Below are 458039 nucleotides of genomic sequence, written 5' to 3' on the forward strand. Positions count from 1 at the left end.
AGGATCACGCATTTGCTGGTGCTGGACGTGGCGCCGCCCATGCCGTCGATATGCGCGGAATAGGGATCGGGGCTGCCGATCACGCGCATGAACAGCTTGTCACGGGCCGCGCCCGGCACCTGGCAGCGCTCGGGCAGGTCCTGCAGGCGGAAGAACACGCCCTTGCTGGTGCCGCCACGCATATAGGTGGCGGGAATCTTGATCTGCGGTTGGTAAGCCATGGTTTCGTCCTGGCCGAGTAATAAGAAGTCGCAAGGCGGATGGCGCTTTTTCATCCACCACGCAAGCCTCGCCATGGTGGATCGGTAAGGCGTGATCCACCCTACGAAGACCGGGGCGTTGCCGCCCCGGATGCTCGATCAGCCCTTGTTCGACTCGAGGAAGTCCTGAGCGAAGCGCTGCAGCACACCGCCGGCCTCGTAGATCAGCACCTCCTCGTTGCTGTCCAGACGGCAGGTCATCGGCACTTCGACGCGTTCGCCGTTACGGCGAGTGATGACCAGGGTCAGGTCCGCCCGCGGCTTGCGCTCACCGACCACGTCATAGGTCTCGCTGCCATTGATGCCGAGGGTCAGGCGGGTGGTGCCCGGCTTGAACTCCAACGGCAGCACGCCCATGCCGATCAGGTTGGTGCGATGGATGCGCTCGAAGCCTTCGGCCGCGATCACCTCGACACCGGCCAGACGCACGCCCTTGGCCGCCCAGTCGCGGGACGAACCCTGGCCGTAGTCGGCACCGGCGATGATGATCAGGTTCTGCTTGCGCTGCATGTAGGTCTCGATGGCTTCCCACATGCGCATGACCTTGCCTTCCGGCTCCACCCGGGCCAGCGAACCTTTCTTCACCTGACCGTCGACCACGGCCATCTCGTTGACCAGTTGCGGGTTGGCGAAGGTGGCGCGCTGCGCGGTCAGGTGGTCGCCGCGGTGGGTGGCGTAGGAGTTGAAGTCCTCTTCCGGCAGGCCCATCTTGGCTAGGTACTCGCCGGCGGCGCTGTCCCGCAGGATGGCGTTGGACGGCGACAGGTGGTCGGTGGTGATGTTGTCCGGCAGCACCGCCAGCGGGCGCATGCCCTTGAGCGTGCGTTCGCCGGCCAGCGCGCCTTCCCAGTACGGCGGGCGACGGATGTAGGTGGACATCGGACGCCAGTCATACAGCGGGCTCTCGGCTTCCTGCACCGCGCCCAGGTCGAACATCGGGATGTAGACCTGGCGGAACTGCTCCGGCTTGACCGAGGCGGCGACTATGGCGTCGATTTCCTCGTCGCTCGGCCACAGGTCCTTCAGGGTCACCGGGTTGCCGCCCTGGTCATGCCCCAGCACGTCCTGCTCGATATCGAAACGCACGGTTCCAGCGATGGCGTAGGCCACCACCAGCGGCGGCGAGGCCAGGAACGCCTGCTTGGCGTAGGGATGGATACGCCCGTCGAAGTTACGGTTACCGCTCAATACGGCGGTGGCATACAGGTCGCGGTCGATGATTTCCTGCTGGATCGCCGGATCCAGCGCGCCGGACATGCCGTTACAGGTGGTGCAGGCGTAGGCGACGATGCCGAAGCCGAGCTGTTCCAGCTCTGACAGCAGGCCCGCCTCCTCCAGATACAACTTGGCGACCTTGGAGCCAGGCGCGAAGGAGGTTTTTACCCAGGGCTTGCGCAGCAGGCCCAGGGCGTTGGCCTTCTTCGCCAGCAAGCCGGCCGCCACCACGTTGCGCGGGTTGGAGGTGTTGGTGCAGCTGGTGATGGCGGCGATGATCACCGCGCCATCCGGCAGCAGGCCTTCGGCCTCCTCGGCCTTGGCGGCCGCCAGCTTGGCTTCATCGGCAATGCCGCGCTCGTGCAGCGCCGAGGTCGGCAGACGCTTGTGCGGGTTGGACGGGCCGGCCATGTTGCGCACCACGGTCGACAGGTCGAAGCTCAGCACCCGTTCGTATTCGGCAGTGACCAGCGCATCGGCCCACAGGCCGGTGGTCCTGGCGTAGTTCTCCACCAGCGCCACCTGCTCCGGCTCGCGCCCGGTGAGCTTGAGGTAGTCGATGGTTTGCTGGTCGATGTAGAACATCGCCGCAGTAGCGCCGTACTCCGGGCACATGTTGGAAATGGTCGCGCGGTCGCCGATGGACAGGCTGTCCGCCCCCTCGCCGAAGAACTCGACCCAGGCGCCCACCACGCGTTCCTTGCGCAGGAACTCGGTCAAGGCCAGGACGATGTCGGTGGCGGTGATGCCCGGCTGGCGCTTGCCGGTCAGCTGGACACCAACGATGTCGGGCAGGCGCATCATCGAGGCGCGGCCAAGCATCACGGTTTCCGCTTCCAGGCCGCCAACGCCGACGGCGATCACGCCCAAGGCATCGACGTGGGGGGTGTGGCTGTCGGTGCCGACGCAGGTGTCCGGGAAGGCCACGCCGCCGCGCGCCTGGATCACCGGGCTCATCTTCTCCAGGTTGATCTGGTGCATGATGCCGTTGCCGGCCGGAATCACATCGACGTTCTTGAACGCGGTCTTGGTCCACTCGATGAAGTGGAAGCGGTCCTCGTTGCGCCGGTCTTCGATTGCCCGGTTCTTCTCGAAGGCCTCCGGATCGAAGCCGGCATGCTCGACGGCCAGGGAGTGGTCGACGATCAGCTGGGTCGGCACCACCGGGTTGACCTTGGCCGGGTCCCCGCCCTGCTCGGCAATGGCGTCACGCAAACCGGCCAGGTCGACCAGCGCGGTCTGGCCGAGGATGTCGTGGCAGACCACCCGCGCCGGGTACCAGGGAAAGTCCAGGTCGCGCTTGCGCTCGATCAGCTGCTTGAGCGAATCGGTCAGCGTGGCCGGATCGCAACGCCGCACCAACTGCTCGGCCAGCACGCGGGAGGTATACGGCAGCTTGGCGTAAGCGCCAGGCGCGATGGCGTCGATCGCCTCGCGGGTATCGAAATAGTCCAGCGCAGTACCGGCCAGGTGTTTGCGGTATTGAGTGTTCATCACTGGCGATCCTTGAGCGGCACGAACTTGAGGTCTTCGGGGCCGACGTAGTTGGCGCTCGGGCGGATGATCTTGCCGTCGATGCGCTGCTCGATCACATGGCTGGACCAGCCGGCGGTGCGGGCGATGACGAACAGCGGGGTGAACATGGCGGTGGGCACGCCCATCATGTGGTAGCTGACCGCGCTGAACCAGTCGAGGTTGGGGAACATCTTCTTGATCTCCCACATCACGCTTTCCAGGCGCTCGGCGATGTCGAACATCTTGCTGCTGCCCTGCTCGGCGGAAAGCTCGCGAGCCACTTCCTTGATCACCTTGTTGCGCGGATCGGCGACCGTGTAGACCGGATGACCGAAGCCGATCACCACTTCCTTCTTCTCGACCCGGGCACGGATATCGGCCTCGGCCTCGTCCGGGTTGTCGTAGCGCTTCTGGATCTCGAAGGCCACCTCGTTGGCGCCACCGTGCTTGGGGCCGCGCAACGCGCCGATACCGGCGGCGATGGCCGAGTACATGTCCGAACCGGTGCCGGCCACCACCCGCGAGGCGAAGGTGGAGGCGTTGAACTCGTGCTCGGCGTAGAGGATCAGGCTGGTGTGCATGGCGCGCACCCAGCTGTCCGCGGGCTTCTCGCCATGCAGCAGGTGGAGGAAGTGGCCGCCGATGGAGTCATCGTCGGTGTCCACCTCGATGCGCTTGCCGTTGTGGCTGAAGTGGTACCAGTACAGCAGCATCGAGCCCAGGGAGGCCATCAGCTTGTCGGCGATATCGCGGGCGCCGGGATGGTTGTGATCGTCCTTCTCCGGCGACAGGCAGCCGAGCACGGAGACGCCGGTGCGCATCACGTCCATCGGGTGGGCGCTCGGCGGCAGCTGTTCCAGGGCCGTCTTGAGGGCCGCGGGCAGGCCGCGCAGGGCCTTGAGCTTGGCCTTGTAGGCGGTCAGCTCGGCGACATTGGGCAGCTTGCCATGCACCAGCAGGTGGGCGATTTCCTCGAACTCGCAGGTGGTGGCGACATCGAGGATGTCATAGCCACGGTAGTGCAGGTCGTTGCCGCTGCGCCCGACGGTGCACAGCGCGGTGTTGCCGGCGGCAGTGCCGGAGAGGGCGACGGATTTCTTCGGCTTGAAGCCCGGGGTGGTTTCGGTGGCACTCATGCTTATCTCCTCGAATCCTTGTTGTTCTTGCCTGGCACTATCACTTCTTGGCGGCGAACAGCGCGTCGAGCTTCTGCTCGAAGGCGTGGTAGCCAATGCGGTCGTACAGTTCGGCGCGGGTCTGCATCAGCTCGATCACGTTCTTCTGGTGGCCTTCCTGGCGAATGGCGGTATAGACGCTTTCCGCGGCCTTGTTGGCGGCGCGGAAGGCCGACAGCGGGTAGAGCTGGATGGCCACACCGACCGAGGCCAGCTCGTCGCGGGTAAACAGCGGGGTCGCACCGAATTCGGTGATATTCGCCAGCACCGGCACGTTCAGCGCATCGACAAAGCGCTTGTAGGTCGGCAGGTCATAGGCGGCCTCGGCGAAGATGCCGTCGGCACCGGCCTCGACGTAGCGTTGGCAGCGCTCGATGGCGGCGTCGACGCCTTCAGCCTGGATGGCATCGGTACGGGCGATCAGGAAGAAGTCCGGGTCGCTCTTGGCATCGGCGGCGGCGCGCACACGGTCGACCATCTCCTCGCAGGAGACGATTTCCTTGCCCGGGCGGTGGCCGCAGCGTTTGGCGCCAACCTGATCCTCGATATGGGCGGCAGCGGCGCCGGCCTTGATCAGGTTCTTGATGGTGCGCTCGATATTGAAGGCGCTGGGGCCGAAGCCGGTGTCGATGTCCACCAGCAACGGCAGGTCGCAGACATCGGTGATGCGGCGCACGTCGGTCAACACGTCGTCCAGGGTGTTGATGCCCAGATCCGGCAGCCCCAGCGAACCGGCCGCGACACCGCCGCCGGACAGGTAGAGGGCCTTGAAGCCGGCACGTTTGGCCAGCAGCGCGTGGTTGGCGTTGATGGCGCCGATCACCTGCAGCGGCGACTCGATGGCGAGAGCCTGGCGAAAACGCTGGCCTGGGGAAAGCTGACTCATGACTCACCTCTGGGTTTGGCTGTCTTGGATTGCGCGTCCTGGCCCGTCTGGGCTTTGTAATGACGCTCGATATTGCGTTTGGAAGCGCCGATATGACGGCGCATCAGCAGCTCGGCCAACTCGCCGTCACGCTCGGCGATGGCATCGAGAATTCGGTGATGCTCGGCGAAGGCCTGGCGCGGTCGACTGGGCGTCGCGGAAAACTGCAGGCGGTACATGCGCACCAGCTGATACAGCTCGCCGCAGAGCATCTGGCTCAGGGTCTTGTTGCCGCTGCCCTGGATGATCCGGTAGTGGAAGTCGAAGTCGCCTTCCTGCTGGTAGTAGCCGACGCCGGCCTTGAAGGCGGCGTCCTGCTCATGCAGGTCGAGCACTCGGCGCAGCTCGTCGATCTCCACCTGGGTCATGCGCTCGGCGGCCAGGCGACAGGCCATGCCTTCCAGCGACTCGCGGATCTCGTACAACTCGATCAGCTCGTCATGGGACAGCGACACCACCCGCGCCCCGACATGGGGAATACGCACCAGCAGCTTCTGCCCTTCCAGGCGGTGAATGGCTTCGCGCAGCGGCCCACGACTGATGCCATAGGTACGCGCCAGCTCCGGCTCGGAGATCTTGCTGCCCGGGGCGATCTCGCCCTTGACGATGGCGGACTGAATCAGCCGAAAGACATGCTCGGAAAGCGTTTCGGAGTCGTCCTGAATGGTTCGGGGCAAGGCGAGATCGCTCGACATATTGTCAACACCAATATGATTAGACGGGTAAAAACTACGCTCGCACATCGTAAATGTCAAACACACAGCATGGACTGTCGACAATCCTTGCAATCGCAGGCAGCGACCTGAATATGCTTCAACGCAAAAAAATGCCGCACACCCTGGGCGGGAGGCGGCATTTTCAGGTTCGCGGCATGACGCCGAGGACATGAGCGGGCTACGACCCGACCATATAGATGGTCGGGTTGCGACCTACCTAATGGATTGACTCAAGCGGGGATGGCCGAGGCCGCTCGGCAGAAGGTTGCGCCGAGGGTTGCTCGAGCTGCGCGGCGATCGCGGCCGCCTGCGCCTGCAACAGGTCGAGACGGCTGCGCATGCCGAACAGGCCCGTGAAATGCAGGAACATGCGCCAGCCGAATCCCAGCGCATCGCCACGTTTGCGCGGCACCAGGTGCAGGTGCGCGTGGGGAATATGCTGATTGGTGGCTTTACCGTCGTTAACGATCAGGTGCGTGCCCTCGACGCCGAAACCGGCGCGCCGTTGCGCGGCGACCAACTGGTCGAATACACGGTAGAGGTGCTGCCGAGTGGCGGCCTGCAACTGCTCGAGCTTCTCGACGTGCTGAAGAGGAATCAGCAGAACGTGCCCCTGCCCCAGCGGATGTACATCCATAAAGGCAATGCACTGCTCGTCCCGGTAGACCTGGGCCGCAGGCAGTGCGCCATCGATGATGCTACAGAAAATGCAATCCATTCCGATCCCTCGATTGGACATTGATAGGACTCAAGTCGCGCACTGCGGCTCGGCGACTGCAGGCGCGGGATGAGTACGCATAAATAACCGGGCGAGCCACCAGCGATCCCGGGGTAGTACTTTGTTTTCCAGCACGTGGTGCAACTTGGGTAAGTTGCACCCCTCCGGATAGACCTGATGCTCGACGTGGTAGTCGATGTTGGCCCCGAACAGGCCGGTCACGGTGAAAGCGCGCCGCACCAGATCCTGCCTGTCGGCGCGCCCGGATGCGAGCATCGCCATCGGAAAATGCTCGTAGCCGCGTGATACCGGGTTGATCTCCAACGCCAGCAACAGTAGCGGAATCACGAAAGTACGCACGACCTCATACGCCATCCCCTGCCCGCCAAACCAGGCGCAAAAAGGCCTGCCAGCTCTAGCCGCGTGGAGCTGAAGCCGCGCAGCACCTTTGCTCGGGTCGCCCAGATAACGATGGCGACGCTCGTCGCAATCGGTGAAGAAAGAGATGCGAAACAGAACAACCCTGACCAAGCCCGTCGCGGTCCTGCGCGTTCAGCTCAACTATTGATGCATGCCCCCTGCAAAGCGCCTATTACGCGCCTGTCACAGCCGAAAACTCCCATGATAGAATGCCGCCGTTTTTAGCCCGGCCGGACAGGCACGTCATGCCTGCTAAACTCCAAGCCAGACGCACGGGGCCATAGCCCCACGCCCGCCGGTCTTTCCGCTCAGCTGTTGTGCCATATTCAATAGGACTTATGAGACTCGAGCCCTCTGCCCTGCTTTGCTGCCTGTTCCTTTCGCCAGGCCTGGGGCTCGCCGCGGAGAAGACCGTTTACGGCCTCAATGAGTACGCCAGGCTTTACGATCTCGATCTGGAGGTTGCCGCGAAACTGGATACCGGAGCCAAGACCGCTTCCCTGAGCGCACGCGAGATCAAGCGCTTCAAACGCGACGATGAAACCTGGGTCCGCTTCTACCTGGCCATCGACGAGGCCCACGAGCATCCGATCGAGCGGCCGCTGGCGCGGATCAGCAAAATCAAACGCCGCGCCGGGGACTATGACCCCGAAGAAGAAAAAACCTACACCGCACGCCCCGTAATCGAGATGACCCTGTGCATGGGCCAAGCCCTGCGCACCATCGAAGTGAACTTGACCGACCGCAGCGCCTTCCAATACCCGTTATTGATTGGTTCCGAAGCCCTCAAACGCTTCAGCGCGCTGGTCGACCCAAGCCTTAAATACGCAGCAGGCAAGCCTGGCTGCACCACCGACGCAAACCCTGGCGAGTAACTCCCATGCGCTCTCTTACCCTCCATCTGAAAGTCCTGATCACGCTCCTGGTGAGCCTGGGCATTCTGATTACGGCTTACCAGATCTTCATTCTCGGCATCCCGGTGACCGAGGACGAGACAGACGATCTGTGGAACATCGACGCCAAGGTCGAGTTCCAGGCCAACCCTCGCGAGCCGGTCAAGTTGCAGATGTTCGTGCCGCCGCTCAACCAGGACTACGTCAGCCTCAACGAGAGCTTCATCTCCAACAATTACGGGGTGAGCATCAGCCGCGCCGAAGGCAATCGCCGGGTGACCTGGTCCGCCCGGCGCGCCAGCGGCAAGCAGACCCTGTACTACCGCCTGGTGCTGACCAAGCGCTACAGCGGCGAGCAGGCCAAGGCCAAGGGCCCGATCTTCCGCGACAGCCTGCCGGTCGAAGGCCCCGAGAAGATCGCCGCCGAGGCCCTGCTGGCGCCGATCCGCCAGCATTCGGCAGACGTCGAAACCTTTATCAGCGAGACCATCAAGCGGGTCAACGACAGCACCGACGACAACGTCAAGTTGCTGCTTGGCGGCGATGCCTCCAGCGTCAACAAGGCCAATGCCATCGACCTGCTGCTGTCGATCGCCCATGTACCAATGGAGCGCGTGCACACCATTCGCCTGAATGCCGAAGGGCAACAGAGCCCGGAACTCTGGCTGCGCAGCTTCAACGGCGAGAAGTGGCTCTACTTCAGTCCGGAAACCGGCGAGCAGGGCCTGCCGGCCGATCGCCTGATCTGGTGGATCGGTGATGCCGAGCTGATCAAGCTCGAAGGGGGCAAGAAGGCCCAGGTCAGCTTCAGCCTGAACAAGAGCGAGATGAACGCCATTCGACTGGCCCAGCTGTCCGACGAAAGCACCGACGCCGGCTTCCTCGGCTACTCGATGTACGGCCTGCCGCTGTCCACTCAGCAGACTTTCCAGATCATGATGGTGATCCCGGTCGGCGTTCTGGTGATCCTGATCCTGCGCAATCTCGGCGGCCTGCAGACCCTGGGCACCTTCACCCCGGTGCTGATCGCCCTGGCCTTCCGCGAAACCCAGATCGGCTTCGGCATCGTGCTGTTCACCATCATCACCGCATTGGGCCTGTCGCTGCGCTCATATCTTGAGCACCTCAAGCTGCAGATGCTGCCGCGCCTGTCGGTGGTGCTGACGTTCGTGGTGGTACTGATCGCCGTGATCAGTCTGTTCAGCCACAAGCTGGGCCTGGAACGCGGCCTGTCGGTGGCCCTGTTCCCGATGGTGATCCTGACCATGACCATCGAACGCCTGTCGATCACCTGGGAAGAGCGCGGGGGCGGCCATGCCTTCAAGGTCGGTGTCGGCACCCTGATCGCCGCCAGCCTGTCGTTCATGGTGATGAGCATTCCGCAGTTGGTGTATTTCATCTTCACCTTCCCGGCCGTGTTGATGGTGCTGGTCGGCTTCATGCTGGCGATGGGTCGCTACCGCGGCTACCGCCTGACCGAGCTGTTCCGCTTCAAAGCCTTCCTGAAGGATTGAGCCATGCTAGGTCTCTGGAAAACCTGGAAGGCCCTCGAAGCCAAAGGCATCATGGGCATCAACCGGCGCAATGCGGACTACGTGCTTAAGTACAACAAACGGCACCTCTACCCCATCGTCGATGACAAGATCATCACCAAGGAACGCGCCATCGAGGCCGGCATTCACGTGCCGCAGATGTACGGAGTGATTTCCACCGAGAAGGAGATCGACAAGCTCCCGGAGATCATCGGCGGGCGCAACGACTTCGTCATCAAGCCGGCGCAGGGCGCCGGCGGGGACGGCATCACGGTGATCGCCGACCGCTTCGAGGAGCGTTACAAGACGGTCTCCGGGCGGATCATCAGCCACGAGGAGATCGAGCATCAGATCTCCAACATCCTCACCGGCCTCTATTCGCTCGGCGGCCATCGTGACCGGGCGCTGATCGAATACCGGGTGATTCCCGATCAGATCTTCAAGAGCATCAGCTACGAAGGCGTGCCGGACATCCGCATCATCGTCCTGATGGGCTATCCGGTTATGGCCATGCTGCGCCTGCCGACCCGCCAGTCCAACGGCAAGGCCAACCTGCACCAGGGCGCCATCGGCGTGGGTGTGGACCTGGCCACGGGCGTCACCCTGCGCGGCACCTGGCTGAACAACAAGATCAGCAAGCATCCGGACACCACCAATGCGGTGGACGGCGTGCAACTGCCGAACTGGAACGGCTTCATGAAACTGGCGGCCGGCTGCTACGAACTCTGCGGCCTGGGCTACATCGGCGTGGACATGGTCTTGGACCAGGAGAAAGGCCCGCTGATTCTGGAACTCAACGCCCGCCCCGGCCTGAACATCCAGATCGCCAACGACTGCGGCCTCACCCACCGCGCCCATGCGGTCGAGGATCGTCTGGTCGAGCTCAAGGCCAAGGGCATCCAGGAGAGCCCCGAGGAACGCATGCGTTTCTCCCAGGAGCTGTTCGGCCACGCGCCGATCGCCGAAATCTGACGGCACGCGTAGAACCAGCCCGGCCGATGCCGGGCTTTTTTCTGCCTGGCCGCCATCCCACACTCGCCGGCGCTGCAGCGAGCAGACGCGGTCTCAAGCCTCGCCCAGCAGCCCGCTGCTCCTGCCCCTGAGCACCGCCTGGGTGCGGCTACGCACCCCCAGCTTGGCGAACAGCTTGTGCAGGTGCCACTTGATGGTGGCTTCGGACAGGTGCAATGCCTGGGCGATATCGCGATTGGCCAGGCCGGCGGCGACCAGGCGCAGGATATCCAGCTCCCTGGGGCTCACCTGCTGATGGTCGTCCAACGCTTGGGGATCGACTGCCAGTCGACGGCACTGCTCGCGCAGCTGCCGATCCAGCGCCTGCCAGCTCCCCGCACCGCCCACCTGGCTCGCCGACCAGGCATCCCAGAGCGGCAGCAACCACAGTGCATCATCCAGGAACAGGCGCCGATACCCCCTGTGCCAGGCATCCTGCAGGGTCGCCTGAAACAAGGCGAAAGCCCTCTCGGCGCCATTCGTGCGCCAGCACGCCACGGCGAGCAGCAACGACAGGCGCAAGCGCCGTTCGTGCTGGTGCTCGGCCGTCTGCACGGCCAGGCAGGCCTCCAGCAGCGCCAGCGCGCGCGGCGCCCGACGCTCGGCCAATGCCAGTCGCGCCTGGCACAGCACCAGCGTCACGGCGGCATCGCCGTTGCCCCCTACCGGCAACTCCGCCAGCTGTCGCTGCAACTGCAGGCAGATCCGCTCGGCCTCATGGGGACGGCGCAACCACAGGAGAAACTGCACCCGACAACCCATGGCCTGCGCGTAAACCCGCTCGTAGCCTGGCCCTTGCAGCCCCGTCAGCCACTCATCGAGCTGTTCCAGGGCCGGCTCGCACTCGCCGGCGTAGAAGCGCGCGCGCACCATCACCAGCTGACCGCGACTGACCAGCTCGACCGGCGTGGCGAGATCGCGGCGACTGGTGGCCAAGGGCAGTTCGGCGAGGATCGCGGCGTGCCGGTCCTGCTCATACAGCAGGTCGGCATAGGCCAGGGCCAGCACACCCCCCACCCGGCTGTGCCTGCCGAAGGCCCGCTCGACCCGGGCGCGAGCGACCTCCGCCAGGGTGCGCCCGCGCTCGAGGCGCGCCTGCTCCTTGCACAGCAGCGCCTCGATCAGTCTGAGCACCACACGCAAGTACTCGCTAGCGGTGCGCCGCAGGCTCTCGCGTGCCAGGCCGAGCGACCGCGACGCCTCGCCGTAGTCACCAAGCAGGGCGTGAGCGGCCGCCTGCACGCACGCCAGGCTGGCGCGAATCTCCGGCTGATCGAGCGGCACCCGACCGAGCCAGTGCCGACTGATGGCGAGACAGTCCTGCAGTCGGTCCTGATAGAGCTGGACCAGGGCCTTGATCAACTGAGCCACGGCGAGCAGCTCGTGGGGCCTGTCGTGCAGCGCCTGCCCCTGCTGCAGCAGGCGCGCGCTGATGTCCTCGATCAGCGCCTCGGCATCGAGGTATTTCTGCTCGAAGGCCAGCTGCCAGGCGTAGAAGACCTGGAACACCGGGTACTCGCGAATCACCTGCGCCGGCAACGCCGCCACGCTGGAGAGAATGCCGTAGAGCTGGTTGTCGGCGAGCAGGCGCGCACCCTGACGCGCCAGCAATCCGGCGGCGAAGGCATACTCACCGGCAGCCAGGGCATAGTTGACCGCCCTGTCCAGCAGGCTCCGCTGCTCGCACCAGCGCGCGGCCGCCAGCTGCAACCGCCGCCCATCGCCGCGCCTGAGCAGGCGCCCGCGCAGGCATTCGGCGAACAGCTGATGGTAGCTGAACCACTCGCCTTGCTCGTCCAGGGCGGTGATGAACAGTTGCTCGTTCTGCAGCCGTCGCAGGATTGCCCCGGCATCTTCCCGGCCGGTGAGCGCATTGCACAGATCGGCACTGAACTGCTCGAGCACGGACGTCTGCTCGAGGAACAGCCGCAGGTCCGGCGCCAGCCGAGCCAGTACATCCTCGTTGAGGTAGTCGGCGATATGACGCTCGCTACCGGAGAATTCCGCGATGAAAGCAGCGGGATCAGGGTGCCGAGCCAGGGACAGGGCGATCAACTGCAGCGCACCGATCCATCCCTCGCTCCGCCGGTGCAGCCGCTCGACCTGCTCACTGCTCAGGCGCAGTTGCTGGAGCTCGAGGAGATAGGTCGCGGTTTCCTCGGCGCTCACACGCAGGTCCTCGGCGCGCAGCCAGGCTGTATCGTCGCCATGTAATGGCCGTCCTTCGCCTGAGCGCGGCCTGGAGCGCGTGCCGGCGATCAGCCGGACATGCGCCGGCAGCCCCTCGATCAGGCCCTGCACCAGGGGTCTGAGGGCGGGATGGCGGATACTGTGAAAGTCATCGAGGATCAGGTACAGCTCACCCTCGACCTGCCTGAGTTCGCTCAGGAAGGCAGCGAGCAAGGCTTGGGCCGGCTGACTCGCCCCCCCCTGCGCGCCTTCCAGGATGGAGCCGCCGAAGCCCGGCAACTGTGTGTCGATGGCCGCGAGCAGATAGTGCAGCAGGCGCAGCGGCTCGCTGTCCGCCTCGTCGCAGGACAGCCAGGCCACCCGCGCCCCGGACGCCTGCAGGCGCTGGCGCAACTGGCCGAGCAAGGTGCTTTTGCCGTAGCCCGCTGGCGCACAGAGGATGACCAGGCGCCGCTCACGGGCCTCGATCAGCCGCTGGAGCAACGCCCTGCGTATCAGCTGCGGACGAGCGCCGACCACGCCGGGCGCCAGCTTGGTACGCAGCAGCGACAGGGAGGGCGGCAGCGACAAGCCCTCGAGGCTCATGGCGCGACCAATCCCAGTTCCTGGGCGCGGCGGATCGCCTGGGTCCGATTGCGTACCCCGAGCTTCTCGTAGATGTTGTGCAGGTGCCATTTGACGGTCCCCAGGGCCAACGCCAGGCGCTGGCCGATGGAGTCGTTGGCCAGTCCCTGTGCCGCCAGTTGGATCACTTCGGCCTCGCGCTCGGTCAAGCCTTCGGCCAGCGGCACCTCGGCCTGCAGGGCGTCCTGACCCGGCCAGATCGCCAGAATCGAGCGAATGAACGCCTGCAGGGCCGGATAGCGCTCGCCCGCCTCGAGCTGCGACAAGAGCCGACGAACCGGAGCCCCCTCCTCGATGAACAGGCTGCGCAGTGCGTCGTGTTCCGCGCGCGACAGACACTGCACCAGCAGGCTCTGCGCGCGCTCCTGATAGCCCAGGTGCTGGTGGCTGAGCGCCGCCAGAAGGTCCAGGCGCAAGCGCTGTAGCCCATGCCAGTCGTCCTGCAGCGGTCCGCGCAGCTGGGCAATCTCGTGCAGCGCCTCGCTATGATGATCGCGCGCCTGCAGCAGGCGGATGCGCGTCAGCCCCCGAACCCAGAGCACTGGATTGCAGGCCAGGTGCCGGTAGTGCCCGGCCAGACCGGGCCAGTCGACGTCGTTGAGGCGCTGCTCGGCGCGCGTGAGCCGCTCGGCGCCCGGCTCCTGGAGCAGCTGCGTCACCTCGTCGCCGAGCGCCTGGGCCTGGAAGCGCCATGCGCGGTTGCCGGCGGCCAGTTGCTGCATGCGCAGCAAGGTGGCCCGGGCTTCTTTCGGCTTGCCCAGGGCACGCTGGACCTGAGCCAGGCACAGCATGCCCTGGGCATACAGGTCGACCGGGTTGATCACATCGACCGTGGCCAGGGCCCAGCGCAGGCGCTCCTCGACACCCTCGAGGCGGCCCTGATGGTAGTCGATCAACGCCCCGCTGATGGTCGGCAACGCCAGGGCGCGGGCATTCGTGGCGAAGCATGGCGCGGTGCGTGCGCGCAATTGCGCGAACAGCTGCCCGGCCCGTTTGATCTGCCCCTGCTGCAGGCACAGCAACACCTCCACATTGGCCAGCTGCATGCCCAGGTAGTGCCCCTCCAAAAAGTGATTGCGCTGCTGCGCCAGCGCCAGCAGGCGTCGCGCCGACTCGCCCTCCCCGAGCACCACGTTGGCCAGGGCACCGACGATCAGCATGGCCATCTCGAGAAACGCGGTGTGCCCCCCAGCTGCAGCTCGACCCTGCGCGCGAGGGCGACGCAGCCGGGCAGATCGTCCTTCTGCAGGGCGATAAGCGCTTTGATCGTCAGGGTCGCCAGCACGCTGTCCTCGAGGTCGGCCGCCGCCTCGGCCATCCGCCAACGGTGCAACTGCTCGTCGAGCATACGGTTGGCCTCGGCCAGATCCAGCTCCGCCGCACGGCTCCAGACGTCGGCCAGCACCAGCATCGGATAGTCCTGGGCAATCTCGTCCGGCACATGCTGGCGCCACTTGTAGATCAAGTGCAGTTGACCGCGATTGATCAGCTCCAGACCACAGCCGTCGACCAGGGCGGCGAGCATCCGTGGGTCTTCGGCCAGGCAGGCGTGCTCGATCGCCAGATTCTGCATGCGGTGCGTGGCAAACCACAGGCTGGCCTTGAAATGCAGCTGCTTGAATCGCTCGGGGTCGCGCCCCTGCAGGCGCCGGCGCAGGAACTCGGCGAACAGGTTATGGAAGCGGTACCAGTGCCGCTGGCGATCGAGCGGCAGCAGGAACAACTGCATGGCTTCCAACGCCTCCAGCATTTGCTGGCCATCCTGCCGGCCGGCCAGGGTATTGGCCAGGTCGCCACACAGCTGCTGGGCGATCCCCAAGGCCTCCAGCAGCTGCTGCTGATCGGCCGGCAACTGCTCGAACACAGTGCGCAGCAGGTAATCGCCGACGGTCGCTGGACTCGTTCCCAGGTCGGCCAGCTGTTGCCAGGCCTGGGGTTGCTGACGCAACCAGAGGCTGGCCAGGTGCACGCCCACCACCCAGCCTTCGGTGTGGCGGTACAGCGCCGCCAATGCCGGGGCTTCCAGCTGCAGGCCATGGCGCGCCAGATAGTCGCCGGTCTCGGCCTGGCTCAAGCGCAACTCGCCCTCGCCGATCTCCAGCAGCAGCCCCTTGGCGCGCAGGGTGGCCAGTTTCAGCGCCGGTTGCGAGCGGCTGGCCAGGGCCAGGACGAAGCCCGCGGGTGCATAACGGATCAAGCGCTCCAGCGCCGCCAGCAGCTCGGTATTCTGAATCAGGTGCAGGTCGTCGAGGACCAGCAGAAGCGGCGCCTGCACCTGCGCCAGGTCCGCCAGCAGCGTCTCCGTCACCGCGGCGACGGGCACCCCCATGGTGTTCTGCAGGTAGCCACGGGCTGCCAGGCCGAGGCCCGGGACCAGGCTTTCAAGCGCCTCGATCAAGTGCAGGAAGAAGCGCGCCGGCTCGTCGTCATCGGCATCCAGTGACAGCCAGGCCACCGCGTAGCCGGCAGACGCCTTCTGCTGCGCCAGGGCGCTGAGGGTCCAGGTCTTGCCGAAACCGGCCGGCGCGGAGAACAGCAGCACGCGCGCATGGGGCTGGGTCGACAGCGCCGCCTCGATCCGCGGCCTGGGCAGTGCTTCGATGGACGCCTCGGGCGGGCCGAACTTCCAGTGCAGCGGGCTCCCGGCGGCAGGACCCAACGTCTCATCCATGGCCTCGATCCCCTGACTGGTTACGAACTGGCACTATCGTGCAGCATTATTTTCCGGCCGGTCATACTAATCAGCCGCTGCCCGCCGCGCAAACCTACGCGCAAACCCTAGGATGAATGGTGACGGCGTTCTACAATCGGCGTCCGCGCTCGTCCGAATACCTCGAATGTCTACTTGTCTCGTTCACCCTCTGCCCTATCGCGCCGACCCTGCCGAGTTTTTCGCTGCCGTACGCCAGGCCCCGGGAGCGGTCCTGCTGGACGCCGGGCGCCCGGCGGCGCAGCGCGGACGCTACGACCTGATCAGCGCCTGGCCCATGGCGGAGTTCGTTCCCGCGCCCGACGAAGCGGGCGAGGCTTTTCTGCAGCGCCTGCGCGACGGCCTGAGCGCCCTCGGCCCGGCAGAGCCGCCCGGCGACCGCCCCCTGCCGTTTGCCGGCGGACTGATCGGCTACCTGGGCTACGACTTCGGTCGGCGCCTGGAAAAACTGCCAGCGCAGGCGGTCGACGACCTCGGGCTGAGCGATGCGCGCTTCGGCCTGTATGCCTGGGCGCTGATCAGCGATCACCAGCTGGGGACCAGTCAGCTGCTGTTTCATCCGCGCCTGGCGAGCGAAGAGCGCGAGCGTCTGATTACCCTGTTCGAGAGGGTTGCCACCGACCCGCCACCCTCCTTCACCCTGCTCGGCGCCTTCGAGGCCGATCTCGACGAAGCCGGGTATCGCCAGGCCATCGAGCGCATCCAGGCCTATATCCAGGCCGGCGACTGCTACCAGGTAAACTTCGCCCAGCGTTTTCGCAGCCATTACCAGGGTGATCCCTGGGCTGCCTACCAGGCTCTGCGCAGCGCCTGCCCGACGCCCTTCGCCGGCTACCAGAGCCTGCCGGACGGGGCGATCATCAGCCTGTCGCCGGAACGCTTCATGCGGGTCAGCCAGGGCCTCGTCGAGACCCGCCCCATCAAGGGCACGCGGCCGCGCGAGGCGGACCCACAGCAGGACGCCGCCCAGGCCCACGCGCTGATGACCAGCCTGAAGGATCGCGCCGAAAACCTGATGATCGTCGACCTTCTGCGCAACGACCTGGGCCGCAGTTGCCGCACCGGCTCGGTGCGGGTCCCGGAGCTGTTCGCCCTCGAGAGCTATCCCAACGTCCACCACCTGGTCAGCGCGGTGACCGGCGAGCTGGCCGCCGGCAAGGACGCCCTGGACCTGATCGCCGGCAGCTTCCCCGGCGGCTCGATCACCGGCGCCCCGAAGATTCGCGCCATGCAGATCATCGACGAGCTGGAGCCGACCCGGCGCGCGCTCTATTGCGGCTCGTTGCTCTATCTGGATGTGCGCGGCGAGATGGACAGTTCGATCGCCATCCGCAGCCTGCTGGCCAAGGACGGGCAGATCAGCTGCTGGGGCGGTGGCGGGATAGTCGCGGACTCGGCCTGGCAGGCGGAGTATCAGGAGTCGATCACCAAGGTGAAGGTGCTTCTGCAGACCCTGGAGCAGTTCTGCGACTCATAAGAAAGGCCCGCGACAGCGGGCCTCGTTCTTTCTCACGTCGCGACTACAGGCTCAATGAGCGAGTGGACGCCTTGAGGAACTCATGCTTGAGGTCTTCGTAGCTGTGCACCGCCGGAAACTGCGGGAACTCGCGGATCACGTTGTCCGGCGCATGGAACAGGATGCCGGCATGGGCCTCGCTGAGCATGGTGGTGTCGTTGTACGAATCGCCCGCGGCGATCACCCGGTAGTACAGGCTCTTGAAGGCGATTACCGACTGGCGCTTGGGGTCCCTCTGGCGCAGCTGATAGTTCACCACTCGGCCACTGTCGTCGGTGATCAGCTTGTGGCACAGCAGGGTCGGAAAGCCCAACTGGCGCATCAGCGGCTGGGAGAATTCGTAGAAGGTGTCGGAGAGGATCACCACCTGAAAGCGCTCGCGCAACCAGTCGACGAACTCCACCGCACCGTCCAGCGGCTTGAGGGTGGCGATCACCTCCTGGATGTCGGCCAGCTTCAGGCCATGCTCGTCGAGGATGCGCAGACGCTGCTGCATCAGCACGTCATAGTCGGGAATGTCCCGGGTGGTCGCCTTCAGCGCATCGATACCGGTTTTTTCCGCGAAGGCGATCCAGATTTCCGGAACCAATACGCCTTCCAGGTCGAGACAAGCGATTTCCATGGGACACTCCTAGCTTGGGCCTGAATGAAGGCGGCACTCTAGCGGCTCGCCCAAAGCCGCGCAACGCGGGCCCTTATACCCAAACACCTTGGTCGACATGGGATTTGATTATTTAGCCGCATAAAGCCTTTTTGCTACCATCCCCGGCACAGCGCGCCAGCGGGCGCGGGCAGCCCTGGCGAGCGGCAGGCTTTATCGCCACACCCGGCCGGTTGTCCATGCCCCTGCAAGCGACCATAACCAGGAATCTAGCCCGATGAGCCATCCCTTCGATGTAGCCGAACTGGCCGCGACCTATGCAAACAAGTCGCCCCAGGACATTCTCAAACTCGCTTTCGAGCATTTCGGCGATGAGCTGTGGATTTCCTTCAGCGGTGCCGAAGACGTGGTACTGGTGGACATGGCCTGGAAGCTCAATAAACAGGTCAAGGTCTTCAGCCTCGATACCGGCCGCTTGCACCCGGAGACCTATCGTTTCATCGACCAGGTACGCGAACACTACGGCATCGCCATCGAGGTGCTGTCGCCCGACGCCACGGCACTCGAAGCCATGGTCAAGGCCAAGGGCCTGTTCAGCTTCTACAAGGACGGCCACGAAGAGTGCTGCGGCATCCGCAAGATCGCTCCGCTGCGCAAGAAGCTGGCCACGGTGAAGGCCTGGGCCACCGGCCAGCGCCGTGACCAGAGCCCCGGCACCCGTAGCCAGGTCGCCGCGGTGGAGATCGATGGGGCCTTTTCCACTGCCGACAAGCCGCTGTACAAGTTCAATCCCCTGGCGCAGATGAGCAGCGAGGACATCTGGGCCTATATCCGCATGCTCGAGCTGCCCTACAACAGCCTGCACGAGCGCGGCTTCATCAGCATCGGCTGCGAGCCCTGCACCCGCCCGGTCCTGCCCAACCAGCACGAACGCGAGGGGCGCTGGTGGTGGGAAGAAGCCACGCAGAAGGAGTGCGGCCTGCACGCCGGCAACCTGATCGCCAAGCAATAACCGCGGCGAAGCCTGGCCCAGAACTCTGCAGTCGAGCCATGCATAATGCCCCTATCGGCCGATCGGGGCATTTTTCGTTGGGCGACCGACAGTGACGCCGACGGGCGTTGTGAGCGAACCGCAGCCCCTGCAACAATCCCCCCATTCCTCGGCCTGACGACACGGCTTGGCAAATCGACGAACAAGGAGCTCTTGGCATGAACCTGCAGCAATCCATCGGCAACGCTCTGGGCGTGCGCGCACTCGACACCCCGGCGGAGCTCGCCAGCGAAGTGCAGCGGCGTCTGGCATTCATCAAGGAGCGGCTCGGACAATCCGGCTGCAGCACCCTGGTGCTGGGCATCAGCGGCGGCGTGGACTCCCTGACGGCCGGGCTGCTCTGTCAGAAGGCGGCCGCCGAACTGCGTGCCGAAGGCCGGCAGGCGGAATTCATCGCCGTACGCTTGCCCTACCGTGACCAGCAGGATGAGGCCGATGCCCAGTGGTCGCTGCGCGTGATCAATCCTGATCGCATCGAAACGGTCAACATCGCTGCCTGCGTCGACGGCTTGATGTCGGCCCTGCAACCGGCAGACAACGCCGCCAGGAACGACTTCGTCAAAGGCAACATCAAGGCGCGCGCGCGCATGGTGGCGCAGTATGCCCTGGCCAACTACAACAACGGCCTGGTAGTCGGCACCGATCATGCGGCCGAAGCGGTCATGGGCTTCTTCACCAAGTTCGGCGACGGTGCCTGCGACCTGGCCCCTCTGACCGGCCTGGTCAAGGGGCAGGTCCGACAGATCGCCACGCTACTGGGCGCACCGGAGGCACTGGTGTACAAGACGCCCACCGCCGATCTGGAGGAGCTCGAGCCCGGCAAGCCGGACGAAAAGGCCTATGGTTGCACCTATGAACAGATCGATGACTTCCTGCTCGGGCGCGCCGTGGCGAAAGAGGCCGAAGAGCGCATCATCCAGACCTACCGCAGGACCGAGCACAAGCGCAGCCTGCCCTATACCCCCTGATCGACTCGCTCGCGGCGGCAGGCAATGCGCGATGCGGCTGGACCGGCAATCCGCCGCTTCCTCCGTCATGCGAGCGCTCGAACAGCGCAGGCTTGCATCTGATCGCCGCCACTGCGGCGACCTGCTAGCGTTGCTGAAGATCCGGCCACTGCGTGAGGCGCCATGACCCAGGAAGAAATAGCCCGCTATTGCCTGCAGCTGCCCGGCGCACGCGAAGACTTCAAATGGGGCAACAACCAGGTGTTTTCCGTGGCCGGCAACAAGATGTTCGCGGTACTGAACTTCCTCGGCCACGATCTGGCCTGCAAAGTCGACAGCGACCTGTTCCTTGGCTATGTCGACCGACCCGGCATCCGCCCGGCGCCCTACCTGGCAAGGGCCCACTGGATCAGCATGAGCTGCACGCACCTGCCCCTGGGCGACGCCGAGCTGTGCCAGCTGCTGACTCGCGCCCACCAGCTGGTGGTGCGCCGGCTACCCAAATGCCGGCAGGTCGGCCTGCTGCTGGACGACTGAGGCCGAGGCTCAGCCTGCGGCGGTGCTCCAGTCGATCAGGCCTATCTGCCAGGTGGCCAGGATCAGCAGGCCGAACACAATCCGATACCAGGCGAAAGCGGTATAGCCGTGATTGCCGATGAAGCGCAACAGCGCACGCACGGCGATCATGGCAAAGATGAACGAGGTGACGAAGCCGATGGCGAACACCGGCAGATCGGCCGGCAGGAACAGCTCGCGATACTTGTAGCCGGAGTACACCGCGGCACCGACCATGGTGGGTATCGCCAGAAAGAACGAGAACTCGGTCGCCGCCTTGCGCGACAGGCCGAACAGCAGCCCGCCGATGATGGTGGCGCCGGAGCGGGAGGTCCCCGGGATCATCGCCAGGCACTGGGCGCAACCGATCTTCAGCGCCTGCTGCCAGCTCATGTCATCGACCCTTTCGGCCAGCACCTGATGGGTCCGTTGTTCGGCCCAGAGCATGGCCACACCCCCTACCACCAGCGCGCTGGCGACCGTGATCGGGTTGAACAGAAACTCGTGGATCAGGTCGGCAAAGGTCACCCCCAGCAGCACCGCGGGAATGAAGGCGATCAGCAGGTTGCCGGTGAAGCGCTGGGCCACGCGCTCTTTCGGCAGCCCCAGCACAACATCGAAGAGTTTCTGCCGGTACTCCCAGACCACGGCAAGAATGGCGCCCAATTGGATGATGATATTGAACGCCATCTCTCGCTCACCGGAAAAGTCGATGAGATCCGCGACTATGATCTGGTGACCCGTACTGGAAATCGGCAGGAACTCGGTAATACCTTCGACAATACCTAGAATCAAGGCCTGTACGGCCAACCACAGTTCCATCAAAACTCCCGGGGCGCACGGCAGCGGCCGCGCAAATAACATGTCATTGAAGTAATCGAGTGCTAGAGAACGGGTCTGGGACCCATGTTTCGCCGTGAGGTTCCCACGCGTTGCCAATAAACCTCAGATAACTTAGGTTTTCCGCGCGAGGGCCGAAATGCTATCAGAGAAAGCGGCACTATCGCCGTATCTGTGCAAAGTCTTGCGCAGCTAATCTGGCCCCGCCAAGGCGAGCCTGAAATAATTCTGTCAGCCGAGCTGGCCATATAACCTAGTGGTGCAATCCCACTCCCCGATTTCAATTACAACAACAGGGAGCCCCTTACGATGAATAGCCTCCGAAACCTGCCCATCAGCCGCCGCCTGTGGCTGATCTCGGCCGTCGCCATCGTCATGCTGTGCGTTCAGGGCGGATTGATGCTGCAGCAACTGCACAGCGGCCTGTATGCCGCCAAAGGCGAGAAGACCAAGCATGTGGTGCAGGGCGCAATGGGCATCCTCCGCCACTACCAGGGGCTGGAAAGCAGCGGCGCCCTGAGCCGTGAGCAGGCCCAGCAACAGGCGATGGATATGATCCGCGGCCTGCGCTATGCAGGCCAGGAGTACTTCTGGATCAACGACCAGACGCCGACCATGATCATGCACCCGACCAATCCCAAGCTGGAAGGACAGAACCTTTCGGGCTTCAAGGATCCGGACGGCAAGGCCCTGTTCAACGAAATGGTGCGCATCAGCAAGGCCGAAGGCGCCGGCCAAGTTGACTACCGCTGGCCGAAACCGGGCTCGAGCGAGCCGGTCCCCAAAGTCTCCTACGTCGAATTGTTCCAGCCGTGGGGCTGGATCATCGGCTCCGGCGTATACGTCGATGATGTCGAGGCCGAGTTCAGGACCCAGGCGCTGGGCGCACTAGGGGTGGGCCTGATCATCACCCTGCTGATGGCCGCGCTGGTGATGCTCATCGCACGCAGCATCGCCCGGCCGCTACGCGACGCGGTGGAGGCCATGGCCAATATCGCCAGCGGCGAAGGCGATCTGACCCGCACCCTGGATACCGCCGGGCGCGACGAGCTGGCGGCGCTGGCCGGACACTTCAACGCCTTCACCGGCAAGGTTCGCCAGGTGATTCGCCAATCGCTCGAGTCCGCCGGCACCCTCGATCAGGCCGCCCGTTCGCTCGGCGGGATTGCCGAGAACGCGCAACAACACAGCCAGCAGCAATCGCAGCAAATGGAGCTGGTGGCAACAGCGGTCAGCCAGGTGACCTACGGCGTGCAGGATGTGGCGAAGAACGCCGAACACGCCTCCAGCGAGGTACGTAGCGCCGAAGAGCAGGCCCTGCAAGGTCAACAGAATATCGACGCCAGCTTGCGCCAGATCAGCCAGCTGTCCGCCACCATCGACCAGGCGGTGGCCGTGATGCACGCCCTGGCCGAGGAAAGCACGCAGATCGGTAGCGTCCTGGAGGTGATTCGCTCGATCGCCGAACAGACCAACCTGCTCGCCCTCAACGCCGCCATCGAAGCGGCCCGCGCCGGAGAACAGGGTCGCGGCTTTGCCGTGGTGGCCGACGAGGTGCGTTTGCTCGCGCAGCGCACACAACAATCGACCGCCGAGATTCAGGGCATGATCGAGCGCCTGCAGGGCAACTCCGAGGCCGCGGTGAAGGTCATCAACGAGAGCAGTCAAGCCTCTCAGCTGACCGTCGAGCAGGCCAGCCAGGCCGGCGAGAGCCTGGCCCTGATCGCCCAGTCATTGCGCAACCTGACCGGCTTGAATGCTTCCATCGCCAGCGCCACACTGCAACAATCGCAGGTGGTCGAAGACATCAACCAGAACGTCACCCAGGTGGCGGGGTTGGCACATGACAATGCCCATGCGGCCGAGCAGTCCAGCGAGGCTGGACAGCGCCTGGTGCAGATGGCCGAGCAGCTCAACGGACTCTTGAGGCAGTTTCGCGTATGAGGCAAACATGAGCGGCATGGAGCATCAGGAAGTCGACCTCAGCAGGCCGCAGAACCAGGACCTGATCTGGGATCTGGACAGCATCGCTCGGCGGGAGCTCGCCGAGCGTTTCATCAAACTGTTCGAGAACCGCCTGTGCGTGTACTCGGAGTCCGTGCGCCAGCTCTATACCAACTACGACCTGCACTTTCCCAGCGACCTAGGCCGTAAGATGGTGGTGCTGCCCAACCCCTACGCCTTCCATGACACCCTGCACGGCATCGAGTCACTGGCCGTGCGCAAGACCGGCCTCTGCGTGCTGCCCGGTGCCTTGCTGGGCAAGCCCGGCCTGCTCCTGGCCACCCAGATCAAGGAAGGCGGGCCGGCCCCCAAGACCATGCCGTTCAAGCCGGCCCTGGCGCAGATCATCAGCAATCAGAAGAAGATGGGCGACCTGTTCCTGCCGATCATGATGAAAGGCGACTTGCGCGAGTTCGATCAGCAAATGCCCTACATCCACCTGCATCGCCTGCAGATCAGTCGCCTCAGCCGCCTGTCCACCTTCGAGCGCGATGACATCCAGCAGACCATCACCCGCAAACTGCTGATGCTCTATCGCCAGGCCGACAGCCTGGTCTGCTAGGTCGTGGCCCGGCCAGCTCAGCGTTTTTGACTACAGGCGCAGCAGACTGATCCAGGCCAGCAGCAGGCTGATCGTCACCACTATGGTCAAGGGCCGCCGCAAGGCCGGATACCACTTGGGCGCCAAGCCCAGCTTGACTGCGCGCAAGTCGGCAAAGTAGAGCAGCACGAAGGCCAGCAGAAACACCGGCAGGGCGAAGCCAAAAGGCAGGCCGCTGGCTATCGCGACCCATCCCAGCATCGGCGGGATCACCGACAGGCCGAGCTGCAGCTTGGCGCGCTCATCGCTCGCCTCGGCGCGCATCGCCAGCCCCCAATGAATCGCCCCCATGAATGCCAGGATTACCGCCGCGTAGTCCAGCAGCGCAGACATGACATAGGGGCGCCAGGCAAACGGGGTGATCCAGATGCCCAGAGCCCCGCTAACGAAAGGAATCAGGCCGGCGTAGCCGAGGTGCATGGCCAGTTGCTGGGGATGCTTGGCTTCGAAGGGATGCATCGCGAACTCCTGTCAGATGTGCGCTCAGGGTAGCCAGACATTGGTCTCCCCTGCAAACCAGCGGGACTCGAATCGCTCAGCTCCGGCCGGCGCTTCCGCAGTCGTCCCCGGAGCCCCATCAGACCCAGCTCCATCGCAGCGGGCGCAACGCCAGACGCCAGCATGTGCAGGAGCATTTTCCCCCAGGTTGGCAGAGGGCAGAATCCCGGGAGAACTCATGGCCGCTTGCCATTAACCGGCGCACTTGGCATAAAGTCAGGCCAATATCGACAAGGAAGTGCCCGATGCGAACGCTCCGTCGCGCCCTAGTGAGTCTCCTGCTGTTGCTGGGTCTTGGCCTCGGCATCGGCCTGTATTTCATTGCCAATCCCAACCTGCCCGTCTATCAGGAGCCGACACGCCTCCACTATCTGGACCAGTGGAGCGAAGAACAACGCCAGACCTACTATTACACCCCCCAGGGCACCCGAGTTAAGGGTTTGCGCTACGACTGGTTCGGCGCCCTCGAACTGCCCCTGAGCACGCGCAAGTTCGCCACCCCAGATTACCTCGCACGCTTCGGCTTTCTGGTCGACCCCAATCAGAGCGCCAGTGAACGCAATCCGGCGAACCTCCCGGTCGGTTTCGCTCGCCATGAAGACAGCGCGAACGGCATCCAGTACCTGGACATCAGTTGCGCGGCCTGCCACACCGGCGAGCTGCGCTATCAGGGCGAAGCCGTGCGCATCGACGGTGGGCCGGCCCTGCATTCGCTCGCCTCGACCGTACCCACACTCAAAGGCGGCGGATTCGGCCAGGCCCTCGGCATGAGCATGGCGTTCACCTACTACAACCCCCTCAAGTTCAGACGCTTCGCCAAGGAGGTCCTCGGCGAGCAATACCCTGAAGGGCGTGATCAGCTGCGCCGCGACTTCAAGGACGTGCTCGATCGCCTGCTCGATACCGCCTACAACGACTGGCATCGCGGACTCTATCCGACCGAGGAAGGCTTCGGCCGCACCGATGCCTTCGGACGCATCGCAAACAGCGTATTTGGCGACGCGATCGATCCGGCCAACTATCGCATCGCCAACGCGCCGGTGAGCTATCCCCATGTCTGGGATATCTGGAAGTTCGACTGGGTGCAGTGGAACGGTTCGGCCATGCAGCCGATGGCACGCAATATCGGCGAAGCCCTTGGCGTCGGGGCGACCCTGCACCTGCTCGACGACCGCGGACAGTCCGTTACAGAAGACGAACGCTATGCCTCCAGCGTGCGTCTGCGCGATCTGTACACCCTAGAGGAAACCCTGCAAGAGTTACAGCCGCCAGCCTGGCCCGAAGCCGTCTTCGGTCCGATCGACCGTCCGCTGGCGAGCCAGGGCCGGGCTCTTTTCCAGGAGAACTGCGCCTATTGCCACGCCCCGAACCCCAAGCCCCGAGACAAACGCTTTGCCCCAGCACGCGACCCGGAATGGCACATGCGCGTCGTGCCCATCGAGATAGTCGGCACTGACCCTACCGCGGCTGACAACATTGCCGACCACCGTTTCGATATCAGTCGACTGGGTTGGTCCAAAGAGCAGCTGGGCAAGCTGGACGTTCGCCTGTTCGGTGCCACCCTGGATGCCGTGGACTTCAAGAACATCTCCAGCGCCAAGGGGCTGGCCTACATCACCGCGTATGTGGCGAACCGCGCCTACCAAGACGCGGGGATACAGCCCAGGGAGCGCTGGCGCATGGACGGCTTCGGCCTACCGATCGGCGTCCAGGAAAAGCGCGGCTACAAGGCCCGCCCGCTGGACGGCATCTGGGCCACCCCGCCCTTCCTGCACAACGGATCGGTACCCACGCTGTTCCAGTTGCTCTCGCCGCTGACGGAGCGGCAGGCGCAGTTCTGGGTCGGCAGCTTCGAGTTCGACCCACAAAAGGTCGGTTTCGCCAGCCAGGAGTTTCCAGGCGGTTTTCTTTACGACACCCGCATCACCGGCAACAGCAACCGCGGCCACGAATTCCGCGATGGCTGCCGCCAGGGCGGAGTGATCGGGCGCGCCCTGCAGCCCGAAGAGCGCCTGGCGCTGATCGAGTACCTCAAGGTTCTGGGTAACACCGAGCTCGAAAAACAGCTGCAGCCCATCAAGGCCAAACCCTGGAGTCCGGGGCCCGAATGCCAGCCCTCAGACAGCTCGCCCGCGCGCAAAGGCCAGTCGGAGCACACTTGAGCCTGGCCACCAGACATGACCACGACGGATAAGGGAAACAATCCATGCTGAAACAAACCTGGCTCTGGCTCGGACGCCAGTTAGGCAGAATGCTGCTCCTGCTGCTGGCCCTCGGTCTGGGCGGCTGGGCGGCTGGCACGCTTTATTACAAGGAGAAGCACTCCGGTCCGGTATCCAGCGAGGAGCAGATACCGCCCGGTGAAGCAGCCCTCACCCAAGCCATCATCGAAGATGCCATACGCATTGTCGAACAGCACCGCGACAACACCCGGGTACTGCGCGACGCCCACGCCAAAGCCCATGGCTGCGTTAAGGCCGAAGTGACCGTGCTTAGCGATCTAGATCCAAGCCTGCGCCATGGCGTGCTTAGCGAGCCGGGGAAAAGCTGGCAGGCCTGGATGCGCCTGTCCAATGGCAATGCCTATCCGCAGTTCGACCGTACTCGCGATGCCCGCGGCATGGCCATCAAGCTTCTGGGCGTACCCGGCGAGAAGCTAATGGAGGGCGCTAGGCATGATGACGAACAGGACTTCGTGATGTTCAACCATCCGGTATTCTTCGTCCGCGACGTGGCCGAATACCGCAGCAACTTCGCCGCCCAGGCTGATGGCAAGAAAGCCCTGGCCTTCTTCCCCAGCTGGGATCCGCGCACCTGGGAAATACGCCATCTCATCATTGCACTGAAGACCCTGGCACCCGCGCCGCAGAGCCCGGTCGCGACCACCTATAATTCCATCGCCCCGTTCAAGCTTGGCCCCCACAACATCAAGTATCGCGTCATACCTGCTCCAGAGAACTGTCCGCAGTATCGCCTGCCGGAGCCCAACACCGACCTGCCCAACTTCCTGCGCAGCGCGCTTTACCAACAGCTTTCACTGGACCGCGTACCCGCCTGCTTCGCCCTGCAGGTCCAGCGACAGAACCCTTCTTACTACATGCCGATCGAAGATCCGAGCGTCGAGTGGGATGAAGCCGTATCGCCCTATGAAACCGTCGCCAACATCCAGGTGCCCGCCCAGGATTTCGATAGCACAGAGCAGAACCGTTTTTGCGACAACCTGTCCTTCAACCCCTGGCACTCGCTTCCCGAGCACCGGCCGATTGGCGGCCTCAACCGCCTGAGGAAGGCCGTGTATGAAGCCGTAAGCGTCTATCGCCACGAAAGAAACGGCGAGACGCCGAACAACTAAATTTCCACCGCGGCTGACACCTACGGCCTTAGGCGAGCATCCCGCTGCCCGCAGCATTGGGTAAAGCACAGGCCTAGCTGGTAAGATCAGCCTTTATCAGAGCGGAGCTTGCAGCCGCGCATCCTAGAGAGACATGCAGTAGTGGAACTGTTCAAAGAGTTTGTTTTCGAGGCCGCTCACCGCCTACCCCACGTCCCCGCTGGACACAAGTGTGGGCGGTTGCACGGCCACTCCTTTCGCGTCGCCGTCTACATCGAAGGCGAGGTCGACCCCTATACCGGCTGGATCCGCGACTTCGCAGAGATCAAGGAGATCTTCAAGCCGCTCTACGAGCAACTGGATCACAACTACCTCAACGATATTCCCGGCCTGGAAAACCCCACCAGCGAAGTCATCGCCAAATGGCTCTGGCAGCAACTCAAGCCGCTCCTGCCGGAACTGTCCCGCATCCGCATCCACGAAACCTGTACCAGTGGTTGCGAGTACCGCGGCGACTGAATTCAGTCCATAAAGAAGCCACCCCTCGGGGTGGCTTCTTTATGGGCGTCAATGATCTACACATTGCGTCCAGCCCGGGCATGAAATCAAGATTGCTTCCAGACTGCGGCGCGGCTGATGCCCAGCGCCGCCCCGAGCGCCTCGCCGGAATGGAAGCGGCCATCTTGGAGAAGCCTTAGTAATGGCAGCATGCTGCCTCCCCTCGGAGCAATAAGGCACGCATGATAACGATGCCCCTGCCACTTGCCTACAAACGTAAAGAGGCGTTTTCCAGCGCGCAAAAGCAAACCCCCGACCCGCTTTCGCGTGTCGGGGGTTTGGGATAGGTGCTTGACGATGACCTACTCTCACATGGGGAAACCCCACACTACCATCGGCGATGCATCGTTTCACTACTGAGTTCGGGATGGGATCAGGTGGTTCCAACGCTCTATGGTCGTCAAGCAATTCAGCTGGGGAGTCGCGGTTAAGGCGCTTCCCCGAATTGGGTATGTGATGTCTGGTATTGCGTGTTCTGGCAAATTTTCGGTTTGTTGTCGACTTCAACCGTCTGACACACAAACAACAAATTGTTTGGGTGTTATATGGTCAAGCCTCACGGGCAATTAGTATGGGTTAGCTCAACGCCTCACAGCGCTTACACACCCCACCTATCAACGTCGTAGTCTTCGACGGCCCTTTAGGGAGCTCGAGGCTCCAGTGAGATCTCATCTTGAGGCAAGTTTCCCGCTTAGATGCTTTCAGCGGTTATCTTTTCCGAACATAGCTACCCGGCAATGCCACTGGCGTGACAACCGGAACACCAGAGGTTCGTCCACTCCGGTCCTCTCGTACTAGGAGCAGCCCCTCTCAAATCTCAAACGTCCACGGCAGATAGGGACCGAACTGTCTCACGACGTTCTAAACCCAGCTCGCGTACCACTTTAAATGGCGAACAGCCATACCCTTGGGACCGGCTTCAGCCCCAGGATGTGATGAGCCGACATCGAGGTGCCAAACACCGCCGTCGATATGAACTCTTGGGCGGTATCAGCCTGTTATCCCCGGAGTACCTTTTATCCGTTGAGCGATGGCCCTTCCATACAGAACCACCGGATCACTAAGACCTACTTTCGTACCTGCTCGACGTGTCTGTCTCGCAGTCAAGCGCGCTTTTGCCTTTATACTCTACGACCGATTTCCGACCGGTCTGAGCGCACCTTCGTACTCCTCCGTTACTCTTTAGGAGGAGACCGCCCCAGTCAAACTACCCACCATACACTGTCCTCGATCCGGATAACGGACCAGAGTTAGAACCTCAAGGTTACCAGGGTGGTATTTCAAGGATGGCTCCACGCGAACTGGCGTCCACGCTTCAAAGCCTCCCACCTATCCTACACAAGTAAACTCAAAGTCCAGTGCAAAGCTATAGTAAAGGTTCACGGGGTCTTTCCGTCTAGCCGCGGATACACTGCATCTTCACAGCGATTTCAATTTCACTGAGTCTCGGGTGGAGACAGCGCCGCCATCGTTACGCCATTCGTGCAGGTCGGAACTTACCCGACAAGGAATTTCGCTACCTTAGGACCGTTATAGTTACGGCCGCCGTTTACCGGGGCTTCGATCAAGAGCTTCGCTTTCGCTAACCCCATCAATTAACCTTCCGGCACCGGGCAGGCGTCACACCCTATACGTCCACTTTCGTGTTTGCAGAGTGCTGTGTTTTTAATAAACAGTCGCAGCGGCCTGGTATCTTCGACCGGCATGAGCTTACGCAGTAAATGCTTCACCCTCACCGGCGCACCTTCTCCCGAAGTTACGGTGCCATTTTGCCTAGTTCCTTCACCCGAGTTCTCTCAAGCGCCTTGGTATTCTCTACCTAACCACCTGTGTCGGTTTGGGGTACGGTTCCTAGTTACCTGAAGCTTAGAAGCTTTTCCTGGAAGCATGGCATCAACCACTTCGCATTCTAAAAGAACGCTCGTCATCAGCTCTCGGCATTAAGCGCCCGGATTTACCTAAGCACTCTGCCTACCACCTTAAACACGGACAACCAACGCCGTGCTGGCCTAGCCTTCTCCGTCCCTCCATCGCAGTAACTAGAAGTACGGGAATATTAACCCGTTTCCCATCGACTACGCATTTCTGCCTCGCCTTAGGGGCCGACTCACCCTGCGTCGATTAACGTTGCGCAGGAAACCTTGGTCTTTCGGCGTGCGAGTTTTTCACTCGCATTGTCGTTACTCATGTCAGCATTCGCACTTCTGATACCTCCAGCAAGCTTCTCAACTCACCTTCACAGGCTTACAGAACGCTCCTCTACCGCTCATCCTAAGATGAACCCGTAGCTTCGGTGTATGGTTTGAGCCCCGTTACATCTTCCGCGCAGGCCGACTCGACTAGTGAGCTATTACGCTTTCTTTAAAGGGTGGCTGCTTCTAAGCCAACCTCCTAGCTGTCTAAGCCTTCCCACATCGTTTCCCACTTAACCATAACTTTGGGACCTTAGCTGACGGTCTGGGTTGTTTCCCTTTTCACGACGGACGTTAGCACCCGCCGTGTGTCTCCCGTGCTGACACTTGCTGGTATTCGGAGTTTGCATCGGTTTGGTAAGTCGGGATGACCCCCTAGCCGAAACAGTGCTCTACCCCCAGCAGTGATACACGAGGCGCTACCTAAATAGCTTTCGAGGAGAACCAGCTATCTCCGAGCTTGATTAGCCTTTCACTCCGATCCACAGGTCATCCGCTAACTTTTCAACGGTAGTCGGTTCGGTCCTCCAGTCAGTGTTACCTAACCTTCAACCTGCCCATGGATAGATCGCCCGGTTTCGGGTCTATACCCAGCGACTAAACGCCCTATTAAGACTCGCTTTCGCTACGCCTCCCCTATTCGGTTAAGCTCGCCACTGAATATAAGTCGCTGACCCATTATACAAAAGGTACGCAGTCACCCAACAAAGTGGGCTCCCACTGCTTGTACGCATACGGTTTCAGGTTCTATTTCACTCCCCTCTCCGGGGTTCTTTTCGCCTTTCCCTCACGGTACTGGTTCACTATCGGTCAGTCAGTAGTATTTAGCCTTGGAGGATGGTCCCCCCATATTCAGACAAAGTTTCTCGTGCTCCGTCCTACTCGATTTCACTTCTAAGATCCTTTCGCGTACAGGGCTATCACCCACTATGGCCGCACTTTCCAGAGCGTTCCGCTAAAATCAAAGAAGCTTAAGGGCTAGTCCCCGTTCGCTCGCCACTACTAAGGGAATCTCGGTTGATTTCTATTCCTCAGGGTACTTAGATGTTTCAGTTCCCCTGGTTCGCCTCACACACCTATGTATTCAGTGTGTGATACCCAGCTTATGCTGGGTGGGTTCCCCCATTCAGAGATCTCCGGATCAAAGTCTGTTTGCCGACTCCCCGAAGCTTATCGCAGGCTACCACGTCTTTCATCGCCTCTGACTGCCAAGGCATCCACCGTATGCGCTTCTTCACTTGACCATATAACCCCAAGCAATCTGGTTATTGTCTATAACGTGAAGACGACATTCGCCGAAAATTTGCACTTGAGAACAACGCAAATTTTACCTTGACCAAACTAATTACCAGTGAAAGTAATTAATCAGTCACTTCTATCACATACCCAAATTTTTAAAGAACGATTTTCGTACTGGTCAAAGACCAGAAATCAACATTCAACTGACAGTCTCAGGAATGTTCATTTCTGAACTCTACATACCGGTGCTGTAAGTGGTGGAGCCAAGCGGGATCGAACCGCTGACCTCCTGCGTGCAAGGCAGGCGCTCTCCCAGCTGAGCTATGGCCCCATATTCGTACAAGGCCAAACCCCACAACAATTGGTGGGTCTGGGCAGATTCGAACTGCCGACCTCACCCTTATCAGGGGTGCGCTCTAACCAACTGAGCTACAGACCCAATCGTCTTTCGCAATGAATCAAGCAATTCGTGTGGGAGCTTATAAGGAAGCTGATGTCGTCGATTAAGGAGGTGATCCAGCCGCAGGTTCCCCTACGGCTACCTTGTTACGACTTCACCCCAGTCATGAATCACACCGTGGTAACCGTCCCCCTTGCGGTTAGACTAGCTACTTCTGGTGCAACCCACTCCCATGGTGTGACGGGCGGTGTGTACAAGGCCCGGGAACGTATTCACCGTGACATTCTGATTCACGATTACTAGCGATTCCGACTTCACGCAGTCGAGTTGCAGACTGCGATCCGGACTACGATCGGTTTTATGGGATTAGCTCCACCTCGCGGCTTGGCAACCCTTTGTACCGACCATTGTAGCACGTGTGTAGCCCTGGCCGTAAGGGCCATGATGACTTGACGTCATCCCCACCTTCCTCCGGTTTGTCACCGGCAGTCTCCTTAGAGTTCCCACCATAACGTGCTGGTAACTAAGGACAAGGGTTGCGCTCGTTACGGGACTTAACCCAACATCTCACGACACGAGCTGACGACAGCCATGCAGCACCTGTGTCTGAGTTCCCGAAGGCACCAATCCATCTCTGGAAAGTTCTCAGCATGTCAAGGCCAGGTAAGGTTCTTCGCGTTGCTTCGAATTAAACCACATGCTCCACCGCTTGTGCGGGCCCCCGTCAATTCATTTGAGTTTTAACCTTGCGGCCGTACTCCCCAGGCGGTCAACTTAATGCGTTAGCTGCGCCACTAAAATCTCAAGGATTCCAACGGCTAGTTGACATCGTTTACGGCGTGGACTACCAGGGTATCTAATCCTGTTTGCTCCCCACGCTTTCGCACCTCAGTGTCAGTATCAGTCCAGGTGGTCGCCTTCGCCACTGGTGTTCCTTCCTATATCTACGCATTTCACCGCTACACAGGAAATTCCACCACCCTCTACCGTACTCTAGCTTGCCAGTTTTGGATGCAGTTCCCAGGTTGAGCCCGGGGCTTTCACATCCAACTTAACAAACCACCTACGCGCGCTTTACGCCCAGTAATTCCGATTAACGCTTGCACCCTCTGTATTACCGCGGCTGCTGGCACAGAGTTAGCCGGTGCTTATTCTGTCGGTAACGTCAAAATTGCAACGTATTAGGTTACAACCCTTCCTCCCAACTTAAAGTGCTTTACAATCCGAAGACCTTCTTCACACACGCGGCATGGCTGGATCAGGCTTTCGCCCATTGTCCAATATTCCCCACTGCTGCCTCCCGTAGGAGTCTGGACCGTGTCTCAGTTCCAGTGTGACTGATCATCCTCTCAGACCAGTTACGGATCGTCGCCTTGGTGAGCCATTACCTCACCAACTAGCTAATCCGACCTAGGCTCATCTGATAGCGTGAGGTCCGAAGATCCCCCACTTTCTCCCGTAGGACGTATGCGGTATTAGCGTTCCTTTCGAAACGTTGTCCCCCACTACCAGGCAGATTCCTAGGCATTACTCACCCGTCCGCCGCTGAATCAGGTAGCAAGCTACCTTCATCCGCTCGACTTGCATGTGTTAGGCCTGCCGCCAGCGTTCAATCTGAGCCATGATCAAACTCTTCAGTTCAATACTGCTTGGGTTTTGAGAAAACCCTAAACTTGGCTCAGCAATCGCAAATCTCTTACTTAAAAGAGTTAACTCTCGAATTAACGAGTGTTGCTTTGTGATGCTGATAATCAGTTGACTATCAGTCTTACCTCACAAGCACCCACACGAATTGCTTGATTCAGTTGTTAAAGAACAGTTGGCCAAGTCTTTCGTCTCAACCGAGGCGCGCATTCTACAGCAGCCTCATCTTCCGTCAAGCAGTTTCGAAAATTTCTTTTCTACTTCAACCACTTGCGCCTCCGATCAACCTCAAGCTTCTCGTCAGCGGGAGGCGAATTCTACAGCGTTTCAAACCGCTGTCAACCGCCTCTTTTACCGCTTTCGATCACCTCGACCGAAGCGCCGACAGGATCAACTTGCCACCCTGTCAGCCCGGCGCATTCTACGCAGCCTGCGCTGCTTTGCAACCCCTTATCTAAACTTAACCCTTTGTTTTGCAGAGCGTTTTATAAGGGGCTTACGCCGAAGAAGGCGCGCATTATAGACAGCGGACGCAGCAGGTCGACGCTTTATTTTCGCCTATTCAGCCTTGAGGGCGACGCGTGCGAAGGCCTTCTTGCCCGCCTGGCACACATACACCCCACCAAGCTTGCAGATAAAGGTGCGATCCACCACCTCGCCGTCGACTCGTACACCACCGGAGCCGAGCAGATCCCGCGCCATCGCGGCGTTCTTAACCAACCCTGCCTTATTAAGCAGCGCGGCGATCGGCATATCCTCAGCGGCGACCAGCTCAACCCCTGGGAGATCCTCGGGCAATTCACCATCCTTCATGCGGTTGCCCGCCGATCGATGCGCGCTGGCAGCCGCTTCCTCACCATGGAAACGCGCCACGATCTCTTCGGCCAGTTTGATCTTGATGTCGCGCGGATTGGCTCCCTGCTCGACATCCTGCCTGAACTGAGCGATCTCTTCCATCGAGCGGAAGCTGAGCAACTCGAAGTAACGCCACATGAGCACATCGGGGATGGACACCAGCTTGCTGTACATCACGCCCGGCGCCTCCTGAATACCCACGTAATTACCCAGGGACTTGGACATCTTCTTCACGCCATCCAGGCCTTCGAGCAACGGCATCGTGACGATGCACTGCGAGGCCTGACCGTAGGAGCGCTGAAGCTCACGCCCCATCAGCAGGTTGAACTTCTGATCGGTCCCCCCCAGCTCGACATCGGCACGCAACGCTACAGAGTCATAGCCCTGCACCAGCGGGTAGAGAAATTCATGAATGGCGATAGGCTGATTGCTCGAGTAGCGTTTATTGAAGTCATCACGCTCGAGCATCCGCGCCACGGTGTACTGCGAGGCCAGCCGGATGAAGTCAGCCGGCGTCAACTGATCCATCCAGGTGGAGTTGAAGGCCACCTCGGTTTTCGCCGGATCGAGAATCTTGAACACCTGCGACTTGTAGGTCTCGGCGTTGTCCAGCACCTGCTCGCGCGTGAGCGGCGGCCGGGTCGCGCTCTTGCCGCTCGGGTCGCCGATCATCCCGGTGAAGTCGCCAATCAGGAACACCACCTGATGCCCCAGCTCCTGAAACTGGCGCAGCTTGTTGATAAGCACCGTATGACCGAGATGCAGGTCCGGGGCAGTTGGATCGAAACCAGCCTTGATACGCAACGGCTGACCGCGCTTGAGCTTTTCCACCAGCTCGGACTCAACCAAAACCTCTTCTGCGCCACGCTTGATCAGCGCCAGCTGCTCTTCGACCGACTTCATGACAGGACTCACGACCACTCAAAAACCAAAGGGAACCAACCATACAAGATCGCGGACAAATAACAAGTTTTGCCCCGCGACAGCCGCCCCCGCCTCGCCCAAGCGCCTTCAGGGTTGCCTCACAGACGATTTGGTTATATTTTATACAGTTAGTGCATATTCAGCTCTTTCTTCATCTTTTTTCTTTTCATCTCTTCAAAGTCAAAGCCGCCCATGACCTCTACAAGAAAAGCGCCCCCCCTGTACCCGAAAAGCCACATCCTGGCCGCCAGCGGCGTAGCCGCGATGCTCAGCCTGGCACTCCTGGTGTTCCCATCCCGGGAAGTCGAAGCCAAGCGAACCTACCTTAATCTCGACCTCGACAGCGGCTCGGAACTGGTGGTGCAGGAGAAGGACGACCTGCGACCGGCTGGCCGCCTTGCAGCCGACAACGCCTCGCCGTTCGCCGAAATCGAGGGCGCCGCAGAACAAGTTGTCACCACAGAAGAACAGAGCCCTGAGCTCGCCGAACAAACCACCCCAGCAACAGACCCCCTTCAGAAAACCATCAGCGTTGCCAATGGCGATACGCTTTCCACCCTCTTTGCCAAGGTCGGTCTGTCGGCAACCACCCTGCACGCGGTGCTCAACAGCAGCAAAGAGGCCAAGCAGTTCAGCCGCCTCAAGGTTGGCCAGAAGCTCGAGTTCCAGCTGACGCCGGACGGGGAGCTGGAAAGCCTGCACAGCAAGTTGAGCGACCTGGAAAGCATCAGCCTGGCCAAGACCGACAAGGGCTTTGCCTTCAAGCGCGACCTGATCAAACCGGAAGTTCGCTCGGCCTACGCCCGCGGCGTGATCAAGAGCTCGCTGTTTCTGTCGGCCAAGCGCGCAGGCCTGTCCCATGGCCTGACCATGGACCTGGCCAATATCTTCGGCTACGACATCGACTTCGCCATGGACATTCGCGAAGGGGACGCATTCGAACTGATCTACGAAGAGAAGGTAGCCAACGGCAAACCGGTAGGCAGCGGCGAGATCCTCTCGGCACGCTTCACCAACCGCGGCAAGACCTTCACCGCGGTGCGCTACACCGACAAGCAGGGCAACACCAGCTACTACAGTGCCGACGGCACCAGCATGCGCAAGGCCTTCATCCGCACCCCGGTGGACTTCGCGCGCATCAGCTCGCGCTTCTCCAATGGCCGTCGCCACCCGATCCTCAACAAGATCCGCGCCCACAAGGGCGTCGACTACGCAGCCCCTCGCGGCACGCCGATCAAGGCCGCCGGCGACGGCAAGATCGCCTTGGCCGGGCGCAAGGGTGGTTACGGCAACACCGTGGTGATCCAGCACGGCAGCCGCTATCGCACCCTCTATGCACACATGCAGGGTTTCGCCAAAGGCATCCGCACCGGCGGCAGCGTCAAGCAGGGGCAGATCATCGGTTACATTGGCACCACCGGCCTGTCCACCGGACCGCACCTGCACTACGAGTTCCAGGTCAACGGCACCCATGTCGATCCGCTGAGCCAGAAGCTGCCGATGGCCGACCCCATCGCGCGCAATGAAAAACAGCGCTTCCTGCAACTGAGCAAGCCGTTGATGGCCCGGATGGACAAGGAACGCTCCACCCTCCTCGCCCTCAACAAGCGCTAACGCCAATGCCGCTCTACCTCGGCGTGATGTCCGGCACCAGCCTGGACGGCATGGACATCGCCCTGATCGAACAGAGCGACACTACGCGCCTGCTGGCCACGCACTTCCTGCCCATGCCCGACGCCCTGCGCGCCGAGCTGCTCGAGCTGTGTGCGCCAGGTCCCGACGAGCTGGCGCGCGCGGCAGTGGCCGAACAGCGCTGGGTCGCGCTTGCCGCCCAGGGCATCGGCGCCTTACTGGACCAGCAGAAACTGACAGCGGAGGCGATCCGCGCGATCGGCAGTCACGGTCAGACGGTGCGCCACGAACCGGCGCGCGGCTTCAGCATCCAGATCGGTAACCCCGCGCTGTTGGCGGAGCTGACCGGTATCTGCGTGGTTGGCGACTTCCGCCGTCGCGACGTCGCGGCGGGCGGCCAGGGCGCACCGCTGGTACCGGCCTTCCATGAGGCGCTGTTCGGCGCGCCCGACAGCCATCGCGCCGTCCTGAACATCGGCGGATTCAGCAACCTCAGCCTGCTGCAGCCCGGACAAGCGGTGCGAGGCTTCGATTGCGGCCCCGGCAATGTGCTGATGGATGCCTGGATTCAGCGCCACCGGGGCGTCAGCTACGACCACGACGGCAGTTGGGCTGCCAGCGGGCATGTGCAACCCGTGCTACTGCAGGCACTATTGAGCGACCCATTCTTTGCCACCCAAGGCCCGAAGAGCACGGGCCGCGAGCTGTTCAACCTGGCCTGGCTCGATGACCGGCTGAGCCAACTGCCGCGCTTCGCCGCCCAGGACGTGCAGGCCACGCTACTGGAGTTGACCGCAACCAGCACCGTGTCCGCCTTGACGGGCGCCATGGGCCAGCCCGAACAGCTGCTGGTCTGCGGCGGCGGCGCGCACAACCACCGCCTGATGACCCGCCTGGCCGAACTGCTGCCCGACAGCGTAGTGAGCAGCACCGAGGCCCACGGCGTGCCCGCCGACTGGGTCGAGGCCATGGCTTTCGCCTGGCTGGCGCACTGCTGCCTGCAAGGCGTTCCCGCCAACCGGCCAAGCGTCACCGGCGCCCGCGGGCTGCGGGTGCTCGGCGCCATTTACCCCGCCTGAGCAGCTTTCTCCGCCCGCAGAAACGACAACGCCGTGCACAAGGCACGGCGTTTCGATCAAAGCGGCAGACGTCGATCAGATCGAGAAGGACGAACCGCAGCCGCAGGTGGTGGTCGCGTTGGGATTCTTGATCACGAAACGCGAGCCTTCCAGGCCTTCCTGATAATCCACTTCGGCACCGGCGAGATACTGGAAGCTCATCGGGTCGACGACCAGGCTCACCCCTTCGCGCTCGACGATGGTGTCGTCCTCGGCCACCTCTTCATCGAAGGTAAAGCCGTACTGGAAGCCGGAACAACCGCCTCCGGTGACAAACACGCGCAGTTTGAGGCGCGGGTTGCCCTCTTCATCGACCAGGCTCTTCACCTTGCTCGCTGCGCCTTCGGTGAACAGCAAGGCTGTGGGGGTGAAGGTTTCGACGCTCATGCTGACTTTTCTCCCGGCGCCAAGCGCCATACTGCGTTGAGGCCCTGCATTATCCGCTTACCCTAGAAAAGCGGTCAACTATTGTGCGAGATCCAGGCTCTCCGGCAGCTCCAACGGTCGCTGGCCGTCCTTGAGGTGGCACAGGCGCCCCTCGATCTGCGCGCCCATGGCCATCTCCATCAGGCCGTAATAGAGATTGCCGCGAACCCGCGCCCGGGCACCGAGTTCCAGGTGTTCACTGGCGTGCACGTCGCCGATTACCTCGCCGTCGATGACGATATGGGGGGCGCGAATCTCGCCTTCAACCTGGCCCTCGACACTGACCCGCACCATGCCGTCGCTGGTCAGAATATTGCCGTTCATGCGTCCATCGACTTGTACCGCCCCCTGAAAGCGCAGGTCGCCGTTCAGTTCGGCGCCCGTGGCAATCAGGCTGGTCTTGCCGCTGAAGCGCTGCAGGTCGTTCTTGCTCTTGTCTTTATTCCACATCGGGGACTGTTACTCTTCGTCGATCCATTTGAATGTGCGCTCCAAGGGCTTTTCGCCTTTGACTTCGGCGCGCACCCTGACCTGACGCGGCTCGAAGCCCTCAGGTAACTTCAACTCCGCGAAACGTCCCGCCTCGGGAATCGCCTGGAAGTGCTTGAAGGTGAAGACAATCGCCTTCTCGCTGAACTGCTCGGGCAATCCCTGGGTCAGGTCCGCCAGCGCCAGACTGACGTCCTTGCCGCCCTGCCGCCCCTCCACGGTCACCCGCAACTGGCCCTGCAACGGCTTGTCGTCCTTGCCCACCCGGCTGAGCAGCAGTTTGTAGCGAAATTGCCGGGGCGTGTCCGTGGCCTGCAACTCAAAGGCACGAATACGCAGGCCTTCGCGACGACTGGCGGGCGCCAGCACGCCCTTGTAGAAGGCCAGGTCCTGCTGCTGCTTGAAGATCTGCTCCTCGAGCAGCTTGATGGTCAGGCGATTCTGCTCGTTGGCCTGCTGGGCGACCTTTTCGCCGCTGCTAAGCACCGCCAGGCTCTGGCGCAGCTGATCCAGTTCCCGCGCCTGCTCGCTCAACTGTGCCTGCAGCGCGTCGTATTCGGCCATGAAGGCCTGGGTGCTGCGGGCCTGCCACCAGGCACCCGCGGCGAAGGCCAGGGGCACCGCGACGATCAGCAGCAGCAGCGCCAGGCGCACCCGACCGGCGCGCCGCGGATCACTAGGGCGGACTTCCCAGCCAGCCATCAGGGCAACAGGGCCGCGTGCGCCAGGCCGAGCTGCTCATCCAGTCCGAAAAGGATGTTCATGTTCTGCAGGGCCTGCCCCGACGCGCCCTTGACCAGGTTGTCGATCACCGACAGCACCACCACCAGGTCGCCGTCCTGGGGCCGGTGCACGGCGATGCGGCAGACGTTGGCGCCGCGCACGCTGCGGGTTTCCGGGTGACTGCCGGCGGGCATCACGTCGACAAAGGGCTCGTTGGCGTAGCGCTGTTCGTACAGCGCCTGCAGGTCCACGCTGCGATCCGCCACGGTGGCGTAGAGGGTGGCGTGGATGCCACGAATCATCGGCGTCAGGTGCGGCACGAAGGTCAGCCCCACCTCGCTGCCGGCCGCGCGACGCAGGCCCTGGCGAATCTCCGGCAGGTGGCGATGGCCCTTGACCCCGTAGGCCTTCATGCTCTCGCCGGCCTCGCTGAACAGCGAACCGACACTGGCCCCACGGCCGGCACCGCTGACCCCTGACTTGCAGTCGGCGATCAGCCGGCCGGAGTCGGCCAGGCCGGCCTCCAGCAGCGGAATCAGGCCGAGCTGGGCGGCGGTGGGGTAGCAACCGGGCACGGCGATCAGGCGCGCCTGCTTGATCGCCTCGCGGTTGACCTCCGGCAGGCCGTAGACCGCCTCCGGCAGCAGGTCCGGCGCGCCATGGGGCTGGCCGTACCATTTGGCCCACTCCTCGGCGTCCTGCAGGCGGAAGTCGGCGGACAGGTCGATGACCTTGGTGCCGGCGGCCAGCAACTCGCCGGCCAGGGCGTGGGCAACGCCGTGGGGGGTGGCGAAGAACACCACGTCGCAGGCGCCCAAGGTTTTCACATCCGGCACACTGAAGGCCAGGTTCGGGTAGTGCCCACGCAGATTCGGGTACATCTCGTCGACGCGCATGCCCGCTTCGGAGCGCGACGTAATGACCTCGACTCGCGCCTGCGGGTGCTGCGCCAGCAGACGTAACAGCTCGACACCGGTGTACCCAGTGCCGCCGACGATACCGACCTTGACCATTAGTTGCCCCTTGCGAAAAAGCCATTGGAAAGTAGCCGATGATAAAGCCGCATCGGCCAGGGGCCAACCGCTGCTGATGACGCGGGTGACAGTGGCCACTACTATCGGGGCTGTTTATATCTCGAGGCTCTAAGCATGCTCTATCTGTGGCTCAAGGCCCTGCACATCATCGCCCTGGTCTGCTGGTTCGCCGGGTTGTTCTACCTGCCGCGGCTGTTCGTCTACCACGCCATGAGCGAGGACGACGCCAGCCGCGAACGCTTCTGCGTCATGGAACGCAAGCTGTACCGCGGCATCATGCTGCCCTCGATGATCGCCACCCTGGTATTCGGCATCGGTCTGCTGAGCCTCAACGCCGGCGCCTATTTCAGCCAGGGCTGGATGCACGCCAAGCTCGCCCTGGTGCTACTGCTGATCGGCTACCACCATATCTGCGGCGCCCAGCTCAAAGCCTTCGCCCGCGGCGAGAACCGGCGCAGCCACGTGTTCTATCGCTGGTTCAACGAGGCGCCGGTGCTGCTGCTGATCGCCATCGTCGTGCTGGTGGTAGTCCGTCCGTTCTGATTCGCCCCACTGATCGAAGGAGTCGCCATGCCCCTGCCCGCCCTGCTCGAACAACGCCTGCGCCTGCCGGTGGTCGCCGCGCCGATGTTTCTGGTGTCGAATCCGCAACTGGTGCTGGCCTGCTGCCGCAGCGGCATAGTCGGCAGCTTCCCGGCGCTGAACCAACGCGAAAGCAGCGGCTTTCGCGCCTGGCTGGAGGAGATCGGCGCGGGGCTGGTTGAGTCGGCGGCGCCCTACGCGGTCAACCTGATCGTGCATGCCAGTAATCCGCGACTGCAGGCCGACCTGGCAATCTGCGTCGAGCAACGGGTGCCGATCGTGATCACCAGCCTCGGGGCGGTAAAGGAGCTGGTCGACGCGGTGCACAGCTACGGTGGTCTGGTATTCCACGACGTGACCACCCGGCGCCATGCCGAGAAGGCCGCCGCGGCCGGGGTCGACGGACTGATCGCGGTGGCGGCCGGGGCCGGCGGGCACGCCGGCACCTGGAGCCCGTTTGCCCTGATCGCGGAGATCCGCCAGTTCTTCGACAAGACCCTGCTGCTCGCCGGCTGCCTCAATCACGGCCACGAGCTGCTCGCCGCACAACTGCTCGGCGCCGACCTGGCCTACCTCGGCACCCGCTTCATAGCCACCCAGGACAACCAGGCCCCCAGCCGCTACAAGCAGATGATCGTCGACGCCCAGGCCGCCGACATCATTCACACGCCAGCGGTGTCCGGGGTGCCGGCCAGCTTCATGCGCCAGAGCCTCGAACAGGCGGGCTACGACCTGCAGCGGCTGCAGCGCCCGGCCGAGATCGACTACGGCGAGAAGCTCAAGCCGCTCGACGATGAGGCGAAGGCCTGGAAGACCGTGTGGTCGGCGGGCCAAGGCGTGGGCACCATCGCCGACCTGCCGACGGTCGAGCAGCTGGTGGCGCGCCTGGACCGCGAGTACCGCGGCGCCCAGCGCCAGGCGCAGAACCTGCAGCAACGCTGGCCAGGCTGAACGGGGCGCCCCACCGGGCGACTGGGCAGACAGCGAACTTCTGCTCTAGGCTGCTGTGTCAGGGGCCAGCACCCTGCTATTCGGCGCGGCTCCTTCCCCCCTGGGACGACAAGGAAGGCTGTATGACACAGACCCGTTTCAAGATTGTCTTCGATGGCGAGCTGATGCCCGAGGTGGCGCTGGAGACGGCCAAGGACAACCTAGCCCGCCTGTTCAAGAGCGATCGCACGCGGATCAACAGCCTGTTCTGCGGCAGCACCGTGGCGATCAAGCGCGATCTGCCGGAAAGCGATGCCGATCAGTATCTTGCCGCCCTGCATCGCGCCGGCGCCAAGGCGCGCAAGGAGCCCGACCCGGGCGCCAGCCTGAGCCTGCTGGCCGGCAAGGAAGCGGAGGAACTCGGTGAAACGCCTCAGTTCGCCGCCACCATGGTCTGTCCGAAATGCGGCCAGCAGCAGCGCAAGTCGGCATCCTGTGCCGGCTGCGGCATCATCATCACCAAGTTCGTCGCCCACCAGGCAGTGTTCTCCCAGGCCGACACCGGCAGCTCCGGCCACGCCGCAGCCCCGGCCAACAGCCCCTACGCCACGCCGAAGGCTGCGGTGGCCGCGACCTTGCCGCGCTACGGCGAGCTGAATGTGTTCAGCCTCGAAGGGCGCATCGGTCGCCTGCGTTACCTGGCCTGGTCCCTGGTACTCAGCCTCTGCGTGGCCGGGATCATGGGCGTGGTGGCCATCGCCGCCAACATCTCGGAGACACTCGGCCTGGTGCTGGCCGTCAGTGTTGTGCTCGGCACGCTGGTGGTCAGCGTGCAGATCGGCGCACAACGCCTGCACGACATCGGCTGGAGCGCCTGGCTGCTGCTGTTGAACCTTCTTCCCCTGGTCAACAGCCTGTTCTGGCTGGTGCTGTTGATAGTCCCGGGTAGCGCCGGCGCCAACCGCTACGGGCCGCCACCGCCGGCCAACAGCCTGGCGGTCAAACTGCTCGCCGGACTGTTCCTGGCACTGCTGCTCGGCGGCCTGCTGATCCTGTTCCTCGGCGGTTTCGCGATGCTCGGCCTGGCCCTGAGCGGTCTCGAGTTGAATCCGGCGCAGCCCTGACCGCCGAAGCGCGGTTTCTTTTGCTGACCGGGCCGCGGGCGGCGGTAATATATGCGCCGCCCAGCCACTCCTGCGGCGCCGCCATGGTCCAACTCGCCCCCACTCCCGGAGACACCCCGATGCCCCGTTACGCCCTGATCACTGGTGCCTCCAGCGGCATCGGCCTGGCCCTGGCCGAGGCCCTGGCACGCCGCGGGCGCAACCTGATCCTGGTGGCCCGGCAACGCCAGGCGCTGGAGAGCATCGCTCTGGAGCTGAGCCAGCGCTTTGCCGTGGAGGTGCTGTTTCGCATCTGCGACCTGAGCCAGCCGCTGCAGGTGTCCGGCCTGCTGCACGAACTGGAACAGAGCGAACTGAACATCGACCTGCTGGTGAACAACGCTGGCCTGGGCAGCTCCGGCGCCTTCATCGCCCAGGACTGGAGTCGCGAGCAGAAGCTGATCGAGGTGAACGTGCTCGCCCTCGCCCGCCTGTGCCACGCCATCGGCGCCAGCATGGCCCGGCAGGGCGGCGGGCAGATCCTCAATGTCGCCTCCCTCGCCGCCTTCCAGCCGGGCGCCTGGATGAGCAACTACTACGCCAGCAAGGCCTACGTGCTGCACTTCTCCGAGGCCCTGCGCGAGGAGCTCAAGCAGCAAGGGGTCAGCGTGTCGGTGCTGTGCCCGGGCCCCACGCACAGCGCCTTCTTCCGCAACGCCGGGATCGACGAGCGCCCGCTGCAAGGCCGCAAGCTGCTGATGGGTGCCGAAGAGCTGGCACTGCTGACCGTCCGTGCCCTGGAGAAGAAGCGCGCGGTGATCATCCCCGGCTGGCGCAACCGCCTGCTGGCCGCGGCCCCGCGCCTGGCGCCACGCTGGCTGGTGCGCCGCCTCGCCGCCCTCATCAACCGGCGCTTTGCCCGTCCGCTTTGAACCGCCCGGCCATCAGCCGTTGGCATTGACCGTGCGACCGCTGGCCCAGGCTCGCAAGGCGGCGAGATCCTCGGCCATCACCACCGACAGCGGCGCGGTGCTCTGGATGCCACGCAGCAGCAAGCCCTGATCGACCCCCTGCTGCTGCGCCTGGGCGGCGTACAGCCCGCTGACCACCACCTGCTCGATCTCTGCGCCGGAAAATCCGGCACTGGCCGCAGCCAGCACGTCGAGGTCGAAGCTGGCGGCGTCCAGCTCACGACGCCCCAGGTGGATGCGGAAGATCTCCGCGCGCACCGCCGCGTCCGGCAGGTCGACGAAGAACAGCTCATCGAAACGCCCCTTGCGCACCAGTTCCGGCGGCAGCCGGTCGATGGCATTGGCGGTGGCCACCATGAACACCGGCACCTTGCGCTCGGCCATCCAGGTCAGCAGGGTGCCGAGTACCCGCTGGCTCACGCCGCCGTCGTGGTCACCGCTGGCCAGACCTTTCTCGATCTCGTCCATCCACAGCACGCAGGGCGCCATCTGCTCCGCGAGCCTGAGCGCCTCGCGCAGGTTGCGCTCGGTTTCGCCGAAGAACTTGTTGTACAGGCAGCCAAAATCCAGACGCAGCAACGGCAGGCCCCACATGCCCGCCACCGCCTTGGCCGCCAGGCTCTTGCCGCCGCCCTGCACGCCGACCAGCAGCACGCCCTTGGGCAGGTCGATGCCCTTGCCCTCGAGGAAAATGCCCTGGCGCTCGCCCAACCAGCGCTTGAGATTGCCCAGGCCGCCGACTTCGGCGAAGCGCGCGGTGTCGTACTCGAAGCTCAACACCCCCTCCAGATCGAGCAACTGGAACTTGGCCTTGTTCAACTCCGGCAGGTCTTCCTGGGTGATCGCGCCGTCGTCGCAGATCAGGTTTCGCGCCAGGCTGCGGGCCTCGCCGTGGCTCAGGCCGCGCAGGTTCTTCACCACCTGCTGCAGGGTGCGGTTGTCGGTGCGCACCCGGGCGTTGCGGTTCTGCTCGCTCCAGCGCGCCGCCTCCTCGCGCACGATGCTCAGCAGCTCATCCTCGGATGGCAGCGCCAGGCGGAAGCGCGCGGCGTGGCGCTGCACCTCCGGCGGCAACTTGCAGGCATGGGACACCAGCACCAGGGTCGGCTTGCCCGGACTGCCGCTCAGGGCGACCTCCTTGAGCAGGCGCACCAGCCTGGGGTTGTCGTCGAGAAAGGGGTGCAGGTCGCACATCACATAGAGGTTCGGCTGCGGGTCGGCCTTGATCAGCCGCAGGGCGGCCTCCGGCTCCTGGGTAGCGCCCTCGCCCAACGGGTCGGCACCGAAACCCAGGCGCCGCAGCCCGTCGGTCACCGTCCAGGTGTGCAGGCCGAGGCCGCGCTTGACGGCCAGGCCGGTGAGGGTCTCCAACACGCGCGGCTCGTCCCAGGATTCGATGAGGATCAGCTTGACCTTGGAGTCGAGCACCAGCCCCAGGTCATGGATGTCGTTCTTCACACAGGCTCCTTGTGCACTGGTCGCGGAAAATCTGTCTGGTTACACTCAGGCCTCTTCCAACAGGCCGGGAGACCGTCCATGGACTGTCTGTTCTGCAAGATCGTCGCCGGGGAGATCCCCGCGCGCAAGCTCTATGAAGACGACCAGGTGTTTGCCTTCCACGATATCGGCCCACAGGCGCCGGTGCATTTCCTGGTGATCCCGAAGCAGCACATCCGCACCCTCAAGGACCTCGAGGAAGGCGACAAGGCGCTGCTCGGGCACATGGTCTTCATCGCGCAACGCCTGGCCCGCGAGCAGGGTTGCGAGGAAGGCTTCCGCCTGGTGATGAACTGCGAGGCCCTAGCCGGCCAGAGCGTCTTCCACATCCACCTGCACGTGCTCGGCCAGCGCCCGCTGCACTGGCCACCGGGCTGAGTCGCCGAAACGTCCGTCAAGGCAACGGCCACGGCGCAACTGGCAAGTTCGCGCTGCGGCCCACAGCCGGCAATTGCGATAAACTGCGCGGCGTTGCCCACGCCGGAGGCCCCCATGACCAACGATCGCCACTACTCGCCCGTCGACCGCCTGCTGCTGCAGGCCGACATGGCCCTGCGCACCCTGCTGCCCTTCAGTGGCCAGCCCAGCCGCCCGTCGCCGGCGATCGTGCAGAATGAAGTCGAGCTGGATGCCGAGCAGGCCCGGCATGTTGCCGGCCTCATGCGCATCAACCACACCGGCGAAGTCTGTGCCCAGGCGCTGTATCAGGGCCAGGCGCTGACCGCCAAACTGCCGGAAGTACGCGCCGCCATGGAGCATGCCGCCGACGAGGAGACCGACCACCTGGCCTGGTGCGAGCAGCGCATCCGTCAGCTCGGCAGCCAGCCCAGCGTGCTCAACCCGCTGTTCTACGGCCTGTCGCTCGGCGTCGGCGCGGTCGCCGGACTGATCAGCGACCGGGTCAGCCTGGGCTTCGTCGCCGCCACCGAGGACCAGGTGGTCAAGCACCTCGACGAACACCTGCAGCAGCTGCCGCCCGAGGATGGAAAGTCCCGGGCGATCCTCGAGCAGATGCGCGAGGACGAAGCCCAGCATGCCACCAGCGCCGTGGAAGCCGGCGGCCTGCGCTTCCCCGCGCCGGTCAAGCTGGGCATGACCCTGCTGTCCAAGGTGATGACCAAGAGCACCTACCGCCTCTAGATTGCAGACGCAAAAAGGGCGCCGAGGGCGCCCTTTTTGCGTCTGCTGCCGCGCGATCAGTGCGGCATGTTGCGCGCGTAGAAGATCTCCAGCATCTCGTGACGCAGACGCTCTTCGACCTGCTGGCGCTGCTCAGGCGTCAGGTTGCTGGTCGCGTCGCCGAACAGGTAGTTGTCCAGTTCGAAGTCCTTGAGCAGCATCTTGGTGTGGAACAGGTTCTCCTGGTACACGTTGACGTCGGTCATCTGGTACGCCGCCTGGGTGTCGTCGGAGAGGTAGTTCTGGATCGAGTTGATCTCGTGGTCGATGAAGTGCTTCTTGCCGTCCACGTCACGGGTGAAACCACGCACCCGGTAGTCGACCGTGACGATGTCCGAATCGAACTGGTGGATCAGGTAGTTCAGCGCCTTGAGCGGCGAGATCAGGCCACAGGTGGACACATCGATATCCACACGGAAGGTGGCGATACCCTCCACCGGATGGATCTCCGGGTAGGTGTGCACGGTGATGTGACTCTTGTCCAGGTGCGCGAGAATGGTCTCGGGCAGCGGGCCGGGCGACTCCTCGATCTGGCTCTCCGTCGGCTCCACCGGTTGCTCGGAGATCAGGATGGTCACGCTGGCGCCCTGGGGCTCGTAGTCCTGGCGAGCGATATTGAGGATATTGGCGCCGATAATGTCGACAACATCGGTGAGAATCTGGGTCAGGCGCTCGGCGTCGTACTCTTCGTCGATGTACTGGACATAGGCCTGCTGATCTTCCGCGGTTTCCGCGTAGCAGATGTCATAGATGTTGAAGCTCAAGGTCTTCGTCAGGTTGTTGAACCCGTGGAGCCTGAGTTTGCTTTTCATCACCGTTGGAACTCTCTATGGTGGATGCGGCCAGGCCGCGTGATCGAGCATGCCCGTCAGCTGCTAACGACGCAGCTGCGTAGGACGATTAACACCTCTTCGCACTGGCGAGTTTGGTTGTCCGTTCAAAGCGTATGACGCCCCGAAAAATGGGGCGACATTATGCAGATGACGCAGGCCGTCCGCCAGCGTCCGCACCAAGCAAATGATGAAAGGTGATCAGCCCAGCTCGACGATTTCGTAGGCATGGCTGATTTCGACCCCGGCGCGCCCCAGCATGATCGAGGCCGAGCAGTATTTCTCCGCCGACAATTCGACGGCACGCTTGACCTGGGCTTCCTTCAAACCGCGCCCCTTGACCACGAAACGCAGGTGGATCTTGGTGAACACCTTGGGCTCCTCGCCGGCGCGCTCGGCTTCGACGAAGGCTTCGCAGCTCTCTACCGCCTGTCGGGACTTCTTCAGAATGCTCACCACATCGAAGTTGCTGCAGCCGCCCAAACCGATCAGCAGCATCTCCATCGGGCGTATGCCGAGGTTGCGGCCACCGCTCTCCGGCGGGCCATCCATCACCACCGCATGGCCGCTACCCGACTCACCGAGAAACAGGGCGTCTCCGGCCCACTGAATGCGCGCTTTCATTACCGAGTCTCCGCTGCTAAAAAGGGACGCAGCTTACCACAGCGCCAAATAACGACCTGCCTTGTCAGCAATGCGTCAACGACCCAGGGCACACGGCCAACCACAAGGCAAAATGCCCACCGACGCAAAAGTGTCTGGTAAGCTGGCGCCGGATTACTGGCGCACTGCGCCGGGCAACTGAATAAGAAATCGCCTGCTGGAACTAGGCTTACCCTTTTGGCTTCACTCGGGACTCGCGAATGGTCGCTATTACCCTCACACCTAAAATAAAGAATCTCGACAAACTCCTCGCACACTGCCATCGCCGTCGCTACACGGCGAAGAGCACCATCATCTATGCGGGGGATCGTTGCGAGACCCTGTTCTTCATCGTCAAGGGCTCAGTCACCATCCTGATCGAGGACGATGATGGCCGCGAAATGATCATCGCCTACCTCAACGCCGGCGACTTCTTCGGCGAGATGGGCCTATTCGAAAAGGACGGCACCGAGAAGGAGCGCAGCGCCTGGGTTCGGGCCAAGACCGAATGCGAGGTGGCCGAGCTCAGCTACGCCAAGTTCCGCGAACTGACCCAACAGGACCCGGACATCCTCTACGCCCTCGGCAGCCAGATGGCCGAACGCCTGCGCAACACCACGCGCAAGGTCGGCGACCTGGCCTTCCTCGATGTCACCGGTCGCGTCGCGCGCACCCTGCTCGACCTGTGCAAGCAGCCGGACGCGATGACCCATCCGGACGGCATGCAGATCAAGATCACCCGCCAGGAGATCGGCCGCATCGTCGGCTGCTCGCGGGAGATGGTCGGCCGGGTGCTCAAGTCCCTGGAAGAACAGGGCCTGGTGCACGTCAAGGGCAAGACCATGGTGGTGTTCGGCACCCGCTGAATATCGCCTGCATAAAAAAGCCGGCGCATGCGCCGGCTTTTTTATGCACCAGGGTCAGTCGACATCGGGACGACTGATGACCCGCTTGCGCTCGGGAAAGAACAGGCGCTCCAGCTCCGCCCCAGGATTCTCCGCGCGCATGAAGGCCTCGCCGACCAGGAAGGCGTAGACCTGGCTGATCTCCATCAGCTCGACGTCGGCGCGGTTGAGAATGCCGCTCTCGGTCACCACCAGGCGATCACGGGGAATCCGTGGCAGCAGGTCGAGGGTGGTCTCCAGGCTGACCTCGAAGCTGTGCAGGTTGCGGTTGTTTATGCCCAGCAGCGGCGTGTCGAGGGTCTTCAGCGCGCGGTCCAGCTCGGCGCCGTCATGCACCTCGACCAGCACATCGAGGTCGAACTCCTTGGCCACCGCGGCCAGTTCGGCCATCTGCCCATCGGCCAGGGCCGAAACGATCAGCAGCACACAATCGGCCCCCAGGGCGCGAGCCTCGACGATCTGGTACGGGTCGATCATGAAGTCCTTGCGGATCACCGGCAGTGCGCAGGCGTTGCGCGCCTCCTGCAGATAGCGGTCGGCGCCCTGGAAGAAGTCGACATCGGTCAGCACCGACAGGCAGGTGGCACCGCCACGCTCGTAGCTCTGGGCGATGTCGGCCGGCACGAAGTCCTCGCGCAGCACGCCCTTGCTCGGCGAAGCCTTCTTGATCTCGGCGATCACCGCCGGCTGCTTGCGCTTGGCCTGCTCCAGCAGGGCCCGGGCGAAGCCACGGGTGGCATCGGCGCCGCGGGCCTCACGCTCGAGCTCGGCGAGACCGACCAGGGCCTGGCGCGCGGCGACTTCCTCGACCTTGCGCGCCAGAATCTTTTCCAGAACGGTGGGGATGCTCACCCTTGATTCTCCTGTTTGAACACCGCGGTAAAGGACACCAGCTCCTGCAGCTTTTCCCAGGCCAGCCCGGTGTGCAGGGCATCGTGAGCCAGGCGCACGCCTTCTTTCAGGCTGCCGGCCAGGTCCGCGGCGTACAAGGCCGCACCCGCGTTAAGCGCGATCATGTCGGCGGCCTTCTGCCCCGCTTCCGTGCTGCGCTTGCTCAGGGCGTCGCGGATCAGCGCCAGCGAGGCCTCCGGCCCCTCCACCGCCAGGCCGATCAGGCTCTGGCTCTTGAGCCCGAAGTCTTCCGGCTGCACCTCGTATTCGCTGATCACGCCATCCTTCAGCTCGGCGACGTGGGTGGCGGCGGCCAGGCTGAACTCGTCCAGGCCGTCGCGCGAATGCACCACCAGGATGTGCTGGCTGCCCAGGCGCTTGAGCACCTCGGCCAGGGGACGGCAGAGGGCCTGGGTGAACACCCCGACCACCTGATGCCTGACCCCTGCCGGGTTGGTCAGCGGGCCGAGCATGTTGAAGATGGTGCGCAGGCCCAGCTCGCGGCGCGGCGCGGCGGCATGCTTCATCGCCGCGTGATGCACCTGGGCGAACATGAAGCCGACGCCGACGCTGTCGATGCAGCGGGCCACCTGCTCGGGCGTCAGGTTGAGGTAGATGCCGGCGGTCTCCAGCAGATCGGCGCTGCCGCTCTTGCCGGACACCGCGCGATTGCCGTGCTTGGCCACCTTGCCGCCGGCGGCGGCGACGACGAAGCTGGCGGCCGTCGACACGTTGAAGATATTCGCGCCGTCGCCGCCGGTGCCGACCACGTCGACCACATGCTCCAGGCTGGCCAGGTGCACATGGCTGGCCAGCTCACGCATCACCGCGACCGCGCCGACTATCTCGTCGATGGTCTCGCTCTTCATGCGCAGGCCCATGAGGAAGGCGCCGATCTGCGCGTCGCTGCACTGGCCGGTCATGATCTCGCGCATCACGTCCTGCATTTCCTCGGTGCTCAGGTCGAGCTGGGCCACGACCCGGTTGAGGGCTTCCTTGATGTTCATCGGCGCACGCCTCCGTGTTGCTTGAGGAAATTGGCCAGCAGCTCGTGGCCTTGTTCGGTGAGGATGGACTCGGGGTGGAACTGCACGCCCTCGATGTTCAGGGTCTTGTGCCGCAGGCCCATGATCTCGTCGACCGAGCCGTCCTCCAGCTGGGTCCAGGCGGTGACTTCCAGGCAATCGGGCAGGGTCTCGCGCTTGACCACAAGGGAATGGTAGCGGGTCACCGTCAGCGGCAGGTTGAGGCCGGCGAACACCCCAAGGTCCTGGTGGAACACCGGGCTGGTCTTGCCGTGCATCACCTGGCGCGCGCGCACCACGTCGCCGCCGAAGGCCTGGCCGATGCTCTGGTGGCCGAGGCAGACGCCGAGAATCGGCAGCTTGCCGGCGAAATGCTCGATCACCGCCAGCGACACGCCGGCTTCGGTGGGCGTGCAAGGGCCGGGCGACACCACGATGCGCTCGGGTTGCAGCGCCTCGATCTCGGCGACGCTCAGCTCGTCGTTACGAATGACGTGGACGTCGGCCCCCAGTTCACCGAGGTACTGCACCACGTTGTAGGTAAAGGAGTCGTAGTTGTCGATCATCAGCAGCATGGCGGGACTCCTTATTCGGTTGTCTGTTCGGCGAGGGCAACGGCACGGAACATGGCGCGACGCTTGTTCAGCGTTTCCTCCCACTCCAGCGCCGGCACCGAGTCGGCGACGATGCCGGCGCCAGCCTGCACGTGCAGCTCGCCGTCCTTGATCACCGCGGTGCGGATGGCGATCGCCGTGTCCATGTTGCCATTCCACGCCAGGTAGCCGACCGCGCCGCCGTAGACGCCACGCTTGACCGGCTCCAGCTCGTCGATGATCTCCATGGCGCGGATCTTCGGCGCGCCGGACAGGGTGCCGGCCGGCAGGATGGCGCGCAGGGCGTCCATGGCGCTCATGCCGTCCTTGAGCTGGCCGGTGACGTTGGAGACGATGTGCATGACGTTGGAATAGCGCTCGATCACCATCTTCTCGGTGAGCTTGACGCTGCCAGTGCTGGAGACCCGGCCGACGTCGTTGCGCCCCAGGTCGATCAGCATCAGATGCTCGGCCAGCTCCTTGGCGTCCGACAGCAGGTCCTGCTCGAGCGCCAGGTCCGCCTCTTCACTGGCGCCGCGCGGACGGGTGCCGGCGATCGGGCGCACCGTCACCAGGTTGTCCTCGACCCGCACCAGCACCTCGGGCGAGGAGCCGACCACATGGAAGTCGCCGAAGTTGAAGAAGTACATGTAGGGCGTCGGATTGATACAGCGCAGGGCGCGATACAGGTCGATCGGCGCGGCCTTGAAGGGAATCGACATGCGCTGGGAGATCACCACCTGCATGCAGTCGCCGGCGAGGATGTAGTCCTTGATCGCACCGACCGCGCGCTCGTAGTCCTCGCGACTGTAACTGGAGCGGAACGCCGGCTCGGCAGCGGCAGGGGCATTGAGGTCGACGCCCAGACGCGGGGTGATCGGCTGGCGCAGCTTGTGCAGGATTTCCTGCAGCTGCGCCTGGGCCTGCTCGTAGGCGCCGTCCTGCTGGGGATCGGCGAGGACGATGGCGTGCATCTTGCCCGCCAGGTTATCGAACACCACCACGGCGTCGGACACCATCAGCAGGATATCCGGCGTGCCCAGGGGATCGGGGTTGCCGCCAGCGGCCAGCTTGGCCTCGACATAGCGCACGCTGTCATAGCCGAAATAGCCCACCAGGCCGCCGTTGAAGCGCGGCAGGCCCGCCAGGGTCGGCACCCGATAGCGTCCCTGGAACGCCTCGACGAAGGCCAGCGGATCGGCGCACTCGTGGCGCTCGGTTTCCACCCCGTCGACGCTGATCCGCACGCTGTGATCGTAGGCGCGCAGCACGGTGCGCGCCGGCAGGCCGATGATCGAGTAGCGCCCCCATTTCTCGCCGCCCTGGACGGACTCGAGCAGGTAGGTGTTGGCCTGGTCGGCCAGCTTCAGGTAGATCGACAGCGGCGTGTCGAAATCCACCAGGGTTTCGCAGGCCAGGGGAATGCGGTTATAGCCGGCAGCGGCCAAACGCAGGAATTCTTCGCGGGTCATGATCAGCCTCGTGGCTTGAGGTAAAACGGTCGTGTGCAAACGTGCCGACTGGGCGGCCAGAATCGAGTCAGAGGCGCCAGCGCCAACGGGCCAGGGCCTTGATGATTTTCATCCCGGCTCGTGCGAGCCAGAGTCTGCAGGTAACCACCACGGGGGATCTCTTGGGCGGGGTTTGAAGTCCGGCCACACTAGCGCAGGCGCCAGACCGAATCAACCCGAGGCCCCGTGGTTCGCCCAACCCCCAGGCAGTTGCCGGGCGCCTCAGGCGCCCGCCAGCAGCTGGCGCAGATCGTCGAGCACCAGCGCCGGCCCTTCCTCGGCGATCGGCCGGCCATGGTTGTAGCCATAACTCAGGGCCACGCAGGGCACTCCGGCGGCCTTGGCGGCCTGCACGTCGTTGCGCGAGTCGCCGATGAACAGCGCCTGCCCGGCCTCGACCCGGGCCATGCGCAGCACATGCAGCAGCGCCGCCGGATCGGGCTTCTGCTGGACCAGGGTGTCGCCGCCGACAATCCAGCGGAAATAGCGCCCCAGGCCCTTCTCGTCCAACAGCGGCGCGACGAAGCGCTCCGGTTTGTTGGTGACGATGGCCATGGGCACGTCCTGCTTGCGCAGCCAGTCGAGGGTGGCCGCCACGCCGGGATATACCTGAGTCAGCGCATGACTCTCGGCATAGGCCTCCATGAACACCCGCAGCGCCTGGTCGGCCTCGGCGTCCTCGACGTGGGCGTGCTCCAGGCCACCGGCCAGGGCGCGGCGCACCAGCACCCGGGCGCCATTGCCGACCCAGTCGCGCACCCGCTCGATGCCGGCAGGCGCCCGCCCCAGGGCGAGCAGCACCTTGTCCACCGCCGCGGCCAGGTCCGGCACCGAGTCCACCAGGGTGCCGTCCAGGTCGAACATCACCAGGCCCGGCAGGCGCCCACCGAACAGCTCATGCAGTGGCGTCACGCGCGCACCTGGGCCAGCTCGGCGCGCATGGCGTCGATCACCTCGCGGTAGTTCGGCTGATTGAAGATCGCCGAGCCGGCGACGAAGGTGTCGGCGCCGGCCGCGGCGATCTCGCGGATATTCTTGACGTTGACCCCGCCGTCGATCTCCAGGCGGATGTCGCGACCGCTGGCATCGATCAGCGCGCGCGCCTCGCGCAGCTTGTCGAGCGTGCCGGGGATGAACTTCTGCCCGCCGAAGCCGGGGTTGACGCTCATCAGCAGGATCATGTCGACCTTGTCCATCACGTGCTTGAGCACCGCCAGCGGGGTGGCCGGATTGAACACCAGGCCCGCCTTGCAACCGCCGTCGCGGATCAGTTGCAGCGAGCGGTCGATATGCTCGGACGCCTCCGGATGGAAGGTGATGTAAGTGGCGCCGGCCTCGATGAAGTCGCCGATGATGCGATCCACCGGCTTGACCATCAGGTGGGCGTCGATCGGCGCGGTGATGCCGTACTTGCGCAGCGCCGCGCAGACCATCGGGCCGATGGTCAGGTTGGGCACGTAGTGGTTGTCCATCACATCGAAGTGGACGATGTCGGCACCGGCGGCGAGCACGTTATCCACTTCCTCGCCCAGGCGGGCGAAGTCGGCGGAGAGGATCGACGGGGCGATGGCGAAGGGTTGCATGGCGCACCTCAGGCAGGACACGAAAGGCGCGCATTGTAACAGCCCGGACTGGCGCCGGGAGCGGCGCCTGGCGCCTGACAAGCCACCCAACAAACCGCTAGGCTGGGCGTCGCACCTTCCGCCGGAGAAGCTCCATGACCTCACGCCCCGCCTGCCTCGCGCTCTGCCTGCTGTTGCTCGGCGTTCATGCGCACACCGAAGAGCAGGTCGAGAGCGGGGCGCCCGACGCCAAACCGGCCGCCGAGCGCAGCCCCCTGCCGGAGCGCAGCGAACTGGCCGCCCGTGCCCTCGAGCGCCAGCTGGGCGACGCTGAACAACAGCGCCTGCAGGCGGACAGCGAGACATTCCTCGCCCTCTGGCTGCCCGCCAATTCAGGCAAGCCGCACGGCGCGGTCATCCTCCTGCCGGGCGACAACCAGAGCGCCGACTGGCCGCGCAGCGTCGGCCCGCTGCGGCGCAAGCTGCCGGACAGCGGCTGGCACAGCCTGAGCCTGACCCTGCCCGACCCGGCCGGCGAGCTGGGGGGCGAGTTGGCCGGCGAACCGCCAGCCGCTTCGGTCGACGGCACCGAACCCGCACCGGAGGCTCCGGTGGTTGCCATCTCGACGGAGGCGCTCGGCAGCGCCGAAACCGCCACTGAAGCGATAGCCCCCGGCAGCGAGTCCGACGCTACCCTGGCGGCGCTGCACCAGGCGCACAGCGCCCGGGTGCTGGAGCGAATCGCCGCGGGCGTGGCCTTCGCCCAGCAGCAGCAAGCCAAGACCATCGTCCTGCTCGGCCACGGCAGCGGCGCCTATTGGGCCGCTCGCTATCTGACCGAGCGCAAGCCCGATGCCGTGCACAACTTGCTACTGGTCAGCGCCCGCCCCGCCACCGGCTTCGGCGCCGAACTGGAGCAACTGATCCCGGAGCTGGGACTGGCAACCGGGGACTTCTACTATCAGGATCAGCCGGCCGAGCGCGACGCCGCCTTGAAACGCTTGCTGGCCAGCGAACGCCTGGATCACCCCGGCTATACCCAGATCGCCCTCACAGCCCTGCCGGGCAACCCACAGACCGAGCAGGAACAGCTGTTCCGGCGCATCCGCGGCTGGCTCGGCAAACACCTGAATCGCGCCGCGTCGGCGCGCTAAGGGGGCCGCTTGGGGCTCAGCGAAAACCGTGTCGCTGGCGGATCAGCCCGTAGGCCTGACGCAACTCCCGGGTCCGCTCCGTCGCCTCGCGCACCTGCTCGGCAGTGGCGCCACTGCCGGCCAGCTTGTCGGGATGATGCCGGCTCAGCAGGCGGCGATAGGCCTGCTTGATCTGCGCCGGCTCGCTGTCAGCCGCGACCCCGAGCAGCCGCAGGGCCGCCTGGTAACTACCGCCGGCCGTCGCGGCGACCGGCCCCTGCCGGGGCGCATAGGCGGCGCTCAGCGCCTCTTGGGTGGCAGCCGGGACATCCAGCCACTTGCCCCACAGCAGAATCAGCTCGCGCTCGCTGCGACTGACCCGGCCGTCCACCCAGGCCATCCGCCAACAGGCCCGCAGCAGCGCCTCGCCGCGCCCACGGTGACGGCGCAGCGGTGCCCGCAGGCTGTCGCGCCCGGTCTTGCCGCGGGCGAAAGCCTCGATCGCCCGGCGCTGGGCATCCTGATCCAGCGCCAGGCGCTGCATTTCCGCACGTGCCTGACGGATATGCGCCTGCAGCACTTGACCGTCGCACTTGGCCAGACGCCCGAGCAGGATGAACAGCAGCACGTCGTCCCCCGGGGGCGGCGCGGCGCCCAGCCGCTCGCGCAACTCGGCCCAGCCGCGCACACGCAGGCGCCTGTCCGCCACCTGGCCGAGCAGGCCGCCCAACAGGGCGCCGGGAATGCTGGCCACGCTCCAGCCGGCAACGGCCCCCAGCAGGGTCAAGGGCCAGAGCATTTCAGCGACCCGGCTCGAGCAGCTGTTCGGCTTCGGCCAGCCGCTCATGGCTGCCGACATCGACCCAGCGACCGGCGAAGCGCTCGCCCGTCACCTGCGCCTCGGCCATAGCGGCGCGCAGCAGCGGCGCCAGCTTGAAGGCGCCGGGCTGGCAGCCGGCGAACAGTGACGGCGACAGCACGGCGATGCCGCTGTAGGTCAGGCTCGGCTGCCCGGCCTGCGCATCGGCGACCTGGCCGCGGTCCAGGCGAAAATCGCCCACCGGGTGGTGCGCCGGGTTGTCCACCAGCACCAGATGGGCCAGCCCGGCCAGCGGGCGACTGAGTTCGGCGAAGGAATAGTCGGTGAAGATATCGCCATTGACCACCAGGAAGGGCTCCTCGCCGAGCAAGGGCAAGGCACGAAAGATGCCGCCGCCGGTCTCCAGCGGTTCGCCTTCGGCGGAGTAGCGCAGGCTCAGGCCGAAGCGCGCGCCCTCGCCGAGGTGCTCTTCGATCTGCTGGCCCAGCCAGGCATGGTTGATCACCACCTCGCTGAAGCCGGCTGCCGCCAGGGCCCGAAGGTGATACTCGATCAAGGGCACGCCCGCCACCCGCACCAGCGGCTTGGGCGTGTGCAGGGTCAAGGGACGCAGGCGCTCGCCCTTGCCGGCGGCGAGGATCATCGCCTTCATGCCGACACCACTGCCGGCTGCGGCAGGCTGGCGAGCAGCTCAGCCAACTCGGCCAGCTCGGGGCGACGCGCCAACACCGCCTGGATATAAGTGAAGAAGCGCGGCACATCCTCCAGGTAGCGGGGTTTGCCGTCCCGGTGACAGATCCGCGCGAAGATACCGATCACCTTGAGATGACGCTGCACGCCCATCAGGTCGCTGGCGCGCAGGAAGTCCTCGAAGTCTTCCTGCACCGGCACGCCCGCGGCGCGGGCCTGGTGCCAGTAGTCCTGCAGCCACTCGCGCACCCGTGCCTCGGGCCAGCTGAGGAAGGCATCCTTGAACAGGCAGGTGACGTCGTAGGTCACCGGACCATAGACCGCATCCTGGAAATCCAGCACGCCGGGGTTCGGCTCGCTGAGCATCAGATTGCGCGGCATGTAGTCGCGGTGTACCAGCACCCTGGGCTGAGCCAGCGCGCTGTCGATCAGTAGGGTGCAGACGCGCTGCCAGGCAGCCTGCTGCGTCGCGCTCAGCTCGACGCCGAGGTGACGGCGCAGGTACCAGTCCGGAAACAGCTGCAGCTCGCGCAGCAACAGGGCCTCGTCGTAGCAAGGCAAGTCGGCATCCATCGGCAAGCGCTGAAACGCCAGCAAGGCCTGCACAGCATCGCCCATCAGGCCATCGGCGCTCTGCTCATCGATCACCTCCAGGTAGGTCTGCCGGCCCAGATCGCTGAGCAGCAGGAAGCCGCGCTCGAGATCCGCCGCCAGGATCTGCGGCACATTGACCCCGGCCCCGGCGAGCAGCCCGGCGACCTTGACGAAGGGCCGGCAGTCTTCCTGGGGCGGCGGCGCATCCATGACGATCAGGCTGCGCGCACCGGCCTGCCAGCGGAAATAGCGGCGAAAGCTGGCGTCGCTGCTGGCGGCCGTCAGCGCGGCGTCCGGCACCGCGCCCCAGCCCCGTTCGGCGAATAGCGCAGGCAACTGCTGATCGAGCCACTGTTTGAGGAGTTGCAGGCGTACATCTTGTTCAGGCATTACAAGGGTCTCCGACGGCGCTAGCCGTTGCGCGGGTCATGCTTTATTATCCAGCATCTTTTTAAGCCCATCGAGAGGCGTGCGGCCCCTGGGCCGATGGCGCGCAGGAAGCCCGGAAAAATAAGATGGCAGTAAAAATCCCCGCGGTTCGTAAAAAATTCCCACTTCTGGTCACTGGCGGTCTTCTAGCCCTTCAACCCGTCGCTGGTCAATTCGCAATTGCAGCCGAACAGTTCGACTGTCGGGCATCCGCCACCGGCGGCTGGGCCTGTGCGCCGAAAACCAGCGAGGCCGCTTTGCCGGCCCGCCCGATGCACAGCGGCTCGGCCATCAGCGCCGGCACGGCCGCCACAACAGGCGACGACAAGGCGGCGCGCACCACCCTGGTGACGGAAAGCCGCGGCAAGGCCCTGGCCTCGCGCAGCGCCGATTACAGCCACCTGGACTGGGTGCCGCGCGAGCAGCTCAACCCGGCACAACTGGCCGAGGTGGCGCCCTACTGCGCTGGCGCCTATGTCGAGCCGCGCCGGCCGGGCATGAACGACCAGACGCCGATGGACGAGGCGCCGCTGTTCGTCTCCGCCAAGGCCTCGCGCTACGAGCAGCAGGAGCAGGTCGCCACCCTCGCCGGCGACGTGGTGATCCGCCAGGCCGGCATGCAGATCGAGGCCGACGAAGCCAACCTGCGCCAGGCCGAGAGCCGCGGCGAACTGATCGGCAACGTGCGCCTGCGCGACCAGGGCATGCTGGTGGTCGGCGACCGCGCCGAGTTGCAACTGGATAACGGCGAAGCCAAGGTCGACAACGCCGAGTACGTGCTGCACAAGAGCCACGTGCGCGGCAGCGCCCTCTACGCCAAGCGCGAAGAGTCGGCGATCATCCGCCTGAAGGACGGTACCTACACCAGCTGCGAACCGGGCAGCAACGCCTGGCACCTGAGGGGCAACAACATCACCCTCAACCCGGCCACCGGTTTCGGCACCGCGACCAACGTGACCCTGCGGGTGAAGGACATTCCGGTGTTCTACACGCCCTACATCTATTTCCCGATCGACGACCGCCGCCAGTCGGGCTTCCTGCCGCCGAGCATCGGCAGCTCCAGCGACAGCGGCGTCACGCTGCAGACGCCTTACTACTTCAACCTGGCGCCGAACTACGACGCCACCCTGTACCCGACCTATATGAGCGATCGCGGCCTGCTCATGGAAGGCGAGTTCCGCTACCTGACCAAGAGCAGCGAAGGCCAGCTGGGCGCCGCCTACCTCGACGACAGCAACGACGATCGCAAGCTGCAGTCCGAGTACGAGGACCAGCGCTGGCTGTACAGCTGGCAGCACCGTGGCGGCCTCGACTCGCGCCTGCTGGCGGAAGTCGACTACACCGACATCAGCGACCCGTACTACTTCCAGGACCTGGACACCGACCTGGGTATCGAGACCACCGCCTATGTCAACCAGCGCGGCACCCTGACCTATCGCGGCGACAGTTATACCGCGCGGCTGAACGCCCACGCCTACGAACTGGCCAACATCACCGACATCACCCCCTATAACCGTCTGCCGCAGATCACCCTGGACGGCACCCTGCCCTTCCACCCGGGCGGCCTGGACTTCAGCTACGGCAGCGAACTGGTGCGTTTCGACCGCAACCTGCGCTCGGGCTTCTTCACCGACGAGAACGGCAATACCGGCACCGATGAATTCCGCTGGTACGACGACCGCCTGCGCGGCCTCGCCCGCGCCAACGGCGAGCGCCTGCACCTCGAGCCGGGCATAAGCCTGCCGCTGAACTGGAACTGGGGCTTCATCAAGCCCCAGGTCAAGTACCTGCAGACCCACTACAACCTCAGCCTCGACCAGCAGGGCAAGAGCACGCTGCTCGCCGAGCAGGAGTTCAGCGGCAGCCAGGACCGCGGCCTCGGTCTGTTCAGCGTGGACAGCGGCCTGTATTTCGACCGCGACACCCAGTGGTTCGGCAAGGCCTTCCGCCAGACCCTGGAACCGCGCGCGTTCTACCTCTACGTGCCGGAAGAGGACCAGACCGATATCCCGGTGTTCGACACTGGCGAAAACACCTTCAGCTACTCCTCGCTGTGGCGCGAGAACCGCTTCTCCGGCAAGGACCGCATCGGCGACGAGAACAAGCTGTCGCTGGGCGTCACCAGCCGCTGGATCGAACCCAACGGCTTCGAGCGCCAGCGCTTCAGCATCGGCCAGTCCTTCTACCTGGCCGACCGCAAGGTGCAGTTGCCGGGCATCGACTACCGCACCCGCGCCGACGCCCAGGCCTCGCAGTCGCCCTACGCACTGGAATACCTGTACCGCTTCAACCGCGACTGGCGCCTCTCCTCGGACTTCAACTGGGACCCGGATACCCACCGCACCCGCTCGGGCAGCGCGATGTTCCACTACCAGCCTGAAGACAACCCGAACAAGGTGGTCAATGCCGGTTATCGCTACCGCAACGACGCCGTGCGTTACGACCAGGCGAGCGGCAACTGGGTAGTCGGCAACGGCGACTATGGCACCCCAGGCAGCGCCAACTACATCAAGGACTACTACAAGATCAGCCAGCACGACTTCTCGGTGATCTGGCCGATCGTCCCGCAGTGGAGCGTGATCTCCCGCTGGCAGTACGACTACAGCCGCAACCGTACCCTAGAGGCCTTCGGCGGTTTCGAGTACGACAGTTGCTGCTGGAAGCTGCGCCTGATCAACCGTTACTGGATCGACTACGACGAAGTCAGCCTCAACCCCTCGCTTAACGACGAAGCCGATACCGGGATCTTCCTGCAGATCGTGCTCAAGGGCCTGGGCGGTGTGACTGGCAACAAGGTGGAGACTTTCCTCGACCAAGGCATTCAAGGTTATCGTGAACGTGAAGACCAAGCTTTCTGATTGCATGCGCCCGCTGCTGCTGGGCGCGCTGTTCCTCGGCGCTGCGGCGCAGGCCGAAGTGAAATCCCTCGACCGCGTGGTGGCGATCGTCGACAACGACGTGATCATGCAGAGCCAGCTCGACGCCCGGGTGCGCGAAGTCCAGCAGACCATCGCCAAGCGCGGCGCCGAAGTGCCGCCGCAGAGCGTGCTGGATGGTCAGGTGCTGGAGCGCCTGATCATCGAGAACATCCAGCTGCAGATCGGCGACCGCTCCGGCATCCGCATCACCGACGAGGAACTCAACCAGGCCCTCGGCACCATTGCCCAGCGCAATGGCATGAGCCTGGAGCAGTTCCGCGCCGCCCTGGCGAAGGACGGCCTGTCCTACGCCGATGCCCGCGACCAGGTGCGCCGCGAGATGATCATCAGCCGCGTGCGCCAGCGCAGGGTGGCCGAGCGCATCCAGGTGACCGACCAGGAAGTGCAGAACTTCCTCGCCTCCGACCTCGGCAAGCTGCAGCTATCGGAAGAGTTCCGCCTGGCCAACATCCTCATCCCGGTCCCCGAGGCCGCCTCGCCGGAAACCATCCAGGCAGCCGAACGCCAGGCCCGCGAGCTGTATCAGCAGCTGCAGCGCGGCGCCGACTTCGCCCAGCTGGCCATCGCCCGCTCGGCCAGTGAAACCGCCCTGGAAGGCGGCGAAATGGGCTGGCGCAAGGCGGCCCAGCTGCCGCCACCGTTCGACGCCATGATCGGCGCCCTGTCGGTCGGCGAGGTCACCGAACCGATGCGCACCCCGGGTGGCTTCATCCTGCTCAAGCTGCTGGAAAAGCGCGGCGGCGCCAGTCAGGTGCGCGACGAAGTCAACGTCCGGCATATCCTGATCAAGCCCAGCGAAATTCGCAGCGACGCGGAAACCAAGCGCCTGGTCGAGCGCCTGCACCAGCGCATCCAGTCCGGCGAGGACTTCGCCGAGCTGGCCAAGAGCTTCTCCGAAGATCCGGGCTCGGCGCTCAACGGCGGCAGCCTGAGCTGGATCGATCCGAGCGCGCTGGTGCCGGAGTTCCGCGAGGTGATGGCCAACACCGCCAGCGGCGAGCTGTCCAAGCCGTTCAAGACCGGCTATGGCTGGCACATCCTGCAGGTAATGGGCCGGCGCGCCACCGACAGCAGCGCTGAGTTCCGCGAGCAGCAGGCGCTGAACCTGCTGCGCAACCGCAAGTACGACGAAGAACTGCAAGCCTGGCTGCGGCAGATCCGCGACGAGGCCTACGTCGAGACCAAGCTGTAACACCACCGCACCAAGAAGAGCCCGGCCCTTAGCGCCGGGCTTTTTGCTTTCAGGGTGGCGCGGCTTAAGATAGGCGCCTGCCCAATGTCCGCCCAGGCGGCGCAATCGAGACCCTGCCCATGACCGCTCCGCAGCTTTTCGCATTGACCCCCGGCGAGCCGGCAGGCATCGGCCCCGACCTGTGCCTGCTACTGGCTCGCCAGGCACAACCCAGGCCCCTGGTCGCCATCGCCAGCCTGCCGATGCTCGCCGAGCGCGCCCGCCTGCTGGGCATTGCCATCGAACTGATCGCCGTGACCCCGGGCGCCTGGCCCGAGCAGCCAAGCCCCGCTGGCAGCCTGTACGTCTGGGACACACCAATGGCCGCAACAGTACAGCCCGGCCAGCTGGAACCGGCCAACGCCGGCTACGTCCTGGAGACCCTGACCCGCGCCGGCCGGGGCTGCCTCGACGGACACTTCGCCGCCATGATCACCGCCCCGGTGCACAAGGGTGTGATCAACCAGGCCGGCATCCCTTTCTCCGGCCACACCGAGTTTCTCGCCGAGCTCACGCGTACCGAGCAGGTGGTGATGATGCTCGCCACCCGTGGCCTGCGCGTGGCCCTGGTGACCACCCACCTGCCGCTCAAGGACGTGGCCGCCGCCATCACCGCCGAGCGTGTGACGCGCGTGACGCGCATCCTCGACCGCGACCTGCGCACGAAATTCGGCATCGCCCAGCCGCGCATCCTGGTCTGTGGCCTCAACCCCCATGCCGGCGAGGGCGGCCACCTCGGCCGCGAAGAAATCGAGATCATCGAGCCGACGCTCGAACGCCTGCGCAGTGAAGGCCTGGACCTGGTCGGCCCGCTGCCGGCCGACACCCTGTTCACTCCCAAGCACCTCGACCACTGCGACGCGGTGCTGGCGATGTACCACGACCAGGGCTTGCCCGTACTCAAGTACAAGGGCTTCGGCGCCGCGGTCAACGTCACCCTCGGCCTGCCGATCATCCGCACCTCGGTCGACCATGGCACCGCCCTGGACCTGGCCGGAAGCGGCCGGATCGACAGCGGCAGCCTGCAGGTCGCCCTGGAAACCGCCTACCAGATGGCCGCGAGCCGCGCCTAGGCGGAGCTACTCCCTGCCGGGGCGCACGTCACGGCCTACGGCTTGCGCGCCCTTTGCTGTTAAACTGCCGCCCTTTGCATTCGCTTTAAGCTTGCGGCTTGAAGCCTGGAGCCGCTGCCATGTCCGACACCTACCAACACCGCGCACGCAAGCGCTTCGGCCAGAACTTCCTGCACGACGCCGGGGTCATCCACCGCATCCTGCGCGCCATCCATCCGCGCGAGGGCGAGCGCCTGCTGGAGATCGGCCCGGGACAGGGCGCGCTGACCGAAGGCCTGCTCGGCAGTGGCGCGCAGCTCGACGTAATCGAGCTCGATCGCGACCTGGTGCCGATCCTCAACGGCAAGTTCGCCGCGGAGCCGCGCTTCCAGCTGCACCAGGGCGACGCCCTGAAGTTCGACTTCCAGCGCCTCGAACCGGCCCCACGCAGCCTGCGGGTGGTCGGCAACCTGCCGTACAACATCTCCACCCCGCTGATCTTCCACCTGCTGGACAACGCCGCGGTGATCCGCGACATGCACTTCATGTTGCAGAAGGAAGTGGTCCAGCGCCTCGCCGCCGGCCCCGGCGGTGGCGACTGGGGGCGGCTGTCGATCATGGTGCAGTACCACTGCCGGGTCGAACACCTGTTCGATGTCGGCCCCGGGGCGTTCAGCCCTCCGCCCAAGGTCGACTCGGCCATCGTCCGCCTGGTGCCCCATGAGGTGCTGCCGCACCCCGCCAAGGATCACCAGCTGCTCGAGCGCGTCGTGCGCGAGGCCTTCAACCAGCGCCGCAAGACCCTGCGCAACACGCTGAAGGCGCTGTTGCCGGCCAGCGCGATCGAGGCCGCCGGCGTCGACGGCAGCCTGCGCCCGGAACAGCTCGACCTGGCCGCCTTCGTACGCCTGGCCGACCAGCTGGCACAGCAACCCGCAGCGGCCACCAGCAACTAGACTGGTCTTCCAGTTCAGCGAGTCTCAACGCATGCCCGATTCCCGTTACCAGGTCGACGTCACGGTCGCCACCCGCTACCTGCCGGAGCAATCCCAGCCGGAGCAGAACCGCTACGCCTTCGCCTACACCGTGACCATCGCCAATAATGGCCAGCAGCCGGCCAAGCTGCTGTCGCGCCACTGGCTGATCACCGATGGCGATGGACGCGTGCAGGAGGTGCGCGGCGCCGGCGTCGTCGGCCAGCAGCCGCTGATTGCCCCCGGCGAGAGCCACACCTATAGCAGCGGCACGGTGCTGGCGACCCGGGTGGGCGCGATGCAGGGCAGCTATCAGATGATCGCCGAGGACGGCAAGCGCTTCGACGCGATCATCGCCCCTTTCCGCCTCTTCGTACCGGGCTCGCTGCACTGATGGCAACCTACGCCGTTGGCGACCTGCAAGGCTGCCTGCAACCGCTGCGCTGCCTGTTGCAGCGCGTCGCCTTCGACCCGGCCAAGGACCGCCTGTGGCTGGTCGGCGACCTGGTCAACCGCGGCCCGGAGTCCCTCGCCACCCTGCGTTTCGTCTACTCCCTGCGTGAGGCGGTGACCTGCGTGCTGGGCAATCACGACCTGCACCTGCTGGCCGCCGCCCACAATATCGAGCGCCTGAAGAAAGCCGACACCCTGCGCGAGATCCTCGACGCACCGGATCGCGAGGAACTGCTCGACTGGCTGCGCCGGCAGAAGTTGCTGCACTACGACGCCGACCGCGACATCGCCCTGGTGCATGCCGGCATTCCGCCACAATGGTCATTGGACAAGGCCTTGAGCAGAGCGGCCGAGGTCGAGGAGGCGCTGCGCGACGACGGCCGCTTGCCCCTGTTCCTCGACGGCATGTACGGTAATGAACCGGCCAGGTGGAGCGGCGAACTGCAGGGCATCACCCGCCTGCGGGTGATCACCAACTACTTCACCCGCATGCGCTTCTGCACGGCCGACGGCACCCTGGACCTGAAGAGCAAGGAAGGCCTCGACAGCGCGCCGCCCGGCTACGCCCCCTGGTTCAGTCACGCGAACCGCAAGACCCGTGGCCAGAAGATCGTCTTCGGCCACTGGGCCGCGCTGGAAGGCCGCTGCAGCGAACCCGGCCTGTTCGCCCTGGACACCGGCTGCGTCTGGGGCGGGGCCATGACCCTATTGAATATCGACAGCGGCGAACGCCACCGCTGCGACTGCAACGAGGAAACACCGTGAGCGAGTTCAAGCGCATCTCCCCGCAACAGGCGCAAGCCCTGCGCCAGCAGGGCGCCGCCGTGGTCGACATCCGCGACCCACAGAGCTTCGCCGCCGGCCACATCAGTGGCTCGCAGCACCTGGACAACTATTCGCTGGCGGACTTCATCGCCCGGGCCGATCTCGACGCCCCGCTGATCGTCACCTGCTACCACGGCAACTCCAGCCAGAGCGCCGCCGCCTACCTGGTCGGCCAGGGCTTTTCCGAGGTCTACAGCCTGGACGGCGGCTTCGAGCTGTGGCGCGCCAGCTATCCGGCCGATGTCGCGCAGAACTCGGGCGAGTAAAAAAAATACTGTCCGCTGCCTAGCGGCAACCCCGCGCCACTTCTGCGTCCGCGCCCGGCACCGGGCGCGGCAATATCTTGTTATCGTTGCGCCGCGCTTGCTCTTCCAGATTCCGAACTATCCTTACCTCAGGCCATCCAAAAATCAGGGAAAGCCGGCTGACCGGCTTCGGGCCAACGGTAACGACCTTTTGTATTCTGGGGGATCTTCGTCGGCACTCTCATCGGCTGCGCCTTAGCACCCGAACGACCGATCCCTCGCCCGGCTCCGAGCATCGACCGAGGTGACGTCATGAGTATTTTCAGCCACTTCCAACAACGCTTCGAAGCAACTCGCCAGGAGGAATACAGCCTCCAAGAGTACCTCGAGCTCTGCAAGCAAGACCCCAGTGCCTACGCGACCGCCGCCGAGCGCCTGCTGATGGCGATCGGCGAGCCTGAGCTGCTCGACACCTCGAGCAACGCCCGGCTGTCGCGGATCTTCTCCAACAAGATGATTCGCCGCTACCCGGCCTTTGCCGACTTCCACGGCATGGAAGAGTGCATCGACCAGATCGTCGCCTTCTTCCGCCACTCCGCCCAGGGCCTGGAAGAGAAGAAGCAGATTCTCTACCTGCTGGGTCCGGTCGGCGGCGGCAAGTCGTCCCTGGCGGAGAAGCTCAAGGAGCTGATGGAGAAGGTGCCCTTCTATGCGATCAAGGGTTCGCCGGTATTCGAGTCGCCGCTGGGCCTGTTCAATGCCGCGGAGGACGCCACGATCCTCGAAGAGGATTTCGGCATCCCGCGGCGCTACCTGACCACCGTCATGTCGCCCTGGGCGACCAAGCGCCTGTCAGAGTTCGGTGGGGACATCAGCCAGTTCCGCGTGGTCAAGCTCTACCCTTCGGTCCTCAACCAGATCGCCATCGCCAAGACCGAGCCGGGCGACGAGAACAACCAGGACATCTCCGCCCTGGTCGGCAAGGTGGATATCCGCAAGCTCGAGGAGTTCCCGCAGAACGACGCCGACGCCTACAGCTACTCAGGCGCCCTGTGCCGCGCCAACCAGGGTCTGATGGAATTCGTCGAGATGTTCAAGGCACCGATCAAGGTGCTGCACCCGCTGCTGACGGCCACCCAGGAAGGCAACTACAACAGCACCGAGGGCCTCGGCGGCCTGCCGTTCAACGGCATCCTGCTGGCCCACTCCAACGAGTCCGAGTGGCACAGCTTCCGCAATAACAAGAACAACGAAGCGTTCATCGACCGCATCTACATCGTCAAGGTGCCCTACTGCCTGCGCGTCACCGACGAGATCAAGATCTACGACAAGCTCCTGACCAACAGCTCCCTGGCCCATGCCCATTGCGCACCCGACACCCTGAAGATGCTCGCGCAGTTCTCCGTACTGTCGCGCCTGAAGGAGCCGGAGAACTCCAACATCTACTCGAAGATGCGCGTCTACGACGGCGAGAACCTCAAGGATACCGACCCCAAGGCCAAGTCGATCCAGGAATACCGCGACAACGCCGGCGTCGACGAGGGCATGAACGGCCTGTCGACTCGCTTCGCCTTCAAGATCCTCTCCAAGGTGTTCAACTTCGACGCCCACGAGGTGGCGGCCAACCCCGTACACCTGCTGTATGTGCTCGAGCAGCAGATCGATCAGGAGCAGTTCCCCGCCGAGGTGCGTGAGCGTTACCTGCGCTTCATCAAGGAATACCTGGCACCGCGCTACATCGAGTTCATCGGCAAGGAAATCCAGACCGCCTACCTCGAGTCCTACAGCGAATACGGGCAGAACATCTTCGACCGCTACGTGCTGTACGCCGACTTCTGGATTCAGGACCAGGAATACCGCGACCCGGAAACCGGCGAGATCCTCAACCGCGTAGCCCTGAACGAGGAACTGGAGAAAATCGAGAAGCCGGCCGGCATCAGCAACCCGAAGGATTTCCGCAACGAGATCGTCAACTTCGTGCTGCGCGCCCGCGCCAACAACAATGGCAAGAACCCGACCTGGCTGAGCTACGAGAAACTGCGTGTCGTGATCGAGAAGAAGATGTTCTCCAACACCGAAGACCTCTTGCCGGTCATCAGCTTCAACGCCAAGGCAAGCAAGGAGGACCAGCAGAAACACAACGACTTCGTCAAGCGCATGGTCGAGCGCGGTTACACCGACAAGCAGGTACGCCTGCTCTCCGAGTGGTACCTGCGGGTTCGCAAATCGCAGTAAAGCAGCCTCAAGCCATCAGCCTTAAGCTGCAACTGGATCGTCTGCAGCTTTTGGCTTGAAGCGAAAGCTCCCCGGAGGGGCCTATGAGCTATGTGATAGACCGGCGCCTTAGCGGCAAGAACAAGAGCACGGTAAATCGCCAGCGATTCCTGCGGCGCTACCGTGACCACATCAAGAAGGCGGTGGAGGAGGCGGTCAGCCGCCGCTCCATCACCGACATGGAGCACGGCGAGCAGATCAGCATTCCCGGTCGCGACATCGACGAGCCGGTGTTGCACCACGGCCGCGGCGGCCGGCAGACCATCGTCCACCCTGGCAACAAGGAGTTCACTGCCGGCGAGCATATCCCGCGCCCACCAGGCGGCGGGGGCGGCAAGGGCGGCGGCAAGGCCAGCAATAGCGGCGAAGGGATGGACGAATTCGTCTTCCAGATCACCCAGGAAGAGTTTCTCGACTTCATGTTCGAGGATCTGGAGCTGCCCAACCTGGTCAAGCGGCACCTGACCGGCGCCGACACCTTCAAGTCGGTTCGAGCCGGCATCAGCAGCGTCGGCAACCCGTCGCGGATCAACATCGTTCGCACCCTCCGCTCGGCCCATGCGCGGCGCATCGCCCTGTCCGGCAGCAGCCGCAACAAGCTGCGCGCGGCACTGGCCGAGCTGGAGCGGCTCAAGCGCGAAGAACCGGACAACCTGAGCGACATCCAGGAGATGGAGGCCGAGATCGCTCGGCTGCGCGCGCACATTGGCCGCCTGCCCTTCCTCGACACCTTCGACCTCAAGTACAACCTGCTGGTCAAGCAGCCCAACCCCAGCTCCAAGGCGGTGATGTTCTGCCTGATGGACGTGTCTGGCTCCATGACCCAGGCCACCAAGGATATCGCCAAGCGTTTCTTCATCCTGCTCTACCTGTTCCTCAAGCGCAGCTACGACAAGATCGACGTGGTGTTTATCCGCCACCACACCAGTGCGAAAGAGGTCGACGAGGAGGAGTTCTTCTATTCCCGCGAAACCGGCGGCACCATCGTCTCCAGCGCCCTCAAGCTGATGCAGGAGATCATGGCCGAGCGCTACCCGATCAACGAATGGAACATCTACGGTGCCCAGGCGTCGGACGGCGACAACTGGAATGACGACTCGCCCATTTGTCGCGATATCCTGATAAAGCAGATCATGCCGTTCGTGCAGTATTTCACCTACGTCGAGATCACCCCCCGCGAACACCAGGCGTTGTGGTTCGAGTACGAGCAGGTCTGCGAACGCTTCGAGGATACCTTCGCCCAGCAACAGCTGGTCTCGGCGTCGGATATCTACCCGGTGTTCCGCGAACTGTTCCAGCGGAGGCTCGTAACATGACCAGTTATGACAGCTCAGCCCGCACCAGCGCGAAACGGCGCAAACCTATCGCCACCGGTTCGGAATGGACCTTCGAACTGATCCGCGCCTTCGACCGCGAGATCAGCCGCCTGGCCGAACGCTACGCGCTGGACACCTATCCCAACCAGATCGAAGTGATCACCGCCGAGCAGATGATGGACGCCTACGCCTCGGTGGGCATGCCGCTGGGCTATCACCACTGGTCCTACGGCAAACACTTCCTCAGCACCGAGAAGAACTACAAGCGCGGCCAGATGGGCCTGGCGTACGAGATCGTGATCAACTCCGACCCGTGCATCGCCTACCTGATGGAGGAGAACACCCTGTGCATGCAGGCGCTGGTGATCGCCCACGCCTGTTACGGACACAACAGCTTCTTCAAGGGCAACTACCTGTTCCGCAGCTGGACCGACGCCAGTTCGATCATCGACTACCTGGTGTTCGCCAAGCAGTACATCACCCAGTGCGAGGAGCGCCATGGCATCGATGCGGTGGAGGACCTGCTCGACTCCTGCCATGCCCTGATGAACTACGGCGTAGACCGCTACAAGCGGCCCTACCCGATTTCCGCCGAAGAGGAGCGGCGGCGTCAGAAGGAGCGCGAGGAGCACCTGCAGAAGCAGATCAACGACCTGTGGCGCACCATCCCCAAGGGCGCCAGCAAGGATGGCGAGAAGGACAGCAAGCGCTTCCCCGCCGAGCCCCAGGAGAACATCCTCTACTTCCTGGAAAAACATGCGCCACTGCTCGAGCCCTGGCAGCGCGAGGTGATCCGCATCGTGCGCAAGATCGCCCAGTACTTCTACCCGCAGCGCCAGACCCAGGTGATGAACGAAGGCTGGGCCACGTTCTGGCACTACACCCTGATGAACGACCTGTACGACGAGGGCCTGATCACCGAGGGCTTTATCCTGGAGTTCCTCCAGTCGCATACCGCCGTGATCTACCAGCCGCCATTCGACAGCCCCTACTACAGTGGCATCAACCCCTATACCCTGGGCTTCGCCATGTACCGCGACATCCGCCGAATCTGCGAGGAGCCTACCGAGGAAGACCGCCGCTGGTTCCCCGACATCGCCGGCAGCGACTGGCTGAGCACCCTGAAGTTCGCCATGAAGAGCTTCAAGGACGAAAGCTTTATCCTGCAGTATCTGTCGCCCAAGGTGATTCGCGACCTCAAGCTGTTCAGCGTTCTGGACGACGACCAGAAGGACGAGCTGGTGGTGCCGGCCATCCACGATGAAGCGGGCTATCGCACCATCCGCGAAACCTTGGCGGCGCAATACAACCTCGGCAATCGCGAGCCCAACGTGCAGATCTGGAGCATCGACCGCCGCGGTGACCGCTCGCTGACCCTGCGCCACCAGCAGCACGACCGCAAACCCCTGGGCACCTCGACCGAGGAAGTGATGAAGCACCTGCACCGCCTGTGGGGCTTCGACATCCACCTGGAGACCTTCCAGGGCGACCAGCTGATCGAGACTCATCATGTGCCGCCGCGGGGCGATCCCGATCAGGAAGGCGACTACCCGCGCCTGGACCTGGTCATCCCGCCAGTCTGAGCCCGCGCACGGCCGGCTGCTTGCCCATGAGCAGCCGGCCCACAACCCTGCAGACGCCGATCCGCCAATAAGCCTTTCCCCTGCTGCCAGCGCAACCGCTATCCTCTGCGACATCGGAGGTAGTCATGCAGATATACAAAGTGGGCGGTGCGGTACGTGATCGCCTGTTGGGGCGCAAGGTCGAAGAAACAGACTGGGTGGTGGTCGGCACCACCGCCGAACACATGCTGGAGCAAGGGTTTCGCCCGGTAGGCGCGGACTTCCCGGTGTTTCTCCACCCCAAGAGCGGCGAGGAATACGCCCTGGCCCGCACCGAGCGCAAGAGCGGCCGGGGCTACGGCGGCTTCACCTTCTACGCCAGCCCCGACGTCACCCTGGAACAAGACCTGATCCGCCGCGACCTGACGGTCAACGCCATGGCCGAGGACGCGCACGGCCAGCTGATCGATCCCTATGGCGGCCAGCGTGATCTCGCGGCGCGCCTGTTGCGCCACGTCTCCCCGGCTTTTGCCGAAGACCCGTTGCGTGTGCTCCGGGTCGCCCGTTTCGCCGCCCGCTACGCACCCGACGGGTTCTGCGTGGCGACGGAAACCCTCGAGCTGATGCGCCAGCTCAGCGAGTCCGGCGAACTGTCGGCGCTCACCCCCGAGCGCAGCTGGAAGGAAATCTCCCGCGCCCTGCTCGAACCGCGGCCCGACGTGTTCATCCAGGTGCTACGCGACTGCGGCGCGCTCAAGGCGCTGCTGCCGGAGGTCGACGCCCTGTTCGGCGTACCGCAGCCTGCGGCCCACCACCCGGAAATCGATACCGGCGTGCACGTGCTCAGCGTGCTGCGCCAATGCGCGGAGCATCAGCAACCGTTGACGGTGCGCTGGGCCTGCCTGCTGCATGACGTTGGCAAGGGCCTGACCCCGCAGGCGCAGTGGCCGCGGCATGTTGCCCACGAACAACGCGGCCTGCCGTTGATCCGTTCGATCAACCAGCGCTGCAAGGCCCCAAGAGACTGCCAGGAACTGGCCCTGCTGGTGGGCGAGTACCACACCCACGGCCATCGGGCCCTGGAGCTGAAGGCTTCGACCCTGCTGGAGCTGCTACAACACTTCGACGTGTTCCGGCGACCGCAGCGCTTCGAGGAGTTTATCGCCGCCTGCGAGATGGATGCGCGCGGCCGCGAAGGCCTGGAGCAGCGTGCCTACCCGCAGGCGGACTACCTGCGCCGGGCCATGCAGGTGGCCCGCGAGGTAGCCGTGCAGCCCCTGCTGGAGCAGGGGTTCAAAGGCGCCGAGCTGGGCGAAGCGCTGAAGCGACAACGCCTGCAGGCACTCAAGGACTACAAGGCGAGCCCGCCAGCCTAGCCAGCCGGGCTGTGCTAGCGCCGAGCCGTCGGCGGGCAGGCAAGCAGCAGGGACGCCGGGGTCAGCTCATGGCCGCGCCACTGGAATGCCACCGGCCACAGCTGTTGATCGATGCTGGCTGCCTGCCACAATTCGGCGAAACGGCGCTGCACCTCAGGGTGCAGCGCCTCGGGCGCGAGCAAAGCCAGCGGCCAGAGCACGAAGGCGTTTTTGAGAATCTCCGCCCGCGGCAGAATCAGGCCGTCGAAATTGCCGACCTGGTCGCCATACAGCAGCACATCGATATCCAGCGGCAGGCCCTTGCGCTCTGGCGCATAGCGACCGTTGTCCGCCTCGATGAACTTCAGGCGTCGATCCAGCTCGCCCAGCGGCAAGTTGCTGTAACCGGTGACCACCAGGTTGAAGAAGGGACCGCTCTTGATCCCCACCGCATGGCTCTCGAAAACCGGCGAACAGCGCATATCGTGAAGCAAGCCAGACAGCGCATCGAGGCCAGCGCACAGATGGGCTTCACGCTCGATATTGCTACCGAGACCGAGAAAAACCGGGATCAGCGACATCCGCGCTCGATCTCCACGCCAACCCCGCCCAGGGCCGCGGGCACCGCGCCCGGCTTGGTCAGCTTGAGGCGCAACCAGGGTATCTGGAACTCGGCCATCAGCAGCTCGGCCAGGCGCTCCGCCAGGGTCTCCACCAGAATGAACTGCGCCTCGCCGACATAGGCCTGAACCCGGGCCGACACCGCGGCATAGTCCAGCGCCTTGCTCAGGTCGTCACCCGCCGCCGCCGGGCGATTGTCCCACCCCAGGTACAGGTCCAGGCGCAGGCACTGGCGAATGGTGCGCTCCCAGTCGTACGCGCCGATCACCGTGTCGACTTCCAGACCCTCGATAAACACTATGTCCAAGCACTCTCTCCACAACGCGGCGTGGCCGCGGCACCGGGCCGACGCCCTGCGCACCATCATTGCGCAGGACTATACGGCATTGATAGCGGACTAAAATGTCCATTTACGACGCAGAATACAGTGACCGCCAGCCTGGGCCTGGCGAGCCTCGCCAGCGGGCTGTCGCCCCCTCGCTCGCTACCTGCTGCGACGGCCTGTAGAATCACCCCATCCCTCGCCGTGGAATGGATACCATGTTTTGGCTGCTGGCGGTCCTCGCCTACCTGCTGGGCTCGTTGTCCTTCGCCATTCTGCTCAGCCGCGTGGCGGGCGGACCGGATCCGCGCGCCAGCGGCTCGGGAAACCCCGGCGCCACCAACATGCTGCGCGTGGCCGGCAAACGCCTGGCGGTGCTGACCCTGCTGGGCGACCTGCTCAAAGGCCTCGTGCCCGTGCTGGTCGCCAAACTGCTGGGTCTGGACTTGCAACAGCAGGCCTGGATCGGCCTCGCCGCCGTAGTCGGCCACCTCTATCCGCTGTATTTCCGCTTCCATGGCGGCAAGGGCGTCGCCACCTCCGCCGGCATGCTCCTGGGCCTCTATCCTCCCGCCGCACTCCTGGCGATCGCCGCCTGGCTGCTGACCTTCGCCCTGACCCGCACCAGCTCCCTGGCGGCGCTCATCGCCACCCCGCTGACCTTGCCGCTGCTCGCCTGGCAACAGCCGGCGGCGCTGCTGCCGGTGAGTGTATTGACCGCACTGGTGGTCTGGCGCCATCGCGGCAATCTGCGCGACCTGTTCGCGGGGCGCGAACGGCACTTCTGATCGCCGCCAACTGCGCCTGCCCCGCCCGCTTCCTGCCCGGCTAGAGTGCGGGCAAGCGCTCCATCGGCCAGCGCGCCTGCACCGAGATGCTCAAGCCTTCGCGCTGACCGGCCTTGAGCCGCTGGCAGCCAGCGTAGGCGATCATCGCACCGTTGTCGGTGCAGAAGGCCGGGCGCGCATAGAACACCTGCCCCTTGAGCGCCCCGAGCATGCCCTCCAAGGATTCGCGCAGGGCCTTGTTGGCACTGACGCCCCCGGCGATCACCAGGCTGTTCAGGCCGGTCTGCTTGAGGGCGCGACGGCACTTGATCGTGAGGGTATCGACCACCGCCTCCTGGAAAGCCAGGGCGATGTCGCAACGGGTCTGCTCGCAGTCATCGCCCGAATCGCGGCACTGCTGCCAGGTGTTCAGGGTGAAGGTCTTCAGCCCGCTGAAACTGAAATCCAGACCGGGGCGATCGGTCATGGGCCGGGGAAAGGTAAAGCGTCCCACCGTACCATGCTCGGCCAGACGGGCGATCTCCGGTCCCCCCGGGTAGCGCAAGCCCATCAGCTTGGCCGTCTTGTCGAAGGCTTCGCCCGCCGCGTCGTCGAGCGACTCGCCCAGCAACTGGTATTGACCGATGCCGTCGACCCGCACCAGCTGGGTGTGACCGCCGGACACCAGCAAGGCGACGAACGGAAAACTGGGTGGCTGCGCCTCCAGCATCGGCGCCAGCAGGTGCCCCTCCATGTGGTGCACGCCGAGGGCCGGGATATCCCAGGCATAGGCCAGGGCCTGGGCGCAGGAGCCGCCGACCAGCAGCGCACCGACCAGGCCGGGGCCGGCGGTGTAGGCGATCGCGTCGATCTCGCCGGGGGTACAGTTGGCCTCGGCCATGACCTCGCGAATCAACGGCAGCATGCGTTTGACGTGGTCGCGCGAGGCCAGCTCCGGCACCACGCCGCCATAGACGCGATGCAGGTCGATCTGGCTGAACAGCGCATCGGCCAGCAGGCCGCGCTCGCTGTCATAGAGCGCGACGCCGGTCTCGTCGCATGAGGTTTCCAATCCCAGTACCAGCATGGGCAGCGCCTTGACTTGAGGTGTCATGATTTCGAAGGCGCGCATAATAATAGGCAGGCAAGGAGACCGACCAGCGCTTTTCGATCAGAGGCTTTGCATTCAGGGCGACGAGACGGTAACATCCGCAACCCTTAAAAACCTACGTCCTCCCGCGCCATCTGCCAGGAGTACGTTACCCAAACCGGTAATAAAGAAGGTACGCCCTGGATGCCAGCCGTCAAAGTTAAAGAGAACGAACCCTTCGACGTAGCTCTGCGTCGTTTCAAGCGCTCCTGCGAAAAAGCCGGCATTCTGGCTGAAGTTCGCAGCCGCGAATTCTACGAGAAGCCGACCGCCGAGCGTAAGCGCAAGGCTGCTGCCGCCGTTAAGCGTCACGCCAAGAAAGTGCAGCGCGAGCAGCGCCGCAGCGTGCGCCTGTACTAATCAGTACGGACCGCCTCGCAGCACCCAGCAGCGCCCGGCCTTCGCCGGGCTTTGCGTTTTATGGCCCCGCACTCCGCTTCGCCGACAGGCGAATGGTCGGAGCTTTTTGCGTGGCCCGCGACCCTGTCCAGCCGCCCCGCACGGCAGTATTCTGAGCGCCTATGGCCGGCCTGATCCCACAGTCCTTTATCGATGACCTGCTCAACCGCACCGACATCGTCGAAGTGGTCAGCGCGCGCATCCAGCTGAAAAAGGCCGGCAAGAACTACACCGCCTGCTGCCCCTTCCATAAAGAGAAGACCCCGTCCTTCAGCGTCAGCCCGGACAAACAGTTCTACTACTGCTTCGGCTGCGGCGCCGGCGGCAATGCCCTGGGCTTTGTCATGGACCACGACCAACTGGAGTTTCCCCAGGCGGTCGAGGACCTGGCCAAACGCGCCGGAATGGAAGTGCCGCGCGAGGACGGCGGACGCAGCAACAAGCCCCGCCAACCCACCGACTCACCGCTCTACCCGTTACTGGCCGCCGCCGCCGACTTCTATCGGCAGGCACTGAAGAGCCATCCACAACGCCGGGCCGCAGTGGACTACCTTAAGGGCCGCGGCCTGTCCGGCGAGATCGCCCGCGACTTCGGCCTCGGTTTTGCGCCGCCGGGCTGGGACAACCTGCTCAAGCACCTGGCCAGCGACAGCCTGCAGCAGAAGGCAATGATCGATGCCGGCCTGCTGGTGGAGAACGCCGAGAGCGGCAAGCGCTACGACCGCTTCCGCGACCGGGTCATCTTCCCGATCCGCGACAGCCGCGGCCGGGTCATCGCCTTCGGCGGTCGGGTACTCGGCGACGACAAACCCAAGTACCTGAACTCGCCGGAAACCCCGGTGTTCCACAAGGGCCAGGAACTCTACGGCCTGTTCGAGGCACGCAAGAGCAACCGCGACCTCGACGAGATCATGGTGGTCGAGGGCTACATGGATGTCATCGCCCTGGCCCAGCAGGGCCTGCGCAACGCCGTCGCCACCCTCGGCACCGCCACCAGCGAAGAGCACCTCAAGCGCCTGTTCCGCCTGGTGCCCAGCGTGCTGTTCTGCTTCGACGGCGACCAGGCCGGACGCAACGCCGCCTGGCGCGCCCTGGAAGCCACCCTGCCCAACCTGCAGGACGGCCGTCGCGCGCGCTTCCTGTTCCTGCCCGACGGCGAGGACCCGGACACCTTGGTTCGCAGCGAAGGCACCGACGCCTTCCGCGCGCGCATCATCCAGCAGGCCCAACCGCTGGCCGACTACTTCTTCCAGCAACTCAGCGAAGAAGCCGACCCCCGCTCACTGGAAGGCAAGGCGCACCTGGTGACCCTGGCCGCGCCGCTGATCGACAAGATCCCCGGCAACAACCTGCGCACCCTGATGCGCCAGCGCCTCACCGAGATCACCGGCCTCAGCGGCGAAGCCCTGAGCCAGATGGCGCCAACCGCCAGCCCTGGCGCGGCGCCAAGCGAATACCCGGACTACCCGGACATTCCGGATAGCGCCTACCACGACGCCCCTCACAGCTACGAGGACTACGCCCACCCCAGCCCGGCGCCCAGCTTCGAGCGCAGCAACAAAGGCAAGGGAGAGTGGAAGAAGGACGGCCAGAAGTGGAGCAAGCAGGGCCGCGGCGACGAGCGGCCGCGCGCACCACGCACCGCCGTCAGCGTCGAATCGCCGCACCTGAGCGCCCTGCGCACCCTGCTGCACCACCCCGAACTGGCGCAGAAAGTCGAGGACGTCAGCCACTTCGCTGCCGAGGACGACACCTACGCCCAACTGCTGGTGGCCCTGCTCGGCGCCCTGCAGAAGAACCCGAAACTGCGCTCGCTGCAACTGATCGCACGCTGGCACGGCACCGAACAGGGCCGTCTACTGCGGGCCCTGGCGGAAAAGGAGTGGCTGATTTCGGCGGACAACCTTGAACAACAGTTTTTCGACACTATAACTACTCTAGTCGCCCGCCAACGCGAGCGCAGCCTGGAACATTTGCTGCGCAAAGCCCGTCAAAGTGAGTTGAGTGCAGAGGAAAAAGACCTGCTGCGCAACCTGCTGAGCCGTAATACATCACCAGTAGTCCCGAGCCCAACTGGCGCCTAAGGGTCTTATTCGGGTATAATCCGCGGCTTGTTTTTAGCCCGCCAAGACCTTCAGTGGATAGGGTGTTATGTCCGTAAAAGCGCAACAGCAATCTCGTTTGAAAGAATTGATCAGCCGCGGTCGTGAGCAGGGTTACCTGACTTACGCGGAGGTCAACGACCACCTGCCGGAGGATATTTCCGATCCGGAACAGGTGGAAGACATCATCCGCATGATCAACGACATGGGGATCAACGTATTCGAGAGTGCTCCGGATGCGGACGCCCTGTTGTTGGCCGAAGCCGACACCGACGAAGCCGCGGCCGAAGAAGCCGCTGCCGCACTCGCCGCCGTTGAGACCGATATCGGCCGCACCACCGACCCTGTGCGCATGTACATGCGCGAAATGGGCACGGTCGAACTGCTGACCCGCGAAGGCGAGATCGAAATCGCCAAGCGTATCGAGGAAGGCATCCGCGAGGTGATGAGCGCCATCGCCCACTTCCCCGGCACCGTCGACAGCATTCTCGCCGAGTACAACCGCGTGACCACCGAAGGTGGCCGCCTGGTTGAAGTACTCAATGGCTACATCGATCCCGACGACGGCACGCTGCCCGCAGAAGCCGCGGCCCCTGTGCCGGCCAAGGACGGCGCAGCCGCTGACGACAGCGACGATGACGACGATGACGACGACAGCGACGACAGCGACGATGACGAAGGCGATGGCGGCCCGGACCCGGAAGAGGCCCTGCGCCGCTTCACTGCCGTAGCCGAACAGCTGGACAAGGCCAACAAGGCCCTGAAGAAGCATGGTCGCAGCAGCAAGCAGGCCATCGCCGAACTGAAGGAACTGGCCGATCTGTTCATGCCGATCAAGCTGGTACCCAAGCAGTACGACGCGCTGGTCGTGCGCGTGCGCAGTGCCCTGGAGCGCCTGCGCGCCCAGGAACGCGCCATCATGCAGCTGTGCGTGCGTGATGCACGCATGCCGCGCGCCGATTTCCTGCGCCTGTTCCCGGGCAACGAAGTCGACCCGACCTGGGCCGAGCAGCTGGCCAAGGGCAAGGGTAAGTACGCCGAAGCCATTGGCAACCTGCAGGGTGACATCCAGCGCTGCCAGCAGAAACTGGTCGCCCTGGAAGCCGAGTGCGACCTGACCCTGGCCGAGATCAAGGACATCAACCGTCGTATGTCGATCGGCGAGGCCAAGGCCCGTCGCGCGAAGAAGGAGATGGTCGAGGCCAACCTGCGCCTGGTGATCTCCATCGCCAAGAAGTACACCAACCGCGGCCTGCAGTTCCTCGACCTGATCCAGGAAGGCAACATCGGCCTGATGAAAGCGGTGGATAAGTTCGAATACCGTCGCGGCTACAAGTTCTCGACCTACGCCACCTGGTGGATCCGTCAGGCGATCACCCGCTCGATCGCCGACCAGGCTCGCACCATCCGTATTCCGGTGCACATGATCGAGACGATCAACAAGCTCAACCGTATCTCCCGGCAGATGCTGCAGGAGATGGGTCGCGAACCGACTCCGGAAGAGCTCGGCGAGCGCATGGAGATGCCCGAGGACAAGATCCGCAAGGTGTTGAAGATCGCCAAGGAACCGATCTCCATGGAGACGCCGATCGGCGACGACGAAGACTCGCATCTGGGCGACTTCATCGAGGACTCCACCATGCAGTCGCCGATCGACGTGGCGACGGTGGAAAGCCTCAAGGAAGCCACCCGCGAAGTCCTGGCCGGCCTCACCGCCCGCGAAGCCAAGGTACTGCGCATGCGCTTCGGCATCGACATGAACACCGACCACACCCTCGAGGAAGTCGGCAAGCAGTTCGATGTCACCCGCGAGCGAATCCGTCAGATCGAAGCCAAGGCGTTGCGCAAACTGCGCCACCCGACGCGAAGCGAGCACCTGCGCTCGTTCCTCGACGAGTAACAACAAGACCCCCGGCCCAAACCGGGGGTTTTTGCTTTCAACGGCGCGCACACGCCAACAGCCCACTCCCTCCGCTCGCAATAGCCTCGAAACACCTGCTGCGATGCGCTCGAACATGTATCTAGCGCCGAGTCATTCGATTGGCGCTGGCGCCAAGCCCCCGGTATAATCCGCCGGCCTTCTGGGGGCCTATAGCTCAGTTGGTTAGAGCAGAGGACTCATAATCCTTTGGTCCACGGTTCGAGTCCGTGTGGGCCCACCACCTTTAAAGCCGCGCACTGCGCGGCTTTAAGCTTTTTAGGGTTGTGGCATCTGGATCAGCCTATGGTCCAAAGGTACAAAATCGGTACAGTACTGGTTAGCCAGTCTGCCTTTGGAGTCCTTATCTGATGGCAACAATCGTCAAAACCCCTGCCGGCACATGGAAAGCCGTAGTCCGAAAAACGGGCTGGCCGACCAACGCCAAAACCTTCCGCACCAAGCGCGACGCCGAAGACTGGGCACGCCGCACCGAAGACGAAATGGTGCGCGGTGTGTACATCCAGCGCAGCGGCTCCGAGCGCATGACGCTGGAGAAAGCTCTAGAGCGCTACCTGTCCGAGGTGACGCCCAGCAAGAAGCCCACTACGCGCAAAGCCGAAGCCACCAAGGCCAAGCAGCTGATCCAGCACCTGGGCAAATACTCCATGGCCGCCCTCACCGCTGAAGTCATCGCCAAGTACCGCGACACAAGGCTCGGCACCCTGAGCAAGCGCGGCCTTCCCACCAGCAACAATACCGTGCGGCTTGAACTGGCCCTGCTCAGCCACCTTTTCACGGTTGCTATTCAGGAATGGGGCCTGGGCCTTACCTTCAACCCGGTGCTGAATATCCGCAAGCCCAGCCCTGGAGACGGCCGCGACCGCCGACTGTCCGCCGACGAAGAAAAGCGCCTGCTCACTGCGGTGAACAGCCACAGCAACCCCATGCTGGGCTGGATCGTCCGAATCGCCTTGGAAACGGGCATGAGATCGTCGGAGATAACCGGCCTACGTTGCCATCAGGTAGACCTGAAAAAGCGCGTGGTACGGCTCGCAGACACCAAGAACGATAGTGCTCGCACCGTTCCCCTTACCAAGCTGGCAACCGAAACATTCAGGGCCGCCCTGGAGAACCCCGTTCGCCCCAAAGACTGCAATCTGGTGTTCTTCGGTGAGCCGGGAAAGGACGAGAAACGTCGCGCCTATGCCTTCACCAAGACCTGGGGGCTGCTGAAGAAGAAGCTCGGTATGCCCGACCTGCGCTTCCACGATCTACGTCATGAAGCGGTCAGCCGCTTGGTCGAGGGTGGCCTATCTGATCAGGAGGTCTCGGCCATCAGCGGTCACAAGTCGATGCAGATGCTTAAGCGCTACACGCACCTGCGTGCTGAAGACCTTGTTGGCAAGCTGGATAAGCTCGAGAGGAAAACGACCAGGCGCAACAGGCAACAGGCTGACAACTGATCTGCAGCCATGCAGCCTGGCATTTTTTCACCGCGCTTACTGAGGGCTTTAACTGACCCAGCTTCGGTCACCAGCCCTCAGGCATCTTCGCTGTCTGGCTTGTAGAAAAGATCCCAGCTGCTCTGGTGCGTGACGCGAGGGTCTTGCCCTGGGATCGGGGTCAGCTTGAGGCCGAGGGACTTACCCTCCTCCAACCGGCGCTCCCAGGGCCGGTCAGTGCCTAGCAGTCGACCAAGATGCTCAGCACGAGACTCTTCTCGGCCCTCCCAAGCCCTGACAAGCTCCTGGTACTCATCGCTTGCCGCCAGTCGATAAGCCACGTCAACCAGATCACTCCCAACCCAATGCGCAAAGGGAAGCGTCCTCTCAACTGCCGCAAGACGCGCTTCATCGCTCTCCAGATCGACCTCACCCTCTTCATACAGTCGCTTAGCCAGGGCAATGGCCTTGCTGAAATACGCATCCGCACCAGGCTGCTCCGCATGAAGAAACTCAGGGAAGGTCAGCGCCGTTAATGGCGCCACATGACCATTGGCCGCATCGGTCACACCAGTTACCAGCCAGAACGCGTATTTCGGCCACAGGTGGGCAATCGACTCGATCATGGCTGAGGTCGGTTTCTGCTTGCGCGAGAACGCACTACGCCACCGGGCGGACGGAATGCCTGTGAGCTGGGAGAGCTTTTCCCAGAAGCCGCGACCAGCGTACGGCGGCTGGCTCCATAGGCTGAGCAGCGCTGAGAACGGCCCTTCGTGCCCCTTTAGGCTCTCAAGGTCAGCCGGAGACATCTGCTCCTTCAGAATCAGAATGACGCGGTCTTCAATCGTGCTTGACATCGTAAGCCTTCGATCATAAAAAGAACCAAATGTCTAAAATATAGACATTTGGTATTTTTTAAGGACTCTTACGCCTTTTTCGCGTAATGAGCGCAGTGTATCGCAAGCCATACAAGGAGTCGCAAGATGACAGTCGAAGAAACCCTGCTGAACCGCTACGGAGGCTCACCACTGCTTTCCCTCGAGCAGCTCGCAGAGGTGCTACATCGCAGCAAAAATGGCCTGAGGATCTCCCTGAGCGGCGAAAACGAACTGTCCGCGAAGCTACACCCGTGCAAGGTTAAAATCGGCCGGCGCATCTATTTCAAAACCTCTGCAGTCGCTCGCGTCATCGAAGAAGCCTGATCGCTATGAGCATCAAAGCCATGAACTGGGCATGGGAGCAGCCGCTCCCGCCTGTGCCGAAGCTAGTTCTCATGGCGCTCGCTGATAACGCAGATGATCACGGCTACTGCTGGCCGAAGATGAAGACGATTGCAGCGAAGTGCAGCACTTCGGAGCGCACCGTCCAACGCACTATCAAAACCCTGCTGGCTGCCGATCTGCTGAAGAAAGACGCTCGATTCGATGCCAGCGGCCGGCAGGTTTCTAACGGCTACACACTCGCTTTGACCTACCCCGACAAATTGTCACCCCCGGCTGACGACATCGCCAGGGAGGGTGACACCACTGTCACCCCCGGGGTGACACAGCTATGTCAGGGGGAGGGTGACATAGCTATGTCACCCCTAGAACCACCATATGAACCATCAAATGAATCATCAGTAAGCCGCACGGCAAAACTGACGCGGCTGAGTGCCCTGGAGAGTAAACAGATCGCCCTGCTGATCAGCTCCGCTCCTGCTAGTCAACAGGAAGCGATCACCTCCCAACTGTTGAACGCCCTGGCCAAGGGAACCATCCGTACTTCCCCATCACGCTGGTTGAACGCTGTCATTCGCCGGACAGCGAGCCACAAACATCCACATAGCCCGCCAGCGCTGTCGGAAGCGGACTATGTGAAACGTTTGGTTCAAGGCGGAATATCGACAGAAGATGCACAGCGCATTGCCCAAAAGACCTTTAGTCGCCATGTAATGGCAGTACCACGAGTCGCAAACGCTCCACTCGATCATTAAGCAGATGCCCAAGACCTCCTCCGATGCTAGCCATAGCTAACTGGTGATGGGCGCCCAGTTCTTATCTTGCTTTTACTGATATTGAACGGGAGAATGGCCAACCAGCGAGAAATATTACACTCAAAAAACTATCCATAAGAGCAATAGCATCAGGCGCAAGCCAACGTCCAATCTTGACTTTATTATGAACTTAAAACTTTCAACTTCGGCACACCACAACACCCATATAAACACATAAGGAAATACCCAGCATGCCACGCAGGATTCCCGATAAAATAATCGCGCTACTTGTTCTCCTAGCAGGAATTACCATTGCTGCCTATGCTTTTTTTAGCATTTCAGACCCAGTATCCTACTTCATTTCGGCATCATTCTTCTTCATTGGAATTGTAGTATCATATAGCATTGCATCAACAGCAGGATTTGATGCGGCACTTATGCACTTCAAAGAGGTCATAATTGGATCAACCAATATCGGGCTAACCTCAATTAAAAAACTATCCGAAACCCCACCCGAAGAACTTTCAAAAAGAACAAAGAGCAGCTTTAAATTTCTTGGCATAGCTGGCGAGAAATTTCTTAGAGAGACCCTAGAGAAAGTAGACTTCTTTAGAAGAAACAAGAATCCGGATCTCGTTAAGATAATGCTAATGGATCCATTTAGCGATGATCTTGAGCGCCTAAGCAGCAACAAAAAACTTCAAACTGAATACAGAAATAAAATTATCGCCACGATAGCGACGCTAGCCAAACTAAGAGAGGACGGATACCACTTCGAGGTCAGGCTGTATCCTAAAAAACCACCACTAAGACTGCTTATAATAGATGACTGCGTTACGGCACTATCAGTATATGAAGCAGACTCATCCGGCTGGAAGAATGCGCAGCTAATTTTTGATGGAAAAAACAACGATGATTCCCTCGCCCCTTATTTTGTTGAAACATTCGACGATCTCTGGGAGCGTGGAATAAATATAAACCTAGACCAAAGAAGCAAAGCTTTGTCTCCTTACTTGAACGGCGCAAAGTCAAACAATAGAGACAAGATTGGAATGGTTCACGGAAGGTTTCAGCCATTCCACCATGAGCATTTCGAGTATGTTCTGCATGGAGTTGCGAATTCTGAGCTATGCCTTATCGGCATTACTCAACCAAACATAAATTGTGTTAGCGAATGCGAGATACTTCCTCATCGCGGTACCCCCGAAGGCAACCCGTTCACCTTTGAAGACAGAAAGAGGATGATAACGCTGTCACTAGAGCGATGGGGAGTTCCGCCTGAGAGGTATCAGATTATTCCTTTTGAGATTGACAATCCAGAAGTAGCGATCCCCTACCTTAAGCAAGATTACACTGGAGATATAGTTCACTATATACGCTTGTTTAGCAAATGGGAGCTGTACAAAAAAGAACTTCTTGAGCAGGCCGGCATGAAGGTCATAGCCTTTCAACCTCTTCACAGTGACTTCATGATAAAAAACGCCACAGGGACTCTTGTTAGAGAACTAGTATCATCTAAAAGAAATTGGAAAGATTTTGTACCATTCGGGACCAAGCAAGTCATCAACGCGGCGATGAAGCGAGGGGCATGACATGTTTCTTTCGGATATTGAAATTAGAAAAGCCATTCAGAATGGGGATTTTTCTATTTTGCACAATACCCCCCTGATATAAGATCCGCCTCCATTTGCCTGCACCTGTCAGAAAACATAATAATACCATCTTACACATCTCACGAGGTAGATGTTCGCAGGCCGGAGACATACCCGGCTTGTATTGCCGAGCGCATCGCCCCATCTAATGGACACCTCCTTTTACCCGGCGACTTCATACTCGGCTCTACCCTTGAAGGAATTGCTTTTTCTAATTCTTTAGCAGGCCATATTTCCAACATATCAGGCCTGGCCAGACTAGGTCTAAATACAATCTTATCAAACTATGTATCACCCGGCTTTGGAGCGGGGCTTGCCAGACCCATTACCCTTGAGATTCATAATTCATCAATTGCGCCAATTAGAATATTCCCAGGAATGCGCATTTGCCATTTACTATTAGTTAAACTTAGCAGCACAGCACATAGTGGTTACGACCATAGCAACCCTGGAAAGTATCTGACCAACGCTCCCCAGGGCTCTGAATTCTATAAGGACACGGGCTTATTCAGCGCTGAAGCACTGTGCAAAAAATAATGCAAACACTAAAACTTCCATCATAAAACATAACGATCTGTTGAAGGCTGGAGTCAGTCTATGGCGGCCGACTGCTTCTGGTAGATATCTTCAGGCCGCCTCCCTAAGCATTTCTCGAAGCGGAATACGCTGAAGAGCTTGGAAAATCTTTCTTGCTGGCTTCAGCTCCGACCAAGCCTCCTCCTACGCGATTATTCCCCTCCTACGCCCCAGTATGTTGCCATTCTCAAACCCTCGGGCTAGAGTGCGCCCGTCGTGGTAAGTCCCACGACCGGGTGTGACAACCCGATTCGTTCGAGGCGCGGTAGCGCCATAGTTTAAGCACCAGCATACGATTGCTTGGTTGCTTAACTTCTATGGTGGGCCGTGTGGGGCAGGCTTTTGCCTGGCCGGTTCCCTCGGACGCCGGTTTGTCACCCCCGCACGGTCCGCCACCCATATCCGAGTGACAACGGCGGGTGACGGCTCCTTAATCGTCTGAGGAGCACAAGGAAAATGCGCTACCCCTTTTTTACCCGAGAGCTCCGCCTTGGGCTTCAGGTCTTGCTGTTCACCTCTGACCAGGAGGTGCGCCATGGCTGAGTTCGAATCCTGCGTTGTACCTTTTCCGCTGCAGCGAAGCCCGCTACATGAATCCGAACGCTCTCCCCTACCCTCTGAAGCAGCAGCTGAACTACGCGGTGTCATGCTCGGCAATCTGCTGGATCAACTAGCTGAACCAGATGGACTGCAACCCGAAGATCTGCGCGTGCGGATCGCTGCTTACTCAGCCCTGGATCTGCTCGATGAAATGGTCGTGCTTTATCGCCGAGCTCTATCCGAGGCGCGAGGAGGTGCAAGATGAGCAAAGGGGTAATGACCTGCCTCCCACCTCGCGATGGCCACCCAGGTGTGGAGATCACGTGGGCAGCCGACTGCCGGGAAGCATTCGACCAAGGTGCCAAGCTGGCCCAGAGCTGGCTTGATAATGCTCGCGACGGCTGGCTCTGGGCAGTCATGATCGCCGAGCGCGATTTACTGCCATGCGCAATAGAACGGAGAGCCTTCGAAGTGGGCTTCCTAAGCCGCCTCCACCAGCGCATAGGCGCTCACCGGCGCCGCAGCAAATCGGATACCCCCCTTTCACTGGGGTTATAGAGCAGATGGCCGTGAGCCGGCCTCGCCGGCTCTCGCGAACCATCATATACCGGCGAACCACAGGGGCGCTCTCACTCTGGCGCTCAGAGAACGGCTAAAAGCAGTGTGTTCAGAAATACCAAGGTGCTCGTGGACCACGTCCAGCTACCATTAGGCTAATTCACGGGCGTGAGAGATAAGAGGCGAGGACACGCTATCATGCTGATGTATCCGGCTTCGGAAGGTCTGGCCGAAGCCGATAATGTCCACCGCCACCGATGGTGCACCGGACTACCACGCCAGTGCTTCATCCGAAGGGAATGCTCCGTCGAGCAAAGGATAGCCAACTACTATCATCGCCAATTTCACGCAGCTCGGGTGACCTCAATCGACGACACCATCGGTGTCCAAGGTATCCCACAGTGTTCGCGCCATGCGGCCGACCTCCGCATATGTATCGGTTATAAGCGCTTTAAGTTTCGCCTTCAGCAACTCGTTAGGCATTCGATGGGCTTTAATCAGTCGCAACGCCGCCAGCCGATAAGCCGGATCGGCATCGGAAAATAGATCGCACAGCTGCAATATCTCTGCCTCTGTGAAGACAATCTCCGAATCAAACAATCTTGCAACCGACTCTGCGCGGGGAAGTTTTGCCCTTATGTATTCCACCAGCTTCGATCTTGATATTGGTGACTGAGTGGCACGCTGGATCAGCCAAGACAGAGCTAAATCCCTCACATCGCGGCGCGTATCATTCAGCAAATCAAACGCTCGATCATCTGGAAACGGCCGAAGGTAGTTCATCGCCTCCAACAGCGCCTCTCTCGGGCTATCGGGAACGGTGCCACCGTACACGGGATAGGGCTCCTCATGCGCCAACCAATGCTGATACGCCTCTTCCAACATCGATTCAGACACGACGCCCCCACTTTTGACGTGCTTGAGCGCCAAGTTCGCCGCTGCCACCGCGACGCGCGCACTGGATGCATGCATCGCCTTGCCCACTCCGTTAGACACCTGCGGCCAGGTTGTGCTGGTTTTCGCGAGAGTTCCTAGGAGATGTTCGAATCCCGAGGTGATCGGACCGTCCAGACGATTGAGCAGGAGCTTTATGCCGGTCTCGCCTTGCTGGCGCGCGAGGTAGCAGGCAGTAAATACTCCAAGGCCGGTTGCCTTGGCGAGCAGAACGGCAAGCCGATCAGGGTCCGGAGGCTCAAGACTTTCCAGTAGTCTGGTTGCCGATATTGCCAGCCATTGGGGCTTTTGCAGGGCTGCATGTTCAAGCTTGGCGCGGTCGAGCCCCAAGGAAGCTGCCCGCTCCCAGTCCAACTCCGGGACGTCGACTTCGATGGTTTCTGGGAGAAACCAGGCTAGTGGATCTGCGCGTTCTTCTTTCATTCGCGCACAAACAGCCGCGGCCTCGAGCTGGAGCTGCCCAGGGTGAATTACCGAAAGTCCGATTAAGCCACGTAGAACTTCACGCATCGGCTCACGGTCGACGTGTTCCATCGCCCACCAGATATCCGACGCGGGCGACTCGTTCCATCCAGTGATCTCGAAGAGCGCGCTCAATTGCAGCGGTGGGTCCAGTGCGGTCCCGTTGCCGACGGACTCATTCTGAGTGGCCAGTGTGCTGAGCAAAACGTCCATGGCGGTGGTATGCGCTTGCCTGTATTCAACGGGTGGGAACATCGCTGCGAGAGCGTCATCGCTCAGGTCATGCCGGACACGGGGCAGCTCCATTCCCGCCTTTTTGGCAAGCTTATGCAGCTTAATGTCGAAGCCGACGGTATTGAAGGCTTGGTTGGTAAACAGCTCACGCAAGGCAGCAAGTTGATCGACCGACCGTTCTGCGAGCCTCCGTCGCACTAGGGCTAGCGCCATGCTTTCGTGGAGCTCGTTTTCCGGATTCCGCTCGAACAAAAAGCTACTGATCGACCTCATTGATTTTATCGACGTCGGCGGAGAGCTGCTTTCCAAAAACTCGTGGAACTTGTTCTGGGCTGTATCAATATCGAGTTCGGCCATCTCGACTTCACATGCCCACGCAACCCTTTGCGTCCAGGCTTGGCTCGAATGCAAACGTACCCTGGATAGTGCGCTAATCACTGACTCATATCGCGTGACAAGTCGTGCTAAAAGCAAGCCAAAACGATAAGCCATCACCGTGTTGTCGGAGTCAACTTTCGCAAATGACAACTGTACAAGACGCTGGGCGGTATCATCCGACACGTCGGCAGGGGTTGCTACCAACAATCCCAAGGCACGCTCGAGTGCATAGCGATCCCCTTGCTCCACCCGCGCCAGAAAAGCCTGCAGGACTTCCTCACACATCTCGGCGCTGGCAAAAACCACCACCTCGCTCCAACGCTCGTAGTCATCCAGACACAAAAATAACCTGCGCGCACGTTCGGTCGCTTCGTGGTTTGTCCATATAAACCTTGCAGCAGCAAACTCGGCAAAAGTTTTGTGGACGAACGTAATCAGGGTCGTCGTTCCGTGGCGCACTTGCTCGATCAGGCCTACCTGCTGCCAGTACTTCAAAGCGGCGTTAACGATGGACTGAGCTTTGAGCAGCGTCACACCCAGATCCGCGCGAAGATGAATGGCAGTTCGAGTAAGTAGATCAGAAGTCTTGGCAAGTGGGTCGGAGATCAGTTCCCAACCAACGATGTCAAAGACCCGGGCCAGCACAGCTGAATCTGGTTGATCCTCCAGAGCTTTGCGGGTGTTTGGCTCAGCATCGATGACCTCGAAGAGGTTTTGATATAGCTCAGTCTTGGACGTGCCCAAGGTCCCCCCGCGTGCAAGCAAGGATGCGGCCATGCCTAACAGTTGAGGGCTTTGCGAAATCACGGCCTTCGCCGCGTTACCTTCTAATTGCTCGGTCGCCAAAGCAAGCGCCCAATTCGAGTCCTCCGCCGCTCGCTTGGGGGCTGCGGCCTGTAACAACTTGGCCAGGTTATCCGCTCCTCGCTCGGACTCTGGAGCGATCAGTTCGTAGTGCCTCCACTCCGCCAGCTCGCCAGTCTGGTACCCAATGGGGCGTGTCGTTACGATGATTCGGACACGCGGATTGCCTGTGCTGAACTGCCGAATGCGTGTTGCTACCAGTTCTTGATGTACATCGCATTCGTCCAGCCCATCGCATAGCAATACCCAGTCGGCAATCGAACTGTCGCGAACCTGTTGGAATGGTACTCCTGAGCCATCCAAACCCAACTGAAAAACGCTGTCATCGAAGCTGTTGCCTGCTGCGAGTCGAGCAGCGATATCCCGCAAGCGAACCTTCAGGACCGGCAGTCCATCGCGCGCATAACGACAAGCGAGCCGTGTCATGAGCGTGCTCTTGCCCATACCCGGCCCCCCTATCACGACAGCGCGTGTGTAGAACCGACCGATCCATTCGGCTTCTAGGGTCTTCTGTTTGTTCCAGCCGGAACGCGGGGCGCTGGAACCTGAATGATAGCGAGCCAAGGCCGCGGCCGGATCAGTAGGTTCTGGCTCGCCCGGCTCCGCCACACCCGCTTTGAGAGGCAGCCAAGCCCTGTCAATCGAAAGCGAGTTTTTAACACCGAGCAAAGAAAAGTGCTGGTTAGAATTGGCGACCCAGCAACTGACCCGGGAGGCGACACTGGCTGGTGTTGCGGCTGCACTCGCTTGGACCCCCATACCCATCAGCATTTGAGCCAAACCAGCTTGTTCCCAACGGCCGCGTCGTTCTGTGATTGCATGCGCGTCTTGTAACAGCCGGAACCAAACGCTATCCGCATCGGAGGCTCTAGCAAAGATATTTGTCAGGCGGGCCCGGGTCATCATCACCGAGATCGGATCTACATCCGATGCATGCACGACTTGAATACGGAGGCGGGCACACACCTCCTCCACAGGCAGCGCGTCGTCGCTGAGTCGCTTGAGCCACTCCTGGCCGATATCGCTTAGGTTGTCGGTGCGCCCTTCGCCTAGACGCCGGCTATCTGTGGCCAAGTCCGTCCAGATAGTCTTACTCGTGTCCGGAGAAACAATGAGGACGCCATACTGGATAGTGCCTGCGTCGAGACCAACTGCCAGAGTTTGCATGGCCTCCCACAGATTCTGGCCACGACTTAAGCCGCGCTTGACCTGCGTTTCGAGAACTTCCCCGTTTCTCAACTCAATCCGGATATCGTCACCCGGGCCGCCAGTCTCAGCCCAGATAGCCGTTGGGATATCTTCAATCAAGCCATCCAGCCACCCCAACGATGCGCCAAGCAACATGTGACTCCCGGCAATCGCCGTAACGGCAGCTTGAAAGTTCATCCCGGACGCCGTCGCGGCGCCACCGGCATTGCGACGTGTACGACCCTTGGTGTCTTGTTTCTTTGGCTTGGTCGCCATCTATTTTCCTGTCGAGGATCTTGGGCTGCACACAATGCAGTCGAGCCATGTCGCTACGTGAGAGAGCACTCTGGCACACGCCGTTCGGCGCCTTTTCGCTCTCAGCCCATTCAGCCTAACCGGATTGGAGGGCATTTCGCCATCTGACAAAATCGTAGCGTGTCACTGCCACGCGAACGTGTCCCGGACAGTACGCCGCATGCGAAGTCTGCAGACTGTTTCACCGATATGTGGCGCCATCGCCATGTCACCACCGAAGTAGATATGCAATGCAACACAGTCCACCTGCAAACTCACAGAATTCGGCGTTCTGGTGTTCACGACGATGTATACGGTCGATTACTGCCGTACGGCGCCCGACTACTATCGCAGCGCCTATGGAGCCGTATCTCCCGCTCCCAACTATTCAACCCAGCGGTTCAGAATGCACGGAGAAAGTGGAGGGCAAGATAAAAGGGGGCGGCACTTCGTTAGCCTGAAAAGCAGTCTGCACGGGGGTTGGAGACGGCACTCAATGCAAGCATAGGCGTGCCGTGCACAAGGCAAATGCCCGCCAATTCTGGCTTTGGAGCGTGCCTAGCACTCCTCATTACGATCAGCTTGGAACAGACATCGGTAACCGAACCTACAGCTGGAAACCGATGCCGATGCATAGTCATACCTGGCAGCTTGTAGCCCTTGGGCCACAAGACAGCTCGAGCTGAGCCATTTTGTAGCCCAAGGGCTACAAATTGCCTCTTTCGACGATGTTTCTGAAACGCTGAAGAAAGCTTGCAAGCAACAACCCTGATCAGTCTCGCTCATCAATCTAACCAACCCGACATCAAAATTAGACTGTGAGCCGAATAGACGGCATTATCGGCTCACTGGATGAGCCGAATAGGCTCGCTAATCGGCTCACAGATGAACGCATCTTATGAATGAACCACTCTGGATCTGGCAGCAGCCCGACTGGCCGCACTTCACCTGGCAAGCCGATGCGCTTGCACCGCTGCTGCGCGCATGCGGCCAGGCCCAGGGCCGCTTACTCGGGATGCTCGGTGTAGTGGGCAGTGACACCGAAGCACAGAGCAGTCTGGATGCCCTGCTGCAGAACATTGTCACCTCATCAGCCATCGAGGGTGAGCAGCTGAATGTCGGCTCCGTACGTTCTTCACTGGCGCGGCGCCTAGGGTTGAACGAAGAAGGCCATACCACCTCCCGCTCCGAAGGTCTGGCGGAACTGCTGCTCGATACCACCCGTGCGCATCAACAGCCGCTAGACGAACAGCGACTCTTCACCTGGCACCGCTGGCTGTTCGCCAGTGATGACCAACTGCTGGCTCGACCACTGCACATCGGCGCATTGCGCGGCGAAGAGCCCATGCAGGTAGTTTCAGGTCGGATAGACCGCCCTACCGTACATTTCGAAGCCCCTCCCCGCGCAGGGCTTGAAGTGCAACTGTCGGACTTTCTTGCCTGGTTTGAGAACAGCCGCAGCGATGTCGGCCTCGATCCCTTTCTCCGCGCCGGTATTGCCCATTTCTGGTTCGTTACCCTGCACCCCTTCGAAGACGGCAATGGCCGCATCACCCGCGCCATTACCGACCTGGCATTGGCCCAGGGCGAACAACAGGCCATCCGCTTTTACGCCATGTCCGCGAGCATCCTTGATGACCGCGCCGGTTACTACCGCATCCTCGAAGCCAGCCAGAAAGGCACCTTGGACATCACTGCCTGGCTGCAATGGTTTCTCGAGACACTGGTCAAGAGCCTGGAGCAGGCCCTTGCTCGCATCGATCGCGTGCTGGTGAAGGCGCGCTTCTGGCAGGTACACCGCAGCCAGCCCCTATCGGCGGAGCAGATCAAAGTGCTTAACCGCCTGCTCGATGGCGGCGAAAGGGGTTTCGAGGACGGTATCAGCGCGGCGCAATACCAAGCGGTGGCCAAGGTTTCAAAAGCCACCGCGACCCGTCACCTGAGCGACCTGCTGGAAAAAGGCTGCATCGAGCGACTGCCCGGTGGCGGGCGCAGCACGCGTTACCAGATAGCACGCTGAGCACCTTAGCCGACCGAATCAGCCTTTGGTGCGCCATCGCGCCATAGGACAATGGTCGCGATCCCCTTGAGCCATTGAAAGCAATTAGCCATTATCCAGATCAGTGCTAGGCATCAGGGTTTCGGCACATCTGCTCGCCCCTGACACGGGCGCCCATCAAGCAGCTCGGCTTAAGGAAGAAAAATGGATTACAGCCCGATAGTCGCCCAGGTCTGGGGCATGCTGACCTGGTTCATCCCAGCGGCCCTGCTGATCGGCATGCTCAAATCGCCCTGGGCCAAGGGGCAGATCGGTGAACTACTGGTGCGCCTATTCGCCCATTGGCAGTTGGACAAGCAAACCTACCGCCGCCTGCACAACGTCACCCTGAACACTACAGGGTAATGCCGACCTAGGCGGCCGCTGCTCGCGCGTGGGCGCGGGTGTTCCACCAATGGAACAGAATAAATCGTGGTCTGGCCCCTATTATTCGTGGCCTGCCCCTATCATCATATTCGCGACATCTTAATGAGAGGTATTACTATGCCAGAAGGCAAGAAACCAAACTGCCGCCGTGCTCCTGTGCTGGTCGGCACTTTGCTCGTCGCACTCAGCTCGTCAGTGTTTGCGGCAGAATTAACGACCACATTCGCTGGTGGAAACGGACAAAATGGAAATATGTTCGATATTTCGGCCACTGGCAGTAGCGGTTTCACTATTACTGGCATTGCTCAAAACTTTGATAGCGCACAACCGATTTCGGGCTACCAAATATGGGTCGCTACAGGAGGGGTTACAGGTAATACGCAGAATGCCTCTGCTTGGACTTTGCTCGCCAGCACAGGAAGTTTTGTTAGTAACGCGATCGGGACCCCCACCTTATTGCCTTTTACGACTCCGCTTTCGATTGCCTTGACCCCGGGGCAAACAATCGGTCTTTACTTGACAAACACGGATGGCTCGAGCGTTGCGTATACGAACGGGTCAGGGGTTGGGAGCGTCGCAGCAAGCGATGAGCTGCTCACCATCTATGAAGGCTACGGGAAAGCGTATTCTGTTGATTTCCTCGGAAGTACCTTTTCTCCAAGAATTTGGAACGGGACGCTTTACTACTTCTCGGGTCCAGATGCTGCCAGTACTCTAGCTTCAATGCAGCAAAACGTTTCGGGCTTACGTAATATTTTCTCGTTACAAGGCTCTTACGTAAACCCTGGGTTGAGTTACGACTGCTCGATTTTTGATACGAAAGGTATCTGTGTTGCCGTCTCAGGTCGGAACACTGGCACCAGCGGCGGTGGCCCCGAGGCTACCTCGGGAGTTCTGACGGTTGCCTATGAACTCAATCCGAATATCAGGATTGGTGGCTTCCTTGAGCAATATGTTTCCGACTATTCAAGCGGTGGAGTCAACGTTAAAAACAACAACCCCGACTTCGGTATCTTTGGGGTCTGGTCTCAAACGGGTACTGACGAAGGGATCAAGGTTCGTGCCGCGTATCGTTATGGCAAGCGAGACCTTAGCATCACGCGCGATGCGATAGATACCGCCGAGGCCGGTAGCGGGAGCTCCAAACTTGTTACTGAAGGTACGCAACTTACTACCAGTTATGGATACGCCCTCAGCAGCACCGTGCTGGCCAGCCCGTACCTAGGTGTTCGTTACACGAACATTGCCCGTAACGGCTACACGGAATCCGCTTCCGACACCGTCTCTGCACCGCTGCACTTCGATACCTTGCGTCAAGAATCGACGTCGTTGCTGGCTGGTGTGGATCTGTCGGCATTGGTTGCCCCTTCCGTGACGATCAATGGTTCTGTCGGCGTTGAAACTGATACGCAGCGTAGGGTTGGCGAATACTCTGCGACTGGCGTGGCCGATCTTGCCGCGATTGAATTCAACGGTGATACCCGCAAAACTCGCATGGTTGGCTCGGCAGGTGTGGCTTACAAGATCGACAGCGCTCAGCAAATTAGTGCCCAGACCTGGTACCGCGAAGAGGCTTACGGCTCGACGGCAACGACAACCGGAATGGTCACTTATACTGTTGGCTTCTGAAACCCTGAACCACCACGAAGAACCCGCCGGTAAATCTGCGGGTTTTTTATTTCTTCAACTGGCACATGGTGGAGTCAATAATCAAGTGCAGCACGGTGTTACCGCCTCGAAAAGTGAACTTAGCCACATCGGAAAAATCCCATGGAGTTCAAAATGCTTGATGAATTGGCACAAGGACGACAGCCATGGCAAAACCCGCCTCCCGCCTTAGCGATTTAAATGCGTGCCCCATCCCCGGGCATGGCACCAACTCCACCCCTAGCGGCTCGCCTGATGTACTGATCAACAACCTGCCAACCCTGCGCGTAGGTGACAGTACGGCCTGTGGCGATGCAGTCACCGAGGGTATCGGCAGTATCCTGATCAATGGCCGGCCCATCGCCTTTATGGGCAGCGCCACCGCCCACGGCGGGGTCATCGTCACCGGTTCGGGCGACGTACTGGTCGGCACCCAATCGGGCAGCGCGCCGTTCTCAGCACCAGAGATCCTGCCCAGGCACAGCGAGCAGTACCAGCTGATAGACAGCAGTAGCGGCCAGCCTGTGGAGGACGCGCTGTATTGCGTGGAGTGCGGCGATGGCCAGCGCTTTGTGGGTTACACCAATGCCTACGGCAATACCGAGCGGGTATTCACCAAGGACCCGCAAGCGGTGGTCGTGCGCTGGGGGCGGGATGCCGCCAATTACCTCAGGCAAAAGGGCATTAGCTTCTAAGGACGGATGCAATGACAGCACCTCATCAGGGAGCGACCAGCTCCCAGCACGCCATTCAACAGATCCCTGTTTCGCTGCAGCGTGACTTCATTACCGTTGTCGGTGCCTCGCATATGACCCTGATGGAAAGGCTGCGGGGGCAGAAAGGCAACAAGATGCGCTTTATCAACCAAGGCATCCGACAGGTTCGCCTCTACCCGCCGGCAAGCGCCAACGATGCCACCCAGCGCATTTTTCTGATCTTCACCGAAGACTATGAGCGCCCCCTGCTCGATGCGGTGAAGGAAGTGGTCGAAACCCGCTATGGCGCCAAATACCGCGAGCTGGACTCCATCGCCCATCTGCTCGACTTCATCAACCTGCGCATCAGCAAGAAGCGCGAGATAAAGCAGCTCGACCTGTTCGCCCATGGCTTGGTTGGCACCATCGAGTTCGGTTATGAACTGGGCAAGGCTGACAGCTACCGCATGCGCGATGCCCAAGCCCAGATGCTCAAGCCTGAAGCGTTCGACCTGAGCGGCAAGATTTACTCCTATGCCTGCCGTACCGGCCTGGGCATTCATGCCGACGTACACGTCAGCGAGGGTGAAGACCCGCAGTACGCGAAGAGCCTGGCGCAACTGATCGCCAACACCGCTCAGACCCCTGTGTGGGCGTTCCCACGGCGCAGCAATTATGACCAGACCTATGGCAATACCAGTGATCGTGCTGGCCTGCAAAGCGCTCAGCAACGCGTTCAGGCAGACAAACGCGCTATGGATCGCTATGAACTACAACTAAGCCAGTATCGAAAACGCCTAGCCGCCCATCGAAAGGCAAGCAATGACCCAAACGCTCAACTGCCTGATGAGAGAATGCCAAACCCACCGATCAAAACCGCCAGCACTGAAGATGAAACGCTCGCGCGCCACGCGAAAAGCCGTGACACGAATGATCAAACGATTGGCTATCCACTCGACGCTGAAGGTGCCGTTCGCCCTGTACGCGCTGGCGACTCGCCCACCGGGGTGCCGGCCACCCTGCGGGAATACAAGCCACTATGAGGCGCTTGAACAAGCTGCTGCTAGGCAGCACTGTCCTGCTCGCCAGCTTGGTGGTCGGGCTTTATCTGAATGCAAAGGAAGGCGAGATGCCGAAGAAAGTCATGATGTATTACGGCGGTTTCGAGGTTGAAGATATGTTTGATGCCAGCCAGTGGTTTGCCAATGGCATGTACAAATCGCGCAACATTGAAGCCGATGGCGGGGCCAGCAATGTCACCATGCTACGCAGCAAGCCGTTACCTTTTACAGCGTCTCAATATGCTGAGCTGCCTCTGATAGCCAGTAGTGAGCTGCGGGATGAATTCCCAGAACTGGATAGAGCATCGTTAATCGACAACCCTCCAGACCTTCGCCAACGCGCTCGTTACGCCTACAGCGCGTTCGCCGAGCCCAACAAGCCCGAGGATTACTACTACCTCTATCTGGAACTAGACGGCAGACGTTTCGTGATCACCTTTTCGCGCGATGCCAAGAGCGGCGAGAACCTCACCGGCAAGTACGCCAAAGAAATAAGCGGCGACTACGCCTCGCAAGCCGAGCATCGTAAAGCCTTTGCCGAAATAGAAGAGATCGAGCGCAAGGCGCGCTGACAGCCAGACATACCGCTTGCGCCAGCACGCTGTCACCTGCACCACGGCAAAGGACCTGCTATGAACAAACGCCGACTCACCCTGCTTGGTAGCTGTGTACTGCTGCCTTTGATCGCTCTGGTAACTTATGCAGCCATCACCCGCATCAACCCCAACAGCCAGCATTCCGTTGGCGATCAGCTCGATGAGCTCAATGGTGTGGTGATCTACTTCAACGGCGGGGTCAATACCGTGCAAGGCCGCAACCTGAGCAAGGACGGTTACAACCTGGGCCTACGCTATCAGTGCGTGGAGTTCGTCAAACGCTACTACTTCGAGCGCCATGGTCACCGCATGCCCGACACCTATGGGCACGCCAAAGACTTCTTCGACCCAACCCTCAACGACGGCAGCTTGAACGCCAAGCGGGCGATGCTGCAGTTCCGCAACGGCAGCGCGGCACAACCGCAAGCAGAAGACTTGCTGGTGTTCGCGCCCACACTGTTTAACCGCTACGGGCATGTCGCGATTATCGCCAGCGTTGGCAGCGGTACCCTGCAGATCGCCCAGCAAAACCCCGGCCCCTTTGGCAGCTCCAGAGAAAATCTGGAGCTCACCCAGCGCGAAGGCCGTTGGCATATCGAATCGGCACGGGTGTTAGGCTGGCTTCGTCTGCCGCCCACAGACGAACCGCCTGCAGCTGAGCGGAGTTACAGCCAAAATCAATAGACTTAGCGTTCTTTGCAGGCATCTAATTCATCCTGCAACTTAAGTTCAGTCTTAATACCTAACCGGTATCTACAGTAATCGATCACCAGCTGCCGCTCCTCGCCATTTAACTCTTACAGCTCTTTATCGTCTGCATCGTTAGCAAAGAGGTTTTCGAACTCAATCTGAAAGGTGGGGCTCTTTTTGATAAAGAACACCGTATTTAGCTCCGCATCGTCAATTGCTTTGTAGTACCCAACGAACAGAGCGCCGGTCAGTAATAGGGCAATCAGGATGATTAATTTTTCATACTGTTGAGACCTGCATAGAGAAAGCCCTGCGCACGCTAGCCGAAAGTTCTTATAAACGGGCTCGCACTGTGCTTGATTGCTGCGACCACATGCGGTGCCTGCTCGCACAACTCAGTTGAGCGCATCAATACCTGTTCCAGGGCTTGCAACTGCTCGCGAATAACCTCTTCAGGCCGGGCCACATCACAGACCCGAGCGAAGTCCAGCAGCCCTTGCCGCGAGGCAAATAGCGACTTGTTGCCAACCAGATCCAGCGCCAGTACGTCCTCGGGGATATAGGCAGTGGTGTTGACGATATCGTAGGCCGGTGCCAGCCGTGCATCGCGCCGGGTAGGGTCGGAATACAACAGACCGAAGTTCTTCAAATGGGCATCGCCGTTACCGACAATGCAACTCAGGCTCACCATCGCGAATAGCTGCGCCAATGAACCCTGCACCTGCTCGGGCGAGCAAAACAGGCGAATGGCCTTGGCGATGGCCGAATAGCTCTTGTTGTATTTTTGCTCCGCAGCCAACCCCATCAATGCCGCCATGTCCTCGAAACCAATTGGATTGAGCTGCTCATCCCTGTCGAAGCGACGCATGACGAACAGTTTGGCGTTGGCGGACAGGTAGAACTCAGGCACCGCAATACCCGCCGCCCTGGCCACGGACATGCAGAGGAACTCGTTGATCGCCAGCCCCGGAAACTCGTCCCGACCGCTCTTGATAATCAGGTCAGAGGTTTTCGAGGTGAAACGCTGCGGTGCGGAATCCTGACGCTCTGGCACCAGTACCTTGGGCTGCACACCCGATATCCCGGCGCGTAAAATGTAGCGATCCACCAGCCCCGCAAAAATGTCTTCAGCGCCATCCCAGGCGAGGATTTCTTCCAGCTTTTCTCCAGGGAACTGCTCACGCCGCAACAGCGCATCAACCTCCGGCGAGCTCACCGCCACCCGCCCAATCGGAGAACTGCTGCCAGACAGTGCCAGCAACAACATTGGATCGACGCTCGCCACCTTGGCCAAGCGGTTGCGCAACTGCTCGAGGACATAGCCTTCCGGCAGGTTCATCTGGAAGATCGGATGCAGCTCTCGATGTCGGTACTCATCCAGGCGCACCGGCATCAGCAAACTGATCGCTGCCTGCGCATTGGCGTCTTCGTGGTAGCGAAACAGATAGTCCCCGGCACTGGTAAGGATCTTCCCGCTATCGCCCTCTGGCGTTGCAACCTGCAGCACAGCAGTCATCAGTCGAACACTCCCTGTATTTCATCCAGCGTGGGCATGGCAGCAGGCACAACCGCAAGCTCGCAGTCCAGGGCTCCTAGCACTCGCGCATAAGCGGCCATGCCCACCGAAAGGTCACCCTTTTCAATAGCGATGACTTTCTGCCGGGTTAGACCAGCCAAGGAGGCGAGCGCAGCCTGGGTCAGCCCGCGATTGAGGCGGCGCTGCCGAAGCTGCTCGCCGAGGCGTAGCGTGATTAGGGAATAGTCCATGTTCTAAATACGTTACAAATCTGATTAAATGTAACGTATACCGAACCTCATGAAAAATCAAAGCGGATACTGGCACTCAAGCCTGAAAACGGGCTGCGCGGTTAGAGTCTGAGCTTCGCGCGGTACAAAAAACGGTACACTGGCGGTACAGTGCCTAGCTTCTGCCACTTTCGCAGAATTACGCTAAAGCCCAGTAACGACGCTGCTTTCAGCTTATTTTACCTGCGCTAAGCTACATACGGTTTTACTGGGCTTGAGGCATTCGTGGCAACTCATAATCCTTTGGTCCACGGTTCGAGTCCGTGTGGGCCCACCATACAAATCAAGGGGTTAGGTCAGATCGACCTAACCCCTTTTTGTTTACCCCCATATTCTCCCCGTTCGCTCCCCGTTTCGCTTATGCCCCCCCAACTCCGACAGCGACTGTGTTGAGGGCTTACCGCCCTTCCCGCACGCGCGCGCAACGATTTCCGAGTTAGAAATGGACAATGACTCCCTACCGTTCGGGCATCGAGCGGAATGGTCTTTTGAGAGATGTGCCGGTATCGGCTTCGGCCTCTCGAGTCCGCTGGTGAACCACATGATTGGAGCGCACACCAGCCGCATGGCATGGCCGCAATTTAGCTTACCTGTCGATGGCCATCTTCTCGGGCCAGTTTCTGACCTCACTGCTGGAATTCATCCCAAGGCAAGGCGCTCTGGTCTTCACTGCAATGGCGGTTGCAGCTAGCGCCTTCACGCTGATCTACCTGCTGATTTGATGGTGTGAGCGTCGCATACAGAGTGCCCAGCATGCTTGAATGTGCTCATACGGACGCGGCCACCATGAGTCGCCCCGAATTTTGCGTTCTACCCCATTTCCAAACCGCCCGTAAAAATGGGGCAGAACCCAATCGCCCCAGCTAACAGCCATGCAAAAGCTCTTCAGTGGCTTGTTACATCGAATCTGGCTCGACTCCCGCAGTGCTCTGAGCCTGAACGATCCCATCAGGCGCCTCTGCTGCGCCTAGATGGACCAACTGATCGTCAGGAACTGGACGCCCTAACAAATAACCCTGAACCTCATCGCAACGATGCTTGCGCAAGACCTTGAGTTGCTCAGCTTTTTCCACCCCCTCGGCACTGACCCGTATATCCAGCGAATGCGACAACGCAATGATCGACCTGACGATCAGGCCGACCTTGGGATCGGTATCCAGATTCTCGGTGAACGCGCGGTCGATCTTCAGCTTGTCGAAAGGAAAGCGCCACAGGTAGGCCATGCTCGAATAGCCGGTGCCGAAATCGTCCATGGCGATGCGCACCCCCATGGCTACGAGCCGGCTGAGCGCCTGCGTCACCTGCTCGGTATTGCTCATCAGCAATGACTCGGTAATTTCCAACTCCAGGCGGTGGGCGGGCAGGCCAGTGGCATCCAGGGTGCGAGCGACTATCTCGACTAGATCACCGTGGCGAAACTGGGCAGCAGAAAGATTGACCGCCACGCTCAGATCACTAGGCCACAGCGCGGCCTGCGTGCACGCGGCGCGCAAGACCCAGCGGCCAAGCGGGTCGATCAGCCCGGTATCTTCGGCCAGTGGGATGAACTTATCTGGCGTCAGTGGGCCAAGTGTGGGGTGCGTCCAGCGCAGCAAAGCCTCGTAACCGTTGAGGGTCTTGCCGTCCGATGAATACTGGGGCTGATAGTGCAACCGAAACTGCTCGCCGCCGATTGCCACTCGCATTTCGCTGATCAGGTCGCGGCGCTCCTCAAGCTGCTTGTCGAGCGTCTCGTCATAGAAGCTGAAAGTACCACGGCCGGCGGCTTTGGCGCGGTATAGCGCCAAGTCCGCCTTGTGCATCAACGCCTCAACAGTCCTGGCGTCCATCCCATAGATGGCGGCGCCGACCGACCCGTTGGATTGAACTGTCTGCCCGAAAACTCCATAAGGCCGAGCCAGCACTTCCACCACCTTTTCCGCCAAGGTGATCACGTCGTCGGCTGAGGCCACACCACTCTGCAGGATGGCGAACTCATCCCCCCCAGGCGCGCGACCCGGTCGCCGTGCCGAACCAGAGAACGCAGGCGCTCGCCAACCTGCCGCAGCAGCTCGTCACCGGCTGCGTGGCCGAGACTGTCATTCACGTCCTTGAAGTGATCCAGATCGATGCAGAGCACCGAGAACTCTGCCCCTCCGGCGTCGTGGCGCCAGCTGGCCTCTTGCAGGGCCTCGCCGAAGCTCGTCCGGTTGAGCAGTCCAGACAGCGCATCGTGATGTGCTAAGTAACGCATGCGTTCTTCGGCTTCTCTCTCGGCCTCGAGGCGCCGGTGAAATACCACGCTGCCGACGACACCGATGGCGCTCAGTAACGCGAACATCGCTCCCGCGACCACGGTGAAGGCCTGCTCGATACGGGCAGCACGTTCGGACTGATCGACATAGACTTCGACCACCCCAATCATGCGCTGCCCCCGCGAAATAGGCACATAGGCCTCGCTGAAGATGGCGGGACGCCCAGGACCTGCGGCACCTCGCTTCAAAAGGACTACGTTTTCGCCGCTAAGCACCAGCTCGCGGACGACGGTATTGCCATGGCCAATATTGCTCTGAGTCTTCACGGCGCCTGCGGGCAGATCCAGGTCGTCCGAGACCAGCATGGTCTTGCCCTCAGGACTAAACATTTTGAAGCGGAACACTTCCTGCACGCGTCGAAAATAGGTGAGATTCTGGCGCGCCCGGTCAGTGAGCTCACCGTCGCTGAACAACTCCTCAAGATCTGGAACTGTCGCACCGACGAACTCGGCCCAGGATAGGGCTGTATGCTCTGCATCGCGCTCGAGCAGGTGCGTTGAGGAATAGCGCATTACCGCTGCCATGGCTGCCGCGACCAAGATCAAGCACCCGAAGGTCGCGCCCGCAGCAATCCACACGTTTCTTATTTTCATTCTGACCCCAGATTAGAGCCGACTACCGCAGGAAAAGTGACTCGAGGGCACCCGCCGCCTCGACATTGGGGTCCACAGAAACAACAGCCTTGTCTATGTCCGGCCCGACACAACGCCTGCTCCGGGAAATGAGCCGGGCAACGGGACAGTCTCGCCGCCTCAATAGCTAGTCGATTTGCTTACCGTAAATCGGGGTAACGATAGTTTTAGCCGGCATTTATCAGGCGTCAAAAACAATTATCTACCTGAGCCTCATCTGCATGGTTTGACCCACGGCTCGAGCTCATGTGCCCCCGAATCCCACCTTCGCGCTCGCCACCGGGCGCTGGCCGGCAGCCAGACGCACACCTGCCCCCCCTGACCAAGCGCTCGTGCCAGCGTACCGCGCGATTACCACGAGCCATCCCAGCCCCTCCCCACGCCTATGTGGCCCATCCGCTAGCAGGCCAACGCCGATTCGCGCGGAATATTCTCCAGCCGCTCTGGCGCGGGACCTGGCGCCTGACGCGCGAAAGCCCTCGAAAAACTCGACGGTGACCCTTGTCACGTTTCTGCAATTTTCGAATGGCGCGGGCGTTTTTTTCCGGTCTCTAATCGTTCATGTGTTTGCAACACAGATACATTTAAATCGGCGCTGCAAACGCATCACCCCCTTGGAGGAGCGAAGTACCGAGGGAGCAACCGAACCGCTAGGAACCAATAGGGAAGTTAACCAGCATGCGCTCCACAAAGACCTCCGCTCAGCTCTTCGAACTTGCTCGCACGGTAGTCCCCGACGGCGTCAGCTCCCCCATGCGCGCCTTCCGCCAGGTCGGCGGCGAGCCGATCTGCGCCGCCTCGGCCAAGGGCGCGCAGATCACCGACGTCGACGGCAACGTCTACACGGATTTCCTCAACGCCTTCGGCGCCCTGCTGCTGGGCCATGCCCGTGACGAGGTGGTCGAGGCGATCGCCAGCCAGGCCGCCCAGGGCACGGTAGTGGGTCTGACCTCACCGCTGGAGCATCGCCTGGCCAAGCGCATCGTCGAAAGCACGCCGGCGATCGAGCAGATCCGTTTCGTCTGCAGCGGTACCGAGGCGGTGATGACCGCCACCCGCATCGCTCGCGCCCATACCGGACGTAACCTGCTGGTCAAGTTCGTCGGTTCCTATCACGGCCACTCGGATGTGCTGCTGGCCAGCCCGAGCGATTCGGGGGTCAAGGTCAAGGGGGTGACCCAGGGCATTCCGGAGAACCTCAACCGCGAAGTGCTGCTGTGTCAGTACAACGACGAGGCGCAGCTCAAGAGCCTGTTCAAGGCCCATGGCAACGCCATCGCCGCGGTGGTCGTCGAGCCCTACGCCACCAACATGGGCTTCGTCCGCCCCCAGCAAGGCTTCATGGGCCTGATCCGCCAGCTGTGCGACCAGTACGGTTCGCTGTTCATCTTCGACGAAGTGGTCACCGGCTTCCGCTTCACCTTCGGCGGCATCTGCAACCTTATGGACATCGACCCGGACCTGATCACCTTCGGCAAGATCATCGGCGGCGGCACGCCGATCGGCGCCTACGCCGGCAAGGCGCGCTTCATGCAGCACGTGGCCATTGGCAACAGCGTGTTCCAGTCCGGCACCTTCGCCGCCAACCCGCTGACCATGGCGGCCGCCAACGCGGCGCTGGACGTACTGGCGCAGCCGGGGTTCTACGAGGAGCTGGAGCGCAAGGGGCAGATCCTCGACGCCGCCATCCACGCGCAGTTCAACGCGCAGAACATCCCGTTCCTGTTCACCCGCTTCGGTGCCCTCGGCGGCGTCGCCTTCCGCGACAGCCACAGGCCGATGCGCTCGTACCAGGACGTGAAGACCCAGCATTACGAGATCTACACCGCCGTGCACCGGCAGATGCTCGACCGGGGCTTCCTCATGGCGCCGTCGCTGGAAGAGCCGATCTTCCTTTCCGCCGCCCACAGCAGCCGCGATCTCGAGGACTTCGCCGTCGCCCTCGGTGAGTCCGTCAGCCAGGCGCTGGGCGCCCACCGCAAGGCCTTTCCGGTACTGATGCCGTTCTGAACCCGCACCGCCACCCACCCCATAGTCAAGGAGGATACCCATGAACGCAGCCGTCCAACTCAACGCCAGTCAATTCTTCGAATCGGTTAACAAGTGGTACGCCACGGCCACGGTGAAGAACAGCCCGCGCATCGTCATCGCCGAGGCCGCCAAGGACGACTTCACCTACCCGAAGTCCCGGCAGATCCTCAGCGAGCATCCCAAGGTGCAGGCCCTCGGCAACGCGGGCGTGGCCTACGTGCTCGCGCAGTCCGCCTACCAGTACATGTACGAGATCGGCCTGCTGGAGACCCGTTTCGTCATCGACTGCAGCCTGAACATCGTCAACAACGTGATCGCCGGGGCCAGCGAGCAGGAGAAGCTCAACGCCCTGACCGTGGTCATTGACGAGGGCTACCACGCCCACGTCGCCCTGGACTACATCATCCAGATGAAGAACCTGACTGGCATCGAGCCGCTCGAGGTACCACAGACCAACGGCAACCTGAGCGCCGTGCACCGCGCCTTCGCGCAGCTGCCCGAAGCAGTCCACAGCGACTTTCAGCTGATCTCGGTGACCCTGGCCGAGCATACCCTGACCAAGGACCTGATCAGCATCGGCCGCGAGAAGGAAGCCTCGCAGGCCTTCACCAAGGTGATGACCGACCACGTCTCCGACGAGGGGCGCCACGCCAGCTACTTCGCCAACCTGATGACAGCCCACTGGGCGCGCCTGCCCGAAGACACCAAGCGGGTCATCGGCGGCATGCTGCCGGCCTACCTGGACGACTACCTGGCTGGCGACGAAGCGCGCGACTTCGACCGCAAGGTCCTGCTTGGCTGCGGTTTCAGCGCGAGCGAAGCAGACAGCATCATCGCCGATACCCAGGCGCAGTTTCTCGAGAGGCTCAATGACTACGTCGGCACCACCAAGGCCAACCTGGTCAAGCTGCTGCGGCGCTGTGGCGTGCTCGACCATCCGCCGACCCGCGAAGCCTTTGTCCAGCATGGCGTCGCCCTCTAGGCGGAGCTCCATCCGACAGCCAGATTTCGACAGGAAGCTGATGAAATGCTGCTAGAAAAATTGCGTGAGCTAAGCAAGTCCTCACCCCTCCAGCCGGCGGTGGTGGCGGCCGGCAAGTCACTGTCCTATTTCGAGCTGGAGCGCCTGTCCTCTCGAATGGCCGGCCACCTTATGCACGCGGGACTGCCCGACGCGGCGCTGGTGGCCATCTACACCAGCCGCGACGTCCATGCCATTGTCGCGCTGTTCGGCGCGCTCAAGGCAGGCGCCGCCTACAGCTTCGTCGAGGACGACGGGGTACGCGAGGAGAACTACCAACGCCTCGTGGCCATCGAGGCGGATCTGGTCCTGTGCGACAGCGAGCACCTGCTGGCCTTGCGCGAAATGGGTGTGGCCGCCCTGGACATTCACGCCGCCGAGCGGGCGCTGGAGCCCGGCAGGAGCACCAGCCCGACGGCCGACACGAGCGCCTACGTGCTGTTCACCTCCGGCTCCACCGGCAAACCCAAGGGCGTGAGCGTCAGCCATGGCAACGTTGCGCACTACAGCCAGGCGATCCGCCAGTGCCTGGCGATCGGAGGCGGCCTGCACTATGCCCATGTCAGCACCCTGGCCGCCGACCTGGGCAATACCTCGCTGTTTCTCTCGCTGACCACCGGCGGTTGCCTGCACCTGTTGAGCATCGCCCAGCGCAAGGACCCCAGCGCCTTTCGCGACTACCTGACGCAGCACAGCATCGACTTTCTGAAGATCACCCCCTCGCACTGGAACGCCATGTTTCCGGCGGGCGTCGAGCTGCCCAACCTGCAGTACCTGGTGTTCGGCGGTGAAGCCCTGCCCAAGACGCTGGCCCGTCGCGTACTGGCGTCCGGGCGGATCGCTCGACTGTTCAACCACTACGGCCCCACCGAAACCACGGTCGGGGTGACGGCCTACCCGGTCATCGACCTCGCCCAGCTCGATGCCCTGGCGGCCGACAGCGTTCCAGTCGGTCGGCCGTTCGGCCAGTCCCTGCTCTATGTGCGCGATGAGCAAGGAGCCTTTCGCCGCAGCGCGGCGCGCGGCGAGCTGTATATCGGTGGTCCCTCGGTGGCCCAGGGCTACCGTGGCAATCCGCAGGCCACGGCCAACGCCTTCGTTGACCTGGAGCGGCCGGAGGGCAGGTTGCGCCTGTACAAGACCGGGGATCTGGTCAGCCTGGACGACAGCGGCCTGGTGCAGTTCCTCGGGCGCATCGACCGGCAGGTCAAGATCAACGGCTACCGAGTCGAACTCGAGCATGTCGAGAACGTCCTGCGCAAGGTGGCCGGCGTCGAGGATGCCGCGGTCTTCCTGCTCCCACTGCGCGGCCGCGAGCGCCTGGTCGCGGCGCTGTTGAGCGAGCGCCGCGAGCCGCCGGAGGTCTGGCTGAAGCAACGCCTGCAGGCGTTGCTTCCGGCCCACATGATTCCGGGCACGCTGCTGCGCCTGGACGCATTTCCGCGCAACGCCAACGGCAAGACCCACCTGGCCCTGCTGCGCGAGCAGCTAATGGCCCGGCTGCAGCACCCGCAGCAGGACCTGGAGCCGCAGCCACACCTGGGTGAACAGGGTGATGAACGCCTGCACGTCATCCGTACGGTGTTCTGCAAGCACCTGCGCAGCACGAGCGCGGGCCTGGAAGAGAGTTTCTTCGAGCTGGGCGGCGACTCCCTGGATGCCATCCAGCTGATCGCCGAACTGCAGGAGAAGGGCTTCCCGGTCAGCGCCCATGCTTTTCTCAAGGCCCCCAGCATACAGGGCCTGCTGCGCACCCTGGAACAGCGCGAGCAACAGGGGGCGCAAGACACGCCGGCCCGCGACCTCAAACGCCTGGACCTGTTCTCGCCGGCACAGCGCGAACTGATGGAGCAGCGCCTGCAGCATCCGGATCACTACAACCAGGCGCTGTTGCTCAGGAGCGTCGACAAGGTCGACATGGCCGTGCTCAACGGCGCCCTGGGCCAGCTGCTCGAACAGCACCCGGCGCTGGCCGTGGCCTACCGGGACGATCCCCAGGGCCCCTACGCCAGCCACGTCGAGCAGGACGGCAACGACGTGCTCAGCGTTTCCTTCATCGCCGGCGGCAACGAGGCGGAAACCCAGAACCATGTGGAGCGGGTCGCGGACCGCGTGCATCAGTCCCTGTCCCTGGCCGAAGGCCGGCTGCTGCGCGTGCACCTGTTCAAGGTCAAGTCCGGCGACGACCTGCTGCTGCTGGTGGCCCATCACCAGGCGGTGGATGTGATTTCCTGGCGCATCATCATTGCCGAACTGACACGCCACTACAGCGACCGTTACTTCGGCTCACCGGCCCCACGTTCGCCCAACCCGACCACCTTCTGGGATTGGGTGGCGCACCTCGAGGGCCACAAGCAGCAGTTGCAGAGCGCCTGGCTGCGCCGCACCCAGGCGCGGGTGGCCGCACTGCCGCGCTATTTCGCCGAGGACAACGTCGAGGGTGCCGCCTCCACGCTGTGGCTCGGCTTCTGCGCCGAAGACAGCCAGCGCCTGCTCCGCGACCTGGTGAGCAGCTCCGGCACGCCGCTGCACCTGCTCCTGCTGGCGGCCTTCACCCTGGGCCTGGCCCGCTTGCGCGGCAGCCGCGACCTGGCGATCGACGTCGAAAGCCATGGCCGGGTGACCTTCGACGACAGCACCGACGTCAGTCGCGTGGTCGGCTGGCACACCTCGACCTTCCCGTTGCTGCTCGACCTGCCGCACCTCGATCTGTCCGCCGCCATAGCGGCGGTTTCCCGGGCCTTCGCCGAGGTGCACGACCTCGGGGTCGGCTACGGCCTCAATCAGCCCGCGGTGCAGGGCCGCTACACGCCCTCGGCGCCGGTATGCTTCAACTACCTGGGCGACGTCGATTTCGCCCATGACGAACGCTTCGCCCTGGTGCCGGCGCCCTTCTCCTTCGGCCGCGCGCGGCATGCCCAGAACAACCGTTGTCATGAGCTGAAGCTGACCGCGCGGGTGATTGCCGGGCAGTTGGTGCTGGACCTGTCCTTCCCGCGCTCGGTCGAGGCCGCCGCCATGCACGAGCTGGTGCGCGGCATCGGCAGCGAGCTGTGCAACCTCGCCGGGTTCTCGGCGCGCACGCCGCAACTGCTGCTGGAGCCAGGCACCCGTACCGGGATGATCAACTACGCGCCGAAGCAGCTGATCGCCCAGCCGCACCGGCAGAAGCACCGCGAGTACCGCCAGATCCTGCTGACCGGGGCCACCGGCTACATCGGCGTCTATGCGCTGAAGGAGTTGCTGGTGCACACCGACGCGCATATCCACTGCCTGGTGCGCAACAAGGATGGCAGCAGCGCCCGGGCGCGCCTGCAGCGCCTGTTCGCCTGGTATTTCCCGGGCATCCAGCTGGAGGGTTTCGACCAGCGCCTGAGCATCCACGAGGGCGATGTCTGCGCGCCGCAGCTGGGCCTGGACGACGCGACCTACCAGGCGCTGGCCCGACAGGTCGAAGCCATCTACCACTTCGCCGCCGACACCCGCCTGTTCGGGACCGAGGAGGAGTTCGCCAGAAGCAACGTGCAGTCGGTGGAGTCGTGCATCGCCTTCGCCCTGCTGCAGCGCCACAAGGACCTGCACTACATGTCGACCCTGGCGGTCAGCGGGGTCAACGGCAAGCCGGAGCTGGCGTTCTTCTCCGAGGACTCGCTGGATATCGCCCAGGAATTCCAGAACAACTACGAGCAGAGCAAATACAGCGCCGAGCGCCTGCTCAACACCTTCCGCCTGCAGGGCAACAACGGCTTCATCTATCGCGCCGGCAACGTCTCCGGTGACTCGCGCAGCGCGCGCTTCCAGATCAATGCCAAGGACAACCGCCTGGTGCAGTTCCTCGCCGCCTGCGTCAAGGTCGGCCAACTGCCGGCCAGCCTCGGCGAGCCGGTGATTCTCTCGCCAGTCGACGAGGTCGCCGCGGGCATCGTGGCGCTTTCCCTGGATGCCCTGTCGCCGCCCGGTACCTACCACGTCGACAGCGTTCACGAGGTCAGCATGGAGCGCCTGTTTGCCGCCCTGGAGCGCGCGGGCTGCTCATTCCAGCGCAGCGCCCACCGCGACTTCGCCGAGCTGTTCCGTGCCATCAGCGGCAGCCAGGACCCGGATGTACTGCTCGGGAAGTTCTGGGCCAGCCGCAAGCGCCGCAACATCAAGTACTGCAACGACCGCACGCTGCGCGCCCTGGCGCGCCTGGGCCGGGGCTTCACCTCGCCCAGCGATGAATGGCTCGACGCGTTCATCGAGGAGCTGAAGAAAGAGCATGTATTCGCGCTTCGTCCCGGCAGTTATGAAGCAGTCGATACGTCGCGGATTCTGCAGCGGCAGGTATGACGCCTGCCGGCGGGGCAACCGCTAGCGCGCCGTTGCGTCGTGTTGGCGGTCGCTGCGCCGCAGATTTCAACTGGTCCATCAAATAGACAATGGAGATGTGTTTTGTGGAAACGCTCAACCAGAAATTTCGCCTGACCGAAGCCCATATCGCCGACTACCAGAGAACCGGCTTCGTCCTGCTCAAGCAGCTGTTCTCTGCCGAGATGATCGACTACTTGCGCAAGCGGGTGAACGAGGAACTGGAAACCCCGACCGATCACTATCAGAAGGGCTTCGACAAGCTGCGTTATGACCTGTGCAACGACGACGAGGTGATCTTCGAACTGCTCGGCAATCCGCAGTTCCAGCAGATCATGCGCGATCTCAACCAACGCACCCTGTTCTTCACCCAGGGCGTCGGTTTCGGTCTGAAGCAGGGCGTGAGCAAGGGTTTCAGCTGGCACATCGAGTCGCAGAGCTTCGGCTTCAACCGCTCGGAGGACTACGCCACCACCCTCTGGGCACCGTTGCACCGGATCGACACCAAGGGGCAGGCCGGCGGCATGCGCTACGTGCCGCGCGACGTGATCTCCGGCGAGTTCATGTACGACTTCATCGACCCGGCGGTCTTCCGCTGCCTGGATGAGCGCATCAAGTCCGGCGGCATCGCCTTCGAGGACTATGTCGCGCTTCGCGACGAACCGCTCAACTCCTCCGGTATCGGCCGCCTGCTCGAGTACTTCGCGGTCGAGGACGACTACGAGCTGGGCGACGCGCTGCTCTTCGACAAGTACGTGATCCACCGCAGCGTGCCGCTCGGCGAGGGCGAGCTGCAGACCCGTGACGCATTCTCCCTGCGCTTCATCGCCGACGACTCGCGCTACGACCTGGCGCGCGCCAAGAGCATCGAGATCCCGCGCGATCACTACGGCTACGCCGGGCCGACCAAGTTCCATCTGGAGATCTGCAAGGAGGATGGCAGCCTGATCGTCGACAGCCCCTACTTCGACGCCGATCGCGAGCGGCGCTACATCTTCGCCTGAGTGCCACCCGACCCGGCGGCGCCCACGGCCTGCCGGGTCCACCGACCGCAACCAAGGATGACACCTATGCAGCCGCAGATTGACCACTACGCCAGCAAGCTAGCCTACGAAATCGATGCCTGGGACCTGGCCCAGGCGCAGAAGAACGACGATGACGTCGTCGTGCTCGACGCCCGCACGGCGCCGGCCTATTGCCGTGAACACATCGCCGCGGCGATCAGTTTCCCGCACCAGCAGATGACCGCCGAGCATACCGCCGGCCTGCGCCGCGACGTGCTCTACGTCGTCTACTGCGACGGCATCGGCTGCAACGCATCGACCGCTGGGGCGCTGAAGATGGCCCAGCTCGGTTTCCGGGTGAAGGAACTGATCGGCGGCCTGGAATGGTGGAAGCGCAGCGGCTTCCCCACCCAGGGCGCCCTCGACAGCGCCGCACTGGAAGCCGAGAGCTGCGGCTGCAACTGACCCCGGCGCCCGACAAACGCCCCGCGGAATTCCGCAATCAGGAGAAGACCATGCCTTACGTGAATATCAAAGTGACCGACCTCGGTGTCACCCGGCAACAGAAGGCCGAGTTGATCGCCCGCGTGACCCAGGCCCTGCAGGATGTGCTCGACAAGGACCCGGCCTCCACCTTCGTGGTGATCGACGAGGTCAACACCGACAACTGGGGCAGCGGCGGCGAACAGGTCAGCGAACGGCGCAGGCGACTGGGTCTGTGAGCCCCTTGTGCCGGTCCGTTGAAGGCGGCCCCGAATGGAGCTGATGCTGCCGGATATGGCCCTCGGATGGCTGGCCGTCCTGGTGCTCGGTGCTTTGCTGGCCGGCTACCTGGACGCCATCGCCGGCGGCGGCGGCATCATCCAGGTGCCCATCCTGCTGCTTTCCGGCATGCCGCCGGTGAACGTTCTGGCAACCAACAAGGCGGTAGCCCTGATGGGCACCGCCAGCGCCGCCGTGCGCTATATGCTCGGCGGCCAGGTGGTCTGGCGGATCGTCCGGGTGGCGGCCCTGCCTTGCCTGCTGGCCGCCTGTCTGGGCAGCCACCTGGCCATGCTCACCCCCGACTGGCTGCTGGAGTTGTGCATTCTCGGCTGCCTGATCGTCGCCCTGCTGGCGGCCCTGCTGGTCAGGACCGACACACGCGGCGGCGGGCCGCCACCGTCATCCGCGCGCATCATCTGCAACCTGATGCCCGTCGGGCTCTACGACGGTTTTTCCGGGCCCGGGACCGGGGTCTTTCTGGTGCTGGTCAAGCATGCACGGCTGAAGCTGGAGATGCTCGCCGCCACCGCGACCACCAAGCCGATCAACCTGCTGACCAATGTCGGTGGCGTGGCCGCATTCATCTGGGCTGGCAAGGTTGTCTGGGCAGTGGCCGTGCCAATGATCCTGGCCAATGCGCTCGGCGGCTGGCTGGGCAGTCGGGCGGCGATCCGCCGGGGAGCGGCCTACATCCGCCGCATGCTGCTGGTCATGCTGGTCATGCTGTGCGGCGCGACACTGTGGAAACTGGCCAATGCCTGGTTCTGAGCGGCGGGACTCGATGCCGGCGGACTCACCCGGCCTGCTGCTCCAGATCCTTGAGGCGGTGACCGACCGCGACTATGGCCTCGATCGCCGGCTTCAGCTCCTGCCCGAGCGAAGACAGGCTGTACTCGACGCTGGGCGGAGAGGTTGGAAGGACCCGGCGCAGCACGACTCCCTCGCTCTCGAGCTTCTTCAGGCGAGCGGTGAGCACCTTGGCGGATATCCCCGGGATATCCGCCTTCAGCTCGCTGAAGCGACGCGGCTGCTGGCTCAGGTACCAGATGATATTGGGCGTCCAGGCGCCGCCGATGATGCTCAGGCATTCGCTCAGCGGGCAGTTTCCCGGGGGCTGGATACGCGGTTGCGGCGTCTGGGCAGCATGGTCGACTCCTTGGAAAGCTGGTTACCGGATGGTTACCAGTAAATGTAGCAACTAAAGGAATGCAGGTATACGAAAGTAACCCAGGTTGCCTAGACTCGCTCCATCGCCATCCCCGCGCGCCGGGCCCGTCCGGCACATGGGGCATCAGCAATAGAGGTAGACCGCGGGGCCCAGCCCGGCCCCGCTCTTTCGACGAGCGTCAGCTCGAAACCATGTAAAGGAGAAGCACATGTACAAGCTGTACTATCTGCCGGGTGCCTGTTCGCTGGCCATTCACGCGCTGCTCAACGAGCTCAACCAGCCGGTCGAGGCGATCGACCGCAACAAGGCAACGGACTTCGACAAGCTCGAATCGCGCGGCATGGTCCCGGTGCTGGTCGATAACGGCCAGGTGATCCGCGAAGGCGCGGCGATCATTCTTTACCTGCTGGACAAGCACAAGAACCAGATGCTGCCGGAAAGCGGCCTGGAAAAGGCCCGCTTCATCGAGTGGGTGATGTTCGCCAACGCCACCATGCACCCGGCCTACGGCCGTCTGTTCTTCATCGGCAAGACCCTCGACGACGGCCCGGCCAAGGAGCAGGCGCTGAGCGCAGCGAGCGACGCCATCAATGCCCTGTGGGGTGCGGTGGACAAGCAGCTGCAACAGTCGACCTTCGTCTGCGGCGATCGGATCACAGTGGTCGACATGATGCTGGCGGTCTACGCCAGCTGGGGTCAGTACTTCCCCGTCGACATCCTCATGAGCGACAAGGTGCGGCGCATGATCGAGGCGGTGAAAGCCCATCCGGCCTTCATCAAGGCGATCGAAGACCAGCAGAGCGCCTCGCAGTAAGCGGCTGCGTACACGCCGCGCAGATTGCTCCAGCAGGACCTCTGCGCGGCCCATGACGAAGCAAACTGGCTACAGGATGTAGTGCCATGACCTTGTTCAAAGACCTTTCCCTTTCCGCCATCAACGCCGGCTTCGTGACGGTACTGGTCGGTTTTACCAGCTCCGCCGTGCTGGTGTTTCAGGCGGCGCAGGCATTGGGGGCAAGCCCGGCGCAGATCGGCTCCTGGATGCTCGCCCTGTGCATCGGCATGGGCGTTACCGGCATCGCCCTGTCCCTGCATTATCGCGCGCCCATCGCCATCGCCTGGTCCACGTCCGGGGCCGCCATGCTGATCACCAGCGCCTCCGGGGTCGACCTGGCCGAGGCGACCGGAGCCTTCATTGCCTGCGGCCTGCTGATCACCCTCTGTGGGTTCAGCGGCTGGTTCGAGCGCATCGTCAAGCACATCCCCATGGCGATCGCCGCCGGCATGCTCGCCGGCATTCTGCTGCGCTTCGGCCTGGATGCATTTGCCGCGATGAATAGCCAGTTCGGCCTGGTATTCCCGATGTTCGCCTGCTACCTGCTGGCGCGCCGCCTGCTGCCACGCTACGCGGTGGTCGCCCCGCTGGCGGTCGGCGTAGCCATCGCCGCCAGTCGCGGAATGCTGAATTTCGACGGCGTCGAGCTGGCCCTGGCCACCCCGCAGTTCGTCGCCCCGAGCTTTTCCCTGCAAGCGATGATCGGCGTAGCCCTGCCGCTGTTTGCGGTGACCATGGCCTCGCAGAACCTGCCGGGGCTCACCGTGCTGCGCGCCTCGGGCTACCAGACACCCAGCTCGCCGTTGATCGGCTGGACCGGAGTGGCCACCCTGCTGCTGGCCCCGTTTGGCGGCTATGCCTTGAACCTGGCGACCATCACCGCCGCCATCTGCACCGGCAAGGAAGCCCACGAAGACCCGACCAAGCGCTACAGCGCCGCCGTGGCCGCGGGCTTCTTCTACCTGCTGGTGGGCATCTTCGGCGCCACGGTCGGCGCGCTGTTCCTGGCCTTTCCCAATGAGCTGATCCTGGCAATCGCCGGCCTGGCCCTGCTCGGCACTATCGGCAATGGCCTGGCCAGCGCCCTGCTGGAGGAGCAGCACCGCGAGGCGGCGTTAATCACCTTTCTCGTCACCGCCTCCGGGGTCTCGCTGCTGGGCATCGGTTCGGCGTTCTGGGGCATGCTGGCGGGCGCGCTGGCGATGCTGGTGCTGCAGGCCTCGCCCGATCTGCAGGGCCTGCTGGCGCGCCTACGCAGTCCACGCGGCAACAAGCTCGACAAGAATCTGGAGTAGCGCACGGTGTCTGCATTCAGGCCGGTTGGCGTACTCGACTCGGGAGTCGGCGGCTTGTCGCTGCTACGCGACATCCGCCGCGAGCTACCCCATGAAGACCTGCTCTATGTCGCGGATTCCGCCTATGCCCCCTACGGCGACCGCAGCACCGCCTGGATCGCTAGACGCTCGGCACGAATCATCGAGTTTCTCGTCGAGCAGGGTTGCAAAGCCGTGGTCATCGCCTGCAACACCATTACCGCGGTGGCCGTCGGCGCGCTGCGCGAGGCCTTCGATGTTCCGATCATCGCCATCGAGCCGGCCATCAAGCCAGCGGTCGCCCTGACCCGCAGCGGGGTGATCGCCGTCATGGCCACCAGCCGCACCCTGCAGAGCGATAGCCTGCACCGGCTGCGCCGCCGCCACGAGGCTGGCGTGGAGGTACTCTTCGTCCCCTGCCCGGGCCTTGCCGACCGGGTCGAGGCCATCGACCTGGACTCGGCGGAGCTGCATACGCAGCTGCACGCCCTGCTCTCTCCGGCACTGCGCAAGGGCGCCGACACCCTGGTGCTGGGCTGCACCCACTACCCCTTCTTGATCGACAGCATCGCCCGGGTGGCCGGTGCCGGCGTGCGGATCGTCGACCCCTCGCCAGCAGTCGCCGCCGAAGTCAGGAGACGGTTGCACGAGCAGGGACTGCTCAGGAGTCGAGTCGAACTGGGCATCGATTCGGTCTGGACAAGCGCTGCCACGGACCAGGCCCGCGACACCATAGGCGCGCTATTGGATCAGCGCCTGGAGGTGCGCCAATTGCCGCCACTTGGCCGCGATTAAATGCGGACACATTAAACCGGCCAAATAGCGTGAGCAGCTCTTAGACTCGCCCGTGATACTTATCGAGTTCGGGACATCCCCGCTCGCATTCGGAAATACGGCAGGCAATATCGGCGATAGTTACGCCATTGAGTTCCGCTTCCAGTGCGGCCACGGCGCTATTAATCTTTTCCTGCAGCACCGGCGCTATATATTCTCCCACTGCGCAGCCTGAATCAGGCACCGCGTGATGCAGGGTAAACAGCGGCGTCGTCTCCACGGCCCTGAACACGTCGAGCAGGGTGATGCTGCTGGCCGGCCTGGCCAGCAGCGCTCCTCCGCCCTGCCCCAGCTGCGACCTGGAAAAGCCTGCAGTATTGAGCATCGACATGATCCGGCGGATCACCGAGGCATTGGTATTGGCGCTCTTCGCAATGATCTCCGAAGGCAGCGGTTCGTTTTCATGGATGGCTAGGCCAGTGAGTATATGTACCGCTACTGCGAACCGCGTACTGGCAGGCATGTTCTAGTCCCGAAATACAGTTATATAGAAGAATCATTTATGTGGCAGCCCAACTGATTTTTTATATTTGTTCCCGGCCAATCCGCCGAACAATGGAGCATCCAATCCCACTATATACGTTAGCCATATAGCGGCGACAGGGCGATGTTCAACCCCGACAACGGCCCATCGTTTTGCGCCAGGACTCGCCCCCCCTCTCGCAACGATGCAGGCCGGCATCACCCCGGACGATTTCCGGTCTATTTTCCTGGATGACCGTCCAATACCCTGGACCGAGCCGTCATTCCCCTGCCAAAGATGTCTGGTCATCTGGACAATCCCTGCGAGGGTGTTCGTCCACAGGCCTAGACAGGCGCGGATTAACCTGACGCCAGGGGCTCAGGCACAGAATCTGCTTGGATGGATGCGCTAGACGCCAGAACAACCTCAAACACAATACTGGCGCTGCCCCTTCGCACTCGGCTGAGCTATGTTCGTTATCTGGCCAGTTTCGCCGACTGTCCGACAGGACGGCGCCAGGGCACCTGCTCACCGGCAGGCACAACAACAAGAAGGAAATCCGTATGTCGATCAAGCAACAGCTCTCTCGCCTCACCTGTGGCATCGGCGCCGCCGCGCTGCTGTCGGCCAGCCTGCTCGCCACGCCGGCGGCGGCCACGGAGAAGGTCCGCTGGCAGGTGCCACTGGCATTCCCCTCGCACCTGGTCGGCCTCGTCTCGCCGGTCAAGCACCTGACCGAATCGCTGAAGACGATCTCCGGCGGCGACATGCAACTGCGCTACTACGAGCCCGGCGAGCTGGTCCCGCCGTTCGAGATCATGAATGCCGTGAGCAGCGGCAAGTACCCGGCGGGCTTCACCTGGGTCGGCTATGACCAGGGCACCATTCCCGCCCTGCCGCTCTACTCCGGTGCCCCCTTCAACCTGGAGCCGCCGGCCTACCTGGCCTGGTACTACCAGGGCGATGGCAAGAAGCTGCTCGAGGAGATCTACGCCGAGCACAACATCCACCCCATGCTGTGCAGCATCATCGGTCCCGAGGGCGCCGGCTGGTTCGCCAAGCCGATCACCGACCTGAAGGACTTCGACGGCCTGCGCATCCGCTTCGCCGGCATCGGCGGCAAGGTGCTGGAGAAGCTCGGCGCCTCGGTCACCATGATCCCCGGCGGCGAGATCTACCAGGCGCTGGAACGCAAGACCATCGACGCCACCGAGTTCTCCCAGCCGGCGATCGACAAGATGCTGGGCCTCGACCAGATCATCAAGAACTACATCATGCCGGGCTGGCACCAGACCCTGACCACCTCGCACCTGCTGGTCAACCGGGATGTCTGGAACAAGCTCAAGCCGCAAAGCCGCGCGCTGATCGAGATGGGCTGCGAGTCGGCCACCCTCAAGGGCTTCGCCGAGAGCGAGTGGGCACAGCCTACCGCCCTGGCCGAATACGAGCAGGAAGGGGTGAAGGCCCAGGTGCTGCCCGAGCCGGTGCTGCGTGAGCTGCAACGGGTGACCAATGAGGTGCTGGACGAGATCGCCGGCCAGGACGCCATGTTCAAGCGTGTGCTGACCAGCCAGCGTGAGTTCATGAAGCACCACGCCACCTGGCACCGCATGGGCTACCTGCCGCGGGACTACTACAAGCAGGACTGATCACTCAGCCCGAACCTCGACGGGCCCGGCCATGCCGGCGCCCGTCGATTTCCTTTGCTTGCCGAGCCCGAGGTTTCCGTGACTCAGTCCTCCGCTTCTCCCAACCTGCCTGGCGCCCCCGCCAAGCAGGACGCCCTGCCGAACAACCGCCTGTCCTGGCGCCTGGATCGCCTGGTCGCCGCCATCGGCCGCGCCACCGCCTGGTTGTGGCTACTGGTGCTGCTGGTGGTGCTCAGCAACGTCTTCAGCCGCTTCGTCATGGCGCGCGGCTCGATCGGCCTGGAAGAACTGTCCTGGCACCTGTTCGGCGCTGCGATGATGCTCTCGCTGGGCTACGCCGTGGTGCGCGACGATCACGTGCGCGTCGATGTGCTGCGGGAGAAGCTCTCCCTGCGCACCCAGGCCCGCATCGAGCTGCTGGGCATCGCCCTGCTGGCGCTACCGGTGGTCTACCTGATGATCCACACCCTGGTGCCCTACGCCTACACCGCGTTCATCTACCAGGAGCACTCCCAGGCGCCCAGCGGCCTGCCCTATCGCTTCATCTTCAAAAGCGTGCTGCCCCTGGGCCTGATCCTCGTGGCCATCGCCCTGGTCTCGCGCGCCTCGCGCTGCAGCACCCTGCTGTTCCAATTCCCCCGGGCCATTCAAACGCCTGCCGATGACCGCAACGGCGGCCATCCGAACCCCTGATCACGAGGCTGAAGTAATGGGTCTGGAAGAAATTCTTGTTATCGCCATGTTCGCCAGCTTCATGGGCCTGCTGCTGCTCGGCTTCCCGGTGGCCTGGTCCCTGGCCGGCATCGGCCTGCTGTTCGCCGTCACCGGCCATGTGCTGGTCGAATATTTCGATGCCGATCTCTGGTTCACCTGGAGCGGCACCATCGGCGTGCTGGATGCGCGCATCTACGGCATCGTCGCCAACGAGCTGATGGTGGCGCTGCCGCTGTTCATCTTCATGGGCATCATGCTCGACCGCTCCGGCATCGCCGAGCGCCTGATGCACAGCCTGGTGCGGGTGCTGGGGCCGCTGCGCGGCGGCTACGCCATCACCGTGGTGATCGTCGGCGTGCTGCTGGCCGCCTCGACCGGTATCGTCGGCGCCTCGGTGGTGCTGCTCGGCATGCTGTCGCTGGGGCCGATGCTGCAGGCCAACTACAACAAGTCGCTGGCCGTCGGCACCGCCTGCTCCGTGGGCACCCTGGGCATCCTCGTACCGCCGAGCATCATGCTGGTGCTGATGGCCGACCGCCTCGGCACCCCGGAGGCCTCGGTCGGCAAGCTGTTCATGGGCGCACTGATTCCCGGGATGATGCTCGGCGCGCTGTACATCCTGTATATCGTCGTCGCCGCCTGGCTGAAGAAGGACTTCGCCCCGGCACCGAAGGACCGCCAGCCGCTGGACATGCGCGCCCTGCTCGACGTGTTCTGGGCCGTGGTGCCGCCGCTGGCCCTGATCCTCGCGGTGCTCGGCTCGATCTTCTTCGGCATCGCCACCACCACCGAGGCCTCGGCCGTGGGCGCCGCCGGCGCGCTGCTGATGGCCCTGGTCAGCCGCCGCCTGGATTTGGAAGTACTCAAGGAAGCGCTGTACCAGACCAGCCGCACCACCGCCTTCATCTTCGGCATCTTCATCGGCGCCACGGTGTTCGCCGCGGTGCTGCGCGGCCTGGGCGGCGACGACGTGGTGCGCGCGGCACTGACCGGCCTGCCCTTCGGCCAGACCGGGGTGCTGCTGACGGTGCTGTTCATCACCTTCCTGCTGGGCTTCTTCCTCGACTGGGTGGAGATAACCCTGATCATCCTGCCGCTGGTGGCGCCGGTGCTGTTCGCTATGGGCGTGGACCCGCTGTGGTTCGCCATCATGTTCGCCCTGTGCCTGCAGACCTCGTTCCTCACCCCCCGGTGGGCTTCGCCCTGTTCTACATCAAGGGCGTGTGCCCGCCGGGCATCACCACCCGCGATATCTACCTGGGCGTCATGCCCTACATCGCCCTGCAGCTGCTCGCCCTGGCGCTGGTGTTCTGGTTCCAGCCGCTGGCCACCTGGCTGCCCAACGAGGTGTACGGCGGGCCTTGAGGCCCAGGCCGCTGCGCCTACGGCGCGCCTTGCCTCGGCGGCGCGCCGGCTTCCATAATCGGCCCCACCCTTTTGCGGACACCCTGCTGCCATGGCCATATCCCACGGCGATCTCGATGAACACGGGCTGATTGTCGGCGTCTCCCCGGAGCGCTTTCGCGCGGTGGCCATGCCGCTGCTGTTCGATCACCTCAACGCCCAGTGCGAAGGCACCATCGCGGTCAATCGCCAGGCACGCATCGTCTGGATCAACGACAAGTACGCCGAGAAACTCGGCGTCGGCGACCCGCGCAGCGTACTCGGCAAGGACATCGAGCAGGTGCTGCCAGCCAGCCGGCTGCGCGAGGTGGTGGAGAGCGGCCAGCCGAGCGTGCTCGACCTGATGGCCTTCGGCAGCGAGCACTTCGTGGTCACCCGCATCCCGCTGCGCGACGAGGATGGCACCCTGGTCGGCGCCCTCGGCTTCGTGCTGTTCGACCGCGCCCGCCACCTCAAGCCCTTGATGGCCAAGTACAACAGCCTGCAGAACCAGCTACTCGCCACCCAAAACGAGTTGGCCAAGGCGCGCCGCGCCCGCTACACCATCGCCGGCTTCATCGGCAGCAGCGCCGCCGCCAGCGAGGTCAAGCGCCAGGCCCGCCGCGCCGCGCAGCTGGACGCCACGGTGCTGCTGCGCGGCGAGACCGGCACCGGCAAGGAGCTGCTGGCCCAGGGCATCCACAACCTCTCGCCACGGGCCAACGGCCCCTTCGTCGCGGTCAACGTCGCGGCGATTCCCGAGTCCCTGGTCGAGGCCGAGCTGTTCGGCACTGCCCCCGGCGCCTTCACCGGCGCCGACCGCAAGGCGCGCATCGGCAAGTTCGAGGCGGCCAACGGCGGCACCCTGTTCCTCGACGAGATCGGCGACCTGCCCCTGCCCCTGCAGGCCAAGCTGCTGCGCGTGCTGCAGGAGCAGGAGGTCGAACCGCTCGGCTCCAACCAGGTCAAGCCGCTCAACGTGCGGGTGGTCGCCGCCACCCATATCGACCTGGAAGCCAAGGTCGCCGCCGGCCAGTTTCGCGATGACCTCTACTACCGCCTCAACGTGCTGGCCCTGCATGTGCCGCCGCTGCGCGAGCGCCGCGAGGACATCCCGGCGCTGGTCGAATACCTGCTCGACGACATCGCCAACCGCTCCGGCCAACCGCCCATGGAGCTGAGCCCGCAGGCCCTGGCCCTGCTCAGAGCGCAACCCTGGCGCGGCAACGTGCGGGAATTGCGCAACCTGCTGGAGCGGGCGCAACTGGCAGCCGATACCTCGTTGCTGGAGGCCGCGCAGATTGTCCCGCTGCTGGGTACGCCGACTGCCCCGCCCGCGGCACCGATAGCGGCGCCGGCAACACCCGCCGCCACCAGCCCGGCGGACACTGCCGCCGCCCCGGCAGACTTGCGCGTACCGCCGCTGGCACAGAGCATCGCCAACGCCGAGCGCGAGGCGCTGCTGCGGGCCCTGGAGGCCTGCGCCGGCAATCGCCGGCGCGCCGCCGTCGAACTCGGCATCTCCCGCGCCAGCCTCTACAGCAAACTGCAACAGCACGGCCTGTCCCAGCGCTGAGCCAGCGCGCAACGTCCAGCACCCTGGACAACCTGGCGCCACGCGGGCCACACGCCTGCACATGTCCAACATTTCAGACAGCCTGCACCGCCCGCTGCTACGCGGCCGGCGAGTGCCGCGCCCGGCCCAGCCGCCTGCGACGACACGTGCACGCCTCTGCGCCGTTCTGGCACGGCTTTCGCTCTGCAACCCGCAGGCCTGTTTCGCCGCGTCCCGTGCGCCGCGCAGGGACCAGAACAAAAACAAGAGGAAGGCTGGCCGCCGCCGCTATCGCTGGCGGTCACCGGGCGCTTTAAGCCGCCCCACCTCGCAGACGAGTACCTGCCATGAGCAAGATCATGACTGCCGCCGCCGCCGTGGCGCGTATCCCGGACAACGCCAACCTGGCCACCGGCGGCTTCGTCGGCATCGGCTTCGCCGAGGCCATCGCCATCGCCCTGGAGCAACGTTTCCTCGCCGAGCAGGCGCCCCGCGACCTGACCCTGGTGTATGCCGCTGGGCAAGGCGACGGCAAGGGCCGCGGCCTCAACCACCTGGCCCACGAGGGGCTGGTGCGGCGGGTGATCGGCGGCCACTGGGGCCTGGTGCCGGGCCTGCAGAAGCTGGCGGTGGACAACCGCATCGAGGCCTACAACCTGCCCCAGGGGGTGATCTCCCAGCTGTTCCGCGACATCGCCGCGGGCAAGCCGGGCCAGCTGTCCCGGGTCGGCCTGGGTACCTTCGTCGACCCCGAGTTCGGCGGCGGCAAGCTCAACGCCCGCACCACCACCGAACTGGTGCGGCGCATGCCGATCGACGGCCAGGACTACCTGTTCTACCCGACCTTCCCGATCCAGGTCGGGGTGATCCGCGCCACCAGCGCAGACGCCGACGGTAATCTCAGCTTCGAGCGCGAGGCGCTGACCATCGAGAGCCTGGCCATCGCCATGGCCGCGCACAACTCCGGCGGCCTGGTGATCGCCCAGGTCGAGCGCATCGTCGAGCGCGGCTCCCTGAAGGCACGCGAGGTGAAGGTCCCCGGCATCCTGGTCGACTGCGTGGTGGTCGCCGCCCCCGAGCACCACCAGCAGACCTTCGCCACCGCCTACAATCCGGCCTTCGCCGCCGAGACCCGGGTGCCGGTGGACAGCCTGGCCCCCATGCCACTGGAGGTGCGCAAGCTGATCGCCCGCCGCGCCGCCCTGGAATTGCGCGCCGGCGCCGTGGTCAACCTCGGCATCGGCATGCCCGAGGGGGTCGCCGCGGTGGCCGCCGAGGAAGGGGTGATCGACCTGCTGACCCTCACCGCCGAACCCGGGGTGATCGGCGGGGTGCCGGCCTCGGGCCTGGACTTCGGCGCGGCGAGCAACCACAGCGCGCTGATCGACCAGCCCTACCAGTTCGACTTCTACGACGGCGGCGGCCTCGACCTGGCCTTCCTCGGCCTGGCCCAGGCGGACGCCGCCGGCAACCTCAACGTCTCGCGCTTCGGCTCACGCCTGTCCGGGGCCGGCGGCTTCATCAACATCAGCCAGAACGCCAAGCAGGTGGTGTTCGTCGGCACCTTCAGCGCCGGCCAGCAGGACATCCGCATCGAGGACGGCCTGCTGCGCATCGTCCAGGACGGCGAGCTGCGCAAGTTCGTCGCCGAGGTGGAACACCGCACCTTCGCCGGCCGCCTGGCTGCCGAACGTGGCCAGCCGGTGCTGTACGTCACCGAGCGCTGCGTGTTCGCCCTGACGGTGGAGGGGCTGGAACTGATCGAGATCGCCCCCGGCGTGGACCTGCAGCGCGACATCCTCGCGCGCATGGATTTTCGCCCCATCGTCCGCGAGCCCAGGCTGATGGACGCGCGCCTGTTCCAGCCGACGCCCATTGGCCTGCGGCAGAGCTTGACCCCGTAGACGACAGGCATCGGTTGGCGTGAATGGCGGGCCTGCGGGCCCGCCTTTTTTACCGCCCCGGACAGGCCCTGGCGGCGTTCAGCGCCCGGCCAGCTTGTGCCGCGCCGCATACAGGCAAATCATCTCCATCGCCAGGGTGGCACCCGCCAGGGCGGTCACCTCGGCGTTGTCGTAGGGCGGCGCCACCTCCACCACATCCATGCCGACCAGGTTGATCCCGCGCAGCCCCCGCAGGATTTCCAGGGCCTGGTGGCTGGACAGGCCGCCGCACACCGGGGTGCCGGTGCCCGGGGCGAAGGCCGGGTCCAGACAGTCGATGTCGAAGGTCAGGTACACCGGGTGGTCGCCGACCCTGGCGCAGCTGCCGGAGCGCTACGGCTTTACCGTGCAGTTCCACCTGGCCAGCCACCGCGGCCGCCAACCGAGCGAAGCGCAACAGGCGTTCGAGACCGACCTGCTGGCCGCCTTCGCCTGAGACACAGCGGCACGCCGCGCCCGCCATCCACCACCCGCGACCGATTCAGCCGCCCATTCGGCACATCCATCGCTTTCGCAAATTAAACCGACCGGTCTAAATATACCCCCATGAATACGACAACCCGCTCCACTCGCGACCGACTGATCGTGGCCATGGCCGACACCCTGCAACGCAAGGGGCTGCATGGCGCCGGCCTGAATGAACTCCTGACCCAGGCGCAGGCCCCCAAGGGCAGCCTCTACCACCACTTCCCCGGCGGCAAGACCGAGCTGGCGGTGGCGGCCATCGAGCACATCGGCCGGCGTATCGACGGTTTCTTCGTCCAGCTGTTCCGCGAGCACCCGGACCCCCTGCAGGCCATGCAGCGCTGGCTGGACAACACCTTGCAGCTGCTGGAAGGCAGCCGTTTCGAGCGCGGCTGCCCGCTGGCCACCGTGGCCCTGGAAAGCGGCCCGGAAGACGTCGAGATCCGCGCCGCCCTGGCCGACTGCTTTGCCCGCCTGCGCCAGGCCCTCAGCGCGCAGCTGCAGGGCGTCGGTTACGCCGGCGACAGCGCCGAGGGTTTCGCCGACCTGTTTGTCTCGCTCTACGAAGGCGGTCTGCTGCAGGCCCGGGTGGCCGGCAGCTGCGAGCCGCTACAACGCGCCAGTCAGGCGCTTTTCCAGCTGATCCGGCACTACCCACGGGAGGCCCAGAATGACCAGTGACGCCCCGACCATCGACCGTGAAGAGTTGGCCCTCAAGGCTCGCGACGGCTACCCATTACGCGCGGTGCTGTACCACGCCCCGACACCCCGCGCCCGCCTGCTGATCGGCGGCGCCACCGGCGTACCCCAGGGTTTCTATCGGCGCTTCGCCGAGCACGCCGCACGGCGCGGCTACACCACCCTCAGCGTCGACTACCGCGGCATCGGCCAGTCCAAGCCGACGCAGCTGCGCGGCTTCACCATGGACTACCTCGACTGGGCCAACCACGACCTGGCCGCCGCCCTCGACCAGCTGCACGGCGACGACCTGCCCACCTTCATGGTCGGCCATTCCTACGGCGGCCACGCCTTCGGCCTGCTGCCCGGGCACGAGCGGGTCAGCGGCTTCTACACCTTCGGCACCGGCGCCGGCTGGCACGGCTGGATGCCGCCACTGGAACGGCTGCGGGTGCAGCTGATGTGGAACCTGATCGGCCCGCTGATCGTGCGCAGCAAGGGCTACCTGGCCTGGAGCAAGCTGGGCATGGGAGAAGACCTGCCGCTCGGTGTGTACCGGCAGTGGAAGCGCTGGTGCCACTACCCGCGCTATTTCTTCGACGACCCGGAACAACGCCACCTGGCCGCACGCTTTGCCAGCGTGCGCACGCCGATCGTCGCCGCCAATACCCTCGACGACCTGTGGGCTCCACCCGCGTCACGCGATGCCTTCATGGCCGCCTACAGCGCCGCCCCCTATCAGGCCCGCACCATCGACTCGCACGCCGAGGGCCTCGGTGCCATCGGCCACATGGGCTACTTCCGCAGCCACGCCAGCGCGCTGTGGGACGAAGCCCTCGACTGGTTCGCGCAACTTCAATCCACCCGCCGCGCCGCCTGAACGGCCCAGGAGACCCTCGATGAACCCACAACAGATGACCGGGCTGGAACTCATGCAAGCCCTCGCCGCCGGCGACCTTCCCATGCCCAACATGGCCAAGACCATGCCCATGACCATGGAATCAGCCGAGGCCAACCGTGTGGTCTTCGCAGTCACCGCCGACGAGCGCCACGCCAATCCCATGGGCGGCGTGCACGGCGGTTTCGCCGCCACCGTGCTCGATTCGGTAACCGCCTGCGCCACCCATACCGTTCTGCCGGCCGGCGTGAGCTATGGCACCATCGAGCTGAACGTGAAGATGTGCAAGGCCATCCCCTTCAACCGCACGCTGCGTGCCGAAGGCAAGGTGGTCAACGCCAGCTCGCGCCTGGTGATCTCCGAAGGCAACATCCGCGACGAAGCTGGCACGCTCTACGCCTATGGCACCGCCACCTGCATGATCCTGCGCTAAGCGCCCGGGAGGACTCAGCCCGGGACCGGTCCGGAGCAGCCGGGCGGTCACTGCACTATAGTTTCCAGCTCAGCCCTTTCTGGACACAGGTCCGGGAGTTCGCATGAGCAAGGTTCATCGCGTCGCCGTGCTGGTCGGCAGCCTGCGCAAGGCCTCGATCAATCGCAGGCTGGCCCTGGCGCTGGCCGAACTGGCCCCGGCTACGCTGCAGCTGGAGCTGGTCGAAATCGGCGACCTGCCGCTGTACAACGAAGATATCGACGGCGACCAGCCGCCCCAGACCTATAGCGCCTTCCGCAGCAAACTCAAGGCGGCCGATGCCGTGCTGTTCGTCACCCCGGAATACAACCGTTCGATACCGGCGCCGATGAAGAATGCCATCGACGTCGCCTCGCGCCCGCGCGGTCAGTGCGGCTTCAGCGGCAAACCGGGGGCGGTGCTCAGTGCCTCGCCGGGCAAGGTGGGCGGCTTCGGCGCCAACCAGCATCTGCGTCAGGCCATGGTGTCGCTCGACGTGCGCCTGATGCTGGTGCCGGAAGCCTACCTCGGCGGCGCCGGCAGCTTCTTCGGCGAGGACCACCGGCTCGACGCGGACATCCAGGCGCTCCTGCAGAAGTTCATCGACGCCTTTGCACAGTGGGTGCAGCGGCACAGCGCGACCTGAGCCCGGGCTCCCTGGAACGCCGGCACATGGCCGCGACGCAGTTCGAGGAAAGCTTCTGGCTGGACGCCAACCAGGACAAGCGCCAGCTCGACGAGCTCTGCGCCGCCCTGGAGCTGCGCGCCCGCAGCGGCCGGCCGATGTCGGGCTTCCAGCTCAAGGGCGCGAGCCTCAGCGGCGTCAACTTGGTCAACCACGGCGGCCACCACGGCTACATCCTCAGCAACGCCGACCTGTACCGCGCCGATTTGCAGAACGCCCACCTGTTCGCCCTCGACCTGCGCGGCAGCTCCCTGATGAAGGCCGACCTGCGCCACGCCAACCTGCACTGCGCCGACCTGCGCGACTGCAACCTGCTTGGCGTGCGCCTGGACGGCGCCCGCCTGGACAACGTCATCTGGGACCGGCAACTGCTGCAGGAACGCAAGGGCCGCGAGCTGTACCACCGGGGCAACACCGCGGCCGCCCTGGAGCTCTTCCAGGAAGCCGAGGAGACCTACCGCAACCTGCGCCTGCACCTGGAGCGCGCCGGGCTGTTCGAGCAGGCGGGGCTGTTCTTTCACCGCGAGATGGTCGTTCGCCGCCTGCAACTGCCGCGCTACTCCGGGCAGCGCCTGCTGTCCTGGCTGGTCGACCTGTTCAGCGGCTACGGCGAGAAGCCGCTCAACGTGGTGCTGTTTTCCCTCGGGCTGATCGGCCTCTGCGGCCTGCTGTACTTCCTGGTCGGGGTCGAGCAGGGCGGCCAGCGTCTCGGCCTGGATCTCGACCATGGCCTGCTGGCCAACCTCATGGACCTGCTCGGCTGCCTGTACTTCAGCGTGGTCACCTTCACCACCCTGGGCTACGGCGACATCAGCCCCCACGGCCTGGCGCGCCCGCTCGCCGCCTTCGAGGCCTTCGTCGGCAGCTTCACCATGGCGCTGTTCGTGGTGGTGTTCGTGAAGAAGATGACCCGCTAGCACGTGAAGCGCCGAGGTCTGCCGCGGATCGGCCACTTGAGACTGGCTTTTGCGAACGCAGAAAAAAGAAAACCCCGCTTGAGCGGGGCCTTTGCAGACTGAGTCCTGACATCCGTGATCTGCACACCGTCCTGGTGGCAATCCTGCGTGTCCCTGTAGGTAGGTTTGCGCTTCCTGCGCGACGTCCATGGCTTGCAGATTACTCCCGCTCAGAAAGGGGCAGTAGTGGCAATCTGCAGCACGCGCTGTAAGCCAAAACCTACATTCGCCGCCGGGTCACCGCGTTCCTGGGTACACACCCTGCACGAGCGAAAACAGCGGAGTACCCCGGCGTACCTGCTCACTTCGGACGATCACCCAATGAGGTGTAGCCGGGCCATTGGCGTAGCAGGGTGTCGACGAACTTCTCCGCTGCAGGCGAGAGCGACGAACCGTGCCGCCGAACCAGGCCCAGCGTGCGGCTGATGACCGGATCCACCAGCGGCAGCTGGACGAGGATCGGGTGGTCCTCGGCGGGCATGGCCAGGCTGGGCAGGGCCGCAACGCCCAGGCCGGCCTCGACCATGCCCAGCGAGGTCGACAGGTGCTGCACCTCGTAGAACCAGCTGGGGCGCCAGTCCAGGTTGGCCAGACCGTGGTCCAGCAACACCCGGTTGCCGCTCAGGCGGCCGACGCCGATCAGCCGGTAGTCACTGAGCTCGCGCCAGGCCACCTGGGGCTGGTTGGCCAGCGGGTGGTCGCGGCGGCAGGCCAGCACGAAGGGTTCGTTCACCAGCGGGGTGAAGTCGATCTCGGCGCTCTGGCCACTGAGCATGTTGATGCCGAAATCCGCCTCGCCGCGCAGCACCGCCTCCAGCCCCTCGTGGGCACTGAGGTCGAGGATGCGGATGCGGATCTTCGGATACTGGCGGTTGAACTCGCGGATCACCGTCGGCAGGAAGTAGAAGGCCGCGGTGGGAATGCAGGCGAGCGTCACCTGCCCAGACTGCCGCTCCGCCAGCTCCTGAATACCCAGGATAGAACGCTCGAAGTCATCCAGCAGGCGCTGCGCCTTGGGCAGAAAGTCGCGCCCCACGGCGGTCAGGCTGACGCGCCGCGTGGTCCGGTCGAGCAACTGGGTGCCCAGCCCCTCTTCCAGCTTCTGCATGCGCCGGGTCAGCGCCGGCTGCGACAGGTGAATGGCATTGGCCGCTTCGTGAAAGCTGCCCAGCTCGGCGATTTTCACGAAGGCGCGCAGGTCCTGCAGCTCGTAATTCATGCACCACCTTTATTAATTAGTGCCTTTTATTGCCAAAGAATCATCAAGCGACCGGAGCCAAACCTTGAGTTTGCTGGGGTCACAGCGATTCGCGAGAAACCCATTCAACATTAATGTTCAAAACGCAATAAACGCAACGATATATGCAATATACAAATCAAAATCCGCCGATCAATATTCGCTTCACGCAACAAACGATAGCTTTATTGCAGCGGAGACATCATGCAAGCCATTCCTTGCGTTCTTATGCGCGGCGGCACCTCCCGGGGCCCCGTATTCCTCGCCAACCACCTGCCGAGCGATACCGCGCAACGCGATGAGCTGTTGCTGAAGATCATGGGCTCGGGGCATGAGCTGGAGATCGACGGCATCGGCGGCGGTAGCGCACAGACCAGCAAGGTCGCGATCGTCAGCACCTCCAGCCACCCTGGCGCGGATGTCGACTACCTGTTCGTGCAGGTGATGGTCAACGAGCGGCGCGTCGATACGGCGCCGAACTGCGGCAACATGCTCTGCGCCATCGGCCCGTTCGCCATCGAGCACGGCCTGGTCAATGCCGCGGCGCCGGTCACCCGGGTGCGCATCCGCAACGTCAACACCAACACCCTGATCGACTCGGAGGTCATGACCCCCAATGGCCGGGTGCGCTATGAGGGCGACACCTGCATCGATGGCGTGCCCGGCAGCGCGGCGCCGATCAAGCTGACCTTTCTCGATGCCGCCGGGGCCAAGACCGGCCGCCTACTGCCCACCGGACAGGTGCGCGACTGCTTCGACGGGGTCGAGGTGACCTGCATCGACATGGCCATGCCGATGGTGATGATGCACGCCGATGCGCTGGGCAAGAGCGGTTACGAAAGCCCTGCCGAACTGGATGCCGACCGCGAGCTGCTGGCGCGCCTGGAGAGCATCCGCCTGCAGGCCGGCCGCGCCATGGGCCTGGGCGACGTGTCGCAGATGGTCATCCCCAAGCCGGTGCTGCTGTCCCCGGCGCGCAGGGGTGGGGCGCTCAATACCCGCTACTTCATGCCGCACAACTGCCACCGCGCCTTGGCCGCCACCGGCGCCATCGGCCTGGCCAGCGCCTGCGCGCTGCCGGGCAGCATCGCCCATGACCTGGCAGCGGTCAGCGGCGCCGGCCTGGTCAGGCTGGAGCACGCCGGCGGGCAGATCGAGGTCTCCCTGGAGCCGGCCGCTGGCGACTCGCCCGAGGCCATGCGCGCCTCGCTGATCCGCACCGCCCGCCGCCTGTTCACCGGCGACGTCTACGTACCCAACGCGCGCCGCTAGCGCGAGCCAAGGGCGAGCGCTGCCTGACGCCCGTCCAGCTACTACCGAACCGACCCTCGCTGCGGCGAGCGTCACTACCCGCAACGGAGAGAAACGATGCGTTTCAATAAGAATAAGATCACCCTGGGACTGACCCTGACGCTTACCGCCAGCCTGACCCTGCCGCTCAGCGCCATGGCCCTGGACACCACCGGCCACTCCCTGGAACTGAAGGCGCGCGGCGTGCACTTCGACCGCGACTTCGAGACCGACAGCAACGACCGCACCCAATCGGCCCTGGGCCTGCAGCTCAATTACGAATCGCCCTACTTCGCCGACATGATCGGCGTCGGTGTCTCCGGTTACAGCGTCAACAAGCTGAATAACAGCGGCAGGAACACCTCCGACGTGCTTTCGGTCGACAACAACGGCGAGCTGCATGACTCCTTCGGCCAGATCGCCCAGGCCTTCGTCAAGCTCAAGTACCAGGACCTGGCCAGCGCCAAGCTCGGCCGCCAGCTGCACAAGACCCTGCTGCTTTCCAGTTCGGGTAGCCGCGCCGTGCCGAACACCTTCTCCGGCGGCAGTTTCCAGCTCATGCCGCTCAAGGGCCTGAACCTGTACGGGGCGCGCTACAACGAGTGGTCGTCGCGCTCGGACAGCTCCTTCGCGGCGTTCAAGACCGACAACTCCGCCGATGGCGCCATCGACTACATCGACAACCTGGGCGTCAGCTACGTCGCCGGGCCCTTCAGCCTCAACCTGGAACACCTGCGGGCGCAGGACTTCCTGAAGAAGACCGGCCTGGTCGCCGCGTACGACTTCAAGCTGGCCGAGCAGTCCAGCCTCAAGCTCACCGGCGGCATCCACACCTCCAGCGATGACGGCAAGCTCTTCGTCACCGGCGCCGAAAGCGCCGAACTGGACGACGAGGACGTGCTGGGCGCGAAGAACGGCGTGACCGCCAGCGACAACGACGGCCAGGGCATCTACCTGGCCGCCAACTGGAAAATCGGCAACCTCGAACTCGGCGCGGCGGCCGCCAAGTTCGACGGAGCCTGGATCGAAGACAACTTCGCCGGCGACCACGGCACCAATCCCTTCCCGACCGGCGGGGTACTGGCCGACTTCACCAACAACGACGAGAAGGTCTGGATGCTCTCGGCCGGCTACGACTGGAAAGACCATGTCAGTGGTCTGAAGACGGTCGTCAGCTACAAGAACGGTAGCGACGCCAAGAGCAGCGCCAACGCCGCCCTCGGCGAAGCGGACGAGAACGAATGGGCGTTCGACCTGACCTACCAGGTTCCGGCCATCAAGGGCCTGGCCGTTCGCTACACCTATCTCGACTACCACTCGGACAAGACCGGTCGCCTGGATGGCGTGAAGGAAGACGATACCGACCACCGCTTCTACGTCGACTACAGCTATCGCTTCTTCTGATCGAGATCACCCGGCTCCCGGCTGGGAGCTGACGAAAGACCCTTGACTCCCAGCCAAATCGTGTCGTGCTGATAGCACGGCGTTCAACTCCTGCAAACAAATCCAAGAACAGGAACACCAAGATGAAAACTGCAAGCCTCAGCAAACTACTGCCCCTCGCCTGCGCCATGCTGCTGGGCAGCTTCCAGGCCCAGGCCAACGAGCCTTCGCGTCCCGAGTGCATTGCCCCGAGCAAGCCCGGCGGCGGCTTCGACATGACCTGTAAGCTGGCCCAGGCCGGCCTCAAGGACCACAAGCTGCTCGACTCCCCCATGCGCGTCACCTACATGCCCGGCGGTATCGGCGCGGTGGCCTACAACTCCATCGCCGCCAACCGCCGCGACGAGGCCGGCACCCTGATCGCCTTCTCCGGCGCCTCGCTGCTCAACCTGGCCCTGGGCAAATACGGCCGCTACGACGAGAACGCGGTGCAGTGGCTGACCACCATCGGCACCGACTACGGCACCCTGGCGGTGCGCGAGGACTCGCCGTTCAAGACCCTCGACGATGTGGTCCAGGCGCTGAAGAAGGATCCCAAGAGCATCACCGTCGGTGGTGGCGGCAGCATCGGCGGCCAGGGCTGGGCGAAGATCGCCCTGCTGGCCAAGGCCGCCGGCGTCGATCCCCGCGAGCTGCGCTACGCCGCCTTCGAAGGCGGTGCCGAGCACTACATGGCGCTGATGGGCAAGCACGTCGACCTGGTGACCGGCAGCGCCAGCGAGATCCGCGCGCAGAAGGCCAACAAGATTCGCCCACTGGTGGTCTACAGCGAAGAGCGCCTGCCGGGCGAACTGAACAACGTGCCCACCGCCAAGGAACAGGGCTACGACATCCAGTGGCCGCTGATCCGCGGCTACTACATGGGCCCGGACGTGAAGCAGGAACACATCGACTGGTGGAAGGCGGCCTTCGCCAAACTGCAGGACTCCCCGGAGTTCCAGCAGTACCTGCAGGATCGCGATGTGATTCCGCTGGCCGTCACCGGCCCGGCCCTGAACGAACTGGTCAAGCTGCAGGTGGAGAACTACCGCAAGCTGGGCGAAGAGTTCGGCCTGGTCGGCGAGTAACGCCCTGGAGGCCGAGCCACCCCGGCGGGTGGCTCGGCCAGGAGAATTGATATGCACGATCGAATCTTTGCAGGCTGCAACCTGCTGATCTGCGCCGCCCTGGCAGCTCTGGCCTGGGGCTACCAGGCCCCCTTCGCCTACGAGCCGGTGGGGCCCAGAGCCTACCCCCTGCTGCTGCTGGCGCTGCTGATGCTTGGCGCGCTGTGCCAGCTGCTCAAGCCCGCCCGGCAGAACCGGGAAAACGCGGAACCGCCACTGGATCGGCATGTCATCGGCAAGATCGCCCTGTGCATCGGCGTGATGCTGGTCTACGCGGGGCTGTTCGAGCTGTTCGGTTTCATCCTCAGCAGCGCGCTGTTCGCCGCCGTCATGGCCTACCTGTACGGCGCCACCCGGCTGCAGAGCGGACTCGGTGGCGTGCTGATCGCCGTCGGCCTCTACCTGCTGTTCGACTATGGCCTCGATGTGCCTCTGCCCCTCGGCATGCTCACGAAACTTGGGAGCTGACCCATGGACACTCTTCACTACCTGGGCCTCGGCTTCGGCGTAGCCCTGACCCCCTATAACCTGCTGACCGCGCTGTGCGGCACCCTGATCGGCACCGTGGTCGGCCTGCTGCCGGGCCTGGGGCCGGTCAACGGCGTGGCCCTGCTGATCCCGATCGCCTTCGCCCTCGGCCTGCCGCCGGAAACCGCGCTGATCCTGCTGGCGGCGGTGTACCTGGGCTGCGAATACGGCGGGCGAATTTCCTCGATCCTGCTGAACATCCCCGGTGAAGCCTCGGCGGTGATGACCACCCTCGACGGCTACCCCCTGGCCCAGCAGGGCAAGGCCGGTATCGCCCTGTCGCTGTCGGCCTGGAGCTCCTTTATCGGCGGCACCATCGCCACCATCGGCGTGGTCCTGTTCGCCCCACTGCTGGCCAAGTGGGCGGTGGCTTTCGGGCCGGCCGAGTACTTCGTGCTGATGGTCTTCGCCGTGGCCTGCCTGGCCGGCATGGCCGATAACAAGCCGCTGAAGACGGCCATCGCCGCGCTCATCGGCCTGGTCCTGTCCTGTGTCGGCATCGACGCCAACAGCGGTGTATATCGTTTCACCTTCGGCAGCCTCGGCCTGGCCGATGGCATCCAGTTCATCGTCCTGGTGCTTGGCCTGTTCAGCATCAGCGAGATCCTGGTGCTGCTGGAGCGCACCCATCATGGCCACAAGGCGGTCTCGGCCACCGGGCGCATGCTGTTCAACCTCAAGGAAGGCGCCTCGGTGCTGGCCACCAACCTGCGCAGCGGCGTGGTCGGCTTCGTCCTCGGCGTGCTGCCCGGTGCCGGCGCGACCCTGGCCAGTGCCGTGGCCTACATGTCCGAGAAACGCATGGCGACCCGCGACAACCGGTTCGGCAAGGGCGACCTGCGCGGCCTGGCGGCGCCGGAAACCGCCAACAGCGGCGCGGCCTGTGGCTCCATGGTGCCGATGCTGACCCTCGGCGTGCCCGGCTCTGGCACCACCGCGGTGATGCTCGGCGCGCTGACGCTGTACAACATCACTCCGGGGCCGATGCTGTTCCAGAACCAGCCAGACGTCGTGTGGGGGCTGATCGCCTCGTTGTTCGTCGCCAACGTCATGCTGCTGGTGATGAACGTGCCGATGGTGCGCGTCTTTACCCGCATCCTCGCGGTGCCGACCTGGGCGCTGGTGCCGGCCATCGCCATCATCACCTCGATCGGCGTGTACGCGGTGCATTCCACCACCTTCGACCTGTTCCTGATGATCGGCATCGGCGTATGCGGCTACATCCTGCGCAAGCTCGATTACTCGCTGTCGGCGGTACTGCTCGGTTTCATCCTGGGCGGGATGATGGAGGACAACCTGCGCCGTGCGCTGTCACTGTCCAACGGCGAGCTGAGCATCCTCTGGGGCAGCCCGATCACCCTGGCGGTGTGGGCGCTGGTGGCACTGATGGTGGCCTTACCGATGCTGCGCGCCTGGCGTGGTCGCCAACGCGCCGCCCTGCAGGCCGCCAGCTGAGGCTCGTCGCATACCCGAGGAGGGCAAGGGCGAGTTACTCGCCCTTGCAGCACAGACCATGCATATCGCCATACCCGACGACTACCAGCACGTCATTCGCTCCCTCGACTGTTTCTCCCGGCTCGAGGGTCACCGGGTCAGCCTGTTTCATGACGCCCAGAGCGACCTGGAAGTGCTGGCGCAGCGCTTCGCCGACGCCGACGCCCTGGTGCTGACCCGCGAGCGTACGCGGATCGATGCCGATCTGCTGGCGCGCCTGCCCCGCCTCAAGCTGATCAGCCAGACCGGCAAGGTTGGCCCCCATGTCGACCTCGAGGCCTGCACCGCTCGGGGTGTCGCGGTGATGGAGGGCCGCGGTTCGCCCATCGCCCCGGCGGAACTGACCTGGGCACTGATACTCAACGCCCGGCGCCAGCTGCTGCCGGCCATCCAGGGCCTGTACGCGGGGCACTGGCAGACCAATCTCGGCGAACGCCTGTATGGCCAGACCCTGGGCATCTGGGGTTACGGGCGGATCGGCCAGCGCCTGGCGCGCTACGCCCAGGCCTTCGAGATGTCCGTGGTGGTATGGGGCAGCCAGGCCTCGCGGGACGCGGCGGTGCGCGATGGCCATCGTGCCGCCGACTCCAGGCAGGCGTTCTTTGCCGAGGTCGATGTCCTCAGCCTCCACCTGCGGCTGACGGAGAGCACCCGGCATTGCGTTGCCCGCGACGACCTGCTGCAGATGAAACCCGGCGCCCTGCTGGTCAACACCAGCCGTGCGCAACTGCTCGCCCCAGGCGCCTTGCTCGAGGCATTGAGCGCAGGCCGTCCCGGGTATGCGGCACTGGACGTACTGGAAGATGAGCCGGTGCTGGACGAAGCCCATCCACTGCTCAACCACCCACGGGTCCTCTGCACACCGCACCTGGGCTACGTCGAAAAGCACAGCTACGAGCTGTATTTCGGCGATGCCTTCGCCAACGTGCAGGCGTTCTTCAGTGGCGAGCCTTGCGAGCTGGTCAACCCCAGGGCGCGGCCACGTTGCCCGCCAGAACAGCCGAGCACAGCCGGCCTATTTGGCGGGCAAGGCGACAGCTGATCACTCATCGAAGACATCAATCAACTGCGGCCTGGGCCTGAAAGTCACCCCAGCCGGGAGAGCCTCAGCGTGCACCTTTCACTGAAGAAGAAGATCCTGCTGCTTACCTTGGTTCCGCTACTGCTATTCGCCGCCGTCTTGAGCGGCACTGCCAGCCAGGTGCTGATCGGCCTAGCGGAATCCGAAGTGACCGAGGCGCGGGAGCGTCTGCTAGAGGAAAGCCGCTCCCGCCTCATTGACTACGCCAGCATCGCCCAGAGCATGCTCGCGCCCCTCTACCAGGAGACCGCAGAGGGCGATATGCGGAGTCGGGCGCAGGCCGTGCGCCTGCTGTCCGCGATCAAGTACGGCAAGGACGGTTATTTCTTCGGCTACGACAGCGATGTGGTGCGCATCTTTCGCGGCGACAGCAGCGAAGGCGTAGGCACCAACATGCGCGACCGCAAGGACAAGAACGGGGTATACCTCAACCGCGACATGGTCGCTGCGGCCAAGGACGGCACGCATTTCATCCACTACACCGGCGCAGTGGTCGGCACTGATCAGGTCGTCCCCAAGCTAGCCTACGGCTTCTACCTGCCCAAGTGGGACCTCGTGGTGCTCACCGCGGTCAATCTCGATGGCATAGACGCCCAGGTGGCGCAGATACGCCAGCGAATTGAGGCACGCACCGAAGGCATCGTCAGCATCATCGTGGCGGTCGCGCTGGCTGCGATCCTGGTGCTGGGCGCCCTCGCTCCGTTCATGGTCAAAGCCAGCCTACGGCCACTGGGCAAAATCAGCGCCAGCCTCGACGAAATCGCCTCCGGCGAAGGGGACCTCACCCAGCGTCTGCCAGTCACCAGCCGGGATGAGATCGGCCAGTTGGCCGGCTCGTTCAATCGCTTCCTCGACAGCATTCATGGGCTGGTACGGCAGATCACCGATATCACGGCAGAGCTGACCACCCGGGGCGCCCAAGTAACGACCCAGGCTCGACGCGCCGAGCAGGCGATGCAACAACAGCGGCAGGAAACCGATCAGGTCGCCACTGCGATCAATGAGATGTCGGCGTCGGCACTGGAGGTTTCGGCCAGCGCCCAGCGCGCGGCCAATGCGGCCCAGGAGGCCGACAGGCAAGGTCGGGACGCCAGGCATGTGGTCGATGGCAGCATCGAGCACATTCACGGTCTGGTGACCGACATCCAGACCAGCAGCGGGTCGCTGGACAGCTTGCAGGAGGACGTATCGTCCATCTCCAATGTGCTGGATGTGATTCGCTCGATCGCCGAACAGACCAATCTTCTGGCGCTCAACGCCGCGATCGAGGCCGCCCGCGCCGGCGATGCCGGCCGCGGCTTTGCGGTCGTCGCCGATGAGGTCCGTGCGTTGGCGGGCAGGACCCAGCAGAGCACCCAGGAAATCCAAGCCATGATCGACCGACTGCAGGGCGGTACCCGAAACGCCGTCGCGGCGATGGGTCAGTCCAGCGAAGCCGGCAGACGTGCCAGCGAGCATGCCAACCAGGCCGAACGCGCCCTGGTCACCATCGCCGACCTGATTGCCACCATCAATGCAATGAACGCCCAGATAGCCTGCGCAGCCGAAGAGCAGACCTCGGTCGCCGAACAGATCAATCGCAGCGTTCAACAGATCGCCCAGTCCGTCGATCAAGTCGCCGACGAAACGCTGCGCAGCACCCAGACGATTGAAGCCTTGAACGCTCTGGGCGGGCGTCTCGGAACCTTGGTGCACAGGTTCAAGGTCTGAGCCTCACTGGCTGGTCAGACGCACGGTGCCCGCCCAGCACTGGCCAATGAAGAGCAAAAAGCCCCGGCACTGGGCCGGGGCTTTCTTGTTGCTGAAGGCCGCTTAGAACTGCGACGCGTCGAGCAGGTACAGGCTCTCGCTGCCGGCCTTGACCGAGGCGCTGAGCGAGTGGATGCGCGGCAGCAGGCGGGCGAAGTAGAAGCGCGCGGTGCCGAGCTTGCTGGCGTAGAAGTCGTCCTCGCCTTCCTTGCCCAGGGCGGCCTTGGCCATCAACGCCCACATGTAGGCGTAGGCGGTGTAGCCGAACACGTGCAGGTACTCGACCGAGGCGGCGCCGATCTCGTTCGGGTTGACCTTGGCCCGCTCCAGCAGGTCGGCGGTCATCTGCTCGAGGTTGGCGATGGCGCCCTTGAGCGGCTCGGTGAACTCGGCCAGGCTGCTGTCGGCCGAGTCGGTGAAGGCCTTGATCTCTTCGGCGAAGTGCTTGTAGAAGGCACCGCCGCTGCCGATCACCTTGCGCCCGACCAGGTCGAGCGCCTGGATGCCGTTGGTGCCTTCGTAGATCTGGGTGATGCGGCAGTCGCGCACCAGCTGCTCCTGGCCCCACTCACGGATGAAGCCGTGGCCGCCGAACACCTGCTGGCCGTGGATGGTGGTCTCCAGGCCCATGTCGGTGAGGAAGGCCTTGGCCACCGGAGTCAGCAGGGCCACCAGTTCCTCGGCGCGCTTGCGCGTGGCGGCGTCTTCGCTGAACTTGGCGGTGTCCAGTTGCATGGCCACGTAGCTGGAGAAGGCGCGACCACCCTCGTTCAGCGCCTTCATGGTCAGCAGCATGCGCCGTACATCGGGATGGACGATGATCGGGTCGGCGACCTTGTCCTTCTCCTGCGGGCCGGTCGGCGCGCGGCTCTGGATGCGCTCGCGGGCGTACTCGATGGCGCTCTGGTAGGAACGCTCGCCGGTGGCCAGGCCCTGGATGCCGACGCCCAGGCGCTCGTAGTTCATCATGGTGAACATGGCCGCCAGGCCCTTGTTCGGCGCATCGATGATCCAGCCGGTGGCGCCGTCGAAGTTCATCACGCAGGTGGCCGAGGCCTTGATGCCCATCTTGTGTTCGATGGAGCCGCAAGACAGGCTGTTCTTCTCACCCAGCGAGCCGTCGGCATTGACCAGGAACTTGGGCACCAGGAACAGCGAGATGCCCTTCGGCCCTGCCGGGGCGTCCGGCAGCTTGGCCAGCACCAGGTGAATGATGTTCTCGGTGAGGTCGTGCTCGCCGCCGGTGATGAAGATCTTGGTGCCGCTGATCTTGTAGCTGCCGTCGGCCTGGGGCTCGGCCTTGGTGCGAATGATGCCCAGGTCGGTGCCGGCGTGCGGCTCGGTCAGGCACATGGAGCCCGCCCAGGTGCCTTCGTACATCTTCGGCAGGTACTGCTGCTTGAGCTCTTCGCTGGCGTGGGCATGGATCGACAGGCAGGCGCCCGCCGTCAGCATGGGATAGAGGCCAAAGGACAGGTTGGCCGAGTTGACCATCTCCTCGACCTGGGCCGAGATCACCTTGGGCATGCCCATGCCACCGAATGCCGGATCGCCGCCGACACCGACCCAGCCGCCTTCGGCGTAGGCCCGGTAGGCTGCGGGGAAGCCGGCCGGGGTGCGCACGGCGCCGTTGTCCCAGGAGCAACCTTCCTCGTCGCCGCTGCGGTTCAGCGGGGCGATCAGCCCGGCGGTGACCTTGCCGGCCTCCTCGAGGATCGCACTGGCGGTGTCTTCATCCACCACCTCGGCCAGGGCCGGCAGTTCGGCCCACAGCTTGGATACTTCGAACACTTCGTTGAGCACGAAGCGCATGTCGCGCAGGGGAGCTTGGTAATCAGCCATGGGAAATCCTCGAACATACCAACGGACTTACAACAGGATTGAGAGCCTACCAAGGAAACATTCGATACGCATAAGGTCTTTTTGTGACCAATCGTAATTCCCGCGTCACGAAATCACTTCCACGCGCCAGAACCAGGTGCTCGGCTGTTCGCCCGAATCACAACTCGCCAACCCCTCCAGCCGGCTCAGTCGGCACTGTGGCTGGCCAGCCAGTCCCATAACTTCTGCGCCGGTTCGCGCAGCTGGCGCCTGCGCGGGCGCACCAGCCAGAAGCGCTCCGGGGTGGCCACGAACAGGTCGAAGACCGGCACCAGGCCGAGGCGAACCTCCCGCTGCCAGCGCATGAACAGGTTGCGGTGGGCCAGGGCAATGCCCATGCCCTGGCGCGCCAATTCCAGCGCCATCACCTGGGTGTCGCAACTGACCCGATGGGTGCGCCGCTCCAGCTCCGGGACCCCGGCCGCCGTCAGCCAGGCGCGCCAGCCGACGGCGAAACCCACCGAATGCAGCAGCGTCTCGCCGGCCAGATCCTGGGGACGCTGCAGGCGGGCCGCCAGCTCCGGCGCGGCCAGGGCCATCATCTGCTCTTCGCCCTGGCCCAACGCGATGCACTCGAACTCATCCCAGTCGCCGCGGCCGTAGCGGATCTCCATGTCGGCGCCCTCGCTGCCGAAGTCATTGATCCAGAAGCCGCTGGCCAGGTGCAGGGCCACCTCGGGATGGGCACGGTGAAAGCCGATCAGCCGCGGCGCCAGCCAGGCCTGCTGGGCCAGGGGCGTGGCGCGCAGCGTCACCGGGGCATCCCGCGACAGGCCGAACACCTCGGCCGTGCTGTCGCGCAGACGAGCGAAGGCCGCCTGGATCGACGGCAGCCAGGCCTGCCCGGCCAGGGTCAGGCTCAGGCTGCGCGGATGGCGCACGAACAGTTGCTGGCCAAGCCGGTCCTCCAGCAGGCGGATGCGCTGGCTGACGGCCGACTGGGTGATGTTCAGCTCGCGCCCCGCGGCGGTGAAGCTCAGGGTTCGGGCCGCCACCTCGAACGCCTCCAGCCACAACAGTGGCGGCAATTCCTGGCTCGAGCCCGGCAAGCCTGGCAGCAGGCCACTTGTGACCGAAGCGTAGAGAGGATCGGAACGATGGGCATCTGGCATGACGAAGGCTCCGGGGATACAGACAATGCCGCCAGCATAGCGGCATAAGGCAAAGATAGGTATTAGCTCAGCTTGGCCTTAGAGCACGAAATGATCGTTTGTCAGGCTACCCGGCAAGCCCCACTCTAGACCCGCACCTGGCCTTGGCCGCAGCGCAACTCCTCGGCTGGCCCAGTTCCCTTTACACGCGATGCGCTCTAGCGGAGACACCCGATGACTGCCAGCCTCACCCCCCCAGCCGCAGCCGCCGATTCACTGGGCAGCTCGGTCGACATGAAGGAGTATGGCCACTACGCCAACTCGTTGCCGATCATCGCGGCGCGCTACCAGGACTCAGCCGTACAGGTCGACTGGCAGGTGCTGGAGACCATCGAGAGTGCGGAATTCCCGCTGCTGTGGCTGCGCGATCACTGCGCCTGCGATGTCTGCCGCCATCCGCAGACCTACGAGCGCACCCAGTTCATCCTCGACCTCGATCCGGCAGTCCTGGAAGTCGCCCCGTCTATCTGCGTAGCGGGTGGTCACTTGGCGCTGACCTGGGGCGACGGCCACCTGAGCCGCTTCGATGCCGGCTGGCTGTACCAGCTGCGCCCGCACCAGCAGGCCTGGCAACCGAGCATCGTGCCGGCGAACGTCGCCTGGGCCGAGGACTTCGTCCCTCACCGCACCGACTTCGCCGACTACATGGCCGGCGGCAGCGCGCGCCTGGAATGGCTGCATGCGCTATGCCGCGATGGCTTTGCCATTTTGCAGAACGGCCCGAGCGAAGGCGGCGAGATCGACCAGGTGGCCGCTATCATCGGCCCGATTCACGCCACCAACTTCGGCGGCCGCTTCGAGGTGTTCAGCAAGCCCAAGCCGAACAATGCGGCCTACACCTCGATCGGCCTGGAACTGCACACCGACCTGACCAACTGGAAGAGCCCGCCGGATATCCAGATGCTCTACTGCCTGGCCAACGACGCCCAGGGCGGCGAGTCGATCTTCGCCGATGGCGTTGCGGTGGCCGAGGCGCTGCGCGCCCAGGACCCGGAGGCCTTCCGCCTGCTGGCCGACACCTCGATCGACTGCCGCTTCGCCGACGAGGAGAGCGACATCGTCACCCGTGCGACCGTCATCCGTCTCGACGAGAACGACCAGGTCATCGAGGTACGCTTCAACAACTGGCTACGCGACAGCCTGCGCCTGCCACCGGCGCAGATCATGCCGTGGTACCGCGCCTATATGGCCTTCTGGAAGATCCTGCGCTCGCCGCGTTACCGCCTCGACCTGCGCCTGGGCGCCGGCGAAATGGTCGCCTTCGACAACCGCCGGGTACTGCACGGGCGCAAGAGCTTCGACCCGCAGACCGGACGGCGTCACCTGCAAGGCTGCTATGTGCACTACGACATGGTCGAGTCGGCCCTGCGGGTCACCGCTCGCCAGTCCGCAGGGGTCGGCACCGAGTAGGCTGACAAGGCCTGAACGACACCCGCTCCAACAGACAAAGCCCGCCAAATGGCGGGCTTTGTCTTGGGTTGGCGCTGTTCAGTGCTCGCTTACCCAGTCGACACGCCACTGGCCGGAAACCGCCTCGGCGCTGCTGCCGGCTCAGGCACTCGCCCCGCGCAACCTGACCGCGCCGCGCCGTTGACCGTGGCTGCGGATGCAGTTGCGTCCGGCGCCCTTGGCGCTGTACAGGGCCTGGTCGGCCGCCTTGATCACTTCTTCCGGGTTGCCTTGCAGCGTGCCGCGCTCGGCCACCCCCATGCTCAGCGTCACCGACACTTCGCCGGCACCGGTCCGGCCGCGGCGCCGCCGGCCCTGCTGGTCATCCTCCGGGCGGCTCTGCTTGTCACGCAGCTGCAGGCGATAGCTTTCCACCGCCTGACGCACCGCCTCCAGATGGGGCAGGCACTCCTCGATAGTCCGGCCCGGGAACACCAGGGTGAACTCCTCACCGCCGTAGCGGTAAGCCTTGCCGCCACCACCGACCTTGCGCAGCTGGCTGGCGACGAGACGCAACACCTGGTCGCCGACATCATGACCATGGCTGTCGTTGAACTTCTTGAAGTGATCGACGTCCGCCATGGCGATCACATAGCTGCGGCCCAGGCGTTGCAGGCGCTCGTTCAGCGCGCGCCGGCCCGGCAAGCCGGTCAGCTCATCGCGAAAGGCCATCTGGTAGGCCTCATGGGCCACCGCCGCGACCAGCATCAGCATCACCTGACTGCTCATCACATTCAGCGCATGGGGCTGGGTGAAGATATTCGGCAGCATCCACAACAGGCCGACCAAGCCCAGCAGCTGCGCCGCATGCAGTGGGCGCGGAGCACGCAGGTACTGCACCAGCAGGAGGATGAAACCGAGCAGGAACAAGGGATAGGCCAACTGCACCAGGCTCATCCACTCGCCATGCAGGGCCGGCCAGCGGATCACCGCCAGCCACTGCAACAGCGCCTGCGGATAGCGCTGCGCCAGCGCCAGGGCGACGCTCCCCAGCGCCAGCAGCACCGCGGCACGGGCCACCAGGTCCTGCAGCAGATGGGTACGCTCGCGCCACGCCGCGTACATGCCGTAGAGCAGTGGCAGCAGCACGCTGCACAGGTGGAAGACCAACGCCGCATCGCCGCGCACCCGGCCCTCGGCGCGGTAGTAATCGAGCTGAATATCCAGGAGGAAGTAGCCCAGGTAAAGCACCAGCAGCAGGAACAGCTCACGCTGGCGGCCGTACACCAGGCAGAAGGTTCCGCCCAGCAGCAGCAGCAGGGTCGGCAGCACGTTGAACAGGGAGGTGAAGAATTCGCTCAGGCTCGGCAGTCCGCCCGCCAGCATGCCGCCACTGAGCAGCAGCAGCGAGGGCAGAAAATGGCTGAGGCGCACGGCAGCGAGGCGCGACAAGGCAAACTCCAGAGACAACACCGACAGCGCTGAGGAGCTGGCATTTTGCCAGACAGACCCCGAACCAATACTTGGCCCAGTGCACAAATTGCGCACGTGGCGTCGCAGGGCCTCGTTCGATCCGCGCCCGCAGAACGGGCATAAAAAAACCGCCGCCTTTCGGCAGCGGTTCTTCAGTGGAGCGCGCGACCGGACTCAGTAGCCCAGGGCGAAATCCTCTTCGCTCATGTCCATCAGGTTGTTGGCACCGGACAGCATGGTTTCGGCGTGGGCGCGGGTACGCGGCAGGATGCGCTGGAAGTAGAAGCGCGCGGTCTGCAGCTTGGCCTTGTAGAACGCCGCGTCTTCAGTGCCGGCAGCCAGCTTCTCGGCGGCCAGGCGCGCCATGTCGGCCCAGAAGTACGCCAGGCAGGCATAACCGGAGTACATCAGGTAGTCCACCGATGCGGCGCCGACTTCTTCGCGGTCCTTCATCGCGGCCATACCGACCTTCATGGTCAGCTCGCCCCACTCCTTGTTCAGCTTGGCCAGGGGCTCGACGAACTCCTTGACCGCGTCGTTGCCTTCGTTGCTCTGGCAGAACTTGTGGACGATCTTGGTGAAGCCCTTCAGCGCCTCGCCCTGGGTCATGAGGATCTTGCGACCCAGCAGGTCGAGGGCCTGAACGCCGGTGGTACCTTCGTACATCATGGAGATGCGGCAGTCACGCAGGTTCTGCTCCATGCCCCACTCGCTGATGAAGCCGTGGCCACCGTAGATCTGCATGCCGTGGGAGGCGGACTCGAAGCCCACTTCGGTCATGAAGGCCTTGGCGATCGGGGTGAGGAAGGCCAGCAGCGCGTCGGCCTGCTTCTTCTCGGCCTCGTCCTGGCTGTACTTGACGATGTCGACCTGCTTGGCGGTGAAGTAGACCATGGCGCGGTTGCCTTCGGCGAACGCCTTCATGGTCAACAGCATGCGGCGCACGTCCGGATGCACGATGATCGGGTCGGCGGCCTTGTCCGGCGCCTTCGGGCCGGTCAGGGAACGCATCTGCAGACGCTCGCGGGCATACTTCAGGCCACCCTGGAAGGCCAGCTCGGCATGGGCCACGCCCTGCAGCGCGGTACCCAGGCGGGCGGTGTTCATGAAGGTGAACATGCAGTTCAGGCCCTTGTTGGCCGGGCCGATCAGGTAGCCAGTAGCGCCGTCGAAGTTCATCACGCAGGTGGCGTTACCGTGGATGCCCATCTTGTGCTCGATCGAGCCACAGGTCACGGCATTGCGCTCGCCTACGCCGCCTTCGGCATTCGGCAGGAACTTCGGCACGATGAACAGGGAAATACCCTTGGTGCCGGCCGGAGCGTCGGGCAGGCGGGCCAGGACGATATGGACGATGTTATCGGCCATGTCGTGCTCACCGGCGGAGATGAAGATCTTGGTGCCGCTGACCTTGTAGCTGCCGTCGGCCTGAGGCTCGGCCTTGGTGCGCAGCATGCCCAGGTCGGTGCCGCAGTGCGGCTCGGTCAGGCACATGGTGCCGGTCCACTCGCCGGACACCAGCTTGGTCAGGTAGGTGTGCTTCTGCTCGTCGGTGCCGTGGGCGTCCAGGGTGTTCATCGCACCATGGGACAGGCCCGGGTACATGCCCCACGACCAGTTGGCGGTACCGACCATCTCGCTCAGCACCAGGCCGAGCGACTCCGGCAGGCCCTGGCCGCCGTGGTTGACGTCATGGGCCAGGCTCGGCCAGCCACCTTCGACATACTGTTTGTAGGCTTCCTTGAAACCGGTCGGGGTCTTCACGCCCGACTCGCTCCAGGTGCAGCCTTCGGTATCACCCACACGGTTCAGCGGCGACAGCACCTGCTCACAGAACTTGGCGCCCTCTTCGAGGATGGCGTCGACCATGTCCGGAGTAGCGTCTTGGCAGCCAGGCAGGCTCTGATAGTGCGCTTCGTAGCCGAGCAGTTCGTCGCGAACGAAACGAATATCACGCAAGGGGGCCTTGTAATCAGGCATAGCGGTTAACCTCTGCGGTGGACTCTGAGTGTGTGGGTGACCGTCACGACGGTCGCTGCGGGGTCATTCCCGACTGCCTGAGCGACTATAGGCCGGCAAGCAATCAAACGCATGTTTGAAACATACGTTTACGCCCCACCCTTGTCAAGCACCTGCGCAGCACAGACTACGCCGCGGGCACGACAAAGTGCTTCGATCTCGATGAGGTGTCTTGCCGGCGATAGAGCCGCAGATCGGCGCCTGACCGGACATCCTGCGGCTGCGCCCGGCGCTGCTGCAGCACGCGGAAACTGGACGCGCCCCGGTCGGGCGCAGCGCTCTGCACGGGCGCGTCGTGGACAGCGCTGGAGGCGTGGAAGTGAGTGGGCGAGGCGGGAAGGAGCGGCAGCGGCGCGACTGCCAGCGAGCAAGACGCCATTGCGCCGCCGATCTGCATCAGCCTCTCCTTACCACTGGTCGGCTTTTGGACTGCGTTGCTGGGTCAAGCGGAGTCTGGGTGCAGCAGGGCAGCGCTCCGCCCTGGCGGACGGCCGCTCAGGCCTTGGTGTCGATCAGGGTGCCCAGCACTTCATCGGCGGTCTTCACCAGCCGTGCGCCGACCTGCGCCTCATGCTGGCCGACGCGCAAGGCCACCAGGCTTTCGCTCAGGTCGGCGGGAGCGTCGGCATGCGACTCGGGCGTTGCATCGACGCGGCTTTGTTCCGGCGCTGGCGCGGCAAGCGCAGCACCGGCGATCTCGGTCGCCGCCTGATCGATGCGCCGCTGGCCAGACTGAATGCTGCTGATGCCCGCGCTGAAGGTGCTGCCGGAGATTTCCATGAGTTAGCTCCCCTGGGGGAAAGACGCCGTAGACCTGCATTGAAGCAGAAAACATCCGGCCGACCTACTGGCATTTGGTAATGGCAAAAGGCCGCCTTATAACGCAACCCCGAGCCGGGCGAGGTCGAGATGCGCGGCCACGGCCGCCGGCAGCGGCTGGTCCAGGCGCGGCACCCGCCCCAGGCAGGGCGCCGGCAGGCGCTCGACCAGGGTCGCCAGGTTTTCCTCGAGGCGCGAGGTCTGCGGGTCGACCACGTTGGCCACCCAACCGGCCAGCGGCAAGCCGTCACGGGCGATCGCCTCGGCGGTCAGCACCGCCTGGTTGATGCACCCCAGGCGCACGCCCACCACCAGGATCACCGGCAGCTGCAGGCTGATCACCAGATCCGACAGGGACGCCTGGCCATCCAGCGGCACGCGCCAGCCCCCCGCCCCCTCGACCAGGGTGAAGTCGGCGCCCTTGTCCAGGATCCGCTGCACCGGCCCGCGCAAGGTCGCCACGTCCAGCACCGCGCCGACCTCGCGAGCAGCCAGGTGGGGGGCGATGGCCGGTTCGAATGGCAGCGGGTTGACCTCCTCGTAGCGCAGATCGAGGCTGCATTCCCCCAGCAGGGCCAGGGCATCCTCGTTGCGCAGCCCGTCCGGCGTGCGCACGCAGCCAGAGGCCACCGGCTTGGCCGCCGCGGTGCTGAGACCGGCGCACCGCGCCGCATGCAGCAGGCCGGCGGCGATGGTGGTCTTGCCGATCTCGGTATCGGTGCCGGTGACGAAGTAGGCGTAGCTCATGTCGATTGTTCCTTCCCGACCTGCCGCCTGGCGGCGGCGTTCATTTCAAGGCTGTTTCTGCAGCATACCGTAGACCACCTGGTAGGTGGCCGGCAGGCCCTGGGGCTGGCGAAAGCGCTCATAGGCCTCGACCAGCGCGAGGATGCGCGCGCGGCCGGTCAATCCGCCCGGGCGTCCCGGGTTGAGGTTGTGCGCGCCCAGCGCTTTCAACTCATGGGTGAGACTGCGCAGGTCGGCGTAGTGCAGCGCCTCGGCCCGGGTTTCCAGGGTCGATAGCAGCATGCCGCTGGCGGCGCACAACTGCTGGTAGTCGGCGAAGCGACGGAAGCGGTTGACGTGGACGAAGCCGTCCACCGCCTGCCAGCTGTCGCGCAGTTCCTGCAGGGTGCCCACGCACAGGCTGCTGAACGCCAGCACGCCGCCGGGGCGCAACACCCGCCGGGCCTCGTCCAGCACTGCGCGGAAGTCCGCACACCACTGCAGCGCCAGGCTGGAAAACAGCAGATCGCAGCACGCGTCGCGCAACGGCAGACGCTCGGCGTCACCGGCGATGAAGCGCTGCGCGCCCCCCAGTGGCCGGGCATGGCGCAGCATGCCTTCGGCGATATCCAGGGCGACGCCCTCGGCTGCCGGGAAGCGTTCGCCGAGGGCGCGACTGAAATGCCCGGTGCCGCAGCCCAGGTCGAGCCAGCGCTGCGGCTCGAGCCGCGCGGGCAGCCGCGCCAGCAACTGATTGCCGACGCTGCGCTGCAGTGCCGCGACGCTGTCGTAGCTGTCGGCGGCGCGGGAAAAGGATGCGGCGACCTGGCGCTTGTCGGGCAGGCCGCTGGTGGATTGGCTCAGGCGTTCACTCATCGCCGGCCTCGTGAAGGAAGGCCTGAATTGCCGCCGCCACTTCATGGGGTCGCTCGAGGACGAAGGCGTGACTGGCCGTGTCGATCAGACCGACCTCGACATCCGGCAACAACTCGAGCAGGGCCGCCGGCGCCTCGGCCGGCACCAGCGCATCGAGGCCGGCGAACAGGTGCAGCTGCGGGCCGACGAAGGCCTGCAGGGCGGCGCGGGTGTCCAGCGCCGCGAGCAGGTCGAGTCCACTCAGCAACCGCTGCGCGGACTCTTGCGGGGCGGCACCGAGAATCTGACGGGACAGCCCGCGGGCATCGCCTGCCCCTTGGGCGCAGAGCAGGGCGAAACGCTTCAGGGTCGCCGCCGCATCGCGGGCGCAGCCCTGGCGGAACGCGGCGAAGGTGTCCGCCGGCATCGCCGCGGGCCAGCCCGCCTCGGCGACGAAACACGGGTTGCTGGCCAGGCACAGCAGGCCGCTGCAGCGCTCGCCGCGCCGCGCCGCCAGTTCCGCCGCGAGCATGCCACCGAGGGACCAGCCGCCCAGCCAGGCATCCTCGGGCAAGTTGGCATCCAGCTCGTCGAGCCAGGCCTCGGCGTCGCCGCTATCCAGCCGTGGCAGCGGCTCGATCTGCACCCGCAGGCGCGGATCCAGGCCGCGCAGGGCCTCGGCCAGGGGCTCGAGGGGCGCCGTGCCCAGGCCCCAGCCGGGCAGCAGGATCAACCGGTCACGCATCACCGCGCTCCTCTTCCCCGCCAGCCAGTTGCGGCCAGCACTCGGCCAGCGCCTCGAGCAGCAGGTCCAGTTGCTCCACGCTGTGGTCCGCGGACAGGGTCACGCGCAGGCGCGCACTGCCGGCCGGCACGGTCGGCGGGCGGATCGCGGTGACCAGCAGGCCGCGCTCACGGAGCATCTGCGACAGGCGCAGGGCGCGGCCGCTGTCGCCGACCAGGATCGGTTGAATCGGCGTGGCGCTGTCCATCAGCTGCAGGCCGATGGCCGCGGCGCCGGCGCGAAAGCGCGCGACCAACAGGTTCAAGTGTTCGCGCCGCCAGTGCTCGCTGCGCAGCAACTCCAGGCTCTTCAGAGTGGCGCAGGCCAGGGCCGGTGGCTGGCTGGTGGTGTAGATGTAGGGACGGGCGAACTGCACCAGGGTCTCGATCAGTTCCTCACTGCCGGCGACGAAGGCGCCAGCGGTGCCGAAGGCCTTGCCCAGGGTGCCGACCAGCACCTGCACATCGTCCGCGCCCAGGCCGAAGTGCTCGACGATGCCGCCGCCGTTGGCGCCGAGCGGGCCGAAACCATGGGCATCATCGACCATCACCCAGGCCCCTTTGCGCCGCGCCTCGGCACAGAGGGCCGGCAGGTCGGCGAGGTCGCCGTCCATGCTGAACACGCCGTCGCTCACCACCAGGGTGTTGCCGGCGGCCTTGTCCAGGCGCGCGGCCAGGCTGGCGGCATCGTTGTGCAGGTAGCGCGAGAAACGCGCGCCACTGAGCAGGCCGGCGTCCAGCAAGGATGCGTGGTTGAGCCGATCCTCCAGCACCGTGTCGCCCTGGCCGAGCAGTGCGGTCACGGCGCCGAGGTTGGCCATGTAGCCGGTGGAGAACAGCAAGGCACGCGGGCGCCCGCAGAATTCGGCCAGCGCCTCCTCCAGCTCGTGGTGCGGCGTGCTGTGGCCGATCACCAGGTGCGAGGCGCCGCCACCGACGCCCCAGCGCCGGGCACCGGCCTGCCAGGCTTCGATCACCTGGGGATGATTGGCCAGGCCGAGGTAGTCGTTGGAACAGAAGGCCAGCAGCTCGCGGCCATCGACCCGCACCTGCGGGCCTTGCGGCGAATCCAGCAGGGGCCGCTGACGGTAGAGATTGGCCGCCCGGCGTTCGGCGAGGCGTGAGGCGAGATCGAAGCTCATGGCAAGACCCGGTGGATAACCGCAAGCGGGTTATCCACCCTGCAGAGGACTACGTAGGGTGGAGCGCGGCGCGCAGCTGGCGCGCCGTCCATCCACCGCGCGACTTCAGCTTGCGGCGTTGTAGAACAGCTTGGCGTCGCGCTGCTCGACCAACGCCTGCTCGATGGCCGCCTGGTGCACCTCGTCGCCGTGTTCCTCGCGTTCCTCGGGCTTGATGCCGAGGCGGGCGAACAGCTGCATGTCCTTGTCCGCCTGGGGGTTGGCGGTGGTCAGCAGCTTCTCGCCGTAGAAGATCGAGTTGGCACCGGCGAAGAAGGCCAGGGCCTGCATCTGCTCGTTCATCTGCTCACGGCCGGCGGACAGGCGCACGTGGGACTGCGGCATCATGATCCGCGCCACCGCGAGCATGCGGATGAAGTCGAAGGGGTCGACGTCCTGTTCGTCGGCCAGCGGCGTGCCCTGGACCTTGACCAGCATGTTGATCGGCACCGATTCCGGGTGCTCCGGCAGGTTGGCCAACTGGATCAGCAGGCCGGCGCGGTCGTCCAGCGACTCGCCCATGCCGAGGATGCCGCCCGAGCAGATCTTCATCCCCGACTCGCGCACATGGGCCAGGGTCTCCAGGCGCTCGGAATAGGTGCGGGTGGTGATGATGTTGCCGTAGAACTCCGGCGAGGTATCCAGGTTGTGGTTGTAGTAGTCGAGGCCGGCTTCGGCCAGGGCCTGGGTCTGCTCCTTGCTCAGCTTGCCCAGGGTCATGCAGGTTTCCAGGCCGAGGGCCTTGACCCCTTCGACCATCTTCAGCACGTAGGGCATGTCCTTGGCCGACGGATGTTTCCAGGCCGCGCCCATGCAGAAACGGGTGGAACCGATGGCCTTGGCCTCGGCCGCCGCCTCCAGCACCTTCTGCACCTCCATCAGCTTTTCCTTGTCCAGGCCGGTGTTGTAATGGCCGGACTGAGGGCAGTACTTGCAGTCTTCCGGGCAGGCGCCGGTCTTGATCGACAGCAGGGTCGAGACCTGCACGCGGTTGGCATCGAAGTGCGCGCGGTGCACGGTCTGGGCCTGGAACAGCAGGTCGTTGAAGGGTTGCTGGAAGAGCGCCTTGACCTCGGCGAGGGTCCAGTCGTGACGCAGTTCGGCGGCTGTAGTAGCGCTCATGATCGATTCCTTGTGGGCGGCAACGGCCTGCTAGAGTCAGCAGGCACGACACGGATGTCCGGCATATTTATGGAAGGCCCATGCGCTGTCAACCTGGCAACAGGCCATCGGTTTACCAATGGTTGAAAAACAAACAGACCTGCATGCTCTGCGATGAACCCGCGGACCTGAAACACGCCCTGTGCAGCGACTGCGAGGGCGAGCTGCCCTGGCTGGGCGAACACTGCCAGGTCTGCGCCCTGCCACTGCCCGGCGCCGGGCTGACCTGCGGCGAGTGCCTGCGCCGGCCGCCGGCGTTCGACCGGGTCACGGCGCCGTGGCGCTACGGCTTCCCGCTGGACAGCCTGATCAACCGCTTCAAGCACCAGGCCCAGTGGCCTCTGGGACGTCTGCTCGGCGAGCTTTTGTCACATCACCTGCGCCACGCCTTCGAGGAAGGGCTGCCACGCCCCGACCTGCTGCTCGCGGTGCCGCTGGCAGCTGCACGCCAGCGCCGGCGCGGCTTCAACCAAGCGCAGCTGCTCAGCCAGTGGCTCAGCCACAGCCTGCAACTGCCGCAGCAGCCGCACTGGCTGCTGCGCACCAGCGACACCCAGGCCCAGCAGCAACTGGATGCCGGCGCACGCCGGCGCAACCTGCGCCGGGCCTTCGCCCTGGCGCCCGCGAGCCGGGTGCAAGGCCTGCACCTGGCCCTGGTCGACGACGTGCTGACCACCGGCGCCACCGCCGAGAGCCTGGCGCGCCTGCTGAAGCGCGCCGGCGCGGCGCGGGTCGATGTCTACTGCCTGGCCCGCACGCCCAAGCCGGGCGAGCGCTGAACGCGCGCCGCCTCGCTGGGCGCAAGGGGGTACACTGTGCGATCAATGCCGCGGAGTCGCCCATGTCCCATCCCTTTGACGCCCTCACCCCCGACCTGGTCCTGGATGCCGTGGAAAGCCTCGGCTACCTCAGCGATGCGCGGATACTGGCGCTCAACAGCTACGAGAACCGCGTCTACCAGGTGGGCATCGAAGACCAGACGCCGCTGATCGCCAAGTTCTACCGGCCGCAACGCTGGAGCGATGCGGCGATCCGCGAGGAACACAACTTCAGCTTCGAGCTGGCCGAGTGCGAGGTGCCGGTGGTGGCGCCGCTGGCCCGCGATGGCGAAACCCTGTTCGAGCACGCCGGCTTCCGCTTCGCCCTGTTCCCCCGGCGCGGCGGCCGCGCCCCGGAGCCGGGCAATCTGGACCAGCTGTACCGCCTCGGCCAGCTGCTCGGCCGCCTGCACGCGGTCGGTTCGACCCGGCCGTTCAGTCACCGCGAGCACCTCGGCGTGGACAACTACGGCCACGCCTCGCTCGCCACCCTGCTGGACGGCGGCTTCATCCCGCGCAGCCTGCTGCCGGCCTATGAGTCGGTGGCGCGCGACCTGCTCAAGCGGCTCGACGGCCTGTTCGCCAGCACTCCGGTGCAAGCGATTCGCCTGCACGGCGACTGCCATCCCGGCAACCTGCTGTGCCGCGACGAGACCTTCCACATGGTCGACCTCGACGACTGCCGCATGGGCCCGGCGGTGCAGGACCTGTGGATGATGCTGGCAGGCCCGCGCCACGAGCGCCTCGGCCAGCTGTCCGAGCTGATGGACGGCTACCAAGAGTTCCACGACTTCAACCCTCGCGAGCTGCCCCTGATCGAAGGCCTGCGCGCTCTGCGCCTGATGCACTACAGCGCCTGGCTGGCGCGCCGCTGGGACGACCCGGCCTTCCCCCACAGTTTCCCCTGGTTCGGCACGGAACGTTACTGGGGCGAGCAGGTGCTGATGCTGCGTGAGCAGCTGGCGGCGCTGGACGAGGAGCCGCTCAAGCTGTTTTGAGCCCCCCGATCACGGACGAGCGAGGAACCTTCTGTGCATATAGTCGAACGCTGGTTTGGCGCCGGGTTTAACCAGTTTCACCCTCTGCTGCAGCTACTGCATCGCCAGGGTGGTCGGCTGTACGGTCAAGTCGACCTGCAATTAGGCAACGGTCTAGCCGGCCTTGTGGGCGCACGCCTGGTAGCCCGTCTCGGCATCCCGACGACGCAACCGCGGGTCGACTTTCAGGTCGAGATTCACTCAGATGCAGTAGCCCTGCACTGGAATCGCTGCTTCGCCGATACAGTTCAGCTCCGCTCGGCGTTTCAACCCAAAGGAAGTTGGCCGCACGGCTATTGGCTGGAAACAACTGGAGCGCTGACCCTGGCATTAGCGGTGGATGTTCGCGAGGGCGGCTGGTATTGGCAGCCGCTCAGGGCCTGGCTGCACGGCATCCCCATACCCTTATGGCTGCTCCCCCGAACCCAGGCCTATAAACGTATCGAAAACGGCCTGTATCACTTTTACGTCGGCTTCAGCCTCCCCCTGCTCGGCAAACTGTTCAGTTACAGCGGAGCGCTGCAGGCCGAGGCACCAGCAACCGGGCCGTACAGCTAAACAGCACTACAGTTGCGGCCAAGCCGTAAAGCCAGGCTTACACTAATTGCTCGGCAGGCAGCGCCGGCGAAGCTGAACGACCAGACAAGTGCCGGTGCGGACAACTAGAATCCCTGGCCTTTAGTTAGCAGCCTAAGCAAGGACTCCGCATGGCCACCGTCGACCCGCGCCGCGGGTATATTCTGGGCCTCACCGCCTACATCATCTGGGGCCTGTTCCCTCTCTACTTCAAAGCCATCCAGAATGTCCCGGCGCTGGAGATCATCGTCCACCGGGTGCTCTGGTCGGCACTGTTCGGCGCCGCCCTGCTGCTGGCCTGGAAGCACCCGGGCTGGCTGCGCGAATTGCGCGAGCACCCCAGGCGCCTCGCGGTACTGGCCGCCTGCGGCTCGCTGATTGCCTGCAACTGGCTGGTGTATGTGTGGGCGGTGAACAACGAACGCATGCTCGAGGCCAGCCTGGGCTACTACATCAACCCGCTGATCAATGTCCTGCTCGGCCTGCTGCTACTCGGCGAGCGCCTGCGCCGCCTGCAGTGGCTGGCCGTGGCCCTGGCCGCCCTGGGCGTGGCGCAACAGGTGTGGCAGCTGGGCAGCCTGCCCTGGGTATCACTGGTGCTGGCGCTGACCTTCGGTTTCTACGGCTTGATCCGCAAGCAGGCGCCTGTCGCCGCGTTGCCGGGCCTGGTGGTGGAAACCTGGATGCTGCTGCCGGTCGCCCTGGCCTGGCTGCTGCTGCACCCCGCCGCGATGAGCAGCCAGGCCCCCTTCTGGGGCACCAGCGAAGCCCTCTGGCTGATGGCCGCCGGGCCGATCACCCTGGTGCCGCTGGTCTGCTTCAACGCCGCCGCGCGTCATCTGCCCTATACCACCCTGGGCTTTCTGCAATACATCGCCCCGACCCTGGTGCTGCTGCTGGCGGTGCTGGTGTACGGCGAACACTTCGACCCGGCCAAGCTACTGGCCTTCGTCTGCATCTGGGCCGGCCTGGCGCTGTACAGCCTGGACGCCTGGCTGACCCTGCGGCGCCGCGGCCGGAGCTGATTGCCTGGCCAGCGCTTCGGCTGGACGGGACAATCCTCGCTGGCTCGCCGCCAGGCATCCATAGGCTGATGCCCGGCGGACAACTGGACAATAAACGAGCAGTTCGGCGCAGCCCGCGCCGGACCAGGCCTGCAGCCAGCCATCCCGACCTTATCCACAGAATGATCCCCGATCTCTGTGCACAAGCCTTTGAAATTGCTGGTTTTTTAATCAGATCTCGGCAGGCCGCGGGGCACTAGCGCGCGCACCGCCGCCCCCCAGGTTATCCACAGCCCTACGCACATCAGCCGTGGATATCCGCGCTCGACCGGCCCCTTAGTTCTCGGTGCGCAGGTTGAGCTCGACCATCAGGTCGTCGGCCAGGGCCTCCAGCTTGCCCTGCAGCACCTCCAGGGACAGCTCCAGCGGCACCGCCAGCAACGCCTCGGCGTGGAACAGCGGTTCGCTGCTCATGGGCGCCGGCATCACCTCGGTGACCAGGCTCTCCAGGTTGACTCCCTGGGCGGTGAGCAGGCTGGTGATGTCACGGACGATGCCAGGGCGGTCGTTGCCGACCAGGTCGAGGAGTATCGGCTTCCAGCTGCACACCGGCTCCGCGCCGCTGTCGGCCAGCAGCACGCGGATGCCCTGGGCGCCGAGGCCCTGCAGTTCCTCGACCAGCTCGGCGCGCGCCTCGGCCGGCACGGCGATGCGCAGTATCCCGGCGAATTGCCCGGCCATGCGCGACATGCGGCTCTCCAGCCAGTTGCCGCCGTGGTTGGCCACGCATTGGGCGACGCGCTCGACCAGCCCCGGCTGATCCTGGGCGATAACAGTAAGTACCAGGTGCTCCATGGAAAGCCTCTCATCGTTTCAGGTGTAGACAGCGCCGGCAGCGTCCGCGCCAGTGGCATCAAGGGGTGCGGCTAGACAGCTGCAGCCAGTAGGTAAAGAACACTTCATCACGCACATAACCGAGGCGCTCGTACAGCGCCTGGGCCTCCAGATTGCCCTTCCCCGTCTCCAGCTGCAATCCGCAGGCGCCGCTCGCTTCGGCATGCACCCGCGCGGCGTTCATCAGCGCGCTGCCGACACCGCGCCGGCGCGCCGCCGGTGCCACGTAGAGATCGCTCAACAGCCAGGCCGGTCGCAGTGCCAGGGACGCGAAGTAGGGATAGAGCTGCACGAAACCGAGGGCGCCGCCGGTCGCGTCTCGCCCGACCAGCAGGGTCGAGTCGCCGCGACTCAGGCGCTCGGCGAGAAAGGCGCGGACCGCGGACGGGGACCTGTCCACCTGATAGAAACGCAGATAGGCGGCGAAGAGCTCGACCAGCGCCTCGAGATCCTCTGTAGTGGCTGCGGCTACACGCATCGCTCGGCTCCCTCGGATGATCATCGCAGTATAGGCAGGCGCCGCTCGCACCGGCCGGGCGCCCCGAACAATAAGTCGTATACCGCTCAACTCGCTTTATGAAACAATAATTACAGAAATTTAATACAAAGCGCTCATGCCGTGACTGCAAAGCACTTTACGGTCGCAGAACGACGCGACCCCCGCTGATTTTCCGATAATCTTGATGTAGTATGCCGCGCCTCGGACTACAAGACGTAACCCCCGGGTTCCACGCGGCTATTAAGTAGAGCTGAAGAGCTGAGCAGAGTGAGGCAAGTGATGACTGAACGCGTTCAAGTCGGTGGCCTGCAGGTCGCCAAAGTGCTGTTCGACTTCGTTAACAACGAAGCCATCCCCGGGACCGGCATCACCGCCGACAAGTTCTGGAGCGGTGTCGAGGCCGTGATCAACGAACTGGCGCCGAAGAACCGCGCCCTGCTGGCCAAGCGCGACCAGCTGCAGGCGCAGATCGACGCCTGGCACCAGGCCCGCGCCGGCCAGGCCCACGATGCCGCGGCCTACAAGGCCTTCCTCGAGGAAATCGGCTACCTGCTGCCGCAGCCGGCCGACTTCAAGATCAGCACGCAGAACGTCGACGACGAGATCGCCCACCTGGCCGGCCCGCAGCTGGTGGTGCCGGTGATGAACGCGCGCTTCGCCCTGAACGCCTCCAACGCCCGTTGGGGCTCGCTGTACGACGCACTGTACGGCACCGACGTGATCGGCGAAGACGGTGGCGCCGAGAAGGGCAAGGGCTACAACAAGGTCCGCGGCGACAAGGTCATCGCCTTCGCCCGCGCCTTCCTCGACCAGGCCGCGCCCCTGGCGGCCGGCTCCCATGTCGACGCCACCGGCTATCGCATCGAGGGCGCCCGCCTGCTGGTCAGCCTCAAGGGCGGCAGCAACACCGGCCTGCGCGACGACGCCCAGCTGGTCGGCTTCCAGGGCGACGCCCATGCGCCGTTCGCCATCCTGCTCAAGCACAACGGCCTGCACTTCGAGATCCAGATCGACGCCAGCAGCCCGATTGGCAGCACCGACGCCGCCGGGGTCAAGGACGTGCTGATGGAAGCCGCCCTGACCACCATCATGGACTGCGAAGACTCGGTCGCCGCCGTCGATGCCGACGACAAGGTGGTGGTCTACCGCAACTGGCTGGGCCTGATGAAGGGCGACCTGGCCGAGCAGGTGTCCAAGGGTGGCCAGACCTTCACCCGCACCATGAACCCGGACCGCGTCTACACCCAGCCGGATGGCAGCGAGCTGACCTTGCACGGCCGCTCCCTGCTGTTCGTGCGCAACGTCGGCCACCTGATGACCATCGACGCCATCGTCGACAGCCAGGGTTTCGAGGTGCCGGAAGGCATGATGGACGGCCTGATCACCAGCCTGATCGCCATCCACAACCTCAACGGCAACACCAGCCGCCACAACACCCGCACCGGCAGCGTGTATATCGTCAAGCCGAAGATGCACGGCCCGGAGGAAGTCGCCTTCACCAACGAGCTGTTCGCCCGCGTCGAGGACGTCCTCGGCCTGCCGCGCAACACCCTCAAGGTCGGCATCATGGACGAGGAGCGCCGCACCACAGTCAACCTCAAGGCCTGCATCCAGGCCGCCAGCGAGCGCGTGGTGTTCATCAACACCGGCTTCCTCGACCGCACCGGTGACGAAATCCACACCTCCATGGAGGCCGGCGCCATGGTGCGCAAGGCGGCCATGAAGGCCGAGAAGTGGATCGGCGCCTACGAGAACAACAACGTCGACGTCGGCCTGGCCTGCGGCCTGCAGGGCCGCGCGCAGATCGGCAAGGGCATGTGGGCCATGCCCGACCTGATGGCCGGCATGCTCGAGCAGAAGGTCGCCCACCCGTTGTCCGGCGCCAACACCGCCTGGGTGCCCTCGCCGACCGCCGCCACCCTGCACGCCCTGCACTACCACCAGGTCGACGTGTTCGCCCGCCAGGCCGAACTGGCCCAGCGCACCCCGGCTTCGGTCGACGACATCCTGAGCATCCCGCTGGCCGCCGACACCAACTGGTCGGCCGAGGAAATCCAGAACGAACTGGACAACAATGCCCAGGGCATCCTCGGTTACGTGGTGCGCTGGGTCGACCAGGGCGTCGGCTGCTCCAAGGTGCCGGACATCAACGACGTCGGTCTGATGGAAGACCGCGCCACCCTGCGCATCTCCAGCCAGCTGCTGGCCAACTGGCTGCGCCACGGCATCGCCAGCGAGGAGCAGATCGTCGCCAGCCTCAAGCGCATGGCGCCGGTGGTCGACCGGCAGAACGCGGGCGACCCGCTGTACCGGCCGATGGCGCCCGACTTCGACAACAACATCGCCTTCCAGGCCGCCCTGGAACTGGTGGTCGAAGGCGCCAAGCAGCCCAATGGCTACACCGAGCCGGTGCTGCACCGTCGGCGCCGCGAGTTCAAGGCCAAGAACGGCCTGTAACCTGCAGCTGCTGCCATAAAGAACCGCCCTCCGGGGCGGTTTTTTTATGCTCTAGACTTACGTCCAATGTGCAGACGGCCGTCCGCGGACGACCATACCCCCTCAGTGAATCGTCGAGACCGGCCATGAGCAAAGCGGACGCCTTCGCCCAGGCGGGCAAGACCGCCGTCATGCAGAACATCCACGGCACCATGGAGTTTCTGCAGAAATTTCCGCCCTTCAATCAGATGGATACGGCCCACCTGGCCTACCTGGTGGAACACTGCCAGCTGCGTTTCTACGGCGAAGGCGAAACCATCATCAAGCCGGCCGATGGCCCCGTCGAGTTCTTCTACATCGTCAAGCAGGGCCGCGTGCACGGCGAACGCCCGCACTCGGCGCGGCGCGGCACCGAGACCACCTTCGAAATCACCAGCGGCGAGTGCTTTCCCCTGGCCGCGCTGATCGGCGAGCGCGCCACCCGCACCGAGCACCTGGCCGCCGAAGACACCTTCTGCCTGCTGCTGGGCAAGGCGGCGTTCATCAAGTTGTTCAACGTCTCCAACCCGCTGCGCGACTTCGCCCTGCGCGGGGTCAGCAGCCTGCTCGACCAGGTCAACCAGCAGGTGCAGCTGCGCGCGGTAGAGACCCTCGGTGCGCAATATTCGCTGGATACCCGCCTGGGCGAGCTGGCCATGCGCCAGCCGATCAGCTGCGCGCCGGATACGGCGCTGCGCGAGGCAGTCAAGCTGATGCACGAGCAGCACGTCGGCAGCATCGTCATCGTCGACCCGGCGCTCAAGCCCCTGGGCATCTTCACCCTGCGCGACCTGCGCCGGGTGATCGCCGACGGCGAGTCGCTGGAGCAGCCGATCGAGCGCCTGATGACCGCGCAACCCTTCCACCTGGCGCCGGATGCCAGCGCCTTCGACGCGGCGATCGCCATGACCGAGCGGCACATCGCCCATGTCTGCCTGGTCGAACACGAGCGCCTGTGCGGTGTGGTCTCCGAGCGCGACCTGTTCTCCCTGCAGCGGGTCGACCTGGTCCACCTGGCGCGCACCATCCGCCACGCCGGGCGGATCGAGACCCTCAGCGCGCTGCGCGAGGACATCCGCCAGCTGGTCGATCGCATGCTCGCCCACGGCGCCAGCTCGACCCAGATCACCCACATCATCACCCTGCTCAACGATCACACGGTGTGCCGGGTGATCGAACTGACCCTGGAGGACCTCGGCGATCCCGGCGTGCCCTTCACCTGGCTGTGCTTCGGCAGCGAAGGGCGGCGCGAGCAGACCCTGCACACCGACCAGGACAACGGCATCCTGTTCGAGGCCGCGGACAAGATCGAGGCCGCCGACATGCGCCGGCGCCTGCTGCCGCTGGCCGGCGAGATCAACCAGCGCCTGGCGCAGTGCGGCTTCACCCTGTGCAAGGGCAATATCATGGCCGGCAACCCCGAGCTGTGCCTGTCGCGCCAGGAGTGGGCGCGGCGCTTCGCCGGCTTCATCGACGAGGCCACCCCGGAGAACCTGCTGGCCTCGAGCATCTATTTCGACATGCGGGTGGTCTGGGGGCCGGACGAGGGCTGCGAGCGGGTCCGCGAGGAGCTGCTGCGGCGGATCGCCGAGAACAGCCTGTTCCAGCGCATGATGGCCGAGAACGCCCTGCGCCAGCGCCCGCCGGTCGGGCGTTTCCGCGATTTCGTGGTGGCCCGCAAGGGAGCCGAGAAGGACACCCTGGACCTCAAGGTGCAGGGCCTGACGCCCTTCGTCGACGGCGCCCGCCTGCTCGCCCTGGCCCACGGCATCGAGACCTGCAACACCCTGGAGCGCCTGCGCGAGCTGATCGCTAGGCAGGTCATCGATCCCCTCGACGGCGCCGCCTACGAGGAGGCCTACCACTTCATCCAGCAGACCCGCATGCAGCAGCACCAGCTGCAGGCCCGGGAGAACCAGGCGTACTCCAACCGCCTCGACCCGGACAGCCTCAACCACCTGGACCGGCGCATCCTGCGCGAGTCCTTCCGCCAGGCCAAGCGCCTGCAGAGCAGCCTGGCACTGCGTTATCAGCTATGAGTCAGTTCACCTGGCTGACCGGCCGCGGGCCGGCCCTGCTCGAGACTCAGCTGGATCGCCGCGCGCGCCTCGCGGCCCCGGCGCCGCTGGATGAGCGAGCGCTGAACGAACAGCGCCTGGTGGTGCTCGACCTGGAAACCAGTGGCCTTGATCTGCGCCGCGATCAGGTGCTGTCGATCGGCGCGGTGGTGATCGAGGGCGGCGCCATCGACCTGGGCCAGCAGTTCGAGCGCACCCTGCGCTGCCCGGATCGGCAGCTGGGCGCCAGCGTGCTGATCCATGGCCTGGCCCCCAGCACCATCGCCGCCGGCAGCGAGCGCGCCGAGGCGCTGCTGGACTTCATGGAGTTTCTCGGCGACAGCCCGCTGCTGGCGTTTCATGCCGGCTTCGACCGGCGCATGCTCGGCCGCGCCCTCAAGCAGACCCTCGGCCACCGCCTGCGCCACCGCTTCTTCGACCTCGCCGAGCTGGCGCCGCTGCTCTGCCCGCAGGCGCACATCGCCCGCGGCGGCCTCGACGACTGGGCCCGGCACTTCGGCCTGCAGGCGCAACAGCGCCACCACGCCAGCGCCGACGCCCTGGTCACCGCCGAGCTGGCGCTGATCCTCTTCAGCCGCGCGCGCCGCCAGCAGCTGGACAGCCTGCAGGCCCTCGAGCAGCGCCTGCATGGCTGGCGCCGACGCCAGCGCGCGCAGGCGTTCTGAGGCATCGTCCGCCGCCAGTGCCCACACCCGATCCCCCAGCGCGCCGCGCTCAATATATTTCGCAATATCTGGCCTGACGACCCCCTACTGGCGATTATTAAGATAACTAAATATCAATTAAAACAATAATTTACGCTATGAAACAGGCGACACCCTATTAATCGCCTGTAAATTGACACCCTGACACCAGCCAGCTTTATTTATACGGCGAGCACGTGTTAGTTGTCCCCACGCGCCATGCTGGAGGGGCCGCTGCGCAGTTCCGTTCCACAGCCATTCTCCAACGACCCACTCGCCCAATGTCCCGCCGCTTCGGTAACCGGGATACAGAGGCTCTGTTCATGAAAGAGAATGGCAGGCGACCGACTCCGACTCGCTCGGAAGCAACCCCAGAGAACTCGGCCAGGCGCTCGTTCCTCACACTGTCCGCGGCGGCGGTGGCGAGTCCGCTGCTGTTGCGCGGCCAAGTGGGCGATGCCGCCGAGTGGGTGACCACGCCCCAACCGGTGTTCCCGCCCAGCCCGCCGACCCGGCCCTGGCAGGAAGAACTGCCCAGGGCGATAGTCCCGGTAGGGCCGTCCGAGGCCCTGGTCCCGGCCGCCGAGGCACAGCCGAAATTCGACCACAAGGAGGCCGGTCGCGAGCCGCACCAGCGCTTCGACGAGATAGTCGCCGCCCTCGGCGCCCCGACCCTCTATGAACTGACCGCCAGGGAGATTCCCTGGAGCTTTCACCCGGATCTGCCCCCCCAGACCGCCTGGACCTACGTCAGCGCAGGCCGCGAGGCAACCCTGCCGTCCACCATCCTGGCCCGCTACGGCAAGCCGGTGGTCTGCCGCTTCCACAACGATCTACCCAAGGATCATGTGGGTTTCGGCAGCCCGGAGATCTCCACCCACCTGCACAACCTGCACATGTCCTCCGGCTGCGACGGCTACCCCAGCGACTACTACCGCAAGGACAAGGCCGGGCCGACGCTGAAGAACATCGGCCCCAACGGCGGCAAAGGCACCTTCAAGGACCACTTCTACCCCAATGTCTACGCCGGCTACGACGAATCCAGGGCGCAAGACCCGCAGAGCATCGGCGATCCGCGCGAGGCCCTGGGAACCCTGTGGTTCCACGACCACACCGAGGACTTCACCGCGCCGAACGTCTACCGTGGCCTGGCGGGGTTCTACCTGTTGTTCGACCCTCTCGACTCGGGCAATGAGAACGATCCCAGCCCGACGGCCCTGCACCTGCCGAGTCATCCCTACGACTACCCCCTGGCCTTCGGCGACAAGCGCTTCGACCCGCAGGGCTACCTGTTCTGGGATGAGTTTCATGTCGAGGGGGTGCTCGGCGACAAGGTCACGGTCAACGGCAAGATCGAGCCGGTATTGCGCGTGGATGCGCGCAAGTACCGCCTGCGCCTGCTCAACAGCGGCCCCAGCCGCTTCTACGAGTTCTACCTGGTCGACGGCAGGGACCGCGAGCAATCCTTCAGCTATATCGCCAACGACGGCAACCTGCTGCCGGCGCCGCTGCTCAACCAGCGCAAGGTGCGTATCGCCGTGGCCGAGCGCGCCGACATCGTGGTGGACTTCTCCCGCTACCCGATCGGCACCGAGCTGTACCTGGTCAACCGCCTGCGCCAGGACAGCACGCGCAAGCCCAAGGACATCAGGAAGCCGGGCGACCGGGTGCTGAAGTTCATCGTCGACCGCTATCCAGCGCAACAGGACCTCAGCCAGGTGCCCGCGGCCCTGCGCGAGCTGCGCCCGCTGCCACCGGCCGAGGACCTCGCCACGCTGAAGGTGCGGCGCTGGGAGTTCGACCGCAAGAACGGCCTGTGGATGGTCAACGGCCGGCTGTTCGACCGGGACAACCCCAGGGCCCGGATCGCCAAGGGCAGCGCGGAGATCTGGGAGCTGGTGGGCAAGTCCGGTGGCTGGTCCCACCCGATCCACCTGCACCTGGAGGAAGGCCGCATCCTCAGCAAGAGCGTCGATGGCGTCGAGGTGCCGATCCCGCCCCATGAGCGCGGGCGCAAGGACGTCTTCGAGCTGCACCAGACCATGACCATCAAGGTGCTGGTGCGCTTTCGCGACTTTACCGGCAAGTACGTCATGCACTGCCACAACGTGATCCATGAGGACCACGCGATGATGGTGCGCTGGGATGTCGAGAGCAAGGACGCCTGACCCCCCACCGCTCAGCCAGGAGGTGAACGGCAGATGAACACACGCAGAGAGTTATTGCTGGGCCTGGGCGCCCTGGGTGTCGCCGCGCTCGGCTGGCACGTCGGCGCCCGGGGCGGCGACCGGCGTATCCCCAATACCCGGTTGCAGACCCACGAAGGCCGAACGGTGCGTTTCTACGACGACCTGGTGCGCGACAAGCTGGTGGTCATCAACATGATGTACGCGGCCTGCACCGGCATCTGCCCCACGGCCACCGCCAACCTGCGTCAGGTGTACAGGCTGCTGGGCGCGCGCGCCGGCCGCGAGGTTTTTCTCTATTCGCTGAGCCTGCAACCGCAGCTGGACAGCCCGCAGGTGCTCGGGGAATACGCCAGGCAGCAGCGCATCGGCCCCGGCTGGCTATTCCTCACCGGCGCCCCCGAGGAGATGGAGCAGCTGCGCTACAGCCTCGGTTTCTATGACCCCGACCCGGCACTCGACGCCGACAAGAACAGCCACACCGGCATGCTGCGCATCGGCAACGAGCGCTACCGGCGCTGGACCATGGCCCCTGCCCTGGCCACGCCCCGGCAGATCATGGGCACCATCGAGCACGTCGACATCTGACCGCGCCACGGCACGGGCCTCCTGGGCAAGCCGGACACTGCAGCCCGTTGCCCACAGAAGCGGTGGATAGCGCTGTGGATAAGCTGTACGAACAGGCGCCCGGCCCAGGCGCCGCAACGGCTCCCGGGCCTTGGCTATTTATTGAGCCATTTCAACAAGATAGGTAGGCAGTTAGACACAGTATCTGTGCATCGGCCTGTGGATAAGCTGTGCCCCGAGCGCCACGATCCAGCAGCCACGGGGCATTGCCAGTGCTGGCTGTTTTTTGTCCAGCATCGGCCACCAGCTGGGCGCGCCGCGCGGAAACGACAACGCCCCGTTTCCGGGGCGCTGGTTAGGACGCGCTAGCTAGCGCTTAGTGGTCGATGGCGGCTCCGGCACCACGGGGGATGCGGATGTCCTCGATGATGTGCTGGATATGATCCGGCGGCGCGGCGGTAACCTTGGAAACCACCAGCGATACCGCGAAGTTGAACAGCATGCCCAGGGTACCGATGCCCTCAGGGGAGATACCGAACCACCACTCGTTCGGGCCCGCGGTCGGGTTGATGAACTTGTAGTAGACGATATAGCTAAAGGTGAAGGCCAGGCCCACCACCATGCCGGCGATCGCCCCTTCCTTGTTCATCTTCTTGGAGAAGATGCCCATGACGATGGCCGGGAAGAACGAGGCCGCCGCCAGGCCGAAGGCGAACGCCACCACCTGGGCCACGAAGGCCGGCGGGTAGATGCCGAACAGGCCGGCCACCACCACCGCCACACCGGCGGCGATACGCGCGGCGAGCAGTTCACCCTTTTCGCTGATGTTGGGCTTGATCGCGCTCTTGAGCAGGTCGTGGGAGATCGAGGTGGAAATCACCAGCAGCAGGCCGGCCGCAGTCGACAGCGCCGCCGCCAGACCACCGGCAGCGATCAGGGCGATCACCCAGCCCGGCAGGTTGGCGATTTCCGGGTTGGCCAGAACCATGATGTCGCGGTCCACATAGAGCTCGGTGGTGGCGTCGGTCGGGGCGTTGGTCACCAGGCGCTGGCCATGCTCGCCGCGTTCCTCGGCGAAGGTCGGGTTGCCGACGAAGGGCGCGCCAGGGCCGTACTGGATCTTGCCGTCGCCGTTCTTGTCCAGCCAGGCGATCAGACCGGACTTCTCCCAGTTGCTGATCCACTGCGGCGCTTCCTCGTAGCTGATCCCGGGGATGGTGGTCAGCAGGTTGGTGCGGGCGAACGCGGCCACGGCCGGCGCGGTGGTGTAGAGGATGGCGATGAACAGCAGCGCATAACCGGCGGACTGACGGGCCGCGCGCACGGTCGGGGTGGTGAAGAAGCGCACGATCACGTGGGGCAGGCCGGCGGTACCGACCATCAGCGCCATGGTGATGAAGAACACGTCGATGGTCGACTTGCTGCCGTCGGTGTAGGTGCCGAAGCCCAGTTCGGTGCCCAGGCCGTTGAGGCGTTCGAGCACCGACTGGCCGGTGCCGGTGACCTCGCTGCCGAAGCCCAGCTGCGGGATCGGGTTGCCGGTGATCAGCATGGAGATGTAAATCGCCGGCACCATGTAGGCGAAGATCATCACGCAGTACTGCGCCACCTGGGTGTAGGTGATGCCCTTCATGCCGCCGAGCACCGAGTAGAAGAACACGATCGCCATGCCGATCATCACGCCGGTGTTGATGTCCACTTCCAGGTAGCGGGAGAAGACGATACCGACGCCGCGCATCTGCCCGGCCACGTAGGTGAAGGAGATGAAGATCACGCACACCACCGCCACCAGGCGGGCGGTCTGCGAGTAGTAGCGCTCGCCGATGAAGTCCGGCACGGTGAACTTGCCGAACTTGCGCAGGTAGGGCGCCAGGCACATGGCCAGGAGCACGTAGCCGCCGGTCCAGCCCATCAGGTAGACGCTGCCGTCGAGGCCGACGAAGGAGATGATCCCCGCCATGGAGATGAACGACGCCGCACTCATCCAGTCGGCGCCGGTGGCCATGCCGTTGAGCACCGGGTGCACGCCCTTGCTGGCGACGTAGTACTCGCTGGTGGAACCGGCACGGGTCCACAGCGCGATGCCGATATAGAGCGCGAAGGTCGCGCCGACGAACAGGTAGATCAGGGTTTGGGTATCCATGCTCGGCGCCTTTAGTCTTCGTGGACGTCGTGTTTGCGGTCGTACTGATTCATCTTCCACACGTAGAAGAAGATCATCACCACGAACACGTAGATGGAACCCTGCTGGGCGAACCAGAAGCCCAGGGGGAAGCCGAAGAACTGGATGGCGTTGAGCTGTTCGACGAACAGGATCCCGCAGCCGAACGACACCGTGAACCAGATGGCCAGCAGTATCAACATCAGCCGCAGGTTGTCTTTCCAATAGGCTTTGGCAGCCTCTTCTTTGCTAGCGGACATGAGGTGCTCCTCAAGGGTTTTTGTTGTTTTACGCATTCAACATAGCAGTCCCCGCGATGACCCATAACGCGACTTTGGTCGAAGGCCATACCAGCGCTCGCTGCACCGGTCACGCCTGCGCCCGGCGCGCCGCCACGGCGCCAAGCCGGGCGCAGCCCAAGCTGTGCCGCCGCCGCCCAGGCTGCTAGGCTGGGCCGGCTAGCGAATCGAGGAGCGCCTATGGCCACGCCCAGCATGACCCTGTTCCACTCCCCCGCCTCGCCCTTCGTGCGCAAGGTCCTGGTGCTGCTGCACGAGACCGGCCAGCGCGAACGGGTGCAACTGGAGGAGGTGCAGCTGACCCCGGTCAGCCCCAGCGCGACGCTCAACGCGCACAACCCGGCCGGCAAGATTCCCGCCCTGCGCCTGGCCGACGGCAACGTGCTGTACGACAGCCGGGTGATCCTCGAGTACCTCGACCAACAGCACGTCGGCGAGCCGCTGATCCCGCCGTGCGGTGCCGCGCGCTGGCGCCGCCTGACCCAGGCGGCGCTGGCCGATGCCATCCTCGATGCCGCCGTGGGCATGCGCTACGAGAGTTTCCTGCGCCCGGAAGACAAGCGCTGGCCGCAATGGCTCGCGGCCCAGGCCGAGAAGATCGAGCGTTCCCTGCAGCAGTTCGAGGAACAGGCCATCGCCGAGCTGAGCAGCCGCTTCGACATCGCCGCCATCACCCTGGCCTGCGCCCTCGGCTACCTGGACTTCCGCCAGCCCGAGCTGGACTGGCGCCAGCGCTTTCCGCAGCTGGCCGCCTGGTTCGCCGAGGTCAGCCAGCGCCCCTCGATGCAGGCGAGCGAGCCGCCGCGCTAGCTGCGGCCTCCCCCGTGGCGCCGCGCGACTGCCGGCGCGGCGCCATTACGCCCCCACTCCTTCCCCGCCCTACGCCCCGGACAATTAGCGCCCAGAGGATGTGGCGCGCCGCGCGCGCGCCCAGTATCGACTGCGTCACGGTGACCCCACCTCGCTCAAGGACGCAGCCATGCCCCCTCTCCGACTGCCACGACGCCTGTTCTGCCTGCTGCTCAGCGGCTTATCGCTGATCGCCAGCGCCGCCGCCGAACCGCTCGAGCCCGGCCCCGCAGAAGCCCTGCTCTACTATCAACGCCCGGCCGGCGACTACGCCGGATGGGGCCTGCACCTGTGGAACACCGGGCAATGCAATGGCACGGCCGAGCCGACCAGCTGGGAGCAGCCGTTGCTGCCCGCCGGGGTGGATGGGCAATACGGCGCCTGGTACCGCATCGCCCTCAGCGGCGCGGACGCGTGCCTCAACCTGATCATGCACAAGGGCAACGACAAGGACCTGGGTGGTGGCGACCTGCAGTGGCGCTTTGCCGAACTGGGCCGGCGGGTGTTCAGCGTCAGCGGCCAGGCGCAGTTGTCCGCCACGCCAATCGCCGCGCCGGCCCTGAGCCTGGATGGCGCCCGCGGCCACTGGCTGGACGCCCGCAGCCTGGTGCTGGTCGGTGGCGGCGAGGTGGCGCGCGTGGAGCTGCGCTATGCCCCGGACGCCGACCTGCAGATCGATGCCGAGCAGCGGCGCGTCCGCGGCGGCGAGGTGATCGCCCTGCGCCCCGGCAGCCTCAGCGAACGCCTCAAGCGTCGCTTTCCGCACCTGGCCGGGCAGCCGGCCTACCGCATCGACGCCGACCGGCGCACCCTGCGCCGCGCGCTGAAGAGCCAGCTATGGCTGCTCAGCTACGATGCCGAGGAGCGCCTCAGCGGCGTTACCCAGGTGCAGACCCCGGGCGTGCTGGATGACCTTTACGCCTACTCGGGCCGCCTCGGCGCCGAAGTGCGCGCCGACGGGGTGCGCTTCCGTCTGTGGGCGCCGACCGCGCAGTGGGTGCGCCTGCACCTGTTCGACCAGCACAAGCGGCCGCTGCCGGGCAGCCCGGTGAGCCTGCGCGAGCACCGTGGCGTGTGGCGCCATGACGGTCCGAAGTCCCTCGATCGCCGCTACTACCAGTACGAAGTCCGGGTCTACCACCCGAGCAGCGGCCGGCTGGAAACCACCCTGACCAGTGACCCCTACGCCCTCAGCCTGTCGCGCAACAGCCGCTATGCCCAGGTGGTCGACCTGGACGCCGCCGACCTCAAGCCGGCCGGCTGGGACAGCCTGCGTCGCCCGCGGCCGCGCAAGCCCGAGGCCAGCGTGATCTACGAGACCCATGTACGCGACTTCAGCGCCAGCGACCACAGCCTGCCCGCCGCCCAGCGCGGCACCTACGCCGCGTTCGCCCAGCCGCACAGCCAGGGCATGCAGCACCTGCGCGAGCTCAAGGACGCCGGCCTCACCCATGTGCAACTGCTGCCGGCGTTCGACCTCGCCACCGTCGACGAAGACCCCGCGCAGCGGGTCGACCTGGATGACCCCTTCGCCCGACTCTGCGAACGCTCGCCCCGCGCCCGCCAGCAGTACGCCGCCTACTGCGCCGCCGGCAGCGTGCGCGAGGTGCTGCAGCGCTTCGACCCGGCGGGCAGCGAGGCCCAGGCGCTGTATGGCCTGCTGCGCGACCTGGATTCGTTCAACTGGGGCTATGACCCGCTGCATTACAGCGTCCCGGAAGGCAGCTACGCCAGCGACGCCGAAGGCGTGCAGCGCATCATCGAGTTCCGCCGCATGGTCCAGGCCCTCACCGAGCTGGGGCTGAACACGGTGCTGGATGTGGTCTACAACCACACCCATGCCTCGGGCCTGGACGCCCACTCGGTGCTCGACAAGCTGGTGCCCGGCTACTACCACCGGCGCGACCCGCAGACCGGCGCGGTGGAGCGCTCGACCTGCTGCGCCAACACCGCCAGCGAGCACCGCATGATGGAAAAGCTGATGATCGACTCGCTGCGCCTGTGGGCACGCGACTACAAGATCGCCGGCTTCCGCTTCGACCTGATGGGCCACCATATGCGCCGCAATATCCTCGCCGCGCGCGAGGCGGTGCGGCGCGTCGATCCCGACACCTATTTCTACGGCGAAGGCTGGAACTTCGGCGAGGTGGCCAACGACGCCCGTGGCATCAACGCCAGCCAACTGAACATGGCCGGCAGCGGCGTCGGCACCTTCAACGACCGCCTGCGCGATGCGGTGCGTGGCGGTGGCCCGTTCGACGGCGGCGACAGCCTGCGGCGCAACCAGGGCTTCGCCAATGGCCTCTACGTGCTACCCAACGAGCTGAACAGCGGCGCCGGCGACGAGCGCGAGCAGCTGCTGCGGCGCATGGACTGGATCCGTGTCGGCGTCGCCGGCGGCCTGCGCAGCTACGTCGTACCGAGCGCCGACGGCAGCCTCAGGCGCGGCGCCGATATCGACTACAACGGCCAGCCGGCCGGCTACACGGACGACCCGCAGGAAAGCATCAACTACGTGTCCAAGCACGATAACCAGACCCTGTGGGACAACAACCAGTACAAGCTCGCCGCCAGCCTCGGCGCCACCCAGCGCGTGCGCCTGCAGCTGCTCGGCCTGGCCGTGCCGCTGTTCAGCCAGGGCGTGCCCTTCCTGCACATGGGCGGCGAGCTGCTGCGCTCGAAATCCATGGAGCGCGACAGCTACGACTCCGGCGACTGGTTCAATGCGGTGGACTTCGGCTATCAGCACAACAACTGGAACAAGGGCCTGCCGCGCCAGGACAAGGACGGCGACAACTGGCCGCTGATCCGCCAGATCATCGCCGACCCCAACGCCCAGCCCAGTGCGGCGCACATCCTCGCGGCCAAGCGGCAGTTCCTCGAGCTGCTGCGAATCCGCTCGGGCAGCCCGCTGTTCCAACTCGGCAGTGGCGAAGCCGTGCGCAAGCGCCTGGCCTTCCACAACACCGGCCCGGCTCAGCTGGCCGGGGTGCTGGCCTTCAGCCTCGACGACAGCCGCGCCGCCGGTGCCGACCTCGACCCGCAGGTTGACGCGCTGATGGTGATACTCAATGCCAGCGGCGAAACCATCAGCCTGCCAGGCGCGCTGCCGGGTTACCGCTTGCACCCGCTGCTGGCGGCCTCGTCCGACCCGCTCAACCGTAGCGCCCGGGTTGAGGCCGGACAGTTCCAGGTTCCGGCGCTGACCGCCGCGGTGTTCGTCCTGCCGCAAGGACGCGACCGGCGGCGCTGAGGCCCTGCCGAGGCAGACGACGCGGCGGCGGCGCCCGCTCAGTAGCCGGGATACCAGAGCTCCCGGCGCTGCAGCGGGGTCGCGGCGGGCAGGATCGGGTTGTCCAGCGGGTAGACCTGGCGCTGATCCAGCCTGGCCTTGCTCAGCAACTCGGCGTGATAGTCCATGAACAGGCGATCGAAACTGCCATCGGCCATGGCCAGGTTGAGCCACTGCTCGATCCTGTCCGCCAGGGCCTGGTTATTCGGCGCGACGAAGTAGTAGAACGCGGTGGGGTAATGCAGCAGCTTGGTCTGTTCGAGGGCGATGCCTTTGTCGCCGTGGCTGTCGAGCTCGCCCCACACCTCGACGATGGAGCGGGGAAACAGCTCGGCGCGCCGGCGCAACAGCATGTCGAAAATGGCCTGGTAGCTTGGCGTGCCCAGGACGGTGAAGCCGTTCATCTGCAGGATCCGGGTATCCGGCCAGTCATGGCCCTGCACCATGATGTGCGCCCGCAGTTGCGCCAGCGTCATGGGTTTTTCGAACAACGCGGCGTCCTGCCGGTTGATCAGGAATACCCGCCAACCGATCAGCCCCTTGTAGATGGGGATGCGCACCGGCAGCAGGTCGCGCTCGCGCTGCTCCGAGGTCATGCTCCACACCACATCCACGCCCCGGGCGGCTTTCAGTTGATGCAGCGCGCGGCCCTGATTCATGACCTGCGCGGTTGGCAGCAGGCGAAACGGCTGGCCGGACTTGGCAAGCGCCAGCTCGAGCAGTTTCAGCGGGTATTCGGTGCGTTTGTCGAATGCCGTCTCGGGCATGGGATAACGCACGACCTCCTGCTCCGCCCATAGCCAGGGCGAACCGATCAGGCTCAGCACCATCAGGCAACACTGCAGCGTGCGGACTCCCATGGCCACCTCCGGCGCCATCCCCCGCACAGCATAGATCAGCAGCCGGATCCTGCCCCCGCGCCTGGCCTCAGTGCGCGGCCCCGCGCGGGCCGGCGGGCGGCGCCTGGCCCGGCAGCCGAGACGGCGCCGGTCGAGGAAACAGGCGGGCGATACGCCGCGCCAGCAGGTGCCCCGCGCGCGCCTCCTCGCGCAGGCCGACATGCCCGCTCATCGCCGATACCACAGGCGAAAGAACCCCAGGGCCAGCAGCAGGGCGCACTGGCCCAGGGCACTGCACAGGGCGAGGAAGGACGCCAGCGACTGGTTATGGCCGGCATCGGCCACCCCGGTCAGGTCGTTCCAGAAGGCCTCCGGCAGCGCCCACAGGGCCAGCTGGGCCAACGGCTTGCCGGTCAGCAGCAGGCCATCGATCAGGCCGAACTGACCGAGGAACATCAGGCCGAGCAACAACAGCAGCGCGACCAGCAGGCCCAGGGCGAAGCAGGCGGAAAATTGCAGTACGACACGCATGGCGATTCACTCCAGCAAGGGCGCGACCAGGGCCGCGCCCGGCACCTCAGGCCTGGTTGAGCGGACTGCTGCCGACGTTGCGACCCACGCCGTACCAGTCCAGCTTGCGGGTCAGCACCATCACCCCGCCGAGTACGCCGAACACCAGCAGCGAGCCCATCAGCAGGGCATAGTCCTCGCTGCTGAGCAGCCCGTAGAGCAGGGCATACAGCGCCGCCAGCAGCGCGCCGAAACCTATCCCGCGTAGGCGGCTTTGCAGGACATGGCTGACGTAGAAGGCGTTCAGTGCCACGCAGGCCAGCGCCGACAGCCCATAGGCCAAGGCGAAGCCCAGGTGCTCGGACAGCGACAGCAGCAGCAGGTAGAACAGCGCCAGGGACAGGCCGACCAGGGCGTACTGCACCGGATGCACGGCCAGGCGCTTGAGCACCTCGCACAGGAAGAACATCGCGAAGGTCAGGGCGATGAACAGCAGCGCGTACTTGATCGCCCGGTCGGTCTTCAGGTACTGGTCCACCGGATCGACGAAGCTGACCCCGAAACTGCGCCCGGACAGCGCCTGGCAGTCGCCCTTGCGCACGCAGTCCTGCAGGCCCTGCTCCAGATTGGTGGCGAAGAAGCTGGTCTGCCACTGCGCCTGGAACCCGTCGGCGCTTACCTCGCGCCGGCTCGGCAGGTACTCGCCGACGAAGCTCGGATGGGGCCAGTCGGCACGCAGCTCGACCCGGCTGTCGCGGCCCACCGGGGTGATGTCCAGCTGCTCGGTGCCCTGCAGCTTGAGGTCGAAGGCGAACTCCAGCTGCTGGCCGCCCTGGCTGTCCAGGGCCGGCAGGGGCGCGTGCACGCCGGGGCCGAAGCGCTCGTCGCCGCTGCCCGGCGCGAAGCTCAGGCGCTGGCCATTGAGGCGCAGCTGCAGGTCGTTGCCGATGCCACGCACATCGCTGATGCCCACCGCGAGAAACGGCTGCGCGAAACTGTACAGGCCCAGGTCGTCGCCCAGCCCCAGGCGCGCCGGCAGCTTGAAGGCGCCGCTGATGCGGTTGTCGCTGCGGTACAACAGCGCCTCGTAGATGCCCCGCGCACGCCGCTCGGTGGTCACCTCGCCGTTGAGCACGAAGCGCTCCGGCAGGAAGTACAGACGCCCGCGGGACTGCTGCTGCTCCTGATAGCGCTCCCCGCTCTGCTTGTGGGTTTTCCACTCCAGCCAGGTCTTGGTATAGGGCAGCACCAGGATCGGCCCGCTGATCCGCTGGCGGTAGCTGGAGCTGCGGGCGATGTCCTGCAGCACGCCGGCGCGCTGGTATTGGCGATCGCCGACCAGGCCATCGATCATCGACAGGGGGATCAGCAACAACAGGATCAGCAGGGCAATGGTGCCCAGTTTGAAAGCCAGGATTCGGTTCATGGCGCAGCGCTCCGCAGTGACTAAGGTAGGCGGAGTCTGGCCAGGCCATGGGGTGGTTTTATGCAGGCACGGTGGAGATTGCGTGGAGATTGTGCGTGCGCCGGGTTACGCGCCCAGGCGCTATTCGCCGCGGATGTACTGCTCCAGCTGCTGGATCAGGCGGGCCTGCTCGGCGATGGTTTCCTTGACCAGGTCGCCGATCGACAGCAGGCCGATCAGCTCGCCCTCGGCCATCACCGGCAGGTGGCGCAGGTGGCGGTCGGTCATCAGCTGCATGCACTCCTGGGCCGTCTGGCTCGGGCCGACGGTGATCACCTCGGCAGTCATGATCTCGCTGACCTGGGCGGAGAAGGCCGAGCGCTCGAGCAGGGCCACCTTGCGCGCGTAATCGCGCTCGCTGACGATGCCCGCCAGGCGCCCGTTGTGCAGCACCACCAGGGCGCCGATGCCCTTCTCGGCCATCAGCTTGATGGCGTCGAGCACCGTTGTAGTGGGGCTGACGCTATGGACCGCGGCGGACTGCTTGCTGCGAAGAATCTCGGCGACTGTTTTCATACGTGGCTTCCCGGGGCTGTGGAGGGGCGCGCCACGAGGCATGGGCCGCGGTGCGCCGCCTTCAATGATAGCCAATGCAGTGGGCCCTCGAGGTCCTGTTCGCCCGCGCAGAAACTCGGTAGTCTGCCCCCGCCAACGCGCGGGCGGCACGGCGCACAGGCGGCGTTGCCCGCAACCGCCGCAGCCGGGCCATACTTGCAGCGGCGCATGCCGCCCCGCGCCGCTCAGTCGGCACCGACCGCCCCCGGTCTCGGGGCACGAACCTTCTTATGTTTCTAGCGCGAACCTGGGCCTTATGAAGTCGACCGAACCTGACGCTCGCCACAGCAAAGACAGCCGCAGCGACAGCGAACAGATCATCCAGGCGCTGGAGAGCGGCAAGAACAAGCGCGTGCGCAAGCTGCTGGGGCGCATGCACCCGGCCAAGGTCGCCGCCATGCTCGAGTTGCTCGAGGACGAGCCGCGCCTGGCCCTGTGGCAGCAGATCGACCCGGCGCGCGAAGGGCGGGTGCTGCCGCACCTGAGCATCAAGCTGCGCCGGCAGCTGGCCGGGGAGTCGGCCGATGCGCAGCAGGCCAAGCAGGACGCGACACTGGACAGCGGCCAGGGCGAAATCAACCACCTGGAAGCCATCCGCGACGCCCTGGGCCTGAAGAAGCTCAAGCGGGTCGGCAAGATCCTCCACCGCATGCACCCGGCCAAGGTCGCCGGCCTGCTCGAGGCGCTGCCGCCGGAGGAACGGCGCAGCGTCTGGAGCATGGTCGAGACGGAACGGGCCGGCAAGGTGCTGACCTACCTGCACGACGAGATCCGCATCGCCCTGGCGCTGGAGCTCGACCTCGACGACCTGATCGCCTCGGCCAGTCACCTGGAGCTCGACGATCGCGTCGACCTGATCCAGACCCTGCCCTCCGAGCTGGGCGCCAAGCTGCTGCACGCCAGCAGCGCCAGCCAGCGCAGCCAGCTCGAGTCGATGCTGGCCTATCCGGAGGACTCGGCCGGCGGCCTGATGAACGCCGACGCGATCCAGATCCGCGCCGACGTCAGGGTCAGCACCGTGCTGCGCTACCTGCGCCTACTGGAAACCCTGCCGCCGCAGACCGACCTGCTGATGGTGGTCGACCGCAAGGGCCACTACCAGGGCGGGCTGCGCCTGAGCGTGCTGGTCACCGCGGACCTCGACCGGGCCGTGGCGGAGTTGCTGGACAGCACCATCGTCGGCATCGCCGCCGACGCCAGTGGCAGCGAGGTCGACCAGGTCTTCAAGGAGCTCAACCTGCTGTCCGCCCCGGTGGTGGACGAGCACAACCGGGTGATCGGCCGAATCACCCTGGACGACGTGGCCGACCTGATGCGCGAGGACTCCGAGCGCACCCTGATGCAGATGGCCGGTCTGGACGACGAGGCCGACATCTTCGCCCCGGTGCTGGTCAGCTCGCGCCGTCGCGCGGTCTGGCTGGGCATCAACCTGATCACCGCCTTCAGCGCCGCCTGGGTGATCGGCCTGTTCCAGGCCACCCTCGAACAACTGGTCGCGCTCGCCGTGCTGATGCCCATTGTGGCGAGCATGGGCGGCATCGCCGGCAGCCAGACCCTGACCCTGGTGATCCGCGGCCTGGCCCTGGGCCAGGTGCAGAAGGGCAACTTCCGCATCCTGCTCAACCGCGAGCTGGGCATCTCCATCCTCAATGGCGTGCTCTGGGCCGTGGTCATCGCCCTGCTGGCGGTCGCCTGGTTCGGCCATTGGGGCCTGGGGGCGGTGCTCGGCAGCGCCATCCTGATCAACCTGTTGTGCGCGGCGCTGGCGGGCTGGGGCATCCCCCTGCTGCTCGAGCGCATGGGCATCGACCCGGCCCTGGCCGGCAGCGTGATCCTCACCACGGTGACCGATATCGTCGGCTTCTTCGCCTTCCTCGGCCTGGCCAGCCTGTTGCTGCTGTGAGACCGCCTCGCCACCGGTTCAGGCGAGCGGCAGGCGCAGGCTGACCTCGACCCCGCCGGCGACATTGCCGATCTGCAGTGCACCGCCGTGCAGCGTCGCCACCTCCTGCACGAAGTTCAGCCCCAGGCCGCTGCTCTTGCGCCCGCCGCCGGGGCGCGGCAGGGAGTAGAAGCGCTCGCTCAGGCGCCCCAGGGCGTAAGCGGGAATGGCCTCGGCCTGATTGAACAGACGCAGTTCGACCTGCCCGTCACGGACTTCGGCGCTGCAGCGGATCGAGCCGCCCTCGGGGGTGAAGTCCAGGGCGTTGTCCAGCAGGTTGGCCAGGGCCTGGCGCAGCAGGAAGCGCTCGCCGCGCACCGCCAGGTCGGCCGCAATCCGCTGTTCGATGCGCAGGCCGGCGCGCTGGATACGGGCCTGCTGGGCCTGCAGCAACGCCGCGAACAGCTCGCCCAGCGGCACCCTGACCCGCTCCTCCAGACCCTGGCGCTGCTCCACCTGGGCCAGGTGCAGCAGGCGCTCGATCAGCTGCTGCATGCGCCCGGCTTCCTGGTCGATATTGCCGACGAAGCGGCGCCGCTGTTCGGCCGGCATCTCGCCGTCGAGCAGCTCGGCGGCGCCGCGAATCGCCGCCAGCGGGCTCTTCAGCTCGTGGGTCAGGGTGTGCACGTAGCGCTCGACGTAGGCCTTGCCCTCCAGCTCGGTGCGCATGCGTTCGAGGGCCTGGGCCAGTTGCGCCAGTTCGCCGCCGTGCAGGTCCGGCAGCTCGGCGCGCTGGCCGGCGCTGACCGCCTGGGCGTAGCGGGTCAGCTGGCGCAGCGAGCCGCTCAGCCACCAGGACAGCAACGCGCCGACCAGCAGGCCGAGGCCGATCAGCCCGGCGCCGAGCCAGCCCAGACGCTGCTGGGAACGGTCGATATAGGGCTGCAGGCTGCGGTTCGGCTTGGCCACCGAGACCACCCCGATGATCCGCTCGCCATCCCTGATCGGCGCCGCCACGTACATCACCGAGGAGTCCGGGTCGCCCGGGTCCTCGCGGCTGGAGCGGGCGCCGTACTGGCCGCGCAAGGTGAGGAACACGTCGTTCCAGCGCGAATAGTCCTGGCCCACGGCGACGCCGCTGGAGTCGAGCAGGACGATGCCGGCGGCGTCGGTGACATAGATGCGGTGGTTGACCTGGCTCTTCTCCACGCCCCAGATCTGCGCCTGCGGCCGGCGCCGGCCGTAGGCCTCGAGCAGCGCCGGCAGGCGGCTCTGCGCCAGGCTGCCGGCCTTGACCTCGTCGCGCAGGATCTCCGCCAGCAGGTTGGCGGTATCCACCAGGGTCTCCTCGGTGGACTGGCGCACCCCGGGGCGGATCTCGTCCATCACGGTACTGAGCACGAACCAGCCGGCCAGGCCGACGAACAGGAAGTAGACCAGGAAGATCCGCGCGCCCAGCGGCATCTCAGCGCTCCGGGCTGCAGCTGTAGCCCAGGCCGCGGTGGGTCTGGATCGGTTCGCGGTCGGGGGCGACCTGGCGCAGCTTGGCGCGCAGGCTCTTGATATGGCTGTCGATGCTGCGCTCGTAGCCGGCCTCGCTGGCCACGCCCAGGGCGTCGAGCAGCTGCTCGCGACTGAACACCCGCTCGGGCTGCGCCAGCAGGGTCTGCAACAGGCGGAATTCGTGACGGGTCAGGCCCAGCGCCTGGCCATGGAAATGGATCTGGAAGCGCAGCGGATCGACGCGAAAGGCGCTCTCGGCGGCCGCCACCGGCTCGAGCGCTTGCGGGGCGACCGAGCGCGGCCCGACCGTTCGCGGCCCGACCGAATGCGGCCCAACCCGCTTGAGGATGGCCTTGACCCGTGCCGCCACCTCACGCGGGCTGAAGGGTTTGACCACGTAGTCGTCGGCGCCGATCTCCAGCCCCACCACCCGGTCGATCTCGGCGTCGCGCGCGGTGAGGAAGATCACCGGCACCTCGGAGAAGCGCCGCAGGCGCTTGCACGCCTCGAAACCGCTGATGTCCGGCAGGCCGACATCGAGAATCACCAGGTCGAAGGGCTCACAGGCCAGCCGCTCGAGCGCCTCGCCGGCCAGGCTCAGCCAGCTGGTGGCGAAGCCCTCCGCCTGCAGGGCGTAGACCAGGGTGTCGGCGATCGCGGCTTCGTCTTCGACGATCAGAATATGCAGCATGGCGTCCTGCTCTCGGGCAACTCGGCGAGGAGCCTGCGGCAGCCGGGCGCACGCGTCAACCTCGGAACATGCCGGTAGGGTGCGCCGTGCGCACCAGGGCCCAGGCTGCCCAAACCCGGTTCAGGCGGTGCGCAGGGCGCACCCGACCGATAGCGGCGAGCCGGCTAATCCAGCTTGAAACGACCGGTATTCTGCGCCAGCCCCTGGCTGCCGCGGCGCAGCTGCTCGGCGGCACTGCTCACCGCCTGGGCGCCATCGAGCAGGGCGCTGGCGGCCTGGTCGACCTGCTGGATATTGCCGCTGACCTCGTCGGCGGTGGCCGCCTGCTGCTCGGCGGCGGTGGCGATCTGCGCCAGGCGGTCGCTGACCCGCTGCACCGAGTGGACGATGCTGTCGAGGTCCTCGCCCATGGCCAGCACGCTGCCGACATCGCCCTCGGCCTGGCGCACGGCTTCCTCCATCAGGCCCACCGACTGGCCGACCACCCGGTGCAGGTCGGCGACGGTCTGGGCGATTTCCGCGGTGGAGTTCTGCGTGCGCTGCGACAGCGAGCGCACCTCGTCGGCCACCACGGCGAAACCGCGGCCCTGATCGCCCGCCCGCGCCGCCTCGATGGCCGCGTTGAGCGCCAACAGGTTGGTCTGCTCGGCGATGCCCTTGATCACGTCCACCACCCGGGTGATCTGCTCGGTCTGCTCGCGCAACTGCTGCAGGGCCGCCGCGCTATCGCCCAGGCGCCCGCTCAGCTGACGCATGCTGGCGCTGGTACGGGCGCTGCGCTGGTTGCTCTGGTTGGCGATCTCGCGGGTGTGGCCGGCCTCGACCGCCGCCTCCTCGCAGCTTTGCGCGACACTCTGGGCGGTGGCGGCCATCTGCGTGGCGGCGGTGGCGATCTGACTCATCTGCCCCTGCTGCTGCTCCACCGCGCTCAGGGCATTCTGCGCCTGGCCGGTGAGCAACTGCACGGTGCCACCGAGCTGCTGGCTCTCCTGGTTGACCCCCTGCAGCGAACCGCGCATTTGCGCCACCGCGGTGTTCAGGGCCACCGCGATGCTGGCCAGGTCGTCGGCGCCGTGCACCTGCATCTGCACCCGCAGGTCGCCGTCGCGCAGGCCCTGGGCAGCCTGGATGATGCTTGCGGTGCTGCGGCGGATGGAGGCGTTCAGGCACAGCAGCACATAGAGCGCCAGCAGGGTCAACACGCCGAACAGGCCGATCACCCTGGCCATCGCGTACTGCGCCTGCTGCCGGTAGTCGCCCAGGCCCACGGCGAACTGCCGGTACAGCGCCTGCTGCAGCCCGTGCAGCTGGCCCTGGACGCTGTCGATGCGCTGGATGAACTGCGCCGGCGTCACGGCGATGGGGTTGCTGTCGAACATGTCCCGGTCGATCTCGGCGAGGAAGCGTTGCAGGCCCTGTTCGGCGTCGCCGAAAGGCCCCTGCAGGTTGTTCATGGCCCCAGGCGCCTTCTGGCTCAGGGCGGTGCGCGCCTTGACCAGTTGGGCGAGCGACTCATCCAGGGAGCGGCGCAGGTCACGCAGCAGCACCCGGCTCTGCAGGGTGAAATGCTGCGAGATCACCGAGCCGAAACCCTGGCTGGCGAAGGCACCGAGGTGATCCTGCAGGCGCGGCAGGGTGAAGGTCAGCTGCTCCATCATCAGGTAGGTATCGAGATTGGGGTCGAGGATCAGGCCACTGTCGGTGGCCACCTGCTCGCGCAGGGCCAGCAGCTGGGTCAGGGTGCTTTGGTAACGCTCCAGCGCATCCGGTAGCGCCAGCTTACCCAGCGCCGCCACACCCAGCTCGCCGCGCAGCCGCTGCAGCTGCGCCAGCTGCTCGGCGGCCTGGGGGCTGATGGCTGCCTGCTCCAGCTGCTGGGTCGCCAGCTGCAGGGCCTCGTCCAGGGCGCCGGCGCGCTGCTGCAGCAGCGCCTCGGCCGGCTTGTCGGTGCCCTTCCAGCGCGCCAGCAGGGTGCGCTGTTCGAGCAGCGCCTGCTGCACGTCGCCGAGCGCCTGCACCCCCTGCATGCCCTCTAACTCGCGGTCGAGCAGGCTCAGGCGCGCCAGGTGGTCACTGCTGATCACCCACAGGGCATAACCCAGCGGCAGGATGAACAGGACGAACAACAGCTGAAACTTGCGCGCGAAGCTGAAACGCTCCAACAGGCGAACACCCGGTTTGAGTACTCCAGTCATGGCGACCTCTCAATGAATCGACTGCACAGTCCGTAAGTGACTGTGAACAAGGTAATGGGCGAGGTTAAAGCAAGAAGCACGCCGGACCTTCTGCTCGGATCACTGGCGTAGCCCGGCGAGTCCGCGCGGGTAGCCTGCAGCCGCCGGTTGAAAGGCCTGCGGTGTCGGCACGGGCAGGGCGTGGCTGTCAGCAACAGTAGTCGTTCGAGATCATGGCCGCCAGAAAGTCGACGACTCTTGGCCGATCAGCGAGTCCGCTCAGCTCAGTGCGACAGATTCACGGCTGGGCAGGCCGGTCCACAGCTCGTCCAGGTTGCTCAAGCCCCATTCCGACGGCGACTCGCGACCGACGATGCGCTCATGACCATTGAGCTTGCTCAGGTCGACGATTTCCTGGGCAATCGGCTGCCTGCTCTTGGTCGAGAAGAACACCTTGACCCGCGGCGTGAGCAGCGACTGGCCATGCTGCTCCAGCACCACGCCGAGGCGACCGCTCTGCAGGCGCACCAGCGAACCGGTTGGGTAGATGCCGACCGTCTTGACGAAGGCCTGAAACACCCGCTCGTCGAAGTGACCCTTGCTCCATTCGGCCATCTTGTGGATCGACTGGGCGGGCTCCCAGCCGGCCTTGTAGGGGCGATTCGAGGTGATCGCGTCGTACACGTCGCAGACGGCGCCCATCCGCGCGAACAGGCTGATCTGCTCGCCGACCAGGCGATGCGGGTAGCCGGTGCCGTCGACCTTCTCGTGATGGTGCAGGCACACGTCCAGCACCAGGGCGCTGACCTGCTTGCAGTCGATCAACAGGCGCGCGCCGGCCTCGGGGTGGCCGCGCATGGTGGCGAACTCGCTGTCGCTGAGTTTGCCCGGCTTGTTCAACACCTCCAGCGGCATGCGCATCTTGCCGATGTCGTGGAGCAGGCCGGCCATCCCCGCCTCGCGCACCTGCTCCTCGGCCAGGCCGAGCTGGCGGGCCAGGGCGATCATCAGCGCGCAGACCGCCACCGAGTGCATGTAGGTGTACTCATCGGCGTGCTTGAGGCGCGCCAGGCTGATCAACGCATTGGGCTGGCGCATGATCGAGGCGGATATCTGCTCGACCAGCTCGCGCGCCTGGCCGACCTCGATCGCCTGGCCCATGCGCGCATCGCCGAACATCTCCATTACCGCCCGCTTGGAGCTGTCGCAGAGCCGGGCGGCCCGCTCGACTTCCTCCTCCAGGCTGTGCCTGCGCACTTCCCGCGCCACGGGCGTCACCGGCACAACCGCTTCGACCGGCGCCACAGGGGCGGCGGCGAGCAGGACCGCCTCGGTCTCCTCCTCGACCTGTTCGACGGTCAGACCGCTCGGCAGGTCGAGGCCCTTGCTGGTGTCGATCCACACCTCGCGGATACCGCTTTCGAGGATACGCTGCAGGTCCTTGCCGCTATTGAGCAGGAACCTGGTTTTCCAGAACGGGTGCTCCATCCATGAACCGCACAGTTCATGGATGTACATGCCTTGCAGCAGCTCGGTGACGGAAATACGTTTGAGCACGGCGACAGCCACTGTGAGATTGGGAATGCCCGACAAGCATATGCCATACGGCGCGATGGCAGACGGCAATGAGGCAACTTTAATCGGCCTCGGGCTCTCGTCAATTTGGCGCCCGCGCCGCGCCTGCTTATCATGGCCCGGTCCCTGGCCCGCACCCGACAAGGAGTAGCCATGCGCCGCCTGCTGACCGGCCTGAGCGTCACCCTGCTGCTCGTGCTCAACACCCTGATCCTGATCGGCCCGCTGCTGCTGATCGCCCTGGGCAAGTTCGCCCTGCCCGGCCGCCGGTTGAAGGCCGCCAGCTCGCGCGGGGTGATGTGGGTCGCCGAGACCTGGGCCGAAATCAACAAGCTGATCTTCGCCAGCCTGCTACCCACCGTCTGGGATATCCGCGGCGGCGCCGAGCTGCGCCAGGACACCTCCTACCTGGTGATCAGCAACCACCAGTCCTGGGTCGACATTCCGGCCCTGGTGCAGGCGTTCAACCGCAAGACGCCCTACTTCAAGTTCTTCCTCAAGCAGCAACTGATCTGGGTGCCGCTGCTCGGCCTGGCCTTCTGGGCGCTCGACTATCCCTTCATGAGGCGCTATTCCAAGGCCTTCCTGGCCAAGCACCCGGAGCTCAAGGGCCAGGACCTGGCTATCACCCGGCGCGCCTGCGAGAAGTTCCGCGAGCTGCCGGTGACCGTGGTCAACTACCTGGAAGGCACCCGCTTCACCCCGGCCAAGCATGCCCAGCAGGGTTCGCCCTACCGCTACCTGCTCAAGCCCAAGGCCGGCGGCGTGGCCTTCGTCCTGGCGGCCCTGGGCGAGCAGCTGGACGCGGTGCTGGACATCACCCTGGTGTATCCCGGGCCGCGCATTCCGGGCTTCTGGCAGCTGATCAGCGGCCAGGTGCCCAGGGTCATCGTCGACATCCACACGCGCACCCTCGACCCGGCGCTGTGGCAGGGCGACTACGAGAACGACGCGGCGTTTCGCCGCCAGGTGCAGGACTGGGTGAGCCAGCTGTGGCGCGAGAAGGACCAGCGCATCGCACGCCTGCGCGGCGAGACCCAGGACGAGGCGATAGACGCCGTCGAAGCCTAGGGGCGCCGGGCTCGACGCTGTCGGGTATTTTCGCCAGGCATAAAAAAGGGCGGCCCAAGGCCGCCCTTCTTACCTAGCGCACCTGGACTCAGGCGGCGCTGAACAGCTTGTGCGGATCGATGACGAATTTCTTCGGCACGCCGGCATCGAACTCGTGGTAGCCGTTCGGCGCGTCGTCCAGGCTGATCACCTGTACGCCAACCACTTCGGCGATGTTGATGCGGTCCCACATGATCGCCTGCATCAGCTGGCGGTTGTACTTCATCACCGGGGTCTGGCCGGTGTGGAAGCTGTGCGACTTGGCCCAGCCCAGGCCGAAACGGATGCTCAGGGCACCCTTCTTCGCCGCGGCATCCACCGCACCCGGATCGTCGGTGACGTACAGGCCCGGAATACCGATCTTGCCGGCCACGCGGACCACGCCCATCAGCGAGTTGAGCACGGTGGCCGGAGCCTCGTGCTGCACGCCTTCGTGACCATGGCCACGAGCCTCGAAGCCCACGGCGTCGATGGCGCAATCGACTTCCGGCTCACCCAGCAGGGCGGCGATCTGCTCGTGCAGCGGGGTGTCCTGGGACAGGTCGGCGATCTCGAAGCCCTGGGCCTTGGCATGCACCAGACGCACCGGGTTGACGTCACCGACGATGACCACGGCGGCGCCGAGCAGGCGTGCCGAGGCGGCGGCGGCCAGGCCGACCGGGCCGGCACCGGCGATGTAGACGGTGCTGCCCGGGCCAACGCCGGCAGTCACGGCACCGTGATAGCCGGTCGGCAGGATGTCGGACAGGCAGGTCAGGTCGCGGATCTTCTCCATCGCCTTGTCGCGATTCGGCAGCTTGAGCAGGTTGAAGTCGGCGTACGGGACCATGGCGTACTCGGCCTGGCCACCGGTCCAGTCGCCCATGTCGACGTAGCCGTAGGCGCCGCCCGGGCGGGCCGGGTTGACCGACAGGCAGACGCCGGTGTGCTGTTCCTTGCAGCTGCGGCAGCGGCCGCAGGCGACGTTGAACGGCACCGAAACCAGGTCGCCGATCTGCAGGTTCTCGACGTCACGACCCTTCTCGATCACCTCGCCGGTGATCTCGTGGCCCAGTACCAGGCCGGTTTGCGCCGTGGTACGGCCGCGCACCATGTGCTGGTCGGAGCCACAGATGTTGGTGGAAACCACACGCAGGATCACCGCGTGATCGATTTTCTTGCCGCGCGGATCCTGCATCTTCGGATAGTCAATTTTCTGTACCTCGACCTTGCCCGCGCCGAGATAGACGACACCACGATTACCAGACATGCGTTGTTCTCCATTGTTGTTGTGGACACAAAGGCGTAGCCAGCGGCCACGCGGCCTTGCATTTGGAGCGTTGTTCAGCTGCTGGAGAGACCGCCGACAGGCCGAGCGGTACTACTCTCTCCACTCTGTTGCCCTGGCGCCGGGCCGACCCGGCGCCGGGATTCCTCAGGCGTTCAGCACCACGGTGCGGTTGGCGTTGACGAACACCCGCCGCTCGATGTGGTAGCCGATGGCCTTGGCCAGGGTCAGGCACTCGATGTCGCGGCCCTTGGCGATCAGGTCTTCCGGGTAGTGGGCGTGGTCCACCGACTCGACGCCCTGGGCGATGATCGGCCCCTCGTCGAGGTCGTTGTTGATGTAGTGGGCGGTGGCCCCGACCATTTTCACGCCCTTCTGATAGGCCTGGTGGTAAGGCTTGGCGCCCTTGAAGCCGGGCAGCAGCGAGTGGTGGATATTGATCGCCCAGCCGTCCAGCTTGCGGCACAGCTCCGGCGACAGCACCTGCATGTAGCGGGCGAGCACCACCAGTTCGGCGCCGCTGTCCTCGATCACCTGCCAGACCTTGCGCTCCTGCGCCGGCTTGTCATTCGGGTCGAGGGGGAAATAGTGATAGGGAATGTCGTGCCAGCGCGCCAGGGGCTCGAGGTCCGGGTGGTTGGACACCACGGCGACCACGTCCATGGCCAGGTGGCCGATGCGCTGACGATAGAGCAGGTCGTTGAGGCAGTGGTCGGCCTTGGAGACCATCAGCACCACCTTGGCCCGATAGCCCGGCGGGGTCAGCTCGGTCTGCATGCCGAAGGGCGCCAGGCGCTCGTCGAGGCTCGCGCGAAAGTTGCTCTCGTCGAAGCCGGCCGGGGCGCGGAACTCGACCCGGATGAAGAAGCGTGCGGACAGCCGGTCGTCGAACGAATGGTGCTCGGTGACATAGCACTGCTGCTCGTAGAGCAGGCGCGTCACCGCATCCACGGTGCCGAGCACGCTCGGGCAGTGGGCGGTGAGAATCCAGGTATCGGGGGCACGGCTCATGTTGATCCTTCCCTTCAATTGACCGGCAGGGGCGGCCGCGGCCGCCCCGCTGGGAGGCTAGGCGCGGCTCAGGCCTTGATCGCCAGGCCGTACTCGGCGCTGGCATCCTGCAACCACAGCCAGATGTAGTCGGCGAAGCTGCGGCGCACCAGCAGCTCCCAGGTGTCCTCGGCGGTATGGCGGATCACCAGCTGGGACTTGGCGAACACGGTGCCGACGGCCTTGCCGACCGGGAAGTTGCTCGGGTGCACGTCGTAGGAGCTGGACTTCATCAGCAGCTCGCGGACCTTGGGACCGCTCAGCTCGACGATGGTCTGGCCACCGCTGACGTTGACGATGGAGAAGTGCTGACCCTCCAGGGCCGCGCGCAGCTTCTGCTCGGTGGCGAACTCCTCGCCGCTCGGCACGATCAGCAGCCACTCGTCCGGCGCCAGCCACTGCAGCGAGGTCTCGCCGCTGGCCACCAGGGTAAGGGCCACCGGCAGCTCCAGGCCGATGGCCTTGTGCACGGCGCCGGCGAAATTGCTGTCGCTGGCTTCGCCGCGCAGGATCAGGTGGCCGAGCAGTTTCTTCTCGCGCAGGGTCACCCCGGCGCTGCTCTTGCCCTTGCGTGCCAGCTCGTCGAGACCGGCGTGGAACAGCGGGGATTCGGCCTTGCCGGCATCGGGGCGCTGCTTGTAGACGTTGATCGCGGTCATGTTGTTAACCTGTCGCTAATGTCTGATTGACCAGGAGGGACCGGCTCGCCGGCCCCTCGGGTTGGGTGCCGAAGGCTCAGATGTTCTGCCGCTCGCCTTTCGGGTCGTAGAACACCGGGCTGCAGATCTCCGCCTCGATCACGCTGCCATCGACCAGCGGCGCGTAGACCTTCTCGCCCATGCGCTTGAGGCCGCCCTTGACCAGGGCCATGGCGAAGGAATAACCCATCGCCGCGCTCATGTAGCTGGAGGTCACGTGACCGACCATGGTCATCGGGATCGGCTGCTTCGCATCGAACACCAGTTGCGCACCCTCCGGCAGCACCTTGTTCGGGTCGACCGGCTTGAGGCCGACCAGCTGCTTGCGGTCTTCACGCAGGCAGTCCTCGCGGTTCATGCCGCGCCAGCCGATCCAGGAGAACGGCTTGGTGCGACCGACGCACCAGCCCATGCCCAGGTCGTCCGGGGTCACCGAGCCGTCGGTGTCCTGACCGACGATGATGAAACCCTTCTCGGCGCGCAGCACGTGCATGGTCTCGGTGCCGTAGGGGGTCAGGTTGTATTTCTTGCCCGCCTCGACGATCTGCTCGAGCACGCCCATGGCGTAGTCGGCCTGGACGTTGACCTCGTAGCTCAGCTCGCCGGTGAAGGAGATGCGGAACACCCGGGCCGGCACGCCGCCGACCTTGCCTTCCTTCCAGGTCATGAAGGGGAAGGCGTCCTTGTCCAGGTCGATGTCGGTGACCTCGGCCAGCAGCTTGCGGCTGTTGGGGCCGGACAGGGTCAGGGTGGCCCAGTGGTCGGTGACCGAGGTGAAGTACACCTTCAGCTCCGGCCACTCGGTCTGGTGGTAGATCTCCAGCCATTCCATGATGCGCGCCGCGCCACCGGTGGTGGTGGTCATCAGGAAGTGGTTGTCGGCCAGACAGGCGGTAACGCCGTCGTCGGTGACCATGCCGTCTTCCTTGCACATCAGGCCGTAGCGGGCCTTGCCCACGTCCAGCTTGGTCCAGGCGTTGCTGTAGATGCGGTTGAGGAACTCGCGCGCGTCCGGGCCCTGGATATCGATCTTGCCCAGGGTCGAGGCATCGAGCAGGCCGACGCTGTCGCGCACGGCCTTGCACTCACGGGCCACGGCGGCGTGCAGGTCTTCACCATTCTTCGGGAAGTACCACGGACGCTTCCACTGGCCGACGTCCTCGAACTCGGCGCCGTTCTTCAGGTGCCAGGCATGCAGCGCGGTGTAGCGCTTGGCGTCGAACAGCTCGCCACAGTTGCGCCCGGCCACGGCACCGAAGGTCACCGGGGTGTAGTTCGGGCGGAACATGGTGGTGCCCATCTCGGGGATGCTGATGCCCAGCGAACGGGCGGCGATGGCCAGACCGTTGATGTTGCCCAGCTTGCCCTGGTCGGTGCCGAAGCCCAGCGCGGTGTAGCGCTTGACGTGCTCGACCGACTCGAAGCCCTCGCGGGTGGCCAGCTCGATGCCGGCCGCGGTGACGTCGTTCTGCAGGTCGACGAACTGCTTCGGCGCCCGTGCGGTGGATTTGTCGTGGGGTACCTGGAACAGCGCGACGGCCGGCTCCTCGGTACGCTTCTCGACCTTCGGCAGGCTGCCGGTGACGGCCTTGAAGCCGGCTTCGGCGGCGGCCGAGGCGCCAGCCTCGAAACCGTCGGCCAGGGCGTCGCCGAGGGCGAACACACCGTTGACCGCGCCGGCGCACAGGCGCTTCTGGAAGCCTTCACCCGGAACGAAGGCGAGGATGTCTTCACGCCACACCGGACGGCCACCGAGGTGCGAAGCCAGGTGCACCACCGGGCTGTAGCCGCCGGAGCTGACGATCAGGTCGCAGTCGAGCATCTCGCCCGGGCTGGTGACCTTGTGCTTGTTCAGGTCGATGGCGCAGATGCGCGCACCGGTCACCCGCTTGCTGCCGCGGGCTTCGACCACGGCGCTGCCGGTGAGGACACGGACACCGCGCTTGCGCGCTTCCTCGACCCAGGTGCCGCGCGGGTTGCTGCGCGCATCGGCGACGGCAACCACCTGCTGGCCGGCGTCGAGCCAGTCCAGCACCACGCGGTAGGCGTAGTCGTTGTTGGTCGACAGCACCAGCTTGCGGCCCGGGGCGACGCCGTAGCGGCGCACATAGGTGGAGACCGCGTCGGCCAGCATGTTGCCCGGCACGTCGTTGTTGGCATACACCTGCGGGCGCTCGTGGGCGCCGGTGGCCAGGACCACGCGCTTGGCGCGCACGCGGTGCATGCGCTGACGCACCTGGCCCATCGGCGCGACTTCACCGAGGTGGTCGGTCAGGCGCTGGTGGATGGTGAGGAAGTTGTGGTCGTGGTAGCCGTTGACCGTGGCGCGCGGCAGCAGGGTCACTTCCGGCAGTTTTTCCAGCTCGGCGAGGGCCGCGGCGACCCACTCGGCGGCAGGCTTGCCATCGAGGGTCTCGCGGGTCGACAGCAGGCTGCCACCGAACTCTTCCTGTTCGTCGGCGAGGATCACCCGCGCGCCGCTGCGGCCGGCGGCCAGGGCGGCGGCCAGGCCGGCGGGGCCGGAACCGACCACCAGCACGTCACAGTGCTGGTTCATGTAGTCGTAGCTGTCCGGGTCGTTTTCCCGCGGCGCACGGCCGAGGCCGGCGGCCTTGCGGATGTACTTCTCGTAGGTCAGCCAGAGGTTCTGCGGGTACATGAAGGTCTTGTAGTAGAACCCGGGCGGCATCATCTTGCCGCCGACCTTGCCGAGGATACCCATGAGGTCGTTGTTGACGTTCGGCCAGCCGTTGGTGCTGGTCGCCACCAGGCCGCTGTACAGCGCCTGCTGGGTAGCGCGCACGTTGGGGATCTGCGCCGCTTCGGTGGAACCGATCTGCAGCACCGCGTTCGGCTCTTCGGCGCCGGCGGCGACGATGCCGCGCGGACGCGAGTACTTGAAGCTGCGGCCGACGATGTCGACGCCGTTGGCCAGCAGCGCGGCGGCCAGGGTGTCGCCGGCATAGCCCTGGTAGGTCTCGCCGTTGAACTTGAAGGTCAGGGGCTGGCTGCGATCGATGCGCCCGCCCTGGGAAAGACGATTGACCTGGCTCATGCGGTTACTCCTTGGCCGGCAGTCTTCTTCGCGGCAACGCTGGCCTCAGTGACACTGGGGCGCTCGCCGATCTTGTAGGTTTCGAGGATTTCGTAGCTCACCGTGTGGCGAGTCACGTTGAAGAACTTGCGGCAGCCGGCGGCGTGCACCCACAGCTCGTGGTGGATGCCACGCGGGTTGTCGCGGAAGAACAGGTACTCGCCCCACTCCTCGTCGGTGCAGGCATTCGGGTCCAGCGGGCGGGCGATGTGCGCCTGGCCTTTGGCATGGAACTCCTCTTCGGAGCGCAGCTCGCCACAGTGAGGGCAGAAGATATGCAGCATGGTCGGTACCTCCAGAAAACATTCCTCCCTCTCCCGTCGGGAGAGGGGGCCAATATCAGTGCGCCACCCCGGCCGCGCCGTGTTCGTCGATCAGCGCGCCGTTATGGAAACGCTCGATCGAGAAGGCCTTGGCCAGCGGGTGCATCTCGCCCTTGGCCAGGCTGGCGGCAAATACGTGGCCGGAACCCGGCGTGGCCTTGAAGCCACCAGTACCCCAACCGCAGTTGAAGAACAGGTTCTTCACCGGGGTCTTGGCGATGATCGGGCAGGCGTCCGGAGTGGTGTCGACGATGCCGCCCCACTGGCGGTTCATGCGCACCCGCGAGAGCACCGGGAATAGCTCGACGATGGCCTGCAGGGTGTGTTCGATGGTCGGGTAGGAACCGCGCTGACCGTAGCCGTTGTAGCCGTCGATGCCGGCGCCGATGACCAGGTCGCCCTTGTCCGACTGGCTGATGTAGCCGTGTACGGCGTTGGACATGATCACGCTGTCGATGATCGGCTTGATCGGCTCGGAGACCAGGGCCTGCAGCGGGTGCGACTCCAGCGGCAGGCGGAAGCCGGCCAGCTTGGCCATGTGCCCGGAGTTGCCCGCCGTCACGACGCCCACCCTCTTGCCGCCGATGAAACCACGGGTGGTCTCGACGCCGATGCACGCGCCGTTTTCCTTGCGGAAGCCGATCACTTCGGTCTGCTGGATCAGGTCGACGCCCAGGGCGTCGGCGGCGCGGGCATAGCCCCAGGCCACCGCATCGTGACGGGCGACACCGCCGCGACGCTGCAGGGAAGCGCCCATCACCGGGTAACGGGTGTTCTTGCTGCAATCCATGAACGGGATCATTTCCTCGACCTGCTTGGCGTTGAGCACCTCGCCGTCGATGCCGTTGAGGCGGTTGGCGCTGACCCGGCGCTCGATGTCGCGCATGTCCTGCAGGGTGTGGCCGAGGTTGAACACGCCGCGCTGGGAGAACATGACGTTGTAGTTGAGGTCCTGGGACAGGCCTTCCCACAGCTTCATGGCGTGCTCGTAGAGCTGCGCCGACTCGTCCCACAGGTAGTTGGAACGCACGATGGTGGTGTTGCGCGCGGTGTTACCGCCCCCCAGCCAGCCCTTCTCGATGACCGCGACGTTCTTCACGCCGAACTCTTTGGCCAGGTAGTAGGCGGTGGCCAGACCGTGGCCGCCACCGCCGACGATGATCACGTCGTAGACCGGCTTGGGCGTCGGGTTGCGCCACATGCGCTGCCAGTTCTCGTGGTGGCTGAAGGAATGCTTGAGCAGGCCGAAGCCGGAATAACGTTGCATGGGTATGCTCCTGAAATCTGTTCCCCCAAGCCTCGCCAGAGGCCTTGGGGGTGAGGGAAACCTGGGGGACTCTGGCGTACCTAAAATCCGCCGCTTCCCTCATCCGCCCTGCGGGCACTGCTCCCGGAGGGAAAGGGAAAACTCAACGATAGACCGGGTAGTCCGCACACAGGCCAGCGGCCAGCTTGGCCACCTGGGCCTCGACGTCGGCGTCGCCGAGGTGGTCGAGCACGTCGCAGATCCAGCCGGCCAGGGCGATGCACTGGGGCTCCTTGAAGCCGCGGGTGGTCACGGCCGGGGTGCCGATGCGCAGGCCCGAGGTGACGAACGGCGACTGCGGGTCGTTCGGCACGGAGTTCTTGTTCACGGTGATGCCCACGCGGCCCAGGGCGGCATCGGCGTCCTTACCGGTCAGGCCCTGCTTGATCAGGCTGAGCAGGAACAGGTGGTTGTCGGTACCGCCGGAGACCACGTCGAAGCCGCGCTCGATGAACACCTTGGCCATGGCCTGGGCGTTCTTGATCACCTGGGCCTGGTACTCCTTGAACTCAGGCTCCAGCGCCTCCTTGAAGCACACCGCCTTGGCGGCGATCACGTGCATCAGCGGGCCGCCCTGGGCACCCGGGAAGACCGCGGCGTTGAGCTTCTTCTCGATCTCGGGGTTGGCCTTGGCCAGGATCAGGCCGCCACGCGGACCGCGCAGGGTCTTGTGGGTGGTGGTGGTGACCACGTCGGCGAAGGGCAGCGGGTTCGGGTACAGGCCGGCGGCGACCAGGCCGGCGACGTGGGCCATGTCGACGAACAGCAGCGCACCGACCTTGTCGGCAATGGCGCGGAAACGCGGGAAGTCCAGGGTCTTGGAGTAGGCGCTGAAGCCGGCGACGATCATCTTCGGCTTGTGCTCGACGGCCAGGCGCTCGACTTCGTCGTAATCGATCAGCCCGGTGGAGGTGTCCAGGCCGTACTGCACGGCGTTGTACAGCTTGCCGGAGGAGCTGACCTTGGAACCGTGGGTCAGGTGACCGCCGTGGGCCAGGCTCATGCCCAGGATGGTGTCGCCCGCGTTGAGCAGGGCCAGGTAGACGGCAGCGTTGGCCGAGGAGCCGGAGTGCGGCTGGACGTTGGCGAAGTCGGCGCCGAACAGCTGCTTGGCGCGGTCGATGGCCAGCTGCTCGACCACGTCGACGTGCTCGCAACCACCGTAGTAACGCTTGCCCGGGTAGCCTTCGGCGTACTTGTTGGTCAGGCCGCTGCCCTGGGCTTCCATGATGCGCTTGCTGGTGTAGTTCTCCGAGGCGATCAGCTCGATGTGATGCTCCTGACGGGCCTCTTCGGCGTTCATCGCCGCGAGCAGTTCGTCATCGTAGCCCTGGATTTGGTCTTGTTTGCTGAACATCGCTGATCTCCTGCGGCGCCACGTTGTAGCGCATCGGTGTGGAATCGGGAGGGGGTTGCCCCTGTGCAGCGGATGGTATGACTCGCCCCAAACCCTCAGATGCCTATGCACGCCACAGGGGATTGCGTTTGCGACATACTCCTGTCGGTCTTACGCATGCAGCGTCCCAGAGGCGCTCCGGCAGCCTGCCTGCGACAGCGCGTCGCAGGCTCTAGGCCAGGTGCTCGCGCAGCAACGCCAGGATCAGGAAGTGGGCCGGATAGAAACCATAGGCCCAACGCCTCACCGGCGCCACCGACCACCGACCGGGGGCCCGCAACAGGCGAATTCCGACCAACGGGGCCAGGCCGCAACTGAAAACGACCGCCAGGGCGAAGGCCTCGCCATGCAGCGCCTGGCCGTACAGCGGCTGCGAGTAGTTCGCCAGCAGGCACAGCGCCACCGGCCACGGCCAGGCTCGGCGCGGCTCGCGCAAGGCCAGGACGAACGCCGCCGGCAGCAGCGCGCCAGCGGCGCCGAACATCAGCCAGGGGTGGCCCAGCACAGCCAGCAGCAGCGCGCCCGCCGCCAAGCCGCGCGCGCCGCCCCGGGGCTGCTCCAGGGCGTGGGCGAGAATCAGACCCAGGGCCAGGGTCGGCAGGATATTCAGCACCTGCGGCGCCGGCACCAGCAGCCGATAGGGCCCCTCGGACAACAGCGCAAAGCCCAGCAGCAGGCCCAGGTAGCGCAGCGGCAGCGGCCGGCCCGGGGCTTGCCGGCGCAGGTTGGCGGCGATCGCCAGGCAGAACAGCGGGAAGGCCAGGCGCCCCGGCACATACAGCCAATACAGCTGCGGCCAGACGTAGCGCAGGTGATCGAGCAGCATGCTCAGCAGCGCCAACCACTTGATCAGGTCGAGGGCGGCATCGCGGGGGGCGGCGGACAGAACGCTGGACGGCGGCGGCATGGGCAGGCGGGGGACAGAGGGGACTGCAACGACCTTAGCCCATGGCCGCCGGCGACACCGAAGAGCATTCGCGGGCCAGGCTGTCCCCTGCTGCCGCCCGCCGCCGCGCGGGAGTAGAGTAGCGGCATACGCCGGCCCTCACCCCGGTGCCTCGATAAGAAGGAACTTGCAATGCCCGATTCATCCCAACAGTTCGCCAGCGACAACTACTCCGGCATCTGCCCCGAGGCCTGGGCCGCCATGGCCGAGGCCAACCATGGCCACGACCGCGCCTATGGCGACGACCAGTGGACCGCCCGCGCCGCCGACCATTTCCGCCGGCTGTTCGAAACCGACTGCGAAGTGTTCTTCGCCTTCAACGGCACCGCGGCCAACTCCCTGGCCCTGGCGGCCCTGTGCCAGAGCTACCACAGCGTGATCTGCTCGGAGACCGCCCACGTCGAGACCGACGAATGCGGCGCCCCGGAGTTCTTCTCCAACGGTTCCAAGCTGCTGCTGGCCAAGACCGAGAACGGCAAGCTGACCCCCGCCGCCATCCGCGAGATCGCCCTCAAGCGCCAGGACATCCACTACCCCAAGCCGCGGGTGGTCAGCCTCACCCAGGCCACCGAGGTCGGCACGGCCTACCGCCCCGAGGAGATCCGCGCGATCAGCGAAACCTGCCGCGAACTGGGCCTGAAGCTGCACATGGACGGCGCGCGCTTCTCCAACGCCTGCGCCTTCCTCGACTGCTCGCCGGCCGAGCTGACCTGGAAGGCCGGGGTCGACGTGCTGTGCTTCGGCGGCACCAAGAACGGCATGGCCGTGGGCGAAGCCATCCTGTTCTTCAACAAGGAACTGGCCGAGGACTTCGACTACCGCTGCAAGCAGGCCGGCCAACTGGCCTCGAAGATGCGCTACCTGTCCGCGCCCTGGGTCGGCCTGCTGCAGAACGATGCCTGGCTGCACTACGCCAATCACGCCAACCGCTGCGCCCGCCTGCTCGCCGAACTGGTCAGCGACGTGCCGGGGGTCAGCCTGATGTTCCCGGTGGAGGCCAACGGGGTGTTCCTGCAGATCGCCGAGTCGGCGCTGGAAACCCTGCGCGCCAAGGGCTGGCGCTTCTACACCTTCATCGGCGCCGGCGGCGCCCGCTTCATGTGCTCCTGGGACACCGACGAACAGCGGGTCCGCCTGCTGGCGGCGGATATCCGCAGCGCCATGAACGGCGCCTGAGTCCCACGGGCCGCCACGGGGCCGTGTCGGCAGCGGCCCCGGGCGGCCCAGTTACCCACGAACCCGGTGGATCAAGCTGTGGATAAGCTGTACAGCGACGGCTACGCGGCACGCCGCCCGCGGGGCGCCGCCAAACGATCACTTTATGAGCGATTTCAATAACTTAGAAATCCACTTACCCACAGGTGCTGTGCAGCAAATCCTTGGCAAGCTGTGGATAGATGGCTGCAAGGCCCACTCTGCGCCGGCTTCGCCTCGCTGTACAGTTTCTAGCCAGCCGCCTGCGAACGCTCGCCTCGCCCGCTCCCGCCGATCACCTCCCACGGGCCCGCCGCCCTCGCCGGCCCGTTTTCCACAGTGGCGGTGGATCAAACTGTGGACAAGCTGTACAGCCAAGGCTGCACCCCAGTGCCGACGGGGGCTCGCGCCGATCGCTCAGTTTTTCGGCAATACCGCCAAAGCAAACCAGCACTTAGACACAGAAACTGTGCGCGACGCCGTGCATAGCCTGTGCATAACGCCTCGCAGGCCCCTGTTCACGTGGCCTGCGCCGGCCTGCTCAAGGATTGCCCAAGCTCCCGCGCCACAAGCAGCGGGCCTTGCGAGGGGGCAGACACGGCACGCGCCGCGCACCTTTACCCACAGCACCGGTGGATGGTTCTGTGCACAAGCTGTCCAGACGCTGTATAGCGATGGCCGCAGGCCAGGCACGCCGCGGGCTGCCCGGAGCAGCTCATATTTTGCGCAGAATCAATGACTTAGCTGATACTCACGGCGCCTGGCAACGGCCTTCGGCGGCGGCACCTATACTCTCGGGGTGCGCTCGGCGATCCTCAGGACAGGCCCCATGAATCCCCCTACACAGCTCTATCCACAGGCCCTGGAGCGCCTGCAGCGACTGATCGACGAGGCCGCCGCCCGCGGCGTGGAAGAGCCCCACAGCGCCGCCCTGGCCACCGCCGACCGGGAGGCCAGGCCCTCGGTGCGTACGGTCTACGTGGTGGCCGTGGAACCGGCCGGCCTGCTGTTCTTCGCCAACCGCGAGAGCGGCAAGGGCCGGCAGCTGCGGGACAATCCCCGGGCCGCCCTGTGTTTCTACTGGCCGGTGCTGCAGGAACAGGTGCTGGTCGAAGGCGAGGCGATGCTGCAAGGCGACGAAACCGCCGACCAGTACTGGCGCAAATGCTCGCGGATGATGCAGCTGGGCGCCTGGGCCTCGGAGCAGGGCCGCACGGCCGGAGAACCGGGCAAGCTGCACCAGCAGGCGCGCCAACTGGAACAGGCGACGGGGTTCGAGGCGATCCCCCGGCAGGCCGACTGGTGTGCCTTTCGCGTGCTGCCCGAGCGCATCGAATTCTGGCCCAGCGGCTGGCAGCGCCTGCGCGAACGGCTGCGCTACCAGAAGGACGCCGACGGCCACTGGAGCCGCACCGCGCTGCATCCCTGAGCCGCCGCCGCGCCGCTGCCTATACTGCAGAAATCTGGCTGAGGGAGGCACACATGGCGAACTATCCGGTCGAGGCCATACGCACGGCCGCGCTGGTCGGCCATGCCGACGGCGGCAAGACCAGCCTGGTCGAGGCGCTGCTGCAGCACAGCGGCACCCTGGCCAGCATGGGCACCCTGGAGCGTGGCGACACGGTCTGCGACTTCGACCCGCTGGAGCGCGAGTACCGCCACTCCCTGTCCTCGGCGCTGGCCCACTGCAGCTACCAGGGGGCCGAGATCAACCTGATCGACACGCCGGGCTATCCCGACTTCATCGGCCAGTCCATCGCCGCCCTGGCCGCGGTGGACACCGCGCTGGTGGTGGTCAATGCGCAGAGCGGCATCGAGCTGAACACCCGGCGGATGATGGCCCTGGCCGGCGAGCGGCGCCTGTGCCGGATGCTGGTGGTGAACAAGATCGATGCCGAGCGCGTCGACCTGCCGCTGTTGCTCGAGGAACTGCGCGAGGCCTTCGGCAAGGAGGTGCTGCCGCTCAACCTGCCAGCCGCTGGTGCCAGCCGGGTGGTCGACTGCTTCTTCAATCCCGATGGCGAAGCCGACTTCTCTTCGGTGACCGAGGCCCACCGGGCCCTGGTCGACCAGGTGGTGGAGGTCGACGAGGCGCTGATGGCGCGCTACCTGGAACAGGGCGAGATCAACCCCGAGGAGTTGCACGCGCCATTCGCACAGGCGCTGCGCGAGGGCCACCTGATCCCCCTGTGCTTCGTCTCGGCGCGCAGCGGCGCCGGCGTCGGCGAACTGCTGGATATGCTCGTACGCCTGGCGCCCAATCCGCGCGAGGGCAATCCCCCGCTGTTCTTCAAGGGCGAAGGCGCGAGCGCCAAGCCGTTTCGCTCGCAGCCCGACCCGCAGCGCCATGTGCTGGCCCACGTGTTCAAGGTGGTGATGGACCCCTTCGTCGGCAAGCTGGGGATCTTCCGCGTGCATCAGGGCACCCTGCGCCGCGACATGCAGCTTTACATCGGCGAGGCCAAGAAGCCGTTCAAGGTCGGCCACCTGCTGCGCCTGCAGGGCAAGCGCTACGACGAGGTGACGCAGCTGGTGCCCGGCGACTTCGGCGCGGTGAGCAAGGTCGAAGAGCTGGAATTCGATGCCGTGCTGCACGACTCCCACGACGAAGACCGCATCCACCTCCAGCCCCTGGGCTTCCCCGCGCCCATGCAGGGCCTGGCCATCGAGGCCAAGCGCCGCGGCGACGAGCAGCGCATCGCCGAGGTGCTGCACCGCCTGCTGGCCGAAGACCCCTGCGTGAGGCTCGACTACCACCCCAGCACCCAGGAAACCGTGTTGCGCGGCATGGGTGAGCTGCACCTGCGCTACCTGCTCGACCGGCTGGCCGGCACCTACAAGGTCGAGGTGAAGACCCGCCCGCCGCGGGTGCCCTACCGCGAGACCATCACCCGGGCGGCCGAGGGCCATAGCCGGCACAAGAAGCAGACCGGCGGCGCCGGGCAGTTCGGCGAGGTGTTTCTGCGCGTCGAGCCACTGGCCCGCGGCGCCGGGTTCGAGTTCGTCGATGCGGTAAAGGGCGGGGTGATTCCCTCACAGTTCATTCCGTCGGTGGAAAAGGGCGTGCGCTCGGTGCTGGAGGCCGGCCCACTGACCGGCCACCCGGTCGAGGACCTCAAGGTCACGGTCTACGACGGCAAGAGCCACGCCGTCGACTCCAAGGACATCGCCTTCCAGGCAGCCGGACGCAAGGCCATGCTCGATGCCCTGCGGGGCGCCGGCTGCATCGCCCTCGAGCCGATCGCCAACATCGAGATCACCACCCCGGAGAGCAAGCTCGGCGACATCACCACCGACCTGGTCGGCCGCCGCGGCCAGGTGCTCGGCAGCGAGGCCACGGCCCAGGGCCTGGCGCTGGTCCGGGGGCAGGTGCCGCTGGCCGAACTGGACGGCTACGGCGGACGCCTCAAGTCGATCACCGCAGGCCAAGGCGCCTACAACCTGGAGTTGAGCCACTACAGCGCGGTGCCGGCGGAAGTGCAGCAACGCCTGGTGGCCAGCCACAAGGCAACGGCCCCGGAGGACGAATAGCGCGCTAGGGCCATGCCCGGCGGCTTTACAGGCGCTTGAGCAAAGCCTCGGCGGCCGCCTCGGAAGACGCCGGATTCTGCCCGGTGATCAGCAGGCCGTCCTCGACCACGTGGCTCTGCCAGTCGTCGTCCCGGGAGTACTGCCCGCCCTTCTCCTTGAGCATGTCCTCGAGCAGAAACGGCACCACCTCGCTCAGCTGTACGGCCTGTTCTTCGCTGTTGCTGAAGCCGGTGACCCGGTGCCCGCTGACCAGCGGCTTGCCGTCGCCGCCCTTGGTGTGCCTGAACACCGCCGGGGCATGGCACACCGCGGCAATCGGCTTGCCGGCGCCATGGAACTGCTCGATCAGGGCGATCGAGGTGGCATTCTCGGCCAGGTCCCAGAGCGGGCCGTGGCCACCGGGATAGAACAGCGCATCGAAGTCCTGCATCCTGACGCTGTCGAGCACCCGGGTATTGGCCAGCGCCTGCTGCGCCGCGCCATCCTGCTTGAAGCGCTCGGTCGCCGGCGTCTGCGCGTCCGCCGCATCGCTGTTGGGGTCCAGGGGCGGCTGACCGCCCTTGGGCGAGGCCAGGGTGATGCTGGCGCCCGCATCCTTGAACACGTAGTAGGGCGCGGCGAACTCCTCCAGCCAGAAGCCGGTCTTCTTGCCGGTGTCGCCAAGCTGGTCGTGCGAGGTCAGGATCATCAGGATCTTCATGGGCATCTCCGGTGGAAGTGGGAAGCGGGGCTAGCGGGCGGGCACCTCACAGGCGCCAGGCCCCGCAGGTTAGGGACAGGCAGATGACTCGATAATTCAAAAAGCGCTCATCGCTGGCATGGACATATGGCCATCGCCCGCAGCGCTTTGCTCAGTCGCTGATCAGCTCGCCGGACCGCCCGAACGGCATGGCCGCAAGCCCAGGGCATCTATCCCGGATTTCGGTGGATGACGCTGTGGATAAAGTGTGCAGAACCGCCGCCAGGCGACGCCCCAGCAGGGCTCCGGCCACCAGAGCACTTTATGAACGATTTCATAAAGTTAGCTGCAGCAGTTAGCCACAGTATCTGTGGGCCGTGCTGTGGATAAACTGTGCTCACTATGCGCCACGGCAGGCGGGCCTGGGGCTGCCGCCGGCTGTACGTTTTTCGTCCGGCGCGAGCCGCGCAGCCGCCGCGGTCAAACGACTCGCGTGTAGCGACTCTGCACCAGGCCATTGGCGAAGGTGCGGGTGGCCATGTGGTGCCAGCGGATGTCATGCAACAGCGGCCCGAACAGCGGGATGCCGGTGCCAATGAGGATCGGCACCCGGGTCAGGATCAGCTGCTGGATCAGCCCGGCGCGCAGGAAGCCCTGGATGGTCTGCCCGCCGTCGATATACAGGTGCTTGGCGCCCCGCTCCGCCATGCGCTCGATCACTTCAGGCGGGGGGCAGGACATGACCTCGACGCTGGCGGCCAGCGGCGCGGGAATCTTTCGCGTGCGGCGGCTGAGTACCACCACCGGGGTGTCGGCATAGGGCCATTCGTCGAAACGCTGGACCTGCTCGTAGGTACAGCGGCCCATGACCACCGCATCGACCGTGCTCATGAACTCTGCGTAACCATAATCCTCGGCGCCCTCTTCGGCGCCCCCGGCCGGCAGCCAGTCGAGCGCGCCATCGGCACGAGCGATGAAGCCATCGAGACTGGTGGCGATATACACGGACGTTTTCATCCTGCCTCCTCGCACCCGGCCACGCCAGGCGCTCGATTTGCGGGATATTCCCTGGCGGCTGCGCCCGCCGCCAGTTACCAGCCCTAATCTAGCAGCCAGCCGGCGACGACAGGCAACGAACTGCCCAAGGGTACTGCGCAGGCCGCTAAACGGAAGCGCAAGGTACGGAGCACCCGGCAGCTCAACAGACGCTGGGGCGACGGTGAAATAGCGGAAAGCGGTGGCGGATCGGGGGATGGGCGGGACGGTCTGGGCGGCTTTCGGAGTGAGGGGGCCGCAGAAAGGAAGCGCCTTGCCGGCCCCGAGCGGGTCCGGCAAGGTATCGGCTGCGGGCCTTAGTAGTCGATGACCACGTCGCCCTGGGGCACGCTGCAGCAGGACAGGATGAAGCCTTCGGCGACGTCCTCGTCGGTGATCCCGCCGTTGTGCTCCATGGTCACTTCGCCGGCGGTCTTCATCACCTTGCAGGTACCGCAGATGCCCATGCCGCAGGCCTTGGGGATATGCAGACCGAGCTTGGCGGCGGCCGCATGCACGGTCTCGCCCGGCTCGATGCGCACGCTCTTGCCGGTGCTGGTGAATTCCACCATCAGCTGCTCGGACAGCGGCACCGGCTCGGCTTCAGCGGCCTCGGCAGCCAGTTCCTTGACCTCCTCGCGGACGTCCGCCGGCGTGGCGCCGAAGGATTCCTCGTGGTAGCGCGACATGTCGAAACCGTTGACCTGAAGCAGGTGCTTGATCGCGTTCATGTACGGCGTCGGGCCGCAGCAGAAGATTTCCCGCTCCTGATAGTCCGGGGCGATCAGTTCCAGCATCTTCAGATTGAGGTAACCGCGGTAGCCGGCCCAGGCTTCACCCAGGCCATGCTTCTCGCAGATCACGTGCAGGCTGAAGTTGTTGATCCGCGCGGCCATGTGTTCCAGCTCGCGGTGATAGATGATGTCCTTGGGCGTGCGCGCGCTGTGGACGAAGACCATGTCGACGTTGGCGTTGGTGTCGTAGAACCAGCGGGCCATGGACATCACCGGGGTGATGCCGACGCCGCCGCTGAGGTACAGCACCTTCTCGGCCGGGAAGTCGATGGCGTTGAACAGCCCGACCGGACCGTGCACCGGCAACTCATCGCCTTCCTTGAGGTTGTCGTGCAGCCAGTTGGACACCTTGCCGCCAGGCACCCGCTTGATGGTGACGGAGAAGCTGTAGGGCACCGAAGGCGCGCTGGAAATGGTGTAGGAGCGCATGATCGGCTGGCCGTCGATCTCCAGCTCCAGGGTCACGAACTGCCCGGGCTTGAAGAAGAACAGCACCGGCTGTTCGGCCATAAAGCAGAAGGTGCGAACATCCCAGGTTTCCTGGATGACCTTGACGCAGCGCACCAGGTGGCGGCCGTTGCTCCAGGTCTGGGTCGTAACCGGATTGAGGAAGTCGTTCGTCGTCATGGACGTCTCTCCGCGCACGGCCGGACATCGGCCTAATATGCGGCGGATTGTGCGTAACGCCCGCCGCCGCCACTTACCTGTCAGCGACATCCACATACTTATCGCGACCTGCCGCAGAACACGCGGTTTGCAGCGTCGGAAACGGATGCCGCCATGTCGCCCATGGATAAGGTTAGCTTAGCGCCGCCATCCAAACTCGATTCCAGCCGAAGCAAATGGATAAGAGCGCACGCCCCCTTATATTTGCGCGCAGCAAAACGCCGCTCGGCGGGCGATAATTGAGGGGTGCCACGCCGCCTTGCGTAGCAACCGAAACAGCCACTTTATTCCGGCGCGAGCAGCGAGTGCTTCCGCCACTGAGGAGTTACCGATGGACGTCACTTCCACTCTGAGCCTGGGCGATCCACTAGAGCCTGCACGCAAGGCCACGGCCGAGATGCTGCACAACCGTGAGCGCACCTTCTCGCTGCCGCAGCCGTTCTACAACGACGAGCGCCTGTTCAAGATCGACATGCAGGAGATCTTCCACAAGGAGTGGCTGATCGCCGGCATGACTTGCGAGGTCCCGGCCAAGGGCAACTACCTGACCCTGCAACTGGGCGACAACCCGATCATCGTGATCCGTGGCGCCGAAGGCGTCGTGCATGCCTTCCACAACGTCTGCCGCCACCGCGGCTCGCGCCTGTGCACCAGCGACAAGGGCAAGGTCGCCAAGCTGGTCTGCCCGTACCACCAGTGGACCTACGAGATCGACGGCCGCCTGCTGTTCGCCGGCACCGAGATGGGCCCCGACTTCGACATGAAGCAGTACGGCCTCAAGCCGGTGCACTGCAAGACCGCCGGCGGCTTCATCTTCATCTCCCTGGCGGAGAACCCACCGGCAATCGACGAGTTCCTCTCCGGTCTGGCCCACTACATGGAGCCCTACGACATGGAGAACGCCAAGGTCGCGGTGCAGAGCACCATGATGGAGAAGGCCAACTGGAAGCTGGTGCTGGAAAACAACCGCGAGTGCTACCACTGCAGCGGTTCGCACCCGGAACTGCTCAACAGCCTGCTGGAGTGGGACGACACCAACGACCCGCGTGCCGACCAGGCCTTCAAGGACCACGTGGCCGAGTCCGCCGCCAAGTGGGAAGCCGAGAAGATCCCTTACCTGCACGCCGGTTACGGCCTGCGCAACCGTATCGTGCGCATGCCGCTGCTCAAGGGCACCGTGTCCATGACCATGGACGGCAAGCAGGGCAGCAAGAAGCTGATGGGCCGCATCCAGAACCCGGACCTGGGTTCCATGCGCATCCTCCACCTGCCGCACTCGTGGAACCACTGCATGGGTGACCACATCATCAACTTCACCGTGTGGCCGGTCAGCGCCCAGGAGTCGATCGTCATCACCAAGTGGCTGGTGCACAAGGACGCCGTGGAAGGCGTCGACTACGACGTCGCGCGCCTGCGCCAGGTCTGGGACGCCACCAACGAGCAGGACCGTCGCCTGGGCGAAGAGAACCAGCGCGGCATCAACTCCACCGCCTACCAGCCGGGCCCCTACTCCAAGACCTACGAGTTCGGCGTGGTCAACTTCCTCGACTGGTACAGCGAGCGCATGCTGAACAACCTCGGCGCCGAACCGGCCCCCTACCTGAAGGGTGTCCCCGCCGAGTAACAGAGCTTCACCGGCGGGTTGGTCGCCCGCCGCTACTGGCTGCACACTGAGGCCCTGACGGGCACTTCCCAACCCTCCAAGCCCCGGCTTTGGAGGGTTTTTTTATGCCTCGCGACCTCCCCGCCAGGCGCCTCGTAACACCTCCCCCACCCAGGCCGGGCGTGTTACCCCCCGATCCCGTGGGTAACAAAACCGGGTAGTAGCACCACAAAATCCTCTGCCCCGGGGTCGCCTGAAAAATCATGAAATCAGACAAGTCATTGATTTATAAGGATAAAAAAATACTGGCACGGCAAATGCTTTATCTATGGCACAAAAACAATAAAGCAAAAAAGAAAACGTCTCGGCTCTGCGACAACAAAAACAACAGGACAGAAGAGTCGCAAACAGATTTTTTTGGAAAGGGTGTGCGTTTCGGGGTCAGCCCCGCGACCTAGGCGATAAGAATAAAACTACCTGAAGGTAGCACGCCGCTCCGGTCGGATCACTTGGTGACAAGACGCTGCCAGCATCCAAAAAAATACGTTTGCCCTTGATCCCTCGATGGGATCGGACAAGACGGTTTGGAACGAGAACAAGAACAACAGATCGTTCAACAAGAAAAACAAAGCACGCCGCAATAGTTTGAAGGGGAGCCTAGGCTCCCCTTCGTGCTTTGTGCGCTGCGCACTCATTCCGCGCGCCTCCACCTGCCCCTCCCCACAATACCCCCTACTTCACGGCCCGGTGCCGCGCTCAGGTGCTCTTGCAGAAGCCCTCGTAAGGGCTGCAGCGCAAGGCCCACGGCCAATGACCGGCCGCGGGCCACGAGGTTCTGATGCTGCGCACCGATCAACTCGGCAGGTAGCGCTCCGACCACTGCTCAGCGGCCACGCCCTGTTCGATCATCTGCTCGACCTGCTCCGCCGTGCAGCCCAGTTGCTGCAGCACGGCGCGGGTATCGCTGCCATATTTCGCCATCTTTCCCGGCAAGCGCACGGGCGCCCGCTGCAGACGGATCGAGTTCGGTGCGATCAGCGCCACCCGATGGCCACAGGGGTGTTCCGGGTACTCGATAAAGGCCACGGTCTTCGGGCCGTTCAGGTCGATGCCGCCGGCCTCGTTCATCAGCGACGACTCGCGCAACTGGCTCATGCGCCCCAGGGGCTGGCAGCCGATATCGACCGGCGCCAGCAGTGCCTGCCAGTGGCCCATCGCCTGGCTGCGGAACAGGCTTTCCAGGCACTGCTCGGCCGTCTTCTGGTCGGCGCTTGCCAGCTCGGGCAATTGCAGGGCCCGCGCCAGATCGGCCAGCTGGCTGCGCCGGTCCAGCGCCAGGAACAGCCAGCCGTCCAGCGCCTGGTAGCAGCGATAGAAGGCATGGGCGCCCTTCACCTCGCGCCCGCTCGGCTCGTCGAAGGGACCGCGTCCGGGGTAGTCGTACATGAACGGCACCTGGATCAGCTGACCGGCCGCCACCAGCGAGCTGCGCGCCACCGAGCCCCCCTGGCCATTGGCCCGCTTGACCAGCGCCACGCCGATGGCGTGGGCGGCGCAGTAGCCGCCCAACACATCGATGGTGCCGAAGTGGGCATGCTCCTCCGGCGTCTCGATGCCGCCGCCGAAGCGCGCCATGATGCCGGTGGTCGCCTGCACCAAATCGTCATAGCCCGGATGGTTGCTGCGCGGCCCCGCCGTGGGGCCACCGAAGGCGTCGAACTGGCAGAGGATCAGCTGCGGGTTGATTCGCTGCAGACGTTCCGCCGACAGGCCGAGGCGCTCCAGCTGCGCGTCGCTGGCGTTGATGGTGACCACGTCCACCTGGGGCAGCAGCCTGTCCAGCAGCGCCTGGCCCTCGGGGCTCTTCAGGTCGAGCAGCACGCTGCGCTTGCCCTGGTTGGCCTGCATGCCGAAGACGGTGGTGTTCCAGGGGTCCAGGGCCGGCTGCGGCGGATCGATGCTGATCACCTCCGCACCGAAGCGGGCCAGGGTGCAGGCGATGGTCGGCCCGGCGATCACGTTGGTCAGGTCGAGGATGCGCACGCCCTCCAGCCAGCCCCGGGCCGGCGCCGCCGGATCGGCGTCGGGCAGCGTGCTGGGGTGATCGCGCCAGCTCTCCAGCAGCTGCAGCACGGCGCCGCGGTCCGTATGGGGCGCCTGCGCCGGCTGCTTGTCGAGCACCGCACCGTCGCCTTGCAGCCAGCAGATGTTGCCCAGCTGGCGCATGGCGCCGTAACGCGGGTCTTCGACCTGCAGCACACTGTGCGACTGCAGGGCGTGCTCGCTGGCCAGCCATTCGCGGGTCAGCTGGTGGGCACAGCCCGGCACCCCGGCCTCGCCGAACAGCCGCTGCCATTCGTAGGCCGGCCTGCTCAGGAACGCCGCCTTCATCTTCTCCGAGACCAGGTCCGCCCACTGCCGCGACAGCGGATAGGACAGCAGCGTGCACTCGGCGCCCTCCGGCCAGTCCGCCACGTCCAGATACGGGCTGTGGGTTGGAATGCCCAGCGCGGCGATCTCCTCCCACAGGCCGAGCACCTGCAGGCAGGCGATCGGGTGGCGGGCATGGGAGCAGTTGACCGAATAGAAGGGCCGGCCGTCCTGGCAGACATAGGTGCGATAGAAGGGATCGAGGAACTCCTGCAGATCGGCGTACTGCAGATTCAGCGGCAGGCCGTTGTTGCGCCGGCGCTCGATTTCCCGCTCGCGCAGCGACTTGTAGCGCTCCGGCAGCCCTTCGATGTGCATGGAGTTGTAGGCCAGCCCCTCCATCAGCGCGGCGGCGATCGGCACCTCGATGCGCTCGCCCTGCCCGCTGCTGGCCCTGGCGAACAGCGCCAGGGTCACCGCGGTGGCGCCCAGTACCGAGGCGTAGGCCGAGGCCAGGGGCAGCGGCGAAAACGACGGCGTGATGCCCATCAGCACCCGGCTCAGGCCCATGTCGGTGAACTGGCCCACGGCCGCGGCGATGATGCCTTCCCAGGCCGGCAGCCCCGCGAACTCCTCATCCTTCTCGGAGAAGCCCGGCAGGGACAGATAGACCAGCGCCGGATTCAACGCGCGCATCGCCTCGGCGCCGAGACCGAGGCGCTCCATTACCCCCGGACGGAAGTTCTCCACCAGCACGTCGGCATGCCGGACCAGGTCGATCGCCAGTTGCAGGTCGGCCTCGCTATGCAGGTCGAGACTGATGCGCTGCTTGCCGCGGTTGAGGATGGCGTCGGCCGGGTTGTCCCAGCGCGGCCCCTCGGGCGGGTCGATATGGACCACCTCGGCGCCCTGGTCGGCCAGCATCATGGCCACCGCCGGCCCGGCGATGTACTGGCCGAAATCGACAACCCGGTATCCGCCCAGGGGGCGCTGCTTGCTCGCGTTCATGCTCACCTGCCGCTGTAAGTGTGGAGTTAACTCCAGCGAGCCTAGGAAATTGCCGCCCCGGCGCATATCGGATAGTTTCGCACTGGCCGTTCGATTTTTTTGTACAGGGCAAAGCGCCCGGGGGCAGCGATGGACCTGCAAGCGATCAAGACCTTCCTGACCCTGGCCGACCTCAAGCGCCTCAGCCTCTGTGCCGAGCAGCTGTGCCTGACCAAGTCGGCGGTCAGCACCCGCATCAAGCTGCTCGAGGAGCAGCTGGATCAGCAGCTGTTCAGCCGCAGCCATGAAGGCATGGCCCTGACGCCCGCCGGGCGCCAGTTCTACCAGCACGCCATGGCCCTGCAGCAGCGCTGGCAGCGGGCCAAACGCGAGCTGTCGCTGCGCGACGACAGCGCCGGCCTGCTGCGCCTCGGCGCTCACCCCAGCCTGGCCAGCGACCTGCTGTTCAAATGGGGCAGCGCCCTGAACCGGCAGGCGCCAGGGCTGCACCTGCACCTTGAGGCCGACTATTCAAGCGAGATCGTCCGCCAGGTCTCGGCCGGAATCCTCGACATCGGTCTGATCTTCGTCGCCGACACCACCGCCGGCCTGGTGGTCGAGCAGGCCGGCGAGGACCGCCTGCTGATGGTCGCCAACGGCGCCACCGCACTGGCCCAGGTGTCCGTGGACAACTACCTGTATATCGACTGGGGCTGGGGCTACAACGCCGCCCACTCCGAACGTCTGCCGCAACTGCAGAACAGTCGCCTGAGCTGCGGCTTCGCCGAACTGGGGCTGCCCTGGCTGCTCGACAACGGCGGCGCGGCCTACCTGCCGAAACGCCAGGTGGCCGCCTTGCTCAAGGACGGAACGCTGTCACGGGTGGCCGATGCGCCGGAGTTCAAGCGCCCGATCTTCGTCACCTACGCCCGCGACGCCCTCGACGCCGGCCTGCTGCAGCGGGCCCTCGACGCCCTCGGCGGGGTCATCGAGGGCAACCGGCAACCGCGCTGAAACGACACGGGCCGCCCTGAGGCGGCCCGTGTCAGATAACGCGGAAGCAGCAAGCGTCAGGCGATATCCGCCGGCTGTCCGCCCAGAATCGGCTTCACCGGCACCTCGCTGGAGTCCATGATCAGCGACTTGAGCAGACCGAAGGTCATCAGCAGGATCACCACGCTGACCGGCAGCGCGGCGGCGATATTGACGGTCTGCAGCGCATTGAGACCGCCGGCGAGCAGCAGCACCCCAGCCACGGCACCGATCACGCTGCCCCAGAAGATGCGGAACAGCTTCGGCGGCTCCTCGTTGCCCAGGGACAGGATGGTGGTCAGCACCAGGGTGCCGGAGTCCGAGGAGGTGACGAACCAGCTGAGCAGCAGGAACACCAGCATGGCCGAGAGGATCCAGCCCATCACGCCGGTACCGGCGATACCATCGGCGGCGGCGAACAGCGCCGCCGGCAGGTTCCACTCGGTCACCAGCCTGACCAGCTCGCCGGTGCCGGCGCCACCTGCGGCGTTCAGCTCCTGGTACAGCGCCGAGCCACCGAAGATGCCCATCCAGACGAAGATCATCAGGGTCGGCACACAGAGCACGCCGAACACGAACTCACGCAGGGTGCGCCCCCGGGAGATGCGCGCGATGAACAGGCCCACGAACGGCGCCCACGACAACCACCAGCCCCAGTAGAACACGGTCCAGCCGTTCTGCCAGGCCGCCGGGCCCTGCTCTTTGGGGAACCACAGGCCCATCGGCAGCACGTTGACCAGGTAGCTGCCCAGCGACTCGCCGAACATGCTTATCAACCAGGCGGTCGGCCCGCCGAACAGGAAGAACGCCACCACCAGGGCGGAGATGATCATGTTCCACTCGGAGATGATCTTGATACCGCGCCCCACGCCGGACAGCGCCGACATGATCGAGACGATCGAGATCAGGCCGATCAGTACCAGCTGGGTGGTGGTGCCGGAATCGACGCCGATCAGGCGCTCCAGGCCCACGGCCATCTGGTTGACGCCCAGGCCCAGGGAGGTGGCGACCCCGAAGACGCAACCCAGCACGCCGATCATGTCGACGGCATGACCGATCGGGCCATAGATGCGATCGCCGATCAAGGGATGCAGCGCCGAACGCAGGGCCAGCGGCAGCTTCTTGCGGTAGGCGAAATAGGCCAGCGACAGGCCGACGATGGCGTAGCCCGCCCAGCCATGGAAGCCCCAGTGGAAGTAGGTGACGCGCAGGGCTTCCACCGCGCGGGCATGGCCCACCTCGGTGGCGCCGGCCATGTCGGCATAGGGGTTGTTCGGGTAGCCGAAGGCGCCGCTGTTATCCAGGTAGAAGATCGGCTCGGCCACACCGAAGAACAGGATGCCGATGCCGATACCGGCGGAGAACAGCATGGAGAACCAGGCCAGGTTGCTGAAGTCCGGCCGACTGTCGTCGTCGCCCAGGCGCACGCTGCCATGGCGAGAGAGCACCAGCGCGAAGCAGATGGCGATGAAGACACCCATGACGACCAGGTAATACCAACCGAAGACGTCTTCGATCCAGCTGCGCATGGCTCCAAAGAGCGAGCCGGCCAACTCGGACGTGATCCCGGCGAACAAGACGAAGGCCAGGACTATGGAGGCAGACGCAATGGTCATGCCCTTGTGCATGCCTTTGAAGAGCCCGGATCGACTCAATAACTCTTTACTGAACACGGTGCTGCCGGGGGCACCACCGCCTTGCTCTTTGATGCTCGACATCTATTCGTTCTCCCAGGTCGGGCTGTAGCTGCTTGCTGTGATGGTCATGCGAGTTGCGGCGTCCCCGGTTCGGCGAAGCAGTGCTTCGCCCTACCGTGGCGCCACGACGCCTGCACTGGCGCCACATAGGTCGTTCATCCTGCGTGACGCGGCGCATTGCCCACCGGCATCTGCAGCTGTTGGCATTGCGCGATAACCGCTCGAGCGGTGCTGCCTAATCAGCAACATTCGCGCCACCCACCCCCATCCAGAGAAAATAGAAAAAACACCACTATTCAAGAAGTTATCCGGCCCTCCGGGGCAGTGAACTAATGATCACAGCCCCCTGATCTGCTGGTTGCGCGCTCACCGAAAAACAGCGTTTTCAGCAATTGTCCAAAGGATCGTCGCAAACGGAACTGCCGGCGGCGCTGCCGCTATCGCAGCCCAACGCCTCGTCAGGTTCGGCCGACGAACCCGGGTTTTCCGCAGCGGCATTGCCACGCACTGCTTCGGTGCGCGAATGGGGCGCCCGCTGCCTGTCGATGCAACACGACTCACCGAGGGGTCCGTCCGGGGGCATCCAGCAGCCCCGAAGACCGTCGCCCGACCGGCCTCCGCCACTGAGCATGGACATTCCTTGGCGGTCGCGCGCGAGGCGCGGCCGAGGAGCCGTTTGCGCGATTCGACGGGTCGCCTGACAAGGTGTGCAAGGGCTCGAGGATCTGGTGCAGTCGCTGAACGACAGCAGGTTGAGCCCGGGACAGCTGGCGCCTGGCGGATAGATCCGGGATGCCAGCCGAGCAGCCGTCCATGGCCGCGCCCATCAACCAGGGCGGCGTGACAGACTCGCAACTGCGGCAAGGCCGGGGCGCTGGCCAGGCGCTGAAACGACACGGGCCGCCCTGAGGCGGCCCGTGCACTGGAACGTACAGTCAGGTAGGAGTTAGGCGTTTTCCGCCGGCTGTTCGGCCAGCGGTGGCGCCACCGGCACCTCGCTGGAGTCCATGATCAGCGACTTGAGCACGCCGAAGGTCATCAGCAGGATCACCACGCTGAGCGGCAGCGCCGCGGCGATGTTGGCGGTCTGCAGCGCGCTGAGGCCGCCGGCGACCAGCAGCACGCCGGCCACGGCACCGATCACCACGCCCCAGAAGATGCGGAACAGCTTCGGCGGCTCCTCGTTGCCCAGGGACAGGATGGTGGTCAGCACCAGGGTGCCGGAGTCCGAGGAGGTAACGAACCAGCTGAGCAGCAGGAACACCAGCATGGCCGAGAGGATCCAGCCCATCACGCCGTCGCCGGCGATGCCGTCGGCCGCGGTGAACAGCGCCGCCGGCAGGTTCCACTCGGTCACCAGCTTGACCAGCTCGCCGGTGCCGGCGCCGCCCGCGGCGTTCAGCTCCTGGTACAGCGCCGAGCCACCGAAGATGCCCAGCCAGACGAAGATGATGAAGGTGGGCACGCAGAGCACGCCGATGACGAACTCACGCAGGGTACGACCGCGGGAAATGCGCGCGATGAACAGGCCCACGAACGGCGCCCACGCCAACCACCAGCCCCAGTAGAACACGGTCCAGCCGTTCTGCCAGGCCGCCGGGCCCTCTTCCTCGGGGAACCACAGGCCCATCGGCAGGAAGTTGACCAGGTAGCTGCCGAACGATTCGCCGAACATGCTCACCAGCCAGGCGGTCGGCCCGCCGAACAGGAAGAAGGCGACGACCAGCGCGGAGATGATGATGTTCCACTCGGAGATGATCTTGATGCCGCGGCCCACGCCGGACAGCGCCGACATGATCGAGACGATGGAGATCAGGGCGATCAACACCAGCTGGGTGGTGGTGCCGGAATCGACGCCGATCAGGCGCTCCAGGCCCACGGCCATCTGGCTGACGCCCAGGCCCAGGGAAGTGGCGATGCCGAAGACGCAACCCAGCACGCCGATCAGGTCGACGGCATGGCCGATCGGACCATAGATGCGGTCGCCGATGAACGGATGCAGCGCCGAGCGCAGGGCCAGCGGCAGCTTCTTGCGGTAGGCGAAATAGGCCAGCGACAGGCCGACGATGGCGTACACCGCCCAGCCATGGAAGCCCCAGTGGAAGTAGGTCACCCGCAGGGCGTCGACCGCGCGGGCATGGCCCACGGCCGTGGCCCCGGCCATGTCGGCATAGGGGTTGTTCGGATAGCCGAAGGCGCCGCTGTTATCCAGGTAGAAGATCGGCTCGGCCACGCCGAAGAACAGGATGCCGATACCGATACCGGCGGAGAACAGCATGGAGAACCAGGCGAAATTGCTGAAGTCCGGACGACTGTTATCGTCGCCCAGGCGCACGCTGCCGTGACGGGTGAACACCAGCACGAAACAGACCAGGATGAAGAACACCATGGCCACCAGGTAGTACCAGCCGAAAACGCTTTCGATCCAGCTGCGGGTGGCGCCGAAGAGCTTGCCGGCCGACTCGGTGTTGAATCCGGCGAACAGCACAAAGGCCAGTACCATCACCGCCGACACGATGGTCATGCCCTTGTGCATGCCCTTGAAGAGTCCTGACTGACTCAGTAGCTCCTCTTTGAACACGGTAGTGCCAGGGGCGCCACCGAACTGTTCTTTCACTTTCGACATTTTCTTGTTCTCCCAGGTGGAGTCGTAGCTAATTGTTGTAATTGTCATGCATGTCGCTGTTTCTTCGGCGCGCCGAAGAAAACCTTGGCACCGCGGTGGCGCCTCCTGGCGCCGGACCTCTCACCGCACAAGTCGTAGGACTTCTGCGGCATCGGTTTGCTGCTGCGTCTGCCCGGACCCACTGCTGCGGTGACGCGTCAGTCGGATCTTGGGCAAAACGATACGAACCGGATTGTTATGAAGATGGACAGTCGTCGGAAGCAATAAAATAGCCGCCTATGACCACGTTTAATTTATGGCGACCTCGACGGAAAGCCCCGTTCGGCGGCGCTGGCAAAACTGGTCGCAATCAAGCCGCCAGGCGACGCTTCTAGCGCTGCAGCACATGAATTCGCGACAGCAGTTCGTCGCGATCGACGTAGCAGCCCTTGAAATGCCGGGCGCCGCTGGTCGGGTCGAACTCGGTGCGCGCATGCAGGGTGCGGCGATTGTCGAAACACCACAGCTGCCCGGCCGCCAGCCGTCGCTGCACGCGAAAGCGCGGCTCACGGGTCATCTCGATGAAACGCCGGTAGGCGCTGTACAGCGCCGGCATGCGCTCGACCGGTGCGTCGAACGGCCCCTTCAGGAAGTTGCCCATGCGGATCTCGCTGACCGCCCCGTAGGCGTCCAGGGCAATGATCGGCGCCAGGCAGCGGTAATCGCTGGTGCGGCTCTTGTTGCGGAATTCGATCGGCGTGTCGCACAGGGTGTGAAACAGTTCGGGGGCCTCCTGATGCAGCGCCTCGGCGATGGCGAAGCCGTCGACGAACACGCTCTCCCCTCCGCTCGCATCGTTGACCAGGCAGTGCAGGAACTGCAGCCCGGGCTCCAGCTCGCGGGTCGGCAGGTCGGTATGCAACGGCAGGTTGAAGGCGGTGTAGGCGTTGCTGTCGGCATCGGCCTTGGACTGCACGTCGAACAGCACGCCGAAGTTGCTCTCGCGGATAAAGGAGATGCGCTTGGCCAGGATCGGCAGCACGTCCGCGCGGGTCGGCACCTCGAGCAGCTGGGTCAGGCCGATGTCGCGCACCGCCAGCAGCCAGTTCAGCAGGGCACTGTCGTCCGTCATCACCGCCTGGTAGTCGAACTGCGGCAGCTGCTCGCCCATCTCCGCACCCCACAGGCGGCTCTGCGGCCGTTGGGCGCGGCGCTCGGCACGCGACGCCTCGTCATAGGCGTGGGCGCGCAGCCAGCCGGGGTGGTAGCGGCTGTGATGGCCATCCTGCCAGTCGACCAGCAGATGGCCCTGCTCGTCGATGCGGGTGCGCTGCGGGTGCAGCTGCTCCGGCACATCGACGATCTCGAACAGTTGCTCGCGGGTCACGCTGTACACGCACTTGTTGCAGGAACAATTGTCGCGCAGCCACTGGTGATGGAACGGGCTGACGCGACCGTCGCTCCACACCGTTTCCAGCGCGTCCGCCTCGGCTCTTACAGCCACCAGGTCGGCGCTGATCGGGTAGCTTCGCCAATCGGCGATCGGTGGGTTTTCCAGGGCGGGATCTACAGCGTTCATTGCGATCTCCTCAGGCGATGCCGTAACGGCTGGTGTTGGAGAAGCGATCGGGCCGGAAGCGTTTTCAGCGCCGTAGCGCGCTCCCCAGCCAGTCGATCAATTGCGCATACAGGTTATCCACCTCGGCCACCCGCCCCAGCGCACGCAGGCAGCCGTGCACCAGGCCCTGCCCCGGCTCGAAGCGCACAGCCACACCATCCGCGGCCAGGCGCTGGGCATAGAGCGCACCGTCATCACGCAGCGGATCGTGCTCGGCGACCGCTACGAACGCCGGCGGCAGACCGCTGAAGTCCTGGGCAGCAAGTGGCAGCGCAAGCGGATCGGCGCGCAGACTCGAATCGGGCAGGTACCAGTCCAGACAGGCCTGCAGATCTTCCCGCGAGAGCAGGGGCGCATCGGCGCAGCTCAGATGCGAGGGCAGAGGCTGCGGACTCAGACCGGGATAGATCAACGCCTGGGCGCAGGGTTGCGGCTGTCCCGCCTGGCGCAAGGCCAGGCATAGCGCCACCGCCAGGTTGCCGCCGGCACTGTCGCCGGCCACGGCGAGGCGCTGCTGATCCAGTTGGATATCCAGTTGGTCGTTGCGCAGCGCCTGCCAGACCTGCTGGCAATCGCGCAGGCCCGCCGGAAACGGATGCTCGGGCGCCAGCCGGTAGGCGACTGCCACCACCGCCACGCCGAGGCGCTCGGCCAGTTCGGCACAGACCAGGTCATGGGAGTCGAGGTCGCCGAACGCCCAGCCGCCTCCGTGCAGGTACAGCACACAGGGCCAGCCCGACGCCGGCATCGGGCCCGCGGGCCGATAGCGCCTCAGCGGCACCGTCTGGCAGTGCAGGTCGCGCACATCCAGGCGCTCCGATCGCGGCCGGTCGAATGCCTGCGCCATACGTCGGTAGGCCTCACGTTGCGCCGCCAGGCTGGCGTCCCGGGCGACGAAGCTTTGGCTGAGCGCGACGAACTCCAGCATCTGCGCCGTCAGCTCGTAGTGCCTGGCGCGCCCCGCTGCCTGCCCGTGCTCCACCATGAGGGTCAACCTTAGCGCCCCGGCAGGCCGATGGTGCGGCCTACATGCAGCGGAACCGGCAAGCGTCCATGGGCCTCGCCGAGCGCCAGCACCTGCGCCATGACCTGCTCGTCGAAAGCCGCGGAGCGCCCGCTGGCGCTGTCGATATTCATCAGCATCTGTTCGCTGGCCGCCAACAGCTCATCTCCGCCCGGATAGTAAAGGCCGTGGTGGATGTGCAGACGCTTACGGTCATGGGCCAGCAACTGGGTGCGCACCTCCGCCTCGGCACCGAGCTTGACCTCGGCCAGGTAGTTCAGGTGGCACTCCAGGGTGTACAGGGTGTGCCCGGTGCGCGCCCGACCCGCCTCGTCGAGGCCCAGCCGATCCATCAGCGCATCGGTGGCATAGCTGAAGATCAGCAGGTAGAAGGCATCGCGCAGGTGGCCGTTGTAATCCACCCACTCGGGCTGGATCTCGGTCTGGTAGGTGGTCAGAGGTTGCGCACTGGACATCGGTTGTTCTCCTGCGGCCGGGCGGCTCGCCCCCGGCCGGGTATCGATTGGCGGCAGTGCCGCCGGCTCAATGCCTGGCCCGATTCAGGCGGGCCAGGCTGCACGTCAGTCGGCGAAGTCGAAGCCGTGCTTGGCCTTGGTCGCCTTGATCGCGTCCATCACCGCCATCAGGCAGTCGTCGCGATAGCGCTCCAACTCGGCGATGCTGCGCTCGCCCTGCTGCACCGCGGTGCCCTCGACCACGCTGTCGATCAGCTGGTCGGTCAGCTCCGGGGCCTCGAGGTAGGTCCAGGGCAGCTTCAGGGCCGGGCCGAACTGCGACATGAAGTGGCGCATGCCGGCGTTGCCGCCCGCCAGGGTGTAGGTCAGGAAGCTGCCCATGAACGACCAGCGCAGGCCCGCGCCGAAGCGGATCGCGTCGTCGATCTCGCCGGTGGTGGCCACGCCGTCGTTGACCAGGTGCAGCGACTCGCGCCACAGCGCCTCGAGCAGGCGGTCGGCGATAAAGCCGGGTACTTCCTTGCGCACATGCAGCGGGCGCATGCCCAGGGTGGTGTAGATCTCGATCGCCGCCTGCACGGCTTCGGGCGCGGTGTGCTGGCCACCGACCACTTCCACCAGCGGCAGCAGGTAGACCGGGTTGAACGGATGGCCGACCACGCAACGCTCGGGCTGCGTAGCGTCGGCGTAGAACTCGCTGGGCAGCAGGCCCGAGGTGCTCGAGCCGATGATCACGTCGGGCCGCGCGGCGGCGCTGATCTTGGCGTGCAGCTCGCACTTGAGGTCCAGGCGCTCGGGAGCGCTCTCCTGGATGAAGTCGGCGTCCTTCACGCACTCCTCGATGGTGGCGACGAAGCGCAGCCGCTGCGGCGAGGCGCCTGGCGCCAGGCCCTTCTTCTCCAGGGCCGGCCAGGCGTTGGCGATGCGCGCGCGCAGCGCTTCTTCGGCGCCCGGCGCCGGGTCCCAGGCCACCACGTCGAGGCCATGGGCCAGGGCGCGGGCGATCCAGCCGGCGCCGATGACGCCGGTGCCGAGGGCGGCGAAGGTTTTCAGTTCAGTGACAAAGCCCATGATGATTCCTGCAGGTTGCCCGGACCACGTCCGGGACTGGCTATTGGACCCGGTCCGGCATCGCGCCGGACCGCGGATGGGGGGCGCCGATTCAGCCGCGCGGCTTGAGGTTCATCTTGGCGCGTCCCTCGGCCGGGGTCAGGGCGCGGCCGCCGAGGCGCTGGATGATCTCGATGGCGCGCTCGACCAGCTGGCCGTTGGTGGCGTAGACGCCCTTGTCCAGCCAGATGTTGTCTTCCAGGCCCACGCGCACGTGGCCGCCCAGCAGCATGGCCTGGGCCACCATCGGCATCTGCATGCGGCCGATGCCGAAGCCGGCCCAATTGGCGCCCGCCGGCAGATTGTCGGCCATGGCCTTCATGGATGTGGTGTCGGCCGGCGCGCCCCACGGGATGCCCAGGCAGATCTGGAACAGCGGGTCTTCCAGCAGGCCTTCCTTGAGCATCTGCTTGGCGAACCACAGGTGGCCGGTGTCGAAGATCTCCAGCTCGGCCTTCACCCCCAGCTCGGTGATGCGCTTGGCGCCGGCGCGCAATTGGGCCGGGGTGGAGACGTAGATGTAGTCGCCGTCGCCGAAGTTCAGGGTGCCGCAGTCCAGGGTGCAGATCTCCGGGCGCAGGGCCTCGATATGCGCCAGGCGGGTCAGCGGGCCGACCAGGTCGGTGCCGGCGCCGAACTCCAGGGGCTGTTCGCCCGGGCCGATTTCCAGGTCACCGCCCATGCCGGCGGTGAGGTTGATGATCACGTCGGTATCGCTCTCGCGGATGCGCTCGACCACCTCGCGGTACAGCTCGACGTCGCGACTCGGCTTGCCGGTCTTGGGGTCGCGGACATGGCAGTGGGCCACGGTGGCGCCGGCCTTGGCCGCTTCGATGGCGGCGTCGGCGATCTGCTTGGGGGTGACCGGGATGGCCGGGTGCTTGCCGACGGTGTCGCCGGCGCCGGTCACTGCACAGGTGACGATTACTTCGTAGTTCATGATTCGGGGTCCTTCATTCAGGCGAGCGGAGGCCGTGCGCGAGCAGGCGCGCACGGAAAGTCTGGGTTAGGGATTACTGCAGTTTGGCGACGGCGGCGGCCTGGCCCGGCTGGCCATCGACCGTGGTCACGCCCTCCAGGAAGGCCTCGACCACTTGCGGGTTGGCCTTGAGCCAGTCGCGCGCCACCTGGTCCGGCGATTCGCGGCCCATGATCGGCTCCATCAGCTCACTTTCCTGGGCGGCGCTGAACTTGAGATTGCTCAGCAGGCGATGGACGTTCGGGCAACGCTGGGCGTAGTCCGGGGCGGTGACGGTCCACACGGTGGCCTGGCCTTCATTGGGGCCGAACACGTCTTCGCTGCCGGTCAGGTAGGTCAGGTCCATCTGGATATTCATCGGATGCGGGTTCCACCCCACGAAGACGATCGGTTTCTCACGCTTGACCGCCCGCCCGACTGCCGCGAGCATGGCCGCCTCGCTGGACTCGACCAAGGTGAAACCGCCGAGGCCGAACTGGTTGGAGTCGATCATCGCCTGGATCTTGGTGTTGGCCCCGGTGCCCGGATCGATGCCGTAGATCTTGCCATCCAGCTGATCCTTGAACTTGGCGATATCCGCGAAAGTCTTCAGCCCGGCATCAGCCGCATAGGCCGGCACCGCCAGTGTGGCGATGGCATCGGCCAGGCTTGGCTCTGCGGAGACCTTGACCGCCCCCTTGTCGAGGAACGGCTTGATGTTGTCGTCCATCGCCGGCTTCCAGTAGCCGAGGAAGAAGTCGATCTGGTTCTTGCTGATGCCGGAGAACACGATCTGCTGGGAGGCCGTGGTCTGTTTGGTTTCGTAGCCGAGGCTTTCCAGCAGCTCCGCGGCCACCGCCGTGGTGGCCACCACGTCGGTCCAGCCGACCAGGCCGATGCGCGCCTTCTGGCAACTGGCATCCTCGGCCGCCATCAGCGACGAGCTGAACAGGGTGGCCAAGCAGCAACCGGCGACGAGTTTAAGACTTTTCATGGTGGTGCCCTCTTGCGGCGATACGGTTGGTCCGTGTTTTTCTTCTGGTGGCCCGGTGTTTCCGTCTTGGGCCGGGCGGGTAAAGCGTGCCCAGTGGCGATCACCTTACGCAGCGATGGCGCCGCTCATTCGCACTAGAACGACCAGCTGTTGAACCAAAGCGACTTCGCCTGTTGCACTTGCGCCGCGACTGCCGTTTAGTTGCTTACGACAACCGCCGAAGCCGCCCCATGCCCCAGACCTTCCAGTTCCTGCTGATGCCCGGCTTCTCGATGATGGGCCTGATGTCCGCCGTCGAGCCGCTGCGCGCGGCCAACCGTTTCAGTCGCGAGTTGTTCAGCTGGCGCCTGCTCAGCCAGGACGGCGAGGCGGTGCAGAGCAGCGGCGGCATGTCGCTGAACGTCGACGACGCGCTGCAGATGCCGGGCAAGCAGGACAGCCTGTTCGTGGTCGCCGGCTACGACCCGCTGGAGCATTTCGACAGCCGCCTGGCCGCCTGGCTGCGCCGCGCCGAACGCGAGGTGGCGGTGCTCGGCGGCATCGACACCGGCAGCTTCGTGCTGGCCGAGGCCGGGCTGTTCGGCAAGGAGCGCCTGACCCTGCACTGGGAGGCGATCAATGCCTTCAAGGAGCGCTACCCCGCCCTGCAGGTGACCCAGGAACTGTTCGAGATCGACGGCCGGCGCATCACCAGCGCCGGCGGCACCTCGAGCCTGGACCTGATGCTGACCCTGATCGGCCGCGATTACGGCCATGAGCTGGCGCTGGACGTCTCCGAGCAGTTCGTCCTCGGGCGCATCCGCACCCGCCAGGACCACCAGCGCATGCAGATCGCCAGCCGCTACGACCTGCACAACAAGAAGCTGGTGCAGGTGATCGGCGAGATGGAGCGCAACAGCGAAGAACCGCTCAGCTCCCAGGCCCTGGCCGAGCTGGTCAAGGTCACGCCACGGCAGCTGGAGCGGCTGTTCCGCAAGCACCTGAACGAGACGCCGTCGAACTTCTACCTCAACCTGCGCCTGGACAAGGCCCGCCAGCTGCTGCGCCAGACCGACCTCAGCGTGCTGGAAGTGGGCCTGGCCTGCGGCTTCGAATCCTCTTCGTATTTCTCCCGCTGCTACCGCGCACGCTTCGCCAACTGCCCCAGCCAGGACCGTCACGAACAGCCGGCGGCCTAGCCACGCCTGCCGCCCAGGCCGCCTGGGCCGGCAGCGCCACGCGGGCGCTGCGAGGCATGCCGACGCCGCGCACCGGACAGTCGCCCGTGCAATGCCGGCACCCTGCCGACGCCTTATCCGATCACGACACGGCCTTGACGCTTTCGGCAATACCCCAGTCGTTTTTGCATCGGGTCCCCCGGCCCCCAAGGAATATGCTGCCCCCAAAGCGCCAACAGCGGGTTTGGCGCACGAAACCAAAAGGGGACAGCCTGATGAGCCCAGCCGAAGTACACGCCGACAGCATCGTCATCGACGGCCTGATCATTGCCAAGTGGAACCGTGAACTGTTCGAAGACATGCGCAAGGGCGGCCTGACTGCGGCCAACTGCACCGTCTCGGTCTGGGAGGGCTTCCAGGCCACCGTCAACAGCATCACCGCCAGCAACAAGCTGATTCGCGAGAACAGCGACCTGGTCATCCCGGTGCGCACCACCGCCGACATCCACGCGGCCAAGGCCCAGGGCAAGACCGGCATCCTCTACGGTTTCCAGAACGCCCACGCGTTCGAGGACCAGATCGGCTACGTCGAGGTGTTCAAGCAGCTCGGCGTGGGCATCGTGCAGATGTGCTACAACACCCAGAACCTGATCGGCACCGGCTGCTACGAGCGCGACGGTGGCCTGTCCGGCTTCGGCCGCGAGATCGTCGCCGAGATGAACCGGGTCGGCATCATGTGCGACCTGTCCCACGTCGGCAGCAAGACCAGCGAGGAAGTCATCCTCGAGTCGAAGAAGCCGGTGTGCTACTCGCACTGCCTGCCGTCCGGCCTGAAAGAGCACCCGCGCAACAAGTCCGACGAGGAACTGAAGTTCATCGCCGACCACGGCGGTTTCGTCGGCGTGACCATGTTCGCGCCGTTCCTGGCCAAGGGCATCGACTCGACCATCGACGACTACGCCGAGGCCATCGAGTACGTGATGAACATCGTCGGCGAAGACGCCATCGGCATCGGCACCGACTTCACCCAGGGCCATGGCAAGGAATTCTTCGAATACCTGACCCACGACAAGGGCTACGCCCGCCGCCTGACCAACTTCGGCAAGATCGTCAACCCGCTGGGTATCCGCACCGTCGGCGAGTTCCCCAACCTGACCGAGACCCTGCTCAAGCGCGGCATGTCCGAGCGCACCGTGCGCAAGGTCATGGGCGAGAACTGGGTGCGGGTGCTCAAGGACGTCTGGGGCGAGTAAGCCCTCCTCTACTACTTACCGCCCCTCTTCCCACGGGAGAGGGGCCAGACCACAGAATTCTGGAGTTAGAAGATCATGGCAAAACACGCCCCTGAAATGCCCATCGAAGTCGACAGCGAAACCGGCGTCTGGACCACCGACGCCCTGCCGATGCTCTACGTACCGCGGCATTTCTTCGTCAACAACCACATCGGCATCGAGGAAGTGCTGGGCGCCGAAGCCTATGCCGAGATCCTCTACAAGGCCGGCTACAAGTCCGCCTGGCACTGGTGCGAGAAGGAAGCCGAGTGCCATGGCCTGTCCGGCGTGGCGGTGTTCGAGCACTACATGAAGCGCCTGTCGCAGCGCGGCTGGGGCCTGTTCAAGATCCAGTCGATCGACCTCGACAAGGGCACCTGCGAAGTGCGCCTGGACCACTCCGCCTTCGTCTACGTCTACGGCCAGTGCGGGCGCAAGGTCGACTACATGTTCACCGGCTGGTTCGCCGGCGCCATGGACCAGATTCTGCAGGCCCAGGGCAGCAGCATCCGCACCGTCGCCGAACAGGTCTACGGCGCTTCGGAAGAAGGCCACGACCACGGTCTCTTTGTCGTCAAGCCGCTCTAAATCGAGGAACGAGTCATGGCCTTCGAAGCAATGTTCCAGCCGATCCAGATCGGCAAACTGACCATCCGTAACCGTATCGTGTCCACCGCCCACGCCGAAGTCATGGCCACCGATGGCGGCATGACCACCGAGCGCTACGTCAAGTACTACGAAGAGAAGGCCAAGGGCGGCATCGGCCTGGCCATCTGCGGCGGCTCCTCGGTGGTCTCCATCGACAGCCCACATAGTTGGTGGAGCTCGGTGAACCTGTCCACCGACCGGATCATCCCGCACTTCCAGAATCTGGCCGACGCCATGCACAAGCATGGCGCCAAGATCATGATCCAGATCACCCACATGGGCCGTCGCACGCGCTGGGATGGTTTCGACTGGCCGACCCTGATGTCGCCGTCCGGCATCCGCGAGCCCGTGCACCGCGCCACCTGCAAGACCATCGAGGTCGAGGAAATGTGGCGCATTATCGGCGACTTCGCCAAAGCTGCGGGGCGGGCCAAGGCCGGCGGCCTGGACGGCGTCGAGCTGTCCGCCGTGCACCAGCACATGATCGACCAGTTCTGGTCGCCGCGCGTGAACAAGCGTACCGACGAATGGGGCGGCACCTTCGAGGGCCGCATGAAGTTCGGCCTGGAAGTGCTCAAGGCCGTGCGCAAGGAAGTTGGCGACGACTTCTGCGTGGGCCTGCGTATCTCCGGCGACGAGTTCCACCCGGACGGCCTGTCCCACGAGGACATGAAGCAGATCGCCAAGTACTACGATGACACCGGCCTGCTCGACTTCATCGGCGTGGTTGGTTCTGGCGCCGATACCCACAACACCCTGGCCAACGTCATCCCGAACATGAGCTACCCGCCGGAGCCGTTCCTGCACCTGGCGGCCGGCATCAAGGAAGTGGTCAAGGTCCCGGTGCTGCACGCACAGAACATCAAGGACCCGAACCAGGCCACCCGTATCCTCGAGGGCGGCTACGTCGACATGGTCGGCATGACCCGCGCGCACATCGCCGACCCGCACCTGATCGCCAAGATCAAGATGGGCCAGATCGACCAGATCAAGCAGTGCGTCGGCGCCAACTACTGCATCGACCGCCAGTACCAGGGCCTGGACGTGCTGTGCATCCAGAACGCCGCGACCAGCCGTGAGTACATGGGGTTGCCGCACATCATCGAGAAGAGCACCGGGCCCAAGCGCAAGGTCGTCGTCGTCGGTGGTGGCCCGGCCGGTATGGAAGCCGCTCGCGTGGCGGCCGAGCGTGGCCACGACGTGACCCTGTTCGAGAAGAAGGATGCGCTGGGCGGGCAGATCACCACGGCCTCCAAGGCACCGCAGCGCGACCAGATCGCCGGCATTACCCGCTGGTACCAGCTGGAGCTGGCTCGCCTCAACGTCGACCTGCGCCTGGGTACTGCCGCGGACGTGGCGACCATCCAGGACCTGCGCGCGGACATCATCGTGCTGGCCAACGGCGGTCATCCGTTCCTCGAGCAGAACGAACACTGGGGCTCGGAAGAAGGCCTGGTGGTGAGCGCCTGGGACGTGCTCGACGGCAAGGTCGCACCGGGCAAGAACGTGCTGGTGTACGACACCATCTGCGAGTTCACCGGCATGTCGGTGGCCGACTTCCTCGCCGACAAGGGCGCCCAGGTCGAGATCGTCACCGACGACATCAAACCGGGCGTGGCCATGGGCGGCACCTCGTTCCCGACCTTCTACCGCAGCATGTACCCGAAAGAAGTGATCATGACCGGCGACATGATGCTGGAAAAGGTCTATCGCGAGGGCGACAAGCTGGTGGCAGTGCTGGAGAACGAATACACCGGCGCCAAGGAAGAGCGTGTGGTCGACCAGGTGGTGGTGGAGAACGGCGTGCGTCCGGACGAAGGCCTCTACTACGCGCTGAAGGAAGGCTCGCGCAACAAGGGCCAGATCGACGTCGAGGCACTGTTCGCGATCAAGCCGCAGCCATGCCTGAGCGAGGCCGGCGACGGCTACCTGCTGTTCCGCATCGGTGACTGCGTGGCTCAGCGCAACACCCACGCGGCGATCTACGACGCGCTGCGCCTGTGCAAGGACTTCTAAACCTGCACGCATGACTCCCTCTCCCCCAGGGAGAGGGCGGGGGTCGGGGGTTCTGGCAGGCATTGCCAGAGCCCCTCGGCCTATCCCTCTCCCCGCCGGGGCGAGGTGACTGGATTGACGCCGCTCTCAGGTCCCGGCAAGGAGACCAAACGATGTTGAACACCATTCTCCCCATTCTGCTGTTTGCCGCGCTGGCCCTGGCCGTGCTCGGCGCAGCCAAGCGCTTCCTGATGTGGCGCCGCGGCAAGCCGGCCCAGGTCGACTGGATCGGTGGCCTGCTGGCCATGCCCCGTCGCTACCTGGTCGACCTGCACCACGTGGTCGAGCGCGACAAATACATGTCCAAGACCCACGTGGCCACGGCCGGCGGCTTCGTCCTGGCCGCCGTGCTGGCGATCCTGGTGCACGGTTTCGGCCTGCACAGCAAGATCCTCGGCTTCGCCCTGCTGGCCGCCACGGTGCTGATGTTCGTCGGCGCGCTGTTCGTCGCCAAGCGCCGCAAGAATCCCCCGGCGCGCCTGTCCAAGGGCCCGTGGAACCGCCTGCCGAAGAGCCTGCTGATGTTCTCGGTGAGCTTCTTCATTGCCACCCTGCCGGTGGCCGGCATCCTCCCGGCCGATTTCGGCGGCTGGATCCTCGCCCTCATCCTCGCCGTCGGCGTGGCCTGGGGCGTGTCCGAGCTGTTCCTCGGCATGACCTGGGGCGGGCCGATGAAGCACGCCTTCGCCGGTGCCCTGCACCTGGCCTGGCACCGCCGCGCCGAGCGCTTCGGCGGCGGTCGCTCCACCGGGCTCAAGCCGCTCAACCTGGACGATGTCAAAGCACCGCTGGGCGTGGAAAAACCCACCGACTTCACCTGGAACCAGCTGCTCGGCTTCGACGCCTGCGTGCAGTGCGGCAAGTGCGAGGCGGTCTGCCCGGCCTTCGCCGCCGGCCAGCCGCTGAACCCGAAGAAGCTGATCCAGGACATGGTCATCGGCCTGGCCGGCGGCACCGACGCCAAGTTCGCCGGCAGCCCCTACCCGGGCATCCCGGTGGGCGAGCACGGCGGCGGTCCGCACCAGCCGATCGTGGTCCAGGGCGGCAAGGGCCTGGTCGAGGCCGACACCCTGTGGTCCTGCACCACCTGTCGCGCCTGCGTCGAGGAGTGCCCGATGATGATCGAGCACGTCGACGCCATCGTCGACATGCGCCGCCACCTGACCCTGGAAAAAGGCGCCACGCCGAACAAGGGCGCCGAGGTGCTGGACAACCTGATCGCCACCGACAACCCCGGCGGCTTCGCCCCGGGCGGCCGCCTGAACTGGGCCGCCGACCTCAACCTGGCGCTGATGAGCGAGAAGAAGGAAGCCGAGGTGCTGTTCTGGGTCGGTGATGGCGCCTTCGACATGCGCAACCAGCGCACCCTGCGCGCCTTCGTCAAGGTCATGAAGGCCGCCAACGTCGACTTCGCCGTGCTCGGCCTGGAAGAGCGCGACAGCGGCGACGTGGCCCGACGCCTGGGCGACGAGGCGACCTTCCAGCAGCTGGCCAAGCGCAACATCGCCACCATGAGCCAGTACCGCTTCAAGAAGATCGTCACCTGCGATCCGCACAGCTTCCACGTGCTGAAGAACGAGTACGGCGCCCTCGGCGGCCACTACCAGGTACTGCACCACAGCACCTACATGGAAGAACTGATCAGCGGCCAGCAACTCAGCCTCGGCCAGCACAAGGGCGGCAGCGTCACCTACCACGACCCATGCTACCTGGGCCGCTACAACGGCGAGTATGAGGCGCCGCGCGCCGTGCTCAAGGCCATCGGTATCGAAGTGAAGGAAATGGAACGCTCCGGCTTCCGCTCGCGTTGCTGCGGCGGTGGCGGCGGCGCGCCGATCACCGACATCCCCGGCAAGCAGCGGATTCCCGACATGCGCATGGTCGACATCAAGGAGACCGGCGCCGAGCTGGTGGCCGTGGGCTGCCCGCAGTGCACCGCCATGCTCGAAGGCGTGGTCGAACCGCGGCCGCAGATCAAGGACATCGCCGAGCTGGTCGCCGACGTGCTGCTGGAGACACCCGCCCCGGCCAAGCAGCCGGCGCCCGCCAAGCCTGAAGCCCTGGAGGTGCATTGATGAGCGACATTATCCGCCGCGATCCCCGCGCCGAATGGATCGCCCGCAACCGCCTGCATCCGCTGCACGCGGCCATGCAGGTGGCGCAGACCAGCTGGATGGGGCCTAACGGCGTCATCCGCAAGAACCCCCATGCGGTCGGCTTTATCGGCCCCAACGGCATCAAGCGCATCGACCGCAGCGGCGCCCAGCAGGGCGGCAGCCAGAAGCGCGTAACGGCCAGCGCCGAGGTCCAGCTGCCGCTGCACGTGGTCGAGCAGCCGGCGTTCTACATCGCCGTGGTCCCGGACATGGTCGGCGGCCGCCTGTCGGCCCATGACAAGGACCTGCTCGGCCTGGCCCACAAGCTGGCCAGCGACGGCGGCGCGGTGGTGGCCGTGGTATTCGGCGAGCACAAGGAAGGCGCCTTCGATACCGCCGGCGTCGATCGCCTGCTGCTGATCGACGGCGAGGCCTTCGATGGCTACGCCCCGGAGCAGCGCGTACTGGCCCTCAGCGCCGTGGAAAGCCAGCTGTCGCCACGCCACTGGCTGCTGCCCGACAGCCGCACCGGTGGCGGCGAACTCGGCCGGCGTCTGGCCGCCAAGCTCGGCGAGCGTCCGGCCACCCGCGTCTGGCAGGTTGCCGACGGCCAGTGCATCGGCCGTGCCGGTGCCGGCCAGCAGGACCTGGTGCGCCCGGCGCCGCGGCTGATCCTGGCCGCCGCCGAGTGCGCCGAGCCGGTCAGCGACACCCGCCACGAGGCCCGAGCGCTGGAACTGGAGGGCAAGATCGCCCACAGCCTGCCGCGCATCGAAGACCTCGGCGCGGTGGCCGTCGACCCGGCCCTGATCCCCATGGCCGAGGCCGAGTTCATCCTCTCCGGCGGCAACGGGGTCAAGGACTGGCAGCAGTTCCACCAGGCCGCCCAGGTCCTCGGCGCCACAGAAGGCGCCTCGCGCGTGGCAGTGGACGACGGCTTCATGCCGCGCAACCGCCAGGTCGGCGCCACCGGTACCTGGGTCACCGCGCGGGTCTACCTGGCGGTGGGCATCTCCGGCGCCATCCAGCACCTGCAGGGCATCGGTGCCTGCGACAAGGTGGTGGCGGTGAACATGGACCCGGGCTGCGACATGATCAAGCGCGCCGACCTGTCGGTGATCGGCGACTCGGCGCAGATCCTTGCGGCGCTGATGGACAAGGTCCACGCCTATCGCCAGGGAGGTGCCCGTGATGCGGCCTGACGCTCTCGCCGCCCGGACCTGCTCCGGGCCGTTCGAAACTATTTCCCGGACTCGTTCCGGGCTGCGGGTGTGCCATGACTGACTTGAACATCATCACCCTGGTCTCGGTCGGCGCCCACCCGACCTCGGGCCGCGCCCGCCGCGCCGAGCAGGACTCGCGCGCCGTCGAGCTGGGCCTGCGCCTGGCCGGCGACAAGCTGCAGGTGCTGCACGCCGGCGATCCCCAGGAAGAGGCGCTGCGCGCCTACCTGGGCATGGGCCTGGCGGAAATGGCGGTACTCGAACAACCCAAGCAGGCCGATGCCCTGCCGGTGCTGACCCGCTACCTGCAGGAGGCCGGCGCCCAACTGGTGCTGACCGGCAGCCAGGCGGAAACCGGCGAAGGCTCGGGGCTGCTGCCCTTCCTCCTGGCCGAGCGCCTGGGCTGGCCCCTGGTGGTCGGCCTGGCCGAGGTGGAGAAGGTCGAGAATGGCGTGGCCCAGGTGCTGCAAGCCCTGCCCCGCGGCCAGCGGCGCCGCCTGCGGGTGCGCCTGCCGTTCCTCGCCTGCGTCGACAACGCCGCCCCGACCGCGCGCCAGAGCGCCTTCGGCCCGGCCCGTCGCGGCCAGCTGCGCGCCGAGGACGTGACCATCATCGAGGACAACCTGCTCGCCGAAGCCCAACTGCAGCCGGCCCGCCCGCGGCCCAAGCGGCTCAAGGTGATCAAGGCCAAGACCGGCGCCGAACGGATGAAGGCGGCCACGGCCAAGGCATCCGGCGGCGGCGGCAAGGTGCTCAAAGATGTCTCGCCACAGGAAGGCGCCGAGGCTATCTTCAAGCTTCTGATTGAAGAAGGGGTGCTGCGCTAAGGCGCGGCACCGGCCGTTAAACCGACGGAGCATAGCGAGCCATGATGCATGCCGACCTGATCGACCAAGAGGACTTCCGCGACCGCCTGGTGGCGCTGGGCCTCTCCATTCCGCCCGGCGTCAGCGCCGAGCAGGCCTGCGAGTACGCGGTTCAGGGCCTCAGCCCGGACCGCGCGCAGGCCCTGCGCCGGCTGGTCGAGGAGCTGCTGGGCGGCAACGCCACCCTGCTGCCGACCGTGCGCGAGGCGATCTCCCGCCACCTGCTGCCAGCCCTGGTGCCGCGCTGAGACGCAACTGCCGGGCATGAAAAAGGGGCGCATCGAGCGCCCCTTTTTTCTGCCTGCGGTCAGACCGGGCGGTTGGGGTACAGGCGTACGCTGGCGAAGGTCGATTCGCCCTGGGCGCGGGTCAGCGCGGTCATGGCGGTGGACGAGGACGGGCGCATCAGGTCCTCCGGCATCGGCACCAGGGCCACCACGTTGCTGGAGGTCTGGCCGGCGCGCTCATCGCGAGGCGGAATGCCGAAGTACTCGCGGTAGCACTTGGAGAAGTGCGGGGTGGAGACGAAGCCGCACACCGAGGCGACTTCGATGATCGACATCGAGGTCTGCTTTAGCAACTGGCGTGCACGGATCAACCGCAGCTTCAGGTAGTAGCGCGACGGCGAGCAGTGCAGGTACTTCTGGAACAGGCGCTCGAGCTGGCGGCGCGACACGTCGACGTAGCAGGCCAGCTCGTCGAGGTCGATCGGCTCTTCCAGGTTGGCTTCCATCAGCGCGACGATCTCCTGCAGCTTCGGCTGGTTGGTGCCGAGCATGTGCTTGAGCGGCACGCGCTGGTGATCCTGCTCGTTGCGGATGCGCTCGTAGATGAACATCTCGGAGATTGCCGCGGCCAGTTCGCGGCCGTGCTCGCGGCCGATCAGGTGCAGCATCATGTCCATCGGCGCGGTGCCGCCGGACGAGGTGCAGCGGGTGCGGTCGATGGAAAACAGGCGGGTGCTGATGGCGGCGCGGGGGAAGGCCTCCTGCATCGCCGCGAGGAATTCCCAGTGCACGCTGCAGTCGAAGCCGTCGAGCAGGCCGGCCTTGGCCAGCGCCCAGCTGCCGGTGCACACACCGCCGAGCTGGAGACCGTGACGGCCCTGCACCTGCAGCCAGTGCAGGTGCTCGCGAGTGACGCTGTGCTGGATATCCACGCCGCCGCAGACGATCACCGCGTCCAGCGCCGGGGCATTGTCCAGGCCGGCATCAGGGGTGATCTGCAGGCCATCGCTGGCGCTTACCGGCAGGCCGCTCTGGGTCAGGGTGTACCAGCGATACAACTCCTTGCCGGAGAGCTGGTTGGCCATGCGCAAGGGTTCCACGGCCGAAGCCAGGGAAATCAGGGTGAAGTTGTCCAGTAGCAGGAAACCAATGGACTGAGGAACACGGTTCTGGGGCTGGGCCCCTTGGTTGGACTGCGACATCAGAGAAACCCTCACGCTGAGCACGTATTCGAGCCTTCGTGGCGAGGCTCTTCATTGATCTTGTTGTTCTGGTATGTGACATACCCAGACCGGTATGAATCACAAGGCAAACGCCGTGCCTAATTTGATTGTCTGTTCAATAAAAAATGAACAACATCCAATCCACGTGCCATTCAGCCTTCCCAAGAGCGACAGAATCATCCTACCTGCGACGGCAAATGCTCAGACGCCCGAGCGCCTGAGCATTTCAGTAGCACTGCGGGTGCGACAGATTGTCACCCCAGCCTTCCGTCTGGTAACACCGGTAACAGACCAACGGTCCGGCAATTGACCCAGCGGTCGCTTCAGATTAGCCGAGAAGCGACCGGCGGCACGCCCCGAAATCGGGCGCAGTGGCTGTTGCCACGCACCAGAAAGGGCAGCGGCAGCGACCGCTCCGCTGCCTTGATACTAGTCGCGCACAGACCCTTCGCGACTCAACACTCGACCGCGCTGACCGCCAGGCCACCGCGCGAGGTTTCCTTGTACTTGTCGTGCATGTCGGCACCGGTATCGCGCATGGTGCGGATCACCCGGTCGAGCGAGATGAAGTGCTCGCCGTCGCCGCGCAGGGCCATCTGTGCGGCGTTGATCGCCTTCACCGCGGCGATCGCGTTGCGCTCGATGCACGGCACCTGGACCAGGCCGCCGACCGGGTCGCAGGTCAGCCCGAGGTTGTGCTCCAGGCCGATCTCGGCGGCGTTCTCCAGCTGCTCCGGGGTGGCGCCGAGGATCTCCGCCAGGCCCGCGGCGGCCATGGCGCAGGCCGAGCCGACCTCGCCCTGGCAGCCCACTTCGGCGCCGGAGATCGAGGCGTTCTTCTTGCACAGGATGCCCACGGCCGCGGCCGCCAGCAGGTAGTCGACCACGTCGGCCTCGCTCACCGCCGGGCTGAAGCGCACGTAGTAGTGCAGCACCGCCGGGATGATCCCGGCCGCGCCATTGGTCGGCGCGGTGACCATGCGCCCGCCGGCGGCGTTTTCCTCGTTCACCGCCAGGGCGAACAGGTTGACCCACTCCATGCCGCTCAGGGTCGAGCCGATCACGTTGGGCTTGCTCATCTCCTGCAGGCTGCGGTGCAGCTTGGCGGCGCGGCGCTTGACGTTGAGGCCGCCGGGCAGGATGCCCTCGTGCTTCAGGCCGTTGTCCACGCAGTCGCGCATGGCCTGCCACAGGCGCATCAGGCCGGCGCGGATCTCCGCCTCGCTGCGCCAGGCCTTCTCGTTCTCCATCATCAACTGCGACACGCGCAGGCCGTGCTGCTTGCACAGGCTCAGCAGCTCGGCGGCGCTGTTGAAGTCGTAGGGCAGCCGGGTGCTGTCCTGATCCAGCTGGCCGGCGGCGGCCTGTTCGGCGTCGACCACGAAGCCGCCGCCGATCGAGTAATAGGTGTCAGCGTGCAGCTCGCGGCCTTCGCCGCAGAACGCCGTCAGCGTCATGGCATTGGGGTGGTACGGCAGGTTCTCCTCCAACAGCAGCATGTCGCGCTGCCAGTCGAAGGCCACCGCCAGGCGCCCGTCCAGCTGCAGCTGGCCGCTGGCGCGCAGCGCCTCGATACGCGGAGCGATCTGGCTCGGGTCGATGCTGTCGGGCCACTCGCCCATCAGGCCCATGATCACCGCGGTGTCGCTGCCGTGACCGACCCCGGTGGCCGACAGCGAACCGTACAGGCGCACTTCGATACGACCCACGCGCTCGAGCAGGCGACGCTCGCGCAGGGCGCCGACGAACAGCGCCGCGGCGCGCATGGGGCCGACGGTATGGGAGCTGGAAGGCCCGATACCGATCTTGAACAGGTCGAACACACTAATAGCCACGACAATCTCCTGAACGGGGTGCTGCAATGCCGCCATCATCAAGATTTCGCCAGCACTCAGGAGTCCCATACCGACTCGCCTGTGTCCAAATCCGTCAGCCCTCGAACGGGACTGCCCGACGGGCCGTCCGGCAAGCGTGATCCAGTGCGCATTTCTCTCCATGAGCCATGCGATCCGCGACAAAATCGTTCCGTATGCGACTTCGCGCATAGGCACCAACCAACTTCCGGCGCCATGATCCAGGCGCCCATGCGCCGGCCGGCAACCCATCGCGTGCCTCGCCCAGGGCCACACGCCCCGCCCGTCCCGGAGCGGCAGGGAATCCGTCAACGGTGACTTGGATATGCCCATGACCCGATACAAGAGCTTTCTCCTGGCGGCCGCGCTGAGCACGCCGTTGCTGGCCCAGGCGGCCGATCCCGCGGCCTGCGACCGGGTGCGCCTGGCCGATGTCGGCTGGACCGATCTGATCGTGACCAACGCCGTCACCCGTCTGCTGCTCAGCGAACTGGGCTACCGCACGCAGATCAAGCGCCTGTCCGTGCCGGAGACCTACGACGCCCTGCGCAACAATGACCTCGATGTATTCCTCGACCTGTGGATGCCCAGCTCGGAAAAGGGCATACGCCCCTATCTGGATGACGGCTCGATCGAGCTCATCGCGGTCAACCTGGAAGGCGCCAAGTACACCCTGGCGGTCAACCAGGCCGGCTTCGACGCGGGGATCAGGAGCTTCGAGGACATCGCCAAGTTCAAGAAAGCCCTGGGCGGCAAGATCCACGGCATCGAGCCGGGCAACAGCGCCAACAAGACGATCCAGCAGATGATCGAGAAGAATGCCTTCGATCTCAGCGACTTCAAGCTGGTGGAGTCCAGCGAATCGGACATGATCCTGCACGTCAAACGCGCCGACCACCTCGGCAAAGCGGCGGTGTTCCTCGGCTGGGAGCCGCACCCGATGAACAACCAGCTGAAGATGAACTACTTGCCCGGCGGCGACGACTACTTCGGCCCCAACCTGGGCGGCGCCACCGTCTACACCGCGGTGCGCAAGGACTACGCCAGCCAGTGTCCGAACCTCGGCCGACTGCTGAAGAATCTGCGCTTCAGCCTGCAGATGGAGAACGATCTGATGGAAGCCATTCTCAACCAGAACACCACCCCCAGGCGCGAAGCCAAGGCCTGGTTGAAAGCCAACCCGCAGGTGCGTGCGCAATGGCTACAGGGCGTCAGCAAGCGCGACGGCAGCCCGATTAGCAGCGGCCAGCCGTAGTTAATTTCGAACACCCGAACCTCCCCCCGAGCCCCCGTCATACGGAGCCTCCACCCCGGAACAGGGCCTTCCGACCGCGCCCGGCGCGGTCGGCAGCCTTGGCCAAAGGGCCATCGAGTCTGTTAAGGTTTTTTTAGGCAGACAGCATGTCGTCGCCCAACACGTCGACGTCGCAAACCGATAATTGCGACGTCTCGAAGCCTATATCGTTGAGTCAGCCGATCTCGTCGCTGTCTTCTCCCCCGAGGGAGCTGGCAGACCGGAGCCCCACCGCTCTGGACCGAAAAAGATAAGCGCTGGCACCCCTACTTAGGCGCCGGCCTAACAAGAAAATTCGGATGCACGCGCATCTCGATGTTGAGATGTGATTTCCCAAAGGATTGGGCTTCGTAACACTGCCAGAGGGTTTGGAAAGCAGTTTGCAGCACGGCACAGCAAGGTTCACTCACCCACGCACTCGAGTAGCGCCCACGGCCATGGCCGGTGGAGCGACACCCCGATGGCGTCCGAGTACCCCGCCCCATCGTTCTGCAGCCTGTTGTCCAAACCCGGAAATCATGACCACCCACACAGGCAAGAACAGTCGGCATCACCTGACGAATGGCCCGAGGGCGCTCATCAGGTTCCATGTAGCTGGTCTGGATGTCTACTGAAGGGGAAACCTCCCATGAAGTCTGGAAAGATCGTCGTCGAGAACCTCTACAAGGTCTTCGGCCAAAACCCACAGGATGCCATCGACCTGCTCAAGCAGGGTTGGAGCAAGGACAAGATCCTTGCCGAGAAAGGCGCCGTCATCGGCGTCAGCGACGTGTCCTTCAGCGTCGAGGAGGGCGAGATCTTCGTCCTCATGGGCCTCTCGGGCTCGGGCAAGTCCACCCTGATCCGCCTGATCAACCGCCTCATCGAGCCCAGTGCCGGTGACGTCTACATCGACGGCCAGAACGTGGCCAAGATGGCCACCTCCGAGCTGGTCGACCTGCGTCGCCGCGACATGAGCATGGTCTTCCAGTCCTTCGCCCTGATGCCCTCGCGCAGCGTGCTGGACAACGCCGCCTTCGGCCTCGAGGTCGCAGGCGTCGGCCGCAAGGAGCGCGAGAAGCGCGCCATGGACGTGCTCGCCCAGGTCGGCCTGGACACCTTCGCCCACAAGTACCCCCATGAGCTGTCCGGCGGCATGCAGCAGCGCGTCGGCCTGGCCCGCGCCCTGGCGGTAGACCCCTCGATGATGATCATGGACGAGGCCTTCTCCGCCCTCGACCCGCTCAAGCGCCGCGAGATGCAGGACCTGCTGCTGGAGCTGCAGAAGACCCATCGGCGCACCATCATCTTCGTCTCCCACGATATCGAGGAGGCCATGCGCATCGGCAGCCGCATCGGCATCATGGAGGGCGGCAAGCTGATCCAGGTCGGCACCCCCCAGGAACTGGTCGACAGCCCGGCCAACGACTATGTGCGCAACTTCTTCGACACCGTCGACACCAACCGCTACCTCACCGCCGGCCAGCTCAAGGCCGACAGCGTGCCGCTCTACGTGCACAACGGCGTCGCCCCCGACGCCAACAAGGTGTGCAAGGAGCTGCAGGAGCTGGACAAGCACTACGCCTTCATCGTCGACGAGAACAAGCGTTTCTGCGGCTCCATCAGCCTGGAGAAGATCGCCCTGATGGTCGACGGCAACAGCCAGTGCGGCCTCGATCTCGACGTACTCAAGCGCATCGACCCGGTCCCCGAAGACATGCCGCTGGACCAGGTGATCGAACGCCTGGTGGACAACGAGGGGCCGATCCCGGTGATCGACGCCAACGGCCACTACAGCGGTGCCATCAGCAAGGGCCGCCTGCTGAATCGTATGCAGGGAGAATGACATGAGCGACAAGAAACTCGACCTGGGCAGCTGGGTCAACGATGTGGTCCAGCACCTGCTGGACAACTACAGCGGCGCCTTCGACAGCATCGGCAGCGTGGTCGCCGGTTTCTCCGAGGCCATCGAGGCCCTGCTGATGTTTCCGCCGGCCTGGCTGCTGATCGCCATCTTCGTCGGCCTCGGCCTGTGGCGCATCGGCGCGCGCTTCGCCGCCTTCACCGCGGTGTCGTTCATCCTCATCGTCATGACCGGCTTCTGGGAGCAGACCGTGGTCACCCTCGGCCTGACCTTCTCTTCGACCCTGATCAGCCTGCTGCTGGGCATCCCCCTGGGCATCTGGGCCGCGCGCAGCGAGCGGGTGGCCACCACCATCCGCCCGGTGCTGGACTTCATGCAGACCATGCCGGCGTTCGTCTACCTAATCCCGGCGGCCATGCTGTTCGGCCTCGGCCGCGTGCCGGGGATCATCGCCACGGTAATCTTCGCCATGCCGCCGGCCGTGCGCCTGACCAACCTGGGCATCCGCCAGGTCAACAAGGAGATCGTCGAGGCCGGCCAGTCCTTCGGCTGCACCGGCCGCCAGCTGCTGTTCAAGGTGCAGCTGCCCAACGCCATGCCGTCGATCATGGCCGGGGTCAACCAGACCATCATGATGGCCCTGTCGATGGTGATCATCGCCTCCATGGTCGGTGCCGGCGGCCTGGGCAATGACGTGCTGGCGAGCATCCAGCGCCTGGATATCGGTCTAGGCTTCGAGAGCGGCATGGCCGTGGTGTTGCTGGCGATCATTCTCGACCGCATCACCGAAAGTTTCGGGACCAAGCAGACTGAACCACGCAGCGGACTGATCAGCTGGGTGAGCGCGCGATTCCAGCGCCAGTGAACAGCACGCCTCTTAATTCATTCATACAGGGAGTCATTAATGAATAAGCTCAAGACCATCGCCGGCCTCGGCCTGCTGTCCTGCGCCCTGGTGCAGAACGCCTGGGCCCAGGAACCGGAAAGCTGCAAGCAGGTGCGTTTCGCCGAGATCGGCTGGGCCGACATCGCCGCCACCACCGGCGTCGCCATGACCCTGACCGAGGGCCTGGGCTACCAGCCGCGCAAGATCATGGCCTCGGTGCCGATCGCCTTCACCGGCGTGCAGAAAGGCCAGATCGACGTGTTCCTCGGCTACTGGGCGCCCTCCATGGACGCGGTGATCGAGCCCTTCGCCAAGGACGGTGGCGTCAAGGTGCTGCCGACGCCGAACCTGGAAGGCGCCAAGTACACCCTGGCGGTCCCCACCTACACCGCCGAAGCGGGCCTCAAGAGCTTCCAGGACATCGCCAAGTTCAAGGACGAGCTGGGCGGCAAGATCTACGGCATCGAGCCGGGCAACGACGGCAACCTGCTGATCGAGCAGATGATCAAGAACGACCAGTTCGGCATGGGCGGCTTCCGCATGGTCGAGTCCAGCGAGGCCGGCATGCTGGTCCAGGTGCAGCGCGCGGTGAAGAAGAAGGAGCCGGTGGTGTTCCTCGGCTGGGCCCCGCACCCGATGAACACCCAGTACGACATCACCTACCTGGCCGATGGCGATGACGTGTTCGGCCCGGACTACGGCGCGGCCAAGGTCTACACCGTGGTCACCCCGGACTACGAGGCGCGTTGTGCCAACGTCGGCAAGCTGCTGAACAACCTGCAGTTCAGCGTCGAGATCGAAAGCCAGCTGATGGAAAAAGTGCTGGAGAAGGAAGATCCGGTCGAAGTGGCGAAGAACTGGATCAAGGCCAACCCGGAAATGCTCGACAAGTGGCTGGCCGGTGTCACCACCTATGACGGCAAGGATGGCGTCGCCGCGGTCAAGCAGCACGTCGGCCTGTAAGGACCAGAGCCACGACCCGGTTCGTGGCTCGAAGACCAGCCGGTCGCCGGGGTTTCGCCCCGGCAACCGGCCGGCGCAGTACCCGCAATCAGAACGAGCCAGTAACACCAACAAGAACTGCAACTCACCCTGACGGAGTTACACCTATGCGCAAACTCAAGACCCTCCTCCAAGGCCTCGGCGCCGCCGCCCTGGCAGTCGGCATGTCCTCCGCCGTGGCCGCGGACAAGCCGACCCTGACCTTCGGTTTCGTCAACGGCTGGGACGACAGCGTCGCCACCAGCTACCTGGCCGCCGAAATCATGGAAAGCAAGCTCGGCTACGACGTCGAGCTCAAGCCCCTCGAGCCGGCCATCATGTGGCAGGGCGTAGCCCGCGGCGACATCGACGGCCTGCTCTCCGCCTGGCTGCCGGTGACCCACGGCGAGTATTACGCCAAGTTCAAGGACCAGCTCGAAGTGCTCGGCACCAACTACAACGACGCCAAGATCGGCCTGGTCGTGCCGGACTACGTCGAAGCCAAGAGCATCGCCGACCTGAACGCCACCAAGGCCGCCTACGACGGCAAGATCACCGGCATCGATGCCGGCGCCGGGATCATGCGCCGCACCGAGGAAGCCCTCGAGAAGTACAAGCTCGACTACAAGCTGATGCCGAGCTCCGGCCCGGCCATGGCCACCGCCCTGGCGCGCGCCATCAAGAAGAACGAAGCGATCGTGGTGCCGGGCTGGGTACCGCACTGGATGTTCGCCAAGTGGAAGCTGCGCTTCCTGGAAGACCCGATGGGCGTCTACGGCGAAGCTGAGCACGTCGACTCCGTGGTCAATCCAAGCTTCAAGGACAAGGCACCGGAAGCGGTCGCCTTCCTCAAGAAGTTCAACTGGACCAGCGAGGAAATCGGTGCGGTGATGCTGGCCATCCGCGACGGCGCCAAGCCGGAGCAGGCCGCCAAGGACTGGATCGCCGCCAACCCCGAGCGGGTCGAGTCCTGGCTGAAGTAAGCCACCTCAGCGATACAAAAAGCGGGCCTCGGCCCGCTTTTTTGTTTTTCCGTCCAGGCAGCTTCCCCCTGGCCTACCGCCCGTAACGGCGCGCGCCTTGAGGCGGCATCGACGCCAGGCCCAGGCCGCCGCCCATGAAAAGCCGCGCAAGCCGTGGCAGACTGTCCGCCACTCGGCGGCTCAGAGCCGGCATCCATTCGATAGAACAGACCCGGGAAGACCATGACCTGGAAAGTGTACTTATCCGGTGAAATCCATACCGACTGGCGCCAGCAGATCATCCAGGGCGCCGCAGCGCAGAGCCCGCAACAGGTGGTCGAACTGCTCAAGTACATAGTCGCCGAGGCCTAGCCGCGCTCTCGATCAACAGCTCGCTGCACGGGCTTTTCGGACGCCGCGCCACACATGTCCCCGGGCGACAATTCGTCTCCTAAAACGCGTTCTTTATTGATCGGTCAATAAAGAACGCCCTAGACTGCGTCCTTCCTCGCCAAGTCCCTGTCGCCGGAGAAACCGATGCCCAAGGTCGGAATGCAGCCGATCCGCCGCTCGCAGCTGATCGCCGCCACCCTCGAAGCCGTCGACCAGGTCGGCATGGGCGATGCCAGCATCGCCTATATCGCCCGCCTGGCCGGGGTGTCGAACGGCATCATCAGCCATTACTTCCAGGACAAGAACGGCCTGCTCGAGGCCACCATGCGCCACCTGATGCAGGCACTCAACCAGGCGGTGCGCCAGCGCCGCGCCAGCCTGCAGGACGACAGCCCGCGCTCGCACCTGCGGGCGATCATCGACAGCAACTTCGACGACAGCCAAGTCAACGGCCCGGCCATGAAGACCTGGCTGGCCTTCTGGGCCTCGAGCATGCACCACCCGGCCCTGCGCCGCCTGCAGCGGATCAACGACCATCGCCTGTATTCCAACCTCTGCGGCCAGTTCCACCGGCTCCTGCCGCAGCCCCAGGCCCGCGCCGCGGGCCGCGGCCTGGCGGCGCTGATCGACGGCCTGTGGCTGCGCGGGGCCCTGTCCGGCGAGGCCTTCGATACCCGCCAGGCGGTACAGATCGCCTACGACTACCTCGACCTGCAACTGGCCAAGGCCGATTCGCCCCCGGCCAGCCAGCCGGCGCGCACCAGCCGTCATCCGGCCAGCAGCCAGCACTGACGGCAAACCGGCCCCGCCGAACGGGCCGGCCCCGTATTTCAATTATTTCTCGCACCCCGCGAGGCCGTCTGCGCCGTCGCTTTCGGAGCAGGCTTTGTCGTTCCCGAACAGTTTTGTTGTTTGAGCGTTCAATAAAAATAAAGTAGGCTGGCTTCCACTTTGATCGGCGCGCATGGCCACAAGCATACCGCCGAGCCAGCCGGCCAGGGGCGACAAACCCGCCCGCCGGCCCTATCCAGATGCCAATCAAGAGGATTCGACCATGGCCCGATTCGACGAACAGAAGCTCTACATTGGTGGTCGCTACACCGACTCGAGCAGCGGCGCGAGCTTCGAGACCGTCAACCCGGCCAACGGCGAAGTGCTCGCCCAGGTGCAGCGCGCCGGCAAGGAAGACGTCGATCGCGCCGTCGCCAGCGCCACCGAGGGCCAGAAGGTCTGGGCGGCGATGACCGCCATGCAGCGCTCGCGCATCCTGCGCAAGGCCGTGGACATCCTCCGCCAGCGCAACGACGAGCTGGCCGCACTCGAGACCCTCGACACCGGCAAGCCGCTGTCCGAGACCCAGGCGGTCGACATCGTCACCGGTGCCGACGTGCTGGAGTACTACGCCGGCCTGATCCCGGCCCTGGAAGGCCAGCAGATCCCGCTGCGCGAATCGTCCTTCGTCTACACCCGCCGCGAGCCGTTGGGCGTGGTCGCCGGCATCGGCGCCTGGAACTACCCGATCCAGATCGCCCTGTGGAAGTCGGCCCCGGCCCTGGCCGCCGGCAACGCGATGATCTTCAAGCCGAGCGAAGTGACCCCGCTGTCGGTGCTCAAGCTGGCCGAGATCTATACCGAGGCCGGCCTGCCGGACGGCGTGTTCAACGTGCTCACCGGCAGCGGCCGCGAAGTCGGCCAGTGGCTGACCGAGCACCCGGGCATCGCCAAGGTCTCCTTCACCGGCGGCACCAGCACCGGCAAGAAGGTCATGGCCAGCGCCTCCGGCTCGACCCTCAAGGACGTGACCATGGAACTGGGCGGCAAGTCGCCGCTGATCATCTTCGAGGACGCCGACCTCAACCGCGCCGCCGACATCGCCATGATGGCCAACTTCTACAGCTCCGGTCAGGTCTGCACCAACGGCACCCGGGTGTTCATCCCGCGCAGTCTGCAGGCGCGTTTCGAGGCCAAGGTGCTCGAGCGCGTGCAGCGCATCCGCCTGGGCAACCCGGAAGATGCCAACACCAACTTCGGCCCGCTGGTCAGCTTCGCCCACATGGAAAGCGTGCTCGGCTACATCGAGACCGGTCGCAAGGAAGGCGCGCGCCTGCTCTGTGGCGGCCAGCGCGTGACCGACGGCGAATACGCCCGGGGCGCCTATGTCGCCCCGACCGTGTTCACCGACTGCCGCGACGAGATGACCATCGTGCGCGAGGAGATCTTCGGCCCGGTCATGAGCATCCTCGCCTACGACACCGAGGAAGAAGTGATCCGCCGCGCCAACGACACCGAGTACGGCCTGGCCGCCGGCCTGGTGACCCGCGACCTGGCCCGCGCCCACCGGGTCATCCACCAGCTGCAGGCCGGCATCTGCTGGATCAACGCCTGGGGCGAGTCGCCAGCGGAGATGCCGGTCGGCGGCTACAAGCAGTCCGGCGTCGGCCGCGAGAACGGCGTGGCCACCCTGGAGCACTACACCCAGGTCAAATCGGTGCAGGTGGAGCTGGGCGACTACGCCTCGGTGTTCTGAGCCCGATCGTAGGGGGACGGGTCGCGCAGCGGCCCGGTCCACCACACCACTGCAGATTCGCCATGGTGGATGAGGGCCCGGCCCAATCCACCCTACGCAGGAAGGTCCCATGTCCCAAGAATTCGACTACATCATCATCGGCGCCGGTTCGGCCGGCAACGTGCTGGCCACCCGCCTGACCGAGGATGCCGACGTCAGCGTGCTGCTGCTGGAAGCCGGCGGCCCCGACTACCGCCTCGACTTCCGCACCCAGATGCCCGCCGCCCTGGCCTTTCCCCTGCAGGGCCGGCGCTACAACTGGGCCTACGTCACCGACCCCGAGCCGCACATGAACAACCGCCGCATGGAGTGCGGCCGCGGCAAGGGCCTGGGTGGCTCCTCGCTGATCAACGGCATGTGCTACATCCGCGGCAACGCCCTGGACTACGACGGCTGGGCCAAGCTCGAGGGTCTGGAGGACTGGACCTACCTGGACTGCCTGCCCTACTTCCGCAAGGCCGAGAGCCGCGACATCGGCCCCAATGCCTACCACGGCGGCGACGGCCCGGTCAGCGTGACCACGCCGAAGACCGGCAACAACCCGCTGTTCCAGGCCATGATGGAAGCCGGGGTGCAGGCCGGCTACCCGCGCACCGACGACCTCAACGGCTACCAGCAGGAAGGCTTCGGTCCGATGGACCGCACCGTGACCCCCCAGGGCCGGCGTGCCAGCACCGCCCGCGGCTACCTGGACCAGGCCCGCGGCCGACCGAACCTGAAGATCATCACCCACGCCCTCACCGACCGCATCCTGTTCAGCGGCAAGCGCGCCATCGGCGTCGCCTACCTGCACGGCAACAGCGACACCCCGCTGACCGTGCATGCCCGCCGCGAGGTGCTGCTGTGCAGCGGCGCCATCGCCTCGCCGCAGATCCTCCAGCGCTCCGGAGTCGGCCCGGCCGCCCTGCTGCGCGACCTGGACATCCCGGTGGTGCACGAGCTGCCCGGCGTCGGCCAGAACCTCCAGGACCACCTGGAAATGTACCTGCAGTACGCCTGCAAGCAGCCGGTGTCGCTGTACCCGGCGCTGCAGTGGTGGAACCAGCCGAAGATCGGCGCCGAGTGGATGTTCCTCGGCAAGGGCACCGGCGCCAGCAACCAGTTCGAGGCCGGCGGTTTCATCCGCAGCAGCGAAGAGTTCGAGTGGCCGAACATCCAGTACCACTTCCTGCCGGTGGCGATCAATTACAACGGCAGCAATGCGGTCAAGGAACACGGCTTCCAGGCCCACGTCGGCTCCATGCGCTCGCCGAGCCGCGGCCGCGTCCACCTCAAGTCCAAGGACCCGCGCCAGCACCCGAGCATCCTGTTCAACTACATGGCCACCGAACAGGACTGGCGGGAGTTCCGCGACGGCATCCGCATCACCCGCGAGATCATGGCGCAGTCGGCACTCGACCCGTACCGCGGGCGCGAGCTGAGCCCCGGTGTCGACGTGAACAGCGACGCGGAACTGGACGCCTTCGTCCGTGAACATGCGGAAACCGCCTTCCATCCCTCGTGCTCCTGCAAGATGGGCGAGGACGACATGGCGGTGGTCGACGGCCAGGGCCGGGTGCACGGCATGGAAGGCCTGCGCGTGGTCGATGCCTCGATCATGCCGATCATCACCACCGGCAACCTCAACGCGCCGACCATCATGATGGCCGAGAAGATCGCCGACAAAATCCGCGGTCGCACCCCGCTGCCGCGCAGCACCGCGCCCTACTACGTCGCAGGCGGCGCCCCGGCGCGCCGGGCGGCCCAGCGCTAACCGGTCGCCCCGGCGACCTCGGTCGCGGCCAGCGCCCGCCGGCGCTGGCCGCGCCACCTCATCCCACAGCCACCGACACAGGCAAGCACTATCGATAGCACTCCACGCCCCCAGCCTCGCGCGCCGGGTTCCAGTAACTGAACTGAATTCTAATAAGAGAGGGTCCTACCCAAATGCAGTCAGGAAAGATCGTCGTCGAGAACCTCTACAAGGTCTTCGGCCAAAACCCACAGGAAGCCATCGAGCTGCTCAAGGAAGGCTGGAGCAAGGACAAGATCCTTGCCGAGAAGGGCGCCGTGATCGGCGTCAGCGACGTGTCCTTCAGCGTCGAGGAAGGCGAGATCTTCGTCCTCATGGGCCTCTCGGGCTCGGGCAAGTCCACCCTGATCCGCCTGATCAACCGCCTCATCGAGCCCAGTGCCGGTGACGTCTACATCGACGGCCAGAACGTCGCCAAGATGGCCAATGCCGAGCTGGTCGACCTGCGTCGCCGCGACATGAGCATGGTCTTCCAGTCCTTCGCCCTGATGCCTTCGCGCAGCGTGCTGGACAACGCCGCCTTCGGCCTCGAGGTCGCAGGCGTCGGCCGCAAGGAACGCGAGAAGCGCGCCATGGACGTGCTCGCCCAGGTCGGCCTGGACACCTTCGCCCACAAGTACCCCCACGAGCTGTCCGGCGGCATGCAGCAGCGCGTCGGCCTGGCCCGCGCCCTGGCCGTGGACCCCTCGATCATGATCATGGACGAGGCCTTCTCCGCCCTCGACCCGCTCAAGCGCCGCGAGATGCAGGACGTGCTGCTGGAGCTGCAGAAGACCCACCGGCGCACCATCATCTTCGTCTCCCACGACATCGAGGAGGCCATGCGCATCGGCAACCGCATCGGCATCATGGAAGGCGGCAAGCTGATCCAGGTCGGCACCCCGCAGGAGCTGGTCGACAGCCCGGCCAACGACTACGTGCGCAACTTCTTCGACACCGTCGACACCAATCGCTACCTCACCGCCGGCCAGCTCAAGGCCGACAGCGTGCCCACCTACGTGCATAACGGCGTGGCGCCATGCGCCCTGGCCATCTGTCAGGAACTGCAGGCCCAGGACAAGCACTACGCCTTCGTCCTCGACGAGAACAAGCGCTTCTGCGGCTCCATCAGCCTGGAGAAGATCGCCCTGATGGTCGACGGGGTGAACCCGCGCGAGCTGAGCCGGGACCTGCTCAAGCAGGTCGAGCCGGTCTCTGAGGACATGCCGCTGGACCAGGTGATCGAGCGCCTGGTGGACAACGAGGGGCCGATCCCGGTGATCGACGCCAACGGTTTCTACAGCGGCGCCATCAGCAAGGGCCGCCTGCTCAACCGCCTGCAGGGAGAATGACATGAGCGACAAGAAACTCGACCTGGGCAGCTGGGTCAACGACGTGGTCCAGCACCTGCTGGACAACTACAGCGGCGCCTTCGACAGCATCGGCAGCGTGGTCAGCGGCTTCTCCGAGGGCGTCGAAGCCCTGCTGATGCTGCCGCCGGCCTGGCTGCTGATCGCCATCTTCGTCGGCCTCGGCCTGTGGCGCATCGGTGCGCGCTTCGCCGCCTTCACCGCGGTGTCGTTCATCCTCATCGTCATGACCGGCTTCTGGGAGCAGACCGTGGTCACCCTCGGCCTGACCTTCTCCTCGACCCTGATCAGCCTGCTGCTGGGCATCCCCCTGGGTATCTGGGCCGCGCGCAGCGAGCGGGTCGCCACCACCATCCGCCCGGTGCTGGACTTCATGCAGACCATGCCGGCCTTCGTCTACCTGATCCCGGCGGCCATGCTGTTCGGTCTCGGCCGCGTGCCGGGGATCATCGCCACGGTGATCTTCGCCATGCCGCCGGCCGTGCGCCTGACCAACCTGGGCATCCGCCAGGTCAACAAGGAGATCGTCGAGGCCGGCCAGTCGTTCGGCTGCACCGGCCGCCAGCTGCTGTTCAAGGTGCAGCTGCCCAACGCCATGCCGTCGATCATGGCCGGGGTCAACCAGACCATCATGATGGCCCTGTCGATGGTGATCATCGCCTCCATGGTCGGCGCCGGCGGCTTGGGCAACGACGTGCTGGCGAGCATCCAGCGCCTGGATATCGGTCTGGGCTTCGAGAGCGGCATGGCCGTGGTGTTGCTGGCGATCATCCTCGACCGCATCACCGAAAGCTTCGGCACCAAGCAGACCGCACCACGCAGCGGCCTGATCAGCTGGGTAAACGCGCGCTTTCAACGCCAGTGACCAGCCTTCACCCTACCTACCCCCAGAGGAATCGCTTATGAACAAGCTCAAGACCATCGCCAGCCTCGGCCTGCTGTCCTGCGCCCTGGTGCAGAACGCCTGGGCCCAGGAACCGGAAAGCTGCAAGCAGGTGCGCTTCGCCGAGATCGGCTGGGCCGACATCGCCGCCACCACCGGCGTGGCCATGACCCTCACCGAAGGCCTGGGCTACCAGCCACGCAAGATCATGGCCTCGGTACCGATCGCCTTCACCGGCGTGCAGAAAGGCCAGATCGACGTGTTCCTCGGCTACTGGGCACCCTCGATGGACGCGGTGATCGAGCCCTTCGCCAAGGACGGTGGCGTCAAGGTGCTGCCGACACCGAACCTGGAAGGCGCCAAGTACACCCTGGCGGTCCCCACCTACACCGCCGAAGCGGGCCTCAAGAGCTTCCAGGACATCGCCAAGTTCAAGGATCAGCTGGGCGGCAAGATCTACGGCATCGAACCGGGCAACGACGGCAACCTGCTGATCGAACAGATGATCAAGGGCGACCAGTTCGGCATGGGCGGCTTCCGCATGGTCGAGTCCAGCGAGGCCGGCATGCTGGTCCAGGTGCAGCGCGCGGTGAAGAAGAAGGAGCCGGTGGTGTTCCTCGGCTGGGCCCCGCACCCGATGAACACCCAGTACGACATCACCTACCTGGCCGGCGGCGATGACGTGTTCGGCCCGGACTACGGCGCGGCCAAGGTCTACACCGTGGTCACCCCGGACTACGAGGCGCGTTGCGCCAACGTCGGCAAGCTGCTGAACAACCTGCAGTTCAGCGTCGAGATCGAAAGCCAGCTGATGGAGAAAGTGCTGGAGAAGGAAGATCCGGTCGAAGTGGCGAAGAACTGGATCAAGGCCAACCCGGAAATGCTCGACAAGTGGCTGGCCGGTGTCACCACCTATGACGGTAAGGATGGCGTCGCCGCGGTCAAGCAGCACGTCGGCCTGTAACGCTCCGTCGTTCCCCCAGAACGCCGCCCACTTGGGCGGCGTTCTGCTTTCAGCGCGGCGCCTGCGACCGCTGCACGCCGCCGCCCTTGTCGCGGTCCGCGCCTTCGCGCCATGATGAAGGTCTGATCGGCTCGACCCATCCGCCACTGCCGCCCTGAACGGCGCCGCTCCGTGCAAGGAACCGTCGCATGTACCAGGCCTTCGCCGCCCTCAAGCGCCACTTCGCCGCACTGCACTGCGCGGCCGAGCACTGGTCGCTGCGCTACGTGCGCCAGGACGACCGCCAGCTGTGGGTGCGCAAGCACATCGCCGAACCGCCGCGCTTCAGCCGCGACGAGGGCGCCATGCTCAGCGTGCGCCTGGCGGGGGTCGAGGCCTATGCGGCGACCAGCGACCTGTCCCGCCAGGGCCTGCAGGCCGCCCTCGAGCAGGCGACCGAACTGGCCCGGCGCCTCGCGTCCTGCGCCCTGCTCGACCAGCGCACGCTGGAACCCTCCAGCGCCCGCGGCGACTACCGCTCGCCCGGCCTCGACCAGCCCTTCCCCTCGCTCGCCGAGTGCTACCAGCTGCTCGCCGCCGAGTCGGCGGCGGTGCCGGGCGATCCGCGCCTGGTCACCTGGCGGGTCGGCCTGCAGGTCAGCGAGGTCGAGCAGCTCTACCTGAACAACAGTGGCGCCGAGCTGAGTTCGGCGCAGCGCTTCGTCTACCCGCACCTCGGCGTCACTGCCTACGACGGCAGCGACAGCCAGACCCGCCACCTCGGCGGCGCCCACCTCGGCCAGCAGGGCGGCGCCGAGGTGATCGCGCGCCTGGGCCTGGTCGGCGCCGCGCCCCGGGTCGCCGACCAGGCCCTGCAACTGCTGCTGGCGCCCAACACGCCCAGCGGGCCGCGCGACCTGCTGCTGATGCCCGACCAGATGATCCTGCAATTGCACGAGTCCATCGGCCACCCCCTGGAGCTGGACCGCATCCTCGGTGACGAACGCAACTTCGCCGGCACCAGCTTCGTCAAGGTCGAGGATTTCGGCCACCTGCAGTACGGCTCGCGGCTGCTCAACGTGAGCTTCGACCCGACGCCTGCCGAGGAGCTGGCCAGCTACGCCTTCGACGACGACGGCAGCCCGGCGCGCAAGACCCTGCTGATCCGCGACGGACTGTTGCTGCGCCCCCTGGGCGGCGCCCTGTCGCAGCTGCGCAGCGGCCTGCCGGGGGTGGCCAACAGCCGCGCCAGCAGCTGGAACCGCCCGCCCATCGACCGCATGGCCAACCTCAATATCGAGCCGGGCAACCACAGCCTGGCGCAGCTGATCGGCGGCATCGAGCAGGGCATCCTGATGGCCAGCAACCGCTCCTGGTCCATCGACGATGCGCGCAACAAGTTCCAGTTCGGCTGCGAATGGGGCCAGCTGATCGAGCACGGCGAGCTGCGCGGGGTGGTCAAGAACCCCAACTACCGCGGCGTCTCCAGCCAGTTCTGGCGCTCGCTCAGGGCGGTCGGCGATGCCAGTACCGTCGAGGTGCTGGGCACCCCGCACTGCGGCAAGGGCGAGCCGAACCAGGTGGTGCGGGTCGGCCATGCCACCCCGGCCTGCGTGTTCGCCGCGGTCGACGTATTCGGCGGAGCCAGCTGATGAACGATCACGCCCACAGCCAGTTCGAGGCCCTCAGTCAGTGGCTGGGCGGCGCCCTGCTCGCCGACGAGGAGTTCAGCCTCGGTTACAGCGCCGAGTGCTCCGACTTCGTCCGCTTCAACCAGGCCAGAGTGCTCCAGGCCGGCCAGGTGCGGCAGGCCAGCCTGAACCTGCAGCTGATCCACCAAGGTCGCCATGCCGAGCAGCAGCTGAGCCTCAGCGGCGTGCCGCAGGTCGACCGCCAGCGCCTGGGCGAGGCCGTGCGGCAGCTGCGCGCGATCCTGCCCCTGCTGCCAGCCGATCCCTACCTGCAGTTCAACCGCGAGCCCTGGCACAGCCAGGCCCAGCGGCTCGAGACCCTGCCCGACAGCGCCGAGGTGATCGCCGAGGTGACGCGCCAGGCCGCCGGCCTCGACCTGGTCGGTTTCTACGCCGCCGGCCCCATCAGCCGCGGCTTCGCCAGCTCCAGCGGGGCCTTCGGCTGGCACCAGGCGAGCAGCTTCAACCTCGACTGGAGCCTGTTCCACGGCAACGGCCAGGCGCTCAAGGCGCAGTACGCCGGCCAGCACTGGCAGGCCGACGCCTTCGCCGAACGCCTGCGCCAGGGGCAGGAACAACTGGCCTACCTGGGCCTGCCGCCGCGCACCCTGGCGCCGGGCGACTACCGCGCCTACCTGGCCCCTGCCGCGCTGCAGGAGCTCCTCGAGCTGCTGGCCTGGGGCGGTTTCTCCGCCCAGGCCCTGGCCGAGAAGGACAGCCCGCTGCAGCGCCTGCACAGCGGCGAGGCCCGGCTCAGCCCGCTGCTGCACCTGCACGAGCAGGTCAGCGACTCGCTGCTCCCCGGCTTCTCCAGCGAGGGCTTTGTGCGCCGCGACCTGCGCCTGATCCGCGCCGGCCTGGCCGAGGAAAGCCTGGTCAGCGCCCGCAGCGCCGCCGAGTACGGCCTGCCGGCCAATGGCGCCAGCCCCTGGGAGGCGCCGGCCGCCCTGGCGATGGCCGGCGGCGATCTGCCCCAGGAACAGATTCTCGAACGCCTCGGCCGCGGCCTATATATCGGCAACCTGTGGTACCTCAACTACTCCGACCGGCCCGCCGCGCGGATCACCGGCATGACCCGCTTCGCCTGCTTCTGGGTCGAGGACGGCCGCATCCAGGGGCCGCTGACCAGCATGCGCTTCGACGACAGCCTCTATCGCCTGCTCGGCAGCCAGCTCGAGGCGCTGACCGGCGAGCGCGAGCTGAGCCTGTCCACCAGCACCTACCAGCAGCGCCACAACGGCTCGACCCTGCTGCCGGGCGCCCTGCTCGGCGGCCTGACCCTGACCCTGTAGCACAGGGCCTCGCGGCGTCCGCCGTCGGGCCGGCGCGGCCAGCGGCTCCGCGCCTAGCCGGCCGCGCCTGTTACACTGCGCGCCATTTCGTTCTTTCGCAGGTTCCAACCGTGACGTCCACCGCCTTCAACTCCCTGCCGCTGTCCGCCGCCATGCTGGCCAACCTCGAGTCCCTCGGCTACGCACAGATGACGCCGATCCAGGCGCAGAGCCTGCCGGTGATGCTCAAGGGCCTGGACCTGATCGCCCAGGCCAAGACCGGCAGCGGCAAGACCGCGGCCTTCGGCATCGGCCTGCTGCATCCGCTGAACCCGCGCTACTTCGGCTGCCAGGCCCTGGTGCTGTGCCCGACCCGCGAGCTGGCCGACCAGGTGGCCAAGGAGATTCGCCGCCTGGCCCGCGCCGGCGACAACATCAAGGTGCTGACCCTCTGCGGTGGCGTGCCCTTCGGCCCGCAGATCGGCTCCCTGGAACACGGTGCGCAGATCATCGTCGGCACCCCGGGGCGGGTGCAGCAGCACCTGGACAAGGGCACCCTGAAGCTCGACGGGCTCAACACCCTGGTGCTGGATGAGGCCGACCGCATGCTCGACATGGGCTTCTACGACAGCATCGCGGCGATCATCAATCAGACCCCGAGCCGGCGCCAGACCCTGCTGTTCTCCGCCACCTACCCGGCGGCCATCAAGCAGCTGTCCGCCGCTTTCATGCGCGACCCGCAGCAGGTCAAGGCCGAGGCCCTGCACGACGACAGCCAGATCGAACAGCGCTTCTACGAGATCGCCCCGGAGCAGCGCCTGGACGCGGTGGTCAAGCTACTGGCCAGCTTCCGCCCCGAGTCCTGCGTGGCCTTCTGCTTCACCAAGCAGCAGTGCCAGGAGGTGGTCGATCACCTGGGCAGCCGCGGCATCTCCGCCGCGGCGCTGCACGGCGACCTCGAGCAGCGCGACCGCGATCAGGTCCTGGCGATGTTCGCCAACCGCAGCCTGTCGGTACTGGTGGCCACCGACGTGGCCGCCCGCGGCCTGGACATCGACGCCCTGGACATGGTGATCAACGTCGAGCTGGCGCGCGACTCGGAGACCCATATCCACCGCGTCGGCCGCACCGGCCGTGCCGGCGCCAAGGGCCTGGCGGTGAGCCTGGTGGCGCCGGCCGAGGCGCACCGCGCCCAGGCCGTGGAGACCCTGCAGAAAGGCGCGCTGACCTGGCACCCGCTGGACAGCCTGAAGGCCCAGGCCGGCGAGCCGCTGCAACCGCCGATGATCACCCTGTGCATCGGCGCCGGGCGCAAGGACAAGCTGCGCCCCGGCGACATCCTCGGCGCCCTCACCGGCGAGGCCGGGATTCCCGGCACCCAGGTCGGCAAGATCGCCATCTTCGACTACCAGGCCCTGGTCGCGGTCGAGCGCGGCATCGCCAAGCAGGCGCTCAAACGCCTCACCGACGGCAAGATCAAGGGCCGCTCGCTGCGCGTACGCGCCCTCTGAGTCCCGACCAACCGCGGCCGCACCCGCTACAGGAGTTGATCGTGCGCAACATTCTGGTCATCGAAGACAGTCCGCTGGTACTGAAGATCCTCGAACACCTGTTCCGCCAGGAGCCCGAGCTGCAACCGCTGTTCTGCGCCTCGCTGGCCGAGGCCCAGGTCATGCTGGAGAGCTCCGCCGAGCTGTTCTTCGCCGCCATCGTCGACCTGCACCTGCCGGATGCGCCGCACGGCGAGAGCGTCGACCTGGTGATGCACTACGGCCTGCCGTGCATCGTGCTCAGCGGCTCGTACGACGAACAGCGGCGCGACCAGCTGCTGCTCAAGGGGGTGGTCGACTACGTGCTCAAGGAGAGCCAGCACTCCTACGAGTACGCCTTCCGCCTGCTGCACCGCCTGGAAAGCAACGGCCGGGTGAAGATCCTCGTCGCCGAGGACTCCGACGCCACCCGCCAGTACATCCGCCACGTGCTGGCGCCGCACCGTTTCCAGCTGCTCGAGGCCCGCGACGGCGACGAGACCCTGCGCATCCTCCAGGCGCAGCCGGATATCGACCTGCTGGTGGTCGACCACAGCATGCCCGGGCTCAGCGGCTTCGAGCTGGTCAAGCTGCTGCGCCAGCAGATGAAGCGCCACGAACTGATCATCATCGGCCTGTCCGCCGACGCCAAGGGCTCGCTCAGTGCCAAGTTCATCAAGCACGGCGCCGACGACTTCCTGCGCAAGCCGTTCTGCCCGGAAGAGTTGAACTGTCGGGTGATCTCGACCCTGGAGCGGCGCGACCTGCTGCGCGCCCTCAAGCAGGCCGCGCAGTTCGACGCGCTGACCGGCCTGAACAACCGCCGGGCCTTCTACGAGCAGGGCGTCGGCCAACTGCAGCAGGCGCAGCGCGCCGGCCGCGCCCTGAGCGTGGCGATGATCGACCTGGACCATTTCAAGCGGATCAACGACCAGCACGGCCACGCCAGCGGCGATGCCGCCCTGGTCGCCTTCGCCGGCGCCTTCCTCGAGGCCTTTCCCGACGCCCTGCTCGCGCGCCTCGGCGGCGAAGAGTTCGCCCTGCTCAGCCAGCAGGACGCGGCCGACCTGGCCCAGGGCCTGGACCGCTTGCGTGTGCGCTGCGCCGGATTGCCCTACAGCGCCGGCGCGCCGCCACTGTCCTTCAGCGCCGGGGTCAGCCAGGGCGCAGGCACTAGCCTGGAGAGCCTGCTGCACGAGGCCGACCAGCGCCTGTATCGCGCCAAGCACCAGGGCCGCGGCCTGACGGTCTGGCAGTAACGCTACAGGCCGTGGCGCCGGAAGATGGCGGCATAGCTGCCATCGGCGCGCATCGCCTCGATGGCGCGGTTGAACGCCTCGGCGATGCGCTGGTGATCCGGGCGACCGAGCCCCACCAGCACATGCAGGCCATTCTCGCTCAGGGGCTGCGCGACGAATTCCAGGTCATCGCGGATGTCCCGTAGCTCGCGGGCGAAATGGTAGCGCGCGACGATCTCGTCCTCCGGCATCATCTCCACCCGCCTGGCATGGACCATGCGCGCGCCGCTGAGAAAACTGCTGACCTTGACCTTGCGCAGCCGCCCGTCCTTATCGAACACCGGTGAATAGGCGTAGTCGCGCATCACCGCGATGCGGTGGGGATAGAGATCGGCCAGCGTGTCGAACTGCAGCGGGCGATCCTTGCGCCGCAGCAGGCGAATGCGATTGACCAGAAATGGCTGGGAAAAGTAGCCGAAGGCGGTGCGGTCCTCGCTGTACCAGGCGTTGATCAGCACGTCGTAGTCGCCCAGGCGCAGGCCGCGCACGGCTCGGGCCCAGGGCACCTCCACATAGTCAGTGGCATAGCCGGCGCGGCTGAACGCGGTCTCGACCAGGTCCGAGGCCAGGCCATGGTTGAGCAGCTTCTGGTCGTTGAACGGCGGCCAGGGGCTGGCGACCAGGCGCAGTCGCTCCGCGGCCCCGGCCAGGCCGGGCCAGGCCAGCAACAGCAGCGACAGACAACAGACGCGCAAACCTGTCATAACGGGCTATCCATAGCGAAACATTGGTCAATACTAGTCATCACGCACGAAAACACCTGTGGCCTGGGTCTCGTCATGGCAGCAGCCTGGCAAGTACCCAGCGCTCGAGCAACGCCCCATCCGAGAGGAACCGCCGATGAACAGCCTGCGATCGTTGTCGAGCCTCGCCCTGCTGCTCTGCAGCGTGCTCGCCCAGGCCGCAGACGGGCTGGTGGTGCTGCCCAGCCCGCACAGCGCCGCCGATACCATGAACCGCCTGGAGCTCGCCGTAAAGCAACGCGGGCTGCAGGTCTTCGCCCGGATCGACCACGCCGCCGGCGCCGCCAAGGTCGGCCAGGCGCTGCGCCCCACCGAACTGCTGATCTTCGGCAACCCCCAGGGCGGCACGCCGCTGCTGCAGTGCGCGCAGAGCGCCGGCATCGACCTGCCGCTCAAGGCGCTGGTCTGGGAGGATGCTGCGGCCCAGGTCTGGCTCGGCTACAACGACCCCGCCCATATTGCCGAACGGCATGAGATCGCACAGTGCCCGGTGGTCGGCAAGTTGAGCGAGGCCCTGGCGGATATCGCGGCATCAGTCGTCACGCCCTGAAGCGCAGCCATCGGGTAAGATGCGCGCTATTCGGTGCCGCGCTGGCGGCGCCCGTCGGGTTGTGGGGAAGTGGCTGTGCAAGTGACGGATGTGGTGATTATCGGCGCCGGCGCCGCCGGTTTGATGTGCGCGCTGACCGCCGCCGGGCGCGGACGGCGGGTGCTGCTGCTGGACCACGCCAACAAGGCCGGCAAGAAGATCCTGATGTCCGGCGGCGGGCGCTGCAACTTCACCAATATGTATTGCGAGCCGGGCAACTTCCTCTCCGAAAACCCGCACTTCTGCAAGTCGGCCCTGGCCCGCTACAGCCAGTGGGACTTCATCGGCCTGGTGGCCAAGCACGGCGTGCCCTACCACGAGAAGAAGCTCGGCCAGCTGTTCTGCGACAACAAGTCCAGCGACATCCTCGAGATGCTCCTGGCCGAATGCGCCGATGTCGGCGTCGAGTTGCGCCTGCAGACTTCGGTCAGCGAGATCGCCCGGGTGGAAAGCGGCTACCAGTTGCAGACCAGCGCCGGCCAGGTCGCCTGTCAGTCGCTGGTGATCGCCACCGGCGGCCTGTCGATCCCCACCCTGGGCGCCAGCGGCTTCGGCTATCAGGTGGCCAAGCAGTTCGGCCACCAGCTGTTGCCGACCCGCGCCGGCCTGGTGCCGTTCACCATCACCGACCCGCAGCTGAAGATACTGTGCACGGAGCTGTCCGGCACCTCGGTGGAAGATTGCCTGGTCAGCTGCAACGGCCAGAGCTTTCGCGAGAACATTCTGTTCACCCACCGCGGCCTGTCGGGCCCGGCGATTCTGCAGATTTCCTCCTACTGGCAGCCGGGCGACAGCATCAGCATCGACCTACTGCCGCATATCGACCTTCCGGACTGGCTGGCCACCCAGCAGGCCGCGCGACCGAACAGCGAGCTGAAGACCCTGCTCGCCGAGCTGTTCACCAAGAAGATGGCCGGCCTGCTGGCCGACAGCTGGTTCGTTTCCAAGCCGCTGAAGCAGTACAGCCCCGCCGAGCTCAGGGCCATCGCCGAGAAGCTCGCCGACTGGCGCCTGGTACCGGCCGGCACCGAGGGCTATCGCACCGCCGAGGTGACCCTGGGCGGCATCGACACCCGCGAGGTGTCGTCCAAGACCCTGGAGTCGCTGAAGAGCCCGGGCCTGTATTTCATCGGCGAGGTGCTCGATGTCACCGGCCACCTCGGCGGCTTCAACTTCCAGTGGGCCTGGGCCTCGGGCTACGCGGCGGCGCAGTATGTCTGAGCCATACCCCGCCATCCCGGCGCAGCTAGGCTGACTCCACCCCACTCGCCTCCTTCCAAGGATCGTTCGCCCGCATGACCCAAGACCAAGGACTGATCTTCGCCATCCTCGCCGCCACCATGGGCCTGTTCCTCTGGGGCCGCTGGCGTCACGACATAGTCGCCCTCGGCGCGCTGCTGGCCTGCGTGATCACCGGCCTGGTGCCGGATCAGCAGGCCTTCGTCGGCTTCGGCCATCCGGCGGTGATTACCGTGGCCTGCGTGCTGGTACTCAGCTTCGGCCTGCAAAGAACCGGGGCGGTCGACGCCATGGCGCAGCGGATATTGCCCGCCAATGCCGGACCGATGCTGTCGATCGCCGCCCTGACCGGGCTGGGCGCGGTGTTGTCGGCCTTCATGAACAACGTCGGCGCCCTCGCCCTGCTGATGCCGATCGCCTTGAAGATCGCCAGCAAACAAGAGCTGCCCCCCGGTCGCCTGCTGATGCCCCTGGCCTTTGGCACCATCCTCGGCGGCATGACCACGCTGATCGGCACGCCGCCCAACCTGATCGTCTCCAGCTTCCGTGCACAGAGCGGTGCCGGGCCCTTCGCCATGTTCGACTTCAGCCCGGTAGGCGTCGCCGTGGCGCTGACCGGCGTGGTGTTCATCGCCTTGGTCGGCTGGCGCCTGGTGCCGCGGCGCGAAGTGGCCGGCGCGGCCGGCTTTGATACGGGGACTTATATTACCGAGGCCCGGGTCAAGGAAGGCGCCAAGGCAGTAGGCAAGAGCCTGCGCGAGGTCGAGCAGCTGCTGGAGGAAGCCGACGCCCAGGTGGTGGGCATGGTGCGCAACAAGCTGCGCCTGTCGGCACCCAACCCGCGGCGCATCCTCCAGGCCGACGACGTGCTGATGATCGAGGCCGAGCCGGAGGCCCTCGGCGACGTGCTCAGCAAGCTGGGGCTGACCCTGGCCGCGGCGAAGAAAGCCGACAACAAGGCGGCTGATCAGGACGGCAACGCTGCCCAGGCAACGCCGGAAAAGAATAAAGCCGACGAGAAAAAAGACAGCAGCCATGAAGAGCGCGTCTTGCAGGAGCTGCTGGTACGCCCGGACTCTCCGCTGCTTGGCCTGGCGGCGAGCAATATCCGCTTGCGCCATCGCTACAACATCAACCTGCTGGCCATCTCACGGCACAGCCACCGTTCGATCAAGCGCCTGCGCTCAACCCAGTTCGAGCGCGGCGACGTGCTGCTGATGCAGGGCGAGGCAAGCGATATCAGTGATTTCGCCGGTGACTATGCCTGCGTGCCCCTGGCCGACCGCGCCATCAGCATCCCCAACCCGGGCCAGGCGGGCCTGGCCGCCGGGGTGATGCTGCTGGCGGTGGTGCTCGCCGCATTCGGCGTATTGTCGGCGGCGGTGGCCTTCGCCGCCGGCATGCTGGTGTTCATGGTGGCGCGGATCGTGCCCCTGCGCCTGCTCTACCAGTCCATCGACTGGCCGGTGATCGTACTGCTCGGCGCCATGATTCCGGTGGCAGGGGCCATGTCCGAGAGCGGCGCCGCCGACCTGTTGGCGCGCCTGCTGATGGAGCACGTCGCCCAGGGCAACCCGGTGGTGGTGCTGACCCTGCTGCTGGTGGTGACCATGACCCTGTCGGACTTCATGAACAATGCCGCCACCGCCGCGGTGATGTGCCAGATCGCCCTGAGCGCGGCCAGCCAGCTGGGGGTCAGCCCCGACTCGCTGCTGATGGCGGTGGCGATCGGCGCGTCCTGTTCGTTCCTCACCCCCATCGGCCACCAGAACAACACCCTGATCCTCAGCCCGGGCGGCTTCCGCTTCGGCGACTACTGGCGCCTCGGCCTGCCGATGGAAATCCTCGTGGTAGTGGTCAGCGTGCCGCTGCTGCTGCTGGTCTGGCCGCTCTGACGCGGCCGGCGCTCAGGCGGTCGGCGTCACGCCGAGGACGATATTGAAGCGAGCCACCTGCTCGCGCGCCACCGAGCCGGCCACCGGCACGAATGGCACGATCAACAGCTCGCGCAGCTTGGGGTCGCCGATCGAATTGAGGATGCCGTCACGGGCGTTCAAGCGTTCGCCACGGATATAGCACTGGGTGGTAAAGCGCGGCTGCCCCGGCAGGGTGACGGCGAAGTGGATATGCGGCGTGCGCCCCGGATAGGCCACCGGGCGGATGGTGCGGAAGCGGTAGCGACCGTCGCTGCCGGTGAGGAAGCGGCCGTAGCCCTGGAAGTTCCCATCGCGCCGCGCGCGGTCGCCGCCCTGGCTGTGCAGGTAGATGCCGTGGGCGTCGACCTGCCAGATCTCCACCAGGGCATCGGCCAGGGGCCGGCCGCGCGCATCGCGAATCCGCCCGTGCAGGTGCACCACGGTGCCACTGGCCGGCGTCAGGCTGTCGCCGACGATCAGCAGGTCGTTGTCCCGATCCAGCGGCAACGGGTCCGGATAGAAGGGGCCGAGGGTCTGTGCCGGGGTCAGCAGACGTTCGGCGAAGGCCCCCGGCGCAGCGAGCAACAAGGCAGCGCTGCCCATGCCCGCCATTAGCCGGCGCCGACTGATACACCCATTGCCCATGCCGTGCTCTCCTATGAGCCAATACCTGCACTAGAGATTAGCCGGGCTTGGCGGGCGGCGTCACGACAGGACGGCCGCGCCGCGCCGCGCATAAGCGCGAAGGGGGCCGGCGCCGCCCGCCATCCAGGCGGCGGGCGACGGAGCGCGCGGGCTAGAGGTGCTCCAACACGCTGGTGGCCGAGTGGTACGCCAGGCCATGGGCCTCGGCGACGCTGCCGCAGGTGATCAGGCCCCTGGCCACGTTGAGGCCGTTGCACAGGTGCGGGTCCTCTTCCAGGGCGCGCCGCGTGCCCTTTTCCGCCAGGGCGATGACGAACGGCAGGGTCGCGTTGTTCAGCGCCAGGGTCGAGGTGCGTGCCACCGCGCCGGGCATGTTGGCCACGCAGTAGTGCACCACCTCATCGACCACATAGGTGGGGTCGGCATGGGTGGTGGCCTTGGAGGTCTCCGCACAGCCGCCCTGGTCGATGGCCACGTCGACCAGCACCGCGCCCGGTTGCATCTGCCGGATCATCTCGGCACTGACCAGCTTGGGCGCCGCCGCGCCGGGGATCAGCACCCCGCCGATCACCAGGTCGGCCGCCAGCACCTGCTCGCGCAGGGCCGTGCGGGTCGAGTAGAGGGTGGTGATGCGGTTACCGTACTGGCTGTCCAGGCGGCGCAGGGCATCGACGCTCTTGTCCAGCACGGTGACGTCCGCGCCCAGGCCGACGGCCATGGCCAGGGCATGACTGCCGACCACGCCGCCGCCGAGTATCACCACCTTGCCCGGGGCCACGCCCGGCACCCCGCCGAGCAGCACGCCGCGGCCGCCGCGGGCCTTCTCCAGGCAACTGGCGCCGGCCTGGATCGACATGCGCCCGGCCACCTCCGACATCGGCGCCAGCAACGGCAGGCGGCCGTTGGCGTCGGTCACGGTTTCGTAGGCGATGCAGGTGGCGCCGCTGGCCATCAGCTCGTCGGTCTGCGGCCGATCGGGCGCCAGGTGCAGGTAGGTGAACAGCGTGTGATTCGGCCGCAACCGGGCGCGCTCGACCGCCAGCGGCTCCTTGACCTTGACGATCATCTGCGCCTCGTTGAACACCTGGGCGGCGTCCTTGGCGATCTGCGCGCCGACGGCCAGGTAGTCGGCGTCGCTGAAGCCGATGGCGCTGCCGGCATGGGTCTCGACCAACACCTCATGCCCCAGCACGGTCAGCTCGGCCACCGACTGCGGCGTCAGGCCGACGCGATACTCATGATTCTTGATTTCCTTGGGAACACCGATGCGCATAGCTACCTCCAGACGATAACCGGATGACCATAGGAAAAGTCTAGGCAACGCTCGCCGGCAGCCGGCCTGTATTGGCCGGGCCTTTCAGGAGAATCCCCTGAAATTTCTGAATTTCCGGCAGTGAATCGCGAGCGAAGAGCGCGTGACGCCACGCGCCGACGCGCCCGAGTGCCACCTCGCCGCCCCTATAAGCGCGCGTCTCAGGCCGTCGGAACTGCCAGCGCCTGGCCGTCAGGCTCGGCGCGTTTCACTGGCCCGCAGCTTGTCTGGTAGTGATTCAGCAGACGCTGGAACCAGGCCCCGACATTGGACTCCGTGGCCCAGGGCTGGGTGCCCAGGCACCAGGCCCAGAAGAACAGGCCGCCGACCAGGTAGTCGCTGCCACCGGCGCTGTCACCGTCCAGGTAGGGCTGATCGGCCAGCCAGGCCTCCAGTGGCGCCAGGGCCTGGCGCAGCTGCGCGGTGCCCGCCTGCGGGTCGGCGAAGGCCTCCAGGCTCATGCCCAGGGCCTTCTCGCGGGTGCTGCGGAAATACGCCTGGTCAGCCGGCGCGATCAACGCGTGGACCCGCGGCACGAGGATCTTCAGCAAAGGCATGCGCAGCGCCTGGAAGATCACCCGCTCGAGCAGTCGCGCCCGGCTCTGCGCTTCGCCGGTGCCGAGCAGGGGGCGCTCGGGATAGGCGCGGTCCAGGTACTGGAAGATCGCCACGCTGTCGTGCACCACGCAGTCGCCATCGCGCAGCACCGGCACCAGCTGTTGCCCGGAACAGGCCAGCGGCGCCTTGTCGGTGAAGCACAGCGGCCGGCTGTGGAACTCCAGGCCCTTGTGCAGCAGGGCCAGGCGCACGCGCCAGCAGTAGGGGGAAAACAGCAGCTCGGGGTCGGCCCCGCGCAGCTCGAAGAGTTCACGCATGTTCATCTCCATTGGGGCGGAGCCGAGCGGCTCCGATGGCGCTGCGGAAAGCGGCGGACTCGCAGCTCAGCCGTCAGGCCAGCGGCGAGGCAGGTTCAGAAAGCGGCTCGGCGCAGAGCGTTTCGTGGCGGCCGAGGTTCATCGGCCGAATTGATAACAAAACGCTCCCGGCATGCAACCCCGACGAAAGGCGAAGGCGCCCTAGGACTTGGGCATCTTGATGCTCTGCAACAGCTCGATCGGCAGCGGGAAGACGATGGTCGAGCTCTTGTCTCCGGCGATATTGCTCAGGGTCTGCATGTAGCGCAGCTGCATGGCCCCCGACTGGCGGCCGAGCATCTCGGCGGCCTGCATGAGCTTTTCCGAGGCCTGCAACTCGCCCTCGGCGTGAATCACCTTGGCCCGCCGCTCGCGCTCGGCCTCGGCCTGCTTGGCGATGGCGCGGATCATCGACTCGTCGAGGTCGACATGCTTGATCTCGACATTGGCCACCTTGATGCCCCAGGCGTCGGTCTGCGCATCGAGCACATGCTGGATATCCACATTGAGCCGCTCGCGCTCGGCCAGCATCTCGTCCAGCTCATGCTTGCCGAGCACCGCGCGCAGGGTGGTCTGCGCCAGCTGGCTGGTGGCCTTGAGGAAGTCCTCAACCTGGATGATCGCCTTCTGCGGGTCGAGCACGCGGAAGTACACCACGGCATTGACCTTGACCGAGACGTTATCCCGGGAGATCACGTCCTGGGTCGGCACATCCAGGACGATGGTCCGCAGGTCGACGCGCACCATCTGCTGGATGCCGGGGATGATGATGATCAGGCCGGGGCCCTTGACCCGCCAGAAGCGTCCCAGCTGGAACACCACGCCGCGCTCGTACTCGCGCAGGATGCGGAACGCCGAGACCAGCAGGGCGATCAGCAGCACCGCCAGGGCGGAAAAACTCAGTTCGAAACCCATGGTTACTCTCCTTTGGGCGGCGCCTCTTCGGCCGCCGCGACTTCCAGCATCAAACCCTTGCGCCCCAGCACCCGTACCTGCTGGCCGGCTCGCAATGGCACCTGGCTGACCACCTGCCACTTCTCACCCTGCAATTGCACCCAGCCACCGCTAAGGTTGTCCGGCGCCACGGCGTCGATCCGCACCAGGCTGCCGACCAGCTCGCTGTCGCCCCCGACCAGGGCGCGGCGCCGGGCGCGCAGGGCCATGCTCAGAATGACGAAGATCACCAGGCCGCTGGTGAGTCCCAGGGTCAGGATCAGCGCCAGGGGGATGCCGAAACCGGGCACATCGGTATCGATCAGGATCAGCGCACCAAAGCAGAACGCCACGATCCCGCCGATGCCCAGCACGCCGAAGCTCGGCATGAAGGCCTCGGCGGCGATGAAGGCGATGCCCAGCAGGATCAGCGCCACGCCGGCGTAGTTCACCGGCAACAGCTGCAGCGAGTAGAGCGCCAGGATCAGGCAGATACCGCCGAGCACGCCGCCGACCCCGGTGCCCGGGTTGGAGAACTCGAAGAACAGGCCGTAGACGCCGAACATCATCAGCAGCAGCGCCACGCTGGGGTTGGTGATCACCGCCAGCAACTGGGTGCGCCAGTCGGGCTCGTGGCTGACCAGCACGGCGCCCTCGGTGTCCAGGGTGACCTCCACGCCCGCGGCGGTGAAGGTCTTACCGTGCAGCTGCTTGAGCAGGTGCGCCAGATCGTTGGCCAGGTAGTCGATCACCTTGAGCTGCAGCGCTTCGGCCGCGGACAGGCTGACCGCCTCGCGCACCGCCTGCTCGGCCCACTCGGCGTTGCGCCCACGCATCTGCGCCAGGCCGCGGATGTAGGCCGAGGCGTCGTTGATCTGCTTCTTGCTCAGGGTATCGGTCGGCGCGCCGGCCTTTTCGGTCTTCTTCGTCTTGTCCGCCTTCTCGGCCTGCCCCTGCTGGTCGGGCTGCGCGGCCGGCTCGCTTTCCTTGCCCGCCTCCGGCTGCTCCGGTTTCGGCGACGGCGAGCCGGGCATGCCGCCGATCTGCACCGGCGTCGCCGCGCCGAGGTTGGTACCCGGCGCCATGGCCGCAATATGGCTGGCATAGAGGATATAGGTGCCGGCGCTGGCCGCCCGCGCGCCGCTCGGCGCGACATAGCTGGCGACCGGGATCGGGCTGGCGAGTATCGCCTTGATGATGTCGCGCATCGAGGTGTCCAGGCCACCGGGGGTGTCGATGCTGATCACCACCAGTTGCGCGCCCTCGTCCACCGCCCGCGCCAGCCCGCGCACCAGATAGTCGGCGCTGGCCGGGCCGATCGCGCCGTCGACGCGCAGTTCCACCACCAGGGCTGGCGCCGCACTCAACCAGGTCGGCACCAGCAGCAGGGCCAGGGCGAGGCATACACGGCGCGCCGACGCCAACGTCGCGGAAAACTTCACGGTCCTCTCCATGACAGCCGCCACGGTGATGCCTCAGACATGAGACGCGACTGCCTGCCTAGAGGATAGTCCATGGTTTATCCCAGGCCGCCCCGTCGCCTGGCGCCCGGGCCCGGCGCAGGGGGAGTGCCGCCGGCCGCTCTATTCCAGTAGTCTTCGACGCAAGTCTCGCGGACAAGGCCGTTCAACGATGTCGTCTCCCTCCCTGCGCCACTCCCTGCGTCGCCTCTGGGCGCTGGACAAGTTCAGCTACAGCCTGCGGGTGTTCATCGCCCTGGGCGGCAGCCTGCTGCTGTGCTGGTCGCAGGGCTGGATGCACGCACTGATCCCGCTGTTCCTCGGGGTGATCGCCAGCGCCCTGGCGGAAACCGACGACAGCTGGCAGGGCCGGCTCACCGCCCTGCTGGTGACCCTCGGCTGCTTCAGCGCGGCGGCCTACACGGTGGAGCTGCTGTTCCCCTACCCCTGGCTGTTCGTCGCCGCCCTGGCCCTGTCGAGCTTCGCCCTGACCATGCTCGGCGCCCTCGGCGAGCGTTTCGCCACCCTCGGCTGGGCGACCCTGATCCTGGCGATCTACAGCATGATCGGCGTCGAGCAGCGCGGCGGCAGCGTCGGCTTCGGCCTGGAGCCGCTGCTGCTGGTGGCCGGCGCCGCCTGGTACGGCCTGCTCTCGGTGATCTGGAACGCCCTGTTCGCCCACCAGCCGCTGCAGCACAGCCTGGCCCGGCTGTTTCGCGAGCTGGGCCGCTACCTCAAGCTCAAGGCCGCACTGTTCGAGCCGCTGCGCCAGCTCGACGTGGAGCAGCGCCGGCTGGCCCTGGCCAAACAGAATGGCCAGGTGGTGGCGGCGCTGAACGCCACCAAGGAAATCATCCTGCACCGGGTCGGCAATGACCGGCCGAGCGCCAAAGTCGGCCGCTACCTCAAGCTGTACTTCCTCGCCCAGGACATCCACGAGCGCGCCAGCTCGTCCCACTACCCCTACAACGAACTGGCCGAGGCGTTCTTCCACAGCGACGTGCTGTTCCGCTGCCAGCGCCTGCTGCGCCTGCACGGCGAGGCCTGTGAGCGACTGGCCCAGGCCATCGAACTGCGCCAAGCCTTCGAGTACCGCGAGCTGTGCTCCCAGGCGCTGGCCGACCTGCACGCCTCCCTCGACCACCTGCGCCTGCAGAGCAACCCGGCCTGGCGCCACCTGCTGCGCTCGCTGCAGGCCCTGGCCGGCAACCTCGCCACCCTCGACCGGCTGCTCGGCAATGCCAGCAACCCCGACGCACTGGCCGAGGAACAGGACAGCAGCCTGCTGGACCGCGAACCGCAGTCGCTGAAGGACGTGGCCGAACGCCTTCGCCAGCAGCTGACGCCGACCTCCCTGCTGTTCCGCCATGCCCTGCGCCTGGCCATCGCCTTGGCCGCCGGCTATGGCCTGCTGCACTGGATACACCCGGCCCAGGGCTATTGGATATTGCTGACCACGCTGTTCGTCTGCCAGCCCAACTACGGCGCCACCCGGCGCAAGCTGGTGCAACGCATCCTGGGCACGGTCCTGGGCCTGGTGCTTGGCTGGGCGCTGTTCGACCTGTTCCCCAATCCGCTGCTGCAATCGTTCATCGCCGTGGCCGCCGGGGTGGCCTTCTTCGCCACCCGCAGCAACCGCTACACCCTGGCCACGGCGGCGATCACCCTGCTGGTGCTGTTCTGCTTCAACCAGGTCGGCGACGGCTATGGCCTGATCATCCCGCGCCTGGTCGACACCCTGCTCGGCAGCCTGATCGCCGGCCTGGCGGTATTTTTGATCCTGCCGGACTGGCAGGGTCGCCGGCTCGACCGCATGGTGGCCAACACCCTGAGCTGCAACAGCACCTACCTGCGCCAGATCATCCAGCAGTACGCCAGCGGCAAGCGCGACGACCTGGCCTATCGCCTGGCGCGGCGCAATGCCCACAACGCCGACGCGGCGCTGTCCACCACCCTGGGCAACATGCTCATGGAGCCCGGGCACTTCCGCAAGGAGGCGGACATCGGCTTTCGCTTCCTGGTGCTCTCGCACACCCTGCTGAGCTACCTCTCGGGGCTCGGCGCGCATCGCGGAGAGATGCTCCTGACCGAGGGCCACAACCAGTTGCTGAGCAGCGCCGAACGCCTGGCCAGCAGCCTGGATGAAATCGCCGGCGAGCTCGGTGAAGGCCGCGCGGTGGCGATCCACAGCGATGCCGAGGAACAGCTGGCGGCCGAGCTGGAGCGCTTGCCGGAGGAACTCGATGACCAGCAGCGCCTGGTGCAGACCCAGCTGGCGTTGATCTGTCGGCAACTCGGCCCGCTGCGCACCCTCGCCGCCCACCTGCTCAAGGGACGCGGCGATAGCACGGCGAAGTGAGTGAATAGCTAGCGCAGGGCCGCGGCGATGCTGTGGATTTCGTCCCAGTGCTGGCTGACCAGTGAGAGGCAGCCGTGCTCGTCCAGTTCGTTCTGCGGCGCAGCCAGCTTGGCGTAGGCCGCCAGCTCGTCGATCGGCGGCAGGTCGGCGGCCGGATTGGTGTCCTTGACCGCGTGATACAGCCCCAGGTTGACCAGGTCGATCAACTCGATCTGCCGCTGCCGCAGCAGTGTCCAGTCACCAATGTCACGAATGATCTGCACATAGGCTTCGTCCACCGCCCATTTCTTCAGCAGCATGACCCCCAGCGACTTGCTGTAGGCCCGGCACAGCTTGAGATAGCGGTCCTTGGTGGGTACCAACGTTTGGCTCTTGAACGCCGACAACACGGCCAACGAGCCGACCTCGCTGAGCAGGCAGGCCAGCACCGCATGGTCCGCCGGGATGTGCCCGACCATGCGCGCCAGGAAGGCGCAGACGCTGGCCTTGAGAGTCAAGCGGTGCCAGGCTTCCATGAACAACTGCTTGTGCTCGGCGCTGTGCAGGGTGAACAGGCTCTTGACGCTGTGCACCATGACCACCCGGTCCACCTGCTGCAGGCCGAGCACCCGCATCACATCAAGCAGGTTCCGCGGCGCCATGCGCGAACGCAACAGGGCGCTGGACGCATACTTCATCAGCAGGGCGCTGAGCGCCGGGTCCTGACTGATCAGCTCGACCAACTGGCTGATGCTGACCTCGGGCTCCGCGAGCGCGCGGCGAATCTTCCAGGTCAGCGACGGCAGGCTGGGCAACTGCTCCTGATCGCTCATCAGCTGAGCGATCAGGTCGCGGTAGACCGAATAGTCCGACTGTAGCGTTTCCATCGTTGCCTCCGGCCCAGTATCGCCTCGAGTGTAGCCAAGCGGCCCTTCTATTGCGTGACTTTCAGCCGCCGCGGTTTTGCCAGGGAGGCCTGGCACGCGGATAATCCGAGCTTTCCCGCTGTGCTGGCGAGTCGTCGATGGACAAGAACACGCTTCACCCGTTGATCATCGAACGCTTGCAGGCCGATCTGGAGCTGGCCCAGCGCGCCGCCCAGAGCGCCTACGAGGCGGCCACCGACGAGCAGAATATCGCCGAGAACAAGTACGACACCCTCGGCCTGGAGGCCTCCTACCTGGCGACCGGTCAGGCGCGCCGGGCGCAGGAGATCCGCCAGAGCCTGAGCGCCTGGCAGCAGCTGACCCTGCGTCCCTTCGACCCGCGGCAGGGCATCCAGCTCGGCGCCCTGGTCTGGCTGGCCGATGCCCGGGAGCGTGAGCAATGCCTGCTGCTGGGCCCGGAGGGCGCCGGGTTGAGGCTTCAGTGGCAGGGTCAGGAGGTACTGCTGGTCAGTCCGCGCGCGCCCCTGGGTCAGCGCCTGCTCGGCTGCGGCCCGGGCGATGAGGTGGAGCTGCGCATCGCCGGCGGCGTGCAGCACTTCGAGATACTGCGCGTGCTCTGAACCGGCGCGCAGACCAGGCCAGCCGCGATCTGCGCTAGGCTGATAAGAGCATGGTCGTGCGCTGGCCGGCGCCCCATCGGCGCCTTATCCACCGAGCAGAGGTACTCGTCATGGAAAGCCCCATCCACAGTCTTCCGGCCCTGTTCAAGCAACTCGGCTTGCCCGCCGATCAGGGCAGCATCGATCGCTTCGTGCGCAACCACTCGCCTCTGGCGCCGACCTGCAAACTCGCCGACGCCGCCTTCTGGAGTCCGTCCCAGGCGACCTTCCTGCGCGAGGAGATCCTCGAGGACGCCGACTGGGCCGAGGTGGTCGATCAGCTCAACGTGATGCTGCGCGGCTGAGCGGCTCAGGGACCTGAGCGCTCAGCCGGGCCTGGCCGCCGACAGCTCGCGCCAGGTCAGGTACAGGCGCAGGTCGAACTCCAGCTGGCCATAGCCGGGGAGCATGTGCTCGCACAACTGGTAGAACGCCTTGTTGTGCTCGGACTCCTTCAGGTGCGCCAGCTCGTGCACCACGATCATCTGCAGAAATTCCGGCGCCGCCTCCTTGAACAGCGAGGCGACGCGAATCTCCTTCTTGGCCTTGAGCTTGCCGCCTTGCACCCGCGAGATCGCCGTGTGCAGGCCCAGGGCGCGGTGGGTCAGGTCCAGGCGGTTGTCGTAGAGCACCTTGTCCAGCGCCGGCGCATTGCGCAGGTGTTCCTGCTTGAGCGCCATGGTGTAGGCGTACAGCGCCTTGTCACTCTGCACCGCGTGACGACCGGCATAGCGCCGGCTCAGGTAGTCGCCCAGACGCTCTTCGGCAATCAGCTGGCGCACCTGATCGAGCAACTGCGCGGGATAGCCCTGGAGGTATTTCAGTGGAGTCATGGCCGCGGCCCGGTTGCTCGCTGGGATGGATCGGGGCCGCGGAGTATGCCGCAGCGCCGCCCCGCGGGCCTACCGTTCGTCGCCTGAGGCAAGCTGGGCGACGCCCCCGATCACCGAGCCGCCCCCGCTTGCGCGGTCGATTCGCACGCGCCAAAGGGTGCACCAATTCACAGAGATGGTACGGGTGCTCCAAAAACTGAAAAGCCGGGCTAGGCTTCCCCTTCGCGTCCGGATCGATGCAGTTAAGGACCAGTCGCCAGGGGCCACAAGCCGACCTGGCAACGCACTCTCCCTAAGGATTGGAGGAACCATGTCTAGAACAGTTACCCACTGGCGTTTTCTCAGTTGCGCTCTCGCCCTCGCCCTGTCCACCAGCCTGCAAGCTGCCCCGCCGACACCCAGCGACCTGCTCAACGAGTTCTGGAGCCCGGCCCGACCGACCTCGGCCGGCTGCAATTCGGTGCTGCTGAACAACAGCCCGCTGGGCCTGCCCCGCTGCATGCAGGCGCGCAAGACCATGTACCACCTGCAGATGCTGCAGGACATCGCCGCCGCCAACGGCGGCACCCGCGCCGCCGGCCTGCCGGGCTACCAGGCCTCGGTGGACTACGTGAAGCAGACCCTCGAGGGGGCCGGCTACCAGGTCAGCCTGCAGCCCTTCCCGTTCACCGCCTTCTATCCCCAGGGCCCGGGCGAACTGGCGGCACTGGCGCCGACGCCGGCCACCTATGAATGGGAGACGGACTTCACCTACCTGTCGCAGACCGAGGCCGGCAACCTCAGCGCCAGCGTCGCGCCGGTCGACCTGGCCCTGGGGCCGAACAACGCCTCGACCAGCGGCTGCGAGGCGGCCGACTTCGCCGGCTTCCCGGCCGGCTCCATCGCCCTGATCCAGCGCGGTGCCTGCAGCTTCCAGCAGAAGGCCGAGAACGCCGCGGCGGCCGGTGCCGTCGGCGCGATCATCTTCAACCAAGGCAACACCGAAGAGCGCAAGGGCCTGCTCAACGCGACCCTCGGCGACGGCTACGGCGGCGGCATCCCGGTGCTGTTCGCCACCTACGACCTGGGCGCGGCCTGGGCCGCCACCGCCGGCCTGCAACTGCGCCTGATGGTCGATGTGGTGCGCGAGAAGACCGAGACCTACAACATCATCGCCGAAACCCGCCGGGGCAACCCGGACAACGTGGTGATGGTCGGCGCCCACCTCGACTCGGTGTTCGAGGGCGGCGGCATCCAGGACAACGGCTCGGGCAGCGCGGCGATTCTCGAAATGGCCCTGCAGATGCGCAAGGCCCGTCCACACAACAAGGTGCGCTTCGCCTGGTGGGGCGCGGAAGAGTCGGGCCTGGTCGGCTCGACCCACTACGTGCAGAACCTCAGTGCGCAGGAGAAAGCCAAGATCAAGGTCTACCTGAACTTCGACATGATCGCCTCGCCGAACTTCGCCTACTTCATCTATGACGGCGACGGCTCGCAGTTCGGCCTCGAGGGCCCACCCGGCTCGGCGGCGGTGGAGAAGCTGTTCGAGACCTACTACCGCCTGCGCGCGCTGCCGTCGGAGGGTGACGAGATCAGCTTCCGCTCCGACTACGCGCAGTTCTTCCTCGACGGCATCGCCTTCGGCGGCCTGTTCACCGGCGCCGAAGTGCTGAAGAGCGAAGAGCAGGCGGCGAAGTACGGTGGCGACGCCGGCGTCGCCTTCGACCCCTGCTACCACCAGGCCTGCGACAACACCCTCAACATCAACCAGCAGGCCCTGGAGATCAACGGCGATGCCGCGGCGTTCGCCACCAGCTGGCTGTCGTTGTCGACCAAGATCATCGACGACGAAATCGCCGCGGCGCAGCAACCGAGCACCCGCGCCTTCAGCGCACAGCAGTCTGCCGCCTATGACATCACCCACTGGGGCAAGCACTGGGTCAAGTAAGGCATCGCCCCTGACCCACAACGAAGAAGCCAGGCCGCAGGGCCTGGCTTCTTCGCTACACGGCCCGGCAGGCGCTCGCCCACCGGACCGATGAACCCGCGCGCTATCAGCTGCCGCTGCTGAGCGCATGCCCGGGGAAGTGCTCCTTGAACTGGCGCTCGCTCTCTTCCAGGAGGCGACGCCCCTCTTCGATCTCGCGGTTACCGCGGGTCACCTGCTCACGCCCCTCCTCGAGGGCCTGCTCGGCCGAGTCGATCTGCTTCTCGCCCTTGCTGATGCGCTTCTCGCCGTCGCGCACCAGCTCCGAGCCACGATCCCAGTCCGCGGCAAACTGCTTCCTCAACTCCACACGAGCCTGCGCCTCATCGGCGTGTGCCCGCATCAGGTCGGCCGTGCTGGGCTGGCTGGCGCAACCAGCCAGCAGGGTGGAGGCAAAGCCAACAGCGATATAAATGGCATGCTTTCTCATTGATAACCTCGACTCATGTGGACTGCTTGTCTCGCATCCCGCATGCTCGCCTGCGCATTCACTGCACCGGCTCATCCATCCCTAGAAGGCATAGGGCGCACTTCTTCTTGCAGGCATGCTGACGAGTACATAATCAGCACCCTAGTCATTGAGAAGACTCAGATGCCAACAAAGTCACACTACGGCCGAAATACTATTCGCGTCCGCGATGAGCTCGAGATCTATCAATTCCGTCAAAAATCAGCTCCTGCGCCATGACAAGCCCTCCATCGCGGCCAACAAAAAAGCCCGCTCGAGAGCGGGCTTTCTGGCTGACGCGGCGCGGGCTTAGTTGACCTTGGCCGCCAGCTCGCCCTTGGCATAACGCTGGAACATGCCTTCCAGGGAGATCGGCTTGATCTTCGAGGCGTTGCCGGCGGTGCCGAAGGCTTCGTAGCGGGCGATGCAGATGTCACGCATGGCGGTGACGGTGGCGGCGAAGAACTTGCGCGGGTCGAACTCGCTCGGGTGCTCGGCCATCATGCGGCGCATGGCACCGGTGGAGGCCAGGCGCAGGTCGGTGTCGATGTTGACCTTGCGCACGCCGTGCTTGATCCCCTCGACGATCTCCTCGACCGGCACGCCGTAGGTTTCCTTGATGTCGCCGCCGTACTGGTTGATCACCGCCAGCCACTCCTGCGGCACGCTGCTGGAGCCGTGCATCACCAGGTGGGTGTTGGGGATGCGCGCGTGGATCGCCTTGATCCGGTCGATGGCGAGGATATCGCCGGTCGGCGGCTTGGTGAACTTGTAGGCGCCGTGGCTGGTGCCGATGGCGATGGCCAGGGCGTCGACCTGGGTGCGCTTGACGAAGTCGGCGGCTTCTTCCGGGTCGGTGAGCATCTGGCTGTGATCGAGCACACCCTCGGCGCCGACGCCGTCTTCTTCACCGGCCATGCCGGTTTCCAGGCTGCCCAGGCAACCCAGCTCGCCTTCCACCGAGACGCCGCAGGCGTGGGCCATGGCCACGGCTTGCTGGGTCACGCGGACGTTGTAGTCGTAGTCGGCCGGGGTCTTGCCGTCTTCCTTCAGCGAGCCGTCCATCATCACCGAGGAGAAACCCAGCTGGATCGAACGCTGGCAGACATCCGGGCTGGTGCCGTGATCCTGGTGCATGCACACCGGGATATGCGGGAATTCTTCGATGGCGGCGAGGATCAGGTGGCGCAGGAAGGGCGCGCCGGCGTACTTGCGGGCACCGGCGGAAGCCTGGACGATCACCGGCGAGTCGGTCTTGTCGGCCGCTTCCATGATCGCGCGCATCTGCTCGAGATTGTTCACGTTGAAGGCCGGCACGCCGTAGCCGTATTCGGCGGCGTGGTCGAGCATCTGGCGCATGCTGATAAGTGCCATGGTTTCCTGTCTCCCGGTTTGGAGGTCGTTAATCGTGCAAGCCTGCCGCAGGGGCAGGCGCTATTCAAGTATTCGGGGATAAGGGGTCGCTGGCGCGCGCCGCGGTCCAGGCTTCAACGCCCGGCCCACGGCGCGCCCCGGGCGACTCAGCCCCGGGCGCGCTCTTCGAGCACGGCCACGGCCGGCAGCACCTTGCCCTCGACGAACTCGAGGAAGGCGCCACCGCCGGTGGAAATGTAGGAGATGCGCTCGGCCACGCCATATTTGTCGATCGCCGCCAGGGTGTCGCCACCGCCGGCGATGGAGAAGGCCGGGCTCTCGGCGATGGCTTCGGCGAGCACCTTGGTGCCGTTGCCGAACTGATCGAACTCGAACACCCCGACCGGGCCGTTCCACAGGATGGTCCGGCTGGACTTGAGCAGTTCGGCGAACTGCGCCGCGGTCTGCGGACCGATGTCGAGGATCATGTCGTCCTCGGCCACCTCGGCCACCAGCTTGACGGTCGCCTCGGCATCCTCGGCGAAGGCCTTGGCCACCACCACGTCGACCGGCAGCGGTACGCTGACCTTGGCCGCGATGGCCTTGGCGGTGTCCACCAGATCGGCCTCGTACAGCGACTTGCCGACCGGGAAGCCGGCGGCGGCGAGGAAGGTGTTGGCGATGCCGCCACCGACGATCAGCTGGTCGCAGACCTGGCTGAGGCTGTTGAGCACGTCCAGCTTGGTCGACACCTTGGAACCGGCGACGATCGCCGCCATCGGTTTGGCCGGGTTGCCCAGGGCCTTGCCCAGGGCGTCCAGCTCGGCCGCCAGCAGCGGACCTGCGCAGGCCACTGCGGCGAACTTGGCCACGCCATGGGTCGAGCCCTCGGCGCGGTGGGCGGTGCCGAAGGCATCCATGACGAACACATCGCACAGCGCGGCGTACTGCTGGGCCAGCTCGTCGCTGTTCTTCTTCTCACCCTTGTTGAAGCGCACGTTCTCGAACAGCACCAGCTCGCCGGCGGCGATCTCGACACCGCCGAGGTAGTCGGCCAGCAGCGGCACGTCGCGGCCCAGGGCCTTGGCCAGGTAGTCGGCAACCGGCTTGAGGCTGTTCTCCTCGGAGAACTCACCCTCGCTGGGGCGGCCCAGGTGCGAGCAGACCATCACCGCCGCACCCTTCTCCAGCGCCAGCTTGATGGTCGGCAGGGCGGCGAGGATGCGTGCATCGCTCTTCACCACGCCGTCCTTCACCGGCACGTTGAGGTCTTCGCGGATCAGCACGCGCTTACCCTGGAGGTCGAGGTCGGTCATCTTCAAAACGGTCATTGGAATCAGTCCTTCACGGGGGCTGGTGGAACGGTGGCAGAGGAGACTTCGAGAAAATGCTGGGCGACATCGAGCATGCGGTTGGCGAACCCCCACTCGTTGTCGAACCAGGCCAGCAGGTTGACCAGGCGCGGGCCGGAGACCCGCGTCTGGCTGCCATCGACCACCGCCGAATGGGGGTCGTGGTTGAAGTCGCAGCTGGCATGGGGCAGTTCGGTGTAGGCGATCAGGCCCTTGAGCGGCCCGGCTTCGGCGGCCTCGCGCAGCACCCGGTTGATCTCGGCGGCCGAGGTGTCGCGGGCGGTCTGCAGGGTGATGTCCAGGCAGGAGACGTTGACCGTCGGCACCCGGATGGCCTTGGCCTGGATGCGTCCGGTCAGTTCCGGCAGCAGGCGTTCGATGCCCTTGGCCAGGCCGGTGGACACCGGGATCACCGACTGGAAGGCCGAGCGCGTGCGGCGCAGGTCTTCGTGGTGGTAGGCGTCGATCACCGGCTGGTCGTTCATCGCCGAGTGGATGGTGGTGATGGAGACGTACTCCAGGCCCACGGCGTCGTTGAGCAGCTTGAGCAGCGGCACCCCGCAGTTGGTGGTGCAACTGGCGTTGGACACCAGGCGCTCGGCGCCGCTCAAGCGTTGCTGATTGACCCCGAAGACGATGGTGGCGTCGATATCCGCCTCGCCGGCCATCGGCTGCGACAGCAGCAGCCGCGGTGCACCGGCCTCGAGGAAACGCTCGGCCTCGGCACGGCTGGTGTACTGCCCCGAGCACTCCAGCAGCAGGTCGATGTCCAGCGCCGCCCAGTCGATGCCTTCCGGCTCCTCCTGGCGCAGCACCTGCACGGAAGTGCCGTTGATATGCAGGCAGTCCCCTTCGACCCGTACCTCGCCGGGGAAGCGCCCGTGGGTCGAGTCGAAACGGGTCAGGTATTCGAGGCTGGCCTGGTCGGCCAGGTCGTTGAGGGCGACGATTTCCAGCTGCGCGCCCGCACCGCGCTCGTGCAGCGCGCGCAGCACGCAGCGACCGATGCGGCCGTAGCCGTTGAGGGCAACTCTATAGGGACGCTTGGACATGGCGATCTCGATGGATAAACGACCGTAGGATGAGCCGCGCCGCGCGCAGCCCGACCCATCCTAACTGCTGATCAGCCTTCCAGCAGTTCGGCCGCGGTTTCCAGGACGTTTTCCAGGGTGAAGCCGAAGTGCTCGAACAGCGCCGCCGCCGGCGCCGATTCGCCGAAGGTGGTCATGCCGATGACCCGACCCTCGAGCCCCACGTACTTGTACCAGAAGTCGCTATGGGCGGCTTCGATGGCGATCCGCGCGCCGACCTGCAGCGGCAGCACGGCCTGCTTGTAGCCGGCGTCCTGCTGGTCGAACACGCTGGTCGACGGCATCGACACCACACGCACCTTGCGGCCCTGCTCGCTGAGCTTGTCGTAGGCCTGCACGGCCAGGCCGACTTCCGAGCCGGTGGCGATGAGGATCAGCTCCGGCTCGCCGGCGCAGTCCTTGAGCACGTAGCCGCCGCGGGCGATGTCGCCCAGCTGCGCCGCGTCGCGGCTCTGGTGCGGCAGGTTCTGGCGGCTGAAGATCAGCGCGCTGGGGCCATCGCTGCGCTCGATCGCGCACTTCCAGGCCACCGCCGATTCCACCGCGTCGGCCGGACGCCAGGTGTTGAGGTTCGGCGTGCAACGCAGGCTGGCCAGCTGCTCGATCGGCTGGTGGGTCGGGCCGTCCTCGCCCAGACCGATGGAGTCGTGGGTGTAGACGAACAGCACGCGCTTCTTCATCAGCGCCGACATGCGCACGGCGTTGCAGGCGTATTCCATGAACACCAGGAAGGTCGCGCCGTAGGGGATGAAGCCGCCGTGCAGGGCGATGCCGTTCATGATCGCGCTCATGCCGAACTCGCGCACGCCATAGAACATGTAGTTGCCCGAGGCGTCCGCCGCGGAGACGCCCTGGCAACCCTTCCACAGGGTCAGGTTGGAGCCGGCCAGGTCGGCCGAGCCGCCGAGGAATTCCGGCAGCAGCGGGCCGAAGGCGTTCAGCGCGTTCTGGCTGGCCTTGCGGCTGGCGATGGTCTCGCCCTTCTCGGCGACTTCCTGGATGTAGGCGGCGGCCTTCTCGGCGAAGTCGGCCGGCAGCTCGCCCTTGATGCGCCGCTGGAACTCGGTGGCCAGTTCCGGGTAGGCGGCGGCGTAGGCGGCGAAACGCTCGTTCCACTCGGCCTCGACGGCGGCGCCGGCCTGCTTGGCGTCCCACTCGGCATAGATCTCCGCGGGAATCTCGAACGGGCCGTGCTCCCAGCCCAGGGCGGCGCGGGTCAGGGCGATCTCGTCGACGCCCAGCGGCGCGCCGTGGCAGTCTTCCTTGCCCTGCTTGTTCGGCGAGCCGAAGCCGATGGTGGTCTTGCAGCAGATCAGGGTCGGCTGCGCGCTCTTGCGCGCGGTGTCGATGGCGATCTTGATCTCTTCGGCGTCATGGCCGTCGACGTTGCGGATCACCTGCCAGCCGTAGGCCTCGAAGCGGTTCGGCGTGTCGTCGGTGAACCAGCCTTCGACCTCGCCGTCGATGGAGATGCCGTTGTCGTCGTAGAAGGCGATCAGCTTGCCCAGGCCCAGGGTGCCGGCCAGCGAGCAGACTTCATGGCTGATGCCTTCCATCATGCAGCCGTCGCCGAGGAACACGTAGGTGTTGTGGTCGACGATGGCGTGGCCGTCGCGGTTGAACTGCGCAGCCAGGACCTTCTCGGCGATGGCGAAACCCACGGCGTTGGCCAGGCCCTGGCCGAGCGGCCCGGTGGTGGTCTCGACGCCCGGGGTGTAGCCGTATTCCGGGTGGCCCGGGGTGCGGCTGCCCATCTGGCGGAACTGCTTGAGGTCCTCGATGCCGAGGTCGTAGCCGGTCAGGTGCAGCAGCGAATAGATCAGCATCGAGCCATGGCCGTTGGACAGCACGAAGCGGTCGCGGTCGGCGAACTCGGGGTTGTTCGGGTTGTGCTTGAGGTAGTCACGCCACAGCACTTCGGCGATATCCGCCATGCCCATCGGGGCACCCGGGTGGCCGCTGTTGGCTTTCTGCACGGCATCCATGCTCAGGGCACGAATGGCATTGGCACGCTCACGACGGCTGGGCATCGCTGAATCTCCTGCTGGGGCTGATCACGAAAAAGGCGGCCATTTTCGCCCACCCGGGCGGTGCGGGGCAATGACAGATGGTCGCAGGTCCGGCTTTTCTCGGGCCAGGCGCGGCATCAACAAGGCAAATCGCGCCACGACAGCAATATCAAAACTTTTTGATATTGCTGTTGCTGTATGAAAATTGACCGACTAGACTTCGCGCCCTATGAATATCCGCGTGCCCCAGCTGAGCTTCGAGCCTGCCGACGAGCTGGCCGCCCTGTGCAAGGCCGGCGGCGACCCGTTGCGGCTGAATGTGCTGCGAGCCCTGGCCAACGACTCGTTCGGCGTGCTGGAGCTGGCGCAGATCTTCGCCACCGGCCAGTCGGGCATGAGCCATCACCTCAAGGTACTGGCCCAGGCCGGCCTGGTGGCCACGCGCCGCGAGGGCAACGCGATCTTCTATCGCCGCGCCCTGGCCCAGGGCGACTCGCTCGGTGGCACGCTGCACGCGGCGCTGCTGGAGGAAGTCGACAGCCTGGCGCTGCCCGCCGAGGTGCAGGCGCGGATAGCCGCAGTGCACGGCCAGCGGGCGGCGACCAGCCAGGATTTTTTCGCCCGCTGCGCGGCCAGCTTCCAGGCCCAGCAGGACCTGATCGCCGGACTGCCGCAGTACCGCGACAGCGTGCTGGCCCTGCTCGACGCCCTGGGCTTCGCCGGCGACGCCACGGCCCTGGAGGTCGGCCCCGGCGACGGCAGCTTCCTGCCCGAGCTGGCCCGGCGCTTCGCCCGGGTCACCGCGCTGGACAACAGCCCGGCGATGCTCGAGCTGGCTCGCCAGCGCTGCATGAAGGAAGGATTGGACAACGTCGCGCTGCAGTTGGCCGACGCATTGAATGACGAGTACCCGAGCGCCGACTGCGTGGTGCTGAACATGGTCCTGCACCATTTCGCCGCCCCCGCCGACGCGCTCAAGCAGCTGGCACTGCGCGTAAACCGCGGCGGCAGCCTGCTGATCACCGAGTTGTGCAGCCACAACCAGAGTTGGGCCAGGCAGGCCTGCGGCGATCTCTGGCTGGGCTTCGAACAGGACGACCTGGCCCGTTGGGCCATCGCCGCAGGGCTCACGCCCGGCGAAAGCCAGTACCTGGGCTTACGCAATGGTTTCCAGATTCAGGTGCGGCACTTCGCCAAACCGGATGAACACACCGGCCCACGGGCCACCCTCACCCACCGGTAATTAATTTAGGAAGACCGATAGATGAGCGAATACTCCCTGTTTACCTCCGAGTCCGTGTCCGAAGGCCATCCGGACAAGATCGCCGACCAGATTTCCGACGCGATCCTCGACGCCATCATTTCCCAGGACAAGCATGCCCGCGTGGCCTGCGAGACCCTGGTCAAGACCGGCGTGGCGATCATCGCCGGCGAAGTCACCACCTCGGCCTGGGTCGACCTGGAAGAGCTGGTGCGCAAGGTCATCGTCGACATCGGCTACGACAGCTCCGACGTCGGCTTCGATGGCGCCACCTGCGGCATCATCAACATCATTGGCAAGCAGTCCCCGGACATCAACCAGGGCGTCGACCGCAGCAAGCCGGAAGACCAGGGTGCCGGCGACCAGGGCCTGATGTTCGGCTACGCCAGCAACGAGACCGACGTGCTGATGCCGGCGCCGATCTGCTTCAGCCACCGCCTGGTCGAACGCCAGGCCGAGGCGCGCAAGTCCGGCCTGCTGCCGTGGCTGCGCCCGGACGCCAAGAGCCAGGTCACCTGCCGCTACGAGAACGGCAAGGTGGTCGGCATCGACGCCGTGGTGCTGTCCACCCAGCACAACCCGGACGTCAGCTACAACGACCTGCGCGAAGGCGTGATGGAGCTGATCGTCAAGCACGTGCTGCCGGCCGAACTGCTGCACAAGGACACCCAGTTCCACATCAACCCGACCGGCCAGTTCATCATCGGCGGCCCGGTGGGCGACTGCGGCCTGACCGGGCGCAAGATCATCGTCGACTCCTACGGCGGCATGGCCCGTCACGGTGGCGGCGCCTTCTCCGGCAAGGACCCGTCCAAGGTCGACCGCAGCGCCGCCTATGCCGGCCGCTACGTGGCCAAGAACATCGTCGCCGCCGGCCTCGCCGAGCGCTGCGAGATCCAGGTGTCCTACGCCATCGGCGTGGCCCAGCCGACCTCCATCTCGGTCAACACCTTCGGCACCAACAAGGTCAGCGAAGACAGCATCATCAAGCTGGTCCGCGAGGTCTTCGACCTGCGCCCATACGCCATCACCAAGATGCTCGACCTGCTGCACCCGATGTACCAGCCGACCGCGGCCTACGGCCACTTCGGCCGCGAGCCGGTGGAGATGAGCTACGGCGACGACAACTTCACCGCCTTCACCTGGGAGAAGACCGACAAGGCCGCCGAACTGCGCGCCGCCGCCGGCCTGTAAGCCCCCGCTATAAGAAAAAAGCCCCGCATCCGCGGGGCTTTTTTATTTGTTGGACAACGCCACGAGGGCTCAGTCGCCCGCTCGCTCAGAACGCGCGAAACTCCTTGTGGCAGGCCTCGCAACTGTCCTCGACCCGCTGCACGACCGGCGCCAGCTCGCTCTGGCGCAGCGGCGGGGCGGTGGTGGCCTCGACCAGGGCGGCCGTCGCCCCCTCGAGCTCGCGGGCCAGCGCCTGGAAACGCGCCTGGCGCTGCCACACCTCGTCCTTGGCGCGGGTGTCGTCCTCTTCCTTGACCTGGGGGAAGTGCTGCCAGGGCTCGCGCGCCAGCTGATCCAGCTCCGCGGCACCCTGGATAAAGCGCTGCTCGTCGAAGGCGATGCGCCCGCGCAGCATGCCGCCCAGGTCTTCGCTGGTCTTGAGCATCTGCTTGAAGATCGCCTGGCGCTTGCCCAGGGGCGAATCCGGGTCGACGCCGCCGCAGGCGGCCAGGGCCAGGCTGATGAACAGGACGGGTAAGGCGATCTTCAGTTTCATAGGCAATAGGTTCGACGGTGAAAAACGGGCCACAGTATCCCGACTCGTGACGCCCGGGCCAAGCGCGGTGTTTTGCCACAAATGTCGAGCGGGCGAATCCGTCGATCTGCCGGCAACCCTCGAGACGGCCAATCCGGCGACGGAAAGCCTTGGGCTCGGCGAGCGCCGCCGCTATAATCGGCGGGCTTCACGCGACCGGCACCGCTCCGGTCGTGCCCGCCACCCGTCCGAGGGGCGCTGCAGCAGACCCTGTCCACAGGGATTTGTCAGGCTCGGATGGGGCGTGCTCTCTCCCGCAGAGGGCGTTCAACGCATCAACGGCGCCCATTCGCAGACAACGAATGGAGAACTCTATATATGAGCGCTGTAATGACGCCTGCCGGTTTTAACGACTACAAGGTCGCCGACATTTCCCTGGCCGCCTGGGGCCGTCGCGAGCTGATCATCGCCGAGTCCGAGATGCCCGCCCTGATGGGCCTGCGCCGCAAGTACGCCGGCGAACAGCCACTCAAAGGCGCGAAGATCCTCGGCTGCATCCACATGACCATCCAGACCGGCGTGCTGATCGAGACTCTGATTGCCCTCGGCGCCGAGGTGCGCTGGTCGAGCTGCAACATCTTCTCCACCCAGGACCAGGCCGCTGCCGCCATCGCCGCCGCCGGCATCCCGGTGTTCGCCTGGAAGGGCGAGACCGAAGAAGAGTACGAGTGGTGCATCGAGCAGACCATCCTCAAGGATGGCCAGCCGTGGGACGCCAACATGATTCTCGACGACGGCGGCGACCTGACCGAGATCCTGCACAAGAAATACCCGGCGATGCTGGACAAGATCCACGGCATCACCGAGGAAACCACCACCGGCGTGCACCGCCTGCTCGACATGCTCAAGGCCGGCACCCTGAAAGTCCCGGCGATCAACGTCAACGACTCGGTGACCAAGAGCAAGAACGACAACAAGTACGGCTGCCGCCACAGCCTCAACGACGCCATCAAGCGCGGCACCGACCACCTGCTGTCGGGCAAGCAGGCCCTGGTGATCGGCTACGGCGACGTGGGCAAGGGCTCGGCGCAGTCGCTGCGCCAGGAAGGCATGATCGTCAAGGTCAGCGAAGTCGACCCGATCTGCGCCATGCAGGCCTGCATGGACGGCTTCGAGCTGGTTTCGCCCTACAAGAACGGCATCAACGACGGCACCGAGGCCAGCGTCGACGCCGCCCTGCTGGGCAAGATCGACCTGATCGTCACCACCACCGGCAACGTCAACGTCTGTGACGCCGGCATGCTCAAGGCACTGAAGAAGCGCGCCGTGGTGTGCAACATCGGCCACTTCGACAACGAGATCGACACCGCCTTCATGCGCAAGCACTGGGCCTGGGAAGAAGTGAAGCCGCAGGTGCACAAGGTCCACCGCAACGGCCTGGACCTCGACCCGCTCAACGACGACTACCTGATCCTCCTGGCCGAAGGCCGCCTGGTCAACCTGGGCAATGCCACCGGCCACCCGAGCCGGATCATGGACGGCTCCTTCGCCAACCAGGTGCTGGCGCAGATCTTCCTGTTCGAGCAGAAGTTCGCCGACCTGCCGGCGGCGCAGAAGGCCGAACGCCTGTGCGTGGAAGTGCTGCCGAAGAAGCTCGACGAGGAAGTGGCGCTGGAGATGGTCAAGGGCTTCGGCGGCGTGGTCACCCAGCTGACGCCGAAGCAGGCCGAGTACATCGGCGTGACCGTGGAAGGCCCGTTCAAGCCGGACAGCTACCGCTACTAAGCCTCCGGCCGCAGGCGCCCCGCACAGCCCCTGGGCCGTGCCGGGCGCCTCGCCCCATCAGCCTCACGCCTGGATATTCCTATGAGCCAAGAACACAGCTTCAGCTTCGAGTTCTTCCCCGCGAAGACCGAGGCCGGGCATGAAAAACTGCTGAACACCGCGCGCGAACTGGCCGCCTACAAGCCGGACTTCTTCTCCTGCACCTATGGCGCCGGCGGCTCCACCCGCGATCGCACGGTTTCCACCGTGCTGCAGCTGAATGACGAGGTGCGGGTAGCCACCGCACCCCACCTGTCCTGCGTCGGCGACAGCAAGGCCGAACTGCGCCAGCTGCTGAACCTGTACAAGGACGCCGGGATCAAGCGCATCGTCGCCCTGCGCGGCGACCTGCCCTCCGGCATGGGCATGGCCAGCGGCGAACTGCGCTACGCCAACGAGCTGGTCAGCTTCATCCGTGAGGAGACCGGCGAGCACTTCCATATCGAGATCGCCGCCTACCCGGAGATGCATCCCCAGGCGCGCAACTTCGAGGCCGACATCGCCAACTTCGTGCGCAAGGCCAAGGCCGGCGCCAGCAGCGCGATCACCCAGTACTTCTTCAACGTCGACAGCTACTTCTACTTCGTCGAGCGCGTGCGCAAGCTGGGCGTGGACATCCCGGTGGTGCCCGGCATCATGCCGATCACCAACTACAGCAAGCTGGCGCGCTTCTCCGATGCCTGCGGCGCGGAGATTCCGCGCTGGGTGCGCAAGCAGCTGGAGGCCTACGGCGACGACAGCGACAGCATCCGCGCCTACGGCGAGCAGGTGGTCAGCGAGATGTGCGAGCGCCTGCTGCAAGGCGGCGCGCCGGGCCTGCACTTCTACACCATGAACCTGGCCGGCCCGAGCCTGGCGATCTGGAACAACCTCAAGCTGTCGCGCTGAGGCCAGACGCAACCCTGAGGCCGCCTCTTCCGGCCCCAGGGTTGTGACCGCCTGCCGGTTTGCCGCAAGCGCGCCCTTTCCCGAGCCCGACGGCCCGCGTATTCTGGACCGATGACGGCACTCCAACGACAATTACTCGTCATCCTCCTCCTCGCCAGCTCTTGCCTAACCGCCCAGGCCCAGCCTCTGCGCCTGGTGAGTGAAGCCTGGCCTCCCTACATCTATGAGGAACAGGGCCAGCTGCGCGGCCTGGATTACGAAGCCGCGCACATCGTCCTGCAGCGCCTAGGCGTCGAAGTGGAGTGGCAGCTGATGCCCTGGAAGCGCTGCCTCGCGGCGTTCAGCCAGGGCCGGGTGGACGGCATCTTCGATGTCTTCCAGACCGCCGCACGCCAGGCCACCATGCTGTTCCCCAGCGAACCGTTGTCGGAAATCGAGTTCGTGCTGTTCCACAGCGCGGCGCGCCCCTACCGCTATCGTCGACTGAGCGACCTGGACGGGCTCAAGGTCGGGGTATCCGCCGGCTACTGGTACGCCAATCGGGCCTTTCGCGAATCCGAGCGCTTTACCCGGGAACCGGCGCCCACCCACGCGGCCAATTTCGGCAAACTGCAGCGCGATCGCATCGATCTGGTGATCAACGACCATCGCGCTGGGCACTTCCTGCTGAACCAGATGGGCCTGAGCAAGACGATCGGACACAGCCCCAAGGTGATCAGTCGCGACCGCCTGTACCTGGGCCTGCGCCGCGATGGCGGCTTCGAAGCGCTGGCCGAGCGCTTCGCCGAGGAACTGCGCCGCTTCAAGCGCGAGCCGGGCTATGCCGCCCTGCTCGCCCGTTACGCGCCGCCCCATGAGGTGCACAGCGTTAGCGCGCCAGAAGCGGCGAGCGCTGCCCCCAACCCCTGAAAGCCGGGCGATTGCCGGCCACCTCCGCAGCCGGCAACTTCAGGGGGCGCGCCCCTCAGGCCACCACCTTGTAGCTCGGCACATAGGCACTGCCGCCCGGCAGCTTCATCCGCTGCTGGTCGACGAACGCCTGCAGCAGACGGTCCAGCGGCCGCATGATGCTTTGGTCACCGGTGATCTGGTACGGGCCATGCTCCTCGATCAGGCGAATACCCTGGACCTTCACATTGCCGGCCACGATTCCGGAGAACGCCTGGCGCAGCTGCGCCGCCAGTTCATGCACCGGCTGCGCGCGGGTCAGCTTGAGACCGGCCATGTTCTCGTGGGTGGGCTCGAAGGGACGCTGGAAGGTCTCGTCGATCTTCAGCAGCCAGTTGAAGTGGAAGGCATCGTTGCGCTCGCGGCGGAACTGGGTAACGTCCTTGATTCCCTGGGCCATCTCCCGCGCCACCTCGGCCGGGTCATCGACGATGATCCGGTAACGCTGCTGCGCCTCCTCACCCAGGGTCGCGCCGATGAACTGGTGCAGCTGCTGCAAGTAGGCCTCGGCGCTGCGCGGCCCGGTGAGGATCAGCGGGAAGGGCAGCTCCCTGTTGTCCGGGTGCATGAGGATGCCGAGCAGATAGAGGAACTCCTCGGCGGTACCGGCCCCGCCCGGGAAGATGATGATGCCGTGGCCGACCCGTACGAAGGCCTCCAGGCGCTTCTCGATATCGGGCAGGATGACCAGCTCATTGACGATCGGGTTGGGCGCCTCGGCGGCGATGATGCCCGGCTCGGTCAGCCCCAGGTAACGCCCGGTGACGTTGCGCTGCTTGGCGTGGGCGATGGTGGCGCCCTTCATCGGCCCCTTCATTACTCCGGGGCCGCAGCCGGTGCAGACGTCCAGGCCGCGCAGGCCCAGTTCGTGGCCGACGATCTTGGTGTACTTGTACTCCTCGCGATTGATCGAGTGCCCGCCCCAGCACACCACGATCTTCGGCTCCACGCCGGCACGCAGGGTGCGGGCATTGCGCAGCAGGTGGAAGACATAGTCGGTGATGCCCTGGGAGCTGCTGAAATCGACCCGCTTGTTCTCCAGCTCGCTCTGCGTATAGACGATATCGCGCAGGGCGCTGAACAGCATCTCCCGGGTGCTGGCGATCATTTCGCCATCGACGAAGGCGTCGGCCGGGGCATTCAGCAGCTCGAGACGGATGCCACGATCCTGCTGATGGATGCGGATCTCGAAGTCCGGGTAGGCCTCGAGGATGGTCTTGGCGTTATCGCTGCCCGAACCGGTGTTGAGTATCGCCAGGGCGCACTGGCGAAACAGCGCATAGACGCTGCCGCAACCGGTCTCCCGCAGCTGCTGCACTTCGCGCTGGGACAGGGTCTCCAGGCTTCCTTTGGGGGACACCGAAGCATTGGTGGTGTTTCTCGTGGCCATTGCAGGCGCTCCATCGTGGTGAGGCCGACCAAGCCTGCAAGGCCTGATCGTTGAGTCAAGTTATAGACCAGCGGCCGCTCGGTCCGGCATTCGCCAGGGGCAAACCCGGGCATTGCTGCCGTTGCGCCGCGCCGGTCTGGGTCGAGACCGCGGCGTCAGCGACGCCCCCGATCGACATGGGGTGACGACTGCGCAGCATGATCTCCGAGACGATGCGACTTTGCACGTCGAGCTTTACTGCGCCGTCGCCGGCCGAGGGATTATTCGTCCCCGCCCCCTCTGCAACGGCCTCCTCGAAACGCCGAGGCACGCACGGACAGCCTCCTGCAGGGACCAGTGCGCCGGGCTGACAGTGGCTTGAATCGCAGGTGCAGAGGAAACCCGTACCAGCGGACAGGCGAAAAGTCCCACGGCGTCCTTGTTCTGTTATACTCGGGCCTCCCCGCCAGGCTTGCGCCCGGATGCTAGCCCCCAGTTGGCCAGCAGTACCGGACGGGATTGCGCGCCCCACGCCGCGATTCAAGCCAGGCAATACACCCCATAGGGCCTCGCCCTCACTAGACAGGATTGCACATGTCCTTTGCCTCCCTCGGTCTCTCCGAGGCTTTAGTCCGTGCGGTCGAATCCGTCGGCTACACCCAACCCACGCCGGTGCAACAGCGGGCCATTCCCGCCGTGTTGCAAGGTCGCGACCTGATGGTGGCGGCTCAGACGGGTACAGGTAAGACAGGCGGCTTTGCCCTGCCGATCCTCGAGCGACTGTTCCCCAACGGTCACCCGGATCGCGAACACCGCCACGGCCCGAAACAACCGCGCGTGCTGGTGCTGACCCCCACCCGCGAGCTGGCCGCCCAGGTGCACGACAGCTTCAAGGCCTACGCCCGCGATTTGCATTTCGTCAGCGCCTGCATCTTCGGCGGCGTTGGCATGAACCCCCAGATCCAGGCCCTGGCCAAGGGTGTCGACGTCCTGGTGGCCTGCCCCGGACGCCTGCTCGACCTGGCCAACCAGAGAGCCATCGACCTCTCCCACGTCGAGATTCTGGTGCTCGATGAAGCCGACCGCATGCTCGACATGGGCTTCATCCACGACGTCAAGAAGGTCCTCGCCAAGCTGCCGACCAAGCGTCAGAACCTGCTGTTCTCGGCGACCTTCTCCAAGGACATCACCGACCTGGCCGGCAAGCTGCTGCATAACCCGGAACGCATCGAAGTGACGCCGCCGAACACCACGGTCGAGCGCATCGAGCAGCGCGTGTTCCGCCTGCAGGCCAGCCACAAGCGCGCCCTGCTCGCCCACCTGGTCACCGCCGGTGCCTGGGAGCAGGTGCTGGTCTTCACCCGCACCAAGCACGGCGCCAACCGCCTGGCCGAGTACCTCGACAAGCATGGCCTGCCGGCCGTGGCGATTCACGGCAACAAGAGCCAGAACGCCCGCACCAAGGCCCTGGCCGACTTCAAGGCCAACAAGGTGCGCATCCTGGTCGCCACCGACATCGCCGCCCGCGGCCTGGACATCGACCAGCTGCCCCACGTGGTCAACTTCGAGCTGCCGAACGTCGAGGAAGACTACGTGCACCGCATCGGCCGCACCGGCCGTGCCGGACGCAGTGGCGAGGCGATCTCGCTGGTCGCTCCGGACGAAGAGAAGCTGCTCAAGGGCATCGAGCGGATGACCAAGCAGAAGATCGCCGACGGCGACCTGATGGGCTTCGATGCCAGCAAGGTCGAGGCCGAGCGTCCGGAAGTCCGCGAACCGCAGAAGCCGCGCCCACCACGTGGCGGCGGTGCCGGCGGCGAGCGCCACGGCAGCGGCCGCAAGGACAAGGGCAAGGACAGCGGCAAGGCCAAGTCCCAGCCGAGTCGCGGCCAGCAGCAACCGCGGGCGGCGCGCCCGGCCGCGGCGGCCATCCCCGCCTTGCCTCCCGACCGTGCGCCGGACGAGTTCCGCGATGACGAGATCGACAACTTCGGCAACCGGGTCGACTACGTCAGCCCGCACCAGAACAAGCCGCAGAACCGCGGCCGCCGCCCCGCAGCAGCGGCTGCCGCCGGCACTCCAGCCCAGGCTCCTCGCGGACAGGGCAAGGGACCTCGCAACAGCGGCACTGGCACCGGCCAGGGCAAGCGTCAGGGTGGCCAGGGCCGCACGGGCGGTGGTCGCGCGCGTCCGCCGCGCGACGCCAGCACCTCGCTCAACCGCGACGAGCTGCCCCTCCAGGAACCCGCCGTGAAGAGCACCCGCGACAAGCAGCCGGTGATCATGCACAAGGGTTCGCGCAGCGACCGCTTCCCCACCCCGGAGCAGCTCGACCAACTGCCGAGCAGCCGCCCTCGGGGCGAGAAGCCGGCCCTGCTGACGCGCAACCGCGACAGCTGAGCCGTCACGCCGACAGGCGCGCCCCGCAACGGGCCTGCCTGATCAGCGGAAACGAAAACGCCGGCCCAAGGGCCGGCGTTTTCGTTGGGGCGTTCTCGCTTACTGGCGCACGCCTTCCACCGAGAGGATCAGCTCGACTTCCTGGGAAGCCGGGCCGAGGTCCATCTGGATATCGAAGTCCTTGAGCTTCAGCTTGGTCGAACCGGAGAAGCCGGCGCGGTAGCCGCCCCACGGATCCTCGCCCTGGCCGACGAAGGTGGCGGCGATGACCACCGGCTTGGTCACGCCGTTGAGGGTCAGGTTGCCGGTGATATCGGCGGTGCCCTCACCGGTGCTTTTCACCGCCGTGGACTCGAAGGTCGCGTTCGGGTGCTTGCCGACATTGAGGAAGTCGCCGCTGCGAAGGTGCTTGTCACGCTCGGCGTGATTGGTATCGACGCTGGCAGTGTCCAGCGTGACCTTGACCTTGCTGGCTTCCGGATTCTTCTCGTCGTAGCTGAAGCTGCCTTCGAACTCCTTGAAGGTACCGTACAACCAGCTGTAACCCAGGTGGTTGATCTTGAAGTTGACGAAGGCGTGCTGGCCTTTGGTGTCGATCACGTAATCGGCGGCCAGGGCCTGGCCGGCGCCGAACAGGGCCGAGCCGAGCGCCAACGCGGCGAGGGTCTTTTTCAACATGACGAATCTCCTTGTGAGGGTGTGCGGGTCGATAGGTGGAAGCTGGCGGAAGGCCAAGCGCATCAGCGCCCGAGCATGCGCCGCAGCGTGGCGTCGTGATCGATGAAGTGGTGTTTGAGCGCCGCCAGGGCGTGGATGCCGGCGAAGACCACCAGGGCCCAGGCCAGGTACTCATGCACCAGCCCGGCGACATCCTCCTGGCCGGGAATGCCGGTGACGGTCGCCGGCACCTCGAACAGGCCGAATACGGGAATGCCACGCCCCTCGGCGGTCGAGATCAGGTAGCCGGAGACCATCAGCACGAACAGCCCCAGGTAGAGAAAGCCATGCCCTAGCTTGCTGCCCAGACGGGTCAGTCGACCATGATTCGACAGGCTCGCCGGCGGCGGACTGAGCCGTCGCCAGAGCATGCGCCCGAGCATCACCGCAAACAGCAGCAGGCCGAAGCTCTTGTGCAGCTCCGGCGCAGTCTTGTACCAGCTGCTGTAGTAGTCCAGGCCGACCATCCAGTAACCCAGGCCGAACAGGCCGTAGACCGCCACGGCCACCAGCCAGTGCAGCACTATGCTGACCAGACCGTAACGCTCTGAAGTGTTGCGCCACTGCATGTCGAATCGGCTCCACAACGCGGGCTCGCCTCGAGCCCTTGGAAAATACCCAGCAAGACTATCAACAAAGCATTCGATAAAAAGCGGAAAAATTCGCTCTGAAATATCGAGAAATACGATGCTTGATTGGCTTCTTGCGTGCCAGCAGCCTTAGGTCGACGAACGCCGCGCCGGTTCTGCGCGGCCCTCCCAACGGCAGCATTTGGCGGATGAACGGCAGTCCCTCGCCGGGCGGCCAACCTAGCGGATGCCCGCCCCATAGCCGCGGACACATCTGATAGGCTTGCCGCAGATGATTGGGAGAGCGTTTCGATGAGCCTGAATGACCACTGGATGCAACGCGACCTGGCCGTGCTCTGGCACCCCTGCACCCAGATGAAAGACCACGAGCAGCTGCCACTGGTGCCGATCAAACGGGGCGAAGGCGTGTGGCTGGAAGACTTCGACGGCAAGCGCTACCTCGACGCGGTCAGTTCCTGGTGGGTCAACGTGTTCGGCCATGCCAACCCGCGGATCAACCAGCGCATCAAGGACCAGGTCGATCAGCTGGAGCACGTGATCCTCGCCGGTTTCAGCCATGCGCCGGTGGTCGAGCTGTCCGAGCGCCTGGTCAGGATGACCCCGGCCGGCCTGGATCGGGTGTTCTATGCCGACAACGGCTCGTCCTGCATCGAAGTGGCGTTGAAGATGAGCTTCCACTACTGGCTCAACGTCGGCCAGCCTGCGAAGAAGCGCTTTATCACCCTGAGCAACAGCTACCACGGCGAGACCGTGGCGGCGATGTCGGTCGGCGACGTCTCGCTGTTCACCGACACCTACAAGGCGCTGCTGCTCGACACCCTCAAGGTGCCCAGCCCCGACTGCTTCTACCGCCCGGAGGGGATGGGCTGGGAGGAACATTCGCGGGCCATGTTCGCCCACATGGAACAGTGCCTGGCCGAGCACCACCGGGAGGTCGCCGCAGTGATAGTCGAGCCGCTGATCCAGGGCGCCGGCGGCATGCGCATGTACCACCCGATCTACCTCAAGCTGCTGCGCGAAGCCTGCGATCGCTATGGCGTGCACCTGATCCATGACGAGATCGCCGTCGGCTTCGGCCGCACCGGGACGATGTTCGCCTGCGAACAGGCCGGCATCCGCCCGGACTTCCTCTGCCTGTCCAAGGCCCTGACCGGCGGCTACCTGCCGCTCGCCGCCTGCCTGACCACCGACACCATCTACCAGGCGTTCTACGACGACTACTCGACCCTGCGCGCCTTCCTCCACTCGCACAGCTACACCGGCAACCCCCTGGCCTGCGCCGCGGCCCTGGCGACCCTGGACATCTTCGAGCAGGACGATGTGATCGAGGCGAATAAACAACTGTCTGCGCGGATGGCCAGCGCCACCGCCCACCTGGCCGATCACCCCCACGTCGCCGAGGTGCGCCAGACGGGCATGGCCCTGGCCGTCGAGATGGTTCAGGACAAGGCCAGCAAGACTGCCTATCCCTGGCAGGAGCGCCGCGGCCTCAAGGTCTATCAGCACGCCCTGCAACGCGGCGCATTGCTGCGCCCCCTGGGCAGTGTGGTGTACTTCCTGCCGCCCTACGTGATCACCCCGGAGCAGATCGACTTCCTCGCCGAGGTGGCCAGCGAAGGCATCGACATCGCCACCCGCGAGTCGCTCAGCGTGGCGGTGCCGAGCGGCGCCCGCGTCGACTTCCGCGACCCGGGCTGAGGTTCGGCGGCCGGTGACCCGCGCCCTACAAGCGGGTCACCGATCAGGGTAAGCTTTGCGCTTTCCGTCCACGGCTTGCCCTTCAGTCCCATGCGCCTTTCCCGTTTCTTCATCGACGCCCCCCTGTCCCTCGGCCAACACCAGTTGCCGGAAGCCCAGGCCCACTACATCGGCCGCGTGCTGCGCCATGCCGCCGGCGATGCCGTGCAGCTGTTCGACGGCAGCGGCCAGGAATATCTCGGCGAGCTGATCGAGGTCGGCAAGAAGAGCGTACGGGTCGAACTGCGCGAGGCCTTTGCCGGCCTGGCCGAATCGCCCCTGAGCATTCACCTCGGCCAGGGCCTGTCGCGCGGCGAGCGCATGGACTGGGCGATCCAGAAGGCCACCGAGCTGGGTGCCAGTGAGATCAGCCCGATCGTCAGCGAGCGCTGCGAAGTCCGGCTGAAGGATGAGCGCGCCGACAAGCGCATGGCCCACTGGCGCCAGGTGGCGATCAGCGCCTGCGAGCAGTGCGGCCGCTCGGTGCTGCCACTCATCCACCCGCCGATCGCACTCGGCGACTGGCTGCAGCGGGTCGAGGCGCAGCTCAAGCTGGTGCTGCACCCGGTGGCAGAGCCCCTGGTGAGCCATGCCCGACCGCAGTCGCTGGCGTTTCTCATCGGCCCTGAGGGCGGCCTGGCGGAGGCCGAGGTCGAGCAGGCCAAGGCCGCCGGTTTCCTCGCCGCCCGCCTCGGCCCGCGGGTGCTGCGTACCGAGACCGCGCCGGTGGTGGCGCTGTCCGTCGCTCAGCAATTGTGGGGCGACTTTTAGGGCTGGAACTCTCGTCTCAATCTGGCTATCTTGTGCGCCGCCCGCGACCTGCCCCTATCCAGGCACGACGTGGCACCTGGTACGGCGAGTACTTCGCCAAGCCAAACGAGTCTCCCCTACAACTACAAAAGCCATAACAGGACTGCGACTCCATAAGAGCGCCGCAGCTTGAGATGGCACGGAGCGTTCTGCGATGAATGATCTAGTCAATAGCCTCAATGGTCTCGTCTGGAGCCCGGCACTGATCTACCTGTGCCTCGGTGTCGGCCTGTATTTCACCCTGCGAGGCCGCTTCCTCCAGGTGCGCCACTTCAAGGAAATGATTCGCCTGGTCTTCGCCAAGCGCACCAGCAGCCACGGTATCTCCTCCTTCCAGGCCCTGACCATGACCCTCGCCGGTCGCGTCGGTACCGGTAACATCGCCGGTGTGGCCACTGCCATCACCTTCGGCGGCCCGGGCGCCGTGTTCTGGATGTGGATGGTTGCCTTCCTCGGCGCCAGCTCGGCCTTTATCGAGTCGACCCTGGGTCAGGTCTACAAGGAAGACATCGACGGCCAGCACCGCGGCGGTCCGGCCTTCTACATCGAGAAGGGCCTGGGCATGAAGTGGTACGCCTGGGTCTTCGCCCTGGTCACCGTACTGGCTTGCGGCCTGCTGCTGCCGGGCGTTCAGGCCAACTCGATCGGCAACGGTCTGAACAACGCCATGGGCATCGACCCGAGCACCACCGCAGCCGTGCTGGCGGTCATGCTGGGCCTGATCATCTTCGGCGGCATCAAGCGCATCGCCACCTTCGCCGAGGTCGTGGTGCCGTTCATGGCCCTGAGCTACATCATCGTCGCCTGCGTGATCATCGGCCTGAACATCGAGCAGCTGCCCGGCGTGGTCGCCCTGATCATCGAAAGCGCCTTCGGCATGCAGGCCGGCTTCGGCGCGATCCTCGGCCTGGCCATCATGTGGGGCGTGAAGCGCGGCGTGTACTCCAACGAAGCTGGCCAGGGCACCGGCCCGCACGCATCCAGCGCCGCGGCGGTCAGCCATCCGGCCAAGCAGGGCCTGGTGCAGGCCTTCTCCGTGTACGTCGACACCCTGTTCGTCTGCTCGGCCACGGCCTTCATGCTGCTGATCACCGGCCAGTACAACGTACAAGGTCCTGACGGCGAAGCGCTGCACATCGGCATCGCCGGCGTCGCGGCCGGCCCTGGCTACGTGCAGACCGCCATGGAGAACATCCTGCCGGGCTTCGGCTCCTACTTCGTGGCCATCGCCCTGTTCTTCTTCGCCTTCACCACCATCATCGCCTACTACTACATCGCCGAAACCAACATCGCCTTCATCAACCGCAAGATCCACCGCCCGTGGCTGACGCTGGCGCTGAAGTTCGGCATCATCGCGGCCACCGTCTACGGCACCGTGAAGACCGCCGACCTGGCCTGGGGCCTGGGCGATCTGGGCGTGGGCATGATGGCCTGGCTGAACATCGGCGCCATCCTGCTGATGCACAAGGTTGCCTACACCTGCCTGAAGGACTACGAGGCCCAGAAGAAGCAGGGCCTGGACCCGGTCTTCGACCCCGAGAAGCTCGGCATCAAGAACGCCGACTACTGGACCGGCAAGAAAGGCAGCGACAGCGCCGAAGCGCCAGCCGCTGAAGCGCAGCCGGAAAGCGCCCGCTAAGCGCGACTGAAAAGCCCCGCGCGCCACGCTCCGTCAATCCGGAGCCTGGCACGCGGGGCTTTTTTGTGGGCGAATGATGGGCGCCGCGGGCGCTCGCATGCCGCGCGCCGGGGCATGGCTGGCCGGTGTTTCCGGGCGAAAGGCTGAAGGGGCAGGCGGGCGCGCCCACCGAGGCGGCGAGCGGCCCTCAGGAGGGGGACGCTAGATCAGGCCGGCGTCGGCCAGTTTCTGCTCCAGAGCGATCAGATCGGGAATCTTCAGGGTGTCTTCGCCCCAGGCCACCGCATCGAGTTCCAGTGGCGCCAGGGCCTCGTCCGCGCGCGCCAGTTCGCCATCGACTTTGATCGAACGGGGAATCCCCTGCACCAGCAGGGCCAGGAACTTGACCTTGGGGCGTCCGCCGAGGGCGTTGATCACCGCCACCCGGCAAGAGGAGCCGACCTGCACCTGGCCGTCCGAGGCCGCCTCGAAGGACAGCAACGGCAGGCGCAGGTCACGCCAGGCGATCTGCCCGAGGAACCAGGCCGGCATGCCGGCGCTGACTTGCGGCGCGCGATAGGGGATCAGCTCGGCGAGCGCCACGTTGGGCAGCAACAGGGTGCGGTCGGCCAGCGGCACCTGCAACGCGGTCAGGCTGCTGGCACTATTCTGGGTGGCTACGGCTTGGCTCATGTATAGGTCCTGTACGGGCACTTGTCCCGGTTAACTGCATTGCTCGGCCAGGTGCTTGACCAGTGCGGCGGCAAGCTCGCGCGGATCGGCGCTGAAACTGCTGTAGCCGCCCTCGCGCAGGCTGTCCGGCATGCTCGGACAGACGCAGCTGTCGCCGCGCTGGGTCCAGATCTCACCGCCCTGGCGGCGCACGTAGGCGGCCGCGGCACTGCCGTCGCTGCCCATGCCGCTGAAGCTGATGACCCCGCACTGGGCACCGAAATGCTGGGCGAGGTTGAGCATCATCTGATCGATGGACGGGCTGTAGGGCTCCGGCCAGCCGCGCTCGGCGATCTGCATCACGCGCTCGTCGCTGAAGCCGAGCTCGCGACTGATCGGTGCCACCACCACCTCGCCACAACGGATCGGTTCGCCATGTCGCGCCGGATTGACGTGCCACTGGCTGTGCCGGCCGACCGCCTGGGGCAGCGCTGCCTCGAAGCTGGCGTCGATATGCTGGGCATACACGAAGCCCACCGGCAAGCCGCCGGGCAGGGCATCGAGAAAGGCTTTGACCGCCGCCGGACCGCCCAGCGAGGCAGCCAGCAGCCAGACCTGACGCGCCGGCTCGCCGGCGGTCAGCGGGGACGTCGCCAGTGCCTGCGGCAACTCCAGGCGCGTCGGCCGCTGCGCCTCGGCGAGCAGCGCCGCCAGGCTCGGGCCGACGGCCTGGGAGGGATCGCCGACCAGCTTCTTCAGCTTGCCGAACAGCCGCCGCTCCCAGCGCGGATAGTTCTCCGAGTGGCGCTCGGGGGCATGCCCCTCGCCGAACAGCACCGGTGCCGAGACCCGCTCGAGCAGGCTGTCGACCAGAGGCGAATCCTCGGACTGGGCCAGGTCGACCAGCCACAGATCGGTCTCGCAGGCGCCCAGGGCTTCCTCGTCCAGGCGTGCCGGGTCGCTGTTGAGTACCACCTGGTAGCCACTGCCGCTCAAGGCCTGCTGCAGCACATGGCGCTGCAGCGAGGTGTCGGCGATGACCGCAATACGTGCCGCGCTTTTCTCAGTCATTTCCGTTTGACCAGTTGGTGGATGCTGTCGAGCAGCAGGGACTCTTGGTAGGGCTTGCCGAGGTATTCGTTGACGCCGATGGCCATGGCCCGTTCGCGGTGCTTCTCGCCGGTACGCGAGGTGATCATGATGATCGGCAGGTCCTTCAGCCGCTCGTCGTGGCGCACCAGGGTCGCCACCTCGAAGCCGTCCATACGCGGCATCTCGATGTCCAGCAGCATGATGTCGGGCTTGTGCTCCTGCAGCTGGGCGATGGCGTCCACGCCGTCCTTGGCCGTCAGCACGTTCATGCCGTTGCGCTCGAGCAGGCGGCTGGTGACCTTGCGAACGGTCACCGAATCGTCCACCACCATGACCAGGGTCGGCCGCTCGGCCTCGACCTCTTCGGCGCTCGCGGTCTTGGCCGGCAGCCGTGGCTGGGCCTGGCTGAGCAGGTGCGCATGCAGCACGCGGATGGTCGCCAGCAGGTCGAGGATCACCACCACCCGGCCGTCGCCGAGGATGGTCGCACCGGAGATGCCGTGCACCCCGGCGAACTGTGCACCGAGGCTCTTCACCACGATCTCGCGGGAGCCCGCCAGGCTGTCGACCTGCACGGCCACCGCGTGCTCGCTGGAGCGCACCAGGATCACCGGCAATGGCAGGCTCTGGCCGACCAGCTTGGGCTGCTGCCCGTTGTTCAGCAGATCGCCCAGGTAGCGCAGCTCGTAGGTCTGCCCGGCATACTCGAAACTCGGCGCGTCGGGCTGGTAGTAGGCCTCCAGCTCGAAGGGCGACACCCGCACGATGCCCTCGATGGTGTTCAGGGGGATCGCATACAGGTCCTCGCCGGACAGCACCATCAGCGCCCGGTTGACCGACACGGTGAACGGCAGGCGAATGCTGAAACGGGTGCCCTCGCCAGGCGTCGAGTCGATGCTCATCGAGCCACCGAGCTGCTTGACCTCCGAATGCACCACGTCCATGCCGACGCCGCGCCCGGAAATCTGCGTGACCTTCTCCGCCGTGGAGAAGCCGGCCTCGAGGATGAACTGCAGGATCTCGTGATCGGTGAGATCCGACTCCTCGTCCATCAGGCCACGCTCGATGGCCTTGCGGCGTACCGCCTCCAGACGGATGCCGCCGCCATCGTCGGCCAGGTTGAGGACGATGTCGCCCCCCTCGCGGCCGAGGCTCAGACGGATGCTGCCCTGTTCCGGCTTGCCACTGGCGCGACGCACTTCGGCCGGCTCGATGCCATGGTCGACGGCATTGCGCAGCATGTGCTCGAGCGGCGCGACGATGCGCTCCAGCACCGTGCGGTCCATTTCCCCTTCGGCATTGCCGACGACGAATTCGACCTGCTTACCCAGTTCCGCGGCGACCTGGCGGACGATCCGCCGCAGGCGCGGCACCAGGCGGTCGAAGGGCACCATGCGGGTGCGCATCAGGCCTTCCTGCAGCTCGGTGTTGACCCGCGCCTGTTGCAGCAACAGGGTTTCCGCATCGCGGTTGCGCGCGGCCAGGGTCTCCTTCAGGTCGAGCAGGTCGGAGGCCGATTCGAACAGGGCCCGGGACAGCTGCTGCAGCTGCGAGTGGCGGTCCATCTCCAGCGGGTCGAAATCTTCATAACCGGCGCGCTCGGCCTCGGCCTGGTAGCGGCTGAGGATCTGCGCCTGGGTCTCGGTGTCCAGGCGCCGCAGCTGATCGCGCACCCGGTCGATGGTCGCCTCCATCTCACTGAGGGTGAAGCCGAAATCACTCACCTGCTGTTCGACCCGGCCGCGGAAGATCGAGGTCTCGCCCGCCAGGTTGACCAGCCCTTCGAGCAGATCCGCCGGCACCTTGACCAGCTCCTGCGGCGCACGGCGCGCAGCGGCGTCCTGGGCGGCCTGCTCGGCACGCTGCATGAACGGCAGCACCTTGGCCACCAGCTCCTGGGCCGGACGCTCGCTGGCCGCGACTATCGGTGTCGCCAACTGCGGCGCACGCGGCGCACTGTCCTGCACCGGCTCCTCTGCGGGGGCCGGGGCGGCTGCATCCGCCGGCAGGCTGTCGCGCAGCTGCTGGCGCAGCTGGTCGAGCTCGGCCTGCAGGCCTTCGAAACCCGACTGCACGTCGAGGAACAGGCTCTCGGGCCAGGGGGCGCCCTGCTGCTGGATCTCGGTCAGGTGCTGTTCCAGGTCATGGGTCAGGTCGCCCAGGCGCTTCTGCCCGGCCAACCGCGCACCACCCTTGAGGGTGTGCAGCACGCGCAGCATGTCGTCGATGGCGCCGGCATCCTCGCGGCCCGCCTCCCAACGGCCGAGCGCCAGCTCCATGGCCTCCACCAGGTCGTCGGCCTCTTCCATGAAGATGTCGAGGATGTCCGCCTCGGCAGCGAAGTGATCGTCGACGACGTCCACGGCCTTGAGCTGGACCGCCGAAGGCATGCTCAGCTGCTCGTCCGGGTTGGCGCGAAAGCCCTTGATGGTTTCGATCAGCGCCTGTCCATTGGGCACGGCGCGCTGGCCGCGCACCGCCTCGAGCATCTCGGCGAGGCTGTCGTGGCAGGTCTGCAGCAGGCCGAAGAGCGCCGGACTGGCCCGAAGCCGCCCGCCGCACAGGCCTTCGTAGAGAAACTCCAGCTCATGGGCCAGATCGCCGATCTCGCGGATCTCCGCCATCCGCGCACCGCCCTTGAGGGTGTGCAGGTCGCGCTGCAGGGCCTCCAGCTCGAGGCTGTTATCGACGTCGTCGATCCAGCGCTGCAGGGACGCACCGGCGCTGTCGATGATGTCGAAGCCTTCCTCGAGGAAGATCTCAACCAACTCCGGATCGCGCTCGTCGACCGCCGGCTGGGGCTCGCCCGGCGCCTCGTCAGTCTCACAAGCACCTTGCGGCTGCGGGGCTGCCGACTCCAACTTTTCGGCGCTTTCCTGCGGCCCGGGCAGGGACTGCAATTCAGACTCAGACTCAGACTCAGACTCAGACTCAGACTCGGATTCGGCCTGATGCTCGGGTTCGAGCTCGGCCGCCTGCGCATCCTCAGGCTCCGGGATTTCGGCTTCGGCTTCGGCTTCGGCTTCGGCTTCGGCTTCGGCTTCGGCTTCGGCTTCGGCTTCGGCTTCGGCTTCGGCTTCGGCTTCGGCTTCGGCTTCGGCTTCGGCTTCGGCTTCGGCTTCGCAAGCAGGCTCGGGGAGGTGCGGTGGCGGGGTCAAGTCCGGTGTACGGCCTTGGCGAAACCCACGAATCGCCTCGATCAGGTCAGCCGGCTCGGACAGCTCGGCGCGGCGTTGCAACTGCTCAAGCAGCACGGCCAGGCGGTCATGGCTTTGCTGCAGCAGCTCGGCGAGGGGTTGCGAATGGCTATAGCGCCGATCCAGCAGCCCCTCGTACAGGGATTCCAGCTCATGGGCGAGGTCGCCAATCGGGCCGATCTGCGCCATCCGGGCGCCGCCCTTGAGGGTATGCAGGTCGCGCTGCAAGGATGAAAGCGCCGCCTTCTGCTCAGGCTCAGCCAACCAGCGCTCCAGTGCCTTACCGGCACTTTCCAGGATATCGACCGCCTCTTCGAGGAAGATCGCCACCATCTCCTCGTCCAGCACATCATAGGACGCAGCGCTTTCCGTTTCGTCCTCGGCCTGCTCGAGCTGCAGCTCGACTTCCGTCGCCAGCTCATCGTCGCCGTCGCTCGTCCAGCGTTCCAGCTCGGCCGCGGCGGTGGCTTCGTCCAGTTCGACTATCTGCAGCCCGTCTTGGCCGTCGTCAGACAACAGGGCCAGGGCGCTCGGGTCCAAAGCCTCGCCAAGCAAGCTGCGCAGCGCCGCGACCCGTTCCGGTTGGGCGCTGACCTGCAGGCCCGCGGCGACCTGGTCCATCATGCCGATCAGCGCTTCGTGGGCTTGCTCGGCTTCGCTGAAGAAGCGCTCGCTGACCGCCAGACTGCCCTCCTCGACCGCGCCGTAGAGATCGAGCAGGGCCTCGCAGAGCTCCTCGATCTGCGGCAGTTCGGCCATATCGGCGCCACGCCCCAGGGTGGTCAGCTCCTCCAGCAGCGCGCTGAGTTCCTGACGCTCGGACGGGTGCTGGTGCCAGCGGCGCAGTAGGTCCTCGGCATCCAGCAAGATGTCCATGCCTTCGGCGAGGAAGATGCTGATCAGCTGCGGGTCGCGCGTTTCGCCCTGTTCGCTCTTGCGACCGTCCTCGGCGGCGGCGAGGCGCTCCTGGTGCAGCTTCTGGGTGCGTTCGAGGAACTCCGGGGCACCGGGTAGCGGCGCCAGGGGCTGACTCTCCAGCTGTTCGAGGCCGACGCGGAACAGCTGCTCGGCGGCGCTCAGCAGCTCGGCCTCGGCCATGTCCATCGGGATCAGATTGGCCTTGAATTCCTTGACCAGCTTCTCCAGCGGCGCGGCGATCTCCGCCACCGGCAATATACCGGCCATGTAGGCGCTGCCCTTGAGCGTATGCAGGGCGCGCTGCAGGTCGTCGGTGACCGGCTGCGGCAGTTCCTGGGCGCAATCGGCGAGGAAGCCGACCAGGGTATCGAGGTGGGTTTCCGCCTCGTTGCGGAAGATCTCCAGCAATTGCGGGTCGAGCGTCTCGCCGATTTCCGCCAGCGCGGCGGTAGCCTCGCTTTCGCCCACTGGCGCGGCTACCGGCGCTACCGGGGCGTCAGACTTTGGGAGGCTTTCACCCTTGGCCAGGGCATGGGCGGAGGCCGCGAGCAGATCGACGTCATCGCGCTGGCGCTGGGCATTGGCGGCGAACTCCTCGACCAGCGCCGGCATCACCTCGACCACCTCGCCGACCACCCGCTGCACCTCGGCATCGGATTGAATACTGCGATCGAGCACGCGGTTGAGCAGGTTCTCGATCGACCAGGCCAGCTCGCCGATGACCAGCGCACGGACCATGCGCCCGCTGCCCTTGAGGGTGTGGAAGGCGCGGCGCACCTCGACCAGGGCATCCTTGTTGGCCGTATCGGCGCACCACTGCGGCAGGAACTGGCCGATAGTCTCCAGGACTTCCCCGGCCTCCTCGATAAAGACTTCCGCCAGCTCCTCGTCGATCGGCTCCTCATCGGCCGGCGGCGGCAGCAGGCTGGGCGGCACCTCGCCGGCAGGCGGGTTGATCGCCTGCTGCGGAGCGGCCATGACGTCGGCCAGCGACAGCGGCTTGTCAGCCTCAGGCACCTGTTCCTCGGCGGCGCTCTCGCTCAATGCCGGCGCAGCGGGCAGTTCGACCTCGGGAATCTCCAGAGCCGCCAGTTCGGCCTCGTCCCAGTGCCCAGGGCTGGCCGGCTCCTGCAGGTCGAGCTCATCCAGTTGCAGGCCGTCGAACGACAGCGGCTCGTCGCCGGCCGCCTCGTCTTCCAGTGCCGGCAAGCTTTCCGCCTCGGTCTCGGGCGCGGCCTCGAGGAGCTCGCCCGGTACAGCCTCGGCATGCTCGGACGGCAATGGCGGCTCATCCGCCGGCGAATCCTCGGCGACCGGGACGGCGCCAAGCTCGGCGAACTCCGCGCTCAGCTCATCATCGGCCAGCACTTCAAACGGCTGGGCGCCCTCCTCGGGCTCCGACGACTCAGGCTCCAGGGCTGGAGCCGCTTCTGCGGCCAGCACCTCGATCTCGTCCAGCGGGTCGGCCAGGGGGGCGGGGGCTGGCTCCGACGGTTCGACCCGATCGAGAATCGATGGCTTCTCCTTGAGCGGGTAGCCGAGGCTATCGAGACTCTCCTCGGCCACGTCGAGGATCAGATCGCCCTGACTGGCGTGGTCCTCGGCCAGTCGCTCGAGGTAATACTCGACGCTGGTGATGGCGTCGGCCAGGGTGTCGAGGTGCTGCCAGTTAGGCACGGCCTTGCGCGCCAGCAGCTGTTCCTCGATGTAGCGATTGCAAGCCTTCAGCAGGTCCGCTGCGCGCTGCAGCGGGATCATGCCGAGTCCGCCGCGCACCTGGGTCAGCAGCCCGGGCACCCGGGCCAGATGCTCGTGGTTCCACTGCGAGGCAATGAACTCGATGATCGCGTCCTTGGCCTGCTCCAGGCCATTGCGCGCCTCCTTGATCACCAGCTGGTGGATCTGCGCCACGTCGGTGGTCGGCAGATGGCTCTCCTCGCGGCCGCCATCCTCAACCGGGCCGACCATGCCCGCCAGCGTCGCCTCGACGTACAGCAGGGCGCCGGCGACATCCATCAGCACGGCATCGTCGGGCTGGCGCTGCCCCAGGGACAGGCCGTGGACCACGTCGATCTGGTCGACTATGACCTTGCGCGGCTGGGCAAAACCCAGCACCGCCAGGGTGTCGGCGATCTGCTTGAGCGGCGCCAGCAGAGCATCGAGTTCGGCCACGTGGCTGCGATCACCACGCACGAACAGGTCGAGGCTGTCCTTGACCCGTACCAGCTCCTCACACAGGGCCGCGACCACCGAGCGCATGGCGTCTCGATCGGGGCCGGCCAGGCGGGCCCGCTCCTCGTCCACCACCTCGTTGTTCGGCAGGGCGTCGTCGAGGCGGTACTGCTCCTTGAGGCTGCGGATGCGCGGCGACTGCGCCGGCGCCTTGGCGACATAGAACAGCAGGTTCTTGGTCAGCTCGTCGGACGCCGGCTGGTTGATGCCGTCGGCGCCCTGCTCCAGCAGGCGCTTGAGTTCCTTGTCGACCTGGCGCAGCAGGGTGCGCACCGAGGTGCCGTTGACCACGCTGCCATTGGCCAGGCCCTCGACCAGGCCGGAGGCGATCTGCCACAGCGGCCCGAGCGGGGCCCCCTTGCACAGGGTTTCCAGGCGCGCGAAGACCCGCGCCATGTAGCCCAGGTTGGTGCCCAGGTCCTGGTTGCGGATCACCCCGACCAGGGCCATCTGCAGCATCTGCCGCAGCTTGCGCAGCAGCACCGGCAACTCGGCGGTGCGCAGTTGGGCCAGGGACTCGACCGACAGGGCCGGGGCACGCGCGGACATGTCCGGGGAGAACAGGCTGGTTTCCGACAGCAGCTTCTCGCCGCGGGCGGCTCGCAGGTCGTTGAGCAGCGGCAGCACGACCATCGGCAGGTCACGGCGCGCGACCTGGATGCGGTCGAGATAGGTCGGCAGCTGCAGGATCGCCTGCATCAGCACTTCCAGCGCCTCGCCCTGGTTGGCCACGCGGCCCTCCATCAGGGCCTGGGCCAGGTGCTCCATTTCCTCGGCGAGCAAGGCCGCACCGTAGAACTCGACCATCTGCAGGGTGCCGTGCACCTGATGCACATAGGTCAGGCAGAAACGCATGCGCGTCGAGTCCTGCGGATTCTCGACGAACGCCTCCAGGGCCTGACGCGCCTGCTTCAGGGTTTCCGCGATTTCGCCCTTGACCCACTCCAGGGCGACATAGTCGTGCCGATCACCCATAGCCACTCCACTCATAAAGCCCTATCCCTTGCGGGTAAACGCCAGCACTCGCTCGTCGGCCACCGGGATCAACTCCGGATGCTGCCAACCGACCACTTCACCTACACCGACCACCAGCAGCCCTCCGGGTGCCAGGCGCTCAGCCAGGCGATTGAGGATCTCGCGGCGACGCCAGCGGCGAAAATAGATCAGCAAGTTCTGACAAAAAATAACGTCCATGCCGGACATTGGCGCCTTGGCCAGTTCCAGCACGTTGAGCCTGGCGCAGCAGACACGCGCGGCCAGGCTCGGCAGTACCTTGAAGCGTCCATCGGCCTGCGTCGCGAAATAGCGCTGACGCAGGTCTTCTTCCATCTGTTCGAGCTTGCGTGCCCCATACAGGCCCTCGCGGGCCTTGCTCAGGGCATTGAGACTGATGTCCGTACCGGTCACGCCGAAATGCTCCGGCCATTCGCTGTCACGCAGCACCTGAGCGGCGCTGATGGCCAGCGAGTAAGGTTCCTCACCGCTGGAGCAACCCACGCTCCATAAGGCCAAGGGACGCTGCAGCCCCCGGTCAAGCTGTTCACCCAGGTGGCGTTCGAGCACCTCGAAAGACGCGGGATGGCGAAAGAAGCGGGTCTCCTGCACGGTCAGACGGTCCAGCAGGGTCGACCATTCCACCGCACCGCGCGGGCCATCGGTAACCTGGCGGTAGTAGGCGGCGTAATCGCCGACCCCCAGCTCGCGCATGCGCGCGCTCAGGTTGGTCTGTAGAAATGCCCGACGCTGCTCGGTGATCACCACCCCGGTGCGCTCTTCGAGCAGGCTCTGCCAATCGCGAAACTCCGCGGCGGACATGTCCACCACGGGTTGCAAGGCCCAGACGCCTGACTGCATGTCGTGCCCCTCGCTGATGGCCATCGGCCGGCTCTGGCGACCGTCTCCGGTCGCCGCCGCGCATTCGCTTATGCCTGCTCCCCGGCTTCCGGCAAGGTGAAGCCGGAGACCGACTTGCGCATCTCACTGGCCATCTTGGCCAGGGTACCAATGCTCTTGGCCGTGGCGGTGGTACCGGAGGAGGTCTGCGAGGTGATCTCCTGGATCACGTTCATGGTGTTGGAGATATGGCCGGCCGAGGAGGCCTGCTGGCGCGCCGCGTTGGAGATGTTCTGGATCAGCGCCGCAAGGGTCTTGGATACCTTCTCGATCTCTTCCAGTGCCACCCCGGCGTCCTGCGCCAGACGCGCACCGCGCACCACCTCGGAAGTCGTTTGCTCCATCGAGATAACGGCTTCGTTGGTGTCGGTCTGAATCGTCTTGACCAGCGCCTCGATCTGCTTGGTTGCCGCGGAAGAACGTTCTGCGAGGCGCTGTACTTCGTCCGCTACCACGGCGAAGCCTCGACCCGCATCACCGGCCATGGAGGCCTGGATCGCGGCGTTCAGGGCGAGGATGTTGGTCTGGTCGGCAATGTCGTTAATCAGGCTGACGATGTCACCGATCTCCTGGGACGATTCACCGAGGCGCTTGATCCGCTTCGAGGTGTCCTGGATCTGCTCACGGATGTTATCCATGCCGGTGATGGTGTTGTGTACGACTTCGTTGCCCTTGTTGGCGATGGCTACGGAACGCTCCGCTACCGCGGACGACTCCGAGGCGTTCGCCGATACCTGGTCGATCGACACGGCCATTTCATTGATCGCCGCAGAAGCACCGGCGATTTCCTGGGCCTGGTGCTCGGAAGCTTCGGCCAGGTGCATCGCCGTGGCCTGGGTTTCCTGGGCCGCGCCGGCTACCTGAACGGCGGTCAGGTTGATCGTGGCTACCAGGTCACGCAGCTGGTCGATGGAGTAGTTGATGGAGTCGGCGATGGCACCGGTGAAGTCCTCGGTTACCGTCGCGGCCACGGTCAGGTCACCGTCGGCGAGGTCGGCGATCTCATCGAGCAGTCGCAGAATCGCCGCCTGGTTGCGGTCGTTCTTTTCCGCGGTTTCGCGCAGCTGGCGGTTGGTCTCGCGCACCATCACCAGGCCGATCAGGATGATCGCAGCCAGGGCCAGGGCGCCCAGCACGTAGCCGGCGAGGGTGTTCAGGGCCCGCCCGCCCGCCAGGTCTTCGAAGCCGGCGGCCAGCTCGGAGGCCTTGTCCAACAGGGTCTGCGACACGCTGAAGATGGTGTTGGCCGACTCCCTCACCTGGAACAGCTCGGGCGAGGTTTCGAGGATCTCGTCCACCGAACCGGAGACGAACTCGAACAGCTCGGAAATCTCGGCCAGACGCTCGAGAGCCTCGGCATCGGTCACCTTGGCGATCTCCATCGCCGCGTTGCCTTCGAGCATCGCGCTCAACACACGGCCGAACAGGCTGGCATCGCGACCGAACATGTCGGCGGCCTGTACCGAGTCCGCGTCACCGGCCAGGACCTTGTTCACCGAACCGAGAATACGTTCGGCCAGCAGCGACTGGCGCTGGGCCACGGAGACCTGGGCCGCCGGGGCCCCGCTCTCCAGGAGGATGTCGACCACTTCCTCATACTCGACCTGCAGCTGCGGGATGGTCTCCGCCAGGGTCACGGCAACCTGGTGCAGGGAAAGTACCGTCTGTTCGCTGGCCAGAATGGCGTCGGTGTTCTGCCGCAGGCTGTCCCAGTCCTGCTGCACGGCGGCCATCTGCGCCTGCACGGCGTCAGGCGCCGCGGGTACGCCGCTGGCGCTGTTGCCGTCGGTCAGGTAACCCCAGCGAGTCTGGAAGTCGTTGCGCGCTTCGCGCAACAGGCCGAACGCCTCGGCGGTACCCGCCGCGGCTTCGGAGGCGTTCTTGGCGATCCGCTGGGACAGCACGCGCAGCTCACCGGAGTGGCTGATGTACTCGGTATCGTAGTTGGACTGGGTGTTGATATAGGCGAAGTTGGCGAACAGCAGCACGATGGAGACGATCAGGACGATGAACAGTCCGGCGATCAGCGTGCTGCTGCGCGTACCCGCGAATAGATTGCCTGTATTGAGTTTTTTCATTATCTGGCCCCCGCCTGGACCGACCGCACTACGGTTCCCATGTAACGCCAAAAGGCCGACAACGCCGGCCCCACCGAAAAGCTGTTAATACGCCACGTCGAGAAACCCCTGATGCTGGGCCAGCGCATGAGGGCTGAAGACCAACCAGGGTTGCTCGCGTTGAAACACGCCATGAATAAAGGGTTGGATGGACGCTTCGAGCGGCGGCAGCTGCTCGGAGAAGGCGTCCACTGGAAAATGTTGCATGCCGAACACTTCATCGACCGTCAGGCCGGCAAAGACCTCCTGATGATCGACCACCAGCACACGCCTCTGCTTGCGCAGCGGCGACAACTCGTTGCCGAAGAAACCGCACAGGTCCATCACCGGCAGCAGCCGGCCACGCACGTTGGCGACCCCCTTCACCCAGCTCTTGACGCCAGGCAGCAGGGTATAGCGTGGTTCGTGCAGCACTTCGCCGACCTCGCCCATGGGCGCGACGAACATGCGTTCGCCCATGCGAAAGCCGATGCCGCTCCAGGTCTGCACCGCGGTCTGCTGCAACGGCAGGCCAGCCGCCAGCTGCCGACAGCGCTGGTCGATTTCGAGGAGCAGTTGAAAGGGTGTCTGCGCGTCCGACATGCCAGCCTTGGCCTTCTTCTTATCTAATAGCGGACTGAGCCGGGATCAACCGGCCAATACCGAATTAATGGTTTTCAGCAGCGTTTCTTCGTCGACCGGCTTGGTCAGGTAGTCCTTGGCGCCCTGGCGCTTGCCCCAGACCTTGTCGGTTTCCTGGTCCTTGGTGGTGACGATGATCACCGGGATGTGGCTGGTGTCGGCGTCCTTGGTCAGCTGGCGAGTCGCCTGGAAGCCGTTGAGCCCCGGCATGACGATATCCATCAACACCGCATCGGGCTTCTCCTGGCGCGCCAGGGCGACGCCGTCGGCGCCATTTTCCGCCTTGAGTACCTGGTGCCCGTGCTTCTCCAGCATGGCGGTCAGCTTGTACATCTCGGTCGGCGAGTCATCAACAATCAGAATTCGAGCCATGGTGTTTCCCAATACATGAATAGGCGTCTAGGACTGTGCCACTTGGTGGTCAGGATGCTTGATCCACTGGAACGAAGTCGGGTACGTGAGCCTTGATCGCCCCGAGCAGCTCTTCCTTGCTGAAGGGCTTGGTCAGGTACTGATCGGAGCCAACGATGCGCCCCTTGGCCTTGTCGAACAAGCCGTCCTTGGAGGACAGCATGATCACCGGCGTGGACTTGAACGCACTGTTGTTCTTGATCAGGGCGCAGGTCTGATAGCCATCGAGCCGCGGCATCATGATGTCGACGAAAATGATACTCGGGTGGCTGTCGGCGATCTTTGCCAGGGCATCGAAACCGTCTACCGCGGTGATTACCTCGCAACCCACCTTCTTCAGCAGGGTTTCTGCGGTACGACGAATCGTCTTCGAGTCGTCGATCACCATCACCCTCAAACCCTCGGAATGCTGTTCCATGTTTGCCCTACCATCGCCTCGGTGAGTCGTTATTATCGCGTTGAACCAGTGCGCCTGAGGCCCTGCCGCCGACGGGCCGCAACCCGATCGTCGGGCCTTTTTAGCACACTCTCCCCATGCAAGCCATAAGCCGCGCAAGGCCGGGCTTTCCCCTTGACCGCCCGTCCACTCGGCGCCACCCTGGCGCCACACGCGAGTCTCTGCGCCTTCTCAGCTACCGCCCTTTCACGGAGAGTTCCCCCATGAGCGTTCGCCTCGGCATAGTCATGGACCCCATCACGCAAATCGCCTTCAAGAAGGACAGTTCGCTGGCCATGTTGCTGGCCGCGCAAACGCGCGGCTGGTCGCTCTACTATATGGAGCAGCGCGACCTCTATCAGATCAGAGGCCAGGCCCGCGCCCGCCTGTCCCCGCTCAAGGTCTTCAACGACCCCGAGCGCTGGTTCGAGCTGGGCGACGAGCAGGACCTGCCGCTGAATGAGCTGGACGTGATCCTGATGCGCAAGGATCCGCCCTTCGACAACGAGTTCGTCTATTCCACCTACCTGCTGGAGCAGGCCGAGCGCGAGGGCGTGCTGGTGGTCAACCGCCCGCAGAGCCTGCGCGACTGCAACGAGAAGCTATTCGCCACCCTGTTCCCCCAATACACCCCGCCGACCCTGGTCAGCCGCAGACCCGACATTCTGCGCGAGTTTGCCAAAGAGCAGCGTGACATCATTCTCAAACCCCTCGATGGCATGGGCGGAACCTCGATTTTTCGCCACCGCGAGGGCGACCCCAACCTCTCGGTGATTCTCGAGACCCTCACCGCCCATGGTCAGCAGCAGATCATGGCGCAGCGCTACCTGCCGGCGATCAGCGAAGGCGACAAGCGCATCCTGATGATCGACGGCGAAGCCGTGCCCTTCTGCCTGGCGCGCATCCCGGCCCAGGGCGAGACCCGCGGCAACCTGGCCGCCGGCGGCCGGGGCGAGGCCCGCCCGCTGAGCGAGCGCGACCACGAGATCGCCGCCGGCGTCGGCCCGACCCTGCGCGAGAAGGGCCTGCTGTTCGTCGGCCTGGACGTGATCGGCGACTACCTGACCGAGATCAACGTGACCAGCCCGACCTGCATCCGCGAGATCGACGCCGCCTACGACACCCGCATCGGCGAGCGCCTGATGGACAAGATCGCCGACCGACTCAATGCGCGCAGTGCTTCATAGACTTTTGTCCGAGCCGTCGGCAGACTGCGCGGCAACCTGAACCGACCCGAATCGCGATGACCGCAGCCGCCAAGCCCACCGCAACCCCGTCCGCCGGCGTCCGCCCGGCGGACCGCCTGGGGTTCACCCTGTTCCTCGCCACGGCGCTGCATGCCGCCCTGATCCTCGGCCTGGGTTTCTCCCTGGCCGAGCCCAGCCAGATCAGCAAGACCCTGGAAATCACCCTGTCCACCTTCAAGAGCGAGGAAAAGCCCAAGGACGCGGACTTCCTCGCCCAGGACAACCAGCAGGGCAGCGGCACCCTGGAACACAAGGCCGCGCCCAAGACGACCGAGCAGGCGCTGTTCCAGGACACCCAGGTCAAGCGGGTGACCCCACCGACCACACCGCCGCCGCCGGTAGCCCGCCAGGAGGCGCCGAAGGCCGCGGTCGCCACCCGCACGCCGCAGCCCCAGAAGACCCCGGTCAAGCGCGAAGAGAGCGAGCCAACGCCGCAGGCCCGCCCGGCGCCGGTGTTCGACAGCGCCCAGCTGTCGGCGGAGATCGCCAGCCTGGAAGCCGAACTGGCCCAGGAGATCCAGCAGTACGCCAAGCGCCCGAAGATCCATCGCCTCAACGCCGCCTCGACCATGCGCGACAAGGGCGCCTGGTACAAGGACGAATGGCGCAAGAAGGTCGAGCGCATCGGCAACCTCAATTACCCGGACGATGCACGCCGCCAGCAGATCTATGGCAGCCTGCGCCTGCTGGTGTCGATCAACCGCGACGGCACCCTCTACGAGGTCCAGGTGCTGGAATCCTCCGGCCAGCGCGTGCTGGACCAGGCCGCCCTGCGCATCGTCCGCCTGGCCGCGCCCTTCGCCCCCTTCACCGGCGACCTGGCCGATGTCGACCGCCTGGAGATCATCCGCACCTGGCGCTTCGAGCGCGGCGACCGACTGTCGAGCAACTGAGCCGGGGCGACACCGCCACTTGGCGTTTTAGCTTCCAGGCTCCGCCCGCAGGCTTTAAGCTAACGCGCATGAAAGACGCCAACCCGAGCTTCCTCAAGCACCACTTCCTGATCGCCATGCCACACATGGCCGATCCGCACTTCTCGCACACCCTGATCTACCTGATCGAGCACAACGAGCAAGGCGCCATGGGCCTGGTGATCAACCGCCCCAACGGCCTCAACCTGGCCGACGTCCTCGAGCAGCTGCGCCCGGACGACGAACCGCCGAGCCTCTGCCAGGCCCTGCCGATCTTCTCCGGCGGCCCGGTGCAGACCGACCGCGGCTTCGTCCTGCACCCGGCCGGCCTGCAGTTCCAGGCCACCCTGGAACTGGGCGAGCTGGGCCTGTCCACCTCCCAGGACGTGCTGTTCGCCATCGCCGACGGCAGCGGCCCGACCAAGTACCTGATCGCCCTGGGCTATGCCGGCTGGGAAGCCGGGCAGCTGGAGGCCGAGCTGGCCGACAACGCCTGGCTGACCTGCCCGGCCGACAGCGCCATCCTCTTCGACCTGCCCTTCGACCAGCGCCTGAATGCCGCGGCCGCGTGCCTGGGCGTGGACCTCAGCCTGCTCACCTCGCAAGCCGGTCACGCCTGATGGCCGATGCCAGCGCAAAGCCGCTGCGCCTATTGCTCGGTTTCGACTACGGCAGCAAGCAGATCGGCGTCGCCGTCGGCCAGGCCATCACCGGCCAGGCCCGCGAGCTCTGCGTGCTCAAGGCGCAGAACGGCGTGCCGGACTGGCAGAAGGTCGAGGCCCTGCTGCGCGAGTGGCAGCCGGACGCCATCGTGGTCGGCCTGCCGCTGAACATGGACGGCACGCCGAGCGAGATGAGCGCCCGTGCCGAGAAATTCGCCCGCCGCCTCAACGGCCGTTTCAACCTGCCCGTACACACCCACGACGAGCGCCTGACCACCTATGCCGCCAAGGGCGAGCGCCTGCAGCAAGGACAGAGCGGTGGCTACCGCGAGCGCCCGGTCGACGCCCTGGCCGCCGCGCTGCTACTCGAAGGCTGGCTGGCCGAACACCTCCCGAGCTGAGCTCGGGCCTGGCCCACAAGGAGTTATCCATGCCCCTACCGTCCCCCGCCGAACTGCTGCCGCAAATGGCCGGCGCGCTGATTGGCCACCTCAACCAGCGACAGATCAGCGAGCCGCGCTTCATCGGCATCCGCACCGGTGGTGTCTGGGTCGCCCAGGCCCTGCTCGAGGCCCTCGGCAAGCCGGCGCCGCTGGGCGTGCTCGACGTGTCCTTCTACCGCGACGACTTCACCCAGAGCGGCCTGCACCCCCAGGTACAACCCTCCGAGCTGCCGTTCGAGATCGAGGGCCAGCACCTGGTGTTGATCGACGATGTACTGATGAGCGGGCGGACCATCCGCGCCGCCCTCAACGAGCTGTTCGACTACGGACGCCCGGCCAGCGTGACCCTGGTCTGCCTGCTCGACCTCAACGCCCGCGACCTGCCGATCCGTCCCGACGTGGTCGGCGCCACCCTGTCGCTGGCCGCCGATCAGCGGGTAAAATTGTCCGGCCCTACGCCGCTCACCCTCGAACTCCAGACGCTCGCCAACTGAGACCCCCCGCGATGACGCCGATTGACGCCCAGCGCCCGCTGCAGCTGAACGACCAAGGCCAGCTGCGCCATTTCCTCTCGCTCGACGGCCTGCCCCGCGAGCTGCTGACCGAGCTGCTCGATACCGCCGACTCCTTCCTCGAAGTCGGCGCCCGCGCGGTGAAGAAGGTCCCGCTGCTGCGCGGCAAGACCGTGTGCAACGTGTTCTTCGAGAACTCCACGCGCACCCGCACCACCTTCGAACTGGCCGCCCAGCGCCTGTCCGCCGACGTGATCACCCTCAACGTGTCGACCTCCTCGACCAGCAAGGGCGAGACCCTGTTCGACACCCTGCGCAACCTCGAGGCCATGGCCGCCGACATGTTCGTGGTCAGGCATGCCGACTCCGGCGCCGCCCACTTCATCGCCGAGCACGTCTGCCCGGATGTGGCGATCATCAACGGCGGCGATGGCCGCCACGCCCACCCGACCCAGGGCATGCTCGACATGCTGACCATCCGCCGGCACAAGGGCGGCTTCGAGAATCTCTCGGTGGCGATCGTCGGCGACATCCTCCACTCCCGGGTCGCCCGCTCCAACATGCTGGCCCTGAAGACCCTGGGTTGCCGGGACATCCGCGTGATCGCGCCGAAGACCCTGCTGCCGGTCGGCATCGAGCAGTACGGGGTGAGCGTCTTCAGCGACATGGCCAAGGGCCTCGCGGATGTCGACGTGGTGATCATGCTGCGTCTGCAGCGCGAGCGCATGCAGGGCGGCCTGCTGCCCAGCGAGGGCGAGTTCTACCGCCTGTTCGGCCTCACCGAGCAGCGCCTCAAGCTGGCCAAGCCGGACGCCCTGGTGATGCACCCGGGGCCGATCAACCGCGGCGTGGAGATCGAGTCGGCGGTGGCCGATGGGCCGCAGTCGGTGATTCTCAACCAGGTCACCTACGGTATCGCCGTGCGCATGGCCGTGCTGTCGATGGCCATGAGCGGGCAGACCGCCCAACGTCAACTCAATACCGAGGAGCAGAACTGATGCGCACCCGTATCCTCGGCGCCCGCGTCATCGACCCGAGCAGCGGCCTCGACCGGCTGGCCGACCTGTACATCGCCGATGGCAAGCTGGCCGCCATCGGCCAGGCGCCGGACGCCTTCGACGCCGAACAGAGCATCGACGCCCAGGGCCTGGTCGCCGCCCCCGGCCTGGTCGACCTGTCCGTCGCCCTGCGCGAGCCGGGCTACAGCCGCAAGGGCAGCATCGCCAGCGAGACCCTCGCGGCCGCCGCCGGCGGTGTCACCAGCCTGTGCTGCCCGCCGCTGACCAAGCCGATCCTCGACACCCCGGCGGTGGCCGAGCTGGTGCTCGACCGCGCCCGCGAGGCCGGCCACACCAAGGTGTTCCCCATCGGCGCCCTGAGCAAGAACCTGGCCGGCGAGCAGCTCGCCGAGCTGGTGGCCCTGCGCGACGCCGGCTGCGTGGCGTTCGGCAACGGCCTGGACAACTTCCGCAGCAGCCGCACCCTGCGCCGCGCCCTGGAGTACGCCGCCACCTTCGACCTGACGGTGATCTTCCACTCCCAGGACCATGACCTGGCCGAAGGTGGTCTGGCCCACGAAGGCCCGACCGCCAGCTTCCTCGGCCTGCCCGGCATCCCCGAGACCGCCGAGACGGTCGCCCTGGCCCGCGACCTGCTGCTGGTCGAGCAGACCGGCGTACGCGCCCACTTCAGCCAGCTGACCAGCGCCCGCGGTGCCGAGCTGATCGCCAACGCCCAGGCCCGCGGCCTGCCGGTGACGGCAGACGTCGCCCTGTACCAGCTGATCCTGACCGACGAGGCGCTGAGCGGCTTCTCCAGCCTGTACCACGTGCAGCCGCCGCTGCGCACTGGCGGCGACCGCGAAGGCCTGCGCGAGGCGGTGAAGGCCGGGGTGATCCAGGCAATCGCCAGCCATCACCAGCCCCATGAACGGGACGCCAAGCTGGCGCCCTTCGGCGCCACCGAGCCAGGTATCAGCAGCGCGCAGCTGTTGCTGCCCCTGGCCATGACCCTGGTGCAGGATGGCCTGCTGGACTTGCCGACGCTGCTGGCGCGCCTGAGCGCCGGCCCCGCCGACGCCCTGCGCCTGCCGGCCGGCCGCCTGAGCGTGGGCGCCCCAGCCGACCTGCTGCTGTTCGATCCGCAGGCCTCGACCCTCGCCGGCGAAACCTGGTACTCCAAGGGCGCAAACTGCCCCTTCATCGGCCACTGCCTGCCTGGCGCGGTGCGCTACACCCTGGTCGACGGGCATCTCAGCTACCAGGCCTAAGCAATCGGCCGAAACAACAAGCCCGCCGTATGGCGGGCTTGTTGTTTGCGGACGGAGTCAGCCGCGCTCGGCGTTCTTCAGCGAGATCTGGCTGTTCAGGGTCCAGAAGTCGTACAGCACGCCGACCAGGAACAGGCCGCCGGTGAGCAGGTAGAGGATTCCCGTGATCCACTTGCCCTGATACATGCGGTGCACACCGAACACGCCGAGAAAGGTCAGCAGGATCCAGGCCACGTTGTAGTCGGTCTCCCCGGCACTGAAGCGCAGGTCCGCCTCACGGTCCATCGCCGGGATCAGGAACAGGTCGATGATCCAGCCGATAAACAGCAGGCCCAGGGTGAAGAACCAGAGGGTGCCGGTCACCGGCTTGCCGTAATAGAAGCGATGGGAACCGAGGAAACCGAAAATCCACAACAGATAGCCGATGACCTTGCTATGGGTGTCGTGCTTCACGTCCATGCCGTACTCCTTCGACTGCAGTTTGCGGCGAATGACCCGGCAGACCGAGCGTAACCTGCCGATAAAAAAGCCCGCGATCGCGGGCTGGTGAAACCACTGGGCCTCAGCGGAAACGCCGCCCCGGATCTTCCGGCGCGGTCTCCAGGGACAGCCCTTCGCTCATCTGGGACAGGTGATCGCCATCGGTCTCCGAGCCGAGCTTGATCATCAGGCGCAGGTCGTTGGCCGAGTCGGCGTACAGCAGCGCATCCTCGTAGGTGATCTCGCCCTGGCTGTAGAGGCTGTACAGCGCCTGGTCGAAGGTCTGCATGCCCAGTTCGGTGGAGCGTTTCATCAAAGCTTTGAGCTCGTGCACCTCGCCCTTGCGGATCAGGTCGGCAGCCAGCGGGGTATTGATCAGCACCTCGATCACCGCGCGCCGCCCCTTGCCGTCCGGGGTCGGAATCAGCTGCTGGGCGACGATGGCCTTGAGGTTGAGCGACAGGTCCATCCACACCTGGTTCTGCCGGTCGGCGGGGAAGAAGTTGATGATCCGGTCCAGGGCCTGGTTGGCGTTGTTGGCGTGCAGCGTGGCCAGGCACAGGTGGCCGGTTTCGGCGAAGGCCACGGCGTGGTCCATGGTCTCGCGGGTGCGCACCTCGCCGATGAGAATCACGTCCGGCGCCTGGCGCAGGGTGTTCTTCAGCGCCACCTCGTAGGACTCGGTGTCGATGCCCACCTCGCGCTGGGTGACGATGCAGTTCTGGTGCTGGTGGATGTATTCGATCGGGTCCTCGATGGAGATGATGTGGCCGCTGCTGTTCTTGTTGCGGTAGCCGATCATCGCCGCCAGCGAGGTGGATTTGCCGGTACCGGTGGCGCCGACGAACAGCACCAGGCCGCGCTTGGTCAGCGCCAGCTTCTTGAGGATTTCCGGCAGCTTGAGGTCATCCAGGGTCGGGATGTTGGTCTCGATGCGGCGCAGCACCATGCCCGCCAGGTTGCGCTGATAGAAGGCGCTGACGCGGAAGCGCCCAACGCCACGGGCGCTGATGGCGAAGTTGCACTCGTGATTCTCGGCGAACTCCCGGCGCTGCTGCTCGTTCATCACCGCAAACACGGTTTCCCGGGTCTGCTCCGGCGACAGGGCCATCTTGGTGACCGGCATGATCTTGCCGTTGACCTTCATGGACGGTGGCACGCCGGCGGTGATGAACAGGTCCGAGCCGCCCTTCTCCACCATCAGGCGCAGCAGTTTTTCAAATTCCATGCGTTGTCTCGCCCATCTGCGTCACGCGCCTACTCGAGGGCCAGCTGCCGAGGCGCGTGACTCGCCACTGGCCCGAACCCCGCGCGCCTGGTGGCGGAGGGGCATGATGAATCAGAAGTTTTCCGGGTTCTTCGACTTTTCCCGGGCGCTCTCGCGACTGACCAGGCCCTTGGCCACCAACCCCTTCAGGCAGGCGTCCAGGGTCTGCATGCCGAGCGAGCCACCGGTCTGGATCGCCGAGTACATCTGCGCCACCTTGTCCTCGCGGATCAGGTTACGGATGGCCGGGGTGCCGATCATGATTTCGTGGGCCGCCACCCGGCCGCCGCCGATCTTCTTCAGCAGGGTCTGGGAGATCACCGCCTGCAGCGACTCGGAGAGCATCGAGCGGACCATGGATTTTTCTTCGGCGGGGAACACGTCGACCACCCGGTCGATGGTCTTGGCCGCCGAGGTGGTGTGCAGGGTGCCGAATACCAGGTGACCGGTTTCCGCAGCGGTCAGCGCCAGGCGGATGGTCTCCAGGTCACGCATCTCGCCGACCAGGATGATGTCCGGGTCTTCCCGCAGCGCCGAGCGCAGGGCCTCGGAGAAGCCCAGGGTGTCGCGGTGCACCTCGCGCTGGTTGACCAGGCACTTCTTCGACTCGTGGACGAATTCGATCGGGTCCTCGATGGTCAGGATATGGTGGTACTTGGTGCTGTTGAGGTAGTCGAGCATCGCCGCCAGGGTGGTCGACTTGCCCGAGCCGGTGGGCCCCGTGACCAGCACCAGGCCGCGCGGCACGTCGGTGATCTTGCGGAACACATCGCCCATGCCGAGGTCTTCCATGGTCAGCACCTTGGACGGAATGGTCCGGAACACCGCGCCGGCGCCACGGTTCTGGTTGAAGGCGTTGACCCGGAAGCGTGCGACCCCTGGGACCTCGAAGGAGAAGTCGGTCTCGAGGAATTCTTCGAAGTCCTTGCGCTGTTTGTCGTTCATGATGTCGTACATCAGCGCGTGCACCTGCTTGTGGTCCAGGGCCGGCAGGTTGATCCGGCGTACGTCGCCGTCGACCCGAATCATCGGCGGCAGACCAGCAGAGAGATGCAGGTCCGACGCGCCTTGCTTGGCGCTGAAGGCAAGCAGCTCAGTGATATCCATGGGACTCCCTAATGACAAGCAAGCAGGTAGAATGCCGCGAACGCTTAACGACCGGGGCTACAGAGCGCGAGTAATGTCCACGATAGCAGAGAATATTGCAAAGGTCGGAGCGCGCATCCGTGAGGCGGCGCAAGCCTCGCAGCGCGATTTTGCCTCGATCGGCCTGCTCGCCGTGAGCAAGACCAAACCCGCCGCGGCGGTTCGCCAGGCCCATGCCGCCGGACTGCGCGACTTCGGCGAAAATTACCTGCAGGAAGCCCTGGAGAAGCAGGCCGAGCTGGGCGACCTGGCGCTGACCTGGCACTTCATCGGCCCCATCCAGTCGAACAAGACCCGCGCCATCGCCGAGCACTTCGCCTGGGTCCACTCGGTCGATCGCCTGAAGATCGCCGAGCGCCTGTCCGCCCAGCGCCCGTCGCAGCTGCCGCCACTGAATGTCTGCCTGCAGGTCAACATCAGCGGCGAGGCCAGCAAGTCCGGCTGCACCCCGCAAGAGCTGCCGGCGCTGGCCCAGGCCGTCGCCCGGCTGCCCAGCCTGAAGCTGCGCGGCCTGATGTGCATACCCGAACCCACCGAGGACCCGGCCGCCCAGCGCGTGGCATTCGCCCGCGTGCGCGAGCTGCTGAGCGGCCTGGACCTCGACCTCGACACCCTGTCCATGGGCATGAGCCACGACCTGGAGGCCGCCATCAGCGAGGGCGCGACCTGGGTACGCATCGGCACCGCCCTGTTCGGCGCCCGCGACTACGGCGCCCCTCGCAATGAATAAGGAAGCCCACATGAACGACCCCAAGATCGCCTTTATCGGCGCCGGCAACATGGCCGCCAGCCTGATCGGCGGCATGCGCGCCCAAGGCGTCGCGGCCAGCGCCATTCGCGCCAGCGACCACGGCGCCGAGCAGCGCGCCAGGATCACTGCCGAACACGGCATCGAGACCTTCGCCGCCAACGCCGATGCGGTTGCCGGTGCCGACGTCATCGTCCTGGCAGTCAAGCCGCAGGTCATGAAGGGTGTCTGCCAGGAACTGGCCGAGCATCTGGAAGCCGGCCAGCTGATCGTCTCGGTCGCCGCCGGCATCACCTGCGCCAGCCTGGAAAACTGGCTGGGGCCGCGCGCCGTCGTGCGCTGCATGCCCAATACCCCGGCGCTGCTGCGCCAAGGCGTCAGCGGCCTGTATGCCAACACCCGGGTCTCCGACGAACAGCGCCAGCAAGCCGAGCGCCTGCTCGGCGCGGTCGGCCTGGTCATGTGGCTGGACGAGGAACGACTGATCGACGCGGTCACCGCGGTATCCGGCAGCGGCCCGGCGTATTTCTTCCTGCTGATCGAGGCGATGACCGCCGCCGGCGAGAAGCTCGGACTGCCCCGCGAGACCGCCGCCCAGCTGGCCGAGCACACCGCGCTCGGCGCCGCGCGCATGGCGGTGAGCAGCGACGTCGACGCCGCGGAACTGCGCCGCCGCGTGACCTCCCCGGCCGGCACCACCGAGGCGGCCATCAAGACCTTCCAGGCCGGCGGCTTCGAAACCCTGGTCGAACAGGCCCTGAATGCCGCCGCCCGCCGTTCGGCGGAGCTGGCCGAACAGCTTGGTCAATAAGGAGCTCATGATGATCGGACTCGATACCGCTGCGGTGTATATCCTGCAGACCCTCGGCAGCCTGTACCTGCTGGTGGTGCTGCTGCGCTTCATCCTGCAACTGGTGCGCGCGGACTTCTACAACCCGCTCAGCCAGTTCATCGTGCGCGCCACCCAGCCGCTGCTCAAGCCACTGCGCAAGGTGATCCCCGGCCTCGCCGGCCTCGACCTGGCCTCGCTGGTGCTGGCGATCCTGGTGCAGCTGCTGCTGATGACCCTGACCCTGATGCTGATGGGCTACGGCGTCGGCAACCCGCTGCAACTGCTGGTCTGGTCGATCATCGGCGTCACCGCGCTGTTCCTCAAGGTGTTCTTCTTCGCCCTGATCATCAGCGTGATCCTCTCCTGGGTCGCCCAAGGCAGCCACAACCCGGCGGTGGAGCTGATCAACCAGATGTGCGAACCGCTGCTGGCGCCGATCCGCCGCTTCATGCCGAACCTGGGAGGCCTGGACCTGTCGCCCATCGTCGCCTTCCTGGCGCTCAACCTGATCGACATGCTGGTGATTCGCAACCTGGCGATGATGACCGGTATGTATAGCGGACTCAGCCTGGCGATCTGACCGGCCTCGCGCGCCGCGCCGGCACGTCCGGCGCGGGCCCTGGCCTGCTTCCCGAACCAGACCCGACCGTTCGACCGGCCTGGGCGACCACAAGGCGGGACTGTGACGCGGGCCGATTGACGCATGCGGCGGGACCCGCATAATGCCCGCCAGGCTGGCATGCCGCGCCGAGCACGACGACAGCCACAGAACACCGCAACGGATACTCCGATGGCCCGGATGAGACCTGCGCCGTGGCCGCTTTCCAAGGATGCGCTACCGAGAGGAACGCCCGGATGAGCATGGAACGTCTCAGTCAACAGGTCGATGCCTACGTCGCCTGGAAGCGCGAACTGATGCGCGAGATCACCCGCTATCGCAGCTGGCTGGTGACCAACCGGCTGATTTCCGACGCCGTCGAGGCCAAGCTCGAGCGCGCCCTGCGCCTGCTGCGCACCGACCATATCACCCTGGCCTTCGTCGGCGAGTTCTCCCGCGGCAAGACCGAACTGATCAACGCCCTGTTCTTCTCCGAGTACGGCCAGCGCATGCTGCCGTCGCAGGCCGGGCGCACCACCATGTGCCCCACCGAGCTGTTCTTCGACCCGCGCTCGGAGCGCTCCTATATCCGCCTGCTGCCGATCGAGACGCGCCTGTCCGAGGCCAATGTCTCGCAGTTCAAGCGCATCCCCCGGCACTGGGTGAACATACCGCTGGACCCCAGCGACCCGGACAACATGGTCCAGGCCTTCATCCAGGTCGCCCGAACCAAGCCGATGCCGGTGGAGCAGGCGATCCAGCTGGGCTTCCACCCGGACATGCTGGAGCGCACCGGCAAGCCAGGCCAGGTGCTGGTGCCGGCCTGGCGCCACGCCCTGGTCAACTTCGACCACCCCTTGCTGCGCCAGGGCCTGCGCATCCTCGACACGCCCGGCCTCAACGCCCTGGGCAGCGAGCCGGAACTGACCCTGTCGATGCTGCCCAACGCCCAGGCGATCATCTTCCTGCTGTCGGCGGACAGCGGCGTCACCGCCAGCGACATGGACATCTGGCAGCAGCATATTCGCCAGCTCGACGACGACACCCAGACCAGCCTGTTCGCCGTGCTCAACAAGATCGATGTGCTATGGGACGACCTGGCCGGCGACGCCTTCGTCCAGCAGGCCATCGCGCGCATCCAGTCCACCACCGCCAAGCAGCTCGGCATCAAGGGCGAGGACGTGCTGCCGCTCTCGGCCAAGCAGGCGCTGCTGGCCAAGGTGCGCAAGGATTCGGCGCTGCTCGCCCGCAGCCAGATGAGCGGCCTGGAAACCCTGCTCTGCGAACGCATCGTCAGGCAGAAGGAACGCCTGATCGAGGAGCGCGTGGTCAACCAGGTGCTGGCGCTGGTGCAGAACAGCCAGCATGTGCTCAACCTGCGCCTGGAGAAGGTCAACGAACAGCAGGCCCTGCTCAGCAGCCACCAGCAGGACAACGGCCAGATGCTCTTCGAGCTGACCGCCAAGACCAAGGAGGATCACGGCCTGCACCATCGCCGCCTGCTCGGCCTGAAGACCAACCAGCGCCTGCTCAAGCGCCAGGGCGACCTGCTGCGTGCCGCCGCGCGGCCGGAACGCCTCGACGAGCACCTGAACAAGGTGCGCAAGAACCTCACCGGCAGCTGGACCACCCTGGGCATCAACCAGGCCATCCTGCACTTCTTCCGCTCGGTGGAGAGCGACCTGCACAGCCTGTCCCACGAGGCCGAGATGGCCAACCGCATGGTCGCCGCCATCTACCGCCGGCACAACGAGGAGAACCCGCTGCACGGCGTCGACGCGCCGCAGTTCGACGTCCAGCGCTACCTGCGCGAGCTCAAGCAGCAGCAGGCCAAGGCCGACCAGTTCCGCCTGCACCTCAAGACCCTGCTCACCGAACAGCGCAGCCTGACCCGGCGCTTCTTCGCCACCCTGGTGCAGGAGGTCATCGGCCTGCACCAGCGCCTGCGCCAGGAAGCCGAGCAATGGGCCGGCGACGCGCTGCTGCCGCTGATGCAGCACACCCTGGAGCACAAGCAGCTGCTGGAAACCCACATGCTGCGCCTCAAGGCCCTGGCCCAGCAAACCCAGCAGAGCCGCCAGCGCAGCCAGCAACTGGCGCACTACCGCGGCGAACTGGAGCAGCAGCTGGCCCAGGCCGGCGAGATGCTGCGCACCCTGCGCCGACCGGCGCCGATCCAGCGCCAGGGCAAGGTGGTCAGCCTGCCGGGTGCCCGGCGCGCGCTCGGCGCCGCCGAATAGCCAACGGCGCTGCGCCCCCTGTGCTTGCCGCAGGGGGCGGCGCTCTTTAGACTGCTGCCCTTCGTTTTTTTCTTCCCATTTCGCGAGCAGGGTCGATGCCGACTGCCTTTCCCCCAGATTCCGTTGGCCTGGTGACGCCCGAGGTGTTGCAGTTCGCCGCGCCCCTGGCGCTGGCGTGCGGGCGCAGCCTGGCCGACTATCAGCTGATCTTCGAGACCTATGGCCGGCTGAACGAGGCACGCAGCAACGCCGTGCTGATCTGCCATGCCCTGTCCGGCCATCACCATGCCGCCGGCTATCACAGCCCGGACGACCGCAAACCGGGCTGGTGGGACAGCTGCATCGGCCCGGGCAAGCCCATCGATACCAACAAGTTCTTCGTCGTCAGCCTGAACAACCTCGGCGGCTGCAACGGCTCGACCGGCCCCTCGAGCCTCAACCCCGCCACGGGCAAGCCCTATGGCGCGGACTTCCCGGTGATGACGGTGGAGGACTGGGTACACAGCCAGGCGCGCCTGGCCGACGCCCTGGGCATCGCGCAATGGGCCGCCGTGATCGGCGGCAGCCTCGGCGGCATGCAGGCCATGCAGTGGACCATCAGCTACCCCGAGCGGGTGCGCCACTGCCTGGCGATCGCCTCGGCGCCCAAGCTGTCGGCGCAGAACATCGCCTTCAACGAAGTGGCGCGCCAGGCCATCCTCACCGACCCGGAGTTCCACGGCGGGCACTTCCAGGAACAGGGCGTGATCCCCAAGCGCGGCCTGATGCTGGCGCGCATGGTCGGCCACATCACCTACCTGTCGGATGACGCCATGGGCGAGAAATTCGGCCGCGGCCTGAAGAGCGAGAAGCTCAACTACGACTTCCACAGCGTCGAATTCCAGGTCGAGAGCTACCTGCGCTACCAGGGCGAGGAGTTTTCCGGGCGCTTCGACGCCAACACCTACCTGCTGATGACCAAGGCCCTGGACTACTTCGACCCGGCCGCCGAGCACGATGGCGACCTGGCCAAGACCCTGGCCAAGGCCAGCGCCGACTTCTGCGTCATGGCCTTCACCACCGACTGGCGCTTTTCCCCGGCGCGCTCGCGGGAGATCGTCGACGCACTGATGGCCGCGCGCAAGAACGTCTGCTACCTGGAGATCGACGCGCCCCAGGGCCATGACGCCTTCCTCATGCCGATCCCGCGCTACCTGCAGGCCTTTTCCAGCTATATGAACCGAATCCAGGTGTAACCCCGCCATGCGTGCAGATCTCGACATCATCCAGGAGTGGATTCCCGCCGGCAGCCGCGTGCTCGACCTCGGCTGCGGCGACGGCGAACTGCTGGCCTGGCTGGGCGAACACAAGGCGGTCAGCGGCTACGGCCTGGAGATCGACCCGGACAAGATCGCCCGCTGCATCGAGCGCGGCGTCAATGTGGTGGAGCAGAACCTCGACGAGGGCCTGGGCAACTTCGCCAGCGACAGCTTCGACGTGGTGGTGATGACCCAGTCGCTGCAGGCCCTGCATTTCCCCGACAGGGTCCTGGCGGAGATGCTGCGGGTCGGCCGCACCTGCATCATCACCTTCCCCAACTTCGGCCACTGGCGCTGCCGCTGGTACCTGGCCAGCAAGGGGCGCATGCCGGTCTCCGACTTCCTGCCCTACACCTGGTACAACACGCCGAACATCCACTTCTGCACCTTCGAGGACTTCGAGCGCCTGTGCCACGCGCAGCACGCCAGCATCCAGGAGCGCCTGGCGGTCGACCGCGACCATCGCCACGGCTGGGCCAGCCGTATTTGGCCTAATCTGTTAGGTGAGATCGGCATCTACCGAATCAGCGGGCCCACCGCCCTGGAAACGCCGCCGGCCGGCTGAGCCGCCCGCCCTTCCGGGCCCAACCTTGCAGGAGAGCCACCATGCGCCGCATCGCCATTCTGTTTATCGCCCTGTGCCTGAGCCTGCCGGCGCTTGCCGAACGCAAGCAAAGCTTCGGCGAGCTGGACGTGCACTACATCGCCTTCAACTCCAGCTTCCTCCAGCCGGATATCGCCGCCGCCACCGGCCTGGTACGCAGCAAGCGCCAGGGTGTGGTCAACATCTCCGTGCTCAAGGCCGGCGCGGCCATGGCCGCCAGTGTCGACGGCGAGGTGAAGAACCTGCTCGGGCAGAGCCACCCGCTGAACTTCAAGCAGGTCAACGAAGGCTCGGCGATCTATTACCTGGCGCAGTTTCCCTTCGAGAGCCGCGAGGTGCTGCGCTTCTCCATCAACGTCAAGGCCGGCGACGGCGTCGCCCACAGCTTCGACTTCAGCCAGGAATTCTTTCCGGACGAATGATGCCCATCAGCGAACTCGTACTCGCCAGCCATAACGCCGGCAAACTCAAGGAACTCCAGGCCATGCTCGGCGACGCCGTGCGCGTACGCTCGGTCGGCGAGTTCAGCAGCGTCGAGCCGGAAGAAACCGGCCTGAGCTTCATCGAAAACGCCATCCTCAAGGCCCGCCACGCCGCCCAGGTATCCGGCCTGCCGGCCCTGGCCGACGATTCCGGCCTGGCGGTGGACGCCCTCGGCGGCGCCCCGGGGATCTACTCGGCGCGCTACGCCGACGGGCAGGGCGATGCGGCCAACAACGCCAAGCTGCTCGAAGCCCTGCGGGACGTCCCGGATGAACAGCGCGGCGCCCAGTTCGTCTGCGCCCTGGCCCTGCTGCGGCACGCCGAAGACCCCCTGCCGATCCTCTGCGAAGGCTTGTGGCACGGGCGCATCCTGCACCAGCCGCGCGGCGACCAGGGCTTCGGCTACGATCCGCTGTTCTGGGTCGAGGAGCGTCAGTGCGCCAGCGCCGAACTGGCACCGGCGCAGAAGAACCAGCTGAGCCACCGCGCCCGCGCCATGGCCTTGCTCAAGCAGCGCCTGGGGCTCGTATGAGCACCGCCGCCGGCGGGGGCTTTCAGCTCCCGCCACTCGCGCTCTACATCCATATTCCCTGGTGCGTGAAGAAGTGCCCCTACTGCGACTTCAACTCCCATGCCGCCGGCCCGACGCTGCCGGAACAGGCGTACGTCGACGCCCTGCTGGCCGACCTCGATGAAGAATTGCCGCAGGTCCATGGTCGCCCGCTGACCTCGATCTTCTTCGGTGGCGGCACCCCCAGCCTGTTTTCCGCCCAGGCCCTCGGCCGCCTGCTGGAGGGGGTCGAGCGCCGCGTGCCGTTCGCCCCCGACATCGAGATCACCCTCGAGGCCAACCCCGGCACCTTCGAACAGGCCAAGTTCGCCGCCTACCGCGCCCTCGGCATCAATCGCCTGTCGATCGGCGTGCAGAGCTTCCAGGCCGACAAGCTCCAGGCCCTGGGGCGTATCCACGACGGCGTTGAAGCGATCCGCGCCGCCGACATGGCCCGCGCCGCCGGCTTCGACAATTTCAACCTGGACCTGATGCACGGGCTGCCCAATCAGTCGCTCGACGACGCCCTGAGCGATCTGCGCACCGCCATCGCCCAGGCGCCGACGCACCTGTCCTGGTACCAGCTGACCCTGGAACCGAATACGGTGTTCTGGAGCCAGCCGCCGACGCTGCCGGAAGACGACATCCTCTGGGACATCCAGGAGGCCGGCCAGGCGCTGCTGGCCGAGCACGGCTACGCCCAGTACGAGGTGTCGGCCTATGCCCAAGCGGGCCGGGCGGCGCGGCACAACCTCAACTACTGGACCTTCGGCGACTTCCTCGGCATCGGCGCCGGCGCCCACGCCAAGCTGAGCAGCCCGCAGGGCATTATCAAGCGCAGCTGGAAGACCCGCCTGCCCAAGGACTACCTGGATGCAGACAAACGCTTCAGCGCCGGCGAGCGACTGCTGGAGGCCGACGAGTTGCCCTTCGAGTTCCTGATGAACGTGCTGCGCCTCACCGACGGCGTGGCCAGCGAACTGTTCAGCGCGCGCACCGGCCTGCCGCTGGCGATGCTCGCCGGCGCCCGCGCCGAGGCCGAGCGCCGCGGCCTGCTGCACCGCGACCCGGCACGACTGAGCGCGACCCGCGAGGGTCAGCTGTTTCTCAACGACCTGCTGCAACACTTCCTGCCCTGACCGACTATTCGTGCGCCCGCGGCGCTAAGGACCCCGCATGGACCTGCTACTCGAGCTGATCGCCACCCTCTCGCGCTGGAGCCGTGGCCATCTGTACGACATCTCCCTGGCGATCATGGCCACCCTGTTCGTGCTGTTCGGCCCGGGGATCAACGCCTGGGTGCAGCGCAGCATCGGCAATCTCAACTTCTTCCTGCGCACGCTGATCTTCGTGCTGGTCTGCGCGGTCGGCTACGGCCTGGCGATCGTCTTCCTCACCCCCTGGCTGTCCCAGGGCCTCGGCCACTTCAACAACTACACCCTGGCGCCGGTGCTGCTGCTGGTGTTCTTCCTGATCGGCGTGCTGGCCGATCGCAACTAGCCCCGCCAGCCCGCCGCCAATTCCCTGCGCACAAGAAAAAGCCGCCTGAAGCGGCGGCTTGTTCAGTGCGGCGAGCCCGGCCTCAGTTGCCGACGCGGCGCAGCGCCTGCGGGGTGAAGTCGCGCGGCCCCAGCTCCGCAGCGAAGTCGTACATCGGCTCGTTGTTGTCCATGCCATCGACGAAGTAACGCCCGCTCTCGAGGTCGTAGAGGGCCTCCAGGGTGCTGCCGAACATCGGCACCTCGTAGTAGCTGATCGGGTGGCTCTCCTGCAGGCCGACCAACTGGCCGGCATCGTCGTACAGGTCGACCGCGAGGATCTGCCAGCTGTCCTCGTCCAGATAGAAACGCCGCTTGGCGTAGGGGTGGCGGAAGCCCTTGCGCAGCTCCGCCTCGACCAGCCATACGCGGTGCAGCTCATAGCGCAGCAGCCCGGGATTGACCGTGTTGCGCTGCAGGATACTGTCGTAGGGGATGCCCTGCTGGTGCACCGCATAGCTGTTGTAGGGCACCAGCAGCTCGCGCTTGCCGAGCAGCTTCCAGTTGTAGCGATCCGGCGCGCCGTTGTAGGTGTCGACCATGTCGGCGGTGGCCATGCCGTTGGTGTCCGGCTGCGGGCTGTCGTAGGCCAGCATCGGCAGGCGCCGCACGCGGCGCTCGCCGCGACTGAAGCGCCAGGCCTTGCGGATCGCCAGGACCTGGTCGAGGGTCTCCTGCACCAGCAGCGCCGAACCGGCCAGCTTGGCCGGGGCGACGACCTTGTAGCGGTAATGGAACAGGGTGTTGTCCAGGTCCTGCGGGCTGACGCCTTCGCGGCCATAACGGAAATACACGTCGCGCTCCAGCTTGAGCAGGGTGTAGGCGCCATTGGCCAGCACCGCCGCCTGGTTGGTGACCATGCTGACCTGCTCACCGCGGTAACGCATGATGTGGTTCCAGATCGCCTGCTGGCCATTTTCCGGCAGCGGGAAGGGCACTCCGGCCGCGACCCCGGCGACGCCGTTGCCGCCGGAGATCAGCTCGGCGTTCTGCGCGTTGAAGCGGGTGGCGTCGTAGATACGCTGCGGCGCCGCGGCGCTGCGGCGGGTCGGATAGACACGCAGGTAGTAATCGGGATGCCGCGCCAGCAGCGCCTGGTGCCCCGCCGACAGGCGAGCGCGGTACTGCTCGAGATTACCGCCGTCGACCTGGTACCGCGGGGCGTCGCCGGCGTAGGGGTCGGGGTGGTGCATCCCGGGCCGATAGCCGGCCGGTGGCTGGGCCAGCCCACCCTGCCAGGCCGGGATGGTGCCCTCTGCATTGCCTGCCCGCTCGCCGCCCAGCGGCGTCAGGTCCTGGCCCAGGCGGGCGGCCTGGGCAGCGTCCAACTTGGCCTGCGCCGGCAGCGCCAGGGTCGCCAGCAGCAGCAGTGAAAGTGTTCGCAACACAACATTCTCCTCGCGGCGCCGTCGAGCGGGCGCCGCCTTTTATTATTTCGCGCTAAAGAGGCTGCGCCTTATCGGAGTCATCACGGTGAGGAGCCGTCCTGGCGTCGGGTGGTCCCGATCATCTGCCATCGTCCCGATGGCGGCGCCGTGGAGCCAGCGCCGATAGTCTGGTGCGTGCGATTCAGGCGCTGCGCTGGAACTTGAGGTCCCACACGCCGTGCCCGAGGCGCTCGCCGCGGCGCTCGAACTTGGTGATCGGCCGCTCCGGCGGCCGCGGCACGTAGTCCCCGTCCGCCGCCAGGTTGTGATAACCCGGCGCGGCCTGCATCACCTCGAGCATGTGCTCGGCATAGGGCTGCCAGTCGGTGGCCATGTGCAGCACGCCGCCGACCTTGAGCTTCTGCCGCACCAGTTCGGCGAAGGCCGGCTGGACGATGCGGCGCTTGTGATGACGGGCCTTGTGCCAGGGGTCGGGGAAGAACAGCAGCAGGCGATCGAGGCTGGCGTCGGCCACGCACTGGCGCAGCACCTCGAGGGCATCGCAACTGTAGACCCGCACATTGCTCAGGTTCTGGGTCATCAGGCCGTTGAGCAGGGCGCCGACACCCGGCCGGTGCACCTCGACGCCGATGAAGTCCTGCTCCGGAGCGGCGGCGGCCATCTCCAACAGGGAGTGACCCATGCCGAAGCCGATCTCGAAGGTGCGCGGCGCGCTGCGGCCGAACACCTGGTCGAAATCCGGCGCGCCGGCCTGCAGTTCCAGGCCGAACTTCGGCCAGCCCTGGTCCAGGCCACGCTGCTGGCCTTCGGTCATCCGTCCGGCGCGCATGACGAAGCTCTTGATGGTGCGCAGGTGGCGCTGTTCCTCGGCCGGTGCCGAGGGATCGTGGGATTCAGTCATCGGGGGCTCTTAAGAACGATGGGGCTTGGGGCGGCCACAGATCAACGGATCAGGCCTTCCAGTGGCGACGAGGCACTGGCATAGAGTTTTTTCGGCATGCGCCCGGCCAGGTAGGCCAGGCGTCCGGCCTCGATGGCGTACTTCATCGCCTCGGCCATCAGCACCGGGTTCTGCGCATGGGCGATGGCGCTGTTCATCAGCACCGCTTCGCAGCCCAGTTCCATGGCGATGGTCGCGTCGGAGGCGGTACCCACGCCGGCATCGACCAGCACCGGCACCGTCGCCTCTTCGAGGATGATGCGCAGGTTGTAGGGGTTGCAGATGCCCAGGCCGGTGCCGATCAGGCCGGCCAGCGGCATCACCGCGATGCAGCCCATGTCGGCCAGCTGGCGGGCGATGATCGGATCGTCGCTGGTGTAGACCATCACGTCGAAGCCATCCTTGACCAGCACTTCGGCGGCCTTGAGGGTTTCGATGACGTTGGGGAACAGGGTCTTCTGGTCGGCCAACACCTCCAGCTTGACCAGCTTGTGGCCATCGAGCAGCTCGCGGGCCAGGCGGCAGGTGCGCACGGCCTCGTCCGCGTCGTAGCAACCGGCGGTGTTCGGCAGAATGGTGTAGCGCTCCGGCGAGATCACCTCGAGCAGGTTCGGCTCGCCGGGATTCTGGCCGATATTGGTGCGGCGCACGGCAACCGTGACGATCTCCGCTCCCGAGGCCTCGATGGCCGCGCGGGTTTCGTCGAGGTCCTTGTACTTGCCGGTGCCGACCAGCAGGCGCGACTGGTAGGTGCGGCCGGCCAGGGTGAAGGGCTTGTCGCTGCGAACGTGGCTCATCGAAGACTCCTCGGGACTAATGACGGGGGACGGGGCGGCGGGCTCAGCCGCCACCGATGGCATGCACCACTTCGACCCGGTCACCGTCGCGAAGCGCGGTACTGGCGTGCTGGCTGCGTGGCACGATGTCCAGATTGAGCTCGACCGCAATGCGCCGGCCGGCCAGGTCCAGACGGCCGAGCAGGTCGGCGACGGTCTGGCCATCGGGCAGCTCGAATGCTTCACCGTTCAACTGAATGCGCATGACGGAGCGGTCACATCTTGAGAAAGGGACGGCATTCTAGCCCGATCATCGGCGCCGACCAAGGCTAAAGGGCGCCATTCGTCCAGCTTTCCTGACGCGCGGGTCAGGTCAGGCGAAGGGCCGCCAGCGCCAGGCACAGCCAGCCGCCGAGAAAGGCCAGGCCACCGAAGGGGGTGACGATGCCAAACCTGCCGTAGCCGCTCAGGGCCAGCAGGTACAGGCTGCCGGAAAACAGCAGGATGCCCAGGGCGAACAGCCCCCCGGCCAGGTTGACCAGGCGCCCGGGCGCCTGCAGGGCCAGCAGGGCGACGCCGAACAGGGCCAGGGCATGGATCAGCTGATAGTGGCTGCCGGTCTGGAACACCGCCAGGTGGTCGGCGCTGAGCCGAGCCTTCAGGCCATGGGCGGCGAAGGCGCCGAGGGCGACCCCGGTGAATCCGGCAAAAGCGGCCAGCAACAACCACAGACGAGCCATGCGTCACTCCAGACATTTCGAAGGCGGCCGCTATAATGGCCCGCCAACCCCCTCCCGGCCAAGCTCCCATGTTCCGCTCCATCCGCCGCCAACTGCTGAAACTGCTGCTCTACTTCATGGCCGCCACGGCCGTGCTGGTCCTGCTGTTTCGCTGGGTGCCGCCGCCAGGAACGGCGCTGATGGTCGAGCGCAAGGTGCAATCCTGGGTCAATGACCAGCCGATCGACCTGCAACGCACCTGGCGCCCCTGGCGCGAGCTGCCCGACGACCTCAAGCTCGCGGTGATCGCCGCCGAGGACCAGAAGTTCGCCGAGCACTGGGGCTTCGATGTCGCGGCGATCCGCGCGGCACTCAGCCACAATCGCCAGGGCGGCTCGTTGCGCGGCGCCAGCACGCTGAGCCAGCAGGTGGCCAAGAACCTGTTCCTCTGGTCCGGCCGCAGCTGGCTGCGCAAGGGCGTGGAGGCCTGGTTCACCGCGCTGATCGAGCTGCTCTGGCCGAAGCAGCGGATTCTCGAGGTCTACCTCAACAGCGTCGAATGGGGTGAAGGGGTGTTCGGCGCCGAAGCCGCGGCCCGGCACCACTTCGACAAGGGCGCGCCCTACCTGTCACGCCAGCAGGCCAGCCTGCTGGCCGCGGTACTGCCTAACCCGCGCCAGTGGAGCGCCAGCCGACCGAGCAGCCGGGTCAGCCGCCGCGCCGCCTGGATTCGCCAGCAGATGTGGCAGCTGGGGGGAAGCCACTACCTCAATCAGCTGCGAGGCGCGCGCCCGGACTGGTGGCCCGTCTGGCTGTGAGCACAGACAGCCGCCGGTAGTCCAACCGGCTCAGCGCGAGCCCAGGACCCGCTGTGGCACAGCCTGCAGCACGCGCAGCCGCTCACCGTCGGCATGGGCGGTCAGGCCCAGTTGCGGGTAGACCCAGGCCTCACCGTCGTCCAGCTGCAGGCGCAGGCGCGGCTGACCGAGACTGCTGGCCAGGCGCGCGGCCGGCACTGCATCCTGCGGCTCGAGAGTCAGCCCGACGATGCCATGACCGCCCAGCTGCGCGACGAGCTGTGCAGCAAGCGGTTGCTCGGCGTCTTCCGCCCCCAACCCGGCCGCCGCCATCAGACTGCTGCGCTCGGTCTCGCTCAGCGCCAGCTCCGCCTCCAGGCGCCAGGGCACGCCGGCGTCCAGCCACTCGCCGCGGTAGAGCAGGCGCGCGCCCTGCGGCCGCGGCTGCAACCACAGCTCGCCGGCGACCAGGACACTCAACTCCGCCAGACGCAGGCGCTCATCGGCCAGCGGCTCCAGCACCAGGACCTGCCACTCGGCCAGCCAGGGCAGCGGCTCGTCCGGCGGGGGCGTGCGCACCAGAAAGGCGCCCCAGGCGAAGAACAGCAGGGCGACGGCGGCAAACACCAGCCATTGCCGGGGCCCGAGGGGTGGCAACTTCACGGCTAATCTCCAGGCAGAAAAAAGCCGCACCCGGGTGCGGCTTGTTCAGGTGCGGCGCTCAGGCGGCGATCGAGCCCTTGAGCTTGTTCATCGCATTCTTCTCCAGCTGGCGGATGCGCTCGGCGGAGACATTGTACTTGGCGGCCAGGTCGTGCAGCGTGGCTTTCTCCTCGGCCAGCCAGCGCTGGTAGAGGATGTCGCGACTGCGCTCGTCGAGCCCTTCCAGCGCTTCGTGCAGGTTGGCGGTGGCGCTGTCGCTCCAGTCGGCATCCTCCAGCTGACGCGCGGGGTCGTAACGGTGGTCTTCCAGATACTGGGCCGGCGACTGGAAGGCGCTGTCGTCGTCGGCATCGTTGGCCGGATCGAAGGCCATGTCGTGGCCGGTCAGGCGACTCTCCATCTCGCGCACCTCGTGGGGCTCGACGCCCAGGCTTTCCGCCACCGCATGCACTTCGTCGTTGTTCAGCCAGGCCAGCCGCTTCTTCTGGCTGCGCAGGTTGAAGAACAGCTTGCGCTGCGCCTTGGTGGTGGCGACCTTGACGATGCGCCAGTTGCGCAGGATGAACTCGTGGATCTCGGCACGGATCCAGTGCACGGCGAAGGACACCAGGCGCACGCCCATTTCCGGGTTGAAGCGCTTGACCGCCTTCATCAGGCCGACGTTGCCTTCCTGGATCAGGTCGGCCTGGGCCAGGCCATAGCCGGAATAGCTGCGGGCGATGTGCACGACGAAACGCAGGTGGGCCAGCACCATCTGCCGGGCGGCCTCGAGATCCTGCTTGTAGTAGAGGCTCTCGGCCAGCTCGCGCTCCTGCTCCGGCGTCAGCAGCGGGATGCTGTTGACCGCGTGCACGTAAGCCTCCAGGTTGGCGCCTGGGACTAGGGCATGAACAGGTTGCAAGGACGTTGACATTTGAACCCTCCGACTCACGAAACGCGTGCAGTGTAGCACTGCGCAATACGACTAGGAACGCGTATACAAGTTCCGTTACAGATAGTCAATATTAAAGAAATCAATCAGTTACTACCTGGGCGCGAGCTCGCTCAAATGGCGTGCGACGGCCAGCCAGGCGCCGATGTAGCCCAGCAGCACCGCACCGAGCAGCAGCGACAGGCCATCGGCCGTGGGCACCCCGGCCAGGGCGAAGTCGCTGCCATACAGACCGGCTAGGCGCACCACGGCATCGTTCAGCCAGCCCAGGCCATAGGCCAGCACCAGCCAGGCCAGCAGCCCGGCGCCGAATCCATACAGCGCGCCCATATAGAGGAAGGGCCGGCGCACGTAGCTGTCGGTGCCGCCGACCAGCTTGATCACCTCGATCTCGGTCCGGCGATTCTCGATGTGCAGGCGAATGGTGTTGCCGATCACCAGCAGCAGGGCCAGCACCAGCAGCAGGGTCAGGCCGAAGACGAAGCGGTCGCCCAGGTTGAGGATCGCCGTCAGGCGCTCGACCCAGAGCAGATCGAGCTGGGCCTGCTGCACCTTGGGCAGCTCGGCCAGGCGCAGACGCAGGGCCTCCAGGGTGGCCTTGTCGATTTCCTTGGGGGTGACCAGCACCACGCCCGGCAGGGGGTTTTCCGGCAGTTCCTTGAGCGCCTCGCCGAGCCCGGACTGCTGCTGGAACTCGTCCAGTGCCTGTTCGCGGCTGATCCACTCGGCCTCGGCGACATCCTCCATCGCCGCGATCAGCTCGCGCAGGCCCTCACCCTCGACCTCGCTGGCGTCGATCTGCAGGAACAGGGAGATCTGCGCCGCGCGCTGCCAGGAGCCGCCGAGGCGCTCGACGTTATCCAGCAGCAGGGCCAGACCCATCGGCAGGCTCAGGGCAACGGCCATCACCAGGCTGGTGAAGAAGCTGCCGATCGGCTGCTTGGCCAGGCGGCGCAGGCTGTCGGCCAGGCTGGCGCGGTGACTCTCCAGCCAGGCATGCAGCTGGGTACGGAAATCCGGCCCCTCGTCGGCGGACGTGTGCTCGGTCTTCTTCGGTGCCGCGCCGACACGCTGGGCCGGCTGTGGTGGCGGAATGCGCGTGGCGCTCATCAGACTGCCTCCCCGTCGCCGATCAGGCGGCCGCGTTGCAGGGTCAGCATGCGGTGGCGCATGCGCGCGATCAGGGCCAGGTCGTGGCTGGCGATCAGCACGCTGGTGCCGAGGCGGTTGATGTCTTCGAACACGCCCATGATCTCCGCCGCCAGGCGCGGGTCGAGGTTGCCGGTCGGTTCGTCGGCCAACAGCAGGGCCGGGCGATGGACGATGGCGCGGGCGATGCCGACGCGCTGCTGCTGGCCGGTGGACAGGTCGCCGGGAAACAGCTCGACCTTGTCCGACAAGGCCACCCGCTCCAGCGCGGCGCCGACCCGCTGGCCGATCTCCGCCTTGCCCAGGCCGAGGATCTGCAACGGCAGGGCGACGTTGTCGAACACGCTGCGGTCGAACAGCAGCTGATGATTCTGGAACACCACACCAATCTGCCGGCGCAGGTAGGGAATCTGTGCGCTGGTGATCTGCGCCAGGTCCTGCCCGGCCAGCAGCAACTTGCCGCTGGTCGGCCGCTCCATCGCCAGCAGCAGGCGCAGCAGGGTGCTCTTGCCGGCACCGGAATGGCCGGTGACGAACAGGAACTCGCCGCGGCGCACGCGAAAACTCAGCTCGTGCAGCCCGACGTGACCGTTGGGGTAACGTTTACCGACCTGCTCGAATCGAATCATCCCTATTTCTCCGCGAACAGCGCCTGGACAAAGGCCTCGGCCTCGAAGGTGCGCAGGTCGTCGATGCCTTCGCCGACGCCGATATAGCGGATCGGCAGGCCGAACTGCTTGGCCAGGGCGAAGATCACCCCGCCCTTGGCAGTGCCGTCCAGCTTGGTCAGCACCAGGCCGCTGAGGCTGACCGTCTGGTTGAACTGCTTGGCCTGGTTGATGGCGTTCTGCCCGGTGCCGGCGTCCAGCACCAGCAGCACTTCGTGGGGCGCGCTGTCATCCAGCTTGCCGATCACCCGACGGACCTTCTTCAGCTCCTCCATCAGGTTGTCCTTGGTGTGCAGGCGCCCGGCCGTATCGGCGATCAGCACGTCCATGCCGCGCGCCTTGGCGGCCTGCACGGCATCGAAGATCACCGAGGCGGAGTCGGCGCCGGTATGCTGGGCGATCACCGCGATCTGGTTGCGCTCGCCCCACACCTGCAACTGCTCCACCGCAGCGGCGCGGAAGGTGTCGCCGGCCGCCAGCATCACCTTGTTGCCGTCCAGCTGCAGCTTCTTCGCCAGCTTGCCGATGGTGGTGGTCTTGCCGACGCCATTCACCCCGACCACCAGGATCACATAGGGGCGCTTGGCGTGGTCGATGTGCAGGGGCTGCTCGACCGGCTTGAGCAGCGCGGTCAGTTCTTCCTGCAGGGCCTTGTACAGCGCGCCGCTGTCGGTCAGCTGCTTGCGCGCGACCTTCTGGGTCAGGCTCTGGATGATCGCGGTGGTGGCCTCGACGCCGACATCGGCCATCAGCAGGCGGGTCTCGATCTCGTCGAGCAGGTCGTCGTCGATCGCCTTCTTGCCGAGGAACAGGCTGGCCATGCCCTCGCCGAGGCTGGCGCTGGTCTTCGACAGGCCCTGCTTGAGGCGGGCGAACCAACCGCCCTGGTTGTCGCCCGGCTTGGCCTGCTCGACTGGCGGCGCGACCACGGGGGCGGGCGGCGCGACCGGCTCGGGCGCCGGCGTCGGCAGCGGGGTGTGCAGCACCTCGCTACCGGCATTGATGCGAAAGCGCGAGGCGCTGGGCGCTGCGGCTGGCGTCGACGCCGGTGCCGGTGCCGGTGCCGATTGCGGAGCGGCCGGCGCCTCAGGCAGGTAGCCGGTGGTTGGCGCAACAGGCGCCGCAGGCGCCTCGGCTGCTGGCGGCGCCTCAGCGGCAGCGGCCTGGGGCGACGGCTCAGCGGCCGCGGCCACGGTGCTATCGGCAGGCGGAGCAACCGGCGCCGCTGCCGGTTCGGCCACTGGCGGCGCTGGCGCCACGTCGGCCGCAGGGGCCGGCTCGGGGGTGGCCGGTGCGGCGGCGTCGGCAGACGCCTGCGGCTTCTTGCGCAGCCAGCCGAACAGGCCCTTCTTTTCCGCGGCTTGATCCGCGCCTTTCTCGGCAGATTGCTCGGCCGCGGGTGCGGCGGGAGTCTTCTTGTCGTCGTTGGAACCAAACATGGAGGACGGCTATCTCAAAGGAGCGACGCGCCGATAGGCAGGTCTGAAAACATCGCAAAGGCTGGGCAGGCAAACCCACACGACGCTGCGCAGCGGTTTTCAGCAGGCTTAACAGGCATGGCCGCCAGTAAAACGGATGAGTATCCTAGCACCTCCGCGCCCGCCGACGCTAAGTTCAAGCGGGCCGCCCGACAGGTCGACAGTTAATGAATATGATTGCCCGCCGCGCCGTCGGCGCAGTCCTCGGCGCGCTCTGTATGCCGCTGATGGCACTCGCCGCCGCCCCCCAACCGACCCACGAATTCAGCCTGGACAATGGCCTCAAGGTCATAGTCCGCGAAGACCACCGCGCGCCGGTGGTGGTTTCCCAGCTCTGGTACAAGGTCGGCTCCAGCTACGAGACGCCCGGCCAGACCGGCCTGTCCCATGCCCTGGAGCACATGATGTTCAAGGGCAGTCGCAAGCTTGGTCCCGGCGAGGCCTCGCGCATCCTGCGCGAGCTGGGCGCCGAGGAGAACGCTTTCACCAGCGACGACTACACCGCCTACTACCAGGTGTTGGCGCGCGATCGCCTGGCCGTGGCCCTGGAGCTGGAGGCCGATCGCCTGGCCAGCCTCAAGCTGCCGGCCGACGAGTTCCAGCGCGAGATCGAGGTGATCAAGGAGGAGCGCCGCCTGCGCACCGACGACAAGCCGTCGAGCAAGGCCTACGAACGCTTCAAGGCCATGGCCTACCCCGCCAGCGGCTACCACACCCCGACCATCGGCTGGATGGCCGACCTCGAACGCATGAACATCGAGGAGCTGCGCGCCTGGTACCAGGCCTGGTACGCGCCGAACAACGCCACCCTGGTGGTGGTCGGCGATGTCACGGCCGATGAGGTCAGGACGCTGGCCGAGCGCTACTTCGGCCCCATTCCGCGGCGCCCGGTGCCAACCGCCAAGGCCCCGCGCGAGCTGCCGGCACCGGGCGAGCGACGCCTCACCCTGCACCTGAAGACCCAGTTGCCTAACCTGCTGATGGGCTTCAACGTACCGGGCCTGGCCACCGCCAGGAACCCGCGCCAGGTGCATGCCCTGCGCCTGATCGCCGCCCTGCTCGACGGCGGCTACAGCGCACGCTTGCCGACGCGCCTGGAGCGCGGCGAGGAACTGGTGTCCGGTGCGTCCGCCTGGTACAACGCCTACGCCCGCGGCGACAGCCTGTTCGTGCTGTCCGCCACGCCCAACGTGCAGACCGGCAAGACCCTGGAGCAGACCGAGGCCGGCCTGTGGCGCGAGCTGCAGGACCTGCAACAGACTCCGCCCTCCGCCGAGGAGCTGGCGCGGGTGCGCGCCCAGGTGATCGCCGGGCTGGTCTACGACCGCGACTCGATCACCAGCCAGGCCACCACCATCGGCCAGCTGGAAACCGTCGGCCTGTCCTGGAAGCTGATCGATCAGGAACTGGCCGAGCTGGAGGCCGTGACCCCGGCCGATATCCAGCATGCCGCACGCACCTTCTTCACCCGCGACCGCCTCAGCGTCGCCCATGTCCTGCCCGAGGAGGCGCGCAATGAGTGAACGCAACGGTCTACGCTACGGCCTGCTCGGCCTGGCACTCGCAGCGCTGCTGGCGGTCCTGCTGCTGGTGGTCGCCTCCGACCACAGCGCCGCACCCGTGCCTGCTGCGGTCGCCAACAGCAAGCTCGAGTCCCTCGCCGAACTGAACGGCCAGGCGCCGACGCGCCGCGACCTGCAGATCCAGACCTGGCGGACGGCCGAAGGCGCCAAGGTGCTGTTCGTCGAGGCCCGCCAGTTGCCGATGTTCGACCTGCGCCTGCTCTTCGCCGCCGGCAGCAGTCAGGATGACGGCGTGCCCGGCCTGGCCATGCTGACCAACGCCATGCTCAACGAGGGCGTGCCGGGCCTGGATGCCGGTGCCATCGCCGCCGGCTTCGAGAACCTCGGCGCGCAATTCGGCAACGGTTCCTACCGCGACATGGCGGTGGCCAGCCTGCGCGCCCTCAGCGCCCCGGAGATCCGTGAGCCGGCACTGCGCCTGTTCGACCAGGTGGTAGGCCAGCCGAGCTTCCCCGAGGACGCCCTGGCGCGGATCAAGAACCAGGTGTTGGCGGGCCTCGAGTACCAGAAGCAGGACCCGGGCAAGCTGGCCAGCCTGGAACTGTTCCAGCGTCTGTACGGTGAGCATCCCTATGCCCACCCCAGCGACGGCACCGAGCAGTCGATCCCCTCGATCGACCCCGAGCAGCTGCGCGCCTTCCACGCCAAGGCCTATGCCGCCGGCAACGCGGTGATCGCCCTGGTCGGCGACCTCTCGCGCAGCGAAGCCGAGGCCATGGCCGCCCAGGTCTCGGCGGCGCTGCCGCAAGGGCCGGCGCTGCCGCGCATTGCCCAGCCGGAGTCACCGCAGCCCGGCAGCAGCCACATCGACTTTCCCTCCAAGCAGACCCATCTGATGCTCGCCCAGCTCGGCATCGACCGCCGCGACCCCGACTACGCCGCGCTCTACCTGGGTAACCAGGTCTTCGGCGGCGGCGGCTTCGGCTCCCGCCTGATGGAAGAGGTGCGCGAGAAACGCGGACTGACCTACGGCGTCTATTCCGGCTTCAGCGCCATGCAGGCGCGCGGCCCGTTCATGATCAACCTGCAGACCCGCGCCGAGCTCAGCGCCGGCACCCTGCAACTGGTCAAGGACCTGCTGCGCGAGTTCCTGGAGCAGGGCCCGACGCAGAAGGAACTGGACGACGCCAAGCGCGAACTGGCCGGCAGCTTCCCGCTTTCCACCGCGAGCAATTCGGCGATCGTCGGCCAGCTCGGCACGATCGGCTTCTACGACCTGCCGCTGGATTATCTGGAGACCTTCGTGGCCCAGGTCCAGGCCCTGAGCGTCGAACAGGTCAAGGCGGCGATGGCCAGGCACCTCGACCCCGAGGCCCTGGTGATCGTCACCGCCGGACCGAGCGTGGCGCAGCAGGAACTGCCGCCACCGACGGACAAACCCAGCGAAGCGCCTGCCGGCGTACCGGAGCACTGATGCGCAGAGTCACCGCCAAACCCGCCAAGGCCCACGGCGGCCAGGGCCAGCTGCGCATCATCGGTGGCCAGTGGCGCTCGCGCCGCTTCGCCTTCCCCGATGGCCCGAGCCTGCGCCCGACCCCCGACCGCGTGCGCGAGACGCTGTTCAACTGGCTGGCGCCCTATGTCGAAGGGGCACGGGTGCTCGACCCTTTCGCCGGCAGCGGCGCGCTGTACCTGGAGGCCCTGTCGCGTGGCGCCAGTAGCGCCCTGGCCCTGGACCTCAACCCGGACTCGGTGGCCGCCCTGCGCGGCCACCTGCAGACCCTGCGCTGCGAGCATGGCCAGCTGCTGCAGGCCGACGCCCTGGCCTACCTGCAGCAGCAGCCGGCCACGCCCTTCGACCTGGTATTTCTCGACCCACCGTTCCACCAGGGGCTGCTGTCGCCCATCTGCACCCTGCTGGAGGAGCGCGGCTGGCTCGGCGCCGACGCCTGGATCTACAGCGAGAGCGAAACGCCGCCCTCAACCCTCGGCCTGCCGGGCAACTGGCGGCTGCACCGGGAGAAGCAGGCCGGTCAGGTGTACTACGCACTGTGGCACCGCGGCGCCTAGGGCGATGACGCCACCCCGGCGGTACACTGCGACATGAGCACGAACTTCACCCCCGCCTGGTGGCTGCCCGGCCCGCACCTGCAGACCCTGTGGAATCCGCTGTGCCGCAAGCCGGCGGCGCTGCGGCGCCGGCGTGAGCGCCTGTGGCTGGCGGACGGCGATTTCCTCGACCTCGACTGGCACGGCCCGCACAGCGCCAGCGCGCCCCTGGTACTGGTGCTGCACGGGCTGACCGGCTCGTCCGACTCGCGCTATGTGGTGGGGCTGCAACTGGCCCTGGCCGCCCAGGGCTGGGCGAGCGTGGCATTGAACTGGCGCGGCTGCTCCGGGGAACCCAACCTGCTGCCGCGCGGCTACCACTCCGGCGCCAGCGAGGACCTGGCGGAAACCGTGCGCCATTTGCGCGCCCAGCGGCCACAGGCGCCGCTCTATGCGGTCGGCTATTCCCTGGGCGGCAACGTGCTGCTCAAGCACCTCGGCGAAGCCGGCAGCGACAGCCAGTTGCGCGGCGCGGTGGCGGTGTCCGTGCCGTTTCGTCTGGACCAGTGCGCCGACCGCATCGGCCAGGGCTTCTCACGGGTCTACCAGGCGCACTTCATGCGCGAGATGGTCGCCTACGTGCGCAGCAAGCAGCGCCTGTTCGCCGACCTGGGCCAGGCCGATCGCCTGTCGACCCTGGAGCAGCTCGGTCCGCTGGACGGCATGCGCACCTTCTGGGACTTCGACGGCCGCATCACCGCGCCGCTGCACGGCTTCAGCGATGCCCAGGACTATTACCAGCGCTCGTCGAGCCGCTACTTCCTCGGCCGTATCCACACCCCGACCCTGATCATCCAGGCCGCCGACGACCCCTTCGTGTTCCGCCACAGCCTGCCGGAACCGAGCGAGCTGGCGCCGAGCGTGCAGTTCGAGCTGCACGCCCACGGCGGTCACGTCGGCTTCGTCGACGGCTCGCCGCGACGCCCGGGCTACTACCTGGAGCGGCGCATTCCGCAGTGGCTGGCCGCCAGGCGCGGCGACCAGTAGCTGGTCCCCGCCGCCGACTAGCGACTAAGCATAAAGGTCTCGTATTCGAGATCGTCGAGGGAGCGGGTCAGGCGCGCCAGGCCGAGCAGCACGCAGGCCAGCAGGGACAGGGTAAAGCCATAGCCGAAGAAGCTCGGCCCCAGGTACTGGCTGAGGGCGGTCAGCGCGCCGTTGAGCACCACGAACAGCAGGCACAGCTGCATGACGATGACGCGCTTGTCGAGGTAGAAGAACACGTTGAGCAGGGCCATGAACACCACCTGGACGCTGACGCCGATCAGGTCGACGTAGAACAGCGGCAGGTAGTAGGAGGAGATCCCCAGCCACTCCAGCAACTGCGGCCCGAGCAGGAACAGCAGGACCACGGTCAGCCCCTGGACCTTGCAGATCTCCAGCAGGCCCTGGCGGATCGCCAGGATCATCTGCTCCTTCAGCTGGCCGATGTGCTGCAGGGTTTCGCCACCGCGGATCGCCGCATAGACCCGCTCGTACCACTCGGCGAAGTCGGTTTCGATGCGCACCAGGAACACCGCCATGCCGGGAATGATCGCCAGGTAGGCGAGGAAGATCGGCAGGTCGTAGAGGATCGACGCACGCAGCGGGCCGATCACCGCGTCCGAGGTGTGCGGGTTGAACCAGAAGAAGAACTTGTCGATCCAGATGCCCAGGTTGTAGCACAGGCCGGTCACCACCAGGCTGACGAACACCTGGCGCCGGTCGAGGAAGTCGAACGCCACCAGGCGCGGCGCCGGGTACTCGCGCAGGATGTCGAACAGGAACATGAACAGCAGGCTGGCGTGGCCGATCAGCAGCGCCAGCAGCAAACCGTCCATCTTCATGAAACGCAACAGCAACGCGCAGACCACCATCAGCGAATAACCCGCCAGCATCACCAGCAGGATGCGGTTATAGGCCTTCATCCCGGACAGGAAGATGATCACCAGCCACAGGTTGCACAACACCACGAAATTGGCCAGCACCAGCAGGCGGTAGAGCAGCGGCTGGTCGAACAGCAGCGCCAGGATGAGCACCGCCAGCGCCCCCGACGACAGGGTCACCAGCAGGAGGATGCCGACCAGGTTGGGCAGGATCAGGTCGCTGCGCTTCTCGAACAGCCGGTCGGAGATGAAGCGGGTGAAGAACAGCTGGGCGCCGCCGGTGAAGATCAGCGAGCCGGCCATCAGGTAGGTGACCGTCACTAGGAACTGGCGGATGAGGATTTCCGGCACCACCACGCCCAGGCTCAGCACGCCGATCAGCATCACGCTGATGATCGACAGCACCCAGGGCCCGGAGCTGATCAGGCCGGCGTAGACGTAGGCGCGCAGGGTGGCCGAGTAGGAGTCACGGGCGAGGATCTTGCGCAGTTCGAAACCGATTCCGGCCATTTCAGACGGTCTCCATGGCCTGTTGATAGAGGCTGCGATAGCGGTCGAGCATAAGCTCCTCGGTGTAGTAGCGGTTGACCCGGGTCAGACCGACGGCCTGGGCTTCCCGCCAGCGCTGGGGGTTGCCCAGCAGGTCGAGAATCGCCCGCGCCGTCGCCTGCGGGTCGGCGATGGCCACCACCTCGCCGGCACTGCCGAGGGCGCGATCCTCCTCGCCGGCGCCCTCGATCAGCTCGCGGCAGGAGCCGACGTCGGTGCTGACCACCGGCGTGCCGGCCGCCCAGGCCTCGAGAATCACCAGGGGCTGGGCCTCGCTGATCGAGGTCAGCACCATCACACCGAGCTTGGGCATGATCTCCTGGATCTTCTGGAAGCCGAGGAACTTCACCTTGCCTTCCAGGCCGAGGCTGGTCACCAGGCTATGGCACTCATGGGCGTAGTCCGGGTCCTCTTCCTCGGGCCCGACCACCCAGCCTTCGGCCTCGGGCATGGCGCTGACCACCGAGCGCATCGCCCGGATGAAGGTCTTCAGGTCCTTGATCGGCACCACCCGGCCGATCAGTCCCACCACCGGCGGTATGCCCTCCGGCCGCTGCGCCATGGCGTTGGCCCAGCCGCCCATGGCGATGCCGTTGGGAATCACCCGGGTGCGCGCCTCGGCGGCGCCATCGGCGATCTGCCGCTGCCGGTTGCCATCGTACAGCGCGATGATCGGCTCGGCCGAGCGGTAGGCGAGCAGGCCGATGCGCTCGAAGAAGCGGATCCACAGGCGGCGGATGTAGCTGACCTCGGCATCCAGTCCGGTGCTCAGGGCCTGGTCCGGGTTTTCCGAGATCCAGCTGGCCTGGGCCAGGTCGATCTTGCGCTCCTTGGTATAGATCCCATGCTCGCTGAGCAGGTAATTGCACTGCCAGCGGTGCTGGAGAATGGCGCCCAGCAGCCCGGCGTAACCGGTTGAGATCGAATGCAGCACTCGCGCCCGCGGCAGTCGCCGCGCCGCCTCGGCGAGCATCAGCAGCGGCGCCTGCATGGTGCGCAGGGTCCAGAAATAGTTGACGAAGGACGGATCGCTGCAATGCCGGGTGTAGCCCTCGGTGATGGCCTCCCAGCTGGCCTTGCTGTGCAGCACGTCGTCCAGACTCAGGGTGCCGCTGGCGAGCATCTCGAGCATCGCCTGACCTTGCTCCGCGGTAGGCGCATCGGGATGGTGAAGGAACTGATGCAGGTCGCGCAGCACCGCTCGCGGCCCCTCTCGGCCCGCCGCGGAAACGGCCGCTCCAGGCTGCCAGGCGCTCTCGAGAAAATGCTCCTCGATATGCAGGACGTTGGCGGGAATCGCATATTGGCGCTTGCCATAGGCCTCGCGCTGACCGCCGATGAAGAATACCGAGAAGGTCAGCTCGGGCAGGCCGAGGATCAGCTGGTTGACCCAGCTCGAGACGCCACCGCGCACGTAGGGCCAGGTGCCCTCGAGCAGCAGGCAGATATCGGCGGTCGGCAAGGGCTCGGCGGTTTTCTTCATAGCCAGTATCTCGCCAGCTCCGCGAAGGGCGGACGCTGCAGCAGCTGCGCCGGCAGGGTCGCCAGCAGCGCGGGAATATCGCCATAGCGGCGCTGCAGGAAGGCGATCTCGGCGCGGAACGGCACCAGCTTCTGCGCGTCGATGCCGGCCGCCTCGGCCTGCTGGAAGTGCGCCTCGGCCTGATCCAGCAAGCCCTGCTGCAGGGCGATACGCCCGGCAAGCAGGTGCGACTCGCCACTATTGGCGCCAACCAGGGACTGTTCGACATGCTCGCGGGCCTGATTGAGCACGTGCTCCAGGACGCTGCCCTGGGCCAGGCCCAGGTAGGCCAGCTCCCAGTACCAGCGCGCCAGGGTGGCGTGCAGCGCCGGCCGCTGCTCCTCGGCCGCCGCGGCCAGCTCGCCGAGCGCCGCCTCGATGCGCTGGTTGATCCGGCTCTCCTGCTGGTCGAGCATCGAGTAGGCCAGCAGGCGTACGTCATCGGCCGGATCGCGCAGGGCCAGCTTGAGGATCGGAATGGAGTCGCGCCCGTCCATGCGCCGGGTGGCGAACAGCGCATTCAGGCGCTTCTCGGTGCTGGGGGCGTGCCGCACCACGTCCTGCAGGCCGCCATCGCTGAACATCAGGTCGCCGCGCTGATCCTGCGGGCGAAACGGCAGATCCGGCACCGCCATCGCATCCCACGCTTGCTCCTGCTGCTTGCGCGGCAGGTACAACGCCGGAAACACCGCGAGGATCACGCCGATGGCGCCGAGCAGCGGCACGAAGAACGCCAGGGCGAAGATGAACAGCGGGCTCCAGGGCAAGGGGAACTTGTAGCGGCGCGGCAGCAACAGCCAGATTCCGGCGCTGAGCAGCAGGCTGCCCAGGGCATGGGCCGCCGCATACAGCAGGGCCGCCTGGCCGACCGGCAGCTGCGCGGACAGGCTCGCCCAGCTGCTCAGCTCGAACAGGAAGGCGCCGCTAAATAGCCACTTGCTGGTCACTGAAGGCGCACTCGTTGAAGAGGAAATGGCGCAGGGCCTGGCGCTCGTTGCGGGCGTCCAGGTCATAGGCATGGGTGGTCACGCCCAGGCTGCCGAGCCCCTGGTCGAGGCCGAAACGCTCGCGCAATAGGCTGTTCAGGCGCAGCAGGTAGCCCTCGGCGCCCTCGGCCGAAGTCAGCGGCAGCAGCACCAGCACACAGGTATTGCCCCGCTGGTTGGTCAATTTGAGCTGCAGGTCGAGACCGCGCTGGCTGCCCTCGATCAGCCGCAGCAGCTCATCGTGGTGGGCCGCAGGCTCGAGCTCGAACGCATACAGGTAGGCCTCCAGCGAGTGCTGCTCGGCATCGATCAGCGAACGCTTGAGGTTCTGGCTGAACGCCTGGGCGTCGCTGTCCGGCAATTGCAGGGCCAGCGGGTCGCTGAGCAGCAGGTCGGCGATATGCCCGGCGAGAATCATCAGCAGGCTCAGGGTGCGCTCGTTGAAGGCGAAGAAGGGCATCTGCTCCACGGCGAGGATCGCCAGCACGCGTCCTTCGGTGTCCACCAGGGGGATGCACGCCTGGTACAACGAGTGCTGGCGATGCTCGCCGCGCTCCAGCAGGGCCTCGCGCACGCTGACCAGCTCCCCGCGCTTGAGGCACAGGCGCACCAGCAGGTCGTCATGGCGCAGTGCCGAGACCTCGCCGATGCTGCTCAAGGCTTCGGCGTCGATCCGCCCCTGGGCACTGACGCGGTAGAGCCCGGCGACGCGGAAGGAGCCGTACATCGCCAGCAGACTGAGGATCGAACCGGCCAGGGCGACCAGCGCATCATCGCCGCGCGGCAGCGCGCGCAACTGGCTGCGCAACCCCAGCAGCGAGCTGCGCAGGCTCTGGTCGGTGCCGGCCACACGCTGCTCCAGTCGGTCGTGGGATATGCGCAGGATGTAGTGCGCCCGGGTGAACTCATCCAGGCGCAGCTGGCGGTAGTCGTTGGCCAGGTCCAGGCGCTCCAGGCGGCGCTCCCAGATGTCGCGAAACTCGCCGACCAGCATGCCGCTGATCAGCACGCCGACGATGAACGAGGCCGGCATGTCCTGGTACAGCGCCTCGCCGTAGGCGCGGCAGAGGAACAGCGCCAGCACCAGCATGGCGGCGCTGGCCAGGCCGTTCATGAAGCCGTAGCGCATGCCCAGCAACAACGGCGCCATGATCACCCAGGGGAAGGCCGCCTCGACCATCAGCGGGTCTTCCGGCGACAGCCAGAAGCCCAGGCCGATGGCCAGCGCGCTGAGCAGCAGCGTTTCCAGCCAGGACACACGGCTGCTGGCCCGTGGTGCCAGGGTGAAGTCCTTGTGGGCCGATTCCATCGCCATCAGTCGAACTGCAGGTCGCCGACCAGCTCGCGCAGCACCTTCTGCGCGGTCCCCGCCAGGCTCTCCCGCGACCAGCCGGCACGCGCGCCGCTGTTGCTCCAGAGCACCCGGCCGCTGGCGGGCTCGATCACCTGCAGGCTGATGCCGACGGCGGGCTCACCGTCTAGCCCGCTCTTGTACTGCCATTCCTCGACGCTGCCGCTGACCACGTAGTCCAGGCCCTGCTGACGCGCCCAGGCCAGCGCCTGGGTGAGGCGCTCGCGGTCGTCCAGCAGGGTCATGTCGGCCTGGGGCAGTGCCGGATACAGACGCGGCCGCAGCCCCTGCTCGGCCAGCACGCTGAGCAGGATCTGCTCGGCCCGCTCGCCGGCCTGGGGCGCCTGGGAAAAGTTGACCAGCGGCAACAGCCCCCACTGAGCACCTTGCGGGAAGGCGGGGCCGCTCTCACGGGTAAAGCTGGAACAGCCCGCGACCAGCAGAGCAATGGCCACCAGGGCCAGATTGCGTAGGGATTGCATGATTCGATCCTCCTGTTGAATCCGTGCTCAGCGCCCGAAACGGGCACTGTAGCTGATACCCATGGTTCCACCCGGCTCGCCGCCACCGCTGCGCGGTGCGGACTGGTAGCCGAAGGTGAAGGCCAATTCGTCGTCGCCGAACAACTCCAGGCCGACCCCGGTGTTGAGGGCGTAGCCGAACTCCTGCTCGGTCCACTGCCAGCCGGCCAGGACATCGACCAGCCAGGTGTACTGTGCCCGCTCGCGGTTGAGCGTGCCGGGGAAGCCGCGCCGCCAGGTGCTGCCCAGATACAGCTGGCCGAAACGCTCCTGCAGCAGATCGCCCGGCGTCGCCCTCGTCCCGTCGACCTCGCGCAGCGCCAGCAGATCATCCGGCAGGGCGCTTTCCAGGCTGTTCTGCTGATAGCTGATACCGCTGCGCAGCAACCAGGTCGGCCCCTCGAAGAACAGCGCGTGAGTGGCTTCCAGGTTGAACTGCTGCCCGCTGCCCAGGGCGTCGCCCTGACGGGTGCTGTAGCGCTGGTGAGCCAGCGACCAGCTCAGCTGGTCCCGCGCACCGAAACTGTGGCGACCGGCGACGCCGAGCCCATCGCGCATGCCCAAGGCACGCATCAGGCCACTTTCGTCGGCCTCGCGATGCCAGCCCAGGCTGACCTCCAGCTCATCGCGTGACGACAACTGCAGCCGCCGCGCCAGGCCGAAGCCCAGGCGATCCTGATCGTCCCGCCAGCTACCATCGACGCTCAGCTCGAGGGCGCCGTCACTGAGTTCGCGCTGCAGCAGCAGCTGCAGGTTGCGCTCCTCCCCCAGCACCCGCTCATCCAGCGTCGGCGCATCGTAGCTGCCCTGACCGAGGCGCAGGTCGGCATACCAGTCGTTACCCAGATGGCGAGCAATCCTGGCACCCGGCCCGCCCAGGTCGAAGCCACCGAAATCCCGGTGCTGCCAGCTCAGCTGCACGCCCTGCGGCGTGCGTTGATGCAGCTCGACGGTCTGGCGCAGCAGTTGTCCACGGATGCTGCCGGGCTGCTCGTCGGACAGGCCGGCCAAGCCCTCGCCCAGCGCCTCGCCGCCCCGGCCCAGGCGGGTGAGCGCCTCGACCCGCTGGGCCTGATCCAGCCCGCCGCCGGCCAGCAGCCGCTCCAGCGCGTCACGATCCTGAGCACGCATGGCTTCCTGGAACAGCTCGTAGCGGCCGATTTCCAGGCCTTGGCTGCGGGCCCAGGCCAGCCACTCGTCCTTCATGGCCTCCTGCCGGGTGCCGTCGAGTCGCGCCAGGAGCTGCTCGAACCACAGCTGCAGCATGGTTTGCGAGCCGTCCTGCCACTGCCAGGCCTGCTGCAGGGCGCGGCGCCCGGATTGGGCGCTGCTGACCAGGCGCAGGTACACGCGGTAGCGCTCGATGGCGCCGGCGAGCTGGGGTTCGGCGACCCGGTTCAACAGATGGCGGCGCAGGCGCTGCGCGGCGTCGGCGTAGCCGCCGCTGTCCAGGGCATCGGCATAGGCCGCCTGTACCAGCCAGTCGCCAGGCTTGCTGCGCAGGTACAGGCGGTACCAGGCCAGGGCCTGCTCGGTACGGTTGAGCAGCAGGTTGGCACTGGCGAACGGCAACCACAGCACGCTGTCCTCGCGCGCCAGGCTGCGCCACTGCTGGAGCAGGGTCGAAAGCTCGTCGCGCCGGCCCTGATCGATATACAGCCAGAGCAGGCGTTCGCGGAACACGGTCTGCTGGGGGAACAGGCTCAAGCCCTGGCGGTACAGGCGCTCGGCCTCCTCCTGGCGGCCGCCGCGTTCCGCCAGCAGGGCGCGGGCCTGCCACAGGGCTGGCACCCGGCTGCCGCCCGGCAGCGCCATGGCTTCGTCGACCAGGGCTTGCAGCTGCACCCAGGCGGCCAGCTGCTCGGCCAGCTGCAGGGCGTCGGTCAGGGTGGCGCTATCCCGTGTGCGCTGCCAGCTCTTGACCAGCAATGCCAGGGCCTGGTCCGGCGCCGACTCGCGGTAGAGGCTGATCAGCTGCTGCTCATCGCCATTGCCCAGGGTCACCTGCAGGGCCAGCAGACGCTCGTAGGCCCGCTGCGCATCGTCATCCTGTTCCAGATCCCAGGCCAGCGCGGCGCGCATGCGCCAGTAGTCCTCATCGTCGATGGTATCGGCATCGATGGCGTCGAGGACCTGCCAGGCGGCCGCCGGATCGAACAGGCGCCAATGGGCCTCGGCCCAGGCCAGGCGCTCGGCGACGGTTAGCCTGAAACGCTTGTCCATGTCCGCCCAGACCCGGGTCTCGGCGGCGAACTGCTGATTGTGCTCGAGCAGCAGCCGCAGCCCATCCCAGGCCTTGCGGTGCTCGGGATGATGCCGCAGGTAGCCGCGCAGCCAGCGCTCGAGCGCTTCCGGCGTGCCGAGCGAACGCTGGCTGTAGATCAGCGCATCCAGTTCGACGTCGTTCAGGCGGCGTCGCTCGCTGAGCCCTTCCAGAAGCGGAATCGCCCGCTCGAAATCGAACAGCTGGGTCGCCAGGCGCCAGGCGTGCTCGCGGGTCTCGTCATCTTCGCGCAGCTGCAGCAGGCGTATCCAGTAACCGAGCGCGGCTTGCGTCTCGCCGACCCATTCGCCCAGCTGGGCCATCTGCCTGAGCAGTTCTGGATCGTCTGCACGGGCCTCGACCAGCGCCTGGCCGACCCGCCAGGCTTCCTGCAAGTCGCCCTCGGCCAGGCGTACGCGAAAGTCGAGCGCCATGGCCTGCGGGTCATCGGGGCGCCAGGCGCGCCAGGTGCGGATAAACTGCGTGGCGAGGTCCAGGCGTCGACTGCCGATGGCGGTTTCGACAGCCTCGGCCAGTAGCCGCGGATCACCATCGCGCAACTCGGCGAAGTGGCGCGCCAGCATTTCCACGGCGGCTTCGCCGCGGTCGCCCGCACGCAGGGCCGCGAAGGCCTGCGCGAGCCACTGCGCACGTTGCTGCGCAGTTGCGGCCTGCTCCAGCAGCTGGAGATAGAGGCCGGCGGCCCGCGTCTGCTGACCGCTCGCCAGATACCACCTGGCCGCCTCCCCGAGCCACTCGGCGGACTTCTCCGGCTCACGCCCGGCCAGTTCCACGTAGATGTCCGCGGCCAGCCCCGGCGCCGACAGCGACAGGGCGTAGCGGGCATGGCGGAGCAACACCTCGGTGGACAGCCCGTCACGGCTGAGCCCGCTCAGACGCTCGACCAGGGCCACGCGCCTGGGCCGCTCGATACCCTTGCGGCTGGCCAGGGCCTGGAGCACGTCCAGTTCGACCCGGTAGAAGCGCAAGCGGTCGGTTTCATCCAGCTGCAGCTCGCGCAGGTGGCGGCGCGCCCGCGGGTAATCGCCCAGCTTGATCAGCTGCTCGATCAAGGTCAGGCGCAGCTCGTCATTCTCCGGACGCGCTTCTAGCAGCAACTCGGCGTAGCTGACCCACACGGCGTCGGGCTGCTTGCCCGCCGGCAGGAACACCTCTTCGCTCCTGTGGGTCAGGTACAACAGCCCGCCCACCACCAGGGCCAGCAGCAGCAGGGCCCAGGGACTGAGCAGGCGGGTGGGCTTAGCGGCAGACGAGTTGCGCATCCTGCACCCGCGTCATTGGCAGCTTGAAGCGCCAGAGTTGCTGCTGACGGCTGCCCGGGAATGTCTTGCCGTCGAGCTCGACGCTGCAGCTGCCCTGGGCACGCACCGTGAAATCCAGGGGAATCTGGCCGGCGAAGGAGAAGCGCACCCGCCCGTCGCTGGCGTAGCGCCAGGCCGTCAGCGGCGTGTTCGCCTCCTCCAGGGCCGGGTGCGGATCGCGACTGTCGCGCAGGACCAGGCGAACCCGATCGGCGCTCAGGTGCAGGTAGCGACCCTGGGGCAGGTCGCGGACCCCCGCCACGCCGCTGGAGCGCAGCAGGTCGGGCCAGCCCTGGTCCGGGTCCAGGCGCAGGGTACGCAGGCCGTCGAGGCCACGCACCTGCCAGCTGCCGTCGCTGGCGCGTGCCAGGCTGGCCTGGTACAGGCCATGCATACGGGTGATGTAGTCGCTCATCCACAGCGACAAGGGTTGCTGCTGATCCATGAAACGATAGATCTGGTGCATCACCCGGATCGACGCCTGCTTGGTGCCGGCATAGAAGTGGTAATACAGGTGCAGGCCGCGCAGGCGCCGCGGGCTGTCGGTCAGCTCGAAGGTCTCGATGACATCACGAAAGCCATAATAGGGACCCTGCCAGAGGTTGGTGTAGAGGTTCTCGTTGATCACCGGCGCGTAGTACTGCAGCCCGCCCGAGGTCGGCCGGATCAAGGGATAGAGGCCCGTCACCGAGGGATAGGCCTTGGTCAGGATGGTATTGCCGCCGTTGACGTTGGTCAGGCCGCTGTCATAGGCCAGCTTGATGGTCGCCTCGTCCGGCATGGCACCACCCGACCAGAAGACCATCTTCACCGGCTTGTCCGGCGTGGTCAGGCGCGCGTTGATATAGGCCGCGGACCCGGCGATCTCCCGATGGAAGTCGATCTTGTCGTAACCGGGGATGGCCATATTGAGGCCGTACTCGGCCTTGAAACCCTCGCGCTGCTGGGCCCGCTCGGGCTGCCAGAAGAACGGGTGGCTGTAGGTGTGGGTGGCCACCTCCACCTTGGGCTCGGCGAATATCTCGCGGGCGATAGGCTCCAGTTCACGGGCCAGGTGCGGGTACATGCCCCTGGGCCCGACCTCGCCCTCGATCACCGACACGGAGGCCAGGTACGGGTAGGGTCTGATGAAGTCGTTCAGTACCTGCTTGCCCGCGTAGGGCGTCCCAACCACCTCTGCCCGCGAGACGAAGCCGTCGCCGTCGATGTGCACGGTGGCGATGCGTCGGCCATTTTCGGTGGTGGCATCCGGGCGCGGAAATACCGGCAGGCGCAGGGCGCGCTGGAGGAAGGCGAAGGGGTCGAGAATCCAGCGCTGGTAGTCCGAATCGGCACCCTCCTCGAGCAGGTAGGGCGACAGCGCCAAGCCGCCCCAGGAGCCCACCACCACCGGGGCGTACTCGTGCTGCTGGCTATCGGCAAGGGTCAGCAATGCCTCTGCCGCCGGCTCGACTACGGTCAGCGCCGGCAGCCCGCGCGTACGCAGGCGCAGCGGCGCCTCGAAATGCCCCAGGTACTCGGCGTCGTAGCCTACCAGGCTGGCCTTACCCCGCAGGGGCTGCGCCACGCGACGCAAGCCCATGCGCTTGAGCAGGCTGTCGTTGTCGATGGGCAGCCCGGCGAATACCGCCAGGGGAACCTGCTCATCCAGGCGTGCCGCCAGCCAGCGATTGAATGCCACCGAATTCGCCGGCGGACCGCTGGTCATCCAGAGGACCACCCCGGCATACAGGTCGCTGGCCGGGCGGGCGGGCAACTGGTCGGCGGGCAGATAATCCACGCGAAAGCCGAGGTACTCGAGCAGGCCACCCAGGTACCGATGGCCGGCCCCTTCATTGAAGGGCCCTTCTCGCGGGTCGAAAATCAGGGCGATGCGCCGCGGTTGCACCTCGATGCTGCTGATGCCCAGGTAGTCCAGCTCGGGCACCGTGACGAAGGGCACGAAGCCCTCTTCCTGCAGGCGCTTGGCCAGCTTGCGCGCGTCCGCGCGACGCTCGGGTGGCAGGTAGTCAATGGCCACCAGTGGCACACCCTGGGCACGCAGCGGCGCCAGATGGCCTTCCAGCCAGTCCCTGTCGCCCTGGGGCACCGGACGGTAGCTGCGGTTGGCCGCATCCCAGCCCGAATGAATGGACTCGACGGCCACCGCCGCCGCGACCCCCGGCAACTCCGGCAGGACCTCGAAGCCCCGGTTGAAGAACAACTGCAGCCCGGGCTCCTTGCGCTTCAACTCGGCGAGAAAATCCCGGAGTGCAGTTCGCTCGGCCGCCCACTCGGCCTCGGGCAGCAGCTGAAAACTGTCCAGGGTATCGAGAAACAGGCCGCTGTAGCCCTGCTCGCGCAGTTCGCCCGCGCGGCGCAGCAGGTGCTCCCGCCAAACCGGCGAGCTGAGGCGCATGACCTGACTGTTCCAGGCCTGATTGCGCACGGCGCTGGCGGCGTCGTCGAGCCGACCCATTTCGAGCGCAGCTTGGTCGCCATCGAACTCCCCTATGGACAGGTAGGCGAACGGCTGGCTTCCCTGAGCACGCAGGAAGGCCACGGCTTTGCGGTCGGCGTGCCCCGGCTCGAGCACACTCCAGTCGAACTGGCTGAGCTCTGCCAGCGGCGGGTTGTCGGCGTACCAGAACGCCACGCTCTGCGGACTGCTCGGCTTTTCCGGCGCACCGGCCAAGGCCTCGGACAGGCCAAGGCCCAAGGAGGCGCCTAGCACCATCAGCCCGCAGGCAAACGAAACCCGCAGACACCAGACGCGCAGGGCCACGCAAGCTGATGCGAAAACAAAGCTGAGGCCGCTTCCATAGCCGACAGAGAAGGACATAGATCGCTCGAGGCGCCGCTACCGGCACCTACAGGTAATTATTCGTTTGATTACAATTTCGAGCAGCGAATGCTAGCACCAAGCCATCAAATAGCCACCTGACTGCCCCCAATGACAGCCCCCTAGTATCCAGAATGCCGAAACACGCGTATCGGCCATTCATTACCGACCTTGATCCCGGGTACGACTCCAGCGCCTTAGCGACTCACGCGCTCTTAATCCTGGGAACGCGTGCGCGGCACCAACTCAATGCGCAACCACTGCATATATAACGCCGGCTATTAGAACATCTGTACCAAGGGGACGAACAGCTTGCCCTGCAACTCCTCGACGGCAGGCCGGGCCGAGGGCTCGATGAAGCCGTCCTCCAGCGCCAGCACCTGGTAGATGCCGCGGCGCAGCATCTCTTCGCTGAGGCCATCGACATGGCCGCCGGCGGTGCTGAGAAAGCGCACCCAGGAGGTCATGATGATCCAGGCATTGAGTGCCAGGGCCTCGATCTGCGCGGGGCGCATCGACAGGATGCCGGCCTCGACGAATCCCTGGTAGATCCCCTGGGCACTGTGCAGGCAGCGCTGGGCGAAGGCCCGGTAGCGCGCGGCCAGTTCGACGTCGCAGTCGAGCAGGTGCTCGAGGTCGCGATGGAGGAAACGGAACTGCCACATGGCCGCCAGCAACGCCTCCAGGTAGAGGGGCTTGTCGGCCAGGGTCAGCGTTCGGCCTTCCGGCAGGCGCAGGAAGGCATCCACCTGCTGCTCGTATTGGCCGAACAGCTCGGCGATGATCGCCTGCTTGTTGCGGAAGTGGTAGTAGAGGTTGCCTGGCGAGATTTCCAGGTGGGCGGCGATGTGGTTGGTGGTGACGCTACGCTCGCCCTGGGCGTTGAACAGCGCCAGGCTGGCTTGCAGGATGCGCTCGCGGGTCTTCGGGGCAGACGCCATAAACAACTCGACTTGGATACAAACGATCCGCCAAGGGTACAGGTGCCGCTGCACGGGGGTAACCCGGCGCAGCCCCGACACCCACCCGTCCGGTCGCTTGAGCCTCATACACCCGCCGCAACCACCGGCCAGTTGACACTTTAGAGCAATTGCTCTAAAAATCCAGCAAAGCACCCACTCGCCCCGGGTCGGTGACTGAACGGCTGGATCGCCGAGGAGCCGCACCATGGTCGCCGACATCGCCTATCTGGAACAAAGCCTGCAGTCGAGCCAGCAGCAGATCGGCGCCCTGCAAGCCAGCTTCGCCCGCCAGCGCCAGGCCTTCGCGGCCAATCCGATGCCCTCCGCCGAGCAACGCATCCAGTGGCTGAAAGGCCTGCGCGAGGCCCTGCTCGCCCAGCAGGACGCCCTGGTGCAGGCGATTTCCGCGGACTTCGGCAATCGCTCGGCCGATGAAACCCTGCTTGCCGAGCTGATGCCCAGCCTGCATGGCATCCACTACGCGACCAAGCGCCTGAAGAAGTGGATGAAGCCCTCGCGGCGCCGCGTGGGCCTGCAGTTCATGCCGGCCTCGGCCAAGGTGATCTACCAGCCGCTGGGCGTGGTCGGCATCATCGTGCCCTGGAACTACCCGCTGTTTCTCGCCATGGGCCCGCTGGTCGGTGCCCTGGCCGCCGGCAACCGGGTGATGATCAAGATGAGCGAATCGACTCCGGCGACCTCGCAGCTGGTCAAGGAGCTGCTGGCGCAGGTCTTTCCCGAGGACCTGGTCAGCGTGGCGCTGGGCGAGGCGGAGGTCGGCATGGCCTTCTCCCGGCTGCCGTTCGATCACCTGCTGTTCACCGGCGCCACCAGCGTAGGCCGACATGTGATGCGCGCCGCCGCCGACAACCTGACCCCGGTGACCCTGGAACTGGGCGGCAAGTCGCCGGCCATCGTCTCCGCCGAGGTGCCGTTGCGCGACGCCGCCGAGCGCATCGCCTTCGGCAAGACCCTGAACGCCGGGCAGACCTGCGTGGCGCCGGACTACGTGCTGGTGCCCAGGGAGCGCGTCGAGGGCTTCGTCGAAGCCTACCGCGCCGCGGTGCAGGGCTTCTATCCGCAGCTGGCGGACAATCCCGACTACACCGCGATCATCAACGAGCGCCAGCAGCAGCGCCTCGACGGCTACCTGGAGGACGCGCGGAGCAAGGGCGCCACGGTCGTCCCGCTGTTCGCCGAGGCCCAGGGCCGGCGCATGCCCCACTGCCTGCTGCTGGACGTCAACGACGAGATGCAGGTGATGCAGGACGAGATCTTCGGCCCGCTACTGCCGATCGTTCCGTACGAGCACATCGACGACGCCTTCGCCTACATCAACCAGCGCCCCCGCCCACTGGCCCTGTACTACTTCGGCTACGACAAGGGCGAGCAGCAACGGGTGCTGCACGAGACCCATTCGGGCGGCGTGTGCCTCAACGACACCCTGCTGCACGTCGCCCAGGACGACCTGCCGTTTGGCGGCATCGGTCCGTCGGGCATGGGCCACTACCACGGCCACGAGGGTTTCCTGACCTTCAGCAAGGCCAAGGGGGTGCTGAGCAAGCAGCGCTTCAACGCCGCCCGATTGATCTACCCGCCCTATGGCAAGACGCTTCAGAAGCTGGTCTACAAACTCTTCGTGCGCTGAGCGCGCCACCGAAAGCAGCGGGTGAACCCAACCATGACCGCCACCCCAGTCGCCGCACCGCAGCTGTCACGCCGCAACCTGCTGAAGATCGGGCTGTTCGGCTCGACCCTGCTGGCCGGCGCCGGACTCACCGCCACGCTCAGCGGCTGCTCGACCAGCACGCCGCACGCGGGCTTCGTGGTGATCCGCGAAACCGACCTGCCCTTTCTGCAGGCCCTGATCCCGGTGATGCTGGCAGGCGCGGTGCCGGCCGCCGAGATGGACCAGGCGCTCGCCGGTACCCTGGAAAACCTGGACTACAGCCTCGCGCACCTGTCACCGGCAATGCTCAAGCTCACCCTGCAGCTGTTCGATGTGCTCGCCCTGCCGCTCACCCGTGGTCCGCTGACCGGGGTGTGGGGCAGCTGGGAAGGCGCCTCGAGCACACAGATGCAGCGCTTCCTCGAGCGCTGGCAGAACAGCTCGCTGGACCTATTGAGAATGGGCCATGCCTCCCTGCTGCAACTGGTGATGATGGCCTGGTACAGCCGCGCCCAATCCTGGGCCCACTGCGGCTACCCAGGGCCGCCGAGGGTCTGACCCAGCCCCAGCAAACCGCCTTGCGCCCAATGAATCCGCTCGAGAGTTGCCTAGATGCCCGTACCCGATCTGTTCGCCGAAGGCCTGGCCCGCGGCTGGAAAACCCATGACGGCTCGCGCCTAGAACGGGACCTGATCCTGGAAGCCGACGTCGCCATCGTCGGCAGCGGTGCCGGTGGCGGCACCAGCGCGGAGATTCTCAGCGCCGCTGGCTTCAAGGTGCTGCTGATCGAGGAGGGGCCGCTGAAGACCAGCACCGACTTTAAGCTGCAGGAGGCCGAGGCCTACGCCAGCCTCTACCAGGAGGGCATCGGCCGGATGAGCAAGGATGGCGCCATCACCATCCTCCAGGGGCGCGCCGTCGGCGGCACCACCCTGGTCAACTGGACCTCGAGCTTTCGTACCCCGGAGCAGACCCTGCGGCACTGGGCCCGGGAGCACGGCGTCAAAGGCCATGGCGTGGCGGACATGGCGCCCTGGTTCGAGCGCATGGAGCAGCACCTCGGCGTCGCCCCCTGGGCCGTGCCGCCGAACGCCAACAACCAGGTGATCCGTGACGGCTGCGACAAGCTCGGCTACGGCTGGCAGGTGATTCCGCGCAACGTGCGCGGCTGCTGGAATCTGGGCTACTGCGGAATGGGCTGCCCGACCAACGCCAAACAGTCGATGCTGGTCACCACCATCCCGGCGACCCTGGACAAGGGCGGCGAGCTGCTCTACCTGGCCCGCGCCGAACGACTGCTGATCGACAACGAGCGGGTCAGCGGCATCGAGTGCCTGGCGCTCGACGAACGCGGCGTGAGCCCCACAGGCCGCACGATTCGGGTCAAGGCCAGGCACTACATCCTCGCCGGCGGCGGCATCAACACGCCCGGCCTGCTCCTGCGCTCGGGCGCCCCGGACCCGTACGAGCGCACCGGCAGGCGCACCTTCCTGCACCTGGTCAACTTCTCCGCCGCCCAGTTCGAGCAGGTGATCAACCCCTTCTACGGCGCCCCGCAGTCGATCTACTCCGACCACTTCCAATGGCAGGACGGCCCCACTGGTCGCCTGTCCTACAAGCTGGAAGTGCCGCCCCTGCACCCGGCGCTGGCCGCCACCCTGCTCGGCCGCTTAGGTGTCGACAACGCCCTGCGCATGGAACAGCTGCCCCATACCAATGTGATGCTCGCCCTGCTGCGCGACGGTTTTCACCCGGACAGCGCCGAGGGCCGGGTGGAGCTGCGTGGCGACGGCAGCCCGGTGCTCGACTACCGGATGACCGCCTACAGCTGGGACGGCGTGCGCCGCGCCTTCCACAGCATGGCCGAGATCCAGTTCGCCGCCGGCGCCAAGACCGTGCTGCCGTTGCACGCCGACGCCGGCTACGTGAGCACGCTGCAGCAGGCACGCCAGCTGATCGACGCGCTGCCCCTGGAGCTGTACCGCACCCGCCTGAGCAGCGCCCATGTGATGGGCGGCTGCGCCATGGGCGAAGACCCGCGCCAGGCGGTCACCGACAGCCTCGGCCGGCACCACCAGCTGGCCAACCTGTCGATCCACGACGGCTCGCTGTTCCCAACCAGCATCGGCGCCAACCCGCAGCTGTCGATCTACGCCCTCACGGCCAAGCTGGCGACCCGGCTGGCCGAACGCCTGCAGGTCACCTGATGGCACCGGGCCCCGCCGGCCGGCCTGCGCCCGCGGCCTGGCGCCGGGCCGGCGTGACTTGGCCGTCACGCAGCGCTGCGCTACCATCCGAGTCCCGAACGGATCGCGCCAGGATGTCACGATGAATCGAGTGTTATACCCAGGCACCTTCGACCCCATCACCAAGGGCCATGGTGACCTGGTCGAGCGTGCGTCGCGGTTGTTCGACAGCGTGATCATCGCCGTGGCGGCCAGCCCGAAGAAGAACCCGCTGTTTCCCCTGGACCAGCGCGTGGAACTGGCCCGCGAAGTCACCAAGCACCTGCCCAATGTCGAAGTCATGGGTTTCTCCGGCCTGCTGGCGAACTTCGCCGGCGAACAGGGCGCCAACGCCTTTCTGCGCGGCCTGCGCGCGGTGTCCGACTTCGAGTACGAATTCCAGCTGGCCAACATGAACCGCCAACTGGCGCCGGATGTGGAGAGCCTGTTCCTCACACCGTCGGAGAAGTATTCCTACATTTCCTCGACCCTGGTGCGGGAGATCGCCGCCCTGGGTGGCGACATCTCCAAGTTCGTCCACCCGGCAGTCGCCGATGCGCTGGCCCAGCGCTTCAAGCGCTGACCCTGCTGTGCCGATGTGTCGTCGGCCAGCCCCCTCGACACATGGCGCCTGCCCCGACAATCCGGCACAATTCGCCCATCGTTGTCTGACAGTGTCGCGGCCGCGGGCCTCGGCTGGAGCGCTTATTCAATGTCCCTGATCATCACCGACGACTGCATCAACTGCGACGTCTGCGAGCCCGAATGCCCGAACGGCGCGATCTCCCAGGGCGAGGAGATCTACGTGATCGACCCCAACCTGTGCACCGAATGCGTCGGTCACTATGACGAGCCGCAGTGCCAGCAGGTCTGCCCGGTGGACTGCATCCCCCTCGACGAGAACCATGTCGAAAGCAAGGATGAGCTGATGGAAAAGTACCTGATCATCACCGGCAAGGCCTGAGCGGTGAGGCGCGCGAACGGCACCACCTTCGGTTGGCGAGCGCTCACCAGCAGCCTGCTCCTGCTGCTCGCCCTCTGCGCGCAGGCGGCCGAGCAACCCGGCCGCGCGGCTATCGCCAGCGCCCACCCCGCCGCCACGGTCGCCGGCCAGGAAACCCTGGCCCTGGGCGGCAACGCCTTCGATGCGGCGGTCGCCATCAGCGCCGCCCTGGCGGTGGTCGAGCCCTACAGCTCAGGCCTCGGCGGCGGCGGCTTCTTCCTGCTGCGCGAGGCCGGTGAGCAGCCGAACTACCGCTTCCTCGATGCCCGCGAACGGGCGCCACTGGCCGCCCACGCCGACCTCTACCGCCGCGATGGCGAAGTCCAGCCGGCGCTGTCGCTGAACGGCCCCTTGGCCGCCGCGATTCCCGGCCTGCCGGCGGCGCTGGTCGAACTGGCGCAGCGTTTCGGTCGACTGCCGCTGCGCGATTCGCTGGCACCGGCCATTCGCCTGGCGCGCGACGGCGTGGGGATCGACCGGGTCTACCGCGAGCGCGCCGCCTGGCGCCTGGCGGCCCTGCGCGACGACCCGGAAAGCGCACGCATCTTCCTCGACAAGGGGGAAATTCCCGAGGAACTGGGCCTGCTGCGCCAGCCCGAACTGGCGCGCACCCTGGAACGCCTGGCCCGGGACGGCCGCAACGGGTTCTACGCGGGGGAAACGGCCGAGCGCCTGGTCGCCGGTGTGCGGGCGGCCGGCGGTATCTGGTCACAGCAGGATCTCGATGACTATCGCGTGGTGGAACGCCAGCCCCTGCGCGTGGCGCTCGCCGAGGGTCGCGAGCTGATCAGCGCGCCGCCTCCCTCGGCCGGCGGACTGGCCCTGGGCCAGAGCCTGCTGATGCTGCAGCGCGTGCCCTGGCGCGAGGCCGAGCCTGATCAGCGCGTGCACTTCGTCGTCGAAGCCCTGCGCCGCGCCTATCGCGACCGCGGCCTGCTGGGCGATCCGGACTTCGTCGCCAATCCGACGCAGCGGCTGCTCGCCGCCCCCTACCTGGAGCGGCTGACGGCGAGCATCGACCCCCTGCGCGCCACGCCCAGCGCCAGCCTGCCGCCGGCCGGCGACTGGCATGAAGGCAACCACACCACCCACTTCTCGGTGCTGGACGCCGACGGCAACGCGGTGGCCGCCACCCTGTCGATCAACCTGCCGTTCGGCGCCGCCTTCACCGTGCCGGGCACCGGGGTGCTGCTCAACGACGAGATGGACGACTTCGCCGCCGACGTACGCGGCGCCAATGCCTATGGCCTGGCCGGCAGCCAGGCCAACGCCATCGCCGCCGGCAAGCGACCGCTGTCGAGCATGAGCCCGACCTTCATCGAGAGCCCGCAGGCTTTTGCCAGCTTCGGTACGCCCGGTGGCAGCCGCATCCCCAGCATGGTGCTGCTGGCCATACTCGAGTACCTCGACGGCCAGCCTGTCGCGCGCTGGCCCAGCGTCGCCCGCTATCACCATCAGTACCTGCCGGACCAGATCGAGCACGAGCCCGACACCTTCAGCCCTGAGCAGGTCGCTGCGCTCAAGGCCCGCGGCCATGTGCTCAAGAGCGTGAATCGCCAGTACGGCAACCAGCAGGTCCTGCTCTGGGACAAACCGGGCCAGCGGGTCGAGGCGGCCAGCGACCCGCGCGGCATCGGCACCGCGGCTGTCCTAGCCAAGTAGCACCCGCTTCCCGGTTCTCAAGGCATAAAAAAGCCGGCATCTCTGCCGGCTTTCTTGTTCGAGCCTGGGGTCAGTCGCGCTTGTAGCCCGTGGACGTACAGCCAAGGCAGCGCACGAAGGCGGCCTTGCCCGGCTCGACCACCAGGGCCTTGCCGGCTTCGCCGATATTGCCGCCCGCTGCGGTGAACGGCAGGCTGACGACGAAGGCGACCGCACCGATCGCGGTGGCACCGATCAAAAGCGGACGGGCGATCAGCAGGTCGCCGATCATGGAGAACGCCCTAGGGGCCTCCACGGTATACACAGGGTCACCACTGGTGTTCTGCTGCATCACTTCCGCCTGTGCCGGCAGCGCCAGCAGGCCAGTGGTCAGCGCCAGGACAACAGCGGTCGAGCGAAACAGATTCATGGGGCGATCCTTCAGCTATTAGGAGGCAGTGAGGGTAACTATAACAGCGCGCCGGCAATTGTCAGCGTGATGGCCGTCAATCGCCATGAAAGGCGTATGCGGACTAGGCGGCCAAGGTGCGCCCCCTGCCACTTCTTGGCTGACCACCAGGACTCAACGCTGGCAGCGCGGGCAGTAGACGCTGGCGCGCTGGCCCAGCTTGACCTCGCGCAGGGTGCTGCCGCACTGCTTGCAGAACTCGCCCCCACGGCCGTAGACGAACAGTTCCTGCTGGAAGTAGCCCGGCTGGCCATCGCCGCCGACGAAGTCCCGCAGGGTGGTGCCACCACGTTCGATGGCATGGGCGAGGATGCGCTTGATCGCCTCCGCCAGCTTCAGGTAACGCGCCCGCGAGATCGAGCCGGCCTCGCGCCGCGGGTCGATGCCCGCGGCGAACAGCGCCTCGGTCGCGTAGATATTGCCGACCCCGACCACCACCGCGTTGTCCATGATGAACGGCTTGACTGCCATGGCCCGACCACGGGACTGCTGAAACAGGCGCTCGCCGTCGAACAGTTCCGTCAGCGGCTCGGGGCCGAGCTTGCTGAGCAGTTCGTGCTGCAGCGGGTCGCTGCTCCAGAGCAGTGCACCGAAACGTCGCGGGTCGGTGTAGCGCAGCGCCAGCCCGGACTCCAGCTCGATGTCCACATGCTCGTGCTTGGCCGCCGGCAGGCCACACTCGACCAGGCGCAGGCTGCCGGACATGCCCAGGTGGCTGATCAGGCTGCCGCTCTCGGCCTTGATCAGCAGGTACTTGGCGCGGCGCTCGACGCACTCGATGCGCTGGCCGGACAGGCGCACATCCAGGTCCTCCGGAATCGGCCAGCGCAAGCGCCGCTCGCGCACGATGACCCGACTGACCCGCTGGCCCTCGAGGTAGGGTGCGATGCCGCGGCGGGTGGTTTCGACTTCTGGCAATTCGGGCATGGGCTATCGATCGGAACAATGACAGGAAATACGCAGGTTCAGCTTAACAGGGCGGCCCAGTGCCGCCCCAGCCGGGGCGTCAGACGGTACCCAGCTCGCGGATGCTCTCGCGCAGGTTCTCGAAGTCGTACTCGGACAGGCCGACATACTCCAGCACCAGCTGCTCGATGCTCTGCCACTCGTGGTCCTCGGCCTGGTTGCCGAGGACTTGGTGGGTCTGGCAGATATGCTCGGCCATCTTCAGGATCGCCAGCAGGGTCTTGAGCTGGGCATCGCGACCGGAGTCATCGCTGAAGATCGACAGGGCGTTGTGGTGACTGGCGATCGCCTCGCACAGGTGCAGCGGCAGGTTCCAGGACTTGGCGGTGAAGTAGCCGACCACCGCATGGTTGGTGTTGAGCAGGCGGTTCTCGGTATCCACCACGCGGCGCTCGCCGCCGGCGCTGTAGTAGGCCTCCTCCAGCACCGTCATGTAGTCGGGGAAGCGCTTGACCATCAACGGGATGCCGCAGTTGTGAAACAGCCCCAGGGTATAGGCCTCGTCGGGCGCCTGGTAGCCGATGCGCTTGGCCAGGGTCAGGCAGGTCATGGCCACATCCTGGGCGGTGTCCCAGAAGCGGTTGAGGGTGACGATCGCCTCGTCGGTCAGCTCGCCCTTGATCGACTGGGCATTGATCAGGTTGATCACCGAGTCGCAGCCAAGCAGGTTGACCGCCTGCTGGATCGAGGCGATGCGATTGGCCAGGCCGAAGAACGGCGAATTGACCAGCTTGAGCAGCGCGCCGGACAGGCCCGGGTCCTGACTGATCAGCCGGGCGATGACACGCAGATCCGGGTGGGGCATGACCTGCTCCATCTGCAGATCGACCATGATTTGCGGCTGCGGCGGCACGCTGATGCCCTGCAGGGCCTTCTGGATCTGTTCTGCGCTGAGTTCGTGGGCCATGCTGGGCAACTACTGGAGTGTGAGGAAGGGCACAGTCTAGCGATTGTCGCGGGCGCTGTGCAGCCGTCCCCGGCAAGCAGCGTTGCACCTGCCGCCTGGGTTATAATCCCGCTCTTTTTTCCGGAGAGCGCCCCATGTCCCTGCCCAGCCTGCGCCTGAAAGCCAACGCCGACCGACGCCTGCGCGCCGGCCACCTGTGGGTGTACAGCAACGAGATCGACGTCGCCGCCACCCCGCTGCACGGCTTCGCCCCTGGCGCCCAGGCCGTACTCGAAGCCGCCGGCGGCAAGCCCCTGGGCATCGTCGCCTTGAGCCCGAACAACCTGATCTGCGCGCGCCTGCTGTCGCGCGACCTCAAGCACCCGCTGGACAAGTCCTTGCTGGTGCACCGCCTGAACGTCTGCCTGTCGTTGCGCGAGCGCCTGTTCGAGCAACCCTGCTACCGCCTGGTCTACGGCGACTCCGACCTGCTGCCCGGCCTGGTGGTCGACCGCTTCTTCGACATTCTGGTGGTGCAGCTGGCCTCGGCGACCATGGAGCAGCACAAGGACGAGGTGCTCGCCGCCCTGATCCAGGTGTGCAAGCCCAGCGGCATCCTGCTCAAGAACGACTCCGCGGCACGCGACGCCGAAGGCCTGGAGCGCTACGTCGAGACAGCCTTCGGCGTGGTCCCGGAGTGGGTCGCCCTGGAGGAGAACGGGGTCAAGTTCGAGGCGCCGGTGATCGAAGGGCAGAAGACCGGCTGGTTCTACGACCACCGCATGAACCGCGCGCGCCTGGCGCCCTACGTCCAGGGCAAGCGTGTGCTCGACCTGTTCAGCTACATCGGCGGCTGGGGCGTGCAGGCCGCCGCCTTCGGCGCCAGCGAAGTGTTCTGCGTGGACTCCTCCGGCTTCGCCCTCGATGGCGTCGAGCGCAACGCCACGCTCAACGGCCTAGCCGAACGGGTCACCTGCGTGGAAGGCGACGTGTTCGCCGCCCTCAAGGAGCTCAAGGCCGCCGAGGAGCGCTTCGACGTGGTGATCGCCGACCCGCCCGCCTTTATCAAACGCAAGAAGGACCTGAAGAACGGCGAGGCGGCCTACCGCCGCCTCAACGAACAGGCCATGCGCCTGCTCGGCAAGGACGGCATCCTGGTCAGCGCCTCCTGCTCCATGCACCTGCCCGAGGACGACCTGCAGAACATCCTGCTGACCAGCGCCCGCCACCTGGACCGCAACATCCAGCTGCTCGAACGCGGCGCCCAGGGCCCGGACCACCCGGTGCACCCGGCCATCGCCGAGACCCGCTACATCAAGAGCCTGACCTGCCGCCTGCTGCCCAACAGCTGATCGTCCGCCCGGCCGGAATCGTCCGCATTCGCGGACGATTCCGGCCGGCGCAGCCTGCCCTTCGACATTCACTTACGCTGCCGAATTTCGCTCGGCAACCGCGCCGCCCTTCTCCTTTCGCGTGTCGTCCGATGCCCAACCGAGCGCGCCCTGTTACCGCATTGCACATCCCCCTCGCACAAAACAGAAGCTGAACTACGCTTAGCTGCAGCGGTAGCGCTGCCACCAATTGTGCTCTTTGGCTGGCCTGCTTATTGCTTTTGGTTATGGATATAACGGCCGTTCGTAACACTTACGAACGTAAAGGTCGACTCAAGCAGTCAGGCGAAGGCCACGAGCCGGGTGCCTGTTTTGATCGGAGGCTGGGGAGGGATATGGCGGATCAGGCTGGGCAAAAAGCGTTCCTGCAATTCACCAATGTTAAGAAGACCTACGACCACAAGACCCTGGTGGTCAAAGACTTCAACCTGGACGTGGCCAAGGGCGAGTTCATCACCCTGCTTGGCCCCTCCGGCTCGGGCAAGACCACCTGCCTGATGATGCTCGCCGGCTTCGAAGACGTGACCAGCGGCGAGATCCTCATCAACGGCCGCTCGGTCACCAGCATCGCACCCTATCAGCGCAACATCGGCATGGTGTTCCAGCAGTACGCACTGTTCCCGCACATGACCCTGCGCGAAAACCTCGCCTACCCGCTGAAGATCCGCAAACGGCCCAAGGAGGAGATCCGCGCCAAGGTCGACGAATACCTGGCCCTGGTCGAACTGCAGGACTTCGGCGGGCGCTACCCCGGCCAGTTGTCCGGCGGCCAGCGCCAGCGCGTGGCCCTGGCCCGGGCGCTGATCTTCGCCCCGGACATCGTGCTGATGGACGAACCCCTCGGCGCCCTGGACAAGAAACTGCGCGAGCAGATGCAGTTCGAGATCAAGCGCCTGCACGAGCAACTCGGCTTCACGGTGATCTACGTCACCCACGACCAGACCGAAGCCCTGACCATGAGCGACCGCATCGCCGTGTTCAATAACGGCATCGTTCAACAGTGCGCCGCCCCCGACGTGCTCTACGAGCGCCCGGCCAACCTGTTCGTGGCCGACTTCATCGGCGAGAGCAACAAGCTCAAGGGCACCATCGAAGCGGTCGGCGACGAGACCGTCAGCGTGCGCCTGGAAGACGGCGCCCAGGTCAGCACCCTGAAGGCCAACTGCACCGAAGTCGGCCTGCCGACCATGGTGTCGGTGCGCCCGGAGAAGCTCACCTTCACCGACCGCCTCGGCAGCGCCGGCAATCAGGTCAAGGCGCGCTTCGTCACCCGCCACTACGTCGGCGAATACATCCGCTACCACTTCGAGACCGCCGACGGCACCGAGCTGGTGGTAAAGAACCTGAACGACAGTTCAGCCCCGCAACTCAGCGCCAAGGACGAGGTCGCCCTGGCCTGGCTGCCACAGGACAGCCAGGCCCTGGACCGCCCCGCCGTTCCGACGGCGTCGTGATAACACAACAACAGGCAATGGAGCACAGCAATGGCTAGATCACTGACTACCAGCTTTTCCGCATTCGCCCTGGCTGCGGCGTTGGGCACGGCGTCCTTCGCCGCCAGCGCCGAAGACAGCCTGACCGTGGTGTCCTGGGGCGGCGCGTATGGCGCGGCGCAGAAAAACCACATGATCGACCCCTTCCAGAAGGACACCGGGATCAAGGTGCTGTTCGAGGACTATTCCGGCGGCGTGGCGGAAATGAAGGCCCAGGTCGAGTCCGGCAACATCCAGTGGGACGTCGTCGACGTCGAGGTGATCGACCTCGAGCGCGCCTGCTCCGAAGGCCTGCTGGAAACCATTCCGCGCGACATCCTGCCGGCCGGCGCCGACGGCACCCCGGCCGAGAAGGACTTCATCCCGGAAGCCCTGGCCAGTGAGTGCGCCATCGGCAACATCGTCTGGTCGGTGGTCTTCGCCTACAACAAGGACACCATCGGCGGCACCCCCGCCGCCTCCATCGAGGACTTCTTCGACACCAAGAAGATTCCCGGCAAGCGCGCCATGCGCAAGCGCCCGCAGGTCAACATGGAATGGGCCCTGCTGGCCGATGGCGTAGCGCCTGAAGAGGTCTACGAGGTGCTGGCCACCCCGGAAGGCCAGCAGCGCGCCCTCGACAAGCTGGCCACCATCAAGAACGACATCGTCTGGTTCGACTCCTGGTCGCAGGCCCCGCAACTGCTCAACGACGGCGGCGCGGTCCTGGTGCAGTCGGCCAACGGGCGCTTCTATGACGCCATCCGCCAGGAAGGCAAGCCCTTCGAGATCGTCTGGGATGGCCACGTCTATGACCTCGACGCCTGGGCGGTGCTCAAGGGCTCGCCGAAGAAGGACCTGGCCTTCAAGTTCATCGCCTACGCGACCCAGTCCAAGCCGCTGGCCGGCATGTCGGACGTGGCCTACGGCCCGACCCGCAAGTCCTCCGCGCCGATGATGGACCCGGCCGCCGCCCCGCACCTGCCGACCGCTCACCTAGATGTCGGCATCCAGGCCGGTTCGGAGTTCTGGGCCGACTACGGCGAATCCCTCGGCGAGAAGTTCAACGAGTGGCTGCTCAAGTAACACTCCCAGCCCCTCATCCCCGCCCTGGGGATGAGGGGCGCCACCGCGTCGTTTAGGAGTCGCCGCTTGTCTTCCCTGACCACCACCGAAGCCGGCCAAGCCGCCAGCGCCCGACGCAAGAAGCGCATCACCGCCTTCCTGTTCGTCGTACCGCTGCTCGCCTTCATCCTGCTGACCTTCGTCGCCCCGATCGGCACCATGCTCTGGCGCAGCGTGCACCACCCGACCGTGGCCGAGCTGATCCCCCAGACCCTGGCCGAACTCGAGCGCTGGGACGGCAAGACCACCCCCGACCCACAGACCTTCGCCGTGTTCGCCACGGAACTGCAGGGCCTGGCCGAACAGCGTCTGTCCGGCAAGCTGGCCGAAGAGTTCAACCGTGCCTATGCCGGCATGTCCAGCGTGGTCAAGTCCACCGCGCGCAAGGTTCGCCGGCTCGATGCCGAGCAACTTCCCAGCCAGGGCGCCGAAACCGTGCTCAAGGCCCATCGCAACTGGCAGAAGCCGGAGCTGTGGTTCGCCATCCAGCGCGCCGGCCAGGCTTACACCTACGACTACTACCTCACCGCCCTGGACCTGGAGCTGCACCCCGAGCACGGCATCCAGATGCGTGAGGACACGCAGATCTATGTCCAGCTGTACACCAAGACCCTGAACATGGCGCTGGTCATCACCCTGCTCTGCGCCCTGCTCGGCTACCCGCTGGCCTACTACCTCGCCGGCCTGCCGGAGAACCGCGCCAACCTGCTGCTGGTGCTGGTCCTGCTGCCCTTCTGGACTTCGTTGCTGGTGCGCACCACGGCCTGGATCGCCCTGCTGCAGACCAACGGGGTGATCAACTCCTTCCTGCTCGGTACCGGCCTGATCGGCGCACCCTTCGAGATGCTCTACACCTCGTTCGCCACCGTGGTGGCGATGACCCACATCCTCCTGCCGTTCATGATCCTGCCGCTGTACAGCGTCATGCGCGGCATCGACCCGAGCTACCTGCGCGCCGCCATGTCGCTGGGCGCCCGACCGATTCCGGCCTTCGCCCGCATCTACTTCCCGATGACCCTGCCGGGGCTCAGCGCCGGGGCGCTGCTGGTGTTCATCATCTCGGTCGGCTACTACATCACCCCGGCGCTGGTCGGCGGTACCGACGGCCAGATGATCAGCAACATCATCGCCTTCCACATGCAGCGCTCGAACAACTGGGAACTGGCCGCCGCGCTCGGCTCGCTGCTGCTGGGCCTGATCCTGGTGCTGTACTGGCTGTACGACCGTTTCGTCGGCGCCAGCAATATCAAGCTGGGCTAGGAGCAGACAACCGATGAGCAAGATTCCCGCCTACTTCGGCTTCTGGCACCGCTTCGGTGCCTGGCTGCTGCAGACCAGCTCCTGGCTGGTGCTGCTGTTCCTGATCCTGCCGATCCTGGTGATAGTGCCGCTGTCGTTCAACGTCGAGCCGTTCTTCAGCTTCACCGAGGGCATGCTGCGCCTGCAGCCCGAGGCCTACTCGCTGCGCTGGTACGAGCAGATCTTCAAGGACCCGAAATGGATCCTGGCGATCCAGAACAGCTTCTTCATCGGCTTCTTCGCCACCCTGATCGCCACCGCCCTGGGCACCTGCGCCGCGGTCGGCCTGTCGCGCGACGACATGCCCCAGCGCCGGCTGATCACCGCCCTGCTGCTGTCGCCGATGATCGTGCCACTGATCATCACCGCCGCCGGCATGTTCTTCTTCTATGCCGACTTGGGCCTGGCCGGCAGCTACCTGGGGGTGATCCTGGCGCACGCGGCGCTGGGCACGCCCTTCGTGATCATCACCGTCACCGCGACCCTGACCGGCTTCGACTACTCCCTGGTGCGCGCGGCGATCAACCTGGGCGCCACCCCGCTGCGGGTGTTCTTCGACATCATCATGCCGCTGATCCGCCCCGGGGTGATCTCCGGCGCGCTGTTCGCCTTCATCACCTCGTTCGACGAGGTGGTGGTGATCCTGTTCATGGCCGGCCCCCAGCAGCGCACCATCCCCCGGCAGATGTTCTCGGGCCTGCGCGAGCAGATCAACCCGAGCATCCTGGCCATCGCCACGCTGCTGATCCTGGTGTCCATCGCCCTGCTGGTGACCATCGAGTTGCTGCGCCGGCGCGCCGAGCGCCTGCGCGGCATCGAGCTGATCGAGTAACCCGACGTCGGACCACGCTTTCACCCGCGCGCCGCCTGGGATTAGAATCCTTCTACCCTGCCCCAACCCAGGCGGACTCCTGAGCCCAGGCCGAGCGAGCGGTGATCCCGCCCAGCCAATCGGCCCCGCCCCCTCGCAGACGCTCACGGGCGTTTGCCAGCGGCGCGCATCGCGCTCAACATACGTATGATCAGCGGGACTCGAACCCGTGACCTGAACAGCCTCCCCAGGATTGACCGCCATGCCCGATTACCGCTCGAAAACCTCCACCCACGGCCGCAACATGGCCGGCGCCCGCGCCCTCTGGCGCGCCACCGGGATGAAGGACGAGGACTTCAAGAAGCCGATCATCGCCGTTGCCAACTCCTTCACCCAGTTCGTGCCCGGCCACGTGCACCTGAAGGACATGGGCCAGCTGGTCGCCCGCGAGATCGAGAAGGCCGGCGGCGTGGCCAAGGAATTCAACACCATCGCCGTCGACGACGGCATCGCCATGGGCCATGACGGCATGCTCTATTCCCTGCCGAGCCGCGAGATCATCGCCGACTCCGTGGAGTACATGGTCAACGCCCACTGCGCCGACGCCATCGTCTGCATCAGCAACTGCGACAAGATCACCCCCGGCATGCTGATGGCCGCCCTGCGCCTGAACATCCCGGTGGTGTTCGTCTCCGGTGGGCCGATGGAAGCCGGTAAGACCAAACTGGCCAGCCACGGCCTGGACCTGGTCGACGCCATGGTGGTGGCGGCAGACGACACCGCCAGCGACGAGAAGGTCGCCGAGTACGAGCGCAGCGCCTGCCCGACCTGCGGCAGCTGCTCCGGCATGTTCACCGCCAACTCGATGAACTGCCTGACCGAGGCCCTGGGCCTGTCCCTGCCGGGCAACGGCTCGACCCTGGCCACCCACAGCGACCGCGAGCAGCTGTTCCTGCGCGCCGGCCGCCTGGTGGTCGAACTGTGCCAGCGCTACTACGGCGAAGGCGACGAAGGCGTGTTGCCGCGCAATATCGCCAACTTCAAGGCCTTCGAGAACGCCATGATGCTGGACATCGCCATGGGCGGTTCGACCAACACCATCCTCCACCTGCTGGCCGCGGCCCAGGAAGGCGAGGTGGACTTCGACCTGAAGGACATCGACCGCCTGTCGCGCCAGGTGCCGCAGCTGTGCAAGGTGGCGCCGAACATCCAGAAGTACCATATGGAAGACGTCCATCGCGCCGGCGGCGTCTTCGGCATCCTCGGCGAACTGGCCCGCGGCGGCCTGCTGCACACCGACGTGGCCACCGTGCACAGCCCGAGCATGGCCGACGCCATCGCCGAGTGGGACATCACCCAGACCCAGGACGAGGCCGTGCACACCTTCTTCAAGGCGGGCCCGGCCGGCATCCCGACCCAGACCGCGTTCAGCCAGAGCACCCGCTGGGACAGTCTGGATGACGACCGCGAGAACGGCTGCATCCGCAGCGTCGAGCACGCCTATTCCCAGGAAGGCGGCCTGGCCGTGCTCTACGGCAACATCGCGCTGGACGGCTGCGTGGTGAAGACCGCCGGGGTCGACGAGTCGATCCTCGAGTTCGAGGGCACGGCGAAGATCTACGAGAGCCAGGACAGTGCCGTACGCGGCATCCTCGCCGACGAGGTCAAGGCCGGCGACATCGTGATCATCCGCTACGAAGGGCCGAAAGGCGGCCCGGGCATGCAGGAGATGCTCTACCCCACCAGCTACCTGAAGTCCAAGGGCCTGGGCAAGGCCTGCGCCCTGCTCACCGACGGCCGCTTCTCCGGCGGCACCTCGGGCCTGTCCATCGGCCATGCCTCGCCGGAGGCCGCCGCCGGCGGCGCCATCGGCCTGGTGCAGGAAGGCGACAAGGTGAAGATCGACATCCACAACCGCAGCATCAACCTGCTGGTCAGCGATGAAGAGCTGTCCCACCGCCGCCACGCCCAGGACAAGAAGGGCTGGAAGCCGGTCGAGGCCCGCCCGCGCAAGGTCACCACCGCGCTCAAGGCCTACGCCCTGCTCGCCACCAGCGCCGACAAGGGCGCGGTTCGCGACAAGAGCCTGCTCGACGGCTGAATGCCGAGTCCATGAAAAAGCCCGGCCAATGGCCGGGCTTTTTTCTGCCTAGGCGCGAAGTCTAGCGCCTGCTCCAGGTCTCGAAGGCGTGGGCCGGCGCGGCGTCCTGCGCCACCTGTTCGCTGCTCGAATCCAGCTGCCAGTCGCGCTCGCTGAACTCGGGGAAGAACGCGTCGCCCTCGGGGCTGAGGCGCACGCGGGTCAGATACAGGCGATCGGCGCGTTCCAGGCCCTGGGCATAGAGCTGCGCGCCGCCGATCAGCATCAGCTCCTCGGCGCCGGTTTCGCGGGCCCAAGCCTCGGCCCGCTGCAACGCCCCATCGAGGCAGGCGAACACCTCGGCCCCCTCCAGCTGCAACCCCGGCTGGCGGCTGACCACCAAGTTGAGGCGGCCCGGCAGCGGCCGGCCGAGGGAGTCCCAGGTCTTGCGACCCATGATGATCGGCTTGCCCAGGGTCAGCGCCTTGAAGTGCTTGAGGTCGGCCGGCAGGTGCCAGGGCAGTTGGTTGTCGCGGCCGATCACCCGGTTATCGGCGAGGGCAGCGATCAGACAGAGAGGCAGGGAGGTTTTCATGACCGCGAGGATACCCACTCGGCGCCGATGATTGAAGCCTCGGCGCCGTACACCGCCGTCAGGGCTTCTTGCACACCACCCGGTTGCGCCCCTGTTCCTTGGCCAGGTACAGGGCCACGTCGGCCACGCGCAGGGCGTCCTCCAGGCTCTGGTGCGGCTGCGGGGTCAGGTAGGCCAGGCCGATGCTCAGGGTGACCACGGCGGCCGCATCCGACTGCACATGGGGCAGGCCCAGGGCCTCGATGGCGCTGCGGATCTTCTCCAGAATCAGCAGCATCTGCTCTTCACCCAGGTCGTACCAGCAGCCGACGAACTCTTCGCCACCATAGCGGGCCGTGCAGTCCAGCGGACGCCTGACGTGCTCACCTATCACCCTGGCGACCTGGCGCAGCGCCTCGTCACCGGCGGCGTGCCCGTAGTGGTCGTTGTAGCGCTTGAAGAAGTCCACATCCATCATTACCAGCCCCAAGGCGCGCCCCTCGCGCTGGGCCTGCCGCCAGCTGCGCTCGGCCCGCTCGGTGAAGGCGCGGCGATTGAGCAGACCGGTGAGGAAGTCCTTGTCCGCCAGATCCTGGAGCAGACCGTGGGCGAGGAAGTTCAGCCGTGTGGCGTACTCCTGGAAGTAACAGCCGACCGAACCGATGACATTGGCCAACCCGAGAAACAGGGCGTTGCTGACCAGCGTTTCACCCGCCGAGCCGATGATCAACTCCGCCGCCAGGTAGGCAATAAAGGTCAGCCAGCCGCACAGCGCCGCGGTGGCGAAACGCAGACCGGCGAGGAAGTAGAAGAACACCGTGACCAGGATGATGCCCTCATAGGGCAGGGGAAAGGCATGGTAGCGGGCAATGCCGATGATGCCCGCCACCGCCAGCCCGCACAGCAGGGCCACCGCGCCGCCGATCAACTGCAGGTAGTCGCGCAGCGCCCGCCGATAGGTCGCCAGCCAGGCGAGCAGCAGCGCCGGCTGGATCACCCCCAGGCGCAGGCTGAGGATCTGCCCGCGCAGCGGCTCCGGCAGGTTGAAGATATCCAGCACGACAAACAGCAGAGCCAGCAACATGGCCACCAGCAGCGCCCAGCGCATGCGCCGCAGGAACAGGTCGGCGTGATAACGGCGGAACGCCGGCTCCAGCTCGCCCTCGAAACCCAGGGTATTGAAGCCCTGATGATGCTGGCGCAGATAGGGGGAATCCTGATTGACCCAATCCAGGTGCGGTAACTTCACGACGGCACTCGCATTAGCGTTGTAAGGTTGGACAGTCGGCAGCGGGCGGCCCGCCGCCGGGCCGAGCGGTCTGGCCGGCGGAGTATAGCGGCGTGACTGTGCCATGGCTGTGACTGTGCGGTTATGCTCTGTTTTCCACCTGCCACTGGAACGTCGCGTGAGCCCAACCGAGAAGCCCAGCCTCGATCTTCTGCAACGCCTGTGGCTGAGCGAGGCGATTCGCCTGCGCGAGGAGCAGGCCGGCCCGCTGGAGGATGGCGAAGCCAACCGCCGGGCCCGCGCCACGGGGGGCAACCTGGCCGCACGCATCCAGGCCCGCGCCCTGCTGCTCGCCGAACGCGACGGCCTGCTGCTGGCGCTGCGCCATTGGCTGCAGGGGGCCCGCCTCGCCCTGGCCGCCCTGCTGCTGCTGGCCCTGCTCAGTGGCGCCGGACTGGCCCTGGCCGCCCTGGGCGATGGCCAGCGCCCGGTTAACGTGTTCTGGGCCCTGGGCAGCCTGCTGGGCCTCGACTTGCTGCTGTTGCTCGGCTGGTTTCTCGGCCTGCTGCTGGCCGGCGACAACGCCAGTGCCCTCGGCCGCCTGTGGCTGTGGCTCAGCGACAAGCTCGCCCGCGACGCCCGCGCCGCGCAACTGGCCCCGGCCCTGCTCCTGCTGCTGCAGCGCGCACGCCTGGGCCGCTGGGGACTCGGCGTGCTGGTGCACGGCCTGTGGCTGCTGGCCTTGCTCGCCGCCCTGCTGAGTCTGCTGGCCCTGCTCGCCACCCGCCGCTACGGCTTCGTCTGGGAAAGCACGATTCTCGGCGGCGACACCTTCATCGCCCTGACCCAGGCCCTGGGCGCTCTGCCGGGGCTGCTCGGCTTCGCCCTGCCGGACGCCGAGCTGATCCGCGCCAGCGGCGCCGGCGCGCTGACCAGCGAGGCGGCGCGCCACGGCTGGGCGGCCTGGCTGCTCGGCGTGCTGCTGGTCTACGGCCTGCTGCCGCGCCTGCTGCTGATGCTGCTGTGCCTGTGGCGCTGGCGCCGCGGCAGTGCGCGCCTGACCCTGGACACCGGGCTGCCCGGCTACGACCTGCTGCGCGAGCGCCTGCTGCCGGGCAGCGAGCGCCTCGGCGTGTGCGACGCGGCGCCCGCGTCCACAGCCCGAGCGCCGGCAGCGGCGGGCCCGCAGGGCAGCGACGGGGCATTGCTGGTAGCCGTCGAGCTGGACGAGCGCCGTCCCTGGCCGCCGAGCCTGCCTGCCGGCGTCGGCGACGCCGGGGTGATCGACAGCCGCGAACAGCGCCAGCGCCTGCTCGAACAGCTCAGCCGCTTTCCGCCTGCGCGCCTGCTGGTGGCCTGCGACCCACGCCGCTCGCCGGACCGCGGCAGCCTGGCGCTGCTTGGCGAGCTGGCGCGCAGCGCCGGCGCCACGCGCATCTGGCTGCTGCCGGCGCCGCCCGGGGAAGCCCTGGACGCCGCGCGTCTGGCCGACTGGCACGACGCCCTGGCGCAGCTGCAATTGCCCCACGGCGACGCGGCGCCCCTGACCTGGCTGGAGACGGGCCATGACTAGCCCCCTGAGACTGGCCGTGGTCGGCCACACCAATGTCGGCAAGACCTCGCTGCTGCGCACCCTGACCCGCGACGTCGGTTTCGGCGAGGTGTCGCCCAGGGCCAGCACCACCCGTCACGTCGAGGGCGCACGGCTGTCGGTGGACGGCGAGGCGTTGCTGGAGCTGTACGACACCCCCGGCCTGGAGGACGCCATCGCCCTGCTCGACTACCTGGAGCGCCAGGACCGACCCGGCGAACGCCTCGACGGCCCGGCGCGCCTGGCGCGTTTCCTCGACGGCAGCGAAGCGCGCCAGCGTTTCGAGCAGGAGGCCAAGGTGCTGCGCCAGTTGCTGGCTTCCGACGCCGGACTCTACGTGATCGACGCCCGCGAGCCGGTGCTGGCCAAGTACCGCGACGAACTGGCGGTGCTGAGCATGACCGGCCGCCCGCTGCTGCCGGTGCTCAACTTCGTCGCCGGCGGCGCGCATCGCGAAGCGGACTGGGCCACGGTCCTGGCCCGCCTGGGCCTGCATGCCCGGGTCGCCTTCGACACGGTGGCGCCACCCGAAGACGGCGAGCGGCGCCTGTACCAGAGCCTGGCGCTGCTGCTGGACCAGGCCCAGGCGCCACTGCAGCGGCTGATCGACGATCACCAGGCGCAACGCGCGAGCCGCCGACACGCCGGCGCCCGGCTGATCGCCGAACTGCTGATCGACTGCGCCGCCTGCCGCCGCAGCGTCGCCGCGCAGGCCGAGCCGGAGCGCCAGGCGATCGAACAGCTACGCGAGGCCATCCGTGAGCGCGAACAGCGCTGCGTCGAGGCCCTGCTGCGGCTCTACGCCTTCCGCCCGGAAGATGCCCGGGCCGGCGAGCTGCCGCTGCTCGACGGCCGCTGGGGCGATGACTTGTTCAACCCGGAAACCCTGCGGCAGCTCGGTCTCAAGGTCGGCGGCGGCATGGCCGCCGGCGCGGCAACCGGCGCCGGCATCGACCTGCTGGTGGGCGGCATCACCCTCGGCGCCGCCGCGCTGCTCGGCGCCCTGGCCGGCGGCGGGCTGCAGACCGCGCGCAACTACGGCACCCGTCTGCTCGGCAAGCTTCGCGGCGAACATGAACTGACGGTGGACGACGCGGTGCTGCGCCTGCTGGCCCTGCGTCAGCGCCAGCTACTGGACGCCCTGGCGGCCCGCGGCCACGCGGCCACCACGACCCTGCGCCTGGAGACTCCGGCCGACGCGGATTGGCGCGACGAGCCGCTGCCAGAGCCGCTGCGCAGAGCCCGCGCCCACCCGCAGTGGTCGAGCCTGGCGCCGGGCCGCTGGCGCGACTCCGACGAGCGGCGCGAAGCGGTCGAACAGCTCGGACACCAGCTGCTCACCGGCGCTGCCCAGTCTCAGGGGCGGCCCAGGTAGAGTTCCTTGAGCTTGCGCCAGTCATCGCTGCCGGTGACCCGCAGGATCGCCTGGCTGAGCTGCTCGCGGTAGGGGCTGCCGCTGGCCAGGGCGAAGGCGTAGGACTGGTTCTCGAAAGTACCGGGCAGCACCCGCAGGCCGCCCTGGCCCAGTTCGCCATTGCGGTACTGCAGGATCGGCAGGTCATAGACCACCGCATCGGCCTCGCCCTGCTGCACCGCACGCATGGCGCTCAGCAGGTTCGGGTAGTCGCTGTGGCGGATGCGCTGGTTTTCCAGGTAGCGCGCGCTGACCGTCTTGTCGATGGTGGCGACATGGGCCCGGCGCAGGTCATCGGTGCCCTGGATGCCGCCCTGCAGGTTGCCCACCGTCAGGGTGCTGGTCACCGCCGCGGTGAAGGTCGACACCATGATCAGGCCGGCGAACATCCACACCAGGCCGATCAGGCGCCCGCCGAGGGTCACCGGGGCCTTGTCGCCATAGCCAACCGTGGTCATGGTCACCGCCGCCCACCAGAAGCTGGAGCCCAGGCCCTGGGCCGGGCTGCCGCCGAACTGCTCCTGGTTGCGCCGCCGCTCGAACAGCCAGACCAAGGCGCCGACCAGCAGCAACAGGGCCGCCAGCCCCAGCACCAGGCTGAGGAACTGCCAGGACAGCAGCGCCCTCAGGGCATGCCAGCCACCACCCTCGCCCTCGCGCGGCACCGCGATGGCCAGGCCGGTCTGGTAGAAGGGGTGGGTGAAGTCGAAGCGCGCCTCGCGCTCGGCGGTCATGGTCAGGGCGCCGACCACCACGTCGAGCCTGTCGGCCTCGAGGCTCGGCAGCAGCTCCTGGAACGCCATCGGCTGCAACTCGAAGCGATAGCCGGCCTGGGCGGCGATTTCCTGCCAGAGGTCGATGCTGATGCCGCGCCACTCGCCGTTCTCCTCCTGGATGACGAAGGGCGGCACTTCGCTGATACCCACGCGCAGCAGCGGCCCGGACGGCTCGGCCGCCCAGCTCGGCAGGGCCAGCCAGAACAGCAGTAAGGCGCTCAGAATCCTCGACATAAACAGCTTCCTCCCCAACCCACAAAGCCGTCAGGGTAACAAATGCGCCGCCCCTGCCCACCCGCGATGGGGCGAACCGCCACCACCAGGTGATAACGCCCAGCCCCGCCCCACCGGCCGAAGGCCCGCGGCAGGGCGCCCAGCATCAGGCCTGCGGCGCCCCGCCGGTCATACCGCGACCGGCGCCTTGATATGCGGATGGGACTGGTAGCCGACCAGCTCGAAGTCCTCGTAGCGGAAGGCGAACAGGTCCTTCACCGCCGGATTGAGCTTCATCGTCGGCAGCGGCAGCGGCTCGCGGGTCAGCTGCAGGTCGGCCTGCTCGAGATGGTTGGCGTACAGGTGGCAGTCGCCGCCGGTCCAGACGAACTCGCCCGGCTGCAGGTCGCAGACCTGGGCGACCATCATCGTCAGCAGGGCGTAGCTGGCGATGTTGAAGGGCACGCCGAGGAAGATGTCCGCCGAGCGCTGGTACAGCTGGCAGCTCAGCCGGCCCTCGGCGACGTAGAACTGGAACAGCGCGTGGCACGGCGGCAGGGCCATCTGCTCGACCAGCGCCGGGTTCCAGGCGGAGACGATCAGCCGCCGCGAATCCGGGTTTTTCTTGATCATCTCGATCAGCTGGCTGATCTGGTCGATCGACTCGCCGTTCGGCGCCGGCCAGTTGCGCCACTGGTAGCCGTACACCGGACCGAGGTCGCCGTTCTCGTCGGCCCACTCGTCCCAGATGCTGACGCCATGGTCCTTCAGGTACTTGATGTTGGTGTCGCCCTTCAGGAACCACAGCAGCTCGTGGATGATGGATTTGACGTGGCACTTCTTGGTGGTGACCAGGGGAAAACCCTCGGCCAGGTCGAAACGCATCTGCTGGGCGAACAGGCTGTAGGTGCCGGTACCGGTGCGGTCGCTCTTGAAGGTGCCGGTCTCGCGCACCAGGCGCATCAGGTCGAGGTACTGTTTCATCGGGTGGCTCCCTGACGGTGGTAGGCGAAGGCGATCAGGCCGAGGCCGCCGAGGATCATCGGCAGGCTCAGCACCTGGCCCATGGTCAGCCAGCCCCAGGCCAGGTAGCCGAGCTGGGCGTCCGGCACCCGGACGAACTCGACGATGAAGCGGAAGATGCCGTAGCACAGGGCGAACATGCCCGAGACCGCCATGGTGGGCCGAGGCTTGCGCGAGTAGAACCAGAGGATGGTGAACAGCGCCACGCCCTCCAGGGCGAACTGGTACAGCTGCGAGGGATGGCGAGCCAGCTGCTGCGGGTCGGTGGGGAAGACCATGGCCCAGGGCAGGTCGGTGGCCTTGCCCCACAGTTCGGCGTTGATGAAGTTGCCAATCCTGCCGGCACCCAAGCCGATCGGCACCAGCGGTGCGATAAAGTCCATCAGCTGGAAGAAGCCCTTGTCGTTGCGGCTGCCGAACCACCAGGTGGCCAGCAGCACGCCGATAAAGCCGCCGTGGAACGACATGCCGCCCTTCCACACCTGGAGGATCAGGCTCGGTTGCTCGAGGTAGGCGGCCAGGTCGTAGAACAGCACATAGCCCAGACGCCCCCCGAGGATCACCCCCATGGCCACCCAGAACACCAGGTCGGAAAGCTTCTCCTTGTTCCAGCGCGGCTCGAAGGCATGCAGCCGGCGCGAAGCCAGCCACCAGGCGCCGCCGATGCCGATCAGGTACATCAGGCCGTACCAATGGATCTTCAGCGGCCCCAGGGCGATGGCCACCGGGTCAATCTGCGGGTAAGGCAGCATGCAACACTCCTCAAATCAGGAAATTCAGGCCCACGCCGAACAGCAGCAGGGCGAACAGACGCTTGAGCACGCGCGGCGACAAGCGATGCGCCAGGCGCGCACCGAAGCGCGCGAAAAACATGCTGGTACCGGCCACCCCGGCCAGCGCCGGCAAGTACACATAGCCCAGGCTCCAGGCCGGCAGCCCGGCATTGTCCCGGCCCAGCCACATGAAACTCAGCGCCCCGACCGCGGCGATCGGCAGACCGCAGGCCGCCGAGGTCGCCACCGCCTGCTGCATCGACAGACTGCGCCAGACCAGAAAGGGCACGCTGAGCGAGCCGCCGCCGATGCCGAAGATCGCCGAGGCCCAGCCGATCAGGCCGCCGGCAGCGCCCAGGCCGACCTTGCCCGGCACCGTGCTGCTGGCCTTGGGCCGCAGGTCCAGGGCCATCTGGATCGACACGCAGATCGCGAACACGCCGATGATCCGCTGCAGCATCGGTCCCTGGATAGACGCGGCGGTCAGCGAGCCCAGGCCGGCGCCGAGGACGATGCCAAGGGTCATCCAGGCGAACACCGGCCAGCGCACCGCGCCCTTGCGATGGTGTTCGACGACCGAGTTGACCGAGGTGAAGACGATGGTCGCCAGGGAGGTGCCGACCGCCAGGTGGGTCAGCACCAGCGGATCGAACCCTTGGGCGCTGAAACTCAGCACCAGCACCGGCACGATGATCATCCCGCCGCCGACCCCGAACAGGCCCGCCAGTACCCCCGCTGCCGCGCCCAGCAGCAAATACAGCAACAGCTCCATCGACGCCCCCGAAAACAAAGCGGCATGGTAACGGAAGCGGGCATCCGCACTCCACCGCCGCAGACCGCAGCAGGCCCCTTGTCGCCCTGCCCGGTCCGCCAGGTCGCGCCTGCGGCCATGAGGGGGTAGCCGTTCGACCTCGCAAATTGGCCCGTTCCCCCTTTCCCTTGCCGGCTGTCAGCCCTAAGCTGTCGGGCAAATGTTGGGCGCTTCAGGAGCGAACTGTCACAACAAGAAAACGCATCTGCTGGAACTGGACTCTGGCCCGCCTGGGCCGCAGTGAGGTCACGGTCGGCTACCGAGACACACCTTCAGAGTCCCGTCACTCAAGGAGTTTCTATGTGCCTGATCGTATTCGCTTGGCGCCCCTCGCACCCCTTGCCACTGGTGCTGGCCGCCAACCGCGACGAATTCTATGACCGGCCGAGCCAGCCACTGGCGCCCTGGGAGGACGCCCCGGGCATTTACGGCGGACGGGACCTGCAAGCCGGCGGTACCTGGCTGGCGGTAGGCCCCCAGGGCCGCTACGCCGCCCTGACCAATATTCGCGACCCGCGGCAGCCGCCTTTCGGCCGCTCGCGCGGCGAGCTACCGGTGCAGTTTCTGCGCAGTGAGCTTGGCCCCGAGGCGTTCCTGGGCGAACTGGCCGAGCGCGCCGAGGACTATTCGGCGTTCAACCTGCTGGTCGGCGACGCCCGGCAGCTGTGGCTGCTGAACTCCCGCGAAGGCACCCCGCAGCAGCTTTGCGAAGGCATCTATGGCCTGTCCAACGCCGCCCTGGACACGCCCTGGCCAAAGGTCGAGAAGGGCAAGGCACTGCTCAGCGAGTGCCTGATCGAACCCCAGCCGCCTTCACTCCTGGACCTGTTGCACGACCCCCAGCAACCCCCGGACTCCGCGCTGCCCGACACCGGCGTCGGCCTGAATACCGAGCGCCTGCTCTCGGGCATCTTCATCGCCACGCGCAGCTACGGCACCCTCGCCAGCACGGCGCTGCTGGTGCGCGCCGACGGTTCACGGCAACTGGTCGAGCGGCGCTATGGCCCCTATGGCAAGCCGCTGGGCGAGATCGAGTTCGAATGCTGAGGAGGTCCGGCGGGGCGGACGCCGGGCACGCTGTCAGGCCTGGATATCCGACGCCGGATTGATCATGCGGCCCAGGCCCAGATTTCGCAGGGCCAGCTGCAGGGTGCTGTGGATCAGGTGCGGGTTGTCGATGCTCATCACCTGGGCCAGCAGTTCCTTGGCCTTGCCCAGGCTGATCTGGCGCAGCAGCCACTTGACCTTGGGCAGGTTGGTGGCGTTCATCGACAGGCTGTCGAAGCCCATCGCCATCAGCAGCACCGCCGCCGCCGGGTCGCCGGCCATCTCGCCGCAGATGCTCACCGGCTTGCCTTCGGCGTGGGCGTCGCTGATCACCTTGCCCAGCGCCTGCAGCACGGCCGGGTGGAAGAAATCGTAGAGGTCGGCGACCCGCGGGTTGTTGCGATCCACCGCCAGCAGGTATTGGGTCAGGTCGTTGGAGCCGACCGAGAGGAAGTCCACCTGGCGCGCCAGCTCGCGGGTCTGGTAGACCGCCGCGGGAATCTCGATCATCACCCCGACCGGCGGCAGCGGCACGTCGGTGCCCTCGTCGCGCACCTCGCCCCAGGCGCGGTGGATCAGGTGCAGGGCCTCCTCCAGCTCCTGGATGCCGGAGATCATCGGCAGCAGGATGCGCAGGTTGTTCAGGCCCTCGCTGGCCTTGAGCATGGCACGGGTCTGCACCAGGAAGATTTCCGGGTGGTCGAGGGTCACGCGGATACCGCGCCAGCCGAGAAAGGGGTTTTCTTCCTTGATCGGGAAATAGCTCAGTGCCTTGTCGCCACCGATGTCCAGGCTGCGCATGGTCACCGGCAGCGGATGGAAGGCGGCCAGCTGCTCGCGGTAGATGGCCAGCTGTTCCTTCTCGCTGGGAAAGCGCTCCTTGATCATGAACGGCACTTCGGTGCGGTACAGGCCGACACCCTCGGCGCCGCGCTCCTGGGCCCGCTTGACGTCGGCGAGCAGGCCGGTATTGACCCACAGCGGCATGCGGTGGCCGTCCAGGGTCTCGCAGGGCAAGGCGCGCAGGGCATCGAGGCCCTGGGTCAGCTGGCGTTCTTCCTCGACCACATCGGCGTACTGCTTGCGCAGCAGCTCGCTGGGGTTGGTGAACACCTCGCCGTGGTAACCATCGACGATCAGCTGGATGCCGTCGATCTTCGAATAGGGCAGGTCGACCGCGCCCATCACCGTGGGGATGCCCATGGCGCGGGCGAAGATCGCCACATGGGAGTTGCCCGAGCCGAGCACCGAGACAAGGCCGACCAGCTTGCCCTCGGGCACCTCGCCGAGCATGGTTGGCGACAGCTCCTCGCTGACCAGGATGCAGTTGTCCGGGTATTCCAGAGTCTGCTGGCGCGCCTGCTGCAGGTAGGCGAGCAAGCGGCGGCCGAGGTCCTTGACGTCGGAGGCGCGCTCGCGCAGGTAGGCGTCGTCCATCAGCTCGAAGCGGTTGACGTGCTCGCCGACCACCTGGCGCAAGGCGCCCTGGGCCCACTGGCCGGTGCGGATGACGTTGACCACCTCGTTACCCAGGGCGGCGTCTTCGAGCATCATCAGATACACGTCGAACAGCGCGCGCTCTTCCGGGCGCAGCTGGCTGGCCATCTTGCTCGAGAGGTTGCGCATGTCCGCGCGCACCCCTTCCAGGGCGGTATTGAACAGCGCCAGTTCGGCGTCTATGTCATCGATGGCCTTGTCCGGCACCACCTCCAGGTCAGCCGGCGGCAGCACCACCACCGCGGTGCCGACCGCGGCGCCGGGCGACCCGGGCACGCCGATGAACTTGGCTTCCTGGATGCCCTTGCCCTGGCGACCCAGGCCGCGAATCGAGCCGGTCGCCTCGGCGTGGGCGATGACCCCGGCGAGCTGCGCGCTCATGGTCACCAGGAAGGCCTCTTCGCCCTCGTCGAACTGGCGACGCTCCTTCTGCTGGATCACCAGCACGCCCATCACCCGCCGGTGGTGGATGATCGGGGCGCCGAGGAAGGAGGCGAAACGCTCCTCGCCGGTCTCGGCGAAGTAGCGGTAGCGCGGATGGGCGGCGGCGTCCTCGAGGTTCAGCGGCTCCTCGCGGGTGCCGACCAGGCCGACCAGGCCCTCGCTGGGCGACATGCTGACCTTGCCGATGGAACGCTTGTTGAGGCCTTCGGTGGCCATCAGGACGAAGCGGTTGGTTTCCGGGTCGAGCAGGTAGACCGAGCAGACCTGGCTGCCCATGGCCTCCCTGACGCGCTGCACGATGATGCCCAACGCCGCCTTGAGGTCCTTGGCGGCATTAACTTCCTGGACGATCTTGCGCAGCGTATTGAGCATGGCTCGGCTCTAGTCAGTGTCAGTCCCGCGCCAACAGGCGCGGAGCGAGTTCCTTGAGGGCGCGACGGTAGACTTCGCGCTTGAATGTGACCACCTGGCCCAATGGATACCAGTAACTGACCCAGCGCCAGCCATCGAACTCCGGCTTGCCGGTCAGGTCCATGCGCACCTTGTTCTCGTCCGACTGCAGGCGCAGCAGGAACCATTTCTGTTTCTGGCCGATACACAGCGGCTGGCTGTGGGTGCGGACCAGACGTTGAGGCAGACGATACCGCAACCAGCCACGGGTGCAGGCGAGAATTTTCACATCCTCCTGCTCCAGGCCGACTTCCTCGTTCAATTCACGAAACAGCGCTTCTTCCGGCGACTCATGGTCGTTGATCCCGCCTTGCGGGAACTGCCAGGCGTCCTGGTTTATCCGACGCGCCCAGAGCACCTGGCCGACATCATTGGTCAAGATGATGCCGACATTAGGGCGAAAACCATCAGGGTCGATCACGGCGCACAACCTCGTAAACGCATGTTTCGGCATTGTTCCACAAAGCCCGCGGCAGCGGCAACGCGGCCGTCCGCTAAGTAGGAATGCCCCGGAAAAGCCGCTATTCTGGCGCCCCTCGGCTTCTGCAATAAAAGGTGATCCGCGTGCGCTTGGCCCTCTTCGACCTCGATAACACCCTGCTCGGCGGCGACAGCGACCACGCCTGGGGCGACTACCTGTGCGAGCGCGGCATCCTCGACGGCGTGGCCTACAAGGCGCGCAACGACGCCTTCTACGAGGATTACCTGGCCGGTCGCCTGGACATTCGCGACTACCTGAACTTCAGCCTGGAGATACTCGGGCGCAGCGAAATGGCCCAGCTCGAACAGTGGCACCGCGAGTTCATGCGCGACTGCATCGAACCGATCATCCTGGCCAAGGGCGAAGCCCTGCTGGAAGAGCACCGCGCCGCCGGCGACAAGCTGCTGATCATCACCGCCACCAACCGCTTCGTCACCGCGCCGATCGCCGCACGCCTGGGCGTCGACACCCTGCTGGCCACCGAATGCGAGATGGCCGACGGCCGCTACACCGGCCGCACCACCGACGTGCCCTGCTTCAAGGAGGGCAAGGTCACCCGCCTCAACCGCTGGCTCGCCGAAACCGGCCTGAGCCTGGACGACAGCTGCTTCTACAGCGACTCGATGAACGACCTGCCGCTGCTCGAGCGGGTGACCCGGCCGGTGGCGGTCGACCCCGATGCCAAGCTGCGCGCCGAAGCGCAGAGCCGCGGCTGGCCGATCATCTCGCTACGCTAGACGTCGCCCCGCGCCAACGAAAACGCCGCCCGGATGGGCGGCGTTCTGGTTTCTCCACGGCCCTCAGGCCGGCTTGGCGCCCATCAGCCCGAGGATCAGCAACAGCACCAGCAGGATCAGCCCGGCATAGCCGGCGGTGAAGCGCATCAACCGCGCAGGCGCCGGCGTCTCGCCCAGGGCCTGCCAGGCAGTCAGACGCCCGCTCAGCAACAGGCCGCCGATCACCAGCAAGGCGAACAGCAGGCTACTGGCCAGCAACCAGGTCTGCCCCAGCGGCCAGCCCGCCAGATCGACCAGCCACCAGCCGCTGACCGGCAGACTCAGGGCCAGCAGGCCGAGCAGCGGCAGGCTGATCGAGCGGGTGCGCGCCAGCTTGCGCTGCAGCACCTGGGCATCGCCGCCGCGCGCCGCCTTCCACAGCATCAGCACGTGGGCCAGCACACCCAGCAGCAGCAGGATGCCAGGCAGGCTGTGGGCCAGTTTCAGCAGTTGATAGTGTTCCATTCAGCCTTCCTGCCGGCGCACCGGCTCATCCGAGAAACAGCTTGTAGGCCGGATTGTCGCTCTCGTCCCAGTAGGGGTAGCCGATCTCGTCCAGCGCCGCCGGCACCAGGTGGCGCTCGGCCTGGGGCACCTGCAGGCCGGCGACCACCCGGCCGTCGGCCGCGCCGTGGTTGCGGTAGTGGAACATCGAGATGTTCCAGCGCCCACCGAGGCGCTGCAGGAAGTTGAACAGCGCCCCCGGCCGCTCGGGAAACTCGAAACGCAGCACCACCTCGTCGCTGACCCGCGCGGCATGGCCGCCGACCATGTGGCGGATGTGCAGCTTGGCCAGTTCGTTGTCGGTCAGGTCGACCACCGGGAAGCCCTGCTCGCGCAGGCTCGCCACCAGCGCCGCGCGCGGGTCGGTCTCCGGGTGGGTCTGCACGCCGACGAAGATGTGCGCCTCCCTGTCGGTGTGGTAGCGGTAGTTGAACTCGGTGATCTGGCGCTTGCCGATCGCCTCGCAGAAGGCCTTGAAGCTGCCCGGCTGCTCGGGAATGGTCACAGCAATGATCGCCTCGCGCTTCTCGCCCAACTCGGCGCGCTCGGCGACGTGCCGCAGGCGGTCGAAGTTGACGTTGGCCCCCGAATCGATGCCCACCAGCACCTGGTCGCGGCAGCCCTCGCGTTCGACATAGCGCTTGATCCCGGCCACGGCCAGGGCGCCGGCCGGCTCGGTGATCGAGCGGGTGTCGTCGTAGATGTCCTTGATCGCCGCGCAGATCTCGTCGGTGCTGACGGTGATCACCTCGTCGACGTGGTCCTTGCAGATGGCGAAGGTGTGCTCGCCGATCTGCGCCACCGCCACGCCGTCGGCGAACAGCCCGACCTGCGGCAGCACCACGCGCTCGCCGGCGGCCATGGCGGCCTGCAGGCAATTGGAGTCGTCCGGCTCGACGCCGATGATCCTGACCTCGGGGCGCAGGTATTTGACGTAGGCGGCGATGCCGGCGATCAGCCCGCCGCCGCCCACCGGGACGAAGATGGCATCCAGCTGGCCCGGGTGCTGGCGGAGGATCTCCATGGCCACCGTGCCCTGGCCGGCGATGGTGTGCGGATCGTCGTAGGGGTGGATATAGATGTAGCCCTTCTCCTCCACCAGCTTGAGCGAATAGGCCAGCGCCTCGGGGAAGCTGTCGCCGTGCAGCACCACCTTGCCGCCACGCGAGCGCACGCCGTTGACCTTGATTTCCGGGGTGGTCTTGGGCATCACGATGGTCGCCTTGACCCCCAGCACCTTGGCCGCCAGGGCTAGGCCCTGGGCGTGGTTGCCGGCCGAGGCGGTGACCACGCCGCGGGCCTGCTCCTCGGCCGACAGCTGGGCCAGCTTGTTGTAGGCGCCGCGAATCTTGAAGGAGAACACCGGCTGCAGGTCTTCGCGCTTGAGCAGAATCTGGTTGCCCAGACGCTCGGAGAGCTGGTTGGCGGCTTGCAGGGGGGTTTCCACCGCGACGTCGTAGACGCGCGAGGTGAGGATCTTCTTGACGTACTGTTCGAGCATGGCGATATCGCAGGCGGTTGCGCTAGGGGACCCCGGAGTCTACCCCAGGCCCGCGCCGAGCGACCATACGAATGGCGGGGTTTTGCCGGCGCAAACGGCTATAATTCGCGCCTCCCGACTTCAATCAGGCGCAGAAACCGCGATGACCCAGGATCAACTGAAACAGGCAGTCGCCCAGGCCGCCGTCGACTTCATCCTCCCCAAGCTCGACGCCAAGAGCGTCGTCGGGGTCGGCACCGGCTCCACCGCCAACTGCTTCATCGACGCCCTGGCCAAGCACCGGATGGAGTTCGATGGCGCCGTGGCCAGCTCGGAAGCCACCGCCGCGCGCCTCAAGGGCCACGGCATCCCGGTGTACGAGCTGAACGCGGTCAGCGACCTGGAGTTCTACGTCGACGGCGCAGACGAGAGCGACGAGCACCTCAACCTGATCAAGGGCGGCGGCGCCGCGCTGACCCGCGAGAAGATCGTCGCGGCGGTGGCCAAGACCTTCATCTGCATCGCCGACGCCAGCAAGCTGGTACCGGTGCTCGGCGCCTTCCCACTGCCGGTGGAGGTGATCCCCATGGCGCGCAGCCACGTCGCCCGCCAACTGGTCAAGCTGGGTGGCGACCCGGTGTACCGCGAAGGGGTGGTGACCGACAACGGCAACCAGATCCTCGACGTGCACAACCTGTCGATCGTCAACCCGAGCGAGCTGGAAGCGCAGATCAACAACATCGTCGGCGTGGTCACCAATGGCCTGTTCGCCGCGCGCCCGGCCGACCTGCTGTTGCTGGGCACTGCCGAAGGGGTCAAGCGCCTCACCCGCTGAACGCTGTCGCCGAGCGCTGACTGAGCGGCGGGCTAGGTTTTCGCCCCACGCTTGAACACGTACAGCAGGTTCGGCTCGCCGACTATGTAGATATTGCCGTCCGCGTCCATGGTCACGCCTTCGGCCTGCTCGATACCCTCGAGCAAGCCGTTGCGCCCGCCGGTCAGGCTGATGAAGCTGACCGGCTCGCCGCCCTCATCCAGCTCCAGCAACAACCGCGATTCGTCGGAGAGCACCAGGGAGTGGCCGGTGCGCGCGTCGTGGGTCAGGGAGGAAATGTCGCGCACGAAGAGGTTGCCCATCGGCAGGGGCTGCAGGGTGCCGGACACGCCGTCCTCGCCGGGAAACGGCAAGCTGAACAGGCCCAGCGGACCGCGCTCCTTGCCGAGCAGCACGCGCTGCTGGCGCGCGTCCCAGGCGATACCCTCGAAGCCCTTGTTGCCGGCGTCGGCGAAACCCAGGTCGAAGGCCGGGTAATCGCGCGCATCGATGCTCTGCGCATCATCGGCCAGATGGAAGCTGGTCAGGGTGCGGCGGCGCTCGTCGATGATCGCCAGGCGCCCGTCCGCCACCAGCTCCACGCCCTCCGGATCGGCGAAGCCCTCGAGACGGATGCGCCGCAACACCTCGCCATCCAGCGACAGCTCGACCAGCTGCGGATGCTTGCCGGTGACGGTGAACAGGGTGTCGCGGCCCGGGTGATAGGTCAGCCCGGAGGTCTCGTCGTCCTCCAGGCCGGCCAGCGGCTTGCCGCGCAGGACCGCCCGGTAGTCGGGCAACCAGATGCTCGCCTGGCGCTCGACCAGGCTGAAGCCCTGCTCCTTGATCCAGAAATAGCCGCGTTTGTGCCATTGCAGGTAGTCGAGCGCCAGCGCCAGCAGCAGGAGCAGCGACAACAGCGCCAGCCGACGCGGGCGCAGCAGGGGGGACGGCAATACAGGCATCGGGCACTGCTCGGGAAAAGAACTCCCGTCAGACTAACGTCCCGGCATTAAGGTTCGATTGCCGCGACGAAAGGCGCCCGGGGGCGCCCCGATAGGGCCAGGCGCCTTACAGCGCGCGACTGTTGAAGCGCGAGTGGCCGACCAGTTCCAGCACCAGTTCGTCACCCTTGTGCAAGGGACCGACACCGACCGGCGTGCCGGTGAGGATGACATCCCCCGGCTGCAGGCTGAAGTGACCGCAGATGTGCTGGATCAGCGGCAGAATGGGGTTGAGCATGTCGCGGCTGTTGCCGTCCTGGCGGACCTCGCCATTGATGCTCAGACGGATGCCGATGTCCTCCAGCGCCTCGATGGCATCACCCGGCACGAACGGCGCCAGCACGCAGGCGCCATCGAAGGACTTGGCGATTTCCCAGGGATAGCCCTTTTCCTTCAGCTGGGCCTGCACTTCGCGCAGGGTCAGGTCCAGGCCCGGGGCAAAACCGGAAATCGCGTCGCGCACCTCTTCCGCATCGGGGCAACGCGACAGCGGCTTGCCGATCAGTACGGCGATCTCCGCCTCGTAATGCACCGCGCCACGGTCCTCGGGAATGCTGAAGCCGTCATCCAGCGGCACCACGCAGCTGCCGGGTTTGATGAACAACAGCGGCTCGGTCGGCACCGGGTTGTTCAGTTCCCGCGCATGCTCGGCGTAGTTGCGGCCGATGCACACCACCTTGCCCATGGGAAAGTGGATATGGGTGCCGTCGACATACTGGTGCTGGTAGCTCATGGGGACTCCTTGCGGCTAATGGTGGAAAACGCTGCGCGGTTTTCCACCCTACAAAGCTGGGTCTGTTCAATGCTCGATCACCCATGCTGGCCTGGCCGACATGGGCTGTCACTGCTACCAAAGGCGCAGGCGCGCCGGTCAGAGCGGGAAGATCTTGCCCGGGTTCATGATGCCGTTCGGGTCGAACACCGCCTTGATCGCCTTCATGTAGCCGATCTCCGCCGCGGAGCGGCTGTAGCCCAGGTAGTCGCGCTTGGTCATGCCGACGCCGTGTTCGGCACTGATCGAGCCGTTGTACTTCTGCACCACCTCGAACACCCACTTGTTCACCGTCGCGCACTTGGCGAAGAACTCGTCCTTGCTCAGCGCGTCCGGCTTGAGGATGTTCAGGTGCAGGTTGCCGTCGCCGATATGGCCGTACCAGAGCACCTCGAAGTCCGGGTAGTTGCTGTTGACCAGGTTGTCGATGTCGGCGAGGAAGGCCGGCACCTTCGACACGGTGACCGAGATGTCGTTCTTGTACGGAGTGAAGTGCGAGATGGTCTCGGAGATGTATTCGCGCAGCTTCCACAGGTTCTGCAGCTGCTGGTCGCTCTGGCTCATCACCCCGTCGAGCACCCAGCCCTGCTCGACGCAGTGCTCGAAGGTGGCCAGGGCCGCCTCGGCCACCTGCTCGGTGGTCGCCTCGAACTCCAGCAGGGCATAGAAAGGCGTGCGGGTCTCGAAGGGGGCCGGCACGTCGCCGCGGTCGAGGATCTTGTCCAGGCAGCGGTCGGAGAAGAACTCGAAGGCGGTCAGGTCGAGCTTGCCCTGGAAGGCATGCAGCACCGGCATGATCGAGTCGAAGTCGGGGGTGCCGAGGACCATCGCGGTGAGGTTCTGCGGCGCACGGTCCAGGCGCATGGTGGCCTCGACGACGAAACCGAGGGTGCCCTCGGCGCCGATGAACAGCTGGCGCAGGTCGTAGCCGGTGGCGTTCTTGATCAGGTCCTTGTTCAGCTCCAGCAGCTCGCCGGTGCCGGTAACGACCTTCAGGCCGGCCACCCAGTTACGGGTCATGCCGTAGCGAATCACCTTGATACCGCCGGCATTGGTGCCGATATTGCCGCCAATCTGGCTGGAACCTGCGGACGCGAAGTCCACCGGGTAGTACAGCCCCTTGTCTTCGGCGAAGTCCTGCAGCTGCTGGGTGATCACCCCCGGCTGGCAGACCACGGTGCGGTCGAATTCGTTGAACTCGACAATCTGGTTCATGTAGTCGAAGGCCACCACCACCTCGCCGCTGGCCGCCACTGCGGCGGCGGACAGCCCGGTGCGACCGCCGGACGGCACCAGGGCGACCTTGTGCTGGTTGGCCCAGCGCACGATGGCCTGGACCTGCTCGACGCTCTTGGGGAAGACGATGGCAGCGGGATTGGGCGCGAAGTGCTTGGTCCAGTCCTTGCCGTAGGTGGCGAGTGAATCGGCATCGGTGAGCACCTTGCCGGGCTCGACCAGGGTCTTAAGTTCTTCGATCAGGGCAGCTGTGGTCATCAAGTGAACTCTCAAACGATTCATGGTCGCCCTGAGAACCATTCAGGTCGCAACCAAGCATGGAAAAAGGAGATCATGCTAGCATACGCACCCCGCGAATCGCGCCCCCCAGGCCCTTGCGCGGGCGCGATCAGCAACGCCGCTGACGCTTCCCTGACACTATTTGTGGGACAACAGGTACTCCGATGAGCAAGACCTCTCTCGACAAGAGCAAGATCAAGTTCCTTCTCCTCGAAGGCGTCCACCAGAATGCCGTGGACACCTTGAAGGCCGCCGGCTACACCAACATCGAGTACCTCAAGGGCGCCCTGTCAGGCGACGAGCTGAAAGAGAAGATCGCCGAAGCCCACTTCATCGGCATCCGCTCGCGCACCCAGCTGACCGCCGAAGTGTTCGACTGCGCCAAGAAGCTGGTGGCCGTCGGCTGCTTCTGCATCGGCACCAACCAGGTCGACCTGGACGCCGCCCGCGAGCGCGGCATCGCGGTGTTCAACGCCCCCTACTCGAACACCCGCTCGGTGGCCGAACTGGTCCTGGCGCAGGCCATCCTGCTGCTGCGCGGCATCCCCGAGAAGAACGCCTCCTGCCACCGCGGCGGCTGGATCAAGAGCGCGGCCAACTCCTTCGAGATCCGCGGCAAGAAGCTCGGCATCATCGGCTACGGTTCGATCGGCACCCAGCTCTCGGTGCTGGCCGAGGCCATGGGCATGCAGGTGTTCTTCTACGACGTGGTGACCAAGCTGCCACTGGGCAACGCCACGCAGATCGGCAACCTCTACGAACTGCTGGGCATGTGCGACATCGTCTCGCTGCACGTGCCGGAACTGGCCTCCACCCAGTGGATGATCGGCGAGAAGGAAATCCGCGCCATGAAGAAGGGCGGCATCCTGATCAACGCCGCCCGTGGCACCGTGGTCGAGCTGGACAAGCTGGCCGAGGCGATCAAGGACGAGCACCTGATCGGCGCGGCCATCGACGTCTTCCCGGTCGAGCCCAAGTCCAACGACGAGGAGTTCGAGAGCCCGCTGCGCGGCCTGGACCGGGTGATCCTGACCCCGCACATCGGCGGCTCCACCGCCGAGGCACAGGCCAACATCGGCCTGGAAGTGGCGGAGAAGCTGGTCAAGTACAGCGACAACGGCACCTCGGTGTCCTCGGTCAACTTCCCCGAGGTGGCCCTGCCGTCGCACCCGGGCAAGCACCGCCTGCTGCACATCCACGCCAACGTGCCGGGCGTCATGAGCGAGATCAACAAGGTGTTCGCCGACAACGGCATCAACATCTCCGGTCAGTTCCTGCAGACCAATGACAAGGTCGGCTACGTGGTGATCGACGTCGACGCCGAGTACTCCGACCTGGCCCTGGAAAAGCTCCAGCACGTGCACGGCACCATCCGCAGCCGCGTGCTGTTCTAGCCCGCCGGGCAACGAAGAAGGGAGGCCATAGGCCTCCCTTTTTTCATTCCGCCGCGAATCCCGCCTCAACGCTTTCCAGCGCGCGCAGCGCCGCCTCGGCTTCGGCCAGCTCCTCCTCGCTGAACACCTGCACCCCGGCCCGGCGCAACAGCGCCGCCGTGACCCCTTCGCCGGCGACCTTGCGGCCGCTGAAGCTGCCGTCGTAGTTCTCGCGGTTGCCGCAGGACGGGCTGCGTGCCTTGAGCACCGCCAGGCGGATCTGCTGGCGCTCGACCAGTGCCAGCGCCTGCTGCGCGCCGGCGAGGAAGGCGGCACTGAAGTCCTCGCCGTCCACACTGCGCACCGGCAGCAGGCCGTCGAGCACCTGGGCGCCCTGGCCACCGGGGATTTCCGCCGGCGGCCGCGGCGTCGGCAAGCCACCGGCCACCTCGGGGCACAGGCCCACCACGCGCCCCTCGGCCTGCCAGCGCTCGAGCAGCCCGATGGGGCCGTGGGCGCCGCCGTCGTAGCGCACCGGATGGCCGAGCAGGCAACGGCTGACCAGAACCTTCTGCATATTCTCTCCTCTGCCGCGCCTCGGCGCAGCGCTCATGGCTGCAATGGGTCGGCGCCGCGACGGCGGAACCAGCCGGTCAGCGACAGCCGCTCGCGGGTGGTCGGCAGCACCTCATGGAGCATCTCCGCCGATAGAAATGCCACCAGGCTGCCGGCCTGGGGGGCGATATCGCGCGTCGAGCCGTCGGCCAGATACAGGCGCAAGGCGCCGCCATGCTCGGGCTGCCAGTCCGGGTTGAGGTAGAGCACCACCGACACCGCACGGCGGTCGTCGTCGCGAAAGCGGTCCAGGTGCTTCTGGTAGAAGGCGCCCGGCGGGTACAGCGCGAAGTGGCTCTCGTAGTCCTCGAGGCCGAGGAAGAGCCCGCGGTTGAGCGTCAGGCGCAACTCGTCGAGCAGCGCCAGGTAGCGATCGCAGGCCGCCGACTGGCCGGGGTCCAGCCACTCGATGCGGTCGCCGCGAATGCCTTCGCGGACCTCCTGGGCCTTGCCGACGCCGGCGGGGGTCAAGGCGCCCCGGGCCGCGCGCCTGCGGCACTCTTCGGCCAACTCGAGGGTCAGAGCATTAGGCGCGAACAGCGGCTGCAACGACCAGCCCTGTTCGGCTAGGTCGTCGACGATGTTCGATAGGGGCAGGTCTTGGGCGTCGGTCGGCATGCCGGCGATTCTACAGCGTGGCAAGGCCGCGCGCCTCGACAAGCTTCGACTGGCCATTGAAAATAGCCGCCCGCTACACAGGAGTCTGTATGCGCGCCCTTTGCGTTGTCTTGTTGTTGATCTTCAGCCTGCCCAGCCTGGCCGACGTGCACCTGCAGCTGTACCAGGCCGCCGGCTGGCCGCAGCAGCGCGCGCACTTCAACGACGCCCTGCGCGCCGCCCAGGAACGCTACCGCCGCAGCCTGCCGCCGGCGGTCTACCAGGCCCTGGTGGAGAACAGCAACCGTCGCTTCGACCCGCGGGCCATTGACCAGCGCGCGCAATACAGCCTGCGCCAGCAGCTGACCGATCCGGCGCCGGCCCTGCAGTTCTTCCAGTCGCCGCTGGGTCGCAAGATAGTCGCCGCCGAACTGCTCGCCACCAGCCGCGAGCAGCTGGCGCTGCACGTCGACGGCCTGCCGCGCAGCGAGGCCAGCGCCACCCGGCGCCTGCTGATCCGCCACCTGGCCCAGGCCCTGCCGGCCGAAGAGGCGGGCGCCGAGATCAGCCTGGCCCTGGCCGGCGTCGCCGCCGACAGCCTCAGCCAGATGCTGCCCGGCCTGCTCGGCGGCGGTGCGGCCCAGACCCTGCTCGATACCCAGCGTCAGCACCTGATCGAGCAGATTGGTGCCGACCTCGACAACACCCTGCTGCACGTCTACCGCGAGCTGTCCGATCCGGAGCTGGAGGAGTTCGTCAGTTTCGCCCAGTCTCCTGCGGGCCAGGCCTACTACCGCGCCGCCCTGACGGCGATCCGCTCCGGCCTGGCCGTGGGCCAGAGCAGCGCCGAGCTGGAGCCGGCGCCCCAGGGCATCTGAGCCTCAGGCCAGGCGCTCGCGGAGAAAGTCGAAATAGCGCTGGCGCAGCGCCGGCACCTCATTGGCCAGGTGATGGCGCGCCTCGGGCAGGCGCAGAATCTGCGGCGTGGCGAACTTGTCCTGCAGCACCTCGAGGTTGTGCTGCCAGTCCACCGTCATGTCCGCCTCGCCCTGGATGATCAGCGGGCTGTGGGCGCTGCGCGGCGCCGCCTCGATGCGCGGCACCCAGTCGCGCAGGGCGGCGAACCAGGCCGTCGGCAGGTTGCGCGGCTGCAGGGGGTCACGGTTCTGCACGAAGTCGATGAACGCGGGATCGCTGGAGTTCTCGCTGAAGCGCCGGGGTATCGCCTTGACGAAGGGGCTGAGCAGGCGATAGCTGAGCTGCGACCAGGTCCAGGCCCGCGGCCGCACCAGCGGCGCCAGGAGGATGCTCTGGCCGATCTCCGGCCGTGGCGCGCCGTTGAGCAGGTAGTCCAGCAGGATCGCGCCACCGGTGCTCTGCCCGCACAGGTGCCAGGGCTGCGGCAGGTCCAGCAGCGCCGCCTCCTCGAGCAAGCCGTGCAACACCTGCTGGTACTCGGCGAAGTCATCGATGCTGGCCCGGGCGCCGCTGGACAGGCCGTGCCCCGGCAGGTCGCAGGCGAGCACCGCGAAGTTCATCTGCAGCGCCCAGTCGACCACGTGACGGTACAGCCCCATATGGTCGTAGTAGCCGTGCACCAGCAGCAGGGTCGCCTGCGGCTCGGGGGGCGCCCAGAGGTGCGCAGCGATCTGGTAGCCGGCGACGGAGAAGCCGCCCAGACGACAGTCCAGACGCGCGTGGCGCTGCGCCAGATCGATGCCATAGAAGCTCCGATAGGCCTGCACCGCCGGCAACTCCAGCGTCGCCGCGGCCAGGGGGCGCAGCAAGGGACGCAGGTGCTCGGGATCGAAACGCTCTGGCATAAGGCTTTCCGTGGACTGGGTGGGACATTGCGCAGGGCGCCATTGTGCCGCAGGCGCGCTCAGATGTTCAGCTGCAACGCGCGACATGGCAAGCTAGGCGCCCCTTCCGCGACCGCCATGCCATGTCCCGCCCCAGCCGCAAGACCCTGCTCGCCTGCCTGCTCACGCTGCTGCTGGTCGCCGCCCTGGCGCTGGCCCTTCGCTGGTTCGAGGAACGCTACCTGCGCCCCTTCGACGAGCGCGCGGCGCTGTTCTCCGGCGCCGAACTGCGCCTGCCGGACAGCCTGGCCGGCCCCGGGCCGATTCGCCTGGTGCACTTCTGGGACCCCGCCTGCCCCTGCAATGTCGGCAATCAGCAGCACCTGAGCGAACTGATCGCCGAGTTCGCCCCGCGCGGCGTGGCCTTCTACGCGGTGCAGAAGCCCGGCAGCCAGGGCCGCCTGACGGCCGGCCCGGGCGACCTGCAGGCACTGACGACCCTGCCCGGCGCCGCAGGGATACCCGCCAGCCCGGCCGTGGCCATCTGGGACACCCACGGCCAGCTGGCCTATTTCGGCCCCTACAGCGAAGGCCTCACCTGCAACTCGAGCAACAGCTTCATCGAACCGATCCTCGAAGCCCTGGCGGCAGGCCGGACGGTCGACGCCAGCAACACCCTGGCGCTGGGTTGCTTCTGCGACTGGGCGGAAACCGCCGCGCCGTGATCGCGGCAGAACAGCCGCCACCCGCCTAAAATCCACAGCACAAAAAAGGGGCCACCTGAGTGACCCCTTTTCAATGCGCCCAACCCGGCTCGATCAGACCACCGCAGGCTGCTGCGACGGGTCGCGGCGGCTGTCCGGACCGCGCTGCTGGCTGGCGCCGGTGGTTTCGTCCATGGCCTGCTGGATGGCGCGCTTGCGCCGCTCCTCGGCCCGGCGGGTGAGGAACCAGACCAGGAAGGTGACCAGCGACACCGCCAGCAGGATCAGGCTGGCCACGGCGTTGATCTCCGGCTTCACGCCCAGGCGCACGGCGGAGAAGATCTCCATCGGCAGGGTGGTGGAGCCGGGACCGGAGACGAAGCTGGCCAGCACCAGGTCGTCCAGCGACAGGGCGAAGGACATCATGCCGCCGGCCGCCAGGGACGGCGCGATCATCGGGATGGTGATCAGGAAGAACACCTTCCACGGCCGCGCCCCCAGGTCCATGGCCGCCTCCTCGATGGACAGGTCCAGCTCGCGCAGGCGCGAGGACACCACCACCGAGACGTAGGCGGTGCAGAAGGTGGTGTGGGCGATCCAGATGGTCAGCAGGCCGCGCTCGGCCGGCCAGCCGATCAGCTGGGCCATGGCCACGAACAGCAGCAGCAGCGACAGACCGGTGATCACCTCGGGCATCACCAGCGGCGCGGTGACCAGGCCACCGAACATGGTGCGCCCCTTGAAGCGGGTCACCCGGGTCAGCACGAAGGCCGCCAGGGTGCCCAGCGCCACCGCGGCGATCGCCGTGTACAGGGCGATCTCCAGGGAACGCAGCACCGCGCTCATCAGCTGGGTGTTGTCGAGCAGGCCGACGTACCACTTCACCGACCAGCCGCCCCACACCGTGACCAGGCGCGAACCGTTGAACGAGTAGATCACCAGAATGACCATCGGCAGGTAGATGAACACCAGCCCGGCCCACAGCATCAGGGTGGAGAAACTTACGCGCTTCATGCCCTGCCCTCCATTTCCTTCGCCTGGTTACGGTTGAACAGGATGATCGGGATGATCAGGATCAGCAGCATCACCACCGCCAGGGCGGAGGCCACCGGCCAGTCGCGGTTGTTGAAGAACTCCTGCCACAGCACCTTGCCGATCATCAGGGTCTCCGGGCCGCCGAGCAGCTCGGGGATGACGAACTCGCCGACCACCGGGATGAACACCAGCATGCAGCCGGCGATGATGCCGTTCTTCGACAGCGGCACGGTGATCTTCCAGAAGCTGTTGAAGTTGCTCGAACCCAGGTCGGCCGCCGCTTCCAGCAGGCTCTGGTCGTGCTTGACCAGGTTGGCGTAGAGCGGCAGGACCATGAACGGCAGGTAGGAGTAGACGATGCCGATGTACACCGCGACGTTGGTGTTGAGGATGCGCAGCGGCTCGTCGACCAGGCCCAGGCTCAGCAGCAGGCTGTTGAGCAGGCCGTTGCTGCTGAGGATGCCCATCCAGGCGTAGACGCGGATCAGGATCGCCGTCCAGGTCGGCATCATGATCAGCAGCAGGAACACCGTCTGCATCTCCCTCGGCGCGCGGGCGATGGCATAGGCCATCGGGTAGCCGATCAGCAGGCACAGCAGGGTGCTGATCAGGGCGATCTTCAGCGAGCCTAGGTAGGCCGACACGTACAGGTCGTCCTCGCTGAGAAAGATGTAGTTGCCCAGGTTGATCACCAGCGACAGCTGGTTGTCGGCCCAGGTGTAGATATCGGTATAGGGCGGGATGGCCAGTTCGGCTTCGGCAAAGCTGATCTTCAGCACGATGATGAAGGGCAGCAGGAAGAACATGAACAGCCAGACGAACGGCACACCGATGACGAAGTGGCGGCCCTTGGGCAGCCGGCGGCTAATGCTTCGGGAAATGTTCATGAGCGCAGCGCCACCCCGCTGTCGTCCTCCCACCAGACGAAGACCTCGTCGTCCCAGGTCGGCCGCGCATTACGCCGTTCGGCGTTGGCGACGAAGGACTGGACGATCTTGCCGCTCGGCAGCTCGACGTGGAACACCGAATGACCGCCCAGGTAGGCGATGTCGTGCACCTTGCCGCGCGACCAGTTGTGCTCGCCGCTCGGCTGCTCGGTGGTGACCAGCAGCTTCTCCGGGCGGATCGCGTAGGTGATGCTCTTGTCCTGCACCGAGGTGCTGACGCCGTGGCCGACGAAGATGTTGCGCTCCAGGTCCGGGCTGTCGATCAGCGCGTGGCCTTCCATGTCCTCGACCACCTGGCCGTCGAACAGGTTGACGTTGCCAATGAACTCGCAGACCAGGCGACTGGTCGGGGTCTCATAGATGTCCACCGGGCTGCCGATCTGGGCGATCCAGCCCAGGTGCATGATGGCGATGCGCTGGGCCATGGTCATGGCCTCTTCCTGGTCGTGGGTGACCATCACGCAGGTCACGCCGACCCGCTCGATGATCTCCACCAGCTCCAGCTGCATCTGCGAGCGCAGCTTCTTGTCCAGCGCGCCCATGGGTTCGTCGAGCAGCAGCAGCTTGGGCCGCTTGGCCAGGGAACGGGCCAGGGCCACGCGCTGGCGCTGGCCGCCGGAGAGCTGGTGCGGCTTGCGCTTGGCGTACTGGGTCATCTGCACCAGCTTGAGCATTTCCTCGACCCGGGCGTCGATCTCGGCCTTGGGAATGCGGTCCTGCTTGAGGCCGAAGGCGATGTTCTCGGCCACGCTCATGTGCGGAAACAGGGCGTAGGACTGGAACATCATGTTGATCGGCCGCTCGTAGGGCGGCATGTCGGTGATGTCCTCGCCATCGAGGAAGATGCGCCCGTCGGTGGGCCGCTCGAAGCCGGCGAGCATGCGCAGCAGGGTCGACTTGCCCGAACCGGAGCCGCCGAGCAGGGCGAAGATCTCGCCCTTGTGGATGGTCAGCGAGACGTCGTCGACGGCGACCGTCTCGTCGAACTTCTTGGTGACCCGCTCGATCTTGACCAGCACCTCTTTGGGCTCTTGATCGCCCTCGAGGATCTTCTTGTAGGCACTCGAAGCAACTGCCATTACCAAAACTCCCGGAAAATAGCGCCCAACCCCTGCGGCCGGACGAGCGAATTTACTGGCCTGACTTGACCCTGTTCCAGCTGCGGGTCATCAGCCTTTGCACCTTGCTCGGCAACTCCGCCGAGATAAACAACCTGTCCAAAACCGCTTGCGGCGGGTACACCCGCTCGTCGTCACGCACCGCTGGATCCATCAGCTCGGAGGCCTTGGGATTGGGGTTGGCGTAGCCGACGTAGTCGCTGACCCCGGCGATCACCGCCGGCTCCAGCAGGAAATTGATAAAGGCGTGGGCCTCCCTGACGTTGCCGGCGTCGGCGGGGATGGCCAGCATGTCGAACCACAGGTTCGCCCCCTCCTGGGGGATCGCGTAGCGGATCTCCACGCCCTGGCCGGCCTCTTCGGCACGGGCGGCCGCCTGCAGCATGTCGCCGGAGTAGCCGGCGGCCACGCAGATGTTGCCGTTGGCCAGGTCGCCGATGTACTTGGAGGAGTGGAAATAGGTGACGTAGGGGCGCACCTCGAGCAGCTTGGCCTCGGCCTTGGCGTAGTCCTCGGCACGGCTGCTGTTGGGGTCCAGCCCCAGGTAGTTGAGCACCGCCGGGATCATCTCGTCGGCCGAGTCGAGGAAGCTCACCCCGCAACTGGCCAGCTTCCGCATGTTCTGCGGCTCGAACAGCACCGCCCAGGAGTCGATGCGCTCGACGCCGAGGGCCGCCTTGACCTTCTCGGCGTTGTAGCCGATGCCGTTGGTGCCCCACAGGTAGGGCACGGCGTACTGGTTGCCCGGATCGTTCTTCTGCAGCTGTTTGAGCAGCGCAGGATCGAGGTTGTCCCAGTTGGGCAGCAGACTGCGGTCGAGCTTCTGGAAGGCGCCGGCCTTGATCTGCTTGCCGAGGAAATGGTTGGAAGGCACCACCAGGTCATAGCCGGAACGGCCGGCCAGCAGCTTGCCTTCGAGGGTTTCGTTGGAGTCGAAGACGTCGTAGACCGGCTTGATCCCGCTGGCCCGCTCGAAGTCGGCGAGCGTGGTTTCGCCGATGTAGTCGCTCCAGTTGTAGATGTGCAGGGTCCCGGCCGCCTGAGCCAGGCTCGCCGCGACGAGGCCCAGGGCGCTGACGAGCAGAGCCTTGGCGAAGCAGATGCGCATGCGTGTGTCCTCTTTCTTCATCGGCCCGCCCGCGAAAAGGCCGGCACTTTATCGGAAAAGACCGTTGCTGTTGAGCCACCTAACGCTAGGCGATGGCGATGACCCGGCGACGCCAGGCAACAGACAGCCGGGCGCCGTAAAACGCACCGCCGACAGCCCCGGCAAGCAGGCCGGGCAGAAGAGTGGGATCACGCATACAAGCTTCCTTTTTTGTTGTTAGCGCTTCTGGCGGGTCGCCCCGCCAGAAGCCGGTTGGCTTGGTGTCGCTTAGCGGCCGGACTTGACCTTGGTCCAGCTGCGGGTCATGGCACGCTGCACCTTCGGGCTCAGCTCGGTGAAGGTGTAGAGCTTCTTCGAGGCTTCCTCGGTCGGGTAGATGCCCGGGTTGTTGCGGATTTCCTCGGAGACCAGCGGCGTGGCGGCGGCGTTGCCGTTCGGGTAGGCCACGTAGTCGGAGATCGGCGCGATCACTTCCGGGGTGAGGATGTAGTTGAGGAAGGTGTAGGCCGCCTCGGTGTTCTTGGCGTCGGCCGGGATGGCCATCATGTCGAAGAAGGTGGCGGCGCCTTCCTTGGGAATGGCGTAGGCGACCGGTACGTTGTTCTTCGCTTCCTCGGCGCGGGCCTGGGCCTGGAACACGTCGCCGGACCAGCCGACCGCGACGCAGATGTTGCCGTTGGCCAGGTCGGAGATGTACTTGGAGGAGTGGAAGTAGGTGACATGCGGACGCACCTGCAGCAACAGCTCCTCGGCCGCCTTCACGTCCGCCGGGCTCTGGGCGATCGGGTTCTTGCCCAGGTAGTGCAGCGCCGCGGCATAGATCTCTTCAGGCGCATCGAGCATGGCGACGCCGCAGGACTTGAGCTTCTCCATGTTCTCCGGCTTGAACACCGCGCCCCAGGAATCGATCTTGTCCACGCCCAGGGCGGCCTTGACCTTCTCCGGGTTGTAGCCGATGCCGGTGGTGCCCCACAGGTAGGGGAAGGCGTACTGGTTGCCCGGGTCGGCGGCTTCCAGGGCCTTCATCAGGTCGGCGTTGAGGTTCTTCCAGTTCGGCAGCTTGGACTTGTCCAGCGGCTGGAACACCCCGGCCTTGATCTGCTTGGCGAGGAACTGGTTGGACGGCACCACCACGTCGTAGCCCGAACCGCCGGAGAGCAGCTTGGCTTCCAGGGTCTCGTTGCTGTCGAAGACGTCGTAGACCACCTTGATGCCGGTTTCCTTCTGGAAGTTGTCCAGGGTGTCCTCGGCGATGTAGTCCGACCAGTTGTAGACGTGCAGCACTTTGTCCTCGGCCTGAGCGGCACCGGCTACGGCGCCGGCCAGGGACAGCGCGAGAAGGGTTTTGCCGAATTTGTTCATGCGTACAGCTCCTGTTGTCGTAGAAGTATTCCGGTGGGCGGCGCAGCCTCACTGCGACACCTACCGGTGAGCCTGGCCAACGCGCGGACGCAGTCTGGCAAGGTCATGGCACTTTTTACAACTTTCAGGCCTAAGGGTCCGAAAGCGCTTACGTCACTCACTTCAGTTAAGTACTGCCTTGGCCGTCAGGTCGAGGCACAGACGGGCCTTGTCCACCAGCTCGTCGATCTCCGCCTTGCTGATCACCAGCGGCGGCGAAATGATCATGGTGTCGCCCACGGCGCGCATGACCAGGCCGTTGTCGAAGCAGTGACCGCGGCAGATCATGCCCACGCCCACCTCGCCCGGGAAGCGCGCGCGGGTCGCCTTGTCCTGCACCAGCTCGATGGCACCGAGCAGGCCGACGCCGCGCACCTCGCCCACCAGCGGGTGGTCGGCCAGTTCACGCAGGCGTTTCTGCAAATAGGGTGCCGTCTCTTCCCTGACCCGCTCGACGATTTTCTCCTCGCGCAGGATGCGGATGTTCGCCAGGGCCACGGCGGCCCCCACCGGATGCCCGGAGTAGGTGAAGCCGTGGTTGAAATCGCCGCCCTGGTTGAGCACTTCGACGATCTCGTCGCGCACGATCAGGCCGCCCATCGGCACGTAGCCGGAGGTCAGGCCCTTGGCGATGGTCATCATGTCCGGTGCATTGCCGTAGTAGTCACTGCCGAACCACTCGCCGGTGCGGCCGAAGCCACAGATGACCTCGTCGGCGACGAACAGGATGTCGTACTTGGCGAGGATCTCGCGGACCTTCGGCCAGTAGCTGTCCGGCGGCACAATCACCCCGCCGGCGCCCTGGATCGGCTCGGCGATGAAGGCGGCGACGTTGTCTTCGCCGACTTCGAGAATCTTCTTCTCCAGCTGCTCGGCGGCCCAGACGCCGAACTCGTCGGGGCTCATGTCGCCGCCTTCGCCGAACCAGTAGGGCTGCGGGATGTGCACGATGCCGGGAATCGGCAGGTCGCCCTGCTCATGCATGTACTTCATGCCGCCGAGGCTGGCGCCGGCCACGGTGGAGCCGTGGTAACCGTTCTCCCGGGCGATGATCACCTTCTTGTTCGGCCGGCCCTTGATCGCCCAGTAGTGGCGGACCATGCGCAGCATGGTGTCGTTGCCTTCGGAACCGGAACCGGTGAAGAACACATGGTTCATCCCCGCCGGGGCGATCTCGGCGATGGTCTTGGCCAGCTCCAGCACCGGCGGGTGGGCGGTCATGAAGAAGGTGTTGTAGAACGGCAGCTCGCGCATCTGCGCCGCGGCCGCCTCGACCAGCTCTTCGCGACCGTAGCCCAGCGCTACGCACCACAGGCCGGCCATGCCGTCGAGGATCTTGTTGCCCTCGCTGTCCCACAGGTACACGCCTTCGGCCTTGGTGATGATGCGCGGGCCGACCTCCGCCAGCTGCTTGAAGTCGCTGAACGGCGCCAGGTGATGCTCGCGGCTCATGGCCTGCCATTCGCGGGTTTTCGGGTTGCTCACGGGTTTGCTCATACACACCTCAAATTCATGCATTGATCGGGGGCCGGATGCATCCGAGGCCGGCCCCCACTCACTCAGACCGACAGCAGCAGGAACTCGCGCTCCCAGGAGCTGATCACCCGCTTGAAGTTCTCGTGTTCGGCGCGCTTGACCGCGACGTAGCCGCTGACGAACTTGCTGCCCAGGTACTGTTCCACGGTCTTGCAGGTCTCCATGCGCTCCAGCGCCGCCTCCAGGGTCAGCGGCAGGCGCAGGTTGCGCCGCTCGTAGCCACGCCCGACCACCGGGGCGCTCGGCTCGATGCCCTCGACCATGCCGATGTAGCCGCACAGCAGGCTGGCGGCCAGGGCCAGGTAGGGGTTGGCGTCGGCGCCGGGCAGGCGGTTCTCCACGCGCCGGTTCTGCGGGCTGGAGTCCGGCACGCGCAGGCCCACCGTGCGGTTCTCCTCGCCCCACTCGACGTTCACCGGCGCCGAGGTATCGGGCAGGAAGCGGCGGAACGAATTGACGTTCGGCGCGAACAGCGGCAGCAGCTCGGGGATGAACTTCTGCAGGCCGCCGATGTGATGGAGGAACAGCTCGCTCATCGAGCCGTCTTCGTTGGAGAAGACGTTGCGCCCGGTTTCCCGGTCGACAATGCTCTGGTGCAGGTGCATGGCGCTGCCCGGCTCGTCGGTGATCGGCTTGGCCATGAAGGTGGCCGCCACGTCATGCTTGAGCGCCGCCTCGCGCATCGTGCGCTTGAACACCAGGATCTGGTCGGCCAGGGCCAGGGCGTCGCCGTGACGGAAGTTGATCTCCATCTGCGCCGGACCTTCCTCGTGGATCAGGGTGTCGAGGTCCAGGCCCTGCAGTTCGCACCAGTCGTACATGTCCTCGAACAGCGGGTCGAATTCGTTGGCGGCGTCGATGGAGAACGACTGCCGGCCGGTTTCCGGGCGGCCGGAACGGCCCAGCGGCGCCTGCAGCGGGAAGTCCGGGTCCTCGCAGCGCTTGGTCAGGTAGAACTCCATTTCCGGCGCGACGATCGGCCGCCAGCCCTTGTCGGCATAGAGTTTGAGCACCTTCTTCAGCAGGTTGCGCGGCGACAGCTCGATCGGGTTGCCCTGCTTGTCATAGGTGTCGTGGATCACCTGGGCGGTCGGCTCGATGGCCCAGGGCACCAGGAATACCGCGTTCTCGTCCGGGCGGCAGACCATGTCGATGTCGGCCGGGTCGAGCAGCTCGTAATAGACCTCGTCCTCGACGTAGTCGCCGGTGACGGTCTGCAGCAGCACACTCTCGGGGAGGCGCATGCCCTTCTCGTCGAGGAACTTGTTGGTCGGCGAGATCTTGCCACGGGCAATGCCGGTAAGATCGCTGACCAGGCATTCAACTTCGGTGATTTTGCGTTCTTTCAGCCAGCTCGAAAGCTGGTCCAATTTGGTGCTCATAGAGACCTCAGGGTTGGAAAGAGCCGAATCCTTTATAGCCGGCTCAGCGTTGCCCCGCCCTCTTCCTGCAAGCCTCACCAAAGGCCTGGAAGATGGCGAGATAATTCGGGTTGGATACTACCTGCCACTCGGGGTGCCATTGCACCCCGAGGGCGAAGCTCGGCGCCCCCTCGACGGAGAAGGCTTCGATCAACCCGTCGGGCGCCAGGGCCTCTACGCGAAGGCCAGGCGCCAGACGCTCAACGCCCTGGCCATGAATGGAATTGACTTCTATCTCCGCCGGCAAGCCGAGGCCGGCGAGCACCCCGCCCGGCTGCACCTGCAGGGCATGGCTCGGCGCATACTGCACCTCGAGCGGCTGCTCCTGCGGCTCGCGGTGGTCGAGCATGCCGGCGACCTCGTGCACCTTCTGGTGCAGGCTGCCGCCGAAGGCCACGTTCATTTCCTGGAAACCGCGGCAGATGCCCAGCACGGGGATGCCGGCATCGACCGCCTGGCGGATCAACGGCAAGGTGGTCTGGTCCCGCGCCGGATCGTGCTGGGTGCCGGCGCTGCTCGGCGGGCCACTATAATGCTGGGGCTCGACGTTCGACGGCGAGCCGGTGAACAGCAGGCCGTGCAGATTATCGAGCAGGCTCGGCTGGTCGATCAGTTCGCCCAGAGCCGGAATGATCAGTGGCAGACCACCGGCTCCGACAACCACGGCACGAACGTATTTATCGCCGGTTATATGGTAGGAATGCAGACCGATCTGCTTGGTGCAGGCGGTAACACCGATCAACGGCAGGCGCGACATGGGACACCCGTCTTATTGCTGTTATGGGTTTCAGCGGAGCTTAGCGTTGTTCATTTTTTTACACAATAGCCATGTAAAAAATCGAACACACCCGACTGAGCAGCGCGCCAGGCCTGGTCGCGCACGAAGCAGGACTGCCCTGAAACGCCCTATAAATGGCCACGAAGCTCTTTTTCGGGGCACCATTTGCCTCTCTTGACAGGCATTGACGTTTAGGATTGACTCACTGTCGTGCAGTCGCATGATTGATATTTTTAACAAAAAAGGTGTTGCATCATGTCGGTACCCCCGCGTGCCGTTCAGCTTAATGAAGCGAACGCGTTCCTTAAGGAACATCCTGAGGTCCAGTTCGTCGACCTTCTCATTGCAGATATGAATGGCGTGGTGCGCGGCAAGCGCATCGAACGCGCCAGCCTCCACAAGGTGTATGAAAAAGGCATCAACCTGCCGGCTTCGCTGTTCGCCCTGGATATCAACGGTTCGACGGTGGAAAGCACCGGCCTGGGCCTGGATATCGGCGACGCCGACCGTATCTGCTTCCCCATCCCCAACACCCTGTGCAACGAGCCCTGGCAGAAGCGCCCCACCGCGCAACTGCTGATGACCATGCACGAACTGGACGGCACGCCCTTCTTCGCCGATCCACGGGAGGTGTTGCGCCAGGTGGTGCAGAAGTTCGACGAACTAGGCCTGACCATCTGCGCCGCCTTCGAACTGGAGTTCTACCTGATCGACCAGGAGAACGTGAACGGCCGTCCGCAGCCGCCACGCTCGCCGATCTCCGGCAAGCGCCCGCATTCCACCCAGGTCTACCTGATCGACGACCTCGACGAATACGTCGACTGCCTGCAGGACATGCTCGAGGCCGCCAAGGAGCAAGCCCTGCCGGCCGACGCCATCGTCAAGGAAAGTGCCCCGGCGCAGTTCGAGGTCAACCTGCATCACACCAACGATGCGCTCAAGGCCTGCGACTATGCGCTGCTGCTCAAGCGCCTGATCAAGAACATCGCCTACGACCACGAGATGGACTCGACCTTCATGGCCAAGCCCTACCCGGGCCAGGCCGGCAATGGTCTGCACGTGCACATCTCGCTGCTCGACAAGAAGACCGGACAGAACATCTTCACCTCCGAGGACCCGCTGCAGAGCGACGTGCTGCGCCACGCCATCGGCGGCATCCTCGACACCATGCCGGCGTCGATGGCCTTCCTCTGCCCGAACGTCAACTCCTACCGCCGCTTCGGCGCGCAGTTCTACGTACCGAACGCGCCGAGCTGGGGCCTGGACAACCGCACCGTGGCGGTGCGCGTGCCGACCGGCAGTGCCGACGCGGTGCGCATCGAGCACCGGGTCGCCGGCGCCGATGCCAACCCCTACCTGATGATGGCGGCGATCCTCGCCGGCATTCACCACGGCATGACCAACAAGATCGAGCCGGGCGAGCCGATCGAGGGCAACTCCTACGAGCAGCTGGAACAGAGCCTGCCGAACAACCTGCGCGATGCCTTGCGCGAGCTGGACGACAGCGAAGTGCTCAACCAGTACATCAGCCCCGAGTACATCGACATCTTCGTCGCGTGCAAGGAAGCCGAGCTGGAGGAGTTCGAGACCACCATCTCCGACCTCGAGTACAACTGGTACCTGCACACCGTGTAAGCAACACCCCCGACGCCGGCCCCGAGCCGGCGTCGTTCTATTCAGCCGGCCCCGGGCAGCATTGCCCAGGCCTGCGCCTGCTGCACTCGACGGCCGCGCCGGATGGCGCGCACGCCCATGCCGACAGGGAGACACCCCATGCCCCGCTTGCTCGCTTCGCTGCTGCTCAGCCTGACGCCCCTGCTGGCCAGCGCCGAGGACGTCATCCGCGTGTACAACTGGAACGACTACATCGCCCCCCAGGTACTGGAGCGGTTCAGCGCCGACACCGGCATCCGCGTCGAGTACCGCACCTTCAGCACCGCCGGGGAAATGCACGCGGCGATCCGCGGCAACGAGGCCATCGACCTCATCGTGCCCTCGCACAACGACCTGCCGCGGCTGATCGACGAGGGCCTGCTGCAGCCCCTGGACTTCCAGCGCCTGGCCAATCGCCGCCACCTGGACAAGGAACTGCTGAGCAAGCTGGCCGCGGTCGACCCCGGCAATCGCCATGCCGTGCCCTACCTGTGGGGCGCGGTCGGCCTGGCGATCAACACGCCGCAGGCCGAAGCGGCGTTCGGCGGCCCGCTGCCGGACAGCTGGAGCCTGCTGTTCGACGCCGCGCAGAGCGCGCGCCTGGCGAGCTGCGGCATCAGCGTGCTGGACGCCCCCGACGAGACCCTGTCGCTGCTGCTCAACTACCAGGGCCGCAGCCTGACCCGCAGCGCCCCGAGCCGCATCGAGCGCGCCGCCGACGTGCTCGCGGGCCTGCGTCCCAACCTGCGCTACGTCGACAGCGAACGCTATATCGACGACCTCAACCAGGGCCGCCTGTGCGTCGCCATGGCCTGGGTCGGCGACGCCCTGGCCGCCGCCGATGCCGGCCAGCCGGTGCGCTTCCTGGTGCCCGCCGAGGGCTCGGTGCTGTTCATCGACAACCTGGTGATTCCGCGCAGCGCCCGCCGCGCCGATCTGGCCCACCGCTTCATCGATTACCTGATGCGCCCGCAGGTCGCCGCACTGATCACCGAGGAAGTGCTCTACCCCAATGGCAATGCCGACGCCCAGGCGCATCTCGACGAGCACCTGCGCGACCACCCCGGCCTCTATCCCGATCGCGCCACCAAGCGCCGCCTGTATGCCCTGGACGCCATGCCGGAGAAGCACGCGCAGGTTCGCGACCGGGTCTGGCGCCAGTTCCGCGGCGGCGACTGACGCGCAGGCGGGCGCCCGCTCGGCTTGCGCGGGCAGCGACGGCTGACGTCCAATAGGCCGTCCCTTGCCGAGATCTCCGCCATGTCGCGTCCCAGTACCGCCCGCAAGCCCCGCGCCAGCAGCCAGGCACGCATCGCCGTGATCCTCGCCGCCGCCCGCGAACTGCTCGCCGAGCAGGGCGTGGCCAGCCTGTCGATCTACAGCGTGGCCGAGCGCGCGGCCATCCCGCCGTCCTCGGTGTACCACTTCTTCGCCAGCGTGCCGGCCCTGCTGGAAGCCCTGACCGCGGACATCCACGCCGCCTTCCGCGCCAGCCTGCAGCAGCCGGTGGCGCACGCCGAGCTGCGTGACTGGCGCGACCTGTCGCGCACCGTCGAGCTGCGCATGCTGGCGATCTACGCCGGCGACGCCGCCGCCCGCCAGCTGATCCTCGCCCAGCACGGCCTGGCCGAGGTGACCCAGGCCGACCGCCAGCACGACATCGAACTGGGCCAGCTGATGCAGGCGCTGTTCGCCCGGCATTTCCTCCTGCCGCCGTTGCCGACGGATATCGACGTGTTCGCCCTGGCCATGGAGCTGGGCGACCGGGTCTACGCCCGCTCGGTGCAACTGCATGGCCATATCAGCCCGCGCCTGGCCGAAGAGGGCATGCGCGTGTTCGACGCCTACCTGGGCCTGTACCTGCCGCCCTGCCTGCCGAAACGGGACGCTCCGCTCTCGGCCGGGTGACGCCCGCAGCCTGCCCGCCCCGGGTTTTCAGGCGCTGGCGGGGCAGCCCTTCGCCGCAACAAACGGATAACTATCGGTGTTTTAATCGATAATTATCATTCTTAAGAAAAAAATAGCTTCTAAAGCCGATTTTTATCGACTATAAAGTCAGCAGCCGCTCGGCCGTCACAGACTCGCCGAGCCGCCACCGCATTCGGCCGTCTGCTCGCCTGTAACGGCCACCGCCTACTGCTCTGAAGAGGTGTTCCATGTCCCGCATCGTCACCGTCGCCGCCACCCAGATGGCCTGTTCCTGGGATCGCGCCGCCAATATCGCCAACGCCGAGAAGCTGGTGCGCCAGGCCGCCGCCCAAGGCGCGCAGATCATCCTGATCCAGGAACTGTTCGAGACCCCGTACTTCTGCCAGAAGCCCAACCCGGACTACCTGCAGCTGGCCACCACGGTCGAGGCCAACGCGGCCATCGCGCACTTCCAGCAGGTCGCCAAGGAGCTGCAGGTGGTGCTGCCGATCAGCTTCTTCGAGCTGGCCGGGAGGGCGCGCTACAACAGCATCGCGATCATCGACGCCGACGGCGAGAACCTCGGCATCTATCGCAAGAGCCATATCCCGGACGGCCCCGGCTACCACGAGAAGTACTACTTCAACCCGGGCGACACCGGCTTCAAGGTGTGGAACACCCGCTACGCCAAGATCGGCGTGGGCATCTGCTGGGACCAGTGGTTCCCCGAATGCGCGCGCAGCATGGCCCTGCTCGGCGCCGAGATCCTCTTCTATCCGACCGCCATCGGCAGCGAGCCCCACGACCCGAGCATCAGCTCCCGCGACCACTGGCAGCGCGTGCAGCAGGGCCACGCCGGCGCCAACCTGATGCCGCTGGTGGCCAGCAACCGCATCGGCCGCGAGGACCAGGACGGCTACCACATCACCTTCTACGGCAGCTCCTTTATCGCCGACCAGTTCGGGCAGAAGGTCGAGGAACTGAACGAGACCGAGGAAGGCGTGCTGGTGCACCGGTTCGACCTCGACCAGCTGGAGCACATCCGCAGCGCCTGGGGCAGCTTCCGCGATCGCCGGCCGAACCTCTACGCGCCGATCAAGACCCTCGACGGCGTGCTGGAGTCCTGATCGCGCCTCGTCAAACGAACGTCCCGGCTGTCGCAGCGACGCCGGGACAGGTAGGCTTCCGTAACGCACTACCAGGCCGAATCTGAAAAAGGTAAACGCGATGACCACCCTAAACAGCACCCCACGCGCCGACGGTTTCCGCATGCCGGCCGAGTGGGAACCCCATAGCCAGACCTGGATGGTCTGGCCGCAGCGGCCGGACAACTGGCGTCTGGGCGGCAAGCCGGCCCAGGCCGCCTTCAGCGCGGTGGCCAAGGCCATCGCCGAATTCGAACCGGTGACCGTCTGCGTCAGCGCCGAGCAGTACGAGAACGCCCGCGCGCGCCTGGATCACCCGGCCATCCGCCTGGTCGAGATCAGCACCGACGACGCCTGGGTGCGCGACACCGGGCCGACCTTCGTCAGCAATGCCCTGGGCGAAGTGCGCGGTGTCGACTGGGCCTTCAATGCCTGGGGCGGCTTCGATGGCGGCCTGTACTTCCCCTGGCAGCGCGACGACCAGGTGGCCCGCAAGATCCTCGAGATCGAGCGCTGCGCGCGCTATCGCACCGATGGCTTCGTCCTCGAAGGCGGCTCGATCCATGTCGACGGCGAAGGCACCCTGATCACCACCGAGGAATGCCTGCTCAACCGCAACCGCAACCCGCAGCTGGGCCGCGCGGAGATCGAGCAGATGTTGCGCGACCACCTGGCCGTCGACACGGTGATCTGGCTGCCGGACGGCCTGTTCAACGACGAGACCGACGGCCACGTCGACAACTTCTGCTGCTACGTGCGCCCGGGCGAGGTGCTGCTGGCCTGGACCGACGACCCGCAGGATCCCAACTACGCCCGCTGCCAGGCGGCCATGCAGGTGCTGGCCGCTGCCCGCGATGCCCGGGGCCGCCAGCTGATCGTGCACAAGATGCCGATCCCCGGGCCGCTGCATGCCAGCGAAGAGGAGTGCGCCGGGGTCGACCTGGTCGCCGGCAGTCAGGAACGCAGCCCCGAGGTGCGCCTGGCCGGTTCCTACGTCAACTTCCTGATCGTCAACGGCGGCATCATCGCGCCAAGCTTCGACGACCCGCTGGACGAGCAGGCCCGCACTATCCTCCAGGCGCTGTTCCCCGAGCACCGGGTGGTGATGGTGCCGGGCCGGGAAATCCTCCTCGGCGGCGGCAATATCCACTGCATCACCCAGCAGCAGCCCGCGCCGCAACGGCGTTGAGCCCGGGCCAGGCCGGGCGGCGCCACGCCGCCCGCGCTAGGCCGTCTGTTGCAGGGCGCGGTGGGTGCTGTCCGGGTCCAGGGCGCAGAGCGCGTGGTACTGGCTGACGAACACCTGGCCGCCGAACTGCTGGAGAAAGGCCGAGCGCTGCAGCTGGTCCATCACCGGCCCCTTCACTTCCGACAGGTGCAGCTGCACCCCGGCGCTGCGCAGGCGCTCGGCGATGGCTTCCAGGCTCTCCAGGGCGCTGGCGTCGATCAGGTTGACCCCCGAACACATCAGCACCAGATGCCGCACCAGGGGCCGCGCGGCGATCAGCTCGCCGACGCGCTCCTCCAGAAAGCGCGCATTGGGGAAGTACAGGCTTTCGTCGACCCGCAGCGACAACACGCTGGGGCTCTGCACCACGCTGTAGCGCAGGACGTTGCGAAAGTGCTCGCTGCCCGGCAGCTGGCCGACCACCGCCAGGTGCGGGCGACTGGTGCGCCAGAGGAACAGCAGCAGCGACAGGCCGACGCCGAGCAGGATGCCCACCTCGACGCCGAACAGCAGCACGCCGCCGAGGGTGGCCGCCTGGGCCGCGCCGTCCTGGCGCGAATAGCGCCAGGTGTGACGCAGCGCGCCGAGGTCGACCAGGCCGAGCACCGCGACGATGATCGCCGCCGCCAGCACCGCCTGGGGCAGGTCGTGCAGCCAGGGCGTCAGCAGCAGCGCGCTGAGGGCGATACCCACGGCAGTCAGGGCGCCGGCCATGGGCGTCTGCGCGCCCGCCTCGAAATTGACCACCGAACGGGCGAAGCCACCGGTCACCGGCATGCCGGCGCTGACCGCGGCCGCCAGGTTGGCCGCGCCGAGGCCGAGCAGTTCGCGGTCCGGGGCGATGCGCTGGCGGCGCTTGGCCGCCAGGGTCTGCGCCACCGAGACCGACTCGACGAAGCCGATCAGGCTGATCAGCGCCGCCGCCGGCAACAGCTGGCGCATCAACGCCAGGTCCAGCGGCGGCAGGGTCAGCGGCGGCAGCCCCTGGGGAATCACCCCGACTACCGCGACGCCGGCCTGCTCCAGCTGCAGGGCGCCGACCACCAGCACCGACACCACGATGGCCAATACCGGTCCAGTCTTGGCCAGGTTCGCCGCCAGCGCCGGACTGACGCCAAGACCCACCAGCAGCGCCTTCATGCGGGCCCGCGCCCACCAGAGAAACAGCAGGCTGCTGGCGCCGATCAGCAGGGTCGGCAGGTGCGTCGCCGGCAACCCCTCGAGCAGCGCCGGCAGCAGCTCGGGCAGGGCCTGGCCCGCCGCCTGGATGCCGAGAATATGCTTGAGCTGGCCCAGCGCGATGAGCAGGCCCGAGGCGCTGATAAAGCCGGAAATCACCGGATGGCTGAGGAAGTTGGCGAGAAAACCCAGGCGCAGCAGCGCCATGCCGAACAACAGCAGCGCCGACAACAGGGCCAGCAGCATGGCCGCGCCCAGGTACTCGGCGCTCCCCGGCGCGAACAGTGGCGCGAGCGCCGCGGCGGTCATCAGCGACACCACCGCCACCGGGCCGACCGCCAGGCTGCGGCTGGAGCCGAACAGCGCGTAGGCCAGCAGCGGCAGGATGCTGGCGTAGAGCCCGGTCTGCGGCGGCAGGCCGGCCAGCATGGCGTAGGCCAGGCTCTGCGGGATCAGCATCAGGGTGACGATCAGCGCGGCCAGGCCATCCTGGCCGGCCACTCGGCGGTCGTAGCCGCGCAACCAGTCCGGACGCCAGCTCATCGGAACAGGTTCAACGGGATTTTCAGGTAACGGGTGCCGTTGCCCTCGGCCGGCGGCAGTTCCCCGCCGCGCATGTTCACCTGCACCGCCGGCAGCATCAGCCTGGGCATGCTCAGCTCGGCGTCGCGGGCGCGGCGCATGGCCACGAAGGCGTCCTCGTCGATGCCCTCGCGTACATGTACGTTGTGCGCACGCTGCTCGGCCACGCTGGTCTGGTACTGGTACTCGTCGCGGCCCGGCGCCTTGTAGTCGTGACAGAGGAACAGGCGGGTGTCGTCCGGCAGGGCGAACAGCCTGTGGATCGAGCGATACAGGCTGCGCGCATCGCCGCCGGGAAAGTCGCAGCGGGCGGTGCCGTAGTCGGGCATGAACAGGGTGTCGCCGACGAAGGCGGCATCGCCGATCAGGTAGGTCATGCACGCCGGGGTGTGACCCGGGGTGTGCAGCGCCCGCGCCTCGAGGGTGCCGACGCCGAAGCACTCGCCATCCTCGAGCAGGTGGTCGAACTGGCGGCCATCGGCGACGAACTCGTCGCTGGCGTTGAACAGCTTGGCGAAGGTCGCCTGCACCGCGGTGATGCCCGCGCCTATGGCCAGCTGCCCGCCCAGCTCGGCCTTGAGGTAGGCCGCCGCGCTCAGGTGGTCGGCATGCACATGGGTTTCCAGCAGCCAGTCGACCTGCAGGCCCTGCTCGCGCACATGCTCGACCAAGCGCCGGGCGCCGTCCGCGGAGGTGCGCCCGGCGGCGGCGTCGTAGTCCAGCACCGCATCGATGATGGCGCAACGCTTGCTGGCCGGGTCACTGACCACGTAGCTGTAGGTCGAGGTGGCCGGATCGAAGAAGGCGGCTATTTCGGGTGACATGGGGACTCCTCCGTGGGCCGCCAGCATAGCCGGGCGCACCCGATAATGCAGCGCCGGCTCAGGCGCCGCCGCGGCGCTGCAGGACAGCGAACAGGGCCATGCCAACGAGCATGGCCACGACGAACAGCGCCATCTGCCCGTAGCCCGCCGCCAGGCCCACCAGCGCCGGTCCCGGGCAGATGCCGGCGATGCCCCAGCCGACGCCGAACAGCAGGCTGCCCGCGATCAGCCGGCGGTCCAGCTGACGCGCGGTCGGCAGGCGCAGCGGCGCACCGAGCAGCGACTCGCGGCGCAGCTTGGCCCAGGCGAAAGCGGGATAGCCGACGGCGATGGCGCCGGCCATGACCAGTGCCAGGGACGGGTCCCAGGCGCCGGCCAGGTCGAGGAAGCCCAGCACCTTGGCCGGGTTGGCCATGCCCGACAGCAGCAGGCCGAGGCCGAACAGCAGGCCGGCCAGCAGCGCAGTCAACTTGCCCATGCTCAAACCTCCAGCAGATGACGCAGGACATACACCGTGGCGAAGCCACTGGCCATGAAGGCCAGGGTCGCCGCCAGCGAGCGCGGCGACAGCCGCGACAGGCCGCACACGCCGTGGCCACTGGTACAGCCGGATGCGTAGCGGGTGCCGAGGCCGACCAGCAGGCCGGCAAGCGGCAGCGCCAGACCGTCGCTGGGGAACTCCAGCACCGGCAGCGGCGCGAACAGGCCCCAGAGCAGCGGCGCCAGCAGCAGCCCGGCGAGGAACAGCAGCTTCTCCGTGCGCCCCTCGCCGCCCTCCAGGGCGCTGCCCAGCAGGCCGCTGATCCCGGCGATGCGGCCATTGAGCAGCATGAACAGGCTGGCCGCCGCGCCGATCAGCGCGCCGCCGGCCAGGGCCGACCAGGGCGTGAAGTGCAGCCAATCGAGGCTCATGTCGGCTGCTCCGCGCAGAACAGGCGGTACAGGGTGTCGATCACCGCCAGGGCCGCCGGACTGCTGATCCGGTAGTGGATCTGCTTGCCGTCCCGGCGGGTCTCCACCAGGCCCTCGCGGCGCAGCACCGCCAGCTGCTGCGACAGGGTCGGCTGCTGGATGCCGAGCTGGGCCTCCAGTTCACCGACGCTGCGCTCGCCCTGGGCAAGCTGGCAGAGCAGCAGCAGGCGGTCGGGATTGGCCAGAGCCTTGAGCAACTGGCCGGCCGCATCGGCGTTGGCCCGCAGTCGCTGGGTATCCAGGGGCACGTCGGGGGTGGTCATGGGACGGCACTCACTTAAGCCATTAACAATATATCTTTCAATATAGTGTACTGCGGAGCAAGCCCGCTTCCCGGTCCGACGGGCGGCTCCTGCCGGATCAACGAAAAAGCCCGCCAGTTGGCGGGCTTTTTCCCTGTAGCGCGCGGGGTCAGGCGCGCGGCAGGCCTTGCGCTTAGAGCAGTGGCAGGGTGTAGCTGACGATCAGGCGGTTCTCGTCGATGTCGTTGGCGAAGTTCGAACGCACCGCCGCGTTGCGCCAGCGCACGCCGAGGTTCTTCAGCGCGCCTTCCTGGAACACGTACATCAACTCGGTATCGCGCTCCCACTCCTTGCCCTCGGAACGGCCGGCGCCCAGTTCGACGTTGTCGCCGGTCAGGTAGCGGGTCATGAAGGTCAGGCCGGGAATGCCGATGGAGGCGAAGTTGAAGTCGTAACGGGCCTGCCAGGAGCGCTCGTCCTTGTTGGCGAAGTCGCTGATCTGCACGTAGTTCACCAGGTACGGGTCGGTACCGTTGACGTAGGCATAACCGGTGTCGCCGCTCATCTTCTGGTAGCCCAGGCCGAAGCTGTGGCCTTCCAGGCTGTAGGTGACCATGGCATTCAGCGCCTTGTTGTCGACGTTGCTGCGCGAACCATCGTCGGTGGAGCGGGTGTAGCGCAGGTCGGTCTTCAGGCTCTGCTTGTCGGCGATCGGCAGCACGTGCACCAGGTTGAAGGTGTTCTGCTTGTACAGATCCTCCAGCTGGGAGTGATAGTACGCCGCGGTCAGGTCCTGGCTGAGCTTGTAGCTGCCACCGAGGAACTGGAAGGAATCAGTGGTGGTGCCACCGCTGGTGGTGATGCCGCGCCGGCCGCCGCTGGTGATGGCGATGTCCTCGAAGTCACCGGAGTTGCGATGGTTGACTTCGCGCAGGTAGCCGCCATCGAGGGTCAGGCCATTGATTTCCTGGGAGAGCAGATGGCCACCCTGGAACACCTGCGGGGTCAGGCGGCTGTCGCTGGAGGCGATGGCCATGTTCTTGAACTGCATGCTGCCGACGCGCAGGGTGCTCTTGGAGGCCTAGACCTTGGCGGCGACGGCCAGGTCGGAGGAATAGTCCTGGGAACCGCCCGAGCGGTCCGGAACCAGCAGGCCACTGCCCGCCGTGCCATCACCGGAGTCGAGCTTGAAGCCGAGCATGCCGATGGCGTCGAGGCCGAAGCCCACGGTGCCTTCGGTATAGCCGGAGTCCATACGCAGGATGAAGCCTTGCGCCCATTCTTCCTGCTTGGCCTGGCTGGGAGTCGGACGGGCATCCTGACGGAAGTCACGGTTGAAGTAGAAGTTGCGCGCTTCCAGGCTGGCCTTGCTGTCCTTGATGAACTCGGCCTGGGCCAGGGGGCTCAGGGACAGGGTGCCGGCAGCGATGGCCAGAGCCAGGGAGGTCTTTGTCATTGTGATTTGCTCCAGTGTTGTAAGGGTGGCACATCGGTCCGGACACCAGCCTCGCTGACGAAGCGGCGGTCACGCACCGAAATCGGGGGCACTCTCCCTGCTGCCGCGGCAAGCCAGGCGCCGAGCACGGCGGGGAGCGCCCGTAATCAGGGGTTCGGAGTAGGCGGCAACGGCCCGGCGATACGCGGCAAGGGAATCGATCGCGGTGTACCCGGCGAATCGGCAAGGCGGCAGGACGGGGCAATGAGCAGGACCGGCATGGAGGACCTCGACAGCTTTCTTGAAGTTCTTGTTATGTCCCTCGAGAATATTGGTCATACCAATTCCAATATCGTCGAAATATCGTAGATGGCCGACGTTTACCCCGTCAATCGAGGAGAAGGCGACATTCGACGAAAGGATAAGGGTCGTCGAGACGCGCACTGGCCGTGGGATGGCTAAGGCAGCAACCGTGCCAAGCGCCTCGATCCGACTGGCGATGGCTCTGGGGCGCGGCTTTTTCGCGAGGACGAATCGCCAGGGTGCGGTTTGCCCCCCCGCAATAGGCGAGATTCCGCCGAGCGCCCGCACGGCGTTGGCGATAAGTCGCCAACGCCGTCGACGCAGCCAGCTGGGGTATTCAGGCGAAGACGATCTGGTTCTTGCCCTGGCGCTTGGCCACATACATGGCCGCGTCGGCGCGGGCGAACAGCGCATCCAGGCTCAGGTCGGTCGGGGCCAGGCTGGTCAGGCCCTGGCTGACGGTGATGCCGAAGGTCTTGCCCTGGTGGCTGAAGCCCAGGCGCTTGACCTCGCGCTGCAGGCGCTCGGCGATCTGCTTGGCCAGGGCCGGCTCGCAACCGGGAAACAGCGCGGCGAACTCTTCCCCGCCGATGCGTCCGAACAGGTCGCCACGCCGCAGGACGGTGGCGCCGCACTGGGCCAGGCGCTGCAGCACCTGATCGCCGACCTGGTGGCCGTAGCTGTCGTTGATCTGCTTGAAGTCGTCGATATCCAGCAGCAGGAACGCCAGCGGCGTGCCGAACTGGCGGGCGTGCTCGAATTCGCGCAGGGCGCAGTCGAAGAAGTGCCGGCGGTTGCTGCTCTGGGTCAGTACATCGGTGGTGGCCAGGCGCTGCAGCTCGCCCTCCAGCTGCTTCTTCTCGGTGATGTCCTCGGCGATGCCGACGATGATGTGCGGATCACCGGCCTCGCTCTGGCGACCGATAAAGCACTTGTCGCTAAGCCAGCGCAGCTGCCCGTCGCCGCGGATGATGCGGTATTCGCGGGTCTCCACGGCCCCGGTCTCGAGGACCTTGGCCAGGCTCTCGGCGGCGTAGTCGAGGTCATCCGGGTAGATGCTGTTGCGCCACTCCTGGTAATCGGCCAGCAGCAGCGCGGCCGAGCGACCGAATACACGCTCATAGGCCGGACTGACGTAGATCATCCGATGGTTGTACCAATCCAAAGCCCAGAGCACGGCGTTGAGGCTGCCCACCAGGGTGCTGAACAGGCGCTCGCGCTCTCGCAGCCGGGTGACCTCGCCGCGGCAGTGCAACAGCGCCAGCGTCAATTCTTCCAGCTCGCTCGGGACAGGACCCTGCTCGTCCATAGAGGCGCCACTCTGATAAATGCATGGGCGACACCTTCAGCATAGAGCCTCGCCGCGGCGGCCAACGAAAAAGCCCGCCAAATGGCGGGCTTCTAGGTGGCTACGCCGACTCCGGTCAGCGCGCGGCGGCCGGGCGCAGCGAGTAGCTCTGCAGCTGTTCGGCGAAATCGCGCAGCGACTGGATGCCACTGGCCTCGGCCTCGTGCACCCACTGCTTGATCGCCTCGAGCATCTCGTGGCCGTTGGAGCTGGTCCGGGCCCAGATCTGCTGCAGCGCCAGGCGTTTCTCGTAGATCACCTTGAGCGCCTGGCTGTGCGCCAGCATGGCGTCGATATGCAGCTGCTGCTTGTCCTGCAGCAGGCTCGGCTCGCGGGCCAGCAGGCGCTTGGCGCGGCGGAACTGGTGCCGCACCGAGGCGTCGGCCTTGAGCAGCTCCTGCTTGACCAGTGGCGCGATCACCAGCTTGCGGTACTGCGCCATGATCTGGAAGCGGTTGTTGAGGATCGCCATGGCGGTGTCCATGTCCAGCTGACGCTTGCCCTCGATCCGGTGGGCGATCGGCGCCACCCGCTGCACCTTGGCCAGGCCCAGCAGGCTGAACAGCTTGATCCAGGCCCAGCCCATGTCGAACTCCCACTTGCGCACCGACAGCTTGGCCGAGTTCGGGTAGGTGTGGTGATTGTTGTGCAGCTCCTCGCCGCCGATCAGGATGCCCCAGGGCAGCAGGTTGGTCGCCGCGTCGCGGCACTCGAAGTTGCGGTAGCCGACGGCATGGCCGAGGCCGTTGATCACCCCGGCGGCCCAGACCGGAATCCACATCATCTGGATCGCCCAGACGGTCATGCCGAGCACGCCGAACAGGGCCAGGTCGATGATCGCCATCAGGGTCACGCCGCCGATCGGGTAGCGCGAATAGACATTGCGTTCGACCCAGTCATCCGGGCAGTTCTTGCCGTAGATGCGCAGGGTTTCCTGGTTTTTCGCCTCCTCCTGATACAGCTCGGCGCCCTTGCGCAGCACCGTGCTCAGGCCCTTGACCACCGGGCTGTGGGGATCATCGACGGTTTCGCACTTGGCGTGGTGCTTGCGATGGATGGCCGTCCATTCGCGGGTGTTCTGCCCGGTGGTCAGCCACAGCCAGAAGCGGAAGAAGTGCTTCAGTGCCGGATGCAGCTCCAGGGCGCGGTGCGCCGAGTAGCGATGCAGATAGACGGTGACGCTGACGATGGTCACGTGGGTCATCAGCAGGGTGACCGCGATCAGTTGCCAGACCGACAGGTCGAGAATTCCGTTGTACCACATAGGGTCGAGTGCCTCTCAAAAGGGTGACGCAGCCTGCCCTCAAGCAGCAGGCCGTGCCCCATTATCCCCGCCTCAGGGCAGAAAACCAGTTGGTCTTTTGGATACGAATGCCACGACCCTGTCGATACCTATACTGCTGTGCACGCAAACGGAGTTGAACGTGCCGCCGCAACACCAGCCTATCCTGCTGCTGACACCGCCTCCGGCCCATGGCCGGGAGACCGCACTGCGGATCTGTCCAGGCGACGGACGGTGGCCGGGGCTGCCAGCAAACGCCACCAAGGAGCTGTCATGCGCGTGATGATTCTCGAAGACGACCCCTGGATCGCAGACCTGCTCAAGCAGATCGTGCTCAGTCTGCGCCCGGCCGCCCAGGTCAAGTGCCTGGACAGCGTGGCGGCCGCACTGCAGGACTGGCAACAGCACGCCGCCGACCTGGTGATCGCCGACTGGAACCTGCCCGACGACTCGGGCACCCAGCTGCTGGAACAGGTACACCGCGACAACGACCAGGTCCCCCTGGTGATGGTCACCGGCCGCGCCGATCGCGACAGCGTGCTGGCGGTCAAGGCGATCGGGGTCAGCGCCTTCATCAGCAAGCCGTTCCAGGTGCCCAAGGTGCTCGAATGCCTGCAGCAACTGCTGCCGGCGGACGAGGCCGAGGCGTGCGTCGCGCCCCTGGCCGGCGACACGTTCGTCGATCACCTGGCCACGCTGCCGGCCAGTGCCCTCGACCTGCCGCTGCAGGCCGGCACGCTCGACGGCCTGCAGCAGACGGGGGAAGAGGCGCCGAGCCTGCAACTGCTCAACGAGCGCTGGCAGCACGACCCGGCGCTGACCGCGCGCCTGATCGCCGCGGCCAACAGCAGCCAATACAATCACGCCAACCAGGCCTGCCTGAGCCTGGCCGAGGCGCTGCACCGCCTCGGCCCGGCCACCAGCCTGAATCTCGGCCTGGGCCTCGGCCTGCGCCCGGCGGCGGAGCTCGAGGACGCCGAACTGAAGCTGCAGGCCATTGCCTATGTCGAGCAGATCGAACGCCTCGCTGAGCGGGTGTCCCGGCTGGCCGAGCAGTGTCACCTCGATCCCACGCCGCTGCACAGCGCCGCGGTGCTGCAGCGCATGGGCGAACTGTGCGTGCTGCACCAGGCCCAGCTGTGGAAGAATGCCGACCGGGCCCTGGACAGCGAGCAACTGCAGCAGGCACTGGACCAGTCCAGCAACGTGCTGGCCTATCGTCTGAAAGCCCACTGGCGCCTGCCCACCCCCCTGCGCGAGCTGATCGGCGCCTGCTATGGTCTGGCCAGCAATAACGTCAAACGAGAAACCATTGTCATGCGCCTGGCCGTCTGCGAGCTGCTCCCCGAACCCGATCACCAAGACCTGGCGCGCCTGCGCCGCCTGGCCGGACTGACCTGAGCGTGACGGCCGCCGGTCTCCCCAGGAAACTGTCCATGATCGCTGCCGCCAGGGCCCGGGCGCTCTACTGGATAGTCGGCCTCGGCAGCCTGATCCTCGCCCTGCTGTTCAGCACCCTCAGCTGGCAGGCGCTGCAGGAGCACGACGCCCTGTGGCGACTGCAGATGGCCCGGCAGGGCGAACTGCAGCGCCTGGCCCAACTGAGCACCCAGGACAAGCTGCGGGAACAGGCGACGATGCTGGCCGACGCCATTGCCGCCGACGCCTGGCTGGTCGAGCTGGTACGCCAGGCCCACAGCCTGTCGGGCCAGGACGCCGACGGCGCAAGCCTCGGCCATATCCGCAATCAGCTGTACACGCGCCTGGCGCCACGCTGGCGCAGCCTGCAGACCGGCCACCCGTTCCGTCTCTCCGTCCACCTGGCGCCCGAGGCCGACGTGCTGCTGCGGGTCCATGCGCCAACCAGGTTCGGCGAGCGCCAGGCTACCGAGCGGCCGATGCTGCGCGACGCCCTGAGCGATGGGCGCAGCCGCTCCGGCCTGGTCCTGTTGCCCGACCAGCCCGGCATGGCCGCGGTCGCGCCACTGCGGGCCGAGAGCCCGGGCGGGGAAACCACGGTCGGGGCCATCGAGGTGGGCTTCGGCATACTCGACGACCTGCAGCGCCTGGATCACGAACTGCAGGCCGGCGTGGCGCTGCTGGTCCGTCGCCGCCTGCTCGATGCGCCGGACAGCGGCGAGCAGCTGCGTGGCCTGCCGCGACGCTCCAGCGGCTGGCACCTGCTGGACGCCTCGCGCCCCGAGGTGCGGCGCTGGCAACAGCAGCAGCAACTGCCGGACCCGACGGCGGGCAACGCCCTCAAGCTGGTCGACGACCAGGGCCAGACCTACCTGCTCAACCAGATCGTCCTGCCCGCCTACCAGCACCGGCAGCAGTCCGCCGTGCCCAACCTGGCCATGGCCCTGGTCTGGCGCGATGTCAGCGAGCAGTTCGCCGTGCACCAGCAGAACAAGCGCTGGCTGGTCGGCAAATGGCTGCTGGCCTGGCTGGGCGCCGAGGCCCTGCTGCTGGCGCTGCTGCTGGCCACCCGCAACAGCACCCAGGCGCTGATGCGCAGCCACCAGCACGCCCTGCAACAGCGGCACCATGAGAGCGAGCAGTCGCGCCAGCTGCTGACCATCATCACCCAGGCCCAGGCCGGCTATATCGACGCCCAGAACCAGCACCAGGTGTTCGACGCCCTGCTGCAGCGCATCCTCGAACTGAGCGCCAGCCAATTCGGCTTCATCGGCGAGGTGCTGGACGACGAGGCCGGCGCGCCCTACCTGCGCAGCTACGCCATCTGTGGCCTCGCCGAGCAGACGGATCAGCCGACCGGTGGCCTGGAGATTCGCGACCGCCACAGCCTGTTCGGCCGCGTCCTGAGCGATGCGCAACCGCTGATCGTCGACGAGAGCGGCGCCGCTGCCCCACCGAGCGGCCTGCCACTGGTCCATCCGCCCGTGCGCACCGGTGCCGGCCTGCCGATCTTCAGTCGCGGCCAGATGGTCGGCCTGCTCGGCCTGGCCAACCGCGCCGGCGGCTACCCGCACGAGCTGATCGAACAGCTGCATCCGCTGCTCGCCACCCTCGGCCAACTGGTCGAGGCGCTGCGCCGCGACGGCCAGCGCCGACTCGAGCAGCGCCGCCTGCAGCGTCAGCAGGCGGCCCTGCGCGCGCTGAACGAAATTGCCGCCTTGCCGAAGGTCAGCAGCCAGGAGCAATTGCGCCAGGCCCTGCAACTGGGGGCGCGCTTCTACCAGTTGCCGCTGGCGATCATCAGCCAGATAGAGGGCGAGGACTATCGCGTGCTGGTCCAGGTCTCGCCGGCCGACAGCCTGCGCGACGGCCAGTGCTTCGCGCTCGGTGACACCTACTGCAGCATCGCCCTGGACAGCGACGAGGTGCTGGCCATCGAGCATATGGCCCAGTCGCCCCACGCCAGCCATCCCTGCTACCGGCAGTTCGCCCTGGAGTGCTATATCGGCCTGCCGGTCTGGGTCGGCGGCCGGCGCTTCGGCACCCTGAACTTCTCCGCCGCCGAGCCCCGCGAGCAGCCGTTCGACGAGGCCGATCACGAATTCCTGCGCCTGTTCGCCCGCTGGGTCGGCACCACCCTGGAGCGTCAGCAGCAGGAACAGGCGCAGCAGACCCTGCTCGAACGCCTCGACGAGTCCCAGCAGATCGCCCGCCTGGGCCACTGGGAATTCGACCTGGGCAGCGGCGAGCTGCGCTGGTCCGGCGTGATCTTCGACATCTTCGGCCGCGACCCGCAGCACTTCAGCCCCAGCCTCGCGGCCTTCTACCAGTGCGTGCACCCCGAGGACCGCGCGCAGGTGCAGGCCAGCCAGCGCGCCGCCGAGGCCGGTGGCGTGCACGACGTGGTGCACCGCATCATCCGCCCGGACGGCGAGATCCGCTGGGTCCACGAACTGGGCCGCCTGCAACCGAACCAGCAGGGTCAGCTGCTGCGCCTGGTCGGCACGGTGCAGGACATCAGCGACAGCAAGCAGCGCGACCTGGAGATGCATCAGGCGCGCAGCTTCCTCCAGGCGCTGCTGGACTCGGCCACCGGCGTCTCGATCATCGCCACCGACCCGCACGGCCTGATCACCCTGTTCAACTCCGGCGCCGAGACCCTGCTCGGCTACCGGGCCGCGGAAATGGTCGGGCGCTGCAGCCCGGCGGTGTTCCATCGGGCCGACGAAGTACGCCAGCGCGGCGAGCAACTCAGCCAGGCCGCCGGGCAGCCCATCGAGGGCTTCGAGGTGTTCGTGCACAACCCGCGCAAGGGCACGGCCGAAACGCGCCAGTGGACCTACCTCCGCAAGGACGGCCAGAGCCGCACGGTCAACCTCACCGTCAGCGCCATCCCCGACGGGGCTGGCGGTGTCGCCGGCTTCCTCGGCATCGCCAGCGACATCAGCGAACTGCTGCAGGCCACCCGCGCCCTGCAGAAGAGCGAAAGCCGCTTCCGCGGCCTGGTCAGCAGCCTGCCCGGGGTGGTCTACCGCTGCCACAACGACGCCGACTGGACCATGCGCTACATGAGCGAGGACATCTTCGCCCTGTGCGGCTACCCGGCCGGCGACTTCGTCGACAACCACAGGCGCAGCTACGCCAGCGTCATTCACCCGGACGATCTGCCGGCCACCTACCGCGCCACCGAGGCGCTGGCGCGCCGCGAGGCCTTCGAGCTGACCTACCGCCTGCGCCATGCCGACGGCCACAGCGTCTGGGTGCGCGAGAAGGGCCGCGGCGAATACGACAGCCAGGGCGAGCTGCTGTGGATCTCCGGGTTCATCTGGGACATCAGCGAACGCAAGGCGGTCGAGGACCAGTTGCAGGTCAGCCAGCAACGCTTCAGCAGCGCCTTCAGCACCGCGCCCCAGGGCATGGCCCTGGTATCGCCGCAGGGCCAGTGGCTGGAGGTCAACGACGAGCTGTGCCGGATGCTCGGCTACAGCCGCGAGGAACTGCTGCGCGGCGATTTCCAGCAGATCACCCACCCCGACGACCTGGCGCTCGACCTGCAGAACGTCGAGGACCTGCTGGCCGGGCGCATCAACGCCTACCAGATGGAGAAGCGCTACCTGAACAAGCGCGGCGCCACGGTCTGGGCGCTGCTCAGCGTCTCGCTGGTGCGCGATACCCGCGGTCGGCCGCTGCACTTCGTCTCCCAGGTGCAGGACTTCAGCGAACGAATCGCCGCCGAACGGGCGCTGCGCGAGCGCGAGGACTACCTGCGCACCCTGCTGGAGAACGTCCTCGACGCCATTGTCACCATCGACCAGCACGGCCGCATCGAGACCTTCAACCGCGCCGCCGAGCAGCTGTTCGGCTACAGCCTGGCGCAGGTCGCCGGGTGCAACGTCAAGCTGCTGATGCCCGCCGCCGAGGCGGCGGCCCACGATGGCTATCTGGCGCGTTATCGGTCCAGCGGCGAGGCGCGCCTGATCGGCAGTGTGCGCGAGTTGACCGGGCGGCGCAGCAACGGCGAGCAGTTCGCCATCGAGCTGGCCGTCTCGCAGATCAGCCACCAGGGCGAGCAGCGCTTCATCGCGGTGATCCGCGACATCAGCGAGCGCAAACGCATCGAGCAACTGAAGGACGACTTCGTCTCCACCGTCAGCCATGAGCTGCGCACCCCGCTGACCGCCATCGCCGGCTCCCTGGGGCTGATCAACGGTGGCGCCCTCGGCGAGGTGCCGGCCGCGATGCGCCAGATGCTGACGATCGCCCAGAGCAACAGCCAGCGGCTCGGCGAGCTGATCAACGACCTGCTCGACATGGAAAAGCTGGCGGCCGGCAAGATGCACCTGGAGCTGCGCGAACAACCGCTGATGCCGCTGCTCGAGCAGGCCCTGGAGCACAACCAGCCCTACGCCCGGCAATTCAACGTGGCGCTGCAGTTGCGCGAACGGGCCGACGACGCCCGGGTCGTGGTCGACGGCCAGCGCCTGTTGCAGGTACTGGCCAACCTGCTGTCCAATGCGGCGAAGTTTTCCCCGCCCGGCCAGGCCGTGACACTGAGCGTGCAGGCGCGCGCCGGGCGACTGCGAATCAGCGTGCGCGACCAGGGCCCCGGCGTACCGGAAGCCTTCCGCGAGCAGATGTTCGCCAAGTTCTCCCAGGCCGACGCCAGCGACACGCGCAACAAGGGCGGCACCGGACTCGGTCTGGCCATCAGCAAGGAAATCATCGAACGAATGGGCGGCAGCATCGGCTTCGACTCGGGCGAAGGCCGCGGCGCCACCTTCTGGTTCGAACTGCCCGAGGCGTCCCCAGCATGAATGCATTGACCCGCCAGCAGGCCCGTTCGCGGCGCCGCCGCAACAGGAACTGGGCGATCAGCCTGGCCCTGCTGCTGGTGCTCGGGCTGGGCGTCGAACTGCTGTTGCGGCAATACGCCCTGCGCCAGTTCGACGCCCACCAGCAGCGCCTCACCGCCCGCGCCGGCGAGGTACGCGCGGTGCTGCTGAGCGAACTCAACGCCACCCTGCACCTGGCCACCGGCCTGGCCTCCTATATCGGCGCCCGCCAAGGCGAGGTGCAGCCGCCGGAGCTGCAACCCTGGCTCGACGGCCTGCTGCGCCGCGGTCGCCATATCCGCAACATCGGCCTGGCGCCGGGCAACCGCATCGTCTTCGTCTATCCCCTGGCCGGCAACGAAGCCGCCCTCGGCCTGTACTACCCCGACCTGCCCAAGCAGTGGTCGGCGGTGCAGCGCATCATCGCCAGCCGCGAGCCGGGCCTGGATGGCCCGCTGCCGCTGGTCCAGGGCGGCAGCGGGCTGATCTACCGGGTACCGGTGTTCCTCGGCGACGGCAGCTACTGGGGGCTGGTCAGCACGGTGATCGACTTCGACCGCCTGTATGCCGAGGTCGAGCGGGCGGCCCGCCAGCTCGACCTGGTCATTCGCCTCAGGCACCGCGATGCCGCCGACGGCGAACTGATCAAGGGCAGCGCCGTCCCCGACGGGGCCGCCAACGTCGAACTGACGGTGCGCCTGGCCGGGACGCACTGGCGGCTCGGCGCCAGCGACGGCCATGCCGAGGCGCCGCAGCTCGGCTGGCTGCGCCTGATCGGCTGGAGCCTGGCCCTGGCGATCAGCGCCCTGATCGCCCTGACCCTGCACGGCCAGCATCGCCAGGCCAGCCTGCTGCTGGCGCTCAATCACAGCCAGCGGCAGTTTCGCCAGGCCTTCGAGATGGCCCCCCAGGGCCTCGCCCTGCTCGACCCCCAGGGTCGCCTGCTGACGGTCAACCCGACCTTCTGCCGGCTGCTGGGGCGCGGCGCCGAGGACCTGCTCGACCAGCCCCTGGCGCGCTTCGCCGACCCGCAACTGGGTGCCGGCCTGGACGCCGTGCTCGGCGCCGCCGATGAGCAGACGGTACGCAGCTGGCAGGGATGCCTGTTCGACGCCCATGGCGAGTCCGTCGATGTCGAGCTCAGTGTCGCCGTCCTCGGCCACGGCTCGTCTGGCGCCGCCGGCTGGATCCTGCACGTCCAGGACATCCGCGAGAGCAAGCGCCTGCAGCGCCTGCAGAACGAGTTCGTCGCCACCGTCAGCCATGAATTGCGCACGCCGCTGACCGCCATCAGCGGGCCCCTGGAGCTGATCGACTCCGGCGCCCTCGGCGAAGTCCCCGAGCACCTGCAGCAGATGCTGCAGATCGCCCGGCACAACAGCCGGCGCCTGGGCCTGCTGATCAACGACCTGCTGGACATCGGCAAGCTGGAGGCCGAGCGCATGCCCATCGCCTGCGAGGAGCTGGCACTGCAGCCATTGATCGAGCAGGCGCTGCAGTGCAATCAGGCCTATGCCGCCGAACACGGCGTGCGCCTGCACCAGGTGGGGGTCTGCACGGAGCGGGTCAGGGTCGACGGCCAGCGCCTGCAACAGGTGCTGAGCAACCTGCTGGCCAACGCCGCGAAATTCTCGCCCGCAGAGCAGGAGGTCGAGGTCAGCTGCGAGCGCCGCGGCGCCTGGGTGCGGATCAGCGTGCGCGATCACGGCCCCGGCGTCGCCCCGGCCTTCCATGGGCGCATCTTCCAGAAATTCGCCCAGGCCGATGCCTCCGACAGCCGCCAGCGCGGCGGCACCGGCCTGGGGCTGGCGATCAGCAAGGAGCTGATCGAACGCATGGGCGGACGCATCGGCTTCGACTCGGCCGAGGGCCTGGGTGCTACCTTCTGGATTGAATTGCCACTGGCCGAGGCCGCCGCACAGGAGCAGTCCGCATGAGACGCGAGTCACCGGTCCCCGGCAACGCCCCCGAGCCCCTAGACGAAGCCGCGCGCCTCGCCGAGCTCGAGCGCTATGCGCTGCTCGACAGCCCCGTCGAGGAGGCCTTCGACGACCTCACCCAGCTCGCCGCGCAGCTGTGCGACGTGCCCATCGCACTGATCTCGCTGGTCGACGCGCAGCGCCAGTGGTTCAAGAGCCGGGTCGGCCTGGACGCCTGCGAGACGCCCCGCGACTTCGCCTTCTGCGCCCATGCCATTCTCGCCCCTCAGCTGATGGAGGTGCCCGACGCCCTGGCGGACCCACGCTTTCGCGACAACCCGCTGGTCACCGGGCCGCCGCATATCCGCTTCTATGCCGGCATGCCGCTGAACAGTCGGACCGGACACAAGCTCGGCACCCTGTGCGTGATCGACCGCCGCCCCAGGCAACTGAGCATGCCGCAGCGCGAGGGCCTGCAACGCCTGGCGCGCCAGGTCGAGCGTCTCTTCGAGCTGCGCCTGAGCGCGCGCCAGCACGCCGAGCAGGCGGCGCTGCAACGCGCCATCCTCGACAGCGCCGGCAGCGCGATGATCGCCACCTGCCCGGCAGGCCGCGTCACCCGCATCAATCCGGCCGCCGAACACCTGCTCGGCTATGACCGCCAGGCCCTGCTCGGACGGCCACTGACCGAGGCGCTGCTCGATCCGCAGGAACTGGCCAGCCGCGCCGAGGCCCGCACGCAGGAGCTGGGCCACGCCTGCGCGGCCGACTTCTCGCTGCTCAGCGCCCAGGCACGGGGCGACCGGCCGCCGCGCGAATGGACCTACCTGCGCCGCGACGGCAGCCGCCTGCCGGTGCTGCTGACGGTCTCGGCGGTCCTCGACGACGGCGGCGCGCTGCTCGGCTATATCACCATCGCCCAGGACCTGAGCCAACGCGTGCAGGCCCAGCAGCGCCTGCAGCAGATCGCCGCGCAACTGCCCGGCATGGTCTTCCAGGCACACCTGCCGCTCCAGGGCACGCTGCGCTTCCCCTATGCCAGCGAGGGCATCGCCGACATCTACGGGCTGAGCCCCGCCGATGTCCTCGAGCAGACCAAGGCGCTATACGACCTGATCCACGAGGACGACCGCGCCCGGCTCAGCGCCGCCATCCTCGACTCGGCGAGAAACCTCGGCCAGTGGCACCAGGAGTACCGCGTGCGCCATCCGCGCAAGGGCCTGATCTGGGTCGAGGGCAAGGCCACCCCGCAGCGCCAGGCCGACGGCTCGGTGGTCTGGCATGGGGTGATCAGCGATGTCACGGCACGCAAGCGCCAGGAAGCCGAGCTGGAGCAGCAGCAGGAGATGAACCGGCGCCTGCTCGAGGCCCTCGCCGAGGGGGTGGTGGCCTGCGACGCCGAGGGTGAACTGACCCTGTTCAACGACACCGCACGGCAATGGCACGGCACCGATATCAGCCGCCTGCCGCCTGAGCAGTGGAGCCGGCACTACGACCTGTTCGAGGCCGACGGCCTGACCCCGCTGCTGGGCGACAACGTGCCGCTGCTGCGCGCCCTGCGCGGCGAGCGGGTGCGCGAGGCGCAGATCAGCATCGTCGCCAAGGGCCAGGCCCCGCGCCTGGTCAGCACCAACGCCGACCCGCTGTACGCCCCGGACGGCCGCCAGCTGGGCGCCGTCGCGGTGATGCACGACATCACCGAGCACAAGCGCATCGAGCGCCTGCAGCGCGAGTTCGTCTCCGCGGTCAGCCACGAGCTGCGCACCCCGCTGACCTCGATCGCCGGCTCCCTCGGCCTGATCCAGGGCGGCGCCCTCGGCGCACTGCCGGCGAAGATGCAGCAGATGCTGGAGATCGCCCACCACAACAGCCTGCGCCTGAGCCACCTGATCAACGACCTGCTGGACATGGACAAGCTGGTCGCCGGCAAGATGACCCTCGACCTGCAGCTGCTCGACCTGTCCGCCCTGCTCGGCGAAAGCCTGGCGAGCAACCAGGCCTTCGCCGACCAGCACGGGGTGGTCCTGGCGGCGGCGGACTGCGCGGCGCTGCAGGTGCGTGTCGACGCCATGCGCCTGCAACAGGTGCTGACCAACCTGCTCTCCAATGCCGTCAAGTTCTCCCCGCGCGGTGCCAGCGTGCGCCTGAGCGCCGCCCAGCACGGCCCACAGGTGCGCATCAGCGTGCAGGACCGTGGCCCCGGGATACCGGCCGAATTCCACACCCGCATATTCCAGAAGTTTTCCCAGGCCGATGCCGCCGACAGCCGGCAGAAGGGCGGCACCGGACTGGGCCTGGCGATCAGCAAGGAACTGATCGAACGCATGGGCGGACGTATCGGCTTCGACTCGCTCGAGGGCCAGGGCACGACCTTCTGGTTCGAACTGCCGCTGCCCGCCGCCGGCTCCGGACTGCCCAGCGCCGCGGACGACGGGCGCGGGGCGCCGCTGCCCGAGGGTCAGGCCGCCAGCGCCCCGCCGCTGCCGGGCCCGCCCGTCCGATCGCGCATCCTCCACGTCGAGGACGACGCCGATCTGCGCCAGGTGGTCGCCGAGCAGGCCCGCGAGCTGGCCGAGTTCGTCGCCGCCGGCAGCCTCGCCGAGGCCCGCCAGCGCCTCGGCGAAGGGCCCTACGATCTGGTCCTGCTGGACCTCGGCCTGCCCGATGGCGAAGGCCTGGAACTGCTCGAGGAGCTGCATCGACGACACCCCGGCCTGCCGGTCGTGGTACTTTCGGCCCAGGAACTGCCCACCGACTAGCTCGGGCGGGTCGCGGCGACCCTAGCCAAGTCGCGCAGCAATGGGCAACACTTCCTGCAACTGCTCGGCCGCCTGCTGCCCGCCAAGGAGAATCGGCATGCCTGAACTGACCCGCATCCTGCATGTGGAAGACGACCCCTCGATCCAGGCCGTGGCCAAGGTCGCCCTGGAAGCCGTGGGCGGGTTCAAGGTGCTCAGCTGCTCGTCCGGCCAGGAGGCGCTGGACCAGATCCAGGGCTTCGCCCCGGACTTCATCCTGCTGGACGTGATGATGCCCGGCATGGACGGCCCACAGACCCTGGAGAAGCTGCGCCTGCTGGTGGACATCGGCCTGGTCCCGGTGGCCTTCATGACCGCCAAGGTGCAGCCGGCGGAGATCCAGCACTACCGCAGCCTGGGCGCCCGCGACGTGATCATCAAACCCTTCGACCCAATGCAACTGGCCGCCCAGGTGCGGCAGATCTGGAACCAGGCCCATGGTTGATCAACCACAACCGAGCAGCGCGCTGCAGCGCCACCTGCAACAGCTCGGCGAGCAGTTCGCCGAGCGCCTCAAGGAAGAACTGCCGCTGCTGGACGAACAGGCCCAGCTGCTGCTGCGCGCCTGCACCCCGGCCGACCAGCGCCGGCACCTGAACAGCCTGCGCAACCAGCTGCACCGCCTGGCCGGGTCGGCCGGCACCTTCGGTTTCGCCAGCCTCGGCGAGCGCGCCCGCCAACTGGAACAGCAGGCCGAGCGGTGGCTGGCCACCCTGCAGCAGGAACAGCAGGAGCTGCAGGGCTTCATCGACGAACTGCAACGGCTCGCCCGCCAGCAGCACCAGGCCGAAGCACCGGCGCACCAGCTGGACAGGACGCTGCGAGGCGGCAGGTCCGATCTCGAGCCCTACTGCATCTATATCCTCGAGGACGATTCCAGCGTCGGCGAGAACATGCGCCTGACCCTGGAGAATTTCGGCTACGACGCCGAGCACTTCGACCGCCCCGAGGCGCTCGACGCCGCCATCGGCCGGCGCCTGCCCGACGCCCTGATCGTCGACGTCAACCTGCGCGACGCGGAGCAGAGCGGTCTCGACTACGCCGCCGCCCTGCAGCAACGCCTCGAAGCGCCGCTGCCGCTGCTGGTGATCAGCACCCAGGACGACTTCGCCACCCACCTGCGAGCCGTGCGCGTCGGCGCCCTGGGCTTCTTCACCAAGCCGGTGGACATCCCGCAGCTGGAGAACCGCCTGGAGCGCTGCTTCGCCAAGCAACAGGGCGAACCCTACCGGGTGCTGATCATCGACGACGACCAGGAGCTGGCCGCCCGCTACAGCCTGGTGCTGCGCAACGCCAACATGCTGGTGGAAGTCAGCCAGGAGCCGGCGGACATCTTCCGGCGCATGGAGACGTTCAACCCGGAGGTGGTGCTGCTCGACGTCAACATGCCGGGCTGCACCGGCCCCGAGCTGGCGCAGATCATCCGCTTCAACGACGACTGGCTGCGGGTGCCGATCATCTACCTGTCGGCGGAAACCGATATCGCCCGGCAGATGAGCGCGCTGACCATGGCCGGCGACGACTTCGTGACCAAGCCGTTGTCCGACCATGCGCTGATTTCCACGGTGTTCACCCGCGCCCAGCGCGCCCGCCTGCTGAGCAATGCCCTGGCCCGCGACAGCCTGACCGGCCTGCTCAAGCACGCCGACATCAAGGAACAGGTCGCCCTCGAGCTGGAGCGCGCACTGCGCAACGGCAGCCGCGCCAGCGTGGTGATGCTGGACATCGACCACTTCAAGAAGGTCAACGACAACCACGGCCACGCCGCCGGCGACAGCGTCATCCGCGCCCTGGCCAACCTGCTGCGCCAGCGCCTGCGGCGCATCGACAGCCTCGGCCGCTATGGCGGCGAGGAGTTCCTCGCGGTGCTGCCCGATTGCCAGCCGGAGCAGGCCCGGCGGATTGTCGACGAGATTCGCGAGCGCTTCGCCGAGCTGCGCTTCATTGCCGACGGCGACGAGTTCTCCGTGACCCTCAGCGCCGGCATCGCCTGCACCGACGTCAACAGCAGCCCCGGCGAGCTGCTCGAGCGCGCCGACCGGGCGCTCTACGCGGCCAAGCACGGCGGCCGCAACCAGGTCCGTCTGGCCGACTGAAGTCGACGACGGCTTGGCTACGTGAATTAACGCGCGTATATTTTCATGAAATTTTATTTAGATAATTTCATGAGCGCGCCGTGTTCAAGCAATCCGCCCAGCATGTAGCCAGCTACTACGCCGCCACCTCTGCCGCTGCCATTCCCTTGCGCCCGACCCTGGAAGGCCGCCAGGACTGCGAGGTGCTGATCATCGGCGGCGGCTTCAGTGGCCTGCACAGCGCCCTGCGCCTGGCCCTGGCCGGCAAGCGGGTGTGCCTGCTGGAAGCCAGCCGGTTGGCCTGGGCGGCCTCCGGGCGCAACGGTGGCCAGGCCCTGCTCGGCTGGTCCTGCGACATGCAGCCGCTGGAGAAGGCCCTGGGCCTGGAGCGGGCCCGCCGGCTGTGGGACAGCATGCGCTGGGCCGCCGCCGAACTGCGCGCGCTGCCGCAGCGCCATGGCTTCGACATCGACTATCGCCAGGGCAGCCTGTGGGCCGCGGTGCAGCAGCGCCGCGTCAGCCAGCTGGAACAGGCGCGGATCGAGGCCGAGGAGAAATGGGGCTACCACGCTCTGCGCCTGATTGCGCGGGAGGAGCTGAGCGAGTGGATCGGCAGCCCGCGCTACCGGGCCGCGCTCTGCGACCCCGAGGGGGCGCATCTCAACCCGCTGAAACTGGCCCAGGGCCTGGCCGCCGCCATCGAACAGGCTGGCGGGCGCCTCTTCGAGCAGAGCCGGGTGCTCGACTACCGCGAAACCGCCTCCGGCTATGTGGCGCGCACCGCCAGCGGCGAGGTGCGCGGCGACGTGCTGGTGCTGGCCTGCAACGCCTATATCGACCGCCTCGACCCGGCCCTGGCCAGCCGCCTGCTGCCGGTCGGCTCCTACCAGGTGGCCACCGCACCGCTGGACCCCGAGCTGGCCCGCTCGCTGCTGCCACGCAACAGTTGCGTGATCGACAACCAGTTCGTCCCCGACTACTTCCGCCTGACCCCGGACCGCCGCCTGCTGTTCGGCGGCGGCTGCACCTACCTGGGTGGCATCCCCAAGGACATCCCCGCGGCGACCCGGCCCTACCTGGAGCGGGTCTTTCCGCAACTGCGCGGCGTGCAGTTGGACTACGCCTGGGGCGGACATATCGACGTGAGCATGAAGCGCACCCCGGATATCGGCCGCCAGGGCCAGCGCTACTGGCTGCAGGGTTTCTCCGGCCACGGCGTGCTGCCGACCCTGGCCGGCGCCCGGGCGGTAACCGATGCCATCCTCGGCGACACCGAGCTGCTGGCGCTGTACCAGGGCCTGGACAACCCGCGCTTCCCCGGCGGGGCCTGGCTCGCGGCGCCGCTGGAGGCCGCCGGCAAGGCCTGGTACCGGCTGCGCGACCTGATCTGAGACAGAGGACCCCATCATGGACATGCAAGAAGAAGTCGAAGGCCTGGCGATCCTGATTCGCGACCTGCGCAAGCACAAGAACCTGACCCTCGGTGAACTGGCCGAGCGCATCGGTCGCTCGGTGGGCTTCCTCTCCCAGGTCGAGCGCGGCCTGTCGCGCCCCACCGTGGCCGACCTGACCGCGATCAGCGAGACCCTGGGGGTGCCGACCACCTACTTCTACAGCCTGAGCAAGCCGCGCGCGCTGCCCTGGGTGACCCGTCCCGGCGAGCGCCGCACCCTGTACTACGGCGGCGGCATCACCGACGTGCTGCTGTCGCCGAACATGTCGGCCGGCTTCTCGATGCTCGACAGCTACCTGGAGCCCGGCGCCAGCAGCGGCGAGGGCCACCTCAACGACAGCGACGAGCAGGGCGGCTTCGTCCTCGAGGGCGAGCTGACGATCTGGCTGGCGGACGCCGAACAGCCGGTGACCCTGGGCCCCAACGATGCCTTCCAGCTGCCGCCGCATACCCAATGCCGCTACGCCAACCTCACCGACCAACCGACCCGGGTGCTCTGGGTGTTTCGCTGACCCAGGCCCGCAGGACAACCCAGCATGACCACCACGACCTTTCCCGACCTGCTCAGCGAAGTGCGCGCCTTCCGCGCCCAGCACCCCAGCGTGCGCTACGTCGACCTGATCTGCCTGGACATACCCGGGCACTTCTACGGCAAGCGCTACCCCATCGACATGCTCGAGAAGGTCGCCGCCGGCAGCCCGCTGAAGCTGCCGCAGAACTGCGTGCTGCTCGGCGCCCAGGGCGGCCTGCACCCGATCGGCGACTACTGCTTCAACGACGGCGACCCGGATGCCCCGCGCCGGCTGATCCCCGGCACCCTCAAGCCGGTGCGCTGGGAAAGCCAGCCCATGGGCCAGATGCTGATCAGCTCCGACGGCACCGCGGCGCCCATCGAGTTCGAGCCGCGCGAGGTGCTGGCGCGGGTGCTGGGACGCCTGGCGGCGCGCGGCATCCGCCCGGTGGTGGCCTTCGAGCTGGAGTTCTACCTGTTCGACCGCGCCCTCAAGGACGGCCTGCCGCAGTTCCCCCGCGACCTGCAGACCGGCGACGCCGACGACCAGCCGAACATGCATATCGAGCGCCTGTCACGCTTCTCCGCCGTGCTCGACGAGATGGTGCTGGCGGCCAATGAGCAGGGCGTCGACGCCAACGTGATCACCGCCGAGCTCGGCCCCGGCCAGTTCGAGATCAACTTCGGCCACTGCGACGACGGCCTGCGCGCCGCCGACTGGGCCGCGCTGTTCTGCCGCAGCAGCCGCGGCGTGGCGCTGAAACATGGCTACCGGGCCAGCTTCATGAGCAAGCCCTACCTGGACGCGCCGGGCAGCGGCATGCACGTGCACGTCAGCCTCTACGACCAACACGGCAACAACCTGCTGGCCGCCGAGCAGCAGCGCCCGCTGCGCCACGCGGTGGCCGGCTGCCTGGAGCTGCTGCCGCACTGCATGCCGATCTTCGCCGCCAACCACAACGCCTTCCGCCGCTACGGCGCCATGGTCAACGCCGCCAGCCGCGCCAGCTGGGGCTTCGAGGACCGCGATGCGTGCATCCGCATCCCCGAGTCGGACGGGGGCAACCTGCGCCTCGAGCACCGCCTGGCCGGCGCTGACGCCAACCCCTACCTGGTCCTGGCGGCGATCCTCGTCGGCATGGAGCACGGCCTGGACGCCGCCCGCGAACCCATCGCCCCGCTCAACCAGGACCGCGCCAGCGGCATCGACTTCCCCCAGGACATGCTCGGCGCGGTGGCGGCCATGCAGGATCACCCGGTGGTCAAGCAGGGCCTGGGCAGCGAGTTCGTCATGGTCTACTGCGAGAACAAACGCCACGACCACCTGGAGTTCATGCACCACCTGAATGCGCGGGAATACCGCTGGTTTCTCTGAGCCGGCGGCGCGGCCGGCAGGTTGCTCAGCCCAGGGCCAGCTGCAGCAGCAGGCCGGCCACCGCGCAGGCGCCGAGCACCTCCATCACCCCGCGCTTGTAGCGCAGCAGCGCCACGGCCGCGGCCAGGGCGATCAGCGCCGAAACCCAGTCGAAGTGGCCGGCGAAGCCCTGGGGCCAGAGCACGTGGTAGGCGAAGAACAGCGCCAGGTTGAGGATCACCCCGACCACCGCGGCGGTGATCCCGGTCAGCGGCGCGGTGAAGCGCAGCTGGCCATGGGTCGACTCCACCAGCGGGCCGCCGGCGAGGATGAACAGGAACGACGGCAGGAAGGTGAACCAGGTGACCAGGCAGGCCGCCACGGCGCCGCTGACGAAGGCCGAGTCGCCGGCCAGCATCGGCTGCAGGTAGGCGCCGACGAAGGCGACGAAAGCCACCACCATGATCAGCGGCCCCGGCGTGGTCTCGCCCAGGGCCAGGCCGTCGATCATCTGCGCCGGGCTCAGCCAGCCGTAGTGGCCGATGGCGCCCTGGTAGACGTAGGGCAGCACCGCGTAGGCGCCGCCGAAGGTCAGCAGCGCGGCCTTGGTGAAGAACCAGGCCATCTGCGTCAGGGTGCCCTGCCAGCCGTACAGCGCGTACAGCAGGGCCATCGGCAACAGCCACAGGGCGCCGCCCACCGCGAGGATCAGCAGCAGGCGCGAGGCGCGGAAGCGCGCGTGCGCCGGCGTCGGCGTGTCGTCGTCGATCAGCGCCGGGCCGTAGGACTTGTTCGCCGCGCCATGGCCGCCGCCGACGCTGAACTGGTCCGGAAACAGGCGCCCGCCCAGGTAGCCGAGCAGCGCGGCGCCGAGCACGATCAACGGAAACGGCAGGTTCAAGGCGAAGATGGCGACGAAGGCCGCCGCGGCGATGGCCCACAGCCAGTTGTTCTTCAGCGCCCGCGAACCGATGCGCTGGGCCGCCTGCACCACGATGGCGGTGACCGCCGGCTTGATCCCGTAGAAGATGCCGGCCACCAGCGCCACGTCGCCGAACGCCAGGTAGACCCAGGACAGGCCGATCAGCAGCAGCAGCGAGGGCAGCACGAACAGCGCCCCGGCGATCAGCCCGCCCCAGGTCCGGTGCATCAGCCAGCCGAGGTAGGTGGCCAGCTGCTGCGCCTCCGGCCCCGGCAGCAACATGCAGTAGTTCAGCGCATGCAGGAAACGCCGCTCGGAGATCCAGCGGCGCCGCTCCACCAGCTCCTGGTGCATGATGGAAATCTGCCCGGCCGGGCCGCCGAAACTGATCAGGCCCAGCTTCAACCAGAACAGCAGGGCCTGCAGCAGGCTGACCGGTGGCGGGGTATGGTGTTCGAGGTGCGGCGCGGCCATGTCCAGTACATCCACTGTGGCGGGAGGGCGCGCGCACTATAACCTGCGCCACGCGATGGGGTTAAATAGGCACATTCACGCCGCCCACCCCGCCCCCCCGGTGCCTCCGCATGCCCCTGACGCCCGAGCAACTGCAGCAGATCAGCGCCCTGACCCTGGCCCACTACCAGGAAAACGCCGAGGGCTTTCGCGAGGGCACCCGCGACCACGACGTCAGCCAGAACATCGCCGCCCTGCTGCAGCACATCCAGGCGCCGGCGCCCTGGCGCCTCCTCGATTTCGGCTGCGGCCCGGGGCGCGACCTGCGTACCTTCAAGGCCCTCGGCCATGAGCCGGTCGGCCTCGACGGCTGTCCGCGCTTCGTCGAGATGGCCAGGGCCGACAGCGGCTGCGAGGTATGGCTGCAGGACTTCCTGGCCCTCGAGCTGCCGCCGGCGAGCTTCGACGGCATCTTCGCCAATGCCGTGCTGTTCCACATTCCCAGCCAGGAGCTGCCCCGCGTGCTGCGCCAGCTGCACGCCACGCTCAAAGCCGGTGGCGTGCTGTTCAGCTCCAACCCGCGCGGCGACAACCAGGAGGGCTTCAACGGCGACCGCTACGGCGCCTACTACGACCTGGCCAACTGGCGTGCGCTGCTCGAGGCCGCCGGCTTCGCCGAGTTGCAGCACTACTATCGCCCCGCCGGCCTGCCGCGGGCCCAGCAACCCTGGCTGGCCAGCGTCTGGCGCCGCGCCTGATGGCGGCGCAGGCAGCGCTTGACTCGATGGTCAGCTATTTCCAAGATGCGCCCAGCACAATCGACGCCTCGACCATCGCCCCTGATGCCCGAGCCAGCCGCCTGACACCGTCCCCGCCGCGCGAATTGCCGGGGCTCACGAGGAAACAGCCCATGCCTCATCGCCTGTTGCGCACCCTGCTCGGCCTGGCAGCCGCAGCCCTGACCGGCAGCGCCCTGGCCGCCGAGGTGCAGGTGGCCGTGGCCGCCAACTTCACCGCGCCGATGCAGGCCATCGCCCGGCAGTTCGAGCAGGACAGCGGCCACCGGGTGCTCGCCGCCTACGGCGCCACCGGCCAGCTCTACGCGCAGATCGGCAACGGCGCGCCCTTCGAGCTGCTGCTGGCCGCCGACCAGTCGACCCCGGCGCGACTGGAGCAGGACGGCCTGGCCGTGCCCGGCTCGCGCTTCACCTACGCCACCGGCGCCCTGGTGCTGTGGTCGGCGCAGGCCGGCTACGTCGATGACCAGGGTCAGGTGCTCAGGGACGGCCAGTTCCGCCACCTGGCCCTGGCCAACCCGAAAGCCGCGCCCTACGGCCTGGCCGCCTATCAGGTGCTGGAGCAGCTCGGCCTGCGCCGGGCCGTGGCCGGCAAGCTGGTCGAGGGGCAGAGCATCAGCCAGGCCCTGCAGTTCGTCGCCACCGGCAACGCCGAGCTGGGCTTCGTCGCCCTGTCCCAGGTTTACCAGGACGGCGAGATCGCCGAGGGCTCGGCCTGGCTGGTGCCCGCCACGCTGTACCAGCCGCTGCACCAGGATGCCGTGCTGCTGCGACCAGGCGCCGACAACCCGGCCGCCCAGGCCCTGCTCGACTATCTGAAGAGTCCGGCGGCGGCCGCTATCATTCGCCGCTACGGTTACCAGCTCTGAGCCCGGAGCCCTCGATGCCCCTGAGCCAAGCCGACCTCGACGCCATCCTCCTGACCCTGCAGCTGGCGTCGCTGACCACGGTGCTGTTGCTGCTGCTCGGCACGCCCATGGCCTGGTGGCTGGCGCGCACCGGCTCCTGGCTGAAGCGCCCGGTCGGCGCCATCGTCGCCCTGCCGCTGGTGCTGCCGCCGACGGTGATCGGCTTCTACCTGCTGGTGAGCATGGGCCCCCACGGTTTTCTCGGCCAGCTGACCCAGGGCCTCGGCCTCGGCACCCTGACCTTCAGCTTCAGCGGCCTGGTGATCGGCTCGGTGATCTACTCGCTGCCCTTCGTCGTGCAACCGCTGCAGAACGCCTTCGAGGCCATCGGCCGCGCCCCCCTGGAAGCCGCGGCGACCCTGCGCGCCGGGCCCTGGGACGCCTTCTTCAGCGTGGTCCTGCCCCTCGCCCGGCCGGGCTTCGTCACCGCCGCCATTCTCGGCTTCGCCCACACCGTCGGCGAGTTCGGCGTGGTGCTCATGATCGGCGGCAATATCCCCGGCAAGACCCAGGTGGCCTCGGTGCAGATCTACAACCATGTCGAGGCCCTGGAGTACGCCCAGGCCCATTGGCTGGCCGGCGGCATGCTGGCCTTCTCCTTCGTCGTGCTGCTGGCGCTCTACTCCAGCGGCCATGCCCGGCGGGCCTGGCGATGAGCGGCGGCCAGGCCGGCGCGCCCGCCGATGACGGCGAGCGGCTGATCGAGGCGCGCTTTCGCGTCGATCACGGCGACTTTTCCCTGGACCTCGACCTGCGCCTGCCGGGACGCGGCATCAGCGCCCTGTTCGGCCCCTCCGGCTCGGGCAAGACCAGCTGCCTGCGCTGCTTCGCCGGCCTGGAGCGGCCCGCCGAGGGCTACCTGCGGGTCAACGGCGAGCTGTGGCAGGACAGCGCCCGCGGGCACTTTCTCGCCCCGCACCGACGGGCCCTGGGCTATGTGTTCCAGGACGCCAACCTGTTCCCCCACCTGTCGGTGCGCGGCAACCTGGAGTTCGGCCTCAAGCGCATTGCCACCGCGCAGCGACGGGTGCAGCTGGAGCAGGCCGCCGAACTGCTCGGCATCGCCGCGCTGCTCGAGCGCATGCCGGCGCGCCTGTCCGGCGGCGAGCGCCAGCGCGTCGGCATCGCCCGCGCCCTGCTGACCAGCCCACGCCTGCTGCTGATGGACGAGCCGCTGGCCTCCCTGGACCACAAGCGCAAGCAGGAGGTGCTGCCCTACCTGGAGCGCCTGCACCAGGAGCTGCAGATCCCGATCCTCTACGTCAGCCATGCGCCGGACGAGGTGGCACGCCTGGCCGATCACCTGGTGGTGCTGGAGCAGGGGCGGGTGCTGGCCAGCGGGCCGCTGAAGCAGACCCTGCTGCGCCGCGACCTGCCATTCATTCTGGAAGACGATGCCGAAGCCGTGGTCGATGGCCGGGTCTGCGCCTACGACCCGGCCTACCGGCTGCTGAGTCTTGAGCTCGGCGGCGGCGAGGCGCGCCTGCAGCTGACCCACGCGCCGCTGCCCAATGGCAAGGCGGTGCGGGTCAAGGTCAAGGCGCGGGACGTCAGCCTGAGCCTGCAGCGGGCCGAGGGCAGCAGCCTGCTCAACCTGTTGCCGGCGCGGGTCGAGCACTGGCAGGTGCCGGGCGACCCCGGGCAAATGCTGGTCACGCTGCGGGTCGGCGATGAACGGCTGATCGCCCGCATCACCCGCTACTCCTTCGACAAGCTGGGCATTCACGAGCAGCAGGCGCTGTGGCTGCAGATCAAGTCGGTATCGCTGCTGGCCTCCGACTGAGGCGCTGGCTCAGGCGCGCAGACGGGCCTGGCGGGCGATCAGCCCCTGCAGGCGGTAGAGGTACTCGAAGCCCTGCTCCCAGCGGTGGTGCCCGGAGGCCACGTTGATATGCCCGGCACCGGCCAGGATCAGCGCCTCGCTGCCCCAGTCGGCGGCCAGTTCCAGGGCCCGCGCGGCGCTGGCGGCGGCGTCACTGTCCGAGCCGACCAGCAGGCTGGCGAAGGGCAGGGGCCGGCGGGCGATGGGCGCGAAGTTGCGCAGGGCCGCCGGGCAGTTATCGCGCTCGACATCCGCCGGCGCCACCAGCAGGGCGCCACGCACCCGCCGCAACAACGCCTCCGGCGCCTGCGCCGCCCAGTGCGCCACGGTGATGCAACCGAGGCTGTGGGCGATCAGCAGGGTCGGCCGCGGGTCGGCGGCGATGCTGCGCTGCAACTCGGCGACCCAGGCATCCCGACGCGGCGTCAGCCAGTCGCCCTGCTCCACCCGGGCGCTACCCGCCAGGCTGCGCTGCCAGTGGCTTTGCCAATGCTCGGTGGGCGAGCCCTGCCAGCCCGGCACTATCAGGTAACGCATGTTTGGGTTGTGCATAAGGCCTCCGACGGCGTGCTGCGGCGGGCAGTGTAGGCGCGACCAGAACAGGACAAAAAAGAATAAAAAATTATTTATTTATGCAATTCCGCTTATTCCGTAGCGCGTTGCGTGGCGCAATCTAATATATCTAAAAAACATATATATGTTCTTAAATATTATTTTTAGGAATAACGAATCCTGCCTAGCATCCGCTCCACGTTCAGCCCAACGGCTGGCCCGCAACCCACCGCAACCTGAGCACTGCCGCCGAGGAGGCACCCGATGAAGCCGCACAGCAGCTACCGATGTCGTCAGCGAATGTGGCGCTGAACGCCCCGCCCCATCCCCCTGCATCGACATCACTTTCTTGCTCAGGAGCTGCACCATGTCCATTCGCCGTTTCGCCCTGGCCGCCCTCGCCAGCGCCCTGATCGCCGGCCCAGCCGCCGCCAGCCAGACCCTGCTCAACGTGTCCTACGACCCGACCCGCGAGCTCTACACCGAGTACAACCAGGCATTCAACCGTCACTGGCAGGCCCTGGGCCATGAGGCGGTGCAGGTTCAGCAGTCCCACGGCGGCTCGGGCAAACAGGCCCGCGCGGTGATCGACGGCCTGCGTGCCGACGTGGTGACCCTGGCCCTGGCCGGCGACATCGACGAGCTCCATCGCCTCGGCAAGCTGCTGCCCGAGGACTGGCAGAGCCGCCTGCCCCAGGCCAGCACGCCCTACACCTCGACCATCGTGTTCCTGGTGCGCAAGGGCAACCCCAAGGGCATCCAGGACTGGGACGACCTGGTCAAGCCGGGTGTGGAGGTGATCACCCCCAACCCCAAGACCAGTGGCGGTGCGCGCTGGAACTTCCTCGCCGCCTGGGCCTTCGCCCAGCGTCACTATGGCAGCGAGGTGCAGGCCCAGGACTTCGTCGAGAAGCTCTACAGGAACGTGCCGGTGCTCGACAGCGGTGCCCGCGCCTCGACCATCACCTTCGTCAACAACCAGATCGGCGACGTGCTGCTGGCCTGGGAGAACGAGGCGCACCTGGCGCTGCGCGAGCAAGGCGGCGAGCAGTTCGAGATCGTCGCGCCGTCGCTGTCGATCCTCGCCGAGCCGCCGGTAGCGGTGGTCGACAAGAACGTCGAGCGCAAGGGCAGTCGCGCGATCGCCGAGGCGTACCTAGGCTACCTGTACAGCGCCGAAGGCCAGCGCATCGCCGCGAAGCACTTCTACCGCCCGCGTGACCCGGCGGTGGCCGCCGAGTTCGCCAAGCAGTTCGCCGACCTCGAGCTGGTCACGGTCGAGGGCGAGTTCGGCGGCTGGAAGCGCGCGCAGCCGAAGTTCTTCAACGACGGCGGGGTGTTCGACCAGATCTACCAGGTGCAGTGAACTCACTGAGCAACCCGAGGCTGGGTGCAGGCGCGTAGCGCCTATACCCACCGCAACAGAGCGGTGCGCGCGGCGCACCCTACCCTGACTCACCTGAAGGCATTCGCCATGCACCGCCGCACTTCCCCCGTGATTCCCGGCTTCGGCCTGACCCTGGGCTACACCCTGGTGTACCTCAGCCTGCTGGTGCTGATTCCCCTGGCCGCGCTGTTCCTGCATGCCGCCAAGCTCAGCTGGGGCGAGTTCTGGGCCATAGTCACCGCCCCCCGGGTGCTGGCCGCGCTCAAACTCAGTTTCGCCACCGCCCTGGGCGCCGCCCTGCTCAACGGCGTCATCGGCGCCCTGCTGGCCTGGGTGCTGGTGCGCTACCGCTTCGCCGGACGCAAGGTGATCGAGGCGATGATCGACCTGCCCTTCGCCCTGCCCACCGCGGTAGCCGGCATCGCCCTGACCGCGCTGTACGCGCCGAACGGGCCGATCGGCCAGTGGGCCGCCCAGCTGGGCTTGAAGATCGCCTACAGCCCGCTGGGCATCACCCTGGCGCTGACCTTCGTCACCCTGCCGTTCGTGGTGCGCACCCTGCAGCCGGTGCTGGCCGACATCCCCCGCGAGGTCGAGGAAGCCGCCGCCTGCCTCGGCGCCCGGCCGCTGCAGGTGCTGCGCCACGTGCTGCTGCCGGCCCTGCTGCCGGCCTGGCTGACCGGCTTCTCCCTGGCCCTGGCCCGCGGCGTCGGCGAGTACGGCTCGGTGATCTTCATCGCCGGCAACATGCCGATGAAGACCGAGATCCTGCCGCTGCTGATCATGGTCAAGCTCGACCAGTACGACTACACCGGCGCCACCGCCATCGGCGTGCTGATGCTGCTGGTCTCCTTCATCCTGCTGCTGGCGATCAATCTGCTGCAGCGTCGTCTGGCCCGCGCCTGAGGAAGCCAAGATGTCCACTGCCACCCTGATCATCGCGCCGGCCAGTGCCGCGCGCCGCGACCCGGCCTGGGGCCGCCGCCTGCTGATCGGCGCCGCCTGGCTGGTGTTCGCCCTGTTCCTCCTGCTGCCGCTGCTGGTGGTGCTGAGCGAGGCGCTCAAGCAGGGCCTGGGGCCCTTCTTCAGCGCGGTGCTGGAGCCCGACGCCCTGGCCGCCCTGCGCCTGACCCTGCTCGCCGTGGGCATCGCCGTGCCGCTCAACCTGGTGTTCGGCGTGGCCGCGGCCTGGTGCGTGAGCAAATACCAGTTCCGCGGCAAGAGCCTGCTGGTGACCCTGATCGACCTGCCGTTCTCGGTGTCGCCGGTGCTCGCCGGGCTGATCTACGTGCTGCTGTTCGGCGCCCACGGCTGGTTCGGCGAATGGCTGGCCGAGCGCGACATCCAGATCATCTTCGCCCTGCCCGGCATCGTCCTGGCCACCCTGTTCGTCACCGTGCCCTTCGTCGCCCGCGAGCTGATCCCGCTGATGCAGGAGCAGGGCACCCAGGAGGAGGAGGCGGCGCGCCTGCTCGGCGCCAGCGGCTGGCAGATGTTCTGGTACGTGACCCTGCCGAACATCCGCTGGGGCCTGATCTACGGCGTGGTGCTCTGTACCGCCCGGGCCATGGGCGAGTTCGGCGCGGTGTCGGTGGTCTCCGGGCATATCCGCGGCTACACCAACACCCTGCCGCTGCACGTCGAGATTCTCTACAACGAATACAACCACGTCGCCGCCTTCAGCGTCGCCAGCCTGCTGCTGCTGCTGGCCCTGCTGATCCTGCTGCTCAAGCAGTGGAGCGAGTCGCGCCTAGAGCGCCAGCACAGCCGTAACGGTGAGGAATAACGTCATGAGCATCGAAGTCAGCCACGTCAACAAGCGCTTCGGCGCCTTCCAGGCCCTCAGCGACATCAACCTGGACATCCGCAGCGGCGAACTGGTGGCCTTGCTAGGCCCCTCCGGCTGCGGCAAGACCAGCCTGCTGCGCATCATCGCCGGCCTGGAGACCCCGGACAGTGGCCGCATCGCCTTCCACGGCGAGGACGTCGGCGCCCGCGATGTGCGCGAGCGCAACGTCGGCTTCGTCTTCCAGCACTACGCCCTGTTCCGCCACATGACGGTGTTCGACAACGTCGCCTTCGGCCTGCGCATGAAGCCGAAGAAGCAGCGCCCGAGCGAGGCCCAGATCGCCAAGCGGGTCCACGAGCTGCTCGAGCTGGTGCAGCTGGACTGGCTGGCCGAGCGTTACCCCGAGCAGCTGTCCGGCGGCCAGCGCCAGCGCATCGCCCTGGCCCGCGCCCTGGCTGTGGAGCCCAAGGTGCTGCTGCTCGACGAGCCGTTCGGCGCCCTCGACGCCAAGGTGCGCAAGGAACTGCGGCGCTGGCTGGCGCGTCTGCACGAGCAGGTGCACCTGACCAGCGTGTTCGTCACCCACGACCAGGAAGAGGCGATGGAGGTGGCCGACCGCATCGTGGTGATGAACAAGGGCGTGGTCGAGCAGATCGGCACCCCGGCCGAGGTCTACCAGCAGCCGGCCAGCGACTTCGTCTACCACTTCCTCGGCGACGCCAACCGCCTGCAGCTCTCCGGCGACCGGCAACTGCTGTTCCGCCCCCACGAGATCTCGCTGTCGCACTTGGCCGAGGCCGGTCACCTGGCCGCCGAGGTGCGCGATATCCGCCCGCTCGGCGCCATCACCCGGGTGACCCTGCGCGTCGCCAGCCAGGCCGAGCCGATCGAGGCGGAAGTGGCCAAGGACCACGCCTGCCTGCAGCGGCTGGTGCGGGGCGCCACCCTGTATTTCCAGCCGCGCATCGCCCAGGCGTCGGCCCTCGGCTGAGGCCGCCGGGCCGCGACGCCAACCACGCACCAGGCCAATGGCCGGGCCAACCGGAAGGGGGCCTGGCCATTGGCCTGGCGGCATTTTTCCGACGAAATCACTCTTTAGGGGCATGTCAGGCAGCGGCACTCGCAGTACTCTTCCGTGCGGCGCGTCACGACGCGCAACCTTTTCCGCACTGCTCACAAAAAAAATAAGGAGCACCCCGGATGCGTACTCAGTCGTTTTTTCGACAGCTATTGATATGGACGCTCGGCGTCCTCGCCACTCTCCCGCCCCTGGCCTACGCCGAGGCCGCCAGCGCTCAGGTGCAAGTGCAGGTGTACGCCAGCCGCGCCACCAGCAGCCTGATGCTGTTACGCGGCGAAGGCTTCCAGAAGAGCCACCGGCAGCGCCTGGAGAACGATATCCAGACCCTCGCCGCCGCGGTGCACAGCCTGCCGCAGTCCAGCGACGTGCTGCGCGCCAGCCATCTCGAGCTGGTGGTCCAGCTGCGCCGCGGGGTGTCCTTCGGCCCCGGCGAGGAGAACATGCCCTGGGGCTACCCCAAGGAGCTGAGCAAGGCCCTGCGTGACTTCCTGCATGCCGCCCGGCAGCTGCCGTCCAGCGGCGAAAGCGAGTTGTCGGCGAAGATCGAATACCTCGCCGTGCAGTACCTCAGCCGCTCCTACATGGGCAGCTTCGAGATCGCCCGCGAACAACCGGGCACCTACCTGGGCCAGGACGAACGCCTGCTGATCCCGGCGGTCGACCAGGAGCTGGCGGCGCTGGGCGCGCAGGGCAGCAAGTTCAAGGTGCGCTGGGAATACCTCAAGGCCGCCCTGAGCGACATGAACAGCCAGAGCAACACCCTGGAAAGCGTCTCGGGCCGGCCCTTCGCGCCGATCACCGTGGATCGCCACAGCCGCGCCCTGAGCCAGCAGTGGATGGCGACGAACCCCTGAGCCAGCTCACCGGCGCCGGATCAGGCGCCGGCCTTGGGCGCGCGGATGCGGGTCGGTCCGGCCCGCTCGACCACCGCCCGTTCCACCTCCCGGCGCAGGCCGAGCAGGAAGGCCGCCTCGGCCGCGACGAACAGCGGGCCGATCGCCAGGCCCATGAGGTCGTCGACGAAGGCCGGCTTGCGCCCCTCGTAGTAGTGACCGACGAACTGGATCACCCAGCCGATGACGAACAGCGCCAGGCCGCCGCCCAGCCACAGACCGGTGGCCTGCGCCGCCAGGATCGCGCCGAGCCACAGGCATAGCCCCAGCAATGCGGCCATCAGCAGGCCGAAGCGCAGGTCCAGGCGCAGGTAGAACAGCCCGGCGACCAGCACCGCCAGGGTCGCCGGCGACAGCCACAGGCCCAGCACTTCGAACCCCGGGCGCGACAGCAGCACCGCCACCGCCAGGACGATCAGCGGCACGCCGATGAAGTGGCTGGCGATGTTGCGGCGGTCACGGTGGTAGGCGGCGTATTGCGCCAGGTGCTCGACTAGGCTTTTCATGCGGGTGATCCTCGGGCTGCACAGATGCGCCCATCATGCGCCCGGCGCACCGCGCCACTCTGTCGGCTAGCCGACAAACCCCCGGAGACCGCCGATGATCGAGAGCTACCGCGCCGCCCTGCTGGCCGGTCACTGGTTCAGCGCCTTGCCCGCGGCCCTGCAGGACGCCCTGCTGGCCGACGCCCAGGTGCAGCGGCTGGCGGCCGGGCAGCCGCTGTTCCGCCGCGGCGATCCGCCCAGCGGCCTGTACGCCCTGGTCGAGGGCGCCCTGCGCATCGGCGCGGTCAACGCCAACGGCAAGGAGGCGCTGCTGAGCCTGATCGAGCCGCCGTCCTGGTTCGGCGAGGTGTCGCTGTTCGACGGCCAGCCGCGCACCCACGACGCCTTCGCCGAATGCCCCTGCACCCTGCTGCTGGTGCCCCAGGCGCGACTGCTGGCCCTGCTCCAGCGCCAGCCGCAGCACTGGCGCGATTTCGCCCTGCTGATGAGCCAGAAGCTGCGCCTGACCTTTACCGCCCTGGAGGAGATGAGCCTGCTGCCGGCGGCGCCGCGCCTGGCCCGACGCCTGCTGCTGATCGCCGAGAACTACGGCGAAGGCGAGCCGCGGCGGGTGCTGCACCTGGCCCAGGAGCAGCTGGCGCTGATGCTCGCGCTGTCGCGCCAGACCACCAACCAGCTGCTCAAGGAGCTGGAAGCCCAGGGCATCGTGCGCCTGAACTATGGCGAGATCGAGCTGCTCGACCTGCCGCGCCTGCGCCGGGCCGCCCGCTGACGCAGCGCCGCGAGGGTGTATCCTCGACCCCGCTACCTCGACCTTCCCGCCAGCCAGAGCCCGATGCGCCGATGTCCGCCACCGCCAATCCACCGCTGCCCCCCGTCCTCGCCGGCCCCCTGCTGCGGCGCCTGCAGCCCGAGCGCCTGGTGCTCTGGCTGGTCGGCTCGCGGGCCTTGTCGCTGCGCCTGCAGCTGAGCTACGGCGAACAGGGCCAGGCGCCCGAGCAGCGCGACCATGTCCTCGACGACAGCCAATGCCGGGTGCTGCAGGTCGGCGAGCACGCCTTCGTCCACCTGATCGACCTGCAGCTGGACAGCCCGCTGCCCTGCGACGTGCGGATCGACTACGACCTGCTGATCGCCAGCGCCGACGGCCCCGCCCAGGGCATCGCCGAGTGGGCGCCGCACCTGCTGTACGAGGGGGCCGCGCGGCCGAACTTCGTCCTGCGCGCACGCCTCGACCAGCTGCTCCACGGCTCCTGCCGCAAGCCGCACCACCCCGCCGCCGACGGCCTGCTGTGCGCCGACCGCCTGCTGGCCCAGGCCCACGAACCCGAGCAGCGCCCGGCGCTGCTGCTGATGAGCGGCGACCAGGTGTACGCCGACGACGTCAGCGGCCCCATGCTGCGGGCGATCCACCAGTTGATCGAGCGCCTCGGCCTGTTCGGCGAACGCCTCGAGGGCGCCCTGGTCGAGGACAGCGACGCGCTCTATGCCCACGAGGTCGGCTACTACCAGCGCGCCGAGCTGCTGCCGGCGCTGGAGCACAACGACAGCCTGCGCGAACGCTTCTTCGGCGGGGTGAAGAAGCCGATCTTCACCACCAGCAGCGCCGACAACCACCTGGTCACCCTGGCCGAGATGCTCGCCATGTACCTGCTGGTCTGGTCGCCGACGCCCTGGACCCTGCTCGGCAGCCACCGGCCGCAACTGGACGCCGAACGGGCGCGGCGCTACGAGAGCGAACGCCAGCACGTCGAGGACTTCCGCGACGGCCTCGACCGGGTGGCCCGCGCCCTGGCCCATCTGCCGAGCCTGATGATCTTCGACGACCACGACGTCACCGACGACTGGAACCTGTCGGCGCAGTGGGAGGAGACGGCCTACGGCCACGCCTTCTCCAAGCGCATCATCGGCAACGCCCTGATCGCCTACCTGCTGTGCCAGGGCTGGGGCAACGACCCGCAGCCGTTCGCCGAGGTGCTGCAACGGATCGAGGCGATGAGCGCCGCCCGCGACGGGCGCAACCACATCGACAGCGGCGCCCAGGACGCCCTGATCGACAGCCTGCTGCGCTTTCACCACTGGCACTACGTGCTGCCGAGCGAGCCGGCGCTGCTGGTGCTCGACACCCGCACCCGGCGCTGGCGCAGCGAGCGCAGGCGCAAGCGGCCGTCCGGGCTGATGGACTGGGAGGCGCTGTGCGAACTGCAGCAGGCGCTGCTCGACCACCGGGCCGCGATCATCGTCTCGCCGGCGCCGATCTTCGGGGTCAAGCTGATCGAGGCGGTGCAGCGGCTGTTCACCTGGATCGGCCACCCGCTGATGGTCGATGCGGAGAACTGGATGGCCCATCGCGGCGCCGCCCAGGTGATCCTCAACATCTTCCGCCACTCGCGCACCCCGGGCTGCTACGTGGTGCTGTCCGGCGACGTGCACTACTCCTTCGTCTACCAGGTGCTGATCCGCCATCGCAAAAGCGCCCCGCATATCTGGCAGATCACCAGCAGCGGCCTGAAGAACGAATTCCCGCCGCGCCTGCTCGACTGGTTCGACCGCCTCAACCGCTGGCTCTACTCGCCACGCTCGCCGCTCAACTGGCTGACCAAGCGCCGGCGCATGCGGGTGGTGCCGCGCATCCCCAGCCGCAGCAAGGCCGGCGAACGCCTGTGGAACGGCGCCGGCCTCGGCCAGGTGTTCTTCGACGAGCAAGGGCAGCCGAAGGAAATCATCCAGCTCAACGCCGACGGCTCGGCGCCGGTCAGCTTCGTCGAGGACCGCGACGCCGCACGCCACGCGGCGCAGCAGGCACAGGCCGGCGGCGCGCTGACGATTGGTGACAAGTCAGCGCGCTAGGCCACCGGTTTATAGGTGCGAAGCTGCACGCCTCTAAAGGGGTGAATTGCCCCTGATTTCGTAGACACCGCCATGCATTTGCTCGAAGGGCTGATGTTGGCTGTTAAAGCTGACGCAGGCGACAGGCTGCTTTTGGCCGATAGTCGCCATTCGCTTCCAAGCGACTACCGTCCTAGCCGGAGCAAACCATGATCAACTAGAGGGGGAGCGGAGTGATCTACTTATGATCAGCTCAGAGACATCGAGCCGCTAGACAACTCACGCAACCCGTTTTATTTGCATGCCCTTATTAACCAACACGGCTTAAACCCATGAATCGCCGCAAGAAAATCAAACAGCTACTCGAGGCGCACGCCAAAAAGGCCAATGCCAAAAAGGCACCCAAGAAAAAATCCACGTACATAAGCAAAGCCGATCGGTTAAAACTGGCCGCTGAAGCCAGCCCGGATTCAAGCATCACTCCTGAGAGTTCGTAGGATGGGTTAAGCACAGCGATACCCATGCTGCCGCCGGCTCAGCACTTTGGTTTGTCTGGGTATCTGATGGGTAGCGTTTCACTCAACCCATCCTATTTATGTGCTGAAACCGGCCCAGTCTAAACGATCCCTTCTCCGCGCCAGCACCATGTAGCGCGCTACCCGCGACTCAGCGCAGCTTCTCCAGCAGCTGGTAGTACCACATGCCGACCGCCAGCATCGGGTTGCCCAGCTGCTCGCCCAGCGGCACCTTGATCTGCGGGCAGGCGGCGAAGGTGTCGAAGCGCGCCAGGCTGCCGGTCAGCGCCTCGGCCATGATCTCGCCCATGATGTGGCTGGTGGCGATGCCGTGGCCGGAGTAGCCCTGGCAGTACCAGACGTGGTCCGAGAGCTTGCCGAGCTGGGGGATGCGGTTGATCACGATGCCCATGGCGCAGCTCCACTGGAAGTCGATCGGCACGCCCTTGAGCTGCGGGAAGGTGCGCTCGATGCCCGGGCGCAGCTCGGCGGCGATGTCCCGCGAGTCGCGCCCCGAGTAGTTGGCGCCGCCGCCGAACAGCAGGCGGCCGTCGGCGGTCAGGCGGTGGTAGTCGAGGACGAAGCGGCAGTCGTAGACCGCCAGGTCCTGGGGGTTGATCGCCTTGGCCAGCTCGCCCAGCGGCGCGGTGGTGACGATGCCGCCCATGGCCGGGAAGATCATGCCCTTGAGCTTCTGCGGCTCCAGCTTGTGGTAGACGTCGCCGGCCAGCAGCACCTGCTGGGCATCGATCCGCCCCTCGGCGGTGATCACCGCCGGCTTGGCGCCGTGGACGATCTGCAGCACCTCGGAATGTTCGAAGATCAGTGCACCGAGGCCCTCGGCCGCCCGGGCCTCGCCGAGGCACAGGTTGAGCGGATGCAGGTGCATGTTGCGGGTGTTCTTGAGCGCTCCGCAGTACAGCTCGCTGCCCAGGTGCTCACGGACCCCGGCGCCATCGAGCAGGCTGACCTCCGCGCCCATGCCGCGGCGCACGGCCTCTTCACAGGCGGCCTCGAGCTCGGCCATGTGGCTGGGCTTCATCGCCGCGTGCAGGTGGCCGTGCTTGAGGTCGCAGGCGATGCCGTACTTGGCCACGCGCTGCTGGATGATCTGGTGGCCGCGCCAGCGCAGCTGCCAGATGAAATCGTCCACCTCCGCGCCCAGGGTCTTGCCCATCTGCTTGCGCATGGCGGCGTCGCCCGAGAGGCTGCCGGTGACCTGGCCGCCGCTGCGCCCGGTGGCGCCCCAGCCGATCTTCCGGGCCTCGACCAGGGCCACCTTGAGGCCGCGTTCGGCCAGCTCCACGGCGCTGGCCACGCCGGTGAAGCCACCGCCGATGATCACCACATCGACGCTGTGGTGGCCCTGCAGGGTCGGGTAGTGGGTTTCCTGGTTGAGGGTGGCGCTGTAGTAGGACGGGCAGCGCTCGGCGGCCGGCAGTGCGGCCTGGGTGACAGCATTCATGAAGTAATCCTCGTTACCGTAGGGTGCGCCGTGCGCACCGCAGGTCTTAGGGCGCGCGGAGACGCCTGGCCCCTGCGCACACAGATATATCGGTGCGCACAGGCTGGGCGCCCCCGCGCACCCGACGCATCGAAACCGGGTTCAGGCCTGGGTCAGGTACCAGCGCCAGTCCTGTTCGCCGACCTCGGCCATGAACTGGCGGTACTCGGTGCGCTTGACCGCCAGGTAGACCTTGAGGAAGTCCTCGCCCAGGGCCTCGCGGGCCCAGGCGGAGCCTTCCAAGGCCTGGATCGAGGTCAGCCAGTCGGTCGGCAGCAGCGTCTTGGCCTGGGCATAGCCATTGCCCTCGATGGGCGCGCCCGGGTCGAGGTTCTCGCGGATGCCGCGGTGGATGGCGGCGAGGATCGCCGCCGCGGCCAGGTAGGGGTTGGCATCGGCGCCGCAGATGCGGTGCTCGATATGCCGGCTGGCGGCCGGCCCGCCCGGCACGCGCAGGCTGACGGTGCGGTTGTCGACGCCCCAGGTCGGCGCCAGCGGCGCGTAGCTGTTGGCCTGGAAGCGCCGGTAGGAGTTGGCGTTGGGGCAGAACAGCAGCAGGGAGTCGAGCAGGCTGGCGAGCATGCCGCCCAGGGCCTGCTTGAGCAGGCTGCCGGCCGGGCCGTCGAAGTCATCGGGGCGGCCGGCCAGCAGGTTGTTCCCGGCCGCGTCGGCCAGGCTGACATGCATGTGCATGCCGGTGCCGGCCAGGTGGTCGAAGGGCTTGGCCATGAAGCAGGCCTGCATCCCGTGGCTGTTGGCCACGCCCTTGACCAAGCGCTTGTAGCGCACGGCCTGGTCCATGGCCGCCAGCGCCTCGCCATGCTCCAGGGTGATCTCCACCTGGCCCGGGGCGTACTCGGAGATCGCCGTGCGTGCCGGAATGCCCAGGGCCTTGCAGGCGGCGTAGAGGTCCTTGAGGAAGGGTTCGAGCTGCTCCAGCTCACGCAGGCCGTAGACCTGGGTGCTGCGCGGCCGGCCACCATCGGCGTCCCGCGCCGGCTGCGGCCGGCCCTCGGCGTCGCGGCGCTGGTCGAGCAGGTAGAACTCCAGCTCGCAGGCCATCACCGGGTGAAAGCCGTCGGCCTTGAGTTGCTCGATCACCCGCACCAGGACGTGCCGGGGATCGGCGACGGTGGCCGGCAGGCCCTGCTGCGGGTGCATGCTGACCTGCAGCGCGGCGGTGGGGATGCGTCGCCAGGGCAGGCGCACCAGGCTACCGGGCAGCGGGTAGGCGCGGCAGTCGATGTCGCCGACCTCCCAGACCAGCCCGGAGTCCTCGACGTCGTCGCCATTGATGCTCAGGCCGAGGATGGTGCTGGGCAGCGGCCGGCCGCTCTGGTACACGGCGAGCAGCTCGTCGCGGTGCAACAGCTTGCCGCGCGGCACGCCGTTGGCGTCGAGGATGAACAGCTCGAACAGCTCGATATCGGGGTTGTGCGCCAGGAAATCCTGGGCGTCCTGCACGGATGCGAATGACATGGGACTCTCGTTAGCGCCGGCATGGCGCACTGTGCCCGCGAAGCTGCGGCGCGAACGCGGCAGCAGGCGGCAGGTCACTGATGGAAAGGGCCGCAACGAGTTGCGGCCGTCCTATTCAGATATAGCCGAGAGGGGCGTCCGGCGGGCGCGCGTGGCGGCAATGCCACAGCGCCCAGAAGGCGAGGATTTCAGGCAGGCGGGAGTTGCGCCCGTCGACGCCGAGCGCACCGCCGACCCGGCGGACCGGGCAGGTGGGGGACAGGGCGCAACGACGGGCTGGCGAATTCATGGCCAGCAGGCTCGCACGGCGCTCGGGGGCGATTAAATGCGATTGTTCGCACGCTCGGTTGCGCCCGCACTAAACAATGCCGCGCCCCCGGCCCTCGCCCCCTGGTCGTCCAGGCTCAGCCGGAAATGCTGTGGCGGCGGATAAAGCCCCGGTCCAGGTAATCCTTCCAGCGGCCGAACAGCTGGCCGCCGGCACTCCACTGCTGCCAGCCCATCAGGGCGCCGCCATCGCCGGTGGCGAGCAGCGCCAGGCTGTGGCGCTGCGGCTGGTAGCGGCGCAGCGCCTGGCCACGCAGCACGGCGCCGAGGTTGGCCGCCAGCACCGGCCCCTGGCGCACCGCGTAGACCCCGCTCTTGCGCGCCCCGGGCAGGCTGGCGCAGTCGCCGACGGCGAACGTCCAGGGGTGGGAGTGGCTCTGCAGGGTCGCGCCGATCTGCACGAAGCCGCCCTCGTCGCAGGCCAGGCCGCTGCCGGCCAACCAGGGCAGGGCCCGGGCGCCGCTGGCCAGGAGCAGGCGACTGCCGCGCCAGACCGGCTCGGCGCCGCTGAGCAGGCGCTCGCCGTCGATCTGCTCGATCGGGCAGTGCTCGCGCACCCGCACCCGGCGCTGGCGCAGGTGTCCCCAGGCGCGCATATGCAGGCCGGGGTTGTGGCCATCGAGCAACTGGCCGGCGCAGAACAGCGACAGCTCGGGCACCTGGCCGGCCAGGGCCAGGGCCAGCTCGACCCCGGCGGCGCCGCCACCGAGGATCGCCAGCGGCTGCGGCTCGGCCTGCCAGGCCCGCCAGCCGTGGAGAAAGGTGGCGAAGGGTTTCACCGCCAGGACCTGCATGGCGGCGCCGCGCTGCGGCGGGGCGGCCACCTCGGCACCGACGTTCAGCGACAGCCAGCGGGTCGCCAGGCGCCGGCCATCGTCGAGCCGAACCTGGCGCTGCTGCGGGTCCAGACCCGCGGCCTGGGCGACGATCAGCTCGACCTTGGCCGCGCGGCACAGCGGGTCCAGCTCGATGCGGCAGTCCTCCGGGCTGAAGCGCTGCGCCAGCAGCCCCGGCAGCATGCCCGAGTACCAGGCCTGCGGGCCGGCGCTGAGCAGGGCGATACGCCCGGGCGGCCGCTCGACCAGGGCCCAGCGACGCAGCACGCCGAGGTGGGCGTGGCCGGCGCCGAGCAGGATCAGGTCATAGTGGTTCATCGCGCTATCGGCTCTTCAAGGCTGGCCAGGCGCAGAGGATGGCGGCAGCGGGCGCCGTCGCGCAAGGCTCATTCAAGGCGCGGCGGGCTGCAGGCGCGGATCGGCGAAGTAGCTCTGCGCGCGCTCGCCGGTGTTGTCGCTGTCGGCGGCGAACACCACCCCGAGGATGCGTGACGGCGCGCTGCCGAAGGCGGCGATGGCATCGGCGCGCAGGTCGCGGCGCTCGCTCAGCCACTGCCCGAGCGGCGCGTCCGGACCACGCAGCACGCGCATCTCGACCTGCTCGGTGTAGGCGCTGCGGGCATGGCTGCCGGGCGCCTGGCGGTTGTCCCAGACGTAGCTGAGGGTCGCCGCCGGCAGGCTGGGGTCGTAGAAGGTGCGCGCCAGGCGCAGCTTCTGCCGGGTCAGGAACGGCAGGCTGGCCAGCGGGTAGTCGAGCAGCACATAGACCCGCGCGGCATAGTCGTCACCCTCGCGGGTGGCGAAGCGCGCCTGCTCCAGGCGCCGCTCGCTGCGCCACTGCCAGCTCAGCTGCCAGGGCCGGTCGCCGGGCAGATCGAGCGGGTGCAGCAGGCCGCCGGCCGCGGCATCGGCGTCGATGTGCAGCACCAGGCGACCGTCCCGCTCGACCAGGCTGCGGGTCGGCGCCTGCAGCTTGGGGATATCGGCGACACGCCAGGGCGGCGACCACTCGGCCGCCGGCGGTCCGGCCGTCCAGGGCGTGAGGACGTTGTCTGGCGCCGCCTGAGTGAGTGGCGCGACCAGCAGCAGAACACTTAGCAGCCGGCGCATCAGTTGCGTCTCCAGGTATGGAAACGCTCGACCCAGCGCAGCAGCGCCTGGGGCGCATGGGCGCGCTTCCACTCGCCGGCCGCGTACTTGTTGGCCTCGGCCAGGGTCGGGTAGCTGTGGATGGTGCCGAGGATCTTGTTCAGGCCGAGCTCGTGCTTCATCGCCAGCACGTACTCGGCCAACAGTTCGCCGGCCTGCTCGCCGACGATGCTGACGCCGAGGATGCGGTCCTTGCCCGGCTCGGTGAGCACCTTGACGAAGCCGTGGGCGGCCTCGTCGGCGATGGCCCGGTCGAGGTCGTCGATACCGTAGCGGGTCACCTCGTAGGCCACCCCCTGCTGCTGCGCCTCGCCCTCGGAGAGGCCGACCCGCGCCACTTCCGGCGCGGTGAAGGTGCAATAGGGGATCACCCGGTAGTCCGCCTTGAAGCGCTTGAAGGGGGCGAACAGCGCGTTGACCGCGGCGTACCAGGCCTGGTGCGCGGCGACATGGGTGAACTGGTAGGGGCCGGTGACATCGCCCACCGCATAGATATTGGGGAAGCGCGTGGCCAGGTACTCGTCGGTCTCCAGGGTGCCGTTGTCGCGCACCACCAGGCCCAGCTCCTCGACCCCGTAGCCGCTGACGTTGGCCACCCGGCCGAGGGCCAGCAGCAGGCAGTCGAAGGCGATGGTCACCTGCTCGCCGGTGTCGAGGCGGCGGGCCACCATGCGCTGCTCGCCGTCGACCAGCTCGAAGCGCTCGGCCTGGTGCTGCAGGCGCACGTCGACGCCATCGGCCTGCAGGCTGGCCAGCAGCGCCGCGCTGGCGTCGCTGTCCTCGCGTGGCAGCAGGCGTTCGGCCATCTCCACCTGGATCACCTGGCTGCCGAGGCGCTGGAAGGCCTGAGCCAGCTCGCAGCCGATCGGCCCGCCGCCCAGCACCAGCAGCCAGCGCGGCCGCTCGCGCAGGGTCCAGATGGTGTCCGAGGTGAACGCCTGCACCTGCTCCAGGCCGGGAATCCTCGGCACCAGCGGGCGCGCCCCGGCGGCGATGATCAGGTTGCGACTGCTCAGGGTCTCGCCGCCCACCTCCACCGTCCAGGGCGAGGTGATGCGCGCCTCGCCCTCGATCACCTCGACGCCCAGGCCGGTGTAGCGCTCGACCGAGTCATGCGGGGCGATGTCGCCGATGACCCGCTGCACGCGCTGCATCACCGCGGCGAAATCCACCTCGCCGCTCACCCCGCGCAGGCCCAGGGCCTCGCCCTTCTTCAACTCGTGGGCCAGCTTGGCCGAACGCAGCAGCGCCTTGGACGGCACGCAGCCGGTGTTCAGGCAGTCGCCGCCCATCTGGTGCTTCTCCACCAGGCTGACCCTGGCCTTTACCGCGGCGGCGATATAGGCGCTGACCAGGCCACCGGCGCCGGCGCCGATCACCAGCAGGTTGCGCTGGAACCGCTTGGGCTTCTTCCAGCCGGCGTAGACCCGGCGCGCCTTGATCAGCTCCAGCAGCTTGCGCGCCAGCAGCGGGAACAGGCCGAGCAGGACGAAGGCGCCGAGCAGCCCGGGCGAGAGGATGCCGCCCAGGGTCTCGAGCTGGCCCAGTTCGCGGCCGGCGTTCACGTAGACCAGGGTGCCCGGCAGCATGCCGACCTGGCTGACCCACCAGAAGGTGCGCAGCGGCAGGCGGGTCAGGCCCATGGCCAGGTTGATCAGGAAGAACGGGAAGATCGGCACCAGGCGCAGGGCGAACAGGTAGAAGGCGCCCTCGCGCTCGATGCCGGCGTCGATGCTGGCCAGGCGCCGGCCGAAGCGCCCCTGCACCCAGTCGCGCAGCACGAAGCGGCTGCTGAGCATGGCCAGGCTGGCCCCCAGGGTGGAGGCGAACGACACCAGCACGAAACCTTCCAGCAGGCCGAACAGGGCACCGGCCAGCAGGGTCATCAGCGCCGCGCCGGGCAGCGACAGGGCGGTGACCGCGACATAGCCGAGGAAGAACAGCCCGGCGGCCTGCCAGGGACTGGCCGCGACCTGGGCATTCAGCGCCGCCTGCTGGGCCTTGAGCACCTCCAGGCTGAGGTACTGGCCGAGGTCGAAGACGAAGAACGCGGCGATCAGGGCGCCGATCAGCGCCACCAGCAGCAGTTTGCGAAGGTTCATCCGATGTGGGTCTCCGGTGCACAGCCACTGTGCGAGTTGAGGGTGAAGCCGCCCAGCAGGGCCGCCGCGGGCGGCTCCAGGCCGACGCCGAGCAGCCGCGCACGATAGGACAGGGCAGCCGGGCTGCCCGCCGGCCACTGGCGGTCGAAGTCGGCGACAAAGGCATCATGGGCGTAATCCAGGGCCAGCGCCTCAATAAACAGACCATCGCGCTCGCAGCGATACAGCGCATGCGGATGCGGGCGGGTGGCGATGCGGCTGAGCAGGCCGTAACGACCGTCGGCGAAGTTCGGCAGGCCGGCGGCGCCGTTGTTGATCAGCGCGCCGTTGGCCAGGTCGAGGGCGACGGCGGCGCAGGTGTGACTGGTGGCCAGCACCTGCACGCCGCTGGCGGCGAACCAGGCATCCAGCTGCTGCCGGCGCGCCGGCGCGCTGAGTGATTCGCGCGAGCAGCCCCAGCCGGCCAGGGAGCGCTCGTCGCCATGGCTGATGGCCACCCGCCGGCCGCCGACACTGACCAGGGCACTGACCGGCCTCTCCGCCAGGCACGCGGCCATCCCCGGCAGCCCCCGCACCGTTTCGTTCAGCTCGGCCTGAATGGCGTTGGAGCGCGCCACCACGGCGTCATCCACGCTCATCGGGTAGGCGCAGCCGCAGCCGGCGCCGCTGTCGGCGCCTCGACCCAGCTCGGTCTCGACGTTGCCGCGCAGGGCCAGGTGGCCGGCCAGGCCCTGTTCCACGGCCTGGAAGATGGCCGGATCGCGGTCGAACCAGTGGGCATCACCGTTGAACACGGCGCGCGCCGCCGGCTCGGCGGCCAGCAGGCGTTGCGCGGCGGCCAGGGCCTGGCGGTTGCCATACAGGCCGCCGAGCACATAGAGCGTGTCGCAGTCGAACAGCGGCGCGCCGGCGAAGGCCTCGCGCGGCAGGCGGTAGTCCAACGGGCAGTCGCGACCGGCGCGCATCAGGCTTCAGCCCCCAGCCAATGAGCGGTAGGGTGCGCCGTGCGCACCCATTCCGCAGGCAGATGCCTGGTGCGCACGGCGTACCCCACGACGCCAAGCAGCATCAGGCAGTCCTCCGTAACCAGCCGGGCAGCAGGTAGCCCAGCACGCACAACCCCAATCCATACAGGTTGGTGCCCAGCAGCAGGGCGTACTTGCCCTCGCCGATGGCCCAGGCCTGGGGAATCCAGCCGAGGGTCAGGGCCAGGCCGAGGCCGAGGCCACACCAGAAGCTCAGGTGGAAACCCAGGCGAGTCGGCCGCACCAGGCCGTGGAGGATGAACACCGGGGCCAGGCCGATGACCATGGTGCCGCTGATGGTGGTGGCCTTGAGAATGTCGGTGCCGGCGATCATCGGCAGGTTGCCGAGCAGGGCGAACAGCACCATCACCGCCATGCCCACACCGATGGCCTTCTGCCCCAGGTCGCGGCCGGCCAGCAGCGGCAGCTCGCGCCCGGCCAGCTTGGCCAGGCTGGAGAAGGTCGAGTCCAGGGTCGAGCCGGCGGCCGAGACCATTACCACGGTCATCACCAGCAACGCGCCGATGCCCATGCTCTTGGCCAGGGCCGCCGGCACGTTGTCGCTGGCGGCCAGGCCACTCAGCTGGGCGTGTACGCCGATCAGGCTGAAGGCGAGGATGGCGAAGAAGCCCAGCACCCCGGCGACGATGAAGGAGCGGCGCATGGTCTGCTCCTCGCTGATGAAGCCGCGGTCGGTCAGCACCGGGTCGTGGAAGCCATAGCTGAAGATCTGCAGGCCGGCCACCAGCAGCAGGTCGACCCCGGCGTCCAGGGCCCAGTGGCTGGTGCTGGCCAGCTCGGCTGGCGAGTGCTGCGGCAGCACCAGGCCCAGCACCCAGACCAGGGCGACGACGAAGATCGCCGCCTGCGCCGCATCGGTGAGGATCGAGCTGCGCAGGCCGCCGCGCAGGCTGTAGGCCAGGGTCACGGCGGTGAACAGCAGGGCGGCGCCGATGAACTCGGCGCTGCCGGAGTCGCCGTAGTAGCCGCCGACCACCGCGGTGTTGCTCCACACCTCGTTGAACAGGCGGATAAGGATGGCCGCGGAGAAGGCCAGGGCCGCGCCGCGGCCATAGTGGCTGCTGAGAAAGCCGACCAGGCTGGTGGCGGCGAAGCGCCGGCGCAGGCGGTAGATGACCAGGCCGGTGAGCGGGATCGACAGCCAGTAGGTGGCGTAGGCCAGGCCGCCGACCAGGCCGTAGCTGGCCCCCAGGTTGGCGGCGTTGGTCACCGACTTGGCGAAGATCCAGCTGATGAAGATGCTCGAGGTCAACAGCCAGGGCGCCGCGCTGCGGCCCTGGCTGTCCTCGCCGTTGAAGAAGCCGCCGAGGGTCACCGCCCGGGGCGACAACGCCACCATCAGCACCCCGTAAGCCAGCAGAAAGCCCCAGAAAAACAGCCCGATCACGCCGCTTCCATCCATACGTCAGTCCTTATCAGTTGAGGGCGCCAGCAGCCCCGTAGCGTGCGCCATGCGCACCAAGCGCGAACAGCTCCGTAGGGTGCGCCGTGCGCACCAGCGTCCGCTGCATGCTCTGGTGGTGCGCACGGCGCACCCTACCGGCGCTAGTCATTGAGGGCGCCGCCGCAGCTTGAGCCCTGGCCGGCGGTGCAGGCGAAACAGTGGTCGCGGGTGACGATCGGGTTGCCATCCAGTTCGCGGCCAAGCAGGTCGCGCAGGTGGGCGCGCTCGCGTCCGATCAGCTGGCCCTGCAACTGCAGCGGCAGTTCGAGCATCTGGTTGAAGTCGCAGTCGTACAGGTAGCCCTGCCAGTCGACGCTGACCAGGCTGCGGCACATCAGCGTGTCGAGGTTCTCGGGACGGTAGCTGTCGCGCAACAGTTGCATGTAGTCGTTGAACTGGCCCTTGCTGACCAGGGTGCTGCCGAAACGGGCGATCGGCTGGTTGGTGATGCACAGCAGATGGTTGAAGACGATGCCGAAGTCTTCGCGCAGGTGGCGTTTGTAGTCGGCCTCCAGCGCCGCCTGGGGTGGCGGCAGGCGCGGACCCTGGGGGTTGTACACCAGATTGAGGAGCAGCTCGCTGCCGTCCTGGCCGTAGCCCAGGGCGTTGAGCTTCTTCAGGCCTTCGATGCTGGCGTCGAACACGCCATCGCCGCGCTGCTTGTCGACGTTGTCGCGCGAGTAGCAGGGCAAGGAGGCCGTGACCTCCACACCCTGCTCGGCGAGGAACCCGGCCAGGTCTTCGTAGCCTGGCTCGCTGAGGATGGTCAGGTTGCAGCGGTCGATCACCCGCAGGCCCTCGCGCCGGGCATGGGTGACGATCTCGCGAAAACGCGGGTGCATTTCCGGCGCCCCGCCGGTGAGGTCCAGGGTATGCACCGGGTGGGCGTCGATGACCTGGTGCAGCAGCGCCAGGCTCTCGTCGGTCATGGCCTCGGTGCGGGTCGGCCCGGCATTGACGTGGCAGTGCAGGCAACGCTGGTTGCAGCGATAGGTCAGGTTGATCTGCAGGGCTTCCAGGTGGCCACGACGGATCGCCGGGAAGGCCAGCTGGTCGAGCAGGGGGAGCATGGCGCGCACGGTTAACTCCTTGGCAAATACCGACTATAGAGGAGGCTCCGGCGCTTTTGTTACAGACCCGTCCCGGGCTGCGGGCTTTTGTTTTACAAATTCTGCACCCCTGGAGGGGCTCGTCCGACTCCGAAGACCGGGCAAAAAAAGACCCGCCTTAGCGGGTCTTCTTGCATCACCGGCCTCAGGCCAGTTCGTCGAAGCACTCCTTGATGATCGCCAGGCCCTTGTCCAGCTGGGCATCCGGCGCGGTGACCGGCACCAGCACCCGGAGCACGTTGCCGTAGGTGCCGCAGGACAGCAGGATCAGCCCCTTGTCCCGCGCCTTGGCGACGATCTGCCCGGTCAGCGCGGCATTGGGCTTGTGCAGGTCGCCGTCCTCGAACAGCTCCACGGCGATCATCGAGCCCAGGGCGCGCACGTCGCCGATGGCCTTGTGCTTGGCCTGGATCTCCTTCAGGCCGCTGACCAGGCGCTCGCCGACCGCCTTGGAGCGCTCCAGCAGCTTCTCCTCGTCGAACACCTGCATCACCGCCAGGGCCGCGGCGCAGGCGATCGGGCTGCCGGCATAGGTGCCGCCCAGGCCACCCGGGGCGATGGCGTCCATGTACTCGGCCTTGCCGCACACGCCGGCCAGGGGGAAGCCGCCGGCGATGGACTTGGCGAAGGTGGTCAGGTCGGCGGCCACGCCCATCTGCTCCATGGCGAAGAAGGTGCCGGTGCGCCCGGCTCCGGTCTGCACCTCGTCGGCGATCAGCAAGATGCCGTGCTGGTCGCACAGCGCACGCAGGCGCTGCATGAAGTCCTTGGGCGCGACGTAGAAGCCGCCCTCGCCCTGCACCGGCTCGACGATGATCGCGGCGATGTCGCGGGGTTCGGCGTCGTTCTTGAAGATGCGCTCGATGCTGGCCATGGCGTCGTCGCTGCTGACCCCATGCAGCGCACAGGGGTACTGGGCGCGATACACGCCGCCGGGCATCAGGCCCATGCCGGCCGAATAGGGCGCGACCTTGCCGGTCAGGCTCAGGGTCATCATGGTGCGGCCGTGGTAGCCGCCGGTGAAGGCGATCACCCCGGCGCGGCCGGTAGCGGCGCGGGCGATCTTCACCGCGTTCTCCACCGCCTCGGAGCCGGTGGTGACCAGCAGGGTCTTCTTGGCGAAGTCGCCCGGCACGCGCGCGGCGACCTGCTCGCAGACCTCGACATAGGGTTCGTAGGCCAGCACCTGGAAGCAGGTGTGGCTGAGCTTGGTCAGCTGCTCCTGCACCGCGGCGATGATCTTGGGGTGCAGGTGGCCGGTGTTGAGCACGGCGATGCCGCCGGCGAAGTCGATGAACTCGCGGCCCTCGACGTCGGTGACCGTGGCGTTCTCCGCGCGGTCGGCGAAGATCGGGTGGATCTGCCCCACGCCACGCGGAACGGCGGCGGTGCGGCGCTGCATCAGGGATTCATTGGTCTTGCTCATGACTTCCTCGGGGTAGGGTGCGCAAGGCGCACCGGAAAGTTATGCGTAGGGTGCGCCGTGCGCACCGAAAATTTAGCCAAGGTGCGCGCGGCGCACCCTACGAAAGGACGATCAGATACCCAGGCACAGGTATTTGATTTCCAGGTAATCCTCGATGCCGTACTTAGAGCCCTCGCGGCCCAGGCCGGAGGCCTTGACCCCACCGAACGGCGCCACCTCGTTGGAGATCAGCCCGGTGTTGATGCCGACCATGCCGTACTCCAGGGCCTCGGCCACGCGGAACACCCGGCCCAGGTCGCGTGCATAGAAGTAGGAGGCCAGGCCGAACTCGGTGTCGTTGGACATGGCGATCACCTCGGCCTCGTCCTTGAAGCGGAACAGCGGCGCCAGCGGACCGAAGGTCTCCTCCCTGGCCACCGCGGCGTCGCGCGGCACGTCGGTGAGGATGGTCGGCTCGAAGAAGCTGCCGCCCAGGCTGTGCGGCTTGCCGCCGGTGAGCAGCTTGGCGCCCTTGCCCACGGCGTCGGCAATGTGTTCCTGGACCTTGGCCACGGCCTTGTCGTCGATCAGCGGGCCGGTGGTGACGCCCTCCTCCAGGCCGTTGCCGATCTGCAGCTTGGCCACCGCGGCGGCCAGCTTTTCGGCAAAGGCATCGTAGACCGCATCCTGCACGTAGATACGGTTGGCGCAGACGCAGGTCTGGCCGTTGTTGCGGTACTTGGAGATCAGCGCGCCTTCCACCGCCTTGTCCAGGTCGGCGTCGTCGAACACGATAAAGGGCGCGTTGCCGCCCAGCTCCAGCGACACCTTCTTGATGTCCTGGGCACACTCGGCCATCAGCTGGCGGCCGATCTCGGTGGAGCCGGTAAAGCTCAGCTTGCGCACGATCGGGTTGCTGGTCAGCTCGCCGCCGACTTCGCCGGCGCTGCCGGTGACCACGCTGAGCACGCCCTTGGGAATGCCGGCGCGCTCGGCCAGGGCCACCAGGGCCAGGGCGGAGAAGGGGGTCTGCGAGGCCGGCTTGATCACCATGGTGCAGCCGGCGGCCAGGGCCGGGCCGGCCTTGCGGGTGATCATCGCCGCCGGGAAGTTCCACGGGGTGATGGCGGCGGTAACGCCGATCGGCTGCTTGAGCACGATCAGGCGCTTGTCCGACTGGTGGCCGGGAATCACGTCGCCGTAGACGCGCTTGGCTTCCTCGGCGAACCACTCGATAAAGGAGGCGGCATAGGCGATCTCGCCCTTGGCCTCGGCCAGCGGCTTGCCCTGCTCCAGGGTCATCAGGCGGCCGAGGTCGTCCTGGTTCTCCATCAGCAGCTCGAACCAGCGACGCAGCTTGGTCGCCCGCTCCTTGGCGGTCAGCGCACGCCAGGCCGGCAGCGCACGGTCGGCGGCCTCGATGGCGCGGCGGGTCTCGGCGGCGCCCATCTTCGGCACGCTGCCGAGGATCTCGCCGGTGGCGGGATTGTTGACCTTGATGGTCTGGCCGCTGTCCGCGTCGAGCCATTGGCCATCGATATAGGCCTGCTGACGGAACAGCTGGGTGTCTTTCAGTTGCATGGCAGTCTCCTTCAAGTCCCGACACCCAGGCGTCGGACGGTCGTTACTGGAGTCACGGGGCGGTGCCCGTCGAAAAGTCTAGCCCTCGCGATGGCGCGAGCTGGCGGCCCTGACGGGCCCATGCAGAGTTCGAACGGCTGGCGGCGCACAGAGTTCCGCACAGTTTCAATCTCTGCGTTTGAAATCTCAAACGAATCCTAGGGTCGGCTGGGGTAAAGGGCAATAGGCTGTTCGAAAAAATTAACGACGCATAGCGCCAGCTGGCAAGTACCGGTCGGTCCAGGGCAGGCTCGGGGCACTCGTGCAGAATCGCGAACATCGCGCCAGCATGGACGCCTGCCGGCTAGATGCGTATGATTGCGCCCGCATTGCATCCGTAGCTCAGCTGGATAGAGTACTGCCCTCCGAAGGCAGGGGTCGTGGGTTCGAATCCCGCCGGGTGCGCCATCTCAAACAAAAAGGCCCAGGTGAAAACCTGGGCCTTTTTGTTTTTCGTCTTCAGGACGCGCCAGCACGCTGCTGGCGGACGACTCCAGCGCCTCAGACCGGCTCACGCCTCGACCCGCCAACGGTTGGGTAGGCCAGCCAGGCCATGCCGAGCAGTATCAGAACGGCGCCGCCACAGGCCATGCCGGAGGGGGCCTCCTGGAACCATATGGCCTGCAGCAGCAGGGCAAACAGGCTGGCCATGTAGCTGTAGGCGATTACCGTGGCAGGCGGCAGGTGGTAGATGGCGCGGTGCAGCAGCCAGAAGGTCACCAGGGTGGCGCTGACGGCCAGATAGAC

Annotated in this window: 384 protein-coding genes, 4 tRNA genes, 3 rRNA genes, 9 pseudogenes and 1 riboswitch (2 of these 401 only partly in view); of the genes and pseudogenes, 211 read left to right on the plus strand and 189 right to left on the minus strand. The window is 66.0% G+C overall.

Annotated features, from left to right (window positions below; translation table 11 throughout):
• The 7 genes from prpF to LPB260_RS17495 all read right to left on the minus strand — a co-directional run.
• Positions 1-221: the beginning of a 2-methylaconitate cis-trans isomerase PrpF gene (gene prpF, locus LPB260_RS17465; protein WP_208707073.1), read on the minus strand. It extends 979 nt beyond the left edge of the window; the window shows 221 of its 1200 coding nt (coding positions 1-221); it begins with the start codon at positions 219-221; the stop codon falls past the left edge of the window.
• Positions 222-359: 138 nt separating this feature from the next.
• Positions 360-2969, minus strand: coding sequence for a Fe/S-dependent 2-methylisocitrate dehydratase AcnD (acnD, locus tag LPB260_RS17470; RefSeq protein ID WP_208707074.1), 2610 nt, complete (start codon positions 2967-2969; stop codon positions 360-362).
• Positions 2969-4126, minus strand: a complete 1158-nt coding sequence (gene prpC / locus LPB260_RS17475; RefSeq protein WP_208707075.1) for a 2-methylcitrate synthase — start codon at positions 4124-4126, stop codon at positions 2969-2971. The genes acnD and prpC overlap by 1 nt, the downstream gene beginning before the upstream one ends.
• 40 nt (positions 4127-4166) lie before the next feature.
• The gene (prpB, locus tag LPB260_RS17480; RefSeq protein ID WP_208707076.1) at positions 4167-5051 is read right to left on the minus strand and encodes a methylisocitrate lyase; all 885 of its coding nucleotides are present in this window, start codon (positions 5049-5051) and stop codon (positions 4167-4169) included.
• The gene (locus LPB260_RS17485; RefSeq protein ID WP_208707077.1) at positions 5048-5785 is read right to left on the minus strand and encodes a GntR family transcriptional regulator; all 738 of its coding nucleotides are present in this window, start codon (positions 5783-5785) and stop codon (positions 5048-5050) included. Before LPB260_RS17485 ends, prpB begins: the two co-directional genes overlap by 4 nt.
• A 238-nt stretch (positions 5786-6023) precedes the next feature.
• A complete protein-coding gene (locus tag LPB260_RS17490) occupies positions 6024-6524 on the minus strand; it encodes an HIT family protein (RefSeq protein WP_208707078.1) in 501 nt (166 codons plus the stop codon).
• Positions 6525-6554: 30 nt separating this feature from the next.
• Positions 6555-7055 carry a hypothetical protein gene (locus LPB260_RS17495; protein WP_208707079.1) on the minus strand — a complete coding sequence of 167 codons (501 nt, stop codon included), beginning with the start codon at positions 7053-7055 and terminating at the stop codon, positions 6555-6557.
• A 227-nt stretch (positions 7056-7282) separates the two neighbouring features.
• Here LPB260_RS17495 and LPB260_RS17500 point away from each other — a divergent pair, with 227 nt between their 5' ends.
• Genes LPB260_RS17500 through LPB260_RS17510 form a run of 3 tightly spaced genes read left to right on the plus strand, consistent with a single transcriptional unit; the run spans position 7283 to position 10341 of the window.
• The gene (locus tag LPB260_RS17500) at positions 7283-7819 is read left to right on the plus strand and encodes an ATP-dependent zinc protease (RefSeq protein ID WP_208707080.1); all 537 of its coding nucleotides are present in this window, start codon (positions 7283-7285) and stop codon (positions 7817-7819) included.
• Positions 7820-7824: 5 nt separating this feature from the next.
• Entirely contained in the window at positions 7825-9351 is a 1527-nt protein-coding gene (locus tag LPB260_RS17505; RefSeq protein ID WP_208707081.1) for an inactive transglutaminase family protein, read from the plus strand.
• Between the two features lie 3 nt (positions 9352-9354).
• A complete protein-coding gene (locus LPB260_RS17510; protein WP_208707082.1) occupies positions 9355-10341 on the plus strand; it encodes an alpha-L-glutamate ligase-like protein in 987 nt (328 codons plus the stop codon).
• Positions 10342-10434: 93 nt separating this feature from the next.
• On the opposite strand, the gene LPB260_RS17515 is transcribed toward LPB260_RS17510, so the two are convergent.
• Together LPB260_RS17515 and LPB260_RS17520 are read right to left on the minus strand one after the other, a co-directional pair.
• Positions 10435-13155: a LuxR C-terminal-related transcriptional regulator gene (locus LPB260_RS17515; protein ID WP_208707083.1), complete on the minus strand. Its 2721-nt coding sequence runs from the start codon at positions 13153-13155 to the stop codon at positions 10435-10437.
• Positions 13152-15865, minus strand: a pseudogene (locus tag LPB260_RS17520) (LuxR C-terminal-related transcriptional regulator). Before LPB260_RS17520 ends, LPB260_RS17515 begins: the two are co-directional and overlap by 4 nt.
• Before the next feature lie 166 nt (positions 15866-16031).
• Between LPB260_RS17520 and pabB the strand changes: the two are divergent.
• The gene (gene pabB, locus LPB260_RS17525; RefSeq protein ID WP_208707085.1) at positions 16032-17381 is read left to right on the plus strand and encodes an aminodeoxychorismate synthase component I; all 1350 of its coding nucleotides are present in this window, start codon (positions 16032-16034) and stop codon (positions 17379-17381) included.
• 43 nt (positions 17382-17424) lie between these two features.
• Here pabB and thrH read toward each other — a convergent pair whose 3' ends face one another.
• Positions 17425-18042 (minus strand): bifunctional phosphoserine phosphatase/homoserine phosphotransferase ThrH, encoded by a 618-nt coding sequence (thrH, locus tag LPB260_RS17530; RefSeq protein ID WP_208707086.1) that lies wholly within the window; start codon positions 18040-18042, stop codon positions 17425-17427.
• A gap of 256 nt (positions 18043-18298) precedes the next feature.
• Here thrH and LPB260_RS17535 point away from each other — a divergent pair, with 256 nt between their 5' ends.
• From LPB260_RS17535 to LPB260_RS17545, 3 genes are all read left to right on the plus strand, one after another.
• Positions 18299-19033, plus strand: coding sequence for a phosphoadenylyl-sulfate reductase (locus tag LPB260_RS17535; RefSeq protein WP_208707087.1), 735 nt, complete (start codon positions 18299-18301; stop codon positions 19031-19033).
• 197 nt (positions 19034-19230) lie between these two features.
• Positions 19231-20040, plus strand: coding sequence for an ammonia-dependent NAD(+) synthetase (gene nadE / locus LPB260_RS17540; protein WP_208707088.1), 810 nt, complete (start codon positions 19231-19233; stop codon positions 20038-20040).
• Between the two features lie 162 nt (positions 20041-20202).
• Positions 20203-20556, plus strand: coding sequence for an MmcQ/YjbR family DNA-binding protein (locus LPB260_RS17545; RefSeq protein WP_208707089.1), 354 nt, complete (start codon positions 20203-20205; stop codon positions 20554-20556).
• A gap of 9 nt (positions 20557-20565) precedes the next feature.
• Here LPB260_RS17545 and LPB260_RS17550 read toward each other — a convergent pair whose 3' ends face one another.
• Positions 20566-21396 carry an undecaprenyl-diphosphate phosphatase gene (locus LPB260_RS17550; protein WP_208707090.1) on the minus strand — a complete coding sequence of 277 codons (831 nt, stop codon included), beginning with the start codon at positions 21394-21396 and terminating at the stop codon, positions 20566-20568.
• Between the two features lie 417 nt (positions 21397-21813).
• Between LPB260_RS17550 and LPB260_RS29435 the strand changes: the two are divergent.
• From LPB260_RS29435 to LPB260_RS17560, 3 genes and pseudogenes are all read left to right on the plus strand, one after another.
• Positions 21814-22500: pseudogene (locus LPB260_RS29435) on the plus strand (cache domain-containing protein); the annotation flags it as partial.
• 123 nt (positions 22501-22623) lie between these two features.
• On the plus strand, positions 22624-23358 hold the full coding sequence (locus LPB260_RS29440) for a methyl-accepting chemotaxis protein (protein WP_371926157.1): 735 nt from the start codon (positions 22624-22626) through the stop codon (positions 23356-23358).
• Between the two features lie 7 nt (positions 23359-23365).
• Positions 23366-23980 carry a hypothetical protein gene (locus tag LPB260_RS17560; protein ID WP_208707092.1) on the plus strand — a complete coding sequence of 205 codons (615 nt, stop codon included), beginning with the start codon at positions 23366-23368 and terminating at the stop codon, positions 23978-23980.
• A 30-nt stretch (positions 23981-24010) separates the two neighbouring features.
• Here the strand turns inward: LPB260_RS17560 and LPB260_RS17565 are convergent, their stop codons facing one another.
• A complete protein-coding gene (locus LPB260_RS17565; RefSeq protein WP_208707093.1) occupies positions 24011-24478 on the minus strand; it encodes a DUF3429 domain-containing protein in 468 nt (155 codons plus the stop codon).
• A gap of 284 nt (positions 24479-24762) precedes the next feature.
• On the opposite strand from LPB260_RS17565, the gene LPB260_RS17570 reads away from it, so the two are divergent.
• The 3 genes from LPB260_RS17570 (at position 24763) to queD (ending at position 28367) form a co-directional block, all read left to right on the plus strand.
• A complete protein-coding gene (locus tag LPB260_RS17570; protein ID WP_208707094.1) occupies positions 24763-26679 on the plus strand; it encodes a di-heme-cytochrome C peroxidase in 1917 nt (638 codons plus the stop codon).
• A gap of 44 nt (positions 26680-26723) precedes the next feature.
• Positions 26724-27869, plus strand: a complete 1146-nt coding sequence (locus LPB260_RS17575) for a catalase family protein (RefSeq protein ID WP_208707095.1) — start codon at positions 26724-26726, stop codon at positions 27867-27869.
• Between the two features lie 141 nt (positions 27870-28010).
• The gene (gene queD, locus LPB260_RS17580; protein WP_208707096.1) at positions 28011-28367 is read left to right on the plus strand and encodes a 6-carboxytetrahydropterin synthase QueD; all 357 of its coding nucleotides are present in this window, start codon (positions 28011-28013) and stop codon (positions 28365-28367) included.
• 92 nt (positions 28368-28459) lie between these two features.
• On the opposite strand, the pseudogene LPB260_RS17585 reads toward queD, so the two are convergent.
• The 7 genes and pseudogenes from LPB260_RS17585 to tyrS form a co-directional block, all read right to left on the minus strand.
• Positions 28460-28558 (minus strand): annotated as a pseudogene (locus LPB260_RS17585) (bifunctional biotin--[acetyl-CoA-carboxylase] synthetase/biotin operon repressor); the annotation flags it as partial.
• A gap of 137 nt (positions 28559-28695) precedes the next feature.
• Positions 28696-28811, minus strand: a 5S ribosomal RNA gene (rrf, locus tag LPB260_RS17590).
• A 140-nt stretch (positions 28812-28951) separates the two neighbouring features.
• Positions 28952-31842 (minus strand): 23S ribosomal RNA (locus LPB260_RS17595).
• Positions 31843-32092: 250 nt separating this feature from the next.
• Positions 32093-32168 (minus strand) — tRNA-Ala (locus tag LPB260_RS17600).
• A 31-nt stretch (positions 32169-32199) separates the two neighbouring features.
• Positions 32200-32276, minus strand: a tRNA-Ile gene (locus LPB260_RS17605).
• Positions 32277-32341: 65 nt separating this feature from the next.
• Positions 32342-33878: ribosomal RNA gene (locus LPB260_RS17610) — 16S ribosomal RNA — on the minus strand.
• The 16S, 23S and 5S rRNA genes sit together here with 2 tRNA genes alongside, the layout of an rRNA operon.
• Before the next feature lie 561 nt (positions 33879-34439).
• On the minus strand, positions 34440-35639 hold the full coding sequence (gene tyrS / locus LPB260_RS17615; RefSeq protein ID WP_208707097.1) for a tyrosine--tRNA ligase: 1200 nt from the start codon (positions 35637-35639) through the stop codon (positions 34440-34442).
• Between the two features lie 213 nt (positions 35640-35852).
• On the opposite strand from tyrS, the gene LPB260_RS17620 reads away from it, so the two are divergent.
• Both LPB260_RS17620 and LPB260_RS17625 read left to right on the plus strand, forming a co-directional pair.
• Positions 35853-37274 (plus strand): peptidoglycan DD-metalloendopeptidase family protein, encoded by a 1422-nt coding sequence (locus tag LPB260_RS17620; RefSeq protein WP_208707098.1) that lies wholly within the window; start codon positions 35853-35855, stop codon positions 37272-37274.
• Between the two features lie 5 nt (positions 37275-37279).
• The gene (locus LPB260_RS17625) at positions 37280-38371 is read left to right on the plus strand and encodes an anhydro-N-acetylmuramic acid kinase (protein WP_208707099.1); all 1092 of its coding nucleotides are present in this window, start codon (positions 37280-37282) and stop codon (positions 38369-38371) included.
• 75 nt (positions 38372-38446) lie between these two features.
• Here the strand turns inward: LPB260_RS17625 and erpA are convergent, their stop codons facing one another.
• The 4 genes from erpA to argC form a co-directional block, all read right to left on the minus strand.
• Positions 38447-38797, minus strand: coding sequence for an iron-sulfur cluster insertion protein ErpA (gene erpA, locus LPB260_RS17630; RefSeq protein WP_208707100.1), 351 nt, complete (start codon positions 38795-38797; stop codon positions 38447-38449).
• A 78-nt stretch (positions 38798-38875) separates the two neighbouring features.
• Positions 38876-39286: a polymer-forming cytoskeletal protein gene (locus tag LPB260_RS17635; protein ID WP_208707101.1), complete on the minus strand. Its 411-nt coding sequence runs from the start codon at positions 39284-39286 to the stop codon at positions 38876-38878.
• A gap of 9 nt (positions 39287-39295) precedes the next feature.
• Positions 39296-40027 carry a DUF6776 family protein gene (locus tag LPB260_RS17640; protein ID WP_208707102.1) on the minus strand — a complete coding sequence of 244 codons (732 nt, stop codon included), beginning with the start codon at positions 40025-40027 and terminating at the stop codon, positions 39296-39298.
• Positions 40027-41061, minus strand: coding sequence for an N-acetyl-gamma-glutamyl-phosphate reductase (argC, locus tag LPB260_RS17645; RefSeq protein WP_208707103.1), 1035 nt, complete (start codon positions 41059-41061; stop codon positions 40027-40029). The genes LPB260_RS17640 and argC overlap by 1 nt, the downstream gene beginning before the upstream one ends.
• A gap of 135 nt (positions 41062-41196) precedes the next feature.
• Between argC and hemJ the strand changes: the two genes are divergently transcribed.
• From hemJ to LPB260_RS17665, 4 genes are all read left to right on the plus strand, one after another.
• Positions 41197-41625, plus strand: a complete 429-nt coding sequence (hemJ, locus tag LPB260_RS17650; RefSeq protein ID WP_208707104.1) for a protoporphyrinogen oxidase HemJ — start codon at positions 41197-41199, stop codon at positions 41623-41625.
• Positions 41626-41652: 27 nt separating this feature from the next.
• The gene (locus LPB260_RS17655; protein WP_208707105.1) at positions 41653-42615 is read left to right on the plus strand and encodes a nitronate monooxygenase family protein; all 963 of its coding nucleotides are present in this window, start codon (positions 41653-41655) and stop codon (positions 42613-42615) included.
• A gap of 122 nt (positions 42616-42737) precedes the next feature.
• Positions 42738-43718, plus strand: coding sequence for a DUF805 domain-containing protein (locus LPB260_RS17660; RefSeq protein ID WP_208707106.1), 981 nt, complete (start codon positions 42738-42740; stop codon positions 43716-43718).
• 119 nt (positions 43719-43837) lie between these two features.
• Positions 43838-44629: an SDR family oxidoreductase gene (locus tag LPB260_RS17665; RefSeq protein WP_208707107.1), complete on the plus strand. Its 792-nt coding sequence runs from the start codon at positions 43838-43840 to the stop codon at positions 44627-44629.
• A 12-nt stretch (positions 44630-44641) separates the two neighbouring features.
• Here LPB260_RS17665 and LPB260_RS17670 read toward each other — a convergent pair whose 3' ends face one another.
• Positions 44642-46126, minus strand: coding sequence for an AAA family ATPase (locus LPB260_RS17670; protein WP_208707108.1), 1485 nt, complete (start codon positions 46124-46126; stop codon positions 44642-44644).
• 78 nt (positions 46127-46204) lie between these two features.
• On the opposite strand from LPB260_RS17670, the gene LPB260_RS17675 reads away from it, so the two are divergent.
• Positions 46205-46543, plus strand: a complete 339-nt coding sequence (locus LPB260_RS17675) for a histidine triad nucleotide-binding protein (protein ID WP_208707109.1) — start codon at positions 46205-46207, stop codon at positions 46541-46543.
• 114 nt (positions 46544-46657) lie between these two features.
• Positions 46658-47305 (plus strand): 2-polyprenyl-3-methyl-6-methoxy-1,4-benzoquinone monooxygenase, encoded by a 648-nt coding sequence (coq7, locus tag LPB260_RS17680; protein WP_208707110.1) that lies wholly within the window; start codon positions 46658-46660, stop codon positions 47303-47305.
• 56 nt (positions 47306-47361) lie between these two features.
• Here the strand turns inward: coq7 and speD are convergent, their stop codons facing one another.
• Together speD and LPB260_RS17690 are read right to left on the minus strand one after the other, a co-directional pair.
• A complete protein-coding gene (gene speD / locus LPB260_RS17685; RefSeq protein WP_208707111.1) occupies positions 47362-48156 on the minus strand; it encodes an adenosylmethionine decarboxylase in 795 nt (264 codons plus the stop codon).
• A gap of 219 nt (positions 48157-48375) precedes the next feature.
• Positions 48376-48798, minus strand: a complete 423-nt coding sequence (locus LPB260_RS17690; RefSeq protein WP_208707112.1) for an OsmC family protein — start codon at positions 48796-48798, stop codon at positions 48376-48378.
• A 239-nt stretch (positions 48799-49037) separates the two neighbouring features.
• Here LPB260_RS17690 and crp point away from each other — a divergent pair, with 239 nt between their 5' ends.
• The gene (gene crp, locus LPB260_RS17695) at positions 49038-49682 is read left to right on the plus strand and encodes a cAMP-activated global transcriptional regulator CRP (protein WP_208707113.1); all 645 of its coding nucleotides are present in this window, start codon (positions 49038-49040) and stop codon (positions 49680-49682) included.
• Between the two features lie 54 nt (positions 49683-49736).
• Here the strand turns inward: crp and trpC are convergent, their stop codons facing one another.
• The 6 genes from trpC to rpe form a co-directional block, all read right to left on the minus strand.
• Positions 49737-50573, minus strand: a complete 837-nt coding sequence (gene trpC / locus LPB260_RS17700; protein ID WP_208707114.1) for an indole-3-glycerol phosphate synthase TrpC — start codon at positions 50571-50573, stop codon at positions 49737-49739.
• Complete coding sequence (gene trpD, locus LPB260_RS17705; protein WP_208707115.1) at positions 50570-51619, minus strand: anthranilate phosphoribosyltransferase; 1050 nt, start codon at positions 51617-51619, stop codon at positions 50570-50572. The genes trpC and trpD overlap by 4 nt, the downstream gene beginning before the upstream one ends.
• The gene (locus tag LPB260_RS17710; RefSeq protein WP_208707116.1) at positions 51616-52212 is read right to left on the minus strand and encodes an aminodeoxychorismate/anthranilate synthase component II; all 597 of its coding nucleotides are present in this window, start codon (positions 52210-52212) and stop codon (positions 51616-51618) included. The genes trpD and LPB260_RS17710 overlap by 4 nt, the downstream gene beginning before the upstream one ends.
• Positions 52213-52223: 11 nt before the next feature.
• The gene (trpE, locus tag LPB260_RS17715) at positions 52224-53702 is read right to left on the minus strand and encodes an anthranilate synthase component I (protein ID WP_208707117.1); all 1479 of its coding nucleotides are present in this window, start codon (positions 53700-53702) and stop codon (positions 52224-52226) included.
• Between the two features lie 261 nt (positions 53703-53963).
• Positions 53964-54605 (minus strand): phosphoglycolate phosphatase, encoded by a 642-nt coding sequence (locus tag LPB260_RS17720; RefSeq protein WP_371926158.1) that lies wholly within the window; start codon positions 54603-54605, stop codon positions 53964-53966.
• 44 nt (positions 54606-54649) lie between these two features.
• Positions 54650-55324 carry a ribulose-phosphate 3-epimerase gene (gene rpe / locus LPB260_RS17725; protein WP_208707119.1) on the minus strand — a complete coding sequence of 225 codons (675 nt, stop codon included), beginning with the start codon at positions 55322-55324 and terminating at the stop codon, positions 54650-54652.
• 134 nt (positions 55325-55458) lie between these two features.
• Here rpe and LPB260_RS17730 point away from each other — a divergent pair, with 134 nt between their 5' ends.
• A complete protein-coding gene (locus LPB260_RS17730; protein ID WP_208707120.1) occupies positions 55459-56457 on the plus strand; it encodes an alpha/beta hydrolase family protein in 999 nt (332 codons plus the stop codon).
• A 16-nt stretch (positions 56458-56473) separates the two neighbouring features.
• Here the strand turns inward: LPB260_RS17730 and LPB260_RS17735 are convergent, their stop codons facing one another.
• From LPB260_RS17735 to LPB260_RS17745, 3 genes are read right to left on the minus strand one after another with little or no spacing between them, the layout of a single operon-like run.
• The gene (locus LPB260_RS17735) at positions 56474-57235 is read right to left on the minus strand and encodes a DnaJ domain-containing protein (protein WP_208707121.1); all 762 of its coding nucleotides are present in this window, start codon (positions 57233-57235) and stop codon (positions 56474-56476) included.
• Between the two features lies 1 nt (position 57236).
• Complete coding sequence (murU, locus tag LPB260_RS17740; protein WP_208707122.1) at positions 57237-57908, minus strand: N-acetylmuramate alpha-1-phosphate uridylyltransferase MurU; 672 nt, start codon at positions 57906-57908, stop codon at positions 57237-57239.
• Entirely contained in the window at positions 57905-58930 is a 1026-nt protein-coding gene (locus tag LPB260_RS17745; RefSeq protein ID WP_208707123.1) for an aminoglycoside phosphotransferase family protein, read from the minus strand. Before LPB260_RS17745 ends, murU begins: the two co-directional genes overlap by 4 nt.
• A gap of 125 nt (positions 58931-59055) precedes the next feature.
• On the opposite strand from LPB260_RS17745, the gene LPB260_RS17750 reads away from it, so the two are divergent.
• The 11 genes from LPB260_RS17750 to LPB260_RS17800 all read left to right on the plus strand — a co-directional run bounded on the left by LPB260_RS17750 (position 59056) and on the right by LPB260_RS17800 (position 73216).
• Positions 59056-61827: an LPS-assembly protein LptD gene (locus tag LPB260_RS17750; RefSeq protein ID WP_208707124.1), complete on the plus strand. Its 2772-nt coding sequence runs from the start codon at positions 59056-59058 to the stop codon at positions 61825-61827.
• A gap of 4 nt (positions 61828-61831) precedes the next feature.
• Positions 61832-63100, plus strand: a complete 1269-nt coding sequence (locus LPB260_RS17755; RefSeq protein WP_371926159.1) for a peptidylprolyl isomerase — start codon at positions 61832-61834, stop codon at positions 63098-63100.
• Positions 63101-63219: 119 nt separating this feature from the next.
• Positions 63220-64212 carry a 4-hydroxythreonine-4-phosphate dehydrogenase PdxA gene (gene pdxA / locus LPB260_RS17760; RefSeq protein WP_208707126.1) on the plus strand — a complete coding sequence of 331 codons (993 nt, stop codon included), beginning with the start codon at positions 63220-63222 and terminating at the stop codon, positions 64210-64212.
• Positions 64213-64331: 119 nt separating this feature from the next.
• Positions 64332-65147 carry a 16S rRNA (adenine(1518)-N(6)/adenine(1519)-N(6))-dimethyltransferase RsmA gene (rsmA, locus tag LPB260_RS17765; protein ID WP_208707127.1) on the plus strand — a complete coding sequence of 272 codons (816 nt, stop codon included), beginning with the start codon at positions 64332-64334 and terminating at the stop codon, positions 65145-65147.
• Between the two features lie 31 nt (positions 65148-65178).
• On the plus strand, positions 65179-65559 hold the full coding sequence (gene apaG, locus LPB260_RS17770; RefSeq protein WP_208707128.1) for a Co2+/Mg2+ efflux protein ApaG: 381 nt from the start codon (positions 65179-65181) through the stop codon (positions 65557-65559).
• On the plus strand, positions 65559-66383 hold the full coding sequence (locus LPB260_RS17775; RefSeq protein WP_208707129.1) for a symmetrical bis(5'-nucleosyl)-tetraphosphatase: 825 nt from the start codon (positions 65559-65561) through the stop codon (positions 66381-66383). The genes apaG and LPB260_RS17775 overlap by 1 nt, the downstream gene beginning before the upstream one ends.
• On the plus strand, positions 66380-66709 hold the full coding sequence (glpE, locus tag LPB260_RS17780; RefSeq protein ID WP_208707130.1) for a thiosulfate sulfurtransferase GlpE: 330 nt from the start codon (positions 66380-66382) through the stop codon (positions 66707-66709). The genes LPB260_RS17775 and glpE overlap by 4 nt, the downstream gene beginning before the upstream one ends.
• A gap of 291 nt (positions 66710-67000) precedes the next feature.
• Positions 67001-68923, plus strand: a complete 1923-nt coding sequence (locus LPB260_RS17785; RefSeq protein ID WP_208707131.1) for a PrkA family serine protein kinase — start codon at positions 67001-67003, stop codon at positions 68921-68923.
• Positions 68924-69006: 83 nt separating this feature from the next.
• Positions 69007-70278, plus strand: coding sequence for a YeaH/YhbH family protein (locus LPB260_RS17790; RefSeq protein WP_208707132.1), 1272 nt, complete (start codon positions 69007-69009; stop codon positions 70276-70278).
• Positions 70275-71861, plus strand: coding sequence for a SpoVR family protein (locus LPB260_RS17795; protein ID WP_208707133.1), 1587 nt, complete (start codon positions 70275-70277; stop codon positions 71859-71861). The genes LPB260_RS17790 and LPB260_RS17795 overlap by 4 nt, the downstream gene beginning before the upstream one ends.
• A 125-nt stretch (positions 71862-71986) precedes the next feature.
• The gene (locus LPB260_RS17800; protein WP_208707134.1) at positions 71987-73216 is read left to right on the plus strand and encodes a multifunctional CCA addition/repair protein; all 1230 of its coding nucleotides are present in this window, start codon (positions 71987-71989) and stop codon (positions 73214-73216) included.
• A gap of 14 nt (positions 73217-73230) precedes the next feature.
• Here LPB260_RS17800 and folK read toward each other — a convergent pair whose 3' ends face one another.
• Positions 73231-73776 carry a 2-amino-4-hydroxy-6-hydroxymethyldihydropteridine diphosphokinase gene (gene folK, locus LPB260_RS17805; RefSeq protein ID WP_208707135.1) on the minus strand — a complete coding sequence of 182 codons (546 nt, stop codon included), beginning with the start codon at positions 73774-73776 and terminating at the stop codon, positions 73231-73233.
• The gene (gene folB, locus LPB260_RS17810) at positions 73767-74123 is read right to left on the minus strand and encodes a dihydroneopterin aldolase (RefSeq protein ID WP_208707136.1); all 357 of its coding nucleotides are present in this window, start codon (positions 74121-74123) and stop codon (positions 73767-73769) included. The genes folK and folB overlap by 10 nt, the downstream gene beginning before the upstream one ends.
• A gap of 233 nt (positions 74124-74356) precedes the next feature.
• Here folB and plsY point away from each other — a divergent pair, with 233 nt between their 5' ends.
• Positions 74357-74926 (plus strand): glycerol-3-phosphate 1-O-acyltransferase PlsY, encoded by a 570-nt coding sequence (gene plsY, locus LPB260_RS17815; RefSeq protein WP_208707137.1) that lies wholly within the window; start codon positions 74357-74359, stop codon positions 74924-74926.
• A 40-nt stretch (positions 74927-74966) separates the two neighbouring features.
• On the opposite strand, the gene tsaD is transcribed toward plsY, so the two are convergent.
• Complete coding sequence (gene tsaD / locus LPB260_RS17820; protein ID WP_208707138.1) at positions 74967-75992, minus strand: tRNA (adenosine(37)-N6)-threonylcarbamoyltransferase complex transferase subunit TsaD; 1026 nt, start codon at positions 75990-75992, stop codon at positions 74967-74969.
• Positions 75993-76199: 207 nt separating this feature from the next.
• Between tsaD and rpsU the strand changes: the two genes are divergently transcribed.
• The 5 genes from rpsU (at position 76200) to LPB260_RS17845 (ending at position 81940) form a co-directional block, all read left to right on the plus strand.
• Positions 76200-76415, plus strand: a complete 216-nt coding sequence (gene rpsU / locus LPB260_RS17825; RefSeq protein ID WP_058068915.1) for a 30S ribosomal protein S21 — start codon at positions 76200-76202, stop codon at positions 76413-76415.
• Between the two features lie 161 nt (positions 76416-76576).
• Positions 76577-78538, plus strand: coding sequence for a DNA primase (gene dnaG, locus LPB260_RS17830; RefSeq protein ID WP_208707139.1), 1962 nt, complete (start codon positions 76577-76579; stop codon positions 78536-78538).
• A gap of 67 nt (positions 78539-78605) precedes the next feature.
• Entirely contained in the window at positions 78606-80456 is a 1851-nt protein-coding gene (gene rpoD / locus LPB260_RS17835) for an RNA polymerase sigma factor RpoD (protein WP_208707140.1), read from the plus strand.
• A 185-nt stretch (positions 80457-80641) separates the two neighbouring features.
• A tRNA-Ile gene (locus tag LPB260_RS17840) sits at positions 80642-80718 on the plus strand.
• 127 nt (positions 80719-80845) lie between these two features.
• On the plus strand, positions 80846-81940 hold the full coding sequence (locus LPB260_RS17845; RefSeq protein ID WP_208707141.1) for a site-specific integrase: 1095 nt from the start codon (positions 80846-80848) through the stop codon (positions 81938-81940).
• A gap of 77 nt (positions 81941-82017) precedes the next feature.
• Here the strand turns inward: LPB260_RS17845 and LPB260_RS17850 are convergent, their stop codons facing one another.
• On the minus strand, positions 82018-82776 hold the full coding sequence (locus tag LPB260_RS17850; protein ID WP_208707142.1) for a hypothetical protein: 759 nt from the start codon (positions 82774-82776) through the stop codon (positions 82018-82020).
• 126 nt (positions 82777-82902) lie between these two features.
• Between LPB260_RS17850 and LPB260_RS17855 the strand changes: the two genes are divergently transcribed.
• The 6 genes from LPB260_RS17855 to LPB260_RS17875 all read left to right on the plus strand — a co-directional run bounded on the left by LPB260_RS17855 (position 82903) and on the right by LPB260_RS17875 (position 87220).
• Positions 82903-83121 carry a DNA-binding protein gene (locus tag LPB260_RS17855; RefSeq protein ID WP_208707143.1) on the plus strand — a complete coding sequence of 73 codons (219 nt, stop codon included), beginning with the start codon at positions 82903-82905 and terminating at the stop codon, positions 83119-83121.
• Between the two features lie 5 nt (positions 83122-83126).
• A complete protein-coding gene (locus LPB260_RS17860) occupies positions 83127-83894 on the plus strand; it encodes a helix-turn-helix domain-containing protein (protein ID WP_208707144.1) in 768 nt (255 codons plus the stop codon).
• A gap of 251 nt (positions 83895-84145) precedes the next feature.
• A complete protein-coding gene (locus LPB260_RS17865) occupies positions 84146-85486 on the plus strand; it encodes a hypothetical protein (RefSeq protein ID WP_208707145.1) in 1341 nt (446 codons plus the stop codon).
• Positions 85487-85564: 78 nt separating this feature from the next.
• Positions 85565-86083, plus strand: coding sequence for a hypothetical protein (locus LPB260_RS29445; protein ID WP_371926160.1), 519 nt, complete (start codon positions 85565-85567; stop codon positions 86081-86083).
• Between the two features lie 574 nt (positions 86084-86657).
• A complete protein-coding gene (locus LPB260_RS17870) occupies positions 86658-86927 on the plus strand; it encodes a hypothetical protein (protein WP_055985363.1) in 270 nt (89 codons plus the stop codon).
• Positions 86924-87220 (plus strand): LasR-specific antiactivator QslA, encoded by a 297-nt coding sequence (locus LPB260_RS17875; RefSeq protein WP_208707146.1) that lies wholly within the window; start codon positions 86924-86926, stop codon positions 87218-87220. The genes LPB260_RS17870 and LPB260_RS17875 overlap by 4 nt, the downstream gene beginning before the upstream one ends.
• 363 nt (positions 87221-87583) lie before the next feature.
• Here the strand turns inward: LPB260_RS17875 and LPB260_RS17880 are convergent, their stop codons facing one another.
• Positions 87584-91576: an NACHT domain-containing NTPase gene (locus LPB260_RS17880; RefSeq protein ID WP_208707147.1), complete on the minus strand. Its 3993-nt coding sequence runs from the start codon at positions 91574-91576 to the stop codon at positions 87584-87586.
• Positions 91577-92492: 916 nt separating this feature from the next.
• Here LPB260_RS17880 and LPB260_RS17885 point away from each other — a divergent pair.
• From LPB260_RS17885 to LPB260_RS17915, 7 genes and pseudogenes are all read left to right on the plus strand, one after another.
• On the plus strand, positions 92493-93614 hold the full coding sequence (locus tag LPB260_RS17885; RefSeq protein ID WP_208707148.1) for a Fic family protein: 1122 nt from the start codon (positions 92493-92495) through the stop codon (positions 93612-93614).
• Positions 93615-93797: 183 nt separating this feature from the next.
• Positions 93798-93989 (plus strand): annotated as a pseudogene (locus tag LPB260_RS17890) (nuclease); the annotation flags it as partial.
• Positions 93990-94136: 147 nt separating this feature from the next.
• Complete coding sequence (locus tag LPB260_RS17895) at positions 94137-95648, plus strand: autotransporter outer membrane beta-barrel domain-containing protein (RefSeq protein WP_208707149.1); 1512 nt, start codon at positions 94137-94139, stop codon at positions 95646-95648.
• Positions 95649-95833: 185 nt separating this feature from the next.
• Positions 95834-96361, plus strand: a complete 528-nt coding sequence (locus LPB260_RS17900; RefSeq protein ID WP_208707150.1) for a PAAR domain-containing protein — start codon at positions 95834-95836, stop codon at positions 96359-96361.
• An 11-nt stretch (positions 96362-96372) separates the two neighbouring features.
• On the plus strand, positions 96373-97404 hold the full coding sequence (locus tag LPB260_RS17905) for a hypothetical protein (protein ID WP_208707151.1): 1032 nt from the start codon (positions 96373-96375) through the stop codon (positions 97402-97404).
• 5 nt (positions 97405-97409) lie between these two features.
• Positions 97410-97994, plus strand: coding sequence for a hypothetical protein (locus LPB260_RS17910; RefSeq protein WP_208707152.1), 585 nt, complete (start codon positions 97410-97412; stop codon positions 97992-97994).
• Positions 97995-98054: 60 nt separating this feature from the next.
• Complete coding sequence (locus LPB260_RS17915) at positions 98055-98702, plus strand: CHAP domain-containing protein (RefSeq protein WP_208707153.1); 648 nt, start codon at positions 98055-98057, stop codon at positions 98700-98702.
• A gap of 325 nt (positions 98703-99027) precedes the next feature.
• Here the strand turns inward: LPB260_RS17915 and LPB260_RS17920 are convergent, their stop codons facing one another.
• Together LPB260_RS17920 and LPB260_RS17925 are read right to left on the minus strand one after the other, a co-directional pair.
• Positions 99028-100224 carry a type II toxin-antitoxin system HipA family toxin gene (locus LPB260_RS17920; RefSeq protein ID WP_208707154.1) on the minus strand — a complete coding sequence of 399 codons (1197 nt, stop codon included), beginning with the start codon at positions 100222-100224 and terminating at the stop codon, positions 99028-99030.
• On the minus strand, positions 100224-100475 hold the full coding sequence (locus tag LPB260_RS17925) for a helix-turn-helix transcriptional regulator (RefSeq protein WP_208707155.1): 252 nt from the start codon (positions 100473-100475) through the stop codon (positions 100224-100226). Before LPB260_RS17925 ends, LPB260_RS17920 begins: the two co-directional genes overlap by 1 nt.
• Before the next feature lie 584 nt (positions 100476-101059).
• Here LPB260_RS17925 and LPB260_RS17930 point away from each other — a divergent pair.
• Positions 101060-101236: a hypothetical protein gene (locus LPB260_RS17930; RefSeq protein ID WP_208707156.1), complete on the plus strand. Its 177-nt coding sequence runs from the start codon at positions 101060-101062 to the stop codon at positions 101234-101236.
• Positions 101237-101410: 174 nt separating this feature from the next.
• On the opposite strand, the gene LPB260_RS17935 is transcribed toward LPB260_RS17930, so the two are convergent.
• Together LPB260_RS17935 and LPB260_RS17940 are read right to left on the minus strand one after the other, a co-directional pair.
• The gene (locus tag LPB260_RS17935) at positions 101411-102343 is read right to left on the minus strand and encodes a putative bifunctional diguanylate cyclase/phosphodiesterase (protein WP_371926161.1); all 933 of its coding nucleotides are present in this window, start codon (positions 102341-102343) and stop codon (positions 101411-101413) included.
• Positions 102326-103401, minus strand: a pseudogene (locus tag LPB260_RS17940) (diguanylate cyclase domain-containing protein); the annotation flags it as partial. The gene LPB260_RS17935 and the pseudogene LPB260_RS17940, both read right to left, overlap by 18 nt.
• Positions 103402-104118: 717 nt before the next feature.
• Between LPB260_RS17940 and LPB260_RS17945 the strand changes: the two are divergent.
• From LPB260_RS17945 to LPB260_RS17975, 7 genes are all read left to right on the plus strand, one after another.
• Positions 104119-105450 (plus strand): aspartate aminotransferase family protein, encoded by a 1332-nt coding sequence (locus LPB260_RS17945; protein ID WP_208707159.1) that lies wholly within the window; start codon positions 104119-104121, stop codon positions 105448-105450.
• Between the two features lie 40 nt (positions 105451-105490).
• A complete protein-coding gene (locus LPB260_RS17950; RefSeq protein ID WP_208707160.1) occupies positions 105491-106453 on the plus strand; it encodes a diiron oxygenase in 963 nt (320 codons plus the stop codon).
• A gap of 45 nt (positions 106454-106498) precedes the next feature.
• The gene (locus tag LPB260_RS17955) at positions 106499-110821 is read left to right on the plus strand and encodes a non-ribosomal peptide synthetase (protein WP_208707161.1); all 4323 of its coding nucleotides are present in this window, start codon (positions 106499-106501) and stop codon (positions 110819-110821) included.
• Between the two features lie 104 nt (positions 110822-110925).
• Positions 110926-111843 carry a hypothetical protein gene (locus LPB260_RS17960; RefSeq protein WP_208707162.1) on the plus strand — a complete coding sequence of 306 codons (918 nt, stop codon included), beginning with the start codon at positions 110926-110928 and terminating at the stop codon, positions 111841-111843.
• 66 nt (positions 111844-111909) lie between these two features.
• Entirely contained in the window at positions 111910-112308 is a 399-nt protein-coding gene (locus tag LPB260_RS17965; protein WP_208707163.1) for a rhodanese-like domain-containing protein, read from the plus strand.
• A 50-nt stretch (positions 112309-112358) separates the two neighbouring features.
• The gene (locus tag LPB260_RS29450) at positions 112359-112565 is read left to right on the plus strand and encodes a 4-oxalocrotonate tautomerase family protein (RefSeq protein ID WP_371926106.1); all 207 of its coding nucleotides are present in this window, start codon (positions 112359-112361) and stop codon (positions 112563-112565) included.
• Positions 112566-112599: 34 nt separating this feature from the next.
• Positions 112600-113376, plus strand: coding sequence for a TSUP family transporter (locus LPB260_RS17975; protein WP_208707165.1), 777 nt, complete (start codon positions 112600-112602; stop codon positions 113374-113376).
• 25 nt (positions 113377-113401) lie between these two features.
• On the opposite strand, the gene LPB260_RS17980 is transcribed toward LPB260_RS17975, so the two are convergent.
• On the minus strand, positions 113402-113728 hold the full coding sequence (locus LPB260_RS17980) for a helix-turn-helix domain-containing protein (RefSeq protein WP_208710021.1): 327 nt from the start codon (positions 113726-113728) through the stop codon (positions 113402-113404).
• 256 nt (positions 113729-113984) lie between these two features.
• Here LPB260_RS17980 and LPB260_RS17985 point away from each other — a divergent pair, with 256 nt between their 5' ends.
• From LPB260_RS17985 to murI, 3 genes are all read left to right on the plus strand, one after another.
• Complete coding sequence (locus LPB260_RS17985) at positions 113985-114590, plus strand: glutathione S-transferase family protein (protein ID WP_208707166.1); 606 nt, start codon at positions 113985-113987, stop codon at positions 114588-114590.
• A gap of 86 nt (positions 114591-114676) precedes the next feature.
• Positions 114677-115906: a benzoate/H(+) symporter BenE family transporter gene (locus LPB260_RS17990; protein WP_208707167.1), complete on the plus strand. Its 1230-nt coding sequence runs from the start codon at positions 114677-114679 to the stop codon at positions 115904-115906.
• Between the two features lie 6 nt (positions 115907-115912).
• Positions 115913-116719 (plus strand): glutamate racemase, encoded by an 807-nt coding sequence (gene murI / locus LPB260_RS17995; RefSeq protein ID WP_208707168.1) that lies wholly within the window; start codon positions 115913-115915, stop codon positions 116717-116719.
• Positions 116720-116759: 40 nt separating this feature from the next.
• Here murI and LPB260_RS18000 read toward each other — a convergent pair whose 3' ends face one another.
• Positions 116760-117221 carry an Rrf2 family transcriptional regulator gene (locus LPB260_RS18000; protein WP_208707169.1) on the minus strand — a complete coding sequence of 154 codons (462 nt, stop codon included), beginning with the start codon at positions 117219-117221 and terminating at the stop codon, positions 116760-116762.
• A 563-nt stretch (positions 117222-117784) separates the two neighbouring features.
• Between LPB260_RS18000 and LPB260_RS18005 the strand changes: the two genes are divergently transcribed.
• The 5 genes and pseudogenes from LPB260_RS18005 to LPB260_RS18025 all read left to right on the plus strand — a co-directional run bounded on the left by LPB260_RS18005 (position 117785) and on the right by LPB260_RS18025 (position 124426).
• Entirely contained in the window at positions 117785-118870 is a 1086-nt protein-coding gene (locus LPB260_RS18005; protein WP_208707170.1) for a TRAP transporter substrate-binding protein, read from the plus strand.
• Positions 118871-118948: 78 nt separating this feature from the next.
• A complete protein-coding gene (locus LPB260_RS18010; RefSeq protein ID WP_256625451.1) occupies positions 118949-119563 on the plus strand; it encodes a TRAP transporter small permease subunit in 615 nt (204 codons plus the stop codon).
• Between the two features lie 16 nt (positions 119564-119579).
• Positions 119580-120949 (plus strand): annotated as a pseudogene (locus LPB260_RS18015) (TRAP transporter large permease subunit).
• 91 nt (positions 120950-121040) lie between these two features.
• Positions 121041-122543 carry a sigma-54-dependent Fis family transcriptional regulator gene (locus LPB260_RS18020; protein ID WP_208707171.1) on the plus strand — a complete coding sequence of 501 codons (1503 nt, stop codon included), beginning with the start codon at positions 121041-121043 and terminating at the stop codon, positions 122541-122543.
• Positions 122544-122869: 326 nt separating this feature from the next.
• On the plus strand, positions 122870-124426 hold the full coding sequence (locus LPB260_RS18025) for an acyl CoA:acetate/3-ketoacid CoA transferase (protein ID WP_208707172.1): 1557 nt from the start codon (positions 122870-122872) through the stop codon (positions 124424-124426).
• A 78-nt stretch (positions 124427-124504) separates the two neighbouring features.
• Here the strand turns inward: LPB260_RS18025 and LPB260_RS18030 are convergent.
• Positions 124505-124783: pseudogene (locus LPB260_RS18030) on the minus strand (arginase family protein); the annotation flags it as partial.
• Between LPB260_RS18030 and LPB260_RS29455 the strand changes: the two are divergent.
• The 6 genes from LPB260_RS29455 (at position 124743) to LPB260_RS18060 (ending at position 128559) form a co-directional block, all read left to right on the plus strand.
• Entirely contained in the window at positions 124743-124901 is a 159-nt protein-coding gene (locus LPB260_RS29455; RefSeq protein ID WP_208707173.1) for a hypothetical protein, read from the plus strand. The pseudogene LPB260_RS18030 and the gene LPB260_RS29455 sit on opposite strands and share 41 nt — an antisense overlap.
• A gap of 110 nt (positions 124902-125011) precedes the next feature.
• Complete coding sequence (locus LPB260_RS18040; protein WP_218281499.1) at positions 125012-125611, plus strand: TetR/AcrR family transcriptional regulator; 600 nt, start codon at positions 125012-125014, stop codon at positions 125609-125611.
• Entirely contained in the window at positions 125601-126488 is an 888-nt protein-coding gene (locus tag LPB260_RS18045; protein ID WP_208707174.1) for an alpha/beta fold hydrolase, read from the plus strand. The genes LPB260_RS18040 and LPB260_RS18045 overlap by 11 nt, the downstream gene beginning before the upstream one ends.
• 19 nt (positions 126489-126507) lie before the next feature.
• Positions 126508-126939: a PaaI family thioesterase gene (locus LPB260_RS18050; protein ID WP_208707175.1), complete on the plus strand. Its 432-nt coding sequence runs from the start codon at positions 126508-126510 to the stop codon at positions 126937-126939.
• A 103-nt stretch (positions 126940-127042) separates the two neighbouring features.
• Positions 127043-127603, plus strand: a complete 561-nt coding sequence (locus LPB260_RS18055) for an NADPH-dependent FMN reductase (protein ID WP_208707176.1) — start codon at positions 127043-127045, stop codon at positions 127601-127603.
• 26 nt (positions 127604-127629) lie between these two features.
• Complete coding sequence (locus LPB260_RS18060; protein WP_208707177.1) at positions 127630-128559, plus strand: ion channel; 930 nt, start codon at positions 127630-127632, stop codon at positions 128557-128559.
• A gap of 340 nt (positions 128560-128899) precedes the next feature.
• Here LPB260_RS18060 and LPB260_RS18065 read toward each other — a convergent pair whose 3' ends face one another.
• Positions 128900-129817, minus strand: coding sequence for a LysR family transcriptional regulator (locus tag LPB260_RS18065; RefSeq protein WP_208707178.1), 918 nt, complete (start codon positions 129815-129817; stop codon positions 128900-128902).
• 222 nt (positions 129818-130039) lie between these two features.
• Between LPB260_RS18065 and LPB260_RS18070 the strand changes: the two genes are divergently transcribed.
• From LPB260_RS18070 to LPB260_RS29465, 8 genes and pseudogenes are all read left to right on the plus strand, one after another.
• Positions 130040-131107: a 4-oxalomesaconate tautomerase gene (locus LPB260_RS18070; protein WP_208707179.1), complete on the plus strand. Its 1068-nt coding sequence runs from the start codon at positions 130040-130042 to the stop codon at positions 131105-131107.
• Positions 131108-131203: 96 nt separating this feature from the next.
• Positions 131204-132529 (plus strand): OprD family outer membrane porin, encoded by a 1326-nt coding sequence (locus LPB260_RS18075; RefSeq protein WP_208707180.1) that lies wholly within the window; start codon positions 131204-131206, stop codon positions 132527-132529.
• Positions 132530-132651: 122 nt separating this feature from the next.
• Positions 132652-133635, plus strand: coding sequence for a tripartite tricarboxylate transporter substrate binding protein (locus LPB260_RS18080; RefSeq protein ID WP_208707181.1), 984 nt, complete (start codon positions 132652-132654; stop codon positions 133633-133635).
• A 51-nt stretch (positions 133636-133686) separates the two neighbouring features.
• Positions 133687-134142, plus strand: a complete 456-nt coding sequence (locus tag LPB260_RS18085) for a tripartite tricarboxylate transporter TctB family protein (protein ID WP_208707182.1) — start codon at positions 133687-133689, stop codon at positions 134140-134142.
• 3 nt (positions 134143-134145) lie between these two features.
• Positions 134146-135657 (plus strand): tripartite tricarboxylate transporter permease, encoded by a 1512-nt coding sequence (locus tag LPB260_RS18090; RefSeq protein WP_208707183.1) that lies wholly within the window; start codon positions 134146-134148, stop codon positions 135655-135657.
• A 58-nt stretch (positions 135658-135715) separates the two neighbouring features.
• Entirely contained in the window at positions 135716-136738 is a 1023-nt protein-coding gene (locus tag LPB260_RS18095) for a D-2-hydroxyacid dehydrogenase family protein (RefSeq protein ID WP_208707184.1), read from the plus strand.
• 186 nt (positions 136739-136924) lie between these two features.
• Positions 136925-137629: pseudogene (locus tag LPB260_RS29460) on the plus strand (cache domain-containing protein); the annotation flags it as partial.
• A 102-nt stretch (positions 137630-137731) separates the two neighbouring features.
• A complete protein-coding gene (locus LPB260_RS29465; RefSeq protein WP_371926162.1) occupies positions 137732-138487 on the plus strand; it encodes a methyl-accepting chemotaxis protein in 756 nt (251 codons plus the stop codon).
• Positions 138488-138589: 102 nt separating this feature from the next.
• Here the strand turns inward: LPB260_RS29465 and LPB260_RS18105 are convergent, their stop codons facing one another.
• On the minus strand, positions 138590-140368 hold the full coding sequence (locus tag LPB260_RS18105; RefSeq protein ID WP_208707186.1) for an acyl-CoA dehydrogenase C-terminal domain-containing protein: 1779 nt from the start codon (positions 140366-140368) through the stop codon (positions 138590-138592).
• Positions 140369-140553: 185 nt separating this feature from the next.
• Positions 140554-141519, minus strand: a complete 966-nt coding sequence (locus LPB260_RS18110) for a LysR substrate-binding domain-containing protein (protein ID WP_208707187.1) — start codon at positions 141517-141519, stop codon at positions 140554-140556.
• A 213-nt stretch (positions 141520-141732) separates the two neighbouring features.
• Between LPB260_RS18110 and LPB260_RS18115 the strand changes: the two genes are divergently transcribed.
• Positions 141733-142968, plus strand: coding sequence for a TauD/TfdA family dioxygenase (locus LPB260_RS18115; RefSeq protein ID WP_218281500.1), 1236 nt, complete (start codon positions 141733-141735; stop codon positions 142966-142968).
• Positions 142969-143109: 141 nt separating this feature from the next.
• Here LPB260_RS18115 and LPB260_RS18120 read toward each other — a convergent pair whose 3' ends face one another.
• The 9 genes from LPB260_RS18120 to bioB form a co-directional block, all read right to left on the minus strand.
• Positions 143110-144399: a diguanylate cyclase gene (locus tag LPB260_RS18120; RefSeq protein ID WP_208707188.1), complete on the minus strand. Its 1290-nt coding sequence runs from the start codon at positions 144397-144399 to the stop codon at positions 143110-143112.
• Positions 144400-144594: 195 nt separating this feature from the next.
• A complete protein-coding gene (locus LPB260_RS18125) occupies positions 144595-146400 on the minus strand; it encodes an acyl-CoA dehydrogenase C-terminal domain-containing protein (RefSeq protein ID WP_208707189.1) in 1806 nt (601 codons plus the stop codon).
• 166 nt (positions 146401-146566) lie between these two features.
• The gene (locus tag LPB260_RS18130; protein WP_208707190.1) at positions 146567-146836 is read right to left on the minus strand and encodes a hypothetical protein; all 270 of its coding nucleotides are present in this window, start codon (positions 146834-146836) and stop codon (positions 146567-146569) included.
• Positions 146837-146934: 98 nt separating this feature from the next.
• Positions 146935-147219, minus strand: coding sequence for a hypothetical protein (locus LPB260_RS18135; protein WP_208707191.1), 285 nt, complete (start codon positions 147217-147219; stop codon positions 146935-146937).
• A 96-nt stretch (positions 147220-147315) separates the two neighbouring features.
• Positions 147316-148005, minus strand: coding sequence for a dethiobiotin synthase (bioD, locus tag LPB260_RS18140; protein ID WP_208707192.1), 690 nt, complete (start codon positions 148003-148005; stop codon positions 147316-147318).
• A gap of 45 nt (positions 148006-148050) precedes the next feature.
• Complete coding sequence (bioC, locus tag LPB260_RS18145; RefSeq protein ID WP_208707193.1) at positions 148051-148860, minus strand: malonyl-ACP O-methyltransferase BioC; 810 nt, start codon at positions 148858-148860, stop codon at positions 148051-148053.
• A complete protein-coding gene (locus LPB260_RS18150) occupies positions 148853-149584 on the minus strand; it encodes an alpha/beta fold hydrolase (protein ID WP_208707194.1) in 732 nt (243 codons plus the stop codon). The genes bioC and LPB260_RS18150 overlap by 8 nt, the downstream gene beginning before the upstream one ends.
• Positions 149577-150764 carry an 8-amino-7-oxononanoate synthase gene (bioF, locus tag LPB260_RS18155; protein WP_208707195.1) on the minus strand — a complete coding sequence of 396 codons (1188 nt, stop codon included), beginning with the start codon at positions 150762-150764 and terminating at the stop codon, positions 149577-149579. Before bioF ends, LPB260_RS18150 begins: the two co-directional genes overlap by 8 nt.
• 105 nt (positions 150765-150869) lie before the next feature.
• Positions 150870-151925: a biotin synthase BioB gene (gene bioB / locus LPB260_RS18160; RefSeq protein WP_208707196.1), complete on the minus strand. Its 1056-nt coding sequence runs from the start codon at positions 151923-151925 to the stop codon at positions 150870-150872.
• 80 nt (positions 151926-152005) lie between these two features.
• Here bioB and LPB260_RS18165 point away from each other — a divergent pair, with 80 nt between their 5' ends.
• The 4 genes from LPB260_RS18165 (at position 152006) to rarD (ending at position 155420) form a co-directional block, all read left to right on the plus strand.
• Positions 152006-152743, plus strand: coding sequence for a ComF family protein (locus tag LPB260_RS18165; RefSeq protein ID WP_208707197.1), 738 nt, complete (start codon positions 152006-152008; stop codon positions 152741-152743).
• A 62-nt stretch (positions 152744-152805) separates the two neighbouring features.
• Entirely contained in the window at positions 152806-153780 is a 975-nt protein-coding gene (locus tag LPB260_RS18170) for a serine/threonine protein kinase (RefSeq protein WP_208707198.1), read from the plus strand.
• A gap of 33 nt (positions 153781-153813) precedes the next feature.
• Complete coding sequence (locus tag LPB260_RS18175) at positions 153814-154377, plus strand: DUF4166 domain-containing protein (protein ID WP_208707199.1); 564 nt, start codon at positions 153814-153816, stop codon at positions 154375-154377.
• Positions 154378-154526: 149 nt separating this feature from the next.
• Positions 154527-155420: an EamA family transporter RarD gene (gene rarD, locus LPB260_RS18180; protein ID WP_208707200.1), complete on the plus strand. Its 894-nt coding sequence runs from the start codon at positions 154527-154529 to the stop codon at positions 155418-155420.
• A gap of 315 nt (positions 155421-155735) precedes the next feature.
• Here rarD and LPB260_RS18185 read toward each other — a convergent pair whose 3' ends face one another.
• Both LPB260_RS18185 and LPB260_RS18190 read right to left on the minus strand, forming a co-directional pair.
• Positions 155736-156254: a glycine cleavage system protein R gene (locus LPB260_RS18185; RefSeq protein WP_208707201.1), complete on the minus strand. Its 519-nt coding sequence runs from the start codon at positions 156252-156254 to the stop codon at positions 155736-155738.
• Between the two features lie 58 nt (positions 156255-156312).
• Positions 156313-156771 (minus strand): GNAT family N-acetyltransferase, encoded by a 459-nt coding sequence (locus LPB260_RS18190; protein WP_208707202.1) that lies wholly within the window; start codon positions 156769-156771, stop codon positions 156313-156315.
• 300 nt (positions 156772-157071) lie between these two features.
• Between LPB260_RS18190 and LPB260_RS18195 the strand changes: the two genes are divergently transcribed.
• From LPB260_RS18195 to LPB260_RS18215, 5 genes are all read left to right on the plus strand, one after another.
• On the plus strand, positions 157072-159249 hold the full coding sequence (locus tag LPB260_RS18195) for a malate synthase G (protein WP_208707203.1): 2178 nt from the start codon (positions 157072-157074) through the stop codon (positions 159247-159249).
• Between the two features lie 125 nt (positions 159250-159374).
• Entirely contained in the window at positions 159375-161306 is a 1932-nt protein-coding gene (locus tag LPB260_RS18200; protein WP_208707204.1) for a putative nucleotidyltransferase substrate binding domain-containing protein, read from the plus strand.
• A complete protein-coding gene (locus LPB260_RS18205; RefSeq protein ID WP_208707205.1) occupies positions 161303-162010 on the plus strand; it encodes a PolC-type DNA polymerase III in 708 nt (235 codons plus the stop codon). The genes LPB260_RS18200 and LPB260_RS18205 overlap by 4 nt, the downstream gene beginning before the upstream one ends.
• A gap of 455 nt (positions 162011-162465) precedes the next feature.
• Positions 162466-164196, plus strand: a complete 1731-nt coding sequence (locus LPB260_RS18210; RefSeq protein ID WP_371926107.1) for a multicopper oxidase family protein — start codon at positions 162466-162468, stop codon at positions 164194-164196.
• 33 nt (positions 164197-164229) lie between these two features.
• On the plus strand, positions 164230-164802 hold the full coding sequence (locus LPB260_RS18215; protein WP_208707207.1) for an SCO family protein: 573 nt from the start codon (positions 164230-164232) through the stop codon (positions 164800-164802).
• Between the two features lie 355 nt (positions 164803-165157).
• Here LPB260_RS18215 and LPB260_RS18220 read toward each other — a convergent pair whose 3' ends face one another.
• Complete coding sequence (locus LPB260_RS18220; protein WP_208707208.1) at positions 165158-166924, minus strand: sodium:solute symporter family protein; 1767 nt, start codon at positions 166922-166924, stop codon at positions 165158-165160.
• Positions 166925-166935: 11 nt separating this feature from the next.
• Positions 166936-167202, minus strand: coding sequence for a DUF4212 domain-containing protein (locus LPB260_RS18225; RefSeq protein ID WP_208707209.1), 267 nt, complete (start codon positions 167200-167202; stop codon positions 166936-166938).
• Between the two features lie 219 nt (positions 167203-167421).
• Between LPB260_RS18225 and LPB260_RS18230 the strand changes: the two genes are divergently transcribed.
• Both LPB260_RS18230 and pulA read left to right on the plus strand, forming a co-directional pair.
• Positions 167422-168051 carry a glutathione S-transferase family protein gene (locus LPB260_RS18230; protein ID WP_208707210.1) on the plus strand — a complete coding sequence of 210 codons (630 nt, stop codon included), beginning with the start codon at positions 167422-167424 and terminating at the stop codon, positions 168049-168051.
• 169 nt (positions 168052-168220) lie between these two features.
• Positions 168221-171343: a pullulanase-type alpha-1,6-glucosidase gene (gene pulA, locus LPB260_RS18235; protein ID WP_208707211.1), complete on the plus strand. Its 3123-nt coding sequence runs from the start codon at positions 168221-168223 to the stop codon at positions 171341-171343.
• A 38-nt stretch (positions 171344-171381) separates the two neighbouring features.
• Here pulA and LPB260_RS18240 read toward each other — a convergent pair whose 3' ends face one another.
• The 4 genes from LPB260_RS18240 to LPB260_RS18255 all read right to left on the minus strand — a co-directional run bounded on the left by LPB260_RS18240 (position 171382) and on the right by LPB260_RS18255 (position 174712).
• A complete protein-coding gene (locus LPB260_RS18240) occupies positions 171382-172242 on the minus strand; it encodes an ABC transporter substrate-binding protein (RefSeq protein ID WP_218281501.1) in 861 nt (286 codons plus the stop codon).
• Between the two features lie 207 nt (positions 172243-172449).
• The gene (locus tag LPB260_RS18245; protein ID WP_208707212.1) at positions 172450-172752 is read right to left on the minus strand and encodes a hypothetical protein; all 303 of its coding nucleotides are present in this window, start codon (positions 172750-172752) and stop codon (positions 172450-172452) included.
• 46 nt (positions 172753-172798) lie between these two features.
• Positions 172799-174157, minus strand: coding sequence for a cell envelope integrity protein CreD (gene creD / locus LPB260_RS18250; protein ID WP_208707213.1), 1359 nt, complete (start codon positions 174155-174157; stop codon positions 172799-172801).
• Between the two features lie 120 nt (positions 174158-174277).
• Positions 174278-174712 carry a CBS domain-containing protein gene (locus LPB260_RS18255; RefSeq protein ID WP_208707214.1) on the minus strand — a complete coding sequence of 145 codons (435 nt, stop codon included), beginning with the start codon at positions 174710-174712 and terminating at the stop codon, positions 174278-174280.
• Between the two features lie 295 nt (positions 174713-175007).
• Between LPB260_RS18255 and mgtE the strand changes: the two genes are divergently transcribed.
• The gene (gene mgtE / locus LPB260_RS18260; protein WP_208707215.1) at positions 175008-176654 is read left to right on the plus strand and encodes a magnesium transporter; all 1647 of its coding nucleotides are present in this window, start codon (positions 175008-175010) and stop codon (positions 176652-176654) included.
• 18 nt (positions 176655-176672) lie between these two features.
• On the opposite strand, the gene creC is transcribed toward mgtE, so the two are convergent.
• From creC to LPB260_RS18280, 4 genes are all read right to left on the minus strand, one after another.
• The gene (gene creC / locus LPB260_RS18265; protein ID WP_208707216.1) at positions 176673-178097 is read right to left on the minus strand and encodes a two-component system sensor histidine kinase CreC; all 1425 of its coding nucleotides are present in this window, start codon (positions 178095-178097) and stop codon (positions 176673-176675) included.
• 1 nt (position 178098) lies between these two features.
• Positions 178099-178827, minus strand: coding sequence for a two-component system response regulator CreB (gene creB, locus LPB260_RS18270; RefSeq protein ID WP_208707217.1), 729 nt, complete (start codon positions 178825-178827; stop codon positions 178099-178101).
• Positions 178828-178991: 164 nt separating this feature from the next.
• Positions 178992-181022 carry a methyl-accepting chemotaxis protein gene (locus tag LPB260_RS18275; RefSeq protein ID WP_208707218.1) on the minus strand — a complete coding sequence of 677 codons (2031 nt, stop codon included), beginning with the start codon at positions 181020-181022 and terminating at the stop codon, positions 178992-178994.
• 258 nt (positions 181023-181280) lie between these two features.
• The gene (locus LPB260_RS18280; RefSeq protein WP_208707219.1) at positions 181281-182558 is read right to left on the minus strand and encodes an HD-GYP domain-containing protein; all 1278 of its coding nucleotides are present in this window, start codon (positions 182556-182558) and stop codon (positions 181281-181283) included.
• Between the two features lie 171 nt (positions 182559-182729).
• Between LPB260_RS18280 and LPB260_RS18285 the strand changes: the two genes are divergently transcribed.
• Entirely contained in the window at positions 182730-183647 is a 918-nt protein-coding gene (locus tag LPB260_RS18285; RefSeq protein ID WP_208707220.1) for an acyltransferase, read from the plus strand.
• An 88-nt stretch (positions 183648-183735) separates the two neighbouring features.
• Here the strand turns inward: LPB260_RS18285 and fdhA are convergent, their stop codons facing one another.
• The 8 genes from fdhA to LPB260_RS18325 form a co-directional block, all read right to left on the minus strand.
• Positions 183736-184935 carry a formaldehyde dehydrogenase, glutathione-independent gene (gene fdhA, locus LPB260_RS18290; protein ID WP_208707221.1) on the minus strand — a complete coding sequence of 400 codons (1200 nt, stop codon included), beginning with the start codon at positions 184933-184935 and terminating at the stop codon, positions 183736-183738.
• A 165-nt stretch (positions 184936-185100) separates the two neighbouring features.
• Complete coding sequence (purU, locus tag LPB260_RS18295) at positions 185101-185964, minus strand: formyltetrahydrofolate deformylase (protein WP_208707222.1); 864 nt, start codon at positions 185962-185964, stop codon at positions 185101-185103.
• 68 nt (positions 185965-186032) lie between these two features.
• Positions 186033-186662: a sarcosine oxidase subunit gamma gene (locus tag LPB260_RS18300; protein ID WP_208707223.1), complete on the minus strand. Its 630-nt coding sequence runs from the start codon at positions 186660-186662 to the stop codon at positions 186033-186035.
• 76 nt (positions 186663-186738) lie between these two features.
• Positions 186739-189756 (minus strand): sarcosine oxidase subunit alpha, encoded by a 3018-nt coding sequence (locus LPB260_RS18305; protein WP_208707224.1) that lies wholly within the window; start codon positions 189754-189756, stop codon positions 186739-186741.
• Positions 189753-190079: a sarcosine oxidase subunit delta gene (locus tag LPB260_RS18310; protein WP_208707225.1), complete on the minus strand. Its 327-nt coding sequence runs from the start codon at positions 190077-190079 to the stop codon at positions 189753-189755. The genes LPB260_RS18305 and LPB260_RS18310 overlap by 4 nt, the downstream gene beginning before the upstream one ends.
• A 55-nt stretch (positions 190080-190134) precedes the next feature.
• A complete protein-coding gene (locus LPB260_RS18315; protein WP_208707226.1) occupies positions 190135-191385 on the minus strand; it encodes a sarcosine oxidase subunit beta family protein in 1251 nt (416 codons plus the stop codon).
• A gap of 142 nt (positions 191386-191527) precedes the next feature.
• Positions 191528-192781, minus strand: coding sequence for a serine hydroxymethyltransferase (gene glyA / locus LPB260_RS18320; protein WP_208707227.1), 1254 nt, complete (start codon positions 192779-192781; stop codon positions 191528-191530).
• A gap of 211 nt (positions 192782-192992) precedes the next feature.
• On the minus strand, positions 192993-193727 hold the full coding sequence (locus tag LPB260_RS18325; protein ID WP_208707228.1) for a TraX family protein: 735 nt from the start codon (positions 193725-193727) through the stop codon (positions 192993-192995).
• Between the two features lie 171 nt (positions 193728-193898).
• Between LPB260_RS18325 and LPB260_RS18330 the strand changes: the two genes are divergently transcribed.
• The 3 genes from LPB260_RS18330 (at position 193899) to fusA (ending at position 198491) form a co-directional block, all read left to right on the plus strand.
• Entirely contained in the window at positions 193899-194942 is a 1044-nt protein-coding gene (locus LPB260_RS18330; protein ID WP_208707229.1) for a low specificity L-threonine aldolase, read from the plus strand.
• A gap of 847 nt (positions 194943-195789) precedes the next feature.
• The gene (locus LPB260_RS18335) at positions 195790-196389 is read left to right on the plus strand and encodes a pyridoxal 5'-phosphate synthase (protein ID WP_208707230.1); all 600 of its coding nucleotides are present in this window, start codon (positions 195790-195792) and stop codon (positions 196387-196389) included.
• 53 nt (positions 196390-196442) lie between these two features.
• Complete coding sequence (gene fusA, locus LPB260_RS18340) at positions 196443-198491, plus strand: elongation factor G (protein ID WP_208707231.1); 2049 nt, start codon at positions 196443-196445, stop codon at positions 198489-198491.
• A 25-nt stretch (positions 198492-198516) separates the two neighbouring features.
• Here the strand turns inward: fusA and LPB260_RS18345 are convergent, their stop codons facing one another.
• The 3 genes from LPB260_RS18345 to gbcB all read right to left on the minus strand — a co-directional run bounded on the left by LPB260_RS18345 (position 198517) and on the right by gbcB (position 201626).
• On the minus strand, positions 198517-199191 hold the full coding sequence (locus tag LPB260_RS18345) for a type 1 glutamine amidotransferase domain-containing protein (protein WP_208707232.1): 675 nt from the start codon (positions 199189-199191) through the stop codon (positions 198517-198519).
• 459 nt (positions 199192-199650) lie between these two features.
• On the minus strand, positions 199651-200187 hold the full coding sequence (locus LPB260_RS18350; RefSeq protein WP_208707233.1) for a dihydrofolate reductase family protein: 537 nt from the start codon (positions 200185-200187) through the stop codon (positions 199651-199653).
• Positions 200188-200522: 335 nt separating this feature from the next.
• On the minus strand, positions 200523-201626 hold the full coding sequence (gene gbcB, locus LPB260_RS18355; protein WP_208707234.1) for a hybrid-cluster NAD(P)-dependent oxidoreductase: 1104 nt from the start codon (positions 201624-201626) through the stop codon (positions 200523-200525).
• A gap of 370 nt (positions 201627-201996) precedes the next feature.
• Between gbcB and gbcA the strand changes: the two genes are divergently transcribed.
• Positions 201997-203289 (plus strand): aromatic ring-hydroxylating dioxygenase subunit alpha, encoded by a 1293-nt coding sequence (gene gbcA, locus LPB260_RS18360; protein ID WP_208707235.1) that lies wholly within the window; start codon positions 201997-201999, stop codon positions 203287-203289.
• Positions 203290-204120: 831 nt separating this feature from the next.
• Here gbcA and LPB260_RS18365 read toward each other — a convergent pair.
• On the minus strand, positions 204121-206646 hold the full coding sequence (locus tag LPB260_RS18365; protein WP_208707236.1) for a CoA transferase: 2526 nt from the start codon (positions 206644-206646) through the stop codon (positions 204121-204123).
• Between the two features lie 129 nt (positions 206647-206775).
• On the opposite strand from LPB260_RS18365, the gene LPB260_RS18370 reads away from it, so the two are divergent.
• Positions 206776-207639 carry a LysR family transcriptional regulator gene (locus LPB260_RS18370; protein WP_208707237.1) on the plus strand — a complete coding sequence of 288 codons (864 nt, stop codon included), beginning with the start codon at positions 206776-206778 and terminating at the stop codon, positions 207637-207639.
• A gap of 56 nt (positions 207640-207695) precedes the next feature.
• On the opposite strand, the gene LPB260_RS18375 is transcribed toward LPB260_RS18370, so the two are convergent.
• The 8 genes from LPB260_RS18375 to choX (LPB260_RS18410) form a co-directional block, all read right to left on the minus strand.
• Positions 207696-209375: a BCCT family transporter gene (locus tag LPB260_RS18375; RefSeq protein WP_208707238.1), complete on the minus strand. Its 1680-nt coding sequence runs from the start codon at positions 209373-209375 to the stop codon at positions 207696-207698.
• Positions 209376-210300: 925 nt separating this feature from the next.
• Complete coding sequence (locus LPB260_RS18380) at positions 210301-211980, minus strand: BCCT family transporter (RefSeq protein WP_218281502.1); 1680 nt, start codon at positions 211978-211980, stop codon at positions 210301-210303.
• Between the two features lie 370 nt (positions 211981-212350).
• Positions 212351-213538, minus strand: coding sequence for a gamma-butyrobetaine dioxygenase (locus tag LPB260_RS18385; protein ID WP_208707239.1), 1188 nt, complete (start codon positions 213536-213538; stop codon positions 212351-212353).
• A 64-nt stretch (positions 213539-213602) separates the two neighbouring features.
• Positions 213603-214562 carry an alpha/beta hydrolase gene (locus LPB260_RS18390; protein ID WP_208707240.1) on the minus strand — a complete coding sequence of 320 codons (960 nt, stop codon included), beginning with the start codon at positions 214560-214562 and terminating at the stop codon, positions 213603-213605.
• Between the two features lie 11 nt (positions 214563-214573).
• Complete coding sequence (locus tag LPB260_RS18395) at positions 214574-215056, minus strand: thioesterase family protein (protein WP_208707241.1); 483 nt, start codon at positions 215054-215056, stop codon at positions 214574-214576.
• 105 nt (positions 215057-215161) lie between these two features.
• A complete protein-coding gene (locus LPB260_RS18400; RefSeq protein WP_208707242.1) occupies positions 215162-216127 on the minus strand; it encodes an L-carnitine dehydrogenase in 966 nt (321 codons plus the stop codon).
• Between the two features lie 91 nt (positions 216128-216218).
• Positions 216219-217106: a 3-keto-5-aminohexanoate cleavage protein gene (locus LPB260_RS18405; protein WP_208707243.1), complete on the minus strand. Its 888-nt coding sequence runs from the start codon at positions 217104-217106 to the stop codon at positions 216219-216221.
• Positions 217107-217179: 73 nt separating this feature from the next.
• On the minus strand, positions 217180-218118 hold the full coding sequence (choX, locus tag LPB260_RS18410) for a choline ABC transporter substrate-binding protein (protein ID WP_208707244.1): 939 nt from the start codon (positions 218116-218118) through the stop codon (positions 217180-217182).
• A 230-nt stretch (positions 218119-218348) separates the two neighbouring features.
• Between choX (LPB260_RS18410) and LPB260_RS18415 the strand changes: the two genes are divergently transcribed.
• The 8 genes from LPB260_RS18415 to LPB260_RS18450 all read left to right on the plus strand — a co-directional run bounded on the left by LPB260_RS18415 (position 218349) and on the right by LPB260_RS18450 (position 227682).
• Positions 218349-219296, plus strand: a complete 948-nt coding sequence (locus LPB260_RS18415; RefSeq protein ID WP_208707245.1) for a GlxA family transcriptional regulator — start codon at positions 218349-218351, stop codon at positions 219294-219296.
• 254 nt (positions 219297-219550) lie between these two features.
• Positions 219551-220528: a dipeptidase gene (locus tag LPB260_RS18420; protein ID WP_208707246.1), complete on the plus strand. Its 978-nt coding sequence runs from the start codon at positions 219551-219553 to the stop codon at positions 220526-220528.
• Between the two features lie 75 nt (positions 220529-220603).
• Entirely contained in the window at positions 220604-221134 is a 531-nt protein-coding gene (locus tag LPB260_RS18425; protein WP_208707247.1) for a 4-vinyl reductase, read from the plus strand.
• Positions 221135-221149: 15 nt separating this feature from the next.
• Positions 221150-223210: an NADH:flavin oxidoreductase gene (dgcA, locus tag LPB260_RS18430; RefSeq protein ID WP_208707248.1), complete on the plus strand. Its 2061-nt coding sequence runs from the start codon at positions 221150-221152 to the stop codon at positions 223208-223210.
• A 152-nt stretch (positions 223211-223362) separates the two neighbouring features.
• Entirely contained in the window at positions 223363-225324 is a 1962-nt protein-coding gene (gene dgcB, locus LPB260_RS18435) for a (Fe-S)-binding protein (protein WP_208707249.1), read from the plus strand.
• Entirely contained in the window at positions 225324-226547 is a 1224-nt protein-coding gene (locus tag LPB260_RS18440; protein WP_208707250.1) for an electron transfer flavoprotein subunit alpha/FixB family protein, read from the plus strand. Before dgcB ends, LPB260_RS18440 begins: the two co-directional genes overlap by 1 nt.
• A gap of 74 nt (positions 226548-226621) precedes the next feature.
• Positions 226622-227395 (plus strand): electron transfer flavoprotein subunit beta, encoded by a 774-nt coding sequence (locus LPB260_RS18445; protein ID WP_208707251.1) that lies wholly within the window; start codon positions 226622-226624, stop codon positions 227393-227395.
• 41 nt (positions 227396-227436) lie between these two features.
• Complete coding sequence (locus LPB260_RS18450; protein WP_208707252.1) at positions 227437-227682, plus strand: hypothetical protein; 246 nt, start codon at positions 227437-227439, stop codon at positions 227680-227682.
• A gap of 59 nt (positions 227683-227741) precedes the next feature.
• Here the strand turns inward: LPB260_RS18450 and LPB260_RS18455 are convergent, their stop codons facing one another.
• Together LPB260_RS18455 and LPB260_RS18460 are read right to left on the minus strand one after the other, a co-directional pair.
• Positions 227742-228863 (minus strand): GlxA family transcriptional regulator, encoded by a 1122-nt coding sequence (locus LPB260_RS18455; RefSeq protein ID WP_208707253.1) that lies wholly within the window; start codon positions 228861-228863, stop codon positions 227742-227744.
• A gap of 476 nt (positions 228864-229339) precedes the next feature.
• Positions 229340-230719, minus strand: a complete 1380-nt coding sequence (locus LPB260_RS18460; RefSeq protein ID WP_208707254.1) for an L-serine ammonia-lyase — start codon at positions 230717-230719, stop codon at positions 229340-229342.
• A gap of 349 nt (positions 230720-231068) precedes the next feature.
• Between LPB260_RS18460 and choX (LPB260_RS18465) the strand changes: the two genes are divergently transcribed.
• From choX (LPB260_RS18465) to LPB260_RS18540, 16 genes are all read left to right on the plus strand, one after another.
• On the plus strand, positions 231069-231992 hold the full coding sequence (gene choX / locus LPB260_RS18465; protein ID WP_208707255.1) for a choline ABC transporter substrate-binding protein: 924 nt from the start codon (positions 231069-231071) through the stop codon (positions 231990-231992).
• Positions 231993-232659: 667 nt separating this feature from the next.
• Positions 232660-233856 carry a glycine betaine/L-proline ABC transporter ATP-binding protein gene (locus tag LPB260_RS18470; RefSeq protein ID WP_208707256.1) on the plus strand — a complete coding sequence of 399 codons (1197 nt, stop codon included), beginning with the start codon at positions 232660-232662 and terminating at the stop codon, positions 233854-233856.
• Between the two features lies 1 nt (position 233857).
• Entirely contained in the window at positions 233858-234739 is an 882-nt protein-coding gene (locus LPB260_RS18475) for a proline/glycine betaine ABC transporter permease (protein ID WP_208707257.1), read from the plus strand.
• Positions 234740-234778: 39 nt separating this feature from the next.
• Positions 234779-235723 carry a choline ABC transporter substrate-binding protein gene (locus LPB260_RS18480; protein WP_208707258.1) on the plus strand — a complete coding sequence of 315 codons (945 nt, stop codon included), beginning with the start codon at positions 234779-234781 and terminating at the stop codon, positions 235721-235723.
• 146 nt (positions 235724-235869) lie between these two features.
• Entirely contained in the window at positions 235870-236724 is an 855-nt protein-coding gene (locus LPB260_RS18485; RefSeq protein ID WP_208707259.1) for a glycine betaine ABC transporter substrate-binding protein, read from the plus strand.
• 222 nt (positions 236725-236946) lie between these two features.
• The gene (locus LPB260_RS28925) at positions 236947-237075 is read left to right on the plus strand and encodes a YtoQ family protein (RefSeq protein WP_218281503.1); all 129 of its coding nucleotides are present in this window, start codon (positions 236947-236949) and stop codon (positions 237073-237075) included.
• Positions 237076-237240: 165 nt separating this feature from the next.
• Positions 237241-237888 carry a transcriptional regulator BetI gene (gene betI / locus LPB260_RS18495; protein ID WP_208707260.1) on the plus strand — a complete coding sequence of 216 codons (648 nt, stop codon included), beginning with the start codon at positions 237241-237243 and terminating at the stop codon, positions 237886-237888.
• Between the two features lie 262 nt (positions 237889-238150).
• Positions 238151-239623, plus strand: coding sequence for a betaine-aldehyde dehydrogenase (gene betB, locus LPB260_RS18500; protein ID WP_208707261.1), 1473 nt, complete (start codon positions 238151-238153; stop codon positions 239621-239623).
• Positions 239624-239732: 109 nt separating this feature from the next.
• Positions 239733-241415, plus strand: a complete 1683-nt coding sequence (betA, locus tag LPB260_RS18505; RefSeq protein ID WP_208707262.1) for a choline dehydrogenase — start codon at positions 239733-239735, stop codon at positions 241413-241415.
• A gap of 173 nt (positions 241416-241588) precedes the next feature.
• On the plus strand, positions 241589-242785 hold the full coding sequence (locus LPB260_RS18510) for a glycine betaine/L-proline ABC transporter ATP-binding protein (RefSeq protein WP_208707263.1): 1197 nt from the start codon (positions 241589-241591) through the stop codon (positions 242783-242785).
• Position 242786: 1 nt separating this feature from the next.
• Positions 242787-243668 carry a proline/glycine betaine ABC transporter permease gene (locus tag LPB260_RS18515; protein WP_208707264.1) on the plus strand — a complete coding sequence of 294 codons (882 nt, stop codon included), beginning with the start codon at positions 242787-242789 and terminating at the stop codon, positions 243666-243668.
• Positions 243669-243705: 37 nt separating this feature from the next.
• Positions 243706-244650 (plus strand): choline ABC transporter substrate-binding protein, encoded by a 945-nt coding sequence (locus LPB260_RS18520; protein ID WP_208707265.1) that lies wholly within the window; start codon positions 243706-243708, stop codon positions 244648-244650.
• 188 nt (positions 244651-244838) lie between these two features.
• On the plus strand, positions 244839-246281 hold the full coding sequence (locus LPB260_RS18525; protein ID WP_208707266.1) for a TldD/PmbA family protein: 1443 nt from the start codon (positions 244839-244841) through the stop codon (positions 246279-246281).
• Entirely contained in the window at positions 246281-247612 is a 1332-nt protein-coding gene (locus tag LPB260_RS18530) for a TldD/PmbA family protein (protein ID WP_208707267.1), read from the plus strand. The genes LPB260_RS18525 and LPB260_RS18530 overlap by 1 nt, the downstream gene beginning before the upstream one ends.
• 110 nt (positions 247613-247722) lie before the next feature.
• Complete coding sequence (dbpA, locus tag LPB260_RS18535; protein ID WP_208707268.1) at positions 247723-249102, plus strand: ATP-dependent RNA helicase DbpA; 1380 nt, start codon at positions 247723-247725, stop codon at positions 249100-249102.
• Between the two features lie 41 nt (positions 249103-249143).
• Positions 249144-250379, plus strand: coding sequence for a diguanylate cyclase domain-containing protein (locus LPB260_RS18540; protein ID WP_208707269.1), 1236 nt, complete (start codon positions 249144-249146; stop codon positions 250377-250379).
• 2 nt (positions 250380-250381) lie between these two features.
• Here the strand turns inward: LPB260_RS18540 and LPB260_RS18545 are convergent, their stop codons facing one another.
• Entirely contained in the window at positions 250382-251122 is a 741-nt protein-coding gene (locus LPB260_RS18545) for an ABC transporter substrate-binding protein (protein ID WP_208707270.1), read from the minus strand.
• A 136-nt stretch (positions 251123-251258) separates the two neighbouring features.
• Between LPB260_RS18545 and LPB260_RS18550 the strand changes: the two genes are divergently transcribed.
• From LPB260_RS18550 to LPB260_RS18560, 3 genes are all read left to right on the plus strand, one after another.
• A complete protein-coding gene (locus LPB260_RS18550) occupies positions 251259-251711 on the plus strand; it encodes a DUF302 domain-containing protein (protein ID WP_208707271.1) in 453 nt (150 codons plus the stop codon).
• Between the two features lie 75 nt (positions 251712-251786).
• A complete protein-coding gene (locus LPB260_RS18555) occupies positions 251787-252971 on the plus strand; it encodes an NAD(P)/FAD-dependent oxidoreductase (RefSeq protein ID WP_208707272.1) in 1185 nt (394 codons plus the stop codon).
• Positions 252972-253045: 74 nt separating this feature from the next.
• Positions 253046-254884: an SLC13 family permease gene (locus LPB260_RS18560; protein ID WP_208707273.1), complete on the plus strand. Its 1839-nt coding sequence runs from the start codon at positions 253046-253048 to the stop codon at positions 254882-254884.
• 12 nt (positions 254885-254896) lie between these two features.
• Here the strand turns inward: LPB260_RS18560 and LPB260_RS18565 are convergent, their stop codons facing one another.
• The 5 genes from LPB260_RS18565 to LPB260_RS18585 all read right to left on the minus strand — a co-directional run bounded on the left by LPB260_RS18565 (position 254897) and on the right by LPB260_RS18585 (position 260151).
• Complete coding sequence (locus tag LPB260_RS18565; protein WP_208707274.1) at positions 254897-255550, minus strand: protocatechuate 3,4-dioxygenase; 654 nt, start codon at positions 255548-255550, stop codon at positions 254897-254899.
• 151 nt (positions 255551-255701) lie between these two features.
• Entirely contained in the window at positions 255702-256823 is a 1122-nt protein-coding gene (gene ald / locus LPB260_RS18570) for an alanine dehydrogenase (RefSeq protein WP_208707275.1), read from the minus strand.
• Between the two features lie 200 nt (positions 256824-257023).
• Entirely contained in the window at positions 257024-257737 is a 714-nt protein-coding gene (locus tag LPB260_RS18575) for a glutathione S-transferase family protein (RefSeq protein WP_208707276.1), read from the minus strand.
• A 201-nt stretch (positions 257738-257938) separates the two neighbouring features.
• Positions 257939-258691: a slipin family protein gene (locus LPB260_RS18580; RefSeq protein ID WP_208707277.1), complete on the minus strand. Its 753-nt coding sequence runs from the start codon at positions 258689-258691 to the stop codon at positions 257939-257941.
• A 2-nt stretch (positions 258692-258693) separates the two neighbouring features.
• Positions 258694-260151, minus strand: a complete 1458-nt coding sequence (locus tag LPB260_RS18585) for a nodulation protein NfeD (RefSeq protein ID WP_371926109.1) — start codon at positions 260149-260151, stop codon at positions 258694-258696.
• 190 nt (positions 260152-260341) lie between these two features.
• On the opposite strand from LPB260_RS18585, the gene yccS reads away from it, so the two are divergent.
• Positions 260342-262528, plus strand: coding sequence for a YccS family putative transporter (gene yccS / locus LPB260_RS18590; protein WP_208707279.1), 2187 nt, complete (start codon positions 260342-260344; stop codon positions 262526-262528).
• 8 nt (positions 262529-262536) lie between these two features.
• Here the strand turns inward: yccS and LPB260_RS18595 are convergent, their stop codons facing one another.
• Positions 262537-263394, minus strand: a complete 858-nt coding sequence (locus LPB260_RS18595) for an HDOD domain-containing protein (RefSeq protein WP_208707280.1) — start codon at positions 263392-263394, stop codon at positions 262537-262539.
• Between the two features lie 137 nt (positions 263395-263531).
• Here LPB260_RS18595 and LPB260_RS18600 point away from each other — a divergent pair, with 137 nt between their 5' ends.
• Complete coding sequence (locus LPB260_RS18600) at positions 263532-264014, plus strand: GreA/GreB family elongation factor (protein ID WP_208707281.1); 483 nt, start codon at positions 263532-263534, stop codon at positions 264012-264014.
• A gap of 110 nt (positions 264015-264124) precedes the next feature.
• The gene (locus LPB260_RS18605; protein WP_208707282.1) at positions 264125-264358 is read left to right on the plus strand and encodes a DUF2789 domain-containing protein; all 234 of its coding nucleotides are present in this window, start codon (positions 264125-264127) and stop codon (positions 264356-264358) included.
• Between the two features lie 21 nt (positions 264359-264379).
• On the opposite strand, the gene LPB260_RS18610 is transcribed toward LPB260_RS18605, so the two are convergent.
• Positions 264380-264886 (minus strand): YgjP-like metallopeptidase domain-containing protein, encoded by a 507-nt coding sequence (locus LPB260_RS18610; protein ID WP_208707283.1) that lies wholly within the window; start codon positions 264884-264886, stop codon positions 264380-264382.
• A 310-nt stretch (positions 264887-265196) separates the two neighbouring features.
• Here LPB260_RS18610 and LPB260_RS18615 point away from each other — a divergent pair, with 310 nt between their 5' ends.
• Positions 265197-266813 carry a M28 family metallopeptidase gene (locus LPB260_RS18615; protein ID WP_208707284.1) on the plus strand — a complete coding sequence of 539 codons (1617 nt, stop codon included), beginning with the start codon at positions 265197-265199 and terminating at the stop codon, positions 266811-266813.
• Positions 266814-266919: 106 nt separating this feature from the next.
• Here LPB260_RS18615 and LPB260_RS18620 read toward each other — a convergent pair whose 3' ends face one another.
• The 5 genes from LPB260_RS18620 to tkt all read right to left on the minus strand — a co-directional run bounded on the left by LPB260_RS18620 (position 266920) and on the right by tkt (position 273126).
• Positions 266920-267282, minus strand: coding sequence for a hypothetical protein (locus tag LPB260_RS18620; RefSeq protein WP_208707285.1), 363 nt, complete (start codon positions 267280-267282; stop codon positions 266920-266922).
• 327 nt (positions 267283-267609) lie between these two features.
• On the minus strand, positions 267610-268674 hold the full coding sequence (gene fba, locus LPB260_RS18625) for a class II fructose-bisphosphate aldolase (RefSeq protein WP_208707286.1): 1065 nt from the start codon (positions 268672-268674) through the stop codon (positions 267610-267612).
• Positions 268675-268820: 146 nt separating this feature from the next.
• Entirely contained in the window at positions 268821-269984 is a 1164-nt protein-coding gene (locus LPB260_RS18630) for a phosphoglycerate kinase (RefSeq protein WP_208707287.1), read from the minus strand.
• Positions 269985-269989: 5 nt separating this feature from the next.
• Positions 269990-271057, minus strand: a complete 1068-nt coding sequence (gene epd, locus LPB260_RS18635; RefSeq protein ID WP_208707288.1) for an erythrose-4-phosphate dehydrogenase — start codon at positions 271055-271057, stop codon at positions 269990-269992.
• A gap of 71 nt (positions 271058-271128) precedes the next feature.
• Positions 271129-273126, minus strand: coding sequence for a transketolase (gene tkt / locus LPB260_RS18640; protein ID WP_208707289.1), 1998 nt, complete (start codon positions 273124-273126; stop codon positions 271129-271131).
• 208 nt (positions 273127-273334) lie between these two features.
• Here tkt and LPB260_RS18645 point away from each other — a divergent pair, with 208 nt between their 5' ends.
• Together LPB260_RS18645 and metK are read left to right on the plus strand one after the other, a co-directional pair.
• Complete coding sequence (locus LPB260_RS18645) at positions 273335-274348, plus strand: metalloregulator ArsR/SmtB family transcription factor (protein ID WP_208707290.1); 1014 nt, start codon at positions 273335-273337, stop codon at positions 274346-274348.
• Positions 274349-274369: 21 nt separating this feature from the next.
• On the plus strand, positions 274370-275560 hold the full coding sequence (metK, locus tag LPB260_RS18650) for a methionine adenosyltransferase (protein WP_208707291.1): 1191 nt from the start codon (positions 274370-274372) through the stop codon (positions 275558-275560).
• A gap of 85 nt (positions 275561-275645) precedes the next feature.
• Here the strand turns inward: metK and LPB260_RS18655 are convergent, their stop codons facing one another.
• On the minus strand, positions 275646-276095 hold the full coding sequence (locus LPB260_RS18655; RefSeq protein WP_208707292.1) for a cytochrome c: 450 nt from the start codon (positions 276093-276095) through the stop codon (positions 275646-275648).
• A gap of 223 nt (positions 276096-276318) precedes the next feature.
• Positions 276319-276428, plus strand: a riboswitch (S-adenosyl-L-homocysteine riboswitch).
• Positions 276429-276452: 24 nt separating this feature from the next.
• Here LPB260_RS18655 and ahcY point away from each other — a divergent pair.
• The 3 genes from ahcY (at position 276453) to LPB260_RS18670 (ending at position 279695) form a co-directional block, all read left to right on the plus strand.
• Positions 276453-277859 carry an adenosylhomocysteinase gene (ahcY, locus tag LPB260_RS18660; RefSeq protein ID WP_208707293.1) on the plus strand — a complete coding sequence of 469 codons (1407 nt, stop codon included), beginning with the start codon at positions 276453-276455 and terminating at the stop codon, positions 277857-277859.
• An 81-nt stretch (positions 277860-277940) separates the two neighbouring features.
• Positions 277941-278786 (plus strand): methylenetetrahydrofolate reductase [NAD(P)H], encoded by an 846-nt coding sequence (metF, locus tag LPB260_RS18665; RefSeq protein ID WP_208707294.1) that lies wholly within the window; start codon positions 277941-277943, stop codon positions 278784-278786.
• Between the two features lie 111 nt (positions 278787-278897).
• A complete protein-coding gene (locus tag LPB260_RS18670) occupies positions 278898-279695 on the plus strand; it encodes an ABC transporter substrate-binding protein (protein WP_208707295.1) in 798 nt (265 codons plus the stop codon).
• Between the two features lie 55 nt (positions 279696-279750).
• Here the strand turns inward: LPB260_RS18670 and ppnN are convergent, their stop codons facing one another.
• Positions 279751-281124, minus strand: coding sequence for a nucleotide 5'-monophosphate nucleosidase PpnN (ppnN, locus tag LPB260_RS18675; protein WP_208707296.1), 1374 nt, complete (start codon positions 281122-281124; stop codon positions 279751-279753).
• A gap of 573 nt (positions 281125-281697) precedes the next feature.
• On the opposite strand from ppnN, the gene LPB260_RS18680 reads away from it, so the two are divergent.
• A complete protein-coding gene (locus LPB260_RS18680; RefSeq protein WP_208707297.1) occupies positions 281698-283503 on the plus strand; it encodes a DEAD/DEAH box helicase in 1806 nt (601 codons plus the stop codon).
• A gap of 99 nt (positions 283504-283602) precedes the next feature.
• Here LPB260_RS18680 and LPB260_RS18685 read toward each other — a convergent pair whose 3' ends face one another.
• Both LPB260_RS18685 and LPB260_RS18690 read right to left on the minus strand, forming a co-directional pair.
• Positions 283603-284181: a YceI family protein gene (locus LPB260_RS18685; protein ID WP_208707298.1), complete on the minus strand. Its 579-nt coding sequence runs from the start codon at positions 284179-284181 to the stop codon at positions 283603-283605.
• Positions 284182-284243: 62 nt separating this feature from the next.
• Positions 284244-284789: a cytochrome b gene (locus tag LPB260_RS18690; RefSeq protein ID WP_208707299.1), complete on the minus strand. Its 546-nt coding sequence runs from the start codon at positions 284787-284789 to the stop codon at positions 284244-284246.
• A 312-nt stretch (positions 284790-285101) separates the two neighbouring features.
• On the opposite strand from LPB260_RS18690, the gene LPB260_RS18695 reads away from it, so the two are divergent.
• The 3 genes from LPB260_RS18695 to LPB260_RS18705 all read left to right on the plus strand — a co-directional run bounded on the left by LPB260_RS18695 (position 285102) and on the right by LPB260_RS18705 (position 288996).
• Positions 285102-286508 carry an adenosylmethionine--8-amino-7-oxononanoate transaminase gene (locus tag LPB260_RS18695; protein ID WP_208707300.1) on the plus strand — a complete coding sequence of 469 codons (1407 nt, stop codon included), beginning with the start codon at positions 285102-285104 and terminating at the stop codon, positions 286506-286508.
• A 90-nt stretch (positions 286509-286598) separates the two neighbouring features.
• Positions 286599-287318: a 16S rRNA (uracil(1498)-N(3))-methyltransferase gene (locus LPB260_RS18700; protein ID WP_208707301.1), complete on the plus strand. Its 720-nt coding sequence runs from the start codon at positions 286599-286601 to the stop codon at positions 287316-287318.
• A 193-nt stretch (positions 287319-287511) separates the two neighbouring features.
• Positions 287512-288996 (plus strand): sodium:alanine symporter family protein, encoded by a 1485-nt coding sequence (locus tag LPB260_RS18705; protein ID WP_208707302.1) that lies wholly within the window; start codon positions 287512-287514, stop codon positions 288994-288996.
• Between the two features lie 201 nt (positions 288997-289197).
• On the opposite strand, the gene LPB260_RS18710 is transcribed toward LPB260_RS18705, so the two are convergent.
• From LPB260_RS18710 to pilG, 8 genes are all read right to left on the minus strand, one after another.
• Positions 289198-289668, minus strand: a complete 471-nt coding sequence (locus tag LPB260_RS18710) for a chemotaxis protein CheW (RefSeq protein ID WP_208707303.1) — start codon at positions 289666-289668, stop codon at positions 289198-289200.
• Between the two features lie 30 nt (positions 289669-289698).
• The gene (locus LPB260_RS18715; RefSeq protein ID WP_208707304.1) at positions 289699-290718 is read right to left on the minus strand and encodes a chemotaxis protein CheB; all 1020 of its coding nucleotides are present in this window, start codon (positions 290716-290718) and stop codon (positions 289699-289701) included.
• On the minus strand, positions 290715-298061 hold the full coding sequence (locus LPB260_RS18720) for an Hpt domain-containing protein (RefSeq protein ID WP_208707305.1): 7347 nt from the start codon (positions 298059-298061) through the stop codon (positions 290715-290717). Before LPB260_RS18720 ends, LPB260_RS18715 begins: the two co-directional genes overlap by 4 nt.
• A 21-nt stretch (positions 298062-298082) precedes the next feature.
• Positions 298083-298940 (minus strand): CheR family methyltransferase, encoded by an 858-nt coding sequence (locus LPB260_RS18725; RefSeq protein ID WP_208710033.1) that lies wholly within the window; start codon positions 298938-298940, stop codon positions 298083-298085.
• Between the two features lie 68 nt (positions 298941-299008).
• Positions 299009-301057, minus strand: a complete 2049-nt coding sequence (locus LPB260_RS18730; RefSeq protein ID WP_208707306.1) for a methyl-accepting chemotaxis protein — start codon at positions 301055-301057, stop codon at positions 299009-299011.
• 84 nt (positions 301058-301141) lie between these two features.
• Positions 301142-301678: a chemotaxis protein CheW gene (locus tag LPB260_RS18735; RefSeq protein WP_208707307.1), complete on the minus strand. Its 537-nt coding sequence runs from the start codon at positions 301676-301678 to the stop codon at positions 301142-301144.
• Between the two features lie 45 nt (positions 301679-301723).
• Positions 301724-302089, minus strand: coding sequence for a PleD family two-component system response regulator (pilH, locus tag LPB260_RS18740; RefSeq protein ID WP_208707308.1), 366 nt, complete (start codon positions 302087-302089; stop codon positions 301724-301726).
• 49 nt (positions 302090-302138) lie between these two features.
• Positions 302139-302546 carry a PleD family two-component system response regulator gene (pilG, locus tag LPB260_RS18745; protein WP_208707309.1) on the minus strand — a complete coding sequence of 136 codons (408 nt, stop codon included), beginning with the start codon at positions 302544-302546 and terminating at the stop codon, positions 302139-302141.
• A gap of 242 nt (positions 302547-302788) precedes the next feature.
• On the opposite strand from pilG, the gene gshB reads away from it, so the two are divergent.
• From gshB to LPB260_RS18780, 7 genes are all read left to right on the plus strand, one after another.
• Positions 302789-303751, plus strand: coding sequence for a glutathione synthase (gene gshB, locus LPB260_RS18750; protein WP_208707310.1), 963 nt, complete (start codon positions 302789-302791; stop codon positions 303749-303751).
• A gap of 56 nt (positions 303752-303807) precedes the next feature.
• On the plus strand, positions 303808-304704 hold the full coding sequence (locus LPB260_RS18755) for an energy transducer TonB (protein WP_208707311.1): 897 nt from the start codon (positions 303808-303810) through the stop codon (positions 304702-304704).
• Between the two features lie 68 nt (positions 304705-304772).
• Positions 304773-305342 carry a YqgE/AlgH family protein gene (locus LPB260_RS18760; protein WP_208707312.1) on the plus strand — a complete coding sequence of 190 codons (570 nt, stop codon included), beginning with the start codon at positions 304773-304775 and terminating at the stop codon, positions 305340-305342.
• Entirely contained in the window at positions 305342-305785 is a 444-nt protein-coding gene (gene ruvX / locus LPB260_RS18765) for a Holliday junction resolvase RuvX (RefSeq protein WP_208707313.1), read from the plus strand. Before LPB260_RS18760 ends, ruvX begins: the two co-directional genes overlap by 1 nt.
• A gap of 29 nt (positions 305786-305814) precedes the next feature.
• Positions 305815-306321, plus strand: coding sequence for a bifunctional pyr operon transcriptional regulator/uracil phosphoribosyltransferase PyrR (pyrR, locus tag LPB260_RS18770; RefSeq protein WP_208707314.1), 507 nt, complete (start codon positions 305815-305817; stop codon positions 306319-306321).
• Positions 306322-306332: 11 nt separating this feature from the next.
• The gene (locus LPB260_RS18775) at positions 306333-307337 is read left to right on the plus strand and encodes an aspartate carbamoyltransferase catalytic subunit (protein WP_208707315.1); all 1005 of its coding nucleotides are present in this window, start codon (positions 306333-306335) and stop codon (positions 307335-307337) included.
• Positions 307337-308608, plus strand: coding sequence for a dihydroorotase (locus LPB260_RS18780; protein ID WP_208707316.1), 1272 nt, complete (start codon positions 307337-307339; stop codon positions 308606-308608). Before LPB260_RS18775 ends, LPB260_RS18780 begins: the two co-directional genes overlap by 1 nt.
• Before the next feature lie 57 nt (positions 308609-308665).
• Here the strand turns inward: LPB260_RS18780 and LPB260_RS18785 are convergent, their stop codons facing one another.
• The 3 genes from LPB260_RS18785 to pilT all read right to left on the minus strand — a co-directional run bounded on the left by LPB260_RS18785 (position 308666) and on the right by pilT (position 311462).
• On the minus strand, positions 308666-309067 hold the full coding sequence (locus LPB260_RS18785; protein ID WP_208707317.1) for a TM2 domain-containing protein: 402 nt from the start codon (positions 309065-309067) through the stop codon (positions 308666-308668).
• A gap of 103 nt (positions 309068-309170) precedes the next feature.
• Positions 309171-310316: a PilT/PilU family type 4a pilus ATPase gene (locus LPB260_RS18790; protein ID WP_208707318.1), complete on the minus strand. Its 1146-nt coding sequence runs from the start codon at positions 310314-310316 to the stop codon at positions 309171-309173.
• 111 nt (positions 310317-310427) lie between these two features.
• Complete coding sequence (gene pilT / locus LPB260_RS18795) at positions 310428-311462, minus strand: type IV pilus twitching motility protein PilT (RefSeq protein WP_208707319.1); 1035 nt, start codon at positions 311460-311462, stop codon at positions 310428-310430.
• A gap of 73 nt (positions 311463-311535) precedes the next feature.
• Here pilT and LPB260_RS18800 point away from each other — a divergent pair, with 73 nt between their 5' ends.
• The 10 genes from LPB260_RS18800 to LPB260_RS18845 all read left to right on the plus strand — a co-directional run bounded on the left by LPB260_RS18800 (position 311536) and on the right by LPB260_RS18845 (position 320354).
• Entirely contained in the window at positions 311536-312231 is a 696-nt protein-coding gene (locus LPB260_RS18800; RefSeq protein ID WP_208707320.1) for a YggS family pyridoxal phosphate-dependent enzyme, read from the plus strand.
• A 10-nt stretch (positions 312232-312241) separates the two neighbouring features.
• On the plus strand, positions 312242-313060 hold the full coding sequence (proC, locus tag LPB260_RS18805; RefSeq protein ID WP_208707321.1) for a pyrroline-5-carboxylate reductase: 819 nt from the start codon (positions 312242-312244) through the stop codon (positions 313058-313060).
• Positions 313061-313070: 10 nt separating this feature from the next.
• Positions 313071-313661 carry a YggT family protein gene (locus tag LPB260_RS18810; protein WP_208710035.1) on the plus strand — a complete coding sequence of 197 codons (591 nt, stop codon included), beginning with the start codon at positions 313071-313073 and terminating at the stop codon, positions 313659-313661.
• Between the two features lie 275 nt (positions 313662-313936).
• The gene (locus tag LPB260_RS18815; protein WP_208707322.1) at positions 313937-315919 is read left to right on the plus strand and encodes a dynamin-like GTPase family protein; all 1983 of its coding nucleotides are present in this window, start codon (positions 313937-313939) and stop codon (positions 315917-315919) included.
• Positions 315920-316014: 95 nt separating this feature from the next.
• Entirely contained in the window at positions 316015-317154 is a 1140-nt protein-coding gene (locus LPB260_RS18820) for a homoserine O-acetyltransferase (RefSeq protein WP_208707323.1), read from the plus strand.
• A 7-nt stretch (positions 317155-317161) separates the two neighbouring features.
• Positions 317162-317782, plus strand: coding sequence for a methionine biosynthesis protein MetW (gene metW / locus LPB260_RS18825; protein WP_208707324.1), 621 nt, complete (start codon positions 317162-317164; stop codon positions 317780-317782).
• A gap of 41 nt (positions 317783-317823) precedes the next feature.
• The gene (locus tag LPB260_RS18830; RefSeq protein ID WP_208707325.1) at positions 317824-318243 is read left to right on the plus strand and encodes a DUF4426 domain-containing protein; all 420 of its coding nucleotides are present in this window, start codon (positions 317824-317826) and stop codon (positions 318241-318243) included.
• The gene (gene rdgB / locus LPB260_RS18835; RefSeq protein WP_208707326.1) at positions 318240-318836 is read left to right on the plus strand and encodes an RdgB/HAM1 family non-canonical purine NTP pyrophosphatase; all 597 of its coding nucleotides are present in this window, start codon (positions 318240-318242) and stop codon (positions 318834-318836) included. The genes LPB260_RS18830 and rdgB overlap by 4 nt, the downstream gene beginning before the upstream one ends.
• The gene (gene hemW, locus LPB260_RS18840; RefSeq protein WP_208707327.1) at positions 318833-319993 is read left to right on the plus strand and encodes a radical SAM family heme chaperone HemW; all 1161 of its coding nucleotides are present in this window, start codon (positions 318833-318835) and stop codon (positions 319991-319993) included. Before rdgB ends, hemW begins: the two co-directional genes overlap by 4 nt.
• A 37-nt stretch (positions 319994-320030) precedes the next feature.
• Positions 320031-320354 carry a DUF3392 domain-containing protein gene (locus tag LPB260_RS18845; protein WP_208707328.1) on the plus strand — a complete coding sequence of 108 codons (324 nt, stop codon included), beginning with the start codon at positions 320031-320033 and terminating at the stop codon, positions 320352-320354.
• Between the two features lie 82 nt (positions 320355-320436).
• Here the strand turns inward: LPB260_RS18845 and LPB260_RS18850 are convergent, their stop codons facing one another.
• From LPB260_RS18850 to LPB260_RS18870, 5 genes are all read right to left on the minus strand, one after another.
• Positions 320437-321780, minus strand: a complete 1344-nt coding sequence (locus tag LPB260_RS18850) for a DUF1329 domain-containing protein (protein WP_208707329.1) — start codon at positions 321778-321780, stop codon at positions 320437-320439.
• Between the two features lie 181 nt (positions 321781-321961).
• Complete coding sequence (gene trmB, locus LPB260_RS18855; protein WP_218281535.1) at positions 321962-322633, minus strand: tRNA (guanosine(46)-N7)-methyltransferase TrmB; 672 nt, start codon at positions 322631-322633, stop codon at positions 321962-321964.
• An 89-nt stretch (positions 322634-322722) separates the two neighbouring features.
• Positions 322723-323517: a thiazole synthase gene (locus LPB260_RS18860; RefSeq protein ID WP_208707331.1), complete on the minus strand. Its 795-nt coding sequence runs from the start codon at positions 323515-323517 to the stop codon at positions 322723-322725.
• 43 nt (positions 323518-323560) lie between these two features.
• Complete coding sequence (thiS, locus tag LPB260_RS18865; protein ID WP_208707332.1) at positions 323561-323761, minus strand: sulfur carrier protein ThiS; 201 nt, start codon at positions 323759-323761, stop codon at positions 323561-323563.
• A 103-nt stretch (positions 323762-323864) separates the two neighbouring features.
• Positions 323865-324236, minus strand: a complete 372-nt coding sequence (locus tag LPB260_RS18870; protein WP_208707333.1) for a DUF423 domain-containing protein — start codon at positions 324234-324236, stop codon at positions 323865-323867.
• A gap of 68 nt (positions 324237-324304) precedes the next feature.
• Between LPB260_RS18870 and mtgA the strand changes: the two genes are divergently transcribed.
• Positions 324305-325033: a monofunctional biosynthetic peptidoglycan transglycosylase gene (gene mtgA, locus LPB260_RS18875; RefSeq protein WP_208707334.1), complete on the plus strand. Its 729-nt coding sequence runs from the start codon at positions 324305-324307 to the stop codon at positions 325031-325033.
• A 30-nt stretch (positions 325034-325063) separates the two neighbouring features.
• On the opposite strand, the gene LPB260_RS18880 is transcribed toward mtgA, so the two are convergent.
• The 5 genes from LPB260_RS18880 to ftsY form a co-directional block, all read right to left on the minus strand.
• Entirely contained in the window at positions 325064-325675 is a 612-nt protein-coding gene (locus LPB260_RS18880) for a hypothetical protein (protein WP_208707335.1), read from the minus strand.
• A 58-nt stretch (positions 325676-325733) separates the two neighbouring features.
• Positions 325734-326588 carry an RNA polymerase sigma factor RpoH gene (gene rpoH, locus LPB260_RS18885; protein WP_208707336.1) on the minus strand — a complete coding sequence of 285 codons (855 nt, stop codon included), beginning with the start codon at positions 326586-326588 and terminating at the stop codon, positions 325734-325736.
• A gap of 111 nt (positions 326589-326699) precedes the next feature.
• Positions 326700-327716, minus strand: a complete 1017-nt coding sequence (gene ftsX / locus LPB260_RS18890; protein WP_208707337.1) for a permease-like cell division protein FtsX — start codon at positions 327714-327716, stop codon at positions 326700-326702.
• A complete protein-coding gene (gene ftsE / locus LPB260_RS18895) occupies positions 327716-328384 on the minus strand; it encodes a cell division ATP-binding protein FtsE (protein ID WP_208707338.1) in 669 nt (222 codons plus the stop codon). The genes ftsX and ftsE overlap by 1 nt, the downstream gene beginning before the upstream one ends.
• Positions 328385-328386: 2 nt before the next feature.
• Positions 328387-329862, minus strand: coding sequence for a signal recognition particle-docking protein FtsY (gene ftsY / locus LPB260_RS18900; protein WP_208707339.1), 1476 nt, complete (start codon positions 329860-329862; stop codon positions 328387-328389).
• A gap of 206 nt (positions 329863-330068) precedes the next feature.
• Between ftsY and LPB260_RS18905 the strand changes: the two genes are divergently transcribed.
• From LPB260_RS18905 to LPB260_RS18920, 4 genes are read left to right on the plus strand one after another with little or no spacing between them, the layout of a single operon-like run.
• Complete coding sequence (locus tag LPB260_RS18905; protein ID WP_208707340.1) at positions 330069-331424, plus strand: pitrilysin family protein; 1356 nt, start codon at positions 330069-330071, stop codon at positions 331422-331424.
• Entirely contained in the window at positions 331417-332898 is a 1482-nt protein-coding gene (locus LPB260_RS18910) for a pitrilysin family protein (RefSeq protein WP_208707341.1), read from the plus strand. The genes LPB260_RS18905 and LPB260_RS18910 overlap by 8 nt, the downstream gene beginning before the upstream one ends.
• Positions 332898-333494 carry a 16S rRNA (guanine(966)-N(2))-methyltransferase RsmD gene (gene rsmD / locus LPB260_RS18915; protein ID WP_208707342.1) on the plus strand — a complete coding sequence of 199 codons (597 nt, stop codon included), beginning with the start codon at positions 332898-332900 and terminating at the stop codon, positions 333492-333494. Before LPB260_RS18910 ends, rsmD begins: the two co-directional genes overlap by 1 nt.
• A gap of 33 nt (positions 333495-333527) precedes the next feature.
• On the plus strand, positions 333528-334520 hold the full coding sequence (locus tag LPB260_RS18920; protein ID WP_208707343.1) for a hydrolase: 993 nt from the start codon (positions 333528-333530) through the stop codon (positions 334518-334520).
• Positions 334521-334537: 17 nt separating this feature from the next.
• Here LPB260_RS18920 and pelG read toward each other — a convergent pair whose 3' ends face one another.
• The 8 genes from pelG to LPB260_RS18960 form a co-directional block, all read right to left on the minus strand.
• Positions 334538-335908 (minus strand): exopolysaccharide Pel transporter PelG, encoded by a 1371-nt coding sequence (gene pelG / locus LPB260_RS18925; RefSeq protein ID WP_208707344.1) that lies wholly within the window; start codon positions 335906-335908, stop codon positions 334538-334540.
• Position 335909: 1 nt separating this feature from the next.
• Positions 335910-337430, minus strand: a complete 1521-nt coding sequence (gene pelF / locus LPB260_RS18930) for a GT4 family glycosyltransferase PelF (protein WP_208707345.1) — start codon at positions 337428-337430, stop codon at positions 335910-335912.
• Complete coding sequence (locus LPB260_RS18935; protein ID WP_208707346.1) at positions 337427-338416, minus strand: HEAT repeat domain-containing protein; 990 nt, start codon at positions 338414-338416, stop codon at positions 337427-337429. The genes pelF and LPB260_RS18935 overlap by 4 nt, the downstream gene beginning before the upstream one ends.
• Positions 338394-339764, minus strand: coding sequence for a PelD GGDEF domain-containing protein (locus LPB260_RS18940; RefSeq protein ID WP_208710037.1), 1371 nt, complete (start codon positions 339762-339764; stop codon positions 338394-338396). Before LPB260_RS18940 ends, LPB260_RS18935 begins: the two co-directional genes overlap by 23 nt.
• A 5-nt stretch (positions 339765-339769) precedes the next feature.
• Complete coding sequence (locus tag LPB260_RS18945; protein ID WP_208707347.1) at positions 339770-340288, minus strand: penicillin-binding protein activator LpoB; 519 nt, start codon at positions 340286-340288, stop codon at positions 339770-339772.
• A gap of 27 nt (positions 340289-340315) precedes the next feature.
• A complete protein-coding gene (locus LPB260_RS18950) occupies positions 340316-343873 on the minus strand; it encodes a tetratricopeptide repeat protein (protein ID WP_208707348.1) in 3558 nt (1185 codons plus the stop codon).
• Positions 343851-346628, minus strand: a complete 2778-nt coding sequence (locus LPB260_RS18955) for a bifunctional glycoside hydrolase 114/ polysaccharide deacetylase family protein (protein WP_208707349.1) — start codon at positions 346626-346628, stop codon at positions 343851-343853. Before LPB260_RS18955 ends, LPB260_RS18950 begins: the two co-directional genes overlap by 23 nt.
• 386 nt (positions 346629-347014) lie before the next feature.
• On the minus strand, positions 347015-347674 hold the full coding sequence (locus LPB260_RS18960) for a TetR/AcrR family transcriptional regulator (RefSeq protein ID WP_208707350.1): 660 nt from the start codon (positions 347672-347674) through the stop codon (positions 347015-347017).
• 226 nt (positions 347675-347900) lie between these two features.
• On the opposite strand from LPB260_RS18960, the gene LPB260_RS18965 reads away from it, so the two are divergent.
• The 6 genes from LPB260_RS18965 (at position 347901) to ggt (ending at position 354255) form a co-directional block, all read left to right on the plus strand.
• Positions 347901-349343 (plus strand): coniferyl aldehyde dehydrogenase, encoded by a 1443-nt coding sequence (locus tag LPB260_RS18965; RefSeq protein WP_208707351.1) that lies wholly within the window; start codon positions 347901-347903, stop codon positions 349341-349343.
• Positions 349344-349376: 33 nt separating this feature from the next.
• On the plus strand, positions 349377-349922 hold the full coding sequence (locus tag LPB260_RS18970) for a twin-arginine translocation pathway signal protein (protein ID WP_208707352.1): 546 nt from the start codon (positions 349377-349379) through the stop codon (positions 349920-349922).
• 54 nt (positions 349923-349976) lie between these two features.
• Positions 349977-351572 (plus strand): GMC family oxidoreductase, encoded by a 1596-nt coding sequence (locus LPB260_RS18975; protein WP_208707353.1) that lies wholly within the window; start codon positions 349977-349979, stop codon positions 351570-351572.
• A 121-nt stretch (positions 351573-351693) separates the two neighbouring features.
• Complete coding sequence (coaD, locus tag LPB260_RS18980; protein WP_208707354.1) at positions 351694-352173, plus strand: pantetheine-phosphate adenylyltransferase; 480 nt, start codon at positions 351694-351696, stop codon at positions 352171-352173.
• A 129-nt stretch (positions 352174-352302) separates the two neighbouring features.
• Complete coding sequence (locus tag LPB260_RS18985) at positions 352303-352554, plus strand: YfhL family 4Fe-4S dicluster ferredoxin (RefSeq protein ID WP_025163485.1); 252 nt, start codon at positions 352303-352305, stop codon at positions 352552-352554.
• Positions 352555-352557: 3 nt separating this feature from the next.
• Entirely contained in the window at positions 352558-354255 is a 1698-nt protein-coding gene (gene ggt / locus LPB260_RS18990) for a gamma-glutamyltransferase (protein ID WP_208707355.1), read from the plus strand.
• Between the two features lie 70 nt (positions 354256-354325).
• Here the strand turns inward: ggt and LPB260_RS18995 are convergent, their stop codons facing one another.
• From LPB260_RS18995 to LPB260_RS19005, 3 genes are all read right to left on the minus strand, one after another.
• Positions 354326-354664, minus strand: a complete 339-nt coding sequence (locus LPB260_RS18995; RefSeq protein WP_208707356.1) for a multidrug transporter — start codon at positions 354662-354664, stop codon at positions 354326-354328.
• A 153-nt stretch (positions 354665-354817) separates the two neighbouring features.
• Positions 354818-355630, minus strand: coding sequence for a bifunctional DNA-formamidopyrimidine glycosylase/DNA-(apurinic or apyrimidinic site) lyase (mutM, locus tag LPB260_RS19000; RefSeq protein WP_208707357.1), 813 nt, complete (start codon positions 355628-355630; stop codon positions 354818-354820).
• Between the two features lie 79 nt (positions 355631-355709).
• Entirely contained in the window at positions 355710-356522 is an 813-nt protein-coding gene (locus LPB260_RS19005; protein WP_208710039.1) for an HDOD domain-containing protein, read from the minus strand.
• A gap of 188 nt (positions 356523-356710) precedes the next feature.
• On the opposite strand from LPB260_RS19005, the gene LPB260_RS19010 reads away from it, so the two are divergent.
• The 6 genes from LPB260_RS19010 to ilvD all read left to right on the plus strand — a co-directional run bounded on the left by LPB260_RS19010 (position 356711) and on the right by ilvD (position 364754).
• Positions 356711-357907, plus strand: coding sequence for a class I SAM-dependent rRNA methyltransferase (locus LPB260_RS19010; RefSeq protein ID WP_208707358.1), 1197 nt, complete (start codon positions 356711-356713; stop codon positions 357905-357907).
• Positions 357908-358281: 374 nt separating this feature from the next.
• On the plus strand, positions 358282-359400 hold the full coding sequence (locus LPB260_RS19015) for an ABC transporter ATP-binding protein (protein WP_208707359.1): 1119 nt from the start codon (positions 358282-358284) through the stop codon (positions 359398-359400).
• 30 nt (positions 359401-359430) lie between these two features.
• A complete protein-coding gene (locus LPB260_RS19020) occupies positions 359431-360504 on the plus strand; it encodes an ABC transporter substrate-binding protein (RefSeq protein WP_208707360.1) in 1074 nt (357 codons plus the stop codon).
• A 66-nt stretch (positions 360505-360570) separates the two neighbouring features.
• On the plus strand, positions 360571-361803 hold the full coding sequence (locus LPB260_RS19025) for an ABC transporter permease (RefSeq protein ID WP_208707361.1): 1233 nt from the start codon (positions 360571-360573) through the stop codon (positions 361801-361803).
• Positions 361804-361816: 13 nt separating this feature from the next.
• Positions 361817-362674 (plus strand): ABC transporter permease, encoded by an 858-nt coding sequence (locus LPB260_RS19030; protein WP_208707362.1) that lies wholly within the window; start codon positions 361817-361819, stop codon positions 362672-362674.
• A 241-nt stretch (positions 362675-362915) separates the two neighbouring features.
• Positions 362916-364754, plus strand: coding sequence for a dihydroxy-acid dehydratase (ilvD, locus tag LPB260_RS19035; RefSeq protein ID WP_208707363.1), 1839 nt, complete (start codon positions 362916-362918; stop codon positions 364752-364754).
• A 61-nt stretch (positions 364755-364815) separates the two neighbouring features.
• Here ilvD and LPB260_RS19040 read toward each other — a convergent pair whose 3' ends face one another.
• Both LPB260_RS19040 and LPB260_RS19045 read right to left on the minus strand, forming a co-directional pair.
• Positions 364816-365328 carry a dihydrofolate reductase gene (locus tag LPB260_RS19040; RefSeq protein ID WP_208707364.1) on the minus strand — a complete coding sequence of 171 codons (513 nt, stop codon included), beginning with the start codon at positions 365326-365328 and terminating at the stop codon, positions 364816-364818.
• 58 nt (positions 365329-365386) lie between these two features.
• Positions 365387-366556, minus strand: a complete 1170-nt coding sequence (locus LPB260_RS19045; protein ID WP_208707365.1) for a diguanylate cyclase — start codon at positions 366554-366556, stop codon at positions 365387-365389.
• Positions 366557-366713: 157 nt separating this feature from the next.
• Here LPB260_RS19045 and LPB260_RS19050 point away from each other — a divergent pair, with 157 nt between their 5' ends.
• Entirely contained in the window at positions 366714-368108 is a 1395-nt protein-coding gene (locus tag LPB260_RS19050) for a DUF2868 domain-containing protein (RefSeq protein WP_256625486.1), read from the plus strand.
• Positions 368101-369501 carry a GTPase/DUF3482 domain-containing protein gene (locus tag LPB260_RS19055; RefSeq protein ID WP_208707367.1) on the plus strand — a complete coding sequence of 467 codons (1401 nt, stop codon included), beginning with the start codon at positions 368101-368103 and terminating at the stop codon, positions 369499-369501. Before LPB260_RS19050 ends, LPB260_RS19055 begins: the two co-directional genes overlap by 8 nt.
• On the opposite strand, the gene LPB260_RS19060 is transcribed toward LPB260_RS19055, so the two are convergent.
• The 4 genes from LPB260_RS19060 to LPB260_RS19075 form a co-directional block, all read right to left on the minus strand.
• Positions 369483-370550: a transporter substrate-binding domain-containing protein gene (locus tag LPB260_RS19060; RefSeq protein ID WP_208707368.1), complete on the minus strand. Its 1068-nt coding sequence runs from the start codon at positions 370548-370550 to the stop codon at positions 369483-369485. The genes LPB260_RS19055 and LPB260_RS19060 overlap by 19 nt on opposite strands.
• 168 nt (positions 370551-370718) lie before the next feature.
• On the minus strand, positions 370719-371513 hold the full coding sequence (locus LPB260_RS19065) for a thymidylate synthase (RefSeq protein ID WP_208707369.1): 795 nt from the start codon (positions 371511-371513) through the stop codon (positions 370719-370721).
• Positions 371510-372304: a prolipoprotein diacylglyceryl transferase gene (gene lgt, locus LPB260_RS19070; protein ID WP_208707370.1), complete on the minus strand. Its 795-nt coding sequence runs from the start codon at positions 372302-372304 to the stop codon at positions 371510-371512. Before lgt ends, LPB260_RS19065 begins: the two co-directional genes overlap by 4 nt.
• Positions 372305-372314: 10 nt before the next feature.
• Positions 372315-373097, minus strand: a complete 783-nt coding sequence (locus LPB260_RS19075; RefSeq protein ID WP_208707371.1) for a sulfite exporter TauE/SafE family protein — start codon at positions 373095-373097, stop codon at positions 372315-372317.
• Between the two features lie 339 nt (positions 373098-373436).
• Here LPB260_RS19075 and LPB260_RS19080 point away from each other — a divergent pair, with 339 nt between their 5' ends.
• Positions 373437-374183: an NRDE family protein gene (locus LPB260_RS19080; protein WP_208707372.1), complete on the plus strand. Its 747-nt coding sequence runs from the start codon at positions 373437-373439 to the stop codon at positions 374181-374183.
• Between the two features lie 33 nt (positions 374184-374216).
• Here the strand turns inward: LPB260_RS19080 and ptsP are convergent, their stop codons facing one another.
• Both ptsP and LPB260_RS19090 read right to left on the minus strand, forming a co-directional pair.
• The gene (gene ptsP / locus LPB260_RS19085; RefSeq protein WP_208707373.1) at positions 374217-376496 is read right to left on the minus strand and encodes a phosphoenolpyruvate--protein phosphotransferase; all 2280 of its coding nucleotides are present in this window, start codon (positions 376494-376496) and stop codon (positions 374217-374219) included.
• A 19-nt stretch (positions 376497-376515) separates the two neighbouring features.
• Positions 376516-376995 carry an RNA pyrophosphohydrolase gene (locus tag LPB260_RS19090; RefSeq protein ID WP_208707374.1) on the minus strand — a complete coding sequence of 160 codons (480 nt, stop codon included), beginning with the start codon at positions 376993-376995 and terminating at the stop codon, positions 376516-376518.
• Between the two features lie 143 nt (positions 376996-377138).
• On the opposite strand from LPB260_RS19090, the gene LPB260_RS19095 reads away from it, so the two are divergent.
• Positions 377139-377792 carry an HAD family phosphatase gene (locus tag LPB260_RS19095; RefSeq protein WP_208707375.1) on the plus strand — a complete coding sequence of 218 codons (654 nt, stop codon included), beginning with the start codon at positions 377139-377141 and terminating at the stop codon, positions 377790-377792.
• Positions 377793-377855: 63 nt separating this feature from the next.
• Here the strand turns inward: LPB260_RS19095 and LPB260_RS19100 are convergent, their stop codons facing one another.
• On the minus strand, positions 377856-378296 hold the full coding sequence (locus LPB260_RS19100; RefSeq protein ID WP_208707376.1) for a DUF2269 family protein: 441 nt from the start codon (positions 378294-378296) through the stop codon (positions 377856-377858).
• 25 nt (positions 378297-378321) lie between these two features.
• Positions 378322-379836 (minus strand): threonine ammonia-lyase, biosynthetic, encoded by a 1515-nt coding sequence (gene ilvA / locus LPB260_RS19105; protein WP_208707377.1) that lies wholly within the window; start codon positions 379834-379836, stop codon positions 378322-378324.
• A 142-nt stretch (positions 379837-379978) separates the two neighbouring features.
• Between ilvA and rpiA the strand changes: the two genes are divergently transcribed.
• Complete coding sequence (gene rpiA, locus LPB260_RS19110; RefSeq protein WP_208707378.1) at positions 379979-380650, plus strand: ribose-5-phosphate isomerase RpiA; 672 nt, start codon at positions 379979-379981, stop codon at positions 380648-380650.
• A 32-nt stretch (positions 380651-380682) separates the two neighbouring features.
• Here the strand turns inward: rpiA and LPB260_RS19115 are convergent, their stop codons facing one another.
• The 3 genes from LPB260_RS19115 to LPB260_RS19125 form a co-directional block, all read right to left on the minus strand.
• Complete coding sequence (locus LPB260_RS19115) at positions 380683-381594, minus strand: SdiA-regulated domain-containing protein (protein ID WP_208707379.1); 912 nt, start codon at positions 381592-381594, stop codon at positions 380683-380685.
• Positions 381595-381700: 106 nt separating this feature from the next.
• Positions 381701-382366 carry a fumarylacetoacetate hydrolase family protein gene (locus LPB260_RS19120; RefSeq protein WP_208707380.1) on the minus strand — a complete coding sequence of 222 codons (666 nt, stop codon included), beginning with the start codon at positions 382364-382366 and terminating at the stop codon, positions 381701-381703.
• 138 nt (positions 382367-382504) lie between these two features.
• Entirely contained in the window at positions 382505-383899 is a 1395-nt protein-coding gene (locus LPB260_RS19125) for an FAD-binding oxidoreductase (protein ID WP_208707381.1), read from the minus strand.
• A gap of 185 nt (positions 383900-384084) precedes the next feature.
• Between LPB260_RS19125 and serA the strand changes: the two genes are divergently transcribed.
• Positions 384085-385314, plus strand: coding sequence for a phosphoglycerate dehydrogenase (gene serA / locus LPB260_RS19130; protein WP_208707382.1), 1230 nt, complete (start codon positions 384085-384087; stop codon positions 385312-385314).
• Between the two features lie 43 nt (positions 385315-385357).
• On the opposite strand, the gene LPB260_RS19135 is transcribed toward serA, so the two are convergent.
• A complete protein-coding gene (locus LPB260_RS19135; protein WP_208707383.1) occupies positions 385358-385870 on the minus strand; it encodes a DUF523 domain-containing protein in 513 nt (170 codons plus the stop codon).
• Positions 385871-385902: 32 nt separating this feature from the next.
• Entirely contained in the window at positions 385903-386526 is a 624-nt protein-coding gene (locus LPB260_RS19140) for a 2OG-Fe(II) oxygenase (protein ID WP_256625646.1), read from the minus strand.
• 89 nt (positions 386527-386615) lie between these two features.
• On the opposite strand from LPB260_RS19140, the gene LPB260_RS19145 reads away from it, so the two are divergent.
• Positions 386616-387383 carry a DUF2059 domain-containing protein gene (locus LPB260_RS19145; RefSeq protein ID WP_208707385.1) on the plus strand — a complete coding sequence of 256 codons (768 nt, stop codon included), beginning with the start codon at positions 386616-386618 and terminating at the stop codon, positions 387381-387383.
• 3 nt (positions 387384-387386) lie between these two features.
• Here LPB260_RS19145 and LPB260_RS19150 read toward each other — a convergent pair whose 3' ends face one another.
• Complete coding sequence (locus LPB260_RS19150; RefSeq protein WP_208707386.1) at positions 387387-388328, minus strand: alpha/beta hydrolase; 942 nt, start codon at positions 388326-388328, stop codon at positions 387387-387389.
• Positions 388329-388450: 122 nt separating this feature from the next.
• On the opposite strand from LPB260_RS19150, the gene LPB260_RS19155 reads away from it, so the two are divergent.
• Positions 388451-389032 (plus strand): DUF6436 domain-containing protein, encoded by a 582-nt coding sequence (locus LPB260_RS19155; protein WP_208707387.1) that lies wholly within the window; start codon positions 388451-388453, stop codon positions 389030-389032.
• Between the two features lie 93 nt (positions 389033-389125).
• Here the strand turns inward: LPB260_RS19155 and LPB260_RS19160 are convergent, their stop codons facing one another.
• The 8 genes from LPB260_RS19160 to LPB260_RS19195 form a co-directional block, all read right to left on the minus strand.
• A complete protein-coding gene (locus tag LPB260_RS19160; RefSeq protein ID WP_208707388.1) occupies positions 389126-390025 on the minus strand; it encodes an ABC transporter permease subunit in 900 nt (299 codons plus the stop codon).
• Complete coding sequence (locus tag LPB260_RS19165) at positions 390022-390903, minus strand: ABC transporter permease subunit (RefSeq protein ID WP_208710041.1); 882 nt, start codon at positions 390901-390903, stop codon at positions 390022-390024. The genes LPB260_RS19160 and LPB260_RS19165 overlap by 4 nt, the downstream gene beginning before the upstream one ends.
• Before the next feature lie 26 nt (positions 390904-390929).
• Positions 390930-392072 carry a polyamine ABC transporter ATP-binding protein gene (potA, locus tag LPB260_RS19170; protein WP_208707389.1) on the minus strand — a complete coding sequence of 381 codons (1143 nt, stop codon included), beginning with the start codon at positions 392070-392072 and terminating at the stop codon, positions 390930-390932.
• Between the two features lie 52 nt (positions 392073-392124).
• Positions 392125-393219, minus strand: coding sequence for a polyamine ABC transporter substrate-binding protein (locus LPB260_RS19175; protein WP_208707390.1), 1095 nt, complete (start codon positions 393217-393219; stop codon positions 392125-392127).
• A gap of 267 nt (positions 393220-393486) precedes the next feature.
• Positions 393487-394581 carry a polyamine ABC transporter substrate-binding protein gene (locus tag LPB260_RS19180; RefSeq protein WP_208707391.1) on the minus strand — a complete coding sequence of 365 codons (1095 nt, stop codon included), beginning with the start codon at positions 394579-394581 and terminating at the stop codon, positions 393487-393489.
• 162 nt (positions 394582-394743) lie between these two features.
• The gene (locus LPB260_RS19185) at positions 394744-396117 is read right to left on the minus strand and encodes an aspartate aminotransferase family protein (protein WP_208707392.1); all 1374 of its coding nucleotides are present in this window, start codon (positions 396115-396117) and stop codon (positions 394744-394746) included.
• Positions 396118-396179: 62 nt separating this feature from the next.
• Positions 396180-397538, minus strand: a complete 1359-nt coding sequence (locus LPB260_RS19190; protein ID WP_208707393.1) for a glutamine synthetase family protein — start codon at positions 397536-397538, stop codon at positions 396180-396182.
• Positions 397539-397581: 43 nt separating this feature from the next.
• A complete protein-coding gene (locus LPB260_RS19195) occupies positions 397582-398334 on the minus strand; it encodes a gamma-glutamyl-gamma-aminobutyrate hydrolase family protein (RefSeq protein WP_208707394.1) in 753 nt (250 codons plus the stop codon).
• Between the two features lie 276 nt (positions 398335-398610).
• Here LPB260_RS19195 and LPB260_RS19200 point away from each other — a divergent pair, with 276 nt between their 5' ends.
• The 5 genes from LPB260_RS19200 (at position 398611) to aguA (ending at position 404250) form a co-directional block, all read left to right on the plus strand.
• Entirely contained in the window at positions 398611-399990 is a 1380-nt protein-coding gene (locus tag LPB260_RS19200) for a glutamine synthetase family protein (RefSeq protein WP_208707395.1), read from the plus strand.
• Positions 399991-400128: 138 nt separating this feature from the next.
• A complete protein-coding gene (locus LPB260_RS19205) occupies positions 400129-401187 on the plus strand; it encodes an extracellular solute-binding protein (protein WP_208707396.1) in 1059 nt (352 codons plus the stop codon).
• Positions 401188-401268: 81 nt separating this feature from the next.
• On the plus strand, positions 401269-401916 hold the full coding sequence (locus LPB260_RS19210) for a TetR/AcrR family transcriptional regulator (RefSeq protein ID WP_208707397.1): 648 nt from the start codon (positions 401269-401271) through the stop codon (positions 401914-401916).
• A gap of 248 nt (positions 401917-402164) precedes the next feature.
• Positions 402165-403043, plus strand: a complete 879-nt coding sequence (aguB, locus tag LPB260_RS19215) for an N-carbamoylputrescine amidase (RefSeq protein ID WP_208707398.1) — start codon at positions 402165-402167, stop codon at positions 403041-403043.
• A 100-nt stretch (positions 403044-403143) separates the two neighbouring features.
• Entirely contained in the window at positions 403144-404250 is a 1107-nt protein-coding gene (gene aguA, locus LPB260_RS19220; protein ID WP_208707399.1) for an agmatine deiminase, read from the plus strand.
• 36 nt (positions 404251-404286) lie between these two features.
• On the opposite strand, the gene LPB260_RS19225 is transcribed toward aguA, so the two are convergent.
• The 8 genes and pseudogenes from LPB260_RS19225 to desA all read right to left on the minus strand — a co-directional run bounded on the left by LPB260_RS19225 (position 404287) and on the right by desA (position 412438).
• Positions 404287-406011: a SulP family inorganic anion transporter gene (locus LPB260_RS19225; RefSeq protein ID WP_208707400.1), complete on the minus strand. Its 1725-nt coding sequence runs from the start codon at positions 406009-406011 to the stop codon at positions 404287-404289.
• A complete protein-coding gene (locus LPB260_RS19230) occupies positions 406008-406874 on the minus strand; it encodes an MBL fold metallo-hydrolase (protein WP_208707401.1) in 867 nt (288 codons plus the stop codon). The genes LPB260_RS19225 and LPB260_RS19230 overlap by 4 nt, the downstream gene beginning before the upstream one ends.
• Before the next feature lie 58 nt (positions 406875-406932).
• A complete protein-coding gene (locus tag LPB260_RS19235; RefSeq protein ID WP_208707402.1) occupies positions 406933-407352 on the minus strand; it encodes a DUF6691 family protein in 420 nt (139 codons plus the stop codon).
• Positions 407353-407354: 2 nt separating this feature from the next.
• The gene (locus tag LPB260_RS19240; RefSeq protein WP_208707403.1) at positions 407355-407786 is read right to left on the minus strand and encodes a YeeE/YedE family protein; all 432 of its coding nucleotides are present in this window, start codon (positions 407784-407786) and stop codon (positions 407355-407357) included.
• Positions 407783-408109: a helix-turn-helix transcriptional regulator gene (locus LPB260_RS19245; RefSeq protein ID WP_208707404.1), complete on the minus strand. Its 327-nt coding sequence runs from the start codon at positions 408107-408109 to the stop codon at positions 407783-407785. The genes LPB260_RS19240 and LPB260_RS19245 overlap by 4 nt, the downstream gene beginning before the upstream one ends.
• A 172-nt stretch (positions 408110-408281) precedes the next feature.
• A pseudogene (locus LPB260_RS19250) lies at positions 408282-409544 on the minus strand (OprD family porin).
• Positions 409545-410163: 619 nt separating this feature from the next.
• Entirely contained in the window at positions 410164-411135 is a 972-nt protein-coding gene (locus tag LPB260_RS19255) for a sensor domain-containing diguanylate cyclase (protein WP_208707405.1), read from the minus strand.
• A gap of 115 nt (positions 411136-411250) precedes the next feature.
• Positions 411251-412438: a delta-9 fatty acid desaturase DesA gene (gene desA / locus LPB260_RS19260; protein ID WP_208707406.1), complete on the minus strand. Its 1188-nt coding sequence runs from the start codon at positions 412436-412438 to the stop codon at positions 411251-411253.
• Between the two features lie 291 nt (positions 412439-412729).
• On the opposite strand from desA, the gene LPB260_RS19265 reads away from it, so the two are divergent.
• From LPB260_RS19265 to LPB260_RS19305, 9 genes are all read left to right on the plus strand, one after another.
• Entirely contained in the window at positions 412730-413857 is a 1128-nt protein-coding gene (locus LPB260_RS19265; protein WP_208707407.1) for a response regulator, read from the plus strand.
• 35 nt (positions 413858-413892) lie between these two features.
• Complete coding sequence (locus tag LPB260_RS29470; RefSeq protein WP_208707408.1) at positions 413893-418689, plus strand: PAS domain S-box protein; 4797 nt, start codon at positions 413893-413895, stop codon at positions 418687-418689.
• Positions 418686-420644 carry an ATP-binding protein gene (locus tag LPB260_RS19275; protein ID WP_208707409.1) on the plus strand — a complete coding sequence of 653 codons (1959 nt, stop codon included), beginning with the start codon at positions 418686-418688 and terminating at the stop codon, positions 420642-420644. The genes LPB260_RS29470 and LPB260_RS19275 overlap by 4 nt, the downstream gene beginning before the upstream one ends.
• A complete protein-coding gene (locus LPB260_RS19280; RefSeq protein WP_208707410.1) occupies positions 420641-423385 on the plus strand; it encodes a PAS domain S-box protein in 2745 nt (914 codons plus the stop codon). The genes LPB260_RS19275 and LPB260_RS19280 overlap by 4 nt, the downstream gene beginning before the upstream one ends.
• Positions 423386-423482: 97 nt before the next feature.
• A complete protein-coding gene (locus LPB260_RS19285) occupies positions 423483-423869 on the plus strand; it encodes a response regulator (RefSeq protein ID WP_208707411.1) in 387 nt (128 codons plus the stop codon).
• Complete coding sequence (locus tag LPB260_RS19290) at positions 423862-425520, plus strand: diguanylate cyclase (RefSeq protein WP_208707412.1); 1659 nt, start codon at positions 423862-423864, stop codon at positions 425518-425520. Before LPB260_RS19285 ends, LPB260_RS19290 begins: the two co-directional genes overlap by 8 nt.
• A gap of 80 nt (positions 425521-425600) precedes the next feature.
• Positions 425601-426890, plus strand: coding sequence for an FAD-binding oxidoreductase (locus LPB260_RS19295; protein WP_208707413.1), 1290 nt, complete (start codon positions 425601-425603; stop codon positions 426888-426890).
• A gap of 16 nt (positions 426891-426906) precedes the next feature.
• Positions 426907-427464 carry a helix-turn-helix domain-containing protein gene (locus LPB260_RS19300; RefSeq protein WP_208707414.1) on the plus strand — a complete coding sequence of 186 codons (558 nt, stop codon included), beginning with the start codon at positions 426907-426909 and terminating at the stop codon, positions 427462-427464.
• A 24-nt stretch (positions 427465-427488) separates the two neighbouring features.
• Positions 427489-428838 (plus strand): glutamine synthetase family protein, encoded by a 1350-nt coding sequence (locus LPB260_RS19305; RefSeq protein ID WP_208707415.1) that lies wholly within the window; start codon positions 427489-427491, stop codon positions 428836-428838.
• A gap of 25 nt (positions 428839-428863) precedes the next feature.
• Here LPB260_RS19305 and chrA read toward each other — a convergent pair whose 3' ends face one another.
• The gene (gene chrA, locus LPB260_RS19310) at positions 428864-430213 is read right to left on the minus strand and encodes a chromate efflux transporter (protein WP_208707416.1); all 1350 of its coding nucleotides are present in this window, start codon (positions 430211-430213) and stop codon (positions 428864-428866) included.
• 110 nt (positions 430214-430323) lie between these two features.
• On the opposite strand from chrA, the gene LPB260_RS19315 reads away from it, so the two are divergent.
• The 4 genes from LPB260_RS19315 (at position 430324) to modC (ending at position 433680) form a co-directional block, all read left to right on the plus strand.
• A complete protein-coding gene (locus LPB260_RS19315) occupies positions 430324-430950 on the plus strand; it encodes a bifunctional 2-polyprenyl-6-hydroxyphenol methylase/3-demethylubiquinol 3-O-methyltransferase UbiG (RefSeq protein WP_208707417.1) in 627 nt (208 codons plus the stop codon).
• 152 nt (positions 430951-431102) lie between these two features.
• Entirely contained in the window at positions 431103-431858 is a 756-nt protein-coding gene (gene modA, locus LPB260_RS19320; protein WP_208707418.1) for a molybdate ABC transporter substrate-binding protein, read from the plus strand.
• A 14-nt stretch (positions 431859-431872) separates the two neighbouring features.
• Complete coding sequence (gene modB, locus LPB260_RS19325) at positions 431873-432553, plus strand: molybdate ABC transporter permease subunit (RefSeq protein WP_208707419.1); 681 nt, start codon at positions 431873-431875, stop codon at positions 432551-432553.
• On the plus strand, positions 432550-433680 hold the full coding sequence (gene modC / locus LPB260_RS19330) for a molybdenum ABC transporter ATP-binding protein (protein ID WP_208707420.1): 1131 nt from the start codon (positions 432550-432552) through the stop codon (positions 433678-433680). The genes modB and modC overlap by 4 nt, the downstream gene beginning before the upstream one ends.
• Positions 433681-433689: 9 nt before the next feature.
• Here the strand turns inward: modC and LPB260_RS19335 are convergent, their stop codons facing one another.
• On the minus strand, positions 433690-434271 hold the full coding sequence (locus LPB260_RS19335; protein ID WP_208707421.1) for an alpha/beta hydrolase: 582 nt from the start codon (positions 434269-434271) through the stop codon (positions 433690-433692).
• Positions 434272-434638: 367 nt separating this feature from the next.
• Between LPB260_RS19335 and LPB260_RS19340 the strand changes: the two genes are divergently transcribed.
• The 5 genes from LPB260_RS19340 to LPB260_RS19360 all read left to right on the plus strand — a co-directional run bounded on the left by LPB260_RS19340 (position 434639) and on the right by LPB260_RS19360 (position 439382).
• Positions 434639-435637, plus strand: a complete 999-nt coding sequence (locus LPB260_RS19340) for a sulfate ABC transporter substrate-binding protein (RefSeq protein WP_208707422.1) — start codon at positions 434639-434641, stop codon at positions 435635-435637.
• 108 nt (positions 435638-435745) lie between these two features.
• Positions 435746-436564 carry a sulfate ABC transporter permease subunit CysT gene (gene cysT, locus LPB260_RS19345; protein WP_208707423.1) on the plus strand — a complete coding sequence of 273 codons (819 nt, stop codon included), beginning with the start codon at positions 435746-435748 and terminating at the stop codon, positions 436562-436564.
• A 10-nt stretch (positions 436565-436574) separates the two neighbouring features.
• Positions 436575-437444, plus strand: coding sequence for a sulfate ABC transporter permease subunit CysW (cysW, locus tag LPB260_RS19350; protein ID WP_208707424.1), 870 nt, complete (start codon positions 436575-436577; stop codon positions 437442-437444).
• A 4-nt stretch (positions 437445-437448) separates the two neighbouring features.
• Positions 437449-438438: a sulfate/molybdate ABC transporter ATP-binding protein gene (locus tag LPB260_RS19355; protein WP_208707425.1), complete on the plus strand. Its 990-nt coding sequence runs from the start codon at positions 437449-437451 to the stop codon at positions 438436-438438.
• Positions 438439-438647: 209 nt separating this feature from the next.
• The gene (locus LPB260_RS19360) at positions 438648-439382 is read left to right on the plus strand and encodes a hypothetical protein (RefSeq protein WP_208707426.1); all 735 of its coding nucleotides are present in this window, start codon (positions 438648-438650) and stop codon (positions 439380-439382) included.
• A 20-nt stretch (positions 439383-439402) separates the two neighbouring features.
• On the opposite strand, the gene LPB260_RS19365 is transcribed toward LPB260_RS19360, so the two are convergent.
• The gene (locus tag LPB260_RS19365; protein WP_208707427.1) at positions 439403-439927 is read right to left on the minus strand and encodes a DUF962 domain-containing protein; all 525 of its coding nucleotides are present in this window, start codon (positions 439925-439927) and stop codon (positions 439403-439405) included.
• A 94-nt stretch (positions 439928-440021) separates the two neighbouring features.
• Between LPB260_RS19365 and LPB260_RS19370 the strand changes: the two genes are divergently transcribed.
• The 3 genes from LPB260_RS19370 to LPB260_RS19380 all read left to right on the plus strand — a co-directional run bounded on the left by LPB260_RS19370 (position 440022) and on the right by LPB260_RS19380 (position 443253).
• On the plus strand, positions 440022-440699 hold the full coding sequence (locus LPB260_RS19370; RefSeq protein WP_208707428.1) for a Crp/Fnr family transcriptional regulator: 678 nt from the start codon (positions 440022-440024) through the stop codon (positions 440697-440699).
• A 71-nt stretch (positions 440700-440770) separates the two neighbouring features.
• Positions 440771-442777, plus strand: coding sequence for an alkaline phosphatase family protein (locus LPB260_RS19375; protein ID WP_256625492.1), 2007 nt, complete (start codon positions 440771-440773; stop codon positions 442775-442777).
• A gap of 311 nt (positions 442778-443088) precedes the next feature.
• On the plus strand, positions 443089-443253 hold the full coding sequence (locus LPB260_RS19380; RefSeq protein ID WP_208707429.1) for a DUF2986 domain-containing protein: 165 nt from the start codon (positions 443089-443091) through the stop codon (positions 443251-443253).
• Between the two features lie 169 nt (positions 443254-443422).
• Here the strand turns inward: LPB260_RS19380 and LPB260_RS19385 are convergent, their stop codons facing one another.
• The 11 genes from LPB260_RS19385 to gabD form a co-directional block, all read right to left on the minus strand.
• A complete protein-coding gene (locus tag LPB260_RS19385; protein ID WP_208707430.1) occupies positions 443423-444736 on the minus strand; it encodes an FAD-binding oxidoreductase in 1314 nt (437 codons plus the stop codon).
• A 141-nt stretch (positions 444737-444877) separates the two neighbouring features.
• The gene (locus LPB260_RS19390; protein ID WP_208707431.1) at positions 444878-446254 is read right to left on the minus strand and encodes a glutamine synthetase family protein; all 1377 of its coding nucleotides are present in this window, start codon (positions 446252-446254) and stop codon (positions 444878-444880) included.
• Positions 446255-446369: 115 nt separating this feature from the next.
• The gene (locus tag LPB260_RS19395; RefSeq protein ID WP_208707432.1) at positions 446370-446543 is read right to left on the minus strand and encodes a hypothetical protein; all 174 of its coding nucleotides are present in this window, start codon (positions 446541-446543) and stop codon (positions 446370-446372) included.
• A gap of 115 nt (positions 446544-446658) precedes the next feature.
• Positions 446659-447735, minus strand: coding sequence for an FAD-dependent oxidoreductase (locus LPB260_RS19400; protein ID WP_208707433.1), 1077 nt, complete (start codon positions 447733-447735; stop codon positions 446659-446661).
• 72 nt (positions 447736-447807) lie between these two features.
• The gene (locus tag LPB260_RS19405) at positions 447808-448527 is read right to left on the minus strand and encodes a DUF3047 domain-containing protein (protein WP_208707434.1); all 720 of its coding nucleotides are present in this window, start codon (positions 448525-448527) and stop codon (positions 447808-447810) included.
• Positions 448527-450668: an FAD-dependent oxidoreductase gene (locus tag LPB260_RS19410; RefSeq protein ID WP_208707435.1), complete on the minus strand. Its 2142-nt coding sequence runs from the start codon at positions 450666-450668 to the stop codon at positions 448527-448529. Before LPB260_RS19410 ends, LPB260_RS19405 begins: the two co-directional genes overlap by 1 nt.
• A complete protein-coding gene (locus tag LPB260_RS19415; RefSeq protein ID WP_208707436.1) occupies positions 450665-451633 on the minus strand; it encodes a hypothetical protein in 969 nt (322 codons plus the stop codon). The genes LPB260_RS19410 and LPB260_RS19415 overlap by 4 nt, the downstream gene beginning before the upstream one ends.
• A 103-nt stretch (positions 451634-451736) precedes the next feature.
• The gene (locus tag LPB260_RS19420) at positions 451737-453116 is read right to left on the minus strand and encodes a sodium:solute symporter (protein ID WP_208707437.1); all 1380 of its coding nucleotides are present in this window, start codon (positions 453114-453116) and stop codon (positions 451737-451739) included.
• A gap of 143 nt (positions 453117-453259) precedes the next feature.
• Positions 453260-454228: an arsenosugar biosynthesis radical SAM (seleno)protein ArsS gene (gene arsS, locus LPB260_RS19425; protein WP_218281537.1), complete on the minus strand. Its 969-nt coding sequence runs from the start codon at positions 454226-454228 to the stop codon at positions 453260-453262.
• Between the two features lie 184 nt (positions 454229-454412).
• Entirely contained in the window at positions 454413-455693 is a 1281-nt protein-coding gene (gabT, locus tag LPB260_RS19430; RefSeq protein ID WP_208707439.1) for a 4-aminobutyrate--2-oxoglutarate transaminase, read from the minus strand.
• 111 nt (positions 455694-455804) lie between these two features.
• Positions 455805-457253, minus strand: coding sequence for an NADP-dependent succinate-semialdehyde dehydrogenase (gene gabD / locus LPB260_RS19435; RefSeq protein WP_208707440.1), 1449 nt, complete (start codon positions 457251-457253; stop codon positions 455805-455807).
• 370 nt (positions 457254-457623) lie between these two features.
• Between gabD and LPB260_RS19440 the strand changes: the two genes are divergently transcribed.
• Positions 457624-457700, plus strand: a tRNA-Arg gene (locus LPB260_RS19440).
• Positions 457701-457793: 93 nt separating this feature from the next.
• Here LPB260_RS19440 and LPB260_RS19445 read toward each other — a convergent pair.
• Positions 457794-458039: the 3' portion of a DMT family transporter gene (locus LPB260_RS19445; protein ID WP_208707441.1), read on the minus strand. It continues 639 nt past the right edge of the window; 246 of the gene's 885 nt are visible here — the last part of the coding sequence; the start codon falls outside the window, past its right edge; it ends in the stop codon at positions 457794-457796.

The organism is Pseudomonas sp. LPB0260 (genome assembly GCF_013388395.1).

What these genes read in the sequence shown, in the direction of transcription:
- LPB260_RS19160 (WP_208707388.1), bottom strand. Translation starts at nt 390,025, where the DNA reads ATGAAGCGCGTAAGTTTCTCCACCCTGATGCTGTGGGCCGGGCTGGTG.
- hemJ (WP_208707104.1), top strand. Translation starts at nt 41,197, where the DNA reads ATGCTCTATCTGTGGCTCAAGGCCCTGCACATCATCGCCCTGGTCTGC.
- LPB260_RS18150 (WP_208707194.1), bottom strand. Translation starts at nt 149,584, where the DNA reads ATGCGTGACCGGTTGATCCTGCTGCCCGGCTGGGGCCTGGGCACGGCG.
- LPB260_RS19275 (WP_208707409.1), top strand. Translation starts at nt 418,686, where the DNA reads ATGAATGCATTGACCCGCCAGCAGGCCCGTTCGCGGCGCCGCCGCAAC.
- LPB260_RS19075 (WP_208707371.1), bottom strand. Translation starts at nt 373,097, where the DNA reads ATGGAGCTGTTGCTGTATTTGCTGCTGGGCGCGGCAGCGGGGGTACTG.
- LPB260_RS18395 (WP_208707241.1), bottom strand. Translation starts at nt 215,056, where the DNA reads ATGTCCAGTGCGCAACCTCTGACCACCTACCAGACCGAGATCCAGCCC.
- LPB260_RS19230 (WP_208707401.1), bottom strand. Translation starts at nt 406,874, where the DNA reads ATGTCACCCGAAATAGCCGCCTTCTTCGATCCGGCCACCTCGACCTAC.
- LPB260_RS29440 (WP_371926157.1), top strand. Translation starts at nt 22,624, where the DNA reads ATGGAGCTGGTGGCAACAGCGGTCAGCCAGGTGACCTACGGCGTGCAG.
- LPB260_RS19415 (WP_208707436.1), bottom strand. Translation starts at nt 451,633, where the DNA reads ATGCGCGCCGGTCGCGACTGCCCGTTGGACTACCGCCTGCCGCGCGAG.
- LPB260_RS18580 (WP_208707277.1), bottom strand. Translation starts at nt 258,691, where the DNA reads ATGGGTTTCGAACTGAGTTTTTCCGCCCTGGCGGTGCTGCTGATCGCC.
- LPB260_RS17735 (WP_208707121.1), bottom strand. Translation starts at nt 57,235, where the DNA reads ATGCTCTGGCCCTTGACCCTGCTGGGGGCCGTTGCCGGCTGGAGCGTG.
- crp (WP_208707113.1), top strand. Translation starts at nt 49,038, where the DNA reads ATGGTCGCTATTACCCTCACACCTAAAATAAAGAATCTCGACAAACTC.
- LPB260_RS19280 (WP_208707410.1), top strand. Translation starts at nt 420,641, where the DNA reads ATGAGACGCGAGTCACCGGTCCCCGGCAACGCCCCCGAGCCCCTAGAC.
- trpD (WP_208707115.1), bottom strand. Translation starts at nt 51,619, where the DNA reads ATGAACATCAAGGAAGCCCTCAACCGGGTCGTGGCCCAGCTCGACCTG.
- LPB260_RS17720 (WP_371926158.1), bottom strand. Translation starts at nt 54,605, where the DNA reads ATGTTCGACCTGGACGGCACCCTGGTGGACTCGGTGCCGGACCTGGCC.
- LPB260_RS18245 (WP_208707212.1), bottom strand. Translation starts at nt 172,752, where the DNA reads ATGCGTGTCGTACTGCAATTTTCCGCCTGCTTCGCCCTGGGCCTGCTG.
- plsY (WP_208707137.1), top strand. Translation starts at nt 74,357, where the DNA reads ATGTTTTGGCTGCTGGCGGTCCTCGCCTACCTGCTGGGCTCGTTGTCC.
- prpB (WP_208707076.1), bottom strand. Translation starts at nt 5,051, where the DNA reads ATGAGTCAGCTTTCCCCAGGCCAGCGTTTTCGCCAGGCTCTCGCCATC.
- dgcB (WP_208707249.1), top strand. Translation starts at nt 223,363, where the DNA reads ATGTTGAACACCATTCTCCCCATTCTGCTGTTTGCCGCGCTGGCCCTG.
- LPB260_RS19285 (WP_208707411.1), top strand. Translation starts at nt 423,483, where the DNA reads ATGCCTGAACTGACCCGCATCCTGCATGTGGAAGACGACCCCTCGATC.
- LPB260_RS18440 (WP_208707250.1), top strand. Translation starts at nt 225,324, where the DNA reads ATGAGCGACATTATCCGCCGCGATCCCCGCGCCGAATGGATCGCCCGC.
- LPB260_RS18480 (WP_208707258.1), top strand. Translation starts at nt 234,779, where the DNA reads ATGAATAAGCTCAAGACCATCGCCGGCCTCGGCCTGCTGTCCTGCGCC.
- dnaG (WP_208707139.1), top strand. Translation starts at nt 76,577, where the DNA reads ATGGCCGGCCTGATCCCACAGTCCTTTATCGATGACCTGCTCAACCGC.
- LPB260_RS17880 (WP_208707147.1), bottom strand. Translation starts at nt 91,576, where the DNA reads ATGGCGACCAAGCCAAAGAAACAAGACACCAAGGGTCGTACACGTCGC.
- LPB260_RS18400 (WP_208707242.1), bottom strand. Translation starts at nt 216,127, where the DNA reads ATGGGCTTTGTCACTGAACTGAAAACCTTCGCCGCCCTCGGCACCGGC.
- metW (WP_208707324.1), top strand. Translation starts at nt 317,162, where the DNA reads ATGCGTGCAGATCTCGACATCATCCAGGAGTGGATTCCCGCCGGCAGC.
- LPB260_RS19190 (WP_208707393.1), bottom strand. Translation starts at nt 397,538, where the DNA reads ATGAGCACCAAATTGGACCAGCTTTCGAGCTGGCTGAAAGAACGCAAA.
- potA (WP_208707389.1), bottom strand. Translation starts at nt 392,072, where the DNA reads ATGGCAGTTGCTTCGAGTGCCTACAAGAAGATCCTCGAGGGCGATCAA.
- LPB260_RS17775 (WP_208707129.1), top strand. Translation starts at nt 65,559, where the DNA reads ATGGCAACCTACGCCGTTGGCGACCTGCAAGGCTGCCTGCAACCGCTG.
- LPB260_RS19180 (WP_208707391.1), bottom strand. Translation starts at nt 394,581, where the DNA reads ATGAACAAATTCGGCAAAACCCTTCTCGCGCTGTCCCTGGCCGGCGCC.
- LPB260_RS17850 (WP_208707142.1), bottom strand. Translation starts at nt 82,776, where the DNA reads ATGTCAAGCACGATTGAAGACCGCGTCATTCTGATTCTGAAGGAGCAG.
- LPB260_RS17925 (WP_208707155.1), bottom strand. Translation starts at nt 100,475, where the DNA reads ATGGACTATTCCCTAATCACGCTACGCCTCGGCGAGCAGCTTCGGCAG.
- LPB260_RS18345 (WP_208707232.1), bottom strand. Translation starts at nt 199,191, where the DNA reads ATGAAGATCCTGATGATCCTGACCTCGCACGACCAGCTTGGCGACACC.
- LPB260_RS18775 (WP_208707315.1), top strand. Translation starts at nt 306,333, where the DNA reads ATGACGCCGATTGACGCCCAGCGCCCGCTGCAGCTGAACGACCAAGGC.
- LPB260_RS17950 (WP_208707160.1), top strand. Translation starts at nt 105,491, where the DNA reads ATGAACGCAGCCGTCCAACTCAACGCCAGTCAATTCTTCGAATCGGTT.
- LPB260_RS18350 (WP_208707233.1), bottom strand. Translation starts at nt 200,187, where the DNA reads ATGAAAACGTCCGTGTATATCGCCACCAGTCTCGATGGCTTCATCGCT.
- yccS (WP_208707279.1), top strand. Translation starts at nt 260,342, where the DNA reads ATGTCGTCTCCCTCCCTGCGCCACTCCCTGCGTCGCCTCTGGGCGCTG.
- LPB260_RS18685 (WP_208707298.1), bottom strand. Translation starts at nt 284,181, where the DNA reads ATGTTGAAAAAGACCCTCGCCGCGTTGGCGCTCGGCTCGGCCCTGTTC.
- LPB260_RS19020 (WP_208707360.1), top strand. Translation starts at nt 359,431, where the DNA reads ATGGCTAGATCACTGACTACCAGCTTTTCCGCATTCGCCCTGGCTGCG.
- LPB260_RS18045 (WP_208707174.1), top strand. Translation starts at nt 125,601, where the DNA reads ATGACCAGTGACGCCCCGACCATCGACCGTGAAGAGTTGGCCCTCAAG.
- LPB260_RS18305 (WP_208707224.1), bottom strand. Translation starts at nt 189,756, where the DNA reads ATGAGCCAGGTCAATCGTCTTTCCCAGGGCGGGCGCATCGATCGCAGC.
- thrH (WP_208707086.1), bottom strand. Translation starts at nt 18,042, where the DNA reads ATGGAAATCGCTTGTCTCGACCTGGAAGGCGTATTGGTTCCGGAAATC.
- LPB260_RS18325 (WP_208707228.1), bottom strand. Translation starts at nt 193,727, where the DNA reads ATGCCGCCGCCGTCCAGCGTTCTGTCCGCCGCCCCCCGCGATGCCGCC.
- LPB260_RS18905 (WP_208707340.1), top strand. Translation starts at nt 330,069, where the DNA reads ATGAATATGATTGCCCGCCGCGCCGTCGGCGCAGTCCTCGGCGCGCTC.
- LPB260_RS17665 (WP_208707107.1), top strand. Translation starts at nt 43,838, where the DNA reads ATGCCCCGTTACGCCCTGATCACTGGTGCCTCCAGCGGCATCGGCCTG.
- LPB260_RS17550 (WP_208707090.1), bottom strand. Translation starts at nt 21,396, where the DNA reads ATGGAACTGTGGTTGGCCGTACAGGCCTTGATTCTAGGTATTGTCGAA.
- LPB260_RS18755 (WP_208707311.1), top strand. Translation starts at nt 303,808, where the DNA reads ATGACCGCAGCCGCCAAGCCCACCGCAACCCCGTCCGCCGGCGTCCGC.
- LPB260_RS19305 (WP_208707415.1), top strand. Translation starts at nt 427,489, where the DNA reads ATGACCACCACGACCTTTCCCGACCTGCTCAGCGAAGTGCGCGCCTTC.
- betI (WP_208707260.1), top strand. Translation starts at nt 237,241, where the DNA reads ATGCCCAAGGTCGGAATGCAGCCGATCCGCCGCTCGCAGCTGATCGCC.
- LPB260_RS17905 (WP_208707151.1), top strand. Translation starts at nt 96,373, where the DNA reads ATGACAGCACCTCATCAGGGAGCGACCAGCTCCCAGCACGCCATTCAA.
- LPB260_RS18000 (WP_208707169.1), bottom strand. Translation starts at nt 117,221, where the DNA reads ATGCCTGCCAGTACGCGGTTCGCAGTAGCGGTACATATACTCACTGGC.
- murU (WP_208707122.1), bottom strand. Translation starts at nt 57,908, where the DNA reads ATGAAGGCGATGATCCTCGCCGCCGGCAAGGGCGAGCGCCTGCGTCCC.
- LPB260_RS19055 (WP_208707367.1), top strand. Translation starts at nt 368,101, where the DNA reads ATGACTAGCCCCCTGAGACTGGCCGTGGTCGGCCACACCAATGTCGGC.
- LPB260_RS18520 (WP_208707265.1), top strand. Translation starts at nt 243,706, where the DNA reads ATGAACAAGCTCAAGACCATCGCCAGCCTCGGCCTGCTGTCCTGCGCC.
- LPB260_RS18615 (WP_208707284.1), top strand. Translation starts at nt 265,197, where the DNA reads ATGTCTAGAACAGTTACCCACTGGCGTTTTCTCAGTTGCGCTCTCGCC.
- modC (WP_208707420.1), top strand. Translation starts at nt 432,550, where the DNA reads ATGAGCGGCGGCCAGGCCGGCGCGCCCGCCGATGACGGCGAGCGGCTG.
- pilH (WP_208707308.1), bottom strand. Translation starts at nt 302,089, where the DNA reads ATGGCTCGAATTCTGATTGTTGATGACTCGCCGACCGAGATGTACAAG.
- pabB (WP_208707085.1), top strand. Translation starts at nt 16,032, where the DNA reads ATGTCTACTTGTCTCGTTCACCCTCTGCCCTATCGCGCCGACCCTGCC.
- LPB260_RS18720 (WP_208707305.1), bottom strand. Translation starts at nt 298,061, where the DNA reads ATGGGTGATCGGCACGACTATGTCGCCCTGGAGTGGGTCAAGGGCGAA.
- LPB260_RS18940 (WP_208710037.1), bottom strand. Translation starts at nt 339,764, where the DNA reads ATGGAATCGGCCCACAAGGACTTCACCCTGGCACCACGGGCCAGCAGC.
- LPB260_RS17575 (WP_208707095.1), top strand. Translation starts at nt 26,724, where the DNA reads ATGCTGAAACAAACCTGGCTCTGGCTCGGACGCCAGTTAGGCAGAATG.
- LPB260_RS17800 (WP_208707134.1), top strand. Translation starts at nt 71,987, where the DNA reads ATGCAGATATACAAAGTGGGCGGTGCGGTACGTGATCGCCTGTTGGGG.
- ptsP (WP_208707373.1), bottom strand. Translation starts at nt 376,496, where the DNA reads ATGCTCAATACGCTGCGCAAGATCGTCCAGGAAGTTAATGCCGCCAAG.
- LPB260_RS19370 (WP_208707428.1), top strand. Translation starts at nt 440,022, where the DNA reads ATGATCGAGAGCTACCGCGCCGCCCTGCTGGCCGGTCACTGGTTCAGC.
- LPB260_RS17870 (WP_055985363.1), top strand. Translation starts at nt 86,658, where the DNA reads ATGGCTGAGTTCGAATCCTGCGTTGTACCTTTTCCGCTGCAGCGAAGC.
- LPB260_RS19225 (WP_208707400.1), bottom strand. Translation starts at nt 406,011, where the DNA reads ATGAGCTGGCGTCCGGACTGGTTGCGCGGCTACGACCGCCGAGTGGCC.
- pelG (WP_208707344.1), bottom strand. Translation starts at nt 335,908, where the DNA reads ATGGCCGGAATCGGTTTCGAACTGCGCAAGATCCTCGCCCGTGACTCC.
- rpiA (WP_208707378.1), top strand. Translation starts at nt 379,979, where the DNA reads ATGACCCAGGATCAACTGAAACAGGCAGTCGCCCAGGCCGCCGTCGAC.
- acnD (WP_208707074.1), bottom strand. Translation starts at nt 2,969, where the DNA reads ATGAACACTCAATACCGCAAACACCTGGCCGGTACTGCGCTGGACTAT.
- LPB260_RS19340 (WP_208707422.1), top strand. Translation starts at nt 434,639, where the DNA reads ATGTCCATTCGCCGTTTCGCCCTGGCCGCCCTCGCCAGCGCCCTGATC.
- modB (WP_208707419.1), top strand. Translation starts at nt 431,873, where the DNA reads ATGCCCCTGAGCCAAGCCGACCTCGACGCCATCCTCCTGACCCTGCAG.
- prpC (WP_208707075.1), bottom strand. Translation starts at nt 4,126, where the DNA reads ATGAGTGCCACCGAAACCACCCCGGGCTTCAAGCCGAAGAAATCCGTC.
- LPB260_RS18185 (WP_208707201.1), bottom strand. Translation starts at nt 156,254, where the DNA reads ATGGAGCACCTGGTACTTACTGTTATCGCCCAGGATCAGCCGGGGCTG.
- argC (WP_208707103.1), bottom strand. Translation starts at nt 41,061, where the DNA reads ATGGTCAAGGTCGGTATCGTCGGCGGCACTGGGTACACCGGTGTCGAG.
- LPB260_RS18575 (WP_208707276.1), bottom strand. Translation starts at nt 257,737, where the DNA reads ATGCGTGAACTCTTCGAGCTGCGCGGGGCCGACCCCGAGCTGCTGTTT.
- LPB260_RS18800 (WP_208707320.1), top strand. Translation starts at nt 311,536, where the DNA reads ATGTCCACGATAGCAGAGAATATTGCAAAGGTCGGAGCGCGCATCCGT.
- hemW (WP_208707327.1), top strand. Translation starts at nt 318,833, where the DNA reads ATGAGCACCGCCGCCGGCGGGGGCTTTCAGCTCCCGCCACTCGCGCTC.
- LPB260_RS18200 (WP_208707204.1), top strand. Translation starts at nt 159,375, where the DNA reads ATGAGCAAAGCGGACGCCTTCGCCCAGGCGGGCAAGACCGCCGTCATG.
- LPB260_RS17730 (WP_208707120.1), top strand. Translation starts at nt 55,459, where the DNA reads ATGACCTCACGCCCCGCCTGCCTCGCGCTCTGCCTGCTGTTGCTCGGC.
- LPB260_RS18070 (WP_208707179.1), top strand. Translation starts at nt 130,040, where the DNA reads ATGCAAGCCATTCCTTGCGTTCTTATGCGCGGCGGCACCTCCCGGGGC.
- LPB260_RS18025 (WP_208707172.1), top strand. Translation starts at nt 122,870, where the DNA reads ATGAGCAAGATCATGACTGCCGCCGCCGCCGTGGCGCGTATCCCGGAC.
- LPB260_RS18870 (WP_208707333.1), bottom strand. Translation starts at nt 324,236, where the DNA reads ATGGCTCGTCTGTGGTTGTTGCTGGCCGCTTTTGCCGGATTCACCGGG.
- LPB260_RS17975 (WP_208707165.1), top strand. Translation starts at nt 112,600, where the DNA reads ATGGAGCTGATGCTGCCGGATATGGCCCTCGGATGGCTGGCCGTCCTG.
- LPB260_RS18380 (WP_218281502.1), bottom strand. Translation starts at nt 211,980, where the DNA reads ATGTCGAAAGTGAAAGAACAGTTCGGTGGCGCCCCTGGCACTACCGTG.
- proC (WP_208707321.1), top strand. Translation starts at nt 312,242, where the DNA reads ATGAACGACCCCAAGATCGCCTTTATCGGCGCCGGCAACATGGCCGCC.
- LPB260_RS18730 (WP_208707306.1), bottom strand. Translation starts at nt 301,057, where the DNA reads ATGAAAAAACTCAATACAGGCAATCTATTCGCGGGTACGCGCAGCAGC.
- LPB260_RS29450 (WP_371926106.1), top strand. Translation starts at nt 112,359, where the DNA reads ATGCCTTACGTGAATATCAAAGTGACCGACCTCGGTGTCACCCGGCAA.
- LPB260_RS18375 (WP_208707238.1), bottom strand. Translation starts at nt 209,375, where the DNA reads ATGTCGAGCATCAAAGAGCAAGGCGGTGGTGCCCCCGGCAGCACCGTG.
- LPB260_RS18550 (WP_208707271.1), top strand. Translation starts at nt 251,259, where the DNA reads ATGAACAGCCTGCGATCGTTGTCGAGCCTCGCCCTGCTGCTCTGCAGC.
- LPB260_RS18985 (WP_025163485.1), top strand. Translation starts at nt 352,303, where the DNA reads ATGTCCCTGATCATCACCGACGACTGCATCAACTGCGACGTCTGCGAG.
- LPB260_RS18785 (WP_208707317.1), bottom strand. Translation starts at nt 309,067, where the DNA reads ATGGACGTGAAGCACGACACCCATAGCAAGGTCATCGGCTATCTGTTG.
- aguA (WP_208707399.1), top strand. Translation starts at nt 403,144, where the DNA reads ATGACCACCCTAAACAGCACCCCACGCGCCGACGGTTTCCGCATGCCG.
- mgtE (WP_208707215.1), top strand. Translation starts at nt 175,008, where the DNA reads ATGAAGTCGACCGAACCTGACGCTCGCCACAGCAAAGACAGCCGCAGC.
- LPB260_RS17865 (WP_208707145.1), top strand. Translation starts at nt 84,146, where the DNA reads ATGCCACGCAGGATTCCCGATAAAATAATCGCGCTACTTGTTCTCCTA.
- LPB260_RS19300 (WP_208707414.1), top strand. Translation starts at nt 426,907, where the DNA reads ATGGACATGCAAGAAGAAGTCGAAGGCCTGGCGATCCTGATTCGCGAC.
- LPB260_RS18385 (WP_208707239.1), bottom strand. Translation starts at nt 213,538, where the DNA reads ATGAACGCTGTAGATCCCGCCCTGGAAAACCCACCGATCGCCGATTGG.
- LPB260_RS18485 (WP_208707259.1), top strand. Translation starts at nt 235,870, where the DNA reads ATGCGCAAACTCAAGACCCTCCTCCAAGGCCTCGGCGCCGCCGCCCTG.
- LPB260_RS18240 (WP_218281501.1), bottom strand. Translation starts at nt 172,242, where the DNA reads ATGGGAGTCCGCACGCTGCAGTGTTGCCTGATGGTGCTGAGCCTGATC.
- creC (WP_208707216.1), bottom strand. Translation starts at nt 178,097, where the DNA reads ATGCCGCTGGGCGCGCGGATCTTCCTGGTCTACTTCCTGTTCGTCGGC.
- LPB260_RS18300 (WP_208707223.1), bottom strand. Translation starts at nt 186,662, where the DNA reads ATGACCGCGATCAACGTCTACAAGCAGCGCCCCGATGCCGGCAAGGCC.
- LPB260_RS17640 (WP_208707102.1), bottom strand. Translation starts at nt 40,027, where the DNA reads ATGGCTGGCTGGGAAGTCCGCCCTAGTGATCCGCGGCGCGCCGGTCGG.
- LPB260_RS17955 (WP_208707161.1), top strand. Translation starts at nt 106,499, where the DNA reads ATGCTGCTAGAAAAATTGCGTGAGCTAAGCAAGTCCTCACCCCTCCAG.
- LPB260_RS18455 (WP_208707253.1), bottom strand. Translation starts at nt 228,863, where the DNA reads ATGTCGCAGTCCAACCAAGGGGCCCAGCCCCAGAACCGTGTTCCTCAG.
- folK (WP_208707135.1), bottom strand. Translation starts at nt 73,776, where the DNA reads ATGTCGCTGATCCCGGTTTTTCTCGGTCTCGGTAGCAATATCGAGCGT.
- LPB260_RS18095 (WP_208707184.1), top strand. Translation starts at nt 135,716, where the DNA reads ATGCATATCGCCATACCCGACGACTACCAGCACGTCATTCGCTCCCTC.
- LPB260_RS19175 (WP_208707390.1), bottom strand. Translation starts at nt 393,219, where the DNA reads ATGCGCATCTGCTTCGCCAAGGCTCTGCTCGTCAGCGCCCTGGGCCTC.
- LPB260_RS18950 (WP_208707348.1), bottom strand. Translation starts at nt 343,873, where the DNA reads ATGCGCAACTCGTCTGCCGCTAAGCCCACCCGCCTGCTCAGTCCCTGG.
- rdgB (WP_208707326.1), top strand. Translation starts at nt 318,240, where the DNA reads ATGATGCCCATCAGCGAACTCGTACTCGCCAGCCATAACGCCGGCAAA.
- LPB260_RS18560 (WP_208707273.1), top strand. Translation starts at nt 253,046, where the DNA reads ATGACCCAAGACCAAGGACTGATCTTCGCCATCCTCGCCGCCACCATG.
- LPB260_RS17965 (WP_208707163.1), top strand. Translation starts at nt 111,910, where the DNA reads ATGCAGCCGCAGATTGACCACTACGCCAGCAAGCTAGCCTACGAAATC.
- LPB260_RS17790 (WP_208707132.1), top strand. Translation starts at nt 69,007, where the DNA reads ATGAGCTATGTGATAGACCGGCGCCTTAGCGGCAAGAACAAGAGCACG.
- LPB260_RS18060 (WP_208707177.1), top strand. Translation starts at nt 127,630, where the DNA reads ATGGCCGCGACGCAGTTCGAGGAAAGCTTCTGGCTGGACGCCAACCAG.
- LPB260_RS18605 (WP_208707282.1), top strand. Translation starts at nt 264,125, where the DNA reads ATGGAAAGCCCCATCCACAGTCTTCCGGCCCTGTTCAAGCAACTCGGC.
- LPB260_RS17915 (WP_208707153.1), top strand. Translation starts at nt 98,055, where the DNA reads ATGAACAAACGCCGACTCACCCTGCTTGGTAGCTGTGTACTGCTGCCT.
- pdxA (WP_208707126.1), top strand. Translation starts at nt 63,220, where the DNA reads ATGACCGCTCCGCAGCTTTTCGCATTGACCCCCGGCGAGCCGGCAGGC.
- LPB260_RS18390 (WP_208707240.1), bottom strand. Translation starts at nt 214,562, where the DNA reads ATGGTGGAGCACGGGCAGGCAGCGGGGCGCGCCAGGCACTACGAGCTG.
- LPB260_RS18315 (WP_208707226.1), bottom strand. Translation starts at nt 191,385, where the DNA reads ATGCAACGTTATTCCGGCTTCGGCCTGCTCAAGCATTCCTTCAGCCAC.
- LPB260_RS17985 (WP_208707166.1), top strand. Translation starts at nt 113,985, where the DNA reads ATGTACAAGCTGTACTATCTGCCGGGTGCCTGTTCGCTGGCCATTCAC.
- arsS (WP_218281537.1), bottom strand. Translation starts at nt 454,228, where the DNA reads ATGCTCCCCCTGCTCGACCAGCTGGCCTTCCCGGCGATCCGTCGTGGC.
- LPB260_RS17745 (WP_208707123.1), bottom strand. Translation starts at nt 58,930, where the DNA reads ATGCCTGAACAAGATGTACGCCTGCAACTCCTCAAACAGTGGCTCGAT.
- LPB260_RS19335 (WP_208707421.1), bottom strand. Translation starts at nt 434,271, where the DNA reads ATGCACAACCCAAACATGCGTTACCTGATAGTGCCGGGCTGGCAGGGC.
- pelF (WP_208707345.1), bottom strand. Translation starts at nt 337,430, where the DNA reads ATGAAGAAAACCGCCGAGCCCTTGCCGACCGCCGATATCTGCCTGCTG.
- LPB260_RS18110 (WP_208707187.1), bottom strand. Translation starts at nt 141,519, where the DNA reads ATGCCAGATGCCCATCGTTCCGATCCTCTCTACGCTTCGGTCACAAGT.
- LPB260_RS18610 (WP_208707283.1), bottom strand. Translation starts at nt 264,886, where the DNA reads ATGACTCCACTGAAATACCTCCAGGGCTATCCCGCGCAGTTGCTCGAT.
- LPB260_RS19375 (WP_256625492.1), top strand. Translation starts at nt 440,771, where the DNA reads ATGTCCGCCACCGCCAATCCACCGCTGCCCCCCGTCCTCGCCGGCCCC.
- LPB260_RS19135 (WP_208707383.1), bottom strand. Translation starts at nt 385,870, where the DNA reads ATGCAGAAGGTTCTGGTCAGCCGTTGCCTGCTCGGCCATCCGGTGCGC.
- LPB260_RS18735 (WP_208707307.1), bottom strand. Translation starts at nt 301,678, where the DNA reads ATGTCGGACGCGCAGACACCCTTTCAACTGCTCCTCGAAATCGACCAG.
- choX (WP_208707244.1), bottom strand. Translation starts at nt 218,118, where the DNA reads ATGAAAAGTCTTAAACTCGTCGCCGGTTGCTGCTTGGCCACCCTGTTC.
- LPB260_RS18405 (WP_208707243.1), bottom strand. Translation starts at nt 217,106, where the DNA reads ATGAACTACGAAGTAATCGTCACCTGTGCAGTGACCGGCGCCGGCGAC.
- LPB260_RS28925 (WP_218281503.1), top strand. Translation starts at nt 236,947, where the DNA reads ATGACCTGGAAAGTGTACTTATCCGGTGAAATCCATACCGACTGGCGC.
- LPB260_RS18725 (WP_208710033.1), bottom strand. Translation starts at nt 298,940, where the DNA reads ATGCAGTCAGGCGTCTGGGCCTTGCAACCCGTGGTGGACATGTCCGCC.
- LPB260_RS17635 (WP_208707101.1), bottom strand. Translation starts at nt 39,286, where the DNA reads ATGTGGAATAAAGACAAGAGCAAGAACGACCTGCAGCGCTTCAGCGGC.
- LPB260_RS18445 (WP_208707251.1), top strand. Translation starts at nt 226,622, where the DNA reads ATGACTGACTTGAACATCATCACCCTGGTCTCGGTCGGCGCCCACCCG.
- nadE (WP_208707088.1), top strand. Translation starts at nt 19,231, where the DNA reads ATGAACCTGCAGCAATCCATCGGCAACGCTCTGGGCGTGCGCGCACTC.
- LPB260_RS18815 (WP_208707322.1), top strand. Translation starts at nt 313,937, where the DNA reads ATGAGCATGGAACGTCTCAGTCAACAGGTCGATGCCTACGTCGCCTGG.
- LPB260_RS19125 (WP_208707381.1), bottom strand. Translation starts at nt 383,899, where the DNA reads ATGACCACAGCTGCCCTGATCGAAGAACTTAAGACCCTGGTCGAGCCC.
- LPB260_RS19080 (WP_208707372.1), top strand. Translation starts at nt 373,437, where the DNA reads ATGTGCCTGATCGTATTCGCTTGGCGCCCCTCGCACCCCTTGCCACTG.
- LPB260_RS17690 (WP_208707112.1), bottom strand. Translation starts at nt 48,798, where the DNA reads ATGAAAGCGCGCATTCAGTGGGCCGGAGACGCCCTGTTTCTCGGTGAG.
- lgt (WP_208707370.1), bottom strand. Translation starts at nt 372,304, where the DNA reads ATGCTGCCTTACCCGCAGATTGACCCGGTGGCCATCGCCCTGGGGCCG.
- LPB260_RS18065 (WP_208707178.1), bottom strand. Translation starts at nt 129,817, where the DNA reads ATGAATTACGAGCTGCAGGACCTGCGCGCCTTCGTGAAAATCGCCGAG.
- chrA (WP_208707416.1), bottom strand. Translation starts at nt 430,213, where the DNA reads ATGGCCGCGCCGCACCTCGAACACCATACCCCGCCACCGGTCAGCCTG.
- LPB260_RS17625 (WP_208707099.1), top strand. Translation starts at nt 37,280, where the DNA reads ATGCCGCTCTACCTCGGCGTGATGTCCGGCACCAGCCTGGACGGCATG.
- LPB260_RS19115 (WP_208707379.1), bottom strand. Translation starts at nt 381,594, where the DNA reads ATGCCTGTATTGCCGTCCCCCCTGCTGCGCCCGCGTCGGCTGGCGCTG.
- LPB260_RS18050 (WP_208707175.1), top strand. Translation starts at nt 126,508, where the DNA reads ATGAACCCACAACAGATGACCGGGCTGGAACTCATGCAAGCCCTCGCC.
- LPB260_RS19385 (WP_208707430.1), bottom strand. Translation starts at nt 444,736, where the DNA reads ATGAATGCTGTCACCCAGGCCGCACTGCCGGCCGCCGAGCGCTGCCCG.
- LPB260_RS17515 (WP_208707083.1), bottom strand. Translation starts at nt 13,155, where the DNA reads ATGAGCCTCGAGGGCTTGTCGCTGCCGCCCTCCCTGTCGCTGCTGCGT.
- bioF (WP_208707195.1), bottom strand. Translation starts at nt 150,764, where the DNA reads ATGAGCTTCGATCTCGCCTCACGCCTCGCCGAACGCCGGGCGGCCAAT.
- LPB260_RS17675 (WP_208707109.1), top strand. Translation starts at nt 46,205, where the DNA reads ATGGACTGTCTGTTCTGCAAGATCGTCGCCGGGGAGATCCCCGCGCGC.
- betA (WP_208707262.1), top strand. Translation starts at nt 239,733, where the DNA reads ATGTCCCAAGAATTCGACTACATCATCATCGGCGCCGGTTCGGCCGGC.
- LPB260_RS19210 (WP_208707397.1), top strand. Translation starts at nt 401,269, where the DNA reads ATGTCGCGTCCCAGTACCGCCCGCAAGCCCCGCGCCAGCAGCCAGGCA.
- bioD (WP_208707192.1), bottom strand. Translation starts at nt 148,005, where the DNA reads ATGAGCTACGCCTACTTCGTCACCGGCACCGATACCGAGATCGGCAAG.
- LPB260_RS19365 (WP_208707427.1), bottom strand. Translation starts at nt 439,927, where the DNA reads ATGAAAAGCCTAGTCGAGCACCTGGCGCAATACGCCGCCTACCACCGT.
- rsmD (WP_208707342.1), top strand. Translation starts at nt 332,898, where the DNA reads ATGCGCAGAGTCACCGCCAAACCCGCCAAGGCCCACGGCGGCCAGGGC.
- LPB260_RS18955 (WP_208707349.1), bottom strand. Translation starts at nt 346,628, where the DNA reads ATGGTGCTAGGCGCCTCCTTGGGCCTTGGCCTGTCCGAGGCCTTGGCC.
- LPB260_RS18700 (WP_208707301.1), top strand. Translation starts at nt 286,599, where the DNA reads ATGCGCCTTTCCCGTTTCTTCATCGACGCCCCCCTGTCCCTCGGCCAA.
- LPB260_RS18255 (WP_208707214.1), bottom strand. Translation starts at nt 174,712, where the DNA reads ATGAAAACAGTCGCCGAGATTCTTCGCAGCAAGCAGTCCGCCGCGGTC.
- LPB260_RS19390 (WP_208707431.1), bottom strand. Translation starts at nt 446,254, where the DNA reads ATGTCATTCGCATCCGTGCAGGACGCCCAGGATTTCCTGGCGCACAAC.
- desA (WP_208707406.1), bottom strand. Translation starts at nt 412,438, where the DNA reads ATGTGGTACAACGGAATTCTCGACCTGTCGGTCTGGCAACTGATCGCG.
- LPB260_RS17510 (WP_208707082.1), top strand. Translation starts at nt 9,355, where the DNA reads ATGCTAGGTCTCTGGAAAACCTGGAAGGCCCTCGAAGCCAAAGGCATC.
- LPB260_RS29470 (WP_208707408.1), top strand. Translation starts at nt 413,893, where the DNA reads ATGATCGCTGCCGCCAGGGCCCGGGCGCTCTACTGGATAGTCGGCCTC.
- LPB260_RS19120 (WP_208707380.1), bottom strand. Translation starts at nt 382,366, where the DNA reads ATGAGCTACCAGCACCAGTATGTCGACGGCACCCATATCCACTTTCCC.
- pulA (WP_208707211.1), top strand. Translation starts at nt 168,221, where the DNA reads ATGCCCCCTCTCCGACTGCCACGACGCCTGTTCTGCCTGCTGCTCAGC.
- LPB260_RS17855 (WP_208707143.1), top strand. Translation starts at nt 82,903, where the DNA reads ATGACAGTCGAAGAAACCCTGCTGAACCGCTACGGAGGCTCACCACTG.
- modA (WP_208707418.1), top strand. Translation starts at nt 431,103, where the DNA reads ATGCCTCATCGCCTGTTGCGCACCCTGCTCGGCCTGGCAGCCGCAGCC.
- trpE (WP_208707117.1), bottom strand. Translation starts at nt 53,702, where the DNA reads ATGACCCGCGAAGAATTCCTGCGTTTGGCCGCTGCCGGCTATAACCGC.
- LPB260_RS17750 (WP_208707124.1), top strand. Translation starts at nt 59,056, where the DNA reads ATGGCAGTAAAAATCCCCGCGGTTCGTAAAAAATTCCCACTTCTGGTC.
- LPB260_RS18310 (WP_208707225.1), bottom strand. Translation starts at nt 190,079, where the DNA reads ATGCTGCATATCTTCTGCCCTCACTGTGGCGAGCTGCGCTCCGAAGAG.
- LPB260_RS19010 (WP_208707358.1), top strand. Translation starts at nt 356,711, where the DNA reads ATGTCCCTGCCCAGCCTGCGCCTGAAAGCCAACGCCGACCGACGCCTG.
- LPB260_RS19185 (WP_208707392.1), bottom strand. Translation starts at nt 396,117, where the DNA reads ATGAGCAAACCCGTGAGCAACCCGAAAACCCGCGAATGGCAGGCCATG.
- coq7 (WP_208707110.1), top strand. Translation starts at nt 46,658, where the DNA reads ATGACCAACGATCGCCACTACTCGCCCGTCGACCGCCTGCTGCTGCAG.
- LPB260_RS18510 (WP_208707263.1), top strand. Translation starts at nt 241,589, where the DNA reads ATGCAGTCAGGAAAGATCGTCGTCGAGAACCTCTACAAGGTCTTCGGC.
- bioC (WP_208707193.1), bottom strand. Translation starts at nt 148,860, where the DNA reads ATGAGTGAACGCCTGAGCCAATCCACCAGCGGCCTGCCCGACAAGCGC.
- LPB260_RS19405 (WP_208707434.1), bottom strand. Translation starts at nt 448,527, where the DNA reads ATGCGCCGGCTGCTAAGTGTTCTGCTGCTGGTCGCGCCACTCACTCAG.
- LPB260_RS18220 (WP_208707208.1), bottom strand. Translation starts at nt 166,924, where the DNA reads ATGGATACCCAAACCCTGATCTACCTGTTCGTCGGCGCGACCTTCGCG.
- LPB260_RS17785 (WP_208707131.1), top strand. Translation starts at nt 67,001, where the DNA reads ATGAGTATTTTCAGCCACTTCCAACAACGCTTCGAAGCAACTCGCCAG.
- LPB260_RS18595 (WP_208707280.1), bottom strand. Translation starts at nt 263,394, where the DNA reads ATGGAAACGCTACAGTCGGACTATTCGGTCTACCGCGACCTGATCGCT.
- LPB260_RS18090 (WP_208707183.1), top strand. Translation starts at nt 134,146, where the DNA reads ATGGACACTCTTCACTACCTGGGCCTCGGCTTCGGCGTAGCCCTGACC.
- LPB260_RS18475 (WP_208707257.1), top strand. Translation starts at nt 233,858, where the DNA reads ATGAGCGACAAGAAACTCGACCTGGGCAGCTGGGTCAACGATGTGGTC.
- metK (WP_208707291.1), top strand. Translation starts at nt 274,370, where the DNA reads ATGAGCGAATACTCCCTGTTTACCTCCGAGTCCGTGTCCGAAGGCCAT.
- ruvX (WP_208707313.1), top strand. Translation starts at nt 305,342, where the DNA reads ATGGCCGATGCCAGCGCAAAGCCGCTGCGCCTATTGCTCGGTTTCGAC.
- LPB260_RS18810 (WP_208710035.1), top strand. Translation starts at nt 313,071, where the DNA reads ATGATCGGACTCGATACCGCTGCGGTGTATATCCTGCAGACCCTCGGC.
- LPB260_RS19245 (WP_208707404.1), bottom strand. Translation starts at nt 408,109, where the DNA reads ATGACCACCCCCGACGTGCCCCTGGATACCCAGCGACTGCGGGCCAAC.
- gbcB (WP_208707234.1), bottom strand. Translation starts at nt 201,626, where the DNA reads ATGACGACGAACGACTTCCTCAATCCGGTTACGACCCAGACCTGGAGC.
- LPB260_RS18545 (WP_208707270.1), bottom strand. Translation starts at nt 251,122, where the DNA reads ATGACAGGTTTGCGCGTCTGTTGTCTGTCGCTGCTGTTGCTGGCCTGG.
- LPB260_RS18530 (WP_208707267.1), top strand. Translation starts at nt 246,281, where the DNA reads ATGAACGATCACGCCCACAGCCAGTTCGAGGCCCTCAGTCAGTGGCTG.
- LPB260_RS18230 (WP_208707210.1), top strand. Translation starts at nt 167,422, where the DNA reads ATGGCCACGCCCAGCATGACCCTGTTCCACTCCCCCGCCTCGCCCTTC.
- LPB260_RS18225 (WP_208707209.1), bottom strand. Translation starts at nt 167,202, where the DNA reads ATGTCCGCTAGCAAAGAAGAGGCTGCCAAAGCCTATTGGAAAGACAAC.
- epd (WP_208707288.1), bottom strand. Translation starts at nt 271,057, where the DNA reads ATGTCCAAGCGTCCCTATAGAGTTGCCCTCAACGGCTACGGCCGCATC.
- LPB260_RS18020 (WP_208707171.1), top strand. Translation starts at nt 121,041, where the DNA reads ATGGCCATATCCCACGGCGATCTCGATGAACACGGGCTGATTGTCGGC.
- LPB260_RS18860 (WP_208707331.1), bottom strand. Translation starts at nt 323,517, where the DNA reads ATGAGCCACGTTCGCAGCGACAAGCCCTTCACCCTGGCCGGCCGCACC.
- LPB260_RS17505 (WP_208707081.1), top strand. Translation starts at nt 7,825, where the DNA reads ATGCGCTCTCTTACCCTCCATCTGAAAGTCCTGATCACGCTCCTGGTG.
- LPB260_RS18845 (WP_208707328.1), top strand. Translation starts at nt 320,031, where the DNA reads ATGGACCTGCTACTCGAGCTGATCGCCACCCTCTCGCGCTGGAGCCGT.
- LPB260_RS19265 (WP_208707407.1), top strand. Translation starts at nt 412,730, where the DNA reads ATGCGCGTGATGATTCTCGAAGACGACCCCTGGATCGCAGACCTGCTC.
- LPB260_RS17990 (WP_208707167.1), top strand. Translation starts at nt 114,677, where the DNA reads ATGACCTTGTTCAAAGACCTTTCCCTTTCCGCCATCAACGCCGGCTTC.
- fusA (WP_208707231.1), top strand. Translation starts at nt 196,443, where the DNA reads ATGGCGAACTATCCGGTCGAGGCCATACGCACGGCCGCGCTGGTCGGC.
- LPB260_RS19015 (WP_208707359.1), top strand. Translation starts at nt 358,282, where the DNA reads ATGGCGGATCAGGCTGGGCAAAAAGCGTTCCTGCAATTCACCAATGTT.
- LPB260_RS17560 (WP_208707092.1), top strand. Translation starts at nt 23,366, where the DNA reads ATGAGCGGCATGGAGCATCAGGAAGTCGACCTCAGCAGGCCGCAGAAC.
- LPB260_RS19290 (WP_208707412.1), top strand. Translation starts at nt 423,862, where the DNA reads ATGGTTGATCAACCACAACCGAGCAGCGCGCTGCAGCGCCACCTGCAA.
- LPB260_RS17900 (WP_208707150.1), top strand. Translation starts at nt 95,834, where the DNA reads ATGGCAAAACCCGCCTCCCGCCTTAGCGATTTAAATGCGTGCCCCATC.
- LPB260_RS29455 (WP_208707173.1), top strand. Translation starts at nt 124,743, where the DNA reads ATGTCGAAGGTCAGGTACACCGGGTGGTCGCCGACCCTGGCGCAGCTG.
- rpoD (WP_208707140.1), top strand. Translation starts at nt 78,606, where the DNA reads ATGTCCGTAAAAGCGCAACAGCAATCTCGTTTGAAAGAATTGATCAGC.
- LPB260_RS18130 (WP_208707190.1), bottom strand. Translation starts at nt 146,836, where the DNA reads ATGCAGATCGGCGGCGCAATGGCGTCTTGCTCGCTGGCAGTCGCGCCG.
- LPB260_RS18995 (WP_208707356.1), bottom strand. Translation starts at nt 354,664, where the DNA reads ATGAATCTGTTTCGCTCGACCGCTGTTGTCCTGGCGCTGACCACTGGC.
- rpoH (WP_208707336.1), bottom strand. Translation starts at nt 326,588, where the DNA reads ATGTCAACGTCCTTGCAACCTGTTCATGCCCTAGTCCCAGGCGCCAAC.
- LPB260_RS18600 (WP_208707281.1), top strand. Translation starts at nt 263,532, where the DNA reads ATGGACAAGAACACGCTTCACCCGTTGATCATCGAACGCTTGCAGGCC.
- LPB260_RS19235 (WP_208707402.1), bottom strand. Translation starts at nt 407,352, where the DNA reads ATGGGCAAGTTGACTGCGCTGCTGGCCGGCCTGCTGTTCGGCCTCGGC.
- LPB260_RS17660 (WP_208707106.1), top strand. Translation starts at nt 42,738, where the DNA reads ATGACACAGACCCGTTTCAAGATTGTCTTCGATGGCGAGCTGATGCCC.
- cysT (WP_208707423.1), top strand. Translation starts at nt 435,746, where the DNA reads ATGCACCGCCGCACTTCCCCCGTGATTCCCGGCTTCGGCCTGACCCTG.
- LPB260_RS18285 (WP_208707220.1), top strand. Translation starts at nt 182,730, where the DNA reads ATGCGCCGCCTGCTGACCGGCCTGAGCGTCACCCTGCTGCTCGTGCTC.
- LPB260_RS18335 (WP_208707230.1), top strand. Translation starts at nt 195,790, where the DNA reads ATGAATCCCCCTACACAGCTCTATCCACAGGCCCTGGAGCGCCTGCAG.
- LPB260_RS18830 (WP_208707325.1), top strand. Translation starts at nt 317,824, where the DNA reads ATGCGCCGCATCGCCATTCTGTTTATCGCCCTGTGCCTGAGCCTGCCG.
- fba (WP_208707286.1), bottom strand. Translation starts at nt 268,674, where the DNA reads ATGGCACTTATCAGCATGCGCCAGATGCTCGACCACGCCGCCGAATAC.
- LPB260_RS18115 (WP_218281500.1), top strand. Translation starts at nt 141,733, where the DNA reads ATGACTGCCAGCCTCACCCCCCCAGCCGCAGCCGCCGATTCACTGGGC.
- purU (WP_208707222.1), bottom strand. Translation starts at nt 185,964, where the DNA reads ATGAGCCGTGCCCCCGATACCTGGATTCTCACCGCCCACTGCCCGAGC.
- LPB260_RS19355 (WP_208707425.1), top strand. Translation starts at nt 437,449, where the DNA reads ATGAGCATCGAAGTCAGCCACGTCAACAAGCGCTTCGGCGCCTTCCAG.
- LPB260_RS17845 (WP_208707141.1), top strand. Translation starts at nt 80,846, where the DNA reads ATGGCAACAATCGTCAAAACCCCTGCCGGCACATGGAAAGCCGTAGTC.
- LPB260_RS19150 (WP_208707386.1), bottom strand. Translation starts at nt 388,328, where the DNA reads ATGCCAGAGCGTTTCGATCCCGAGCACCTGCGTCCCTTGCTGCGCCCC.
- metF (WP_208707294.1), top strand. Translation starts at nt 277,941, where the DNA reads ATGAGCCAAGAACACAGCTTCAGCTTCGAGTTCTTCCCCGCGAAGACC.
- LPB260_RS18470 (WP_208707256.1), top strand. Translation starts at nt 232,660, where the DNA reads ATGAAGTCTGGAAAGATCGTCGTCGAGAACCTCTACAAGGTCTTCGGC.
- LPB260_RS19140 (WP_256625646.1), bottom strand. Translation starts at nt 386,526, where the DNA reads ATGCCGACCGACGCCCAAGACCTGCCCCTATCGAACATCGTCGACGAC.
- rpe (WP_208707119.1), bottom strand. Translation starts at nt 55,324, where the DNA reads ATGCAACCCTTCGCCATCGCCCCGTCGATCCTCTCCGCCGACTTCGCC.
- LPB260_RS18365 (WP_208707236.1), bottom strand. Translation starts at nt 206,646, where the DNA reads ATGAACGCGAGCAAGCAGCGCCCCCTGGGCGGATACCGGGTTGTCGAT.
- LPB260_RS18425 (WP_208707247.1), top strand. Translation starts at nt 220,604, where the DNA reads ATGGCAAAACACGCCCCTGAAATGCCCATCGAAGTCGACAGCGAAACC.
- LPB260_RS18190 (WP_208707202.1), bottom strand. Translation starts at nt 156,771, where the DNA reads ATGCGTGTAGCCGCAGCCACTACAGAGGATCTCGAGGCGCTGGTCGAG.
- LPB260_RS19410 (WP_208707435.1), bottom strand. Translation starts at nt 450,668, where the DNA reads ATGAACCTTCGCAAACTGCTGCTGGTGGCGCTGATCGGCGCCCTGATC.
- tyrS (WP_208707097.1), bottom strand. Translation starts at nt 35,639, where the DNA reads ATGAAGTCGGTCGAAGAGCAGCTGGCGCTGATCAAGCGTGGCGCAGAA.
- LPB260_RS18525 (WP_208707266.1), top strand. Translation starts at nt 244,839, where the DNA reads ATGTACCAGGCCTTCGCCGCCCTCAAGCGCCACTTCGCCGCACTGCAC.
- ilvA (WP_208707377.1), bottom strand. Translation starts at nt 379,836, where the DNA reads ATGCTCGAACAGTACGTCAAGAAGATCCTCACCTCGCGCGTCTACGAC.
- gshB (WP_208707310.1), top strand. Translation starts at nt 302,789, where the DNA reads ATGAGCGTTCGCCTCGGCATAGTCATGGACCCCATCACGCAAATCGCC.
- ahcY (WP_208707293.1), top strand. Translation starts at nt 276,453, where the DNA reads ATGAGCGCTGTAATGACGCCTGCCGGTTTTAACGACTACAAGGTCGCC.
- LPB260_RS18165 (WP_208707197.1), top strand. Translation starts at nt 152,006, where the DNA reads ATGCGCTGTCAACCTGGCAACAGGCCATCGGTTTACCAATGGTTGAAA.
- LPB260_RS18085 (WP_208707182.1), top strand. Translation starts at nt 133,687, where the DNA reads ATGCACGATCGAATCTTTGCAGGCTGCAACCTGCTGATCTGCGCCGCC.
- LPB260_RS19255 (WP_208707405.1), bottom strand. Translation starts at nt 411,135, where the DNA reads ATGGACGAGCAGGGTCCTGTCCCGAGCGAGCTGGAAGAATTGACGCTG.
- dgcA (WP_208707248.1), top strand. Translation starts at nt 221,150, where the DNA reads ATGGCCTTCGAAGCAATGTTCCAGCCGATCCAGATCGGCAAACTGACC.
- aguB (WP_208707398.1), top strand. Translation starts at nt 402,165, where the DNA reads ATGTCCCGCATCGTCACCGTCGCCGCCACCCAGATGGCCTGTTCCTGG.
- ppnN (WP_208707296.1), bottom strand. Translation starts at nt 281,124, where the DNA reads ATGGCCACGAGAAACACCACCAATGCTTCGGTGTCCCCCAAAGGAAGC.
- LPB260_RS19060 (WP_208707368.1), bottom strand. Translation starts at nt 370,550, where the DNA reads ATGTCGAGGATTCTGAGCGCCTTACTGCTGTTCTGGCTGGCCCTGCCG.
- LPB260_RS18170 (WP_208707198.1), top strand. Translation starts at nt 152,806, where the DNA reads ATGTCCCATCCCTTTGACGCCCTCACCCCCGACCTGGTCCTGGATGCC.
- LPB260_RS19360 (WP_208707426.1), top strand. Translation starts at nt 438,648, where the DNA reads ATGCGTACTCAGTCGTTTTTTCGACAGCTATTGATATGGACGCTCGGC.
- betB (WP_208707261.1), top strand. Translation starts at nt 238,151, where the DNA reads ATGGCCCGATTCGACGAACAGAAGCTCTACATTGGTGGTCGCTACACC.
- LPB260_RS17895 (WP_208707149.1), top strand. Translation starts at nt 94,137, where the DNA reads ATGCCAGAAGGCAAGAAACCAAACTGCCGCCGTGCTCCTGTGCTGGTC.
- LPB260_RS17570 (WP_208707094.1), top strand. Translation starts at nt 24,763, where the DNA reads ATGCGAACGCTCCGTCGCGCCCTAGTGAGTCTCCTGCTGTTGCTGGGT.
- LPB260_RS18215 (WP_208707207.1), top strand. Translation starts at nt 164,230, where the DNA reads ATGAACACACGCAGAGAGTTATTGCTGGGCCTGGGCGCCCTGGGTGTC.
- pilT (WP_208707319.1), bottom strand. Translation starts at nt 311,462, where the DNA reads ATGGATATCACTGAGCTGCTTGCCTTCAGCGCCAAGCAAGGCGCGTCG.
- LPB260_RS18920 (WP_208707343.1), top strand. Translation starts at nt 333,528, where the DNA reads ATGAGCACGAACTTCACCCCCGCCTGGTGGCTGCCCGGCCCGCACCTG.
- LPB260_RS18630 (WP_208707287.1), bottom strand. Translation starts at nt 269,984, where the DNA reads ATGACCGTTTTGAAGATGACCGACCTCGACCTCCAGGGTAAGCGCGTG.
- LPB260_RS19145 (WP_208707385.1), top strand. Translation starts at nt 386,616, where the DNA reads ATGCGCGCCCTTTGCGTTGTCTTGTTGTTGATCTTCAGCCTGCCCAGC.
- LPB260_RS17885 (WP_208707148.1), top strand. Translation starts at nt 92,493, where the DNA reads ATGAATGAACCACTCTGGATCTGGCAGCAGCCCGACTGGCCGCACTTC.
- LPB260_RS19030 (WP_208707362.1), top strand. Translation starts at nt 361,817, where the DNA reads ATGAGCAAGATTCCCGCCTACTTCGGCTTCTGGCACCGCTTCGGTGCC.
- ftsY (WP_208707339.1), bottom strand. Translation starts at nt 329,862, where the DNA reads ATGTTTGGTTCCAACGACGACAAGAAGACTCCCGCCGCACCCGCGGCC.
- LPB260_RS18565 (WP_208707274.1), bottom strand. Translation starts at nt 255,550, where the DNA reads ATGGGCAATGGGTGTATCAGTCGGCGCCGGCTAATGGCGGGCATGGGC.
- LPB260_RS17795 (WP_208707133.1), top strand. Translation starts at nt 70,275, where the DNA reads ATGACCAGTTATGACAGCTCAGCCCGCACCAGCGCGAAACGGCGCAAA.
- LPB260_RS17860 (WP_208707144.1), top strand. Translation starts at nt 83,127, where the DNA reads ATGAGCATCAAAGCCATGAACTGGGCATGGGAGCAGCCGCTCCCGCCT.
- glyA (WP_208707227.1), bottom strand. Translation starts at nt 192,781, where the DNA reads ATGTTCAGCAAACAAGACCAAATCCAGGGCTACGATGACGAACTGCTC.
- LPB260_RS18040 (WP_218281499.1), top strand. Translation starts at nt 125,012, where the DNA reads ATGAATACGACAACCCGCTCCACTCGCGACCGACTGATCGTGGCCATG.
- tsaD (WP_208707138.1), bottom strand. Translation starts at nt 75,992, where the DNA reads ATGCTGGTACTGGGATTGGAAACCTCATGCGACGAGACCGGCGTCGCG.
- mtgA (WP_208707334.1), top strand. Translation starts at nt 324,305, where the DNA reads ATGTTCCGCTCCATCCGCCGCCAACTGCTGAAACTGCTGCTCTACTTC.
- LPB260_RS19315 (WP_208707417.1), top strand. Translation starts at nt 430,324, where the DNA reads ATGCCCCTGACGCCCGAGCAACTGCAGCAGATCAGCGCCCTGACCCTG.
- LPB260_RS18945 (WP_208707347.1), bottom strand. Translation starts at nt 340,288, where the DNA reads ATGCAATCCCTACGCAATCTGGCCCTGGTGGCCATTGCTCTGCTGGTC.
- LPB260_RS18275 (WP_208707218.1), bottom strand. Translation starts at nt 181,022, where the DNA reads ATGACTGGAGTACTCAAACCGGGTGTTCGCCTGTTGGAGCGTTTCAGC.
- LPB260_RS18695 (WP_208707300.1), top strand. Translation starts at nt 285,102, where the DNA reads ATGAGCCTGAATGACCACTGGATGCAACGCGACCTGGCCGTGCTCTGG.
- LPB260_RS17710 (WP_208707116.1), bottom strand. Translation starts at nt 52,212, where the DNA reads ATGCTGCTGATGATCGACAACTACGACTCCTTTACCTACAACGTGGTG.
- creB (WP_208707217.1), bottom strand. Translation starts at nt 178,827, where the DNA reads ATGCTGCATATTCTGATCGTCGAAGACGAAGCCGCGATCGCCGACACC.
- cysW (WP_208707424.1), top strand. Translation starts at nt 436,575, where the DNA reads ATGTCCACTGCCACCCTGATCATCGCGCCGGCCAGTGCCGCGCGCCGC.
- LPB260_RS18450 (WP_208707252.1), top strand. Translation starts at nt 227,437, where the DNA reads ATGATGCATGCCGACCTGATCGACCAAGAGGACTTCCGCGACCGCCTG.
- choX (WP_208707255.1), top strand. Translation starts at nt 231,069, where the DNA reads ATGACCCGATACAAGAGCTTTCTCCTGGCGGCCGCGCTGAGCACGCCG.
- LPB260_RS17875 (WP_208707146.1), top strand. Translation starts at nt 86,924, where the DNA reads ATGAGCAAAGGGGTAATGACCTGCCTCCCACCTCGCGATGGCCACCCA.
- LPB260_RS18975 (WP_208707353.1), top strand. Translation starts at nt 349,977, where the DNA reads ATGCCCGTACCCGATCTGTTCGCCGAAGGCCTGGCCCGCGGCTGGAAA.
- LPB260_RS18910 (WP_208707341.1), top strand. Translation starts at nt 331,417, where the DNA reads ATGAGTGAACGCAACGGTCTACGCTACGGCCTGCTCGGCCTGGCACTC.
- bioB (WP_208707196.1), bottom strand. Translation starts at nt 151,925, where the DNA reads ATGAGCGCTACTACAGCCGCCGAACTGCGTCACGACTGGACCCTCGCC.
- LPB260_RS17945 (WP_208707159.1), top strand. Translation starts at nt 104,119, where the DNA reads ATGCGCTCCACAAAGACCTCCGCTCAGCTCTTCGAACTTGCTCGCACG.
- rarD (WP_208707200.1), top strand. Translation starts at nt 154,527, where the DNA reads ATGGCCACCGTCGACCCGCGCCGCGGGTATATTCTGGGCCTCACCGCC.
- LPB260_RS18960 (WP_208707350.1), bottom strand. Translation starts at nt 347,674, where the DNA reads ATGGCGTCTGCCCCGAAGACCCGCGAGCGCATCCTGCAAGCCAGCCTG.
- LPB260_RS18055 (WP_208707176.1), top strand. Translation starts at nt 127,043, where the DNA reads ATGAGCAAGGTTCATCGCGTCGCCGTGCTGGTCGGCAGCCTGCGCAAG.
- LPB260_RS18670 (WP_208707295.1), top strand. Translation starts at nt 278,898, where the DNA reads ATGACGGCACTCCAACGACAATTACTCGTCATCCTCCTCCTCGCCAGC.
- gabT (WP_208707439.1), bottom strand. Translation starts at nt 455,693, where the DNA reads ATGAGCAAGACCAATGAATCCCTGATGCAGCGCCGCACCGCCGCCGTT.
- LPB260_RS17500 (WP_208707080.1), top strand. Translation starts at nt 7,283, where the DNA reads ATGAGACTCGAGCCCTCTGCCCTGCTTTGCTGCCTGTTCCTTTCGCCA.
- LPB260_RS17490 (WP_208707078.1), bottom strand. Translation starts at nt 6,524, where the DNA reads ATGGATTGCATTTTCTGTAGCATCATCGATGGCGCACTGCCTGCGGCC.
- LPB260_RS17485 (WP_208707077.1), bottom strand. Translation starts at nt 5,785, where the DNA reads ATGTCGAGCGATCTCGCCTTGCCCCGAACCATTCAGGACGACTCCGAA.
- LPB260_RS19395 (WP_208707432.1), bottom strand. Translation starts at nt 446,543, where the DNA reads ATGAATTCGCCAGCCCGTCGTTGCGCCCTGTCCCCCACCTGCCCGGTC.
- LPB260_RS18820 (WP_208707323.1), top strand. Translation starts at nt 316,015, where the DNA reads ATGCCGACTGCCTTTCCCCCAGATTCCGTTGGCCTGGTGACGCCCGAG.
- creD (WP_208707213.1), bottom strand. Translation starts at nt 174,157, where the DNA reads ATGAACCGAATCCTGGCTTTCAAACTGGGCACCATTGCCCTGCTGATC.
- LPB260_RS18705 (WP_208707302.1), top strand. Translation starts at nt 287,512, where the DNA reads ATGAATGATCTAGTCAATAGCCTCAATGGTCTCGTCTGGAGCCCGGCA.
- LPB260_RS19040 (WP_208707364.1), bottom strand. Translation starts at nt 365,328, where the DNA reads ATGAAAACCTCCCTGCCTCTCTGTCTGATCGCTGCCCTCGCCGATAAC.
- LPB260_RS18105 (WP_208707186.1), bottom strand. Translation starts at nt 140,368, where the DNA reads ATGGCTGATTACCAAGCTCCCCTGCGCGACATGCGCTTCGTGCTCAAC.
- LPB260_RS17655 (WP_208707105.1), top strand. Translation starts at nt 41,653, where the DNA reads ATGCCCCTGCCCGCCCTGCTCGAACAACGCCTGCGCCTGCCGGTGGTC.
- LPB260_RS19100 (WP_208707376.1), bottom strand. Translation starts at nt 378,296, where the DNA reads ATGGAACACTATCAACTGCTGAAACTGGCCCACAGCCTGCCTGGCATC.
- rsmA (WP_208707127.1), top strand. Translation starts at nt 64,332, where the DNA reads ATGTCCGACACCTACCAACACCGCGCACGCAAGCGCTTCGGCCAGAAC.
- LPB260_RS17545 (WP_208707089.1), top strand. Translation starts at nt 20,203, where the DNA reads ATGACCCAGGAAGAAATAGCCCGCTATTGCCTGCAGCTGCCCGGCGCA.
- LPB260_RS18515 (WP_208707264.1), top strand. Translation starts at nt 242,787, where the DNA reads ATGAGCGACAAGAAACTCGACCTGGGCAGCTGGGTCAACGACGTGGTC.
- LPB260_RS18125 (WP_208707189.1), bottom strand. Translation starts at nt 146,400, where the DNA reads ATGCCTGATTACAAGGCCCCCTTGCGTGATATTCGTTTCGTTCGCGAC.
- LPB260_RS17935 (WP_371926161.1), bottom strand. Translation starts at nt 102,343, where the DNA reads ATGGACGCCAGGACTGTTGAGGCGTTGATGCACAAGGCGGACTTGGCG.
- LPB260_RS18135 (WP_208707191.1), bottom strand. Translation starts at nt 147,219, where the DNA reads ATGGAAATCTCCGGCAGCACCTTCAGCGCGGGCATCAGCAGCATTCAG.
- LPB260_RS17920 (WP_208707154.1), bottom strand. Translation starts at nt 100,224, where the DNA reads ATGACTGCTGTGCTGCAGGTTGCAACGCCAGAGGGCGATAGCGGGAAG.
- LPB260_RS18195 (WP_208707203.1), top strand. Translation starts at nt 157,072, where the DNA reads ATGACTGAACGCGTTCAAGTCGGTGGCCTGCAGGTCGCCAAAGTGCTG.
- LPB260_RS19240 (WP_208707403.1), bottom strand. Translation starts at nt 407,786, where the DNA reads ATGAGCCTCGATTGGCTGCACTTCACGCCCTGGTCGGCCCTGGCCGGC.
- LPB260_RS18965 (WP_208707351.1), top strand. Translation starts at nt 347,901, where the DNA reads ATGGTCGCCGACATCGCCTATCTGGAACAAAGCCTGCAGTCGAGCCAG.
- LPB260_RS17565 (WP_208707093.1), bottom strand. Translation starts at nt 24,478, where the DNA reads ATGCATCCCTTCGAAGCCAAGCATCCCCAGCAACTGGCCATGCACCTC.
- LPB260_RS18075 (WP_208707180.1), top strand. Translation starts at nt 131,204, where the DNA reads ATGCGTTTCAATAAGAATAAGATCACCCTGGGACTGACCCTGACGCTT.
- LPB260_RS17535 (WP_208707087.1), top strand. Translation starts at nt 18,299, where the DNA reads ATGAGCCATCCCTTCGATGTAGCCGAACTGGCCGCGACCTATGCAAAC.
- fdhA (WP_208707221.1), bottom strand. Translation starts at nt 184,935, where the DNA reads ATGTCTGGTAATCGTGGTGTCGTCTATCTCGGCGCGGGCAAGGTCGAG.
- LPB260_RS18620 (WP_208707285.1), bottom strand. Translation starts at nt 267,282, where the DNA reads ATGAGAAAGCATGCCATTTATATCGCTGTTGGCTTTGCCTCCACCCTG.
- LPB260_RS18710 (WP_208707303.1), bottom strand. Translation starts at nt 289,668, where the DNA reads ATGAGCCAAGCCGTAGCCACCCAGAATAGTGCCAGCAGCCTGACCGCG.
- LPB260_RS18715 (WP_208707304.1), bottom strand. Translation starts at nt 290,718, where the DNA reads ATGACTGAGAAAAGCGCGGCACGTATTGCGGTCATCGCCGACACCTCG.
- ftsE (WP_208707338.1), bottom strand. Translation starts at nt 328,384, where the DNA reads ATGATTCGATTCGAGCAGGTCGGTAAACGTTACCCCAACGGTCACGTC.
- apaG (WP_208707128.1), top strand. Translation starts at nt 65,179, where the DNA reads ATGCCCGATTCCCGTTACCAGGTCGACGTCACGGTCGCCACCCGCTAC.
- LPB260_RS17620 (WP_208707098.1), top strand. Translation starts at nt 35,853, where the DNA reads ATGACCTCTACAAGAAAAGCGCCCCCCCTGTACCCGAAAAGCCACATC.
- ftsX (WP_208707337.1), bottom strand. Translation starts at nt 327,716, where the DNA reads ATGAGCGCCACGCGCATTCCGCCACCACAGCCGGCCCAGCGTGTCGGC.
- LPB260_RS29465 (WP_371926162.1), top strand. Translation starts at nt 137,732, where the DNA reads ATGCAACAACAGCGGCAGGAAACCGATCAGGTCGCCACTGCGATCAAT.
- erpA (WP_208707100.1), bottom strand. Translation starts at nt 38,797, where the DNA reads ATGAGCGTCGAAACCTTCACCCCCACAGCCTTGCTGTTCACCGAAGGC.
- LPB260_RS19205 (WP_208707396.1), top strand. Translation starts at nt 400,129, where the DNA reads ATGCCCCGCTTGCTCGCTTCGCTGCTGCTCAGCCTGACGCCCCTGCTG.
- mutM (WP_208707357.1), bottom strand. Translation starts at nt 355,630, where the DNA reads ATGCCCGAATTGCCAGAAGTCGAAACCACCCGCCGCGGCATCGCACCC.
- LPB260_RS18330 (WP_208707229.1), top strand. Translation starts at nt 193,899, where the DNA reads ATGCCCGATTCATCCCAACAGTTCGCCAGCGACAACTACTCCGGCATC.
- LPB260_RS19065 (WP_208707369.1), bottom strand. Translation starts at nt 371,513, where the DNA reads ATGAAACAGTACCTCGACCTGATGCGCCTGGTGCGCGAGACCGGCACC.
- LPB260_RS18415 (WP_208707245.1), top strand. Translation starts at nt 218,349, where the DNA reads ATGCCCCAGACCTTCCAGTTCCTGCTGATGCCCGGCTTCTCGATGATG.
- LPB260_RS19200 (WP_208707395.1), top strand. Translation starts at nt 398,611, where the DNA reads ATGTCGGTACCCCCGCGTGCCGTTCAGCTTAATGAAGCGAACGCGTTC.
- rpsU (WP_058068915.1), top strand. Translation starts at nt 76,200, where the DNA reads ATGCCAGCCGTCAAAGTTAAAGAGAACGAACCCTTCGACGTAGCTCTG.
- pilG (WP_208707309.1), bottom strand. Translation starts at nt 302,546, where the DNA reads ATGGAACAGCATTCCGAGGGTTTGAGGGTGATGGTGATCGACGACTCG.
- LPB260_RS18370 (WP_208707237.1), top strand. Translation starts at nt 206,776, where the DNA reads ATGGACCTGCAAGCGATCAAGACCTTCCTGACCCTGGCCGACCTCAAG.
- LPB260_RS18790 (WP_208707318.1), bottom strand. Translation starts at nt 310,316, where the DNA reads ATGGAATTTGAAAAACTGCTGCGCCTGATGGTGGAGAAGGGCGGCTCG.
- serA (WP_208707382.1), top strand. Translation starts at nt 384,085, where the DNA reads ATGAGCAAGACCTCTCTCGACAAGAGCAAGATCAAGTTCCTTCTCCTC.
- LPB260_RS18205 (WP_208707205.1), top strand. Translation starts at nt 161,303, where the DNA reads ATGAGTCAGTTCACCTGGCTGACCGGCCGCGGGCCGGCCCTGCTCGAG.
- LPB260_RS18645 (WP_208707290.1), top strand. Translation starts at nt 273,335, where the DNA reads ATGAATATCCGCGTGCCCCAGCTGAGCTTCGAGCCTGCCGACGAGCTG.
- coaD (WP_208707354.1), top strand. Translation starts at nt 351,694, where the DNA reads ATGAATCGAGTGTTATACCCAGGCACCTTCGACCCCATCACCAAGGGC.
- LPB260_RS17755 (WP_371926159.1), top strand. Translation starts at nt 61,832, where the DNA reads ATGCGCCCGCTGCTGCTGGGCGCGCTGTTCCTCGGCGCTGCGGCGCAG.
- LPB260_RS18970 (WP_208707352.1), top strand. Translation starts at nt 349,377, where the DNA reads ATGACCGCCACCCCAGTCGCCGCACCGCAGCTGTCACGCCGCAACCTG.
- LPB260_RS19380 (WP_208707429.1), top strand. Translation starts at nt 443,089, where the DNA reads ATGAATCGCCGCAAGAAAATCAAACAGCTACTCGAGGCGCACGCCAAA.
- LPB260_RS19155 (WP_208707387.1), top strand. Translation starts at nt 388,451, where the DNA reads ATGTCCCGCCCCAGCCGCAAGACCCTGCTCGCCTGCCTGCTCACGCTG.
- LPB260_RS18080 (WP_208707181.1), top strand. Translation starts at nt 132,652, where the DNA reads ATGAAAACTGCAAGCCTCAGCAAACTACTGCCCCTCGCCTGCGCCATG.
- LPB260_RS19195 (WP_208707394.1), bottom strand. Translation starts at nt 398,334, where the DNA reads ATGTCGCGCCTGCCGTTGATCGGTGTTACCGCCTGCACCAAGCAGATC.
- ald (WP_208707275.1), bottom strand. Translation starts at nt 256,823, where the DNA reads ATGCGCATCGGTGTTCCCAAGGAAATCAAGAATCATGAGTATCGCGTC.
- LPB260_RS19400 (WP_208707433.1), bottom strand. Translation starts at nt 447,735, where the DNA reads ATGAACCACTATGACCTGATCCTGCTCGGCGCCGGCCACGCCCACCTC.
- LPB260_RS18005 (WP_208707170.1), top strand. Translation starts at nt 117,785, where the DNA reads ATGTCGATCAAGCAACAGCTCTCTCGCCTCACCTGTGGCATCGGCGCC.
- LPB260_RS18780 (WP_208707316.1), top strand. Translation starts at nt 307,337, where the DNA reads ATGCGCACCCGTATCCTCGGCGCCCGCGTCATCGACCCGAGCAGCGGC.
- thiS (WP_208707332.1), bottom strand. Translation starts at nt 323,761, where the DNA reads ATGCGCATTCAGTTGAACGGTGAAGCATTCGAGCTGCCCGATGGCCAG.
- LPB260_RS18690 (WP_208707299.1), bottom strand. Translation starts at nt 284,789, where the DNA reads ATGCAGTGGCGCAACACTTCAGAGCGTTACGGTCTGGTCAGCATAGTG.
- speD (WP_208707111.1), bottom strand. Translation starts at nt 48,156, where the DNA reads ATGAAAAGCAAACTCAGGCTCCACGGGTTCAACAACCTGACGAAGACC.
- pyrR (WP_208707314.1), top strand. Translation starts at nt 305,815, where the DNA reads ATGCCCCTACCGTCCCCCGCCGAACTGCTGCCGCAAATGGCCGGCGCG.
- LPB260_RS19420 (WP_208707437.1), bottom strand. Translation starts at nt 453,116, where the DNA reads ATGGATGGAAGCGGCGTGATCGGGCTGTTTTTCTGGGGCTTTCTGCTG.
- gabD (WP_208707440.1), bottom strand. Translation starts at nt 457,253, where the DNA reads ATGCAACTGAAAGACACCCAGCTGTTCCGTCAGCAGGCCTATATCGAT.
- LPB260_RS18760 (WP_208707312.1), top strand. Translation starts at nt 304,773, where the DNA reads ATGAAAGACGCCAACCCGAGCTTCCTCAAGCACCACTTCCTGATCGCC.
- LPB260_RS18420 (WP_208707246.1), top strand. Translation starts at nt 219,551, where the DNA reads ATGAGCCCAGCCGAAGTACACGCCGACAGCATCGTCATCGACGGCCTG.
- gbcA (WP_208707235.1), top strand. Translation starts at nt 201,997, where the DNA reads ATGGACGTCACTTCCACTCTGAGCCTGGGCGATCCACTAGAGCCTGCA.
- LPB260_RS18655 (WP_208707292.1), bottom strand. Translation starts at nt 276,095, where the DNA reads ATGAAACTGAAGATCGCCTTACCCGTCCTGTTCATCAGCCTGGCCCTG.
- ilvD (WP_208707363.1), top strand. Translation starts at nt 362,916, where the DNA reads ATGCCCGATTACCGCTCGAAAACCTCCACCCACGGCCGCAACATGGCC.
- tkt (WP_208707289.1), bottom strand. Translation starts at nt 273,126, where the DNA reads ATGCCCAGCCGTCGTGAGCGTGCCAATGCCATTCGTGCCCTGAGCATG.
- LPB260_RS18680 (WP_208707297.1), top strand. Translation starts at nt 281,698, where the DNA reads ATGTCCTTTGCCTCCCTCGGTCTCTCCGAGGCTTTAGTCCGTGCGGTC.